The 461,373-nt window shown below is 59.7% G+C and carries 378 protein-coding genes, 6 tRNA genes, 3 rRNA genes and 2 pseudogenes (2 of these 389 running past the window's edge); 167 read left to right on the top strand and 222 right to left on the bottom strand.

The features are described from left to right. From FGZ14_RS13380 to FGZ14_RS13410, 7 genes are all read right to left on the bottom strand, one after another. Positions 1-13 carry the 5' end (the start) of an NAD kinase gene (locus FGZ14_RS13380; protein ID WP_139924740.1) on the bottom strand. 881 nt of this gene lie to the left of the window's left edge, so only the first 13 of its 894 coding nucleotides appear in the window; it begins with the start codon at positions 11-13; its stop codon lies off the left edge, out of view. Positions 14-50: 37 nt separating this feature from the next. Further along, positions 51-1,514 carry a POTRA domain-containing protein gene (locus tag FGZ14_RS13385; protein WP_180754353.1) on the bottom strand — a complete coding sequence of 488 codons (1,464 nt, stop codon included), beginning with the start codon at positions 1,512-1,514 and terminating at the stop codon, positions 51-53. A gap of 13 nt (positions 1,515-1,527) precedes the next feature. Then, a complete protein-coding gene (locus tag FGZ14_RS13390; protein ID WP_139924742.1) occupies positions 1,528-2,205 on the bottom strand; it encodes a CBS domain-containing protein in 678 nt (225 codons plus the stop codon). Positions 2,206-2,353: 148 nt separating this feature from the next. After that, positions 2,354-3,130 carry an alpha/beta fold hydrolase gene (locus FGZ14_RS13395; protein ID WP_139924743.1) on the bottom strand — a complete coding sequence of 259 codons (777 nt, stop codon included), beginning with the start codon at positions 3,128-3,130 and terminating at the stop codon, positions 2,354-2,356. A 13-nt stretch (positions 3,131-3,143) separates the two neighbouring features. Beyond that, positions 3,144-3,737 (bottom strand): aminodeoxychorismate/anthranilate synthase component II, encoded by a 594-nt coding sequence (locus FGZ14_RS13400; RefSeq protein ID WP_139924744.1) that lies wholly within the window; start codon positions 3,735-3,737, stop codon positions 3,144-3,146. A gap of 71 nt (positions 3,738-3,808) precedes the next feature. After that, complete coding sequence (locus FGZ14_RS13405; protein WP_139924745.1) at positions 3,809-4,330, bottom strand: CvpA family protein; 522 nt, start codon at positions 4,328-4,330, stop codon at positions 3,809-3,811. A 102-nt stretch (positions 4,331-4,432) separates the two neighbouring features. Then, positions 4,433-4,897, bottom strand: a complete 465-nt coding sequence (locus tag FGZ14_RS13410; protein ID WP_139924746.1) for a GatB/YqeY domain-containing protein — start codon at positions 4,895-4,897, stop codon at positions 4,433-4,435. Positions 4,898-5,188: 291 nt separating this feature from the next. Between FGZ14_RS13410 and FGZ14_RS13415 the strand changes: the two genes are divergently transcribed. The 7 genes from FGZ14_RS13415 (at position 5,189) to FGZ14_RS13445 (ending at position 12,365) form a co-directional block, all read left to right on the top strand. Then, positions 5,189-5,902 (top strand): pyridoxine 5'-phosphate synthase, encoded by a 714-nt coding sequence (locus tag FGZ14_RS13415; RefSeq protein ID WP_139924747.1) that lies wholly within the window; start codon positions 5,189-5,191, stop codon positions 5,900-5,902. A 62-nt stretch (positions 5,903-5,964) separates the two neighbouring features. Beyond that, positions 5,965-7,029, top strand: coding sequence for a tRNA 2-selenouridine(34) synthase MnmH (mnmH, locus tag FGZ14_RS13420; RefSeq protein WP_139924748.1), 1,065 nt, complete (start codon positions 5,965-5,967; stop codon positions 7,027-7,029). Positions 7,030-7,065: 36 nt separating this feature from the next. Then, the gene (gene selD / locus FGZ14_RS13425; RefSeq protein ID WP_139924749.1) at positions 7,066-8,124 is read left to right on the top strand and encodes a selenide, water dikinase SelD; all 1,059 of its coding nucleotides are present in this window, start codon (positions 7,066-7,068) and stop codon (positions 8,122-8,124) included. Between the two features lie 12 nt (positions 8,125-8,136). Next, positions 8,137-8,730, top strand: coding sequence for a hypothetical protein (locus tag FGZ14_RS13430; RefSeq protein WP_139924750.1), 594 nt, complete (start codon positions 8,137-8,139; stop codon positions 8,728-8,730). A gap of 179 nt (positions 8,731-8,909) precedes the next feature. Then, complete coding sequence (locus FGZ14_RS13435; protein WP_139924751.1) at positions 8,910-10,820, top strand: ATP-binding protein; 1,911 nt, start codon at positions 8,910-8,912, stop codon at positions 10,818-10,820. A gap of 46 nt (positions 10,821-10,866) precedes the next feature. Next, positions 10,867-11,646: an alpha/beta fold hydrolase gene (locus FGZ14_RS13440; protein ID WP_139924752.1), complete on the top strand. Its 780-nt coding sequence runs from the start codon at positions 10,867-10,869 to the stop codon at positions 11,644-11,646. An 11-nt stretch (positions 11,647-11,657) separates the two neighbouring features. Next, positions 11,658-12,365, top strand: a complete 708-nt coding sequence (locus FGZ14_RS13445) for an SAM-dependent methyltransferase (protein WP_139924753.1) — start codon at positions 11,658-11,660, stop codon at positions 12,363-12,365. A gap of 65 nt (positions 12,366-12,430) precedes the next feature. Here FGZ14_RS13445 and feoB read toward each other — a convergent pair whose 3' ends face one another. Further along, positions 12,431-14,614, bottom strand: a complete 2,184-nt coding sequence (gene feoB / locus FGZ14_RS13450; protein ID WP_139924754.1) for a ferrous iron transport protein B — start codon at positions 14,612-14,614, stop codon at positions 12,431-12,433. A gap of 9 nt (positions 14,615-14,623) precedes the next feature. Continuing rightward, positions 14,624-14,890 (bottom strand): FeoA family protein, encoded by a 267-nt coding sequence (locus FGZ14_RS13455; protein WP_139924755.1) that lies wholly within the window; start codon positions 14,888-14,890, stop codon positions 14,624-14,626. 227 nt (positions 14,891-15,117) lie between these two features. Here FGZ14_RS13455 and FGZ14_RS13460 point away from each other — a divergent pair, with 227 nt between their 5' ends. Continuing rightward, complete coding sequence (locus FGZ14_RS13460) at positions 15,118-16,020, top strand: carboxypeptidase-like regulatory domain-containing protein (protein ID WP_139924756.1); 903 nt, start codon at positions 15,118-15,120, stop codon at positions 16,018-16,020. Between the two features lie 184 nt (positions 16,021-16,204). Here the strand turns inward: FGZ14_RS13460 and FGZ14_RS13465 are convergent, their stop codons facing one another. The 4 genes from FGZ14_RS13465 to FGZ14_RS13480 all read right to left on the bottom strand — a co-directional run bounded on the left by FGZ14_RS13465 (position 16,205) and on the right by FGZ14_RS13480 (position 23,883). Beyond that, positions 16,205-16,855: an OmpA family protein gene (locus FGZ14_RS13465; RefSeq protein WP_139924757.1), complete on the bottom strand. Its 651-nt coding sequence runs from the start codon at positions 16,853-16,855 to the stop codon at positions 16,205-16,207. Positions 16,856-16,929: 74 nt separating this feature from the next. After that, complete coding sequence (locus tag FGZ14_RS13470; RefSeq protein ID WP_139924758.1) at positions 16,930-18,321, bottom strand: S9 family peptidase; 1,392 nt, start codon at positions 18,319-18,321, stop codon at positions 16,930-16,932. A 31-nt stretch (positions 18,322-18,352) separates the two neighbouring features. Then, positions 18,353-21,154 (bottom strand): TonB-dependent receptor, encoded by a 2,802-nt coding sequence (locus tag FGZ14_RS13475; protein ID WP_139924759.1) that lies wholly within the window; start codon positions 21,152-21,154, stop codon positions 18,353-18,355. Positions 21,155-21,369: 215 nt separating this feature from the next. After that, positions 21,370-23,883, bottom strand: a complete 2,514-nt coding sequence (locus FGZ14_RS13480; RefSeq protein ID WP_139924760.1) for a bifunctional UDP-N-acetylmuramoyl-tripeptide:D-alanyl-D-alanine ligase/alanine racemase — start codon at positions 23,881-23,883, stop codon at positions 21,370-21,372. 254 nt (positions 23,884-24,137) lie between these two features. Here FGZ14_RS13480 and FGZ14_RS13485 point away from each other — a divergent pair, with 254 nt between their 5' ends. The 3 genes from FGZ14_RS13485 to FGZ14_RS13495 all read left to right on the top strand — a co-directional run bounded on the left by FGZ14_RS13485 (position 24,138) and on the right by FGZ14_RS13495 (position 28,917). After that, positions 24,138-25,043, top strand: coding sequence for an EamA family transporter (locus FGZ14_RS13485; protein WP_139924761.1), 906 nt, complete (start codon positions 24,138-24,140; stop codon positions 25,041-25,043). Between the two features lie 74 nt (positions 25,044-25,117). Then, on the top strand, positions 25,118-27,694 hold the full coding sequence (locus FGZ14_RS13490) for a YfhO family protein (RefSeq protein ID WP_139924762.1): 2,577 nt from the start codon (positions 25,118-25,120) through the stop codon (positions 27,692-27,694). A 332-nt stretch (positions 27,695-28,026) separates the two neighbouring features. Next, positions 28,027-28,917, top strand: a complete 891-nt coding sequence (locus FGZ14_RS13495; protein ID WP_139924763.1) for a 1-aminocyclopropane-1-carboxylate deaminase/D-cysteine desulfhydrase — start codon at positions 28,027-28,029, stop codon at positions 28,915-28,917. 13 nt (positions 28,918-28,930) lie between these two features. Here the strand turns inward: FGZ14_RS13495 and FGZ14_RS13500 are convergent, their stop codons facing one another. Beyond that, the gene (locus FGZ14_RS13500; protein ID WP_139924764.1) at positions 28,931-30,148 is read right to left on the bottom strand and encodes a hypothetical protein; all 1,218 of its coding nucleotides are present in this window, start codon (positions 30,146-30,148) and stop codon (positions 28,931-28,933) included. Between the two features lie 109 nt (positions 30,149-30,257). Between FGZ14_RS13500 and FGZ14_RS13505 the strand changes: the two genes are divergently transcribed. Next, the gene (locus tag FGZ14_RS13505; protein WP_139924765.1) at positions 30,258-30,893 is read left to right on the top strand and encodes a DUF4230 domain-containing protein; all 636 of its coding nucleotides are present in this window, start codon (positions 30,258-30,260) and stop codon (positions 30,891-30,893) included. A 10-nt stretch (positions 30,894-30,903) separates the two neighbouring features. Here FGZ14_RS13505 and FGZ14_RS13510 read toward each other — a convergent pair whose 3' ends face one another. After that, positions 30,904-31,407, bottom strand: a complete 504-nt coding sequence (locus tag FGZ14_RS13510) for a regulatory protein RecX (protein ID WP_139924766.1) — start codon at positions 31,405-31,407, stop codon at positions 30,904-30,906. A gap of 231 nt (positions 31,408-31,638) precedes the next feature. Between FGZ14_RS13510 and FGZ14_RS13515 the strand changes: the two genes are divergently transcribed. Next, positions 31,639-34,293: a DUF5686 and carboxypeptidase regulatory-like domain-containing protein gene (locus FGZ14_RS13515; RefSeq protein ID WP_139924767.1), complete on the top strand. Its 2,655-nt coding sequence runs from the start codon at positions 31,639-31,641 to the stop codon at positions 34,291-34,293. Between the two features lie 107 nt (positions 34,294-34,400). On the opposite strand, the gene FGZ14_RS13520 is transcribed toward FGZ14_RS13515, so the two are convergent. The 3 genes from FGZ14_RS13520 to FGZ14_RS13530 are packed head-to-tail and all read right to left on the bottom strand — an operon-like array spanning position 34,401 to position 35,985. After that, complete coding sequence (locus FGZ14_RS13520; RefSeq protein ID WP_139924768.1) at positions 34,401-34,685, bottom strand: DUF4834 family protein; 285 nt, start codon at positions 34,683-34,685, stop codon at positions 34,401-34,403. Beyond that, positions 34,685-35,455: an FkbM family methyltransferase gene (locus tag FGZ14_RS13525; protein WP_139924769.1), complete on the bottom strand. Its 771-nt coding sequence runs from the start codon at positions 35,453-35,455 to the stop codon at positions 34,685-34,687. The genes FGZ14_RS13520 and FGZ14_RS13525 overlap by 1 nt, the downstream gene beginning before the upstream one ends. A 56-nt stretch (positions 35,456-35,511) precedes the next feature. Beyond that, positions 35,512-35,985 carry a hypothetical protein gene (locus tag FGZ14_RS13530; RefSeq protein WP_139924770.1) on the bottom strand — a complete coding sequence of 158 codons (474 nt, stop codon included), beginning with the start codon at positions 35,983-35,985 and terminating at the stop codon, positions 35,512-35,514. A 126-nt stretch (positions 35,986-36,111) separates the two neighbouring features. Between FGZ14_RS13530 and FGZ14_RS13535 the strand changes: the two genes are divergently transcribed. Next, positions 36,112-36,184: transfer RNA gene (locus FGZ14_RS13535), tRNA-Thr, on the top strand. Positions 36,185-36,301: 117 nt separating this feature from the next. Here the strand turns inward: FGZ14_RS13535 and FGZ14_RS13540 are convergent. Together FGZ14_RS13540 and FGZ14_RS13545 are read right to left on the bottom strand one after the other, a co-directional pair. After that, positions 36,302-36,817 carry a hypothetical protein gene (locus FGZ14_RS13540; RefSeq protein WP_139924771.1) on the bottom strand — a complete coding sequence of 172 codons (516 nt, stop codon included), beginning with the start codon at positions 36,815-36,817 and terminating at the stop codon, positions 36,302-36,304. A gap of 124 nt (positions 36,818-36,941) precedes the next feature. After that, positions 36,942-37,337, bottom strand: coding sequence for a hypothetical protein (locus tag FGZ14_RS13545; protein WP_257883227.1), 396 nt, complete (start codon positions 37,335-37,337; stop codon positions 36,942-36,944). Positions 37,338-37,620: 283 nt separating this feature from the next. Between FGZ14_RS13545 and FGZ14_RS13550 the strand changes: the two genes are divergently transcribed. Together FGZ14_RS13550 and FGZ14_RS22075 are read left to right on the top strand one after the other, a co-directional pair. Beyond that, the gene (locus FGZ14_RS13550; protein WP_139924772.1) at positions 37,621-38,223 is read left to right on the top strand and encodes a C40 family peptidase; all 603 of its coding nucleotides are present in this window, start codon (positions 37,621-37,623) and stop codon (positions 38,221-38,223) included. Between the two features lie 269 nt (positions 38,224-38,492). Continuing rightward, positions 38,493-38,747: pseudogene (locus FGZ14_RS22075) on the top strand (YkvA family protein); the annotation flags it as partial. Between the two features lie 523 nt (positions 38,748-39,270). On the opposite strand, the gene FGZ14_RS13560 reads toward FGZ14_RS22075, so the two are convergent. The 5 genes from FGZ14_RS13560 to FGZ14_RS13580 all read right to left on the bottom strand — a co-directional run bounded on the left by FGZ14_RS13560 (position 39,271) and on the right by FGZ14_RS13580 (position 46,843). Beyond that, on the bottom strand, positions 39,271-39,531 hold the full coding sequence (locus FGZ14_RS13560) for an acyl carrier protein (protein WP_139924773.1): 261 nt from the start codon (positions 39,529-39,531) through the stop codon (positions 39,271-39,273). Between the two features lie 204 nt (positions 39,532-39,735). Beyond that, positions 39,736-43,215, bottom strand: a complete 3,480-nt coding sequence (locus FGZ14_RS13565) for an efflux RND transporter permease subunit (protein ID WP_139924774.1) — start codon at positions 43,213-43,215, stop codon at positions 39,736-39,738. Positions 43,216-43,293: 78 nt separating this feature from the next. Then, positions 43,294-44,415 carry an efflux RND transporter periplasmic adaptor subunit gene (locus FGZ14_RS13570; protein WP_139924775.1) on the bottom strand — a complete coding sequence of 374 codons (1,122 nt, stop codon included), beginning with the start codon at positions 44,413-44,415 and terminating at the stop codon, positions 43,294-43,296. Between the two features lie 98 nt (positions 44,416-44,513). Next, complete coding sequence (locus tag FGZ14_RS13575; protein WP_139924776.1) at positions 44,514-46,205, bottom strand: TolC family protein; 1,692 nt, start codon at positions 46,203-46,205, stop codon at positions 44,514-44,516. 23 nt (positions 46,206-46,228) lie between these two features. Next, a complete protein-coding gene (locus FGZ14_RS13580) occupies positions 46,229-46,843 on the bottom strand; it encodes a TetR/AcrR family transcriptional regulator (protein ID WP_139924777.1) in 615 nt (204 codons plus the stop codon). Between the two features lie 226 nt (positions 46,844-47,069). On the opposite strand from FGZ14_RS13580, the gene ispF reads away from it, so the two are divergent. Continuing rightward, positions 47,070-47,549, top strand: a complete 480-nt coding sequence (gene ispF / locus FGZ14_RS13585; protein WP_139924778.1) for a 2-C-methyl-D-erythritol 2,4-cyclodiphosphate synthase — start codon at positions 47,070-47,072, stop codon at positions 47,547-47,549. Positions 47,550-47,686: 137 nt separating this feature from the next. Continuing rightward, positions 47,687-49,393, top strand: coding sequence for a M28 family peptidase (locus tag FGZ14_RS13590; protein WP_139924779.1), 1,707 nt, complete (start codon positions 47,687-47,689; stop codon positions 49,391-49,393). A gap of 7 nt (positions 49,394-49,400) precedes the next feature. Here FGZ14_RS13590 and FGZ14_RS13595 read toward each other — a convergent pair whose 3' ends face one another. Then, positions 49,401-49,784 carry a hypothetical protein gene (locus FGZ14_RS13595; RefSeq protein ID WP_139924780.1) on the bottom strand — a complete coding sequence of 128 codons (384 nt, stop codon included), beginning with the start codon at positions 49,782-49,784 and terminating at the stop codon, positions 49,401-49,403. Positions 49,785-49,828: 44 nt separating this feature from the next. On the opposite strand from FGZ14_RS13595, the gene FGZ14_RS13600 reads away from it, so the two are divergent. The 3 genes from FGZ14_RS13600 to FGZ14_RS13610 all read left to right on the top strand — a co-directional run bounded on the left by FGZ14_RS13600 (position 49,829) and on the right by FGZ14_RS13610 (position 54,744). Further along, positions 49,829-51,211 carry a LutB/LldF family L-lactate oxidation iron-sulfur protein gene (locus tag FGZ14_RS13600; protein ID WP_257883228.1) on the top strand — a complete coding sequence of 461 codons (1,383 nt, stop codon included), beginning with the start codon at positions 49,829-49,831 and terminating at the stop codon, positions 51,209-51,211. A gap of 78 nt (positions 51,212-51,289) precedes the next feature. Continuing rightward, positions 51,290-52,339 (top strand): hypothetical protein, encoded by a 1,050-nt coding sequence (locus FGZ14_RS13605; RefSeq protein ID WP_139924782.1) that lies wholly within the window; start codon positions 51,290-51,292, stop codon positions 52,337-52,339. Positions 52,340-52,704: 365 nt separating this feature from the next. Then, a complete protein-coding gene (locus FGZ14_RS13610; protein WP_139924783.1) occupies positions 52,705-54,744 on the top strand; it encodes a T9SS type A sorting domain-containing protein in 2,040 nt (679 codons plus the stop codon). 148 nt (positions 54,745-54,892) lie between these two features. On the opposite strand, the gene sdaAA is transcribed toward FGZ14_RS13610, so the two are convergent. The 3 genes from sdaAA to FGZ14_RS13625 all read right to left on the bottom strand — a co-directional run bounded on the left by sdaAA (position 54,893) and on the right by FGZ14_RS13625 (position 57,373). Beyond that, on the bottom strand, positions 54,893-55,798 hold the full coding sequence (sdaAA, locus tag FGZ14_RS13615) for an L-serine ammonia-lyase, iron-sulfur-dependent, subunit alpha (RefSeq protein WP_139924784.1): 906 nt from the start codon (positions 55,796-55,798) through the stop codon (positions 54,893-54,895). A gap of 222 nt (positions 55,799-56,020) precedes the next feature. Further along, a complete protein-coding gene (msrB, locus tag FGZ14_RS13620; RefSeq protein WP_139924785.1) occupies positions 56,021-56,488 on the bottom strand; it encodes a peptide-methionine (R)-S-oxide reductase MsrB in 468 nt (155 codons plus the stop codon). 90 nt (positions 56,489-56,578) lie between these two features. Further along, positions 56,579-57,373 carry a M949_RS01915 family surface polysaccharide biosynthesis protein gene (locus tag FGZ14_RS13625; RefSeq protein ID WP_139924786.1) on the bottom strand — a complete coding sequence of 265 codons (795 nt, stop codon included), beginning with the start codon at positions 57,371-57,373 and terminating at the stop codon, positions 56,579-56,581. Positions 57,374-57,412: 39 nt separating this feature from the next. On the opposite strand from FGZ14_RS13625, the gene FGZ14_RS13630 reads away from it, so the two are divergent. Further along, a complete protein-coding gene (locus tag FGZ14_RS13630; protein WP_139924787.1) occupies positions 57,413-58,936 on the top strand; it encodes an NAD(P)H-hydrate dehydratase in 1,524 nt (507 codons plus the stop codon). Positions 58,937-58,945: 9 nt separating this feature from the next. Here the strand turns inward: FGZ14_RS13630 and FGZ14_RS13635 are convergent, their stop codons facing one another. The 5 genes from FGZ14_RS13635 to pafA all read right to left on the bottom strand — a co-directional run bounded on the left by FGZ14_RS13635 (position 58,946) and on the right by pafA (position 63,156). Beyond that, positions 58,946-59,836, bottom strand: a complete 891-nt coding sequence (locus FGZ14_RS13635) for a UbiA family prenyltransferase (RefSeq protein WP_139924788.1) — start codon at positions 59,834-59,836, stop codon at positions 58,946-58,948. Between the two features lie 61 nt (positions 59,837-59,897). Continuing rightward, the gene (locus FGZ14_RS22080) at positions 59,898-60,053 is read right to left on the bottom strand and encodes a DUF6766 family protein (protein ID WP_257883229.1); all 156 of its coding nucleotides are present in this window, start codon (positions 60,051-60,053) and stop codon (positions 59,898-59,900) included. Beyond that, positions 60,028-60,582, bottom strand: coding sequence for a DUF6766 family protein (locus tag FGZ14_RS13640; RefSeq protein WP_257883230.1), 555 nt, complete (start codon positions 60,580-60,582; stop codon positions 60,028-60,030). Before FGZ14_RS13640 ends, FGZ14_RS22080 begins: the two co-directional genes overlap by 26 nt. 143 nt (positions 60,583-60,725) lie before the next feature. After that, positions 60,726-61,307, bottom strand: a complete 582-nt coding sequence (locus FGZ14_RS13645) for an inorganic diphosphatase (protein ID WP_139924789.1) — start codon at positions 61,305-61,307, stop codon at positions 60,726-60,728. Positions 61,308-61,443: 136 nt separating this feature from the next. Further along, complete coding sequence (gene pafA / locus FGZ14_RS13650; protein WP_139924790.1) at positions 61,444-63,156, bottom strand: alkaline phosphatase PafA; 1,713 nt, start codon at positions 63,154-63,156, stop codon at positions 61,444-61,446. A 224-nt stretch (positions 63,157-63,380) separates the two neighbouring features. On the opposite strand from pafA, the gene FGZ14_RS13655 reads away from it, so the two are divergent. Continuing rightward, positions 63,381-64,109 carry an HAD family phosphatase gene (locus FGZ14_RS13655; RefSeq protein WP_139924791.1) on the top strand — a complete coding sequence of 243 codons (729 nt, stop codon included), beginning with the start codon at positions 63,381-63,383 and terminating at the stop codon, positions 64,107-64,109. Between the two features lie 57 nt (positions 64,110-64,166). Here the strand turns inward: FGZ14_RS13655 and FGZ14_RS13660 are convergent, their stop codons facing one another. The 9 genes from FGZ14_RS13660 to FGZ14_RS13700 all read right to left on the bottom strand — a co-directional run bounded on the left by FGZ14_RS13660 (position 64,167) and on the right by FGZ14_RS13700 (position 73,074). Beyond that, a complete protein-coding gene (locus tag FGZ14_RS13660; protein ID WP_180754354.1) occupies positions 64,167-66,107 on the bottom strand; it encodes a T9SS type A sorting domain-containing protein in 1,941 nt (646 codons plus the stop codon). A gap of 881 nt (positions 66,108-66,988) precedes the next feature. Further along, entirely contained in the window at positions 66,989-67,879 is an 891-nt protein-coding gene (atpG, locus tag FGZ14_RS13665; RefSeq protein WP_139924793.1) for an ATP synthase F1 subunit gamma, read from the bottom strand. A gap of 90 nt (positions 67,880-67,969) precedes the next feature. Then, positions 67,970-69,553 carry a F0F1 ATP synthase subunit alpha gene (gene atpA / locus FGZ14_RS13670; protein ID WP_139924794.1) on the bottom strand — a complete coding sequence of 528 codons (1,584 nt, stop codon included), beginning with the start codon at positions 69,551-69,553 and terminating at the stop codon, positions 67,970-67,972. A 6-nt stretch (positions 69,554-69,559) separates the two neighbouring features. Beyond that, positions 69,560-70,120: an ATP synthase F1 subunit delta gene (atpH, locus tag FGZ14_RS13675; RefSeq protein WP_139924795.1), complete on the bottom strand. Its 561-nt coding sequence runs from the start codon at positions 70,118-70,120 to the stop codon at positions 69,560-69,562. 92 nt (positions 70,121-70,212) lie between these two features. Beyond that, positions 70,213-70,707 (bottom strand): F0F1 ATP synthase subunit B, encoded by a 495-nt coding sequence (locus tag FGZ14_RS13680; protein WP_139924796.1) that lies wholly within the window; start codon positions 70,705-70,707, stop codon positions 70,213-70,215. Positions 70,708-70,876: 169 nt separating this feature from the next. Next, positions 70,877-71,134, bottom strand: a complete 258-nt coding sequence (gene atpE, locus FGZ14_RS13685; protein WP_044000749.1) for an ATP synthase F0 subunit C — start codon at positions 71,132-71,134, stop codon at positions 70,877-70,879. A 53-nt stretch (positions 71,135-71,187) separates the two neighbouring features. Then, entirely contained in the window at positions 71,188-72,258 is a 1,071-nt protein-coding gene (gene atpB, locus FGZ14_RS13690; protein ID WP_139924797.1) for a F0F1 ATP synthase subunit A, read from the bottom strand. 33 nt (positions 72,259-72,291) lie between these two features. Continuing rightward, positions 72,292-72,699, bottom strand: coding sequence for a hypothetical protein (locus tag FGZ14_RS13695; protein WP_139924798.1), 408 nt, complete (start codon positions 72,697-72,699; stop codon positions 72,292-72,294). Between the two features lie 123 nt (positions 72,700-72,822). After that, complete coding sequence (locus FGZ14_RS13700; RefSeq protein WP_139924799.1) at positions 72,823-73,074, bottom strand: AtpZ/AtpI family protein; 252 nt, start codon at positions 73,072-73,074, stop codon at positions 72,823-72,825. Positions 73,075-73,277: 203 nt separating this feature from the next. Between FGZ14_RS13700 and FGZ14_RS13705 the strand changes: the two genes are divergently transcribed. From FGZ14_RS13705 to uvrC, 3 genes are all read left to right on the top strand, one after another. Next, a complete protein-coding gene (locus FGZ14_RS13705; protein ID WP_139924800.1) occupies positions 73,278-76,472 on the top strand; it encodes a tetratricopeptide repeat protein in 3,195 nt (1,064 codons plus the stop codon). Positions 76,473-76,641: 169 nt separating this feature from the next. Then, positions 76,642-78,897 (top strand): transglycosylase domain-containing protein, encoded by a 2,256-nt coding sequence (locus FGZ14_RS13710; RefSeq protein ID WP_374221714.1) that lies wholly within the window; start codon positions 76,642-76,644, stop codon positions 78,895-78,897. Between the two features lie 221 nt (positions 78,898-79,118). Next, positions 79,119-80,942 (top strand): excinuclease ABC subunit UvrC, encoded by a 1,824-nt coding sequence (gene uvrC, locus FGZ14_RS13715; RefSeq protein WP_139924802.1) that lies wholly within the window; start codon positions 79,119-79,121, stop codon positions 80,940-80,942. A 75-nt stretch (positions 80,943-81,017) separates the two neighbouring features. Here uvrC and gldN read toward each other — a convergent pair whose 3' ends face one another. The 10 genes from gldN to lipB all read right to left on the bottom strand — a co-directional run bounded on the left by gldN (position 81,018) and on the right by lipB (position 91,411). Continuing rightward, a complete protein-coding gene (gldN, locus tag FGZ14_RS13720) occupies positions 81,018-81,920 on the bottom strand; it encodes a gliding motility protein GldN (protein ID WP_139924803.1) in 903 nt (300 codons plus the stop codon). A 48-nt stretch (positions 81,921-81,968) separates the two neighbouring features. Continuing rightward, positions 81,969-83,558 carry a gliding motility protein GldM gene (gene gldM / locus FGZ14_RS13725; RefSeq protein ID WP_139924804.1) on the bottom strand — a complete coding sequence of 530 codons (1,590 nt, stop codon included), beginning with the start codon at positions 83,556-83,558 and terminating at the stop codon, positions 81,969-81,971. An 86-nt stretch (positions 83,559-83,644) separates the two neighbouring features. Beyond that, the gene (gldL, locus tag FGZ14_RS13730) at positions 83,645-84,460 is read right to left on the bottom strand and encodes a gliding motility protein GldL (protein ID WP_139924805.1); all 816 of its coding nucleotides are present in this window, start codon (positions 84,458-84,460) and stop codon (positions 83,645-83,647) included. An 87-nt stretch (positions 84,461-84,547) separates the two neighbouring features. Further along, a complete protein-coding gene (locus FGZ14_RS13735) occupies positions 84,548-85,567 on the bottom strand; it encodes an SUMF1/EgtB/PvdO family nonheme iron enzyme (RefSeq protein ID WP_139924806.1) in 1,020 nt (339 codons plus the stop codon). A gap of 239 nt (positions 85,568-85,806) precedes the next feature. Then, a complete protein-coding gene (locus FGZ14_RS13740) occupies positions 85,807-86,799 on the bottom strand; it encodes a PorP/SprF family type IX secretion system membrane protein (RefSeq protein WP_139924807.1) in 993 nt (330 codons plus the stop codon). A 145-nt stretch (positions 86,800-86,944) separates the two neighbouring features. Then, complete coding sequence (locus FGZ14_RS13745; RefSeq protein WP_139924808.1) at positions 86,945-87,763, bottom strand: uroporphyrinogen-III synthase; 819 nt, start codon at positions 87,761-87,763, stop codon at positions 86,945-86,947. A gap of 76 nt (positions 87,764-87,839) precedes the next feature. Then, a complete protein-coding gene (locus FGZ14_RS13750; protein WP_180754355.1) occupies positions 87,840-88,955 on the bottom strand; it encodes a DUF4271 domain-containing protein in 1,116 nt (371 codons plus the stop codon). A gap of 92 nt (positions 88,956-89,047) precedes the next feature. Beyond that, entirely contained in the window at positions 89,048-90,118 is a 1,071-nt protein-coding gene (locus FGZ14_RS13755) for an MraY family glycosyltransferase (protein ID WP_257883231.1), read from the bottom strand. Positions 90,119-90,184: 66 nt separating this feature from the next. After that, on the bottom strand, positions 90,185-90,601 hold the full coding sequence (locus tag FGZ14_RS13760; protein ID WP_139924810.1) for a hypothetical protein: 417 nt from the start codon (positions 90,599-90,601) through the stop codon (positions 90,185-90,187). Between the two features lie 3 nt (positions 90,602-90,604). Next, entirely contained in the window at positions 90,605-91,411 is an 807-nt protein-coding gene (gene lipB / locus FGZ14_RS13765) for a lipoyl(octanoyl) transferase LipB (protein WP_139924811.1), read from the bottom strand. 233 nt (positions 91,412-91,644) lie between these two features. On the opposite strand from lipB, the gene FGZ14_RS13770 reads away from it, so the two are divergent. After that, on the top strand, positions 91,645-92,004 hold the full coding sequence (locus FGZ14_RS13770; RefSeq protein WP_139924812.1) for a YraN family protein: 360 nt from the start codon (positions 91,645-91,647) through the stop codon (positions 92,002-92,004). A gap of 94 nt (positions 92,005-92,098) precedes the next feature. Here FGZ14_RS13770 and FGZ14_RS13775 read toward each other — a convergent pair whose 3' ends face one another. The 4 genes from FGZ14_RS13775 to FGZ14_RS13790 form a co-directional block, all read right to left on the bottom strand. Continuing rightward, positions 92,099-93,052 (bottom strand): toxin-antitoxin system YwqK family antitoxin, encoded by a 954-nt coding sequence (locus tag FGZ14_RS13775; RefSeq protein WP_219601025.1) that lies wholly within the window; start codon positions 93,050-93,052, stop codon positions 92,099-92,101. Positions 93,053-93,260: 208 nt separating this feature from the next. Continuing rightward, complete coding sequence (gene htpG, locus FGZ14_RS13780; protein WP_139924814.1) at positions 93,261-95,093, bottom strand: molecular chaperone HtpG; 1,833 nt, start codon at positions 95,091-95,093, stop codon at positions 93,261-93,263. A 176-nt stretch (positions 95,094-95,269) separates the two neighbouring features. Continuing rightward, the gene (locus FGZ14_RS13785; protein WP_139924815.1) at positions 95,270-95,653 is read right to left on the bottom strand and encodes a hypothetical protein; all 384 of its coding nucleotides are present in this window, start codon (positions 95,651-95,653) and stop codon (positions 95,270-95,272) included. A 338-nt stretch (positions 95,654-95,991) separates the two neighbouring features. Then, positions 95,992-96,441 (bottom strand): STAS/SEC14 domain-containing protein, encoded by a 450-nt coding sequence (locus FGZ14_RS13790; protein ID WP_139924816.1) that lies wholly within the window; start codon positions 96,439-96,441, stop codon positions 95,992-95,994. 491 nt (positions 96,442-96,932) lie between these two features. Here FGZ14_RS13790 and FGZ14_RS13795 point away from each other — a divergent pair, with 491 nt between their 5' ends. From FGZ14_RS13795 to FGZ14_RS13830, 8 genes are all read left to right on the top strand, one after another. After that, positions 96,933-97,277: a hypothetical protein gene (locus tag FGZ14_RS13795; protein ID WP_139924817.1), complete on the top strand. Its 345-nt coding sequence runs from the start codon at positions 96,933-96,935 to the stop codon at positions 97,275-97,277. Positions 97,278-97,436: 159 nt separating this feature from the next. Next, positions 97,437-99,863: a TonB-dependent receptor gene (locus FGZ14_RS13800; RefSeq protein ID WP_139924818.1), complete on the top strand. Its 2,427-nt coding sequence runs from the start codon at positions 97,437-97,439 to the stop codon at positions 99,861-99,863. 34 nt (positions 99,864-99,897) lie between these two features. After that, positions 99,898-100,461, top strand: a complete 564-nt coding sequence (locus tag FGZ14_RS13805) for a hypothetical protein (RefSeq protein WP_139924819.1) — start codon at positions 99,898-99,900, stop codon at positions 100,459-100,461. Positions 100,462-100,642: 181 nt separating this feature from the next. Beyond that, positions 100,643-103,093 carry a TonB-dependent receptor gene (locus tag FGZ14_RS13810; RefSeq protein WP_139924820.1) on the top strand — a complete coding sequence of 817 codons (2,451 nt, stop codon included), beginning with the start codon at positions 100,643-100,645 and terminating at the stop codon, positions 103,091-103,093. A gap of 86 nt (positions 103,094-103,179) precedes the next feature. Further along, on the top strand, positions 103,180-104,115 hold the full coding sequence (locus tag FGZ14_RS13815; protein ID WP_139924821.1) for a cation diffusion facilitator family transporter: 936 nt from the start codon (positions 103,180-103,182) through the stop codon (positions 104,113-104,115). A 178-nt stretch (positions 104,116-104,293) separates the two neighbouring features. Continuing rightward, complete coding sequence (locus FGZ14_RS13820; RefSeq protein WP_139924822.1) at positions 104,294-105,559, top strand: MFS transporter; 1,266 nt, start codon at positions 104,294-104,296, stop codon at positions 105,557-105,559. Between the two features lie 112 nt (positions 105,560-105,671). After that, positions 105,672-106,121 carry a DUF6526 family protein gene (locus tag FGZ14_RS13825; RefSeq protein WP_139924823.1) on the top strand — a complete coding sequence of 150 codons (450 nt, stop codon included), beginning with the start codon at positions 105,672-105,674 and terminating at the stop codon, positions 106,119-106,121. Positions 106,122-106,176: 55 nt separating this feature from the next. Continuing rightward, positions 106,177-106,545, top strand: coding sequence for a DUF4286 family protein (locus FGZ14_RS13830; protein WP_257883232.1), 369 nt, complete (start codon positions 106,177-106,179; stop codon positions 106,543-106,545). Between the two features lie 210 nt (positions 106,546-106,755). Here the strand turns inward: FGZ14_RS13830 and FGZ14_RS13835 are convergent, their stop codons facing one another. The 13 genes from FGZ14_RS13835 to FGZ14_RS13895 all read right to left on the bottom strand — a co-directional run bounded on the left by FGZ14_RS13835 (position 106,756) and on the right by FGZ14_RS13895 (position 123,476). After that, a complete protein-coding gene (locus FGZ14_RS13835; protein ID WP_139924824.1) occupies positions 106,756-107,250 on the bottom strand; it encodes a GNAT family N-acetyltransferase in 495 nt (164 codons plus the stop codon). Between the two features lie 184 nt (positions 107,251-107,434). Continuing rightward, positions 107,435-107,668, bottom strand: coding sequence for a hypothetical protein (locus FGZ14_RS13840; protein WP_139924825.1), 234 nt, complete (start codon positions 107,666-107,668; stop codon positions 107,435-107,437). Between the two features lie 137 nt (positions 107,669-107,805). After that, the gene (locus tag FGZ14_RS13845; RefSeq protein ID WP_139924826.1) at positions 107,806-109,998 is read right to left on the bottom strand and encodes a prolyl oligopeptidase family protein; all 2,193 of its coding nucleotides are present in this window, start codon (positions 109,996-109,998) and stop codon (positions 107,806-107,808) included. A 131-nt stretch (positions 109,999-110,129) separates the two neighbouring features. Next, positions 110,130-110,804 (bottom strand): hypothetical protein, encoded by a 675-nt coding sequence (locus tag FGZ14_RS13850; RefSeq protein WP_139924827.1) that lies wholly within the window; start codon positions 110,802-110,804, stop codon positions 110,130-110,132. A 70-nt stretch (positions 110,805-110,874) separates the two neighbouring features. Then, positions 110,875-111,255, bottom strand: coding sequence for a hypothetical protein (locus FGZ14_RS13855; protein WP_139924828.1), 381 nt, complete (start codon positions 111,253-111,255; stop codon positions 110,875-110,877). A 58-nt stretch (positions 111,256-111,313) separates the two neighbouring features. Continuing rightward, positions 111,314-112,774, bottom strand: a complete 1,461-nt coding sequence (locus FGZ14_RS13860; RefSeq protein WP_139924829.1) for a hypothetical protein — start codon at positions 112,772-112,774, stop codon at positions 111,314-111,316. Positions 112,775-112,951: 177 nt separating this feature from the next. After that, positions 112,952-114,454 (bottom strand): hypothetical protein, encoded by a 1,503-nt coding sequence (locus tag FGZ14_RS13865; protein WP_139924830.1) that lies wholly within the window; start codon positions 114,452-114,454, stop codon positions 112,952-112,954. Between the two features lie 69 nt (positions 114,455-114,523). Further along, the gene (locus FGZ14_RS13870) at positions 114,524-114,988 is read right to left on the bottom strand and encodes an Imm30 family immunity protein (protein WP_139924831.1); all 465 of its coding nucleotides are present in this window, start codon (positions 114,986-114,988) and stop codon (positions 114,524-114,526) included. A 13-nt stretch (positions 114,989-115,001) separates the two neighbouring features. Then, positions 115,002-118,469 (bottom strand): hypothetical protein, encoded by a 3,468-nt coding sequence (locus tag FGZ14_RS13875; RefSeq protein ID WP_139924832.1) that lies wholly within the window; start codon positions 118,467-118,469, stop codon positions 115,002-115,004. Positions 118,470-118,733: 264 nt separating this feature from the next. After that, positions 118,734-120,182 (bottom strand): hypothetical protein, encoded by a 1,449-nt coding sequence (locus FGZ14_RS13880; protein WP_139924833.1) that lies wholly within the window; start codon positions 120,180-120,182, stop codon positions 118,734-118,736. A 107-nt stretch (positions 120,183-120,289) separates the two neighbouring features. Continuing rightward, entirely contained in the window at positions 120,290-120,682 is a 393-nt protein-coding gene (locus FGZ14_RS13885) for a hypothetical protein (protein WP_139924834.1), read from the bottom strand. 189 nt (positions 120,683-120,871) lie between these two features. Continuing rightward, complete coding sequence (locus tag FGZ14_RS13890; RefSeq protein ID WP_139924835.1) at positions 120,872-122,239, bottom strand: hypothetical protein; 1,368 nt, start codon at positions 122,237-122,239, stop codon at positions 120,872-120,874. A 235-nt stretch (positions 122,240-122,474) separates the two neighbouring features. Then, on the bottom strand, positions 122,475-123,476 hold the full coding sequence (locus FGZ14_RS13895) for a sugar phosphate nucleotidyltransferase (protein ID WP_139924836.1): 1,002 nt from the start codon (positions 123,474-123,476) through the stop codon (positions 122,475-122,477). Between the two features lie 224 nt (positions 123,477-123,700). Between FGZ14_RS13895 and FGZ14_RS13900 the strand changes: the two genes are divergently transcribed. The 3 genes from FGZ14_RS13900 to FGZ14_RS13910 all read left to right on the top strand — a co-directional run bounded on the left by FGZ14_RS13900 (position 123,701) and on the right by FGZ14_RS13910 (position 125,708). After that, positions 123,701-124,279 carry a LemA family protein gene (locus FGZ14_RS13900; RefSeq protein WP_139924837.1) on the top strand — a complete coding sequence of 193 codons (579 nt, stop codon included), beginning with the start codon at positions 123,701-123,703 and terminating at the stop codon, positions 124,277-124,279. A 122-nt stretch (positions 124,280-124,401) separates the two neighbouring features. Then, complete coding sequence (locus FGZ14_RS13905; RefSeq protein ID WP_139924838.1) at positions 124,402-124,863, top strand: TPM domain-containing protein; 462 nt, start codon at positions 124,402-124,404, stop codon at positions 124,861-124,863. Next, positions 124,860-125,708 (top strand): YgcG family protein, encoded by an 849-nt coding sequence (locus FGZ14_RS13910; protein WP_139924839.1) that lies wholly within the window; start codon positions 124,860-124,862, stop codon positions 125,706-125,708. Before FGZ14_RS13905 ends, FGZ14_RS13910 begins: the two co-directional genes overlap by 4 nt. A 146-nt stretch (positions 125,709-125,854) precedes the next feature. Here FGZ14_RS13910 and FGZ14_RS13915 read toward each other — a convergent pair whose 3' ends face one another. Further along, a complete protein-coding gene (locus tag FGZ14_RS13915) occupies positions 125,855-126,487 on the bottom strand; it encodes a DUF1684 domain-containing protein (RefSeq protein WP_139924840.1) in 633 nt (210 codons plus the stop codon). A gap of 46 nt (positions 126,488-126,533) precedes the next feature. Continuing rightward, complete coding sequence (locus FGZ14_RS13920; protein ID WP_139924841.1) at positions 126,534-127,211, bottom strand: 3'-5' exonuclease; 678 nt, start codon at positions 127,209-127,211, stop codon at positions 126,534-126,536. Positions 127,212-127,420: 209 nt separating this feature from the next. Between FGZ14_RS13920 and FGZ14_RS13925 the strand changes: the two genes are divergently transcribed. The 3 genes from FGZ14_RS13925 (at position 127,421) to FGZ14_RS13935 (ending at position 133,450) form a co-directional block, all read left to right on the top strand. Continuing rightward, positions 127,421-128,176: a hypothetical protein gene (locus tag FGZ14_RS13925; RefSeq protein ID WP_139924842.1), complete on the top strand. Its 756-nt coding sequence runs from the start codon at positions 127,421-127,423 to the stop codon at positions 128,174-128,176. Between the two features lie 65 nt (positions 128,177-128,241). Further along, complete coding sequence (locus FGZ14_RS13930) at positions 128,242-131,025, top strand: TonB-dependent receptor (protein ID WP_139924843.1); 2,784 nt, start codon at positions 128,242-128,244, stop codon at positions 131,023-131,025. A gap of 4 nt (positions 131,026-131,029) precedes the next feature. Continuing rightward, positions 131,030-133,450, top strand: a complete 2,421-nt coding sequence (locus FGZ14_RS13935; protein WP_139924844.1) for a hypothetical protein — start codon at positions 131,030-131,032, stop codon at positions 133,448-133,450. An 84-nt stretch (positions 133,451-133,534) separates the two neighbouring features. Here FGZ14_RS13935 and FGZ14_RS13940 read toward each other — a convergent pair whose 3' ends face one another. Both FGZ14_RS13940 and FGZ14_RS13945 read right to left on the bottom strand, forming a co-directional pair. After that, positions 133,535-135,037 (bottom strand): T9SS type A sorting domain-containing protein, encoded by a 1,503-nt coding sequence (locus tag FGZ14_RS13940; RefSeq protein WP_139924845.1) that lies wholly within the window; start codon positions 135,035-135,037, stop codon positions 133,535-133,537. Between the two features lie 420 nt (positions 135,038-135,457). Then, on the bottom strand, positions 135,458-136,189 hold the full coding sequence (locus tag FGZ14_RS13945) for a hypothetical protein (protein ID WP_139924846.1): 732 nt from the start codon (positions 136,187-136,189) through the stop codon (positions 135,458-135,460). A 316-nt stretch (positions 136,190-136,505) separates the two neighbouring features. Between FGZ14_RS13945 and polA the strand changes: the two genes are divergently transcribed. Together polA and FGZ14_RS13955 are read left to right on the top strand one after the other, a co-directional pair. Further along, positions 136,506-139,400, top strand: coding sequence for a DNA polymerase I (polA, locus tag FGZ14_RS13950; RefSeq protein ID WP_139924847.1), 2,895 nt, complete (start codon positions 136,506-136,508; stop codon positions 139,398-139,400). A 196-nt stretch (positions 139,401-139,596) separates the two neighbouring features. After that, positions 139,597-140,046 carry a hypothetical protein gene (locus FGZ14_RS13955; protein WP_139924848.1) on the top strand — a complete coding sequence of 150 codons (450 nt, stop codon included), beginning with the start codon at positions 139,597-139,599 and terminating at the stop codon, positions 140,044-140,046. Positions 140,047-140,161: 115 nt separating this feature from the next. On the opposite strand, the gene FGZ14_RS13960 is transcribed toward FGZ14_RS13955, so the two are convergent. Continuing rightward, positions 140,162-140,623 carry a lipocalin family protein gene (locus FGZ14_RS13960; protein ID WP_139924849.1) on the bottom strand — a complete coding sequence of 154 codons (462 nt, stop codon included), beginning with the start codon at positions 140,621-140,623 and terminating at the stop codon, positions 140,162-140,164. Positions 140,624-140,805: 182 nt separating this feature from the next. Between FGZ14_RS13960 and FGZ14_RS13965 the strand changes: the two genes are divergently transcribed. Continuing rightward, a complete protein-coding gene (locus tag FGZ14_RS13965; protein WP_139924850.1) occupies positions 140,806-141,825 on the top strand; it encodes a YpdA family putative bacillithiol disulfide reductase in 1,020 nt (339 codons plus the stop codon). Between the two features lie 79 nt (positions 141,826-141,904). On the opposite strand, the gene FGZ14_RS13970 is transcribed toward FGZ14_RS13965, so the two are convergent. From FGZ14_RS13970 to FGZ14_RS13980, 3 genes are all read right to left on the bottom strand, one after another. After that, complete coding sequence (locus FGZ14_RS13970) at positions 141,905-143,332, bottom strand: G-D-S-L family lipolytic protein (protein ID WP_139924851.1); 1,428 nt, start codon at positions 143,330-143,332, stop codon at positions 141,905-141,907. A 21-nt stretch (positions 143,333-143,353) separates the two neighbouring features. Continuing rightward, complete coding sequence (locus tag FGZ14_RS13975) at positions 143,354-144,601, bottom strand: OmpP1/FadL family transporter (RefSeq protein WP_139924852.1); 1,248 nt, start codon at positions 144,599-144,601, stop codon at positions 143,354-143,356. 171 nt (positions 144,602-144,772) lie between these two features. Continuing rightward, positions 144,773-145,597 (bottom strand): cyanophycinase, encoded by an 825-nt coding sequence (locus FGZ14_RS13980; protein WP_139924853.1) that lies wholly within the window; start codon positions 145,595-145,597, stop codon positions 144,773-144,775. A 281-nt stretch (positions 145,598-145,878) separates the two neighbouring features. Between FGZ14_RS13980 and mgtE the strand changes: the two genes are divergently transcribed. Next, complete coding sequence (mgtE, locus tag FGZ14_RS13985) at positions 145,879-147,264, top strand: magnesium transporter (protein WP_139924854.1); 1,386 nt, start codon at positions 145,879-145,881, stop codon at positions 147,262-147,264. A gap of 23 nt (positions 147,265-147,287) precedes the next feature. After that, the gene (locus FGZ14_RS13990; protein ID WP_139924855.1) at positions 147,288-147,992 is read left to right on the top strand and encodes a hypothetical protein; all 705 of its coding nucleotides are present in this window, start codon (positions 147,288-147,290) and stop codon (positions 147,990-147,992) included. Positions 147,993-148,148: 156 nt separating this feature from the next. Here FGZ14_RS13990 and arfB read toward each other — a convergent pair whose 3' ends face one another. Beyond that, complete coding sequence (gene arfB / locus FGZ14_RS13995; RefSeq protein WP_139924856.1) at positions 148,149-148,556, bottom strand: alternative ribosome rescue aminoacyl-tRNA hydrolase ArfB; 408 nt, start codon at positions 148,554-148,556, stop codon at positions 148,149-148,151. Between the two features lie 60 nt (positions 148,557-148,616). Continuing rightward, the gene (locus tag FGZ14_RS14000) at positions 148,617-149,072 is read right to left on the bottom strand and encodes a hypothetical protein (protein ID WP_139924857.1); all 456 of its coding nucleotides are present in this window, start codon (positions 149,070-149,072) and stop codon (positions 148,617-148,619) included. A 99-nt stretch (positions 149,073-149,171) separates the two neighbouring features. Here FGZ14_RS14000 and FGZ14_RS14005 point away from each other — a divergent pair, with 99 nt between their 5' ends. Next, positions 149,172-151,229 carry a M13 family metallopeptidase gene (locus FGZ14_RS14005; protein WP_139924858.1) on the top strand — a complete coding sequence of 686 codons (2,058 nt, stop codon included), beginning with the start codon at positions 149,172-149,174 and terminating at the stop codon, positions 151,227-151,229. A gap of 333 nt (positions 151,230-151,562) precedes the next feature. After that, complete coding sequence (locus FGZ14_RS14010; protein ID WP_139924859.1) at positions 151,563-152,270, top strand: head GIN domain-containing protein; 708 nt, start codon at positions 151,563-151,565, stop codon at positions 152,268-152,270. Positions 152,271-152,437: 167 nt separating this feature from the next. Here FGZ14_RS14010 and FGZ14_RS14015 read toward each other — a convergent pair whose 3' ends face one another. Then, positions 152,438-155,335, bottom strand: a complete 2,898-nt coding sequence (locus FGZ14_RS14015; RefSeq protein WP_139924860.1) for a PA14 domain-containing protein — start codon at positions 155,333-155,335, stop codon at positions 152,438-152,440. A 381-nt stretch (positions 155,336-155,716) separates the two neighbouring features. Further along, positions 155,717-156,283 (bottom strand): hypothetical protein, encoded by a 567-nt coding sequence (locus FGZ14_RS14020; RefSeq protein ID WP_139924861.1) that lies wholly within the window; start codon positions 156,281-156,283, stop codon positions 155,717-155,719. A 159-nt stretch (positions 156,284-156,442) separates the two neighbouring features. Here FGZ14_RS14020 and FGZ14_RS14025 point away from each other — a divergent pair, with 159 nt between their 5' ends. Further along, the gene (locus FGZ14_RS14025) at positions 156,443-157,390 is read left to right on the top strand and encodes a 3-oxoacyl-ACP synthase III family protein (RefSeq protein WP_139926117.1); all 948 of its coding nucleotides are present in this window, start codon (positions 156,443-156,445) and stop codon (positions 157,388-157,390) included. A gap of 89 nt (positions 157,391-157,479) precedes the next feature. Here FGZ14_RS14025 and FGZ14_RS14030 read toward each other — a convergent pair whose 3' ends face one another. Both FGZ14_RS14030 and FGZ14_RS14035 read right to left on the bottom strand, forming a co-directional pair. Then, positions 157,480-159,576 carry a matrixin family metalloprotease gene (locus FGZ14_RS14030; protein WP_139924862.1) on the bottom strand — a complete coding sequence of 699 codons (2,097 nt, stop codon included), beginning with the start codon at positions 159,574-159,576 and terminating at the stop codon, positions 157,480-157,482. Positions 159,577-159,858: 282 nt separating this feature from the next. Then, positions 159,859-160,773: a DUF72 domain-containing protein gene (locus tag FGZ14_RS14035; RefSeq protein ID WP_139924863.1), complete on the bottom strand. Its 915-nt coding sequence runs from the start codon at positions 160,771-160,773 to the stop codon at positions 159,859-159,861. A 382-nt stretch (positions 160,774-161,155) separates the two neighbouring features. Between FGZ14_RS14035 and FGZ14_RS21770 the strand changes: the two genes are divergently transcribed. The 4 genes from FGZ14_RS21770 to FGZ14_RS14055 all read left to right on the top strand — a co-directional run bounded on the left by FGZ14_RS21770 (position 161,156) and on the right by FGZ14_RS14055 (position 165,755). Continuing rightward, positions 161,156-161,974, top strand: coding sequence for a septal ring lytic transglycosylase RlpA family protein (locus FGZ14_RS21770; protein WP_219601026.1), 819 nt, complete (start codon positions 161,156-161,158; stop codon positions 161,972-161,974). 170 nt (positions 161,975-162,144) lie between these two features. Continuing rightward, on the top strand, positions 162,145-162,747 hold the full coding sequence (locus tag FGZ14_RS14045) for an outer membrane beta-barrel protein (RefSeq protein ID WP_139924864.1): 603 nt from the start codon (positions 162,145-162,147) through the stop codon (positions 162,745-162,747). Positions 162,748-162,822: 75 nt separating this feature from the next. Beyond that, positions 162,823-165,321 (top strand): penicillin acylase family protein, encoded by a 2,499-nt coding sequence (locus FGZ14_RS14050; RefSeq protein ID WP_139924865.1) that lies wholly within the window; start codon positions 162,823-162,825, stop codon positions 165,319-165,321. 53 nt (positions 165,322-165,374) lie between these two features. Continuing rightward, complete coding sequence (locus tag FGZ14_RS14055; protein WP_139924866.1) at positions 165,375-165,755, top strand: hypothetical protein; 381 nt, start codon at positions 165,375-165,377, stop codon at positions 165,753-165,755. A gap of 81 nt (positions 165,756-165,836) precedes the next feature. On the opposite strand, the gene FGZ14_RS14060 is transcribed toward FGZ14_RS14055, so the two are convergent. Next, entirely contained in the window at positions 165,837-167,060 is a 1,224-nt protein-coding gene (locus FGZ14_RS14060) for a S9 family peptidase (protein ID WP_257883233.1), read from the bottom strand. A 185-nt stretch (positions 167,061-167,245) separates the two neighbouring features. Between FGZ14_RS14060 and FGZ14_RS14065 the strand changes: the two genes are divergently transcribed. From FGZ14_RS14065 to FGZ14_RS14085, 5 genes are all read left to right on the top strand, one after another. Next, the gene (locus FGZ14_RS14065) at positions 167,246-167,680 is read left to right on the top strand and encodes a BlaI/MecI/CopY family transcriptional regulator (RefSeq protein WP_139924867.1); all 435 of its coding nucleotides are present in this window, start codon (positions 167,246-167,248) and stop codon (positions 167,678-167,680) included. After that, positions 167,634-169,037, top strand: a complete 1,404-nt coding sequence (locus FGZ14_RS14070) for an energy transducer TonB (RefSeq protein WP_139924868.1) — start codon at positions 167,634-167,636, stop codon at positions 169,035-169,037. Before FGZ14_RS14065 ends, FGZ14_RS14070 begins: the two co-directional genes overlap by 47 nt. A gap of 303 nt (positions 169,038-169,340) precedes the next feature. After that, positions 169,341-170,276, top strand: coding sequence for a hypothetical protein (locus FGZ14_RS14075; protein ID WP_257883234.1), 936 nt, complete (start codon positions 169,341-169,343; stop codon positions 170,274-170,276). 142 nt (positions 170,277-170,418) lie between these two features. After that, positions 170,419-171,441: a hypothetical protein gene (locus tag FGZ14_RS14080; RefSeq protein ID WP_257883235.1), complete on the top strand. Its 1,023-nt coding sequence runs from the start codon at positions 170,419-170,421 to the stop codon at positions 171,439-171,441. Positions 171,442-171,605: 164 nt separating this feature from the next. Beyond that, positions 171,606-172,268 carry a hypothetical protein gene (locus tag FGZ14_RS14085; protein WP_139924870.1) on the top strand — a complete coding sequence of 221 codons (663 nt, stop codon included), beginning with the start codon at positions 171,606-171,608 and terminating at the stop codon, positions 172,266-172,268. Positions 172,269-172,382: 114 nt separating this feature from the next. Here the strand turns inward: FGZ14_RS14085 and FGZ14_RS14090 are convergent, their stop codons facing one another. From FGZ14_RS14090 to FGZ14_RS14105, 4 genes are all read right to left on the bottom strand, one after another. After that, positions 172,383-173,954 (bottom strand): DHA2 family efflux MFS transporter permease subunit, encoded by a 1,572-nt coding sequence (locus FGZ14_RS14090; protein WP_139924871.1) that lies wholly within the window; start codon positions 173,952-173,954, stop codon positions 172,383-172,385. Positions 173,955-174,039: 85 nt separating this feature from the next. Next, positions 174,040-175,143 (bottom strand): HlyD family secretion protein, encoded by a 1,104-nt coding sequence (locus FGZ14_RS14095; protein WP_139924872.1) that lies wholly within the window; start codon positions 175,141-175,143, stop codon positions 174,040-174,042. Positions 175,144-175,229: 86 nt separating this feature from the next. Then, positions 175,230-175,655: a universal stress protein gene (locus FGZ14_RS21775; protein ID WP_180754357.1), complete on the bottom strand. Its 426-nt coding sequence runs from the start codon at positions 175,653-175,655 to the stop codon at positions 175,230-175,232. A 118-nt stretch (positions 175,656-175,773) separates the two neighbouring features. Further along, on the bottom strand, positions 175,774-177,108 hold the full coding sequence (locus tag FGZ14_RS14105; RefSeq protein WP_139924874.1) for a TolC family protein: 1,335 nt from the start codon (positions 177,106-177,108) through the stop codon (positions 175,774-175,776). A 247-nt stretch (positions 177,109-177,355) separates the two neighbouring features. Between FGZ14_RS14105 and FGZ14_RS14110 the strand changes: the two genes are divergently transcribed. Next, positions 177,356-179,455, top strand: a complete 2,100-nt coding sequence (locus FGZ14_RS14110; protein WP_139924875.1) for a sigma 54-interacting transcriptional regulator — start codon at positions 177,356-177,358, stop codon at positions 179,453-179,455. A 218-nt stretch (positions 179,456-179,673) separates the two neighbouring features. Here FGZ14_RS14110 and FGZ14_RS14115 read toward each other — a convergent pair whose 3' ends face one another. Then, the gene (locus tag FGZ14_RS14115; RefSeq protein ID WP_139924876.1) at positions 179,674-181,065 is read right to left on the bottom strand and encodes a hypothetical protein; all 1,392 of its coding nucleotides are present in this window, start codon (positions 181,063-181,065) and stop codon (positions 179,674-179,676) included. 249 nt (positions 181,066-181,314) lie between these two features. Here FGZ14_RS14115 and FGZ14_RS21780 point away from each other — a divergent pair, with 249 nt between their 5' ends. The 6 genes from FGZ14_RS21780 (at position 181,315) to FGZ14_RS14145 (ending at position 190,236) form a co-directional block, all read left to right on the top strand. Further along, positions 181,315-182,670, top strand: a complete 1,356-nt coding sequence (locus FGZ14_RS21780; RefSeq protein ID WP_180754358.1) for an AAA family ATPase — start codon at positions 181,315-181,317, stop codon at positions 182,668-182,670. Positions 182,671-182,766: 96 nt separating this feature from the next. Further along, positions 182,767-183,798: a hypothetical protein gene (locus FGZ14_RS14125; protein ID WP_139924877.1), complete on the top strand. Its 1,032-nt coding sequence runs from the start codon at positions 182,767-182,769 to the stop codon at positions 183,796-183,798. Between the two features lie 142 nt (positions 183,799-183,940). Beyond that, the gene (locus FGZ14_RS14130) at positions 183,941-185,590 is read left to right on the top strand and encodes a TldD/PmbA family protein (protein WP_139924878.1); all 1,650 of its coding nucleotides are present in this window, start codon (positions 183,941-183,943) and stop codon (positions 185,588-185,590) included. Positions 185,591-185,764: 174 nt separating this feature from the next. Then, positions 185,765-187,099: a TldD/PmbA family protein gene (locus tag FGZ14_RS14135; protein ID WP_139924879.1), complete on the top strand. Its 1,335-nt coding sequence runs from the start codon at positions 185,765-185,767 to the stop codon at positions 187,097-187,099. A gap of 158 nt (positions 187,100-187,257) precedes the next feature. Then, positions 187,258-188,907: a TldD/PmbA family protein gene (locus tag FGZ14_RS14140; RefSeq protein ID WP_139924880.1), complete on the top strand. Its 1,650-nt coding sequence runs from the start codon at positions 187,258-187,260 to the stop codon at positions 188,905-188,907. A 3-nt stretch (positions 188,908-188,910) separates the two neighbouring features. Next, a complete protein-coding gene (locus FGZ14_RS14145) occupies positions 188,911-190,236 on the top strand; it encodes a TldD/PmbA family protein (RefSeq protein WP_139924881.1) in 1,326 nt (441 codons plus the stop codon). Positions 190,237-190,385: 149 nt separating this feature from the next. Here the strand turns inward: FGZ14_RS14145 and FGZ14_RS14150 are convergent, their stop codons facing one another. Further along, the gene (locus tag FGZ14_RS14150) at positions 190,386-190,982 is read right to left on the bottom strand and encodes a porin family protein (RefSeq protein WP_139924882.1); all 597 of its coding nucleotides are present in this window, start codon (positions 190,980-190,982) and stop codon (positions 190,386-190,388) included. An 84-nt stretch (positions 190,983-191,066) separates the two neighbouring features. Continuing rightward, on the bottom strand, positions 191,067-191,690 hold the full coding sequence (locus FGZ14_RS14155) for a porin family protein (protein ID WP_180754359.1): 624 nt from the start codon (positions 191,688-191,690) through the stop codon (positions 191,067-191,069). A gap of 175 nt (positions 191,691-191,865) precedes the next feature. On the opposite strand from FGZ14_RS14155, the gene FGZ14_RS14160 reads away from it, so the two are divergent. Both FGZ14_RS14160 and FGZ14_RS14165 read left to right on the top strand, forming a co-directional pair. Further along, on the top strand, positions 191,866-192,489 hold the full coding sequence (locus FGZ14_RS14160; protein ID WP_110978861.1) for a DUF4159 domain-containing protein: 624 nt from the start codon (positions 191,866-191,868) through the stop codon (positions 192,487-192,489). Positions 192,490-192,529: 40 nt separating this feature from the next. Next, complete coding sequence (locus tag FGZ14_RS14165) at positions 192,530-193,297, top strand: outer membrane beta-barrel protein (RefSeq protein WP_139924884.1); 768 nt, start codon at positions 192,530-192,532, stop codon at positions 193,295-193,297. An 18-nt stretch (positions 193,298-193,315) separates the two neighbouring features. Here FGZ14_RS14165 and FGZ14_RS14170 read toward each other — a convergent pair whose 3' ends face one another. After that, positions 193,316-193,984 carry a hypothetical protein gene (locus FGZ14_RS14170; protein WP_139924885.1) on the bottom strand — a complete coding sequence of 223 codons (669 nt, stop codon included), beginning with the start codon at positions 193,982-193,984 and terminating at the stop codon, positions 193,316-193,318. Positions 193,985-194,163: 179 nt separating this feature from the next. On the opposite strand from FGZ14_RS14170, the gene FGZ14_RS14175 reads away from it, so the two are divergent. From FGZ14_RS14175 to FGZ14_RS14200, 6 genes are all read left to right on the top strand, one after another. Continuing rightward, positions 194,164-195,141: a MoxR family ATPase gene (locus FGZ14_RS14175; RefSeq protein WP_139924886.1), complete on the top strand. Its 978-nt coding sequence runs from the start codon at positions 194,164-194,166 to the stop codon at positions 195,139-195,141. A gap of 175 nt (positions 195,142-195,316) precedes the next feature. Further along, on the top strand, positions 195,317-196,189 hold the full coding sequence (locus FGZ14_RS14180; RefSeq protein WP_139924887.1) for a DUF58 domain-containing protein: 873 nt from the start codon (positions 195,317-195,319) through the stop codon (positions 196,187-196,189). A 72-nt stretch (positions 196,190-196,261) separates the two neighbouring features. Next, on the top strand, positions 196,262-196,918 hold the full coding sequence (locus FGZ14_RS14185; protein ID WP_180754360.1) for a DUF4468 domain-containing protein: 657 nt from the start codon (positions 196,262-196,264) through the stop codon (positions 196,916-196,918). 229 nt (positions 196,919-197,147) lie between these two features. Continuing rightward, a complete protein-coding gene (locus FGZ14_RS14190) occupies positions 197,148-198,740 on the top strand; it encodes a BatA domain-containing protein (RefSeq protein ID WP_180754361.1) in 1,593 nt (530 codons plus the stop codon). 28 nt (positions 198,741-198,768) lie between these two features. Beyond that, complete coding sequence (locus FGZ14_RS14195) at positions 198,769-201,072, top strand: DUF4175 domain-containing protein (RefSeq protein WP_139924890.1); 2,304 nt, start codon at positions 198,769-198,771, stop codon at positions 201,070-201,072. 74 nt (positions 201,073-201,146) lie between these two features. Continuing rightward, positions 201,147-202,916, top strand: a complete 1,770-nt coding sequence (locus tag FGZ14_RS14200; protein ID WP_139924891.1) for a hypothetical protein — start codon at positions 201,147-201,149, stop codon at positions 202,914-202,916. A gap of 178 nt (positions 202,917-203,094) precedes the next feature. Here FGZ14_RS14200 and FGZ14_RS14205 read toward each other — a convergent pair whose 3' ends face one another. Further along, positions 203,095-203,340, bottom strand: coding sequence for a hypothetical protein (locus FGZ14_RS14205; protein WP_139924892.1), 246 nt, complete (start codon positions 203,338-203,340; stop codon positions 203,095-203,097). A gap of 134 nt (positions 203,341-203,474) precedes the next feature. Here FGZ14_RS14205 and FGZ14_RS14210 point away from each other — a divergent pair, with 134 nt between their 5' ends. The 5 genes from FGZ14_RS14210 to FGZ14_RS14230 all read left to right on the top strand — a co-directional run bounded on the left by FGZ14_RS14210 (position 203,475) and on the right by FGZ14_RS14230 (position 206,589). After that, positions 203,475-204,059, top strand: a complete 585-nt coding sequence (locus FGZ14_RS14210) for an RNA polymerase sigma factor (protein ID WP_139924893.1) — start codon at positions 203,475-203,477, stop codon at positions 204,057-204,059. 72 nt (positions 204,060-204,131) lie between these two features. After that, the gene (locus tag FGZ14_RS14215) at positions 204,132-205,319 is read left to right on the top strand and encodes a trypsin-like peptidase domain-containing protein (protein ID WP_139924894.1); all 1,188 of its coding nucleotides are present in this window, start codon (positions 204,132-204,134) and stop codon (positions 205,317-205,319) included. A gap of 246 nt (positions 205,320-205,565) precedes the next feature. Then, complete coding sequence (locus FGZ14_RS14220; protein WP_139924895.1) at positions 205,566-205,823, top strand: hypothetical protein; 258 nt, start codon at positions 205,566-205,568, stop codon at positions 205,821-205,823. A 133-nt stretch (positions 205,824-205,956) separates the two neighbouring features. Further along, the gene (locus tag FGZ14_RS14225; RefSeq protein ID WP_139924896.1) at positions 205,957-206,178 is read left to right on the top strand and encodes a hypothetical protein; all 222 of its coding nucleotides are present in this window, start codon (positions 205,957-205,959) and stop codon (positions 206,176-206,178) included. A gap of 207 nt (positions 206,179-206,385) precedes the next feature. Then, entirely contained in the window at positions 206,386-206,589 is a 204-nt protein-coding gene (locus tag FGZ14_RS14230; protein WP_139924897.1) for a hypothetical protein, read from the top strand. Between the two features lie 53 nt (positions 206,590-206,642). On the opposite strand, the gene FGZ14_RS14235 is transcribed toward FGZ14_RS14230, so the two are convergent. From FGZ14_RS14235 to FGZ14_RS14250, 4 genes are all read right to left on the bottom strand, one after another. After that, positions 206,643-207,311 carry an SOS response-associated peptidase gene (locus tag FGZ14_RS14235; RefSeq protein WP_139924898.1) on the bottom strand — a complete coding sequence of 223 codons (669 nt, stop codon included), beginning with the start codon at positions 207,309-207,311 and terminating at the stop codon, positions 206,643-206,645. A 107-nt stretch (positions 207,312-207,418) separates the two neighbouring features. Next, positions 207,419-209,020, bottom strand: coding sequence for an alpha,alpha-trehalase TreF (treF, locus tag FGZ14_RS14240; RefSeq protein ID WP_139924899.1), 1,602 nt, complete (start codon positions 209,018-209,020; stop codon positions 207,419-207,421). Positions 209,021-209,139: 119 nt separating this feature from the next. Beyond that, positions 209,140-210,240 (bottom strand): sensor histidine kinase KdpD, encoded by a 1,101-nt coding sequence (locus tag FGZ14_RS14245; protein ID WP_139924900.1) that lies wholly within the window; start codon positions 210,238-210,240, stop codon positions 209,140-209,142. A gap of 104 nt (positions 210,241-210,344) precedes the next feature. Then, positions 210,345-211,364 carry a cation diffusion facilitator family transporter gene (locus FGZ14_RS14250; protein WP_139924901.1) on the bottom strand — a complete coding sequence of 340 codons (1,020 nt, stop codon included), beginning with the start codon at positions 211,362-211,364 and terminating at the stop codon, positions 210,345-210,347. Positions 211,365-211,578: 214 nt separating this feature from the next. Here FGZ14_RS14250 and FGZ14_RS14255 point away from each other — a divergent pair, with 214 nt between their 5' ends. Next, positions 211,579-212,514: an SMP-30/gluconolactonase/LRE family protein gene (locus tag FGZ14_RS14255; RefSeq protein WP_139924902.1), complete on the top strand. Its 936-nt coding sequence runs from the start codon at positions 211,579-211,581 to the stop codon at positions 212,512-212,514. Between the two features lie 18 nt (positions 212,515-212,532). On the opposite strand, the gene FGZ14_RS14260 is transcribed toward FGZ14_RS14255, so the two are convergent. The 3 genes from FGZ14_RS14260 to FGZ14_RS14270 form a co-directional block, all read right to left on the bottom strand. Next, positions 212,533-212,934 carry a hypothetical protein gene (locus FGZ14_RS14260; RefSeq protein WP_139924903.1) on the bottom strand — a complete coding sequence of 134 codons (402 nt, stop codon included), beginning with the start codon at positions 212,932-212,934 and terminating at the stop codon, positions 212,533-212,535. A 122-nt stretch (positions 212,935-213,056) separates the two neighbouring features. Continuing rightward, the gene (locus tag FGZ14_RS14265) at positions 213,057-213,485 is read right to left on the bottom strand and encodes a hypothetical protein (RefSeq protein WP_139924904.1); all 429 of its coding nucleotides are present in this window, start codon (positions 213,483-213,485) and stop codon (positions 213,057-213,059) included. 180 nt (positions 213,486-213,665) lie between these two features. Beyond that, on the bottom strand, positions 213,666-214,223 hold the full coding sequence (locus FGZ14_RS14270; protein ID WP_139924905.1) for a helix-turn-helix transcriptional regulator: 558 nt from the start codon (positions 214,221-214,223) through the stop codon (positions 213,666-213,668). A 989-nt stretch (positions 214,224-215,212) separates the two neighbouring features. Between FGZ14_RS14270 and FGZ14_RS14275 the strand changes: the two genes are divergently transcribed. Then, the gene (locus FGZ14_RS14275) at positions 215,213-215,677 is read left to right on the top strand and encodes a carboxypeptidase-like regulatory domain-containing protein (protein ID WP_139924906.1); all 465 of its coding nucleotides are present in this window, start codon (positions 215,213-215,215) and stop codon (positions 215,675-215,677) included. Positions 215,678-215,958: 281 nt separating this feature from the next. Further along, the gene (locus FGZ14_RS14280) at positions 215,959-216,345 is read left to right on the top strand and encodes a hypothetical protein (protein WP_139924907.1); all 387 of its coding nucleotides are present in this window, start codon (positions 215,959-215,961) and stop codon (positions 216,343-216,345) included. Positions 216,346-216,457: 112 nt separating this feature from the next. Here the strand turns inward: FGZ14_RS14280 and FGZ14_RS14285 are convergent, their stop codons facing one another. Then, on the bottom strand, positions 216,458-217,441 hold the full coding sequence (locus FGZ14_RS14285) for a GlxA family transcriptional regulator (protein WP_139924908.1): 984 nt from the start codon (positions 217,439-217,441) through the stop codon (positions 216,458-216,460). A gap of 191 nt (positions 217,442-217,632) precedes the next feature. Here FGZ14_RS14285 and FGZ14_RS14290 point away from each other — a divergent pair, with 191 nt between their 5' ends. From FGZ14_RS14290 to FGZ14_RS14305, 4 genes are all read left to right on the top strand, one after another. Beyond that, complete coding sequence (locus FGZ14_RS14290) at positions 217,633-218,055, top strand: VOC family protein (RefSeq protein ID WP_139924909.1); 423 nt, start codon at positions 217,633-217,635, stop codon at positions 218,053-218,055. 51 nt (positions 218,056-218,106) lie between these two features. Continuing rightward, positions 218,107-218,505: a DoxX family protein gene (locus FGZ14_RS14295; protein WP_139924910.1), complete on the top strand. Its 399-nt coding sequence runs from the start codon at positions 218,107-218,109 to the stop codon at positions 218,503-218,505. Between the two features lie 104 nt (positions 218,506-218,609). Continuing rightward, complete coding sequence (locus tag FGZ14_RS14300) at positions 218,610-218,834, top strand: hypothetical protein (RefSeq protein WP_139924911.1); 225 nt, start codon at positions 218,610-218,612, stop codon at positions 218,832-218,834. 166 nt (positions 218,835-219,000) lie between these two features. Continuing rightward, the gene (locus tag FGZ14_RS14305) at positions 219,001-219,528 is read left to right on the top strand and encodes an inorganic diphosphatase (protein WP_139924912.1); all 528 of its coding nucleotides are present in this window, start codon (positions 219,001-219,003) and stop codon (positions 219,526-219,528) included. A gap of 171 nt (positions 219,529-219,699) precedes the next feature. Here FGZ14_RS14305 and FGZ14_RS14310 read toward each other — a convergent pair whose 3' ends face one another. Both FGZ14_RS14310 and ettA read right to left on the bottom strand, forming a co-directional pair. Continuing rightward, positions 219,700-220,665, bottom strand: coding sequence for an HNH endonuclease (locus FGZ14_RS14310; RefSeq protein ID WP_180754362.1), 966 nt, complete (start codon positions 220,663-220,665; stop codon positions 219,700-219,702). 128 nt (positions 220,666-220,793) lie between these two features. Next, entirely contained in the window at positions 220,794-222,461 is a 1,668-nt protein-coding gene (ettA, locus tag FGZ14_RS14315) for an energy-dependent translational throttle protein EttA (RefSeq protein WP_139924914.1), read from the bottom strand. A gap of 429 nt (positions 222,462-222,890) precedes the next feature. Here ettA and FGZ14_RS14320 point away from each other — a divergent pair, with 429 nt between their 5' ends. From FGZ14_RS14320 to FGZ14_RS14330, 3 genes are all read left to right on the top strand, one after another. Next, entirely contained in the window at positions 222,891-224,198 is a 1,308-nt protein-coding gene (locus tag FGZ14_RS14320) for a DUF349 domain-containing protein (RefSeq protein ID WP_139924915.1), read from the top strand. Between the two features lie 141 nt (positions 224,199-224,339). Beyond that, positions 224,340-224,561 carry a DUF2795 domain-containing protein gene (locus tag FGZ14_RS14325; RefSeq protein WP_019948259.1) on the top strand — a complete coding sequence of 74 codons (222 nt, stop codon included), beginning with the start codon at positions 224,340-224,342 and terminating at the stop codon, positions 224,559-224,561. An 87-nt stretch (positions 224,562-224,648) separates the two neighbouring features. After that, a complete protein-coding gene (locus FGZ14_RS14330; RefSeq protein WP_257883236.1) occupies positions 224,649-225,395 on the top strand; it encodes an ABC transporter ATP-binding protein in 747 nt (248 codons plus the stop codon). 175 nt (positions 225,396-225,570) lie between these two features. Here FGZ14_RS14330 and FGZ14_RS14335 read toward each other — a convergent pair whose 3' ends face one another. The 3 genes from FGZ14_RS14335 to FGZ14_RS14345 all read right to left on the bottom strand — a co-directional run bounded on the left by FGZ14_RS14335 (position 225,571) and on the right by FGZ14_RS14345 (position 229,336). Beyond that, positions 225,571-226,767 carry a lycopene cyclase family protein gene (locus tag FGZ14_RS14335; protein WP_139924916.1) on the bottom strand — a complete coding sequence of 399 codons (1,197 nt, stop codon included), beginning with the start codon at positions 226,765-226,767 and terminating at the stop codon, positions 225,571-225,573. A gap of 173 nt (positions 226,768-226,940) precedes the next feature. Further along, entirely contained in the window at positions 226,941-227,804 is an 864-nt protein-coding gene (locus FGZ14_RS14340) for a TIGR00730 family Rossman fold protein (protein WP_110978833.1), read from the bottom strand. Between the two features lie 269 nt (positions 227,805-228,073). Then, positions 228,074-229,336: an ABC transporter permease gene (locus FGZ14_RS14345; protein ID WP_139924917.1), complete on the bottom strand. Its 1,263-nt coding sequence runs from the start codon at positions 229,334-229,336 to the stop codon at positions 228,074-228,076. Positions 229,337-229,476: 140 nt separating this feature from the next. Here FGZ14_RS14345 and queA point away from each other — a divergent pair, with 140 nt between their 5' ends. Together queA and FGZ14_RS14355 are read left to right on the top strand one after the other, a co-directional pair. Further along, positions 229,477-230,526: a tRNA preQ1(34) S-adenosylmethionine ribosyltransferase-isomerase QueA gene (gene queA / locus FGZ14_RS14350; RefSeq protein ID WP_139924918.1), complete on the top strand. Its 1,050-nt coding sequence runs from the start codon at positions 229,477-229,479 to the stop codon at positions 230,524-230,526. An 87-nt stretch (positions 230,527-230,613) separates the two neighbouring features. Further along, a complete protein-coding gene (locus FGZ14_RS14355; RefSeq protein ID WP_139924919.1) occupies positions 230,614-231,348 on the top strand; it encodes a 2-C-methyl-D-erythritol 4-phosphate cytidylyltransferase in 735 nt (244 codons plus the stop codon). 19 nt (positions 231,349-231,367) lie between these two features. Here the strand turns inward: FGZ14_RS14355 and FGZ14_RS14360 are convergent, their stop codons facing one another. Beyond that, positions 231,368-232,225, bottom strand: a complete 858-nt coding sequence (locus FGZ14_RS14360) for a hypothetical protein (protein ID WP_139924920.1) — start codon at positions 232,223-232,225, stop codon at positions 231,368-231,370. A 171-nt stretch (positions 232,226-232,396) separates the two neighbouring features. On the opposite strand from FGZ14_RS14360, the gene FGZ14_RS14365 reads away from it, so the two are divergent. From FGZ14_RS14365 to FGZ14_RS14375, 3 genes are all read left to right on the top strand, one after another. After that, on the top strand, positions 232,397-232,975 hold the full coding sequence (locus FGZ14_RS14365) for a DUF4142 domain-containing protein (RefSeq protein WP_139924921.1): 579 nt from the start codon (positions 232,397-232,399) through the stop codon (positions 232,973-232,975). Between the two features lie 36 nt (positions 232,976-233,011). Beyond that, positions 233,012-233,254 carry a hypothetical protein gene (locus FGZ14_RS14370; RefSeq protein WP_139924922.1) on the top strand — a complete coding sequence of 81 codons (243 nt, stop codon included), beginning with the start codon at positions 233,012-233,014 and terminating at the stop codon, positions 233,252-233,254. 70 nt (positions 233,255-233,324) lie between these two features. After that, positions 233,325-233,984, top strand: coding sequence for a DUF4142 domain-containing protein (locus FGZ14_RS14375; protein WP_139924923.1), 660 nt, complete (start codon positions 233,325-233,327; stop codon positions 233,982-233,984). 94 nt (positions 233,985-234,078) lie between these two features. Here FGZ14_RS14375 and FGZ14_RS14380 read toward each other — a convergent pair whose 3' ends face one another. Together FGZ14_RS14380 and uvrA are read right to left on the bottom strand one after the other, a co-directional pair. Next, entirely contained in the window at positions 234,079-234,498 is a 420-nt protein-coding gene (locus FGZ14_RS14380; protein WP_139924924.1) for a hypothetical protein, read from the bottom strand. Between the two features lie 114 nt (positions 234,499-234,612). Continuing rightward, positions 234,613-237,738 carry an excinuclease ABC subunit UvrA gene (gene uvrA, locus FGZ14_RS14385; RefSeq protein WP_257883237.1) on the bottom strand — a complete coding sequence of 1,042 codons (3,126 nt, stop codon included), beginning with the start codon at positions 237,736-237,738 and terminating at the stop codon, positions 234,613-234,615. 262 nt (positions 237,739-238,000) lie between these two features. Here uvrA and FGZ14_RS14390 point away from each other — a divergent pair, with 262 nt between their 5' ends. The 6 genes from FGZ14_RS14390 (at position 238,001) to FGZ14_RS14415 (ending at position 242,949) form a co-directional block, all read left to right on the top strand. Beyond that, the gene (locus FGZ14_RS14390) at positions 238,001-238,783 is read left to right on the top strand and encodes a hypothetical protein (RefSeq protein ID WP_139924925.1); all 783 of its coding nucleotides are present in this window, start codon (positions 238,001-238,003) and stop codon (positions 238,781-238,783) included. A 154-nt stretch (positions 238,784-238,937) separates the two neighbouring features. Continuing rightward, on the top strand, positions 238,938-239,399 hold the full coding sequence (locus FGZ14_RS14395; protein ID WP_139924926.1) for a hypothetical protein: 462 nt from the start codon (positions 238,938-238,940) through the stop codon (positions 239,397-239,399). A gap of 191 nt (positions 239,400-239,590) precedes the next feature. Further along, entirely contained in the window at positions 239,591-239,833 is a 243-nt protein-coding gene (locus tag FGZ14_RS14400) for a hypothetical protein (RefSeq protein WP_139924927.1), read from the top strand. Between the two features lie 57 nt (positions 239,834-239,890). Next, complete coding sequence (locus FGZ14_RS14405; protein ID WP_139924928.1) at positions 239,891-240,142, top strand: hypothetical protein; 252 nt, start codon at positions 239,891-239,893, stop codon at positions 240,140-240,142. Positions 240,143-240,366: 224 nt separating this feature from the next. Continuing rightward, the gene (locus FGZ14_RS14410) at positions 240,367-241,623 is read left to right on the top strand and encodes an MBOAT family protein (RefSeq protein WP_219601027.1); all 1,257 of its coding nucleotides are present in this window, start codon (positions 240,367-240,369) and stop codon (positions 241,621-241,623) included. 3 nt (positions 241,624-241,626) lie between these two features. Next, complete coding sequence (locus FGZ14_RS14415; RefSeq protein WP_139924929.1) at positions 241,627-242,949, top strand: hypothetical protein; 1,323 nt, start codon at positions 241,627-241,629, stop codon at positions 242,947-242,949. Positions 242,950-243,083: 134 nt separating this feature from the next. Here the strand turns inward: FGZ14_RS14415 and asnS are convergent, their stop codons facing one another. Both asnS and FGZ14_RS14425 read right to left on the bottom strand, forming a co-directional pair. Further along, the gene (asnS, locus tag FGZ14_RS14420; protein WP_139924930.1) at positions 243,084-244,490 is read right to left on the bottom strand and encodes an asparagine--tRNA ligase; all 1,407 of its coding nucleotides are present in this window, start codon (positions 244,488-244,490) and stop codon (positions 243,084-243,086) included. 125 nt (positions 244,491-244,615) lie between these two features. Then, positions 244,616-245,650 carry a hypothetical protein gene (locus FGZ14_RS14425; protein WP_180754363.1) on the bottom strand — a complete coding sequence of 345 codons (1,035 nt, stop codon included), beginning with the start codon at positions 245,648-245,650 and terminating at the stop codon, positions 244,616-244,618. A gap of 204 nt (positions 245,651-245,854) precedes the next feature. Here FGZ14_RS14425 and rpoN point away from each other — a divergent pair, with 204 nt between their 5' ends. The 3 genes from rpoN to FGZ14_RS14440 all read left to right on the top strand — a co-directional run bounded on the left by rpoN (position 245,855) and on the right by FGZ14_RS14440 (position 251,921). Continuing rightward, positions 245,855-247,435 carry an RNA polymerase factor sigma-54 gene (gene rpoN / locus FGZ14_RS14430; protein ID WP_139924932.1) on the top strand — a complete coding sequence of 527 codons (1,581 nt, stop codon included), beginning with the start codon at positions 245,855-245,857 and terminating at the stop codon, positions 247,433-247,435. A gap of 137 nt (positions 247,436-247,572) precedes the next feature. Next, positions 247,573-248,202, top strand: coding sequence for a hypothetical protein (locus tag FGZ14_RS14435; protein ID WP_139924933.1), 630 nt, complete (start codon positions 247,573-247,575; stop codon positions 248,200-248,202). Between the two features lie 116 nt (positions 248,203-248,318). Further along, positions 248,319-251,921, top strand: coding sequence for a PAS domain S-box protein (locus FGZ14_RS14440; protein ID WP_139924934.1), 3,603 nt, complete (start codon positions 248,319-248,321; stop codon positions 251,919-251,921). Between the two features lie 97 nt (positions 251,922-252,018). Here FGZ14_RS14440 and FGZ14_RS14445 read toward each other — a convergent pair whose 3' ends face one another. Next, positions 252,019-252,753, bottom strand: a complete 735-nt coding sequence (locus FGZ14_RS14445; protein WP_139924935.1) for a LytTR family DNA-binding domain-containing protein — start codon at positions 252,751-252,753, stop codon at positions 252,019-252,021. Between the two features lie 306 nt (positions 252,754-253,059). Beyond that, complete coding sequence (locus tag FGZ14_RS14450; RefSeq protein WP_139924936.1) at positions 253,060-254,436, bottom strand: NAD(P)/FAD-dependent oxidoreductase; 1,377 nt, start codon at positions 254,434-254,436, stop codon at positions 253,060-253,062. A 650-nt stretch (positions 254,437-255,086) separates the two neighbouring features. Here FGZ14_RS14450 and FGZ14_RS14455 point away from each other — a divergent pair. Together FGZ14_RS14455 and FGZ14_RS14460 are read left to right on the top strand one after the other, a co-directional pair. After that, positions 255,087-255,773, top strand: coding sequence for a carboxypeptidase-like regulatory domain-containing protein (locus tag FGZ14_RS14455; RefSeq protein ID WP_257883238.1), 687 nt, complete (start codon positions 255,087-255,089; stop codon positions 255,771-255,773). A gap of 4 nt (positions 255,774-255,777) precedes the next feature. Next, complete coding sequence (locus tag FGZ14_RS14460) at positions 255,778-257,808, top strand: TonB-dependent siderophore receptor (RefSeq protein ID WP_139924938.1); 2,031 nt, start codon at positions 255,778-255,780, stop codon at positions 257,806-257,808. Between the two features lie 213 nt (positions 257,809-258,021). On the opposite strand, the gene FGZ14_RS14465 is transcribed toward FGZ14_RS14460, so the two are convergent. From FGZ14_RS14465 to FGZ14_RS14485, 5 genes are all read right to left on the bottom strand, one after another. Further along, positions 258,022-258,615, bottom strand: coding sequence for an alpha-ketoglutarate-dependent dioxygenase AlkB (locus tag FGZ14_RS14465; protein ID WP_139924939.1), 594 nt, complete (start codon positions 258,613-258,615; stop codon positions 258,022-258,024). 14 nt (positions 258,616-258,629) lie between these two features. Continuing rightward, positions 258,630-259,301, bottom strand: a complete 672-nt coding sequence (locus FGZ14_RS14470) for a hypothetical protein (protein WP_139924940.1) — start codon at positions 259,299-259,301, stop codon at positions 258,630-258,632. Positions 259,302-259,402: 101 nt separating this feature from the next. Beyond that, positions 259,403-260,686 (bottom strand): kynureninase, encoded by a 1,284-nt coding sequence (gene kynU, locus FGZ14_RS14475; RefSeq protein WP_139924941.1) that lies wholly within the window; start codon positions 260,684-260,686, stop codon positions 259,403-259,405. A gap of 144 nt (positions 260,687-260,830) precedes the next feature. Continuing rightward, positions 260,831-261,838, bottom strand: coding sequence for an amidohydrolase family protein (locus FGZ14_RS14480; RefSeq protein ID WP_139924942.1), 1,008 nt, complete (start codon positions 261,836-261,838; stop codon positions 260,831-260,833). Positions 261,839-261,852: 14 nt separating this feature from the next. Continuing rightward, complete coding sequence (locus tag FGZ14_RS14485; RefSeq protein WP_139924943.1) at positions 261,853-262,383, bottom strand: 3-hydroxyanthranilate 3,4-dioxygenase; 531 nt, start codon at positions 262,381-262,383, stop codon at positions 261,853-261,855. Positions 262,384-262,664: 281 nt separating this feature from the next. Between FGZ14_RS14485 and FGZ14_RS14490 the strand changes: the two genes are divergently transcribed. The 3 genes from FGZ14_RS14490 to FGZ14_RS14500 all read left to right on the top strand — a co-directional run bounded on the left by FGZ14_RS14490 (position 262,665) and on the right by FGZ14_RS14500 (position 266,171). Continuing rightward, positions 262,665-263,450 (top strand): SDR family oxidoreductase, encoded by a 786-nt coding sequence (locus FGZ14_RS14490; RefSeq protein ID WP_139924944.1) that lies wholly within the window; start codon positions 262,665-262,667, stop codon positions 263,448-263,450. Positions 263,451-263,544: 94 nt separating this feature from the next. Continuing rightward, positions 263,545-264,267: a glycosyltransferase family 2 protein gene (locus FGZ14_RS14495; RefSeq protein WP_139924945.1), complete on the top strand. Its 723-nt coding sequence runs from the start codon at positions 263,545-263,547 to the stop codon at positions 264,265-264,267. Positions 264,268-264,335: 68 nt separating this feature from the next. Further along, positions 264,336-266,171 carry a hypothetical protein gene (locus FGZ14_RS14500; RefSeq protein WP_139924946.1) on the top strand — a complete coding sequence of 612 codons (1,836 nt, stop codon included), beginning with the start codon at positions 264,336-264,338 and terminating at the stop codon, positions 266,169-266,171. A gap of 91 nt (positions 266,172-266,262) precedes the next feature. Here FGZ14_RS14500 and FGZ14_RS14505 read toward each other — a convergent pair whose 3' ends face one another. The 4 genes from FGZ14_RS14505 to FGZ14_RS14520 all read right to left on the bottom strand — a co-directional run bounded on the left by FGZ14_RS14505 (position 266,263) and on the right by FGZ14_RS14520 (position 270,403). Next, a complete protein-coding gene (locus FGZ14_RS14505) occupies positions 266,263-266,817 on the bottom strand; it encodes a hypothetical protein (RefSeq protein WP_139924947.1) in 555 nt (184 codons plus the stop codon). An 84-nt stretch (positions 266,818-266,901) separates the two neighbouring features. Beyond that, positions 266,902-268,245, bottom strand: coding sequence for a hypothetical protein (locus FGZ14_RS14510; protein WP_139924948.1), 1,344 nt, complete (start codon positions 268,243-268,245; stop codon positions 266,902-266,904). 57 nt (positions 268,246-268,302) lie between these two features. Further along, positions 268,303-269,748 carry a hypothetical protein gene (locus tag FGZ14_RS14515; RefSeq protein ID WP_139924949.1) on the bottom strand — a complete coding sequence of 482 codons (1,446 nt, stop codon included), beginning with the start codon at positions 269,746-269,748 and terminating at the stop codon, positions 268,303-268,305. A 115-nt stretch (positions 269,749-269,863) separates the two neighbouring features. Continuing rightward, positions 269,864-270,403 (bottom strand): hypothetical protein, encoded by a 540-nt coding sequence (locus FGZ14_RS14520; RefSeq protein ID WP_139924950.1) that lies wholly within the window; start codon positions 270,401-270,403, stop codon positions 269,864-269,866. A gap of 328 nt (positions 270,404-270,731) precedes the next feature. On the opposite strand from FGZ14_RS14520, the gene FGZ14_RS14525 reads away from it, so the two are divergent. The 6 genes from FGZ14_RS14525 (at position 270,732) to FGZ14_RS14550 (ending at position 277,615) form a co-directional block, all read left to right on the top strand. Then, complete coding sequence (locus tag FGZ14_RS14525) at positions 270,732-272,282, top strand: hypothetical protein (RefSeq protein WP_139924951.1); 1,551 nt, start codon at positions 270,732-270,734, stop codon at positions 272,280-272,282. Positions 272,283-272,465: 183 nt separating this feature from the next. Further along, complete coding sequence (locus tag FGZ14_RS14530; RefSeq protein WP_139924952.1) at positions 272,466-273,443, top strand: glycosyltransferase family 2 protein; 978 nt, start codon at positions 272,466-272,468, stop codon at positions 273,441-273,443. Next, entirely contained in the window at positions 273,440-274,195 is a 756-nt protein-coding gene (locus tag FGZ14_RS14535) for a class I SAM-dependent methyltransferase (RefSeq protein WP_139924953.1), read from the top strand. The genes FGZ14_RS14530 and FGZ14_RS14535 overlap by 4 nt, the downstream gene beginning before the upstream one ends. 24 nt (positions 274,196-274,219) lie before the next feature. Beyond that, positions 274,220-275,179: a glycosyltransferase family 2 protein gene (locus tag FGZ14_RS14540; protein WP_139924954.1), complete on the top strand. Its 960-nt coding sequence runs from the start codon at positions 274,220-274,222 to the stop codon at positions 275,177-275,179. 158 nt (positions 275,180-275,337) lie between these two features. After that, positions 275,338-276,780 carry an aldehyde dehydrogenase gene (locus tag FGZ14_RS14545; RefSeq protein ID WP_139924955.1) on the top strand — a complete coding sequence of 481 codons (1,443 nt, stop codon included), beginning with the start codon at positions 275,338-275,340 and terminating at the stop codon, positions 276,778-276,780. Between the two features lie 82 nt (positions 276,781-276,862). Continuing rightward, positions 276,863-277,615: a glycosyltransferase gene (locus tag FGZ14_RS14550; RefSeq protein WP_139924956.1), complete on the top strand. Its 753-nt coding sequence runs from the start codon at positions 276,863-276,865 to the stop codon at positions 277,613-277,615. A gap of 5 nt (positions 277,616-277,620) precedes the next feature. Here FGZ14_RS14550 and FGZ14_RS14555 read toward each other — a convergent pair whose 3' ends face one another. From FGZ14_RS14555 to FGZ14_RS14565, 3 genes are all read right to left on the bottom strand, one after another. Further along, positions 277,621-279,510, bottom strand: a complete 1,890-nt coding sequence (locus tag FGZ14_RS14555) for a hypothetical protein (protein WP_139924957.1) — start codon at positions 279,508-279,510, stop codon at positions 277,621-277,623. Between the two features lie 72 nt (positions 279,511-279,582). Beyond that, a complete protein-coding gene (locus FGZ14_RS14560; protein WP_139924958.1) occupies positions 279,583-280,884 on the bottom strand; it encodes a PIG-L family deacetylase in 1,302 nt (433 codons plus the stop codon). 227 nt (positions 280,885-281,111) lie between these two features. Beyond that, entirely contained in the window at positions 281,112-282,572 is a 1,461-nt protein-coding gene (locus FGZ14_RS14565) for an energy transducer TonB (protein ID WP_180754365.1), read from the bottom strand. Between the two features lie 170 nt (positions 282,573-282,742). On the opposite strand from FGZ14_RS14565, the gene FGZ14_RS14570 reads away from it, so the two are divergent. Beyond that, complete coding sequence (locus FGZ14_RS14570; RefSeq protein WP_139924960.1) at positions 282,743-283,663, top strand: pirin family protein; 921 nt, start codon at positions 282,743-282,745, stop codon at positions 283,661-283,663. Between the two features lie 149 nt (positions 283,664-283,812). After that, positions 283,813-284,073, top strand: a complete 261-nt coding sequence (locus tag FGZ14_RS14575) for a hypothetical protein (protein ID WP_139924961.1) — start codon at positions 283,813-283,815, stop codon at positions 284,071-284,073. Positions 284,074-284,134: 61 nt separating this feature from the next. Here FGZ14_RS14575 and FGZ14_RS14580 read toward each other — a convergent pair whose 3' ends face one another. Then, positions 284,135-286,360: a S9 family peptidase gene (locus tag FGZ14_RS14580; protein ID WP_139924962.1), complete on the bottom strand. Its 2,226-nt coding sequence runs from the start codon at positions 286,358-286,360 to the stop codon at positions 284,135-284,137. A gap of 147 nt (positions 286,361-286,507) precedes the next feature. Between FGZ14_RS14580 and FGZ14_RS14585 the strand changes: the two genes are divergently transcribed. Beyond that, on the top strand, positions 286,508-287,437 hold the full coding sequence (locus FGZ14_RS14585) for a hypothetical protein (protein WP_139924963.1): 930 nt from the start codon (positions 286,508-286,510) through the stop codon (positions 287,435-287,437). Between the two features lie 99 nt (positions 287,438-287,536). Here the strand turns inward: FGZ14_RS14585 and FGZ14_RS14590 are convergent, their stop codons facing one another. Together FGZ14_RS14590 and FGZ14_RS14595 are read right to left on the bottom strand one after the other, a co-directional pair. Then, positions 287,537-289,036: an OmpP1/FadL family transporter gene (locus FGZ14_RS14590; protein WP_139924964.1), complete on the bottom strand. Its 1,500-nt coding sequence runs from the start codon at positions 289,034-289,036 to the stop codon at positions 287,537-287,539. A gap of 84 nt (positions 289,037-289,120) precedes the next feature. Beyond that, entirely contained in the window at positions 289,121-290,386 is a 1,266-nt protein-coding gene (locus FGZ14_RS14595; RefSeq protein WP_139924965.1) for a hypothetical protein, read from the bottom strand. 222 nt (positions 290,387-290,608) lie between these two features. On the opposite strand from FGZ14_RS14595, the gene proS reads away from it, so the two are divergent. Next, positions 290,609-292,084: a proline--tRNA ligase gene (gene proS, locus FGZ14_RS14600; RefSeq protein WP_139924966.1), complete on the top strand. Its 1,476-nt coding sequence runs from the start codon at positions 290,609-290,611 to the stop codon at positions 292,082-292,084. A 66-nt stretch (positions 292,085-292,150) separates the two neighbouring features. Here the strand turns inward: proS and FGZ14_RS14605 are convergent, their stop codons facing one another. Together FGZ14_RS14605 and FGZ14_RS14610 are read right to left on the bottom strand one after the other, a co-directional pair. Continuing rightward, the gene (locus FGZ14_RS14605) at positions 292,151-292,396 is read right to left on the bottom strand and encodes a hypothetical protein (RefSeq protein ID WP_257883239.1); all 246 of its coding nucleotides are present in this window, start codon (positions 292,394-292,396) and stop codon (positions 292,151-292,153) included. A 52-nt stretch (positions 292,397-292,448) separates the two neighbouring features. Next, positions 292,449-292,967: a GreA/GreB family elongation factor gene (locus tag FGZ14_RS14610; RefSeq protein ID WP_139924967.1), complete on the bottom strand. Its 519-nt coding sequence runs from the start codon at positions 292,965-292,967 to the stop codon at positions 292,449-292,451. Between the two features lie 112 nt (positions 292,968-293,079). Between FGZ14_RS14610 and FGZ14_RS14615 the strand changes: the two genes are divergently transcribed. Then, a complete protein-coding gene (locus FGZ14_RS14615) occupies positions 293,080-293,547 on the top strand; it encodes an NfeD family protein (protein WP_180754366.1) in 468 nt (155 codons plus the stop codon). 80 nt (positions 293,548-293,627) lie between these two features. Then, the gene (floA, locus tag FGZ14_RS14620; protein ID WP_139924969.1) at positions 293,628-294,629 is read left to right on the top strand and encodes a flotillin-like protein FloA; all 1,002 of its coding nucleotides are present in this window, start codon (positions 293,628-293,630) and stop codon (positions 294,627-294,629) included. 146 nt (positions 294,630-294,775) lie between these two features. On the opposite strand, the gene FGZ14_RS14625 is transcribed toward floA, so the two are convergent. Next, positions 294,776-296,818 carry an OmpA family protein gene (locus tag FGZ14_RS14625; protein ID WP_139924970.1) on the bottom strand — a complete coding sequence of 681 codons (2,043 nt, stop codon included), beginning with the start codon at positions 296,816-296,818 and terminating at the stop codon, positions 294,776-294,778. 364 nt (positions 296,819-297,182) lie between these two features. Here FGZ14_RS14625 and FGZ14_RS14630 point away from each other — a divergent pair, with 364 nt between their 5' ends. Together FGZ14_RS14630 and chrA are read left to right on the top strand one after the other, a co-directional pair. Further along, positions 297,183-298,160 carry an isopenicillin N synthase family oxygenase gene (locus tag FGZ14_RS14630; protein WP_139924971.1) on the top strand — a complete coding sequence of 326 codons (978 nt, stop codon included), beginning with the start codon at positions 297,183-297,185 and terminating at the stop codon, positions 298,158-298,160. 199 nt (positions 298,161-298,359) lie between these two features. Next, a complete protein-coding gene (gene chrA / locus FGZ14_RS14635) occupies positions 298,360-299,589 on the top strand; it encodes a chromate efflux transporter (RefSeq protein WP_139924972.1) in 1,230 nt (409 codons plus the stop codon). Positions 299,590-299,748: 159 nt separating this feature from the next. Here the strand turns inward: chrA and rfbA are convergent, their stop codons facing one another. From rfbA to prmC, 7 genes are all read right to left on the bottom strand, one after another. Beyond that, positions 299,749-300,627 (bottom strand): glucose-1-phosphate thymidylyltransferase RfbA, encoded by an 879-nt coding sequence (gene rfbA, locus FGZ14_RS14640; RefSeq protein ID WP_139924973.1) that lies wholly within the window; start codon positions 300,625-300,627, stop codon positions 299,749-299,751. A 50-nt stretch (positions 300,628-300,677) separates the two neighbouring features. Further along, positions 300,678-301,685, bottom strand: a complete 1,008-nt coding sequence (locus FGZ14_RS14645) for an SDR family oxidoreductase (protein ID WP_139924974.1) — start codon at positions 301,683-301,685, stop codon at positions 300,678-300,680. A gap of 115 nt (positions 301,686-301,800) precedes the next feature. Further along, positions 301,801-302,853 carry a dTDP-glucose 4,6-dehydratase gene (gene rfbB / locus FGZ14_RS14650; RefSeq protein ID WP_139924975.1) on the bottom strand — a complete coding sequence of 351 codons (1,053 nt, stop codon included), beginning with the start codon at positions 302,851-302,853 and terminating at the stop codon, positions 301,801-301,803. 130 nt (positions 302,854-302,983) lie between these two features. Continuing rightward, on the bottom strand, positions 302,984-304,009 hold the full coding sequence (gene galE / locus FGZ14_RS14655) for a UDP-glucose 4-epimerase GalE (RefSeq protein WP_139924976.1): 1,026 nt from the start codon (positions 304,007-304,009) through the stop codon (positions 302,984-302,986). Positions 304,010-304,103: 94 nt separating this feature from the next. Further along, positions 304,104-305,402 (bottom strand): nucleotide sugar dehydrogenase, encoded by a 1,299-nt coding sequence (locus FGZ14_RS14660; protein ID WP_139924977.1) that lies wholly within the window; start codon positions 305,400-305,402, stop codon positions 304,104-304,106. 70 nt (positions 305,403-305,472) lie between these two features. Further along, positions 305,473-306,069, bottom strand: a complete 597-nt coding sequence (locus FGZ14_RS14665) for an acyltransferase (protein WP_139924978.1) — start codon at positions 306,067-306,069, stop codon at positions 305,473-305,475. Between the two features lie 136 nt (positions 306,070-306,205). Beyond that, positions 306,206-307,069, bottom strand: coding sequence for a peptide chain release factor N(5)-glutamine methyltransferase (prmC, locus tag FGZ14_RS14670; RefSeq protein ID WP_139924979.1), 864 nt, complete (start codon positions 307,067-307,069; stop codon positions 306,206-306,208). A 96-nt stretch (positions 307,070-307,165) separates the two neighbouring features. Here prmC and ribD point away from each other — a divergent pair, with 96 nt between their 5' ends. The 3 genes from ribD (at position 307,166) to FGZ14_RS14685 (ending at position 309,480) form a co-directional block, all read left to right on the top strand. Further along, a complete protein-coding gene (gene ribD / locus FGZ14_RS14675) occupies positions 307,166-308,221 on the top strand; it encodes a bifunctional diaminohydroxyphosphoribosylaminopyrimidine deaminase/5-amino-6-(5-phosphoribosylamino)uracil reductase RibD (RefSeq protein ID WP_139924980.1) in 1,056 nt (351 codons plus the stop codon). A gap of 89 nt (positions 308,222-308,310) precedes the next feature. Then, positions 308,311-308,793, top strand: coding sequence for a GAF domain-containing protein (locus tag FGZ14_RS14680; protein WP_139924981.1), 483 nt, complete (start codon positions 308,311-308,313; stop codon positions 308,791-308,793). 108 nt (positions 308,794-308,901) lie between these two features. Then, complete coding sequence (locus FGZ14_RS14685) at positions 308,902-309,480, top strand: dihydrofolate reductase family protein (RefSeq protein WP_139924982.1); 579 nt, start codon at positions 308,902-308,904, stop codon at positions 309,478-309,480. Positions 309,481-309,561: 81 nt separating this feature from the next. On the opposite strand, the gene FGZ14_RS14690 is transcribed toward FGZ14_RS14685, so the two are convergent. The 4 genes from FGZ14_RS14690 to FGZ14_RS14705 form a co-directional block, all read right to left on the bottom strand. After that, entirely contained in the window at positions 309,562-310,242 is a 681-nt protein-coding gene (locus FGZ14_RS14690; protein WP_110978770.1) for a phosphatidylserine decarboxylase family protein, read from the bottom strand. Positions 310,243-310,517: 275 nt separating this feature from the next. Then, positions 310,518-311,807 (bottom strand): Glu/Leu/Phe/Val dehydrogenase, encoded by a 1,290-nt coding sequence (locus FGZ14_RS14695; RefSeq protein WP_139924983.1) that lies wholly within the window; start codon positions 311,805-311,807, stop codon positions 310,518-310,520. 347 nt (positions 311,808-312,154) lie between these two features. After that, positions 312,155-313,060 carry a phosphatidate cytidylyltransferase gene (locus FGZ14_RS14700; RefSeq protein ID WP_139924984.1) on the bottom strand — a complete coding sequence of 302 codons (906 nt, stop codon included), beginning with the start codon at positions 313,058-313,060 and terminating at the stop codon, positions 312,155-312,157. 121 nt (positions 313,061-313,181) lie between these two features. Then, the gene (locus tag FGZ14_RS14705; RefSeq protein WP_139924985.1) at positions 313,182-314,210 is read right to left on the bottom strand and encodes a CPBP family intramembrane glutamic endopeptidase; all 1,029 of its coding nucleotides are present in this window, start codon (positions 314,208-314,210) and stop codon (positions 313,182-313,184) included. A 137-nt stretch (positions 314,211-314,347) separates the two neighbouring features. Between FGZ14_RS14705 and dusB the strand changes: the two genes are divergently transcribed. The 3 genes from dusB to FGZ14_RS14720 all read left to right on the top strand — a co-directional run bounded on the left by dusB (position 314,348) and on the right by FGZ14_RS14720 (position 316,941). Beyond that, a complete protein-coding gene (gene dusB / locus FGZ14_RS14710; RefSeq protein ID WP_139924986.1) occupies positions 314,348-315,337 on the top strand; it encodes a tRNA dihydrouridine synthase DusB in 990 nt (329 codons plus the stop codon). 144 nt (positions 315,338-315,481) lie between these two features. After that, a complete protein-coding gene (locus tag FGZ14_RS14715) occupies positions 315,482-316,444 on the top strand; it encodes a DMT family transporter (protein ID WP_139924987.1) in 963 nt (320 codons plus the stop codon). A 2-nt stretch (positions 316,445-316,446) separates the two neighbouring features. After that, positions 316,447-316,941 (top strand): GNAT family N-acetyltransferase, encoded by a 495-nt coding sequence (locus tag FGZ14_RS14720; protein ID WP_139924988.1) that lies wholly within the window; start codon positions 316,447-316,449, stop codon positions 316,939-316,941. A gap of 26 nt (positions 316,942-316,967) precedes the next feature. Here the strand turns inward: FGZ14_RS14720 and FGZ14_RS14725 are convergent, their stop codons facing one another. The 4 genes from FGZ14_RS14725 to FGZ14_RS14740 all read right to left on the bottom strand — a co-directional run bounded on the left by FGZ14_RS14725 (position 316,968) and on the right by FGZ14_RS14740 (position 324,766). Further along, positions 316,968-317,555 carry a transposase gene (locus FGZ14_RS14725; RefSeq protein WP_180754367.1) on the bottom strand — a complete coding sequence of 196 codons (588 nt, stop codon included), beginning with the start codon at positions 317,553-317,555 and terminating at the stop codon, positions 316,968-316,970. 10 nt (positions 317,556-317,565) lie between these two features. Next, positions 317,566-317,883 (bottom strand): hypothetical protein, encoded by a 318-nt coding sequence (locus FGZ14_RS14730; RefSeq protein WP_139924990.1) that lies wholly within the window; start codon positions 317,881-317,883, stop codon positions 317,566-317,568. Between the two features lie 20 nt (positions 317,884-317,903). Then, positions 317,904-322,835: a DUF3320 domain-containing protein gene (locus FGZ14_RS14735; protein WP_139924991.1), complete on the bottom strand. Its 4,932-nt coding sequence runs from the start codon at positions 322,833-322,835 to the stop codon at positions 317,904-317,906. Positions 322,836-322,987: 152 nt separating this feature from the next. Beyond that, entirely contained in the window at positions 322,988-324,766 is a 1,779-nt protein-coding gene (locus tag FGZ14_RS14740; RefSeq protein WP_257883240.1) for an amino acid permease, read from the bottom strand. Positions 324,767-324,961: 195 nt separating this feature from the next. On the opposite strand from FGZ14_RS14740, the gene FGZ14_RS14745 reads away from it, so the two are divergent. Then, complete coding sequence (locus tag FGZ14_RS14745; protein ID WP_139924992.1) at positions 324,962-325,675, top strand: carboxypeptidase-like regulatory domain-containing protein; 714 nt, start codon at positions 324,962-324,964, stop codon at positions 325,673-325,675. A 52-nt stretch (positions 325,676-325,727) separates the two neighbouring features. After that, on the top strand, positions 325,728-326,837 hold the full coding sequence (locus FGZ14_RS14750) for a lipocalin-like domain-containing protein (protein WP_139924993.1): 1,110 nt from the start codon (positions 325,728-325,730) through the stop codon (positions 326,835-326,837). A 114-nt stretch (positions 326,838-326,951) separates the two neighbouring features. Here the strand turns inward: FGZ14_RS14750 and FGZ14_RS14755 are convergent, their stop codons facing one another. Continuing rightward, positions 326,952-328,139: an ATP-binding protein gene (locus FGZ14_RS14755; protein ID WP_257883241.1), complete on the bottom strand. Its 1,188-nt coding sequence runs from the start codon at positions 328,137-328,139 to the stop codon at positions 326,952-326,954. Positions 328,140-328,414: 275 nt separating this feature from the next. Between FGZ14_RS14755 and hemA the strand changes: the two genes are divergently transcribed. After that, on the top strand, positions 328,415-329,686 hold the full coding sequence (gene hemA, locus FGZ14_RS14760; RefSeq protein WP_139924995.1) for a glutamyl-tRNA reductase: 1,272 nt from the start codon (positions 328,415-328,417) through the stop codon (positions 329,684-329,686). Positions 329,687-329,784: 98 nt separating this feature from the next. On the opposite strand, the gene FGZ14_RS14765 is transcribed toward hemA, so the two are convergent. Then, entirely contained in the window at positions 329,785-330,093 is a 309-nt protein-coding gene (locus tag FGZ14_RS14765) for a helix-turn-helix transcriptional regulator (protein WP_044003755.1), read from the bottom strand. Between the two features lie 331 nt (positions 330,094-330,424). Between FGZ14_RS14765 and FGZ14_RS14770 the strand changes: the two genes are divergently transcribed. Beyond that, the gene (locus FGZ14_RS14770) at positions 330,425-331,654 is read left to right on the top strand and encodes a Glu/Leu/Phe/Val dehydrogenase dimerization domain-containing protein (protein WP_139924996.1); all 1,230 of its coding nucleotides are present in this window, start codon (positions 330,425-330,427) and stop codon (positions 331,652-331,654) included. A 121-nt stretch (positions 331,655-331,775) separates the two neighbouring features. Then, positions 331,776-332,921 (top strand): mechanosensitive ion channel family protein, encoded by a 1,146-nt coding sequence (locus FGZ14_RS14775; RefSeq protein WP_139924997.1) that lies wholly within the window; start codon positions 331,776-331,778, stop codon positions 332,919-332,921. Between the two features lie 457 nt (positions 332,922-333,378). Here the strand turns inward: FGZ14_RS14775 and FGZ14_RS22085 are convergent, their stop codons facing one another. Next, the gene (locus FGZ14_RS22085) at positions 333,379-334,284 is read right to left on the bottom strand and encodes a TerB family tellurite resistance protein (RefSeq protein WP_139924998.1); all 906 of its coding nucleotides are present in this window, start codon (positions 334,282-334,284) and stop codon (positions 333,379-333,381) included. 221 nt (positions 334,285-334,505) lie between these two features. Next, positions 334,506-336,998: an AsmA-like C-terminal region-containing protein gene (locus FGZ14_RS14785; RefSeq protein ID WP_139924999.1), complete on the bottom strand. Its 2,493-nt coding sequence runs from the start codon at positions 336,996-336,998 to the stop codon at positions 334,506-334,508. A gap of 179 nt (positions 336,999-337,177) precedes the next feature. Here FGZ14_RS14785 and FGZ14_RS14790 point away from each other — a divergent pair. Together FGZ14_RS14790 and FGZ14_RS14795 are read left to right on the top strand one after the other, a co-directional pair. Continuing rightward, a tRNA-Val gene (locus FGZ14_RS14790) sits at positions 337,178-337,252 on the top strand. A 23-nt stretch (positions 337,253-337,275) separates the two neighbouring features. After that, a tRNA-Val gene (locus FGZ14_RS14795) sits at positions 337,276-337,353 on the top strand. A 64-nt stretch (positions 337,354-337,417) separates the two neighbouring features. Here FGZ14_RS14795 and FGZ14_RS14800 read toward each other — a convergent pair. Beyond that, the gene (locus FGZ14_RS14800) at positions 337,418-338,728 is read right to left on the bottom strand and encodes a hypothetical protein (RefSeq protein ID WP_139925000.1); all 1,311 of its coding nucleotides are present in this window, start codon (positions 338,726-338,728) and stop codon (positions 337,418-337,420) included. Positions 338,729-338,798: 70 nt separating this feature from the next. On the opposite strand from FGZ14_RS14800, the gene FGZ14_RS14805 reads away from it, so the two are divergent. Beyond that, positions 338,799-340,436, top strand: a complete 1,638-nt coding sequence (locus tag FGZ14_RS14805; protein ID WP_139925001.1) for a glycosyltransferase family 39 protein — start codon at positions 338,799-338,801, stop codon at positions 340,434-340,436. A 75-nt stretch (positions 340,437-340,511) separates the two neighbouring features. Beyond that, positions 340,512-341,684, top strand: a complete 1,173-nt coding sequence (locus tag FGZ14_RS14810; protein ID WP_139925002.1) for a GNAT family N-acetyltransferase — start codon at positions 340,512-340,514, stop codon at positions 341,682-341,684. Positions 341,685-341,860: 176 nt separating this feature from the next. Here FGZ14_RS14810 and coaE read toward each other — a convergent pair whose 3' ends face one another. From coaE to FGZ14_RS14850, 8 genes are all read right to left on the bottom strand, one after another. After that, on the bottom strand, positions 341,861-342,451 hold the full coding sequence (coaE, locus tag FGZ14_RS14815) for a dephospho-CoA kinase (protein WP_139925003.1): 591 nt from the start codon (positions 342,449-342,451) through the stop codon (positions 341,861-341,863). A gap of 34 nt (positions 342,452-342,485) precedes the next feature. After that, positions 342,486-343,445, bottom strand: a complete 960-nt coding sequence (locus FGZ14_RS14820) for a hypothetical protein (RefSeq protein WP_139925004.1) — start codon at positions 343,443-343,445, stop codon at positions 342,486-342,488. Between the two features lie 159 nt (positions 343,446-343,604). Further along, positions 343,605-343,934: a preprotein translocase subunit YajC gene (gene yajC, locus FGZ14_RS14825; RefSeq protein WP_139925005.1), complete on the bottom strand. Its 330-nt coding sequence runs from the start codon at positions 343,932-343,934 to the stop codon at positions 343,605-343,607. Between the two features lie 109 nt (positions 343,935-344,043). Then, entirely contained in the window at positions 344,044-344,568 is a 525-nt protein-coding gene (locus FGZ14_RS14830) for a DUF1573 domain-containing protein (RefSeq protein ID WP_110978749.1), read from the bottom strand. A 170-nt stretch (positions 344,569-344,738) separates the two neighbouring features. After that, positions 344,739-345,743, bottom strand: a complete 1,005-nt coding sequence (locus tag FGZ14_RS14835; RefSeq protein ID WP_139925006.1) for an isocitrate/isopropylmalate dehydrogenase family protein — start codon at positions 345,741-345,743, stop codon at positions 344,739-344,741. Positions 345,744-345,980: 237 nt separating this feature from the next. After that, positions 345,981-346,292, bottom strand: coding sequence for a YtxH domain-containing protein (locus FGZ14_RS14840; protein ID WP_139925007.1), 312 nt, complete (start codon positions 346,290-346,292; stop codon positions 345,981-345,983). A gap of 126 nt (positions 346,293-346,418) precedes the next feature. Next, the gene (gene nusB, locus FGZ14_RS14845; RefSeq protein WP_139925008.1) at positions 346,419-347,603 is read right to left on the bottom strand and encodes a transcription antitermination factor NusB; all 1,185 of its coding nucleotides are present in this window, start codon (positions 347,601-347,603) and stop codon (positions 346,419-346,421) included. A 96-nt stretch (positions 347,604-347,699) separates the two neighbouring features. Further along, on the bottom strand, positions 347,700-348,791 hold the full coding sequence (locus FGZ14_RS14850; protein WP_139925009.1) for a Glu/Leu/Phe/Val dehydrogenase dimerization domain-containing protein: 1,092 nt from the start codon (positions 348,789-348,791) through the stop codon (positions 347,700-347,702). Between the two features lie 470 nt (positions 348,792-349,261). On the opposite strand from FGZ14_RS14850, the gene FGZ14_RS14855 reads away from it, so the two are divergent. Continuing rightward, positions 349,262-351,046, top strand: a complete 1,785-nt coding sequence (locus FGZ14_RS14855; RefSeq protein WP_139925010.1) for an ABC transporter ATP-binding protein — start codon at positions 349,262-349,264, stop codon at positions 351,044-351,046. Positions 351,047-351,158: 112 nt separating this feature from the next. On the opposite strand, the gene FGZ14_RS14860 is transcribed toward FGZ14_RS14855, so the two are convergent. Further along, positions 351,159-351,551, bottom strand: a complete 393-nt coding sequence (locus FGZ14_RS14860) for a T9SS type A sorting domain-containing protein (protein ID WP_180754368.1) — start codon at positions 351,549-351,551, stop codon at positions 351,159-351,161. A gap of 277 nt (positions 351,552-351,828) precedes the next feature. Between FGZ14_RS14860 and FGZ14_RS14865 the strand changes: the two genes are divergently transcribed. The 3 genes from FGZ14_RS14865 (at position 351,829) to FGZ14_RS14875 (ending at position 352,967) form a co-directional block, all read left to right on the top strand. Then, positions 351,829-351,902: transfer RNA gene (locus tag FGZ14_RS14865), tRNA-Pro, on the top strand. Positions 351,903-352,012: 110 nt separating this feature from the next. Then, positions 352,013-352,086, top strand: a tRNA-Pro gene (locus FGZ14_RS14870). A gap of 203 nt (positions 352,087-352,289) precedes the next feature. Further along, positions 352,290-352,967 carry an outer membrane beta-barrel protein gene (locus tag FGZ14_RS14875; RefSeq protein ID WP_139925012.1) on the top strand — a complete coding sequence of 226 codons (678 nt, stop codon included), beginning with the start codon at positions 352,290-352,292 and terminating at the stop codon, positions 352,965-352,967. An 80-nt stretch (positions 352,968-353,047) separates the two neighbouring features. On the opposite strand, the gene FGZ14_RS14880 is transcribed toward FGZ14_RS14875, so the two are convergent. The 4 genes from FGZ14_RS14880 to FGZ14_RS14895 form a co-directional block, all read right to left on the bottom strand. Next, a complete protein-coding gene (locus tag FGZ14_RS14880) occupies positions 353,048-353,572 on the bottom strand; it encodes a hypothetical protein (RefSeq protein WP_139925013.1) in 525 nt (174 codons plus the stop codon). A gap of 73 nt (positions 353,573-353,645) precedes the next feature. Then, complete coding sequence (locus FGZ14_RS14885; RefSeq protein ID WP_139925014.1) at positions 353,646-355,418, bottom strand: ABC transporter ATP-binding protein; 1,773 nt, start codon at positions 355,416-355,418, stop codon at positions 353,646-353,648. Between the two features lie 103 nt (positions 355,419-355,521). Further along, entirely contained in the window at positions 355,522-356,313 is a 792-nt protein-coding gene (truA, locus tag FGZ14_RS14890; RefSeq protein WP_139925015.1) for a tRNA pseudouridine(38-40) synthase TruA, read from the bottom strand. Positions 356,314-356,878: 565 nt separating this feature from the next. Beyond that, the gene (locus FGZ14_RS14895) at positions 356,879-358,078 is read right to left on the bottom strand and encodes an acetyl-CoA C-acyltransferase (protein WP_139925016.1); all 1,200 of its coding nucleotides are present in this window, start codon (positions 358,076-358,078) and stop codon (positions 356,879-356,881) included. 91 nt (positions 358,079-358,169) lie between these two features. Here FGZ14_RS14895 and FGZ14_RS14900 point away from each other — a divergent pair, with 91 nt between their 5' ends. After that, positions 358,170-358,646, top strand: coding sequence for a DUF4293 family protein (locus FGZ14_RS14900; RefSeq protein WP_139925017.1), 477 nt, complete (start codon positions 358,170-358,172; stop codon positions 358,644-358,646). Positions 358,647-359,171: 525 nt separating this feature from the next. Here FGZ14_RS14900 and rrf read toward each other — a convergent pair. The 8 genes from rrf to FGZ14_RS14940 form a co-directional block, all read right to left on the bottom strand. Beyond that, positions 359,172-359,283, bottom strand: a 5S ribosomal RNA gene (rrf, locus tag FGZ14_RS14905). 89 nt (positions 359,284-359,372) lie between these two features. Further along, positions 359,373-362,278 (bottom strand): 23S ribosomal RNA (locus tag FGZ14_RS14910). A gap of 232 nt (positions 362,279-362,510) precedes the next feature. Further along, positions 362,511-364,025 (bottom strand): 16S ribosomal RNA (locus FGZ14_RS14915). Together the 16S, 23S and 5S rRNA genes form the textbook arrangement of a ribosomal RNA operon. Positions 364,026-364,947: 922 nt before the next feature. Next, on the bottom strand, positions 364,948-365,694 hold the full coding sequence (locus FGZ14_RS14920; protein ID WP_139925018.1) for a DUF4476 domain-containing protein: 747 nt from the start codon (positions 365,692-365,694) through the stop codon (positions 364,948-364,950). Between the two features lie 168 nt (positions 365,695-365,862). Further along, on the bottom strand, positions 365,863-367,794 hold the full coding sequence (locus FGZ14_RS14925; RefSeq protein WP_257883242.1) for an OmpA family protein: 1,932 nt from the start codon (positions 367,792-367,794) through the stop codon (positions 365,863-365,865). Between the two features lie 95 nt (positions 367,795-367,889). After that, entirely contained in the window at positions 367,890-368,387 is a 498-nt protein-coding gene (locus tag FGZ14_RS14930; RefSeq protein WP_139925020.1) for a hypothetical protein, read from the bottom strand. A 181-nt stretch (positions 368,388-368,568) separates the two neighbouring features. Continuing rightward, on the bottom strand, positions 368,569-369,423 hold the full coding sequence (locus FGZ14_RS14935) for a (Fe-S)-binding protein (protein ID WP_139926125.1): 855 nt from the start codon (positions 369,421-369,423) through the stop codon (positions 368,569-368,571). Positions 369,424-369,535: 112 nt separating this feature from the next. After that, on the bottom strand, positions 369,536-370,933 hold the full coding sequence (locus FGZ14_RS14940; protein ID WP_139925021.1) for a 4Fe-4S dicluster domain-containing protein: 1,398 nt from the start codon (positions 370,931-370,933) through the stop codon (positions 369,536-369,538). A gap of 179 nt (positions 370,934-371,112) precedes the next feature. On the opposite strand from FGZ14_RS14940, the gene FGZ14_RS14945 reads away from it, so the two are divergent. Next, positions 371,113-371,185: transfer RNA gene (locus FGZ14_RS14945), tRNA-Phe, on the top strand. A 62-nt stretch (positions 371,186-371,247) separates the two neighbouring features. On the opposite strand, the gene FGZ14_RS14950 is transcribed toward FGZ14_RS14945, so the two are convergent. Further along, a complete protein-coding gene (locus tag FGZ14_RS14950) occupies positions 371,248-371,616 on the bottom strand; it encodes a hypothetical protein (RefSeq protein WP_139925022.1) in 369 nt (122 codons plus the stop codon). 289 nt (positions 371,617-371,905) lie between these two features. Between FGZ14_RS14950 and nagB the strand changes: the two genes are divergently transcribed. The 5 genes from nagB (at position 371,906) to FGZ14_RS14975 (ending at position 381,033) form a co-directional block, all read left to right on the top strand. Beyond that, positions 371,906-373,873, top strand: a complete 1,968-nt coding sequence (gene nagB / locus FGZ14_RS14955) for a glucosamine-6-phosphate deaminase (protein WP_139925023.1) — start codon at positions 371,906-371,908, stop codon at positions 373,871-373,873. Positions 373,874-373,974: 101 nt separating this feature from the next. After that, positions 373,975-374,628 carry an RNA polymerase sigma-70 factor gene (locus FGZ14_RS14960; protein ID WP_139925024.1) on the top strand — a complete coding sequence of 218 codons (654 nt, stop codon included), beginning with the start codon at positions 373,975-373,977 and terminating at the stop codon, positions 374,626-374,628. Between the two features lie 119 nt (positions 374,629-374,747). Next, a complete protein-coding gene (locus tag FGZ14_RS14965) occupies positions 374,748-375,830 on the top strand; it encodes a FecR family protein (protein WP_139925025.1) in 1,083 nt (360 codons plus the stop codon). Between the two features lie 60 nt (positions 375,831-375,890). Continuing rightward, positions 375,891-379,499 (top strand): SusC/RagA family TonB-linked outer membrane protein, encoded by a 3,609-nt coding sequence (locus FGZ14_RS14970; protein ID WP_139925026.1) that lies wholly within the window; start codon positions 375,891-375,893, stop codon positions 379,497-379,499. A gap of 19 nt (positions 379,500-379,518) precedes the next feature. Continuing rightward, positions 379,519-381,033: a SusD/RagB family nutrient-binding outer membrane lipoprotein gene (locus tag FGZ14_RS14975; RefSeq protein ID WP_139925027.1), complete on the top strand. Its 1,515-nt coding sequence runs from the start codon at positions 379,519-379,521 to the stop codon at positions 381,031-381,033. Positions 381,034-381,223: 190 nt separating this feature from the next. Here the strand turns inward: FGZ14_RS14975 and FGZ14_RS14980 are convergent, their stop codons facing one another. Continuing rightward, positions 381,224-382,372, bottom strand: a complete 1,149-nt coding sequence (locus FGZ14_RS14980) for a J domain-containing protein (RefSeq protein WP_180754369.1) — start codon at positions 382,370-382,372, stop codon at positions 381,224-381,226. A 145-nt stretch (positions 382,373-382,517) separates the two neighbouring features. On the opposite strand from FGZ14_RS14980, the gene FGZ14_RS14985 reads away from it, so the two are divergent. Genes FGZ14_RS14985 through FGZ14_RS14995 form a run of 3 tightly spaced genes read left to right on the top strand, consistent with a single transcriptional unit; the run spans position 382,518 to position 384,404 of the window. Further along, positions 382,518-382,904, top strand: a complete 387-nt coding sequence (locus tag FGZ14_RS14985) for a phage holin family protein (protein ID WP_139925029.1) — start codon at positions 382,518-382,520, stop codon at positions 382,902-382,904. Between the two features lie 8 nt (positions 382,905-382,912). Next, positions 382,913-383,656 (top strand): hypothetical protein, encoded by a 744-nt coding sequence (locus FGZ14_RS14990; RefSeq protein ID WP_139925030.1) that lies wholly within the window; start codon positions 382,913-382,915, stop codon positions 383,654-383,656. Then, entirely contained in the window at positions 383,634-384,404 is a 771-nt protein-coding gene (locus FGZ14_RS14995; protein ID WP_139926126.1) for a geranylgeranylglyceryl/heptaprenylglyceryl phosphate synthase, read from the top strand. Before FGZ14_RS14990 ends, FGZ14_RS14995 begins: the two co-directional genes overlap by 23 nt. Before the next feature lie 155 nt (positions 384,405-384,559). Here the strand turns inward: FGZ14_RS14995 and FGZ14_RS15000 are convergent, their stop codons facing one another. From FGZ14_RS15000 to panC, 7 genes are all read right to left on the bottom strand, one after another. After that, entirely contained in the window at positions 384,560-385,483 is a 924-nt protein-coding gene (locus tag FGZ14_RS15000; RefSeq protein ID WP_139925031.1) for an AraC family transcriptional regulator, read from the bottom strand. Positions 385,484-385,640: 157 nt separating this feature from the next. Further along, positions 385,641-386,780 (bottom strand): acyl-CoA dehydrogenase, encoded by a 1,140-nt coding sequence (locus FGZ14_RS15005; protein ID WP_139925032.1) that lies wholly within the window; start codon positions 386,778-386,780, stop codon positions 385,641-385,643. 315 nt (positions 386,781-387,095) lie between these two features. After that, a complete protein-coding gene (locus FGZ14_RS15010) occupies positions 387,096-387,794 on the bottom strand; it encodes a zinc metallopeptidase (protein ID WP_139925033.1) in 699 nt (232 codons plus the stop codon). A 71-nt stretch (positions 387,795-387,865) separates the two neighbouring features. Continuing rightward, positions 387,866-388,345, bottom strand: coding sequence for a D-glycero-beta-D-manno-heptose 1-phosphate adenylyltransferase (rfaE2, locus tag FGZ14_RS15015; protein WP_139925034.1), 480 nt, complete (start codon positions 388,343-388,345; stop codon positions 387,866-387,868). Between the two features lie 20 nt (positions 388,346-388,365). Continuing rightward, complete coding sequence (locus tag FGZ14_RS15020; protein ID WP_139925035.1) at positions 388,366-389,382, bottom strand: lysylphosphatidylglycerol synthase transmembrane domain-containing protein; 1,017 nt, start codon at positions 389,380-389,382, stop codon at positions 388,366-388,368. Between the two features lie 123 nt (positions 389,383-389,505). Next, a complete protein-coding gene (gene panD / locus FGZ14_RS15025) occupies positions 389,506-389,853 on the bottom strand; it encodes an aspartate 1-decarboxylase (RefSeq protein WP_139925036.1) in 348 nt (115 codons plus the stop codon). 137 nt (positions 389,854-389,990) lie between these two features. Next, the gene (gene panC / locus FGZ14_RS15030; protein ID WP_139925037.1) at positions 389,991-390,842 is read right to left on the bottom strand and encodes a pantoate--beta-alanine ligase; all 852 of its coding nucleotides are present in this window, start codon (positions 390,840-390,842) and stop codon (positions 389,991-389,993) included. 120 nt (positions 390,843-390,962) lie between these two features. Between panC and FGZ14_RS15035 the strand changes: the two genes are divergently transcribed. The 9 genes from FGZ14_RS15035 to FGZ14_RS15075 all read left to right on the top strand — a co-directional run bounded on the left by FGZ14_RS15035 (position 390,963) and on the right by FGZ14_RS15075 (position 399,897). Beyond that, entirely contained in the window at positions 390,963-391,775 is an 813-nt protein-coding gene (locus tag FGZ14_RS15035) for a glycogen/starch synthase (RefSeq protein WP_139925038.1), read from the top strand. Further along, the gene (locus FGZ14_RS15040; RefSeq protein WP_139925039.1) at positions 391,759-393,288 is read left to right on the top strand and encodes a DUF4270 family protein; all 1,530 of its coding nucleotides are present in this window, start codon (positions 391,759-391,761) and stop codon (positions 393,286-393,288) included. Before FGZ14_RS15035 ends, FGZ14_RS15040 begins: the two co-directional genes overlap by 17 nt. Positions 393,289-393,402: 114 nt before the next feature. Next, positions 393,403-395,238 (top strand): glutamine--fructose-6-phosphate transaminase (isomerizing), encoded by a 1,836-nt coding sequence (gene glmS / locus FGZ14_RS15045; protein WP_139925040.1) that lies wholly within the window; start codon positions 393,403-393,405, stop codon positions 395,236-395,238. A gap of 157 nt (positions 395,239-395,395) precedes the next feature. After that, positions 395,396-395,782, top strand: a complete 387-nt coding sequence (locus FGZ14_RS15050; RefSeq protein ID WP_139925041.1) for a RidA family protein — start codon at positions 395,396-395,398, stop codon at positions 395,780-395,782. 88 nt (positions 395,783-395,870) lie between these two features. Then, complete coding sequence (locus FGZ14_RS15055; RefSeq protein ID WP_139925042.1) at positions 395,871-396,065, top strand: hypothetical protein; 195 nt, start codon at positions 395,871-395,873, stop codon at positions 396,063-396,065. After that, the gene (locus FGZ14_RS15060) at positions 396,065-396,676 is read left to right on the top strand and encodes a pentapeptide repeat-containing protein (protein WP_139925043.1); all 612 of its coding nucleotides are present in this window, start codon (positions 396,065-396,067) and stop codon (positions 396,674-396,676) included. Before FGZ14_RS15055 ends, FGZ14_RS15060 begins: the two co-directional genes overlap by 1 nt. Before the next feature lie 136 nt (positions 396,677-396,812). Further along, positions 396,813-398,357, top strand: coding sequence for a glutamate--tRNA ligase (gltX, locus tag FGZ14_RS15065; protein WP_139925044.1), 1,545 nt, complete (start codon positions 396,813-396,815; stop codon positions 398,355-398,357). A gap of 198 nt (positions 398,358-398,555) precedes the next feature. Continuing rightward, complete coding sequence (locus FGZ14_RS21785; RefSeq protein WP_180754370.1) at positions 398,556-398,933, top strand: hypothetical protein; 378 nt, start codon at positions 398,556-398,558, stop codon at positions 398,931-398,933. A 181-nt stretch (positions 398,934-399,114) separates the two neighbouring features. Then, the gene (locus tag FGZ14_RS15075; protein WP_139925045.1) at positions 399,115-399,897 is read left to right on the top strand and encodes a TIGR00266 family protein; all 783 of its coding nucleotides are present in this window, start codon (positions 399,115-399,117) and stop codon (positions 399,895-399,897) included. A 478-nt stretch (positions 399,898-400,375) separates the two neighbouring features. Here the strand turns inward: FGZ14_RS15075 and FGZ14_RS15080 are convergent, their stop codons facing one another. The 16 genes from FGZ14_RS15080 to pdhA form a co-directional block, all read right to left on the bottom strand. Further along, positions 400,376-400,819, bottom strand: a complete 444-nt coding sequence (locus FGZ14_RS15080) for a toxin-antitoxin system YwqK family antitoxin (RefSeq protein WP_139925046.1) — start codon at positions 400,817-400,819, stop codon at positions 400,376-400,378. Between the two features lie 132 nt (positions 400,820-400,951). Then, positions 400,952-402,475 carry a GH3 auxin-responsive promoter family protein gene (locus tag FGZ14_RS15085; protein WP_139925047.1) on the bottom strand — a complete coding sequence of 508 codons (1,524 nt, stop codon included), beginning with the start codon at positions 402,473-402,475 and terminating at the stop codon, positions 400,952-400,954. 178 nt (positions 402,476-402,653) lie between these two features. Then, complete coding sequence (gene lptB / locus FGZ14_RS15090) at positions 402,654-403,385, bottom strand: LPS export ABC transporter ATP-binding protein (protein WP_110976052.1); 732 nt, start codon at positions 403,383-403,385, stop codon at positions 402,654-402,656. Between the two features lie 93 nt (positions 403,386-403,478). Continuing rightward, positions 403,479-405,311 (bottom strand): peptidase M61, encoded by a 1,833-nt coding sequence (locus FGZ14_RS15095; RefSeq protein WP_139925048.1) that lies wholly within the window; start codon positions 405,309-405,311, stop codon positions 403,479-403,481. A gap of 278 nt (positions 405,312-405,589) precedes the next feature. Further along, on the bottom strand, positions 405,590-407,311 hold the full coding sequence (gene recJ, locus FGZ14_RS15100; RefSeq protein ID WP_139925049.1) for a single-stranded-DNA-specific exonuclease RecJ: 1,722 nt from the start codon (positions 407,309-407,311) through the stop codon (positions 405,590-405,592). 468 nt (positions 407,312-407,779) lie between these two features. Further along, complete coding sequence (locus tag FGZ14_RS15105; RefSeq protein ID WP_257883243.1) at positions 407,780-409,612, bottom strand: tetratricopeptide repeat protein; 1,833 nt, start codon at positions 409,610-409,612, stop codon at positions 407,780-407,782. A 208-nt stretch (positions 409,613-409,820) separates the two neighbouring features. Then, a complete protein-coding gene (locus tag FGZ14_RS15110) occupies positions 409,821-411,947 on the bottom strand; it encodes a peptidylprolyl isomerase (RefSeq protein ID WP_139925050.1) in 2,127 nt (708 codons plus the stop codon). Between the two features lie 251 nt (positions 411,948-412,198). Continuing rightward, positions 412,199-412,465 carry a hypothetical protein gene (locus FGZ14_RS15115; protein ID WP_139925051.1) on the bottom strand — a complete coding sequence of 89 codons (267 nt, stop codon included), beginning with the start codon at positions 412,463-412,465 and terminating at the stop codon, positions 412,199-412,201. A gap of 7 nt (positions 412,466-412,472) precedes the next feature. Continuing rightward, on the bottom strand, positions 412,473-413,063 hold the full coding sequence (lptC, locus tag FGZ14_RS15120) for an LPS export ABC transporter periplasmic protein LptC (protein WP_139925052.1): 591 nt from the start codon (positions 413,061-413,063) through the stop codon (positions 412,473-412,475). 9 nt (positions 413,064-413,072) lie between these two features. Further along, entirely contained in the window at positions 413,073-414,425 is a 1,353-nt protein-coding gene (locus tag FGZ14_RS15125; RefSeq protein WP_139925053.1) for an outer membrane protein transport protein, read from the bottom strand. Beyond that, positions 414,412-415,155: a type III pantothenate kinase gene (locus tag FGZ14_RS15130; RefSeq protein ID WP_139925054.1), complete on the bottom strand. Its 744-nt coding sequence runs from the start codon at positions 415,153-415,155 to the stop codon at positions 414,412-414,414. Before FGZ14_RS15130 ends, FGZ14_RS15125 begins: the two co-directional genes overlap by 14 nt. 158 nt (positions 415,156-415,313) lie before the next feature. Then, positions 415,314-417,113, bottom strand: a complete 1,800-nt coding sequence (locus FGZ14_RS15135) for a pseudouridine synthase (RefSeq protein WP_139925055.1) — start codon at positions 417,111-417,113, stop codon at positions 415,314-415,316. A 175-nt stretch (positions 417,114-417,288) separates the two neighbouring features. Further along, positions 417,289-417,672, bottom strand: a complete 384-nt coding sequence (locus FGZ14_RS15140; RefSeq protein WP_139925056.1) for a TraR/DksA C4-type zinc finger protein — start codon at positions 417,670-417,672, stop codon at positions 417,289-417,291. Between the two features lie 279 nt (positions 417,673-417,951). Further along, on the bottom strand, positions 417,952-418,428 hold the full coding sequence (ribH, locus tag FGZ14_RS15145) for a 6,7-dimethyl-8-ribityllumazine synthase (protein WP_110976063.1): 477 nt from the start codon (positions 418,426-418,428) through the stop codon (positions 417,952-417,954). A gap of 164 nt (positions 418,429-418,592) precedes the next feature. Continuing rightward, positions 418,593-419,375: a tol-pal system YbgF family protein gene (locus tag FGZ14_RS15150; RefSeq protein WP_139925057.1), complete on the bottom strand. Its 783-nt coding sequence runs from the start codon at positions 419,373-419,375 to the stop codon at positions 418,593-418,595. A gap of 47 nt (positions 419,376-419,422) precedes the next feature. Further along, positions 419,423-420,598 carry a pyruvate dehydrogenase (acetyl-transferring) E1 component subunit alpha gene (pdhA, locus tag FGZ14_RS15155; RefSeq protein WP_139925058.1) on the bottom strand — a complete coding sequence of 392 codons (1,176 nt, stop codon included), beginning with the start codon at positions 420,596-420,598 and terminating at the stop codon, positions 419,423-419,425. 68 nt (positions 420,599-420,666) lie between these two features. Between pdhA and recF the strand changes: the two genes are divergently transcribed. Together recF and FGZ14_RS15165 are read left to right on the top strand one after the other, a co-directional pair. Further along, positions 420,667-421,779: a DNA replication/repair protein RecF gene (gene recF / locus FGZ14_RS15160; RefSeq protein WP_139925059.1), complete on the top strand. Its 1,113-nt coding sequence runs from the start codon at positions 420,667-420,669 to the stop codon at positions 421,777-421,779. A 65-nt stretch (positions 421,780-421,844) separates the two neighbouring features. After that, positions 421,845-422,168 (top strand): DUF721 domain-containing protein, encoded by a 324-nt coding sequence (locus FGZ14_RS15165; RefSeq protein WP_139925060.1) that lies wholly within the window; start codon positions 421,845-421,847, stop codon positions 422,166-422,168. A 481-nt stretch (positions 422,169-422,649) separates the two neighbouring features. Here the strand turns inward: FGZ14_RS15165 and FGZ14_RS15170 are convergent, their stop codons facing one another. The 3 genes from FGZ14_RS15170 to FGZ14_RS15180 form a co-directional block, all read right to left on the bottom strand. Next, positions 422,650-423,147: an acyl-CoA thioesterase gene (locus FGZ14_RS15170; RefSeq protein ID WP_139925061.1), complete on the bottom strand. Its 498-nt coding sequence runs from the start codon at positions 423,145-423,147 to the stop codon at positions 422,650-422,652. A gap of 283 nt (positions 423,148-423,430) precedes the next feature. Next, positions 423,431-423,829, bottom strand: coding sequence for a helix-turn-helix domain-containing protein (locus tag FGZ14_RS15175; protein WP_180754371.1), 399 nt, complete (start codon positions 423,827-423,829; stop codon positions 423,431-423,433). A gap of 355 nt (positions 423,830-424,184) precedes the next feature. Further along, positions 424,185-425,030, bottom strand: coding sequence for a glycerophosphodiester phosphodiesterase family protein (locus tag FGZ14_RS15180; RefSeq protein ID WP_139925063.1), 846 nt, complete (start codon positions 425,028-425,030; stop codon positions 424,185-424,187). A 123-nt stretch (positions 425,031-425,153) separates the two neighbouring features. Between FGZ14_RS15180 and FGZ14_RS15185 the strand changes: the two genes are divergently transcribed. Beyond that, positions 425,154-425,771: a DUF2939 domain-containing protein gene (locus FGZ14_RS15185; RefSeq protein ID WP_139925064.1), complete on the top strand. Its 618-nt coding sequence runs from the start codon at positions 425,154-425,156 to the stop codon at positions 425,769-425,771. 83 nt (positions 425,772-425,854) lie between these two features. On the opposite strand, the gene FGZ14_RS15190 is transcribed toward FGZ14_RS15185, so the two are convergent. From FGZ14_RS15190 to FGZ14_RS15200, 3 genes are all read right to left on the bottom strand, one after another. Continuing rightward, positions 425,855-426,139, bottom strand: coding sequence for a PLD nuclease N-terminal domain-containing protein (locus FGZ14_RS15190; RefSeq protein ID WP_139925065.1), 285 nt, complete (start codon positions 426,137-426,139; stop codon positions 425,855-425,857). Positions 426,140-426,253: 114 nt separating this feature from the next. Continuing rightward, positions 426,254-426,883, bottom strand: a complete 630-nt coding sequence (locus tag FGZ14_RS15195) for a rhomboid family intramembrane serine protease (protein WP_308217150.1) — start codon at positions 426,881-426,883, stop codon at positions 426,254-426,256. Between the two features lie 33 nt (positions 426,884-426,916). Then, positions 426,917-427,888, bottom strand: a complete 972-nt coding sequence (locus FGZ14_RS15200; RefSeq protein ID WP_139925066.1) for a polyprenyl synthetase family protein — start codon at positions 427,886-427,888, stop codon at positions 426,917-426,919. Positions 427,889-428,080: 192 nt separating this feature from the next. On the opposite strand from FGZ14_RS15200, the gene FGZ14_RS15205 reads away from it, so the two are divergent. Next, positions 428,081-428,575: an energy transducer TonB gene (locus tag FGZ14_RS15205; RefSeq protein ID WP_139925067.1), complete on the top strand. Its 495-nt coding sequence runs from the start codon at positions 428,081-428,083 to the stop codon at positions 428,573-428,575. A gap of 103 nt (positions 428,576-428,678) precedes the next feature. Here FGZ14_RS15205 and rnr read toward each other — a convergent pair whose 3' ends face one another. Together rnr and FGZ14_RS22350 are read right to left on the bottom strand one after the other, a co-directional pair. Beyond that, a complete protein-coding gene (gene rnr, locus FGZ14_RS15210) occupies positions 428,679-431,219 on the bottom strand; it encodes a ribonuclease R (protein WP_139925068.1) in 2,541 nt (846 codons plus the stop codon). Positions 431,220-431,391: 172 nt separating this feature from the next. Further along, a pseudogene (locus tag FGZ14_RS22350) lies at positions 431,392-431,517 on the bottom strand (hypothetical protein); the annotation flags it as partial. Between the two features lie 121 nt (positions 431,518-431,638). On the opposite strand from FGZ14_RS22350, the gene FGZ14_RS15215 reads away from it, so the two are divergent. Then, positions 431,639-432,136 (top strand): DUF2199 domain-containing protein, encoded by a 498-nt coding sequence (locus tag FGZ14_RS15215; protein WP_139925069.1) that lies wholly within the window; start codon positions 431,639-431,641, stop codon positions 432,134-432,136. A gap of 65 nt (positions 432,137-432,201) precedes the next feature. Here the strand turns inward: FGZ14_RS15215 and FGZ14_RS15220 are convergent, their stop codons facing one another. Continuing rightward, on the bottom strand, positions 432,202-434,196 hold the full coding sequence (locus FGZ14_RS15220) for an ABC transporter ATP-binding protein (RefSeq protein ID WP_139925070.1): 1,995 nt from the start codon (positions 434,194-434,196) through the stop codon (positions 432,202-432,204). Between the two features lie 220 nt (positions 434,197-434,416). Between FGZ14_RS15220 and FGZ14_RS15225 the strand changes: the two genes are divergently transcribed. Next, positions 434,417-435,403: an aldo/keto reductase gene (locus tag FGZ14_RS15225; RefSeq protein WP_139925071.1), complete on the top strand. Its 987-nt coding sequence runs from the start codon at positions 434,417-434,419 to the stop codon at positions 435,401-435,403. Positions 435,404-435,589: 186 nt separating this feature from the next. Here FGZ14_RS15225 and FGZ14_RS15230 read toward each other — a convergent pair whose 3' ends face one another. The 3 genes from FGZ14_RS15230 to FGZ14_RS15240 form a co-directional block, all read right to left on the bottom strand. Next, positions 435,590-436,249, bottom strand: a complete 660-nt coding sequence (locus FGZ14_RS15230) for a lipoprotein signal peptidase (protein ID WP_139925072.1) — start codon at positions 436,247-436,249, stop codon at positions 435,590-435,592. 259 nt (positions 436,250-436,508) lie between these two features. Continuing rightward, positions 436,509-439,910, bottom strand: coding sequence for an isoleucine--tRNA ligase (ileS, locus tag FGZ14_RS15235; protein ID WP_139925073.1), 3,402 nt, complete (start codon positions 439,908-439,910; stop codon positions 436,509-436,511). 167 nt (positions 439,911-440,077) lie between these two features. Continuing rightward, positions 440,078-442,519 carry an RND family transporter gene (locus FGZ14_RS15240; protein ID WP_139925074.1) on the bottom strand — a complete coding sequence of 814 codons (2,442 nt, stop codon included), beginning with the start codon at positions 442,517-442,519 and terminating at the stop codon, positions 440,078-440,080. Positions 442,520-442,755: 236 nt separating this feature from the next. Between FGZ14_RS15240 and FGZ14_RS15245 the strand changes: the two genes are divergently transcribed. Then, the gene (locus FGZ14_RS15245) at positions 442,756-443,157 is read left to right on the top strand and encodes a hypothetical protein (protein WP_139925075.1); all 402 of its coding nucleotides are present in this window, start codon (positions 442,756-442,758) and stop codon (positions 443,155-443,157) included. 192 nt (positions 443,158-443,349) lie between these two features. Here the strand turns inward: FGZ14_RS15245 and FGZ14_RS15250 are convergent, their stop codons facing one another. Continuing rightward, positions 443,350-444,867, bottom strand: a complete 1,518-nt coding sequence (locus tag FGZ14_RS15250) for a glycine--tRNA ligase (protein ID WP_139925076.1) — start codon at positions 444,865-444,867, stop codon at positions 443,350-443,352. Between the two features lie 383 nt (positions 444,868-445,250). On the opposite strand from FGZ14_RS15250, the gene FGZ14_RS15255 reads away from it, so the two are divergent. Next, the gene (locus FGZ14_RS15255; RefSeq protein ID WP_139925077.1) at positions 445,251-446,657 is read left to right on the top strand and encodes an inorganic phosphate transporter; all 1,407 of its coding nucleotides are present in this window, start codon (positions 445,251-445,253) and stop codon (positions 446,655-446,657) included. A gap of 193 nt (positions 446,658-446,850) precedes the next feature. Here FGZ14_RS15255 and FGZ14_RS15260 read toward each other — a convergent pair whose 3' ends face one another. The 11 genes from FGZ14_RS15260 to FGZ14_RS15310 all read right to left on the bottom strand — a co-directional run. Next, positions 446,851-447,333, bottom strand: a complete 483-nt coding sequence (locus FGZ14_RS15260) for a hypothetical protein (protein WP_139925078.1) — start codon at positions 447,331-447,333, stop codon at positions 446,851-446,853. 54 nt (positions 447,334-447,387) lie between these two features. Further along, positions 447,388-447,879: a DUF4385 domain-containing protein gene (locus FGZ14_RS15265; RefSeq protein WP_139925079.1), complete on the bottom strand. Its 492-nt coding sequence runs from the start codon at positions 447,877-447,879 to the stop codon at positions 447,388-447,390. Positions 447,880-448,968: 1,089 nt separating this feature from the next. Then, on the bottom strand, positions 448,969-450,594 hold the full coding sequence (locus FGZ14_RS15270) for an Ig-like domain-containing domain (protein ID WP_139925080.1): 1,626 nt from the start codon (positions 450,592-450,594) through the stop codon (positions 448,969-448,971). A 250-nt stretch (positions 450,595-450,844) separates the two neighbouring features. After that, complete coding sequence (locus tag FGZ14_RS15275) at positions 450,845-451,753, bottom strand: bifunctional 2-polyprenyl-6-hydroxyphenol methylase/3-demethylubiquinol 3-O-methyltransferase UbiG (RefSeq protein ID WP_139925081.1); 909 nt, start codon at positions 451,751-451,753, stop codon at positions 450,845-450,847. A gap of 190 nt (positions 451,754-451,943) precedes the next feature. Further along, positions 451,944-453,809 carry a tRNA uridine-5-carboxymethylaminomethyl(34) synthesis enzyme MnmG gene (gene mnmG / locus FGZ14_RS15280; RefSeq protein WP_139925082.1) on the bottom strand — a complete coding sequence of 622 codons (1,866 nt, stop codon included), beginning with the start codon at positions 453,807-453,809 and terminating at the stop codon, positions 451,944-451,946. Between the two features lie 327 nt (positions 453,810-454,136). Then, positions 454,137-454,865 (bottom strand): GNAT family N-acetyltransferase, encoded by a 729-nt coding sequence (locus tag FGZ14_RS15285; protein WP_257883244.1) that lies wholly within the window; start codon positions 454,863-454,865, stop codon positions 454,137-454,139. A 306-nt stretch (positions 454,866-455,171) separates the two neighbouring features. Beyond that, positions 455,172-455,657, bottom strand: a complete 486-nt coding sequence (ybeY, locus tag FGZ14_RS15290) for an rRNA maturation RNase YbeY (RefSeq protein ID WP_139926130.1) — start codon at positions 455,655-455,657, stop codon at positions 455,172-455,174. A 12-nt stretch (positions 455,658-455,669) separates the two neighbouring features. Further along, positions 455,670-456,128, bottom strand: coding sequence for an ATP-binding protein (locus FGZ14_RS15295; protein WP_110976090.1), 459 nt, complete (start codon positions 456,126-456,128; stop codon positions 455,670-455,672). A gap of 49 nt (positions 456,129-456,177) precedes the next feature. Next, complete coding sequence (locus FGZ14_RS15300) at positions 456,178-459,600, bottom strand: DUF4175 family protein (protein WP_139925083.1); 3,423 nt, start codon at positions 459,598-459,600, stop codon at positions 456,178-456,180. Positions 459,601-459,759: 159 nt separating this feature from the next. Continuing rightward, on the bottom strand, positions 459,760-460,191 hold the full coding sequence (locus tag FGZ14_RS15305; RefSeq protein WP_139925084.1) for a hypothetical protein: 432 nt from the start codon (positions 460,189-460,191) through the stop codon (positions 459,760-459,762). A 101-nt stretch (positions 460,192-460,292) separates the two neighbouring features. Next, positions 460,293-461,373, bottom strand: partial view of a pitrilysin family protein gene (locus tag FGZ14_RS15310; protein WP_139925085.1) — the 3' portion only. 1,952 nt of this gene lie beyond the right edge of the window; the window shows 1,081 of its 3,033 coding nt (coding positions 1,953-3,033); its start codon lies off the right edge, out of view; its stop codon occupies positions 460,293-460,295.

Below are 461,373 nucleotides of genomic sequence, written 5' to 3' on the forward strand. Positions count from 1 at the left end.
TGGCAATTTTCATACTCAAAACGTAACCTGACCATAAGCTGGCCGGATGGTTAAATGGGGAACTGGGTCCGAAAAAATAGGCCTCCCTGCTGCTCCCGGTTCCGGGCATACTCCAGCGTGAAGACCCAGTCGTAATACGTGACGAGGTGCAGGGCTACCCCGCCCGAGGCCAGTAACCGGTTAGGCAACCGGTTGGTTGGCAAGACGGTGGGTTGGCGCACGTACCCCACATCCGCAAAGGTATTGAGATAAAACACGAGCGGGATGGTATTGAACTTGGCAGTCCGGAGCCCTTTAAGCTGCAGCCTTCCTATATCCAGCAGCTTATACGTGACACCTTGTTGGAGGAGACCGTAGTGCCGCCCATCTATTACGTAGGCATCGTACCCACGAACCAAGGCCTCATAGCCTAAGGCCCGGTTATCGGCGTAGCTGACCCGAGTGGCCAGGCGCAGCTGCGCCTGAGCTCCGATGCTGTAATAAAACGGTCCGCCCAACGCCAGGTAGCGCGCGTAACGCCCGCGCAGCGTCAGGATATTGGGGGCGCCGCTGCTCAGGAAAGCCCGGTAGGTTACGGCTACCTGAGCATACTGGCCGGTAAGGGGGTAGGCGAAGGTATTCCGCTGATTGAGGGTACTCACGAGAGCAAACTCCAGATACTTGCGGCGGGGCCCGCCCAAGTAATACACCGGGTTGTAGTACAGCACGGAATCAGAAACCCGCTCCTGATGGTAGGATACATCCAGGGCAGTGAGGTGCTGCACGGTGCGCCGCCAGCGCACACCCAGGCTGGCGTACTGGCGCTCAATGGGAAAAGCCTGTGCCTGCCGCAGGTTTAGGAGCTTATCCTGGCGGGTAGCGTAATCGAGGGCACGGCTGCGGTAGTAAGAGAAGCCCGCTCCTACCCCAATCCGGCGGCGGTGGCCGTAGCCGGGCGCCTCGTAGAACAGCTCGTATTTACGGTTGAAGCCTAACTGCAGATTACCTAGCAGCTGCTCGTTGCGGCCCCGGAAGTTGCGCCGAACTACGTGAAGACCATAATCAACTCGCTGCCACCGGTCGGGGCGATCGAGCCAGGACCGGAAGTTGCGGTCAGCCAGGGAGAAGATAGGCACTGGAAACGTGTACCACCGCTCCTGCACGCTATATAGGATGGTCAGCTCTCCATTCCGGCAAACGGCCTGCACCAGCACCTGATGAAACAGCTGCAGGTTAAACAGACGGCGACGGTTGGCTTCCAGGCGCTTGCCTAGGGTAGGAGCCTGCAGCATGTCCCCTTCCCGGAAGTCCAGCTCGGCCCGCAACACCGTTTCTTTGGTAACCTTGTTGCCCACAAAAAGCACGGCAGCGACCCGGAGCGTGGCGTAGTCGGGGCACTGGGCGTACACGAGGCTATCAGTGGCGGCGCGGCGCAGGGAGTCGGCGGGAACTGAGGCGTGCGCTACCCCTGGTGTGCCGGCCGGAGGAGCCGATGGCAACAGGCCCAGCAGCAAGGTCAGTAAACAAATCAGCACTACGCGTTCAGCCTCAGATATTCAGGTAGCGCAGCAGGGCATCGTAGCGCTGCTGCTCGTCTTCGCTTACCTCTTCGGTGCCACTGAACTGAGCCGTGATGGAGTAGTTAAACCGCTCCAGGGTAGCAATAATGCGGGTGATGTTCGGGGTGTTCAGCTTAAGGGTCAGGCGGATGCGGTACGGATCATGCTCGTCCTGGGCCACATGCGCGCTGATGATCTTGGCGTTGTTTTCCTCTACGTAGCGGCTGATCTGAGTTAGGGAATAGTCGCGTTCCTCCATGGCCAGCACAATAATACCTTGCTGGCTGCTGGCAACCGGCACCTTGCCGAAGGCCGCCAGCGTGTCGCTGACGGTTACTACCCCCAGGTACTCGCGCTGATCGTCGAGCACGGGAACCAGCTGCACCTTGTTCTGCACGGCCAGCTCAATGATGTTATAGAAGTGTTGGTCGCGCTGCACGTGCACATTGCCGTAGTTGAGCGTCACCTCGCCCAGCAGCCGGGTGCTGGTGTCTTGGTCCAGCAGGTCAGCCTCGGTAATCAGGCCCCGGTAGCTGCGCTGATCAAGCACCGGCAGCTGGCTCACGTGAAACTCCTCGAGCCACCGGGCCGCCTTCTCCATCGAGTCCGTCACCTTCAGGGGCGGAATCATTTGATTTAGTAAGTCTTCAGCAATAATGGAGTTCATGGGGCGGAGCGGGGAACGAGGATACGTGCAGGGACACTACCAAAAGAACGGGTTTCAACGATACATACGTACGAAGCTGGCTAAAAGAGTAACGCAGCCGGATCAACCGTTGCACCCCCCCGGACGAATGTACGTTGGCCCGTGTTGGTTAGCCGGCTACCGGGACTTGGGTGCGGACCAGAAACTGTCGCAGCAGCTGGTTAAACTCCTGGGGGCGCTCCATCATGGGGGCATGACCACAGTGGTCCAAAAAGCGCAGCTCGGAGTGCCGGAGCAGACGGTTAAACTCATGGGCCACTACCGGCGGCGTAATGGTATCGTTCAGCCCCCACACGAGCAGGGCCGGCACCTGAATGTGGTGCAGCTCCTTAGCCAGGTTGTGCCGCTGGGCCGAGCGCGCAATGCTGATAATGCGCAGGCACTTGGCGTTGGAGTTGGTTACACTGAAGACCTCATCTACCAGATCCTGGGTGGCAACGGCCGGGTTGTAAAACGTGTAAGCTACACGCTCCTGCACGTAGGCATAATTCCCGCGCTTGGGAAAAGAGCCGCCCATGCTGTCCTCAAACAGGCCGCTGCTGCCGGTAAGCACCAAACGGGAAACGCGGCCCGGATTACGCAGCGTGTACACCAGGGCAATGTGCCCGCCCAGCGAGTTACCCAACACCGTGCAGGGCTCCGTGAGGCCGATTTCCGCCATAAAATCCTCGGCAAAGGCAACCAGACCGGGTACGCCAGCTTTCGTCAGGGGCATGTCGTAAATGGGGAGCAGCGGAATTACTACCCGGTACTGCGGGCTGAACCCAGCTACGACCTCTTGCCAGTTGCTGAGGGCTCCGAACAGGCCGTGCAGCAGCAGCAGCACCTCGCCGGTGCCCTCATCTACGTACTGAAAGCCATTTTTATCCTTGATCTGCAGCGCCATCGTGCCAAGAAATTTACTGCCGTGGGGCAGGGTGTGCAATGATACAATTCTTGACCCAATTGCCCAGCAACGCCAGGCCATTGGGGGTTAGGAGGGCTTCCGGGTGGAACTGCACTCCGTACAGAGGTAGATGCCGGTGCCGCAGCGCCATTATTTCGCCGTCTGCCGTAGTGTACGCCAAGGTCTCCAACGTGGCCGGCAGCTGATCCAGTATCAGCGAATGGTAGCGGGTAACAGGCATCCGGCTTGGCAGACCGGCACTGAGCGGACTGGAAACCTGCCACTCAATTTCCGATACCTTGCCGTGCACCGGACGGCTGCCCCGACGCAGCCGGGCCCCGAAAAACTCTCCTAATGCCTGATACCCCAGGCAAACGCCCAGCATGGGTACCCGGGTATGATACTCCTGGATGAGGGCCGGCATGACGCCGGCTCCGGCCGGCGTACCCGGCCCCGGCGACAACACAATGCCATCAAAAGCCAGGGCCTGAATTTCGGGCAGGCTCACGTTGTTGCGGCGCACCTCCACCTCGCACCCTACCTGGCGCAGATAGTCCAGCAGGTTGTAGGTAAAGGAGTCGAAATTATCCAGCAGCAACAGACGCATAAACCAGTAACACGCATAGAGCCTAACATTCACAGTGCCGGCCCCCTGGAGCCCAGCAACCGGGCCTCGGGCTAAAACACTTCCCGGAGCTTATCGAGCAGGGTACCGGCGAAGGGCAGCACAAAGCCGACCAGGCTCAGGGCCAGCGGCGTAGCTTCCCGGACTATGGGCAACACCTGCGACTCGGCTACCAGCTGGGGCGAAATAAGCTGTAGCCCGGCCAGGCCAATACCATGCAACAGCAGGCTCAGGCCCAGCACCCACTTCAGCACCCCGCTAACGGCTCCTCCCAGACTGTCGAGCATGCCGAGCGGGGTAAGGTGCACCGCCGTCCGGATAAAGCGGCTAAGCAGGTGTACTCCCCAGCCAATAGCAGCAAATACCAGCACAAATGACACCAGCGGCAGCAAGCCAAAGGCCTCGCCCACGTAGTTCCGTACCAGCGGAATGGCGTCATTGAGCAGGGCCAGCCCACCTATTACGCCCAGCACCAGTGCCAGCAACGAGGCCACCTCCAGCAGCAAGCCGCGCCGGTAGCCCTGCACCGCCCCAATGCCCAGCGGAATAAGCAGCAGAATATCGAAGCCGGACATGACAGAAGGAAGGGACTTAGAGGCTCGGGGACTTTGTTCCAACGCTCTGCTGTGTCTTGTTTAGCAGAACGCCAACCGCATTCCTAAGCCCCTGAGCCTCATTTACACATTTGTGTTGTTGAGCAGGTTGTTGACTACCTGAGAAATCTGACGGCCATCGGCCTGGCCGGCCAGCTCGCGGGCGGCTACCCCCATTACCTTGCCCAGGTCGGAGGGGCCGGTAGCGCCTACCCGCTGGATAATGGCAACCAGCTTCTCTACCAGGTCAGCTTCGGAAAGCTGCTGGGGCAGGTACTCTTCAATAATCGCCAGCTCGGCCAGCTCCACTTCTTCTAGATCGGAGCGGAACTGTTTCTGGTACGTTTCGGCGGCCTCGCGGCGCTGCTTGGCGGCTTTGGTCAGCAGCTTCATCTCGGCATCGGGGGTGAGGGCGGCGCCGTGCTGCCCTTCGGCCGTTTCGGCCAGCAGAATCTGCGACTTAATGCTGCGCAGGGCCGTGAGGCGCACTTTGTCTTTGGCCAGCATGGCCTTTTTGATATCTGCGTCGATGGTTTCTTTGAGAGCCATAGCTAGGGGGGATAATGGAGGTGCAAGATTACGGCTTATTCCTGATACCAGAGCCGCTGCGGAGTGTATGCTCCGGCCAGCGAGACCAGGTCAGGGCCGCCGGCCGGAGCGTAGCCGGGTGATTTGGGTAACAGCTTATACGGGCCACGGTTCAGCCCCAACCGCATACCCACCCGGCACCAGATGAGCGCAAACCGCCCTGGCCGGGCCAGGGTAGCAACCGGAAAGGGAGCCAGCCTGTTTGAGGTTGTATCTTTGACTACCTAGTTCCCCCTTCAGATCGTCCCGAAGATGACAAAGCTTAGCGTAAACATCAACAAGATAGCCACCCTACGGAACGCCCGCGGCCACAACCGCCCCGACCTGCTGCAGGCCGCCCGCGACTGTGAGCGGTTTGGAGCCCAGGGCATTACGGTACACCCCCGCCCCGATGAGCGCCACATCCGCTACCAGGACGTGCGCGACCTGAAGCGCATCGTAACCACGGAGCTGAATGTAGAAGGCAACCCTACCCCCGATTTTCTGGAGTTAGTGCGCGAAGTGCGCCCCGAGCAGGTTACCCTGGTTCCCGACGCCCCCGATGCTATTACGTCCAACGCCGGCTGGGACACCGTCCGCCACCAGGAGTACCTACAGGACGTAGTGGCCGATTTGAAAAGCCTGGGTGCCCGCGTCAGCATTTTCCTGGACCCCGTGCCAGAGTTGGTACGAGCCGCCGCCAGCACCGGCACCGACCGGATTGAGCTTTACACCGAAGACTACGCCCGCCGCTACCACGCCGACCGGGAGCATGCTATCCGGGCCTATCGGGAGGCCGCTGAAGTAGCTCAGCAGCTAGGCCTGGGCCTCAATGCCGGCCACGACCTGGATCTGGACAATTTAGCTTACCTGCACCAGAACCTGCCGGGCCTGGCAGAGGTTAGTATTGGTCATGCTCTAATCTGCGACGCCTTGTATATGGGGCTGGAAAATACCATCCAGCTCTACCGGCGGCAGTTGCAGTAGTCCGGCGCTACCTCTCCCTACCCCTTTTCCTATGCCCAACTCCTGGGTTGGTCTTCTTTGCTATGCCTCGTCTTTCACTGCCTGATTTCCTGCAAGGCCCCGCCGAAGTGCCCATTCTGGATGTGCGCGCCCCGGTGGAGTACACCCAGGGACATATTCCCGGGGCCCTGAGCTTTCCGCTGTTCTCGGACGAGGAGCGGGCCCGCATCGGCACTACCTACAAGCAAATGAGCCAGGAGAAAGCCGTGCTGCTCGGGCTTGATTTCTTTGGTCCCCGCATGAGCCAGATGGTAAAGCTGGCCCAGAAGCTGGCTCCGCACAAGCAGGTGCGCCTGCACTGCTGGCGGGGCGGTATGCGGAGCGGTGCCGTACTGTGGCTGCTGGAGTTGGCCGGGTTTCAGGTGCAGCTCTTAAACAAAGGCTACAAAGACTACCGGCAGTGGGTGTTGCAAGAGTTTGGCAAGGCCCGCGCGTTGCTGGTATTGGGCGGCCTTACCGGCTCGGGCAAAACCGATGTGTTGCAGGCGCTGGCCGCTGCCGGGCAGCCCGTGCTGGATCTGGAAGGGCTGGCCAGTCATAAAGGCTCCGCCTTCGGCAGCATTGGCCTGCCGGCCCAGCCCACGCAGGAGCAGTTCGAGAACGATCTGGCCGCCATGCTGGCAACGCTGCCTACGGCAACGCCTACCTGGGTTGAAGATGAAAGCCGCACCATCGGGAGTGTGCATGTGCCCCCGCCGTTGTTCGCGCAGCTCCATGCCGCCCCCCTGCTCGTGCTGGAAATTCCGCGTACGGTGCGGGTGCGCAAGCTGGCCGAGGAGTACGGCCGCCACGACCCGGCCGCCCTGGCCGCCAGCATCCTCAAAATCAGGAAGCGCCTGGGCGGACTGGCTACCAAGGAGGCCCTGGCCGCTATTGGCGAGGACGACATGGAGAAAATGGTGAGCATCGTGCTCGATTATTATGACCGTACGTACAGCCACGGCCTGGAAGGCCGACGGGTAGTGCGCGTAACCTCCGAAACCGCCGACCCGCTGGTAAATGCCGAGCTGGTACGACGCGCGGCTACAGAGGCCGGCCTGCTCTCCCCTACCCCCTCCGGCCCGGCTAACCCTAACCCCGGCGCCTAGCCCGTTGCTTATTTATTCATCCGCATCCTCTCTGCCATGGCCCTTGCCCCCGAAACCACCGACCACATCCGCCTGACCCAGTACAGCCACGGCGCGGGCTGCGGCTGCAAAATTGCGCCCAAGGTCCTCGACCAGATCCTGCACACCAGTATTCCGCAGCCTCACCACGACAAGCTGCTGGTAGGCAACTCCTCCCGCGACGACGCAGCCGTGTACGACATTGGCGGCGGCCAGGCCCTGATCAGCACCACCGACTTCTTTATGCCCATCGTGGATGATGCCTACGATTTTGGGCGCATTGCCTCGGCCAATGCTATTTCCGATGTGTACGCCATGGGCGGGCGCCCGGTCATGGCTATTGCCGTGCTGGGCTGGCCCATTGATAAGCTGGCGCCCGAAGTGGCCCGCCGCGTAATTGAGGGCAGCCGCAGCATCTGTGCCGAAGCCGGCATTCCGCTGGCTGGGGGGCACAGCATCGACTCGCCGGAGCCGATTTTTGGACTGGCCGTGACGGGCCTGCTCGACATCAACAACCTGAAACAGAATGACACCGCCACGGCCGGCTGCGAGCTGTACCTAACCAAGCCACTGGGGGTAGGCATGCTTACCACGGCCCAGAAGCGCGGCATCCTGCAGCCGGAGCACGAGCAGATTGCCCCGCACAGCATGATGCAGCTCAACAAAATAGGTGAAGCCCTGGGCAAGCTGGCTGCCGTGCGCGCCATGACCGATGTAACGGGCTTCGGGCTGCTGGGGCACCTTGCCGAAGTGTGCGAGGGTAGCAACCTCACGGCCGAAGTGGAATTCAGCAAAGTGCCACGGCTGCCTGAAGCCGAGCAATACCGCGCCCAGAAGTCGATTCCGGGGGGTACGGTACGCAACTGGGACTCGTACGGTCACAAAATAGGAGAGCTTACCGAAGAGCAGCGCCAGTGGCTCTGCGACCCTCAGACCTCCGGGGGCCTGCTAGTGTGCGTGGAACCTGCGGGCCGGGCGGCCGTGCAGGCCATTTTTGCCGGGCATGGCCTCGCGCTGGATCCTTTCGGACAGTTGCGCGAGCACACGGCCGGTGAGCCCTGGATTCAGGTCCGGTAGGCTGGCCCGGGCATGAAGCTGCTACCCTTTCTGCGGCCGCTGCTGGAGGCAGCGGCCGCTATTACCCTGATGGCCGTAGGCCTCCGGATTATTACCAACTTTTTTACCCGTAACAGCCGGGTGTACCGGCCCACTTTTCTGCGCCAGTTGGCCCTGCTGTTCTGGCCGCTGCTGTGCCTGGGGGTGGGCATGCCGTTTCTGGTTTCCTTCTTTTACCTGGGTACCCTCTCTACCTTCGAACTGGTGCTGCTGACGGCCATAGCGGCGGTGGTGCTAGGGTTTTCGCTGCCGGCCTTTCTGCTGCATAGCCAGTACTACGCCCGCAACCTGCACACTACCCTCGTGTTCGACCCGAAGCAGAATGTGCTGGAGGTGTACGAAGGCCGGGTCAGGATTCCATTCGGGAAGAAAGACATCACGCGGGTAGAGCGCGTTACCTGCCAGTCGGACCGGTTGTTCTGGAGCCGCTACACGTACCTGAAGCTGCACCTGCAAACCGGCGAGGTACTTACGCTCACTTCTCTGCTGACCAACCTGGAGCCGGTGACAGAGTTTTTGCGCAATACACCCCTGGAAAGAAAGCAGCGCTGGTTTTGCTGGGCCTGAGTCTGCTACCCCACCGGACCCCGTCAAGCTTCTGAGACAGAACCTGAACGGTACCCGAATTCAATTGCTTACAACGTTATATTTCATAGCAACCCTTCTATATTACGAAGTCTAATTGCCGCCCTTTCTAGTGGAAGTCCAGCTTGGAACTCCAGCCATCCTATTGCCTACCGTTGCTGATGCAGCGTCTATTTTTTAGTTTTTTTCTGCTTTGCGTTGCATGTACGTGTACGACAGTAGTAGCCCAGACTGCTCCGGAAACGAACCTGCTGCGTCAGTTACGCGCTCAACCCTCCGATACCGGCCGGGTGCGGCTGCTTAATGCCCTGTGCTACGAGCTGCACGATAACGCTCCCACCCGAGCATTGCGCTACGGCGAGCAAAGCGTGGCCCTGGCCCGCAGCATTCAGGACCAGCGCGGCCTGCTGCGGGGCCTGCTCAACCTGGGCAGCTGCTACGCCAACCTGGCCGATGGTCCGTATGCCCTTCAGCTGCAGCAGGAAGCCCTGCGGCTGGCCCGCCAGCTCAATGACCCTGACGGCATTGTGCGCAGCTATGCCAGCATGGGCGGGGTGTACCACGAGCGGAATGATACGGCCGCGGCCTTGCTCAACTACCGCCGGGCCCTGGAGCTGGCCTATGAGCCGGGCGTACGGGTACGCACCCAACTCATGCTGTTCGGCAACTTGGGCAACCTGTACTTTTACCTGCGCCGACGGCCCGAGGGACTGGTATTTATCCGGCGAGCCCTGCAACTGTCCCGCCGTACCGGCGACCGGGCCGGCGAGTCGCTCTACTTGGCCGATCTGGGCTCCTTTTACCTGCAGATGGATCAGCTGGAAACGGCCGAGGGGCTGTTGCGCCAAGCCGTAACCCTGGTAGAAACCCTGAACCACCACCGCTTCGAAGCCGGACACCTAGAGCTGCTGGCTACGGTGCTGCTAGTAAAAGGCGAGCTGGACGAGGCCGAGGAGCTCACGCGCCGGGCCCTGGGGCTGGCCCGCCGCATCAACTACCAGGAGCGCGTGCTGGATGCCTACAACTTAATGGCCGAAATCAACGCCAGCCGGAACCGGTTTGAGCAGGCATTTGAGTGGCAGAGCCGCTTTCGGGACCTGAATGACAGCCTGAACAGCCGCTCCCGCGTGCAAACCCTCACGGCCCTGCAAACCCGCTTTGAAACCGCCGAAAAGGAAAGTCAGATCCGGCAGCTTATGGAGCGCAGCCGTAGCGCCCAGCAGCGCACCCGCGCCTTGTGGGGCACCATTGCGGCGCTGTTGCTGGGCCTGGGCGGGGTAGGCCTGCTCTATGTAAAGCTCCGCCGGAGCCGGGCGGCCCTAGCGGCCAACCACCGGTTTCTGGAAGAGGCCTCACGGGAGCTCCGCCAGCTGGCCGCCTCCAAAGACCGTCTGTACGCCATTGTGGCCCACGACCTGCGCGGTCCGGTTACCTCCTTCGCGGGCGTTACGGAGCTGATTGACTTCTACCTCAAGCGTGGCGACGAGCAGGGCCTGCGCCGGCTCCCGGATTTGGTACGGCAATCAGCCCACCAGCTCAACCACCTGCTCGACAACCTGTTGAACTGGGCCGTAAGCCAGACCGGGGAGCTGGCCTTCCGGCCCGAGCGCCTGCCTATAGATGCTCTGTTCAGCCAGACAGGGCAGTTGTACGCTAACACAGCCGAGGCCAAGCAGATAACGCTGGAGTTTGATGCAGCGCAGGATCTGGCCGTGTGGGCCGATGCTCACATGACTCAAACGGTGCTGCGCAACCTGGTGGGCAATGCCCTGAAGTTCACCCCGGCGGGCGGCACCATCTGCTTGTCGGCGGAGGCGCTGCCGGGCTCCGGCGTGCGCCTGAGCGTGACCGATACGGGCCCCGGCATGGAAGCCTCCCAAGTGGCATCCCTGCTTACAGATGCCGGCCCCAGTGCTCCGCTCCGGCGTGGTCCCCGCTCCGGCACGGGCCTGGGCCTGCTGCTGTGCCGGGCCTTTATGCAGCGGCAAGGGGGTAGCCTCGACATCCGGAGCACGCCCGGGCAGGGAACTACGGTGGCTATTACCCTGCCAGCGGCCCGCACCGGCGGGTAAGTCCGGCACGCGTTCCTACTGGCAAAGTCTGCATCTTTGCAGGGTTATGCTGCAACTTCACTTTCGCGAAATGGGGCAGGGCGCCCCGCTGGTTATCCTGCACGGCCTGTTTGGCACCCTCGACAACTGGCAGACGCTGGCCCGGCGCTGGGCCGAGGCCGGCCACCGCGTTATTGTGGTCGATTTACGCAACCACGGCCGCTCGCCCCACGCCCCGGAGCACACCTACGCCCTCATGAGCCAGGATGTGCTGGGCCTGTTCAACCAGCTCCAGCTCGGCCCTGATACGACCCTGATGGGCCACAGCATGGGCGGCAAGGTGGCCATGCGCTTCGCCCTCGACTACCCCCAGCAGCTGGGCAAACTCGTGGTGGTGGACATTGCCCCGCGCTTTTCCGACATGCGCCACCAGGATGAAATTGTGGCCGGCCTGAACGCCGTGCCCTTGGCCGCCCTGGAAAACCGTCAGCAGGCTGACGAAGCTTTAGCTCAGTACATCCGGCAGGTAGATGTGCGCCAGTTTCTGCTTAAAAACCTCTACCGCCGCGACGACAACTCCTTTGCCTGGCGCCCCAATCTGGCGGTGCTGACCGCCGAAATGGAGGACATCGGGGCCGAAATTAGCGCCGAGCAACCCTTCCTGAAGCCAACCCTATTTATCCGGGGCGGCAAATCGGACTACGTGACTACCGAGGACAAGCTCTACGGCATCCCAACGCTGTTCCCGAACTCGCAGGTAGAGACCGTAGTGGACGCGGGCCACTGGGTGCACGCCGAAAAGCCGGAGGAAGTTTTCGGGTTGGTGAAGGCCTTCATTGAACAATAAGCGGCAGGCACGTGAAAGGCACACTCTACCTCATTCCTACCGTGCTGGCCGAGGACACGGCGGCCCAGGTGCTACCCCCGCAGGTGGCGGCCCAGGTAGCTGGTCTGTCGTATTTCTTGGTAGAAAACGCCCGTACGGCGCGGCGCTTCATCAAGAGCGTGGCCCCGCAGCAGGTAATTGAGGAGCTGCGCGTCAGCGTCATCGACAAGGACAGCACCGAAGCTCAGATTCAGGCGGCCCTGGCCCCGGTAGCGGCCGGCCAGCACGCCGGGGTTATTTCTGAGGCGGGCTGCCCCGGCATTGCCGACCCAGGCGCTGAGCTGGCCCGGCGGGCCCACCAATTGGGTATTCGGGTGGTGCCACTGGTGGGGCCTTCCTCTCTCCTGCTGGCCCTGATGGCTTCGGGTATGAACGGACAGAGCTTTGCTTTTCATGGGTATTTGCCCATTGAGCGGGCCAAGCGGGTGGCTGCCCTCAAGAAGCTGGAGCAGCAGGCCCTGCAGCAGCACCAGACCCAGTTGTTCATCGAAACGCCCTACCGTAACCTACCGCTGCTGGAAGATTTGCTCCAGACCCTGCACCCCGGCACGCGGCTATGCGTAGCCGCCAGCCTCACCGCCGAAAACGAGTTTGTGCGCACGGATACCATAGCCGGCTGGAAGAAAGCTGCTCTACCCGACATTCATAAGCAGCCCGCGGTTTTCCTGATTGGCCACTAGATCAACCAAAACAGAAAAGGCCCGCTGAACTGAGTTCAGCGGGCCTTTTCTGTTTTGAGCAAAGCTTATTTCAGGAGTTGGTACACCAGCAGGGAGGAAACGTAGGCCAGTCCCGTCATGTAAAACATCTGGAGCAGGGGCCACTTCCAGCCTTTTGTTTCGCGGTAGGTGGCAGCCAGCGTGCTCATGCACTGCATGGCAAACACATAGAACACCAGCAACGAGAAGGCGCGGGCCGGCGTGAAAAACGGCTGCCCGTTTTCATCTTTTTCCGTGGCCAGCTTCTGCTGCACTGTGAGTTCGGTAGCATCCTGTCCAACGCTGTAAATTGTGCTGATAGTGCCCACGAACACTTCGCGGGCGGCAAAGGAGGTAAGTAGGGAAATACCGATTTTCCAGTCGAAGCCCAATGGGCGGATAGCCGGCTCGATGAAGTGCCCGAAACGGCCCGCGTACGAGCTTTCCAGCTTTTGCGAGGCAACGAGGCTTTCGGTTTCAGCGGGGGGTAGGGCCTGGGTGGCGGCGGTGGTGCGCGCCGTACGCTCGGCCTGCTCCATAGCGCCGGAAGGGCCGTAGGAAGCCAGCACCCACAAAATCACGGAAATAGCCAGAATAACCTTACCCGCCTGAAATACGAAGGCTTTCACCTTTTCCAGAATGGTGAGGCCCACGTTCTTCCAGCGCGGCCAGCGGTACACCGGAAACTCCATGATAAAGTAGCTCCGGTCTTTGGTGCGCATCAGCAGCTTCATGGCCCACGCCGAGCCCACGGCCGACACGAACCCGAGTAGGTACAAGCCCATCAGGGCCACGCCACGCAGGTTAAAAATGCCCAGCACCGTCTGGTCAGGCACTACCAGTCCAATGAGCACCGTGTACACCGGAATGCGGGCCGAGCACGACATCAATGGCGTCACGAAGATGGTGATGAGCCGGTCTTTGCGGTTCTCAATGGTGCGCGCGCTCATGATGGCCGGCACAGCGCAGGCCATGCCCGAAATCAGGGGCACCACGCTTTTGCCGTTCAGCCCAAACTTGCGCATGATGCGGTCCATCATGAACGTAACGCGGGCCATGTAGCCGGTTTCTTCCAGCACGGCAATAAAGGCAAACAGCAGGGCAATCTGCGGAATGAAAATTAGCACCCCGCCCAAGCCGGCCAGAATGCCTTCCGTCAGCAAGTCAATCAGTGGGCCGTGAAGGTGGTCCTGGATGGTGCCGTTCAGCCAGGCCACGCCAGAGTCAATCACCTCCATGGGGTAGCTGGCCAGCTCAAACACTGCCTGGAACAGCAGAAACAGCACAGCCAGAAAAATCAGGTAGCCCCACACCTTATGGGTCAGCACCCGGTCGAGGCGGTTGCTGTAGGGCTCGTTTTTCTCCGTGCGCGTCACCGACACGCAGTTGAGCAGAATCTCGTTGATGCGCTGGTACCGGTCGATGGTTTCCTGGGCCTGCCGCGCCGTGGGCTCAAAGCCGTACTGCTCCGTCAGCTCCTGAATATAGGCCCGGTCGTCGGGGCTCAGGAAGCTGATGTGCCGGTACTGGTGGGCGTAATGCAGGGCCAGGTAATCGTTGTGCAGGTTAAAGTAGTAGCGGATCTGCCGGATCATGGGCAGCAGCTCCTCATCAGGCACGTAGAACCGAGTAGCGGGCGCATCCAGGGTTTGCGCCATCACTATTTTAAGGGCGGCAATGCCTACCCCCTTCCGGGCGTTCATCGGGATGATGGGCACACCCAACTCCTCCTGCAACGTGGCCACATCAATCCGGACGCCGTGCTGCTCAGCCACATCCATCATGTTCAGGGCCAGCACCGTAGGCAAGCCCATATCGGCTAGCTGGGTAAACAGCAGCAGGTTGCGGCGCAGGTTGCTCGCGTCGGCCGTTACCACCACAAAGTCGGGGTACTGGTCACTGCTCTGGTCATAGAACAGATCAGTGATGACCTTCTCATCGAGGCTCTTGGGGTAGAGCGAGTACGTACCAGGCAGGTCAATAATTTCGGCCCGGTGCTGGGAAGTCAGCTGGCTGATGCCCGTTTTGCGGTCCACCGTCACGCCCGGGAAGTTGCCTACCTTCTGGTTAAGGCCCGTGAGTTGGTTGAACAGCGAGGATTTACCCGAGTTGGGGTTGCCAACCAGCGCAATGCGGGTCAGCGGGCCAGGATGGCGCAGGGCACTTCTTTCCAGTTGGGCTGCCGATACCCCCACGCCGGCCCGGCCGGAAAGTAATTGCCCGCCTGCCATGTACGCTGGTTATTTCAAGAGAATAGTTGCCGCCTCACTTACCCGCAACGACAACGTGTAGTCTGCCATGTCGCCTACCACCACCGTGATGGGGCAACCCAACGGCGCCCGGCTGTTGAGCCGAACCTGCGTACCCGGAATACACCCCATCTCCAACAGCTTCAGAGCCATTTCGGGGTCTTTCAGGCAGCAGATGGTGCCGCTCTCCCCCAGTTGGAGGTCTGTCACGCTGCGGGGCGCGGCCGGCGACGGGGTAAGAGTGGAACGCTTCGACACGGGTGGAGTTATTTAGATTTACTTCAAACAAAGGTACCACCCTTTTAGGTTTCGGCCAAAACCAGCTTTTCGCTTGGGCGCGACATTTTGTTGCTCCTACCCAACGCATAATTGTCTGATTTGTAATTATTCCGAAGACAAATTGCATTGGTATAAATATTCTCAGAGTACTTGCATGTAATGCCCAGATTCATTGTAATTTTGGCATATCCATATACTGTCTGCATATGCTTCAACGCGTACTTTCCCTTCTCTTCTTTGCTTTGCTTCTGCCGGCACTGAGCTTCGCTCAGGAGAACAAAATCTCGGGCCGCGTCGTCGATGAAAAGACCAAGGAGCCTATTCCCTTCGCCTCCATCGGCCTGAAGGAAGAACAAACCGGTGCCCTGACCAACGAGTACGGCTACTTCCAGATTGCCATGCCCGAGAAAAACCCCCAGGACTCGCTGGTAGTGGTAGCGCTCGGCTACTTCCACCGGGCAGTGCTGATCAAGCCCGGTATCAAAATCCAGGACATGATCATTGAGGTTCCCAAGCGTGCTATTGCCCTGAAGGAAGTAAAAGTGGTCAGCAGCGCCAAGATCAAAAACCTGGACCTGGGCTCGAAGTCGAGCACGCCGGGCGAAGGCATGATCCAGGGCATGCCGGGCAGCCAGTACGCCTTCTTCGTGAAAAACGACAAAGGCAAGAAGCTGGGTAACGTGCGCTCGGTATCGTTCTACATCGGTGAAAACGGTTTTCCGCGGGAGCCTTTCCGGGTGCGTCTCTACAAGGCTGACGGCAACTACAACTCGCCCAACACCGACCTGCTAACCGAAAACATCGTAGTATCGGCGCCGAAAGGCGGCGAGTGGTACACTATTGACCTGACCCAGTACAACATTGAAGCCCCGACGGAAGGCTTCTTCGTGGCCATGGAGTGGATTGTGAGCGGCGACAAGTTCTACACCACCAACTTCATGGACAACTACACGCCCTACGGCCAGATTCTGCGCCCAACTTTCGAGTTCAAGGAAAGCCGTACCTGGAACTACACCATCGGCCGGGGCTGGAGCCTGATTACCCTGGCCAACAACGGCCAGCGCTACAACGCCATGATCCGGGCCGAGGTGGATCAGATTAAAGACTAAACTGCAGATTGTCGCTGATTAATCTGACTTCGCTGATTGCAGTAAACAGAAATACCGCCCTTGGCAAAAAAGGCCGCCTCACACTGTGAGGCGGCCTTTTTGGTTTTTAGAATGCTAACTGGTTCTCTGGTATTGCGCCGTTAGCAATCAGCGAAATCAAGAAAATCGGCGGCAGTCTGCGATTTTACTTGCGCACGGCAATTTCTACGCGGCGGTTTTCCTGGCGGCCGGCGGCCGTGGCGTTGGAAGCAACCGGTGCGGCTTCGCCCATGGGCTCCAGGCTGATTTTGTCGGCGGCTACCTGACCGTTTTTCACGAGCCAGTCGCGCACGGCGGCGGCGCGCTGGGCGCTCAGCTCGCGGTTGTAGTTTTTGTCGCCGCGGGCGTCAGCAAAACCCATTACCTGGATGTCTTTGCCACGGTGGCGGCGGGCAATAGAGGCGCTGATTTCGGACAGGGCGCGGGTAGCGGTAGGCTTGATTTCGGCTTTATCCGTGTCAAAAAGTACTTTTTCCTCAAGCCCGTACACATTGTATTGGTCGTCGCCGCGTACGCTCACTTCGGGCAGGTCAATTTCTTCCAGCTTCACGTCGGCCAGCTTGGCTTTGGTCATGTCCCAGGCATTGCTGACCGCATCACCGGCTTTGTCGGCGGCGTTACCGGCGGCCGCCGTAGCATCGCCAGCGGCGTCAGCTGCCGTTTGCCCGTCGCGGTACACTACGGCCGTATCAGCAGTAGCTTCCTGGGGCTGGTCTTTTTCTTCGGGCTTTTTCAGATCAGAGCAAGAAGCCAGCAGCGTGGTAGCAGCCAGCAGGGAAAGAAGGTGCTTTTTCATGGTAAAGGAGAGATTAAATAAACGAGATACGTAGTACGCAGATTAGCTCCTCAGGTAGATCTTTCCGCAAAAAATCAGGGAGTTTTCTTCTGCGTCAGACTGACAATCCACTGGCGAATGACTTCTTCCGCTTCGGGCGAGAAGCTTTCCTTGGGCACTCCATTTACCAGCGGCCAGGTGGAGGCATCGCTCTGGAACAAATGGTTGACACCGGTAAGCTTGCGGCTGGTAACGGCGTTGTTGCCCCTGAGGGCCTTGCTTAGGGCAGTCAGGTTGGTTTCGGGGGCTACGTTCAGGTCGGCGGTGCCATTGAGCAGCAGCACGGGGCATTTTACCTGGCCCAGTTTGGGCAGCGGGTCAAAGGCCAGATAACTGCGGTAGCGCCGGGTAGTTAGTTCTACAGCGCCGGCCCGGGCCGTAATGGAATCGACCGACGGATTGGTCTGGCGGATCATGTTGGCCACGATGGCACGGGCCTGGGCAGCGTTGGCCGTATTCTGAATAATTTCCATAATAGCCTGCTGGCGTTTTACGGCGGCCTCTACCTGGGCCTCATCGGCCCCCAACGATTTGAGGGTGTTAGCCTGCTGCTCCACTGCCAGCGGAGCTCCCCGCTGCCCGTGCGCCGCCAGGGCTACCACAAAGTTGGGGGGTAGCGGCTGCGCGGCGGTCAGCAGCGCCACGTTCCCGCCCAGTCCGTGCCCGATTACGCCGAGCTGGCTCAGGTTGATTTCGGGCCGAGTGCGGAGGTAGTTAAGAGCCGCCTGCACGTCGGTGACGGTTTCCTCCACGGTAGCCAGAATGCCGCCGGTTTCGCCGGCTCCGCGGCTGTCGAAGCGCAGCACAGCAATACCGCGGCGCGTGAGGTAGTCGCCCAGGATGCCCAGTAGGCGGTAGTCGCCCACGGTTCCGTCACGGTCGTAGCCGGCATCGTCGGCAACCAGCACCACGGCCGGAAACGGGCCTTCGCCGGCCGGTACCGTCAACTGGCCGCCAAAGCGCAGGTCGGCGGCGGTGTTGGTGTACTGCACGTCTTCTTCGCGGTAAGGCGGGGTCAGGCGGGCCTTAGGAGCCGTACTGATGGGCGGAGGAGCGTACTGCAGGGTCATGGGCACGGAGTAGCCGGGCTGCTTCCAGGTGCCCTGCACTTCCTTGCCGCCCGGTAGCAGCTGGCCGGTAAACTGGCTGCCCACGTCTTCGGCCTCAAATACTACCGTGTCGCCGTGGGTAGTGACGGTTACGGGCAAGCGGCTGATTTTTTGCAGCGGTACATCGAGGGTCGCGAAGTAGGAGCCGTTGGTCAGGCTTACCAAGCGGAATACCACTTCCAGTTGGCCCCCTGGCATTTTCAGAGGGCCTTTCCAGAAGCCCTCCAGGGAGGCGGCGGCCGCAGCCGGCCGCCCCCCCATGAGCATAACGATACTCAGGCCCAACAGCAGGCGGCCCAAACGAAACAGATGGTTCATGGCAGCTAGAGCAAAAATGCGTTGGCTGGTGCTAGAGGCCCAGGTTGTACACGGCCTTCAGGTAGAAGTACCGACCAGTAAGGGGCATCTGCTGCGACTGATAGGGCAGGATATCGAAATCGTAGGGCACGTTGACGGGGCGGCCGTAGGTTTGCTGGAAGTACTGGCCGTACTGCTCCAGGGAGGCAAACCCATCGGGGGCGCGGCCCTGACGGGCGGCCTTGCTGATGTAATCAGGATACACGTTGAACACGTTGTTGACGCCGGCCGTCAGTTGGAGGCCTTTGGTAGGCCGGAAGGCCACCGTCAGGTCGGTGGTAGCCTTGGCGCGGAAATCCAGGAACACACTACCCTCATCCAGACCATCGAAGTTGAAGTCGTAGGTCTGCACGCGGCCAAAGTAGAAGTTGCGCATCAGCACGCTGAACTTGCCCAGGTCGTAGCCCGTGCTCAGGATGAGCTTGCTGGCCGGGTTGCCGGTAGTCACCAAGGACAGCTGGCGCTGGTCGATGTAGTTGTTGCCGGGCTTGTTATCGGTTTGCAGAGACTGGAACTGGCTGGGCACCTGCAGGGCCCGGATGGTAGTTTTGTTGAAGTTGGCGGCCAGGCTCAGGTTGAGCGTGCCCCGACCCACGGCGTTGCGGTAGGTTACCACGGCGTCGAGGCCACGGGTGCGGGTATCGGCGGCGTTGGTAAAGAACTGGGCGTTGTCGGCGTTGGCCGCGGCCAAGGCTTGGTTCAGGGCCGGGCGGGCGCCGGTGGTATCCTGGCCAAACTGCCCGGAGAGCAGAATCCGGTCGTCGATGTCAATCTGGTAGGCATCCAGGGTCAGCGTCAGAGCGGGGGTAGGCGTCAGAATCAGACCCGCACTGATATTGCGGGAGCGTTCGGGCTGCAGCTGACCAATACCGGCGGCGGCGGCCACTTCGCTCTGGTTGTTGAAGATACCGCTGTACTTCGGCCCCGTGGAAGTGGGTAGCAGAGTGAGCTGGCGGTACAATACCTGCTGCAAGGCCGGCGCCCGGAAGCCCGTGTTGAAGGCTCCGCGCACGGCCAGCATCTTAGCCAGCTGGAGGCGCGAGGCTACCTTATAAGTAAAGGCGGAGCCGAAGGAGTTGTAGTTTTCGAAGCGCAGAGCGGTTTCTACCATCCACTGCTTGGTGATGTCCGCTTCCACGTCGGCAAAGGCGCCCACGTTGCGGCGCGTGCCGCTGATAGTGGTGCTGGGGTCAAAGCCGATAAAGCCCTGGGCCCCGGCTGAAGCATCGGCTTTGCCCTTGCCGTAATCAAAGTAGGAAGCTTCCTCGCCGGCCAGAATGGAATACCGGTCATGGCGCAGCTCGGCCCCGAACGCCACGTTCGTACCGGCCAGGGCTTTCGGGAACAGGCGGCTGAAGGTAGCGTTACTCACGTTTTGGGTGAAGCGCAGCCCCCCCGCCTCAAACTCGGTGGGCGAGGCACTGCCCAGGGTGCTGTTCAGGGTGTTGGTTACATCGTAGCGCATCTGGTTGCGGCCCACCACATGGCTGAGGTCCAGGTTCCATTGGCCCAGCGTGAAACCGAATCCGGCTACGGCCGAAGCATCGTGAATGCGGGTGTTGATGTGGGGCTGGTAGCCCAGGGGGAAAATGTCGTCCACGATGTCGGCGGAGGCAGAGGCGGGTAGTACCCACGGGGCCACGGCCTCGCCCCGACGGAAGTTGTAGCCCCCGAACGAGTACAGCCGGATTTTCTCCGACAGCGGCATCGACAGGTTATACACGCCGCGCAGGTTGCGCATCTTAGCGTCGCCGTTCTGCTGCTCGAAGTCGGCGTAGGTTTTGCCCGAAGCGGCCATCATCTGGCGCTCTTCCTCGGCATCATACGAGAAAACGGGCCAGGAGGCAATGTCGCGCTGGGGCCGGCGGGTGGTGGCGCCGCGGTAGTCGGCATCGGCCGTCAGGTTCAGGAAGCCTTTTTTGCCCAGTTTCAGCCCTTGGTTCAGGCTCAGCAGGCCCGTGAGGCCGTCGCCGGCGCTGGTAATACCCGTGCTCAGCAGGGCGTTACCGCCGTGGTTGTCTGATTTCAGGTTGATGTTGATTACGCCGGCAATGGCATCGGAGCCGTACTGGGCCGCTGCACCGTCGCGCAGCACTTCCACCCGCTCAATGGCGTTGGTGGGCAGCGTGTTCAAATCATACCCTACGCTGCCTAGCCCCCGGCTCCCGAGCAGGTTAATCAGGGAGGTAGTGTGGCGCCGCTTGCCATTCACCAGCACCAGGGTTTGGTCGGGGGCCAGGCCGCGCAGGCTGATGGGGTCCACGTGGTCGGCGCCGTCGGCGGAGGTCTGGCGGGTTGAGTTAAAGGAAGGTACTACCTGGTTCAGCACCTGGGTCAGGTCGGTCTGGGGCACCAGGGGTAGCAGCTCGCGCATGTCAATCACATCCACAGGCACCGTAGATTCCAGTAGGGTACGGTCGGCGCGGCGGGTACCTACGGCTACCGTGGCCACGGGCATTACCGTCACGAAGCGGCTGGGCTTATCGGCCACCAGAAACACGTTGGTCAGCAACTGGGTGCGGTAGCCCGACCGGGCAATCTGAATGGTGTAGGGGCCGCCGGCCAGCATGGCCGGAATGCTGAAGGCGCCCTGGTCATCGGTAGTGGTAGTACGGCGGATACCGGTGGGCAAGTGAATAGCTACTACCGTCGTAGCAGGCAGCACTTCCCCTTTATCGGTGCTAACAGTACCATTGATTTCAGCGCCGGGAGCCGCTGTCTGAGCTCGCGCGGCAGTTAAGCTAAACAGTACCCAGGTAGCCAATAAGAAAAGGCGGGTAAAGATTGGGGGCATATAAGAACTATATAGAGTGGGAAAATCCTGTAATCCCAAAATGATTCACAGGTATCCCAAAGCTAGATAGAATATTGATATATCATATATTACTAAGTTCCATTTGTATTATATAAATTCAAAATCCATAAATAGAACAAATAAACACAGGTAAATCATAATATATCATCGTTTATACTGATATAAATCCAATTCTGTTTTCGTGGTTTTTGGGCCTATTCGGCTATAAAGACCCGTTTTACCCGCTCACTCACGTTCGTGAGCAGCTCATACGGGATGGTATTGATGCGGACAGCCAGTTCCGTTAGGGGTAAATCTTCCCCAAATACCACAGCCGAGTCGCCAGCCTGGGCTTCCGGAATGCCCGTTACGTCCACCATGCACATATCCATGCATACGTTGCCAATAAGCGGTGCCCGCCGCCCCCGGATAACCACCTCCCCTACCCCGTTACCGAAACGCCGGTCATAGCCATCGGCGTACCCGATGGCCAGGGTGGCAATGCGCCGCTCGTAGTCGGTGGCCTGACCGCGCCGCCCATACCCTACGGTAGCGCCGGCAGGTAGGGTCTTGATCTGGGAAATGGTCGTGCGCAGACTGCTGACGGGCCGCAGGGCATCGGGCTCCTGCCCGCTGGCCTCCACGCCGTAGAGGCCAATGCCCAAGCGCACCATGCTGTGCTGGGCCTGGGGGAAGCGCACGATGCCGGCCGAGTTGAGGGCGTGTTGCAGGATGGGGTAGCCCAGGGCCTGTTCCAGCTGGGGCGCCATGCGTTGAAACGCGGCCAGCTGCTGGTGGGAGAAGTCGTTGTGCTGGGCCTCATCGGCGCCGGCCAGGTGGGTCAGGGCGCTGGCTACACGCAGGTGGGCAGCATTATCGCGCAGCAGCTGGCAGAGCTCGGGCAGGTCTTCCTCGGCGAAGCCCAGGCGGCGCATGCCGGTATCGAGTTTGAGGTGAATAGCGGGCAGGGGCTGCTCCCGGGCGGCACGCAGGTAGTCGTGCAGGCGCTCGAACGAGTAGATTTCCGGCTCCAGGTGGTACTGGCGCAGCTTCTGGAAGGCATCGGGCGAGGGGTTCATTACCATTACCGGCAGACTAATGCCGTGCTGGCGCAGCTCTACCCCCTCATCGGCATAGGCCACGGCCACGTAATCGACGCGGTGAAACTCCAGCAGGTTGGCCACCTCGTAAGAGCTGCTGCCGTAGGCAAAGGCTTTCACCATCACCATCAGCTTCACGCCCGGCTGCAGGCGGCGGCGGTAGAAGTTAAGGTTGTGCACCAGTGCATCGAGGTTGACTTCGAGCACGGTGCCGTGAATTTTCTGCTGAAACGCGGCCACTATCCGCTCGAAGCCATAGCGGCGGGCACCCTTCACCAGAATCAGCTCCTGCCGGAACTGCTCGGGCTGGAAGCCGGCCAGGAAGGTCTCGGTATCGGGATAAAACCGGCTATCCAGACCGGTAAAAGCCGCGCCGTACTGGCTGATATCCGGCCCGATGCCGATGAGGCGCTCTACGCTGTGGGCCGGCAGCAGGGCCGCTACCCGGGCGTACAGCTCGGCCCCGCCCAGTCCCGACTCCAATACGTCGGAGAGGATGAGGGTGCGGCGGCCGCGGCGGGGCTGGCGCGTGAGGGCATCGAGGGCCAGGCGCAGGCCGGCCAAGTCGTTGTTATAGGTGTCGTCGAGGACGTAGCAGTCGTTGAGGGCCTGCTTCATTTCCAGGCGCATGGCCACGGGCTGCAGCCGGTCGAGGCGGCGCTGGATTTCGGTGGGCGCTACCTGCCGCCAGAGCAACACTGCCAGCCCGTGGAGGGCGTTTTCCACCGAAGGCTCGTCGGCGAAAGGCAAAGTGAAGGTGTATTCTTGGGGGCGGGGCCGGGCGCGTTCCACCCGCACCACGGTGCGGTCGGCGCTGGCCTCGTGCACTACCACCAGCAGGTCGGCCTCCTGGGCATCGTAGCGGGCGCGCTGGCGCGTCCAGGCACTCAAAATAGTGCGCTCAGGACGTAGCTGCTGGCGGGCGGTGGCATGCACCAGGGGGTGGTCGGCGCAGTAGAACAGGGTGTCCACGTCCTCGAACAGACGCATTTTCTCGGCTACCTTTTCCCGGGCTGAGGCAAAGCCGGCGTCGTGGGCGGTGCCCAGGTTGGTGAAAATGCCCAGGGTAGGCTGAATAATGCGGGCCAGGCGCGCCATTTCGCCTGGCTCCGAAATACCGGCCTCGAAGATGCCCAGCGTGTGCGTCTCGTTCAGCTCCCACACGCTCAGGGGCACGCCCACCTGCGAGTTGTAGGAGCGGGGGCTCTTGCAAATCAACTCATCGGGGCTCAGCAGTTGGGCCAGCCACTCCTTCACAATGGTTTTGCCGTTGGAGCCCGTGATGCCGAATACCGGCAGGTGAAACCGGCGGCGGTGGTCGGCGGCTACGGCTTGCAGAGCTGCCAGGGCATCGGGCACCAGCAGCAGCCCTGCCTCGGGGTAGGCGCCTACTCCACCCGGAATGGCTGCTTCGGCATCTACCACAAACAGGCGCACCCCGGCCCGGTACAGCTCCGGCAGGTAGCGGTGGCCGTCGTGCTGGGGGCCGCGCAGGGCAAAAAACACGCTACCGGCGGGCGTGGTTACTTGCCGGCTATCCAGCAGCAGGCGGTGCACGGGCGCGGCCGAAGCCGGGAGCTGAAGCAGGGTACCGCCGGTAAGAGCGGGCAGGTGGGAGAACTGAAGCATAGCAAGGCAAAGGTACAGTAGCGGGTTACTTCCTACTTCGGGCCGCCCGCCCTGTTACGATGCGCGGAGTCCGTCCGACTGGTTGACGCCCGGGCGGCCGGCGCAATTCACCGCACCACTACGCTGACCCCGGGCGCCTACCCCCTCCATCGGCCCAAACCTCCACACCGGTAACCGGCCGGACGGGTTCCGAACATCGGATCGGAGCGAGCGGCGCGGTATCTTTGCGGGGTAGTACCCTATTCTGTTCGTAGTTGAAACTCTCGCGTCATCACCTGGCCGCCTTGGCGGCTTTTCTTATTTGGGGCTTTTTCCCGATTCCGCTACGCTGGCTGGCCGGCTATGCCAGCGGGCAGATTCTGTTTTTCCGCATCCTGATTTCGTTGGTGTTGCTGCTGCTGCTGCACGGGCTGGGGCGGCGGGCGGCCGTGCAGGCGGTGTGGCGGCAGTGGCAGGCGGCCCCGCCCGCCGAGCGCCGACAGCTGGCCGTCACCACAGGGGTAGGCGGACTGCTGCTTACCTCCAACTGGCTGCTCTTTATTTATGTAGTAAACCAGGTGAGCGTGCAGGCGGGCTCGTTCGCCTACCTTATCTGTCCCATCCTGACGGCTCTGCTGGGCTTTGTGGTGCTGGGCGAGAAGCTGCGCCCCAACCAGTGGGCAGCCATTGGGCTGAGCGCCCTGAGCTGCCTGCTGCTGGGAGCAGGGGCGGTAAAAACCTTGCTCATGAGCTTGGTGGTGGCTTCTACCTACGCGGCCTACCTCATCAGCCAGCGCCGCCTGCAAGGCTACGACCGGCTGGTACTTCTGACGGCGCAGCTGCTGCTGGCGGCCCTACTGATTCTGCCGGTGGCCCCCCTGCTTGGGGCGCAGCCGCTGGCGGGCTTCCGGGATGCGCACCTGCTGGCCGTAACGGCTCTGCTGAGCCTGGGCTTTACCGTGGTGCCTCTGTTCCTGAACCTCTACGCCCTGAACGTGCTGCCCTCCGGCACGGTAGGCATTATGATGTACCTGAATCCGCTGGTGAGCTTTGCGCTGGCCTTTCTGTATTTCGGGGAGCAGGCTACGGCCACCCAGGTGGGGGCCTACGGGGTAATTTTGCTTTCCGTGGTGCTGTATAATCTTGCTTTCCAGCCCCGCCCCCAGCCAACAAACCCCTAAAACGGGTACCTTCGGGCTGCCAGGCCGGGCCGTGGGGCTCCGGCGGGCCGTGTTCCGACTTGTTTGTAAGCCGAATGATTACTCCTCCCCGTCAGGCCGCTGCGCCGCTCTGGCGGCGGGTGCTGCCGCACCTGCTGGCCGTCTTGTTTTTCCTAGTGCTGGCCGCCGTGTACTTCTCGCCCATCCTTTTCGATGGCAAAACACTGGCCCAGCACGACATCGTACAGTTTAATGGCGGGGCCCACGAGGCGGCCCAGTTCCGGGAGCAAACCGGTCAGGAGGCCCTCTGGACCAACTCCATGTTCTCGGGGATGCCCACCTACCTCATCAGCACCCGCTTCCCCGGCGACCTGAGCGTGTACCTGCACCAGCTCTTTACCCTGGGGCTGCCGGCGGTGGTAGCCAACCTGTTTCTGGCCCTGGTCTGCGGCTACGCCTTGTGCGTGGCCCTGGGCCTCTCGCCGCTGGTCAGTGTGGTGGGGGCCGTGTCGTTAGCCTTCACTAGCTACAACCTGATTATTCTGGCCGCCGGCCACAACACCAAAAGCCTGGCCCTGGCCTATGCCCCGCTGGTGCTGGCGGGCCTGCTGGTGGCGTTCCGGCGCAACAAGTGGCTGGGCACGGCCCTGTTTGCCCTGGGCCTGGCCATGAACGTGCGCTCCAACCACCTCCAGATTACCTACTACCTGCTGCTGCTGGTGCTGGTGTTTGGGGTAGTAGAGCTGATTTTCGCGGCCCGCGAGAAGCGCCTGCCCGATTTCTTCAGCCGCACGGCGCTGCTGGCGGTGGCCGCCCTGCTGGCCGTGGGCGTAAGCTTCGGCCGCCTCTACACCACCCTGGAGTACAGCAAGTACAGCATCCGGGGTAAGTCGGAGCTGAAGACGCCGGCCCCGACCGCGCCCGGCCAGGCTCCTACCCCCGCCGAAGACAGTGAAGGCTCGGGCCTGGGCAAGGACTACGCCTTCAGCTACAGCTACGGCATCGGCGAAACAGCTACTCTACTGATTCCCAACTTCTACGGCGGGGCTTCGCAGATGAAGCTCAGCGACAACTCCGAAACGGGTAAGGCCCTGGCTGCGGCCGGGGTGCCACCGGTGCAGCTCTCAGACTACCTGGCCCAGATGCCCACCTACTGGGGCGACCAGCCCATTACCAGCGGCCCGGTGTACGTGGGCGCGGTAGTGTTCTTCCTGTTTGTGCTGGGCCTGATGGTGGCCGACCGCCGCACCCGCATCTGGCTGCTCGTGGGCACCCTGCTCTCGGTGCTGCTGGCCTGGGGCAAGAACTTCGAGACATTCAACTACCTGATGTTCGACTACTTCCCGGGCTACAACAAGTTCCGGGCCGTGAGCATGGCCCTCACCATTGCCCAGCTGACGATGCCCCTGCTGGCCGTGCTGGCTCTGGCCCGCGTGCTGCGCGGCCGGCCGGCCGTGGCGCCGGCCGCTACCCCCGGCACCCATCCCAGCCTGGCCGCTCTGGCCGGCAAGCCCACCGACGATGCCGACACGGCCCTGCTGAAAAAGCAGGTGCTGCGGGCCCTGGCCATTACAGCCGGCCTGTGCGCCCTGGCCTTCCTGGCCGGCCTTGCTTCTGATTTCGCTGCCCCCATTGACCTGCAGCTGCAGCAGCAGGAAGGCTTCCCGCTGGCCGCCCTGCGCGCCGACCGCGCCGATCTGCTCCGCACCGATGTGTTCCGCTCCCTGTTCTTTGTGGCCGCCGCGGGCGGAGTGCTGTGGTTTTTCCTGCAGCGCAAGCTCTCGGCCGGCCTTGCGGCTACTTTGGTGGGGCTGCTGAGCCTGATTGACTTGTGGGGGGTAGATAAGCGCTACCTTAACGATGCCAACTTCCAGCGCGAAACCGTTGCCGAGCAGTTCGTACCCTCCCCCGCCGACCAGCAGATTCTGCAGGATAAGGACCTGAGCTACCGGGTTTTTAACCTGCAGAACCCCTTCAACGAAGCCAATACCTCCTACTTCCATAAGAGCATTGGGGGCTACCACGGGGCCAAGCTGCGCCGCTACCAGGATTTGATTGAGCGCCAGATTTCGCAGAATAACCTGCAGGTGCTCAACATGCTGAACACGCGCTACGTGATTGTGCCGGGCCAGCAGGGCCAGCCCCAGCAGGTGCAGCGCAACCCCGGCGCCCTGGGCAACGCCTGGTTTGTGAGCGAAGTCCAGAAAGTACAGAACCCCGATCAGGAAATCAGTGCCCTCACTAGCCTGAACCCTGCCACTACGGCCGTGGTAGATGCTTCGAAGTTTCCGGCCGTGAAGCCGGCCTACTCCGCCGCAGGCTCCAGCATTGCCCTGACCAAGTACACGCCCAATGAGCTGACCTACCGTGCCAACGCCGCCCAGGATGGCCTCGTGGTCTTCTCCGAAATCTACTACGAAGACGGCTGGAACGCCTACCTCGACGGTAAGCCCGTACCGCACATCCGGGCCAACTATGTGCTGCGGGCCCTGCCCGTGCCCGCCGGCACGCACACCATCGAGTTCAAGTTTGAGCCCTCGGAGTATGCCCTCGGAAACACGATTTCCCTGGTATCGTCGGTGCTGCTGATTGTGGCCCTGCTGGGGGCGTTGTACTACGCCCTCAGGCACCGCCCCGAGCCGCACACCGTTACCGATACCCTGCTGGCGTAACGGTAAGGCGGTAGGATAACCGGGCTGTTATGGACAGGCAGCACCAACGCCATCCTTCCCGCATAATATCCCTACCCCCTGAAACGCCACAAACCGTAGGGTGTGGGGCTGGCCCCCGTCCGTCGTCCGGGCCGCTCTACCGGTAATCGTTCAGGGAGCAGCAAGCCCCGCCCTACCCCCTCATGATGTGACAAGCCCTTGACGGATACCTGCGTCAGGGGCTTGTTACGTTAGCGGGTGCGGGTCAGATGAATGGCAGAATGGCGCGGCTCCGCTTCGACATGACCTCACGCAGGCACTGATCCACTTATTCACTGTTTCACCTTTCGCCCATGCTTCTGCAGCCCCTACCGGAGCCCGCCGCCGACCGGGCCGGCGTGCAGCTGCTGCTGCTGCGCGACGACCTGAACCACCCTGACCTCCCGGGCAATAAGTGGCGCAAGCTCAAGTACAACTTACTGGAAGCCGGGCGCCTGGGCCAGACTACCTTACTGACCTACGGTGGGGCCTATTCCAACCACCTGGCCGCCGTAGCCGCCGCCGGCCGCCTGACGGGGCTGCAAACCGTGGGCGTGGTGCGGGGAGAGGAGCTACGTAAGCAGCCCCTGAACCCGACCCTGGCCCGGGCCCGGCAAGACGGAATGCGCCTGCACTTCCTGGACCGCACCACTTACCGCCGTAAGCACGAGCCGGAGGTAGTGGCCGCGCTGCTGCGTGAGCTGGGTCCGGCCTACGTGCTGCCCGAAGGCGGCTCCAATACCCTGGCCCTACCCGGCTGCGCCGAGCTGGTGCCAGAGCTGCTGGCCCTCACTGATTTTGATACCCTGTGCGTGGCCTGCGGCACAGGCGGCACCCTGGCCGGCTTGCTGGTTGGGCTGGACGGACAGCGCGAGGCTCTGGGTTTCGCGGCCCTGAAAGGCGCCGATTTTCTGCGCCCTGACATCAATGCCCTAACCCTACAAGCCACCAGCCGGGTGTACTCCAACTGGGCGCTGCGCACCGACTATCACGGCGGGGGCTACGCCCGCCTCACGCCGGAGGTGCGCCGCTTCGTGCAGGCGTTCCAGCAACGGCATGGCGTTCTGCTCGACCCTATTTACACCAGCAAAATGCTGATGGGAATTCTGGACCTACTGGCCCAGGGGTACTTTCGGCGCGGCAGCACGGTGGTAGCCGTCCATACCGGCGGCCTGCAGGCTTGGGCTGGGTTTGGTGGCGTCTGAAACGAAGGGTTGGCTAAGCCGAAGGGGGTAGGGCGACCCGCTGCAGCCCGCGCCGCAGCCGGTATATCCAGGGAGTGAGCCCCAGGGCAGCCAGCACGAACAGGTAAGGCAGCACGGGCCCCGAGAAGCGCACGTCGTAGTCCTCTACAGTAAGGGCCACAATGGCGGCCTGCAGCAAAAACGTAGCGGCCAGAAACACACGCATGGGCCGGGCCACCCAACGGGCAGCCAGTCCGCGCAGCGCCAGCCAGTAGAGCGGGGGTAGCGTGAGCAGCTGCGCCAGGGCATGGAAGGCTGAGAAATAAGGCTTGGGGAAGCCCATAAAGAACGTCAGCTTCCAGACGGCCAATTGCCCGAAATAGCGCGGATTATGCCAGATAAAGTACGCCAGCCGCCCCACGGGGGTGGCCTCCGGGGGAGGCAATGCCAGCGGCCCCGTTGGCTGCATCAGAATACCATCGTACATGAAAATGATCATGCCCTCCTGGTAGGTTTTGATAAGCCGGAACGTGAGCAGCAGTTGGTTGAGGGCTACCCAGGCCAGCGGCAGCAGCAGCACACCCCCGATAACTACCCCCCACTGTACCCGGCGTGATGCCCGCTGCCGCACCCAGACCCCGCCGGCCACCGCCGCCGCCGCCAAAGCCACAAAGCCATTGGGCCGGATACTTACCGTAGCCAGCAGCACCAGCAGCGCCAGGCCCCAACCCGCCGCCGTACGGGCCCGCCCCACCGCCCACAGCGAAAGCAGCAGCAAGCTGGTAAACAGTGACTCCGTGAGCAGAAAGGCATTGAACCGCTGAATCTCAGCCCACCCGATGTAGAGCAGCGTAGCCAGAAAAGCAGGCTCCCAGGCCCCGTGAGCCAATCGGCGCACCGCCCGGTAAAGAGCCACGGCTGCCAGCCCCCCCACTGCGTACTGGCCCAGGCCCATAGCCACCGGCCCCAATCCCAGCTTCAGGAAGGCACTCAGGAAAAGCGGATAGCCGAGGTAGCGGGTGTAATGCACCTTCACGAAATTGCCCTGCTCCGCTATCTGGTGGGCGTAATCGAGGTAGTGCACACTGTCGCCGTAGGTGCGGGGGCTGCGGTTTACGTACCAGCTGATGGCCTGGGCCACCAGCCACCCCAGGGCCAGCAGGGCCACATGGTGGCGCTTCAGCCACCGCCCGCCCCGCAGCAGCAGGGCCGCAACACCAGGAGAAGGAGTAGTGGCAAAGAAGGCAGGCATTGGGCGGCAGCGCAAAGACCAAAGCTAGCGCACCCCGGCCAAACTCCGGCCCGAACCGCCTTCTTTCCGGTTGCCTGCGTATATAGCGTGCTTACTGCTCTGCTTTCCCATGCCCCTACCTCGTCTGCTACGCCGCCTGCTTCCTCTTGCTTTTCTGGTAGGACTGGGGTGGCTTCTTTGGAGTAAAGTGCGCCCGGCGCTGACCGATTTTAGCAACCCATTGGCCCCTACCCCCCAAATCACCGTCACGCACAATACCGTGCTGGAAAAGGTAGAAAGCCTGGGCCGGCTGGAACTGGTGCGCTACCAGTTCAAGGACGTGGTAGAGTACAAAAAGAGCACGTACCGCTTTCTGCCCGACGCCAAAGTGGCCTTGATTGTAGCCGGCCACGCCGTAGGCTGCCTTGATTTGCGCCAGGTAAGGCCCCAGGATGTGGTACTCGAAGGCGACTCGGTGCTGCGGGTGGCCCTGCCGGCTCCGGAGCTGTGCACCTGGCAGGTTGACCACAGCAAAAGCAAGGTATATAGCGTAGAGAACGGGTTTTTCCAGGATGCGGAGCTGGTAGATGCGGGCTATAAGTACGCCGAGGCCAACGTGCGCACGGCAGCCCTGCAATCCGGGATTCTGGCCCAGACGGAGCAAAACGCCGAGCAGGTGCTGCGCCCCATGCTCGAAACCATGACGGGCCGGCGCGTTATCCTTACACGTCGCCTGGAGCTACCCCAGTTGCCGAAGCGGCAGTAGCCCTAGGGCATTAGCCCTCGTCTTCGGCCTCTTTCTCTTTGCCGAAGTCGTCCAGCGCCATCTTAATCAGGTCCGATTCGTAGCCTTTGGCGGTAAGAAACAGCTGAATTTTCTGGCGCCGCAGCCGCGGGTTGCGCTCCTTTTCCTGGCGGTCCTTTTTTTCCAGCACATCCAGCAGATTCTGGTAGTACTCGTCGCCGTCAATTTCCTTCATGCCCGCCTTGATGCAGTAGTCGGAAAGGCCTTTCTGCTTTAGCTCCTGCTGAATCCGGCGGCGGCCCCACTTTTTCTGACGCACATGGCCGCGCACAAAGCTTTTGGCGTAGCGCTCCTCATCTAGGAAGTTCTCCCGGCTCAGCCGGATCATAATTTCACCAGCCTCGTCCTCATCCAGGCCGTACTCGCGCAGCTTGGCTTCTACCTCCTTGAACGTGCGCTCCTGGTAGGTGCAGTAGGCCGCAATTTTCTGCAAGGCTTCGGCGGGAGTATAGAATTTCTTTTTAGGCTGATTCATGGCGGGAGGTTAGGGAGAAGGGAAACCAGAGCAACAACACGCCGCCGGGCTAGATTCCGTCAGGTCAAATCTACTATAGCCCAGGTAAGCAAATTGCCCCAGCTTGCCACCCACAGGCGGTTTTGCCCTACCCCTCCCCTGCTTTCGAAGCCTGAACCGGGGTAGCGGCTCCGCAATTTTCAACCCCATACAACCTTTGCCCTGGCTATTTCCTCTATCTTGACACCATCTGTGAACAAGTATCTGATGCAGCGCTATTTCCTGATTTTACTTCTGCTTCTGGCCGCGGCCGCGCCTGCTACTGCCGGCATCATCCGAGGCCGTATTACCGACAACAAGGGCGAGGGCCTGGCCTTTGCCAACGTGGCTGTGCGTACCACTACCACCAGCACCGCCTCCAACGAGCAGGGTAACTATCAGCTTCGGTTGCCGGCCGGCCGCTACGAGCTGGTGTTCCAATACGTGGGGTTCAAGCCCCTGCTGCAAACCGTGCAGGTAGCCGGCGGCGACACGGCCACAGTGCTCAACATCACTCTGGCGCCGGAAAGCTATCAGCTGCGCGAGGTGGTAGTTCGCTCCACCGATAAGGACCCCGCTTATACTATTGTGCAGCAGGCCATGCAGTGGCGGCGCTACCACCAGCGCGAGGTGGCCGCCTTCAAGGCCCGTACCTACATCAAAACCCTGGCGCGCTTTACGGATGTGCCGGGCAAGATTCTGGGGTTGGTGAAGGTAGGGCCCGACATTAAGCCGGGCATTTTTTACCTTTCCGAAACCGTATCGGAAATGAGTTTCCGCCAGCCCAACCTGGTGCAGGAGCGCATGATTTCCTCCCGCGTGAGCGGCGACACCAAGGGCATCAGCTTTAACCGGGCCAGCGCGGGCCGGGGCCTTAACTTCTACCAGAACGTGCTGAAAAGCGGCTTTTCGGAGCGGGGCTTTATTTCGCCGATTGCAGCCAATGCCCCACTTTTTTACCGCTACGAGCTGGAAGGCAGCACCCGCCAGGGCGCCCTGCTCATCCATAAAATCAAGGTGACGCCCCGCCGCCGCACCGACCCCGTGTTTGCCGGCCACATCTACATCGTGGATGGCACGTGGCGCCTGCACTCCGTGAGCCTGGACCTAAGCAAAGATGCCCAGCTCGATTACGTGGATAACCTGCACATCGAGCAGATTTTCGCGCCCGCGCCGGGTCCTTCCGATGTGTGGGTGATGCAGTCCCAGAAAGTAACGGTGGGCTTCACGGCCTTCGGCTTCAAGGGCAATGGCTACATCACGGCTATCCTTTCCAACTACAAGGTTACGCCCACCTACCCCAACCGGCCGGCCCCGACTACCCCCGCTCCCACCGCCAGCCCCGATACTCCCGACGACGCGCCCGTGACTCGTGAAACAGTAGCTCAAGTGAAAAAGCAGAAGCCCAAGCTCGCGGGTCTGGCCCGCACCGTGCGCCGCGAAGGCCGCCAGGCGGCCACCCGCGATACAGCCGGGCTGGGAGTTGGTCAGATGAAGCGCGGAGAGGTAATGCTGGTGGAAAAAGGCGTGAATGAGCGCGACACCAGTTACTGGGCTACCATCCGGCCTGTGCCCCTCACGGAGGAAGAGCAGAAAGACTACCACGTAAAGGACAGCACCGAGGTAATCCGCAACTCCCGCCCCTACCAGGATTCGCTGGACCGCAAGCGCAACGAGCTTAGCTTTAGCAAGCTGCTACTCACCGGCTATGGGTACAGCAATACGTTCCGGAAGCGGCAGTGGTACGTGGCCCCGGTGTTCAACATCGTGAACTACAACACGGTAGAAGGCCTGGTGGTCAATCCGCAGGCTACCTACACCCAACGCACCGACGACCGGCGCACCTGGTCCGTGACGCCTTCGGTACGCTACGGCTTCAGCAATGAGCTGCTGAGCCCCAGCGTGGCCGCCTCTTGGCAGCTAGATGCCGTGAAGCTTTCCCGCGTGAGCCTGCTGGTAGGCCGCACCATTGAAAATTTTGACCCCAGCAGTCAGCTTACCCCCTTCATCAATACCTATTATACCCTGCTGGAAAACCGCAACTACGCCAAGCTCTACCGCCGCGACGGGCTGCAGCTGGGCTACCAGTGGGAGCCGCTCAACGGCCTGACGCTGCAAACCACGGCCAGCTACTTCCGCCGCTATGAGCTACAGAATACTACCTTCAAGCTGCTGCGCGACCGGGAAGGCCGGGCCTTTACCTCCAACCAGCCCGTAAACGCAGAGCGCCCCGATGGCACCGCCTTTGGCCGAAACGAGGCGCTTACCACCGAAGTGGTGGCCTCATTCCGCCCCGGCCAGCGCTACATTACCCGCCCCGACGGCAAGTTTAATCTCGGCTCTAAATACCCTACTTTCTCGCTGACCTGGCGGCAGGGGGTAGGCGGCGTGCTGGGTTCCGATGTACGCTACACCTTGCTGGAGGCCGGCGTACGCCACTCTATCAGCCTGGGGCTGCTGGGCACCAGCAACTACCGGGTAGCGGCCGGCGTGTTTCCGGGCTCCTCCGCACGGTTGTCGTTCATGGATTTCCGCCACTTCAGCGGAAACCGCACCTACCTGACCGAGGACTTCAGCAAATTCCAGCTCCTGGACTACTACCGCTTCAGCACGGCTGATAAGTTTCTGGAAGCCCACTACAACCACCATTTCAACGGGTTCCTGCTCAACAAAATCCCGTTGCTGCGTCGCCTGCACTGGCAGGAAGTGGCCTCGCTCAACTACCTCACTACCCCCACTGCCAACCACTACCTGGAGTTGGGGGTAGGCGTGGAGCACATCTTCAAAGTCCTGCGCGCCGACTTCTACACCAGCCTGCAATCCGGCCAGCGGGCCGGCACTGGCGTGCGGGTAGGCATTGGTTTCTAAGCTGATAGAGTGAGGAGGTGGAATGGTGACAAGTAAACAAGGATGGGGTGGCAGAATAGCCGTGTAAGCTATCTGCCACCCCATCCTTGTTTACCTTAATACTGTCACTATTTAACTTCCTCGAAATCTACGTACTCACCGCCTTTGAACTCCTTGGGGCTTTGAGGCTTGGCGCGGGGCGGCACGTAGTCCACCTGCACTTCATCGGCCGAAGCAGTACCGGACCGGCGGGCCTCCGGACGGGGCTGGGTAAAAGGGGCGCCCCCAAACTGCTGACCAAAACGCTGCGCCTGCTTCTTAACCAGGTTTCCAACCACTAGGCGGAGCACCAGGGGCATCACGAAGCGCATGATAAGCCAAAGAATCAGCAGAACGAGCAGGAATTTTATCATCAGGAAAGCTCAGCAGCCGGAGCAATGGGTTGAAAGTAGAAGTCAGCCGTGACGGCACTGTTCAGCTGCGCCTCAGAACACGGTACAAGCTCAAAACGCTCGGAAAGTACAAATGGTTTATAGCCGAGTTCGGCCAGCAGTCCGGTTACGGCCCGGCGGTTTTCCAGCCCGTTCAGCTCCGTCTGAATCAGTGGCCGAAAGCGGCGCAGGGTGGCCTGCATATGGCGGAACACCTCGTACTCAAAGCCTTCCACATCGCACTTCACGAAATCGAGCCGCGGCAGATTCCGGAACAGTTCATCCGGCACCCGCATGGGCACCTCGTAGGTGCGGGCGTAGCGCTCCTGGGTGTTACTGGCCGCTACTTTGGTCATACCGTGGTGCAGCAGGCCGTCGCGCTCCGGGGTACCCATCTGCACGGTACCCTGCTCCCCACCGAGGGCGTAGGGCAGCAGCGTAAGGTTGGAGTAGCCGCTCAGCCGCACATTATCTTTCCAGATGGCCTGAAAAGCCGGAATGGGCTCTACGGCCAGTACCTGCCCCTCGGGCCCTACCCGCCTGGAAAGTGCCACAGAGTAGTAGCCCAGGTTAGCGCCTATATCAATGCACACGAAGCCAGGTTTAATAATCTGCTCCAGAAAAAACAGCTCCGGATACTTCTGCCGGCCCCAGCCCGCCCCCACCAGGTGCAGGTACACGCGGCTCACCAGCCGGATGTATTGCTCGAAGCCCAGCGTGCGGACCAGCAGCTTGCGCAGTTGTTTCATCATAGTGGCGCAAAGATGCCGGAAAGCCGGCAAACCTGCTGACTGCCGGGAGCCGACTTTTATCGGGGCTGTCGGGTGCCGCTCTTATTCCACCACGCCGAAACGCTGGCGGCCACTACCCCACCGAGTAGATACCAAGCCACCGTCATGGCCTTGGTTTGGGGTGTGCGGTTGCTGGGGCCGTCACCTAAGCCCATGGGGCCGGGCAGCACCACACCGCCTACCCCCGCTGCCAGCCCCAAGGCCACCCCGCGCCACCACACGCCCGGGCCGGTACCTACCAGGCTGTAGTATAACCCGTTGCTGAGCACGTCGCCGCCCAGGGTAAGGCTGTAGGCGGCAGCGGGGCCGGGCTGGGGCGCGTTGGCTTTGAACAGCAGCCGGCGCAGGCCCCGCTCGCCTAAAATATCCATGCGGGGCGCATCTACTGGGCGTAGGTGTCGCACCGTTTCGTGCACCGCATTCAGAACCAGGGCTCCGACCAGGCCACTACCCAGGGCCTGCACCAGCGAAGAGGAAGAAGCAGTTTTCATATAACAAGTGAATAGTTGAGCCGGGGGCTGGTTGGTTTTGCAAAAAATTACGTTTCGGCCTTGCGTGTTGTTCACCGGGCTTTCTATCTTTGCAGCCCCAGGCCGAACAGCCTACATCGGGAAAATGCCTGTTTAGCTCAGTTGGTAGAGCAGCTCATTCGTAATGAGCAGGTCGTTGGTTCGAGTCCAATAACAGGCTCTGCAAGCGCCGCTTCCACTCCGGAAGCGGCGCTTTTATTTTGGTGAAAACAGAAAAAGCGGCCGGAAAGAAGTTCTTTCCAGCCGCTTTTTCTGTTTGGTCAGCTACGCTAGCAGCCTACAGGTCGGAGGCGTAATCGTCTTCGCCGTAGCTACGGGTAGCACCGCGGTACACCGAGTCGTTGGAGCTGTCCCACTTCGACGACGAGGAAGACTTGCTGCTGTTCTCGTTATCCGAGGAGCCACGGTACGCGCGGTAGGTTTCGCCTTTGGCGCTGCCGCTCTTCGAGCGCAGGGCCAGCCAGCTCAGGCCACCGGCCAGCAATGCTCCGCCGATTACTTTTTGCGTGGGGCTCATTTTATTTACCTGGCCCATGGCCTTCGTGCCCAAATCCTTGATCTGCTGCACATCAATATTCTTCAGCCACTGCTGCTGATCCAGCCATGACTGCTGCCCCGACTGGCCTTGCTTGCCCGTAGCGGATGCGCCCTGCTTCGAATCACCCGAGCCGGTAGGCTCGTTGTAAGCAGAAGATGCCGAGTCGTCGGCCCCTTGTGAGGTTTCGCTGGCGGGGGTGAATGTAATGTGCTTATGGGCGGGAGCGCCGGGTTGATTGGATTTTTGCGAGCTCATAATGGGAAAGGTTTGGGGAGTACATCTAATCTAAACCAGGCAGTTAGCCGGTTCCCTCCCCTATTCGTGAAAACCCAGCCGAAGGTTATAGGCGGCTCTGGAAATTTATCCTTCCCGCATCGGTTCAGCCAGCCTTGGGGGTAGGATGACGCTCCGCGCTGCCGGGCAGCGGCCTCCCCTGAGCATAAAGAGCCGCGTTGCGCTCCGCCGCCTCCCGGGCAGCCACTTCAAACGGGATATTATAGTACCCATACCGGGCCCAGTCGCGCAGATAACGCACCAGAAACCCCAGGCGCCCATATTGCTCAAACTGCCGGATATGCTCCATCTCGTGCGCTACCCAGAAAGGGTCGCGCAGAAACTCCTCGCGGCTGACTCCGCTCAGATGGATGCTTCGGCCCAGCACCATGGCCACGTTTGGAGCCCCTAGCTTAAGCCGGGCCAGCCGGGCTAGCGGAGAGTTTTCAATGATACGCGGCTGCTCCATAAACTGCTGAAAATTGGGGCGGATTATACGCATAGTATTTGGATGCGGTTGAGAAATGAAGCATAATTTTTTCCAGAAACCGCTGTTTTATAAGAAGAATTTTATCCTGTTTCGGGACTGAAGCTTGGCGGTTCCGAAATTTTAGGGCTAGCTTTAACCAATGGCCGTCGAACCGGGCTCCGGATTCGGCGACTTAAAAGGTCTTTTTCATCACCCTTTTCGCTATCCGGTTCGCCCGGTTGCCTATCGAAAAAAAGAAGCACGCTTACGCTGCCCGGTAGCCCCCGGCAGTGCTTTTACCACCTCCCGACGGACAATGAAGAATAGCATACTGTATTGCCTCGCCGCGGCCTCGATGGTCCTCTCTTTTTTCTTCGAAAATTCATCTCCTGCTTCCTCGGCTGCTTCAGCCGCTCCTACTACCCAGGAAGCTTCTTTCCTCAGCGGCCTGCTCTCCGGCGACGAAGAGCCCCACACGCTGACTGCCTCCGACTCCCTGGCCTACGATAAGGCCGCCCACCGGCTGGGCATTGCGGCCAGCTACACGGAAGACAAATCCTTGCTGGAAACGGTTGTATCGTGGCTGGGTACCCCCTACCGCTACGGCAGCAACAGCAAAAGCGGTACTGACTGCTCCGGCTTCGTAACCCGTGTATATAAGGAGGCCTATGGCATTACCCTGCAGCGCAGCTCTCGCTCGATGTTCAGCAGCGTAAAGCACGTACAGAAAGACGAAATGCAAACCGGCGACCTAGTGTTCTTTCGTCGGGGTCCTGGTCAGCCCATCTACCACGTAGGCATCTACCTGAAAGACGGCAAATTCGCTCACTCCGCTACCAACGGTGGCGTAATGGTCAGCTCCCTCAACCAAGCCTATTATAGCCGTAATTTCTACGCGGCCGGCCGTGTGGAGCGCTAAGCCTACCTTTAACCCGCAGCCCCAATTTTTCAAACGCCTTGTTCTGCTGAACGAGGCGTTTTTGTTTTTTAGACCAGCCTGAAAGTCAGAAAACCATTTTGCCCTAACGGAGTATAGCACAGCGCTGGGACGTAGCTTTGTCCCATCCACCTTTCTCTCCCTTACGCTCTATGGACAAGCAAAACCCCAAAGGCGAACAGATTGCCTCTTCCCCTCTTTTCAAAAAGTTTGTAGGCAAAGCCGAAGAATATATCAAGAAGCCTACGCGCATGAAGCAGCTGCTGAACGACGCGTATCAGAAAGCCAGCGAGAAAAACGATGTAGGCACCATCGCGCACGAAGCCTGGGAAACGCTGCAGACGCTTTTCCGTCTGATCCGATCCTCGGTTTCGGGTGAGTACACGGGGCTGCCCACCTCCACTGTTATTGCGGCCGTGGCAGTTACCATCTACTTCCTGAGCCCCATTGACCTGATTCCGGACTTTGTTCCGGTGCTGGGCCTGCTGGATGACGTAGCCCTAGTTGCTTGGTTTAGCACCACTATCAAGGAGGAAATGGAGAAGTTTCTGGAATGGGAGAAAACCCGTCCTTCTCTTATCACCGACGCCGAGATAATAGAAGACAAAAAGGCCGCTGCGCCCTCCATGGCTCCCGTAGAGGCTCCGGATGCCCATAACCCAACCGCTTCCCGCACGGACTCCGGCATCAGCTCCCCCGACAGCAGCCGGTCGGCGCCGGCCAGCATAACGGATGCTACCCCTGCTTCGGATGCAACCCCGCACGCTGATACCGCCGCCAATACTACTGACAGCAGCCGCGAGCCGCACCTGAGCGCCAGCTCCGGACGCAACAGCGGCGGCGACCCGGGCGGCAACGTGCGGTAACGTTCTTCGCTGCCTAAGCACGCCAATGCCCCGTCAGGATGGTACATCATGTAGATGTTGGCCATCCTGACGGGGCATTGGCGTGCTTAGGCGGCTGGGCTACTTTAATACCCACCAGAGGGGTAGGGAGCAGCTTACGCGCCGAACAAGACTTGCTGGAAACTTAGGCAGCTTTGGCGTGCGAGGCTACGTAATCCACAAAATCGCCGACGGTAGCCAGGGGCACTTCATCGGGGATGGTGATGTGGAAGTTGCGCTCCAGCTCCAGAATGATATCTACGACATCTACGGTGTCGAAGCCCAGCTCCTGGCTAAGGCTGCTACCGATACGCAGGCGCCGAGTCTTGATGGCTTTGCGCTTGCTGATGATGCGCAGCACTTGCTGCTGAATAGATTTGGGGGCGGTAGTCGTTGAGGTAAACATAGGGGAAACGACAGGGTACGAAGGGGACTAAAACGCTGGCGGGCCTGGCTTGGGCCACTACCCCGCCCATTCGGGCGAAGGAGTATGCGGGCACAACAAATGGTTGCAGGCGCCGCCAGAAAACGGATGAATCAGGGTTGAGCCCGGACCTGGCTTGGGGCCCCGCTTACGCGGCGTCACCAGGCCCGGGCTTCCCCGTACTAATTAATACTCGGCTAACACCGGCGGACGGGCAGCCTCCGTCTCTTCAGCGGTGGCGTGGGTATCCGGCGTTTTGTTCAGACGCAGCTTCAGGCTTTCCGTCAGTAGGTACATAACTGGTACTACTACCAGAGTGATTACCGTCGCAAAAACCAGTCCGAAGATGATGGTCCAAGCCAGCGGGCCCCAGAACGTTACCGACTCGCCGCCGATAAAGAAGTGAGGCTCAAAGGAGTTGAACATCTCGTAAAAATCGACGTTCAGGCCGATAGCCAGCGGAATCAGACCAAGGGTAGCCGCCGTAGCCGTCAGGATTACGGGGTTCAGGCGGGTCCGGCCAGCCAGCACGATGGCCTCACGCAAGGGCATGCCCTGGCTGCGCAGGATGTCAGTGAACTCAACCAGCAGAATGCCGTTCTTCACCACGATACCGGCCAGAGCAATAATGCCTACCCCGGTCATTACAATGCTGATGTTCATGCCCGTAATTGCCAGGCCCAGCATTACCCCAATCACCGAGAAGATGATTTCGGTGAGGATGAGGATGGGCTTGCTGACCGAGTTGAACTGCATTACCAGCACCAGGAAGATGAGGGCGAAAGCGCCCAGGGCAGCTACCCCCAGGAAGGAGCTGGTTTCCTGCTGATCTTCCTGCGCGCCACCCATCCGGATGCTATAGCCGGGAGGCGTGGGGTAGGCTTTCAGGGTCGTTTCAATCTGCCGTACCACGTCGGGGCCTGTGAAGCCGCTGAGCACGTTAGAGGAAATGGTGATTACGCGCTTCACATCCTTACGCTTGATACCGCCGTAGGTGGTACCGTAGCGCACATCAGCCACCGAGGAAATGGGTACCTGCCGCACGGCGCCGGTAGCGTCGCGGAAGGTCAGAGGCGAGTTCAGGATGGCGTCCACGTCGGAGCGGTAAGGTTCGGCATAGCGCACCTGAATGGGGTACTCATCATCGGGGGTCTTGAATTTGCTGGCTTCCGTACCGTAGATAGCCGTACGAACCTCCGAGCCAATTTGCGCGGTGCTGATGCCTTCACGGTTAGCCCGAATCCTGTCGATGTCAACGGCAATTTCCGGGTTGCGGTCTTCCAGGTTAGAACGCAGCTGCTCAATACCGCCAATGTTCTTCGACTCGATGTAACGGGTTACATCTTTAGAGAGCTTGATGAGGGTAGGATAGTCGTCGCCTGCTACCTCAATGGCAATGGGCTTACCCGTGGGCGGGCCGCTGGCTTCCTGGTCAACCGAGATTTCAGCGCCGGGAATACCCTTCACCGCTTCCCGAATTTTGTCCATATAGGTCCGGGTTTCCGGGCCGGTCCGCTCGCTCATCTCCTTGAAGGCCACGGCAATCTTGGCCAGGTTCGACTGGGACGTACCTGAAGCTGAGGCTTCGCCGGGGTCGTTGGCACCAATAGCCACGTTGGTAATCACCGATTCCACGTCGTGGTTTTCTTTACCAATTACACCGTAGATGCGGTTCTCCAGCACGCGGGCCACGGAGTCCGTTACCTCTACGCGGGTACCCACTGGCATCTTCAGGTAGGTGTAGATGAACTTGGGGTCACCGCTGGGGAAGAAGTCTACTTTGGGGCTACGGGCTATTACAGCAAATAGAGCTACCACAAACAGAACTACCATGCTACCCAAAATCAGTATCGGATGCAGGTAAGTCTTCAGACGAGCCGCCCATCTATCCCAGACAGAAGTACCACGCGCTGCAACCGGACGTCCAACAGCCCAGCGCACTATCCCAGCATAACCGTCCATGAAGCGGGGCAGCACCTTCGTTTGGAAGCCCGCAATCATGTGCACGAACACGAACTTATCGAGGAAGCAGAACAGGATGATGAACACCGTCAGGTTGCCCACGAACGGTGAGCCGGCGATGTAGCCAATCACGGCAATCAGGGCCAGCACACCCATGGCAATCAGGAAGTTCTTGGTCAGCTGGGGCTTCTCGCCGCTGTGGTGGTCTTCGCGTTCCATGAACGACACGGCAAATACCGGGTTCATGATGAAGGCTACAACCAGCGACGACATCAGGGTCAGAATGAGCGTAACCGGCAGGTAGAACATGAAGCTACCTACTATACCCGGCCAGAACATCAGCGGCACGAAGGGCGCTACCGTCGTCAGGGTACCAGCCAGAACCGGAATGAATACCTCGCCGGCCGCGTACTTAGCAGCCTGGGCTGTGGTCAGGTTGGGGTGCTCGTGCAGGAGGCGGTGGGTGTTCTCGATAACCACAATGGCGTCGTCCACCACAATACCTAGGGCCAGCAGGAAGGCGAAGAGCACAATCATGTTCAGCGCAAACCCAAAGCCCGGCAAGAGCACGAAGGCCAGGAACATGGAAATCGGCACAGAAAGACCCACGAACAGAGCGTTGGTGGTGCCCATGAAGAACATCAGAATCAGCGTTACCAGAATAAAGCCGATGATGATGGTGTTGATCAGGTCGTGCAGAGTTACGCGGGTGTCGCTGGAGGTGTCACCGGTTACGGTAATGGTCAGTTCCTTGGGCAGGCTCTGCTTCGACTCCTCGATAACCTGCTTGATCTTGTCAGAAGCGTCAATCAAGTTTTCGCCCTGGCGCTTAATTACGTTCAGGGTAACGGCAGTTTTGCCATCGAGGCGGGCGTAGGATTCCCGGTCTTTGAAGGCATCCGTCACGGTAGCAATATCGCCGAGGCGCACGGCCGCACCGTTCAGGTTTTTCACCTGAATGTTGGCAATGTCAGCGGCCCGCACGTACTGGCCGGCTACGCGCACGGCCCGCTTCTGCTCGCCCACGTTTACCGAGCCACCCGAAATGGTGATGTTCTCACGAGCAATGGCGGCACTCACGTCGCTGAAGCCCAGGCGCGAAGCCCGCAGGCGGTTCAGGTCCACGTCCACGTTTACCTGCTGCTCCAGGGCCCCGATGATGTCCACGCGGGTAATTTCGGGTAGGGCCTCAATCTTATCCTGGAAATCGTCGGCGTACTTTTTCAACTGGCTGGTAGTGAGGTTACCGGCCAGGTTGATGTTCATGATGGGCAGCTCCGAGAGGTTTACTTCCTGTACGGTGGGCGGCGAGGGCAAGTCGTTGGGCAGCTCGTTGCTGGCCTTGTCCACGGCGTCCTTGATGAGCTGCTTGGCATACTGCACGTCCACGCCGGAGTTAAACTCCACGTCCACGATGCAGTAGTCCTGGTTCGAGGTCGAAGAAATCTTCTTCACCCCGTTTACGCTCTTGATTTCCTTTTCGAGCTGGCGGGTTACCAGGTTCTCGATGTCGGTGGGCGAAGTACCGGGGTAAATCGTGGCCACGATGATACGCGGAATCACGATATCCGGAAACTTCTCCTTGCCCAGCTTGATGTAGGAGAAAATACCCGCCACGCAAAGCAGCAGGGTAATAATGTAAATACTGGTTTTGTTGTCAATCGACCAGGAGGTCGGCTTGAACTCTTTCTCTAAATCCTGCATGAGTTCTGGTTTTGACGTTCTGATGGTAGCCGCGCCCCTGGCCTACCCCCACCGGAGGAGGCCAACGAGCCGCAGCAACTACAGGCTAACAGCCTGGCCTTCATTCAGATTCTGATAGCCGGCAGAAATTACCTGGTCGCCGGGTTGCAGGCCGCTAGTCACTTCCACTTTGCCATTGTAGGTGTTGCCAGTCTGGATGATGCGCTTGGCGGCTACTTTCTGGTTGCCTTTAGCGCCTACTACCAGCACATAGCTGTTCTGCTCATCTTTCTGCACCAGGTCAACGGGTAGCACCGTAGCGTTCTGACGAGCGTAGTTCTGGATGCGTACGTTCACTACCATGTTAGGCCGAAGCTGACCAGCTTTGCCGGGGTTATCGAGGCGAAGCTCGGTAGTGAAGGTGCGGCTGGTGGGGTTGATAGTGCTGGTTACTACCCGCACCGTAGCCGACATTTCTTCGCCGCCCAGATCTGGAATGGTAACCAATGCTTTATCCCCGGCCTTGATGCGGGCGGCATACGCTTCTGATACATCCACCACAATTTTGCCATTGCCGCTGCCGCTGAGCAGCTTCACCACGGGGGCACCGGGGGCTACGGTTTCGCCCAGCTTCGGCAGCACGTCATCCACGGTACCACCGAAGGGGGCTACCACGTTGTAGAGGGCCCGCTGCTGGTTCAGGGAAGCCAGGTTGCGCTGCAGGGCCTGGTAGTTGTTCTTGGCCTGCAGATACTGAATCTCCGTCCCGATTTCCTGCTTCCAGAGGCGGTCCTGCTTTTCATATACTACACGGGCCAGGTCCATGCGGGTGCGCAGCTCGGCAATGCTGGCTTCGAGCACCGAGGCATCTACGGTAGCCAGGGTCTGGCCTTTGCTTACCCGGTCGCCGCGTTGCACGCGCAGGCTGGTGAGCGTACCGGCAGCCCGGGCCGATACGGTGGCATTCTGGTCGAAGTCAACCCGGCCCTGTACCTCTAGGTAGCTCTTAAAGCTTTCGGGGGCCACTTTGATGACAGATACGGGGGTAGTGATTACCGCGTTAGCGGTGGGACCGGCCTTGGCTTCCAGCTCGGCAATCTTGGCCTGGTTGGCGGCCTGCTCTTGTTTCAGCTTAGCCAGTTCAGCCTTCGGATCTTTCTCTCCGCCGCAGGCGGTCAGCAGGCCCAAAGTCAGCAAAAAGGCAGAAGTAGTGTATTTCATGTCGGGAGAAGCTAGTAGACTAGGAGTTAGGAGCTAGAAGGGATGGTAGCGCGGTTGGGGCAGAAGCTTCCAGCTCCTGGCTTCTGCCCCTTGGCTCCTTATTTCTTGGCTTGGTTGTACAGCTCGCCGGTAGCTTTGTCGCGGTCCACTTTGGCTACTAGCACGTCGTAAAGGGCGGCGTAATAGTTGGTCTGGGCCTCGCGCAGGGAAGTTTCGGCGGTTACTACCTCAATGTTAGAGCCCACACCTTCCTTAAACTTGATGCGGGATACGCGGGCTACTTCATCGGCCAGGTCGAGGTTGGCGCGCTGGTTGTCCAGCACATCCAGGGCGTTGATGAGGGTAGTACGGCTCTGGGCATCCTGCAGATCAATGCTTTGGCGCAGCGTCTCGAAGCTCCGCTCAATGGTTTGCTGCTGAATGCGGGCCTGCTGCACCTGGTACTTGCGGCGGAAACCGTCGAACACCGGAATCTGCAGGCTCAGGCCCACGTTGCCGAAGCCAAACCAGTTCTGATTAGGGAAGCCGTTTGAGTTCCGGGAGTCGGGCCCCCGGAAGGCAAACAGGTCGCGGCCGGTTAGCCCCGAGCCCGAGAAGCCATAGGCAGCCGTGGCTAACAACCGGGGGTAGGCACCGGCCCGGCGGTTAGCCAGGTCCAGACCAGCCAGGGCCTGCTGGGTTTCCAGCGTGCTGAACTCAATGCGGTTGTTGTAGTTGAAGGTAGCCGAAAGCTGGCCGGTACGCCCTCCACTCAGGGCCGTTTGCTGATCCTGGCGGTTCTGGGCATCAGTGCTACCAGAGCCGGCAGGAGCAGCGGGTAGTTGGCCCAAACCAGTTGCTCCGGCACCGGTAGCAAAGCTGGCAGCACCCAGGCGCTGGCGCAGGGCGCCCGCATCCACCACAGCCGAGCTCAGCGAGTCGGTGAGCTGCACCTGCTGCTCCTGGGGCAGGCCCATCTGGAATTTCAGCAGGGCAATGCTCAGCTCCGTGAGGCGGCCTGCTTTCTGCTGCTCTACCACCAGGTTGTTGCGCTGCACCTGCAGGCGCTGCACATCCAGCTTCTCGGCAAAACCCGCCTTAAAGGTTTCATTGGTCTGGTACAGAAGCGTATCGAGGCGTTGCACGTTCCGCGACAAAAGCTGCAGACGTTCCCGGGCAACCAGCGTGCTATAGTAGGCTTTGCTGACCTGCTCCACCACGTCGATTTCAGCCTGCTGCGTCTGTTTTTTAGCCAGCTCCTCATACACCTTCGCCGCCCGCAGCCCGATCAGGTAAGCCCCATCGAACAGCAGTTGCGACACGGAGGCGCTGGCGTTGCCGGCCCACCGAAGGCCAAAGGCAAAGGCCTGCGGCGGTACCGGATCAGCGGGTAAGGTCACGTCGGTGAGGTTAACGGTTTGCCCACCCTGCGCAGCCGCAATATCGGCGGCGGTCAGCGTGGTGGCGGTTTGACCGCCGCCCAGAGCACCGAAGTTTACCAGCGCTTTCTGCAGCTTAAAGTTGTCGGCGGCGTTGGCCGCTACATTCACCTGCGGCAACCCAGCCGACCGGACTTCGCCTATCCGCGCACGAGCGGTCTGCTCGCCCAGGCGTGTGGCCAACAACGACGACTTGTTCTTAATGGCGTAATCAACGGCCTGTTGCAACGACAGGGGCATGTTGTCCACTATGGCAGTCGGCTGGCTGACCGACGCTGGCCGCGTGGCCGGAGCCTGCGCCAGCGCGGCACCGGCGGGGGCCACCAGGCCCGGACCCGCGGCCAGCAACAAAACGCGAAGGTTCTTTTTCATATGGGGAAAGCAGGTGATGAAGCTTATTCTTCTTCCGTCACATGACGGTATTCATTGATGAGCTTGTGGCCTTTCAGCGTAACCATGCCCAGCAGGAAATGCTCATTGCAGGCCATTTGCACGCGGGCCTGCTCAAACTGCGTGTGCGGAAAAATGTCGGGGTCAAAGAGAACATCAATCTGGGCCAGGCGCAGGCGCGAGAGCACCTCAATGTCCAGATCGGGGCGGTAGAGGCCCTCGGCCACGCCCCGCCGCAGGTTGGCCTGAATCTGGCTCAGGATGTATTTGTTTTTGTGGGCGTGAAACAGATTCCAGGCGGCCGGGTAGTACTTGCGCAGATCATGAATGGCCGAGGGGTTCACGTTGGCAAACTGCCGTTTGGCCCAATCCATCATCTGCACCATCTCATCCACGGCGTTGCTGGCCTGCCCAATAATTCCCTCGCACTCGCCCTGCACCCCGTTTAAATGGGTACTGATGACGGCCGATACAATCTGGTCCTTGTTTTCATACCACTTATAGAGCGTCTTCTTTGAGATGCCCAGGTGGCTGGCAATGTCATCCATCGACACGCTCTTAATCCCGTTGCGGGTAAAGAGGCTGAGGGATTCCTGTAAAATTCGATCCTTGATTTCCATGGCTACGGCCGCAAAGATACAACGGAAACTTTTAATGAACCCGAAGTTTCCATTAATTCTTTGCTATTCTTTCCCGGGCCTGCTCCCCCTGACGCAATAGCCTGACTTTTACTTTATTTTATCCGGCATTTTTTCGCTTACCCCCAGCGGGGCCCGCTGCCAGCGGCAGTGCACCTTAAGGACATTGCCGTACCTTGCCGGTGTATTCTTCCACTTATCTGAACCCATGAAAATCCGGACTGGCTTCGGCTACGACGTTCACCAGCTGCGGGAAGGCCTGCCCTTCTGGCTCGGCGGCATTCAGGTTCCGCACACCCACGGTGCTCTGGGCCACTCCGATGCCGACGTGCTTATCCACGTTATCTGCGACGCGCTACTGGGCGCGGCCAACCTGCGCGACATCGGCTTTCATTTTCCTGACACCGATCCGCAGTATAAGGGCATTGACAGCAAGCGCCTGCTGGCTGAGGTAGTGCGCCTGCTGCAGGGGCGCGGCTACACCATTTCCAACATCGACTCCACCATCTGCCTCGAAGCCCCGAAAGTGAATCCCCACATTCCGGAGATGCAGCGGGTGCTGGCCGAGGTAATGGGCATCCCCACGGACGATATCAGCATTAAGGCCACCACCACCGAAAAGCTGGGCTTTGTGGGCCGCCGCGAGGGGGTAGCTGCCTATGCCTCCGTGCTCATCGTGCAACCTTAAGGAGTGAACTGGTGAGTTTGTGAGATGGTGAGCTTGTCGTTCGGCTATGCGCTCAAGACCAGCAGAACTATAAGCTCACAAACTCACCAGTTCACCACTTCCTACCCTTCCCACACCCCCATCCTTCTACCTCTTTTATGAAGAAACAGTCCTTTCTGGCTTTCCTGCTGGCGGCCGGCGTAGCAACCGCTGCCGTGGCCCAGCAGGCGCCCGAGAAAATCAAGGTTAAGACCAAGCGCAAAGCCAAAACCGAAGCGCCCTCCGCAGCCGAGCGAGCTGCTGACGCCGTGGATAAGGCAACGGCCGCTCCTGCCTCCGCCGACCTACCCCGCACCTACGCCGAAACCATCACCCAGGCCGACCTTCGCCAGCACCTGACGGTATTGGCCTCGGATGCTTACGAGGGCCGCGAAACCGGGGAGAAAGGCCAGAAAATGGCCGCCGAGTACATTGCCAACCGTTTCAAGGAGCTGGGCCTGCAAGGCCCGGTGCAGGGCTCAGACAACCCCTACCTCCAGCACTTCACCATGGTGCGCAGCACCTGGGCCGATGGCGCTACCCTGAAAGTAGGCGGCCAGACCTTTAAGTGGCTGACGGACTTCTATGCCGCCGGCAGCACCGGCTTCGCGCAGGAAACCGCCATTCAGCCGGTATTCGCCGGCTATGGCATCGAGCAGGACGGCTACTCCGACTACGCCGCCCTTGGCGACGTGAAAGGCAAAGACCTGCTGATTCTGATTGGTGAGCCCCAGAACGACAAGGGTACCGCCCTGCTCGGCAAAGACGGACAGGGAAGCAAATGGGGCCAGGACTACCGGGCCAAGCTGCAGCTAGCTTCCCAGAAAGGTGCCCGCTCGGTGTTCTTTGTGGACTTTAACCCCAACAGCAACTTCGAGAAGATGGCGGCGCGCATGACGCCCTACATCAGCCGCCCCAGCATTGCGTTTAAAGATGCGGCTCCGGGTACGGCGCGCGCCACGGCGTTTTTCGTGTCGCCGGCCGTTGGCTACAAAATGCTGGGTAGCAACGCAGCAGCCGTAACCAAGTACACCACTGGCATCAACAAAGCGGGCAAGCCTACGGCTACCCCCTTCAAGCCTGCCAAAGCGTTGGTGAAGGCCGCCAAGAAAACCGAAGATTTCACCACCGAGAACGTGCTGGGCTACCTCGAAGGCACCGACAAGAAGGACGAAATAATGGTGCTTTCGGCTCACTACGACCACATCGGCATCATTAACGGCGAGGTGCACAACGGCGCCGACGACGACGGCTCGGGCACGGTAACGGTGCTGGAAATGGCCGAAGCCTTCGTGAAAGCCAAGGCCGAAGGCCACGGTCCGCGCCGCAGCGTGCTGTTCCTGACGGTGACGGGCGAGGAAAAAGGCCTGCTGGGCTCGGAGTACTACACCGACCACCCCATCTTCCCGCTGGCCAACACCGTAGTGGACCTGAATACCGACATGGTAGGCCGCACCGACAAGGACCACGAAGGCAAGGGTGAATACGTGTACGTAATTGGCTCAGACAAGCTCAGCTCCCAGCTGCACCAGATTCTGCTGGATCAGAACCAGAAGTACACCCAGATCGACCTCGACTTCCGCTACAACGACCCCGAGGATCCGAACCGCTTCTACTACCGCTCCGACCACTACAACTTCGCGAAGCACCGCATTCCGGTGGCCTTTTTCTTCAACGGCGTGCATGATGACTACCACGGCGCCGGCGATGAAGTGGAGAAGATTGAGTTTCCGCAGATGGAGAAGCGCGCCCGCCTAGTGTTCTACACCGCTTGGGAACTGGCCAACCGCGACCAGCGCATCGTGGTGGACTCGAACAAGAAATAAGCAGCTATTACTCGCCCAGCGCCTGCTGAGCTTCCGCTGTTAACGCAAACCCTCGCCTGTGGCAGAACCGGAGTAACTCCCGGGTAACTGCCGCGGACGAGGGTTTGATGTAATAGGCTGTACTGTCGTCGTGGAAAGATAAAATGACTTTCTCCCGACGCAGAAAGCCTTCCGGTTCATAATCTACCCGCTTCAGTGCCGTATATTCGTGGTAGGCGGTCTGCGCGACCTTTACTTCCAGGCGGGTTGGGTACAGCACCAGCCGGGGACTCAGGTCGTTGCGGGAAGTGCCCGGAATAAAGCCCAGCATCCGGAAGCTGCTCTCAATAGCATCAATGGGTACCGGGACACCCTGGTCCGGAATGGGCTCAGGAATCTGAAAAACAGTCATTCGTAAACTAGCGGAAATAGGTGATGGAGCAACTTTCGAAATCTGTGCTGACGAAACCTAGTCAATTTCAGAAAGACAGCGAGGCTAAGGCGTTCGACTTGGAGCACCGGCGTAAAATCCGCTTTAACATTGGCAAGTACAACGCGGCCGTACAAACGGGCCTGGGCTTCTACCAGGACCACGAGCTGGCGCGGGCGCGGGCTTCCTACCTCAAAACTCAGGTCATCAACCATCTGGACGAATATCTGCTGCAGTTCGAGGAAAAGTTCACGGCTCGGGGCGGCAAGGTCATCTGGGCTCAGAACGCGGAGGAAGCGTTGTTTGAGGTCGGCAAGATTATGGAGCGCCGCCAGGCCCGTACCGTGGTGAAGGCCAAGAGCATGACCACCGAGGAAATTCACCTGAACAAGTACCTCGAGAAGCGCGGCATTGAGTCGGTGGAGACGGACCTGGGCGAGTTTATCGTGCAGCTAAACGGGGAGCGGCCCTACCACATCGTGACGCCGGCCATGCACCTGAGCAAGCTTGATATTGCCGATATCTTCGTGAAGCATCTGGGCATCGAGTACACCGATGACGCCCAGAAGCTGGTGCTCACGGCCCGCCACCTCCTGCGCGACAAATACACGTCGGCCGAGGTAGGCATTACGGGTGGCAACTTCATCATTGCCGACACCGGTGCCATTGCCGTCACCGAAAACGAAGGCAACGCCCGTCTTTCGGCCACCTTCCCGAAAACCCACATTGCCATTGTGGGCATTGAAAAGGTGATTCCGCGCCTGCAGGACCTGGATTTGTTCTGGCCCCTGCTCAGCACCAGCGGCACGGGCCAGCAAGTGACGGTGTACAACACCATTTACACCGGTCCGCGCCAGCCCCTGGAAAAGGACGGCCCGGAGGAAATGTTCGTGATTCTGCTCGATAACGGCCGCACCAACCTGCTGGCCCAGCCCGACAAGCGCGAGGCCCTGAACTGCATTCGGTGCGGAGCTTGCCTGAACATTTGCCCCGTGTACAAGAACATTGGCGGCCACACCTACGAGGCTACTTATTCCGGCCCTATCGGCTCCGTGATTACGCCCCACCTCTCGGGCATGGCCGAAAATAAGCACCTGAGCTACGCCAGCAGCCTGTGCGGCGCCTGCACCTCGGTGTGCCCGGTGAAAATTCCTATCCACAACATTCTGCTCAAAAACCGGCAGCAGAGCGTGCAGGAAGGCCTTACCGATAAAGAGGAGCGCCGGGCTATTGGCCTGTGGCTGCACGGCATGAAGCACCGCTGGGTGTGGGACCTGGTCCCGGCTTCAGCCAAAAACTGGGTACTAAGCCGCTTGCTAGGAGAAGTGGGCTGGAGCAAGCGTCGCGATGCCGTACAGGTAGCGCCCAAAACTTTCCGGCAGCTCTGGAAGGAGCAGCCCAAAAAGTAAAGCCCCTACCCCCTCAACTTCCGGCAAGGTTCAGCAGTAGAAGGCAGGCGGCGGTAATGCTGCTCTTGCTTTCTCTCTATGCTATTTGCGCTCAAAGGGCTGGCCTTGCTGGTCGGCCTGTTCCTGGTGACTGTTACGGTGCTGGCGGCCATCCGCTCGTTTGTGCTGCCCCGCAACGAATCTGTGCTCCTGAACAACTGGATTTTCACGAGTATCCGGTGGATATTCATGGTTATGGCCTCCTGGGGCCGCACCTACGGGCAGCGCGACCGGATAATGGCGCTGTACGCGCCCGTGGGGCTGGTGGCCCTGCCCATTGCCTGGCTGGGGGTAGTCAGTTTCGGATACACTGCTATTTTCTGGGCCCTGGGCGAAGGCGACCTGGACCGCTGCTACCGCATCAGCAACAGCTCCCTGCTCACGCTGGGGTCCGAGGAACCAAGTGAGGGGGTGGTGGCTACCGTCATGTCGTACTCGGAGGCTACGCTGGGGTTGTTACTCCTGACGCTGCTGATTTCCTACCTCCCCACCATCTACCAGGCCTACTCCCGCCGCGAGCTGGTAATAGCCCGCCTCGATTTGCGCACGGGTACCTCCAGCTCCACAGTGGGCCTGATCCGGTGGGTGCACCAGACCGGCTCCATCTCCGATGAGAAGGAGCAGTGGCAGTATTGGGAGGAGTGGTTTGTGGAAATAGAGGAAAGTCACACCTCTCTGCCCATCCTCTCCTTTTTCCGCTCGCCGCAGCCGGGCCGTTCCTGGGTTATGGCCGCCGATATTATTCTGGAAACGGCCGCCCTGCTGCTCAGTACAGTAGATGCCCCGCGCAACCCCCATATGGTGCTGTGCTTCAAAGCGGGCTGCCTGGCTATTAACCGGGTGTCGCGCTTTTTCAAGTTTGAAGCCGATACCAAGGAGCCCGAGCCGCCCAGCGACAAAGAGCCCGTAGAAGACCCCAAGTACCAGGATTTTCAGAAGGCCTGCCAAGAGCTGCAAGAGGCCGGCGTTCCGCTGCTATCCGACCAGCAGGCAGCCTGGCACAAGTACCAGAAGCTGCGCGGCGAGTACGCCGAGGCCATCCATTACCTGGCCAACCTGACCATGGCCCCGCAGATTAAGCCCATCTAGATTTCCGAGGGAATACACGCGCTACCCCGCTTGGTACAACAGGCCCCTGCTCTACCCAATAGCACCAAGGACTATTCGCCATGTCCGAAGCATGCCTTTTCGCCTTGGCTTGCAGTGGGACCGTTGAGTTTTTATATAACTCAATTTATACTTCATATAATACCAAATTATCTTGCACTATTCGTTTTTATAGACAAGTAGGCTTTGGAAAGTACTGTTTTTGCATCTGAAATATATAATTATTTTAATTTATTATTGCTTTATTTTCATCAAAAATCATTAACCTTTCGTCTGATGGTGCGTTAAGGCCCCCATTGCTGCCTTAGTTGGCGGCTTTCCTTCTAGGCTTCTCATGTATCATCATCATGGCTACTACCTGTACTTCTCAAAATCACTCTCTGCTGGCCCGCTGGCTCGGGGCTCTGCTTCTCTTACTGTTCCTGACGAGCTCGACGGCCTGGGCTGAATCGGGCTTCTTCAAAAACTTTGTGGTGCTTAACAGCGGCCGCGGCAACGTGTACTACGACACAGAGTTGCAGAACACGGGCAATCCTGATTTTCAGGGTGCCGACCTGGGTTCCTTTGACCGCACTACCGGCCAGCTGATTCTGAACGGGGCCGAAGCCAACACCTACGAAAACAACGGCGACGATGTGCAGGCAACGCGCATGTACTACCGCCTCTTTCGCCAGGGCAACGCTCCGGGCGGGTTTCAGTCCATTGAGCTGGGGTTTCGGGGGCGGCAGAGCAACGGCGACGAGAAATGGGACGTTCTGACGGCCAACCTCGATCTGCTGGCGCGCACCAACGGCAATGGCACCTACGTGCTGGAAGTGTACTTTGAGGGCAGCGGGGTTAACGGCGGCACCGGGTACAACGTGTACGACAGCCGCGGCGGCCAGAACTACCGCGCTACCTTTGCGGTAACCGGCGCTACGCCCGTTTCTACTACCTGGACCGGCAGCGTAAACAGCGAATGGTTTAACAGCAGCAACTGGACCAATGGCGTTCCTACGGCCGAAACCGACGCCCTGATTCCGGTGGGTCCGATAAACTTCCCCGACATTTTCAGCGGTGTAGCCGTGGTGCGTAACCTCACTGTAGCGGGCACCGACCCCACCAACCGCGCCGTGCTGCGCCTGGAAGGCGGGGAGCTGCGGGTGTTCGGCAACTTCTCGAACCCGGCCTCAGGCTACGAGCAGGGCGGCGGGGTGTTTGTACTGGCGCGCCGCGGCGACCAGCAATTTGATGGGGACGTGTTTTTTGACATGCGCATTGAAGGCGGAGGGGTCAAGACGCTTACCAACCAGGCCAGCATCATTGGCACGCTCACCTTCACGAGCGGCATTCTGCAAACGGCCGTTAACAACCCCAGCGTGTTTAACCTGACGCTGCTGGGTGCCACGGCCAGCATTGTGAACGAAACCGAAACCAGCTTTGTGCTGGGGGTAGTGCAGGTACGCCGGGCCGTTGGCCTGGCCGTTCCGCAGGATTTTGGCAACATCGGCTTCACGCTTACTACCAACGGCCAGGCGGCCGGCCAGACGCTGGTGGTGCGCCTGACGGGCCTGACCTACTCCGGCGCGGGTACTAGCCGCAGCGTACAGCGCCAGTTTAACCTGGTGCCCGATAATAATACCAATCTGAACGCCACCCTGGTTTTCTCTTACCTTGATCGGGAGCTGAACAGCAACCCAGAAAACGACCTGGTGATTTTCCAGTCGGCCAACAGCGGCCAGACCTGGGGCCTAGTGGGTAAAGACTCCCAGCAAACTACGGCCAACACAATAACCAAATCGGGAGTTGACCGGCTGACCTTCCTGACCCTGGGCGACCGGAATAATCCGCTGCCCGTAACCCTGACCAGTTTCACGGCCACGCGTGCCGGCTCCGATGCCATCCTGCGCTGGGCTACCTCTCAGGAGCTGAACAGCGCGGGTTACGAGGTGCAGGTTTCTACCGATGGCCGCGCCTTCCGGACGCTGGGCACGGTAGCCAGCCCCTCGCCTACCAGCCAGCAGGCCCGTACCTACGAGTTTGTGGACCGCGAATCGGCTAAGTTTGGGCTGCGCTACTACCGGCTGCGCCAGCTGGACCTCGATGGCAAAGCCTCCCTGTTTGGCCCCCAGGTTGTTTCCTTTGGCTCAGTAGCTACTGCGGCCGCTTACCCCAACCCGTTCAACAGCTCCCTGCGCATCCTGATGCAGCCCACGCGGGGCGGCCAGCTCACGGCCCGCCTGCTCGATATGCAGGGCCGGGAAGTATTCCGCCGCACGGCGCTGGTAGAGCCCACGGCCCAGGAATTGCCCCTCGATGCGCTGGATGGCCTGCCCCAGGGTACGTACCTGCTGCACCTCAACCTACCCGACGGACAGCAGATTCGGGAAAAGCTGGTGAAGCAGTAAGCTCCCCAGCGTAACCTATCGGGGTACTACACAAAAAGCCCTTGCCACCAACGCGGCAAGGGCTTTTTGTGTAGTAGCGAGAGGGAAAGTTTAGCCGAAGCGTTTGCCTCAGAGGCGCAGCGTTTTGGGGTAACTTCAGGCGCGGGTTTTACTGCTCCTGCTCGTCGGGCAGGATTTGCACATCCTGCACCAGCACCATCTTTTCAATTTCCCTACCCCGGGTGGTGTTGGCAAGGCCGCCCAGGGCCGTTTCCTTGTAGCGGGTTTCCATGCTCTGGCCAACTTCGCCGAGGGCCGCCACGCACTGATCTACGGGAATGACGGGGTCAACGCCGGCAATGGCAATCTGGGCCGAGCTGAAGGCAATGGCTGCCGCCGATGCGTTGCGCACCACGCAGGGCACCTCTACCAGACCCGCCACCGGGTCGCAGACCAAACCCAGCATGCACTGAATAGTAATGGCAACGGACGCGAAGGTTTCTTCCACCGACCCGCCCAGGCAATATACTATAGCCCCGCTGCCCATAGCAGCCGCCGAGCCCGTTTCGGCCTGGCAGCCACCTACGGCTCCGGCCAGGGAGGCGTTCTGCTCAATGATGAGGGCAATGCCCGCCGCCACCAGCAGGCCTTCCAGAATAGAGCGGTCTTCCAACTTGTGCAAGTCCTGGAGGGTAACCAGCACACCCGGCAGAATGCCCGAGGCCCCGGCCGTGGGTGCGGCCACCACCCGGCCCATGCACGAGTTTACTTCCTTGGCACCCAGGGCCCGCGTAACCAGCTGCTTGAACTCCGGCGAGAGTACGGTAACGGGTGAGGCGGCAATTTTCTTGGCCCCGTTGTTTACCATGCCTGAGCGCGAGGTCATGTTCTGGGTGAGGCCGGTATGCACGGCGTCGCGCATGACATCGTAGGCCCGCTGCAAGCCCGCCCATATTTCGTCCTCGGTGCGGCCTTTCTGCTCAATTTCGTAGGCCAGAACGGGTTGGTAGAGCGGCTCGCCGGTGGAGGCACAGTGGGCTTGCCAGCTGGCAAAATCATTGAAAAGCAGGGACATGGGTGGAAGGTTGGTGGGGTGGAATAACGAACTGAAACACCGCCGCTGGGCAAGCAGTTCAGGAAAGCGGGCTGCGAAAATCGGTAGAAAAACGGCAGCATCAAGAATGGGGCGCTTTTCTCCATAGTCCTCGCTCAATTTGCTACCCCTGTTTAATAGTAAAAGCCTCCTTACAAGAAGCAAAGAGGCTTTTATCAGTGAACAGCAGTAACAGGTCTGGGGCTAACCCTGGCTGGCCTGCACTGGCTCCGTTACCAGCTTAATAGCAGCCGAGTTAATGCACAGGCGCAGGCCGCTGGGCGGTGGGCCATCGGGGAAAACGTGGCCCTGGTGGGCGTCGCAGACGTTGCAGAGCACTTCCACGCGCGTCATGCCGTAGCTGGTGTCTTTCTTGTAGCGGATGGCGTTTTCCTGCACCGGCTGCGTGAAGCTCGGCCAGCCCGTACCCGACTCGAACTTGGTGCGCGAGTCATAGAGCGGGGTGCCGCAGCAGACGCAGGCATACAGTCCTGCTTCGTGGGCCTCGCAGTACTCGCCGGTGAAGGCGCGCTCGGTACCGTGCTGGCGGGTAACGTGGTATTGCTCGGGGGTGAGCTGGGCGCGCCACTCGGCGTCGGTTTTTTCTACGCGCTTATCGGGGGCCGGGCTGCCGTGGTTGGCCAGCCGGATTACATCGTTCCAGGTTTGCATGGGTTGTGAAGATTTAGATGAAAGGGCGGGTGTAGTGGAAACGCATCCGTAGGGTCAGAAGTTTAACCCGGCCCTACCCCTGCTGCGGGCTTACAGCTGCTCTCCCTGGTCCTGCAGGCTCCACTTGCGCCATTGCTGGCGGGCATAGCGCAGGAGCTCCGGCGGGGCCTTCCGGAAATCTTTTTCGTTCTGGTAGCGCCCCGCGTACAGCTTGTAGCCCTCGGGAGCATCCAGCTCGGCTTCACTGAGGGTATCTACACAGCACGGGTTGGCAGGCGCGCGTTGGGCCACCGTCAGGGAGTCGTATTGTACTACTGTTTGGCCCCGTAGCGCGTATTTCCGGCGGCCGGCGTGCATAATTAGCTTCAGATCGGAAGGGCTTACATCGCTGCGGCAGGTGAGCTGGTACACCAGCGTGGTTTCGGTTTCGCCGTCGGCGTTCAGATCGGTAATGGAGGTAGAGCCCGGCAGCGGCCCCAGCCACATATCAAAAGCGCAGTTGCGGATGGCATCCTGCATGCGCCAGAGCTCTTGCCAGCGGCCCGAGGCCTGCCGCACGTACTGCCGGGCAAACAGCTCTACCCCCGATTCCTCATCAGTGTACTCGGTAGTCTTCTCATCAAACGGACCGCGCCGGGTAATGAGCAGTAGGTTTTCGCCGTAGCTATCCTGCCATTGCCGCGCTTCCAGCAGCTTGCCCGGCGGAAGCAGGGTAGGGTCCGGAATCTGGGCGGCCTTTAAGGTGCGGACGGGGATGGAAGCAGGCGCAGATGAAGCAGTTGGCTGAGCAGCAGGTATTGGACTGGTAGCCGGGTGTTTTTGCGGGGTTTCGGAACACGCCCCTACCCCCAGCAGGAGCACAAACCCCAAAGAAAATTTTCGCATTATCGTCCTGATTGGCCGTATCTCAAGTATAGGCAAGCTATGAAAATCCTGACTGCCGCCCAGACCCACCAAGCCGACCAGGCCACGCTCCAAGCCCAGGACATCCGCTCCGAAGACCTGATGGAACGGGCCGCCGCGGCCTTTTGCGAGTGGCTGCTGGCCCGCCTCGCCACCGACCCGGCCCGCCCGCTGCACATCTTCTGCGGGCCCGGCAACAATGGCGGCGACGGACTGGCCATTGCCCGGCGGCTGTACCAGGAGGGTTTTGCGGCCCAGGTCTGGCTGCTGCCGGCCAGCAAGTATTCCCCCGATTTTCAGCTAAACCGTCAGCGCCTCCCCCCGGAGCTGGCTTGCCAGGAGCTGAACCCCGAGCAGCTGCCCCAGCTTCCGCCTGATGCGCTGGTACTGGATGCGCTGTTTGGTACGGGCCTGAGCCGGCCCCTATCGGGTACTGCCGCTGGAGTCGTGCGGCACCTGAACGATTCGGGCGTCTGCGTGGTGGCAGTGGATATTCCCTCGGGGCTGTTTTCCGACGCCCCGCAACCTTCCGAGAGCATAATTGCCAGGGCCCGCTACACCGTCAGTTTTGAGCTGCCCAAGCTGGCCTTTCTACTGCCTCAGAACGCTGAGTGGGTAGGCGAGTGGCAGGTCTTACCTATCGGTCTTGATCAGACCTTTATCCACAATACGCCTGTGGATAACTTTTTCGTGGATGGTGATTTTCTTTTGGGCCGCCTGCCTGCCCGGAGTAAGTTCAGCCACAAAGGCACCTTTGGGCACGCGCTACTACTGGCGGGCAGCCAGGGCAAAATAGGCGCCGCCGTGCTGGCCTCAAAGGCCTGTCTGCGCGCGGGCGTAGGCCTGCTGACGGTGCGGGTGCCGGCCGTGGGCTACAACATCCTGCAAACAGCCGTACCCGAAGCCATGGCCCTGACGGACCCCGCTACCGATTTCGTGACCGAGCTGCCGGACCTGAAGCCCTACGCGGCCGTGGGCATCGGGCCGGGGCTGGGGCAGGAAGATGCTACCCTGGACGTGCTGCGTCAGCTTCTGCGCAAAGCCGCCGTGCCGCTGGTACTGGATGCCGACGCCCTGAATCTGCTGGGCGCCAACCCCGACCTGCTCAGCCTGCTACCCCCCGATTCTCTGCTAACCCCGCACCCCAAGGAATTTGAGCGACTGGTAGGTGCGCCCGCCCGCGACGACTACCACCGCCTGGAGCAGCTGCGCACGTTTGCCCAGGCCCACGGCTGCTACTGCGTGCTGAAAGGCGCCTACACGGCCCTGGCTACCCCCGAGGGCGCCCTGTACTTCAACAGCACCGGCAACCCCGGCATGGCCACCGGCGGCAGCGGCGACGTGCTGACCGGCCTGCTACTGGCGCTGCGGGCCGACAAGCGCCTTACTGCCCTCGATGCAGCGCTGCTGGGCCTTTATGCCCACGGCCGCGCTGGCGACCTGGCCGCCCAGAAAACCGGGGAAGCTGGCCTCGTAGCCGGTGATTTGGTGCGGTTTATCGGGCCGGCCCTGCAGGCGCTGACTTCCCTACCCCCTCAGCTGTGAGCAAGCCTCTCAGAGTCCGGCGGCCTGGGCGTCGGTTACCCACCACACGGCCAGAAACTGCACCAGCATCACGCCATCGGTGAGCAGGGCAAAGTAGTAGTCGGTGCGCGACTCTTCAGCAAACCAGATAACGACGGCGGCCAGCAGCAGGGGTAGGGCCAAGGCAGCCTCGTGGCCGGCCGGAGCGCCGGGCGGCACCAGCAGGGCGGCTATTACCAGCGCGGCCAGAGCTATAAATTTGGTGGCCTGAATGCCGAAAAGCCCCGGGAACGTGTGGGTGCCGGTTAGGCGGTCTTTGGTATAGTCCCGGATATCGAACACGAAAGCCAGAGCCAGAATGAACAGGAAGCGGCGCAGAAACAGCACCAGCACCACCGGCTCCGCTACCCCCCGGCCCAGGTACAAGGCCGGAATCCAGACCGTGACGGCGGCCCACACGTAGCCAATCAGGAACACCTTGAGCAGGGGCAGGTCGCGCAGGGCCCACCACCGCCCGACACGCCTGAACAAGGGCATGGAGTACAGCACCGAAATAGCCCCCAGGTGCCCCAGAAACAGCGTCAGGCTCAGGCGGGCATCGGTAAAAAACAGCACCCCAGACACCCCACCGGCCAGTACTGCCAGCAGCAGCAGGGCCCGGCGGTGCTGGCGCATCCATTGCTTGCGCTTGGAGAGGCCGGGCTGCTGGCTTTGCTTGTAGGGTAGTACGCTGTCGAGGTTATAAAGAAACAGGGTAGCCGAGAAAATCAGGGCCCCCAGCCGGAGCGGAATATGCACCCGCCAGAACAGAAACGTGGCCCACATCAGTCCCAGGGCCGCCAACGAGAGCCAGACGCTGCTATACAGCACGGCATCTGTCAGGCGCCTGGCGCCCACGCCCAACGAACGAAATGACGGCATAGAGAACTTCTCGGAATGCGAAGCAGCACCTCTTCTTCGCTACCCCGAAGATACAGGATGACTACCGACCAGTTTCGCTGTGCGCGGCATCCACCGGCTTCGACTCGGGTGAGCCGTGCTGGCGCAGAAAAATAGACAGCCCCACCAGAGATACGATGGACAGAAACTCGCTCTGCCAGTTCTGCAACGACTCAAACCAGAACCGGGTCGTGGCCATGTACGCCAGGGTACCAACGCCGGGCTGGCCCTGCTGCATCTGCTCGATGCTGTACACCTCGGCCCCCCCCTTTGGCGTGCAGCCAGAAGGAGGCAAAAAACAGCAGGAAAAAGGCAATGCTGAGCGAGCGGCGGTAGAGGGCCAGCTGCCAGCCCCCGCGCTTCACCGGGCCGGGCGCGTCGTCTTTGGTTGGGTCGGGCTCCTGGTCCACCTCTTCTTTCTCGTAAAGCTTCTTCGATTCGGAAGAGCCGCGCTGCCGCAGCCAGATGGTCAGGACCACGTACAGCCCCATTTGCAGAAACTCGCTTTCCCAGTTTTCGAAGGTAGCTTCCAGAAAATGGCCGGAACCAAGGTACTGGCTTAGGGTCAGGGGCGCCAGGTGCAGGTCTTCCAGGTCGGTGTTGTACTCGTGCCAGCCGGTGAAGGCTTGTCCTACCAGGGTACTGACCACCAGCAGGGCCACGAGGAGCAGCAGGCTATTTTCGTACAGAAATCGGAGCAGGCGGGATTGGGGAGGGGTTGTTGGCATACCGGCTTCATACGCAAAGCAGCCCGTAAAAAGATACGGCCCAGCAGAGTTCCATCGTGCCAGGCGGCCCTAACGCAGCAGCCCCCGGCGCCAGCAAGGCAACCGGGGGCTACGGTGGTTGTGTTTGTGTAGAGAGGGGCGGATTAGCTCAGGACCTCTTCTACGGGAGTTTCGCTCTGAGCGTTGCCTTTCGGGAACGTCTCGTTATAAAGTTTAATGCTTTCCTCGATGATGCGGTACGCATCTTCGCGGCCCATAAAGCGCTCCACGGTCACTTGTTTGTGCTCCAGAGCTTTATAATCCTCGAAGAAGCGCTGCATTTCCAGCAGGGTGTGCGGGGGCAGGTCGGCAATATCGTTGTAGTGGTTTACCGATACGTCGTTGGCGGCCACGGCAATGATTTTGTCGTCTTCCTCGTCCTGGTCAATCATCTGCATCACACCAATCACCTTGGCTTCTACCAGGCACATGGGCACAATGTCCACGGAGCACAGCACCAGAATATCCAGCGGGTCCTTGTCGTCGCAGTAGGTTTGCGGAATGAAGCCGTAGGCGGCCGGGTAGTGCACAGCCGAGAACAGGACGCGGTCCAGTTTCAGCAGGCCGCTGTCTTTGTCCAGTTCGTACTTGCCCTTCGAGCCTTTCGGAATTTCGATAATGCCGTTGATAACTTGGGGAGCGTCTTCGCCACGCTCTACGTCGTGCCAGGGGTTAAAATGAGCCATTCGTTGGTTGTTCGTTATTCGTTGGTTCTTGTTCGTTACGTGGTTCTTGTTGCCCGCTTTTCGCTTGCTGCCCGCCGCTGGCCAGACTTCTCTGCGCCCACCACGAAAGACCAGTAACGAAAAACGAACCGCACAGTTACCAGCCGAGCACTTCCGCCAGGGGTTGCCCGGTGCAGCCGTCGGGTTCCTGAATATGAAGCCACCGGGCTACGGTGGGTGCAATATCGGTAATCTTTGCCGGAGCTGATGACTTGCCGTGCTTTACTCCCCAGCCCCAGAACACTACCGGAACGTGCGTGTCGTAGCGGCCCGAGGAGCCGTGGGTTGTGCCCTTATTGATGGGGAACTGGTACGACTCCAGCCAGCCTGGCTCCAGCACCACCAGCACGTCGCCGGAGCGTTTGGGGTAGTAGCCGTTTTCCAAGTACATCAGCATCCCGCTTTCCCAGTGTGACTTCTGTACGTCCTCGGCGGCCAGGGCGCGGGTTACGCCCGTAAAGCCAAGCATGATACCGGCCACTTCGCGCTGCACCTGGTAGAGGTCCAGCTTTTTCTCGGTTAGCAGCGGGCGGTTCAGGTACACCTGCTGGTTTTCGTAGCTAAGCACCCATTTGCCGGGGCCATACAGGCTCACCAGCTTCTGCTGCAAGGAGTCGCGCATGCGGCCCGGCCCCACCGAGCCCGCCGGTATTTTCTTATCAATTAGGAAGTTGGGCGAGTGGGCGGCACCGTGGTCGGCACTGAGGAACACCAGGGCCTGCTTCTTGCCCACGGTTTTATCGAGGTAGGCAAACAGGCGCGCCAGCTCCCGGTCCAGGCGCAGGTAAGTATCCTCGGCCTCAATAGAGTTCGGCCCAAACTGGTGACCTACGTAGTCGGTGCTGCTAAAGCTGAGGGCCAGAAAGTCGGTTTGCCCGCGCTGGCCCAACTGCTCAGCCCGGATGGCCTCCAGGGCAAAGTCCAGGGTCAGGGAGTTGCCGAAGGGCGTAGAGCGGATCAGGTCCAGATTGCGGGCTGTGGCGACAGGGGCCTTTTCGCCGGCGGCCTGCAGGTTGCCTTTCACGGCGGGGGTAGGCGCCGCGCTCAGGGCTGGCAGGTCGTGCGGAAATATGGGTTTGGCTTCTCCCTTGAACGCGCCTTCCCAAGGCACATCGTCGGGCGAGCTTTCGGTATACTGGGCAATGGGCAGCAGCGTGTTCCAGGCTTGGTCGAGGTACTTGGCCGCCCGATTTTCGCTGTTGAATTTTGTTACCCACTCGGGCAGCTGCTGGGCATAGAAGGTGCTGGTGATGAAGGCCCCGTTGCCGCCGTCGTACCAGTAGGCCGCGTTGGCCGCGTGCCCGGCCGGCAGAATCGAGCCCCGGTCTTTGATGCACACCCCTATCACTTTGCTCTGGAAATTAGTGGCCAGACGCAGCTCATCGGTGATGGTAGTGGTCAGCATGTGGCGCGGCGACTGTTGCCCGGCCGCCGCCGAGCCGCCCACCGGCTGTACGGTTTTGTCTTCGGTCACGTAGGTGCCCTTGCCTTCCTCGCGCACCAGCCAGTTGTTGCCCACTATGCCATGCACCGAGGGGGTAGTGCCCGTGTAGATGCTGGCGTGGCCCGGCCCGGTATAGGTGGGCACGTAGTTATAATGGGCATTTTCGTAGCTGAACCCCTCCCCCAGCAGGCGGCGGAACCCGCCGGCGCCGTACTTATTCCAGTAGCGGTAGAGGTAGTCGTAGCGCATCTGGTCTACCACAATACCTACTACCAGCTTGGGGCGGTCGAGGGGTTTACCAGCTTTCTGCGCAAGGGCGGGCACCGCCAACGTAGCGGCCAGCAATAGGCTCAGACTTTTTTTCAAAGCGGAAGGAAAGATTGCAAAGCAGCCCATCTAGGCCGCTTTCGGTTAGCGCCCCAAAGATAACCCTCACTGCCTGGAATCAGCTCGTCCAGAGCCAAAATGGCCGAATCATCGTAGGCTGGAAGAACCGCTCCGCATGGCGGACCGGCTGACTGCCCTCCACTGCAGCAAGTAGCTTTCAAACCGATTTTCCTCCCATAACGCCCTCGTAGCGCTACCCTTCTATGCCCTCCGACCTCCAGCCGTATGCCCTCATTTTCGATATGGACGGCACCCTTATCGACAATACCTCCTTTCAGGCCGAAGCTTTTCAGCTTTTATTCCGGGACCTGGGCCTGACCACCGACGCCCGCCGCATGCTGGATCGACTTAATGGCATGCCGGCTTCCAAGATCTTGCAAACTGTTTTTACTGATCCGGTTCCCAAGAAAAAGCTGGAAGAATATGCGGCCCAGCGCGAGTTTCTTTACCGCGTTCTGTACTGGGACCACCGGAAAGAGGTAGCAGGCCTCACCACGTTTCTGAAAGCTGCCCGCGCAGCCGGCTTCAAAACAGCGCTCGGTACTGGCTCCGCCTCCGACACTATCCATTACATCATCGACTACCTGGATTTGCGCCGCTATTTCGACGTGATAGTTGGCAAGGACGACGTGGAGCGCGGCAAGCCCCACGCCGATACCTACACTACTACCTCCAGGCAGTTGGGCATTCCGCCGGAGCGCTGCCTCGTATTCGAGGATGCCATTTTGGGCGAGCAATCTGCCTACAAAGCCGGTATGCGCTGCATCACACTCACCACCACCCTCCGGCCCGAGCAGTTCCAGGCACCGCTGCGGGTTATAAAGGACTTCACCGAAATAACACCCGAGCAGATTTTGGAGCTACTGGAGCAGCAGCCCCCTACCCCCAAGCCCAGCAAGGAACTGGCCAAGCGGCAGTATATGCGGCTCTGAAGGAGGTGGCCTACCTGGCATTCAACTGGGCTTCCGGCTTACTAAAACACCCTACCCTTATTCTTGCACGAAGCGCGCAACCTGTGCCCCGCTACGCAGCAGGTATAGCCCCTTTGGCAGGTTCAGCTTTACCATCCCCGCTTTACTGGCGGTAGTAGTGAGCACCATCTGGCCTACGGTATTGAATACCTGCAAGACGGCGCCTGGCTGAGCGCCTGCTACCGTAGCGGTGGCCGATGAAGGATTAGGATATACCGTCAAGGAGGGTGCTATAGCTGCGGAGCGCGCGGGCAATGGGATGGGCTCAGGGGTATAAGTGGCAAGGGCGTTGGCTACTAGGCCCCCAGCCCGGCTAAACCCGCCAGCTACAAACAAGGTGTTATTGCTGACACCCAAAGCCCGCACCTCCCCATTGGTGCCTTCCTGCTCTCCTACCCCCACGCTGCGCCAGGTTGTTCCATCCCACTGTGATATAGTATTACCGGCGTCGCCCTGAGCTCTTGTAGAAAACCCACCGGCGTACAGGGTGTTTCCTACGAAAGCTATGACAATAGCTCCGCCCACTCTATTGTTTTCGGTACCTGAGCCTAAATCAATCCAGCGCGTCCCGTTCCACTGGGCTACTCCACCTAGTAAGGAGCCAGTAGCAGTACGAAAAAGGCCAGCAGCATAGAGCGTTGCTCCGTTGCTAGCCAGCGAGTACGCGTCTTCAACCATTAAGGAGCCGGTCTCACCGTTCATATCATACCACTGCGTACCATTCCAGCGGGCTATGTTGGTGGCAGCGATTCCGCCTGCCTTAGTGAACTTCCCGCTCGCGTACACGGTGCTACCAGCTACAGTTAGTGCAAAAACCCTGGCCTCAGCTCCGGTTACTCCGTTAGCTGCGCCACTGCCTAAGCTACGCCAACTCGCGCCGTCCCATTGCGCTATTCGGTTGGCTGGTATTTCACCGGCTTTATCGAAGCTGCCGCCTACGTACAGCACGTTGCCGCTCGTTGCTAAACTCTGTACCCATGAGTTGACCCCGTTGGTTGCCCCTGTACCCAGGCTGCTCCAGTTGCTGCCGTCCCACTTGGCAATGTTCCGCGCCGACACGCCGCCTATCGTGTTAAAATTACCGCCCGCGTATAAAACGTCACCGCTTACTGCCAGTGCAAGCACTTCGTCATTAACCCCCAGCCCCGAGCCTAGATTGCTCCATTTTGTGCCATCCCATTTTGCAATTCCACTCGCTTTTACACCGCCAGCCATACTGAACCCTCCGCTTACATACACGGCAGAACCACTCACGGCCAAGACGTTGATATTGTCCCCGTTGCGTCCAGGCTCATGCACTCCGTTGGGAGCACCGGTACCCAGGCCGTACCAGGTAGTGCCATCCCAACGGGCTATACTATGTGCGGGCGCGCCATTAGCTTCTGTGAAACGACCACCTACGTACAATGAATTTCCACTGACAGCTAGTGCCAAAACAGGGTATTCTCCCTGGTCGGGGGTCTGCAAACCTACATTGCTCCAGTTGTTTCCGTCCCAGGTAGCTATTTGGCTCATGGGCACACCATCTGCCTGAGTGAAATACTGCCCTCCAATATACAGCAGGTTGCCGCGCACGGCCAGGGCTCGCACCTGTCCATTGAGCATGCCCGTTGAACCTGCACCCAACAGTTGCCAAGCCGTGCCGTCCCACCTCAAAATTCGGCTGCTGTTTCCGCTGTAGCTGGCCGCATAGACCTCTGTGCCGCTTGCGGCCATAGCATAAACAGTCCCGCTCACTCCGTACGAGGGAGCATTGCCCAATCTGCTCCAGCTCTTACCATCCCACTTCGCCACCGACCGAGCAATCAAGCTACCAGCATTGTCGAACGCCCCGCCCACGTACAGCGCAGTTCCGCTCACTACTAAGGAATAAACCGGGCCACTTACCCCATTTACGTTGTTGTTTTCCAGATTACTCCAAGTAGCGCCGTCCCACTGTGCTATATTCTGAGCCTGCACCCGGCCCGCTGCCGCGTAGAATTCGCCTCCCACATACAGGGTTGAGCCGCTTAGCACCAGGGCATTTACAAAGCCGTTTACTCCGTTCGCATTGGCGGGCCCCAAGCTAGTCCAGGTGCTACCAGTCCAATGAGCTACATAATTGGTTGCTTGGTTACCAGCTCTGGTAAACTTACCGCCTACGTAGAGGCTACTGCCCTCTACTACTAAGGCTCTTACCTCTTCATTTACTCCGTTCTGGGCACCTACTCCCAACTGATGCCAAGCCGTACCATCCCACCTTGCAATGTTATTGGCCGGGATGCCACCCGCGGAGGAAAACCTCCCTCCTATGTACACATCAGTGCCACTGACCGCTACCGCATATACCTCACTGTACAACTCATGCCAAACGCCCTCCTGTGTACCCGGAGCGTCACTACCTACTACGCCCCATCCTGGTGAGCTACTGCGGCGTAGCACGGGTTGCCCGCCATTGCCGTAGCTGAGCTTGTAGCCACTCGCATCAAATGACCCCGTAACTCCCTGACGAAGCGTTCCATCTGCATTAAGTACTTCACCAACCGACGAAACCTGTGCCCACCCTTGCCCCCATACACCTGATATTAAGAACAATAGTATTAGTGCTGCCCGAATAGAGGAAGGAATCCGACAGCATGTAGAAAGCAAAGGCATTAGGAAATAAATATGCAGGTAATAGAACAGTGTTTTTCAGCACGGAAACATAGCGCCGAAAATAGTATATAATGCTTCACGTATAACTTATCTAAGCCGCCCAGCTTAGTTGATAGAGGTTGTCTATGCGCTTGACATATGCGCAGAACAACAAAGGCCCGCTTCCTTCCGGAAACGGGCCTTTGTTGTTCTGAGAGCAAGTATTACTACCGGCCGGCAGCCAGCGCTTCAGCACCACCCACGATTTCGAGAATCTCGGTGGTAATGGCAGCTTGGCGGGTCCGGTTGTACGTCAGCTTGAGTTGCTTCAGCAGCTCGCCGGCGTTATCCGTAGCCTTGTCCATAGCTGTCATACGGGCGCCGTGCTCCGAGGCATTGCTTTCCAGCACAGCCTTGTAGAGCTGCACTTTCAATGACTGCGGAATCAGGGTACGCACAATTTCCTCTTTCGAAGGTTCAAAGATGTAGTCCACGTTCGAGGCGGCCGAGGCACCTACTGGCTGCTCGGCGGGCACCAGCGGCAGCAGCTGCTCGGTGCGCACAATCTGGGTGGCTACGTTCTTGAACTCGTTGTACACCATCACCACCTCGTCGTACTGGCCGGCCCGGAAGCCGTCCATAGCCTGCTCGGCTGCTTCCCGCACCGTATCGAACGAGAGCTTGCCGAATACGTGCTGGTAGTTACCCAGCAGCGGCAGGCGCTTACCGAAGTACTCGTGCGCCTTGCGGCCAATGGCCAGCACCGTAACGTTACCGGCAGCGGCCTGGGTAGCGTAGCGGTCCTGCAGTACAGCATTCACCCCCTTGAAGATGTTGCTGTTGAAGGCCCCAGCCAACCCCCGGTCGGAGGTGATGGCAATGATCAGCACGCGGCGCACATCGCGCACCACGCCGTACTCACTAACAACGTCCTCGCCAGCCAAGGCCGTCAGGTTACCCAGAATGCTGTTGAGCCGCTGAGCATAAGGGCGCATGCGCAGGATATTGTCCTGGGCTCGACGCAGCTTAGCCGCCGCCACCATTTTCATGGCTTTGGTGATTTGCTGCGTGCTTTGCACCGACGTAATGCGGCTCCGAACTTCTTTTAAGCTAGCCATAGTGTATGGGTTGCCAGTTACCAGTTGTCAGTTGCCGGTTACCCTTCGTGAAAACGAACTGGTAACTGGCAACTGACAACCAATGACTGATTACTTAGTAGCGTAAGCGGCCGACAGATCCTTGGCCACCTGGCGGATAGCGCCGGTGGTTTCGTCGTCGAGCTTACCAGCCTTCAGGCCTTTCAGCACCTCGGGGTGACGGGTGTTCATCACTTGGGTGAACTCCTTCTCGAACTCCCGTACCCGGTTCACGGGCACGAGGTCAAGCAGACCGTTGGTAGCGGCGTAGATGATGGCTACCTGGTCTTCTACCTTCTGGGGCGAGAACTGGGGCTGCTTCAGGATTTCGAGGTTACGACGGCCACGCTCAATCGTGAGCTTGGTCGAGGCATCGAGGTCGGAGCCAAACTTGGCGAAGGCTTCCAGCTCGCGGAACTGCGCCTGGTCGAGCTTCAGGGTACCAGCTACCTTCTTCATCGACTTGATCTGAGCGTTACCACCTACGCGCGATACCGAGATACCTACGTTAATGGCCGGACGCACACCCGAGTTGAAGAGGTTGGTTTCCAGGAAGATCTGACCATCGGTAATCGAAATTACGTTGGTCGGGATATAGGCCGAAACGTCACCCGCCTGGGTTTCGATGATGGGCAGAGCCGTCAGCGAACCACCACCTTTCACCAGCGGCTTGATGCTCTCGGGCAGGTCGTTCATGTCCTGAGCAATGGCGTCGGAAGCGTTGATCTTCGCGGCGCGCTCCAGCAGGCGGCTGTGCAGGTAGAATACGTCACCGGGGTAAGCCTCACGTCCAGGAGGACGACGCAGCAGCAGCGACACCTCGCGGTAAGCTACTGCCTGCTTCGACAAGTCATCGTACACAACCAGAGCCGGACGGCCCGTGTCGCGGAAGAACTCGCCGATGGCAGCACCCGTGAAGGGAGCAAAGAACTGCATGGGAGCGGGGTCCGAAGCCGAAGCCGATACCACTACTGTGTAGTCCATAGCACCACCTTTGGTCAGTGCGTTTACTACCTGGGCTACGGTCGAAGCTTTCTGACCTACGGCTACGTAGATGCAGAAAACCGGCTCGCCGCGCTCATAGAATTCGCGCTGGTTCAGGATGGCGTCAAGCGCTACCGTGGACTTACCGGTCTGACGGTCACCAATGATCAGTTCGCGCTGGCCCCGGCCAATCGGAATCATGGCGTCAATAGCCTTGATACCCGTTTGCATGGGCTCGTTAACCGGCTGACGGTAGATTACACCGGGAGCCTTGCGCTCCAGGGGCATATCGTAGGTAGCACCCTGAATGGGGCCACGACCGTCGATGGGCTGGCCGAGCGTGTTTACCACGCGGCCAATGATGCCGTCACCAACCTGAATAGAAGCAATTTTATTGGTACGACGTACCGTGGCGCCTTCCCGGATTTCAGAGTAGTCGCCGAGCATTACGGCACCTACGTTGTCTTCTTCCAGGTTCAGCACGAGGGCCTGCAGGCCATTTTCAAATTCGAGCAATTCCCCCGACTGGGCTTTGCCCAGGCCGTAGATGCGGGCTACACCGTCGCCAACCTGCAGAACCGTACCAACCTCTTCGAGTTCGGCTTCGGTTTTGAAGTTGGACAGCTGCTCCCGCAGAATGGCGGATACTTCATCCGGACGTACTTCTGCCATGGTGGGTTATAGTTGGGATTGGTAGGGGTTCTTCGAGAATTCGGTGCGCAGCTTGCGCAACCGGTAGCTAACCGAGTCGTCGATGAGCCGGTCGCCGATACGCAGCACAAAGCCACCAATCAACGAAGGATCTATCTTTTCGGTGAGGGTCACCTGCTGCTGGCCCGTTTGCTGGCGAACCAGCTGGACTACTTGCAGGCGGGTAGGAGCATCCAGCGGAGTAGCCGTAGTTACTTCCGCCAGCTGAACACCGCGCAGCTGGTTGTACTGGCGCTGAAACTCGCTGCCAATAAACTCCAGAGCGCTTTCGCGGTTTTTCTGCGTGATGATGGTAAAGAACTTGCTGGTCAGCTCCGATACTTTGCCCGTGAACACGGCGTTCAGGATGGCAAGCTTTTTATCGTGCTTCACAATGGGGTTGCGCAACAACAGGCGCAGGTCACGATTCTCGTCCAGCACTTTCGTGAACAAGTCCATGTCCTGCTTTACCTGCTCCAGCGTCCCGCGTTCCTCAGCCAAGTCCAGCAACGACTTCGCGTAGCGGGAGGCAACTCGTAGTTCAGACATTGTTTCTTGAGCTGTTAGCTGCTGGCTATTAGCTGATAGCTTTTCACCTTCCGAAACAGAAGGCTAACAGCCAGCAGCTAATAGCTAACTGCTTAGTTGAGCTTTACTTCTTGCAGATACGAGTCCACGAGTTGCTGCTGGGCGGGCTGGTCGGCCAGTTCGCGGCGCAGGATGCGCTCAGCAATGTCGATAGAGAGCTTAGCGGCGGTGTTTTTCACCTCCGCCAGAGCCGCGTTTTTCTCGTTCTGAATGGCTTCGCGAGCTTGCAGAATCATGCGGCTGCCTTCTTCGGTAGCCTTGTTCTTGGCTTGCTCAATCAGCTGGTTGGAAACGTCGGTGGCTTCCTTCAGAATCCGGTCGCGCTCCATGCGGGCTTCCGCCAGTAGCTTTTCGTTGCCGGCTTTCAGCTGTTGCATTTCCAGCTTGGCTTGATCAGCCATGCGCAGGGCACCTTCGATGGAGCTTTCCCGCTCTTTCAGGGAGCTCAGGATGGGCTTCCAGGCAAAGGCACGCAACAGCAGCAGCACGATGCCGAAAATCACCAGCTGCCAGAAAATCAGGCCTAATTCGGGCGTTACAATTTGCATCGTAGAAACTAGTAGGTAGGAAATAAGAGAATCTGATAACCGAGGCAGGAAAGGCGGAAGTTCCGCCCGTTATGCGCCTACTAACTGGCACCAGAAAAGCCAAGACAGCCCGCTACGCCGTGCGCTGAAGCGACGCGCGCAGCGGGCTGCTCCTGTACTACCTCTATCCCTAGAGTTTGAACGAAATCAGCAGGCAGACTACTACTGCGAACAGAGCCAGACCTTCGATCAGAGCGGCCACGATCAGCATAGCCGTTTGGATCTTGCCCGAAGCTTCCGGCTGACGGCCGATGGCTTCCATAGCCTGACCACCGATGCGGCCGATACCCAGACCAGCGCCCAGAGCAACCAGACCAGCACCGATAGCGGCACCAAATACAGCCAGACCAGCGGCGTTAGCAATCTGCAACAACAGAGAAAGAAGCATAAAAAAATGGTTTGTGGGGAGTGAAAAACAAAAAAATCAGGGGTGGTAAAAGCTTAGTGAGCGTGAGCATGGGCCGGCTCGGCACCATCGCCACCACCCATCTGGTAATCCGCATCGTGGTGTTCCTCTACCGCACCACCGATGTACATGGCCGTCAGCAGGGTGAAGATGTAGGCCTGCAGAATGGCTACCAGCAATTCGAGCATGTTAATGAACAGACCGAAAGCCAGCGTTACGGGGGCTACACCAATATTGCGGAAAATGAAGATGAGCGAGATAAAGCTCAGAATTACAATGTGGCCGGCCGTGATGTTGGCAAACAAACGCACCATCAGGGAGAAGGGCTTCACGAAGATGCCGATGATTTCTACCGGAATCATGATGGGCAGCAGGGCCTTCGGTACGCCGGGGGTAGCGAAGATGTGGTGCCAGTAGTTCTTGTTGGAGCTGAACAGGGTGATGAGCAGGGTCAGCACGGCCAGGGTCAGCGTCACGGCAATGTTGCCGGTAAGGTTAGCGCCACCGGGTACCAGACCCAGCAGGTTGTTGAACCAGATAAAGAAGAACACCGTCAGCAGGTAGGGCATATAGCGCTCATACTTCGGGCCGATAGACTTCTTAGCTACCTCGTCGCGAACAAAGACGATAATAGGCTCAAAGAAGGATTGGATGCCTTTGGGAGCCCCCGAGCCGCGCTTGGCATAGCCCCGAGCCACGGAGGTAAACACGAGCAAGAGCAGCGCTGCGCTCAGCATCAGGGAGGCTACGTTCTTGGTAATCGAGAAATCGTACACCTTGCTGCCATCCTCTGACACTAGGTGCTCATGCTCCAGCTTCAGGCCCTCGTAGGTTTTACCCTCGGCCAGCTGTGAGGAAGAGAATACGCTTAGGCCTTTACCGGGCCGGAAGGCAATAACCGGAAGCGGAAGGGTCAGGTGCGTGCCGTGCTCTTCATCGCCCAGGGTAGCGAAATGCCACTCATGTGCATCGCCAATGTGATGCAGAATCATGTCGCCTGGGCTGAAGGCCTCCTTATCCGTGGCTTCCTCCTGCGTAGAGGTCGGTTCGTTGGCGTACACCGAGAACGAGAACAGGCACAAGAGAGCTAAAAGTAAGCGCTTCATTCAGAGGGGGTTAGGGACATTTTCACAAAATCTTCATTTTGTGGTTTCACCCGGTTTTGAAAACGGGCGCAAGTTAGTCAGAACGCTCCAGACTTCAAACCCAGTAAAGAGAAAATACAACAGGAAGAAGCTGCCCAAAAACGCCCACTGCCCGTTGCCTTCCCGGCCTCCGCCAGCAAAAAGGTACACTAGCACCAGCGTAAGCGACAAAAGCAGGCGTGCAACCATGCTCCCGAAATACGCGACCATAAAGTTTTGTGCGTTGGCTTGCACCAGCTTTGCCGTAATCCAATAGGTCAGCAAGGTGAGCAGAGCAAAAAAGCTGAAGGTGTACACCGTAAACGGATGCACAATGCGCGGGCCAAACTGGGAGTAAAGAGCATAGAGCGCAAACCCGAGTAGCAGGCAGAAGAGCAGGTAGGGACGGAGAAAGGGTTTCAAGGCAAGTGAAGGGTAGGGTGCGTATGGCTGATGTAGCGGAGCAAATGCGGGACTTTCAGCAAATGGGGGCTTGTTCTGCAGTCTGCTGACCCATGCTGAAGCTGGCTATGTAGTAGCCACTCTTTACTGCTCTTTCGTGACGGAGCGGATTACATTATATAGGGCTGCAAACAGGCCCAGCAGCATCAGGCTCAGGGTAAACCAGGGCGTTTTGGTTTGAAAGTGCTTATCGAGCCAATAGCCGGCCCAGGTGCTCAGGCCGATGGTAGCTATCATTTGGGCGGCAATACCGGAGTAGCGGGCCACGGCGCGCATCCGGTCAGAGTTGCCTTCGGAATCGGGGCGCGGCTCTGAGGGAGGGAAAGGAGCAGACATACGGGCAGCAGATGGGGTAGGAACACAAAGCTACGCGGCACAGCGTTAGGAGTTGAACCGGCCAGTAGCAAGCATGGCGGGTCCGGGCGGAAACCTGTACTTTTACTCTGCTTGCTACGTTGAGGGAAGCACGGCCGGCCGAACGAATTAGGCTGGCGCCCGTGTTTTCTGTCCGCACTTTCCGCCCTCAGCTTTCCGCTGCTTTGACGACGACAACTTCCTTGCTTCTGCGCTACCTATCTGCTCCGGCCGCTTCCCTTCTGCTGGCGGCTGTGGTGGCTGGCTGTGCCTCCGAGCGGCCATCCTTGGTAGGACATGCCTACGACAACGTGGTGGCCCGCGACAATGCTTATTTCCTGGCCCGCGAGAAAATGAAGGCCACGGAAGCCACGTTATACAAGGCCCGCCTCAACGACTACAACCGCGTCCTACCCCTATTCCCTACCCTGGATGACGCTACGGTTGGCCGGGTTACGGCCGACCTGGAAGACATCATCAAGAAGGCTTCTCTGCCCATCCAGCACCGGCCGGGCTCTGACTGGACGGACGACAGCTACATCTTGGTAGGCAAGGCCCGCTTTTATAAAAAGGAGTATGAGGACGCCGCCAAGACGTTCAAGTATGTCAATACCACCAGCAAGGACACCAATGCCCGGCACGAGGCCCTGATTTGGCTGATGCGCACCTTCCTGGCCACGAAGGAGCTGGAAAACGCGGCGGCCGTATCGGATATCCTGGACAAGGAAGAAGGCACGCTACCCAACGCTCGGGAGCTGTTTCTGACCCGCGCCGAGTTTTATCTGCTAACTGGCGAACAGGACCGGGCCATTGAGAACCTGGAGAAGGCCATTCCCTACATTGAGCCGAAGAATGAACAGTCGCGGACGCGCTACATTCTGGCCCAGCTCTACCAGACCCAGGGCCAGGACCAGAAGGCGTACGCTCAGCTCAACCAGATTCTGAAAAAGAATCCGCCCTACGAGCTGGATTTCTTTAGCAAGCTAATGCTAGGGCAGGTGTCGGACCTAAACCAAACTGACCGGGTGCGGCTGGATAAGTACTTCGCCAAGCTGCTGAAAAACGCCAACAACAAAGAGTACCGCGACAAGATTTACTACGAAATGGCGCGGCTGGAGTATCGCCAGCAGCGCTACCCGGCGGCGCTGGCCTTGCTAGAGAAGTCAGCACGTACGCCTTCCGCCAACCGCGCGCAAAAGTCCTATGTCTATTTGCTGAGCGGGCGTATCTACTACGAAAACCTGCAGAAGTACCGGCTTGCAGCGGCCTATTATGACAGCACGGTGCAGGCCTTGCCGCGCGAGGCGCCCGAGTACGCCGCTATTTCGGAGCGGGCTGCTGTGCTCAAGGACTTTGCCCAGCAGCTGACTATTATAGAAACTCAGGACAGCCTGCAGACCCTGGCCCGGCTGGATTCGGCTACCCTGCGCACCCGCCTGACTTCCTACGCCCAGGCGGAGTTGGAAGCTCAGCGCCGGGCGGCAGAGCAGCTGGCGGCTCAGCAGGCGCGGCAGGAGCAGCGCGCCGGACAGCAGCTTACGGGCACCAGCGCGAGCCGGGATTTGCAGCCTGGGGTAAATACCGATGATTTTCTGGCGGGTAACACCGGCATCAAATGGTACTTCGATAACCCTACCTCCCTGGGAACAGCGCGTAACGATTTTATCCGGCGCTGGGGCGACCGGCCGCTGCAGGATAACTGGCGCACAGTCAGCCAGGCCAGTAGCTCGCCGGTTACCGCCCGCGGAGGCAACGTACCGGTCAGCATTGCCGGTAATGCCAGCACTACCGTAAATGGAGCAGGAGGGTTGGGCGCGGTGCCGGCTTCTGCCCCAGACCCAGCCCAACAGGTTCGGGCACTTGTGGAGCAGTACCGCCAGAACATTCCGCTGAGCGAGGCGCAACGGCAACAATCGGCAGCCCAGACCGAGGAGGCTTTGTACGCCCTGGGTGGCATATACAACCAGCAGCTTCGGGAGCCGGCGCGGGCTATTGAGACGTATGAAAATCTGCTGACGCGCTACCCACAGGGGCAGCACGCCCCCGAAACGCTTTATATTCTTTACCTGCTACATAAAGAGCAAGGCAATGCCGAAAAGGCCGAGGGCTACGCCCAGCGCCTCCGCCAGGGCTACCCCAACTCTTCCTACGCGAAGCTGGTGGCTGATCCGGAGTACCTGCGGCGCACCTCCGTAGCCAATGCCAAGGTGGCCGTACTGGTTGATTCTGCCTTTGCTTTCTATAAAAATCAGGATTTCAAGAAATCGGCCGCCGTGCTGGCCCGGGCCCGCCAGCAGTACCCGGAAAATGACCTCAACGATCGGATTGCGTTTATCAACACGCTGCTTACCATCCGGACTCAGCCACCGCTTACCGCCAAAGCCGCGGTAGAGAAGTTCTACCAGGACTACCCCGAAAGCCCGCTGGCACCTCAGGCCGCTACCCTGCTCAACACCTACAAGCAGCAGGCAGACGGCCAGATTACCGGGGCCCTGGCTTCTACGGATAAGCCGGTGGTGTCTATGTTCCGGCCTGGAGAAGTAGAAAACCGCATGCGTATTTTCTACGGAGAAAACGAATCACCAGCCGCTCCGGCCACTCCGAAGCCGGCAGCTACGGCCACTACCCCCACTCCTTCCGCTACACCAGCCGCTACACCGGTACCAGCCCGCCCGGAGCCCACTACGGGCAGCCTACCGCCCACGTCTGCACCAACCGAGGTTCCGGCTTCCGTGGCGGTTACGCCGTCAGCGCCCGTTTCCGTTCCTGTACCTGCCCCGGTGATAGATGAGGCCAAAGCAGCGCGTATGGCCGCCGCGCAGGCGCGGGCACGGGGCAAAAAGGTGGTGGCCGCTCCCAAACCGGTAGCCGCTAACCCGCCGCTGGCGCCCCCTGCCACGGGCAATACGCCGGCGGTTACTCCCAACCCTACTACTCCAACATCCGCTCCCCCTACCCCCGCTCCGGCCCCAAGTAGCACGGCTGCCGTACCAAGTGCTCCGGCGGCTACCCCATACAAGGTAAATGTAAACGCTGCCCACGCTGTAGTTTTGCTGCTGTCCCAGGATGCACCAGCCTTGGCTGATATTGTCACGCAGTTGGGGGCATATAACGGGCGCTACTTTAAGTCCAGCAGCTTGCAGGTACGGCGGCAGGCGCTAGGGGCTACGCAGGAACTGGTTCTTATTGAGCCGCTGCCCACCGCCAAAATTGCCCAAAGCTATGCTCTTAAGCTGCGCGGTCCTCAGTCGCCGCTCAGCAAGTTGCGGGGCGCGGGTTACCAAACCCTCATCATCAGTATTGATAACTTGCCACTCCTGCTGCAAAGCCAGAACCCTGAGGAATATCAGCGTTTCTATCAGCAGAGCTACTCTAAATAAATGATTGAGCTGCTGACTGATGCCCTACCCTATCGGTAATTGGGTAGGGCATCAGTTAGCAGCCCTAGTACGTTCTCTTGCAATGGCTCAATCTGCCACGAAGTCAAAGTCTTCTTTTCGAAAAACCAACCAGCCGGGGCGCTTCACTGCCTGGAGCCGTTTGCTGTGGATGCTGTTTGGCGCCGGAGCCCTGGGCCTGGCGCTCTATGTGCTGGCGGTCAGCGTTAACTTCCTGAACCTGTTTGGGCGCATGCCCAACCTGAAGACGCTCGAAAACCCACGTAGTGAACTGGCCTCCGAAATCTACTCGGCTGATGGGGTGCTGATGGGTAAGTACTTCCGGGAAAATCGTACCCCTGCCGAGTACGAAGACTTGCCTCAACACCTGGTAGATGCCTTGATTGCCACCGAGGATGCCCGTTTTGAGGAACACTCGGGCATTGACCCCAAGGCCACGGGCCGGGTAGCGGCTGGTCTGCTGACGGGAGGTAGCGGGGGCGGGGGCTCTACGCTTACCCAGCAGCTGGCCAAGGTGTTGTTCCGTACGCGTGATGACTTGAACGACGGCAAGCTGAACGACATTCCGGGCCTGCGCATGCTAATTACCAAAACCAAAGAGTGGATTTTGGCCGTGCAGCTGGAGCGCAGCTACACTAAGCGCGAAATTTTGCGCATGTATCTGAACACCAACGATTACGGCTCTAATGCATTCGGTATTAATACAGCAGCCAAAACGTTCTTTAGCAAGTCGCCGAAGCAGCTGACCCGGCCCGAGGCAGCTACCCTAGTCGGGGTGCTGAATGCTCCGTCGCGGTTCAGCCCTAAGTTTAATCCAGCCCGTTCCCGCGCCCGCCGGAACTGGGTGCTCCGCCAGATGCACAAATACGGCTACCTAGATGCCCAGAGCCTGCAGGCTGATACGCTCAAGCCCATTGTACTGCGCTACAATGTTGAAAATCAGAACGAGGGCATTGCTCCCTATTTCCGGGTTGAGGTAAGCAAAATGCTGCGCCAGTGGGCCAAGGAAACCGACCACGACCTGTACGCCGACGGGCTAAAAATCTATACCACCATCGACTCGCGCATGCAGAAGTACGCGGAGTCGGCCGTAGCGGAGCACATGAAGCTACAGCAGAAGTGGTTTGATGCGCACTGGAAAGGCCAGCAGCCCTGGCGCGACGAAAACGGCCGCGTAATCCCGAACTTCCTTTCTACTGCTGTTCAGCGCACGGAACGGTATAGGTCACTCACGAATCGGTTCGAGGGCAACAAGGACTCCATCAAGTACTACCTCAACAAGAAGTACCGCATGAAGGTGTTTACTTGGAATGGGGGCGAAAAGGAGGTGCTGATGTCGCCGATGGACTCGCTGGCGTACTACAAGCGGCTGCTGCACTCCGGGTTCATGGCCATGAACCCGCTCAACGGGCAGGTAAAAGCCTGGGTTGGGGGCATCAATTTCAAGTACATCAAGTACGACCACGTCAAGCAGGGCAAGCGTCAGCCGGGCTCTACGTTCAAACCCTTCGTGTATGTAGCCGCTATCGACCAGGGTTACTCGCCCTGCTACCAGCGGCCCGACGTAGCTACCACCTTCCCCGCTGAGCGTGGCCGGCCTGCCTACACCCCTAAAAACTTCGAAGGCAGCTACTCCGGCCGCGTATTTACTCTGCGCCAGGCGCTGGCCCGCTCCATGAACTCTATCACGGCCTGGCTGGTGCAAAAGCTCGGGCCGGAAACCGTAGTTAGCTACGCTAAGCGGCTGGGTATTACTTCGCCCATTGAAGCAGTACCAGCAGTAGGGTTCGGTTCCTCTGATGTAAGCATTTACGAGCTGGCCGGGGCCTATAGTACCTTCGTGAACAAGGGCATCTGGACGGCTCCGATGATGGTAACGCGCATCGAGGACAAGAACGGCAATGTGCTGCGCGAGTTTGTGCCGCAAACCCGCGAGGCCCTCAGCGAAGAAACAGCTTACCTGATGACGTATATGCTGCGCGGAGCCACCGAGGAGCAGGGCGGCACCAGCATCATCCTGAAAAATGGCTTTAAATTTCCCTACGAAATGGGAGCCAAAACGGGCACTACCTCCAACTACTCCGACGGCTGGTTTATGGGCCTGACCCCGGACTTGGTGTGCGGTATGTGGGTAGGCGGTGAGGACCGGAGCATCCACTTCCGGACTGGTGCCTACGGGCAAGGGTCACGGCTGGCCCTGCCCATTTACGGCCTGTTCATGCGCAAAACCTACGCCGACAAATCCATTGACATCAATACCGGAGCCTTCCCCAAGCCCGCCAAGCCTCTGGATGTGGAGATTGACTGCTCACGCTACTACAACGGGGCCGGCACCCGCGATACTATTCCTTACGAACAGAAGCTGAACCAGGTAGAGCTGGAAGATCTCAACGAGGAAGACATCTAAGCGCCACTAAGTAGCGCCGGTTGACGTGATTTCACCGATTTTTGGAAATGTGGCTGGGACCTCCCGGCCACATTTTTTGTTGTGAACATGGCACAGCTACTTTCAGAGCGAACCTCTGCGTAAACCTGCTGCGTACCTCAGCAAGACAAGCTCACTGGTTGCGCCTTCCCCATCTGTGGCAACCAGCAACACCTAGTTAATCAGCGCTAATCAGCGATTTTATGGCCGCTTCCGAACACCTGCAAGAACAAATTCGCCAACTCCCGCACCGGCCCGGTATCTATAAATACTTCGGAGACGAGGATACCATCATTTACGTAGGTAAAGCGGTAGATATCCGCAAGCGCGTGAGCAGCTACTTTACCAAGCAGGACCACAACAAGAAAACCCAGCAGCTGGTCAAGAACATCCGGCGCATTGAGTTCACGATCGTCGATTCGGAATCGGATGCGTTTCTGCTGGAGAACAACCTGATCAAGCAGCATCAGCCCAAGTATAACATCCTGCTGAAGGATGGCAAGACCTACCCCTACCTGCTGCTGACCAACGAACGGTTCCCACGCCTTATCCCAACCCGCAACAAACGCCCCGGCGACGGCCGCTACTACGGCCCCTATGCCAACGTAACCGGCATGAACTTGCTGCTGGAACTCATCCGAGCCCTGTATCCGCTGCGCACCTGCACGTATAACCTCTCGCCCCAGAACGTGGAGGCAGGCAAGTTCAAGGTGTGTCTGGAGTATCACCTAGGTAACTGCAAGGGCCCCTGTGAGGGGCTGCAGGATGAGGAAACTTACTCGCAGTATATCCAGCAGATCCGGCAGATTCTGAACGGCGACCTGCGTCTGCCGAAACAGTATTTCCGCGAGAAAATGATGCAGGCTGCCCAGGAGCAGCAGTACGAGTTGGCCCACCAGCTCAAGCAAAAGCTGGATAAGCTCGATGAGTTTCAGGCCAAGAGCACCATCGTCAATGCCAACCTCACCAACATTGACGTGTTCAGCATTGCCTCCAACGAGAAATCAGCCTTCATCAACTATCTCAAGGTGATGAACGGCAGCATTATTCTCACGCAATCTGTGGAGGTGCAGAAGAAGCTGGATGAGCCCGACGATGAGATTCTGGCCCCCATGATCATGCAGATGCGGGAGGAGTTTGAAAGCCAGTCCAGGGAAATACTGACCAATGTTCCCGTGCCGGCCCTACCCCTCCCAGGAGTCAGCATCACTCAGCCCCAGATTGGGGACAAGCGCAAGCTGCTCGAGCTCAGCATTAAGAATGTGCTTTACCTACGCAAGGAAAAGGAAAGCATGAACGACCGGAGCAAGGACCTGAATGAGGTGCGCATCATGGAAACCATGAAGAAGGATTTGCGCCTGACGGAGCTACCTAAGCACATTGAATGCTTCGACAACTCCAACTTCCAGGGCGACAACCCGGTGGCTGCTATGGTCTGCTTCCGCAACGCCAAGCCCAGCAAAAAAGATTACCGTCACTTCCACATCAAAACGGTAGTTGGTCCCAACGACTTCGACTCGATGTACGAGATTGTAACGCGTCGTTACCGGCGGCTGCTGGAAGAGGGGGCCAGCCTACCCCAGCTTATTATTGTGGACGGGGGGAAAGGCCAGTTAGGCATGGGGGTGAAGGCCCTCAAAGACCTCAACCTATGGGGTCAGATTCCCATCATTGGCATTGCTAAGCGGCTGGAGGAAATCTACGTACCCAACGACCCCCTACCCCTCTACATCGACAAAAAGAGCGAAACACTGCGCCTTATCCAGCGCATGCGCGACGAGGCGCACCGTTTCGGCATTACGTTTCACCGCAGCCGTCGGGATGCGGCTACCCTAAAAACGGAACTAACCGACGTAAAGGGTCTGGGCCCGATAACGGCCGATAAGCTCCTGACCAAGTTTAAATCCGTCAAGAAAATCAAAGAGCTAACCGAGTCTGAGCTGACTGCTGAGGTTGGAAAAGCCAAGGCTCGCATCCTGCTCGACTACTTCAATCAAGAGGAGCAGACCGATTCAGCTATTTCCTGAGTTGGCCTTATCAGATAGCAACAAAAAGCCCCAACCAAATTTGGTTGGGGCTTTTTGTTGCTTGTGTTCTGTGGTTTAGAAACTCCACAGGTTGTATTCGTACTCAATCAGGTCCGAAGCAGCTTGCTGCGAGGCAAGGATACCTTGCTGCTGACCACCATATACTTCGTCCAGACGCGCATCGTTGGGGTTAGAAACCTTTACGATGTAGGAGTTGAACAACCACAGCTCAAAGGCATCGGCTAAGTTCTTGTGCTGAGCATCGTTCTGCGGGTTAAACCAAATGGCTTTATCCGGATTAGCTCGGAACACGCGAACCAGGTCGCTGTATTTGAAGTAGCCGATGGGCTTTTCAATCCCCGAGGTGTTAGAAGCCAAGGTAGAGGGAACCAGAAGGCCGATACATTTAATATCGTGATACATCCGCGACCGTTTCTTGTCGAAGATCATATCCTCCTTGATTTCCATCTGATAGATATCCTTCGGACGGTACTCGTAGCTAGGCGGTGCCACTGGTTTCGGAGCAGCTTTTGCCGTGGTTTTGCCACCTTTCCCTTTTTTAGGTGCGGGTGCTCCCCATCCGTCGTCGCTACCTCCCAAGTCGCTGTCCGAGAAGCCAGCGGCTTTCTCTTCATCGCTCAGCCCGGCACTAGCCTCTGCGTACGACATATTGGAAACTACCTCCGTTGAGGAAAGAGTAGTCGTCAACGAGTCGTTGCGGTAGGCTTGCAGCTCTCCACGCTTTACAGCATCTAGGATTACACGGCTGATTTCCTTACCCTCTGAGAACATGGGCTTATTCTGCTTTTCACGCAGGTCAACCGCACGCCAGATGGTCTTGCGAAACATGATGTCCGAGTTCGGAATCGGCCGATACGATCCATTGCTGGTCGCGGTGGTAGCTTGTTCCTGAGCCGAGGCTGCCACCGACAGCGTCAGGCCGGCCGTCAGGGCGGCGAAGGAGAGGAATTTGTTCATACCTGAGTAATCAAAAAAGCGCGACGGATAGTTCAGAACTAGTAACGCTTACAGCAGCGGAATATTGAAGGTCTTGGAAACGCTAACCTGCTCCGTGTTACCCTGGAAGTTCATGCGCTGTACTTCCTTTACTTCAATGTACAGACGGTCGCCTTCGCGAGCCGAGTTTACTACATCGCTTAGGTCAGCCGTGGGGCCATTGATCGTACGGGGCGGCATGGCTGGGCGCTTGCCGCGAACCAGAATCACCTCATAGCGGGTTACGCGGAAACGGGCATCATCAGGCAGGAAGGTAGCGAAACCAGCGTCAGCTACAGCCCGCAGTTGCAGGTTACGAACGGCTGTAATCGGGGTACCTTGCTTTTCGTTAGCCTCACGGCCACCTACTACGCATTTGATTTCGGGCTTCGGAATCGGACGCACCTGGAAGGTTTGCGAACCGATGGGGTTGCCACCGCTGCTTACATTCAGGGTTACCTCCCGCGAGTTGGGCACCAGGGTCACTTCACCCTTGGCCGAACCTTTGATGGTAGCAGCGCCGGAAGCCGAGAAGCTAGGCTCGTACTGGGCGCCCAGTGCGGGTACCTGTACGCTCAGCTTGTTGCCGCACTTGAAATAAAGAGCCTGTACCGAAGCCGACTGAATCTGCATTACGGGCTTGGTCACGGTATAAGGAACCTTCACCGTGAAAGTCGTGTCGCGGCCGTTCTGCTTGAAGCGGATAGTACCGGTCCATTGAGCTTTAGCGTTGCCTGAAGCATCGAAAGAGCCGGGCCGGGCCGTAAACTCTACCTTACCTTTGCCATCAGGACCTACCGACAGCGGGGAGCCGTTCAGAGTCATCGAGGGGCGCAGATCCGAAGCGGAAGCAGTGAGGAAAAGCTCAGCTTTGTACTTCGTGCCGGCAGCAACCGTATTCGACTCAGCGCTGGCGAAAGCCCCGATTTTATCGAACACAATGGTGGTAGCACCTACCTGAGCCGCGAGTTTGTTCAGAGCGTCAGCTTCGTATTTGAGAACTTCCGTTTCCTTCTGCGACAGTACGGCCAGGGCCGCTACTACCGGGGTGTTCTCGAAGTTGAGCTGGGCAAAATCTTTAGTCTTCTGATCCGGAGTTACGCCTGGATCGTCCTTGGCATCCAGAGCCAGAGCCGGTGCAGCAAAGCCAGGAACGATTTTCTGCAGGTCCGAAGCGTAAGAGTTCAACTCTTCCTTCAGCTTGTAGCCTAGGCCGTTGCGGCTGCCGGCTCCGCCAAGCATCACGTTGGCCACTTTGTCGGAGGCCTCCATGTTCTTGTACTCGTTCTTGTTTTTGTTCTCGGTAGCGTCCAGCAGCTTCGTGCGGATTTCGCGTAAGTAAGCGACCATTTTGGCCGTCCGCTCCCGCACTGTTTCGCCCTGCTTCAGGATAGCAAGGTCCTTTGCTTGGTTACGGTTACGCACTACAACCGCTTCAATGCCTTTAACAGCACCCTGGTTGGTTTTGGCAGTCTTATCGTTTACACCGATGAGACTGTCATCTAGAAATTTAAACTTCAGCAGAATAGCTGAATTTACTTGTAGGGCAAGAAGAGCAGTCAGTACCAAGTACATCATGCCAATCATCTTCTGCCGCGGAGTCTCTTTTGCTCCCGCCATCGTATCTCTCTGTGTCTATAACTACCGTGTAGGAAGAAGAGCGCCTGAAACCAGTTCAGGCACTATCACTGCAAACCTGACAATACTTAGTTGGTGGCGCGCATTGCGTTCAGCATGTTGCCGTACACGCGGTTGAGCGAGCTCAGATTCGAAGTCAGGCTGGTTACTTCCTGCTTGAACTGATCCGTTTCCTTACCAGCTTCCGTCAGGTTCTCCATGGCCTGGGTCAGGGTGCCATAGAACTTGTTCATCGACTTCAGGTGCGTGTTAGCATCCTGCAGTTCCATCTCGTACACTGCGTTCAGAGCGCCCAGGTTTTTGGTTACGTTCTGCACCTGTACGTGATACTCACGAGCATCATTCGTAGCATCAGCCATAGCCGTCATGGCCTGAGCCGTATGAGAGTAGGCTTCGTTGATACGCTCCAGGGACTGAGCAGCCGAACGTACTTTCGAGGTGTACTCTTCGGTAGCGTTGGTAGCATCGCCCAGGGTAGAAAGCTGCTGGGTAGTAGTGCTCAGGCGGTTTAGGCCCTGGCCCAGCGAAGCAATAGCTTCGGGAGTCACGTTAGCGTCCTTCAGCATGTCATCCAGCTTGCGGGTCAGGCCCGTGCCGCCGTTGTCGATGGCATTGGTGCGGAAGCTCGGGTTGCCGGTAGAAGGATCGTACCCCTCGCTCAGTTCCGGATATACCAGTGACCAGTCAACCTCTTTGGGGTTAGGCTGGAAGGCACTCAGGAAGAAAATCAGTGCTTCGGTTCCCAGACCAACGATGAGCATTTCGTCGGCGCCCTTCAAGTGAAGAATTTTAAATAGAGCCCCGATAATTACGACTGCAGCCCCGATGCCGTAGATTTTCGGCATTACCACATCGTAGAAAAAGTTACCGCCCTTTGCTGCCATGTTGTAGAAAATTGAAAAAAAAGGTAGTTGGAGTGATTGTGAAAATTCGAAAAGCGAAGGAAGAGAGCAGCGCGAAGTAGTGCAGGATTATTCTAGGCTACCGTTGGTGCCCATGCCAATCTGAATCATGGCCGTGCGGAAACCGATGTAGGAGCGTGCCGAGTCCTGGTATTCAAAGTTACGGGTACCCGTTTCCAGGAAGTAAGCAATGTCTTTCCAGGAACCGCCGCGTACCACTTTGCGGGGCTCGTTGTCATCGGGGTTGGTGGGGTTCATATCCCACACAACCGGAACTGAAGCTTCCATGTAAGCATCGTCGCACCATTCGGCTACGTTGCCCGACATGTCGTACAGACCAAAGTCGTTGGGGAAGAAAGCACCAACCGGGGATGTGTAGGCGTAGCCATCGGAGGCGTAGTCGCCACGGCCGGGCTTAAAGTTAGCCAGCATGCAGCCTTTAGAGTTCCGCAGGTAGGGGCCGCCCCAGGGGTAGGTAGCCAGGTCACGGCCACCACGAGCAGCATACTCCCACTCGGCCTCCGAAGGCAGACGGAAGTTTGGGGTTGGGGCCAGGCCGGCTTCAGCGTTAGCTGCGTTTTTGTTCTTGGTGCGCCAGTTGCAGAAATACTTGGCCGCAAACCAGTCAACACCTACTACCGGGTAATCGTCGAAGGCAGGGTGGGTGTAGTAGTATTCCATCAGCGGGTCACCCATGTGGTAGGTGAAGTCGCGCACCCACACCGTGGTATCCGGGTAGAGTTCCGTCATAACGTACTCCTCGCCGAGCACGTCAATGGAATCCTGCCGGATGGCATTCATAAACTGACGGTACTCGTTGTTGGTAATTTCCGTCTCGTCCATGTAGAAGCCGGCAATAGTTACCTGCTTGTTCATGTTCACCATAGAGGCCGAAATATCCTGGTCTGTCTGGCCCATATGGAACGTGCCACCGGGGCAAGGCACCATTCCGAACGGTACCTCCTGAGGATTGAACTCCGGACGGTCCTCCGCCCCTACCAGGTCGCCTTGCGGTCCTTTACCAAAACCACAGCCCCCCAGGATAAGCGTCGAAAGCGCGACGAGAGGCAATACGAGAAACTTGTTCATGTGAGAAAGAAAAAGACTGTCTAGGCGGCGATACCCAAAGATTACAATTTTCTGAGCTGGCAAATCTAGTGAAACATCTGCTCGCAAACAAGCCAATCGGCCAACAGTAACAGTTTGTCTACGAATCACTTTCACAACCTGCTTAACGAAGAAGGCAGATGTTTTATTGAATAGGCACTCTTGGCAGAATAGGCAAACAATCGTTGAATGGCTATTCATGCATAAAATGCCCTAAAAAATTAGAAGCTGTACCGTGGAGTGCGAATAGCAGGTCTCAATTTCGGTCCAGGCTTTGGCAAACGGTAGCCAAGCATTACCTCAAATGAGCTGGACGCCTTCGCACCTTGGCCAAATGCAATTAAGTCGTAAGCTAGTCCCAACCTAAGGGCGTTGTCTTTCGCAAAGCTGATGCCTCCCAAAGCGGTAAAAGCGTCCCCAGTCCGGTACCCCAATCCTCCCCAATACCGATCGTTGACTGTTGCTCTGGCTCCTACCTCATACGAGTTGTTGCGCAGCGAAAACTTGTCGTCATCTCCGAATTTACCCGGTAAAACCATCTTCACAAGTGCCGTCGGGGTTAGAACAATAGAGGAAGTCAAATCAACATTGACCCCTGCCGTCAGATAGGCATGGTTCTCATTCAAATATCGGGCCGAACGACCACTAGCTGCTACCTGGCTATTGAACTTGTACCCTGCACGAAGTAAATTATTGACACTCAGGCCAGCATACAGCTTAGGTGACTCGTACCATACCCCGGCTCCAACATCCATTTTCCCATCTGAGCCCTCCTTCGGCACATAAATATCGTCCCGCTCATTCGGACGATAATTGCCTTGGTAGATATTATTAAAGACTCCCTGCACTCCAAGCCCCAAAGTTCCTTCACCGATGGTGATGTGCCGCGAATAGGACAGCTGCAGATTGGTAGTATTCAACTGCGCTATCTTGTCGCGGTAGATACCAATCCCTACGCCACCGGCCAGAGCGGGAACCGGCAGGGAGATGGTTAAGGAAGCAGTAGTAGGGGAACCTCCTTCATCAAAGGTGCCGTCGTAACCGAAGTACTGAACACGGCCGAGAGCTGTCACCTCACCGTAACCTTTTACCCCTGCGTACGCCGGATTCAAATTCAAGCCATTAAATCCGTAATGGCTGAATTGCGGTTGCTGCTGAGCTACCGCTTTGCCCACCAGCAAAGCCGCACAAGCGCAAAGTATAGTTCTCTTCATAACGATTGACGACAAGCCGGGAACAGATGAAAAGAGCGCTGGCAGGGCGTTTTCAAATGTAACGAAAAACTCCCTCCAACATTTCACGGCATATACGCAAGAGGAGCAGTAGTGGCTGCTCCTCTTTCCCTATAACTCAGCTAGTTTACTTAGCGTTCTTTTTCTCCTTAACCGGGTCGGCGCCGTGGTGCAGGCGAATGTACGCCTCAATGGCCCCCGTCATGGAAGGGGCGTTGGGTTGGGGTGCCTCAATGTCTAGCTCCAGCCCTGCTTCTACTACAGCCTTGGCCGTAGTAGGGCCAAAGGCGGCAATACGCGTACCGTTCTGCTCGAAATCGGGGAAGTTGATGAACAGGGAGCTAATCCCTGACGGGCTGAAGAAAGCAATGCAGTCGTACTTCACATCCGAGAGGTCGGACAGGTCGCTGGCAACGGTACGATAGATAACGGCTTCGGTGAATTTGAAGCCGTTGGCCCGCATGAACTCCGGAATATCATCCTTCCGGATGTCGGAGCAGGGATACAAGAACTTTTCGCCCTTGTGCTTCTTAATAACGTCGAAGAGGTCGGCGGCCGTGCGCTGACCAACGAACAGCTTGCGCTTGCGCAGCACAATGTACTTCTGCAGGTAATTGGCCGTTTGCTCCGAGATGCAGAAATACTTCATTTCGGCAGGCATCTCAATTTTAGCCTCCTGACAAATACGGAAGAAATGGTCAACGGCATTACGGCTAGTGAAAATGATGGCCGTATGCTCCTGAATGTTGACTTTCTCTTTCCGGAAATCCTTGTAGGAAACCGGCTGAACCTCAATGAACTCCCGGAAATCTACTTTAATACCGTATTTCTCGGCAATAGAAAAGTAGGGGGAAACGTCGTTCGAGGGCTTTGGCTGGGTGACAAGTATGCTGGAGATGCGCTTGGCATGACGGCCCGTCCCCGGTTTGTCTTTGCTCTCGGCCATAAGGTAGGAAAAAGGTAAATCTAAGGCGATAAGGGGGCGTTGCGGGCAAGGCCGGTGCAGGCCGGCAAAAGGTGCTTCAGTAAGTAAAAACGATCAGCTTAAGCAGAATGATCAAAGGAATCACTTCTGTGGCGCAAAGGTACGAAAACAAATGCAGATTCAGCAGCGAAGTCTTATGATGAAGTGTACGCGCTACACGTACCACCGTGCCAATCAACAGCAAGGAAACCACCCCATTGGATACCCACAACACAGTTTCTGGCAGGCGCTGATTTAGCCCCAGGTATAGCAGCATGACAACGGGCAGAAACAGACCCATGAACAGAATAGTGCGAATAAACTCGCGGTACTGAATGGTGACCAGTTCCGTCACGTCGAAAATATATCCCAGCAGCTCCAGAAACAGGTATTTCCCCAGCACGAAACCGGCAACCAGCGCCGTGTAGAGCAGCACCCGCACTACAATTGCCGACTCAGCCACGTCGAAGAGCTGACGCAGGATAACAATGCTTTGAATATTGGTATGGATAGCCACCAGCAGAAGCGCAAACGACAGGGCAAAGAGCAGCACCAGTCCCAGGTTCAGCCAGGTAAGGGTAGGCTTAATCAGGAAATCCTGCTCCGTGGACCCTTTGCCCCAAAGTCCTTCCAGCTGATAGATACGGGCAAAGCCGGGCTGGTAGGAGGCGCGCAGGCTACCATAGCATAGCCCGATGAATAGCAGAAACCCTACAAAAACATTCTGGCCCTGGTGTCCACGCGGGCGAGGGGCAGCTGCCAGCAGTGGCGGGCTGGCCTTCCCGACCCGAGGGGGGGTAGCGGGTACGGCATTCACGAAAGATGGCAGGTTGGGCGAACCATCCGGCTGCCATACGCAGAGCAGATGAGGACCGGCAACACTCCCAGCAGGTAGCAGCTTGGCCAGATCAACGGTGTAGGACGCAGGAGCGTGCGCGGTAAAAACCAGCCGATTGTCTAGGAACAGGCTGAGATTCGCGCGGGCCGTAAACGTGATGGGCAGGGCCTTTCCAGGTCTGATGGACAGCCACTGGTAATAGGCTCGGGTGGGGGCGTGGTAGTCGGAGAGGTAGAGAACCAGGCGGTTACGAGCTTCGTCGTAAATCAGCCAGTCCTGGGTGAGGCCGGCCCGGGGAGTTGGGGGCAGGGGCCGGTATTCGGCTGCCTTCGACAACCGTGGCAGCCAGCTCAGGCACGCTACCCAAAGCAAGACCAGGACCAGACGAAAACGGCTGCTACGCACGGAAGAGCACAGGGCTAAGAAAACTAATTAGAGGCTACCCGCTGGCGCTCGGCCCGGCTGTGGTACACGCCCAGGAAAACGCTCAACACCAAAGAAAACGCTACCAGCGCGCAGATCAGCAGCGTATTGCCTAGGTAGGCGAAATTGATTACGAACAGGATAACAACCACGTTAAGCAGCCCCAGCAGGATTACTGTGCTGATTTGCTGGAAGCCCATGGCCAGAATGCGGTGATGCACGTGGTTTTTATCCGGCGAAAACGGCGAGCGGCCGGCCATCATACGAACAATAAATACCCGCAGCGTATCGAACAGGGGCACAAACAGAATACCAACGGCAACGGATGGGGCGGAAGAGGCGAATGGCTGTCCCACTTTCAGCCCCATCTCAATGAACTGAATGGTTAGGATAGATACAATGAAGCCGCATACCAGGGAGCCCGTGTCGCCCATGAAAATGGTGGCTTTGTGGAAGTTGTAGCGCAGAAATCCTAGGATGCCACCTATTACACAGACCGAAACAAACACGTAGTTGCCAAACTGGTCGCCGCCGTACTGATAAAAATAGTAGCCGTAGGTGCTAACGATAATCAAGACAATGGAGCCGGCCAGGCCGTCTAGGCCATCAATGAGATTGATGGCGTTGGTAATACCCACGATGGCGAAGAAGGTGAAGGCGTAGCTGATACCAATGGGCAGCTCCCCTACCCCCAGGATTCCCTGAAAGCTGGTAATCCGCACATCGGCCATAATCATGACGATGCCCGTGGCCAGAAGCTGACCAATAAACTTCTTGGATACCGAAATGCTAACCAGGTCATCTTTCAGACCCACAAAAAACAACACAATGCATCCCGCCAACAGCTGCTGCACCCCATTGTTGAGGGGGGCGAAGATGGTAAGCGCCGACATAAACCCGGCAAATACTGCTACCCCACCCAACCGCGGAGTCAGCGACTCGTGCACGGTCCGTACGTTGGGCGTATCGAGCATATTTTTCAGGTGGGCGATGTAGATAATGGACGGAACGGCGAACAATGCCACCAGAAACGCCCACAGGGACGACAAACCCAACTGAATTCCGAGTGCATTCATTGCAGATTGACTCTTACGGTAAAATAGCCCCGAACCAGGACCGAAAATGGAAACGCAAAGGTACGCCTAACTATGCAGCACACCCGGCCGCTGAAGCAGCGCGATAGATGTCAGGTTATCAGCGGTGATGGAGTCGGGTACGAAAATGAATTTTTTATCGAGGATTTTGTCCCCCACGTAGTAGCTCACCCAATACTGATTATTCAGGTGAAACAGAGCCGGATCAATAGGCTCGATGGCTACTGCCGCGCGCGGCTCTACTTCCAGCATTACGTGGCGGAGGGTAGAGGTGCGAATGGGCTCCCCCTCCGGGCTGGTGCCGTACCCGTTGGAGCTGACGATGACATTATGCAGGGCGAAGTCGTTGTGGTTGAGCAGGTACACCTGCCAGCCCAGTTCATTTTCGGCTTGGCCGGCCGCGTCGTCCGGAACTACGGCAACTGACACTCCTTCAACGGGGTCAAAAACGATGTCTTTTTTCATGAATCAGCTGTTGACGTACATCTCGGCTTCCAGCAGGCGGGCCAGATGCGGTAGTAAACGGTCATGCACTTCCGCAACGGCAACCGCCCGACCCAATTCCTGTGCCAGAGAGGTTACGGCTTTATCCGTGATGCCGCAGGGAACGATGTGACCGAAGTACGAAAGGTTGGTTGTAACGTTGAGGGCAAAGCCGTGCATGGTTACCCAGCGGCTGCATTTCACACCCAGGGCGCAAATCTTGCGTGGATTAAGGGCTCCTTCCTCGAAATCAATCCAGACGCCGGTGAGCCCGGCAATACGGCCGGCACGCACTCCGTAATCGGCCAGGGTCAGAATGACGGCTTCTTCCAGCACACGCAGGTAGCGGTGAATATCGGTGAAGAAGTTATCGAGGTCGAGGATGGGGTAGCCTACCAGCTGGCCGGGGCCGTGGTACGTGATGTCGCCGCCGCGGTTGATGCGGTGGAAGGTGGCCGCATGGGCAGCCAAGCCAGCTTCATCGAGCAGCAAGTGCTCGGGCTTACCGCTCTTACCAAGGGTATAAACGTGCGGGTGCTCGCAGAGCAGCAGGTAGTTAGGGATAGGCTGCGGGGGTAGCCCTGCTTCCAGCGCCTGGCGGTTAAGGGCTTTCAGGGCCAGAGTATCGGCCAGCAACTGCTCCTGGAGCGCCCAGGTGGGCTGGTACTCCACCATGCCCAGGCGCCGCACCTCAATCTGGCGGTTTTGGTTGACGGCCGCGGGGGTAACTTCCGTGGGAACCGGAGTATCACCCGTAGGCTCCGGACCAGCGCAAGCAGAATATATAGTCATGGCGTAGAGCAGAAAAGAACAGAAATCTGGTGCCCACCAAGCAACTACCTGCTTTGAACACAGGCAGCTTGCTATCAGGCTTTTATCAGCGCTGGCAAGCTCCTCTTTACCGGTGAAATATCCACCAGCAACCAGATTGCCAGCCCAGCTGAAACCGTGCAAAGGTACTAGATTTAGTCCCAAGCCAGACTATCTATTCCTGACTACCGCTTCCCTTACCTACTCTCTGCCAGATGCTGATTGCCTCCCACCAACTTGGCCACGAGGGCGAAGAAGCGGCCCTTCGCTACCTGCTTGCGCGGGGCTACCAGCTCGTGCACCGCAACTACCGCTACAGGCGCGCCGAGGTGGACCTGATTGTACGGCAGGGGCAACAGCTGCTGGTTTTTGTTGAAGTGAAAACCCGCTCCTCCGTGCAGTATGGCCACCCCGAGGAGTTTGTCACGGAGCGAAAACGCCAACTGTTACGGTTGGCCGCCGAGCAGGTGCAGGAAGAGTTGGCCTGGACCGGCGACATTCGTTTTGATATCGTGGCCCTGCTGCCGGCCGCCGATGGCCTGCGCATCGAGCATTTCGAGGACGCCTTTTATTAGGTGGTGAAATAGGAGAAGAGGTGCGCTTAGCAGTCAGCTAACCCAACGGGGTGGCCGGGCGTCAAGCGCACCTCTTCTCTATTTCGCCGCTACACTACCGCAGACCGGGACGGGCCGTGTCGGGTTTGCCGCGGTTATCGAACTTGTCTTTCTCGAATATAGCGACGCCGTTGCGGTTGTATTCCTTTACCAGCACGGGCTCGGCTACTTCCGGCTCGTAGCCCGATTCGCCGTACTCGTACTCGTAGCGGAGGCGGTTACGGGTGTTGCGGAAACCCCAGTAGCGGCTCCAGGTTCCTACCCGCTTACCGTTCTCGAACTGTCCTACCCACTCCAGCTGTCCGTTTTCGTTGTAGCGCACGTAGTCGCCCTCCAGCTTGCCGTTTACGTAGGGTATAACCTCTTTTACCTGCTTCTGCGCCGCATCGTAGTACGTGACGTTGGCGTCGCGCGGGAAACCCTTTTCGTAGTGGGTTTTGCTGAGCAGGATATTGTCGCGGGTGAATTTCTCCCAGCGCAGATGGCGCGTGCCCACGGCGTAAAACCCGGTTTCCACCACTTTACCACCCTGCATTTTCTTGTACGGCCCGTGCAGCACCTTTACCTGGGTGCCATCTATTTCCCCCGGGGCAGCCTTAAAAATGCGGCGCTTTTTAGGGTCGAAAATGTAGCGGGCCGGGGCGTACTGATTAGGTTGCTGGAAGGTGCGGAGGTAGTAAAACGTTTCGATTACCTGGTTTTTTCCCTTCGGCCCCGACTTCACATACGCTTTCTTGATTCGCTCGCCCAGAAAGATGTTTTTCTTTTTGCGGGGCTTGCGTTGGGCGGCCTTTTCCTTCTCTTTGGCGGCGCGCTCCTGCTCCTTGGTCAGGGCTACCCGCTTGGCGTCGAGAGAGGGCGCGGCGGTAGTGTCGCGGGCAGCTGTCAGGCTATCGGCCACGGCCAACGACCCAACCTGGTCCGGACGGCTGTTAAAGGAGACTGTTTTCTTGGAGCAGGCCCCCACGGCCAGCAAAGCCAGCAGCAGGCAAGAACGGAACAAACGCATGACAGTAATCGGCTGGAGGATTCGCAGCATCGAACGTAAAGATAAAGGGATTTGGTGCCCACCAGGGAGAGTGACGAGGCAGCCCAATAACTGAGTAAGGAACACAAAGCTGGCCTAGATAGGCGCTACCCCACCAAAACCAAAAAACCCCGATGGCCGAGGCCACCAGGGTTTTTGTACTAATTATAACTCTTTAGACTTTCTAAGACTACTCAGCCGCCAGCAGATCGGCGCTGCGCTTCACAAACGCGGTTAGTGCCTCACCCTTGAGCATGCCCTGAGCCAGCAATGCCAGGTCGAACGCCTGCCGAGCCAGCTTGGAGCCAGCCTCGCCCTCGGCCTGCAGCACGCGCAGGGCTATGGGGTGGTTGGCATTCACGCTCACGGTGTAGGAGTCAGGCAGGGAGCCGAACATCTGCATGCCGCCTCCGCCGCCTACCCGCTGCATATCCTTCATGCGGCGCATAAACTCGGGCAGGGTAATGATAACCGGCGCGTCCTGGGGCGACAATGCCTCCACCTGTACGTGCATGTGCTCATTGCTGATAGCCTCTTTGAACACGTCCTGGAGCCGGGTTTTGTCGTCGTCGCTGAGCACGCTCTCGGTGGTTTCCTCCTTCTCGATCAGCTTGCTGACGGTGTCGGCATCTACGCGCTTAAAGGTGGTTTTTTCCAGCTTCTGCTCCAGCTGCCCAATGAAGTGGGGGTCGAGCACAGCATCGAGTTTGAGCACATCGTAGCCGCGCTCCGTGGCCGCCTGCACATAGGCGTGCTGGGCCTCTGGGTCGGTGGTGTACAGCACTACGGTTTGCTCGTTCTTATCCTTCTGGTTGGCCTGAACAAACTCCTGGTACTCACTCAGGGTGAAATACTTGCCTGCCGTGTTCTGCACCAGGGCAAAGTCCTTGGCCTTGTCGTAGAACTTATCATCGGAGAGCATGCCGTACTTCACAAACAGCCCGATATCCGACCACTTCTCCTCGAAGCCCGTGCGGTCCTTACGGAAAAGCTCGGCCAGCTTGTCGGCCACCTTTTTGGTGACGTAGGTATTGATTTTGCGCACGTTGGCGTCGGCCTGCAGGAAGCTACGCGACACGTTCAGCGGAATGTCCGGCGAGTCGATAACGCCGTGCAGCAGCATCAGGAACTCGGGTACCACGTCCTTCACCTCATCGGTGATAAATACCTGGCGCGAGTACAGCTGAATTTTGTTGCGCTGCAGCTGCAGCTCGTCCTTCACCTTCGGGAAGTACAGGATACCCGTCAGATTGAAGGGGTAGTCCACGTTGAGGTGAATCCAGAACAGCGGCGGCTCCGAGAAAGGATACAGCTCCTGGTAGAACTTGGTGTAGTCCTCGTCGGTCAGCTCCGAGGGCTGCTTGGTCCAGATGGGAGCGGTCTGGTTAATGACCTCACCCTCGAACTCAATTTCAACCGGCAGGAACTTGCAGTATTTATTGAGAATCCCCTTCAGGCGAGCAGCCTCCAGAAACTCGTCTGAGTCTTCGGCTACGTGCAGCACTACGTCGGTGCCCCGCTCAGCTTTCTCAGTGGTTTCCAGGCTGAACTCCGTGCTACCGTCGCAGATCCAGTGGGCGCCCTCAGTGCCTTCCTTGTAGCTTTTGGAGAAAATTTCCACCTCCTTGGCTACCATAAAAGCCGAGTAGAAGCCCAGGCCGAACTGACCGATGATCTGGTCTTTGGCGGCGGCATCCTTCTCCTTATACTTCTCCACAAACTCGGTGGCCCCGGAGAAGGCAATCTGGTTGATGTACTTCTTGATTTCCTCGGCCGTCATGCCCAGGCCACGGTCGGAGATGGTAATGGTGCGGGCTTCCTTATCCACGCTCACTTTCACCTTCAGCTCGCCCAGCTCGCCCTTGAACTCGCCCAGCTGGCCCAGGCTTTTCAGCTTCTGGGTGGCATCCACGGCGTTGCTGACCAACTCACGCAAGAAAATCTCGTGGTCGGAGTACAGGAACTTTTTGATGATGGGGAAGATATTCTCGGTATGAATCGAGATGCTACCTTTCTCTTGCATAACAGGGTAGGAAAGTTGAATGAAACCGAAAACTATGACGATCTGCCAGCCTAGTGGCCGACCCATCAGTTAAAGCCCGTCGTTTCAAACCTTGTTCCACCCCGGCGGCGGCTGTCAGCTTGACAGCCCGTTCAGGTCAACTCATGAGTTTCCGGCCCCCGGCAGCCCCGATTAAGCTAACGCCCGGACGAAAGCGGCGCTGGCAGCATGGCAGACTGCTGCAGCCAGTCCAGCGCGGTTTCCGCATCGTCGAACACCTGAATATCAAAAGGAGGCTGCCGCAGGCTGCTCTCCAGCAGCAGCTGGTGCTGCATATAAGACGTGAGGACCAGGGCCACCTGCTGCACCGATAATGCCGGCAAGGCCAGCAGCAGATTGGTTTCCAGCAAGTACGCATCCAGGGCCGATAGCTCGGGCATGCCATCCAGATTCAGGAGCACCCGCTGCACGCCCTGGCGCTGCACCAGCCGCAGGGCATCGAGCAGGCAATCCTTGGCCAGGTGCATGGGCGACAGCGCCAGCCACTGCAGCTGAAGCAGGCAGTGAGCCGAATCATACATAATCTGGAAACAGTCGTTCCTACGCCGCATCTTAGCCATCATAGTCATAATACCCCGCACGCTTGGCTGCCGCTCAGGCAGATTATAAGTCAATAGTACAACCCCGTGTAGGGACTGGCGCGGGAAAATCGTTTACCTAGGGTAAAAACCCGGTTAATTGTATCTTTTGGCGGACCAAGCGTTATGATCTAATTCCCAGCACGAAAGCTCAGCCATTGGCTTTCATTTTTCTAAGCACGCAAAAGGCCTCTGTGCTCCAGTGCGGCAGCCGGCCCACTAGTTTTATCCTGCCGTGGCAGCTTGCTTTTTCCCTATTCCGGCGGCATGCGCTCCGCGCGCTACTCACCCTGGGCTTTGTGCTGCTCCCAGCGGGCCTCCAGCTGCTGGGCCTGCTGATCGGAGCCGGCAAGCCAGTCGAGAGCGGCCGGAATATCGGAGAAGAACTGGATTTCGGTCCGGGTGTAGCGGCGGCCGTCGGCCAGTATGCTTTCCACTACCAGCTGGTTATGCAGAGCAATGGGCTCGATAACCGCCACCGCCCGAATGCCGGCGGCCGCAAACTGCTCCATCCACATTTCACTTAGCCAAGCCTGCTCATCAATACCTACCGGTGGCATCCGGGAAATATCGGCCAGCCAACGGGTAACACCGTGGGCAGTAGAGCAGGCCACCAGCTTCTCAAAGGCTGCCCGAAAATCTTCCCGGACAATAGGCCCCGCCCATTCCCACCGAATAAGCTGGAAATCGGGCTCAATCTGAGCCGCAACAGAATTTAGAGCAGAAAACATAACTAAAGCAGAAAGCCAACCTATCTACCTGGCTAACTTGCGCAAAGGTAGAACCGGCGCTTTCCTGATAAAGTTCTATTTAGCCCACTCCCACTTCTTCCTCGACCAACGCCCTCGTTCTGCCCTGCGAGCCCGCTAATAGCAGCAGGGATTCGACCTGCCGCCAGCTACACAAAGTAACTACTGCCCTGATAATATGCCTTAAATAAGCGTTAAATCGTATTCACTTAGATAAACAGCGGAACTGTGTCATCTGTGGATTCCGGACGACTGGGGCGACGAAGGCTCCGGGCCAGTTGCCGCACTACACGGAGGGCGAATGATTTCATAACAATTTTCAGTTAGAGTTACACCCGCAAAATTAATATTGTATTATTTCCCGGTAATTAACTAGAAATTACCGTTTTGTGACGACATAATTTTTATAGATAAAAGACTGCCAGGAATCGTTTTTACTTATACATTTGCCACTACCTGATACGTTGTTGCAAATGCATGCCCTTCGTTCACGTCTGGCTTTAGTGCTGCTCCTGTGCTTTGTGCGGGTGCTGCTGCCTGATGCGTGGGTGCTGGCGTTGCACCAGCACGAGCACACCACAGAGGAGCCGACCCGGGCTACTACGTGGCCTAAAGGCAAAGCGCTACTATCCGCTAAGCATCAGCACTGCGACGCTGATCAGTTTTTTAAATCGTCGTTTGAACCGGCTCCAACAGTAGAGCCAACCGCTCCGGCAGGCCTTGTTTTCTCCTCAGTACAAGCTTGGAGCTGCGTAGCTATCGGGCACCTGCTACCCGTAGTCACGCCAGATCTGCGGGGCCCGCCCGGCGCCTGCTAAACCGCGTGTGCCTCGCAGTAGCGGCCTGGGCTGGCTTGTAGCTGCCAACGCCGTTATTCAGTAGCTCTGGGCTGATTAGGGTTGGATCCTTGCCGAATCTACAACCTTAGGTGCTTCTGCGAGTGGTTTAGTTTCCTTCGGCAGTATCCCTTTTCTTTTATGCTTTTCCGCGCTCCGGGCCGCTCCCGGGGCCGCCTGACTCGGTGGTTGCCGGGGGTGGTGGTGCTGTGCGCACTACCCCTCGGGCAGCTAGCGGCACAGTCGGTGGCTCCTGGTGGATGTGCCCTGCTGCTAAGTGGCCGCGTGCAAGACCATGAGTCGCGCGGGGCCCTGGCCGGGGCTACGGTGGTGGTACTGGAAACCCAGCAGGCCACGCAAACCGAACCCGACGGCCACTACCACCTCGACCTCTGCCCTGGCGTGTACCATGTGCAGGTATCCTTCGTGGGTTTTACTCCCGAAACGGTAGAAGTGCGTGTATCGGGGGCGGTGCTCCGCGACTTCCAGCTACATCCCGATGCTATTGCCCTGAAAGGCGCGGTGGTAGAAGGGCAGCACATGGCCGCCCCTACCCCCCAGGCTACCGGCAACCTGAGCGGGCAGGCCTTGCAGCAGACCCGTGGGCAGGCCTTGGGGGAGGCTTTGCAGAAGATATCGGGCGTAACAGCCATTCAAACCGGTCCGAGCATTTTCAAGCCCATGATTCATGGGCTGCATTCTAACCGCGTGACCATTCTGAACAATGGCGTGCGGCAGGAAGGGCAGCAGTGGGGCCAGGAGCACGGCCCGGAAATAGACCCATTCATTGCCTCTCAGCTTACAGTGGTGAAGGGCGCGGCCAGCGTACGGTATGGCTCTGATGCTATTGGGGGGGTAGTGCTGGTGCAACCCAAAGCTCTCCGCGACTCTGCTGGCACCGGGGCCGAATTGAACCTGGTGGGCATGAGCAACAACGGGCTGGGAGCAGCTTCAGGCACGGTGGAGGGCAACGTTCGGCAGCTACCGGCGCTGAGCTGGCGGGCGCAGGGCACCGTTAAACGAGCTGGCACTATGCGGGCTCCGGGTTATTATCTGCGCAATTCCGGGTTCGAAGAATACGACTTCTCGGCGGCGGTAGGCTGGCGCAAGGCCAACTATGGGCTGGAGGTTTTCTATAGCCAGTTCAACACCAGGCTCGGGATTTTGCCGGCAGCCCATGCCGAAAGCCCGTCGGACTTGTATGCTGCCATTGCCCGGCGCCGCCCCCTGGAAACGTCCGGCTTCAGCTACGCCATCAACCGCGCCTACCAACAAATCAGCCACGATCTGCTGAAGGTCACAGGCTTTGTGCGGACGGGCACTGCCGGTAAGCTGACAGCTACCTTGGGCCAGCAGACCGACTACCGCGACGAGTACGACCTCTACAGCGCCCGCAACGCCGACCGGGCGGCTCGCAACCGCCCGGCCCTCAGCTACTCCAACCGCACTACCACCGGAGAGCTGCTCTGGGAGCACCGCCCGTTGGGAGGATTTACCGGTAGCGTGGGGGTAGCGGGCACCTACCAGTTTAACCGCTACGCCGACGGTACCCGCGGCTTCATTCCGTTCTACAACAACACCATTGCCGGGGCCTTTGCCATTGAGCGCTGGACGCGCAACCGTTGGCAACTGGAAGCTGGCATTAGGGCCGATTACCGCACCCTGGAAACTCGCCGCGGCACTCGCGATACGCTGGGCGTGTACTACGTGGATCGGCGCGAGTTTACCTACCTGACGCCCGCTGCCTCGCTAGGAGCCATCTTCGATGCTACCCCCCACCTTACCCTCAACCTGACCACCAGCCTGACCCAACGCGCCCCCGCCGCGAATGAACGGTTCAGCGACGGCGTGCACAACGCCCAGTACGAGCTGGGCTACGACCTGGTCCCCGGCAACGGCGCTTTGGGACCCGAAACAGCCTACCATACCGGCCTGACAGCTAGCTGGCACGACAATCCGCGCCTGAATGGAGAGCTGACGTTGTACCAGACGACCATTGACGGCTACATCTACCAGCGGCCCATTCTGCCGCCGGTCATCAACATTCGAGGTACACTGGTTAGCTGGCAGTACCAGCGCACAAATGCCGTGCTGCGGGGCCTGGACCTGGGTGCCACCTATCGGTTGGCGCCTCAATGGGAGGTAGGCGGCAAAGCGTCCATCGTGCGGGGGCGCGATACCCAGGAAGATGAATGGCTCTTTTTCATGCCCGCCGACCGGGCCGAGCTGTCGGTGCGGTACGCGGTGCCCGAGCGGCCGGCTGCGCGCCTGACGGGTAGGTACGTGCAGCTGGGTTCCTACGCCGTGGCTCGCCAAACCCGCGTGCCCGCTGATTATGCTGCCAAAGACTATGCCCTTCCGCCCGCGGGCTACGTGCTGCTGGGGCTAGAAGCCGGCGCTACGGTGCATTGGGGGCGGCTGCCACTCACTATCAGCCTCGCGGGCTCCAACCTACTCAACCAACGCTACCGCGACTACCTCAACCGCTACCGCTACTTCGCCGATGAAATGGGCCGCAACGTGACGCTGCGGGTGCAGGTGCCCTTCGAGCTTAGCCGGCGACGCTAAACCCTTTTTCAATTCACTTCACCCTTTCCTTCGTATGAACACTCCCCTTTTCCGTCCCTTCCTGCTGGCGTTGCTGGCTGCTACTACCCTGCTCTCCGCCTGTAAGGATGATAACGAAGACCCCACGCCCGACGAGGACAACGAGCAAATCACGACCGTAACCTATACCCTGACGCCGGCGGGCGGCGGCACGCCCGTGACCGTGCAGTACCGCGACCTGGATGGTGATGGAGGTGCGGCGCCTACCATTGGCACGCTCACGCTGGCGCCCAACACCACGTACACCGGCACTCTTGAGCTGAAAGACGAAACCAAGACGCCGGCCGAAAACACGACGGCCGAGATTCAGGAGAAGGCTGAAGAGCACCTGTTCTTCTACGAGCCCTCGGGCACTAACCTGACCGTGACTCGCACCGACAAGGACAAGAACAACCTGGAAATCGGGCTAACGACGCGGGCCGTAACGGGTGCAGCCAACGCCACCGGCACTACCGGCACGCTCAAAATTACGCTGCGCCACCAGCCAGGCTCCAAGAACGGCACATTTACGCCCGGCAGCACCGATGTGGAAGTGAACTTCCCTACGGTAGTGCGCTAGGCGCCCGGATTCGGAGGGGCTGGCTGCAAACGGCTTCTCCACCCTCTTTTCTCCCGTTTTGGTTGTGGAGAAACTCCAGGAAGACGCCGGCCTTTGGTCGGCGTTTTCTTTAATGATGGGAAAGCCGTGCAGCTTTTCCACCGCTGGCTCCGTTCATTGGCTTCGTGTAATTTACGCTTCTATGTCTCAGCTCTCCTTAACTGCCGGCCTGCTACTGCTTTCCGGGAGTGTACTGGCCCAAACGCCTACCCCTGCCCCTCGTCCTAACCCTATCCGGAGCACGCGAATGAGCATTCCCGTAGCCGGCCGTATTACTGATGCCGCTAGTGGCGAGGCCTTGCCCGGAGCCACCATCATCTTCCCTGACCTGAGGCAGGCCACGGTGACGGGCCCCGATGGTAGCTTTCAGTTTGCCAACCTGCCCCGTGGCCGGTTTCTGATGCAGGTGCGCTTTGTAAGCTACACCACCGTAGTGCGCACCGTGGACACCAGCACCGGTCAGACCCTGGACATAGCCCTCACCCCGGCCGAAACGGAAATCGGGCAGGTAATTGTGACGGGGGTTTCGGCGAGCACCGAAATGCGCCGCTCGCCCGTGCCTACCAACGTGGTGGATCAGACCCGCCTGCGACAGACGGCGGCCACCAACGCCGTGGATGCCATTGCGCACACGCCCGGCCTCAACCAGATTACCACCGGCGCGGCTATCAGCAAGCCCGTTATTCGGGGCCTGAGCTCGAACCGCGTCATCACGCTGAACAACGGGGCCAAGCAGGAAGGCCAGCAGTGGGGCGATGAGCACGGCATCGAGATTGACGAATTCAGCATTGATCGGGCCGAAATCATTAAGGGCCCCGGCTCCCTGCTATATGGCTCTGATGGCTTGGCGGGCGTTATCAATTTCCTACCCCCCGACCCCGTGGACGACGGCCGCATTCTGGGTTCCGTCACGGCGAATTACCAAACCAACAACTACCAGCAGGGCTACTCCCTCTGGAACGCGGGCAACCTGGGCGGCTTCAACTGGCAGGTGCGCGGCTCAGGCAAAGTAGCCGCCGACTACCGCAACCGCTACGATGGCCGCGTGTACAACTCCGGTTTCCGGGAGCTGAACGGCAGCGGCTACGTGGGCCTAAACAAAAGCTGGGGCTACTCTCACCTGACCTTGAACAGCTTCAACCAGATTCTGGGCCTGATTGAGGGCGAGCGGGATTCGCTGTCGGGCCGGTTTCTGAAAACAAACAGCCTGGGCGAGGAGGAAATCGTAACCGGCCGCGGCTTCTCGGGCTACGGGCTGGATGTGCCGCGTCAGCAGATTAACCACCTGCGCATCGGCACCGATAACAACTTCATTCTGGGCCAGCACCGCCTGACCCTGAACGTGGGCTGGCAACAGAACCTGCGCCGGGAGTTCGGCAACCCCGAAGATTACTACGAGAAGTCCCTGTTCTTTCAGCTACGCACCGTTGATTATGCTCTGCGCTGGTTTCTGCCGGAGCTGAACGGCTGGCATACCACGGTGGGCGTGAGCGGCATGCAGCAGCAAAACCGCAACAAGGGCGTCGAGTTCCTGATACCAGAGTACCGCCTGCTCGACGGGGGCCTGTTCGGCGTCACGAAGAAGACCTTCGGCAACCTGGACCTCAGTGGGGGCTTGCGTTACGACCTGCGCCGCATCACGGCCGATGCCCTCTCCCTCAACGAGGACGAGCAACCGGTTCCGGCCGGCGCTGGCGAAGAGAAGTTTCCGTACTTCCGGAGTACGTTCCGCAACGTGAGCGGGAGCGTGGGCGGCTCCTACAGCCTCGGCGAAACGTGGGTATTAAAAGCCAACGCCGCCCGCGGCTTCCGGGCGCCCAACATTGCTGAACTCGGCTCTAATGGCATTCACGAGGGCACTACCCGCTACGAAATCGGGGAGCCGGGCTTAAAGGCTGAAACCAGTTTTCAGCTGGATGGGGGCGTAAGCTTCAACTCCGACCACGTCAGCGTATCGGCCGATGTGTTCCGCAACCGCATCAGCAACTACATCTTCCCCCGGCGCATTTCGGCCGCCGATGGCTCCGACTCGCTGTCGGTGGACGGGGACCGGGTATTCCGCTACGGGCAGGGCGATGCGCGGCTGGCCGGCGGCGAAGTCAGCGTGGACATTCACCCTCACCCGCTGGACTGGCTACACTTTGAGAATACGTTTTCCATGGTGCGGGCCATGGAGTTCGACCAGCCCGCCGGGCAGAAAAACCTACCGTTTATCCCGGCCGACCGGCTGCAGTCGGAGTTGCGGGTAAACTTCCGGAAGGTAGGTAGCTCGCGCCTGCACAACCTGTACGCGCGGGCTACCATGGAGCACAATTTCGAGCAGAACCGCATCTTCTCCGCCTTCGACACCGAAACGCCTACCCCCGGCTACACGCTGTTTAATGCCGGACTCGGTACCGATGTAGTATCAGCGAAGGACCGGACGCTGTTTTCTATCTACCTGGCCGCCAACAACCTGTTTGACGTAGCCTACCAAAACCACCTGAGTCGGCTGAAGTACACGGCCGTCAACTACGCCACCGGCCGGGTGGGCGTGTTTAATATGGGCCGCACGCTGAGCGTGAAGCTGCTGATTCCGCTTTCCTTTAAGTAATTGGGTATCTTTCACGTAGTGGTTCGGGGTGAGCGTCCACCGCGAGCCGCCGCGTTATTCCCTCCGAACCACTGCGTGCAACCCTCATGGCCCACGACCACCACGACCATTCCCACCACCACCATCATGGCCCGCCCGCCGATGGCAACTTCAGCCAGGCCTTCAAGTGGGGTATTGTCCTGAACCTGGTTTTCGTGGCGGGCGAAGCGGCGGGTGGCTTCTGGGCTAACTCCTCGGCCTTGCTTTCCGATGCCGGGCACAACCTGTCGGATGTGCTGAGCCTGGCGCTGGCCTGGGGCGCGGCCCTGCTAGCCCAGCGGCAAGCCGCGGAGCGCTACACCTACGGCTACAAGGGCGCTACCATTCAGGCAGCCTTGTTGAACGCGGCGCTGCTGTACCTGGCCCTGGGCTTCATCCTGTGGGATACCATTGACCACCTGCGCAATCCGGCCCCCGTGAACGGCACGGTGGTAATGGGCTTGGCCGGCCTGGGCATTATAGTAAATGGCTTCACGGCCTGGCTGTTCCGCCACGGCCAGAAGGGTGATGTGAACGTGCGCGGCGCCTACCTGCACATGCTCACCGATATGCTCGTGTCGGTGGGGGTAGTGGTGGGCGGGGCGCTGGTGTATTTCACCGGCTGGCACTGGCTCGACCCGGCCATCAGCTTTGTTATTTTGGCGGTTATAGCCGTTAGCTCCTGGTCGTTGCTGCGCGAAACCGTGCAGCTGGGGCTGCAGGCCGCGCCCGCCGCTATTGAGGTGGCGGCCGTGCGCCGGTTCCTGCTCAGCCGCCCCGGCGTTACGGGCGTGCACGACCTGCACATCTGGCCCCTGAGCACCCAGGACACGGCCCTCACGGCCCACCTGGTGCGCCCCGGCGGCCAGAACGGCAATGTGTTTCTGCGGGAGCTGCAACACGACTTGCTCCACGAGTTCAACATCAGCCACTGCACCGTGCAGCTCGAGGACGACCTGCCCCTGATGGGCGCCCACGGCTGCTGCGACCAGCAGGTGGCGTAGGGAGCGAGGCTTGCCCCGCCAGCCAGCCACACCATCTGCCTGCCTACAATTCATTTAAGGCCGGCGGGGCAGGATTCTTCCGCCTCCACGGATAGCGCACAAAGGGGCAGGCGCAAGCCCCGCATCCAACGGGATAAGCGTAAATCTTCGTAATCTGCGGCCTGTCAATTCCCACCGCATGCAAACTGCTACCCCTCCTACCCCACCCAAAGCCGTCGGGCTGCTCAGCGCCATTGTGGTCGTGGCCGCCCTGGGCTACTTCGTTGACATCTACGACCTGATTCTGTTCAGTATCGTGCGGGTGAATAGCCTGAAGGACCTTGGTATTACCGCCCCCGATGCTGTTACGAACCAGGGCCTCTACCTGATCAACATGCAGATGGGCGGCATGCTGCTGGGCGGTATTCTGTGGGGCATTCTGGGTGATAAGCGGGGTAGGCTTTCCGTGCTGTTCGGCTCCATCCTGATTTACTCCCTGGCCAACATTGCCAACGGCTTCGTGCAAACCATTGAGCAGTACGCCTGGCTGCGGCTGATTGCCGGTATTGGCCTAGCCGGCGAGCTGGGTGCGGGCATTACGCTGGTTTCGGAAACCCTGCCCAAGGAAAAGCGCGGCTACGGCACCATGATTGTGGCCACCGTAGGCGTATCGGGGGCAATGCTGGCTTACTGGGTGGGCGAAAAGCTGGGGTGGCGCAACGCCTACTTCGTAGGCGGCGGCCTGGGGCTGGCCTTGCTGGCCCTGCGCGTAGGCGTGTATGAGTCGGGCATGTTTGAGCAAACCAAGAAAAGCGAGGTAGAGCGAGGTAACTTCCTGGCCTTGTTCACCAGCTGGGCCCGGTTAATCCGTTACACCAAGTGTCTGCTCATTGGGGTGCCGCTCTGGTTTGTAGTCGGTATTTTGATTACGCTGGCTCCGGAATTCAGCCGCGCCCTGGGCATTCAGCCGGTAGCTGGTCAGCAAGCCGAGGTAACGGCCGGCCTGGCCGTGTTCTGGTGCTATTTCGGGCTGGTGTTCGGCGATTTTGCCAGCGGCACGCTCAGCCAGCTGCTGCGCAGCCGCAACCGGGCGCTGCAGCTGTTTCTGGCATTCTGCGGCCTGATGGTGGGCGTCTATCTGTTCGGCGTTCAGGGCACTTCTACCACTGTGTTTTACGCGGTATGCTTTGTACTGGGTATTTCGGTGGGCTTCTGGGCGCTGTTTGTCACGGTAGCCGCCGAGCAGTTCGGCACCAATCTGCGGGCCACGGTAGCCACCACGGCGCCAAACTTCGCGCGGGGCTCGGTGGTGCTGCTGGTACCTATGTTTCAGGCGTTGCGAGGTCCGTTTGGGCTGATCGGCAGCGCGGCTGTCCTGGGGTTTGTATCGCTGGTCGTGGCTTTCTGGGCGGTTGCTACCCTGCCCGAGAGCTTTAACAAGGACCTGGATTACGTGGAGCACTAAGCTGGGCCGGCGGCCGGAGGTAGCCTATTGATGGGTTGTTGCGTAGAGGAGGATGGGCGCGCTTTCCCGTGGCCGTTATTGTCTTATCTCCCTTACCCCCTACCCCTGTTGTATGCCTGCACAACCCACCCAAAACAAGCCCATGTATTACCCGCTGCACCACTTTGTGCTGCTGCCGGCGGCGCTGGTGCTCACCCTCTATAGCATCCGCCGCTACCTGGCCGTGGCCGGCGACGACTCCGAGGTTTCGCGGCTGTGGTTTACGGTGATGCTGCTGGCTATTGTGGGATTTGGTACGCTGGTGATGCTGCGCCAGCACTACGCCCTCACGCTGCAGGACCGCCTGATTCGGCTGGAGGTGCGGCAGCGCTACTTTGAAATTACGGGTCAGAGCCTGCGGCCCCTGGAGGCACAGCTGGAGCTTAAGCAGCTGCTGGCCCTGCGCTTCGCCGGCGACGATGAGCTGCCGGGCCTAGTACAGGCGGCCATCCGCGAAAAGCTTTCCTCGAAGGATATTCAGGCCCGGATTCAGGATTTCCACTTCGACCACATGCGCGTCTGAGGGGTAGGCCGTAAGCCGACAAAAGGACGCCACATGGATTTTTTGGCCGACTTTTGTGTTACTCCATACCGCCGCTACCCAGGTTACAACTGCCGTAGCGCTCCACCAAGCCCCTACCCCCATGATTCTCTACAACGTCACGACCAGCCTCGATCCGGAAATTGCCGATCAGTGGGTGGAATACATGCGCGATACTCACATGCCCGATGTTATGGCTACCGGCTTCTTTCTGAAAAGCCAGCTGTGTCGCCTGCTCAACGAAGAAGACAACGGCATCACCTACGCCGCTCAGTACTACTGCGTAAGCTTGGAGCAGCTGGAAGAATACCAGCAAGTAGCTGCCCCCGCCCTCCGCAACGAAATCGAGAAGCACTTCGGCGGCCGCTACGCCTCCTTCCGCACCATGCTGGAAGTGGTGGACTAGCAGTAAAATAGCGAATGAGTGATTGAGTGCGTTGTCATGGCGAGGAGGCACGACAAAGCTATCCTTCCTGACCAACGCCCTACCCCTTAGAATGTGACAAGCCCTTACCTCCGTGCTGGAAGTAAGGGCTTGTCTGTTTTGCAGGCTTGTCATTTGGTGCGTTGTCAGGGCCTCGGTGTCTTTGCCCTGACAACGCACTATTTCACTCACTTACTCATTCACCACTTCACATTCATAAGCCAGCAGCTGCTCGGCGGTGAGGTTACCGTTGTGCCACTCAGGGTCAAGGTTGGCGCCGACTTTCTTGTAGAAGCCGATGGCGGGTTCATTCCACTCCAACACTTGCCATTTCATGCGGTTGGCGCCAGTATGGCGGGCTTCGGCCACTACGGCGTCAAACAGGCGCTTGCCGATGCCGGTGCCGCGCAGCTCCTCCGTTACTACCAAGTCTTCGAGGTACAGCATGCGTCCCTTCCAGGTAGAGTACGCCGTGTAATAGAGCGCAATGCCAATGATGCGGCCGTCGGGCTGCGCGGCCACGAAGAACTTGAAAATGGGCTCCGGTCCGAAACCGTCGCGCTGCATGTCGGCCAGCGTATTCGTGACTTCGTGCGGGGCGCGCTCGAACTCAGCCAGCTCCTGAATCAGGGCCAGCACCTGGGGCAAATCGGCCTCTTGGCCGCGGCGTATCGTGAGGTTTGACATAACCAGATGGGTAGGAAACTAGGTTGGGAGCCGATAATACAATTTCTGAAAACCTATTTTAAGGGCATCCGCCCGAAAGCTGCCGCCTAAACGCACTTCAAGGTAGCACGGGCATCTACTACAAACCGCAACGCCCTCCCGCAAAGTCGCGGAAGGGCGTTGGGCACGCAGCACAAAGGCCAGATTACATGGTGGGCTGCATCTTCTTGATGTCTTCGGTAGCATTTACCGCGTTGATTTCGCGGGTAGCTTCGTTGGCAGAAGGCGTTTTGCCGCCGGTGGTGTCGGGAGCAGCCGGGATGGGAGGCAGCGGCTCAGTGGCTACATCTTCATCCGATTTAATATCGGGGTTGCTGCACGAGGTAGCAGAGAGCAGCAGCGAACCGGCCAGCAGACCGAACAGGAACGTTTTTTTCATATCTGAAAGCAAAAGAACAGAGGCAATTACGGGAGTTGCGGCCGCGAAGATACGGGAAATCAGTTGTGAGTTATCAGTATAGTCCTTGTTCGTAATGACATCCGATAACTGGCAACTGACAACTCGCAACCGGCAACTCATTTTTTAAACGGCTTCACGCCCATGCTCTGGTAGGCAAACGCCCAGATGTCGGCCCATTCCTCAATTTGGAGCTTGGTGCTTTTGCCGGCGCCGTGGCCCGCATTCACGTCCACCCGAATGAGTTGGGGGCGCGGGCCCTCGTTGGCGGCCTGCAGGGCGGCGGCAAACTTAAAGGAGTGGGCGGGCACTACCCGGTCGTCGTGGTCGGCGGTGGTAATGAGGGTAGCGGGGTAGCTGGTGCCGGGCTTGAGGGTGTGCAGGGGCGAGAAGCGGTACAGGTTCTGGAACTGGTTATAGTTATCAGAAGTACCGTACTCCGGAGCCCAGTTCCAGCCGATGGTGAATTTCTGGTATCGCAACATGTCCATCACGCCCACAGCCGGGAAGGCCACGCCGCAGAGGTCGGGGCGCTGGGTCATGGTAGCGCCTACCAACAGGCCGCCGTTGGAACCGCCGGCCATGGCCAGCTTCTCGGTGGTGGTGTAGCCCGTCACTTTCAGGTACTCGGCGGCGGCAATAAAGTCGTCGAACACGTTCTGCTTGTTGGGCGTCATGCCGGCCTGGTGCCAGGCCTCGCCGTACTCGCCGCCGCCGCGCAGGTTCGGAATGGCCAGCACGCCGCCGTTTTCCAGCCACAGCATGCGAGCCACGCTGAAGCTGGGCGTAAGCGAGATATTGAACCCCCCGTAGGCGTAGAGGTAGGTGGGGTTCTTTCCGTCCAGCTTGATGCCCTTCTTGTGAGTGATGAACATGGGAATCTTCGTGCCGTCCTTGCTTGCGAAGAATACCTGGTTGGTCACGTAGTCCTCGGGCTTCACATCTACAGTAGGAGCGCGGAACACGGTGCTGGTGTTCGTTGCCAGGTCGTACTTATAGATGGTGGTGGGGTAGGTAAACGAGGTGAAGGCGTAGTACACCGTTTTGGCGTTGCGCTTGCCCCCGAAACCGGCTGCCGTGCCAATGGCCGGCAAGGCCACGTCGTGCTTAAACTCGCCCTTTTCGGAGTACACCTTCACCAGAGAGCTGGCATCCTTGAGGTAGGAAGCCACCAGATAGCCGCCTACCTGGTCCACGCCCTCGAGCTTGTTCTCGGTTTCGGGCAGCACCTCTTTCCAGTTGGCTTCCTGGGGCTTTTTTGGGTCGATGAGCACCACGCGGTAGCGCGGAGCCTTGTAGTTGGTGTGCACCAGCAGCTGCCCGCCCACGTTGCCTACCACGGAGTTATTGTATTCGTAGTTGCTGATGAGGGGCGTAAAGGAGTTGGCTTGCTTGGGGTCGGTCAGGTCGCGGACGGAGAGGCGGTTGCCGTCGGCTTTGCCATCGGTGAGGTAGAGCACCAGGAAACGCTCGTCCTCGGTGGTGCCCACGGTGCGGAAGCCCAGGGGCATCTTGGGGTTCTCATACACCAGCTTATCAGCGCTCTGGGGTTTGCCGAGCTGGTGGTAGTACACCTTGTGAAACTCGTTTTTGCCGGAAAGCTGGTTCTCGCCCTTCTTCGGCGCATCGTAGCGGCTATAGAAGAAACCATCCTTATACCAGGCCGCGCCCGACACTTTTACCCACTGCAATTCATCGGAGAGGGGCTGGCGGGTTTCCAGGTCCAGCACTTTCATCTGCTGCCAGTCGGAGCCGCCGCCGGAGGTAGCGTAGGCCAGATAGCGGTGGTCGTGGGAGAAGTAGGTGCCGGCCAGGGCCGTAGTGCCGTCCTCAGAGAACTTGTTGGGGTCGAGCAGCACATCGGGCTGACCTTCCTGGCCATTTTGCTGCACGTACAGTACAGCCTGGTTCTGGAGGCCGTCGTTTTTGCTGAAGTACAGCTGGCCGCCTTCTTCCTCGGGCACCCCAAACCGCTCGTAATTCCAGATGGTAGTAAGCCGCTCCCGGATTTTGTCGCGGAACGGAATCTTCTCCAGGTAGCCAAACGTGACCTTGTTCTGAGCTTCCACCCAGGCTTTGGTTTCCGGCGAGTCGAGGTCCTCAAGCCAGCGGTAGGGGTCGGCCACGGTGGTGCCGAAGTAATCGTCTTTGACGTTGCCTTTCTTGGATTCAGGGTATTGCACAGCGGAAGAAGATGAGGTAGCAGCTCTTTTGGCGGAGGCAGTTTCCGGCGCGGCGGCAGTGCCCGACTGCGACGAGCGGCACGAAGCCAGCGCGGCCAAGGCTAGTACGGGAACGAACAGTTTTTGCATGGGAATACGGTAGGGAGGCCCCAAGATAACCACGCCACCCGAAGCCGCCGAGCCTACCAGCCGCTTGCGCCCGGTCAGGAAGCATTGCACTTCTTACCGCCTTCGCCGCCTTGAAGCCTAATAGTACGCGGCTAAAACCGGCCCACCTTCGGAATCACTTGAATCAGGAAGCGCTTGTTGTCGCCCTCGCGGCGGCCGCTGTAGCGGCCGGTACCATAGAAGCCGCTACCCCCGATAATCAACTCAATACTGCGGTCCTGGCTGAAGTTCACACCGTTTTGCTTCCAGAGGTTGAGCAGGTTCAGGGCGCGACGGTAGCTGAGTTGATAAGTGGTCTGCTCCTCGCGGGCGTTGCGGGGGTCGCCCTGGGGATAGCGCGCGGCCATGCCTTCCACAATGACGAGGTAGCGTACGGGCTGGTCAGTTTTTATGCTTTTGAGGACGGTACGCAGGCGCCGACCTGCTTGCAGCAGAGCCGGCTTGTAGCTGTCCTGAATTTCGTCGCGGCCGGCCTTGAACTGCACCGGCACCAGCAGCTCGTGCCGCTCATTGGTGGGGTCGTAGCGGAAGTAGCGGCCCTCCAGTTGCTGCAGGGAGTTGCGGATTTTGGTAATCTGCTCCAGCTCGGCGGCTTTTACTTTCAACTCGCCGTTGGCCTTCTTCAACTCCCCTTCCCGGTCTTTGAACAGCTTGAAGCTGTACACGAACAGCACCAGCATTACCACAAACAAGGACGTCATCAGGTCCACATAGCTGGGCCAGAAGAAGTCGTTGCTTTGGCGTTTGTTGGAAGTGGAGTTGTTCATTGAGCTCTGCTATACGAATCTACATTGTTTAATGCCCGAAATAATTTCCAATATTAACACAAATAACAAGTCATTGTATAAATAAACGCTCTATCAATTTAATAAACAGAAAACCTAAAATCCATATTACTACACACCATGCAAAATAAATATAATTTGAATTACCCGTAATACTTTTAAAGCTATGGGTATCCTTAACTAACTCTTCTTTCAGCAGCTCTATTACAACTTCACTTTCTGTATTATGCTGAATGAATTGAATTGCCTTATTTTTAAGATCATCTGAAGCGAGATTATTTTCTACTAACACCAAATCTGATAATAGCCTTGATATCAAATACCAATCAGCATCATCCATTATATTTGTATCACTTTTTATATTACACCTAACCCAACTGTCTATATCGCCATTATATTTTCTGTATATAGCTAATTTTTCTAGAGTCACCATTACACTGTATTTATTTAACATTTATCGAATAATACTATGCAAAAGCCATTGTTAGCACTTACTGCGGCTGTACGCCACCAAACAGCTTATCCATAAACCGTTGGAAACGGTTTTTCGAGGTAGCCTTTACCAGCACCGTGTTCAGGTTGGAAAGCTCGGAGAGTAGCTTGGCCTGAATCTGCGAGTCCAGCTCTACTTTGCGCATCAGCTCGCGCTGGGTGGCGGTTACGTCGCGGCTGAGGTCGGCTTGCTGGGTGTTGAGGTTCTGGAAGGGCTCCAGCTGTTTCAGCAGCTTCTCGAAGACATTGTCGGCGTTGAGCTTGTCGAAGTACTGCTGCCACTTCTCGTAGGCCAGTTGGGCTTGCCGCTCGTTGTAGGCCAGGCGCTGGTTCATGACCTCGGCGAGGCCTACCCCCGCCTGGTCGATGTGCTGCTCGGCGCGGTCCTTGAGGTTGCGCAGCTCTATCTGGTGCTTCTGGAAGAAGTCGAGCATCAGCTGCACCGAGTTGTTATTGCCGCCGATGTACTGGCCCAGGTCGTTGATGCCTTTCTCGAAGCCCCGCAGCCGGTCCAGGATGCTGTTCACGCTCTGCGCCGACTGGTAGCCGTTCTGCAGCATCTCGTTCAGCCGCTGCTGGTAGCCCGTGAAGGCCGCAAACATCTCCGCCGACTCCCGTACTTTCTCGAACACCAGAATGTTGGCGGCGGCCATTTTGTCGTAGCCAATGGTATCAAGCCGCTCCAGGAAATCACTCTGCACCCGGATGTTCTGAGTCACCTTGTCCATGAGTGGGTTGAACAGCTCCACCTGGCCTACAAACTGCTGGTTAAACGCATCGAGCACCGATTTCAGGTTAGTGAGCGAGCTGGCCATATCCGCGTGTAGCACGGGTAGCAAACGGGCCTGCAGGAAGGTGTAGTACTGGTTCTGAAGCCGGTCGAGCTGCTGGCGGGCCTGGCGCAGCACACCGTTGCCGAGCAGCGTCAGGAGCAGGCCCACGAAGGAGCCCGTCATAGCAATGAGCACGCCGGTCAGGAAGGGCGTCAGGGCATTTTCATCAGATACGCCGTTGCGAGCAATGCCCACAAGGCCCAGAATAACGCCCAGGAAGGTACCCAGCAGCCCCAAGTACAGGGGCGTAGCCACGGTGGCCTGCACCTCATTGTCCAGCACCTCACTCTGGCGCTCCGATATGTCCTTGAGAATACCGAAATCGGCCGCGGCACCTTTGTTGTGGCGCAGGTAATCGTTGGTATCGAGCAGGATTTCCTGGAACTCGGGGGAGGCGTTTTCGGCCTTCACCAGGCTGGTAGCAAAGGATTCGGGCGGGGCGTCGGCGGCGTACTCGGGCAGGTCGCGGCCGTCGGGCAGCACAATGCGGTGCTCCACGCGCAACGTTTCCTTGGGCGGATACAACGCCGCCAACCGCAGCGCATTGGCCCGCGTCCGCAGAAACGTCCGGATCTGCAGACCTACCACCACGGCCACTACGGCTACTTCGAGAATGATTTCAAGCATACAAGTACGAAGCTACGGCTAAAAGCTAGTTCCCCTCCTCAGCTGAGGAGGGGTTAGGGGTGGTTGATGACCGTTAGAACGAATTTTAGATTTCTAGATCTAAAAACGTTTTATGCCAAGTCAATCACCCCTAACCCCTCCTCAGCTGAGGAGGGGAACTAGCTTTTACCCTTTTAGTTACTCAAACCGGATAGCGGCCTTTTGTTCAATCTGCCAGGCGCCGGCCACTTTGCGCAGCACGCCTTCTTCCTCCGTTACGATGCGGGTAACCGGGCCGGCGGGCTGCTGGTACTTGCAGGCTTCGCGCAGGGAATACTGCGCACTCTGGATGGCGTAGGCGTGCACGGCGGGGTTGGAGGTTACGCTGAACGTAGCCAGCTCGGGCCATTGCGGATCGAGGTAAATCTCGTAGATACTGTCGTGCTGGGGCTCTTCGCTGAAATCGTACTCGCTGAACGCCCCGTTCACGGGCACCTTCACGTAGCGCGTCTGGGGCTGGTTGGCAGGGTTTGGCGCAACTGCAGGGGTAGGCAGCTGCACGGGCGGCATCAGGCTTTCAAACTCCTCCTGAGAAGAAGCGGAAGACGTGTCGGTGGTTGACAGGGGCGGCACCGCCGACATTTCGGCGGGCTGAGCGGGCGCGGCATACACGGCCGCCACAGGCGCGGAAACGGGGGCAGCTACCGGTACCGAAGGTTCGGGGGTTGCCTGGGGGGTAGCGGGCGGAGCTACCGCCGGAACCGGGTTCGAGGAAACGGCAGGGGTAGCCCGCTCGGGGGCTATAGCCGAGAGCTGCCCCCGCAGCTTCTGAAGCTCCTCCTCCACCCGCTGCTGCACCAGCTTTTCCACTTGTTGCTGCTGAGCCGGCGTGAGGCGGTCAGAAGCGGCAGGTGCGGCAGCAGCCCGGGTGCTGCCGCCGCCCGGCGAGTTTTGCAGCGCCAGGATTTCGTCGCGACGCTTATCGATGCGGGCGCTTAGCTCCTTTTGAAAGGCCCCGATGCTTCGGCGCAGCAAGGCATAGAGCACCAGGCTCAGCAAGGACAGAATCAGGGCCAGTGGGCCGAAGAATTTGTTCATCAGACTTTCTCCGGTTCCGGTGTTCGTTTGGGTAACGGGGGTAGCCACGCCAGCTTCATCGAGGCCCGCGTCGCCGGGCGCGGCGGCCGTAGCCTCGTCGGTGGCAGCGGTGGTATCTACAGTTTCGGGAGGCGCTTCTGCTGCGGCCAGATTCCCAATGGGCGTACCGTTATCGACGTAGTTTTTCAGGGCCGTTTCCAGGCTGGTTACGCCCTGCAGCCGCGCCGCATTGCCCTTACGGGCCGGGGAAGTACGCAGCCGGTTGATGATTTCGCGCACCAAGGTTTGCAGGCGGGAGTTGTCAGACCCGAGCCCTTTGTACATCACGCCTTTCACTTCCAGCGGCTGATACAGCGCCGAGTACACCCGCTGGTTATCCGATTTGATGCTGTTTTCCAGCGCCTTTAGCGTGCCGCCGCACTGCAGCTGATTTTTCAACTCCGGGTGGCCGGTGTCTTCATACACGAACCGGGCAGTAGCGCACCAAATCTGCACCTTACGCTCCTCCAGCGTCGGCTGACCTAGAGGTGTTTGGGCTTGGCTGCTCGCCGCCAATAGCAGCAGGCCAGTAAGCAAAGAAGCAGCGCGACGGGAAAGGGTCATAGGGTGTTGGTTAGGTAGGGAGCAGGAGGAAAATCTACAGTTAATAATCTTGCTTAGAACTTGCTTTATCTAAGTAAGTACCCCTTCAACTTTGCGCTTAAACTGCTTTGGATCCTCATCAGCTAAGTTTCTCAGGATTGAGCTAACCACCTCTTGGATATTAGAGCTAGTAGCTTTCAACAACCGGCGCAGCAATGCCTGTGACTCCTTGTCATTGAGGATCCTTGACAGCAAAATTTCCGCCCAATCTGATGCATGGGGCAGCAAAAGTGGCAATGCATTTATGAAGTTCGTTGTAGCTACTTCAGGGCCTGCAATTGCGTCATAAGACTCAATCGCATGCACCAGCCCAAACATAACCTCATGCATCTCAGTGGCATCATCAAACCCCAAACACAATAAGGTAATGTGCTTGGGATCTGACAAAGAGGTAATACGCTCAATCGTTTCCTTAAAGGAGGCCACCTGCTCATCATCCACCATGAGGCGGCTGCTACGTAGCTTCTGTGCTTCCTTTTCAACATCAATGAGCATGCTACTTAAATCGTTACGCCTGCAGCTCGCGGCTCAGGTTGTAAAGTGCCTGTTTCAGCGGTAAGAAGAACAGGGTTTCCGGCAGGGTTTCGTCGGAGGAAAGCTGGCGCTGGAACTGGTGCAGGCCTAGGCTTAAGCTGTCCTCGATTTCGCGCTGCAGAATATCCTTCACTCGCTGACGGTCTACATCCACGCCTACTTCACGCAGGTAGGGTGCCACTTCGTCGCCTTCGAGCACGAGGGTGAGGTAGTGGCGCACGTTTTCCAGCACCTGGTCTTTCAGCGCGGCATCTACCTGGTTGAGCTTCAGGCGCTGCTGATTAAGCTCCGTGCCTTCCACAGCGCCGCTGTACTTCACGGGCTTGATGCTGTCGTAGTCCGCCGTGTTGGTTTTTTCCTCGAAAAGCACGCCGCCATTGGTTGTAGCCTCTTTGGGATTGTCGGCCAAGATAACGCGGAAGTTGTGCGGCGGCTCGGTGCCGGTTACGGCGTGGAAGATGGCTTTTGTAATCTTCTCAATAGCTACCAGGGAGCTACCGCCGGCCAGCAGGCGCAGGTAGAGGCTGCCTTTGCCCGAGAAGCAGAGGTAGCGCGGCGTTTTCAGGCCGAGGTGCTTCGTCAGCTGGGCCGTGTGGTAGATAATGCTGGTGTAGTGCAGGTAGAACAGCACCCGCAACTGCCGGCCTTTGCCTAGGCCTAAGGCTTGGGTGAAGCGCAGGGCATCATCGTACTTGAACAGCAAGCTGGTTACGTCGGCAGAGCCGAAATCGGTGTTGCTGAGGGCAGCGCGCAGGTAGCCTTTGTACTCCTGGTTTTGCTCGGAGTCGGGCAGGCTTTCTACGTGGCCCACGCCGAGGCGGAGCAGGCCGTTTTGCTTAGGTGCACCTTGCACGCGGGCATAACCATCACCCCACAGGTCGTCGCCGGCAAAGCGGAACGAGGTGCTGTAGGCCGGTTTTTGGTCGGCAAAGAGCAGCAAGTCGGTGGTACCGCCGCCGATGTCAATGTTCACCACGTTTTCGTCGCGGTTGGGCACTACCTGGTTGGTGGCCGTGAGGTAGTAGTACGGCGCCACCGATTCGGTGAGGCAGATAGTGGGGCGGCGGGCCTTGAACACCTGCTGGAACGACTCGTCCCAGACCTGCTGAAACTGGTTGCGCAGGAAGCCATCGAAGCTCAGTGGTGCAAACCATACCACACGGGTATCTTCCAGAATACCGCCGTGCAGAGCCGCCTTGTGACGCAGCAGCAGCAGAATCTCCTTGAAGAAGGCCTCAATCCGCGACACGCCCTGCGGGTCCAGCTCCGCCGACCACTTCAGGTTGGTAATGAAGCGGTTCTGGGGCAGCTCCGAAGCATTTTCGGTGTTAATGCTGAAACCGATGTTGATGTTGCTGAGCACCTTGGCGGGCTCATTGGCAAACGACGTGGTTTCACAAACAGCAGTACGAATCGGGAATTCATACACTGAGCCGCCTTCGCCCACAAACGAGGGCACAAACTCGCGGTTCTGCAGGGTAGCTATGTAAGTCCAGATCTGGCCGGCACCTGTGCGGTAGCGCTGAGCGGCCGAAAGACCTGCATCGGCCACGGGTGCGTGCAGCCATTCCACTTGCACATCGGCCTCGCCAATGGTAAGCGGGCGGGGGTGTGCCGTGGGCGAATCAGCGTAGGCAATGTGGGTGTTGGTGGTACCGAAGTCTACCGCGAAGGTGAAGCGACGGGTACCGCGGTCTAGCTCGCGCCAGCGCGGCACGAACAGGCCGCGAGCCGGTTCCGCGCCAATGGTGGCGGGCGGGCAAGTCAGCTCTACCAAGTCGAAGTGGGTACCGGTCACCTCATAGTAGGTGCTGCCGGCGGTGGCCATGCTCTTTTGGGTGCGCTCGTAGCGGGTGGCGCGGCGGGCGGCACCCTGCTCCGTGATGCGCTCCCCATTCACGAAGAACTGCAGGTCGTAGCGGCGGCTGAGCATGGTGGGCGAGTTGTCGGCATCCACCAGCATTACCTTATAGAGGTCGTTGTACTCGGGCTGGTAGCGCACCTTGTAGAAGGGGAACACGCCCACGCCCACGGTGGCCTTTACAATGCGGCCCTTCTCCAGGATTTCGCGGCCCTGGGCATCCTTCGGGTTTTGCGGATTGGTGTAGTAGCTGCGCTCAAACGTGATAAAGCGCCCCGCCTGCACCGGCACCCGCAGCTGCACGCGCACGTGGCTGAGGTCGATAGTGAAGGTGAGCAGCTCGGCCAGCTCGTTCTCCGTGAAGTACTCGAAAAACGCCTGTTTCAGCGGCAACAGGTAGGGGAAACGAGCCCGGCCCTGCCCGTCAGCACCGTACTGGAACGTGACTTTGCCGGTGTGGAAGCGCTGGGTATTCAGCTCGTAGGGCAGCTCCACCAGCGAGTCTTCCAGCAAGTCGCCCACCGTGAGGTACGGATACTTGAAGCCTTTGCCGGGCAGCACGCGGTTTTCCAGCGCTACCTCGTCATAATATGGTACCGGCGTGCGGTCGTCCCAGGGCTGACCGTTGAGGTAGTTAGCGCCGGGCATCGTTAGGTTCGGGCGCAGTACCAGTGGTCTAGGCCGGCCGGCAATGGCCTCACGGGTGGGCTGAATAAACAGGTCGGAGCTGGTCACGGCCGACTGGTCCGCGCGGCCAGGCAGTGGCACACCTTTTACGCTCACCAGGTTGCCGTGCACGTCCACCAGCGCGGGGTAGCGGGCCGCAAACTGCTGCGCGCTCCGGTCGCCTTGCATCTGGAGCTGGTTGATTTTACTGCGGTCGAGGCCAGCGTACACGCTGCCGGCAAACTCGCGGCGCTGCAGCTGCGGGTAGGCCAGGAACAACTCGTACACAAACTCCCGGAACTGCGGATCACGGTCTTCCAGCAGTACGGTTTGCTTATCGAAGTAATGGCCGCGGGCTTGTGGGCGCTCCAGGTCCAGAGGCTTTACCTCAGGGCCCGTGAACAGGATGGTCAGCGGGGAGGTGCCGCCCAGCAGGCGCGTGCCGCCCGCCAGCTCCGGCGACTCATAGTACACGAGGTACATGTCGGTGAAGTCGCGGAAGCGCTCATCTTGCATATACAGTTGCAGCGTCTCGCCTAGCAAGCGCGTGCCCTCCTCCTGCCGCATCCGGCGGATTTCCGCCTCGGCATTCCAGCGGCGCAGCGTGATTTTGCGGCCGGCCTGGGTGTAGAGGTGGTAGTTGTAGAGCAGCTCCAGCAGGTCCCAGAAGTGAGTCGTTAACTCGTGGTACACCGAGCCAGGGTTACGCTGCCCTTCGCGGGCCAGGAAGTCGAAAGCCGTTTCAAACAGGTGCATCCGTGCAAACGGCGTTGGGATGCTCACGGCTAGGTTGCGGGACTTTCCACCGGCCGGGTCCGTAACGGTATTAATTTCGGTGCTCGTTACCGGCGCCGTTTTCTGCCAGCCTTGAACCTGCTGGGAGCCATTATTATGTAAGCGAAGGACTTTGGCCATATCGGAACCCCACCCCCCGGCCCCCTCCCCTCCGGGAGAGGGGGAGCCAGACGAAGGTCATTCGGGGTGACTTTTTAGACTAGAAACTACAACTAGAAAGCTAGTTCCCCTCCTCAGATGAGGAGGGGCTAGGGGTGGTTGATAATCGTTGAACGAAGCAGTATAGGTAGTTCAACCAAACAACATCAGCAACGAAGTCAACCACCCCAGCGTCGGCTGAAGCCGCCGCATCCCCTCCTCATCTGAGGAGGGGAATTTTCGTTCTTACACCACCTTTACCTTTTCCTCAAACGCCTTATCCGTCACATCATAGAACAGCTCCAGCATTTTGCGGAAGTTGTCGGGTTCCTGGATGGACTTCTCGGTTTTGTTGAGGTTATCGAGGAGGTAGTTGTGGCTGAGACCTTTGTTGAAGAAGTCATTCCACTTCTTTTCCACGGGCTTACCGAGAATCATGGCGTTGAAGTCTTCTGTCTGTAGGTCGAAGGGGCGGAAGGAACGACGGTTCTGGGCCAGCTCCTGCAGCCACTGATCTACGCCGGAGTCCTGGCTGTGCAGGAAGTTGTTCAGCTCCCGGAAGATGGGTTCGTTGCGCATGGCGTAGTCCAGCTTCAGGTTGTCGGCGTAGGGTGCCTTGTCGGTGGGCAGGTGCTGCTTGTGGTAGCGCGTGAAGTACAGGAACTGCGTGAGCTGCTTGGCAATGATTTCGCGCGACTCATCAGGCAGGTGGCTGAACTGAATTTCCAGCGCATCGGCCTGTAGGCCATACTCGTGGAAGTGCGGGCCACCGGTGCGCAGCTCGGCAGGCGAGTAGCGCATAAAGTCCACGATACTCAGGGCCGCCAGCAGCTCAATTACGTGGGCTTTGTTTTTCTGCTGGGTGCCGCCGGGCTGGTTTTCGTAGGGCGTATCGGGCGTGTCGGCGAGGTAGTACAGCGCGTCGAGGCCCTGGAGGTTGTGCTCGTAATAGCTAAGCGCCGCCTTGGTTTTCGTCAGGAAGTTGTTGGAGTCGATGACAGCGTTGTCCTCGCTCTGGAGAGCGAAGTAGGGCATCACCGTTACGGCGCCGGTGGGTGCGTCGCGGAGGTAGCGGGCGTTGCTGAGGCGGGTGTTGGTGTCCTTCAGGTTCTTAAGCATGAGCGGGAAACCCGCCGCACCTGTACCGCCGAAGATGCTAGACACGAAGAACACCCGGTCGCCATCCTGGAAGTTGTCGGCAAAAAACCGCATTTCTGGGCTTTCCACCAGCTTGTTCAGCACAATGCTGCCCACGTTTGGGGAGCCACGGAAACCAATGGTCAGCGGGCTTTCCAGGTTGTCCTGGGTGAAGAGCAAATCCACGAGGCCCTTAGAGTCAACGGACAGGCCGTCGTAGCTCAAATACTGCCGGAAGCTTTGGTTGATGCCGCCGAAGTCGAAGATGAAGGTATCCTTCACCGAGCCGTTCACATCCTGCGAAATACCGCTGAGCGTGCTGATATCAGTTTTGAAGAATCCTTCTTCGCGGGGGCCCAGGCGCTTATAAATCTGCTGGTAGCTCTGCAGCAGCTGCACCGTGCGGTTCATGTCGCCATTGTGCGCGTCGGGGTCAATGATGATGGGCACTACCCGGTCGCAGTTGGGCAGATCTACGCCCGCGGCCAGCAGCATGGTGAGCGAGCGAATCACGCGGGAGCCCGTGCCGCCAATACCGAATAAAAAGAGTTTAGCCATGAAGGAGGGACTTAGGGACTTGGGGCTTAGGGACTTGGTTTTCTATCCTAAGAACTCAGTCGAAAACAACATCAACCTAGCTCCTAAGTCCTCAAGTCCCTAAATACCTAGAAAGGTGTCGTGCTGGCGTTGGTGGAGCCTTTGCGCAGAATCAGAGAGAGGATGAAGAACCAGAACAGGCCCAGGATGGCGTTCCAGGTGGCCAGCCAGTAGATGTAGCTGTGTTCGGTTACCTGCTGGGCGTTGGCCTGCCAGATGGCTATCACGAAGGCAATCAGAGCGTTCAGCACCAGAAACAGCGCCCAGTGGCGGCCCTTGTTGAAGGTTGCCACACCCAGGGCCCGGTTGATGAGGTAGTAAAATACCAGCACCAGCGCCAGCGAAATGCCCAGGTTCAGCAGCCCAATGTTGGGGAAGATAACGTCGCGGTACACGGGCGTATCGGCGGGCGGCTGGGGGGCACCGATGATTTCGTAGAGGGAGCGGAACAGTGCTTTCATGGAAGGAAGTAACGCGAAGCTTCCGCTTCGCGAATCGTGAAACGATGGGGGTTGAGCGAAATTGTAGGGGTAGGCGCCGACAGGCTTTTCAGCCGCAATGCGGCGTACTGTTTCGTAGTTAAACGAAAATCGTTCCAACTGGTACGGCCGGCGGCAGTAGCTTCGAGCCAGGAGACGGCTTGACCTTTCTTATTCAGCGGGTTGCAGGGTCATGGGTAATTCAAAAATCGGGCGCTTCTCCCCTTCCTGCCGCTCTAGCCCATCCAGCAGGGAGCTTAAGGCGAAGGTTTTAGGCGCGGGCTTGGCGTCGTTTTTAGTGGTCCACTGGGCTACCCAGGACGGGCGCTGGTCCTGCAGGCGCAGCACCAGGGGGCGAGACGCTTTGGGCTGCCGGGTCAGGCCTACCTTGGCAAAATGGGTGAACTTACTTTCGGGGCCGCTGCTGGCCTTGGTTTGGGTGGTGGCGGCAAACACATCCAGCAGCTTGGCATCGGTATCCACGCCCTGCAGCTTGAGATTTTGCTTGAGGTAGGCCACGTCGCGGTACTGGCCGGGCAAGCCGCTCAGGTCCAGGCCCACCACAAACTCTACGGGCTGCTGGGCCGAAGCTTCACTGACCGAAATGACGCGGTAGGTATCGGCGGTGCGCTTGCTGGCCCCGGCGTCGCCGTAGTACCAGCTGCCTTTGTTCTGAAACTTGCTGAGGACGGAATACACTGGCTGCGGGTACGTGACGCCGAAGTGAGCTTGCTTGGCCGGCTGCTTTTCCAGTAGCGCGGCATCAAACTGCCGCACGGCGGCGGCGGGACCTACTACCCAGATGTAGTACGGAATTTCGGTGTCGCAGCAGTTGGTTTTCTTGCCCGAGGCCACCAGCGCCGGGTAGTACGTGCCCCGGAAATCGGAGGTGTAGCCGTACACCGATACCGCCAGGTCCGATTTCTCGCCGCTACGGGCCAGGGCATCGGCAATGTCGGTTTTGATGTAGGGGATAGCGCCAGCGTTTTTCGGGGAGTAAATGAAGTCCGAAATCAGCACGCTCACGGTGCCGGGCCGGTAGTAGTTCGTCATCAGCGTATCGAGCACCGAGGGAATATCGGTGCTCTTGGCGGGCTGCTGAATACCACTGCGCACCGTGCCGGAAATGGCCTGGTACGAATCCTTATAAGGCCGCTCCTTAATGCGGTAGAACGTTTTCTGGCGGGCGGCAGTCGTGCGGTTTACCTCCGAAAGAAACTGCGCTACGTGCTGCTGAAACTTGGTGTTCTCGCCCCCTACCCCGGTTTTCGGCATGAACCCTTCCATGGAGCCCGACACCTCCAGAAACACGTTCACAGCCTGCAGGGCCTGAGCGTTTGGCGTGGCAGCGGGGGTAGCACCTGGCTCTGGCGTGCGGGCCGGAACCGCGCCGGGCGCCTCCGTAGGCGGCACGTCTTGGGGTACTTCAACGGCTCCGTCCTCCGACTTCATATCGGAGCGGGAATAGCAGCCCGGCAACAGGGCCAGGGAAAGGCCCAGCATGGGCAACAGGCGGGAAAAGGCAGGTAGGTGGCGCATCGGGCTAAAGTAACGACAATCTGCCCGCACCGGATACATGAGAGGAACGGAGTAGCAGAGTAACTGAGTAATTATTTAGCTGGTGACACCTGTCATCCTGAACAAAGCGAAGGACCTTCTCCCGCAAGGACCAACCGTTGGTGCGGTAGTCGTGCTCATGAGAGAAGGTCCTTCGCTGTGCCCGGAACAATGTCAGAATGATTACTCAGTTACTCTGCTACTGCGTTCCTTTCTTCTAACTGTAGTCGATTTCCGTGTTGTCGCCGATGTTGAGGCTGTGGCGGGTGCCTTTGAACAGGGCGTCGGAGCCCACGATGCAGTCGTGCATGACGGCGGAGCGCAGCTCGGAGTAGGAGCCGATGATGGACTCGCTCAGGATGGTGTTCTTGACGATGGTCCGGTCGCCGATGGCCACGTTAGGCCCGATGATGGAACCCGAAATCTGGCAGTCCTTCCCGATGCTGACGGGCGGGATGATGATGGTATCGGGAAACTCAGGAAACTCGCGGCGCTTCAGGAACTCGGGGCGGTTGAGCAGGCGGGCGTTGGCTTCCAGCAGGCTATCCTTGCGGCCGCAGTCAAACCAGTTATCCACGGGCGTGGTCACCATTTCGGCCCCGTCCTGAATCATCAGCATGAGAGCATCGGTGAGCTGAAACTCGCCGTGGGTGCGCTGGTCCTGCTCCACGATGCGCTCCAGGGCCGAGGCCAGCCAGTCGGGGTTGGCAATTTTGTAGAGGCCCACCAGCGCGTAGTTCGACTTCGGGATGCGGGGCTTTTCCACCACCTTCGTGACGCGCCCCCCCGAGCCGGTTTCTACCAGCCCGAACAGGGAAGGCGTTTTTACTTCCTTCACGGCCAGCACGTTGCCGGGCGTGCGCATCATTTCGGGCAGGTCGATATCTACAATGGTGTCGCCGAGCAATATTAGGATACCTTCCTGCTCGTAGCGAAACTGCTCGCGGGCCAGCCAGAGGGCGTGGGCAATGCCTTCGCGCGGCTCCTGAATAACAAAGGAAGAACGCAGCTGCGGATACTCGCGGCGCACGTAGCTTTCTACCTTCTCACCGAGGTAGCCAATAATGAACACAAACTCCTGCACACCAGCCTCCACCAACCGGTCGATGATGTGCCCCAGAATGGTATTGCCGGCCACGGGCACCAACGTTTTAGGCTGGGTGTGCGTGTGGGGGCGTAAGCGTGAGCCAATGCCGGCTACGGGAATAACTGCTTTCATGCGCAAGGAAAATCGGGGGAGCACCGAAGCGCAAAATACGGAATCGGGGCGGAGCTGGCCCTATCACAACCGCACGGGCTTGAATTCGTACTTTGCTGCGGTGAAATGGTGAAGCAACAAACGCGGTATTTGGTTTCAGGAAAGCTACCGAAGAGCCCAAATCATCGTTTTATAGCTTACCCTTGCACTGGTCAACCCATTTACATTTTTACCTCTCCCAACTCATGAAACGTTTTCTGCTCTACTTCGCCGGTCTGGTGCTGCTGCTCTCGCAGTCCTCGTGCGGCTATAACTCCATGGTGCAAAAAGACCAGGCCGTGAAAGCTCAGTGGGCCAACGTACAGAGCGCCTACCAACGCCGCTCCGACCTGATTCCGAACCTGGTAAACACGGTGAAAGGCGCCGCTAACTTCGAGAAATCGACGTTGACGGATGTGGTAAACGCCCGGGCCAAAGCCAGCAGCGTGCAGCTGAATGCCGACCAACTCACGCCCGAAAACATTCAGCGCTTCCAGGAGGCTCAGAGTCAGCTCAGCAGCGGCCTGGGACGCCTGCTCGCCGTATCGGAAAATTACCCCGAGCTGAAAGCCAACGCCAATTTCCAGGAGCTACAGGCTCAGATTGAAGGCACCGAGAACCGCATCAACGTAGAGCGCAACAAGTTCAACACCGTTACCAACGACTACAACGGCTACGTGCGCAGCTTCCCGAATAACCTCTTCGCAGGTATGTTTGGCTTTAAAGAGAAACCCTACTTCGAGGCAGACGCGGCTTCGCAGAAAGCGCCTACTGTACAATTCTAAGCTGGTTTGTTGGGGACTTGGGGACTTTTGCGCGCGAGAACAGCCCGCTGTTGCGGTGTTATTTCCTTACGTTTCGAAGTCCCCAAGCCCCTAAAATTCCCCCAAGTCCCCAACAACCGCTCATGACCAACCCCCTTACCCCCGAGCAGGAGGCGGCCCTGGTAGCCGCCATCCGGCAAGCCGAGCTGCGCACCTCCGGCGAAATCCGGGTGCACCTGGAAGACACCTGCCCTACCCCCGAACCCCTTGACCGGGCCGCTCAGGTGTTTGCCGAGCTGGGCATGCACCGCACGGCCCAGCGCAACGGCGTACTGTTCTATCTGGCCTGGCAGAGCCGGCAGTTCGCCGTTATCGGCGACGCGGGCATCAACGCCGCCGTGCCCGACGACTTCTGGGAAACGGCCAAAGAGTCGGTGCTGCAGCAGTTCCGGGTCGAAAAGTACGCTGCGGGTCTGGAGCAGGGCATCCGGATGGTGGGTGAACAGCTCCGCCGCTATTTTCCCTATGATGCTGCCACCGATAAAAATGAGCTTGACGACTCTATTTCGTTTGGCAGTACCCCGCCCCCGTCTCCGAGCGCATGAAGCCGACGCCTTCCATAGTACCTTTCCTACCCTCCTGGTGCCGGTCAGGCCTGCTGATCCTGCTGCTGGTGCTTACCCAGCTAGCGGGCCGGGCCCAGAACGTGCCGCCGCGCCCCAACCCGCCGCGTCTGGTTAACGACCTGGCCGGTATGCTGCGCCCCGATGAAGCAGCTCAGCTGGAGCGCAAGCTGGTGGCGTACAACGACTCCACCTCTTCCCAGATAGCCGTAGTGACCGTGCCCAACCTCGGCGACTACGACATCTTCGACTACGCCCAGCAGCTCTACCAAACCTGGGGCATCGGGCAGAAAGGAAACAACAACGGGATTCTGCTGCTCATTGCCCAGCAAGAGCACAAGGCCCGCATTCATACCGGCTACGGGCTGGAAGGTGCCGTACCCGACGCCCTGGCCAAGCGCATCATCTCCAACACCATTGTTCCGGCCTTCCAGAAGGAACAGTACTACGCCGGCCTCGACCGCGCTACCGATCAGCTGATTGCGCTGGCCAAGGGCGAGTACAAGGCCGACCCTGCCACCCAGCCCCAGGCCCGGCGCCGCTCCAATGATGACAGCGGCTCTGGCTGGACGTTCTGGTTGATTATTGGGGTGCTGATTCTGTTTATTCTGCTGCGCAACCGGGGCGGTGGAGGAGGTGGCGGCTACGGCCGGCGCAACCGCGGCTTCGGTGGCACCTTTATTCCGCCCATTATCTTCGGCGACTTCAGCGGCGGCCGCGGCGTATTTGGCGGCGGTGGCAGCTTCGGCGGAGGTGGAGGCGGCGGGGGCTTTGGCGGCTTCGGCGGGGGTAGCTCCGGTGGCGGCGGCGCCTCCGGCGACTGGTAACCGGTATTGAGCTTAAGTATTCATAAAAACAGCCCCCGCGCCACTTGGCGCGGGGGCTGTTTTTATAGAACTACGCGCCTAAACCTACGTGTCGTTTATAGCTGGTTCAGGGTAAATGCTAGATGAAAGCTGTTTGGGCCCGTTTCTTAATGGTCGCTCATGACGCCAGCTTTCACGACCAGAGGTAGGCGGTTTTCGGCGGGCGGGATGGGGCAAGAGTAGAGGGGGCTGTAGGCGCAGAACGGGTTGTAGGCCTGGTTGAAGTCCAGCACGGCGTAGCCATTTAGAATTTGACCCTGGCGCATATCGAGGTAGCGGCCGCCCCCGTAGCTGCCGTGCCCGTTGCTGCGGTCGGTGAACGGAATGAACAGATAATCCTGGTAGCCGGGTTTCTGCCGCAAGTCCAGGCTCTGGTACACGGTCAGCCGGAGCGCCTTGCCTTCCAGGGTAAAATGCAGCTCGCCATACTTCTGGTAGAGCGGCTGGCGGGTGGTACTGGTAGGCATGACAAAGGGTGCCTGCGACGAGTCGCGCACGAAGCGAGCCACCACGCAGGCGCTGTAGTTGACGGGGTAAAAAGCCAGACCCGTAAACTTCTCCCGTGCCTCGGGCGGCAGCGGCGACTCCTGTGGGTTGCGGTATTCCGCGTTCAGGGTCTGTTGAAATTTAGCTACGGCCTCGGCGTGCTCCGCGGGGGTAGGGCGTGGAGTTTGGGCCACCACCGCTTCCGAGCAGAGAAGCATAAACGCCAACAGAAAGCAGGAATAAAGTTGATTCATGCCCGCAAAGTAAGCGCCCAGGCCCTCACCGCCCATTGATTTTTGCTCAGTCGCCCAGCTCCTGCGTTACCTGCTTATACACGGGCAGCTCATAGAAGGGACGCAGGAGCTGCACCACGTCCAAGGCGTCGGCCAGGGCTTCGTGGGCCACGGTATCATCCTCGAAGCCGGCGCGGGCCTTGCAGGTTTGCATGGTGGGCAGGCGGGTGTCTTTGCGCCAGTTGAGGTAGAAGGCGGCCGGGTCCAGCATGGCGGGCTCGGCGCGCACCAGGGTGCCATAGCCGGGCAGCTCGCGCAGAAAGCCCAGGTCAAAGGAGGCAATGTTTTTGCCAGCCATGGTCACGGTTACGCAGCCCTGCTTGTCGGTTTTGAAGCCCTGGGCCAGCAAAAACTCGCGCAGCTGGGGCAGCAATTCCTCGGGGGTACACAGCTCGGGGTTGGGCTCCTTGCGGGCTAATTCCTGCAGCAGACGGGCGTTGAGGGCCAGCGCCCCGGCCGTACCCACGTACTCGGGGTGGCGCACCACGCGCCTGAAGCTTGGCAGCTCGGGCAGGGGTAGCAGCTTTTTGGTGTCTTCCACCACGGCAGCCAGCTCCAGAATCTGGTGGCGCTGGGGCTTGCCGCCGGAGGTTTCAAGATCGAGGGAGAGGTAGCGCATAGAGTTCTGCTGTACGCGGACGGGCACCGGGGCGTTGGTTTCCGGCCCGTCCCACCGGCGCGCCATATTTCGGTGCCGGAGTAGTATATCCGGTTGGCAATCCTAGCTTTATGTCCCAGCGGTAGCCCCTTCGCGTGCGGCTTAAGGCGCCGTATGGGGGTAGGCGGCCGCTTGGGGCGCGCGGGGTTTTGTCCTGATGGCCACTCCGGAGCGCCCCCAGATGAGGATAAGCTGCCTGCCGCGCCGGGCTTTACTTTATTTCTATCTTTCTTACGATGAGCTTCTTCCGCGCTGTTACCGGGCTTACCTTGCTGGTGGGCCTGCTTTCCCGTAGCCAGTGGGTAGCTGCCCAAAGCCCCAGCGCGGCGGAGCCTGCCCCGGCCGCGGCGTGGGCCCAGCAGCAGTACAGCCAGGCGCTGCGGGTGCACCCGCAGCTCTACAGCGGGCCGGAGTACCTGGACTATGCCCGGCGGTACAGCACGCGGTTGGGCCATCAGTTTTTTCTTTCCCCGGAAAAGCAGCCGGGCAGCGTGCACTATAACCATCACTACTTCGAGGGTCTGCAGCTGTCCTACGACGTAGTGCTCGATCAGTTGGTGCTGCAGCATGCTACCAGTCCGCTCAGCCTGCGCCTCATCAACGAAAACGTGGAATCCTTCACCCTGGCCGGCCACCAGTTTATTCGGCTGGTGCCCGACAGCGCCGCGGCCGCTACCCTCAGCACCGGCTACTACGAGGTGCTGGTGGATGGCCCCGTACAACTGCTGGCCCGGCGCGTAAAGCAAATGGAGAAGAAGCTGAACCAGGAAAAAGCCTACACCCAGTTTATTTCGCTCGACAAGCTCTTCATCCGGAAAGCAGGTGTGTACTATCCCATCAGCAGGAAAAGCTCCGTTACCCGCCTTTTCGCCGACCGGGGCAAGGAAGTACAGCGCTATATTCAGGAGCACAAGCTGCACTTCCGCAAAGCCCGCCGCGAGGCCGACATCGTGGAACTGACCCGCTACTACGCTAGTCTGGGGCCGCACTGATACTGCCCGTTCCCGCCTACCCCCTATCGTTACGCCTACGTTTGCTGCCGCGCCCGTGGTTTCCTATGAAGCACTTCTATTACCTGAGTATCTGGCTACTACTAAACCTGTTGCACCTGCCGACCGGGCAGGCCCAGCAGCCCGAAAAAACGGTCAGCGGTACGTTTAACCGGGTACCGTTCGAGCAGTTCGCAACCCAGCTCGAAGCCCAGACCAACCTTCGGTTTTACTTTGATCCGGCGGCGGTGGATAGTCTGTTTATTACGCTGCAGGTGCAGGATGCGCCCGTACGCTCTGTGCTGGAGCGCGCCCTGCGGAACACGGCCTTTCACTTTGCCATAGACGACGAGCGGCGCGTGATTATCACCACCGGCGCGCCCCTTGAAACTACCCTGCCCGCCGGCTTCCTGCATCCCGGCGCCTCTATGGCTGCTACCCCCGCCTCGGCCCTCAACCCCGACGAAGCCACCCCGGCCAGTGCTCCAGGCCGTTCGCGCTACGTGCGCGAGGCCGAGTACCGCGTGCACGAAATCGGCGGCGGTAGCGCGGGCAGCGGCAAAGCTACCCTGGCCGGCCACGTCCGGGAGCTGAAATCGGGCGAGCCGGTGATTGGGGCTACCGTGTTCGTGGAGGCTCTGGCGGCGGGCGCCACTACCGACCAGTTTGGGTACTACTCGCTTACCCTGCCCGTGGGCCGCCACGACCTGCGCATCCGGGGCATCGGCCTCAAAAATACCCGGCGCCAAATAGTACTTCGCTCCGATGGCAAGCTGGAAATTGAGGTGGAGGAAGATATTACCCCGCTGAAGGAGGTAGTAATTGAGGCCGAGAAAGACAAAAACGTATCGGGCATGCAGATGGGGCTGGAAAAGCTCGACATCAAAACCCTGCGTCAGGTACCCACGGCCTTCGGCGAAACTGACATTCTGCGGGTGGTGCTCACGCTGCCAGGCGTAAAATCGGTGGGGGAAGGCAGCACGGGCCTGAACGTGCGCGGCGGCGCCACCGACCAGAACCTGATTCTGTTCAACGGCACCACCATTTACAACCCTTCCCACCTGTTCGGCTTCTTTTCGGCCTTCAACCCCGATGTGCTGCAAACCGTGGAGCTCTACAAAAGCGCCATTCCGGCCAAGTACGGCGGGCGGCTCTCGTCGGTGCTGGAAATCAAGACGCGCGAGGGCAACAAAAAGAAGTTTTCGGGCTCCGGCGGCATTGGGCCGCTTACCAGCCGCCTAACCCTGGAAGGCCCTCTGGTGAAAGACAAAAGCGCCTTTATCCTGAGCGGCCGCGCCAGCTACTCCGACTGGATTCTGCGCCGGCTCTCCAATGCCTCATTCCGGCAAAGCTCGGCCGCCTTCTCTGACCTCAGCGCCCACATCAGCCACCAGCTGAATGAGAAGAACACGCTCTACGCTACCGGCTACCTGAGCACCGACCGGTTTCGGCTGGCTGGCGACACGGCTTACCACTACCGCAACCAAACTGCCAGCCTGAAGTGGCAGCACAACTTCAGCAACCAGCTTTACGGCGTCCTGACGGGGGCTTACAGCCGCTACGCCTACACCATTGGCAGCGACGAAAACCCGGTGACGGCCTCGGAGCTGCAGTACGGCATCCGGCAAACCAGCCTGCAGGCCGATTTCAGCTACTTCCCCAACTCGCGCCACACCCTGGAGTTTGGGGCCAGCTCCTTGCTTTACCACGTAGCGCCGGGCAGCCTTACGCCCAGCGGCGCGGCCTCCCTAGTTAGTCCCAACATACTGGAGCGGGAGCAGGCCCTGGAAAGCGCCGTGTACCTCTCTGACCGCATTGACCTGAGCCCGCGGCTTTCCGTGTCGGTGGGGCTGCGCTACTCTCTGTTCAATGCCCTGGGGCCGCGCGACGTGTATCGCTACGCCTCCGGCCTGCCGCGCACCGAAGCCACCCTGACGGATACCGTGCGCTACGGTTCGGGCCGGGTGCTGGCTACCTACCACGGACCCGAGTACCGGCTTTCGGCGCGGTTTGCCCTTACCGATAACTCCTCGGTGAAGGCCAGCTACAACCGCACCCGCCAGTACATTCATCAGTTGTCCAATACGGCCTCCGTATCGCCGGCCGATATCTGGAAGCTCTCCGACGCCAACGTGCGCCCCCAGGTAGGCGACCAGTACTCGGTGGGCTACTACCGCAACTTCAAGTCGAACACCATTGAGGCCTCTGTGGAGACGTACTACAAGTCCCTGCACGATTTCGTGGACTACAAGAGCGGGGCTACCCTGCTGCTGAACCGCCACATCGAAACAGACATTGTGAATGCCGAGGGCCAGGCCTATGGGGTAGAAGTGCTGGTGAAGAAGCTGACGGGCAAAATCAATGGCTGGGTGAGCTACACCTACTCCCGCTCCCTGGTGCGCGTGAATGCCGGCACCCCCGCCGAAACCATCAATAAGGGCCGCTACTACCCCAGCAACTTCGATAAGCCCCACGATGTAACCCTGATTGGCAACTACCGCTTCAGCCGCCGCTTCAGCTCCTCTCTCAACTTCACTTACAGCACGGGGCGGCCCATTACCCTACCCCTGGCCAAGTACTATGTGGGCAACTCCATGCGCGTGTTCTACTCGGAGCGCAACGCCTACCGCGTGCCCGACTACTACCGCGCCGACTTCGCCCTCAATATTGAAGGCAACCACAAAGTGAAAAAGTTGGCTCACAGCTCCTGGACGGTAGGCGTGTACAACCTGACGGGGCGCCGCAACCCATACTCGGTGTACTTCAAGTCAGAAAACGGCCAGATCCGAGGCTACAAGCTCTCCATTTTCGGGCAGCCCATTCCCACGCTTACCTACAACTTCAAATTCTAGCCCCATGCCTACCCCTCCCTCCTGCTTGCCGGCCGTGCGCGCCCTGGGCCGGTGGCTGCCGGCGCTGCTGCTGCTAGGGCCAGTAGCCACCGGCCGGGCGGCGCAGGACCCGCTCGACAGCCTCCGGCGGGCCCTGGGCACCTACCAGCAGCGGGCTGTTGCCGAGAAGCTGTTTCTGCACCTGGACCGCCCTTTCTACCTCAGCGGCGAAACCATGTGGTATAAGGTGTACGCCGTTTCCCGGCCCCAGGCCTTTAGCGCCGTGGCTTACGTGGAGGTGCTAGACCAGGCCAACCGCCCGGTGTTGCAGGCCAAAGTTCCGGTGCGGCAGGCCACGGGTCACGGCTCGTTTCAGCTGCCGGCTTCCCTGGCTTCGGGCGTGTACACGGTGCGGGCCTACACCAGCTGGATGCAGAACTTTGACCCGGCCTACTACTTCCAGCGCCAGGTAACGGTAGCAACCCCCCGGACGGCAGCCGACGGCCCTGCCACCACGGGCCCCGATTCCGTGGCGTACGACGTGCAGTTTTTTCCGGAAGGCGGCCAGCTGGTGCAGGGGTTGCGCAGCACGGTGGGCTTCAAGGTAACCTCCGGGGCAGGCACGGGGGTAGGCGCCCAGGGCCGCCTGCTCAACCAAGCCGGCACTACCGTGGCTTCCTTCCAGACGTTGCGCTACGGCATGGGCAGCTTCTCGTTTACGCCCGAGCCGGGCGCCACGTACACGGCCGTGGTGGCTTTGCCCGGCGGCCGGGTGCTGCGGCGCGGGCTGCCGCGGGTGTACGCGCAGGGCTACGTGCTGGGGCTTGAAGATGATGACGCCAAACCCCTGACGCTTACCGTCCGCAGCACCAGCGCCCGGCCCGAAACAATGTATCTGCTGAGTCACTCGCGGCAGCAGGTGGCCCTGGCAGCCCAGGCCCAGCTGATCAACGGGCAGGCTACCTTCCTGCTCGACCGCACCCAGCTGCCGGAGGGCGTTTCGCGCCTTACCGTGTTTAACGCGGAGCAGAAGCCCGTAGCGGAGCGGCTGTTTTTCCGGGTGCCCCGCCAGCAGCTTGTCATTAGCGCCCGCCCCGACAAGCCACAGTACGCCCCCCGCGAGCCGGTGCGCCTGGCCGTGGCTACAGCCGGGGCACCCGCGCTGCCCGCCCCGGGGGCCAGCCTCTCGGTGGCCGTGTACCGCCTCGATTCGCTGGCTACCGGCCCTACCCCCGACATTGGCAGCTACCTCTGGCTGGCCTCGGAAGTGCCAGGAACCGTAGAGCACCCCGAGTATTACCTTACCGCTACCGGCCCCGAAGCGGCCGCCGCCACCAACAACCTGCTGCTGACCCAGGGCTGGAGCCGCTTCCGCTGGGAAGACGTGCGGGCCCCTACCCCCCCGGCCTTCCCGTACCCGCCCGAGTTGTACGGGCCCATTATGCGGGCCCGGCTCACGCAGGTGGGCACTACCCAGCCGGCACCGGGCCTTCTTACTTACCTCTCGGTGCCCAGCCGCATTATCCGGCTGCAAAGCGGCCTGAGCAACGCGGCCGGGCTGGTACAGTTTGAGCTGCCCGAGGTGTACGGCCCCGGGGAAGTGATGGTGCAAACCAACCCACGCCAGGACAGCACCTGCCGGATTGAGCTGCTGAATCCGTTTTCGGAGCGCTACCCGGCCGCGCCGGTCCCGGCCTTCGTCCCGCTGGCCCAGTACCCGGCCGACTACACCAAACGCTACTTTCAGCAGCAGGTCCAGCGGGTCTTTGCCAACCCGGCCCGCGGCCGCTACCGCCTACCCCCCGCCGACAGCACGGCCTTCTACGGCAAGGCCGACGAAACATATCTGCTGGACCGATATACCCGCTTTAAGGTGCTGGAGGAAGTGATGCGCGAGTACGTGCCGGGGGTGCTGGTGCGCCGCCGCAAGGATGGGTTTCACTTTATGGTGGTGGACCGCATCAACCAAACCACCTTCACCGAGGACCCCATGGTGCTGCTCGACGGGGTGCCCGTGTTTAACCTCAACAAGCTTATGGCCCTCGACCCGCTGAAAATTCAGAAGCTGGAGGTAATAACCAGCCGCTACTTTCACGGGCCGGCCCTGTACAGCGGCTTGGTGAGCTTTACCACCTACAAAGGCGACCTGGAAGGCTTCCCGCTCGACCCGCGGGTGCTGGTGCAGCAGTACGAGGGCCTGCAGGGCCAGCGCGAGTTTTATGCCCCGCGCTACGACACGCCCGAAGCCCGCCGCAGTCGCCTGCCCGATCTGCGCAACCTGCTCTACTGGAACCCCAGCGTAACCGCCACCGGCAGCGGCGCGCAGCAGCTGGAGTTCTACACCGGCGACCAGGCCGGCCGCTACCTGGTGGTAGTGCAGGGCCTTTCAGCCACCGGCTTGCCGGGTAGCACCAGCTTTACGTTTGAGGTGAAACAACCCCTGTAAAGGCAGGTCCTCCGTTCTTTAAAACAAAAGCAGCCCCGGCCTAGAGGCCGGGGCTGCTTTTGTTGCTGAATGTATGGCTACATGCTAGTGCTGCACTTGTATCTGCTGATGCCGGATGCTACCATCGGGGCCGGGCACCTGCAGTTGGTAAAGGCCCTCGGGCAGCTGGCGTACGTCCAGCACCACCTGAGCGCCCTTGGCCGGTGTCTGGCGCACCTGCCGGCCCTGCCCGTTGAAGAGACGTACATGACCTTTGGTGCCGGCAAGCAGGGGCACTATTAGCTCCTCGGAGGCCGGGTTAGGGTAGGCCGGGGCCACCGCCAGACGGGGCAGAATTTCGGGCTGGCAATAGAAACCGTTGGAAAACCGCTCCACGGTGCGCAAAGAAAAGTACCCGATTTTAACACCACCACAGTCATTGGTGAAGCGCACGGCTACGTTCACCCAGTTGCCCGGTCCCGGCAGCCGGACGCGCATGCCGGCCGTGCCTTGGTCGTCGAGCAGTTCCCCGCCCGAGGCGGTCCAGGTATAGCCGGTGTTGGTGCCCCGGTCGTTGTAGAGATTGGCCCACAGCGTCACGACGCTGCCGGCGCATACTTCCTCTCCATCTACCACGTCGCCGTAGGGGCTGGTAAAGTACACCAGGCCGGTGCCTAGTTTAAAGCCTACAGTATCGGAGCTGGTACCGCAGGAGCCCGAGCCGGCCGTTACCCGGATATAGCGGCGGCCCTGGTAGGTAGTGCCCTGGCTAGGAGCAGTTACCGTGAGGTAGGGCACGGTAGTGGTAGCCGTGGCCGGACTGAAATCCTGAGGCAGCTGCCAAGTGTAGGAGGTCACGCCCGAAATAGGCTGCACCTCCAGCCGCTTGGTTTCGCCCAGACAAAAATCGTAGTTGTTGGGCTTGAACACTACCTTACCTACTTGGGTGCTAACGGTAGTAGCATAGGTTACCGCAGGAGTAGTGCCGCTAACGCCGCCGCAGCTGTAGCTGGCTGAAACCGGAATGGAAATACTGCCGGGCTGCCCGCTGGGAATTACGACTACGCTGCTGCCCGTGCGCGGGGCTGGGGTCTGGTAGCTCCAGCCGCCGGGCAGGGTTGCGGGCCAGGTGTAGCTAACGCTGGCCCCACCACTTTGGCTCAGGTTGGCCGTAAGCGTGAGTGGGGTCTGGTCGCCGCAGGTCAGGGCCGCACGTGAGGCCGTGACACTGGTAAGGGTAGGCGGCACCCGCCGGATGGTCACGCTTTGCTCGAAGCTGATGAGGCTGGCGGGTGGGTTGTTGTAGGCCGGGTTCTGGTTGCACTCGCGGCTCCACAGCACCACGCGCACTACTTCGTTTAGCTGACTGGCCGGGGCCGTAACCGTGATGGAGCGCCCACCCAGCCACCGGCCGGGGCCAAAGTCCGTAGCCGGCTGCGCGTTTTGCACCGTGAATGTGCTGGGTATCGTCCACACATACGCCTCCACCGGGTAGGCTCCGGCATCATCGTAATAGAACTGCGGCAGCGTAAGCGTGAGCTGTTGCGCCCCACTGCACAGCGGCAGCTCAATCACGCTCGTGTTATTGATCTGGGCGTTAATGCGCACCCCAAGCACGCTCTTGATGATGATATTAGGGGTACTCGATGGGGCAACCGGCCTCCATCCAGTAGTAGTACCGCTAGCATCTTTTAACGGGGCCTGAAGTCCCGGCGTTATAGAGCCTATGGAGCCTGTCCCCCACTGCACCCGATACTCAGCCGTACTATTACTAACACTAGGTGTATTGAGCAGCGTACCGCCAGTAGCACTAGCTCCATTTACCCGATACCCGGACGGAATATTTTCCAGCACATAAGTAACCGTTTGATTTGGACAGACGGCCTTGGTGTAAGCACGAAAGGCTTGCGCGCTGGTGCTGACCGGGGACAACAGTCAAACCAGCAGCGCCACCAAAGCCGGAAATGAAAGTGGTTGGCACTTTTTCATCATAGGTAAATAAGAGGTGAATAAAAGGATGACTCTTTATTAAGGGCGCCCAAACAAGTAATGCACGCTGATTTGACTGAGGGGACGTAGTGTAGCACTTGTTTGGTTTTCTAAAGATCGGCCCTCTCCGATGCCGACTAGTTCCCCGGTATCCCTGAATGTCCGGACAATACTGCCTCTGAACCTATAATGGTTATATCGGACAGATAGAGCCGCTTCAGCACTTAGGTATAGGAAGGGCCGTAACTGGTAGCGTGCTCCCACCAAAGGCCTCGCGAACACCGCATATGTGCGTTGTCGATTCTGATCGTAAAAAGAAAAAACAGTGAGTTCCCCATTTACTACTTCTCCGCGCTCAGAATACTCTTTTGAGTGAAAAATCGTATATCCTACCCCCACATCCACCCCGGCGTAGCCAACCCAGCGGCGGGTCAGGGCTTTCTGCCACTCGTAGCCCGTGTAGGCTTCTACACTCAGGCTGCTCTCGCTGAAGTCGCGGTTCGTGAGGGGGTAGGGCTTGTAGCGCTTGGTGTAGCGGTAGCTGCCCACCGCTCCCAGGCGCCAAGCTTGGTTGGGCCGCACCTGCCGCTTGTAGAGCAGGCCCAGGGGTAGGGAACGGTTGTTGCGGAAAAAGCCCTCGAGCACGGGGCTGGCCGTCAGGCCCAGCTGGTGCTTGTAGGTGGTAGCCGAGTCGGGCAAAGGGGTAGGCGCTTGAGCCTGGGCCAGGGCGGGCGCCCCGCTCAGCAGAGCGGCGCAGAAAAGAGTACGCATGGAAAAGAAGGAAGAGAAATAAAGTACCTGCCGAGCAAGGGAAGACCACCGGCCAGAGCCAACGGCCGCTCGCTGCTACTGCGGCGCAAGATGGCGGCCTTTCCGCAACCAAACCAGGTAGCCCTGCCCGGCTTTGTGACTTTGCTTTTTCCAATAATTATCAGAACTATTTCCGCCACATCAGCGCGCAGCCTGTAAGGATCAGGCCGTTGCTGGCGGCAGCCGCGCGGCCGGGGGGGGCACTGGCCGGGGCATAGCGTGACATTTGGTACCGGGGCCCAACCTCTACCCCACTGCCTTGCGTACCTTCGCAGATATGACCGACGCTCCTGCCCCCCAGCCCCACAAGCTCTTTCTGCTCGACGCCTTTGCCCTGATTTACCGCGCCCACTTTGCCTTCAGCAAAAACCCTCGCGTAAACTCCAAGGGCCTCAATACGGGCGCCATCCTGGGCTTCACCAACACCTTGGTGGAAGTGCTCCAGAAGGAAAAGCCTACCCACATTGGGGTGGCCTTCGATGCCCAGAAGAAAACCTTCCGCCACGAGCAGTTTGCCGAGTACAAGGCCCAGCGCCAGGCCATGCCCGAGGACATCGGGCTGGCCATTCCCTACATCAAGCGCATCATCCAGGCCTTCAACATCCCCATTCTGATGGTGGATGGCTTCGAAGCCGATGACGTGATTGGCACTCTGGCCCAGCGCGCCGAAAAGCAGGGCTTTGGGGAGGTGTTCATGATGACGCCCGACAAGGATTACTGCCAGCTGGTAACCGACTGCATCAAGATTTACCGGCCCGCCTTCATGGGCAACGCCGCCGAGGTGCTGGACGTGAAGCACGTATTGGAGCGCTTCGAGATTGAGCGCGTAGAGCAAGTAATCGACATTCTGGGCCTGCAGGGCGACGCCTCCGACAACATTCCGGGCATTCCGGGCATTGGCGAGAAAACCGCCAAAAAGCTGGTGCAAGAGTTCGGCTCGGTGGAAAACCTGATTGCCAATGTGGATAAGCTGAAGGGCAAGCAGCAGGAAAACGTGCGCAACTTCGCCGAGCAGGGCCTGCTGAGCAAGGAGCTGGCCACCATCCACCTCGATGTGCCCATCGAGTTTCACGAGGAAAACCTGCGCCTGGAGCAACCCAACGCCGAGCAGCTGCAGCAGCTGTTCGAGGAGCTGGAATTCCGGCAGCTGGCGGCTCGGGTGCTGGGCGGGGGTAGCGCCGCCGGCATCTCGGCCGCACCCGACCGCGCCAACCCGCGGGCCGGCTCGCGCCGCCCGCGCGTAGCGGAGGGTCAGGGCAGCCTTTTTGCGTCCTCTGCCGACGCGGCCGTGGGTATTGCTGCCGAAGAAGGCGAAACCGGCTCCTTCGGGGCGCCCGCCGGCCCGCGCCTTACCCTGCAGGACGTGCCCCACCAGTACCACCTCATCGATACGCCCGAGCTGCGCCAGAGCCTGCTGAAATTCCTGCTCCAGCAAACCGAAGTCAGCTTCGACACCGAGACTACCGGCCTCGACACCATGACGGCACGGCTGGTGGGCCTGTCCTTCTGCTGGCTGCCTGGCGAGGCCTACTACGTGCCCGTGCCCCACGACGACGCGGCCGCAGCCCAGGCCCTGGTAGATGAGTTCCGGCCCTTCTTCGATGCCGAGCAGATTGTGAAAGTGGGTCAGAACATCAAATACGACCTCACCATTCTCAAGCACTACGGAGTAACCATGCGCGGCAAGCTGTTTGACACCATGCTGGCCCACTACCTGCTGGAGCCCGACATGCGCCACAACATGGACGTGCTGGCCGAAACCTACCTGCACTACACGCCCGTGAGCATTCTGGAGCTCATCGGCCCGAAAGGCAAAAACCAGAAAACCATGGCCGACCTCCCCCCCGCCGAGGTGTCGGACTATGCCTGCGAGGACGCCGACGTGACCCTGCAGCTTAAGCACGTTTTCGAGCCCATGCTCAGGGAAGTAGGCCTGCTGGACCTGCTCAACGAGGTGGAAAACCCGCTGGTGCCGGTACTGGCCGACATTGAGTACGAGGGCGTGAAGATTGACTCTTCGGCTATGGGCGAATACTCGGCCGAGCTGCAGGGCTACATCCAGGACATTGAGAAGCAGATTTTCTCAGAGGCCGGGCAGGAGTTCAACATTGGCTCGCCCAAGCAGTTGGGCGAAGTCCTGTTCGATAAAATGGGCCTGGGCGGCGGCAAAATCAAGAAAACCAAAACCGGCCAGTACGCTACCGGCGAGGAAATTCTGAGCCAGCTGGCCGCCGACGCCCCCATTGCCGGCCTGATTCTGGAGCACCGCCAGCTCACCAAGCTCCGCTCTACCTACGTGGAGGCCCTACCCCAGCTGGTGTGCGAAACCGATGGCCGCGTGCACACGTCCTTCAACCAGGCCGTAACGGCCACCGGCCGCCTCAGCTCCACCAACCCCAACCTGCAGAACATTCCGATCCGCACGGAGAAAGGCCGGGAAATCCGCAAGGCCTTTGTGCCGCGCGATGAGCAGCACGTACTGCTGGCCGCCGACTACTCGCAGGTGGAGCTGCGCATCATGGCCGACTTCTCGGGCGACCAGACCATGATTGAAGCCTTCCGCCAGGGCCTCGATATTCACACCAGCACCGCCAGCAAGGTATTCCACGTACCCCTGGACCAGGTAGATGGCGAGATGCGCCGCAAAGCCAAAACCGTCAATTTTGGTATCATCTATGGCATTTCAGCCTTTGGGCTGGCCCAGCGCATTGGCATTTCGCGCAAGGAAGCTACTGACATCATCGAGACCTACTTCGAGGAGTTTTCGTCGGTGAAGAAGTTCATGGACGACAGCATCAACCGGGCCCGGGAGCTGGAGTATGCCACTACCCTGCTGGGCCGCCGCCGCTACCTCCGCGACATCAACTCGCGCAACGCTACCCTGCGCGGCTACACCGAGCGCAACGCCATCAACGCTCCCATTCAGGGCACCGCCGCCGACATCATCAAGAAAGCCATGATCAACATCCATGAGTGGCTGATTCAGGAGAAGCTCGGCACCAAAATGATTCTGCAGGTACACGACGAACTGGTGTTCGACGCCGTGCAGGAAGAAGTGGAGTACATCACGCCCAAGATCAAGGAACTGATGTCCAACGCTTTGCTCCTACCCCACGGCGTGCCCCTGGAGGTAGAAGTAGGCACCGGCCGCAACTGGCTACAGGCCCACTAAGCCCCGTTACCAGCAAAGCGCCTGTTATTCTGAGCAGAGCAAGGAATTTGGGTTAAGCCATCAAATGGCAAACTCAGATTCCTCGCTCTGCTCAGAATAACAGGCGCTTTTCGTGGGGCTAACTGCCCAAACGAGGTAGCCGGCCGCCCTACCCGGCCGTATAGAGGGAACCAGGCTAATCCTGGCCCTATCTCTGATGCTGGAAAAAACGCATACCACCACCCTGCAAAACGTAGCCCGCGGCATACTGGGCTCGTTCATGATAGTAGCCGGCACGGGCCACCTCACCTTCGCCCGCCAGGAATTTCAAGCCCAGGTTCCCGACTTCGTACCCTTGGACAAGGATACTACCGTGCTGGCCTCCGGGGTAGTGGAAATCGGGCTGGGGCTGGCGCTGCTGGCCCTGAAAGGCCGGAACCGGGTGCGCATGGGCATTGGGCTGGCCGCGTTTTACGCCGCCGTGTTCCCAGGCAACATTCACCAGTACACCCACCATATTTCTGCTTTCGGCCTCGATACGGACGCTAAACGCTTCGGGCGGCTGTTCTTACAGCCGGTGCTTATGGGCTGGGCTTTGTGGAGTACGGGGGCACTGCAAGTTCTGCGGAGGCGTGGGGTGGTAGCTTCACAGAAAACAAGACCATAAAGCCTCATCTATGGTATAGTGTCCACCATCGTGTATAAACTCAGTAAACAGTTGTATTATATCAACAAAAAAGGACTACAAGTGTAGCCCTTTTTTGTTGATATAATACAACTGTTTACTCGCTAACATAAGTTGTGCGGGTAGTTGTCGTTACACCACTGTCAGTGTCAGTAGAGGTTAGCACAAGTTTATTTTCCGTCAATTCAGTTATGTCAAATTGTGCTGCTGCTATAAAAACGGTGATAGTCAATTTCGTGTCATTTGCTGACAGCGCCCAGTTCCCAGCAAACTGCTGAGAATCATCAGGGTCACATTTGGTTTTTCCTTCATCGGCTATAAAGATGCCGTTTGCCATGAATTTAGCCAGATCGTCCTTGCTACAGGCTTCTTCGCTGCTAAACGTATCGTCAGGGGCTTTAGAGCCGACTGTTTCGGTCTGAGCCGTCATGCGCCAGCTCTTGGCCATTAGGAGCTCCGACTTCGATTTATTCGGGCTGGGAGTTTCGTCGTCGCTGCCGCAGCCTGTGAAAACGCTACCGGCAACTAATAGTGACAGTAGAAATGAAATACGCTTCATAAAAAGGTTAAGTGTAAAAAAGAAGATGCAAACAACGGTATTAATTTAGTTGGTCCCTAATATAGTAAGGCCTCAATTCTGCAACCCAAAAAACACCTATACATGCTGCAGCGTACTATTTTACCTAAACAGGTTTGTTTTAGCAGTAGAACTGTATGCTGCCTTTCGCTGTAGTACATAATATGCCTGAAAATACTTCTTTTGACGTTGTGGTGATTGGGGCTGGTCCCGTAGGATTGGCATGTGCTCTAGAAGTGCAGCGCCGCGGCTTTTCCGTGGTAACCGTGGACAAGGGCGCTTTGGTGAATTCCATTATTGGCTACCCCACCAACATGGAGTTCTTCTCGACGCCGGAGCTGCTGGAAATTGGCGGCCACCCCTTCCCCACCAGCCACTACAAGCCCCTGCGCGAAGACGGCCTCGACTATTACCGCCGGGTAGCCCAAACCGAAAACCTGCACCTGCGCCTCTACGAGCGGGTGCTGGGGCTGGAAGGCGAGCCGGGCCGCTACGAGGTGGTCACGGAAAAAGGCCGCATTGCGTGCCGCTTCGTGATTATTGCCACGGGTTTCTACGACGTGCCCAACTACCTGCGCGTACCCGGCGAAGACCTGCCCCACGTTTCGCACTACTATAAGGAGCCCTACCCCCACACCGGCCAGCAAGTGGTAGTGGTGGGCGCCAAGAACTCCTCGGCCAAAGCCGCCCTGCAGCTGCTGCGCGCCGGCGCCGATGTAACCATGGTGGTGCGCGGCCCGGAAATCAGCCAGTCGGTGAAGTACTGGATCCGGCCCGATCTGGTGAACCGTGTTAAGGAAGGCCGCATCAAAGCGCTTTTCAACACCACCATCCAGCGCATCACGCCGGAAACCGTGGAGGTGCAAACCCCGGACGGCCCCCAGGCCCTACCCGCTGCCTACGTGTACGCCCTCACCGGCTACCACCCCGATTTTGAGTTTCTGGCGGCCCTGGGTATCACCTGTCAGACCGATGCCGCCCAAACCCCCACCCACGACGCCGATACGCTGGAAACCAACCGCCCCGGCGTGTACCTAGCCGGCACCGTGTGCGGGGGCCTGAACACCAGCCGCTGGTTTATCGAGAATGGCCGCTACCACGCCCAGGTAATTGCCGCCCGCCTGGCCGGCGAAGCCGCGCCTGAGCTGCCGCAGGTGCTCCAGCCCGTGCAGCTAACCCGCTGATCAATCAAGCAGTCAATAAAAAAGCCTTCCCGCATGAGCAGGAAGGCTTTTTCGCTACATAAGGGGTAGGACCCAGGGCTTACTGCGGGAAGCGTACACCGCGGTAGTTGTTGGGGTTTACCTGCCCGATCTTCGAGCCATACTTGGCGTTGATGGCCTTAATCATTTCGTTGGCCACGAAGGCGTAGCCGCGGGGCGTGGGGTGCACACCATCCAGGGAGAACAGGTTGCCCGAAATAAAGCTGGCCGTGTTGTTTACGCCGTTGCTCACGATGCCGCTACCAGCCACGCTGGTGAAGTAAGCATTGGCATCGAAAATAGCCAGGCCTTTCTCGTTGGCTTTGCTGCGGATGGTGTTGTTGAAGGCCGTGGTAGCAGTGCGCACCAGGCCCTGCTCCACATCATCCAGCACGAACAGGCTGGGAATGGGGTTGCCGGCGCTGGTACCGAAGGTAGCCGTGGTATCAATGCCATAAGCCGTCAGGAACAGGCTGAGGCCGGCGGCCGGCTGCCCGCTCTGCGCGTACACGTAGCGCCAGGCGCGGCCGGTGCGCTGGTTTAACAGGCCCAGGAAGGGCGAGGACGTCAGGGTGAACAGCTGCCGGCCCGTGCCGCTGGCGTCCCGGATATCAGCCGTCGTGATTTGCTTGCGGTTACCGGAGGTGGGGCCGCCAGCCGCCGAGCCCGTCTGGATAACCAGGCCGGGTACGTTCAGGGTCGTCAGGGTAGCCTTGAACGTGGGGCCTACCGTGGTGAAGAACGGGATGTTGGTCACGTCCGGAATGGTAGCCACCAGGCCCTTGGCGCCGTTAGCAGTCAGGGCGTCAATAATTTTGGTGTTCTTCTCCGTGAAGACCGCCGGGGTGGTGAGGCTATTGGCGGCCCCGCCAGCCGTGGCGTAGCCCAGCACGTCGTTGTTACCGAGCCAGTTGGTGAAGAAGGTAGGGTTGGAAGCCGCTACGCGGGCCAGGTAGGTTTGGGTAGTAACCTGGGCGTCGGGGGTAATCCGCTCGAAGTACGGGTTGCCCTGAGCGTAGCCAGCCGTTTCGATATCCGAGAGACGGATGCCGGGCACGCCCAGGTTGTTGACGGGCTCGGTGTACTTGGTGTAGAGCGGGCGGGCAGCCGTAGCGCCGGCGCGCAGGGCCAGCCTATCGGTTACGGACGCCGTAATGGGAGCGCCAGCCGCCGTAAAGCCGGCCAGGCGCAGGTAGCCCGAGCCATTGCTCTGGGCCTCCGAGAACAGGGGCTGCACAAAATCGCCGCCGCCGGCTTCGCGGAACTGCTGGGCCAGCAGGTTGGGGTAGGAATTCAGCTGACCTTCCAGGTACAGGCCCCCATCAGAAAAGCCGGCCGTAAGGGAGTTGCCCACGGCAATGTAGCGCGAGAAGTCAGCCGAGCCGCTGCTGGGCTTGAAGTCGTCTTCCAGATCGGGCTGGCAGGCGCTGAGGCCCAGCCCAAGCAGCGCCGCTACGGGAGTAAACTTGCGAATCAGAAACGTATTCATGGGTCGGGGAGCGAAGCGCGGTTAGAAAGCGTAGTTCAGGCCAATGCCCGGAATCACGATGTTGGTTTTGTAAGTACCGGCAATGCGGTCGGTGGTGCCGTTGTTGAGCAGTTCCTGCTGGGTTTCGGTACGCTTGCGGATGCTCACGTACTGGGTTGAAATATCAACGCCAAACTTGCCGAAGCTGTAGGAAGCGCCCACGGTACCGCTAATACGGTCATTGTCGGGAGTTTCGGGGGTGAGGTAGCCCTCCGGTACGGGCGTCTGGTCGTAGGCGCCGCCGGCGCGCACGGTCAGGCCGCTGGTGAGCTTGTACTGCCCGCCGAGGCGGAAAGTCAGGGCATCCTGGTAGTAGCGTTTCGATTCGCTGAACGTTTGCCCATTGATCTGCTGATCGAAGTTAAAGCGCAGCACGCGGTACTTGCTCCACTGCGCCAGGCTGGCATCAAAGCCGATGGTCAGGTTTTCAGTGGGCGTGATGCCGATACCGATGCTGGTAGTGGCAATCAGGGGCAGGGTAGCGCCGAACTTGGTGGCCTGGAAGCGCGAGCTGAACGCGGCCGGAACGTTGGTGAACGTCACGTCGCCGTCCTTCACTACCGCATCAATTTTGGAGCGGTAGTTCAGGCCAATGGAAAGCTTATCGGAGGGGCGCAGCATGATGCCGGCGTTGAAGCCGAACTTGGTTTCGGCTTTGCCGTCTAGCTCAATATGGCCGTAGGAGTCGGGCAGAGGAATATCGCGCTGCAGGTTTACCGAGCCTTGGGCCAGAATTACCAGGCCCGCCCCGATGCTCAGGTGGTCAGTAATGGCGTAGCTGACGGTAGGCTGCACGAATATCGATTTCAGGTCAATGTCGGTGAGGGAAGTGCGACCTTCCCAGCCCTCGGCGTACTGCAGCTTGCTGCCGAAGGGTGTGTACACCGCAATACCGGCCCGCCACTTGCCCTCCGTGGGGCCAAAGCCGGCGTAGAGGTTCAGGGGGGTAGTAACGGAGTTGCGCAGCTGGCGCTGCTGGGTGCCGCCTTCGGCCACGAAAGCATTGCGGGCCAGGGTCGCATTCACCCCAACCTGCACGCCCCGATCTTTCACAAACGCCAGGGCGCCCGGGTTGTAGAACATGGCCGCCTGATCCAGCGACAAGCCTACGCCCACGCCGCCCATACCGTTATTCTTCTGGCCGGCCAGGGTTACCTGGTAGCCACCCGCCGAAGCTGCCGTACCCGAAAGCAGCGCCCCTCCCGCGAGGAGTAAAGATTTTAAATTCATACGAAGAGATGAGTGAGAATTTGGGGGTTTATGGCCTAAATGTAGCGAGAAAAACGAAGTTTAGTCGGCTTGCCGATCAAACTTGAAAGCAGGATTCCGCCGCTGCCAATGCCTTTTTCCGTTCCGCCCAACATCCGTTGCGTTTCTCCACCCCTCAGTGGCCGGGTAGCGCTACCCCGGAGGTGGCCCGGCTACCACTTCCCGCGAAAGTAAATCCAGCTGCTGGCCGGCTACCAGCAGGTGTACCCGCAGGTTTTGGGCCCCAATCGGCTCGCCGCGGCCTACCTGGCCCAGGTTGCTGCCGTGCAGGTGGCGGCCATCCACTACCATCACTACCCCGTCGCCGAATACTTCGGCGTAGCGCCCCCCCCGGATAATCACGCCGGTTTCCTCGGCCAGGCCCACGCCCAGGCACATGGGATGCACCAGCAGGGCGTGCGCCAGTCGCCCAAACCGCCCCCGCTCCACAAAGTGCTGGTCAATGAGCAGGCGGGGCAGCAGGCCCAGGCCGGCGCTGGTTTGGGTGCCGCCCTTGCGCAGGGCCCGCCAGCCGTAGCCCTGCACTACCATGTACTCGGGCATCACGGCGGCCCCGGCGCTGGTGCCGGCAATAATAAAACTGGCCTCCTGCTGGTACCGCTCGTGCAGAATGCGCACGAACTCCGTGCCCAGCAGAAAATCGGTGATGCGCTCCTGGTCGCCGCCCGAGAAAAACACGAGGCCCGCCCGGCGCAGGCGGCGCAGGGTATCGGGGGCGTCCGGGGGGTGATGCTCACTGATGCGCAGGTGTCGGGCGCCGGTGCAGCCCAGCTCCCGCAGGGCGCGCTCGTAGGCCCGGCCCGAGCGGGTATCGTCGCGGGAGGCGACGGTGATAATCTCTACGGGAGTGTCGGCCTCGGGCAGCAGGTCGCAGAGCAGCACGAGCATCGCATCATCATCGCCCCCACCAAGGGCAACAAGCGTACCGAGGGGTAGGGTAGCAGATGAATGGGGCATAGGCAGGCAGAAGAAAGTGGGCCGAAAGTAGCAAGGAACCCACCGCAAGGAACTGCCCGGCGCCGGCGAAGGTTACGGACGAGCTTGGATTACGGGCAACTGAGCCGGCCCGGGGCCGGGCCAACCGTCCGGCCCGGGGCCGGCGTACGTACGGTTGGCGGCCCCGATAAATATCCGCCGGCTGCTACCATACGGGCCCGGAAAAGGCTACTTTTGCGCGCCGGTTCGGCGCTTCTCACCAATTCCTTCTGCCTAGCGAAAAACACCCCCTCTTGCCGTTCATGAATCAGCACCCGACTACCGAACATATCACGTCCCTGATTCAGGAGGGCGAGTTTTTTAAGCTCAAGGAAGTACTCAAGCGCTTTGAGCCCAACGAGGTGGTGGAGCTGCTGGAACAGGAAGAGGAGCGCGAGCAGCTGATTATTTTTCGGCTGCTGCCCCTGAGCCTGGCTACGGAGGTATTTGAATACCTCGACCTCGACATTCAGAAGCACTTTCTGGCCAACCTGAGCCAGGATAAAATTGCCGACATTCTGAATGAAATGTCGCCCGACGACCGGACGGCCCTGCTGGAGTTTCTGCCCGATGAGCTGGTGCGGGAGCTGATTCAGACCCTCTCGGAGCCGGAGCGCCGCGTCACGCTGGAGCTGCTGGGCTACCCCGAGTACTCGGTGGGCCGCCTGATGACGCCCGACTACATTGCCATTCGCGAGAACTGGACGGTGCAGCAGGTGCTGGATTACATCCGCCGCCACGGCGGGCAGTCGGAAACGCTGAGTGTGATGTACGTGACCGACGAGCGCGGCGTGCTCCTGGACGATATCCGCATCCGGGAGTTTCTGCTGGCCGATCCGCAGCGGCGCGTGGGCGAGTTGATGGACCGCCGCTTCGTGAAGCTCAATACGATGCAGGACCAGGAAGAAGCCATTGACGTGTTTCGCAAAAACGACCGGGTAGCCCTACCCGTCGTGAACGACGAAGGCGTGCTGTTCGGCATCGTGACCATCGACGACATTCTGGACATCCGGGAGGAAGAAGACACCGAGGACATCCAGAAGCTGGGCGGCTCCGAGGCCCTCGACGAGCCTTACCTGGCTACCTCCATCTGGAGTATGGTGAAGAAGCGGGCCGGGTGGCTGGTGATTCTGCTGCTGGGCGAAATGCTGACCACCTCGGCCATGCACCACTTCGAGGAGGACTTGCAGAAAGCCGCCGTGCTGGGCTTGTTTATCCCGCTGATTATTTCGGCGGGCGGCAATGCCGGCTCCCAGGCTACCTCCCTGATTATCCGGGCCATGAGCCTGGGCGAGTTCACTCTCTCCGACTGGTGGCTGGTAATGCGCCGGGAGCTGCTGTCGGGCCTGCTGCTGGGCGGTATTCTGGGGGTAGTGGGCTCGTTGCGGATTGTACTGTGGGCCACCACCATTGACCCCGGCTACTTCGGGCCCTACTGGCGGCTGATTGCCGTGACGGTGGGCTTCTCGCTACTGGGTATTGTGCTGTGGGGGGCGCTGTCGGGGGCTATGCTGCCCATGCTGCTCAAGCGCCTGGGCCTGGACCCGGCCACGGCCTCGGCCCCGTTCGTGGCTACTCTGGTGGACGTAACCGGTCTAATTATCTACTTCTCGGTGGCTACGTTCGTACTAAGCGGCACGCTGCTGTAAGCCCGGCGTTTAGCTCAACTTGTATGCGCCTTTCCTTGCTCTGCGTTGTAGTTGGCGCTTGGCCGCTGGCCGGGTGCGCAGCCGTGGGGCGCCTGCCCGCACTGGAGCCCGGCGACTACCAGTTTTTCCGGACCAACGACCCGGCCCTGGCGGCTACAGTGGGTAAGGAGCGTGCCTTTTACGTGGAGCAAACCCACGACTCGCTCACGTTTGTTTCTCAGCCCGAAACGCAGGCTACCCCCCAGCGCTTTGGCTACGCCCTGAACCGCGGGCACCACGTTATTCTGCTCGACCGGAAGTTCGACCTCGACGTTTTCACGATTCCCTTCAAAGCCCGGCCCCCGCAAGGGTCCGTGCCGGTGCAGCTGAATACCAACTTCAACGCCGCCCTGTACCTCGGCCGCCGGCTTGATTTCTACCATGTAAACAGCCGGAGCTTGTTGGCTGGCCGGCACGAGCCACAAATCCGGACAGTAGGCTTAGGCTACGGGGTATTCACGGGCCTGGGCTCCACCATCATCAACCCCGATGTAACCAACCAGCAAACCCGCGTGGCCGAGTACGAGGGCTTTGTGGTGCACGCCGGAGCCGCCGCCATCTATGATGCCCGCATCTTCAACCTGGGGCTGGCCATTGGGGCCGACCAGCTGCTGGGCCCCGATGGCCGCCACTGGATTTACCAGCGCAAGCCCTGGTTTGGGGTGCTGTTCGGACTGGATCTGAACTGAAGTACAGGCCCAGAAGCCGTTTGAACCGGTGCGGAAGGCCTCTGAACTGGTTAATGCCCGCGCCGCCTACCCCCTGGCATCAGCCAAACCCCTGGCCGGTCGTCAGTACGATGCCCCTACCCCTTGCTATCAGCGAAACCCTAGGCGGGTGCTCTTTCAAAAATCAACCCGGCCGCGGTTGGCTTTCTTGTCACCGTGCTTTTTCTTGGATTCCAGGCGCTGGCGCACGGCGCCCTGGCTGGGCCGGGTGGCTTTGCGGGCTTTGGGCTTGTGCAGGGCCTTCTGCAAGGTTTCGTAGAACTTGCGCAGGGCCGTTTCCTTGTTGCGCAGCTGGCTGCGGTCTTCCTGGGCGGCTACCAGCAGCTCGCCCTCGGAGGTGAGCCGGGAAGCCAGCTTCTGGAGCAGCGTCTGCTTCTGCTCGTCGGTGAGAAGCAAGGAGTCCGGGATGCGGAAGCGCAGCTCCACGCGTGATTCTACCTTGTTCACGTTCTGGCCGCCGGGCCCACTGCTGCGGCTGGTCTGGAAATAAAGCTCGGGAAGAAAGGCTTCGGCGGGGGGTAGCATGGCGGTCAGGGAGAAGAAAGGAAGGATATGGGCGGCAGCGCCCCCGGAGCTTGACAAGCATTAAGCAGCCGTTTCGGCCGCAAAATGCAGCATTTTCCAGAGCTGCCAGCCCAGCAGTACGGTGCGCAGAGTCCAGGCCAGCGTGCGGGGCCAGTTGGTGCGCACCAGCCCGTCAATGGCCACATAGTCGTAGCCCTCGGCCAGACGGTTATGAAAAGGCACCGATACAAAGAACGTAGCCGCCCACACCAGCACCACCAGAACCAATTGCCACCAGCGGCACAAACCCAGGTCGTGGCCCTGCCAGGCCAAGGCCAGAGCCAGCAGCAGCTCCAGCACCATGGGCCCCATCACCACCCAGCTGATGCGGCGGGAGTGCTGCTGATGAAAAGCCGGGAAGTCGGCCCGCTCGGCCTGCGCGAAGCCGGGGTAGTGCACCAGCTGCACCGTCCAGATAACGCCGGTGAGGTAGCTGGCCAGCAGAAAATTGAGCAGGAGTAACTGAGGCAGATTCATCGGCAGGCAACGGCGAGAGGGAACGGCTGTCTTTGCGCCTACGTGAACCGGCTGGTTCGCGCTACATTCGCCTACCTATTACTGCTCATTTTGCTTTTCATGAACCTCTCCTCCTCTCTGCGGCCCTGGCTAGTGGCCGCGCCGCTCCTGGGTCTGGTCTTTACCGGCTGCCAGCCGGGCAGCGGCTCCGCCTCCAACCAGCCCGACCTGCTCACGGCCAACCTGGATACCACCGTGCGCCCCGGCGACGATTTTTATACCTACGCCAACGGCACCTGGTTTAAGCAGCACCCCATTCCGGCCTCGGAAAGCAACTGGGGCATTGGCAAGGAGGTACAGAATGAGATATACGCCCGCCTGCGCAAGCTCAACGAAGAAGCAGCCACAGCCAAGGCAGCTTCCGGCTCAGTGCAGCAAAAAATCGGCGACTTCTGGGCGGCCGGTATGGACAGTACAGGCATCAATAAGCAGGGGGTAGCGCCGCTGAAGGCAGAACTGACGCGCATTCAGGCCATGCAATCCATGACGGATGTGCAGGCTGTTATTGCTCACCTGCAAACCATAGGCGTGAATGCGCTCATTGGGCCTTACGTGGGCCAAGACGCCAAGAACAGCGAGAAAATGGCCCTGCAGCTCTGGCAATCGGGCCTGGGCCTGCCCAACCGCGACTACTATTTCAACAAAGACGCCCGCACCAAAAACATCCGCCAGGAGTACAGCAACCACCTGGTGAAGATGTTTACGCTGCTGGGCCAGGACGCCGCTACCGCCCAGGCCAGCGCGGACCGGGTAGTGCAGCTGGAAACCCGGCTGGCGGCCTCTTCGCGCAAGCTGGAAGCCCTGCGCGACCCCTACGCCAACTACAACAAAATGGCCGTGGCCAGCCTCGATAAGCTCACGCCCGGTGTAAGCTGGAAAGCCTGGCTTACGCAGATGGAGCTGGGCAAGGCCGATACGGTAATCGTGGGCCAGCCGGAGTTTTACCGCGAAGCCGGCCGCCTGCTCAAGTCGGCCCCGCTCGACGACTGGAAAGCCTACCTGCAGTGGCAGCTGGTGCACGCCTTCGCCCCTACCCTCAGCCAGGACTTCGACAACGAGAACTTCCGCTTTTACGGCACTATTCTGCAGGGCGCCAAGCAGCAGCGGCCCCGCTGGAAGCGCGTGCTGGACGCCGAGGAAAACGCCATGGGCGAGGCCCTGGGCCAGCTGTTCGTGAAAGAGTACTTCACGCCCGAAACCAAGGCCCGCTACGAGAAGGTGACCGAAAACGTGGTGGCTTCCTTCCGGGACCACATCAACGCCCTAGACTGGATGAGCGACTCCACCAAGCAGAAGGCACTGGTGAAGCTCACCAAAATTACGCGCAAGGTAGGCTACCCCGAGAAGTGGAAAAACTACTCCAGCCTGCAGATTGACCGCAGCTCTTATGCCCAGAACGTAATGCGGGCCAACCTCTGGGCCTACCGCTACAACATTAATAAGCTGGGCAAGCCCGTTGACCGCACCGAGTGGGGCATGACGCCCCAGACCTACAACGCCTACTACAACCCCAGCAACAACGAAATTGTGCTGCCGGCCGCCATTTTCGCCATTCCTGGCCTGATTGACGCCAACGCCGACGACGCCATTATTTACGGCTACGCCGGGGCCAGCACCATTGGTCACGAGCTGACCCACGGCTTCGATGATGAAGGCAGCCAGTTTGATGATAAAGGCAACCTGCGCAACTGGTGGACCAAGCAGGACCGGCAACAGTTCCAGCAGCGCGTAAACGGTATTGTACGGCAGTTTAACGGCTACACCGTGCTCGACTCCCTGCACATCAACGGCAAGGCTACGGCCGGCGAAAACATTGCCGACCTGGGCGGTATTGTTATTGCCCTGGATGCCTTCAAGAAAACGGAGCAGTACAAGAAGGGTGAGAAAATTGGGGGCCTCACGCCGCTGCAGCGCTACTTCCTGGGGTATGCCCTGGGCTGGCAGAATACCCAGCGCGACGAGCGCCTGGCCCAGGCCATCCTCACCGACGTACACTCGCCGGCCCAGTTCCGCATCAATGGCCCCTTCGCCGACGTGCCGGAGTTCTACGAGGCTTTTGGGGTGAAGCCCGGCGACAAGCTCTTCCGCCCCGACTCGGCGCGGGTAAAAATTTGGTAGCCCGGCCTGCAGCACGGGCCATTTAGCCCGTCTGATTGTGGTCTGGGCTGTCAACAAAAAGGCCTTCCGCACCGCGCGGAAGGCCTTTTTGTTGGTGTGCGGTGCAGCCGCTACCAAGCAGGTCGGCCATTGATTGAAATCTATATTAATGAAGCAACATATTGCCCGTTACAGAAGAGCTGGAAACACCTCTGCTCCTTCATATATTATTCTAATTATCAATTCATTAGACTATTATATCATTCTTTATATATTCTTTTGCAAAAGCAGGCAACGGTTAGGATATTCAGGGCATCTTCCGGGCTGATATTCCACTTTAACCTGCTTATTCCCATGAAAATTCTCCGCTTACTCGTACCAGGGCTGCTGGTGGCCGTGCTGATGCTCTCGGCTTTCCGGGCCCAGGCCTCGCGTGAAGTCCGCTGGGTGGGCGCTTTTACCTCGGTGGGGCTGGGTGGCTCCATGCGGGTAGTGCTTCGCCAGGGTAGCCCCCAGAAGGTGGAGGTGGAAGGCGACGTTACGGACCTCAGTCACCTCGCAACCATTGTCAGCAACGGCCGGCTGCACATCAATACCAAGAAGGAGGGCTATTTCAGCTCTTACAACTACAAAGGCAACGTGACGGTGTACGTGACCATGCCCACCATTAAGGGGCTGGCCGTTGGCGGCTCAGGCAGCATCCGGGCCGCTGACCCCATCAGAGCCGACCGTCTCGACTTAGCGGTGAGCGGCTCGGGCAGCATTCAGCTCAGCAGCGTTACAGCCAACAAAATCGACTCGTCGCTGTCGGGTTCGGGCAGTATTCAGGCCGCCGGCGTAGCCCCCGACCTCGATATCAGCGTGAGCGGCTCGGGCGGCGTGCAGGCCCCGAAGCTCCAGAGCAAGACGTGCAGCGTAAGCATCAGCGGCTCGGGCAACTGCCGGGTGCAGGCTACCGAGCGGCTGGAAGCCAGCATCGTAGGCTCCGGCGACGTGTACGTGACGGGCAATCCGCAGGTAAAAAGCTCAGTGGTAGGCAGCGGCCGCGTCCACCGGGAGTAGGGCCAGACCTCCTTCCGCCAGAAACAACCAGCCCCGGTCGCCTGTCAGGCGCCGGGGCTGGTTGTTTCCGGTACAGGGGGTTGGAATCTAGAATAGGGGTAGTCAACCTATCGGTGCAGCTTCTTTAGCTGTTTATTCACCTTCAGCTACCCTTATCCAACTACCTACTATCTGATTTCCAGCCGCTGGGTGATGGTGCCCTGGGCCGAGGTGAGCCGCACGATGTACACTCCCGTCCGGAGCTGGCGGGTAGAGAAGGCGTGCTCCTGGTTGGCTGCCGCCGACAGCTGGTGGCTGTACACAAGCCGGCCCGTGAGGTCCAGCACCTGCAGCTGCGCTGCGGCGGCCGTGGTCTGCTCCAGCCGCACGGTACAGGTACCAGAAGCAGCCGGGTTCGGGAATACGGTCAGCTGCACAGCAGGGGTAGCCGCATTCCAGCGCACGGTCACTACATCGGAAAGGTGCGTGGTGCCGTCTGTATCCTGCTGGCGCAGGCGGTAGTAGCTCAGGCCACTGAAGGGGGCGCGGTCGGTGAAGGAGTAGGACTGCCGGCGCTGCGAGTTGCCGGCGGCAGCCAGGCGGCCCACGGCTTCAAACACCTGCCCGTTGGCGGAGCGCTCCACGATAAAGGCAGCACTGTTAAGCTCCACGGAGGTTTCCCAGCTGGCTACTACCCCCGCCTTGGTGGCCTGAGCCCCGAAGTAGGTAAGCGTAACGGGCAGCGGCGAGTTGGAGGAAGTGGTGCACAGGCCCCCGGCCGGCACCAGCCGAAGGCCTACGTTGGCATCGGTGCTCTCGTACTCCAGCCGCAGAATATTCAGCCCCCCGCCGTTGCCGTACAGCACCAGCATATCGTGCAAACCGGCCGTGAGGGCAATGGTGCCCGATACGGTGGTTTCCTGGTGGCGGCCCCCGTTGTTGATCAGGGCGGTGGCTACGGTGGGGGTAGCCGCCAGGGCCGCCCCATCCAGCCACAGGTAGGAGGCATCGTCGGAGGTGAGGTAGAAGGTGTAGGTGCCGGTAGCGGGTATCAGGATGCGGCCCTGCAGGCGGGCACTGAACTCATCAGCCTGCTGGCTGCCACCTACCACGGCCACCTGGCTTAAGTCGCCCCAGCTCTGGCTGGTGCCGAAATCAATCAGCTGGGTAGCCTGGGTCCGCTTGGGTGCGCTGGCGGTAAAGAAACTGGCGTCGTCGTTGAAGTAGCCGGAAAACAGCTCGGCATAAAGACCCGAGGATGCTACCGTACCGCTGCCATCAAGGCCCGAGCAGCCAAGCGGAGCCCGGGCGGCCACGGTAAGAGCCAGGACCTGCGTAAATACCACGGTGCCGCCCGAGTTTCGTACGGCAATGTCGAGGCTGTAGTCGCCCTCGGCTACTGCGGGCCCAACCGAAATCTGACCGGTAGCGGAGTTAATGGTGATGCCGGCAGGCAGTGCGGCCGCGTTAGCCAACCGGTACTCGGCCACGGCCGAGGCGCTGGTAGCCACCGGAGCCGCCGATACGGTTGTGGTGCCCACCGTGGCCCGCATGGTTTTGGGCGCGTAGGCCAGACCCGTAGCCAGGGCCAACAGGGGCTGAGTAGAAGTGCAGAACAGGCCGCTGGGCACCACAGTGCGGGCTATGCCCAGCTCCGGACTGGCATATTCCAGCACCAGGTCATTATCAACGCCATCATCGCCGTAGAGCAGGGCAATGTTGTGCAGGCCGGCGTTCAGCTTGAGGGTAACGGCAATGGTCTGGGAGAGGTGGTAGCCCCCGTTGTTGATGGTAGCATCGGCCAGCACCAGGGGCGAGGCCAGGGCGGCGTTATCGAGCCAGAGGTAGGCGGCGTCATCGGCCGTAAGGTAGAACGTGTAGGTACCCGTAGCGGCCAGGTACAGGCTACCCCGCTGGCGCAGACTAAACTTATCGGGGTTGGCGCGGGTGCCTTCGAGGGCCGTTCCCAGCAAGTTGCCAAAGCTGTCGTCGTCGGGGAAATTGATGGCCACATCAGTCCGGACCAGGCTGGGCGTGCGGCCACTGAAGAAGGCCGGGTCATCGGCAAAGTAGCCGCTGAAGTACTCGGCGTAGAGGCCCGCCGAGGCCAGCTCTCCTGCCGGGTCGGGCCCGCCGCAGCCGCCAGGCAGCGGAGCCGTAACCAGAAACTGGAACGCATTACGAAAAATAGCCGTGCCTACGCTGTTGGTTACGGCCACATCAATGGCGTAGGTACCCTGGGCCACGGTGGCATCGGCGGTCAGGACGCCGGTAGTGGGGTTAATACGGATGCCGGCGGGCAGGGTAGCCGCGTTGGCTACTGCGTAGCCGGTAATGACCGCTCCGCCGTTCTGTACGATGGGGGCTACCGAGCTGCGGGAAGTGCCGATGGGCAGGGCCCGCGCGGCCGGCGCGTACGTAATGGCCTGGGGTACCAGTGCTGTGGCCCCTACCCCCGTACACAGCGCCGAAGCGGGCACTACCTGCCGGGCCACTCCCGGCCCTTCGTACTCCCACACCAACGTGTTGTTGCAACAATCGTCGCCGTAGAGCAGCTGCACGCTGTGGTAGCCCGCCGACAGGGTTAGGGTAGCCGTGCGCGTTACCGGCTGGTGCGTGCCCCCGTTGTTAATCAGGGCTGCGGCCGGGTCGGGCGAAACGGTTCGGGCCGCTCCATCCAGCCACAGGTAGGAGGCATCATCGGAGGTGAGGTAGAAGGTATAGGTGCCGGCCGTAGCAATGTTCAGGCTGCCGCGCAGGCGCAGGCTAAACCGGTCGGCATCGTCGGCCGTGCCTTCCGAAATCGGGCGCAGGTCGCCGAAGCTGGCGCTGGTCGGGAAGTTCACCTGGTTTTCTACCCGGCTCAGTTGGGGCGGATTCGTGTTGTCGGCGAAAAAGCCGACGTCATCGGCAAAGTACCCGCCGAAGTACTCGGCGTACAGCCCATTACCTGCGGGCTGCCCGCCCGGATTCGAGCCGGAGCAGCTTTGCGCCTGAGCCTGGCCGCCAACAATGCCTAGCAGAGTTAACCCACCCAGCAAAATTCCAGTCCAGCTCCGATACGATGCAGAGACGAAGTTTTTCATCCTACGCAGATTATATGTAATAAAATCAGTGCAACTCAGATATTAAAGGTAACAATCTGCTAAATTATTGCAACATTTTTATTTTATATTGTATTAATTAGGCAAGACTGTTAGAATTATTCCAAGCCTCTTACACCCGCAGCCTTGGTCCAAAAGCCCGCCGCCAGCCTGTACGCCCACAAGTACCCGGCAGACAATGACAAAATTTTTTTAGTTGTAGGCACCTGAAATCGGCCAAGCAGATATTAGCACGTCTATATATTCAATGATTTTCCGACTGGCTGCCTGGGCTGGCGCTGGCCGCTAAAAACCGCGAAGCCGGCCTCCCGTCGGGTTCGGGGAGGCCGGCTTCGCGGTGGCCGGGGGGTAGGCAGTAGTAGGCTAGAAATCGAAAAGGCCTTTGCGGGGGCCGCTCTTTGGCTTTGATTTTTTCTTGCTTTTATCGCCGTCAAAGAGGCCTTCAAACAAGCCCGTATTCTTCTCTTTCAGAAGAATATACCGCACTGAAAATGCCGTTGGAAAGCGGGCCCAGTTGTTGGAGTTGAACTCAACGGTAGGCTTAAAATCCAGGCTCAGCACAAAGGAGGTAAACGCAATTTTATACTCTACCCCCGCCAGCGCGTCGAGGCCGCCAAAGCCGCCGGTGTCTTTGTGGTTGCCCAGGTGGCCGCCTGCCCCAAAATAGTAGTTGAGGCTGGGGCCCAGAATCCCGAAGTGGCGCTCCGCCAGCACCGTGGCGCTGACCTCGCGCGTACCCACGAGAGCCAGACCTTCCAGCGTCGTTTTATCAAGAATCTTTTGCTGCACCGTCAGGCCGTAGTTGTTTTTACCCAGGCGCAGGCCGGCGGCGGTGCGGTACTTCTGGGCGTGGGCCGGCAGAGCCAGCGAGGCCGCCAGCAGGCAGCCAGCAAGCAACAGCCGGCCGCGAAGCGAGAAACGGAAGATCATAATCTTGTGGTTCAGGTTCTTAACCCAGATGACTGGTGCGCGTTCAACCAGCAGGAAGGGCACAAAGTACGGGCCTCCCTGGCAAAAGACCACAACTTGCCCTGCCAGGGCGTACCTTGTCGCCTTCTTTCTGCTTTGCTCCACCCTGCCCTTCTTCCCGTGTACATTCATCAGGTGGCGGCCTACCTGCCCGCCGAAGTTATTTCCAACGCCCACTTCACGCGACTTAACGGCCTTTCCCACGAGTGGATTACGGAGCGCACCGGCATCCGCAACCGGCGCAAGGCGGGGCCCGGGGAAAACACCAATACCATGGCCCTGGAAGCTACCCGCCGGGTGCTTGCCCAAACGCCGGCTTTCCTGGCCTCCGAAGTTGACTTGATTGTAGGCGGCACTTATACGCCCCACGACACGATTTACACCGTAGCGCACGCCGTGCAGAGGGAGCTGAACGTGTCGGATATTCCGGTGGTCAGTATTTCTTCGGCCTGCTCTTCGCTGCTGAACGCCGTGGAAATTGTGGAGGGCTACTTCGCGCTGGGCAAAGCCCGCCGCGCGCTGGTGGTGGTCAGTGAGCACAACACGGCCTACAACAACGAGCAGGACACCGTGGCCGGCCACCTCTGGGGAGACGGCGCCGCGGCCCTGCTCCTGACCGCCGACCGCCTCGCTCCCACCGACCTGCTCGTACGCTCCGTGCTGACGGGCGGGGCCGGCAACATCGGCAAGGCCGACCACTCCGTAACGCTGAAGCCCGTGGAAAAAGGTATTGTGATGCCCCACGGCAAAGACGTGTTCCTGAATGCCTGCACCTACATGACGCGGGTAACCCAGCAGATTATGGAGCGCAGCCAGCTGGCAGTCAGCGACATTTCCTACCTGATTCCGCACCAGGCCAACCTGCGCATTACCAAAAACGTGCTGCAGCAGCTGGGCCTGACCGAGGACCGGGCCGTGTCTAATATTGAGGAGCTAGGCAACACTGGCTGCGCGGGGGCCGCTATTGCCCTGGCCGATACCTGGGCGCAGCTAGAGCCCGGCAACAAGGTAGTAGTGACGGTATTCGGGGGGGGCTACTCCTACGGTGCCATGCTGCTGGAACGCTAGCCTATGCTTACCGAACACGCCACCGCCGGCTCCCGAAGCCAATTATGCTTTAGGGGCCGGCGGTGGCGTGTTTGCAGGCCAGGAACGGATTAATCTACCTTCACCAGGGGGGTAGTGCCCTTGGGACCGTTCGAGTCGTTCCAACGCACGAGGTAGTAGCCGGCCCGGAGCGCAGGCGGGGTAACCGTCAGCCGGTTAAGGCCCAGCTGATAATTAACCAGGGACCCTCCCAGGTAGCGGCCCAGGGCATCGTAGAAGCGGACGGTGAGAGTGCCGGCTGCAGTGCCCAGGTATTGCAGGCCAATGGGCGAGCCGTCGGCAGCTATGGGGTTAGGAAAAATCTGCAGGCCGCCGCTGGCGGTAGCATCGTCGGTTACCCCTACGGGCGGGCCAATATCCAGGGTGTTATCGGGGCGCTGCAGGCGCAGGCGGTAGTAGCTGAGGCCGGCTGGGGCCTGGGCATCGAGGAAGCGGTACTGGCCGTTGGAGGCGCCGGCCGCTACGGTGCCTACCTGCCGCCAGCCCGCCGTGGTGTCGGCGGGGGCCCGCTCTACAATAAAGCCGGTTACGAAGCACTCGTTCTGGGTGGACCACTGCACAGTGGTACCAATACCTTCCACGAAACCGGCGCTCTGGCCGGTAAGCGGCGCGGGCAGCATGGGCGCTACCCCGCATACCGGGGCCGTAAAGCTGCGGTTCCGGAGTACGTAGCGCCCTCCGGCAATGTCGCTGGCGGCAGCCAGGGCACGGCTGCGCTGCCCGCGCGCAATGGCGTAGTGCATCACGGCCGAGGGCAGAATCAGGTGGGAAAGCTGCTGGGCGTGTCCCAGCTCGTGCACCGCTACCGACTCAAAATCGAGCTGAGAAACTGTGGGGTTGCCCGGCCCGAACTGCCAGTTGGTGGCGTCGTCAAACTGCATGTCAATTTCCTGCACGTAAAACGATACGGCCCCGCTGGGCAGGTAGCAGCCCCGGTAATAGCTGGTAGTACGCCCCAGCACGTTGGTAGGCAGCTCAGTGCCATTATCGAACCCAATGGCGTTTTCGCCATCTTCGGTGGCGCCACGGCCGCTGCGGGGCTCCCCTACCACCCAGTTAATACCCGTCTGGCAGCGCCAGGTAGCCAGGGCCCGTTGCCAGGCCGCGCTGGCAGCCGCGTTAGAGGAAAGGCTCGACTCGAACCGGAACGTAATGCCTCCGGTGCCGTTCTGGTTCCGGTGCGCTGGCACGGCCCGCTGCTTGGTGCGGGAGTCCTGCACGTTGGATACGGCGTACACAATCTGCACTGCGGTCAGGCTGGTAGAAGTCTGCTGGTCGGAGGTGGTTACGCGCACGGGGCCGGTGCCGGCGGGGCTGCCGCTGGCCCCCAGCGAGGGCACCCGCACCTGAATCCGGTTTTCCGACCAGCTTACGTAGTCGTCGTCATTGACCCTGATAAAGGTGCTGCCCCCATCGTCGGCGTTCCGGAACTCTACCGCCCCGCTACCCCGCGTGGCGCCAAACCCCGAGCCGGAAATGGTGAGCACTGCTCCGGTACCCGCCGACAGGCTCTGGGGCGACAGACCGGAAACAAGGGGTGCCAGGGCCCGGGCCGCGGCAGCGGGCGCCACGCGGCGGGCCAGGGCCGTTTGCAAAGCCGCATTGGGTGCCACCTCCCGGGGGCTGCTGCCGGCTATGGTTTGGTAGAACTCGGGGCCGATGAGGGGGTAGCGACGGAAAGGCTCCGCCGCGGTGGCCGTGCGCACATCGTACTGCACAAAGCCCTGCTCACTGGCGTACACCGCCCAGCCAGCCCCGGCCGGTACTCCGGCAAAGGCCGCCCGCTCCAGAAAAAACACGCCCTGCTGCCCGGGCTGCAGCCGCAGCGTGTTGGTAAGCTCCTGCCGGTCGAGGCCAACGGTACCGCCTTCCGTGAGTACCGTCAGCTCGGTGGGGGCGGTGCCTTTCAACTGCTTGTACACCCGCAGGCGGTGGCGGGTATAGATGCGGCCATTCGGAACCCGGAAACCTTCTGCGTCGAGCACTTCGGCTTCCACAATCAGGGGTACGTGGGCGGTCCGGGCAGCAGGGTCCAGGGGCAGCAGCAGGCAGCGGGTTTCCTGGGCGGGCGCGACGACCTGCGCCTGGGCCGGCAGCGCCAGTCCTCCCAGCCCCGAGGCCATGCACAAGAAGAGTAAAAATTTCATAGGGTAGCAAAGGCCCGGCGGGGCCTGGTTCAAGGTACTGGTTTTGGCCGCCAAATGGTTTGACGGCCTTTTCTTTTTTACGCTCCCTGTGCTACGTATAATACTGGTTCCGGGGAGGAAACCTGCCTTTCCGAAAGCTAACCTACTGCTGAGGCTAACCACAGCTGTTTCACCCAAAGCCTGGCCCTTGCGTCGGCTGCTGAAACCAGCTCTCACCTGCTGTGTTCGGCTACCGCTATCCGCCTCAGGTATCCGATGGCCTTCTTCTAAAGAGTAAGCCTGCTAAAATAGACTACCCTGCACCGGCTGCGGAATCACGCGGGGTGGCTGCACGCTCAGGCCGGTCAGCTCGCGGAGCCGGCGCAGGAAATGCTCGGCCCAGAGCGGAGAGTGCATAATATCTTTCTGATGAATAAAGAGGTAGGCCGTGTGCAGGCCCGCTTCCAGCCAGCCAGCCACGCGGGCGGCCCAGTCATCGGCGCGGCGGAAGTCGGAATCGATGAGGCCGTGGCCGTTGATGCGCACGAAGGCTACAGGCGTGGTCAGGCGCATGTGCAGCACGTCGCGGCGGCCGGCCACGTCACTGAGCACCAGCGGCTTATTTAGCGCCTCCAGCATAGCCGTTACGGAAGCCAGCAGCTCCGCATCGGCAAACCAGCCGGGGTGGCGCAGCTCCACGGCTAGGGGCACGTAGGCCGGAAAATCGAGCAGGTAGCGTTCCAGGCGGGGCAGGTGCTCGGGGCCGAAGGTGGGCGGCAGCTGCAGAAACGCATGGCCCAGCGTGGGGCCCAGGCCTTCAATGGCCCGGCAAAAGCTCAGCGTCAGCTCGTCGGCGTTATACAAGGCCCGGTCATGGCTGATGGCCTGGGGCAGCTTGGGGCAGAACCGGAAGGTAGGGGACACGGCCTCGCGCCAGCGCCGCACGGTGGTAGCGTCGGGAATATGGTAATGGGTGGTATTCAGCTCAATGCTGTTGAACTGCCGGCCGTAGTGGTGCAGGTAGTCGGCCTCCCGAATGCCCAGTGGAAAGTAGCTGCCCAGCCACGCCTTGTTCGTCCAGATGGGGCACCCCACGTACACGGCGGGCGGCGCGGGCTGGGTAGGCAGGGCCCGGGCCAGCACGCCGGGAGTTTCGGCATGGTCGGGGGGTAGGCGAAAGTTAACGTAGCGCAGGTCGGAAAGGCGGCCAAAATCCATACCCCGAAGATACGCTGAAACCGTGGTTGTATGTTCTTGGGCAGGTAGCCAGCGCCGGGGCACTCTTCTCCTTAGGGCTTAGCACATTTCCGCGACATTTGCAACCCGGCTTTACACCCGGAGAACCCCTAAAGGACAAAATTTTTTATCCGGCGGATAGTCTTATTTCATGGGGCTACATGCTATTACCTAAAAAGAGTGCAAAACGCGCCTTAAGGAAACACAATCCCTTATTTGCCAGCAATTCATGCAATAACTTAAATGCAAAAATTCTTTGAAAAGGATAATTAGCAAAGATTAGTCCGTACTAATACGGAGCAAGGCAGGGGCTTGGTTTGGGAGGCGCACCTAGATTTGTCGCACTCACCAACCAAGAGAACGGATGAAGTTGAATTTACGACTGCATGTCTCGGGCTTGATGATGGCCATGCTCCTTGTGCTGCTCACGGCCTTCGCGGCCCTGGCCCGCCCGAACAGCATACGTGAAGATGAAAAAGCCCCCGCCGCTGCTGCTAAAAAGGCAACGGTAATGCGCGGCCGAGCCTCCTGGTACGGCCGCGAACATCAAGGCCACCGCACCAGCAATGGGGAGCGGTTCGACCGCAACAAGTACACCTGCGCCCACAAAACCCTACCCTTCGGCACGAAGCTGCGGGTTTCCAACCCCGAAACCGGCCGCTCAGTAGTAGTGCGCGTAACCGACCGGGGCCCTTTCCGTCACCAACGCATCCTCGACCTGTCGGAGGTGGCAGCCCGGCCCCTGGGCATTGTTACCCACGGCGCCGTATCGGTAGTAGCTGAGGTAGTAAGCCCCGAGACGCCCCTGGGTCCGACCGAGGCGCCCGCCGACCTGGCTACCCTCGCTGCCGACTCGACCGTAGCCGTGGGCCTGCTGGCCGACATCCGGCCCGGCACTTCGGAAGCCGCTGATGTAACCCTGACGCCGGAGCCAGTGGCAACCTACGTTATTCAGGCGGGCACCTTCGGCGATGCCCGCAACGCCCGCGCCGTAATGGACAAAATCCAGAGCGTGGAGCCCAAGCTGCTGGTAACCACCGTAGCCACCAGCACCCCGGATGGCAAAGCCCTCAACCGCGTAGTAGTGGGCCGCTTTGCTACCGCCGCCGAGGCCGATACCGTACGCCAGCGCCTGGCCCGCCTGGGTATAGCCGGGTTGGTCCGGCAGGGCGAGAACCTGTAGCGCCCTCCTTTTGCCTCTTTTGAAAGAGCCGTTTCCTGCCCGGAAACGGCTCTTTTTATTTAGGGCCGGGTAAGCACGGCCTTAAATATTTCTTCTGCCAGATACTCCAGCCGCACCCACCAGAGTTAGTTGACTATCTCTAACCCAACCATTTCTTTATCCTCTCCTACATGCTTAAAACGTATTGCCTTCTGGCACTCGGCTTCACTCTATGTACTGCCAGCACGGCCAAAGCTCAAACCACTAAGGGCACCCGGGTACTGGGCCTGAGCGCCGGCAACATTATTTACCAAAAGAACAACGGCTACCGCCAGATCAGCGCGCAGCTTGCTCCTTCCATCGGTACGTTTGTGGCCGATAACGTGGCCTTGGGCATTGCCCTACCTATTGGCTATTCATCCACGAAGACTCAATACAGCTTCCGCAACACCCAGCGAAACCTGGAACTGGGCCTTTTGCCCTGGGTGCGTTACTACCTGCCTTCCAGCAGCAAGCATCGGGTATTTGGGGAGCTAAGTGTAGGAGGGGCGCTCAGTAGCTCCCGGACAAAGGCAGATGGCTATACTGTCAAAAATAGTGATGTCACCTTGCTTGCCAGCCTGGGGGCAGGATACAGCTATTTCATCACGCCCAATGTGGGCCTGGAGGCCTTGGCGAAATTTGCTACCAACAGCGGCAACTCAACCGCATTTGGCAAGGGCTACCTCGACATCAACCTGGGTTTCCGGGTGTACCTACCAAAGGGTGGGGCGGCCACGGTTCCGGCCGAGTAAGGGGGTAGCACTTACCGTCTAATAATAGAATACGAAGCATTTACTACCTTCCGGGCCCTTGCTCTCTGGTAGTTTATGCTTCGTATTCTGAAGGCCGGCCTTGCCCTGCTCCTTACGCTTGCCCTTACCTGGGCTCTGAACACTAAACTGGGCGATGTGCCGCCGGTAGCGCGCCTGCTCAGCCCCTACCGCGGCATCTGGCAAAACGGCGAGGCCGAAGCTGACTTTGCGGCTCAGCAAACCCTGCAGCTGCCGGGCCTGCACCAGCCCGTGCGGGTACGCTTCGACGATAGGCGCGTGCCCCACATCTTCGCCGAGAACGAGCACGACCTGTACTATGCCCAGGGCTACCTCACGGCCCACGACCGGCTCTGGCAGATGGAGTTTATGACCCGGGTAGCAGCTGGGCGCATTTCGGAGGTAGTGGGCCCCAAAGCCCTGGAGTACGACCGGTTTCAGCGCCGCATGGGCCTGCCCTACGGGGCTGAAAATACCCTGCGCGAGATGCTCCGCAACGACACCACCCGTCTGGTGCTGGAGTCGTACGCGGCCGGGGTGAATGCCTACATCAACAGCCTCTCGCCCAAAGACTACCCCTTCGAGTACAAGCTCCTCGACTACGCCCCTGAGCCCTGGCAACCCCTGAAAAGCGCTCTGCTGCTGAAGCTGATGGCCTGGGACCTGAGCGGCCGCTCCGACGACCTGCGCCTGAGCAACATCCTGAGCAAATACGGCCCGGAGGTTGTCCGCGACCTGTTTCCCGACTACCCCAACCGCACGGACGCCATTGTGCCGCCCGGCACCCCACTGGAGTTCGAGCCCCGGCCGGTGCCGCCTACCCCCCCATCCTTCACGGCCGCTATGGCGGGCAAGCTGCCCCAGCGGGAACCCGACCCGGAGCTGGGTTCCAACAACTTTGCGGTGGCAGGCAGCCGCTCGGCCTCGGGCCTGCCCCTGCTGGCCAACGACCCGCACTTGCAGCTGAACCTGCCCAGCATCTGGTACCAGGCCCAGCTGCACGCGCCGGGCGTAAACGTGTACGGCGTAACCATTCCGGGGGCGCCTACCATCATTATCGGCTTCAATGAGGATGTGGCCTGGGGCGTAACCAACGTGGGCGGCGACGTGCTGGACTGGTACCAGCTGAAGTTCCGCGACGCCCGCCAGCGCGAGTACTGGCACGAGGGCCGCTGGAAGCCCGTGCGCCGGGTGGTGGAGCGCATTGCGGTGCGCGGCCAGCCCGACCGGCTCGATACGGTGCTCTACACCCACCACGGCCCCATCGTGTACGACCAGCAGGAGAAGGTTTTCAACAAGCAGACGCCCATCCGGCACGCCCTGCGTTGGACTGCCCACGACGGCGGCAACGAGGTGCTGGCCTTCTACCGCCTCAACCGCGCCCACTCCTACCCCGATTACCGCCGCGCCCTGCGCATGTACGCCTCCCCGGCCCAGAACTTCATCTTCGCCGACAACCGCAACGAAATTGCCATTCAGCCCAACGGCCGCTTTCCGCTGAAGTGGCCTGACCAGGGCAAGTTTATCTTGGACGGCACCGATGCGCGCTACGACTGGCAGGGCTGGATTCCGATGGAGCAGAACCCGCACGTAAAGGACCCGGCCCGGGGCTTCGTATCGTCGGCCAACCAGCCTTCCGCTGGTTTTGATTACCCCTACTACCTCGGCTGGGACTACGCCCCCTCCGACCGGGGACACCGCATCAATGAGCGCCTCACCCAACTGCGCGGCGCTACCCCCGACAGCCTGCGCAACCTCCAGAACGACAACCTGGGCGTGAATGCCCGCCAGATGCTGCCCTGGATGCTGAGCACTGTAACCGGCAGCAAAATGACGGACAACTGCTTCCTGCCGCTGCTACCTAACTCGCCGGAGTACGCGGCGGTGGGGGCGCTGGCCCAATGGAACTACCGCTACGAGTCCGATGCCGTGGCCGCCAGCGTGTTTGAGCTCTGGTATAATGACCTGGTAAAGCGCCTCTGGGACGATGACTTTGGTAGCGCCGCGGGTCTGGAAATGCGCTACCCCTCCCGCGCCCGCACCAACCAGTTGCTGCTGCGGGAATCGGGCAGCATGCTTACCTGCTTTCAGAAGGCCAGCCCCTGGATTGATGACCGCACCACCGCCAAGCGCGAAAACGTGCACGACCTGCTAACCGCCTCCCTGCATTTCGCCGTGGATTCTCTGACACGCAAGTTTGGGCCGATGGGGCCAAAGTGGGCCTGGGCCAACCAGAAAAGCACCGACATCAACCACCTGGCCAACCTGACCGGCTTCGGCCGGCAAGACATTGACTGCCCTGGCAGCCCCGGCTCAGTGAATGCCACGGGGCCGCGCAATGGCCCCTCCTGGCGCATGGTGGTAGCCCTGGGCCCGCAGGTGAAAGCCTACGGTATTTTTCCCGGCGGCCAGAGCGGCAACCCTGCCTCGGCTTACTACGATGATATGATTGAGTCCTGGCGGGTGGGCAAGCTCGATGAGCTGGTGTTCTTACGCGCCGCCGACGAAAACCACCCGCGCCTGGGGGCGGCCTGGCGGCTGGAAGCCCGGCCGTAGCCATAGCCCCGGCCCGTTTCTGCCCCTTGTATATCTGCTTTTCCTACTCTGTTATGGCGCGCTTCTGGCTTTCCCTCCTATTGATTTTTGTTCTGGTTTCCCTGGCTCAGCTGCTGCTGCCCTGGTGGGTGCTGGTGCCCCTGTGCTTTGCGGTAGCGGCCTGGAGCCAACTCAGCGGGGAGCGGGCGTTTCTGGCGGGGCTGCTGGGTGCCGCGCTGAGCTGGTGGCTACCGGCGGCCTGGCTCGCCACCCACGGCGCCGAGCGGCTGGCCTCCCGCCTGGCTACTCTCCTGCCCCTGGGCGGCAACGCCTGGACCTTGGTGCTGGTGAGTGGGGTAGTAGCGGGGCTGGTGGGTGGGCTGGCGGCCCTGAGCGGCACCTGGGCCCGGCAGGCGCTCCGCCCTGCCTCCCAGGCCACGGGCATCACTCAATAATCTGATTCAGCAACAAAAAGCCCGCTTACCACGGTGGTAAGCGGGCTTTTTGTTGCCGGGTGCCTCCTAGGAGAAACAGACTTAATACTGCGAGATAAACGCAAAGGCCTGTAGCGTGTAGGTAGCCACCGAAGTAAAGTGGTTGCCGCCCTGAATAGGCTTCAGCTGCACCTGGGTAGCGCCGCGGGCCCGCATAGCATTGTAGGCATCCTGCGAGTTGAAGTAGGGCACGTAGTCGTCGGCGGTACCGTGGAACAGGGCTACGGGAGCAGTGGGCTTCCAGTCGTACACGTCGTTATCCTTGAAAGCCGCCGCGAGAGCAGCATCCGTGTTGTTGAGTACGGCCTGCCGGAAAGGCTCCGCGAACAGTTCCGACGCCTTGTTAGGCACCGAGCTGAATGGGTTAGCGTGCAGGCGGGTAGCGTAGGGCTCCTTAAAGTACGCCGACAGCGGCCGGTTCAGGCCGTACACGCGGTTGTAGGTATCCAGCACCCACACGTAGGTACTCAGGAAGTTCAGGGGCTGCTCCGATTTCATGATGTACTGGGCGAAGGCCGTTTTGTGGTAGGCCCCGGCGCCGGGGGCGCTGGCCGCTACGGGCAGCTCGGTGGCGTACTTTTCTTCCAGCAGCTTGTGCAACGACATGGTAGCGTAGCCACCTTCGGAATAGCCTAGCAGGAAGTTTTTCTGGTTAACTGCTATGTTTTCCTTTTTGCAGAACTCCCGCGCCGCCCGTAGCATATCGGCCGAGGCCGAGGCCAGGGAAGGCCCATGCTCATAGGGGTGGGGCAAGGCCTTAGAGGCACCGTAGCCTATATAGTCGGGGGCCGATACCACGTAGCCGGTGGAAGCCAGCACCGACACAGCCGACCACAGCTCACTGCCCGAGCTGTAGTAGGAAGGAGCCCGGCCTTCCTCATCGGGTTGCAGGGTGCCGTGCTGGTAGCTGATAACGGGCAACGCCTGCGGGGCGGCAGGCACCAGCAAAGCCCCCGAGGCCGTAATGGTTTTGCCGTCGGTGTTGGTGGTATTGTAGGTCAGGCGGTACACCTTAATAGGAAAGCGGGCCAGGGAGCCCACCAGCGGAATATCAGCCACGCGGCCTGCCAGCGTAGAGGTGCTGTACTCACCAATCAGGGTGCTGCCCACCAGCACGGGGGTAGGCGCCGGCGGAGCCGGAGGCGTGGTAGTGGTGGTATCAGTCGGCTCGGGCGAGTTGCTTTTGCAGCCCGGAGCCGTCAGCAGCAGGGCCAGTAAGCTCAGAGCCCACCCGGTCGTCATCCGGCGAAGATTAGATAGCGTCACGAAGAGTACGGTTAGAAAGGATGTGGTACTGGAAAGAACACCCGAAGCCCGCCCCTCGTTCCGCCCGGCCGGCTCTTATCCTCTTAAGCAGAGAACAATACGTATATCATTTTATCATTTACTATAAACTTAGTTTACAAACTAATTAATTAGTTATATCTTTCTTACCTCACTTACTTCCTGCTATGCCCGATACTCCATTTCCCGAACTAACCCGCGCCGAAGAACAGGTAATGCAGGTGCTGTGGCAGCGCGGCCCGTCCTTCGTGAAGGACGTGGTGCCCGAACTGCCGGCCCCTACCCCTGCCTACACCACCGTATCCACCATCATCCGGATTCTGGAGCAGAAGGGCTTTGTGGGCCATGAAGCCTTCGGGCGCACCCACCGCTACCACGCCCTCATAGCCCAGGACGAATACCGCAGCTTTTCGCTGCGCAAGCTGCTGGGTGGCTACTTCGGCGGCTCTTTCTCGCGGCTGGTTTCCTTTTTCGCTAAGGAAGAAAACCTGGACGCTGCTCAGCTCGACGAGCTCTTGCGCCACGCCCAGGCCTCACCCCCTACCCCCTCCGCCGATGCTACCCCTCCTTCTCCCAACGACGAGCCTACTCGTCCTGCTTAGCTGGCTGGGCCAGAGCACTCTGCTGCTCGGGGCCGGGTGGCTGTTGTACTACCTGGTGCTGCGCCGGGAGCGGTGCTTTGGCTACAACCGCCGGTTTTTGCTGCTGGTGCCCTGGTTGGCGCTGGGGCTGCCCCCACTGCTCACCCTGGGCGCCCCGTGGTTTATGCGCGGGTGGGCAGTTTGGAGCGGAACCTTGGGCGGCGGCATGCTGCTGCCGGGAGGCCTGCTACCCACCGTCAGGATACTGGCTGTGCCCGGCCCCGGAGCTACTGCCGTTGCCGCCAATGCGCTGGCCTGGCTGCCGACCCTGTACGGAGCGGTAGCTCTGGGGCTGCTGCTGCGCTTGGGTGGGCAGGCGTTGCACCTGTGGCTTGGTACCCGGCACTGGCCCCGGCAGCCGCGCCCGGGCTATACCCTGGTATTCAGCGGGGGTCGGCGCCCCATCAGCTCCTTTGGGCGCTGGATATTCTGGGATGAAACGGCCGGCCTGGCACCAGCCGAGGCGGCAGCAATCCTCGCCCACGAGGTAGCCCATGTGCGGCAGCGCCACACCCGCACGCGCCTGCTGCTGGAAGTGGCGCGGGCCCTGCTCTGGGCATCGCCCTTCGTGCACCTATACCCCCGGGCGCTGGAGTGCACCCACGAGTTTCTGGCCGATGCCGCCGCCCTGGGCGCTACCCCTGCTACCCCCGGCAACCCCACCGGTCCTTACGCTGCCCTGCTGGCCCGTTTGGCTCTGGGCCAGTTTCAGCCCGACTTACCGCTTGCCCATTCATTTACCCAATCCCTCACCCTTACCCGTATCCGTATGCTTACCTCGTATGCGCCCACGCCCCGCTGGAAACGGTGGCTGGCTCTGCCGCTGAGCGCGGCCCTGCTTTTCACTATGGCCTGCGAGAAGGCCGCCGAGCTACCCCCGCCCCCGCCGCCTACCCTGTCGGCCTCGGCCACCCTCGCCCCGCCGCCTCCGCCCCTACCGGCCTACAACCAGGTACAGCAAATGCCCGAGTATGAGGGCGGCCCCAAGCAGCTGCTGGCCGATATTGCCGCGCTGATTAAATACCCCGAGGTGGCGAGAGCCGAGAAGCTGGAAGGCCGGGTGTTTGTAGGCTTTATTGTGGCCGCCGATGGCAGCCTGCAGGCCGTTCAGGTCCGGAAGGGAATTGACACCAGCATTACCTACCCCGATAGCCAAGGCCAACCGGCCCGCGCGAACATCACCACGCCGGCGGCACAGGCCCTGAACGAAGCCGCCCTGAACGCGGTGCGCAACCTGCCCGGGCGCTGGACTCCAGGCCGCGAAAAGGGCAAGGCAGTGGCCGTGCAGTACACTATTCCGATCACGTTTGCCCTATAAGTCAGGGGTAGGGGCCTGATTTCGGGCAACCTGCCGTGCCCAGGAGCCCGGCCGCTGGCACTCCAACGCTACCTGGCATTTTATCCCGAAGCCGCCGCCTGATCTACTTCAGGCGGCGGCTTTCTTTATAGGGTATCTATCTTAACGGCCTTCGAATACCATAACTAAAGCGGCGGAAGGGCGGTTACCCCAAAGCAACCTCCAGCGTTTTTTGGTCTGACTCGTGCGTTGATGTGCTATTCTCTGGAATTTCCTTTTTCTTCTGACAGGCTGTGGTTGGCCTCGCTACGCCGGTTGTTGTGCTTGCTGCTGGCAGTATGGGGCCTGGCATCTTGCAACTCCCAGCCCGAGCGGAAGCCCCGCCCAAGCCCGGCCGCTACGGCCCGGCAGCAGCGGGAGCTGGTGCGCCGCGACTCGCTACGGGCCGACTCTATTGCCCGAGCCGGCGCGCAGCTGCCGGGGGCAGTGCTGCCCGATAGCCGCATTGTGGCCTTCTATGGCAACCCGCTGCACAAGGGCATGGGCATTCTGGGCGAGCTGCCAAAGGACCAGATGCTGGCCCGGCTAAACAAGCAGGCTGCGGAGTGGCAACGGGCCGACTCCTTGCCCGTGCGCCCGGCCCTGCACCTGATTGCCGTTATTGCCCAACGCGACTCTGGCGCCGATGGCAAGTACCGCCTGGCTCTGCCCGACAGCACCATCCGGCGGGTAATAAGGTGGGGACAGGAGCATAATACGCTGGTTTTTCTGGATGTGCAGGTGGGCCTTTCCGATCTGGAGCATGAGCTGCCGCCCCTGGCCAAATACCTGCGCCTACCCTTTGTGCACCTCGGCATCGACCCGGAGTTTTCCATGAAATCGGGGCGGCGGCCGGGTACGGAGGTAGGCGAGTTCGACGCCCAGGATATCAATTACGCCCGCCGATTTCTGGCCCGCCTGGTCAGCGAGAACCGCCTACCCCCGAAAGTGCTGGTAGTGCACCGCTTCCGCCAGGATATGGTTACCAACTACCAGGATATTAAGCTCGACCCCAGGGTGCAAATAGTAATGCACATGGATGGGTGGGGCACGCCCAGCATCAAGCGCAGCTCCTACCGCAAATTCATCCGGAAGGAGCCGGTGGAATACACCGGCTTCAAGATCTTCTACCGCAACGACCGCAAAGGCGAGTCGCGTTTGATGACGCCCCGGGAGGTAGCCGCCCTGACGCCCGCCCCGCTTTATATTCAATACCAGTAAAGAGGCCGGGGATTTCGGCTATTGGTGTAGAAACATGGGTTAAGAGAAGCCAGTAAGCTCCACAAAAATTACGGGCAGCCGCACGGTAGCTGCGCCGGGAACCCGTAACTTTCCGGCAACTCTCTCTTATTTACGTTCATCCGTGCGGCATTTTTCTGTTTTTGGCGCTGGTCTCACCACCCTGGGCCTCGCTCTCTCCCTTACTACCCTACCCGGCTGCGGCTCTCGCTCGGGCACCGAATCTGAAAACACAGCGGCCGCGGCCGACACGACCAAGCCGGTTGTGGTGGACACCGTGGCCCTGAAGCGCCAGGCCATGATGCGCGACTCGCTCAAGGCCGATTCCATTGCCAAGAAAAACGGACAGCTGCCCGGCGCCATTCTGCCCGGCCACCGCATCGTGGCATTCTACGGCAACATCCGGGCGAAGGGCATGGGTATTCTGGGCCGCGAGCCGAAGGAGCAAATGCTGGCCAAGTTCCGGAAAGTGCAGAAGGAGTGGCAGGAAGCCGACCCCAGCCTGCCGGTTCAGCCCGCCCTGCATAGCGTAACCATTACGGCCCAGGCCGCGGCCGGCAAAGACGGCAAATACCGCCTGATGAACTCCAAGGCCACCATCGACGAGACGATTCAGTGGGCCAAGGACAACAAATGCATTGTGTTCCTGGACGTGCAGGTGGGCCTTTCTGACCTGGAGCACGAGCTGCACAAGCTGGAGCCTTGGTTAAAAGACCCCATTGTGCATATGGGCATCGACCCGGAGTTTGCCATGAAAACCAAAGGCGTGCGCCCCGGCAAGAAAATCGGGACCTACGATGCCAAGGACGTGAACTACGCCATCAACTTCCTGGCCCGCATCGTGAGCGAAAACAAGCTCCCGCCGAAAGTGCTGACGGTGCACCGCTTCACGGAGGGCATGATTACCAACTACAAGAAAATCAAGCTCGACCCGCGCGTGCAGGTAGTGATGCACATGGATGGCTGGGGCAACCCCGTCCTGAAGAAAGACTCCTACCGCGACTATATCCAGACCCAGCCCGTGCAGTACACCGGCTTCAAGCTGTTTTATGAGTACGATGCGCGGCCGGCTCCCCACCACATCATGACCCCCAAGGAAGTGCTGGCCGAGCTGACGCCCAAGCCCCTCTATATTCAGTACCAGTAACCGCTCCGGCGCCCGCAGCCCCTGGTTTCACTACCCCGTAGCGAAGTCAGGGGCTGCTTTGTGCCCGGTGCGGCCCGTTTACTTCACGCTACCCTCTGTATTTGACATTACCCCTACTCCCTTTTCTAATACCTTTTGCAATACCTGCCCGGTGGGGCAGTGTTTTGGGGGCGTGCCTGCTGCTGAGCGGCACCGCTGCCGGCCAGAGCGCCGGCCTGCCCGCGCCCAAGCGTAACATTGTTAAACTAGCCCCTCTGGGCTGGATTCATGGGCAGCTGCCCTTTTCCGTGGAGTCGAGGATGGGCTATGAGCGGGTGCTGGGTACCCGCAGCAGCGTGGCCGTCGGCTACTCCTACCTGGGCACCAACCATCCGTTCAACTTCATCGGCGGCGCGTCCCTGAGCGCGGCCATTACCACGGCCCTGGCCGCCGGCGGGCACGCCCGCGTGGCCTGGACCGACGTGAACACCCGCACCGTGGGGCACCGCTTTCAGGTGCAGTACAAGTATTACCTCTCCAAGCGCAAACCGGCGCCAGAGGGCTTTTACCTCTCGCCCCACTACTCCTACACCACGGCTACCTACCGCTCCGAGGTGAAGGACCTGGGCATCCGGTTCGGCATCAAGACCACCAACCACAACTACAACCTGCTGTTCGGGTTTCAGGAGGTGCTGGGCCGGCACTTGGTGGTGGATGTGTTTACCGGCCTGGGCTACCGCGACAAAACCGAGAAAACCTACGACGCCAACGACCAATACACCGGCACCGCCGACAAGAAAAGCCCCCTGAAAGTATCGTCGGGGCTGAACGTTGGCTGGGCTTTCTGAGGCTGACTTCCCTACCCCCCGCAAACGCAAAAAGCCCCGGCAACAGTGCTGCCGGGGCTTTTGCATGGAGAAGCAGTGGTTAAACAGGCATTTCTCCGGGGTGCCGCCCGCTGGTTAGTGGGCGGCGTTAAGGTCGATTTTTTCGCCCTGCCGGGCGCGCTTGATCAGCAGTACCAGGGGTAGGCAGCACACGAAGAACAAGCCAATCATGGTGAACACCTGCGAGTAGGTGATAATGGATACCTGCTTCATCAAGATACCTTCCAGAGCGGCGTAGGCTTGCTTCTGGGCCTGCTCGAAGGAGAACCCACGCGACATGAAGTTGGAGGTAAACGCCTGAATGCGCTGCACCGTGTTCGTGTCGTAGAGCGAAATGTGCGCCAGCGGGCTGATGCGGTTTTGGGCAATGCTGCGCTCCAGGTAGGTACCCACAATGGCTACCCCGAACGAGCCGCCCAACTGACGAATCATGCCGGTGAGACCGGCCGCCTGGCCCGCGTCCTTACCCGAGAGGCCAGCCAGACTCATGGTGGTAATGGGCAGGAAGATCAGGCCCATGCCCAGGCCGCGCACCATCAGGGGCCAGAAGAAGTCCGACTCGCCGGCCGTGGGCGAAATAATCTGGGCCATCCAGAAGGTAAAGACGAAGAAGATGCTAAAGCCCACCGGAATCATGTATTTCTGGGGCACGCCGGCCTGCAGCATCCTGCCAATCATAGGCATCATGAGGCCTGAGGCCAAAGCGCCGGGGAGCAGAATGTAGCCCGTTTGGGCGGCCGAGAAGCCCAGGATACGCTGGGTGAAAATCGGGAAGATGAACACCGAGGCAAACATGCCGAAGCCTAGCACAAACGACAGCACCGCCCCTACGGCCAGGTTGCGGCTCTTGCCCAACACCCGCAGATCCACGATGGGCTGCCGGGCCGTCAGCTCGCGCCACACAAAGCCCACGAGGCCAATAACGGCCAGAGCGGTAAAGCTGTTGATGTAGGCACTTTCAAACCAGTCTTCGGTTTCGCCCTGCTCCAGCACCAATTGCAGGGAGCCCACGCCCATAATCAGCAGGCCAATACCGGCCCAGTCGATTTCGCGCAGGGGGCGCGGAATGGCGTTTTTGATGCGCTCGGGGTCCCGGATGAACAGCATGGTGAAGATGGAGGCCAGAATGCCCACCGGCACGTTCACGTAGAAAATCCAGGGCCAGTCGTAGTTATCCACGATGTAGCCGCCCAGGGTAGGGCCGATGGTAGGGCCGATAATTACACCCATGCCGAACAGAGCCTGGCCCAGCGGCAGCTGCTTGGGCGGAAACGTGTCGATGAGGATGGCCTGGGAAGTAGCCATGAGGGCTCCGCCCCCAATGCCCTGGATAAAGCGGAAGGCCACCAGCTCCCAGATGTTGGTGCTCTGGCCGCAGGCAATAGAAGCCAGCGTGAACAGAATCACGGACACGAGGTAGTAGTTTTTGCGCCCGAACTGCTCGGCCAAGAAGCCCGTCATCGGGATAACAATCACGTTGGCAATGCCATAGGAGGCAATTACCCAGGTTACTTCCTGCTGCGTGGCCGAGAGGTTACCCATCATCTGGGTTAGGGCCACGTTCACAATACTGGTATCAATAAGCTCCAGCAAGCAGCACATCACCACCGTAATGACGATGATCCACTTGGTAAATCCGGTTTCCATATATGGTCAGTTGCCAGTTGCCGGTTGTTAGTTACCAGTCCTATCTACAGGAACAGCTAGCAATTAACAACCGGCAACTGATTGATTACTTGGTTTTCACCGTCGCCACCACGCTCATGCCGGCGCGGAGGGGGTGCTCGGGGTCAATTTTGTCGAGCACGATTTTGACGGGGATGCGCTGGGTTACTTTCACGAAGTTACCCGAAGCATTATCGGGGGGGAGCAGGGCGAAGCGGGCGCCGGTAGCGGCCGAGAGCGACTCGATGTGGCCGGCGAATTCTTCGTTGGGGTAGGCATCAACCTCCACGCTTACCGGCTGGCCCACTTTCATGTTTTCCAGCTGGGTTTCCTTGAAGTTGGCGATAATCCAGGTGTTGCCGCTGGCTACCAGGCCCATGAGTTGCTGGTTGGGGCTTACCACTTGGCCGGGCTGCACGTTTTTCCGGCTCACGATGCCGTTACCGGGCGCCGTGATGGTGGTGTAGCTCAGCTGCAGACGGGCGTTATCGAGGTCAGCCTGGCGCTGCTTCACTACGGCCTCGGCCACAGCTACCTGCTGGCGGGCGGCTTCAACCTGCTGCTGGGCCACGCGCACCTGCTGCTGAGCGGTAGCACGCTGGGCCGACGTCGATTTCAGGTTGGCCTGCACGGCGTCGTACTCGCTCTGCGGGATGATGTCTTCCTTGCGCAGGAACTCACTACGCTTCAGGTCTTTCTGCAGACGCGACTGGTTGGCCTCGCTCACACCAATAGTGGTACGGGCGGTGCTTACGTTGGCCGAAGCGGTACCCACGGCGGCGCGGGCAGCCACTACGTTGGCCTGGGCGGCAGCCAGAGCGGCCTCAGCGGCATTCACGCGCTGCTGATAGTCGGCCGGATCCACGGTCACCAGCACGTCGCCTTTCTTCACCTGCTGGTTATCCTGCACTTTTACTTCCAGTACGGGGCCTGTTACGCGGGGCAGAATGGGATACACGTCGCCTTCTACCTGCGCGTCGTCGGTTTCCTCGTGGGTTTGCCCGAACTGGTAACGCTGGTAGCCGAAGTAGCCGCCCACCAGCAGCACCAGGGCCAGAATAAGTAAGACAATCGGGCGCTTGGAGCGACCTTCTTGTTCCTCCGTTGCCGGCTCGTAAGCGGCAGATGAGGTAGGCGCTACGGCCGGATCGTGTTGAACGGGAGTTGCCATATGGGTACTTGGTTGTTCGTTGTCGAGAGGGGATTTGTTAAGAAAGAGCAGGTAGCGCGGCAAAGCCGGTCTCCTACCTCTGTCCGTTACGCCGATTGGCGGTAAGCACTGGGGCAACCGGGCTTTACCAGCAATGTCACGCACGGGGCGGTGCGCACTACGGTTTCGGCGGTGCTACCCATCAGAAAGCGCGTCAGGCCCGTTTGGCCGTGCGCTCCTATAACAATGATATCGGCGGGGTGGCGCCGGGCTTCTTCTACGATTTCACGCGCGGCGTTGCCGGAAATAACGACGGTAGTAACCTGAGCCCCAGCCCTCAGCGCCGCTTCCCGGTGCCGGGCCAGGCCCTGGGCCAGTTCCACATCGTTGTGGGGGGCGTTGGTAGCGCGGGGCTCGGGCTCCAGCACATGCAGCAGCCGCAGCTCAGCGCCCGTACCCGCCGCCAGCGCGGCCGAGTACTTCACCACCGCCTCCGTGGCGGCAGAAAAATCAATCGGACACAGGATGGTCATGAGGTGATGTAGGATATGAGGGTTTGAGGGCAAGAGTTTAAGAGGGTGGGCGCAAAGCCGAAGCGGCATAGTAAAAACTCCTACCCTCACACCCTCTTGCCCTCCTACCCTGCAGCCATTACCAAATCTGCTCGCCGGTGGCGCGGCGGAGCTGGTACTGGCCCAGGGTGTAGTTGTAGATGGCCTGCAGGCGCGAGAGGCGCGACTGAGCCAGCTGGGTTTCGGCATCCAGCACATCGAGGTTGTTGCCTACGCCGTAGCGGTAACGGGCCTGGGCGCGGGTAAGCGCGTCGGTAGCCTGCGTAATCTGCACCTCGGAGTTGTCGTAACGGGCCGTGCTCGACTGCATGTTGTTCACGGCCTGCAGCACGTCGGCGCGCACTTGCTCCTGGGTGTCCTGGGTGCGCGACTGAGCGCCTTTAATGGCCGATTGGGCTGCGGCCCGCTGGTACTTGTTCCGGTCACCGTCATAAATCGGAATAGCCAGCTGGGCCCCGGCTACCGTGTTGAAGCGGATGCGCTCCAGGTTCGGGACGATGTAACCGTTTTTACCACCTGCCTGGGCTACCAGGTTCAGGGTAGGCTTGTTGCTGGTTTCGGCTACCCGCAGCTGGGCGGCGGCCGTAGCCTCGGCATCTTTGGCCAGCCGCACCTCGGGGCGGTTCTCAGCGCCCTTGGCCAGGGCCGCCGCTACGTCAACCGACTGCGGGTTGTATTCGAAGCGGCCACGCACGGGCACCACTTCAGACTCGGGGCGGTGCAGCAGGCGGGCCAGCTGAATCTCCTGGTTGCGGAGCTGGTTCTGCAGGTCAATTTTGCGGTCCTGGGCCTGGGCAATGCGCACCTGAGTAGTTGTCACATCGAAGTTGGTGCTAACGCCGCCCTGCACCCGCTTCTCCATTTCGCGCTGGTGCTGGCGCAGGGAGGCAATCTGGGCATCCTGCACCCGAATGGCTTCGCGGGCAAACAGAATGCTGTAGTAGCTCTGGGCGGCGGCAAAGGCCAGGTCGCGCCGGGTGACGTTGATCTGGTCGGTGGCCGTAAGGGTGCGGCTGCGGGCTGCTTCAATGGCCGCATTGGCCCGCCCGAAGTCCAGCACCGTATAGCGGGCTGTTACGTGGCCATCGTAGTTGTTAGCGGGGGCCAGCTGGAAGGTGGCGTCCCCGAGCGGAATTTTTACTACCGGGTCGATGCGGGTGTAGCTCACCGTACCTTCCACCACGGGCCGCAGATAGGTGCGGCTTTCTTCGAGGCGGCTCTGGGCCTGGTTTACTTCTTCCTGCAGGGCGTTAATGGCCGGGTTAGCATCCAGCACCGAGCGGACGGTGGCCTCCAGCGACAAAGAGTCGCCAGCCGTAGCGGTGGCAATCGGCACCTGGGCATGGGCCGCGCTACCCACCAGCAACCCTAGGGTTGCGAGTAGCGGCACGGTGTATTGTGGTCGGAAAAGCATATCTGAAACAGCTTAAGGATGTTCGCCTTTTACCCAACCGCATGCCAACCCGTTAAAATCATTTTAATCTGACTCAAAACCTGCGCCTATTGCGTTTAAACGCAGAAAATAATTTTCACACAGAGCATATTATATTCTGACGATATGCCTCTATTTTCCTCATATATCAGAATATCCTCAATATTATTCCTGATATTTAAGAAATATTTCCTACCTCTCCGCATCACCTGAACCGTAGCAAATCACCATGCCAGACCAAGATGATTCCTTGCTTTTGTATCTGAACGATGCCATTGCTACCACCCGCAACAAGGAGGATTTGTTCCGGAGCATGACGGAGAAGCTGCGGCTGATTTTTCCCTTCGATGCCATCACCATCCTGACCCTCGACGCGGAGCATCAGTATCGGCGCGTGTTTCTGCGCGACTACCTGGGGGAAGTACTGCTGCCTAACCAGACCGGGGCTGGGGGTAAGCCCACGCGCGGCCCTATTGAAGGCACGCCCGTGGAGCTGTTTGTACACCAGACTCAGCTGCGCCAGTACGATTTGGAAGAGCTGCTCAAAGCATATCCTCAGTACCAGCCCTTTGGCGCGCTGCTGGAGCGTGGCATGCGCTACTTTATTGTGGTGCCGTTGCGCACCAGCGGGCAGCTGATCGGGCTGCTGTCGTTGGTGGCCCGGCGGCAGCCGGAGTTTTCGCCCAACGACGTGGACCTACTGGAAAAGATTGGCAGTCTGGTGGCGGTGGCAGTTACCAATGCGCTGGCCTTCGAGGACATAGCCCGGCGGGAACAGGAGAAATCCATGCAGCTGGCCCTGAATAATGCCCTGCTGAGCATTAAGGAGCGGGGGGAGCTGTTCCGGACCATTGCCACCGAAATCAACCACGTAGTACCCTGCGACTATTTCGGGGTGAGGGTGCGGGAGCCCCACTCGCCGGTACGGGCCCTGGCCGAATTCAACAAGCAGCCCGATGGCACCTTTGCCGCCCTGGACGAAAACCGCTACGACGACCTCCCCCACCCCGTGCAGAACAAACAAGCCGTGGTAGAGCTGTTTTCCCGGCCTGCCGTGTACGTGGGCACCGATTTTGAGCTGTTGTCGCGGCAGTATGATTTGCTGCGCTACATCCGGGAGGAGCGGGGCACGCAATCCATCCTGTGCGCCCCCCTGGACGCGCACGGGGAGCCGGCCGCCGCCCTGATTCTGGCCAGTCATCAGCCCCTGGCCTTCACCGAGGAAACCCTGGAGCTGATTCAGACCCTGGTACCGCAAATCCGGCTGGCCATCCAGAACGTGCTGGCTTTCGAGCAGATTGATGCCCTGCGGGCCCAGCTGGAGCGGGAGCGCACCTACCTCATCGACGAAATCAACACCTCCGCCGCCGCCCGCCTCGACGACTTCGTGGGGGGTAGCGCCGTGATGCAGCAGGTATATACCCGCCTCTCGCAGGTAGCCCCCACCGATACTACCGTGCTGATTACCGGCGAAACCGGCACGGGCAAGGAGCTGGTGGCCCGGGCCCTGCACAACCTCTCCCCGCGCAAGGAGCGGGCCCTCATCAAAATCAACTGCGCCGCCCTACCTGCCCAGCTCATTGAAAGTGAGCTGTTCGGCCACGAAAAAGGCGCCTTTACCGGGGCCCACGACCGGCGCATCGGCAAGTTTGAGCTGGCCGATGGAGGCACGATTTTCTTGGATGAGGTAGGCGAGCTACCCCTGGATTTGCAGGCCAAGCTGCTGCGGGTACTGCAGGAAAAGGAGTTTGAGCGCATCGGCGGCCGCCGCGTCATCCAGACCGACGTTCGGGTTATTGCGGCCACCAACCGGGTGCTGGAAGAGGAGGTAGCCGCCGGCCATTTCCGCGCCGACCTCTACTACCGCCTCAACGTGTTTCCCATTCGGCTTCCAGCCCTGCGCGAGCGGCCCGAGGACATTGAGCCCCTGATGCGACACTTTCTGGAGCGCTTCACCAAGCAGATGGGCAAACCCGTGCGCGGCCTGCGCGAGCGGGACCTGAAAGCCCTGCGCCAGTACGGCTGGCCCGGCAACGTGCGCGAGCTGGAACACGTGCTGGAACAGGCCGTTATTGTCAGTCAGGGGCCGTTTCTGGAGTTTGCGGGCTTCTCGGCAGCCGCCCAGGCTGCTCCCGCCACGCCCGAAACCGGCGGCCCGCTCAAAACCCTCAAAGACCAGGAGCGCGACCATATTCTGGCCGCCCTGCGCCGCACCAGTGGCCGCGTTAGCGGCCCCAACGGTGCCGCCGTCCTCCTCGATATCAACCCCAAAACCCTGGAAGCCCGCATGAAAAAGCTGGGCATTCAGCGGACGGTGGAGGTGAAATAGTGAAATAGTGAAATGGTGAAACGCTAAGGTGGTCGTTCAGCCGGTTCTGAGGGGGTAGCCTCATCAGGGCGGCCTATCGGCAATAAGGCCCGCCATTTAGATTCTTAAAGCCCCAGCGCGGCAACACCCATCGTTGAATGGTTGGTGTTGCCGCGCTGGGGCTTTGGAGGCTTTAAGGGGGTAGGCGTTTCTACTGAACGGCCGGATAAAGCAGCAGCTTACAGCGTGCGGGTTTTGATTTTGCGCAATACCTGCTGGAAATCAGCGCCCGGCAGGTTTTCCTTTTTAGCCTGCGCAATAGCCTTTTGCTGGGTTGCCTCGGCCTCAGTGTACAGCCGGAGGGCGTAGAGCAGGTGAGCCAGCGTGTCGTAATACGCGGCGCGGGGGTCCAGGTCTATCGTCCGCTGGCTCCAGCGCATGGCCTGGGTCAGGTAGGTGGCGCGGCGCGTACCGGAAGTGTAAACGGTCCAGGCCCCATTGTTCAGGTCCAGCGCGTACGTATCCACTCCACCCCGCGCGGCCGGAACCATTCGCACAACCGTCGCGCCTGAGTCGGGCCGAGCTAGGTTGGGGTAGGGCGTAGGCTGCTGAAAGGAGCGCAGGGCCTGTTGGGCTGCCCGCTGGCGCCGGATGGTATCGGCGGGGGTAGCCATGTAGTGCCGCTCGTAGAAGCTGATCAGCAAAGGTAGGTAGCGGGTTGTATCGCGCAGGGCTTGGTAATAGCGCAGCATGTTCTGCTCGTAGGTACGCATGCCCCGGGTGAAATCCTTGCCCGACCAGCTACCGCGCGCGAAACTGGCCCCTTGCTGGGCCAGCCCCTGGTCGCGGGTTGCAATGGCCGCCTGCATGGTATTGTTGATGATCAGGTTGTTGAAGGCTACCCGCTGCGCAAGGGGCAGCACCGCGTACATACTGTCAACCAGCCGCTTGTTTAGCCGCGCCAGCTTGTAGGCCCGGCTATCAACCACCGGGCCGCATTCATGCACGAATAGCACCTCCGCAAACTGATCAAAGGCTTTCACTGGCAATTCACCCACGTAAGCATCCAGCAGCTCGGGGCCAATGGGGGCGCCTACGCTCCGGCGGCCCTGGATATACTGGCGCAAAAAACTGCCTCCTCGCTCCCCCGCAGCGTAGCGCTGCTCCAGCTCGCTCAGGTTAGCCGGGTCGGCCAGTTTACGACGAAACACGTCAAAGTCGCGCAGGTAGCGTTGCGGGTCGCGGGTATTGCCGAAGCTGCGGTGCAGCACCGTGCCATCGGGGTGCAGGTAGAGGTAAGTGGGGTAGGCACTAACGTGATAACGGCGCGCGATGCGCTTCCCTTCCGGGGTGTTGAAAGAAGCCTGCACCAGCAGAAACTCCCGCTGCAGCACAGGCGCTACGCTGGCATCGTCGAGGCCCGTACCGTAGATCTGCTCTTGCTTTTCCTTGGAAAGCCCGGACTGGGGGGGCGGAGCAATCAGCAGCAGGAATACGGGTTTCTGGAGCTTACGGGCCTTTGTCAGCACGTTACCCAGCGAGTCTTTTTCAAACCGCAGCTGCTGAGCCGGGGCGGTATGCACCAATAGGCTCAGAAATAGCAATAGCAGCCAATAGCCTGGTTTTTTCATCGGGTTTATGAGGATAAGAAAGTAAGAATAGGAGTGCGAAAGTAGAAAAACCGCGGGAATGAGGCCCGACGTCCTTCTCGGCCTGCTGCCCGGCCGGAGCCTCGCTACGGGGTAGCATTTCCTGGCGCTACCTGCCCGCTACCCCACATCGTTAGAACGGTCAACGCACCAATTCACTATCTCACTATTTCACCGCCTCCCGGGAGCAAACGCGGCGGCAACGGTGTTTTGCCCGTACTTTAGAACCGGATGCCAACCCCCAACCTCGACCCTACCCACCTTACCCGCGACCAGGTTATTCAGGCCCTTCACCAGATGGACCAGCAGGGCCCGCGCATGCCCCTGAGCACCGTCTATGACCTGGTTTTCAGGGGCAAGCGCTACGCTCCGCGAGCCGTGGCCCAACTGGCGTTCCGGCTGGCGACGGGCGTTCCGGATGCGCCCTGGCCTCTGCCGGCGGGCGCGCCTACCAACCGGGTGCTGGAGCAGCTGGACTTCACCATTGCCACCAAGCGCCCCACCCTCGAAAACTCGCCCCTGCTCGATGGCGACGTAGCCGCCCAGGAGCAGATGCAGGAGCTGTACACCGGCCCGGCCCGCGAGGCAGTGCCCACAAAGGCCCGGAAACCCGGCCGCCCTACCCCTGCCGAGGCCCCAAACGAACCGGCAACGCCGGAGACTTCGTCCGCGCAGGTGCAGGAGCCCGCGCCTGCTTATGCGCTACCCCCACCGGAACCCTATGGCCGTCCGCAGGCCCTGGCAGAGCTGTTTATTTCGGAAGAAAAGCTGGATGCGGCTCTCGCGGCCCTGCGCCGCCGCCGCAACCTCATTCTGCAGGGGCCGCCAGGTACGGGCAAAACCTTCCTGGCCCGCCGCCTTGCCTGGCTGGAGCTGGGCGCTACCGATGCGGCCCGCGTAGAGCTAGTGCAGTTTCACCCCAGCTATAGCTATGAGGATTTTGTGCAAGGCTTCCGGCCGGATGGCACCGGTGGCTTTCGGCTGCAGGATGGTATTCTGGTGGATTTCTGCCAGCGCGCCGCCCAAGACCCGGAACGGCCTTATTTCCTGCTGATTGACGAGCTGAACCGCGGCAACGTGGCCCGCATCTTCGGGGAGCTGCTGCTGCTGCTGGAGGCCGACAAGCGCGGCCCGGCCCACGCCGTGCGCCTACCCTACGCCCCGGCCGGAAGCTCGCCCTTCTTCGTGCCCGAAAACGTGTATCTCATTGGCACCATGAACCTGGCCGACCGCAGCCTGGCCCCCCTGGACTATGCCCTGCGCCGTCGTTTTGCCTTCGTGAGTCTGGAGCCCGAGTTTGGCGCGCCGCTGCAGGAGTTTCTGGCCGCTCACCAGGTTCCGGCCGCCGTCATCAGCCGCCTCACTACCCGCCTCACGGAGCTAAACCAGGTCATTGCCGACGACCCGGAGCTGGGCCCCGATTTCTGCCTCGGCCACAGCTACTTCTGCCAGCCGCCTCCTACCCCCGCTGCCGCCCCAAAGTGGCTGCAGCTGATTCTGGAGCAAGAAATTGCGCCCCTGCTGGACGACTACTGGCTGGACCAACCCGCCAAAGCCAACCAGCAGAAAAAGAAGCTACTGGCCTAACCGCTTGTCATTCCGAGTGTAGCGAGGAATATGGGCCAGACTCTGGACGGGTAACCCAGATTCCAAGCTCCACTCGGAACGACAGTTCTTCGCCCCATGATTCCTATCCAGAACCTCTACTACCTGCTATGCTACGCCTGGAACCGGCTGCCGGAGCGGGCAGAGCTGCTGGCTACGGAAGCCACCACGTTTCATCGGCCCCTGGAGCTGCTCACGCACGTACTCCTTACTGCCACCCGGCGGCAGCTGCGCCAGGGCCTGCCGGTGGCGTATGCGGAGCGCACAGAGGAGCTACCAGAGCTGCGGGGTCGGGTGCAGCTGGCCCCCACCCTCAGCCGCGACCTACTGCGGCGCGGGCGGGTAGTTTGCCAGTTCGATGAGCTGGGGCCCGATACACCGCTCACGCGCCTGCTGCTGGGCACCTTGCAGCAGCTCGGTCGCACCCGCAGTCTGCCGCTGGCCCTGCGCCACGAGGTGCGGGCTTTGCTGCGCCGCTTTCCGGTGGCAGTACAGCCCGAGCCGCCCACTGCCGCTACCCTGCGCGCCGTGCGCCGCCTGCGCCCTACCGGTTCCGCCGGCTTCCTGCTGAGCGTGTGTGAGCTGATCTACCAGAGTGCCCTCCCTTCCCCGGAGGCGGCAGGCCCCACCCGCTTCCGCGACTTCCGCCGCGACGAGCAGCTGATGGCCCGCATTTTCGAGCAGTTCGTGCGCAACTTTTACCGGCTGGAGCAACGCCGGTTTCGGGTGCTGAGCGAGACGATTCAGTGGCAGGCCGAAGCTGAGGCGCCAGACGCGCTGGGCCTGCTACCTACCATGATTACCGATACCTCCCTGGAAAGCCCGGAGCGGAAAATCATTCTGGATACTAAGTACTACGCGGCGGCGCTCAAACCCCGCTACAACCAGCAGAAGCTGATTTCGCCCCACCTCTACCAACTCTACGCCTACCTCCAGAACCAGCCCAAAACCCCGGACCAGCAGCTGGAGGGCATCTTGTTGTACCCGGCCGCTACCCAGGCCCTGGATGTGCGCTACAGCCTGGGCGGGCACCCCGTACGCATTGTTACGCTGGACCTTAGCCAGCCCTGGCCCCACATAGCCGCCGCGCTTTTAAGGTTGATTGATTAAGGAATTGGCAACGAATTCCGAGGTTCTTTGCCTATAATGCAGCCTCGCTACGGCAGTTGCGTCAATTGGTTACAACTGACGGGCCTTCGGCCGGCGTTTTCTTTCGCATTTCCATTCCTCCATCACCCAAACTTTTACCTTCTTGAAACGACGCGACTTCGTGGGGCTGACTGGCCTCGCTACCGGGGCCATGTTTCTGCCCTCGGTTCCGGGCTTCGGCGGCGAGCTGATAGACCCTGCCCGCCTGCTCGAACAGGTGGACCCGGCCATCAAAAAACGCCTGGCCGACGCGGCCCTGAACGCGGCCAGATCGGCGGGCGCCACCTACGCCGACGTGCGCATCGGGCGCTACCTGAACCAGAGCATCTTCACCCGCGAAAAGCAGGTGCAAAACATTGCCAACGGGGAAAGCTACGGGGCGGGCATTCGGGTTATTGCCAACGGCACCTGGGGCTTCGCGGCCACCAATACGGTTACCGAAGCGGGCATGGCCAAAGCCGCTCAGCTGGCCGTGCAGATTGCCAAAGCCAACGCCAAAGTGCAGAAGGAGCCCGTAAAGCTGGCTCCGCAGAAAGGCTACGGTGAGGTTTCGTGGAAAACCCCGATTCAGGTAAACGCCTTCGAGGTACCCATTAAAGACAAGGTGGATCTGCTGCTGGCCGCTAACGCCAAGGCCCTCGACAACGGCGCCAACTTCGTCAACTCCGCTCTGTTCCAAATCAACGAGCAGAAGTACTTTGCCTCCACCGACGGCTCCTACATCGACCAGGATGTGCACCGCATCTGGCCGACGCTGGGTGTAACGGCCATCGACCGGGCCAGCGGCAAGTTCCGCACCCGGGAGGCCCTCAGCTCGCCTATGGGCATGGGCTACGAGTACATGCAGCCCAAAGCGCAGGACAAAATTGCCGGTCCCGCCGGCACGGGCCTGGTAGGCTACAAGTACAGCTACGATATCCTGGAAGATGCTACCTTGGCCGCCAAGCAGGCCAAGGAGAAAATTACCGCTAAGTCGGTAACTCCTGGCAAATTTGACCTAGTGCTGGACCCCAACCACCTGGGCCTGACCATCCACGAAACCATCGGCCACGCTACTGAGCTGGACCGTGTGCTGGGCTACGAGGCCAACTACGCCGGCACCTCCTTCGCGACCCAGGAGTGGAAAGCCAAGAATCAGCCCTACGGCTCCAAACTTGTCAACATCGTGGCCGATAAGCTGCAGCCCGGCTCCCTGGGCGCGGTGGGTTACGACGACGAAGGCGTGAAAACCAAGCAGTGGGACATCATTAAGGATGGCAAGCTGGTGGACTACCAGAAAATCCGGGACCAGGCGCACATTGTGGGCCAAAACGAATCGGATGGCTGCTGCTATTCGCAGTCGTGGGAAGATGTGCAGTTCCAGCGCATGGCTAACATCAGCCTCAAGCCGGGCACCGAGAAAATGAGCGTGGATCAAATGATCAGCAACGTGGACAAAGGCATCTACATTGCCGGCCGCGGCTCCTTCTCTATTGACCAGCAGCGCTACAACTCCCAGTTTGGGGGCACGGTGTTCTACGCCATCGAGAAAGGCAAGATTGCCGGCATGCTCGAAGACGTAGCTTATCAGACCAACACGGTAGAATTCTGGAACAGCTGCTCCGCCATCTGCGACCAGAACGACTACCGCCTGTTCGGCTCCTTCTTCGACGGCAAGGGCCAGCCCCCACAGGTATCGGCCGTGAGCCACGGCTCCGCCACTACCCGGTTCAACGCCGTGAACGTCATCAACACTGCCCGCAAAATTGGATAACAGCCGCCTCACCCCCTAGCCCCCTCTCCGGGGGAGAGGAGGGACTAGTTTCTAGTTTTTAGCTCTGGCAGTACAGCTACCACTATTATCTAGAATTTAGCTCTAGAACTAGTTCTCCCTCTCCCCCGGAGAGGGGGCTAGGGGGTGAGGCAAACCATCAGCATATCAACCCATATGGCAATACTTTCTCAAACCGAAGCCCAGGCTATCCTGAAAAAGGTGCTGAGCTTCAGCAAAGCCGACGAGTGCGAAGCCACGCTCAACGGCCAGACGGGCGGCAACGTGCGCTCGGCCCGCAACGCCATCAGCACTAGTGGCGGCATCGATAACGTGGCTCTCACGGTCGAGTCGCGGTTCGGCAAACGCTCGGGGGTAGCCACCTGCAACCAGTTCGACGACGCTACCCTGCGCAACTGCGTGCAACGGGCTGAGGAAATTGCCCGCCTCGCCCCGGAAAGCCCCGAGTACATGCCCCTGCTGGGCCCCCAGAAGTACCTGGCCTCGCCGGGCAGCTTCTCGAAAAGCACCGCCGACATTACGCCCGACTACCGCGCCACCCAGGTGGGCGCCAGCATGAAGCTCTGCGACGAAAAGAAGCTGACTTCCGCAGCCTTCCTGAACGATGCGGCTGGCTTTGTGGCTAAGCGCAACAGCAAGGGCCTCGAAGCCTACCAGCAGGTATCAGGCCTGGAGTTCAGCATCACGGTGCGCACCCCGGACGGTACCGGCTCAGGCTACGCCACTGCCGACTACAACGACGCCAGCAAGTTCGACGCCCGCCGCCTGACCCAGATTGCCGCCGACAAAGCCGCCGGCTCGCGCAATGCCCAGGCCCTGGAGCCCGGCAAGTACACCGTTATTTTGGAGCCCGCCGCCCTGGTGGCTAACACCGATGCCTCCTTGCTGGCGGCCCTGATGGGTGCATTGGATGCGCGTAACGCCGATGAAGGCCGCTCTTTCCTGAGCAAAAAAGGAGGTGGCAACCGCAAAGGTGAAAAGCTGTTCGACGAGCGGGTAACCATCTACTCCGACCCCACGAACCCCGAAATTGCGGACCTCACCTTCTCGGGTGACGGGCGCCCCCAGCAGAAGATTACCTGGATTGAGAAGGGGGTAGTGAAAAACCTCTACACCTCGCGCTACTGGGCTCAGAAAGCGGGTATCCCCGACATTCCGCGCCCCGGCGGCTGGATTATGGAAGGCGGCACCCAAAGCACCGCCGACCTCATCAAGGGTACCCAGCGCGGCATTCTGGTTACGCGCCTGTGGTACATCCGCCCCGTTGACCCCCAGACGCTGCTCTACACCGGCCTGACCCGCGACGGAACCTTCTACATTGAGAACGGCAAAATCAAGCACCCGGTGAAAAACTTCCGCTTCAACGAGTCGCCGATTATCATGCTCAACAACTTGGAGGCGATTGGCAAGCCGGTACGGGTAGGCGGCAATCTGGTGCCCCCGCTCAAGATTCGGGACTTCACGTTTACGAGCCTTTCCGACGCGGTATAGCCTAGCACTTACCGCGGAGTTTATGCAAACCCGCTTGGCCCTTGCCGGGCGGGTTTTGCTTTTTCCTTTCATATAGTTGAGTGCTCTGATGGTGGCCTGCTAGGCTCCGCTTCTGGGTGCTTTCTTGACAAGCTTCTCCACTTCCAACTCCTACTCCTTTGAACAGACGTGATTTTGTGGGCGTAACTGGCCTGGCGGCCGGGGCGCTCTGGCTACCTTCGCTGCCCAGCCTGGCTGGCAACCCCGTTGACCCGGCTAGCTTTCTGGAGGGGGTAGATGTAGCCGTGAAAAAGCGCCTCTCCGACGCGGCCCTGAACGCGGCCAAATCGGCCGGTGCTACCTACGCCGACGTGCGCATTGGGCGCTACCTCAACCAGGGCGTATTTACCCGCGAGAAGCAGGTGCAGAACATCGTCAACTCCGAGAGCTACGGGGCGGGCATTCGGGTTATTGCCAACGGTACCTGGGGCTTCGCGGCCACCAACCAGGTTACGGAGGCCGGCATGGCTAAAGCCGCTCAGCTGGCCGTGCAGATTGCCAAAGCCAACTCCAAGGTGCAGAAGGAGCAGGTAAAGCTAGCTCCCCAGAAAGGCTACGGCGAAGTTTCGTGGAAGGCTCCCATCAAGCAGAATGCTTTTGAAGTGCCCATCAAGGACAAGGTGGATTTGCTATTGGCTACCAACGCCAAGGCCATGGAAAACGGCGCTTCCTTCGTGAATTCGGTGCTGTTTCAGGTAAACGAGCAGAAGTACTTTGCCTCTACCGACGGCTCCTACATCGACCAGGACATTCACCGCATTTTCCCCACGTTTGGGGTAACGGTGGTGGACCGCAGCTCCGGCAAGTTCCGGAGCCGGCAGGCCCTGAGCTCGCCCATGGGCATGGGCTACGAGTACCTCACACCCAAGGCCGAGGACAAGGTAGCGGGCCCGCAAGGCTCCGATGTGGTGGGCTACAAGTACAGCTACGACATGCTGGAGGACGCCGCCCGCGCTGCCAAGCAAGCCAAGGAGAAAATCACGGCTAAGTCGGTGACGCCCGGCAAGTACGACCTGGTGCTCGACCCCCATCACCTGGGCCTGACCATCCACGAGTCGGTAGGTCACCCGTTGGAGCTGGACCGCGTGCTGGGCTATGAGGCTAACTACGCCGGTACTTCCTTCGCTACCATGGAATGGAAAGCTAAGGGCCAGCCTTACGGCTCGAAGCTCGTCAACATTGTAGCCGACAAGCTGCAGCCCGGCTCCCTGGGCGCGGTGGGTTACGACGACGAAGGCGTGAAAACCAAGCAGTGGGACCTGATCAAAAACGGCATCCTGGTCGATTACGAGAAGATCCGCGACCAGGCGCACATTGTTGGTCAGAACGAGTCGGATGGCTGCTGCTACTCCCAATCGTGGCAGGACGTGCAGTTCCAGCGCATGCCGAACGTGAGCCTACGCCCCGGCACCGAAAAGATGAGCGTGGACCAGATGATTGCGGGCGTGGACAAGGGCATCTACATAGCCGGCAACGGTTCCTTCTCTATTGACCAACAACGCTACAACTCCCAGTTCGGCGGGCAGGTATTCTACGCCATCGAGAAGGGTAAAATTGCCGGCATGCTCGAGGACGTCGCCTACCAGACCAACACGCTGGAGTTCTGGAATAGCTGCGCGGCGGTTTGCGACCAGTCGGATTACCGATTCGCGGGCTTCTTCAACGACGGCAAGGGCCAGCCCAGCCAGAGCTCCGCGGTAAGCCACGGCTCCAGCACTACCCGCTTCAACGGCGTGAATGTTATCAACACCGCCCGCAAAATCGGATAAGCTATGGCCATTCTTTCCAAAGACGAGTCGCAGGCTATCCTGAAGAAGGTGGTGAGCTTCACTACTGCTGATGAGTGCCAGGCTACCCTGCAGGGCCGCACCAGCGGCAACGTGCGATACGCCCGTAACTCCGTGAGCACCGCCGGGTCCCGCGACAATGTGTCGTTGGTGGTGGAGGCGAGGTTTGGCAAGCGGGCGGGGGTAGCCACCTGCAACCAGTTCGACGATGCTACCCTGCGCCGCTGCGTGCAACGGGCCGAGGAAATTGCCCGTCTCGCCCCCGAGGACCCCGAATACATGCCCTTGCTGGGCCCCCAGCAGTACCTCACGCCGGTAAGCTACGCAGCCAGTACCGCTGGTATTACCCCCGACTTCCGGGCCCAGGCCGCCGGCGACAGTATTGCGCTGTGCGCCGCCAAGCAGCTGACTGCCGCAGGTTACCTCGAAGATGGCGCTTCTTTCCTGGCCCTGCGCAACAACAAAGGTCTGGAAGCCTACCAGCAAAGCACCAACCTCGACTTCTCGGTGACGGTGCGCACCCCGGACGGTACCGGTTCAGGCTACGCCGTGGCCGATTTCACCGATGCCAGCAAGTTCAACGCCAAGGCCCTGACCCAGATTGCGGCCGACAAAGCTGCCGGCTCGCGCAATGCCAAAGCCCTGGAGCCCGGCAAGTACACCGTTATTCTAGAGCCTGCCGCTCTGGTTTCCGATGAAGGTTTGCTTAACAACCTGGTGTATAACTTCGGAGCCCGCGAGGCCGATGAGGGACGCTCCTTCCTGAGCAAAAAGGGGGGCGGCAACCGTACCGGCGAAAAGCTGTTCGACCCACGCATTACCATCTACTCCGATCCGCTGAATGCCCAAGCTCCGGGCGGCGTGTTTGATGGGGAAGGGCTGCCGGTGAAGCGCATGAACTGGGTGGAAAAGGGCGTGGTCAAGAATCTGTACTACACCCGCTACTGGGCCCAGAAAACGGGCCAGCAGCCCACGGCTTTTTCTGGCAACTTCATCATGGAAGGGGGCACCCAAAGCGTGCAGGACCTGATCAAGAGCACGGCTAAGGGCATTCTGGTTACGCGCCTGTGGTACATTCGCGACGTGGACCCCCAAACGCTGCTGTTCACAGGCCTGACCCGTGACGGAACCTTCTACATCGAGAACGGTAAGATTAAGCACCCGGTGAAGAACTTCCGCTTCAATGAAAGCCCCGTGATTATGCTCAACAACATCGAGGCCATCGGGCGGCCCGTGCGGTTGGGCGGCAACCTGGTGCCCCCGCTTAAAATTCGGGACTTCACCTTCACCAGCCTCTCCGACGCGGTGTAGCATCACAGATTAAACGGATTGCCGGAATCATACGGATTTCAGCACCGAGTTTAGGTTGTTCCTGACTATCTATCAAGTAAAAAAGACGCCCCTGATGGGGCGTCTTTTTTTATTTTTAGCAGGTAGCATCTTATTAAGATGTTAAGATGCTATTTGTCGCCGAACTGCAGCGCCAGATAGCCCTGAATGACGCGGTTGCGCAGGCGCGGATCATTGCTGCCGCTGAGGTTGCGCACGTCGTTGATGTCGTTGACGCCGGCGGTGAAGCGCCCGCCTACCAGCAGGTTTCCCAGCTTCAGGCCCGCCCCGGCCGCCAGGCTCAGGTCGCCGCGCTTGTAGCTGCTGTAGGGGCCGTTGCCGGAAGAAGATACGCTCACGTCGCCGCTGGCATCTTTGCGGAGCAGAAAGCCAAACTGCGGTCCGGCCTCCACGAACACCGGCCCCACTGTTACCTTAGCCAGCACCGGCAGGTTGAGGTAGTGCAGCTTAGCATCATAATTCCCGACGGCATCCTTAAACGAGCTACCCTGCAGGGAATACAACAGCTCCGGCTGAATGGAAATGGGCCCGATCAGGTCGGCCTCGTAGAAGATGCCGGCGTGATAGTACGTTTTGTACTTGGTAGAGGTAGAGCCCAGATTTTCCCCATCGAGCACGGCGGCGTTGATGCCCGCTTTTATGCCCAGCTGAGCATGGGCCGTGGCGGCCAGCAGCAGAGCCAGCAAGAGAAGCAAAGTTTGTTTCATGGCGCAGGTACTGAGAAGGTTATAGATACTAGTACGGGGTAGTAACGTAAAACCTTCGGCGCGGGGTATGCCTGAGTTCCGGCTTTATCGCTTCCCGAGCAGCTTACCCACCGAGAGCTGAATGACGCGGTTGTGCAGCCCTCCCAGGCCCAGGGTTGACCGCAGCTGCCGCTCATCGGAATTGTTGTTGATATCAGACAGCCCGTAGTTCAGGCGCGCATCCAGCATCCAGCCCGAGGCAAACTCATACCCCACTCCGCCCACAATGCCGCCTTCCAGCTTCCTGACATCCTTGCTGCCACTGTCGCTGGCTCCGAGCAGAATGCCCAGCTGCGGCCCAATGTTGAGGTAGGCGTGGCGGCCCACATACTGGCGCAGCAGCACCGGCAGGTTTAGGTAAGCAATCCGCCGGTGCACCACGGTGGTCTGGCCCTGGGGGCCGATGGGTTTCTTCTCGTTGGTACCCTGCAGGCTGAGCTGCAGCTCGGTTTGCACGGCAAAGCCCTGCGCGCTGGGCCGGAACCGCACCATTGGCCCCAGCGTAAACCCCGGAAACAACTGGGCGCTGCTATTGATGGTCCCGCTTAGGGTAGCCAGGTTCAGGCCCGCTTTCAGGCCTAGCCGGGTTTCGTCGGCCGGGGCCTGGGCCGCGGCCGTGCCCGCCAGCCCTACCAGACCCACCGAGAGAAGTACGAATACAGAACGCATTGAAAAAGAACAGGACAAAGTAAACCTGGATGACTGAAGTAAAAGCGCCGTGTGCTTTCTTGCCAGAAGCAGCCCCCAAGCTCGACAAAACTTCTCAACTTTCCGGACCCTGGCAAGCCACCTGCCGACCATAGCTGGTGTCTTTGCGCCGCATCTTCTTCTTTCATCTTCTGCCATGCCCGCTCCTTTCACCTTCGTGCGCCTGCAATACCGCTCCGGCGACTGGGATGCCGTGGATGAGCGCATGCCGGCCAACCTGCTTCACTCCCTGGTTCAGTACACCAAAGTACCCGTCAATGCCAAGGAGAAAGTAGTAGCCCTCGATTCGCCGGAGTTGTTTCGCTACCCCTTCTGCTACCTCTCGGGGCATCGATTGGTGCAGTTTTCGGCCCCGGAAAAGAAAAACTTCGAGCAGTACGTGCGCGGTGGAGGCTTTGTGTTCGTGGATGACTGCAACCACGACATCGACGGGCTGTTTGCGCGCTCCTTTGAGGAGCAGATGCGCGTGTGCTTCGGGGCCGGCGCCCTGAAAAAGCTGCCCAAAACGCACCCCATCTACTCGCAGTTTTTCAAGTTCCCGGAGGGCCCGCCCAACACCGGCTTCGAGCTCAATGGCTGGGGCGACGACCTGGTGCACGACTACCTCAAGGGTATTGAAATTAATGGGCGCCTGGCCGTGCTGTACTCCAATAAAGACTACGGCTGCGAGTGGGACTACGACTTCCGCAATAAGCGCTTCCTGGCCGAAGACAATACCAAGTTCGGGGTCAATATTATTCTGTACGCCCTGACCGCCTGATTTTCCGAGTAGCTTTTCTCTATTATTCCCTCCTGTTCTTATGCGTCAACATCTACTTTCTACCCTGCTGCTGGCCGCCGGACTGGCAGCCCCGGCCACGGCCCAGGTGCGGGTGCAACTGGATCCGCTGGGCCCACTACGCCTGCGCCTGGGGGTGCGGGCCGGTGCCCAGGTTACCCGCATGACAATTGCCGCGCCCGACTATGTGTCAACCGAGCTGAAGTATAACTACTGGGGCGGGCAGGCCGGCCTGGTGCTGGAGGCAGCCGTGGGGTGGTTGAGCCTGCAGCAGGGGGTAGTGTTCAGTCAGAAAGGTTACCGGGAAAAACGCAGCTGGACGCAGGAACTGCAGGGTACCTCCTACCCCTCGAAGAGTTTGGTGCGCCTGCGCCTGAACTACCTGGAGCTTCCCCTGAACCTGGTGGCTACCGTGCACGGGGTGCAGCTGTTTGCCGGCCCTTACCTGGGCGTGGGCCTGAGCGGCGAGTACAAGTACACGTACACCAAGCCCATGCGCACCTCGGAGTACTACCAAACCTACGCCCTGACCAGCTACGCCAACGAAACGAAAATTGGCTTCGGCAAGAAAAGCCCCACGCCTTACTACCGGCCCTTCCGGCGCCTGGATGCCGGCTACCAGGTAGGGGTAGGCTACCGGCGGGGCGGCTGGCAGGCCCAGGCTGCGTACTCGCACGGGGTAAAAAACTCGTATGAAAGCATCTATATCGGCTACGACCCACCAGCCGAAAACCGGGGCTTCCAGCTTAATCTGACCCGCTTTTTTGGCCGCCCGGAGCCCGCGCAGTAAGGCTGCCTGGCCGCGTTTCTAGAAGCGGTAGCCCAGGCTGATGCGCCCGTCGAACACGGTACCATTTTCGTAGAAGGTTTCTTCCTCGTAGTAGCCGCCCCCGCGGCGGTAGTTCCGGATCTGGTCCTGGCCGATGCGCGCCCAGCTCATCAGCCCGCCCGACACATCCAGCAGAAACCGGCGCTGGGCTCCCAGCGGCATCTGGCTTCCCAGCAGCACACCCGCGCCGCCCAGCTTGCGCCGCACTACCTCCGGCCCATAACCCGAATCCTGCCGGATGCCGCGGTAGCTGAGCGTGGGGGCCACGTAGAGGCCCGCCAGGCCCGTTTGCCGGCCCTGGTAATAATAGTAGCGGCCCTGGGCGGCCAGGCCCCAGGCACGCTCCTCGGGGCTGCCGCCGTTTACCAGCAGCTCGGCGTTGGCGCTCAGCCGGGGCCGCAGCTGCCGCTCATAGCCCAGCAGCAGGGGCATCAGGATACCACTGTTTCCCAGGGCCGAAGACGCCAGGTTCCGGGCCAGAATACCGCCTACATCCAGCCGGAGGGCATTGGAGTACACGGCGGGGGTAGGCTTCAGGGTATCGGGGAGTGGGGACTGGGCCTGGGCTGCGGAAGAAACCAGGCCGGTAAACAGGAGGGCGGCAGCCAGGCGGCCCCAGTGGAAAGTGCGGGAGTAGTTGCGTATCATGGTCCGAAATAGATACTTGCGGCACGGGGCGGCAAACCATTCGGGCGGTTTATCAGACTTTACCTGCCGAAGAAAAAAGCAGGCAAAAACCTTTTCCCGACGCATCCTTGCCGTCCTATATCTGACTTTGTCCTGGCTTCATCCTCTTCTCTTTCTGACTTTTCAACGCTCCACTTTCCGTGACCGAACAAGACGTAACCCGCCTCCTTCAGAAAATACCGCAGCTTAAACAGGAAATCGGAAAGGTGATTGTGGGCCAGCAGCAGGTGCTGGATGAAGTGCTGGTGGCCCTGCTGGCCGGGGGCCACGCCCTGCTGGAAGGTGTGCCCGGCCTGGCCAAAACCCTGCTGGTGCGCACCCTGGCCCAGGCTACCGACCTGCCCTTCCGCCGCATCCAGTTCACGCCCGACCTGATGCCCACCGATATTCTGGGCACCGAAATTCTGGAGGAAGACCACGGCACGGGCCACCGCTCCTTTAAGTTCAACGAAGGGCCCATCTTCGCCAGCCTGGTGCTGGCCGACGAAATCAACCGGACGCCGCCCAAAACCCAGGCCGCCCTGCTGGAAGCCATGCAGGAAGGCCACGTAACGTACGCCGGCCAGGAGCACGCCCTGCCCAAACCGTTCTTTCTGCTGGCTACCCAGAACCCCATTGAGCAGAGCGGCACCTACCCCCTGCCTGAGGCCCAACTCGACCGGTTTCTGCTTTACGTGCGCATTGGCTACCCCACCGAGCAGGAAGAGTTGGCCGTGCTGAGCGGCACTACCGGCACCAGCCGCCAACAGGTGCAGCCAGTGCTGGGCGGCGAGGAGGTGCGCCAGCTGCAGCAGCTTACCCGCCAGGTAAGCATCAGCGAGGAGCTGCTGGGACTGGTGAACCGCCTGGTGCGCGCTACCCGTCCGGCTACTTCCGAGGTTAAGTTTATCCGGGAGTACGGCCGCTGGGGTGCTGGTCCGCGCGCCGGGCAGGCCTTGATTTTGTGCGCCAAGGCCCGGGCCTTGATTCACGGCCGCTTTGCCGCTACTCTGGAAGACGTGCAGGCCCTGGCCCCGGCCGTGCTGCGCCACCGCGTGCTGCTCAACTTCAACGCCGAAGCCGAAAACCTCACCCCCGACGATGCCGTGCGGGAGCTGCTGCAAGCCGTACGGATCTGATAAGAGGGCAGGAGGGTGTGGGGGTAAGAGGGTAGGAGGAAGAATCTTGGTTTTTAGCTTGTAGCAGGGGAGGCCTTACCCAGCCAGGCCAAGGTTTTTGCAACCAATAAAAGTCTAGATGCCTACCCCCACACCCTCCTACCCCCACACCCTCCTACCCTCCTACCCCCTTATTATGCTCACGCCCGAACACCTGCACGCTCTGCACAATCTGCCTCTGGCCGCCCGGCGCGCCGCTGAGGGGTTGCTGCACGGCGCCCACGCCAGCCGCCGACGCGGGGCGGGTCTGGAGTTTAGCCAGTACCGCCCCTACCAGCCCGGCGACGACCTGCGCCGCCTCGACTGGCGCCTGGCGGCCCGCTCCGACCGGTATTACCTGCGCGAATCGGAGGTGGATACGAGCCTGGTAGTACATCTGGTGCTGGACGCCACGGCCAGCATGAATCACCGCGACGACAACGGCCTGACCAAGCTTGACTACGGGCGGCTGCTGTGCGCGGCCCTGGCCTACGTGGCCAGCCAGCAGGGCGACGCCGTGGCCCTGACCATTCTGCACCCGGCGGGCCTGCGCCACCTGCCGCCCCGCGCTGATGCCCGCCAGCTGCCCCGCCTCTACCACGCCCTGGAAACTGCTGAGGCCGCCGGCTCCTTCCCCGACGCGGCTACCCTGGCCCCGCTCACGGCCCGCCGCCAGCCGGCTCTAACTATTTGCGTGAGCGACCTGTACGAGGAAAACAGCGAGATTGAGCAGCTCCTGACCCGCCTGCGCGCCGCCTCGGGCGAGGTGCTGCTGCTGCACCTACTGGCCCGCAACGAGTTGGAATTCACGTTTCGGGGCGCTGTGACCTTTGAAGATCTGGAAACCGGCCGCACTCTCCAGCTCGATGCCGACCAGCAGCGCCGCGCCTGGCAGCAGCATCTGCAGCAGTGGCTCCGCGACACGGCCCAGCGCGCCCGCACCCACACCTTCGACTATTACCAGCTCAGCACCGCCGAACCTCTGACCACGGCCCTGCGCGAGTTTCTGCGGCGGCGAAGCCTGGGGTAGCCTCTGCCTGGCATAGCAGGAAACGGCTGAATATTTGCTTCGGCTGATATTCTATCCATTTCCGCTATGTCCATGAAGAACTATCTACTCCTGGCGGCCCTGCTCGGCTCGGCCCCAGCGCTGCAGGCCCAGACAACCCCGCCCCCGCTCCCGCCCCTTCCCCTGGATAGCGCCACCCACAAAATTGCCTACCGCGGCACCCTGGTAGCGACCGGGGTACCAGCGGCCGAGCTCTACGGCCGCACGCGCGAGTGGACAGTCCGGCAGTTTGAAGATGCCCGCCAGGTAGTACAGCTCGATGATCCGGCCCGGGGTGTGCTCATGGGCCGGGGCGTTACCCTGGTCCACGGCGTAGGTTCCACGTCCGGCGCCGACCGGGATTTTGCGCTGAGCTTTTTGTTCCGACTGCGGGTAAGCGAGGGCCGCTGCACCTACGAAATAACCGACCTGAGCTACTACCTGGGTCCCGACTACGCCCGGAATGACACCTACGCCGTTACGGATATCCTTTCTTATATGCAGCAGTGGCAGCGCACCGCTATTGCCACCATGCCCGCTCAGAACCGCCGCGCGCCCCTCGACGAGGAGCTGACCGGAAGCAAAGCCCAGGCCTCCCGAGGATATGCCCGCCAGAGGCTGATCCGGGACGGGCAGGGAGTTGATAACGCCGTGAAAGCGCTGCTGCTCGGGTTAGCGCAAGAGTTGCGGGCGGGCTCCGTTCTGCCTTAGCTCCGGGCCGGGGCCGCAATAGTGCGGTTGCCGTTGGCAGCCAAGCCCGCTGGCACCCGGATGAGAGCGGCGGCCTGAGCCAGGAGTTTGCCTTTATCCGGGTACTTCCCCGCAACGCCCGCTGCTAAAGTTGTGTCTGTGTTTCTGTTTTGCCTACTTTCCGGCGGGAGGTAGCGCTGAGCGGCCGCCCATACTTCGCCACAGAAACCAGACCTGTTACTTGCCTTCGTTGTTTTTCTCCCATGCCGCTGCCGGATGGCTGGCCCTGCTGGGCCTGGCTGTTCCGCTGGCCATCTACCTCTGGAACCGGCGGCCGGGGCGCGTAGTGCAGGTAGGCAGCCTCCGCTGGCTGGATGCGGCCGCCAACCGGCGCCTGCGCAGCATCAAGCCCGAGCAGCTACTGCTGTTTCTGCTGCGCGCCGCCGTACTGAGCCTGCTGGCCCTGGCCCTGGCCGAGCCCACCCAACGCCTGCCGCAGCCTCCCGTGCGGGGGCAGGTACTATTGAGTTCCTGGGCTACTCCCGCTCAGGTAGCCGCCGTACGCCCGCTGCTGGACTCGTTGCGGGGCCGGGGGTATCAGCTACGGCGCCTGAGCATTCAGAAGCCCATAGGCCCGCCTCAGCCCTGGACCACCGTGGGCCTGGCGGAGCCTGAGGGGGCGGCCGACGCCCCCGTGGCTGCAGCGGCTACCCCCCTGCCTTTGCCGGAAGCCTCTGACTCCGTGGCTCCCGCCAGCTCCCTATGGAGTATGGTGCGCCAGGCTGCCGATTCCCTTCCCAACCGGCCCCTGGTGGTGCTGGCCCCGCTTACCCTGGATGCGTTTGCCGGCACGCGGCCGGCCCTGCCGGCTGCCGTCCGGTGGCTGCCCCTGCCTTCTCCCGATTCGGTGGCGTGGCCGGTAGCCGCCTGGCGGCCCCGCCCCGATAGCTTGGTTCTGCTGCTGGCCTATGGTTCTGAAAACGGCATTTCTTTTCGGCGGGCGCGCCGGCCGTGGCCGGTAGCCAGTGGGCCGGTGGTCGGGTTGGGGCCAGGCATTGAGGTAGCCTTCGATGCCCCCCGCCGGCAGTTTACCGCTGTTACCGACTCTGTTCGTCGGCCCCTGCCCCTGCTGACCCGGCCGTTGCGCCTGGCCGTGAGCTACGATGCTGCCCACGCCCCCTCGGCCCGGGTGCTGGCTGCGGCTTTGCGGGCGGCCGGCTCCGTGCTACCCCTCTCCCCCCGCCTGACCGTTGGCGGTGCGCTTCCCCTCCCCACTGACTCCCTCGACTGGCTGTTCTGGCTGCGCGATGCGCCGGTTCCGGCCCCTTGGGCGGGGCGGGTAGCCCAGGGGCTGCACATCTGGCAGGAAGCTGCGGGAACCGGGCAGGTCCGGGCAGTCAGCTTCGCGGCTCCGGGCAGCGCCGTCCCGGTTCGGCTGCACCGCCTCGATTCGGCTGTTGCGGTGGGGGCCTCCACGGCTTGGCCGCTGGCAACGGGCGGGCCGCTGCTTTCCACCCGCCCCAACGGGGCCGGCACCTGGTACCGCCTGCACACCCGCCTCGACCCGGCCTGGAGCAGCCTGTCCGAAAGCCCCGAGCTACCCGCCCTGCTCCTGTCGCTGCTGCTGCCCGAGCTTCCGGCAGCGCCTACCCTGCGCCCCGACCCTCGGGTTATGCCCCTGCGCCAGCTCACGGCGGGGCCGGTAGCCGCGCCCACTACCGCCCCGCGCGCAACGCCCGGCCCCGTCCGTGCCTTAGCGCCCTGGGCAGTGGCGGCAGCGGGCCTGCTGTTTGGGCTGGAGCGCCTGCTGGCTGCCCGACGGTTCCGGCAGCAGGCTGCCTGATTTCTTCTGTACTATCTCCGCTTCTGACATGAATTCGCTGACTGCTAGTGCTTCCGCTCCTACCACTACCGCGTTGCGGGAGGCTCATCGGGAGTGGGCCTGGCGCAGCACGGCGGCGCTGCTGGTGCCGGCCGCCGCCGCGGGCGCGCTGCTGCTGGCTCTTTACCTGGGCTGGCCTGTAGCCCGCCTGGCAGTGCTCGGCGTGGCCGGGCTGGGTTTGCTGGGGCTGGCTGCGCGGCTTTGGCACATCTGGCAGCAGCCCTTGCCGCGCGTTGCCCGCCGCCTCAACCGGCACCATCCGGAGCTGGAAGACAGCAGCACCCTGCTGCTGCGCGACTCCACCGAGCTTAACCTGCTGGAACAGCTGCAGCAGCAACGGCTGCTGGACCGCCTGCCCCACCTGAGCGCCGCGGGCCCACTGCTTCCCGTAGATTTTCGCCGGCCCCTGCTGCTGGCCGGCGTGCTGCTGGCCCTGGCCGCCGGGGTCTGGTGGCAGCACCCTACGGCGGGAGCTACCCCCTCACAACCCACCGAAAAGCCACTTCAGCTGCGTTTCGCGGCCCAGAAGCCCCTACCCCCAACGGCGGCCCGCATCCTGGAAACGCGCCTGCGGGTGCAGCCTCCCGCTTATACCCGGCAGCCCGCTTTTTCGCCCGCTGCGGCATCGTTCCGCTGCCTGCGGGGCAGCCAGGTGCGCTGGACCGTACGGCTGAGTCGGGCCGTACCAGCTGCCCCGGTGCTGGAGCTGGGCAGTCGGCGTGTGCCGCTGCGGGCCGTTCCGGGCCGGTCGGCGGAGTTTGCCACCGAAGTTCCACTGACGGCTTCGGTCCTGTACCGCATCCGGTTCGAGGGGCAGCTTTCGGAGGAATATGCCATTGAAGTGCAGCCCGATCAGGCGCCTACCATCCGGCTCATCACCCCAAAAGCCTACACCCTGGTAGAGTTTGGCCGCCCGCCCCAGGTAGCCATCCGGGCCCAGCTGCACGACGATTTTGGCCTGACCCGCGCCCGCCTAGTTGCCACCATTGCCCAGGGCCAGGGCGAAGCCGTGAAGTTTCGGGAAGTGGTAACGGACCTCAGCGCTGCTCTGCGCGGGCAACCCCAGACGGGCACCGTGCAGCACCTGCTGCGCCTGCCGGCCCTGGGCCTTACTTACGGCGACGAAGTGTACTTCTACCTGCAGGCCTGGGACAACCACCAGCAGCTGACCCGCTCCGATACCTACTTGGTGCAGTGGGAAGATACCACGGTGCAGGAAAGCGCCCTGGATGTGTCGTTGGGCGTAAGTGCCAAGCCGGCCTACTTCCGTAGTCAGCGCCAGATTATTATCGACACCGAAAAACTGCTCGCTGAGCAGCGCGGCCTCCCGGCGGCTACCCTACTGGAGCGCGCCAATGGCATCGGCTTCGATCAGAAAATACTGCGCATGCGCTACGGCAAGTTTCTGGGTGAAGAAGCCGATGAAACCATTGGGGGCCCGGCTCCTGGTCCGCCCACGGCCGATGCTCCGGCCGAGGAGCCCGGCCTGGGTTCCGTAGTGGCCGAAGACCACACCGAAGCCACACCCCCTACCCCGGCTGCTACTCCCGAAGGCCATTCCGCCGACGACGGCCACGACCATAGCCACGCTTCTTCCTCCTCGGCCCATGATGCGCCCGGCGCCGCCCTTACGGCCGAGCTGATGGACCCGTACATTCACCACCACGACGATTCTGAGACGGCCGACTTCCTGGAGCCCGCCGTGAAGGCCAAGCTGCAGGCCGTGCTCGGCCAGATGTGGGAGGCCGAGCTGCGCCTGCGTACCGGCCGCCCCCGCGAGGCCCTGCCCTTTGAGTACCGCGCCCTGCGCCTACTCAAACAGGTACAGCAGCAAACCCGTGCCTACGTCAAGAAAGCCGGCTTCACGCCCCCGCCCATGCCCGAAGCCACTACCCGCCTTACCGGCGACCTGGCCGGCGCCGCCGCTCCCCGCCGCGAGCTGCAGTTGGCTGCCCCGGCCCGGCAGCCGGTGGTGCGGGCCGCCCTGCGCCTGCTCACCCAGCTGCACGGCCAGGCCTCGCCTCCGGCCGGCGCCGCTACTACCCTCGACCAGGCCGGGCAGGAGCTGGCCCGGGCCGCGCTGCAAAATCCGGGAGCTTACCTCAGCGCCCTGCGTGAGCTGCGCAGCCTGAGCGCCACGCTGCGCCGAGGGCAGCCGGCAGCGGCTGAGAAGCTGCCCCTCATCGAGCGGGCGCTAACGGCCCTGCTGCCACCGGCCCCGCCTACCCCGGCGCACGCCGCCAAGCCGGGCAACCGCCTGGCCCGGCGCTACCTGCAGGAGCTGAGCCGGTAGGGGCCTGCCCATTGCTGTTGCTGGCTTCGAGCCGTCCGTTTTTTTGCGTTGAGTACCCGTCCGCTTTCCCTCTGATGATTTATTTTCTTGCCTTCTGTCTGCTTTTAGCCACTGCCCTGACCCTAGCAGCTTGGCGCCGGCCCGATGCCCGGCGGCGTCTGCTGCGGCTGGGAGCCGGGCTGGCAGCCGTGGGCGGGCTGTGGCTGGCGGCTTTTCCTCCTACCCGCACCCAGCAGCAGCTGGCCAGCCAGGCGGCTATTGTGCTAACCGATGGTTACTCACCAGACAGCCTGCGCCAGCTGCTGCGTGGGCTGGCCGCCGGTACGCCGGTGTGGCGCTACGGAGCCACTCCCCCCGATACCCCTATCCTCAGCAACCTTCCGGCCCTCCGCCAACGCCTGCCCCAGCTGCACACCGTGCATGTGCTGGGCCAGGGCCTGCCCGCCGCCGATGTGCCGGCCCTTCGCGGACTGCGGGTGGTAGCACACCCGGCGGCACAAGCCGTGGGCTTCCGGGCGGCGGCCTGGCCTCGCCAGCCTGAGTTAGGTCAGCCCTGGGCCGTTGAGGGCTCTTTTAGCGGTGCCACCGCTCCTGCCTGGATTAGCCTGCAGGCGGCCGGCGCGCCGCGCGACTCCGTGCGGCTGCCGGCTGGAGGGGGCACTTTCCGGCTTCGCTTTACCCCGAAGGCCGAAGGTCGGGCCGTGTATAGCCTGGTGGCACGCACCGAGGGCAAAGTGCTGGCCCAGGAGCCCGTGCCCCTGGAAGTGCGCCCCACCCGGCCCGTGCGCGTGTTGCTGCTGGCCGCCGCGCCTTCCTTTGAAGTTCGATTTCTGAAAAACTACCTTGCTTCTCACCAGCACAGCGTAGCCGTGCGCACGGGCGTCAGTCGGGGGCTGGTCCAGACCGAGTTTCTGAACAGCGCTACCTCCCCCGACCTCTCCCGACTTACCCCAGCCCTGCTGGCGCGTGTTGAGCTGGTTTTGGCGGATGCCGGTTCCCTGGCCGCTTTGTCAGGAGCTGAGAGTGCCGCGCTGGCCCAGGCAGTGCGGGCTGGCAGCTGTGGTGTACTGCTGCTGGCCGATGCTGCCACCATACCGCGCGCGCTACCCGGCGCTGGGGCTTTTGGACTTCTTACTCGTTCTGCAGCGGCAGCTACGGCGCCCCAACCTCTCAGCTGGCCCGAGGCCCCAGTGCGCCCGGCCGCGCTGCTGCCTGCTACCCTGCGGCCCGGCCCCGAGCTCCGGCCCCTGGTACTGGCCCCGAACCAGCAGCCGGTAGCAGCGGCCCGGCGCCTGGGGCTTGGGCAGGTGGCCGTCACGACGGTAGCCGAAACGTTTCCGTGGCTGCTGCAGGGGCAAACGGCGGCCTACGAGGCCTACTGGAGTTACCTGCTGACGGCCCTGGTCCCGGCCACGTCATCTGTTCCGGCCATTGAGCTTACCACGGCCTGGCCCCGGCCCCATGCGCCCCTTACCCTCCAGGTTACGGGGGCCTCGGCCCCCTACCTGCGCCTGCGCGCCGGCAACGCCGCTCCGGTGCAGGTGGCCCTGCGCCAGAACGCCTACGTACCGGAGTGGAGCACGGCCCCTTATTGGCCTACCGCACCGGGCTGGCACGAAGCGCAGGCCGGCCCGGCGCGGCAGTGGTTTTATGTGTTCAGCAATGAGCAGTGGCGCGGTCCGGCCCGGCAGGAATGGCTGCGGGCCGTAGCGCCCCTGGGCGCGGCCGCCAAAGTATCGGCGGCTCCGGCAACTGTTACCACGCACTCAGGTTGGCCGCGCTGGTGGGGCTACCTGCTTTTCCTGCTCGGAGCCGGTTTGCTTTGGCTGGAGGAAAAGCTGTAAGTGGTTAGGCTACCCGTTTGCTTGCCGCTGGCCTACTTGCGTTGGCTTTCCTGAATCCATCAGCGTAATGCCAGACTCCGGCCGTGGGCAGCGGCCGGGGCCTGAAAGCAAAAAGCCCGAGCTCCGCGGTACGGAACTCGGGCTTCGGGAAAAACGTACCGGCCAAACCGGCGCGTAATTACTTCTGCTCGGTAGCAGTGGTAGTGGTGGTAGCTTCCGTGGTAGCGGGAGCAGCCTCAGTGGTAGCAGCAGCAGCCGTGGTGTCGGTGGTAGCAGCAGCAGCCGTGGTGTCGGTGGTAGCAGCAGCTTCAACCGAAGGAGTTTCGGTAGAAGTGGTGGTTTCTTCAGCTTTCTTCGACTCGCACGAAACGAGGGTAGCAGCGAAAACAACGGCCAGAGCGGATACCTTCAGGAGGTTCTTCATTTTGGTAGTAGGTTTGAAAAATTTTGTCCGAAAAACGCCCTTCATACCGGCAGAAGCGAATGGTAACCCAACAGTAGAAAATATTTTTTCACTGGGTTACCCTGCGGGGCTCACTGTATTAATCAACAAAGCGAATGGGTAAGGGACAACCTGCCTACACCGACGAGGAATTTGTGGCGGCCATCCGCCGCGACGACGACCGGGCGCTGGCGCAGCTCTACCGGCTGCACTTCCCCATGATTTCGCACTACGTGCTGCAAAACAGCGGCACCGAGGACGAAGCCAAGGATGTGTATCAGGAGGGAGTGATGGTATTCTATGAAAAGGTACGCGAAGGCTCTCTGGAGCTGAGCTGCCAGATCAAAACCTACCTCTACGCCGTGTGTCGGCGCCTCTGGCTGAAACGGCTCACGGAGAAAACCCGCTTCGGCGGCCGTCTCGATGACCACGAGCCCTACCTCGAGACCGGCGCCGAAGCCGATCTGGAAGTGGCTGAAGAGCGCGACCGGCAGCTGGGCACCATGAGCCAGGCTCTGGAGCGCATCGGGGAGCCCTGCCGCTCGCTTTTGGAAGGATTTTACCTGCTCGATAAATCGATGCAGCAGCTTACGGCCGAGTTTGGCTACACCAACGCCGACAACGCCAAGAATCAAAAATACAAGTGCCTGGTACGACTTAAAAAACTGTTTTTCAGTCAGTACCAGGAACACGAGACTTAGCCCCGGCGGTTAGTACTCGGGAAGCCTGGGGCGCACTGCCCCGCTTGCCTGTGCTGACTGCTACCCCCGGACATGAAAACCGAAGCCGACTACTACGCTTTATTTGACGCTTACCGCGCGGGCACCCTGCCCGACGAGGAGCGCACGGCCCTGGAGCGCCGCCTTGCCGCCGACCCGGCGCTGGAACGCCGCCTGCAGGAGTTCGAAGCCCTGACCGGCACGCTCACGGCGTATGGCCGCCGCCTGGCCCTGCGCCGCAAGCTGCAGGCCATCCACGCCGATATGGAGGCGGAGCAGGCCGTGCGCCTGACCCCGCTGGCCAAAGTAGCCGAGGAAGACGAGCGGCACGAGCGGTTTGCCAGCGGCCAGCCCCCCCGGCCCATGCTGCGCATTTCGCGCACCGAGGAAAAGCTGCGGGCCTTCTGGCACGGCCACCGTGCCACCATGATGGTGGCTGCCTCGGTGGCCATTATGGCCGTATTTGCCACCCTGTTGGGCCTGGAGTGGTGGCGCGCCTCCCAGAAGTCGTCGTTGTACGGGTACACCGTTCTGCGCCGCGAGGTAGAGCGCATTAAGCGCACCCAGCGCTCCATGAACCGCACGCTCAACCAGATAGAAGCCCAGCCGGAGAAAATCAATCCGGGCAAGTTCAGCGGCACGGGCTTCGCCCTCACCGCCGATGGCTACCTGGTGACCAGCTACCATGTAATTCAGGGGGCCGATTCCTTACTGATTGAAGGCCGCGACCGGCAGCGCTTCCGCGCCGAGCCAGTATTTACCGATGTAGCCCACGACCTGGCTATTCTCCAGATCAAGGACAAATCTTTCAAGGGCTTTGGCCGCCTGCCTTACTCCTTCAAGCGGGGCCAGTCGGACCTGGGCGAGAAAGTTTATACTCTGGGCTACCCCCGCGAGGACCTTGTGTTTAACGACGGCTCGCTGAGCGCCCGCTCCGGCTTCGAGGGCGACACGGGCTTCTATCAAATCAGCATTCCGGTAAACCCGGGCAACTCGGGCGGCCCCTTGCTCGACGACAGAGGCAACCTGATTGGCGTTATCAGTGGGCGGCAGATGGACGTGCAGAGCGCCGCCTTCGCCACCAAATCGTCGTACCTGATGCGGCTGGTTGACTCGTTGAGTGCTGCCGGCGCTGGTCAGTCGTACAACTTGCCCCGGGCCAACCAGTTGGCGGGCACCTCGCGGCCCCAGCAGATCCGGAAGCTGCAGGATTACGTTTTTGTGGTGAAAGTGTATGAATAGCCTGTTCATTAGCAGGTTTTGCTCCACTTGGTTTCTGTACAAAAGCCCTGCCTGCCGGCGGGGCTTTTGCGTGGGAGCGGGCCTCCGAATGGGAGGTTTGGGGCTAAGTAGGGGGTAGCAGCCGCGCCGCCAGGGTAGTATTTGTGGCCTCAACCATATCAAAAACCCGGCGTTTCCCGTAGAGGCTTTCGGTGGTTGTGCCACCACTCTCCCGATACTTCCTTCACTGTTTCTTACTTGCCTGCTATGAGCTCTCAATTGCCCCAGGAAATCGAAAAAATTGCCCCCGAGGAAATCATTAACACCCTGCAGAGCGCCTATAAGGTATTTCAGGGTGAGCACGACCAGCTGGACGACCTGCTGAAGAACGGCGGGCAGCTGCTGCGCAAAGTAACCAAACGCTTCACGCCCACCCAGCTGATTGTGGGTATTGCGGTAGTGGCCAGCGTGGCCGTGCTGGTAGCCGCCCGTGCTATGGATACCGATCAGGAAGAGGCGGCATAACTGCTACCCTCTTCTACCTCTATAAAGCTCCTCAACCATGAGGAGCTTTTTTGTTACCCTTTTGTTGATATGGTTTTTTATATAAATAATTTACTTTATAATTGCATCAAGTCAAACTAATATTGCCTGCGTTATGAAAACAGCTACTTTCGCATTCCTGGGGATTGCCCTGCTACTGGGCACCGACGCCGTAGCCGCCTCTGCCTCGCCAGAGACTGAAAGCCTTCCCATCAGCACCACCGCAGCTCCCACGCTCACCACCGACGCAGGCGCAGCCGGCCGTGGGGGATGGATCAAGCGCAAGAAGCGGCGTGTAGTGCCCGCCTACCGCCGGAACATGCGGCGGCATCGGTAGAATTGGTGAAGCCGCTCCGAAAAACAGCAGCGCCTGACTCGCAAACCACTGCGGGTCAGGCGCTTTTTTATAGAGGCAGCTATTCTCAATTAGCTATCTGCCTGTTTTTTTTGTACATATCTTTATCATTTTCATATTATATATTGAATAAACAAAATAAATGGATTAAGATTGCCAATAGCTTCAACTATATAACGGCATAATACCATGAAAGCCTTGCTCGCCTCTGCCCTACTGATTACCGTGGTACTTACGGCTACTGAAATGGCGCAGGCAGCGGCTCCGGAGCCCGCCAATCGGGTTCGGCAGAAAACGGGCTGGTTTAGCAAGCTTCTCCCCGCCAAAAAGCGTCGTCCGCCCGTGCTGCCCTACGAGCGGGCCTTGCGGCGCAATGAGCTTTTCCGCTCTTAGTCAGGACTTACTTTTACTGAGCTTTTGATCGGCCGTGCTGTTGCTCCTGCTGCTTAGGCGGCAGGCAACAGCACGGCCGGCTCGTTGTGGGCAGGCGAGTTTACCAGCGGGCTGACTACATACTCCCGCATAGCATCGGGGGCATAGGGCTGGAGCAGCAGCTGGTGGCCGGCCAAGCCCAGGCCGTCATCTAGCCAGGCCAGCTCCGCCTCGCGCCCCGGCAACAACACGGGCATACGGTTGTGAATAGGAGCCATCAGGCTATTGGGGGCCGTGGTGATGATGGTGAAGGTAGGATGCACCTCTCCGGTATCCCGGTTCAGCCACTCATCCCAGAGGCCGGCGAAAGCAAACGGCTCTTCGGAAGTCAGCAGAATGCGGTGGGGCACTTTTCCGTGGGAGGTTACCTGCCATTCATAAAAGCTGTCGGCCAGCACCAGGGCCCGGCGGCGCTGCAGCAGCGTACGGAATGAGGGTTTTTCGGTGAGGGTTTCGGCACGGGCATTAATGGGGCGCGGGGCCTTCTGCACGTCGCGCACCCAGCCGGGCAGCAGCCCCCACTGTAACAGCTGAATACGCCCCGGCTCCGTGTTCAGGATAACCGGCAGCTGCTGGGAGGGGGCAGCGTTATAGGTGGGGCCGGCGGTGGAACCGGCAAAAGAGGCTTCGAAGCGGGCTTCCAGGGCCGCAGCGGGCGGAGTAACGGTATAACGGCCGCACATAGTCAGGCAGAAAATCGGGTGGAAATACCTGGATTTGAACGGCTGGCCTGTCGCATGGTTTAGGGAGCCGCCCTGAAAATGATGTTTCCCTGGTTTTGGCGGTACGCTTAGGGCTGCCGGTCCGCTGGCTCCTGCGCGGGTATGGGGTAGCGCTGCAGCAAGTCCAGCAGCACCCCGTTGGTCCAGCCAAATCCGTCCTGGAGCGGGTACTCGCCACCGCCACCCAGGGCCGCGGTATTCACCACATCATACTTTTCCATGAGCTTGCCGGTTTGCTGAAACACCCGATGGTTCAGCTCTATCCAGCGCCGGGCCACCGTGCCGGCCAGCTCCTGCTGCTGGTAGCGCCGCAGGCCCTGCACAGCCACCCACTGCAGCGGAGCCCAGGCATTGGGCGCGTCCCACTGCTGGCCTGTGGCCGTGAGGGTGGTTACCAGCCCGCCGGCTTTCAGAAACTCCTGGCGCAGCACGGCAGCCACTTTGCGGGCCTGCGCGGGGGTAGCCAGGCCGCTTTCCAGCGGAAACAGGCCGGCCAGAGTACGCACGGCGGAGTGGCGGCGCAGCTCCCAGTCGTAGTCCTGAAACCAGCCGGCGCGGGCATCCCAGCAGTAGCGCTGCACGGCTTTGGCGCGGGCGGCGGCCTGGGCCTGAAAGCGGCGGGCCGCCGCGGCCTCGCCGCGGAGCTGACTACTGCGGGCCAGGGTCAGCTCCAGCTGGTACAGCAGGCAGTTCAAATCAACGGGCACCAGGCTGGTGGTGCGAATAGACTCCAGGCCCTGCCCCGGCACAAACCAGCGGCTGCTGAAGTCCCAGCCGGAGGCCGCAGCGGCCCGCACGTTGCGGTAAAACTGGCCGGGAGGCTGGGAGCTGCGCCGGGCCGCCGTTACATCTTGCAGGTAAGATTCTTCGCGCGGCTCCTCGCTCCGGTCCCAGTAGCGGTTCAGGGTTTCCCTGCCAGGCAGGCGCACCACCGAGCGGTAGGCCTTGCCGGGAGCCACGGAGTCGGCGCCAGCCATCCAGAACTGGTACTCCCGCAGCAGGGGCTGGTGGTAGCGCCGGAGCACCGTATCGCCCTGCTCCTGGGCCAGCAGCTCTACCATACGGCTGAAAAACGGGGGCTGGGAGCGGGTGAGGTAGTACGTGCGGTTTCCGTTCGGGATAAAGCCGTAGCGGGTAATCAGGAAGGCGAAGTTGTCCAGCATGCCCCGTATCAGCTCGGGCCGACCGCTCACGCGCAGCCCCAGCATAGTGAAGTAGGAGTCCCAGTAGTACACCTCGCGGAAGCGGCCCCCAGGCACCACGTAAGGCCGCGGCAGGGGTAGCAGCGAGGAGTACGGCGCTACTGAATCTTGGCCGGGGCGCCGTAGCACGCTCCAGAGCGTATCGAGGTGGTGGCGAAGGCCACCGGCTACCCGGGTGTGGTAGCCGGAAGCGGAGGCTTCGGGCAGCTGAAAATACGCCCGTACAAACCGGCCCAGATCAAAGCCCGGCAGGCGGCGCTGCTCCTCGTAGGCGGCCAGCACCACGGCCGGCGGCTCCAGGGGCACGGCATCCACGAAGGTTTTGTTGTCGGGAAAAACACGGCCCAGCTGCACGGCTTCAAACAACCCCGGAAACAGCTGCCGGGGGCTGCGCGGCCCGGCAGGCTGGGCGCACGCCAGCCGGGCTATCAGCAGCAGAAAAAGGCAAACAACGTGGGTTTTCTTCATGGGGATGAGCGGGAAGCTGACCACCCCTATACGCCGGCGGCACCGGCAAGGTCGAGGGACCTGCCGGGGGGTAGCACTAACTTGGCCGCTGCCGGCTGGAGCCCGGCACAGGCGCTGCCTTACTTTTCCGGCTCGAGGCGGGGTAGGGCAATGAAAAAGGTGGTGCCATCGTCCTCGGCGCTTTCAAACCAGATGCGCCCCCGGTGCAGCTCCACGATGGCTTTGATAATGGACATGCCCAGGCCGGTGGTTTTCTCGCCCCGCAAACCGGGCCGGCGGGCCGGCGTGAACCGCTCGAACAGAACAGGCTGCATTTGCTGCGGAATGCCGATGCCGGTGTCCTTTATAGTTATCAGCACTTCGTGGCCCAGGTCCTGAAGCGCCACCTGAATGTGGCCGCTGTCGGGGGTGAACTTGATGGAGTTGCTGAGCAGGTTGTTGACTACCTGCATAAACTTGTTGTGGTCGAGGTGGAGGTAGCAGGCAGCGGGGCCGGTAAAGGAAAAATGCTTGCCCAGCCCCCCCTCCGATTTTTGCAGCTCCTGCACTATCTCGTGCAACGATGGGCTTAGGTTTACCCGCTCCAGCTTCACCCGCACGCTCGACGACTCCATAAACTCGTTATCCACGAAGTCCCGGATCAGGTTGACGCTGTCCTGGCAGGTGGTCTGCACGGACTGGAGCAACTCCGAGAGCTGGGCGTCCTGCAGGCTTTCAATCCGCTCACCCAGGTAGCCCGCTACCTGCTTGATCATGATGAAGGGCCCAGCCAGGTCATGCGAGAGAATCTCGAGGGTAGTGTTTTTCTTTTTATTGAAGCGGTCGGCGTTATCAATGTACTCGCGGGTTTGCGTGATGTCCTGCACGGTGCCGCTCAGGTAGGTCTGGCCCGGAGCCTGCTCTACCCGCCCGACCGTAAAGCACAGCCACTGAGGCCGCCCCGCACGCCCGGGAGAGGGCATCAGGCGCAGCTCCACATCTTCCACAAACTTGCCTTGCAGCAGGTGCGTGAGCCGGGCGGCAGCGTAGGTCTGGTCGTCGGGGTGCAGGCGGGCCAGCAGGGCGGGCAGGTCCTGGTTCACGGTTTCGCGGGGGTGCTGCACTATCGTATCGTAGGCTGCACTCACGTACACTACCTCTCTGGCCTCCACATGGTACACGAAATACAGCAGCTGGCTGCGCTCAGCCAGCGGACGAAACAGAGAAGCAAAATCGAGCATAGCCAGCGGTGGTGACGGTAGTGTAACATACGCAGGCACCGCCCAGACGTTCACCCGCTCACTTCCCTGCTACCGTCGGGCTGCTTTTGGGCTGGGCGGCGCTATCAGCCTACCCCACCCAGGAGTGCCGAAGCCCGGCCACCGGACCCCGTTGCGGCCGGCTTATGGTGCTGCGGCGGGCCCATCGGCTGAATAAACAGATGCCCAATATCGGGGTACCGGGCCTGCACCATCGCCTGCAGCCTGCTGATGGCCGCGCTCAGCTCGGGGGCCAGCAAGTGAGGCTGAAACTCTACCTGCAGCACCAGCAGAATATCGTGGGGGCTGAGGTAAGACGACAGGGGCGCGGCGGTGCTTACCACCGCGGCATCGGCCTGAACCAGGTGGCATATGTTTTCCAGCAGCTCGGCTTCGGCCGGCTCACCCAGCAGCAGGCTTTTGTTTTCGCGCAGCAATAGCCCCGCCACTACCACCAGCATCAGGCCAATGAGCACTGAGGCTACCCCATCGAGGTAGGGATTCTGGAGCTGGTGGCCCAGGAACACGCCCAGAAACGCTACCAGCAGCCCCAGCAAATCGGCGGCATCCTCGAACAGGACCACAAACACCGACGGATCTTTGCTACCCCGGAAGGCGGCCCAGAAGCGGCGGCGCCCCCGCTGGGCGTTGAACGTGCGCCGGGCCACCAGAAACGAAGCCCCATCGAAAAGAAAGGCCACGCCCAGCACCACGTAGTTCCAGGTGGGCTCGCCGGGCGGCACCGGATGGCGCAGGTGCTCGATGCCCTCGTACATGGAAATGCCGCCCCCAATGGCAAAAATGCAGATGGCCACGATAAATGACCAGAAATACAACTCCTTGCCGTAGCCAAAGGGCCGCTTCTCCGACGCCGGCCGCTGGCTGCGGTGCAGCCCCAGCAGCAGCAGCCACTCATTGGCCGTATCAACCAGGGAGTGGATACCTTCGGCTACCATAGCCGAGCTGCCGGTGAAGGCGGCCGCCACAAACTTGATAACGGCAATAGCCAGGTTGGCTGCCAGCGCCGCCACAATAGCCACTTTGGAAGAAGGCGGCGCGGCGGGCGCGGCGGGCGCGGCAGCGGGAGCAGAGGAAGCAGGGCGCACGGGTCAGCAGATTAGAAAGCGGAGGAAGCAGGAATACAGGCCTATTACGGGCCGGCGAGAGGCTATGGCTACCCTACCGGCCCGCTTCGGCGTGGGCTGCGTCTGCTACCGTGCAGCTGCCCAATAGCCATTTCCGACTATTCCCACGTACCAGAGGGGTAGCCCATTTCGCTTTCGTTGGCTTCCTTTGGTCTGTCCTTATTTCTATTCTGGCATGAAGTATCGTTCCGTTTTGTACCTAACCCTGTTTGGCGCCGCTGGGACCGCCGCTTTTCTGCTGTTTTCCCGCCCTGCCCAGGCGCAGGGAGCCTTGCGGGGTGCCGTCAGTGCTCCGGGCAGTACGCCCCGGCTGGTAGCCCGGCAGTTCAAGTTCACGGAAGGCCCGGCCGCGGACAAGGCCGGCAACGTGTTTTTCACCGATCAGCCCAACAACAAAATCTGGAAATACGGCACCGACGGCAAGCTGTCGGTTTTTCTGGACAAGGCCGGCCGCGCCAACGGCTTGTACTTCGATGCCCACGGTAACCTGCTGGCCTGCGCCGACGAGGAAAACCAGCTGTGGTCCATTGACACCCAGGGCAAGGCTACGGTACTGCTGCGCGACGTGCAGGGCCACCGCCTCAACGGCCCCAACGACCTCTGGTTTCACCCGGCTACGGAAGGCATTTACTTCACCGACCCTTACTACCAGCGCGACTACTGGACCCGCACGGCCCCCGATGCCGGCCTGGGCGGCCAGAAGCTGTACTACCTCCCCAAAGGCCAGCCGCAACCCGTGGTAGCCGACGACCAGCTGCAGAAGCCCAACGGCATCATTGGCACTCCTGATGGCAAAACCCTGTACGTAGCCGATATTGAGGCCAACAAAACCTACCGCTATCAAATTGGCCCCCAGGGCCAGCTGATCAACCGCCAGCTGTTCGTGGCCCAGGGCTCCGATGGCATGACCCTGGACAGCGAGGGCAACGTGTATCTGACGGGCAAGGGGGTGCGGGTGTACAATGCGGCCGGGGAGCTGATAGAGCACATTGCCATTCCGGAGGAGTGGACCGGCAATGTCTGTTTTGCCGGACCGCGCCGCGACATGCTGTTTATTACGGCTTCGGAAGGCATTTATACCCTGCCTATGCGCGTGACCGGTGCCCGGTAGCGGCCGCCGGCGCCAGTGTTAGCGCGGGTGCTGCTGCTGCAGCCAGAGGTAGGCCGAAGCTACATCATCAAACGTAACGACTACCGGCTGCTGAATGGCTTGCAGTACGCCTTCCGAAGCTTGCCGGGCCTCAAAATTCCGCGGGTACACCCAGGCAATGTACTGCAGGCCGGCCCGCATCATTTCCTCCAGCCACCACGCGCCCCACAGGCTCAACTGCACGCTGGTGCGGGTTATGCTGGAGTTATCATTCAGGATTTTGTGGCAGGACTGGCCGCGCAGGGCCTCCAGCATGAGCAGGCAGGACGCCTGCGACGATTCCTGGTCATGCTCGCCCCGCCAATCTACATAAAGCCAGTGGTTGTCTGAGTCATAGCCAATTACAATACCAGGGGATTCAACAATAGGGTGAATGTGCATGCGGGCTGGGAAGCGGGCGGAATTATTGGGGCGGCGCTGTACACGGCCGGAGTTCGGCTCCGCTTTGGGGTTACGGGCACTTCGGCTGCTTTCCTAAATATAATTGAAAGCCCGGCATTCGGCTACTGGCTGCTTACCCGGCGGCATTCGGCCAGCCACGCCATAGCCGACTGCTCATCGGTGAAGCGCCGAACGTGGTAGGGCCGGTCATCGAAGTAGGAAAGGGGCGGCACCGAGGCGTCGGCTTCCAGATCGGCCAGGTGGCTGGGCATAAAGAGGTAGGCCATGAAGATCGGGCTGCCCAGCCGGGCAACCATCAGCGGAAAAAACGTTTCCATCATCCAGCCGGTACCTCTCTGGTTAGCATCGGTGCGCCGACGCCCATCTATCAGCCAAAAACGACAGCCCGGCCCTTCCGCCGCCTTCAGGGCCGTTAGGTAGCCAGCCTGCAATTCCTCGGCGGAGGGCTGCCGCAGCCACCGGACGATAAACACGGCCAGATCGGGACGGTAGCTTACATCGAGGCAGGCGGTAGAGGGTTCGGGCGGCATAGGGCGGCAAATGCGGTGCGGAGCAAGTAAGATACGGCATAGCCCTACGTGCTACAACCACCCCGTCATTGGAAAGAAAACAAGTGCCGGCCCGGTGGCCTAACGGCCTAACCTTCCCCCGCCTCGCAACCTCACTCGAAAGTTGAACGGCACCTTTTCTTATTCATACAGCCAGTAGGCTTACCCCATCAGGTTGGTGGCCCGGGCCAGGCGCAGGGCCGCCTGTGCCGCTTCGTAGTCCAGGGCCTCAATGCGAAGCTCCAGCAGCATCTGCGCTGCCGCGCCGCTGCGGTGCAGTTCCGCCGCCGCTTCGCTTTGCCGCGCCAGCAGCCAGGCCCGGGCCGGGTCCGCGCCGGCCGCTTCAGTTAGAGGCAGCAGCAGGGGTAGCAGCTCGCGGAGCACGGCCTGGTACTGAACTGCTCGGGCACGCAGCTGGCCTAGTTCCTGCCGCAGCTCGGCCGCTTCCTGGGTGCACTCGCGCAGGCGGCGCTGCAAGGCCTCGCGGCCCGCGGCATCAATGCCCTCGGGCTGGGCCCCAGTCGCGGCGGCCGGGTTTTCCAGCACCGCCACCAACGGCTGCAGCCGGGCCCACAGCGCCGCCGATAACGTGCGCCGGCCCTGCTCGGCCATAGACACCTGGGCGCGGGAAACCGACAGATATTCCGCTAATTGCGCCTGTGATAAGCCGTAGCGGGCCCGCAGGGCCTGCAAAAGCTGGGGAGTTGCTGGGGTAGCCATGCAGAGCTTAACGCAAGAGCCACCGGTTTGTGTCAACTTTTTCAGAAAGCAAGCTGAACGACACTAAGTTGTGTCATCTATTCAGCTATTTAAAAAACTGACACAACAGAATATAATCCGCTGTTACTCAACCCGCAACTCGTTTTCTAGTCCGGGCATAGCCTATCCTTATTGCCTTGCCGACCTGCTTCGGGTTGGGCACTGTTGCTGTAAATGACGGGAGCTGCTTGGGCCGCCTGGCTTAGATCTGCCCAGGGGTTGCGGGCTTGGGGCGGGTAGGAGCGACGCGCAGGGGCAAATAAAAAAGCCGCTGCCTGAGGCAGCGGCTTTTTCCGTCGCGTTGACCGACAAATATCATTCATCCACCCTACTCCTTTTGTCGGTGGTCAACACTTCGCGGTGCGAGCCTTCCTTTCCATAAACCCTACGCGCGCTGCTTTATTATTGAGTCAAAGGTAAGCCGGCCCTAAGCCGCCGCGCTGCGATACTAGCCCAATGCGCCGCCATTACCACTCAACAGCCGTTTCTGCCCGGTGAAGAGACGGAGGGCAAGTTTGATCAGGCCTCGGGGTCTGGCTTCTACCCTGGCAAGTTGCCAGTAACCCGGGCAAGTTGAGCGGCAGCAGGTCAACTGCTGTCTGCCGTGGGCGCCCGGACCCATCCTGATTTCAAGCCGCTTATAGCAGTGATTTCAAGAGCAGTGTAGAAACGCATAGTTGCGTCTCATTGTCCGCGCAGCGTGGATGTGGTCGTTCAACAAGGAGACGCAATTAGGCGTCTCTACACCGTCCTTCAAACCGCTTCAAGAATTGTCAGGGGACAAGGGATGAGCAGAGGGCTTATTGAGCGTAGTTGCCAATACGGAGGCTTGATAGAATATTATTCATTATAAATTTAATTTTTCTGTAAATAGTCTATATAATTCTAACTATCCTTACGCTAATTCGTTTAGACAACGCCTTGGTTCAAACACTACCATCCCACCCTATATGTGTCGTTTCTTACTACTTGCTTCGTTTTCTGTTCTGTTAGGCTTCCCATTGGTAGCAGCAGCCCAAACCGCCGGCCCGGCTGCCCAGCCGGCTTCTGAGCGCCTTGCGTTAGCCGCCCCGGCTCCGGCAGCTGCCGCGCCTGTTCGCCTGGAATGCAATGGGAAATTTACCGGCCAGGTCCTCACCGAGGAAGGCCAACCCCTGATTGGGGCTACGGTTACTATAGTGGGGGGCCGCTCGCCCTACATTACCAACTCCGAAGGTCGCTACATCATTCAGGAGCCGGTGTACCGCGGCCAGGTGCTGCACGTTGCGGCAGCGGGCTACGTTGACCGCAACGTTCCGCTGACTACCTGCGACAATCAGGCGGTAGGCCTGGAGCTTGCCGAGGGTACGCGCATTAAGCGCACGGGCAAGCGCGCCGGCCAAATCGTGCGTTTCGGTCAGGCTTACCGGCAGTAAGCCGGCGGCTCCCTGCACCCTCAGAAACTCCGGGCCTAAATTTGGCCTGGTCAGTAGCGCAACAACAGTTGCCCCTGCGGGTGATTGTTGTTGCGCTACTGGTTTTTTCCCTGTTGTGTTGCACGGTTGCGGCCCGGTAAGGTATCTGCCAGCAGCCTGAGGTGGGTTAGGCGGGGCGGCCTATGCTGGGTGGGGTATAAATACTTGGCCTGAGCCAACTACCACACTCTCAGAGCGTATAGAATATTCTTTCCATTGTATTCTGCTAAGCATCCTACCCCATGAGCCAGAACGAGCATAACCGCACCCAGGCCCAGGCCGCCAACGACGGCACCGACGCGCCCCGCCCCGAAAACGCCCACGGCCTGGCCGGGCAGCAGCAAGGCGCCGCCACCCAAACTACCGACAAGCCTAATGACACCAGTGGCCGGCACGGCGGCAACCACGGCAACGACGGCGGCCAGCCCACCCGCGACGCGAAAGGCAGCAGCCACCGCGGCGACGAGCCCAACGCTGAATCCAACAACACCGGCGGCGGCTCCGACAACGAGCGGAAAAACCAGACCAAGAACACCACCGCCGACCGCTCAGACTACGGTACCGGCAACGCGGCCCCCAGCGCCGCCAATGACGGTGGCACCATCGACGATGCGAATAACGCCGATTAACGCCTCCCTCTACCCCAACCGGTAATGCAAAAGCCTCTGCACGCAGCGTGCGGAGGCTTTTGCATGTAAAGTAGTGCGCTTCGCGCACGGAGCAGATAGGTAAGCTCTGGCCTTAGGCTGGTACGGCTGCCTCACGCTGGTACTTGCTCCGATACTGCTTCGGCGACAGGCCCGTGATTCGCTTGAAGGTGAGGCGGAAGGCTTTGGGGTCGGTATAGCCCACGTTGTACATTACCTCCGTGACGTTGTCGCGCGAAGATTCCAGGCTGTTTTTGGCCGCTTCCATCTTCACCCGCTGAATGTACTCGACTACCGAATTGGAGGTAGCCTTCTTAAACCGGCGCTCCAGGTTGCGCCGCCCCAGGGCCAGCATAGAAGCCAGCTGATCCACGCTTATTTTCTCGCGGTAGTTGGTTTCGATATAGGCCTGGGCCTTTTTGATGGGCTCGTCTTCGTGCTCTTTCTGGCCGTTGAACACCACAAAGGCCGACTGGCTGACCCGCTCCATATCTATCTGGAATACTTTGGCGCAGAACACGGCCATCTCCCGGTTCACGTATTTCTCAATCAGGTAAAGCACCAGGTTGAGGTAGGAAAAGGCCCCGCCGCTGGAGTAAATGCCGTGCTCGTCGGTAATCAGCCGGTCCTCCAGCAGCTCTACCGCCGGAAACATGCGGCGGAATTTGGGGGCGGCGGCCCAATGAGTGGTGCACTGCCGCCCGGTTATCAGGCCCGTAGCGGCCAGCAGAAAAGCCCCCAAACACAAACTTGCTACCTCGGCTCCACCCCTGTACCGCTCCACAATCCAGGGGAGCAACTCCCGGTTATTTTCCAGGGCCTCAGTTAGGCTGCCATCCACCGCCGGAATAATCACCAGGTCGGTTTCAGTAACCTCGGGCAGCAAGGCATCGGGAGCTATGGTGTAGCGGCCGCCGCACACGGCCGTGGCCTGGCTCAGACCCACCAGCTGAATGACAAACAAAGCCGGCTTGCCCATGCGCCGCAGCAGAGCATTTACTTCCGAAAACACTAGCCGGGGCCCTTCTATGCTCCCCAAAATAGCGCCCTGAGGCACCAGAATGGATATGTGTTTCATGACAGCAAAGCGAAAAAGTAAGATGTCGCAATCAACCCGGAATTAGTCGGAATCGGCCCTGCTAAAGCCTGGGCAGCCTTGCTAATTTTGTTGGCGTCGGCAGAATAAAGATAACATCTTTACTACACTTGTTAGCATATATCTCCGACGATATTGTCTCTTCTTTTTCACCTTTTTCTTCGCTTTTTGTCATGAACACTCCCTGCCTCACTCCCTACCTGACGTTTAATGGCAACTGCCGCCAGGCAATGAGCTTCTACCAGCAGTGCCTGGGCGGCGAGCTGATGGTGCAGCTGTTTGAGGGCACTCCGGCCGCCGAGCATGTAGCCCCCGACGTCCTCCAGAACGTGCTGCACTCCTCCCTAACCAAGCCCGACCTTGTGCTAATGGCTTCTGACTCTGGGATGGGGGCCGTAGCCAAGGGCGACATGGTTTCCTTGTCTATCAACTGCCAGAGTCTGGAGGAGATTCAGCGGCTATTTGCCCAGCTCTCCGTGGGCGGCACCGTGACCATGCCCCTGCAGGATACGTTCTGGGGCGCCACCTTCGGCATGTTCACCGACCAGTTTGGCATTGACTGGATGTTGAACTACGACAAGCAGCCCCAGCACTAGCGCTGCTACCCCTGCCATTCGTCTCAACCAGTACCTAGCTTCTTTCCCGCCATGAAAAAGACAACCGTATTCTACTGGCTTTCCACCGGCCTGCTGGCGGCCCTGATGCTACTGTCGGGCGTTTCAAACGCGCTGATGGATACCGCGTCTGTGGAGGCCTTCCGGCACTTGGGCTATCCGGCCTACCTGCTGCCTTTTCTGGGCGTTGCCAAGCTACTGGGGGTAGCGGCCCTGCTGGTACCCGGCTTTCCGCGCCTGCGCGAATGGGCCTACGCCGGCTTCGTGTTTGATTTGAGCGGAGCTATGTACTCGCTGATTTCGGTGGACGAGCCGGCCATCGTGTGGCTGCCCATCGGGGTGGGCTTCCTGCTGATTGCGGCCTCCTACCAGCTAAACCGCCACCGGGCCACCGCTTCCGGGGCGGTTCCGGCCACTCCCAGCCTCGCCTGATTGGCAGGGCTTCCTACCCCCTGTTACTTGGTAAAACTCCAGGTAAGCCGGGGCCGTGGCTACCGGCGCGGCCCCGGCTGCTTGCCAACCAGCTTTGGTATGTCATGGTAGAAGTGTTCAAGACCAATGTGCGGGGCCGGCGCCACGCCCGGCGGCTCCTCACCCGGATTCATGCCACCTTCCAGACCTACCGGGCCAGCTTCGACCTGGAGAACTGCGACCGGATTCTGCGCGTAGAAAACACCCGTGGCTCGGTGCATCCCAGCGGCCTGATTCAGCTACTTCAGGAAGCCGGCTTCCAGGCCGAGGTACTGCCCGAGGACGCATAAGTTGGTGCAGCATGTAAGCGAATGGCTTGTGGTAAGCTGGGTTCCTGATGCCAAACCGGCTTACCAGGAGCCTGCCAGCTCTGGCTTTTGCCCGGGCTCCCTTAACCCCGACTATAACGCTACCCCTCCCCTGGGCCGTAAACCGGATGAATCTTGCCCTCCGCTCATGCCTACTCCCCTCGATAAGTTGCCGGCCCACGCGGCCCATTCCCGCACCCATGTGCACGTAGTAGTAGAAACGCCCAAGGGCGAACGAAACAAAGTGGCCTACGAGCCCGAGTTGGACGTATTCATGCTGAAAGGCGTGCTGCCCGAAGGCCACAGCTTCCCCTACGATTTCGGCTTTATCCCCTCTACCAAAGCCGAGGACGGAGACCCGCTCGATGTGCTTCTGCTGCTGGATGCGCCCACCTTTGCCGGCTGCGTGGTAGAAGCCCGCCTCATTGGCGCCCTGGAAATTGAACAGCTGGAAGACGACGGCTCCCGCGTCCGCAACGACCGGCTACTGGCCGTGGCCGCCAACTCGCGCCAGCACAAAGGCCTCCACGAAATCACGGACCTCTCGCGGGAAATGCTCCACGAAATAGAGCACTTCTTTAGTTCCTACAACTCCGTGAAAGGCGGCGAGATAAAAGTCCTGCACCGGGTAGGCGCCAAAAAGGCCCACGCGCTGCTGGGTCAGGCACTGGTGTAAATAGTACCTACCGAAACCTACCCACTTGTCATGTCGAGCTTGCCGAGACATCTCGCGTGCTGACGTATGATTACCGTTGCAACGTCAGCACGCGAGATGTCTCGGCAAGCTCGACATGACGGTCATTTTTACCCGGTAATCACTAACTCTACTTTGCTACCCCCTTCTACCTCAGCAAGCTTCCCGCTTCGCGCGCAGATTTTCCGGCCGTGGCCACCACGCCTGTTCTGTGGGCAGTAGCAGGCGTTGGCCTTCAAACTGCCGGATGCCGTAGGCGGCCCCGGCCGCTTCGGCGAAGCCCGTGCTGCACCGCACAGTGTAGTCCTCATCTATCCAGAAGAGGTGCCGATCAAAGGCCCGGTGCAGGTTGGGACACAGCGCCAAGCCGTTGCCAATGGTATCGTCGTGGGTAAGGGCCCAGGGAACAACGTGGCAGGCATCCAGCAGCGGATTCAGCGCCGCCGTGTTCGTGCTGACCAGCTTCAGGCCCGATATGGCGCAGGTATGGTCATAAGCTTCCAGCACTACACGCTTGAACATCCCGCTTCGCACGGCCGCGTCCAGCTCATCGGCGGGGGTAGCCCGAAGACCGTAAGAGGCCACTGGCTCCTCCAGCATCTGCCGCCGAAGCTGCTGCACGGCCTCGGTGCCGGCGCGGGGCTGGTACCGGAAGCGCGTCTGTGGAAAGTAGCGGTGCAGCAGGGCCTGGCGCAGCTCCTCGCGTGCCACCGGCTCCTGCAGCAGCGCCCACAGTTCGGCATCAAGGGTAGCATACTCCACGGTTTCGCGCAGACTCCGCAGGCTTTTCACGGGGCGTGAAGCCGTCAGTACCATCTCCATACCAGGCAGGGTGCGTAGGTGCCAGAATCCGTCGCCAGTGAGGTGGTAGAAGGGCAAGGAAAAGTCGTTGGCCCGAAATAGCGCCGAGGTGCTTAGGTCACGACAGAGGCTGCGGAAGGCGGCCAGCAGCTCTGGGGTAATGTAGATGTGGTTATCCTGAATGCTACCGTCTTCAATGCCATCGAGCACAGCCAGCAGCAGAGCGGGCTTGTAAGGAGCCTCGCCGTGCTGGCGGCTGCGCGCCACCCGCAGGTGGGTAAAGCGGTGGAGGTAGATATCAGATATAGATTTCGGCACGGTTGACCTAGGTGCAAATTGTCCGTTTGATGCCAAGACAGAAGCGGAAGCAATAAGCATCAAAAAAATCCCCACCTGCAAACAGGCGGGGATTTTCTGCGCTAAAAGGCATTGCTTTTGATCAAATGCTACCCCAGGCTCCGGTACCGAACCCGCTTGGGCTCTACGTCGCCGAGGCGCTTGCGCTTGGCTTCTTCGTAGTCAGAGAAGTTGCCTTCAAACCACACTACCTGCGAGTCGCCCTCGAAGGCCAGGATGTGGGTAGCGAGGCGGTCGAGGAACCACCGGTCGTGGCTGATGATAACGGCGCAACCGGCGAAGTTCTCCAGTGCGTCTTCCAGGGCCCGGATGGCATTCACGTCCAGGTCGTTGGTCGGTTCGTCGAGCAGGAGCAGGTTGGCGCCCTGCTTGAGGGTAGTAGCCAGGTGCACGCGGTTCCGCTCACCGCCCGACAGGCTGCCTACTTTCTTTTCCTGGTCACCGCCGCGGAAGTTGAAGTTGCTCACGAAGGCGCGGGAGTTCACCTGCCGGCCGGCCAGCAGCATGGTTTCCGTGCCGCCCGAAATAGTTTCGAACACCGACTTGTTGGGGTCCAGGGTATCGTGCTGCTGATCCACGTAGGCAGTCTGCACGGTAGGGCCCACCACGAACGTACCGGCATCGGGCTGCACCTGGTCGGTGATGAGGCGGAACAGGGTGGTTTTACCGGCGCCGTTCGGACCGATGATGCCCACGATGCCGCCCTGGGGCAGGTTGAACGACAGATTCTCGAACAGGAGCTTGTCGCCGAAGGCTTTGGTCAGCCCTTCGGCCTCAATTACCTGGGCGCCCAGGCGCGGACCGTCCGGGATGAACAACTCCAGCTTCTGCTCCTTCTCGCGGGAGTCCTCGTTCACCAGCTTGTCGTAGCCGGCGAGGCGGGCCTTGCTCTTGGCCTGGCGGGCTTTCGGGGCCATACGCACCCACTCCAGCTCGCGCTGCAAGGTTTTCTGGCGCTTGCTCTCGGTTTTCTCTTCCTGGGCCAGGCGCGAAGCTTTCTGCTCCAGCCACGAGCTATAGTTGCCTTTCCATGGAATACCCTCGCCACGGTCCAGCTCCAGAATCCAGCCGGCCACGTTATCAAGGAAGTACCGGTCGTGGGTTACGGCAATTACGGTGCCTTTGTACTGCTGCAGGTGCTGCTCCAGCCACAGCACGCTTTCGGCATCCAGGTGGTTGGTGGGTTCGTCGAGCAGCAGCACGTCGGGCTCTTGCAGGAGCAGGCGGCACAAGGCCACGCGGCGCTTTTCGCCACCTGAGAGGTTGCCGATGATGGCGTCGGCCGGGGGCGTGCGCAGGGCGTCCATAGCACGCTCCAGCTTGCTGTCGAGGTTCCAGGCGTCGAGCTGGTCGAGGCGCTCCTGCACGGTGCCCTGGCGCTCCAGCAGCTTGTCGAAGTCGGCGTCCTCGGCTCCAAAAGCCTCATTAATTTCATCGAATTCCTTCAGCAGGGCTACCGTTTCGGCGGTGCCTTCCTGGACTACTTCCAGCACCGTTTTGGTGGGGTCGAGCTGGGGCTCCTGCTCCAGGTAGCCCACCGAGTAGCCCGGCGACCATACCACGTCGCCCTGAATCTGCTTATCTACCCCGGCAATAATCTTCAGCAAGGAAGACTTACCCGAGCCGTTGAGGCCCAGTACGCCGATTTTGGCCCCGTAGAAAAACGAGAGGTAGATGTTTTTAAGAACCTGCTTCTGGGGAGGGAAGATCTTGCTTACCCCCGCCATGGAGAAAATAATGGTGGGTTGGTCGCTCATAAGTAGAGTTAGGAAAGTGCAGAATCAAGTGGGCCGAAGCCCGTACATACTGAGGCAGAGCGGTTACTTGGGCCGTGAGGACGCCAGCGGGGTAGCTTGCGAGTTCAGCGGAGGTTTCTATTTTGCGCCCTCATACGGCAGCGGGCCGTATCGGCAGCAGGGTCCGGAGAAGGGCCCGGCTGCTTTCTGCTTTTCACGCGTAATAACCACACTCGCTGTCCGTTCGTAGCTTCTCCCGGCAAGGAGCTACCACCCCGGCCCGACTGCAAACCTCTGCGTTGGCAGCCGGAATGCCAAAGGTAGGCAGCCCACGCAAACATTCCGCCGCCGGGGCCAGGGGGCGGAATTACCCGACAACTTGTAAACTTGTACAGCTTTTTGGCCTAAACCCCCGACCTCTCCACCTATTCGCTCCCCCGCTATCTGATTATGGAACAACAAGACCACTTGCTGGCCGAAGCCCGCCGTTATGGCTACATCGAGGGCGACCAGGTGTGGCTTCGCCCCTTATTAGATCTGCCCGCCCGTCAGGTTGGGCAGGTGAAGGAATCCGCTGATGCTTCCCTGATTTATTTCGCTCAACGCTTCAACCTCTTCCGTACCAAGGTAGAAGACCTGCTCCAGAAGATTGAGGAGTCGGACAACAAAGGCTCGTTTCTGATGAAGGCCCTGCACCTCAAAGAGCAGGTAGCCACCTACGATGCCCTCGGCGACTTTGAGAGCCTGCACCGCCGCCTCACCGAGGCCGAAGAATCGATTAAGGTTACCATCAACCGCAACCGCGAAAAGAACCTGGCCACTAAAATCAGCCTGATTCAGGAAGCGGAATCCCTGCACGATACCATCGACTGGCAGGGAGGTAGCGAAAAGCTGAAGGACCTGCGCCAAGGCTGGATCAAGACCGGCCCCGTAGAAAAGCACCTCACCGACGAGCTGGAAACCCGCTTTCAGGCCGCTGTTGATGCTTTCTTCGCCCGTAAGAAGGAATTTCTGGCTGAGAAAAAAGCCATGACCAACCGGGTGTATGATCGGTACAAGGAGCTGATTCATAAGTCCGAAGCCCTGCAGAACTCTACCGAGTTTGAGGAAACCACCCGCAAGCTCAAGCAGCTGCAGCAAGAGTGGAAGGAAATTGACGGCACCCTACCCCGCAAGCAGGCCAACGACCTCTGGACGCGGTTCCGGGCGGCGCACAACCACTTCTTTGAGCGCCTGAAGGTGCACATCGAAAGCAAGCGCCAGGAGCCGGCCGCGGCAGGCGGGGGCGAGGACAACCTCAGCCGCAAGCGCGCCCTGGTGGCCGAAGCTCAAGCTCTGCTCAACCAGCCCATGTCGCAGGCCGTGGCCCGCGCCAAGGAGCTGCAGGCAGCCTGGAAAAAGGTAGGCCCCGTGCGCGGCGAAGAGTCCGACCGGGTGTGGGAGCAGTTTATTCTGGCCTGCGACAAAGTGTTTGAGATGAGCGCCCTGGAGCACTACATCCGCAAGCGCCAGCCCGCCGGCCCCGATGCTTCTTCGCCCCGCGACCAGGCCAACGCGCGCATTCTGGCCCTGCGCGACTTTATCAAATCCGACAAGCAGGAGCAGGAAGTGCTGGAAGAAAACCTGGGCAAGCTCAACGATTCGCCGGGCAACGAGGCCTTCCGGACCATGCTGCAGGGCAAAATCCGGGCCTTTGAGCGGAAAATCCGAACCAAGAATGAGCTGATTGCTATGTTTCAGCAGCGCGTCACGGGTTAGCCCAACTTTAGTCAGTATTTTACGTTGTCGTCAGCGAAACGCAACCCTGAACCGGTAATGGTGTCATGCCTCAACTAACGGTCAGATTTTTGCTGACATAAACTCACCTTTCGACCACTTTTTTTAGTAGCACACACGACTATGTACTGGACTCTGGAACTTGCTTCGTACCTGGAAGATGCACCCTGGCCCGCCACCAAGGATGAGCTCATTGATTACTCTATCCGCTCGGGTGCCCCGATGGAGGTAGTAGAAAACCTGCAGGCTCTGGAAGACGACGGTCAGCCCTACGAGAACATTGAGGAAGTATGGCCGGACTACCCGACCAAGGAAGACTTCATGTTCAACGAAGACGAGTATTAGTAGAATTAAGATTATCAGAGCTTAGAACTCAGACTACGTTCTTGCTTTCTAGCGGTTGAATCCTCTACGAAAAAGGTCTAGGTTCTTATGTCTGACATCTCAGTTCTAAAGATTGATAACCTGATTGCGGGGTATGGACAGCGCGTCCTGCTCCGCAATTTGTGTTTTATGGTGCCGGAGCCAGCCTTTGTGGCTATTGCGGGGCACAATGGCTGCGGTAAAACTACCCTCTTCCGGGCCCTGACGGGGCAGCTGCCCTACCAGGGCTCGGTGCAGGTACTGGGCCAGGAACTGCACACCCTGCGCCGGCCGGCGGCCAGCGGCCTGCTAGCCCACTTGCCCCAGCGGGGTAGTGTAGAGTTTTCGATTCCGGTGCGGGAGCTGGTCGTAATGGGCCGCTTTCGCCACCACCGCTTCCTGGGCGCTTATCAAACGCAGGACTACGCCCTGGCCGATGCGGCCCTGGCCCGCGTGGGGGCTTCTCACTTGGCTGACCAGGATTTCACGGTGCTCTCGGGCGGGGAGCAGCAGCTGGTGTGGCTGGCCCAGCTGAGTCTGCAGGATGCCCGCCTTTACCTCCTCGACGAGCCCACCCAGCAGCTCGACGTGTACTACCGCCGTCGTGTTTTCGACCTGCTGTACTCCTGGGTCAGAGAGCAGCAGAAAACCATCCTCTGCATCACCCACGACCTCGACAACCTGGCGGCCCTACCCTCCGGTTACCTCCTCAACCTTTCTGCCCCTACCCCCACCCTACAGCCCCTAACCCCGGAAACCATCCGGGCTGCCCGCGAATACCTGGAAAGCGAAGAAAGCCTGGCAGTAAGGCGGTGAGATGGGTGACGCGTTATGGCGAGGCACGAAGCCATCTGTCCTTTCATTTGCTCAAAGCCTGCTAAACAGACGAGCCCTTACTTCCAGCACGGAGGCAAGGGCTTGTCACATCAGGAGGGGGTAGCACGGTGGTCAGGACGGATGGCTTCGTGCCTCGCCATGACAACGCACCATTTCACCTCGCCCCAGGCCGGCCGCGCACGACGTGGCCGATGGAGCGCAGGAAGGGCCACGGCGTCACGGAGTTCATAATCTGGAAGTTTTCTTTCCAGCTGGTGCGCTCGTCCAGAAAGTCGAAGATGCGCTCTACGGGGTTACGCTGGAACAGCTCCGTAAAAATGTCGCGCGTTCGTTCGCCCTGGCGCTGCATAATGTCCAGCAGGAGCGTATCGAACAGGTGGAACTGCCACTGGTCGCCGGTTAAATCTTGCGGGGGATGACCGGTAGCAGCCAGCCCCGCCACCAGCCGGGCCGAGTGGGCCTGGATGCGCTTGAAGGCGTAGCCCGTGCTGGGCTTGGCCCGCCCGGCGCGGGTACCCAGATTGATGATGTGGTTGCCAGCGCGGGCGGCCAGCGGGTGGTCCGTCATCGGAATGGCTCCTACCTCCTCAGCCTCAATCCGGAACGTTCCTACCCCCAGCTGCTCGTGCAGGTAGCGCCGGATTTCCGCTTCGTACTCTGCTTTAGGCAGCACCTCGGCCGAAAACAGCGTGTACTCTACCAAGGCTTTACGCCGACTGAAGGGTAGCACATAAATAAAGCGGGCCTCGTGGTGCTGTGCGCCCCGGAAGTCCATAAACTCCACGGTGGCGGGGTCGAAAGCATCCTCATCCGTCTCCACTTCCCAGCCTACGAAGTGCTGGAGCAGGTAGCGGTGCTTCCGGGGTTGCCGGGCCTCGTTAAGCTCCGGGGGCCGGCTGTCGAAGGCGTAGCGGGCGGTAAACTCGCCGGCAGCGGTTGTGGACCGCACTCCTACCCCCTCCACCTCCGCAAGGTCGGTTACGCTGGCTTGCAGGCAAGTAACCTGGGGGCTCCGGGCCAGGGCCGCGTGCACGAACTGGTAAAAATCCAGGCCCCGAATCATCTTGTACCGATGGCGCCGCAGCGAAAACACCCGCTCGAACTGAGGGCTGCGGAAAGCCAGCTGCTCCCACTCGTGCGCTACAATGCCGTCAAACAACAAGGGCTCATCGGCCCAGAACGACCAGGTTCGGTCGTTCTGCGTTTTGGCTTCCGGCTCCAGCACCAGCACCCGTTTGGAGGCCAGGGCCGGCTCCTGACTGATGTGGTATGCCAAGCTTAGCCCTGCCGCCCCACCTCCTACTATCAGGTAATCGTACTCGGTTGGTGGAACAGGTTTCTCAGGCACCATAGCAACAGAAAATGAGCTTGCGGGTAACTAGGCCGCAGTTAGTAAACAAAGGAACACGAAAAAGGCCGCTTCCCGGAGGAGCGGCCTTCATCAATGGCTTAGCAGGAACTCTGGCTGCCGGATCAGACGCCGTCCGCATCCATGCAATCCAAGAAATCCACTCGGACCCGTGCTTAGAAGTTGGGCGAGAGCAGGTATTTGCTGTAGAAGTCGTCGATGATTTTCACCGCCGATTCTGCGTCGTCCACCAGCTGCACCAGGTTCATGTCTTCGGGCGAGATGTTGTGCTCATCTTCCAGCATTACCTGCTGAATCCAGTCGAACATACCCTGCCAGTAGCGCGTGCCCACCAGTACAATGGGGAAACGGCCAATTTTCTTGGTCTGAATCAGGGTAATGGCCTCGAACAGCTCATCGAGGGTGCCGAAGCCGCCGGGCATGCCAATGAAGCCCTGGGCGTACTTCACGAACATCACCTTCCGCACGAAGAAGTAGTCGAAGTTAATCACCTTATCGGGGTCGATGTAGGCGTTGTGGAACTGCTCGAAGGGCAGCTCAATGTTCAGGCCCACCGACTTGCCGCCCTCCTTATGGGCGCCTTTGTTGCCGGCCTCCATAATGCCGGGACCACCACCCGTAATTACGCCGTAGCCGTGGCGCACCAGCTTAGCCGCAATTTCTTCGGCCATTTGGTAGTAGGGGTTGTCGGGCTTGGTACGGGCCGAGCCGAAGATGGACACGCAGGGCCCGATCTTGGTCATCTTCTCGAAGCCCTCCACGAACTCGGCCATCACCTTGAAGATCTGCCAGGAGTCTGCAATCTTGATTTCGTTCCAGTCCTTGTCCACGAAGGCCTTGCGGATGCGCTGCTCGTCGTCAAGCTGCACGGTCCGCTCGCCGTGGGTCTGCTCCCGGATGTCGCTGATGGTCTTAACCTTATTGTCGTTGACGTTGGGCTGAACGATGGTCTGGCCGCTACCGGCGTTCAATACCTGGTCGGCTGCTTTGGTTCTACTGGTTTTTTTGAGCTTCGACATAACAAGCTACGCTAAAAATTGGGCACGGATAGCCGGCTAACCACAGGCCGCCGACCGAGGTGGGAATGAATCCGGGCCCGGGTAAAAAATGAAGAAAAGGGCAAAAAGAAAGCCGCCCCTACGGAAGAAAGGGCGACCCAAGGTAGCGGCTGGCAAGTTAACAATTTGTTAACATCAAGTTAAGAAGTGATGAGGTGATGGGGGTGAATCGTGACGTGCTGACTATTCACTTGTCACCTGTCACGATTCACCCCCATCACCTCCTTCCTTTACTTCGCCCGAATGGCAATAACGGGGTCGAGGTTGGCGGCCAGCACGGCAGGAATGATACCGGCCAGCACCCCAATTACCACCGACACGGTGAGCCCCAGGGAGATGTTGCTCCAGGACAAGAGCAGGGGTAGGGTTTCCTGCGGAATCAGCGTAATCAGCCACACCAGGAAAATACCGGCGGCGCCGCCCAGCAGGCACAGGAACACGGCCTCGAACAGGAACTGGAACAGCACGAAGTAATTCTTGGCCCCCAACGACTTCTGAATCCCGATGATGTTGGTGCGCTCCTTCACCGATACGAACATGATGTTGGCAATGCCGAAGCCGCCCACCAGCATGGCAAACGACCCGATAATTGCCCCGGCCACCCCAATAATAGAAAACAGCTTTCCGATGAGGTTGGCAAACATTTCGGGGCGGTTCAGGGCGAAGTTGTCTTCCTCCCGCGGGCGCAGGCTGCGGATATTGCGCATGAGCCCGCGCATTTCCGACTCCAGGTCCAGCAGGCCTTCGTCTTCCTCCCTACCCTTCACGGCAATGGTAGGTGTAATGCCAAAGCCGTTGCCCGTGCTCAGGGTAAATATCTTGGTGAAGGCCCCGAAGGGAATAACCACGTTGTTGTCGTTGCTGGGCGTGTCAATCAGCTTCTTGCCTTCCTTCTGCACTACCCCAATTACCGTGAAGCGCTGCCCCTTGGCCTTGAACTCGCGCCCTATGGCTGTGCTGTTCGGGAACAGGTTGGAGGCAATATCCGCTCCGATGATGGCCACGTTGCGCGCCGACTCTACCTCGCGCTGAGTGAAGTAGCGCCCCTCGGCAATGGGCAGGTCGGAAACTTTCCGGAAATCGTAGCTTACACCCTGCAGGGCAATGCTTTCCATGCTGTTGTTGCCGGCCCGCAGGGTGTTACCGCCAGCGCTGGCAAACACGGCCACGCCCCGGTTGTTGTCGCTCAGGCTCTTGCGCAGGTCATTGTACTCACGCACTGTGGGCACAGGCCGCCCGAAGTATTTCCACCAGGGGTAGTCCGGCTGGTCGAAGGTCCAGGGCATTTTCATCACGTAAATCACCTTGTCGCCCACGAAGCTCATGCTCTGGCGCACGTTGGCCTCCAATGAGTCAACGACGGTGAAAACAGCAATAATGGCAAAGATGCCCACCGTCACGCCCAGCAAGGACAGAATGGTGCGGAGAAGGTTGGCTTTCAGGGCTTGCCACGCGAAACGGAAACTTTCCAGGGTCAGACGCAGCGCTTTCATGCGGGAAGGGGTTCGGCCATGGACGTAGCAGGGGCAATAAGCAGATTTCGGGCGAAAAATAACGATTTATTCGAAGCCGATGCGTACTTTTGCGGTTCGATTTTTTTCTTAGGTTCCCCTCCTATTGCCCTGTCCGGCCCATGAAACTGTCTGAGTTCAAATTTGACTTGCCCGAAAGCCTGCTGGCACAGCACCCCGCCAAAAACCGCGACGAGTCGCGCCTGATGGTGCTGCACCGCGACAGTGGCAAGATTGAGCACCGCGTGTTCAAGGATATTATTGAGTATTTCAACGAGGGCGACGTATTCGTGGTCAACGATACCAAGGTATTTCCGGCCCGTCTGTATGGCAACAAGGAGAAAACCGGCGCCCAGATTGAAGTATTTCTGCTTCGCGAGCTGAACAAGGAAATTCACCTCTGGGACGTACTCGTGGACCCCGCCCGCAAAATCCGGGTAGGCAACAAGCTCTACTTCGGCGAGTCGGACATGGTGGCCGAGGTAATTGACAACACCACTTCGCGCGGCCGTACCATCAAGTTCCTGTTTGATGGTTCCGACGAGGAGTTCTACAAGGCCCTGCACGACCTGGGCGAAACCCCGATTCCGAAGGAATTTATTTCCCGCGAAACGGAGGCTGCCGACAAGGAGCGTTACCAAACGATTTACGCCAAGCACACCGGTGCCGTAGCCGCCCCTTCGGCTGGCCTGCACTTCACCCGCGAGGTAATGAAGCGCCTGGAAATCAAAGGGGTAGATGTAGTTCCGGTAACCCTGCACGTAGGCTTGGGCACTTTCCGCCCCGTGGACGTGGAAGACCTCACCAAACACAAGATGGACTCCGAGAACTTCATTGTTCCTGCTGATTCGGCAGTAGTAGTGAACCGGGCCCTGGACACCAAGAAGCGCGTGTGCGCCGTAGGTACTACCTCTATGCGCGCCATGGAGTCGTCGGTTTCGGCCCACTCTCGCCTGAAGCCCACCGAGGGCTGGACCGATAAGTTCATCTTCCCTCCCTACGATTTCAAAATCTCCAACGCGCTGCTCACCAACTTCCACACTCCGGAAAGCACGCTGATGATGATGGCCTCGGCCTTTGCCGGCCACGAGCTGCTGATTGAAGCGTACCAACTTGCCATCAAGGAGAAGTATAAGTTCTTCAGCTACGGCGACGCCATGCTGATTCTGTAAGCTGAACCAGCTTATTGGCTACCAGAGTAAAAAAGCCCTAGTACCTTGCGGTGCTGGGGCTTTTCTGCGTCCTGGCCTGCTCTTCGTATGTCTGCTCCCATCAGTACCACCTCCGCTTCGTCATCCCTGCTACCCGCCGCGCTGCCGCGCTTTGCCATTCTGGTGGCAGGCGGCAGCGGCACCCGCATGGGCGCCGACCGCCCCAAGCAGTTCCTGCCGCTGGCCGGTGAGCCGGTGCTGCTGCATACCCTGCGCCGCTTCGCCGATCCGGCCCTGGGCGTGCAGCAAACGGTGCTGGTGCTACCCCCCGATCAGTTTGAAACCTGGCAGCAGCTCTGCACGGAGTATGCCATTACCCTGCCCCATACGGTTGTGGCGGGCGGCGCTACCCGCTGGGCCTCGGTGCGCAACGGGCTGGCGGCTTTGAGCAGCCCCGAGGGGGTAGTGGCCGTGCACGACGGCGTGCGCCCACTCACGCCCGCCAGCGTGATTGAGGCCACGTACCAGGTGGCCCAGGCTCAGGGCGCAGCCATTGCGGCCGTAGTGCCCAAGGACTCGGTGCGCAGCCTGGGCCAGCAGGGCTCCTATGCCCTGGACCGGTCGAGGCTGCGTCTCGTCCAGACGCCCCAGTGCTTTGAAATCGGGCTGCTGCGCCGGGCCTACCAACTGCCGGAGCTGCCTACCTTCACCGACGACGCCAGCGTGGTAGAAGACCTGCACCCCATTCAGCTAGTAGCCGGCGACTACCGCAACCTGAAAATCACCACCCCCGAGGATTTGCTTTTAGCGGAAGCCATTCTGGCCAACAGCGCGCAGCCGTAGCCTAACAGCACCGGCGGCGTTACAGCGCCCTACCCAGCCGAATGGTGCGCGTGACACCGTTGCTGGTGATGGTAGCCAGGTTGTCGCAGGCCTGGGTGCCGGTGGGGTCGTAGTTCAGCAGCAACTCCTTTTCCCGGGAAGTCTGGATTTTGACGGTGCCGGCTACAAAGGTGCGGGCACAACCGGCCTGTATTTTCTTAACCAGAGGCTGCTCGATGGTAGCCGTGTAGCTGACGCCCTTGCGGTTGGTGCCGCTGGCCTGGCCCGTCACGCTGTACTCATCGTCGAGGATGGTACGGGTACCGAAGCCGGCCGTGCGGGTGTACTGGCGCTCCGAAGCCCAGGAGTGAGTGCCAGCGGCGGTGGTTACGCTGGCGTTCTGCACCTGCAGCTTCCAGGAGCCGTTGCCCAGATGGGTGAGCGTGCGGGTGCCGGTATGCAGATTATCGTTGCGGTAGTAGTTTACCAGGGTAATAGTGACAGTGGCCCCGGCCTGCCGGTAAGGCCCGCTGAACACGGCCACCACCTTGCCCCGGCGCGCCACCCCATTGGGCCCCACGCAGTTGACCGGGCCAAAGTCGAGGGTGAGGGTGCGCGTGGACGCCTCGTAGGTACGCGTAAAGCAGTTACCGGCCACCTGGGCCAGGTCGGTGGGTTCGGCGGCGGGGCTGGCCGCTACGGCCGCATCGGCGGGAGAGCCGGCCTCTACCAGGTCGGTAAGAGCTGCATTTTCTTCGTCGGCCAGGCTTTGATCTTCCGCCGACACGGCCACGTCAGCGGCAGCCTGCGGATCGGTTGATTTGGTGCAGGCACCGGTGAGCAGGGCCAAGCTGGCCAGGGCGGCCAGCCCCAGGGGGCGCAGTACAGAGGTGTTCATGGGATGAGGGAAGTAAGAAGAGTGAGGAATAGAAGTGGCGGTTGGAACGGCTGGCAAAGCCAGAGTTTAATGAGGATGGGAACTTTTTTTCTGAAAGCTGTATCCCAACCTGAACTACTGATGCGCGTATAGCCATGCAAACCGTCCTGCACGGGCCAATCTGTTGACTTTATGCGCCTTTCCCCTCGATTATATGTGCTACTTCTGGCTCCTCTGGGGCTAGCCTGCTCGGCCGAAGAAAACAGCAAAGACCCTGTTTTCAGCGCCAGATTCCAGAACGAGAAGCGCATTGGAGAGGAAAACATTACCAAGCGCCAGCTCCGCGACGCGGAATTTCTGGTAGAAGTAGCCAGTCAGAAGATGGAGTTGGTCGAAATCAGCCAGATAGCCCAGCGCAAAGCCACCTCCGCCGATACCCGATACATTGCCCAGAACGCTATTGCGCAGCTTTCAGCCCGGCTGCAGGAGCTGAAAACCCTGGCCCAGCAGAAAAACCGGGCCCTACCCACCGGCTTAGGCGAAAGCCAGGCCCGGGAGGTGGGCGAACTGACGGCCCTGAACGGCCCGGCCTTCGACAAAAAATACGCCGAGCTGTTTAGCAGCCTCACGGATAAAGCCGTGGACACCTACGAGGATATGGCGGACGAGGCCTACGACGGAGATATCCGGGCGCTGGCGGCCCGCCAGTTGCCCGCCCTGAAAGATCAACACACTGCGGGGGAAGCCCTGCAGGACAAGCTGAAGCCGTAAGGCCACCTCTGTTTCTTTTCCTTCTTTTTCACGACCATGAAATTCCGATTCCTTCCTTTCCTGACCCTGGCGGCGGGCCTGCTGCTGGCCGGCTGCAACAATGCCGAAAAACGCACCGATGGCACCGCCGGCGAAGCCGTGAGCGACATGGATAAAGCGGCCGCCGATGGTGGCGTGCAGGCCGATGCCGTAGTTATTGACAATGACGCCGGCCCCACCGTGACGGCCAATGCCGACTCGGCCGCCATGATGGCCGATTCTACGGGTGCCAACCGCTAGCGCCGCCTTTACTCGCGGCGCGGGCCGAAAAACCACCTACTTTCTATTTCCACTCTCACAACCACTTCCAATGAAACGTATTCTCTTATCTGCGGCCTGCGTAGGCCTGCTGGGCCTGGGCGCCTGTGGTAACTCGGGCAACGAGTCGGCAGCTGCTGGCGGCGCTACTGAAACCTCCGCGGCTGGCGCGGCTGGCTCCGATACGGCCATGGCCTCGTCCAGCACTATGCCTTCGTCTGATACTTCTTCGACCGGCATGGCGGCGGAAGGCCCCACGGCTCCGCACTCCACCGACCCGGAATTCATGATGTCGGCGGCCCACAGCGACCAAAACGAAATCCAGCTCAGCAAAATGGCGCTGGAGAAGGGCGTAACGGGTATGGCGAAAGACCACGCCAACAAAATGATTACCGACCATACCAAGTCCACGGCTGACCTGAAGCCCATTGCCCAGAAAAAGGGCGTGACCCTGCCCACCGACATGGACGCTGAGCACAAGGCTATTGCCGCGCAAATGAAGGAACTGTCGGGCAAGGAGTTCGAGCAGAAGTACATGGAGCAAATGACCATGGACCACCAGAAAACGGTGAACACCATGGTGGCTCACCAGAAAATGACGCAGGATGCTGACCTTCAGGGCTTCATCACGAAAACTCTGCCCGTGGTACAGTCCCACCTGACTATGTTCAAGCAGCACTCCGGCATGGGAGCTTCCAGCTCCAATATGTAAGCGAGCCGGCTTCTCTGAACCCGCAAAAAAGCCGCTGCTTGATCTAGCAGCGGCTTTTTATTTTCCGGCAAGCCGGTTGCTGCTTGGCTGGCAGCTACCGCTCGGGCTTGGCCGACCACTGCAGCACATAGGTGTCGCAGCCGAGGTTGTTGATATTCATGCGAAAAGTGCCTTTGGCGGCAGTTCTGGCCGTAAAGTCGCCCTCCAGGGCAAAGCGCCAGGCCGTAGCTCCACCGTCTGGCGGCTCCACGGCCACGGCTTTCAGTTTGCCGGTTTTTATCTCGAAGCCGCCTTCCGGCCCAATTACCTGGCGCTCCAATTTGCCGCTGCAGCGCCAGTAGCCATCAAACGTGAAATCGGATATCCGTTTCCCGTCCGGCGACACGGTAAAGCTGACTTTGTCGCCCTTCATGCCATTGCTGATGGTTCCGGTCCAGCGGGTGCCCTTGGCGGGTTTGGGAGGGGTAGTAACAATAGCAGCTGCCAGCAGCAGCGGGAATAGTAAGAGCTTCATAGGCTGGGAACAGGTGTGGGAGCCGGTTAAAATAGCAAAAGCTTCCTACCCCAGTCAACCCCGCAAGGGTTAAGCTGGAGCAGGAAGCTTTTCCCTACCGTGTACTATAGAACGCTAAGCTGCTTTTTCTGGCTTTTCCTCGGCGTACTTGCTGGTGCGCAACTCCTCGGCCAGGAAACGGCTGGTGTGCCCCTTGCCCGATTTGGCTACCTGCTCCGGCGTGCCCTGGGCCACGATGGTACCGCCGCCCGCGCCACCTTCGGGCCCGATGTCGATGATGTGGTCAGCTACCTTAATCAGGTCGAGGTTGTGCTCAATGATGAGGACCGTATTGCCCTTATCGGCCAGCTTGTGCAACACCACGGCCAGGTGGTTAATGTCCTCGAAGTGCAGACCGGTGGTAGGCTCGTCGAGGATGTAGAAGGTTTTGCCGGTGTCCTTCTTGCTGAGCTCGGTGGCCAGCTTCACGCGCTGGGCCTCGCCGCCCGAAAGCGTAGTGGCTTGCTGGCCCAGGGTGAGGTAGCCCAGACCTACCTCGTTCAGGGTCTGAATCTTGCGCAGGATGCGGGGCTGAAACTCGAAGAACTCCACGGCCTTTTCTACCGTCATGTCGAGCACGTCGGTAATGGATTTGCCTTTGAAGCGCACTTCCAGGGTTTCGCGGTTGTAGCGGCGGCCTTTGCAGGTTTCGCAGGGCACGTGCACGTCGGGCAGGAAGTTCATTTCGATGGTGCGCATACCGGCCCCCTCGCAGGTTTCGCAGCGCCCGCCCTTCACGTTGAAAGAGAAGCGCCCCGGTCCGTACCCCCGGATTTTAGCCTCGGGCAACGAAGCGAATAGCTGGCGAATTTCGGTGAACACGCCGGTGTACGTAGCCGGGTTGGAGCGCGGCGTGCGCCCAATCGGCGACTGGTCCACCTCAATCACTTTATCAATGAAATCCAGGCCTTCGATGCCCGCGTGGGGTAGCGGCTCACGCTTGGCATTGAAGAAGTGTTGGTTGAGGATGGGGTAGAGCGTATCGTGGATGAGTGACGACTTGCCCGAGCCCGATACGCCCGTGACGGCAATGAGCTTGCCCAACGGGAACTTGGCCGTTACGTTTTTGAGGTTGTGGCCCTTAGCACCTTTCAGCACCAGCTCGTTGCCTTCGCCGGCCCGCTTTTTCTTGCGCAGCTCGATGTGCTTCTGCCCGCTGAGGTACTGTGAGGTGAGAGAGCCGGAGTTGAAGATTTCTGTAGGTGTACCCTCGGCCACAATCTGCCCGCCGTGGATGCCGGCGCCAGGTCCGATATCCAGCACGTAGTCGGCGTGCAGAATCATATCCTTGTCGTGCTCCACCACAATCACGGAGTTGCCCAGGTCGCGCAGGTGCTGCAGAGCCTTGATCAGGCGCTCGTTGTCGCGCTGGTGCAGGCCAATGCTAGGCTCGTCCATGATGTAGAGCACGCCCACCAGCTGGGTCCCGATTTGGGTAGCCAGACGGATACGCTGCGACTCGCCGCCCGAGAGCGTGCGCACCGAGCGGTGCAGGTTCAGGTAGTCGAGGCCCACTTCCAGCAGGAAGCCGATGCGCTTGCGGATTTCCTTTAGCAGCTCGCGGGCAATCAGGTTCTGGCGCTCCGAGAGACGGTCTTCCAGGCCCTCAAACCAACCCGCCAGTTCGTTCAAATCCAGCACCGACAGCTCCCCGATGTGGCGGCCGTCAATCTTGAAGTGCAGGCTCTCCTTTTTGAGGCGGTAGCCGTGGCACTCGGGGCACTCCTGGGCCTGGGTGTACTGCTGAATCCACTCCCGGATGTTCTCCGAATCGGACTCCATCTGGCGGCGCAGGAAGGGAATGATTCCCTCAAACGGCTCCACGTAGTTGGCCTTTTTGGGGTCCGCGTCCTCATCCTCAGGCACGCCGTGCAGGAGGCGCTCTACCAGGTCCTGGGGCAGCTTCTCAATAGGGGTACTCAGGCTGGCCTTGTGCTTTTTCACGATGAGGCTCAGCTGCTGAAAAATCCAGATGTCGCGGTACTCGCCCAGGGGCGCAATGCCGCCGCGGCTGATGCTCAGCTTCTTATCGGGCATCACCGAGTCCTCGGTGATTTCCTGCACTTCGCCCAGACCGTTGCAGGTAGGGCAGGCACCGTAGGGCGAGTTGAAGGAGAAGGTGTTGGGTGCCGGGTCATCGTAGGCAATGCCGGTAGCCGGGTCCATGAGGAAGCGGGAGAAAAACTGGGTGTTATCCTTCTTCTTGTCGGGGTCGAGCACTAGCATGGTGCCCTTGCCCTGGGTCAAAGCATTCTGTACCGAACCGCTGAGGCGGAACCGGTCTTCCTCCTTCACCACCAGCCGGTCGATGACAATTTCGATGTCGTGGATTTTGTAGCGGTCCACCTGCATCTTGGGCGTGATGTCGAGCAGCTCCCCGTCCACACGCACCTTGGTAAAGCCCAGCTTGGCAATCTGCTGGAACAGCTCGCGGTAGTGCCCTTTGCGGCCTTTCACTACCGGAGCCAGCACGATGAGCTTGCGCTGGTCGTACTCTTTCAGGATGTAGTTGATGATCTGGTCGTCAGACTGCCGGATCATCTTCTGGCCCGTAGCGTAGCTGAACGCCTCGGCGGTGCGGGCGTAGAGCAGGCGCAGGAAGTCGTAAATCTCGGTGATGGTCCCGACGGTAGAGCGGGGGTTGCGCGAGGTGGTTTTCTGCTCGATGCTGATAACCGGCGACAAGCCCTCAATCTTATCCACGTCGGGCCGTTCCAGTCCGCCCATGAAGGAGCGGGCATAGGCCGAAAACGTCTCCATGTAGCGGCGCTGGCCCTCGGCGTAAATCGTATCGAAAGCCAACGACGACTTGCCCGAGCCCGAAATGCCGGTGAATACCACCAGGCGTCCGCGCGGAATCTGGGTGGAAACGTTCTTGAGGTTGTGCTCCCGGGCACCGTACACTTCAATATAAGGCGCCTCCAGGTCGGCAGGGCCAGTGAGCTGGCCGGTTATCCGGCTTTCCACCACGGCTTCGGCTACCTCTTCCAGGCGAGGTACCGCCTGCACGGCAGCGGTAGTGTGGCGGGTAGCGTTGTCGGCTACAGCCGCGGCAGCTTTGCGGGCTTTGGTGGGGGTAGGCGCCGGAGCGTCGGGCGCCTGGGGCTTCGCCGTTTTGGCCGGGCGGGCAGCTTTAGAAGCTGCCGCGGGTTTGCTGGCAGCGGAAGAAGAAACAGAAGCGGCAGTTGTTTTTTTAGCCATGCAGCAGCGAAGCGGATAAGTCTGCGAAGGTACGCAAATCAGGGCCCAACGGCCACCCCGGATAGCTTATTTGCCAAGCCTATCAGGGGAATGTAGCCGGCCCTGAGAAGCGGGCAGATGGGCTATAACACGCACTAGTAGGGAAATGTCCCGGATAGGACTAAACTTCTTTTAAACCCTACCTCCGGTTTTCGTCTAAACGGTAAATTATGGTGCGGCTTTTGCCTTTAAGTCAGCATCTCCCCTTTTGCTTTTTGCTCTTATGAAAACCTTGCTCAAAACTGGCCTCATGATGGCGCTGGGGCTGCTGCTCTACAGCAACCGCGCGCAGGCCCAGGTGCAGATTCAGGTGAACGCGCCCTACTGGGGCCCGGCCGTTGGCCCGAACGTGCAGTACTATTACATTCCGGAAATAGACGGCTACTACGATTTGTACTCGCGGTCTTATCTGTTTTTTGATCCGGTGTACGGAGCCTGGGTTAGCTCGCCGGTATTGCCGCGGGCTTATGCCTCCTACGATCCGCGCTTTTTCCACCCGGTAGTGGTGCAGTACGTAGGCCGCCAGCCCTGGGGCTACCTGCGCGACCACCGCGCCTACTGCGACCGGTGGGGCGTGCAGCCGGGCCGGTACTACGGGGCCAACTGGCCCGGCCGGGGCTACGTGGTAGCACCGCGGCCTAACTACGGCCCCGGTGGCTACTACACGCCCAACGGCGGCTATGCCCGCGGCGACTACCGGGACAACCGTGACTACCGCAGCAATTACGGCAGCTACGGTAGTGGCTACGACCGCCGGGATGATAACCGGAACGGCTCGGGTGGCTATAATGGCCATAATGACAACCGTGGCGGCTACAACGGCCACCGGGGAAATGATAACCAGGGTGGCTACGACGGCCGCGGCGACAATCGTGGAAACTACGAGGGCCGCAACGGCAGTAACGACCAGGGTAGCTACAATACTCCTGGCACTCCGGGCGGCCCGCAGAACCAGGGAACTCCCTACCCGAACGCCGGTGGCCGAGGCCGGGGGCGCAGCCTGTAGCTACAATTTCTGCCGGTTATAAAAAGCCCTCTGTTAGCCACGGAGGGCTTTTTTGCAATTAATGCCGTAGAATAAACAGGGCTAACGTATCCGCGTTGGCCTTGTTCTTGTAAGAATTACCGGGTTCTGTTTCTCCCACCTGACTTTCAGCATCATGCCATTCTTTCCCAAGTTTGCTTTAGCGGGCGTACTGGCCCTTTCGCTTAGCACGGCCACCCACTCGGCGCAGGCCCAGGTAACCATCAACGTCAACCCGCCTTCGTGGGGGCCAGCTGCTCCCGCTGGCACTCAGTACTACTACATCCCGGAGGTAGGCGGCTACTACGACCTGCGCGACCAGCGCTACGTGGTGCAGCGCGGCGGCAAGTGGACCCGGGTAGCTTCCCTCAATGGGTACTCTACCAGCTCGTTTCATCCCGTGGTGGTGGACTATGTAGGGGCCCAACCCTGGGTACAGCTTAGCCGCCACCGCCAGCTGTACCCGGCCAGCCTGCCGCCGGGCCAGGTCAAGCGCCTGCAAAGCGGTAAAGGCCTACCTCCCGGCCAGGCGAAAAAGCTCGGTTACGGAGGCCACGGCGGTGGTAACGGCAAAGGAAAAGGCAACGGCAAGCACTAAGCAGGCCTTCCGTTCTACTTCTTGCTTTATGAAAGCCACCCGGCCTGCCGGGTGGCTTTCTGGTTCTAGCTGGTAGCCGGCCTACCCTAGGGTTTGCATGAAGTCGGGGAAGGGGAAACCGTAACGGAGCTTTCTGTCGTATTCCTACGGAGTTAACACATCTTTTTATTGTTCAATCCGTTCCGGGTGCTATGGCCGCTTCTCAGCACATTCTTCACCGTAGCTTACCAGCCGAGCTGCAACTGTTACTGGGCGAAGGTCGGCGGTGCCTGCTGGTTTACCGCACACCGGGCACTTCGGCTGAGTTCAGCGTGCGGGGCCGTCTGCTGGGCGTTCTGCGGCGCGGTCAGGTGGACTACCTGTACCTGGCAAGCGGCTGTGAGCTGCGCCTCGATTGGCTGGTATCGGTGAACGGGCACCGGCTGGCTGCCTAGTTCTCATCTTTGGGTGAGCTTTTGACGTAGGAAGAAGGTACTCGTTGCCTACCCCCTATGTCAGAGCCAACCTACCGCCCCATCAGCTGCTCCTTCTACGATGAGCTGGAAGCCCGTGCCACCACCGGCCAACCCTGCACCCTCACCTACCGCACCCAGCCCGATACGCCGCCCAGCACCTACCACGGCATCATTCAGGACCTGTACATCAAGGACAAGGTAGAATATCTGCGCCTGCACGACGGCTTCGAGCTGCGCCTCGATGCCCTCGTAGCCATGGATGATAAGGAGCTGCGGAATTACTGCTAGAGCGGTTACCACGAATAGCCCCGGCCTGCCTACCTTGTGCTGTTCATTTGACAAGGCAAGGCATGGTTTTTAGCAGTACGCTGTTTCTATTTTACTTTCTACCGGGCTTCTTACTACTCTATTTTCTGGTTCCTACCCGGCTGAAAAATGCCGTTGCTCTGGTAGCTAGCCTGCTCTTCTATGCCTAGGGCGGCCTGCAGTTTCTGGGGCTTTTTCTGGCTTCTGTGGTCGTCAACTTTGTGCTGATCCGGTTCATGGACCGGGCTCACAACTGGCAGAAGCGCATCTATCTTATTATCAGTATTGTCCTGAATGTGGCAATGCTTTTTTATTTCAAGTACGCCAACTTTTTCCTGGAGAACTTCAGCGTCGTTAGTAGCTCGCTGGGAGGCGGCCCGCTCACGTGGGAGCAGGTAGTACTGCCCATCGGTATTTCGTTTTTCACTTTTGAAAAGCTGACCTATACCATTGATGTGTACCGAGGGGTAAATAAACCTCTACGCAGCTTCTGGGACTTCCTGCTCTACATCATGCTGTTCCCTAAGATGATAGCGGGGCCCATCGTACGCTTCCACGAAATAGCCGATCAACTCACCGACCGCCGCGCCTTCGACACTATTGACCATAAGCTGGCCGGCTTCTTCCGCTTTGTAGTAGGCCTCTCCAAAAAGGTGCTCATTGCCAACGTTCTGGGCGAGCAGGCCGACCTGATTTTTGGGCTGAATCCAACTGAGTTGTCGGCGCCACTGGCCTGGCTGGGCGCGCTGGCTTACACCTTCCAGATCTACTTCGATTTTTCGGGCTACTCCGATATGGCCATTGGCATCGGTCGCATGATCGGGTTTCAGTTTCCGGAAAACTTCAACAACCCCTACGTGTCGCGCAGCATTACGGAGTTCTGGCAGCGCTGGCACATCACGCTGGGCCGCTGGATGCGCGACTACCTTTATATTCCGCTGGGCGGCAACCGCGTTTCTGCCGGGCGTTTGTACGTCAATCTTTCCACCGTATTTATTCTCTCGGGCTTTTGGCACGGAGCGGCCTGGAATTTTATTGCCTGGGGTGCTTTTCACGGCCTCTTCCTGATTCTGGACCGGCTGTTTTTGCTACGCATTTCGCAGCGGCTGGGTGCCCTGAGCATCGTGCCCACGTTTTTGGTCACCATAGTAGGCTGGGTGCTGTTCCGGGCCGAAAGTTTGACCAACGCACTGGCTTACCTGAAGCAGATGTTTACCGGGGGCTGGGCGCCGCTGCCTTTTTACACCACCGAGTTCTGGACGGTGTTGGTCCTGGCGGCCGGGTTTTCCTTTATGGCAGCTCTTCCCCGAGTGGAGCGGTGGGAGGTTAGCCTGTTTTCCACCCAGCCCTTCGCGCTGGGCCGCCTGGTGGGGGTAGGGTTGCTTACCAGTGGCCTGCTGCTGTTAAGCCTCGCCTACATCATAGGCAGCACATTTAACCCGTTTATCTATTTCCGCTTTTAAAGGATGGCTGCTCCGGTTTCTCTGCTTGCCAAACGGCTGTTCTTTGCCTTCTTTATGGCGCTGCTAGCGCTACCCGCGCTACAAAGCAAGTTTCACTTCGTAAAATTCACCGAGCTTACAGGCTATGCCGAGCGGGCTCCGCACCCCGACCTGAGTTGGGAGGGCCTGCGGGATAACTCCTATCAACCCGCCCTGGAACACTACCTGGAGGACCGCGCGGGCTTCCGCGAGCCCCTCATCCGGCTACGCAACCAGCTGGCCTTTTCTCTGTTCAACGTCGGGCGGGCCAACAACACAGTGGTTGGGGAAAAAGGCATCCTCTTCGACGGTAACGCCTTGGATATCAACCTAGGCAGCGAGTTTATGGGCGAGGCTGAGGTAGGCCGGCACGTGTATAAGTTTAAGGCGGTACAGGAGGCATTGGCCAAGCGCGGCACCCTGCTTGTGTTCGTCATTGCGCCCGGCAAGGCCACTTTTTACTCTGAGTACTGGCCCTCCTATTATCAGGCCCGGAAAGCCCGCCGGACGCCCTCCAACTACTCGACTCTGGCGCCGCGCATGAAAGCGGCAGGCATCAACCTGCTTGATTTCAACCAACTGTTTCTGGCCTGGAAAGACACTGCAAAGTATCCGCTTTTTTCGCGGGGCGGTATTCACTGGAGCGTATATGGCAGCATGCTGGCCGCAGATACGCTATTCCGCTACATCGAGCACCGCAGCCATATCCGGATGCCCCAGCACCGCTTCACGGGGCGCGAAATCAGCGACCAGCCCCGCGAAACCGATAACGACCTGACCAAGGTGCTGAACCTGATTTGGGAGCCGACGGAGTTTACGCTGGCTTACCCTAAGCTGGAGTTTGAGCCGCCCAAGCCGGCAGAGCGCAAGCCTAACCTGCTGCTAGTAGGGGATAGTTTCGTCTGGAATCTGATTCCATTTGTTCCGGGTGCATTCAGCGAGAAAACTCGATTTTGGTACTATAATAATGCCGTCGATTGGGCCGGAGAAGCCAACACGGGTGAAGAGCGGCAAGTTAGTGCCCTCGACCGTCCAGCCCAGCTAACCGGCCGTGACGTGGTGGTGGTATTGTTTTCGGAGCCTAACCTGGGCAATTTCGACCACGGGTTCAGCGACAATGCCTTCGGTTTCCTGTGCCCCTTCACTGATGCGGACCGAGCACGCATCAATGTGCATGTAGAGAAATTGCGGGGCGACAAGGAACTGCAGCAGCGCATCTGGGAGCAGGCTTACAAAGACCACCAGAACCCTGATTACATGCTCTACAACGAAGCGGTGAAGCGCTACGAGCAGGAGTTGGGCAAGTAGCCCGAAGCTACCCCTGCCTTCTGTGTCAACCCTGGCCTGTTGTTCCGGCAGATGCCGCTGCCCGCCTTAAAAGCAACAACGGCCGCCCATATGGACGGCCGTTGCAGGAAGAGCCAGGTTCACAAAATCCGTGATTAAAACTCTGCGCTCTTGGGGAAGCGGGGGAAGGGGATTACGTCGCGGATGTTGGCCATACCGGTGACGAACAGGATGAGGCGCTCGAAGCCTAGCCCGAAGCCGGAGTGAGGTGCGGTGCCATACTTGCGCAGCTCCAGGTACCACCACAGGTCATGCTCGGGCACGTTCATTTCGGCCATGCGCTGGGTGAGCTTCTCCAGGCTTTCCTCGCGCTCCGAACCCCCAATGATTTCGCCGATGCCGGGGAAGAGCACGTCCATAGCCCGCACGGTTTTGCCGTCGTCGTTGAGCTTCATGTAGAACGCCTTGATATCCTTGGGGTAGTTGGTCAGGATAACCGGCTTCTTGAAGTACTTCTCTACCAGGTAGCGCTCATGCTCGCTCTGCAGGTCGGTGCCCCAATCCACGGGGAACTCAAACTTCTGCTTAGCCGACTTCAGGATTTCCACGGCCTCGGTGTAGTTCAGGCGCTGGAAGTCGTTGTCCACCACAAACTGCAGGCGGTTCAGGAGCTCCTTGTCGTACTGCTCGTTGAGGAACTTGAGGTCGTCCTGGCAGTTGTCGAGAGCATAGCGCACCAAGTAGCGGAGGAAATCCTCCGCCAGGTCCATGTTGTCCTGCAGGTCGTTGAAAGATACTTCGGGCTCAATCATCCAGAACTCGGCCAGGTGGCGGGCCGTGTTGGAGTTTTCGGCCCGGAACGTGGGGCCGAAGGTATAGACCTTGCCCAGCGCCATGGCCGCAATTTCGCCTTCCAGCTGGCCCGAAACCGTGAGGTTGGTTTGCTTGCCGAAGAAGTCCTGCTTGTAGTCCACGCCCGACTTATCTTCGGTCAGGGGCGGATTTTGGTCGGGCAGAGTGGTTACGCGGAACATCTGACCCGCGCCCTCGGCATCGGAGCCCGTGATGATGGGCGTATGGACGTAGTAGAAGCCCCGGTCGTTGAAGAACTGGTGCACGGCAAAGGCCATAGCGTGCCGGATGCGCAGCACTGCCCCAAACGTGTTGGTGCGGGGGCGCAGGTGGGCAATTTCGCGCAGGAACTCCAGGGAGTGTCCCTTCTTCTGCAGGGGGTAGGTAGTGGGGTCAGCGGAGCCGTACACCGTAATTTCCGAAGCCTGGATTTCTACCGTCTGGCCTTTGCCCTGGGAGGCTACCAGCCGGCCGCGCACCTGCACGGCGGCTCCGTTTTCTACCCCGTCCGCCTTCAACTTCTCCTCCGGGAACTGCTCGGCGTTGGCAACTACCTGAATGGAATTGAAGCCGGAGCCGTCGTTCACGGCAATAAACTGCACGTACTTGTTGCCGCGGCGGGTGCGTACCCAGCCTTTTACCAGCACTTCGCGGTCCAGCTCAGTGCTGCGGAGCAAGTCCTGCACGCTGGTTCTTCGGAGGTCGGACATTGGAAGAGAAAAGGGGAAAACGGTAAAATCAGACCAAAGATAAATGTTTGACCAGACGAATTATGTGCTCTAGACTGATTTGACGGTTTTAGACCGACTCCGATGTTGAAACCGGGGGCTTTATGCTAATCCAAGTCTTGTACCTCGAACAAGCTGTGCCCCTGCCCGGAGAATAGCCAGAGATAGGGGCCTAGCCGGTAGAAGCTGAGCCGTTTGAGCATCTCGCCTTTCTCATGAAACAGGCCCGTAGTGAACACCTTTTGCCGGAAGCCCAGGCGGGTTGTTTCCGTATTCAGCAGATTATAAAAATATAAGCCGCCCTGAGCCACCGGCGAGTACCGGTTCCAGCTTACGTACTGGTTATCTGAGGAGAACTGCGGCGCAGAGCCCAGAATGGGCAACTGCTGGTCCAGCGAAACAAGCTCGGTGGTGCCGGGCTTCACCCTGAACAAGGGCAGCTTCGCAGGCCTTCCCAACAGCTGAGAGGAGTAATACCCGCCGGCCGTTGCTACCTGCAGCCCGCCTCCTTGTGGGCGTAGGGCCACAACCACAGGCTCATCTATACCTCCCAGGGAAGCTGGCACATGGGCCGCCACAGCGGGCGCAAGTGTTAGCCGTTGCGGCTCCCGCGTCAGCCGATACGCAGTAGCCGAATACGGCTCCAGATAGCCAACAAATACAGCGCGCCCTACAAACTGCTGATGATCATACGCTACGGCAATTGGTGCTGGCTGTCCGGGCATCCAGCAAGCCAATTGAGGGCGCCCTACCTCACTGACAAAGCGGGCCGATAAGTTCTGCGGGGCACCGCTTGAATTCAGAATCTCATACACGAAAGGCTCCGCCTGCGAGGCAGTGTCGAAAAGCAGTATCTGCTCGCTGAACACCACCCCAAAGCCCTCTTTGTAGGCAAACAGGGCGCCGCCGCCCAGCTTTTCAGCGTAAAGAAAAGCGCCCGAGGCAACAAGCTCCCGGTAAGGCGCTGACCATTTACTCAAGTCCTGAACACTACCCGCCGGATCAGCAACCGATACCCGCCACAATCTCCTGTCGCCATCCAGGGCCACGGCGCAGGTGCCGCCCGCCACAACGAGGCAGCGCTTCGTATAGCTGTATGCCAACGGCGCGGAAGAATCGTGAAGCTTGGTAATCCTGATCATTTTCGTGTTGCCAATGCCTGGGGTCGGGAGCAAGGTACTGACCTGCCAATTGGCGCTTGCTCTATTTATGACAATGCTGGCCCTTTAGCGGCGGCGGCTCGAGAAGCTACCCCAACTTTTTCCCCTTAACTCAAGTACAGAAAGGCCTATATTTGGCCAAACCACCCCGTTTACCAACCGGCGGGGCGTACGCGTTTTTAGAGTATGCAACGACTGGACATGAAGCAGCTTCTTTCGCAGAAGCTGTCACCCCAACAGATACAATTTATTAAGCTGCTGCAGATTCCGACGGCAGAGCTGGAAGCCCGTATCAAAGAAGAGCTGGAAGTAAACCCAGCCCTGGAGGAAGGCGACGACAACGAGGAGTACGAGGAAGAGGAGCGCGCCGACGACAGCGACGACGAGGACTACGACGACCCCGACTCGGAATTTGATAACGACGACAATACGCTCGACGAGGATTTCAATGACCAAAGCGAAGAGCAGCCCGAAATAGAACTCCCCGTAAAGGACGAGGAGCCCGCCGACCTAAAAGAATCGTCCTCGGAGGAAGACCTCGACCTGAGCGACTACCTCAACGACGACGAAATAGCCGGCTACAAAATGCAGGGCGACGGCCCCGGCGAGGACGAGGACGACCGGGAAATGCCCCTGGCCGACACCAGCGGCTCGCTGATTGACAGCCTTCTGGACCAACTGGGCTTTGCCAACCTCGATGAAAAGCAGGAAGCCATCGGCCGCCAGCTTATCGGTTCTATTGATGGCGACGGCTACATCCGCCGCGACCTGTCGGCTATTGCCAACGACCTGGCTTTCTCCCAGAATATTGAGGCCTCAGTGCCCGAAGTTGAGGGAGTACTGCACGTAATCCAATCGTTTGACCCGCCCGGCATTGCCGCCCGCGACCTGCAGGAGTGCCTGTTGCTGCAACTGGAGCGCCGCCCCCAGGACGAGGTTACCGAGCACGCCGAGCGCATCCTGAACGAAACCTTCGACGAGTTTACCAAGAAGCACTACCCTCGCATTCAGCAGAAACTGGACCTGGAGGACGAGGAGCTAAAGGAAGCCATTGCCCTGATTCTCAAGCTAAACCCCAAGCCCGGCGGTACGGGCCCGGTGGGTATGGGCAAGGTACAGTACATCGTTCCGGACTTTATTCTGACCCACGATAACGGACAGTTCAACCTGACCCTGAACTCGCGCAATGCCCCGGACCTGCGGGTGTCGCCGGCCTATACCGAGATGTTCCGGGCCTACGATAAGGCCTCGAAGAAGGACAAGAAGATGAAGGAAGCCGTGACCTTCGTAAAGCAGAAGCTGGACTCGGCCAAGTGGTTTATTGATGCCATCCGGCAGCGCCAGAATACGCTGCTGCGCACCATGGACGCCATTGTGCGCTACCAGGCTGAGTTTTTCGCGGAAGGCGACGAGAGCAAGCTGCGCCCCATGATTCTGAAGGATATAGCCACCGAAATCGGCATGGACATCAGCACCGTGAGCCGGGTAGCTAACTCCAAATCGGTGCAGACGGAGTTTGGTATCTACCCGCTCAAGTACTTCTTCTCCGAAGGCATTGCCACCGACTCGGGCGAGGATGCCTCCAGCCGGGAAGTGAAGCACATCCTGAAGGAAATCATTGAGGGAGAGCAGAAAAACAAGCCCCTCTCCGACGATAAGCTGGAAAAAATGCTCAATGCCCGCGGCTATAACATTGCCCGCCGCACCGTAGCCAAGTACCGCGAGCAGCTGAATATTCCGGTGGCTCGCCTGCGCAAGGAGCTGTAAGCTGGCCCAAACGACTGCTTTCTGGTGCCCCCGTACGCCTGGCTGCGGGGGCACTGGTGTTTTTACGAGGCGCTGGTCAGTCCGAAAACAGTGGACAGCCGTATCTTCGTTAGCTCCTGCCTTAGTTCTGTCTGCCTGTGCCCCGTGCTGTTGCCACGGCCCTCTCGGCGGTGTTTCATCCGCTGCTGGTGCCGTTTTACCTGTTCTACATTGTTTGCTACCAGTTGCCGGGGGTGTTGCTGCTGCCTGCCCTGCCCGACCGGTGGCTGGTGCTGGCCGTGGTGGGGGGCTTCACGTTTGCGCTACCCTCCCTGGGGGCGGCCATGCTGGTAAAGCTGGGGCTGGTGGACTCTCTGGAAATGCCCCTGCGGCAGCAGCGCGCTCTACCCCTGCTGCTGGCCGCTACCAGCTTTGGAGCGGCGGCGTGGCTGCTGCACCGGCCGGGCCTTTTTGATGGGCTGCTCTACCAGATAATGGCCGGCATGACCCTGGCCGTGCTGCTGACGTTTCTGATTACGCTGCGCTGGAAGATTTCGGCCCACGGCGTAGGCATGGGCGGGGCGGTGGGCCTGCTGGCCCTGCTCCACCTGGGCGGCACCTCCGGCGTGCCCGGGGTGTGGTGGCTGGCCGGGACGGTGGTAACGGCCGGCGCGGTGGGTAGCGCCCGCCTGGCCCTGAACGCGCACACTACCACCCAGGTATGGGCGGGCCTGGCCCTGGGCGCGGGGCTGGTACTGGGCTTCGGCGCGGGCCTGGCCTTGGCCTGACCCGGATTCGTTGTTATCTTTCCTATACCAACCGGCACTCCGTTGATGTGGCGCGCTTGTCTTGTCTGTCAGTTGGTTAGTTGGTTTTTCTGAGGCTTTTCTGAATCCGCCGCCCTATGTCCACTTCCGATTCAACCACTGCCACGGCGGCCCTCTCCGATCAGCTGGCTCAGGAGCGCCGGGAGCGAATGGCGGCCGAGCGGCAGGTGCAGGCCCTGCGCCGCCACCTGGCTGCTACTCAGCGGGTAGTAACCCGCCTGACGGGCAGCATCACCCGCCTCACCCAGAACCTGCGCGTGGCGGTGCTGGTAGTACACCAGAATGGCAAGGTAGTGCTGCTGAACCAGGAGTTCTGCGACCTGCTGGGCCTGGAAGATGCTACCCCCGGCATGCAGGAGCAGCCCGCCGAGCCCCTGCTGGAGGCGCTCATTCAGCAGTCGGCACGGCCCGAAAACACCCGACAGGAACTGGAGCGCCTGCGGTCTGCTAATCAGCGCACCCTGGGAGCCGATGTGGAGCTGGCCGACAGCACGGTACTGGAAATGGACTTTATTCCGCTCAGCGGTCAGGCCGACCTGGTGCCGGCCGGCTACATGCTGTCTTTCCGCGACGTGACGCAGGCGCGCCGGGCCGAGCAGTATCTGAACTCCCTGTCCCGCATTCCGGGCCAGAACCCGAACCCCGTGCTGCGCCTGCACGCCAACGGTCGGGTGCTCTACGCCAACCCGGCCGCCGAGCAGCTGCGCCAGGAGTACGTGGCTCCCCAGCATGATCCGGCCTTTTCCCGGCACCTGTACCAGGCTGCAACCGAGGCCCTGGCGGCAGGCCTGCCTACCCAAAGTGAAGTAGGCCACGCCGACCGGTGCTTTCAGCTGGCCATTGTGCCGTTCGTGAATGACCAGTACGTCAATTTGTATTTCACCGACATCACCCAGGTAAAAGACGCGGAAAAGCGCCTGGTGGAGCAGCAGGAGTTCTACGAGACGGTACTCAACCAGCTGCCCGCCGACGTAGCCGTGTTCGATACCGAGCACCGCTACCAGTTCGTGAACCCGGCGGCCCTGCGCGAGCCCAGCCTGCGGGAGTGGATCATCGGCCGCACCGATTTTGAGTACCTCGCCCACCGGGGGCGCCCCCTGGACCTGGCTCACCGGCGGAGGGCCGTTTTCGAGCGGGCCGTTCAGCAGCGCAGCGTGGTGGCCTGGGAAGAAGCCTTGGACACGCCCGAGGGCCGGCGCCTCTCGTTGCGCCACATGCAGCCGGTTTTTGGTTCCGAGGGCGACTTGCGGATGGTTATCGGGTACGGCCTCGACATTACGGAGCGCCATGAGGCCGAGGAAAAGGTACGCCGCAGCGAAGCCCGCCTGCAGGAGCAGCAAAACTTTGTGCAGCAGGTAGTAAACACTACCCCCATTGTGCTGTGGGTGTGCAACACCGAGGGCCAGATTCAGTTTTCCAACCAGGCCTTTGAGGACCTGATCAGCACCGGCGCCCACCGCTACACCGACTCCAGCGACCCCCACGACCCCGTAGCGGCCGAGAAATGGGCCCACGAGCAAAGCATCCTGCACGTACTGAAATCGGGGCAGGAAATAGCTTACGAAAGCTCCTTCACCCAGCTCGACGGCACTGTGCGCTACTTCCAGACGGTGGTGCGCCCCCTGCACCGCACCGATGGCAGCATGAACGTCATGGGCGTCAGCACCGACATTACCGAAATCAAGCAGACGGGCAACACCCTGGAGCGCACAGCCAAGCAGTACCGCGACCTGATGCACTACTCCCAGGCCCTGATCTGCACCCACGATCTGGAGGGCATCATTTTGTCGGTAAACCCGGCCGCGGCCCAGCTGGTAGGGGTAGTGCCCGAGCTGCTGGTGGGGCGCACACTCCACGATGTGCTCACCCCCGATCTGCACCCCCAGCTGGGGGTGTATCTGGCCCAGGCACGCCAGCAACAGGAACTGACCGGGCTGATGACCCTCCGGGGCCCCGATGGCCGCCCGCATCACCTGATCTACAACAACTACCGCGTGCAGGAGCCCGGCGAGCTACCCTACGTTATTGCCTACGGCCAGGAAATTACGGAGCGCATTCAGGCCGAGCAAGAGCTGCTGCGGGCCAAGGAAGCTGCCGAAAACACGGCCCGGGCCAAAGAAAACTTCCTGGCCAACATGAGCCACGAAATCCGCACGCCCATCAACGGTATTCTGGGCATGGCCGGCCTGCTGGCCAAAACGCCCCTGGCCCCTACCCAGCAGGAGCATCTGCGGGTACTGCGCAACTCCGGACGCCACCTGCTCACAGTTATCAACGACGTGCTGGACGTGGCCAAAATTGAGGCCGGCAAGCTGGAGCTGGAGCAGATGGCCTTCGATTTAAACCAGTCCATTCAGGATGCTGTGCAAAGTCTGGCCTTCCGGGCCGAGGAGAAAGGCATAGGCTTCCGGCTGGAATTAATGCCCCTACCCCACCCCGTGGTTATCGGCGACCCGGGCCGCATCAACCAGATTCTGCTTAATCTGCTCAGCAATGCCGTGAAGTTCACTACCTACGGCGAGGTAGCCCTCACCTCGCGCCTGCTCCAGGAAACCACCACCGAGCTGGCCCTGGAGTTTCAGGTGCGCGACACGGGCATCGGCATTCCGGCCGATAAGCTGGAAGCAGTTTTTGAGAGCTTTTCGCAGGCCTACGCCGACATTTCGCGGCGGTTTGGAGGCACGGGCCTGGGGCTGACTATCAGCCGGAGTCTGGTGCTGCAGTTGGGTGGGCAAATGTGGGTGGAAAGTGAGCTCAACCAGGGTAGCTCCTTCTTCTTTTCCCTGACCCTGCCCAAGGCCCAGCAACCGCTGCCGGAGCCTACCCTGCTACCCCCGCCCGACTACGCCCGCCTGCGGGGCAAACGGGTGCTGCTGGTAGAAGACCACCCCGTAAACCAGCAGTTGGCCATGCTGATTCTGGAGGGTTGGGAGGTGGAAACCCACGTAGCTTCCGACGGCAACGAAGCCCTCGACCAGCTGGAAGCCCGCCTCTACGACGTGGTACTCATGGACATACAGATGCCCGGCCTCAGCGGCCTCGACGTGACCCACCGCCTGCGCCAGCACCCCGATCCGCTGCGCGCCGCTACCCCCGTTATTGCCCTTACGGCCAACGTAATGCGCTCCGACGACGAAATCTACCGGGCGGCTGGCCTGGACTATCTTTCCAAGCCATTTGAGGAAGACGACCTGTTCCGGAAGCTGGAAGCCAACCTGCGCCCGGTGCCGGCCGACGAGCTGGAAGCCGCCGCGCCTACCCCCCTCCCGCCGCCACAACCCGCCGCGGAACCCGCGCCGGAGTCCACCACCCCGGCGGCAGACTCATTATTCGACCTGACGCTGCTGCGCGACACGGCGCACGGCAGCACCATCTTCATGCAGAAGATAATTGGCTCGTTCCGGGCGCACACGCCGGTAGCAGTGGCCCAGCTCCGGGAGGCCGTAGCCACCAACGACTGGCTGGCCGTGGGCTTGGTAGTGCATAAGCTGCGGCCCTCGCTGCAGCTGCTCGGCATTCAGGGCACCCAGCAGGCCGTAGCGGTCCTGGAGCCCCTCTCCCGCCTCGCGCCCGACTCAGAGGCCCTACCCCCGGCCGTGGACCTGCTGCCCCTGGCCCACCTGCTGGCCGATACGCTGGAAGCAGCCGTGGAGCAGCTGGGCAACGCCCACGTTGAGTAGCCCCTGGCCCTGCTGCTATATTCATGACTTCGCCCCGCGGAATCTCCCAGAATAACTACGGGAATTCCGCGGGGCGAAGTATTTGAGGCCGACCGGCTTAGATGCGGTTGAGCTTACGAAAGAAGGCTTCCTGGTAAGATTTGCCGATGGGCACGTGGTTACCACCAGGTACTACCGCGGCCCCGTCCTCAATGGCCTCAATGCGGCGCATGTTCAGGATGTAGGAGCGGTGCACACGCACGAAGTGGTCGAAGGGCAGGCGGGCATCCAGGGCCTTCATGGTGGTATAAACGATGTACTTCTGCTTGTCCGTCACGATAATCACGTAGTCCGACAGGGCCTCGATGTAAAGCACTTCATCGAAGTTGATACGCACCATCTTGTTGTTGACCTTCACGAACAGGTCGTTATCGGGGGGGGCGGTTGGGGCGGCCGGGCTGCCGGCCGTGGCCGCCGGGGTAGCGTGCTGCTGCAGAGCCCGCTGCACGGCCCGACTGAAACGGGCGTAGTCGAAGGGCTTAACGAGGTAGTCGGTTACGCGCAGATCAAAGGCATCCACGGCAAAGTCCTCGTGGGCCGTGGTCAGAATAACGATGGGCGGATCGGACAGAACGCGCAGCAGGTCCAGGCCATTGAGCTGGGGCATCTGCACGTCCAGAAACAGTACATCTACTTTATTGCCCGCCCGGAAGTAGTTCAGGCCCTGCAAGGCATCGTCGAGGGAGGTAACCAGCTGCAGCGAATCGGTCAGGGAAATGTAGTGCTCCAGCGTCAGCCGGTTGATTTCTTCGTCATCAATAATAGCACAAGTCAGGACGGGGGCAGTAGCCATAAGGAGCGGAAAGGGTAAGTCGGAACGGGTGGCCCCGCTGCCTGCTAACCGGCTAAATAAGCCTGCCAAACAAGCATTGTGGCTTTTACTGAGTAGCTAAACTACTCTACTTCCGGTAGCCAATCAAGTTAATTATATGTAACAAAATGTATTATCTCATTTTTGGACGCAGGGCAGAAGGCTCCGGCGGCCTGCGGCCTGCCTGGGCTTCCCGAATGCGCGGCGTTACCGACCCTACCCCCTGCCCTTCCCAAAACAGGAGGCGGCGCGTAGCTACCTCCTGCGGCCTGCCAGCCATGACGTGGCTCAGGCCCGCCGAGCCATTTCGGCGGCTATCAGCTGCTGCACCGCGGGGAGCTGGTAGTCTTCCTCGGTCCGGATGTGCGGCATCAGGCGTTGCATAATCTGTTCCTGAGCCTGCCCGTTGGCCCAGGCTTCGGCGTAGGGCAGGTGAGAAAACGTAACCTGCGAGTACAGAGGCAGCCACTTATCGGGGTACTGGGCTGAAATCTTGCTTTCTATCTTCTTCTGGAGCAGAAACCGGGGGTCGGCTACCCGGTCGCGCATTTCCTCGAAGTTGTACACGGCCAGGTCGGCCATGGCATCGGCGTTGGGCTTGCGCTGCTGCTGAAACTCCTGGAAAATTGTGTCCCAGTCGCGGCCGTGGCGGGTGAGCAGCTCGTGCAGGGCCGTGCAGTCCTCGAAGCCCGCGTTCATGCCCTGCCCGTAGAACGGCACAATGGCGTGAGCGGCATCCCCGAGCAGCAGCACGGCATCGTGGTAGGTCCAGGGGTAGCAGCGCACCGTAACCAGGGAGCTGGTGGGGTTTTCAAAGAACTCGGTTTCCAGCTCCGGCATCAGGGGCACGGCATCCGGAAACACGTCCTCGAAGAAGGCGCGCACCTGAGCCGGGGTTTGCAGGGCCTCAAAGGAAACGGGCCCTTCGAACGGGAAAAACAGGGTGCAGTTAAAGGAGCCGTCGAGGTTGGGCAGGGCAATCATCATATACTGGCCCCGGGGCCAGATGTGCAGCGCGTGCTTTTCCAGGGCCCACTCGCCGCCGGGGGCCGCGGCAATGGTCAGCTCCTTATAGCCGTAATCGAGGTAGTGCTGAGAGTAGTTGAACCGCTCGGTGCGCTGCATAGCGCTGCGCACCGCCGAGTAGGCCCCATCAACCCCAAACAGCCGCCGAAAAGGCACCGTCCGGCTCTCGCCCTGCTCCGTATCCAGCATTTCCACCACCTGCTGACGCAGGTCCACGCGCTGGCACTGCTGGTTGAAGGCTACCTGAATGCGCGGGTTCTGCTCCACCAGATCCAGCATACGGCGGTTGAGGCCCGCGCGCGACACCGAGTAGATGGCCTGGCCCTCCTGCCCGTAGGGCTGGTAGGTGAGCTGGCCGTGGGGGTCGTGCATCATGCGCCCGTGCATGGCAATGGCCACATCCCGCACCGAGTCTGCGATGCCTACCCCCTCTAGGGCCCGCCACCCCCGGTCCGACAGGGCCAGGTTGATGGAACGGGCCTCCACCGGGCCCGCTTTCCGGATGTCGGGGCGGCGCTCGAACATTTCTACCGCGTGGCCGTGCTGAGCCAGGTAAAGCGCCAGCAGGGAGCCCACCAGCCCGCCGCCCATCACGGTCAGGAGTTCAGTTTCAGCGGCAGTGGAAGCAAAATCGGCCATGGGTACGCGGGGCTAAGCAGTAAGAAGAAGCAAATAGAACAACGAAAGTAACCGATTCCGCCCGCATCAGTTGACCGAGGAAAATCTAGGGTTCAGGAGGCATAGCCGGGTAGTTGGCCGGAAGAGGGCCGGGTTGTACCCGGCTGAGGCTTTATTTTGAACTTTGGAAAGATTATCGGGCGCGAAGCCTGTCTATATCGCCTATCCTGCTTGCCTTATGTCAGCCGTTCTATCCTTATGTCGCCCCCGCCAGGAGCAGCCCGCGCGCCTACCCGCCGGCGCATCGTGGACCCTGACAGAATCCAAACCCAGGGAAATAAACCCGGACCGAAGCTATAATTCGCTGAGCGACGAAGAAGCACAAAGCGCGGGGCAAAAACCAAATATATTTCACGTTGGAGGCTACTTAATAGGCGACGAAAATTGCCTGTACCTGTACGGGCCACCCGATGTGCGCTACTAACGTGCCATGCGGGATGGGGTACCGGCGTCCGACTTTGGCAGCCAGAACTTTTATTTGTTCAATTCACCCTCTCCAATAATCACCAGGGTTTTAGCTCCTCATTGGTAGGGTATTAGGCATGCACACAATACACTTGTGGCCTTTTCTACGTAGGGGAGGCAGTTTTTCATTTTTGCATTTTTTTATTATGGGAAAACCTTACCGTTTTCTATTTTTCTTCCTCTTACTTTTTCTGTGCGGTGCCACAGCAAGCTTGGCGCAGGAGCTGGGCGCCATAGCAGGAAGCGTACAGAATGAGGCCGGAAGGCCTATGTCAGGGGCTACTATCTTTATTCGGGGCACCTTTATCGGGACCAGCACGGACCGGGACGGCAAGTTCAGCCTGCGCGCCGACTTCGGCGGCGGCCCCGTAGTGCTGTCGGTATCCTTTGTAGGCTACGAAAGCCGCGACGTTACGCTCAGCCAGCCCGATAACACCGTGATGGTGCAGCTGAAGCTGAACCCCACCCAAACCAACGAGGTAATTGCCTCGGCTTCGCGGGTAGAGGAAGGCATTCTGCAGGCGCCGGTAACGGTAGAGAAAGTAACCTCCCAGCAGATTCTGCGCCTGCCTCCGCCCGACGTGCAGGTGGGCCTGAACCAGTTCAAGGGCATCGACGTGAACAGCACGAGCATGATCATGAACTCGCTGAGCACGCGCGGGTTTAACTCGGCGAAGTCGGAGCGCCTGATTCAGCTCACGGATTACTTTGATACTCAGTCGCCCTCCCTGAACATCAACACCGGTAACCTGACGGGCCTGCCCGAGCTGGACATCGAAAGCATTGAAATTATCCACGGCCCGGCCTCGGCCCTGTACGGAGAACGCCTTTAATGGGGTGCTGCTGCAAAACTCCAAGGACCCCTTCGTGAGTGAGGGCCTGAGCCTGCGCCTGCGCGGCGGGGAGCGGAGCTTCTTTGACGGACAGGTGCGCTACGCCAAGAAAATCGGCGACAAGTTCGCCTTCAAAGTAACCGGCGCTTACCTCACGGCCAATGACTGGCTGGCCGGCAACTACTCGGCTACCAGCAAGCAAGTACAGTCCAACAACAACGCTCAGGGCTCCTCGCTGGGCTACGATGCCGTGAACCGCTACGGCGACGTGGATGGCTACACTTTCGCGGCCAATTTCCCTTTCCCGGAGGTGCGCAACAAAACCGTATTCATGCCGGGCTTTGAGGAAAAGACCCTGGTAGGAAATGACGACCAGGCCAAGTCACTTAAAATTCACCCCTCGGTATCGTACCTGCTTACTAGCAGCATCAAGCTGACGGCGGGCGCCAACTACAACCGCGGCACGGCCAGCTACCAGAGCACCAGCCGCTACCGCTTCAAGGATTTCGGCACCAACCAGTACCACGGCGAAATCAAGGGCGAGCGGTGGTTTGTACGGGGCCAGTCCATTCAGGACTTTGGCGGCAACTCCTACGACCTGAGCTTCCTGGGTTCCTTTATCCAGACCTCGCCTATTGCCGGCGGTAACACCACCACTACCTACGCCCAGCGCTACTATGGCACCTACGTAAACACCTACGTGGGAGCGCGCACGGCCGGCCAAACCGATGCTCAGGCCCAGGCCGCAGCCAAAGTCGCCGCTGATCCGCTGCAGCTGGACCCCACCAGCGCCGAGTTTAGCGCCCTGCGCAAGCAAATCATCAACGATGCTACCGTGGGCCGGGGCGCCCGCCTCAACCCCTGCTCCCTGCTTAACGAGGGCAACGCCCAGTACAACTTTCAGCTCAGCGAAACAGCCGACCTGATTGTGGGCGGTGCCTACCGCAAGTTCCGACTGGGCTCCCAGGGCAACCTGTTCTCGGATACCGATGGCCGGATTCAGAACCACGAGCTGGGCGGCTACGCGCAGCTGACCAAGAAATTTCTGCAGGAGCGCCTGAAGCTGGCCCTGGCCGGCCGGGTCGATGATTTCAAGAACTTCAAGCCGGCTTTTTCGCCGCGGGCGTCGGCGGTGTACTCGCTGGGCGAGAACAAGCAGCATAACTTCCGGGCCAGCTACGGCCAGGCGTTCCGTTCGCCCTCGCAAACCGAGCAGTACTTCTATAATGACATCCGCACGGGCCTGCTGATCGGGAACGTGGGCAATGGTTTCCAGGGCTATAACCTAGCCCTGTTTAACTCGCCCCAGCTGCTGACCGCCGCCCAGAGCAACCCGGCCGTGCTGCAGCCCTACGAGTACAACATTGCGCCCCTGAAGCTGGAACAAGTAAGCACCGCGGAAATTGGTTACAAAGGTGCCCTGCTGGCTAACCTTTACGCCGACGTGAGCTACTACCGCAGCCGCTACCAGGATTTCATTGGAGCCCAGACGTTTGTGGGCAACACCGATGGCTCGCGGCCTACCCCCCAGCAGTTGGCCGCCGGCTACCCTGCCGCCTACTCTGACCAGAGCAAGCCTACCCGCGTGCTGTATGCCTACTACAACAGCGCCCAGGAAGTGCGTACCCAAGGGGTAACGGCCGGCCTGACGTACTACTTCCGGAAAGCCTTCAACCTGACGGGCAACTACTCGCTGAACGTGCTGGACCGCAGCAACCTGCCCGAAGGCTTCCAGACCTACTTCAACACGCCCAAGCACAAGTATAACGTGGGCGCCAATGGCCAAGTAGGCAACCTGAGCTACTCCGTGAACTACCGTTGGGTGCAGGGCCACCTGCAGGAAATGCCTTTCGCCGTGGGTACCATCCGTGACTACAGCACCACCGACGCCTACCTGGGCTACACCGTGCCGAAGCTGGGCAGCACCTTCCAGGCTGGCATCTCCAACGCTTTCAATGCCAACAACGTGCAGGTGTTCGGCGGCCCCCAGATTGGGCGCCTGGCCTACCTGGGCCTGCGCTTCGATGTGAAGTAGCCAACAACAAAACAGTGCCCTTGTGAGTTAGTAGAGTCAGAAGGATTTCCACCGCCCTTTCCTTCTGACAGGAAAACTCACTATCCAGACAAGCCCTTCCCTCTGCCCCGAGGTGAAGGGCTTGTCGCGTTTGGGAGGGGTAGGCATTAGGCTTGTCCAGCCTGCATTACCTCGCTGTACCTGTCACCATTTACCATTTACTTCTTCACATTCTCACCTGACCAAACGAAACGTAAGGTTGAGGCGGTGGCCAACGGGGCGGGCGGTTTTGGGCAGGGCATGGAGCCAGTACCGCTGGGTAGGCCCGCGCATCAGGAGCAGGCTGCCGGCGGTAAGAGGCAGCGTGATAGGGCCGTGGGCAGTGTGCTGCGGGTCGCGAGGCTTCAGGCGGAAGTTGCGAGTAGCCCCCAGCGTGACGGAGGCAATAATAGGCTCGGGGCCCAGCTCCGGCTCGTCGTCGGCGTGCCAGCCCATGCTGTCCTGGCCGGAGCGGTAGAGATTGAGCAGCACGCTGTTAAAGGTCGTGCCGGTAGCTGCCTCTACCTGCCGGCGCAGGTGTAGCAGGGCGGGCGTCCAGGGTTCGGGCTGCAGCTGAATACCCGAGTAGCGGTAGGATGCGCCCGCGTCGCCGTGCCAGGCCGTGAGGCGGGGCTGCATCACTTCCCGGCCAAACAGCTTGATAGGCTCATGCTTCCAGGCCAGGCGGCTGGTGAGTTCCTGAAGCAGGGTTTGCGCCTCCGCCGGGGGTAGGAAATTGGGGTCGAACAGCAGTTCGGCGTGGGGCAGGGCAATGGGCGCAAGAGGCATGACCGGGTGGCTACTTACACAGCACCCAGCCCGAAACGCACGTACAGAATGGCGTACAGCAGCGAAATCAGGCCGCAAATCAGGAGGGCACCGCCCCAAGGCCGACTACGGTAGGGCTTCAGGCCGATGTAGCGGGGCCAGAATACCACGTTGTATAGCACAATGGCAACGATGTTGAACACCGAGCCCAGCCAGAAATACTGATTGCCGTACTGCTGCTGCACCCACTGCATGGAGTAGTGCGTGAGGGCCAAGTAGGCTATAACGAAACCAATTACCAGCCACGAGGGGCCGTAGCGCCGCAGCGTCCGCAGGTTCAGGGCCAGCAGAATCCCCCCGGCCACCATACTAAACAGCACCGAGAAAACCGTGATAGTACCGGGCGAGTACAGGGCCGGACCAGTTTCCTCTACTTCGGGGGCTTCCTGGCCACGGGCGCGGCGGCGGGCCAGCTCCTGCTCAGCTTCCCGGTCTCTGGCTGCCTGCTCCCGCTGGCTGGTTTCCTGCTGGCTGATCTGGAGCTCCTGCGTGATGGTAGCCGCGGCCGGCTCCGGGGTACCGCGCCGTTCCAGCTCCGCCAGAGCCGCCAACACGGCTTCCTCGCGGTACTGGTAGCGGTTATCCACGTAGTCGCGCAATTCCGCGACGGTTTTGCGGCTCATTTTTGCCGCGAAGTCTTCAGCCATGGTATTCAGGTCAGCGAAATCAAAACGAGCTGGGAACCAGCATCCCTATTCTTACGCAGAACAGGTATTTCCAGCGAAAAACTTTCGGCTGGTGCCAAATTCTATTCGGCCTGACGGGCCCAGCCGGCTAGCACCTCGCCTACCCGGTACACATCCTCGAAGGTGTTGTAGAGCGGCACCGGAGCCAGCCGAATCACGTTGGGCTCGCGCCAGTCGCCGATAACGCCTACCCCCATCAGGTGCTCAAACAGGTTGCGGCCGCCTTGGTGCACCAGCAAAGAAAGCTGGCAACCGCGTTGGGCCGGGTCCTGGGGGGTAATGATTTCGAGGCGGGTTTTGGGCAGGTTGAGACGGGTGATGAGGAACTCCAGGTAGCCCGTCAGCAGTTCGCTTTTGCGGCGCAGGGCCTCCATGCCGCCGGCTGCTTCGTGAATAGCCAGGGCAGCCTCGTGCACGGCCAGCGTCAGGATGGCCCCGTTGGACAGCTGCCAGCCGGCCGCGCCGCGCATGGGCCGGAAGCCCTTTTTCATCTGGAAGCGCTCCTTATCATCGTAGCCCCACCAGCCAGCCAGGCGCACCAGGTCGGGGCGGTCGGCAAACCGCTCGTGCACAAACGCGCCCGATACCCCGCCGGGCCCGGAGTTCAGGTATTTATAGGAGCACCAGCAGGCAAAGTCCACGTCCCAGTCGTGGAGGTGCAGCGGAATATTACCAGCCGCGTGGGCCAGATCGAAGCCCACCATGGCCCCTACTTTATGGCCCGCTTCGGTAATGGCGGCCATATCGTACACCTGCCCGGTGTAGTAATTGATGCCACCCATCAGGATGGTGCAGAGCGAGTCGCCCAGCTCCTCAATCTTGGCCAGAATATCTTCGGTGCGCAGGGTATGCTCGCCGGGGCGCGGCATCAACTCCACAATGGCGTCGTCGGGGTCGAGGCCGCGCATGCGCACCTGGGTTTCCAGGGCATACTGATCAGAAGGGAAAGCGCCGCCTTCCATCAGCACCTTGTAGCGGGTGGCGGTGGGCTGGTAGAAGGAAATCAGCAGCAGATGCAGGTTGGTGGTGAGGTTGTTCATCACGACGACCTCCACGGGCTTGGCACCTACTATGCGGGCTGAGGCTTCCTCCAGGCGCTTATGAAAGTGCATCCAGGGGGTTTCGCCCTTGAAATGACCTTCCACGGCCAGCTGCTCCCAGTTCCGGAACTGCTGCTCGGCGGCGGCGCGGGCCGTGCGGGGCTGCAGACCCAGGGAGTTGCCGCAGAAGTAGAGGCTGTCGTCGCCATTGGGCGCGGGCGGAATCAGAAACTGCTGGCGGAAGTCGCGCAGCGGGTCCTGCGCATCCAGTTGGCGGGCAAAGTCGAGGGTGGGTTCGAAGGTCATCAGGACAAAGATACCAATGGTGAGTTGGTGATGAGGTGATGAGGTGATGAGGTAAATGGTGACAAGTGACAGGTGGCGCAAGCTGGCGGCAGACTTTTAGCCGGAGGCCAGTGTCCCGCATACTCCACTCATTCACCAACTCACCTATATAAACCGGCCGGCATCCAGCCCGAGCCAGTCCAGGGCATTTTGGCCGAGCATGCGGGCCTTTACCTCGTCGGGGTAGGGTAGGGAGCGGATCAGCTCGCCGGGCACAGCTTCGCCGAGGGGGAAGGGGTAGTCAGTGCCCAGGGTAATTTTCTCGGGGCCAATGGTTTGAACGAGGTAGTCGAGCAGGCGCGGGTCGTGCACCAGAGAGTCAACCCAGAACCGGCCCAGGTACTCACGCGGGTGCACGGCATTGTCCACGGCGCACAGGTCGGGCCGCACCTCAAAGCCGTGCCCAATGCGCCCAATGGTGGTGGCAAAGGTGCCGCCGCCGTGGGCCACGGCCACGCGCAGGCGGGGCAGGCGCTCCAGCACGCCCCCAAAAATCAGGGAGCAGAGGGCGCGGGTGCTTTCGGCGGGCATGCCCACCAGCCAGGGCAGCCAGTACTTGGGCATCTGCTGCTGGCCCATCATGTCCCAGGGATGAATGAACACGCAGGCGCCCAGCTCCTCGGCGGCCTGAAACACCGGAAACAGCTCCGGCGCGTCCAGATTCCAGTCGTTGACGTGGGAGCCGATCTGCACGCCCGCCAGGCCCAGCTTCATGCAGCGCTCCAGCTCCCGGATGGCCAGGTCGGGGGCCTGCAGGGGCAGGGTGCCCAGCCCCACGAAGCGGGTAGGGTAGCGCCGCACCACGTCGGCAATGTGGTCGTTGAGCAGCTGGCTCAGGTCCAGGGTATCGAGGGGGCGGGCCCAGTAGCTAAACATCACGGGCACAGTACTCAGTACCTGCACCTGCGTGCCCAGCTGGTCGTACTCGCGGATGCGCACGGCGGGGTCCCAGCAGTTGTCCTGAATTTCGCGGAAAAACCGGTCGTCCTGCATCATGCGGGCGCAGCACGGCCGGTGGTGCTCCAGCCGGATAAAGCCGCCGTACCCGTACCGCTCCCGCAAATCGGGCCACCGCTCGGGCAGAATGTGGGTGTGAATATCAATGCTGAGCACGGCGGAGGCGGGGGCTATTCGGCGGGAGTAGCCTTAGCCGGCGCCTCCATGTAGGTGCCGCACACCTGGCAGGTCCGCAGCTCATCAGAAGCCCAGAAACGGTTCATGATGGGCGGCAATTGGGCCACGATGTCGGTGATTTCAGCAAACTCTTCGTGGAGCTTGTGGCCGCAGTTTTCGCAGTACCACTGAAAGCCATCCAGTTCGCCGGGGGTGCGGTAGCGCTCCAGCACCAGGCCCACCGAGCCGGCCGGGCGGCGCGGCGAATGAGGCACCCCGGCGGGCAGCAGGAACATGCTGCCGGCTTTAATTTCGATGTCCACGGGTTTGCCGTCTTCAATCACCTTCACCACAATGTCGCCTTCCAGCTGCAGAAACAGTTCCTCGCCCTCGTCCACGTGGTAGTCTTTGCGGGCGTTGGGGCCGCCCACCACCATCACAATAAAGTCTTTGTTGTCTTTATAGACCTGCTGGTTGCCAACGGGCGGCTTGAGCAAGTGGCGGTGCTCGTCAATCCACTGCTGAAAGTTGAAGGGCCGAATCATACGGGGTAGGCTAAGATGGAAGGGGGTAGGCAACGGGTGCGTTACGGCAAATAACGATATTCCCGTGTATCGGGGCTACGTATCTTGCTGCTTTCCCAGCCAAGGCGCCTACCCCTCCCCTATCCGGCTGGCATTGCGGACGCCTGCCCGAGGTTTGGCCCGTTGCAGGGGGTAGGGCACCTACCTCCGTGCCGACGCCGATGGCGCGAACGTTAATCAGTCGGGGCACTTCCGGCATCGGGCCGAAGCCGCTTTTCTTCACCTTCATTTCTCTTTTCCTCATGGAATTACTTTCCCAACGCGCCCTGGTGGGCGGCAGCACCCAGGGCATTGGGCGGGCCGTGGCCGAAGCCCTGGCCCAGCGCGGCGCTACTGTAACCCTGCTGGCCCGCAACGAGGCCGCCCTGCGCGAAGTAGCCGCCGCCCTCCCTACCCCCGCCGGACAGCAGCACACCTTTCTGGTGGCCGATTTCACGGAGCCCGACCAGCTGCGGCAGCGGGTGCATGAGTACCTGGCCCAGGCCGGCCACGGCTTTGACATTCTGGTAAATAACACCGGTGGCCCGGCCGGGGGGCCTATTCTGGACGCCCCTGTGGAAGCTTTTCGGGCGGCGTTTGAGCAGCATCTGGTGTGCAACCACCTGCTGGCGCAGGCCGTGGTGCCGGGCATGCGCCAGCGCGGGCGGGGGCGCATTATCAACATCATCAGCACCTCCGTGAAGCAGCCGCTGCCGGGCCTGGGCGTCTCGAACACCATCCGGGGGGCGGTGGGCAACTGGGCCAAAACCCTGGCCAACGAGCTGGCCGCCGACGGCATCACGGTAAACAACGTGCTGCCGGGCGCTACCGTCACGCAGCGTCATACCTCCCTCATTGCCAAGAAAGTAGAGCAAACCAGCCAGACCACTGAAGAAGTAGAGGCAGCTATGCTGCGTGGTATTCCGGCCGGTCGGTTTGGCCAGGCGCAGGAGGTAGCAGCAGCGGTAGCCTTTCTGGCCTCGGAGGCCGCGGCCTACATCACGGGTATCAACGTGCCGGTAGATGGGGGCCGCACCAGCAGCCTGTAGCCCCGTTGCTTTGGGAGCCCATGCGCTCTTAATAGTAGCTCCCGCGGGCAGACAGTCTATATTTGAGCGTTTTCTGTGACTAGACCTGCTCTGCTTGGTACACTTCCATACGCTTTCCATCATTATTCCGGTTTACAACGAGGCCCGCACCATTCACCAGATCCTGGATTTGCTACGCGGCCTGGAGCTGGTGAATCAGATCAGAAAGGAAATTATTCTCGTGGATGACTGCTCCTCGGACGACTCGGTGGCGGTGATTGAGGCCTACGCGGCCCAGCACGCCCACCTGGGGTTGCGGCTGCTGCGGCATACAGTTAACCAGGGCAAGGGCGCGGCCCTGCACACGGGCATCCGCGAGGCCACCGGCGACTACGTCATCATTCAGGATGCCGACCTGGAGTATGACCCCGAAGAATATAACCTGCTGATTAAGCCTATTCTGCGCGGCTTTGCCGACGTGGTGTTCGGGTCCCGGTTCATGGGCGGCAATCCGCACCGCATTCTGTTCTTCTGGCACAGCATCGGCAACCAGATGCTCACCTTCCTGAGCAACATGTGCACCGACCTGAACCTGACCGACATGGAAACCTGCTACAAGCTCTTCCGCCGCGACATAATTCAGGGCCTTCAGCTGGAGGAAAAGCGTTTCGGATTTGAGCCCGAGGTAACGGCCAAGGTGTCGCGCGTGCCCAATGTGCGCATCTACGAGGTGGGCATCAGCTACTACGGCCGTACCTACGCCGAGGGCAAGAAGATAGGCTGGCGCGACGGATTCCGGGCCATTTACTGCATTCTTAAGTACGGGCTGCTGGGCTAGCTTCCGGGCAGTAACGGCTCCTGTTTTTATTTGAACAAGGCCGCCGCGGGCGGCTTTTTTCTGGCTGTATGCTACTCTCTAAACACTACGCCGGCCGGGGGCCGATGCGCCTAGCCCTGGCCACCATGCTGGTGCTGCTGCTCTTTGCCTGGCACTTCTACCTGGAGCGGGCGGCCTACTACGACCTGGCCTACCACTTGTTTATCTACCTGAAAGACAAGTCTCTGTTCGTGCAGAACCGCCGCTTCGTGGCCATCGTTACGCAGCTACCTACCCTGCTGGCCCTGAAGGCGGGCCTGCCCCTGGATGGGGTGCTACGGCTGTACTCGGTGGTGTTTATTGTGTACTACCTGGCCGTTTTTCTGGTGTGTGCCTACTGGTTCCGCAACCAGCAGGTAGCCCTGGTAGTAGCACTACTTTACGTGCTGCTGGCCTCGCGCACGTTCTACTGGGCGCAATCGGAGCTGCCGCAGGGTCTGGCGGCCTTGCTGCTGTTTTACGGGGGCGTGGCCCGGCAGGCGCCCCTGCCCTGGCGGTTTAGTACCCTGGCCCTGGCGGCCCTGGTGCCGGTATTCATCTTCGGCCACCCGCTCATCATTCTCCCCTTCCTGTTTATCTGGGCCTACGACTGGGTGCTGAACCGCCGGTTTCGGGACTGGGCCTACTACGGCATGCTGGTGCTGGCCCTGGCCATGTACCAGCTGCGGGCCATGCTGATTCCGCCCGGCTCCTATGAGGCCACCCACATGACCTTCACGCCCAACCTGATTAAGTTTTTCCCTAACTACCTGGCTCTGGGCAGCTTTCATAATTTCTGGCAGCTCTGCAGCCGCAGCTTCCTGGCCCTGCCCTTGCTACTGCTGGCGCTTACCGTGTTTTACGCACGGCAGCGCACCTGGCCGGCCTGGCTACGGCTGGGGCTGGTGTGGGGGTTTGTGGGGGGCTATACCTTTATTATCAACGTTTCAAACCCCGACTATACTGACCCTACCTACCTCGAAAACCTGTACCTGCCGCTGACCTTGTTTGTGGCTGTGCCCTTTGCCCTGGAATTGCTGCCGGCCCTGGAGCGCCGCTGGAACGGGCGCGGGGCGGCCCTGGCAACCGGCCTGCTGGGGGTGCTACTGCTGGCCCGGCTGGCTCTGGTGTGGCAGCGCCACGTCCCGTACACGGCTCATCAGCAATGGCTTAATCAGCTGCTTACCTACACCAGCCAGTTTCCGGAGCGCAAGTTTATCATGGACTTCAACAACATGGATCCGCACCAGCTGCGGGCGGGCGGGTCGGCGTGGGCTTCGGCCAGCGAAACCATGATGGTCAGCGCCCGGCAACACCCCGACTCCGTGCAGACCGTGCGCGTGGGCACCGATGTGGAGCAGATGGCCGCCGCGGGCGCCCAGCCGGGCATACTACTAGGGCCGTTTGAAACCATGAACACATCTGATTTGCCGGCCCGCTACTTCCGCTTCCCTAATACCTCGTACCGCGTCCTTAACACCCTACCCCCTTCCGATACGGCAAGCCTCCGCCCCTATATTACCGCCCACCAAGGCGTGCGGTTGGTTTTGCCTGGCGCCGTGCCCACCACCTGGCAAGCCGGCCGGCAGCACACCTTGCCGGTGCTGATTCAGGTGCCCCCAGCGGCCCGCCCCCTGCACTCCGGCATCCGGGCACCGCACCCAACGCTGCTGCGCACGGCCTTCTACAAAGCCCACGACTGGCCCACCGATGCTCTGCCCGTGGAAGTACCTCTGGAGGTAGATGTGTGGCAGCCCTGGACCCAGACCTTACCCCTCCGGGCCCCGCAGCAGCCCGGCCACTATACCTTCGAGGTCAGCCTGATCAGCAAAGACTACCGCGACTGGCCAGTGCGGCTGCGCATACCGGTGGAGGTAGTGGAGTAAGGCTTTCTTCAGAAAAAACCCGGCGGCCCGCCCCGGCCCGGAACCTGGTTCCGGGCCGGGGCGGGCCGCCGGGTTTCAGGGCCGGAAAAAGTTACCGCTGGCTGGCCAGGGAAATGCTCAGGTCGTCGAGGTAAACCGGCTGCTTGCTGTCAGCGCGCCACAGGTACACCAGGATTCGGCTGGTAGGCTTGGCCGCGTCCGGCATGGTAATGGTGTGCTCCACGTACTGCCACTTGTTGTACACCTTCACGGCCTGGGCCACGTCCAGGCCTTCCCAGAGCAGATTGGGCGCGCCGGGAGTATCGCCTTTAATTTCGATGACCAACTTGGCCGCTCCCTGTTCGCTGGCCAGCAGTACCCAGCCTCCCACCGTGAGCTTGGCGGGCCACTCAGGTGCCAGCCGGCTTAGCGGGTTGACGTACCCCAGGCTGAACTCGTGGCTGGGCCCTACCATGGTGCTGTACTGGCCGGTGTGGGCTTGGTCGCGGTTGAGGGTAGCCAGGGCCGGCGAATCGGCCAGCCAGCCGTCCAGGTTCTCGAAGCTGGTAGCGGCCAGGGTATTGGTAGCGGCCGGTTTAGCGGGCTTTTCGGAGCAGCCCGCGGCTGACAGCGCAAGGAGCAACCCGGCGGGAACGTACTTCAGCATAGCACAGGAAAGCAAATCAGAGGAGAGAAGGCAAGGGTAAAAGCCTGCCCGGGCGCGGGGCCAAGAGCGCCGTGAGAGGCTGCTTTAATGATCGAAGAAATGCTCTTTGTAGCGGGCCCAGTCCATGTTGCAGCAGTCCACCACCCCGCGGGAGTACTGCCAGCTCTGCCGCACACTCAGCAGCACCAGGGCCCCCACCACGAAAGCCACCGGCACGGCACGTGTGTTCCACCACCGGGCCAGAAAAGCGGCCAGACACAGGCTCAGCAGCGGATACAGGCTGATGAGGGGCCGGCAGCCAAACCCGCCGCCGTAGGTCCAGTCCCACCAGCTAAAGGTCAGGTACACCACAAACGGCACCAGCACCACCACTACCGGCACCAGGGCCGGGGCAATCCGGCGCAGCCACATAATACCGAGCAGGGCAAACACCAGCACCGGACTCCAGAACAGCCAACCTTTTCGCGCGCTGAACAGCCCATCCAGCAAGTGGGGCTTGAGCAGATAGAACCGCTCCCCGGGGTAAAACTCCATCAGCCACTGCCCGCCGGCCACGCGCCAGAATATCAGCTGCACGCTACCCACGAGGGCTACAATAGCCACCATGATCAGCAGCTGCTGCCAGCGGCCCAGCCAGAAGCGCAGGCGCTGGGCTACGGCCGTGCGGCTGGTAAGCCCCCACAACAGGGGTATGGCTATCATCCAGAGCTCTGAGGGCCGTACCAGCATCATCATGCCAAATACCAGTGCCAGCCTGATGCCTGCCGCCCAGCCCCCGCCCGGCCCGTACCACTGCCGGGTATAGCGCAGCAGCAGCACATTCAGCAGAAACAGCGTACCATGCGACATGGGCGCATCGACGGTGGCATAAACAAACAGGTTGGTTCCCAGACTAATGGCCAGCAGGGTCAGGGCCGCCAGATGATCCGGGACGTAGTGGCGCAGCTCCCGGCCCAGTAGCCATAGGCCCAGTAACGCATACACCGTGCACCCCCAGGCAATGTAGCGTTGGTAGGGCTCCGAGTAGCCATCGGTGGGGAAGCCGGCTACCGTGGCGTGCACCTGCGCCACGGCAAACCACGGCGAGTAGGCCACGGCCATGCCAATGGGGTACTTGAACACGACCCGGCCGTTGGGCAAGTGCACCATGCTATAGTCAGGGTCCAGATCGGGGCGGTACTGCTTACGAACGTAGGTTAGGAAGGACCCCTCGCCGACATCCTTGGTAATGAAGGCCGAGGGCAGATACAGGTAGTAGCCCCCGGCGTCCCAGATCAACACATCGGACCGGTTCCAGCGCGAGGTATCCCTCATCAGGGCCACGTGCACAAAGGCAATAATCAGCCAGACGAAGCCCACGTGGGTGCTGGGCAACCAGCGGCGCCAGGCAGCGGCTGGGGTAGGTACCTGCGATATTTCGGCTTGCATACGCCCGAAAAAGAATAGTAACAAAGGAAGGAAACATCCCGGCGCACCGGGAGCAGGCTACTGCTGATAGTACTGCTTGGGCCGGTCGGTTATGCCCCAGTAGTGCAGCAAGCGGGCCTGCAGGTCCGACTGGCTCGGGTCAGTCAGGGCAACCCAGCTCAGCACGTTGCAATAAGGCGAAAGGCGTACCGTCGGCTCCGGGGCACGAACCATCTGGTCCAGGGCCCACCGCTCGCAGTCGTTGTTGCGGGGCAGCTTGGGCACGGCATCCATATAAATAAACGTAGCCAGAAACAGCCCGACCAGCACCGCGTACCCGTTGCGCACCCGCCCCCGCAGCTGAAACAGCAGAAAATACGTGGATACCCCGTAGGCATAAAATAAAGCCAGCAGCACCGGCATGATCGAGTCGCCCCGAATCAGGTAGGGCCGGTAGTCGCGGTAGCCTCCAAAGGGCAGCAGCACCAGGAACAGCACCGAAAACACTCCTACCGCCCGCAGGCTGCCCAGCACCCACGCGCGCTCCGGGGAGGGTGGAAACAGCCGCCGCACCAGCTGCCCGTTCACCAGGATCAGGAGCAGCAGCAGGGGTAGGCCCCACTCCAGCTTCAGCTCCAGATAAAAGCCCTTGGGCAGCAGCTGATACAGTTGACCCAGGGTGTGGGTATGCGAGTTTTCGGCGTTGTTGCGGCCAATGTAGAGCGAATACACGCTCAGGCCAGCCAGAACACCTAGCAGCAGCAAGGCCTGCCCCGAAAGCCATTGGTCTTGGCGGGGGGCGGCGGGGGTAGCCAAGGCGCGCCACCGGTGCCAGGCCCAGTACACCCCAATACCAAACAGCAGCACGGCCACGGCAGCGGTAGCAATGGGCCCATTAAAGGAAATAACTACCATCAGCAGCACCAGCAGCAGGCCCCGCAGCGGGTGCAGGCGCAGGGGCTGCCGCTGCTGGGCGGCCCGGAAAAACGGCCAGAGCAGCAGCAGCAGCAAGGCCAACGGGAAAGCGTAGAAGAAGGTATAGGTGATGGCGCGGTTGGTAATGCCCATCTGCTCATAAAACCCCTCCGTCTGGAACAGGGGCACCAGCAGGGCCGCCGCCACCCAGAAGCCCCAGCTGCCGCGGGCCTGCCCCCCACCGCCTCGCCGCACGTAGGCCGCCAGCGCTAGCACAATCAGCACCTGCACCGCCGTCGAGAACAGGGCGCTGGCTACGTACAGGCTTTCGATGGGGGTAGTAAACTGCTGCAGCACCTGCGGCGCCTGCTTCCAGTACAGGCCCATGGCTGCGTGCGCAAAAAATCGGTTGGTACCGGCGTACATAGCCTTTTTAGTGACAACGGCCCAGCCGAACGGGTCCTGCAGCACTTGTGAGTACCACGGCGCCGGAAACACAATGGGCACCAGGTCGCCATCCAGGGGCAGTTGCAGATTCTGCCAGAACGTAAGCCCCGTGTCGAGTAGAATAAGCACGATGATCAGGCCGGTCCAGTAGCGTTTAGGCATAGCAGCAACAAGGGTTGGGGCAGCCGGGCTGCCGGATAAGCATAAAACGGGATGCCAGCCCGACCCAAAGGCATCGGTCCGGCATCCCGCCCTGAAGTATAGCAATCAGCCGCACTTATTCCTTGATGCTCAGCTTCACGTCGTCGATGAGCACGTAGTCGCTGGCATCGGCGCGCCACAGCGACAGGCGCAGGTGCTGGGCTGCCGTAATGTTGTCGGGCAGGGTAATATCCTTGCTCACGGGCACCCACTTGCCGTACGATTTCACCACTTCGCCCAGCCGGATACCGTCGCCGAATACCTGCTTGCTGTTGGTGTCATCCATCACCTGCACGCCCAGCATACCCGTGGCTTTGTCGTTGGGCAGGAAAGCGTAGGCCTCCAGGTGTACGGTCTTGATTTTGGTGGGCGTGGCCTGGCCCAGGGCCATGTCGAAGGTCAGGCTGAACTCCCGGTCTTTGTCCACCTTAATGGCATATCTACCCGAGTGCGCCCGGCCCCGGTCCAGCATCGCCGGATCAACGTTCCACCCTGCTACCGATTCAAAATCGTTGAACGTGATGGTTTTGGCATCGGAAGCGCCGGAGCTGGCCTTTTCGTCGGAAGAGCAGGCCCCAAGCACTGCCAGACTCAGCAGGACAGTAAATTTTTTCATGTAAGGTGAAGGTTGTAAAATGATTCGTGTAGCGGCTTTCAGTGAAGGCGCGGCAAAGGTATAAACTCTGCTAGTCAAGCAGCTATTGCGCCTTAAAAAGAACCGCGTCTTCTGTTTTGCGCGCCGGCCGGCGGCCTGGCTTCCGGCGGCCCCTACCCCCCGCCAGGCCGGCAGGCCTGCCTTCCGCGGCAGCGGGCAAGGGCCCGGCGGGCGTACAGCTTGCAGCTTCTTTTCCTTTCTTTGATGCTGCAATGCCCCCGCGCGGGCTTCCACTTCCCGTATTTGCTTGATGTCAGCCCCCCGCCCCCTTTATATCCGCGCCTATTTTTTGTGTATTATCCTCCTGGGGCTGCTCTTGTACAAGGATTACGGGGTGTCCTGGGATGAGTCCATTGACCGCACCAACGGCATCGTAAACGCCAAATACATTACCAACCTATTCGCACCCCAGTGGACGGAGCAGCAGGCGGTTTTCTCGAATGTGCCGGAGTTTGCCGGCTATGAGGAGCGCGACCATGGCGTTATCTTCCACTTGCCGCTGGCCTTTATGGAGGTTGCCTGGCCTGATCTGGACTCGCGCACGTACTACCTGGTCCGGCACTTCTGCATTTACCTCACGTTTGTCCTGGCCCTCTGGTCGGTGTATCACCTGGCCCGCATCCGGTTCCGCAGCTGGCAGCTAGGGCTACTGGCCAGCACCATACTCCTGCTTTCGCCGCGCATTTTTGCCGATGCCTTCAGCAACGGCAAGGATCTGGTGTTTCTGAGCTTTTTCACGTTCGGTATCTACACACTGGTCCGGCTGCTGGAGCGGCCTACCCTGGGCCGCGCCGTGCTGCACGGCCTGGCCACCGCCATAGCCACCGACATCCGGATTCTGGGCTGCCTGCTGGGGGCGCTTACGGTGGCCCTGTTTGTGCTGGAGCTGGCAGCTCCGGCTGCCTCGGCTCACCGCAAAAGCCTGCTCCGCGCCTTTTTACTGTACTGCCTGGCCAGCGCCGCGTTTACCGTGGCCGGCTGGCCCTACCTGTGGGAGGCCCCTCTGGATAACTTTCTGCTTGCCTTCGAGAAAATGAAGCGCTTCCGCTGGGACGGCTACATTCTCTACCTGGGCGAGCGAGTACACTCCTTGGCCCTGCCCTGGCACTACGCCCCCGTCTGGATTGTCATTAGCACCCCCATTGCCTACGTGGTAGCCAGCCTGATTGGCATTGGGGCCAGCGGGTACGCGCTGGTCCGCCACCCTTTGGCCACCCTGAGAACCCCGCAGGGCCGCCTGGATGCGCTGCTGCTGATGTGGCTGTTTTTGCCCCTGCTAATGGTGATTGTGCTGCACTCTGTGATTTATGATGGCTGGCGCCACCTGTACTTTATTTATCCGGCGCTGGTGCTGCTGGCCGTACGCGGGGTTCACGTCATCTGGCAGGCCAGCCGGGGCCGGGTTTCCGTCCGGCGGCTGGCGCTGGGGGTCGCCGTGCTGGCGGGCGCCGAGGCAGGGTACACGGCCGTCCGGATGGTACGCTCCCATCCCAACCAGCAGGTGTACTACTCGTTTCTTTCCGATCCGGAGGCCAGCCAGCTGTTCGAGGGCGACTACTGGGGCCTGTCGTACCGGCAAGGACTGGAATGGATTCTGGCCAACTCCACCTCCTCCCGCATTGCCATTGACGCGCCCTTCCGGATTGTGCTAGAAAACAACCTGGCCGTGCTCCGGCCCGAAGAGCGGGCCCGCTTCGCCATAGACCCCGACAGCCAGGAGCGGTACTTTCTTACGGCCTACCGCACCCACCCCGAGCCCTACCCCGACAGCATCGGCCATGAAGTGCACGCCGTGAAAGTAAACGGCATCCGGATTCTATCGGTGTTTTACCGCTGGTAGCACGGGCGCGCTAAGGCCAGTAGCGGACTACTGCGCCTCCTGCTCCCTACCCCTTCCGCCCCCGTGTACCGCCCGTGCCCGGTGGCCTAACAGCCCCGCCCGCCGGGTGCCACGCCGGCTTCCCCTGTCAAGGTCCATATACTTTCGCCATTTTTACCTGCCGAAACCCCACGCTCCGCCCCTTTGGACCTATCCGTTGTCATTCCTATTTACAATGAAGAGGCCAACATCCATGCCCTCTATCACCGGCTGCGGGGCGTGCTGGCGCCCATGCAGGTTGCCTACGAGCTCATCTTCATCAACGACGGCTCGCGCGACCAGTCCCTGGCCCTGATTCGGGAGCTGGCCGCCCACGACCCGCGGGTGCGCTACGCCGATTTCAGCCGCAATTTCGGCCACCAGATTGCCGTAACCGCCGGCCTGGATTTGTCGGGCGGCGAGGCCGTGGTTATCATTGATGCCGACCTGCAGGACCCGCCCGAGCTGATTCCGGCGCTCTATGCCCGGCTGCAGGAAGGTTACGAAGTAGTGTACGCCAAGCGCCGCACCCGCCAGGGCGAAAGCGCAGCCAAACTTCTAACAGCCAAGCTGTTCTACCGCCTACTGGCCAGTATTACCCATATTTCCATTCCGGTGGATACCGGCGACTTCCGCATTGTGTCACGCAAGGTGGTGGCAGCCCTGAAGCAGATGCCCGAGCAGAACAAGTTTATCCGGGGCCAGATTTCCTGGATTGGCTACCGCCAGACTTACCTGGAGTACGACCGGGCCGAGCGGGCCGGCGGAGCCACGGGCTACACCTACAGCAAAATGATCCGGCTGGCCCTGGATGGCATCACCGGCTTTTCCGACGCCCCCCTGAAAGCGGCCACGCTTAGCGGCTTTCTGGTGTCGGGGGTGGCCTTTCTGGTGATGCTCTACACGCTCTACGCCCGCTTTATCAGCGGTGATTACCAGCCGGGTTGGGCTTCATTGATGATCAGCATCTTATTTTTGGGCGGGGTTCAGCTGATTGCCGTGGGCATTATCGGAGAGTACATTGCCCGGCTCAGCGCCAACGTCCGCCAGCGGCCCCTCTACATTATTTCTGATACCAACGTGGGGGTCACCGGACCAGCTTCGCCGGTGCCTACCCCCCTGCCTAACGCCGAGCCCTCATGAATCTTGAATACGAACTGAAATACCACCAGATTGAAGAAAACTACTGGTGGTTTCAGGCCCGGCGCGACATGGTATTCCGGTTGGTGCAGAACCTGCGGCTACCTCACACGGCCCCCATCCTGGAAATCGGTTGCTCGGGCGGGCCGCTGCTGCAGCGCCTGGCCGGCCAGGGCTACACCAACCTTACGGGCATTGATGTGAGCGAGGCAGGCATTGCCGTAGCCCGGCAGCGCGGCATCCCGAACGTGTCGTGCATGGACGGCGCCCACCTCAACTTCCCCGATGCCTCTTTCGATCTGGTTATTGCCTCCGATGTGCTGGAGCACATCCAGGACGAGGCCCAGGCCCTGCGGGAGTGGAGCCGCGTGCTGCGGCCCGGCGGACAGCTGCTGGTGTTTGTGCCGGCCTTTTCCTTTCTGTGGGGCAAGCACGACGAGGTGAACCAGCACTTCCGGCGCTACTCGGCCCCACAGCTGACCGGCGCGCTACGGCAGGCCGGCTTTGCGGTGCAGCGCCACTCCTACTGGAACGTGGGCCTGTTTTTCCCGACGGCCGCCGTGCGCCTGCTCAACCGCGTCCGCCCGCCCCAGCCTACCCCCGGCGAGACGCTCAAAGACGACTTCTTCGCCACGCCGCCCCTGCTCAACACGTTACTGCGCGGCTTCATTGTGGCCGAAAACCGGGTGCTGCAGGCCCTCAATGCCCCCGTGGGCGTCAGTGTATTTTCTTTGGCCCGCAAGCCGGCCGCCTAACTTTTCCAGCGCTACCGTACCGCCGTGGACCTTTCTATCGTCATTCCGATTTACAACGAGGAAACCAACCTACCTGCCCTGTATGCCCGCGTGGCCCAGATGCTGGACGCCCAGCCCTCCTGGCAGGCCGAGGTGATTCTGGTCAACGACGGCTCGCGCGACCGGTCCCTGGAGCTGATCCGGGAGTTGGCCGCCCGCGACCCGCGCATTCACTACATCACCTTCAGCCGCAACTTCGGCCACCAGATTGCCATTACCGCCGGCCTGGATTTGTCGAAGGGCGCAGCCGTGGTAGTGATGGACGGCGACCTGCAGGACCCGCCCGAGCTGATTCCGGAGCTTTACGCCAAGCTGCGCGAGGGCTACGAGGTAGTGTATGCCAAGCGCCGTACCCGCCAGGGCGAGAGCATGATTAAGCTCTTCACAGCCAAAATGTTCTACCGCCTGCTGGCCAGCATCACGTCGGTAAACATTCCGCTCGACACCGGCGACTTCCGCATTGTGTCGCGCAAGGTGGTGAAGGCCCTGAAGCAGATGCCGGAGCAGAACAAGTTTATCCGGGGCCAGATTGCCTGGATCGGCTACCGCCAGACTTACCTGGAGTTTGACCGCTCGGAGCGGGCCAGCGGGGAGCCGGGCTACACCTACAGCAAGCTGATCCGGCTGGCCCTGGACGGCATCACTTCCTTCTCCGACCTGCCCCTGCGCATTGCGACCATCGGCGGGTTTACCGTGTCGGGGGTGGCTTTTCTGGTGATGCTGTACGCCGTGTACGCCCGCTTCTTTCTGCATAACTACGGGGTAGGCTGGCCTTCCATTATGGTGAGCGTACTGTTTTTGGGCGGGGTGCAGCTGATGGCCGTAGGCGTAATTGGCGAGTACGTAGCGCGCCTGGGCGCCAATGCCCGCCAGCGTCCCCTCTACATCATCGAGGACACCGACCTGACCCCGGAAGCTTCTCCCGAAGCCCAGTATAGCAAGTAGCACCCCGACATTCATACCCGGCCCGCATCCAGGCGGGCCAGCGTGCCCATCGGCCAGCGCCGCGGGAGGATTTCCTACCCCCATGAAAAGCGGAAAGCGTTCCGGCCAAAACGCCCGGATTCGTGTAGATTAGGTAGAGTTCCTCTACCTTTTCTGGCATGCTACAGCTGCACAACTTCATCGGCGGAGAGTTTCTGCCCCCGGCCGCGGGCACCTACCTGCCCGTGGTTAATCCGGCTACCGGGCAGGTGTTTGGGCAGGTGCCTGACTCTAGCCCGGCCGACATCGACCAAGCCGTGCGGGCCGCTACCGCTGCCCTGCCCGCCTGGCGCGCCCTGCCGCCCGAGGAACGGGGTAGGCGCCTGGTGAAGCTGGCTGCACTGATTGACCGGGACCTGGAGGCTCTGGCCCGGGCCGAAAGCGAGGACAACGGCAAGCCCCTGGCCCTGGCCCGCACCCTGGATATTCCGCGGGCAGCCAGCAACTTCGCTTTTTTTGGCACGGCGGCCCAGCATTTCGCTACCGAAGCTCACGTACAGGAGGGCATGGCCCTGAACTACACTGTGCGCCATCCGGTGGGCGTAGTGGCCTGCATTTCGCCCTGGAACCTGCCGCTGTACTTGTTTACCTGGAAAATAGCGCCCGCCCTGGCGGCTGGCTGCTGCGTGGTAGCCAAACCCTCAGAAGTGACGCCCTACACGGCCTATCTGCTCAGTGAGCTAAGCCGGGAAGCGGGCCTACCTCCGGGCGTACTCAACATTGTGCACGGCACTGGGCCGGGCGCCGGGCAGGCCCTGGTAGAGCACCCGGGCATCCGGGCCATCAGCTTTACCGGTGGTACGGCAACCGGCGCCCACATAGCCCGCACGGCGGCTCCGCAGTTCAAAAAACTTTCCCTGGAGCTGGGCGGCAAGAATCCCAACCTCATCTTTGCCGACTGCGACCTGACGGAAGCCGTGCAAACCAGCATTCGGAGCAGCTTTGCCAACCAGGGCCAGATTTGCCTGTGCGGCTCGCGCATTTTCGTGGAGCGCCCCCTCTATGAAGCTTTCAAGGCGGCCTTTCTGGCCCAGGTCCGGGAGCTGACCGTGGGCGACCCGCTGGAGGCCACTACTCGGCAGGGCGCCATCGTCAGCGAAGCGCATCTGCGCAAAATTCTCTCTTACATCGAGTTGGCCCACCAGGAAGGCGGTCAGCTACTAGCCGGCGGGCGGCAGCTGCACCTGTCGGGCCGCTGCGCCGAAGGGTATTTTCTGGAGCCCACCGTGTTTGAGGGGCTGGCACCCGACTGCCGCGTAAATCAGGAAGAAATATTTGGGCCGGTGGTTACGCTCACGCCCTTTGATACTGAGGAGCAGGCAGTAACCTGGGCCAACGGCACCGAGTATGGCCTCTCAGCTACCCTCTGGACCCGCGACCTGACGCGGGCTCACCGGGTAGCGCAGCAGCTGCAGGCGGGGGTAGTGTGGGTGAATACCTGGCTGCACCGCGACCTGCGCACCCCGTTCGGGGGCATGAAAAACTCCGGCCTGGGGCGGGAGGGTGGACTGGAAGCCCTGCGCTTCTTCACGGAAGCCCAGAATGTGTGCATAAAACTCTGAGCCAGCCATTTCCGGAGGGCGCGCAACCTATTGCAACGCAAGTACTGTTCTGGTCGTATCTTCGGAGCAGATTTCCACCCCTATGTCTCTCACATTGCCGGAGCCCGTTCCTCAGCTGGCTCTAGTGCTGCCCTGCTACCGCCCGCCCGGCAACTGGGCCGCCAACATTCTGGAAAGCCTGGCCCGACTCCAGGTCCTTCTGCCTGCCACAACCATTCACTTGTACGTAGTAAACGACGGGGCTGAGCCCGATGTAAGCGCCGCTGACCTGGCGCTGCTGCGCGACTCCCTGCCTTATTTCACTTACCTCTCCTACCCCACCAACCAGGGCAAAGGCCACGCCCTGCGGGCCGGGGTAGCCAAAGTGCGGGAGCCCTACTGCCTGTTTACTGATATTGATTTTCCGTATCAGGAGCACAGCGTGGCGGCCGTGTACGAAGCCCTGACCCACGCCGACTGCGACATTGCCGTGGGCGTACGCAACGAGGCCTATTATGCCCACGTTCCGCCGGCCCGGCGCCGGGTATCGCGGCTGCTGCGGCGCGTAACCCGCCACGCCCTGCGCCTGCCCGTGGAGGATACCCAGTGCGGGCTGAAAGGCTTCAACCAGCAAGGCCGGGCCCTGTTTCTGCGCACCACCACCCGGCGCTACCTCTTTGACCTGGAGCTGCTGTTTCTGGCGGCCCGAACAGCCCGGCTGCGCATTAGCCCGGTGGCCGTAGAACTGAAGCCCAATATCGTTTTCTCGGCTCTGAACCTGCGTATTCTGCTTACGGAAAGCCTTAACCTGCTGCGGATTGTGGGTAGCCCCAGCCGCCGCCGGCCTATCCTGTAGATACCCTACCGTACTGCCCAGCTGTAAAGGCGCAACGGCCCAGCCTCGGCCAGCAGCGTCAGGGGGAGGCGGGCCGGCAGCTGGGCGCCCGCTTCAATAAGCTGCCGGGCCTGCGGGTTGGCCTGACTGGCGGCAAAGGGGTTTGACCCATCGTAGTACCGCTGGTCGAAAAGCACGAGCACGGGTCGGCCATCAGCTTGCAGGCGCGCCTTTAGCTCCGGAGCGGGGCCGGCCGGGTCGAACAGGGTACGCAGCTGCCGTAGATGCTCGGGCGGCGTGCGCGCCATCTTGCTGGCCATCAGGGGCAGATTGGTGCGTAGGGCCAGTTGGTAGCAGCGCAGGGAATGAGCGTTTTCGTCGTCCACGGTCAGAGCCAGGTCTTCGCTTCCCACATGAAAAAAAGGTACCGGCAGAATAGCCTGGTACTGCTCGGGCCGCACGGAATAGAGCAAGTTATTGAGCTCGGGTTGCTGCTCGATGTCCGTTAGCACGTTAGGCAACAAGCTTTTGCGGTAGTGCTTGATGGTGTCGCGGGTATCTACCAGGGCCAGCACCACCAAGCCTGCCGCCAGCACCCAACGGCCCCGCCACCGGCTCTGGCTCAGCCAGAAATCCAGTCCTACCAGCACCAGCAAGTTTACGGCCCAGAAGAAAGGCCAGCTGAAGCGGGCCACTGCCCGGAAGTGCGACGCGGCAGCCGTAATCTTCTGCAGGTAGTAGAACACGCTCAGGTAGTTCTGAAACACGTATTGGTCGTCGGCCACGGTGTACTCGGTACCGATGGAGGCCAGCAGCCCGATCAGGGCGGCGCCCAGCAGCAGCAGCAGAGGCCGGCGGGCGGGCAGGCGGCGCCAGGCCGGGGCATAGGCGCGCAGGGCCCCGCGGCGCAGCAGCCACACCAGCCCCAGCAGCAACAGGCTAAACAAAGCAAACGCCCCCAGGTAGGCCCCCGACTCGTAGCTGACCCGCGGCCGGGCTTCCAGCACAAATCGGATGCTCTCGTAGGAGTACGACTGGGTAAGGGCGGAAAGCTGCAGCTTCCAGACGGGGTAGTCGAAGCCCGTAGCCTTAGCTCGTCGCAGGGAGTAGTAAGCATCGGTCAGCCGAATCAGCAGGAAGCAGGCTGCCACCGGGCCCACCGTGAGCAGGGCTCCTACCCCCGTCAGGCGGGGGTAGCGGAGCCAGCGCCGACGCGGCAGCAGCCACCAGGCAAAAAAGCCGGCCGTCAGCAGTGCCAGCAGCATCAGGTAGTATAGGTGCACCAGCCCGGCCAGGATAAAGCCGGCCACCAGGCCCGCTACTAGGCCCCGCACCGGCTGCCCGTCCTGCACCCGCCGGTACAGGCGCATTACCCCCCAGATGGCCAGCAGTACCACCCAGCTATAAGACAGGCTGAAGTGCCCAAGCAGCAGGCGCTCGGTTTGCGGGTTCAGCCAGGGCAGCATCAGGGCAAACAGCAGCACCAGCCCCCAGTGCCGCAGCAGCCTGTGCAGCAGCAGCACGAGCAGGCCTGTACTCAGCAGCAGGCCCAGCAGCAGCAGCCCGTGGTAGAGCTCCAGGCTGTAAGGAGTCAGGTCGGAAATGTAGTGCGACCACACGCGCACGGTCCAGGCTAGGGGCGGAGTATTATCGGTGTAATAGAGGTAGTCCCCGAAGGGATAATTCATCATCCCGAACCAGCGCAGGCCGTTGGCCCAGGGCTGCTGCACGTAGGCCAGAAAGGTGTAGTAGTTCTTGGACCCGTCAAAGGTATCGACCAGCAGGAAGCGGCCCGGCTCGGTAAACAGGGCCCCGAAGGCCCGCAGGATCAGGGCGGTTTGCAGGATCAGGGCCAGCCCCACCAGCAGTCCACGGGAGGGCTGCCACTGCCGGACGGCAGCAAAAGAAAACGTCATAAATGAGTACGTCCGTGAAACGGTGCTTCTGCGGCAGCTACCCCGGACGCAGGTAGCCCAGCCGGGGTAGGGTTAGCGCGTGAGTTGGAGGCGGCAGCGGCGCCGCTGGTTTCCTACCCGCAGCTCCGCTACATATAGGCCGGCAGCCGGAAAGCGGTTCACGTCCAGCCATTGCTCGTGCCGGCCGCTTTCCTGGCGGCTGCCGTCCAGCAGCCGTACCACCTCGCGGCCCTGCATGTCCAGAATGCGCAGCCACACGTTAGCGGCCACAGGTAGCTGGTAAGCCAGCAGGCTGGACTGCGTAAAGGGGTTGGGGTAGTTGGGTTCCAGCACGAGTTTCTCAGCCAGAATGTGCGCCTCGTCGTCGGCCAGGTCAGTATCGGGCTCGGGAGCGGGAGCCAGCACCGGGCCGGAAGTGGGGTCGGAGGCAGGGTCAGGAGCGGGCAGTGCCAACACTGGGCGCGAGGGCTGCAGCATGGCGCCGGTCTGGTGCTGCACCTGGGCATACTGGTGGCCGATGAATGCCAGATGCTTTTGGTCCCAGGCACTGTACTGGCCCTGGCTGCTCATGGTCTGGCTGTAGGCCTGATACACTTGCATCTGACGCTCTTTCTGCTGGGCGTTCAGGTTTTCCGGCCGGCGCGCAACATTGTAGCCCACATACTGCACGAAGCAGCATTCCAGCTGAGCGGCGGCACTTTTCGCCAGCAGGCCAGCCATGCGGTGGTCGGCGTGGTCGCCGGGGTTCAGCTGCTCATCGGGCTGCGGGCAATGAATGGTGAGCTTGCCTTCAACGGCCTGCTGGGCCAGCAGCTCCCGGATGGTTTGGCTCAGGTCATTCCAGGAAGTGTAGGCTTTGCCGCCGCTGAGGGGGGTAATGGGGGTTCCTTTTTCGCGCAGCAGACGCAGACTTTGAAATTTGCCCCGGGGCATGCCTTTACCATCGAGGCCGCCGTCGGGTAGGTGCAGGAAGCAGGCCACCGTGTTCTTGTAGCGGTACACATCAATGGCGTGCCCGTTGATAACCAGCGTTTCGAGAGGCTTGGGGGCGCTGGGCGTGGCGCCGGGAACCTGGTCCACGGCCTGCAGTACGGAAGCCCGGTGGCCAGCCTCCCGGCTTTGCCAGTAGGCGTCGCTGGGCTCATTTGCCTGCCCACCCGTCAGGCAGATAAAAATCATGCGGCGGCGGGTGCGCTGTACTTCCTCGCAGAGGTTGCCGCCCATAAACAGTTGCCAGTCGTCAGGGTGGGCGGTAATTACGGCCGTCCAGCGGCGGGGCGGGGTGGTGGTAGCATTCTGGGCCCGTCCGGCCCAAGGCAACGCCGCGCCCACGCAAAGCAACATGAGAAAAACCCAGCGTAAACTATTCCTCATACGGAGCGGGTAGGGGCAAGGGGAGTGTGCTTTTCAAAGTTAAGACTCAGCAGTCAAAAATCTTGCATGCTGTCAGCAACTTGAAAATTTTATTAATCCCGTTACCTGGCCGGTTATCCTACCCCCGGCCGTCGGCCAAACCCTCTCCCTATTTCACATCTTACTATCTCACGCCCAGGCACCTAGTGCACCCGGCGTACCACCCGGCCCGGGCGTGGCAGCAGGTTTTAGTCCAGCCGGGCCAGAGCGGCTTCCAGGTCGGTGAGGGTGGTTTCCTGAAAGCGCAAGGTATCGGAGGGCGAGCTGGTGGTAGCCTCGCGGCGGGCCAGAAAGGGAGTCCCGTTTTCGTAGCGCAGGCCCAACACCACCACCGTGGCCCCGGTGGGGGCGCTGGCAAAGTGGTAGCCCGCGGCCTGGGGCGTACCGGCCAGCACCACGCGGCGCCCTGGCACCAGCATCCGCACGGCCGTATGCTCCCCGTCGGTGGGGGTAGCGGCGGGCACGTAGAAAGCGGCAGCAGCGCCCGCCCAGGGCTGTCCTACGGCTAGCCAGCCCAGCCGCGTGGGCTGCAGGGCATTGGGCGCGGGTGCCAGCTCCTGCTGTTGCGGCTCAGGGGACGCAGCCGCAATGGGCTCGGGCAAAGCGGCCGGATCGGGGGCAGAGGCCAGGCCAGCCTGGAAGTTAAACCGGATGGGCAGCACCATTTTCACCTTCACAAAACGCCCATCCTGCTGGCCCGGCGTCCAGCGGCCCGAGGTTTGACGGAGCACCCGCAGCACCTCCTCGTCGCAGCCGTCGCCAATGCCGCGCAAGATGCGTGGGCTTTGCACCCGGCCGGCCTCATCAACTACAAACGAGGCAAACACCAGCCCCTGGGTCTGGCGCTCCTGGGCCTGGCGGGGGTAGCGCACCAGCCGGTTGATATCGGCTGGGCCCTGCCCGAAGCGGGGCATCTGCTGGGCGGTGGTGTACACCTGCTCCGTAGGGGCCGCAGAGGCTTCACCTTCCAGCCAGCGCACGGGCGCTGCCGAGCCGGTAGCCTGCCCGTAGAAGAGCGGATGGCTACCTCCTCGACTCCCGGCCAGTTCCAGCTGCAGGTGGCGGCCAGCGGCCAGCATCAGCTGCTGGCCGGCAGCGGTGGCCCGCACCAGTACGGCACCCGTCAGCTCCAGCGGGGCGCCGGAGAGGGTTTCCGTGAGCAGGTTGGAAAGCAGCATGTCGGAGGCGGCGTAGCACTCCTTCAGCTCTACCCACACGGTACCGGTGGCAGGGCGCTGCCGGGCATCTACCAGCGCCCCGGCCGGAATGCGCACCACCGTACCTTCGCGCCCGCGCACTTCGGCGGCTTTGGTGGGGTCAATCTGGAAATATTCGCTGGCTTTCAGGGTCAGATCCTGGAGGCGGGCTTCGGCGGGCGGGGCATCAGAACCCACGCCGGCGGGGCGCCGGGTGCTACCCCGGTAGACCACCAAAGGCGCCAGGCGACTGGTGGGCCGCTCCAAGCGGTGCCAGTCGCGGCGCACGGAGGTGGCACCTACGGGGTTAGCTACAGAGTCAAGGGCCAGTGTATCGGCCAGGGCGGGGGCGGTAGCGGTGGGGGTAGGGCGCTGGGCAGCGCGCTCCTGCTGGCAGGCTACCAGCAGCACGCTACTCACACCCAGGTACAGAAAACGAAGCGAGGTACGCATTAACATAGGACCACTCTACGCGGGAAACACTGGATTTATTGATGTAAGGTTACATTTTTCTACTAAATACTTGAAGTGGAGCTGGTTTAGTTGAGTTTCATCTGCTACTTGCCCGCCGCGGGTCAGCTTTTGCCTCCTTCACTACCCTCTTTTCCAGCCCGTACTGCCTTATGCTCGACCAGATTATTGAAGCGCGCCAGGCCGCCCTGAGTCCGGGGTTCAACGTGCGCCGGATTTTGCCCTACCGCCTGCGCCGGATGCTGGGCCCGTTCATCTTCATGGACCATGCCGGGCCGGTCAGCTTCGCCCCCGAGAAGCTGCCTGAGCTGGATGTGCTGCCGCATCCGCACATTGGCCTCTCCACGGTCAGCTACCTGTTTGGCGGGCAGGTCACGCACCGCGACAGTCTGGGCGTGGAGCAGGTTATCCGGCCGGGCGAGGTGAACTGGATGACGGCCGGCTCGGGCATTGCCCACTCCGAGCGTTTCGAGGACCCGGCCACGCTGGCCGGTGGCGCTCTGGAAATGATTCAGACCTGGGTAGCCCTGCCTGAAAAGGACGAGGAAAGTGCCCCGGCCTTTACCAACTACCAGCCCCAAGAGCTGCCCGTTTTCACGGAGCCCGGTGTGTGGATGCGCCTGATTGCCGGCGAGGCCTTCGGGCTGCGCAATGAGGTCCGAACCCACTCGCCCCTGTTTTACCTGCACGTAGTGCTGCAGCCCGGTGCCCGGTTTGGCCTGCCGCGCGGCTACCCTGAGCGCGGCGCCTACGTGGCGAAGGGGCTGGTGGAGGTCAGCGGCCGCCCCTATGGTCCTGGCCAGCTGCTGGTGTTCACACCCGGTATTGATCCGGTGCTGGTGGCCCGTGAGGCCAGCACGCTGATGCTGCTGGGCGGCGAGCCCCTGGGTGAGCGGTACATCTGGTGGAATTTCGTGTCGTCGCGCCGGGAGCGGATTGAACAGGCCAAGGCCGACTGGCAAGCTGGCCGCATTGCCCTACCCCCCAACGACAACGCGGAGTTTGTGCCTCTGCCCCAGGACAAGAGCCGACCAGCGGGTGGTGGCTCGCCCCCGCCACAGGCCTTGTCGTAAGCAGGAGCTAACCCGCACATTCTCCACTGGTAAGCCAGCAACTACCTTTTGTCAATCAACTACTTTTATATACTAAATTATTTGGATTATTAACTAATTTTATTAGCTTTGAAGTATTGTTCTTCCAGCCGCCCTTTCTCCTTCCGACTATGAAAAACGAGCTTCAGTACGTGGTTTGCTGCCAGCTTACCCTAGCCGAGCTTAGCTGCGGTCAGGTAATGAGCACCCGGCAGGTAAAGCAGCTGGTAGCCAGTTCCACGGCCGAGCTGCCCGAGCTGTTCACCGACCTTTACGAGCAATTCCGGAGCCCCCAGCTGTTGGGGCTGCAGATTACCTCCATCCGGTACCGCCAGCCGGCCACTCGTCGGGTTCAGGAGGAAGCCTCCGTGGAAGAGCTGCAGGAGTGCTGACCAGAAGACAGATACCTATAAAAAAAGCCCCTCCGCGGAGGGGCTTTTTTATGCGGGCGGCTTACAGGTTTTTCAGCACGAAATCCGTCATCTGGCGGTAGAGGTGCAGGCGGGTGTTGCCCCCGTAAATACCGTGGTTGCGGTTGGGGTAGTACAGGGTCTGGTAGTCTTTGTTGGCCTTAATCATGGCCTCGGTGAAGGCTACCGAGTTCTGGAAGTGCACGTTGTCGTCGCCGGTGCCGTGTACCAGCAGGAGCTTGCCCTTGAGCTGGTCGGCAAACTGCACGGGCGAGTTGTCGTCGTAGCCCTGGGGATTTTGCTGGGGCGTTTTCAGGAATCGCTCGGTGTACACCGAGTCGTAGTAGCGCCAATTGGTAACGGGGGCCACCGATACGCCCATCTTAAATACATCGGCGTTTTTGGTCAGGGCCAGGGCCGTCATGTAGCCCCCGAAGCTCCAGCCCCAGATGCCAATGCGCGACTTATCCACGTAGGGCAGGGTAGCAAAATACCGGGCGCTGGCAGCCTGGTCAATGGTTTCCAGCTTACCCAGGTTGGCATAGGTGCTCTTTTTGAAAGCCGCGCCGCGGGCGCCGGTGCCCCGATTATCTACTGATACCACAATGTAGCCCTGCTCGGCCAGCAGCTGGTGCCAGAGGTAGTTGGTGAAGGCAATGCCTCCGCCCGCATCGTCTTTCACGGTCTGGGAGCCGGGGCCGCCGTACACGTACATCAGCACGGGGTATTTCTTGCTGGCATCGAAGTTGGCGGGCTTCAGTACGGAGGCATTCAGCTCTACCCCTTCGGCCGTCTTGAAGCTGATAAACTCCAGTTTGCCCAGGTTGTACTGGGTCAGCTTCTGGCGCAGGGCAGCATTGTCTTCCAGCACCTTCACCAGCTTGCCATCCTGGCCGTTGCGTAGGCTCACTACCTGGGGTTGCCCGGCTTCGGAGTGGTAGTTGAGGAAGTAGCGGGTGTCGGCGCTCATGTTCACCACGTCATTACCGGGGCCGGCCTCGCTGAGGCGGGCTTTGCCCTTGCCTTTCAGGTCGATGCGGTAGAGGTGACGCTGCAGAGGCGAGGCTTCGGTGCTGGTGAAGTACACTACCCCCTTCTTCTCGTCAAACCCATCAATGCTGGTGATTTCCCAGTTGCCTTTGGTGAGCTGGCGGACCAGCTTGCCGTTCATGTTGTACAGGTAAAGGTGGCGGTAGCCGTCCTTTTCGCTGCTGAACAGAAACTCCTTGCCGCCCTGCAGGTAGCGCAGGTCGTCGTTTACCTCCACGTAGGCGGGGTCAGTGTCCGTCAGCACCACACTGGTTTTGCCGGTACGGGCATCGGCGTGCAGAATTTCCAGCTTGTTCTGCAGGCGGTTCATGCGCCGGATGCTGAGCAGGTTAGGCGTCTGGGTCCAGATGATGCGCGGAATGTACTGGTCAGCCTCCGGGCCCACATCCATTTTGGTTGATTTGCCGGCCGCCACATCATAGGCCGAAATGCTTACGATGGAGTTTTTCTCGCCGGCCTTGGGGTATTTGTAGCGGTAGTCTTTGGGGTAGAGCGGGCCCCATTCCTGCATGTTGTACTCGGGCACCTCCGTTTCATCGAAGGTGTAGTAGGCAATCTGCCGCGAGTCGGGCGACCATTGAAAGCCCTGAGCAAACTCAAACTCCTCCTCGTACACCCAGTCGGTGCCCCCGTTGATGATGCGGTTCCGGGCCCCGTCGGTGGTCACGGCCGTTTCCTGCATAGTTGCCAGGTCCACCACAAACAGGTTGTTGTCGCGGACGAAGGCTACCCGCTTGCCATCCGGCGAGAAGGTAGCGTAGAGCTGCTTGCCAGCTGTTTTGCTCAGGGGCACCAGCTGCTTGCTACCCCGGTCGTACACGAAAAAGTACGACTTGCTGGAGCGCCGGTAAATCGGCTCGGTATCGGTGCTGAACAGGATTTTGGTTTCGTCGGCGTTGAAGCTGTAGCCGTCCACTGGCAGGGGCTGGCTCTGACCGGGCAGCTTCAGCTCGGCACCCGTCACCAGGGTTTGCACGGGCTGGCCGGTGGTTACGTCATTCTGCACCAGGTTGCCCTGGCTGAGCGAAGAGTAGTAGCGGCCGTCCTTCATCCAGTTGAAACCAGGCACAGAGCGGGCCGAGAACGTGCCCTTCTGCCAGATATCTTCGAGGGTAATGTTTTGCTTTTGCTGGGCAAAAGCGGCCGGCGCGCTGCCGGGAAGCACGGCCGGGCTGGCCGCAGTCAGGAACAGGGCCAGGCCCAGGAAACGAAAATTCATGCGGAGAAAAGTAAAATGTCGGCGGGAATCAGCCGTTAAGGTAGGAAATGCGGGCAGCATGGTTGTACGCCGCCGGGGCCGCAGCGGCCCGGCACGCCGCCGGGTAGGCTTCCTACTTCGCGTTCAAAACCCGACCTTTACGAAGCTATGCATTTTCGTTCTATTGTTCTGCTCCTGTCCCTGCTGGGGGTAGCGGCGGCCTGCGACTCCAGCCTCTCGCCCGGTCCGCGCGTGGATCTGGTCAGCAGCACCCGCTACAACACCATTGACCGCCGCCTGACCCGCACCGCCGACACCTTGGCTGTTAAGATGTACGCCCAGGCCCAGGGCAGCCCCTTGCACCGGCTCACGATTTCGGCGGAGTATGTGCCGGTACCGGAGCCCATTATTTACAACGACCAGTTTGAGGTGGACGACCCGCCCCGCCGGACGCTGGTGTACCTCGACTCGACGCTGGCGCCGGGCTCCGATTCCCTTGCTCTGGTGCATGTGCTCAGCTCCCGCACCACCTCGGGCCTGGAGGTATGGCGCTACTCGGCCACCGATGAGGAAAACCGCACTGGCTCCCGCAGCTTCCGGCTGCGCTATGCCCGCCCCGATACCCTCCTGAACTATCATAATTACACCGTGCCCATGCAAGCGCCGGGCGCGTTCGGGCGCCGCAGCTTCCTGGCCCTGCGCGAGGGGCTGGTGTTCCCAAAGTTTTCGGTGCATAGCCTGGCCCAGAACCAAGCCCTCATCGACCTGGTGTACCTGCCCAACCCCACTACCGGGGCCCCTACCCTGGTTACCCCCCTCGATGCCACCCTGGGCCTGAAGTGGAGCACCCGGCGGGCTACCGTCATTCGTCGTACCAGCCTCAACAGTACCACCTTCGGGAACACCACCGATTTCACGACCACCTTCAACCAGGGCACCGATTTTACGCCGCTTACCAGCACAGGCCCGCTCACCAAGGGCCAGGTAATAGCGTTCCAGACCCCGGCCCCCAACAGCCGTTACGGCATTATTCTGGTAGAAGATATTCTGACCACGGGCAGCCGGGCCGTGGTGCTGCAGGTACGGGTAGCCAAATAAGCAGGCCGCTAACCCGCCCTGGTCTCAACGCAAAAAGGAGCTTCCTGATATCAGGAAGCTCCTTTTTTGTGCGCTCAGCTGAGCTGGTAAGCTAATGGCTTAGAAGCTAAATCCAGCCGTAAGGGTAGTTGTGAAGCGGTTGTCATCCACCACGATGCGAGGAGTACGGGTGGGGTTGGCCAGCTCGTAGGGGGTATATACCTGCTTGCCGGAACCATATACCCCGGCCACATCCAGGAAGAAGTTCTTCTGGCGCAGCCCGAGCCCACCCGTGTAGAAGGTTTGGGCGCGGTCGGCGCTGCTGGTGTTTTTATACGGGTCGCCGTAGTGAGCAAAGCCCGCCCGCAGCCGAAATACATCTAGGCGCAGCTCGCCCCCTACCCGCAGGTTTACGGCCGATTGGTACTGGTTGCGGATGGCGTCGTTGGCAGGGCCCAGGTCACCGGGCGTTACGGCCGTGGTGTTGCGGTCGTAGCCCAGGCGCGCTTGTCCGTAGTTTACGTACTCGGCGTCGGCGCTCAGGAAACCGTTTTTGCCCAGTACCACGGCTACGCCCCCCGTAGCCCGGAAGGGCGAGGTGACGGTATAAGCCAGGTCTTCGGCCGGGAAGTTGCCGTCGCCGGTGGTGTGCCGGGTGCCGTCATCCAGGGTAATGGGCGAGTCGAACGTGGCATCCAGAGTAGCGCTGTAGGTTTCCACTACCTCGGAGTAGGTAGGCGACTGAACGGAGGCACCCACCCGCACGATATCATTGGGCCGGTAAATAACCCCAAGGCGGGCATTTACACCCGTGCCGCTGGTTTCAATGTTTTCCCGTAGGCTCAGGCTCCCGAACTTTCCGCCGGGGTCGCTGCTGGGCGGGGTAGGGTCGGTAGCGGTCAGGTTTGAAATGGTGCTGTAGCGGGTGTGCACAATTCCGATTGCCCCCCCGATGTACAGCTTGTCGCGGTAGCTGTTGGCGTAGCCAAAATCAAATTGGGTCTGGCCCCCGCTGCGCTCTATGGTTTCGCGCTGGGTCAGGGTGCCGGTATTGTCGTAGTCGGCCGGGATATAGGTACCATCGGCGTCGCGCTCTGTCAGCAGGGCCTGGTACGCCAGCTTATCCAGAATGGCGCCCTGGTCTTCGCTTAACCGCTGCAGAATATCCTGCTCCAGCGGGGGGGTAGCCGAGTAGCGCAGGTTTTGGTTGAAGTTGTTGGTACGGTTCAGGCCAAAGGCAAACGTACCGCTCCGCCAGGGGCTGGTGTTGTCGGAATCCGGCCGACGGCCAGAAAAAACAAACCCCAAGCTACCGATCTGCAGGTTACTGCGCGAATCGGTGCCGCGGGACCCGAAGGCCTGCGTGGTGGTATTGCTGCTCCCGAAGCCCGGCGAAAAGCTGATTTCAGAGCGTTGAAACAGGCCCAGGCCGGCCGGGTTGGTCAGGATGCTTCCAAAGTCGGCTCCTACTGCGGAGCTGGCCCCACCAATGCCCAGCGTGCGGGCCGTGCCGCCGGGCTGGTTCTGGGAAAAGCGCAGTGCATCGGCTGAACTTTGGGCAAAGGCGTAGCCAGCCGGGCTTAATAAAGCCGCAGCCAGGTAATATTTCAGGTTTTTCATGGGGGAGAGGATGAGCACCGGCTCCTCTGGCAGGAGCCGGCAGAACACACCAGATAGGAACTACCTATTAACTAACAAAACTGCTTAATTGCCCCGGCCCCGGCCACCGCTGCTGCTTCCGCCACCGCCGCCGTTGCCGCCACTGCTTCGGCCGCCGCTGCCACTGTCAAAGCTGCGGGAAGGCTCGGAGTAGGAGCGAGAGGGCTGAGAATAAGAACGAGAAGGCTCAGAGTAAGAGCGGGAAGGCTGGGAGTACGTGCGCGTCGGCTCGGAACCCGTACCCGAATCGTAGGAGCGGGTGGGCTGCTGGTACACCCGCTGGCGGCGGGGTTCGGCTACTACCCCACCGGCATCGGCCGGCTGCGGACGAGTGCCGCCGACATTATCCCAGCTCCGACGGGGGCGGCTGGTTTCCGTACCGGCCTGGGTGGCCGTGCTGCTGCCACTCTCACTCAGTACCCGCCAGCGGCGCGTGGGCTGCGTAGTGGGCGTAGCTTCCACAGACCGGCTTTCGGTTGTTGCCCCGGGCTGAGCCCCGCCCGTTACTACCTCGCGGCTACGCCCACGGCCGACAGCTGGCGCCGGAGCAGCCGTAGCGCTCGACGTGGTGCTGGTGCCCGGTGCTACGAGGCCGCCCTCCACTATCCCGCGGCTCCGGCTGCCCGATACCGCGCCCGGCTGGGTGCCACCGGTGGTCAGGCCTCCATCGGCCAGCCGGCTGCGGGTCCCCGTCACGACAGAGCGCACTGCCTGTGAGCGGATGCCTCTACCGCCGTAGTAGCCGTTGTAAAAGCCCCCACCCCCATAGAAACCGCCACCATAATAGCCGCCCCAGGGGTTGCCATAGTAGCCGTAGGGGTTGTAGCCATAGCCATAATCATAGGGGGCGTAGCCAAAGGCCCGCCAGGGGCGGTACCAGGGGCGGCCCAGCCCAATGGTGATGTTCACATAAGACCCGCCCCAGTAGGGGCCGTAAAAGGGGTCGTAGAACGCGCTGGGGCCCCAGGCCGAATATGCCGGGCCGCCGTACCAGAAGGGGTCAGTGTAGGCAAAGTCGTAGTAGCCCAGTCCCATGCCGCGGTAGGCCGGCTGATGGAAGCGCCGCAAGCGGGCGGCGTAGAAGTCATCATCGTAATACTCGGTGCTGCCGCTGGCCTGCGAGGTACTGGTGCCCGCATAATCAGGGTTGGCTACGTCGCCGGTTTCTTCGGTGGGCACCGGCTCGGTGCTGGCTACTTCCGTCTGGGCCGGCGCTGTGGTGCGGTCCTTAGAGGAATAATACACGCCGTCACTCTCCGTGGAGGTAAGGGCCGCGGTGCCCGCGCAGCTACCTAGCGTAAGCAGGGCCATAGCGGGTAATACGGATGGGAATAATCTTTTCATGGCTGCTTACGCGTAAGGAATGATCCGGAAGATGAAGAGCGAACAGGAACCCGGCGGCACAAGGACCGAAAACGGGTCCACACCTCCGAATTTAATAACGTAATTTGGACCCGAAACGGTGCCCTATTTCGTACGACAAATCTTGTACCAAAAAAGGAACTTTTTCGCTACCTCTAAGATACTTTGAATATGAGCAAAAGTTTGCCCAAGCGCAGTGAAGATTACTCGCTGTGGTACAACGAGTTGGTAAAGCGCGCTGGTTTAGCTGAAAACTCCTCGGTGCGGGGCTGTATGGTGATTAAGCCTTACGGCTACGCCATCTGGGAAAAAATGCAGCGCACCCTCGACGATATGTTCAAGCGCACGGGCCACCAGAACGCGTATTTCCCGCTGTTCGTGCCCAAAAGCCTGTTCGAAGCCGAGGAGAAAAACGCCGAAGGCTTCGCCAAGGAATGCGCCGTAGTAACCCACTACCGCCTGCAGAACGACCCCGATAAGCCGGGCAAGCTGCGCGTGGACCCCAACGCCAAGCTGGAAGAGGAGCTGATTGTGCGCCCCACCTCGGAGGCCATTATCTGGAGCACCTACAAAAACTGGATTCAAAGCTACCGCGACCTGCCTCTGCTCATCAACCAGTGGGCTAACGTGGTACGCTGGGAAATGCGCACCCGCCTGTTTCTGCGCACCGCCGAGTTTCTGTGGCAGGAAGGCCACACGGCCCACGCCACCGCCGAGGAAGCCCTGGCCGAAACCCGCCAGATGCTGGAGGTGTACGCCCAGTTTGCCGAGGAATGGCTGGCCCTACCCGTGGTAAAAGGTGTAAAGACTGAAAACGAGCGGTTTGCCGGTGCCATTGAAACCTACTGCATTGAAGGCTTGATGCAAGATGGCAAGGCCCTGCAGGCGGGTACTTCGCACTTCTTGGGCCAGAACTTCGCCAAGGCGTTTGATGTGCAGTTCACCAACAAAGCCGGGCAGCTGGAGCACGTATGGGGCACAAGCTGGGGCGTGAGCACCCGCCTCATGGGGGCCTTGGTAATGGCTCACTCCGATGATGAAGGCCTGGTGCTACCCCCCAAGCTGGCGCCCATCCAGGTGGTCATCGTGCCTATCTACAAAACCGGCCAGCTCGACGAGCTCATGGAGCGCATCCGCCCCATGCAGATGGGCTTGATTGAGCGCGGCATTTCGGTGAAGGTAGATGACCGGGACACTGAGCGCCCCGGCTTCAAGTTTGCCGAGTGGGAGCTGAAAGGCGTGCCCGTGCGCATAGCCGTGGGCATGCGCGACCTGGAGAACGGCACCCTGGAAGTGGCCCGCCGCGACACCAAGGAGAAGATGACCCTACCCCTGGCCGACATTGTAAATAGTGTGGACCAGCTGCTGCAGGACATTCAGCAGAACATCTACCGCCGGGCCCTCAACTTCCGCGAAACCCACACTACCCGCGTGGAAAGCTACGAGGAGTTCAAGCAGGTACTCGATGGCAAAGGCGGTTTCGTGGTGGCCCACTACGATGGCACCTCTGAAACCGAGGAGCGCATCAAGGAAGAAACCAAAGCCACCATCCGCTGCCTGGCCCTGGCCGAGCCGGAGGAAGAAGGTATCTGCATCCTGACGGGCCGCCCGTCCAAGCGTCGCGCCCACTTCGCCCGCGCTTACTAGAGCAGCACCGAAGCAGGAGTTAAAAAGCCTGTCATCCTGAACACAGGATGACAGGCTTTTGACTTTTTACTGAGCATCGGCAATGGCCTGCTTTAGCTCATCATCCGAAAGATTTTCCTGCCAGCCGGGGGCTAGCTCCAGCCGCACGGTTTGGGCGCCGCCGGTGGGCGTGCACACTACGGTTACTCCGCCTTCATTAGCGGTGCTGCGCTCCACGGCTTCGGCGGTGGCAGCGGTTTCTACGCCGGCGTAGGCTTGCACGCAGGTCCAGGTGGTATTGTGGGGGTCGGTTATTTCGCGTTGTGTCATCATGGGGGTAGTACGCCGGGGGCCAGCCTGGGTTCCCTACCCCTGCGCCAGCGCGCTACTCTTCGGTGTACTGAATGGCGGCTACTTCCAGCTCTTCTTGCTTGGGACCCAGCCGCACCTGCACGCGCTGACCCAGTTTGGCGCCCTGCACGGCCCGGGCAATGGGCGCCACAAACGCTACCTTGCCCGCTGCCACCGAAGCCTCATCAACGCCCACAATGGTAAAGCGGCGCTCGGGCCCTACCCCTCCCGCCGGCCGCAACGTCACGGTAGCCCCGAAGCGCACCTCCTGGGGTGGCTGGCTGCGGGGGTCCACTACTTTGGCGCTGGCAATGCGGGCGTTCAGGGCGCTGAGTTGGCCGTTAAGCACTGTCAGGCGGCGGGTACGGTCGGCTTCGTTTTCGCGGTTGGCTTCGGCCAGGGTGCGCTCGGCTTCCAGGGCCGCGAGTTCCTGCCGCAACTGCTCCAGGCCCTCCGGGGTCACGTAGTTGGGGGTGCCGGGGGGTAGGGAAGGCCGGGGCGGGATAATGGGGGCCTCCAGCGAATCATCTTCTTTGGTGAATGCTCGACTCATAGCTCTTGCTAACGCACCGGCCGGAGTGGGGTTGCGGGGTGGGCTGCTCTCGTCTAGCGCGCTACTGAGCCGGGTTCTGCGTATCTTTTCTCAACTAAACCTCCTACCCTCTATGGACTGGCTCACGATTGCACTGCTACTGTTGTTCGGCCTGCTGTTTCTGGTGGCCGAAGTCATTTTTATTCCGGGCACTACCGTGGTGGGGCTGGTAGGCTTTGGCTTGCTGGCCGCCGGCATCTGGTTCAGTTACCGCGACCTGGGGGCTACTACCGGCCATATTCTGTTGGGCAGTTCCCTGGTAGCCGTGGGGGTGCTGGTGTACCTGGGGCTGCGGCCCAAAGCCATCAACCGGGTGGCCCTGACCAGCGTGAACCACGCCCGCGTGCACGACGTGCGCCACCCCGACGTGCAGCCCGGCACTACCGGCCGCGCCCTCTCGGCGCTGCGCCCAGCCGGCACCGTGCTTTTCGATGATGACCGCCGCGAAGTAACCACGCGGGGCGAGTTTATATCAGCTGGCACGCAGGTGCGGGTATTGGCCATTGAGCACAACCGCATTGTGGTGGAAGGCTTGGTCTAAGCCGCTGCGCAGTTCTCGTTTTTTGTTGTTAGTTGCCGGCCGCAAGCCCCCTACCCCCTTCATCTTCTCAAACCTCCCGCATGGATTTCCCTTTCTTTCCAATTATCGTCGGTGGCATTGTGCTGCTGGTGTTCCTGTACTTCTTCCCCATCAGCCTCTGGATTACGGCGCTGTTTTCGGGGGTGCGGGTGAGCTTGTTTCAGCTGGCCTTTATGCGGGTGCGTAAGGTGCCGCCGTCTCTTATCGTCAACTCCCTGATTACCTCTACCAAAGCCGGCCTGGAGCTGACTGCCAACGACCTGGAAACTCACTATCTGGCGGGCGGCAACGTGCCCAGCGTTATCAAGGCCCTGATTTCGGCCGATAAGGCCAACATCCCGCTCAGCTTCAAGCAGGCTACAGCCATCGACCTGGCCGGGCGCGACGTGTTTGAGGCCGTAACTACTTCGGTAAACCCCAAGGTGATTAACACGCCCAACGTAGCGGCCGTGGCCCAGGATGGCATTCAGCTGATTGCCAAGGCCCGCGTGACGGTGCGCGCCAATATTGCCCAGCTAGTAGGGGGAGCCGGCGAAGAAACCATTCTGGCCCGCGTGGGCGAAGGCATCGTGACCAGCATCGGCTCGTCCCGCTCGCACAAGGAAGTGCTCGAAAACCCCGATAAAATTTCCAAGCTGGTGCTCAGCAAAGGCCTCGATGCCGGCACGGCCTTCGAAATTCTCTCCATTGACATTGCCGACGTGGACATCGGAGAAAACATCGGGGCCAAGCTCCAGACCGATCAGGCTTCGGCCGACTTGCGCGTGGCCGAGGCCCGCGCCGAGGAACGCCGGGCCATGGCCGTAGCCATGGAGCAGGAAAACCGGGCTAAAACCCAGGAAGCCAAGTCGCGGGTGGTAGAAGCCGAAGCGGAAATTCCGAAAGCCATTGCCGAAGCCTTCCGTTCCGGCAACCTGGGCGTGATGGACTACTACAAAATGCGCAACATCCAGTCGGATACCGACATGCGCGACTCCATTGCCAACCCTGGCGGCCAGAGCGGCAGCACCAAGCCCGGCCGCGACGAGACGCGGCTCTCTTAAGGAATGTGGTAAATGTGAAGAATGTGAGAAGTTGAGTTTGCTTCAGTCCCACAAAACAGCGAGGCTGGTTTCAGATTCGAAACCAGCCTCGCTGTTTTATTTCATTTCCCCATTCTTAGCATCTGCCACATTCCGCACATTCCACCTTACTTCTTAGTAATCCGGAACTCCACGCGGCGGTTGAGCTTACGGGTTTCTTCCTGCTCGTTGCTGGCAATGGGCTTGCTCCCCCCGAAGCCTTCGGTGGTAATGCGTCCGCCGCTGATACCCTTGCTCACCAGGTACTTCTTCACCTCGTTTACGCGGTCCTGGCTGAGCTTCACGTTCAGCTGTGGGTCGCCCTGGTTATCGGTGTGGCCTTCCAGCTTGATTTCTACCTGGGGGTAGTCTTTCAGGATGCGAACCAGGCGCAGCAGCTCGGGGTAGGAGTTTTCGCGCAGGTAGTATTTGCTCTGGGCAAAGAAGATGTTATTGAGCTTGATGGTCTGGCCCACGGCGAAGGGCACCAGGTACAAATCCTGGTTTACCTCTGAGTACTTCTGGCGGTCCGTCACGTCTAGGTTATCCGATTCGGCCAGGTAGTCTTTGGCTTCGGCCCGGTAGCCGTAGTGGGCACCCGAGGGCAACACAATGGTGTAGGAGCCATCCAGAGGGCTGGTTTCGGCCACCCCGATTTCCTCGCCGGTCAGCAGGTTTTCGTAGCGAATGGTAGCGGCCACGGGCTTCTTGGAAGCGGCATCCAGCACCTTGCCACGCACCAGCGTCACTACTTCCGGCCGGAAAGTTGGCGTCAGGCTAATACGGAAAATGTCCTTGGAGCCTCCTATGCCGTTGCGCGCCGACACCAGGTAAGCATCCTCACCCGCCGCCGACACGGTATAGTAGGCGTCAAAATCGGGGGAGTTGACGCTGGCGCCCAGGTTACGGGGCTTGGTCCAGTTGGTCCAGGTGTCGTCGAGGCGCTTGGAGTAGAACACGTCGCTCTTGCCGTAGCCCCCATGCCCTTCGGAGGCGAAGTACAGGGTCTTGCCATCGGCGGCCAGGAAGGGCGCAAACTCCGGCTTCTTGGTATTGATGTTGGCGCCCAGGTTTTTCGGTTTGCTCCACGTTTTGCCATCGGCTTTCAGAAGGCTCACGAAGATATCCTGCTCGCCCTGCCCGTCGCGGCGGTCCACGGCCATGAGCAGCACTTTGCCCGAGGTAGCGAGGTAGTAGTCCACGTTTTCCTCATCGTTGTTGTAGAAATCCTCGATTTCAATCTTCACCGGCTGGCTCCACCCCGTTTTGGTGCGCCGGGCCATGCTCAGGCCCTTGGGGTCGAGGGAGCCATCGGGGTTATACACGTTAATCAGTACGGCCGTATTGCCATCCGACGATACCGAGGCCAGACCGTTGGGGCCGGGCGTGTTGATGGGGCTGCCGATGTTTTTGGCCTGATTCCAGGTTTTCTTCTGCGGGTTGGACAGGGTGCTGTACCACACGTCCTGCACGTCTTTGGCGCCGCCTACGTTCTGGGGGCTTTCCTGGCGGGCGAAAAACAGGGTGCGGCCATCGGGCGATATAACCGGGTGGGTATCAACGTACTTAGAATTGACGTTGGGCCCCAGGTTTACCATGGCCGAGTCGAAGCTCACGCTGGGCTGCTCGTTGCGAAATTCCTTTTTCACCATGGATTCGGCCACGTCGGCAATGCCGATGGCGTCAATCTGGTTTACGCCATTCACGGCCTTGGTATTCATCGTGACGATGACGCCAATGGTACGGTAGGTACCCGGCGAAAACGTTACCTGCAGGGAGCGAAACTGCTCCGGAATCGGGCCGGGGCTGTCGTTGGTATATACTTGGTGCTTGGCCCCGCGTGTATCCACCAATTCAATTTTGCTGACCGAGCCGGGGTTGAAGTTTTCAACCACCGTCACCTGCTTGGCGACCAAAGATTTCCCGAACCGCACCTCAATAAACTCGTTGCTGCCTTCCTTTTTCGGAATCCAGGCCTCATTGCTGGCTTGGCCCAGGGGGGTAGCATTGGGTTCGCCCAGCACCTTCTCGGGCGAGAACGGCTCCTTGCCCTCGGCTTTCTGCGACGACACCGCCACGATTTTAGACGCCCACACCGCGTGTTGTGCTTTTGCCAGCGAGTTCATCCCTACCACCAACCCCAGCGACAACAGTATTTTTGTAACGTTCATACAATCAAGGCCAAAACAAAAGCTTTCGGGAGAACACCTACGGACAAACGATAATCCAGAACCCTGAAGACGTCCTGAACCGATCGGAAGTTTCGGTGCCCGGCGAAAGCCGCGCTAAAAGTGCCGCCTACCTAGCGGCTCTTTTCCGTAAGGTGAAGTTAAAAAAGCCTGCACTACCGGCCTGATTCGAACCAAGCCTCCTGCTTTTTGATCCGCTAAAGTACAGTTCCTGCCGACAAGAAACGCCGCCGGCCGAAACCCGGCGCTACCGAACGGGGTTTGGAGCCTGAACGCAACGGTCATTTTTTTAAGTACCTTGCGCCCCGCGTACCCACTCCCCCCACAAGTACAATTTCTCTTCACAATGGAAGAAAAGCTGCTGGAGGAAATCCCCTCCCTCGATTTGGCTGACTTTCGCTCCGGCGACCCTGAGCGCAAAGCCCGCTTCGTACAACAACTCGGCGAAGCCTATCAGAACATCGGCTTTATTGCCCTCAAAAACCACGGCCTGACGGAAGAGCAGACCGAGAAGCTTTACACGGATGTAAAGGCCTTCTTCTCCCTGCCCGACGACGTAAAGCGCCAGTACGAAAAGCCAGAGCTGGCGGGCCAGCGAGGCTACGTGAGCAAAGGCAAGGAACACGCCAAAGGCCGCAACACCGGCGACCTGAAGGAGTTCTACCACGTAGGCCAGGAAGTTGACGATGCCAATGACCCCATCAAGTCGGAGTATCCTGACAACATCTGGCCCCAGGAGGTAGGCAGCTTCGCCGATACGTCGCTGACCACTTACAAAACGCTGGAGTCGGCCGGTAAGGACGTGCTGCGCGCCATTGCCCTGTACCTGCAGCTGCCCGAAAACTACTTCGACGACAAGGTGCGCAACGGCAACAGCATCCTGCGTCCCATTCACTACTACCCCATCGAAAACCCCGATGAGGTGCCGGCTGATGCTGTGCGCGCCGCCGAGCACGGCGACATCAACCTGATTACCCTGCTGATGGGTGCCTCGGCCGATGGCCTGCAGGTGCTGCGCCGCGATGGTAAGTGGATTCCAATTACGGCCCTGCCCGACCAGATTGTGGTAAACGTGGGCGACATGCTTCAGCGGCTGACCAACGGGGTACTCAAAAGCACGATTCACCGCGTAGTGAACCCCCCCCGCGAGAAAATGAACTCCTCGCGCTACAGCATTCCGTTCTTTATGCACCCGCGCTCCGAAATGAGCCTGGCTGCTCTGGAAAGCTGCGTGACTGCCGACAACCCCAAGAAGGAAGCCGATATTACGGCCGGCGAGTTCTTGAACGAGCGCCTCATTGAGCTGGGCCTGAAAAAGAAGTAATAGCTTTTTCCTGAGCAAAGATGCCAACGGCCCGCCTCCTACCTCGGAGGCGGGCCGTTGTTGTATAGCGCGGGCTTGAGTTGGCTGCCTTACACACCTGGCGTACCCAACCGTAGCAGGAGCGGGAGGCTGGAACCGGCGCTACATCCGGCGGCAACGTGTATCTTGCCTGACACCCTTCTGTTTCTGCGCTTTTACTTTGGTTCCGCACGAAGACATCCAGCTGGCCCCGCCGCCCCGCCGCTCGGAACGGGTGAAACGGGTACGCAATATTATTTTCCTTAAGGACGTAGCCGCCCTGGGACTATCTGCCTTTGGCGGGCCGCAGGCCCACATGGCCATGATGCTGCGCCTGCTGGTAGATAAGCGCCGCTACCTCACGGCTGCCGAGCTGCTGGAGCTTACGGCCCTCTGCCAGATTTTGCCGGGGCCAACCTCCACCCAAACCATTACGGCCATTGGCTTCCGTTTGGGTGGCCCTAATCTGGCTTATCTGACGCTGCTGGTCTGGATGCTGCCCGCCGTGTGCCTGATGACCGGGGCCGGCCTGACCATCAGCTACCTCGATAAGGCACAGGTAGCTCGGCTGGTGCAATACGTGCAGCCCGTGGCCATTGGCTTTGTAGCCTACTCGGCGTATAAGATTGCCGAAAAAGTAATTCATACCAAGACCTCTGTGGCTCTTATGGTGCTGGCGGCCATGTTGGTGTACCAGTTTCAGGTGCCCTGGCTGATGCCCCTGTTATTGCTGCTCGGAGGCCTGGTTACCACCTTCCGCTACCGCAAGCTGCCCCAGGAGCCCAAGGTGCCGCTGCGGATTGAGTGGTCGAATTTTGTGCTCTGGCTGGGCGTGTTTATTGGGGCCGCCGTGCTGGGCCAGTACACCCAGCTGCTGCCCGTGCGCCTGTTCGAGAACTTCTACCGCAACGGCAGCCTCGTGTTCGGGGGCGGGCAGGTGCTGGCCCCACTATTTTACACCGAGTTTGTAGAGTTTAAGCACTACCTAACCCCCGAAGAGTTTCTCTCGGGCCTGGGCATGGTGCAGGCCTTACCGGGTCCCAACTTCTCGTTTGCTTCCTACATCGGGGCCTTGGCCATGCGCCGGGAGGGTAGCGGGTTCGATGGGCAACTGCTGGGGGCACTGGTTGGAGCCGTGGGCATTTTCATGCCCGGCACCCTGCTTATCTTTTTTCTAATTCGGTTCTGGGACCAGCTGAAACGCTACCGGGTTATTAAGGCGTCGTTGGAAGGCATCAATGCCGTATCGGCGGGGCTGGTGTGCGCCGCAACCTTCCTGCTCTACCACCCCCTGCCCGATACGCCCGTGAACCTGATACTCATTGCCGTCACGTTTCTGCTGCTGCTCTGGGAGCGGGTTCCGTCCTATTTGATTGTATTAGTGGCGTTGCTGGCCGGCTTCGTGTTTTAGTTACCCCAGCCATTAGTCCTAAATCGCGCCCTACCCCCGCCCACTGCCCTAACCTTAACAGGGGCACATCGGGTACTTGAGCCGTCGAGAAATGAAATCAGCCCGCCCTTCCAGAGAGGAAGGGCGGGCTGATTTCGTTATTGGTTGTTGACCGGCCTGTTAGCCCTTTACCACCAACTGTTCGGGCAGGTGCAGGAGGTAGTCGCCGTAGCCGCTCTTGCGCAGGGGCTCAGCAATCTTGCGCAGCTGGTCAGCATCGATAAAGCCCTGACGGTAGGCAATTTCCTCAATGGAACCCACCTTCAGGCCCTGGCGCTGCTCGATTACCCGCACAAACTCGCCGGCCTGCATAAGGCTCTCAAAGGTGCCAGTATCCAGCCAGGCGGTACCACGGCCCAAGATGCCTACTTTCAGCTTACCCCGGCGCAGATACTCCTGGTTGACGTCGGTAATTTCATACTCACCGCGGGCCGAGGGCTGCAGGTTGCGGGCAATTTCCACTACTTCATTATCATAGAAGTAGAGACCGGGCACCGCGTAGTTGCTCTTGGGCTGCTTGGGCTTTTCCTCAATGCTGAGGGCCTTATTGTTGGCATCAAATTCCACCACGCCGTAGCGCTCCGGGTCGTGCACGTGGTAGGCGTACACCACGCCGCCGTCGGGGTTGTTATTGGCTTTGAGCAGTTCCTCCATGCCTTCGCCGTGGAAGATGTTGTCGCCAAGCACGAGGGCCACCTTGTCGTCGCCGATGAAGTCGGCGCCCAGCACGAAGGCCTGCGCCAGGCCGTTGGGTACTTCCTGAATGGTGTACTGGAAGTTGCAGCCCAGGCTTTTACCGTCGCCGAGCAGCTTCTGAAACTGCGCCTGGTCGTGGGGCGTCGTGATAATGAGGATGTCCTTGATACCAGCCATCATCAGAATCGACAAGGGATAGTAAATCATCGGCTTGTCATAGACGGGCATGAGCTGCTTGGAAACCGCCAGCGTGAGCGGGTGCAGCCGCGTGCCGGAACCGCCGGCGAGGATGATACCTTTCATAAGGAGGGTAGTTGGTAGCTTAGAAGCTTGAGGTCGTAGAGAACTGCACCTTAGTTGCGCTCCGCAATAAACTCTTGGTTGGCTTTAAACCAGGCCAGCGTTTTCTGCAGGCCTTCCCGGATGCGGATCTGGGGGTTGTAGCCCAGCAGGTTCTGGGCTTTGCTGATGTCGGCCAGGGAGTCACGGATGTCGCCGGGGCGGTCGGGGCCATACTCGGGGGTGATGTCGGAGCCGGCTTCTTCCTTTAGGATATTGAACAGGTCGTTGAGGGAAGTGCGGTCGGCCACGGCGATGTTGTACACTTGGTTTACCGCCTCGGGGTTTTGCACCAGCGCCGCCCGGATGTTAGCCTGCACGCAGTTCTCCACGAAGGTAAAGTCGCGGGTCTGGCCTCCGTCGCCGTTCATGCGCGGGCGCTTGCCTTCCAGCACGGCATCAATAAAGAGCGGAATTACGGCCGCGTAGGCGCCGTTCGGGTCTTGGCGGGGCCCGAAGATGTTGAAGTAGCGCAGCCCGATGATTTCCATCCCATAGGTTTTGCCAAACACATCGGCGTAGAGCTCGTTGGCGTACTTGGTTACGGCGTAGGGCGAAAGGGGCTTACCGATTCGGTCCTCTATTTTGGGTAGGGCCTTATGGTCGCCGTAGGTAGAGGATGAGGCCGCGTACACAAAGCGCTTCACGCCGGCTTCCTTAGCACCTACCAGCATGTTCACGAAGCCTCCTACATTCACGTCGTTGCTCGTGATGGGGTCGTTGATGGAGCGGGGTACTGAGCCGAGCGCAGCCTGGTGCAGCACCACATCAATGCCCTGGCAGGCATCGAGGCAGGTTTGCCGGTCCCGGATGTCGCCTTCAATCACGCGCAGAGCCGGATTACCCTCAAACAGCGCCACGTTTTTGCGGAAGCCGTTGGAGTAGTTGTCCAGCACACGCACTTCCTTAGCGCCGTACTTGAGCAGATATTCAACCAGATTTGAGCCGATAAAACCGGCTCCGCCCGTCACCAGGAAAGCCAGGTTATCGAGTGGCTGGTCGTGAAAAGGAGTTTCGTACATATGTCAATTAAAAACTGAGAATTAAAAATTAAAAATTGGCTGTTTGAACTGCGCAGAGCACCTTATGTAGGCGTCAGCGCAATTTTCAATTCTCCATTTTTAATCTTTAATCAATCTACCGGTTGTACTGCTTCTGGTAGTATTCCTGGTAGGCGCCGCTGGTCACGTGGTCGAGCCACTCCTGGTTTTCCAAGTACCAATCCACAGTCTGGGACAACCCTTGTTCGAACGTTACGGATGGCTTCCAGCCCAGCTCGTTCATGATTTTGCTGGAATCGATGGCATAGCGCAGGTCGTGGCCGGCTCGGTCCGTCACGAAGGTGATGAGCTGGCGCGAAGTGCCTTTTTCCTTGCCCGTTTTCTCGTCCAGCGTGTCGCAGAGCAGGTGAATCAGGTCGAGGTTTTTCCACTCGTTCACGCCGCCAATGTTGTAGGTCTCGCCTACTTTGCCCTTATGGAAAACCGCGTCAATAGCCGTGGCGTGGTCTTTCACGAACAGCCAGTCGCGCACGTTCTCGCCCTTGCCGTACACCGGCACCGGCTGGTTGGTGCGGATGCGGTGAATGGCCAGCGGAATCAGCTTTTCGGGGAAGTGGTTGGGCCCGTAGTTGTTAGAGCAGTTGCTCAGCTTCACGGGCATGTGGTAGGTGTGATGCCAGGCCCGCACGAAGTGGTCCGACGAGGCCTTAGAGGCCGAGTACGGCGAACGGGGGTCATAGGGAGTTTCCTCGGTGAACATCTCCGGACCCATTTCCAGCGAGCCGTACACCTCATCGGTACTCACGTGGTAGAAGGTTTTGCCCTCGTAGCCCAGGGGCTTCCAGAGATTTTTGGCCGCGTTGAGCAGGTGCACCGTACCCAGCACGTTCGTTTTCACGAAGGCCAGTGGGTCAGTGATGCTGCGGTCCACGTGCGACTCAGCGGCCAGGTGAATCACGGCATCGGGCTCCTCGGTAGCAAACAGCTGATCTACGAAGGCCTGATCGGTAATATCGCCTTTTACCAACCGGTAGTTGGGGGCCGATTCAATGTCGCGCAGGTTTTCGAGGTTGCCGGCGTAGGTCAGGGCATCCAGGTTCAGAATCTGATATTCCGGATACTTGGTCACGAACAGGCGCACCACGTGCGACCCAATGAAGCCGGCCCCGCCGGTGATAATGATTTTCATTCTTTCAGGAGTAACTGAGTAATGGAGTAACTGGGTAGGCAGAGCGAAGAACCACCAAGCAACTGAGTAAACAATCCGGCCTGTTCAAGCAGGCAATGGGAGCAGGCTACGCAGGTGCTCAGTTACTAAGCTACTTGCTCAGTGCCTGTTGCCACTTCCAGGCGCTGCTCAGAGCTTCCTCCAGGGTGGAGGTAGTCTGGAAGCCCAGCTCTTGGGTTGATTTGGTTACGTCGGCATAGATGGCGGGCACGTCGCCGGGGCGGGGCGGGCCGATGACGTAGTTCAGCTGCTGGCCGGTAGCCCGTTCAAATGCCTGCACTACCTCCAGCACCGAGTTGCCCCGGCCGGTACCCACGTTAAAAGTTTCTACCCGTTCGGCCTGAGCATCAAGCAGGCGCTGCACGGCCACTACGTGAGCTTTTGCCAGGTCCACCACGTGCACATAGTCGCGGATGTTGGTTCCGTCGGGCGTATCGTAGGTGTTGCCGTAAATAGTGAGCTTTTCCCGGATGCCGGCCGCTGTTTGGGTTACATACGGAATCAGGTTCTGGGGTACGCCGAGGGGTAGCTCACCGATTTTGGCCGATGGGTGCGCTCCAATCGGATTAAAGTAGCGCAGCAGAATAGTGCGCAGGCTGGCGCCGGGAGCAGCGGCCACGTCTCGCAAAATGTCTTCGCACATCTGCTTGGTAGCACCGTAGGGCGAGTTGGCCTTTTTAGTAGGCGTCTGCTCGGTTACGGGCAGCGCATCGGGCACGCCATACACGGTGCAGGACGAGGAAAACACCAAAGACTCCACGCCAAACTCGCGCATCACCTGCAACAAGGTTAGCAGAGAGCCTACGTTGTTCTGGTAGTACTCCAGAGGCTTCTGCACCGATTCGCCGACCGCCTTGTAGGCCGCAAAGTGAATGACGCCCCGCAGACTGCCTTCTTCGGCAAACACGGCCCGCATGGCTTCAATGTCGTTGCAGTCGATGCCATGGAAAGGCACTTTTACACCCAGGATTTCCTCTAAGCCCCGCAAGGCCGACTCCTGGGAGTTGCTGAAGTTGTCAATGATAACGGGCTGAAAGCCGGCCTCATACAACTCTACTACTGCGTGCGAGCCGATGTAGCCGGCTCCACCCGTAACGAGGATTTTGGTTCTGTCCATATCAGTTAATGAGATGGTAAGATGGTGAGATGGTGAGTTGAAGTGTCGCTTGTGCCGTTACTACGGGCAAACTCACCATCTTACCATATCACCGTTACAGGCTCCAGTATGCCAGGTCTTTGATTTTACCGCGGAACAGACCTTTAATATCCACTAGCACCGCCGGCTGGTTGGTAATGCCTTTGAAGTAAGACTCCTCAAGGGCCGCGTAGGGCAGGTGGCTTACTGCTACCACTACCCCGTCATAATCGGTGCGGATCTGGTCTTCCGGAATCAGGCGGAAACCGTATTCGTGGTATAGTTCCTCCGAATCGGCGTGGGGGTCCACGATGTCCACGTTTACCGAGAAGTTTTTCAGCTCGTTGATGACATCGGCCACTTTGGAGTTGCGAATGTCTTCTACGTTTTCCTTGAAGGTAGCACCCATTACCAGCACCCGGCTCTTGGAAATATCCTTGCCCTGCTTGATCATGGTCTGCACCGTTTTACGGGCGATGTAGGCGCCCATATTATCGTTGGTGGTGCGGCCCGACAGAATCACCTTGGCATCGTAGCCCAGCTCTTTAGCCTTGTAGGTGAGGTAGTAAGGGTCAACGCCAATGCAGTGCCCGCCCACCAGACCGGGCGAGAATTTCAGGAAGTTCCACTTGGTGCCGGCCGCTTCCAGCACCTCATAGGTGTTGATGTGCATGCGGTCAAAAATCATCGACAGCTCGTTCATCAACGCAATATTCACGTCGCGCTGGGTATTTTCGATGATTTTAGCGGCTTCCGCTACCTTAATGCTGCTGGCGCGGTGCACGCCGGCCTGCACTACCAACTCGTAGGTGCGGGCAATTTCCTCCAAAGACTCCGCGTCGCAGCCGGCTACTACCTTCACAATGCTGGAAAGAGTGTGCTCCTTGTCGCCGGGGTTAATGCGCTCGGGCGAGTAACCCACCTTGAAGTCGCCTTTGGCGAAGCTCAGCCCTGACTGCTTTTCCAGTACCGGAATGCAGTCCTCCTCGGTGCAGCCCGGGTACACGGTGCTTTCAAATACCACATAGTCGCCCTTCTTCAGCACCTTGCCCACTGACGAAGAGGCGCCCAGCAGCGGTTTCAGGTCAGGCTGAGCGTGCTCATCAATGGGCGTGGGCACGGCCACAATGTAGAAGGTAGCCTGGCGCAGCACTTCCAGCGAGTCGGTAAACTCAATATCGCAGCCCTCAAAGTCCTTGGCCTCCAGCTCTCCACTCGGATCAATGTTGTTACGCATCATATCCACGCGCTTGGCATTGATATCAAAGCCGATAACCTGGATTTTGCGGGCGAATTCGAGGGCGATGGGCAGACCTACGTAGCCGAGGCCAATGACGGCCAGCTTGGCCTGTTTCTGGAGAAGTTGCTCGTACACGATAGCGGAATTTAGAAACTTGAAGACTTGAAAATGAGTGGGAGGCGCGGACCGGGAACGGCGTGGCTGCCTAACCGGGGCTGATACGCGAAACCAAGCCGTCGGTTAGCTGATATTGCTCTTGGCTTTCGGGACAGGTGGCGCGGCCATCCTCCCCGAAGCGTAGGGGGTGGCCGTAGGTACTCAGCCAGCCCCGATGGCGGGCCGGATTGCCGTACACCAGAGCGTACGGCGCTACGTCGCGCGTTACCACGGAGCCTGCCCCTACAAGGGCATACTCCCCAAGGCTGACCCCGCAGACAATGGTACTGTTGGCCCCAATACTGACGCCTTGGGCCAGGCGGGTGGGAAGGTAGTGCCCGTCGCCACGCCGCGGTACGGCGGCGCGGGGATTCAGTACGTTGGTAAACACAGCCGAAGGACCAATAAACACGTCATCGGCGCAGGTCACGCCGCTGTACAGGCTCACGTTGTTCTGGACTTTCACGTTGCGCCCCAGCGTTACACCCTCCGCCACAAACACATTCTGGCCCAATGAGCAGCCCGGGCCCAGCTCAGCACCGGCGCTTACGTGGCAAAAGTGCCAGATGCGGCACCCGGCCCCAATGCGGCAGCCCTCGTCCAGGACGGCTGTGGGATGCGCATAATAACCGGAAGCGTCGGGCATGCCGAAGGGAGATGGTGAGCAGAATTTCAGCCGGCAAAGGTAGGGGTTTTGGAAGTGTGTTGAGAATTTATTGCGACACTTCCGCCTGACTACCGGCCGGTTGCTTACCGCGGCGCGGTGTAGTGCTGGGCCCAGCCTACCCCGGCCAGGTAGCGCGCACCAGCCGGGCCTTGCCAAACAAATCCAGTTGGGCTTCGGGGGCCTGGTAGCCCAGACCTTGCAGCATGGCAAGGGTTTCAGCCGCAAACTGCTCATTGATTTCAAAGTACACCGTGCCTCCCGACTCCAATAAACGGCAACCCAGCCCGGCAATGCGGCGGTAGAAAAGCAGCGGGTTGTGGTTGGGTACGAACAGGGCGGTAGCCGGCTCGTAGTCGAGCACGTTGGGGCGCATCAGGGGGCGCTCCTGCTCCAGCACGTAGGGCGGGTTACTAACCAGTATCTGCAACGGCGCCTGCAGCCGGGGCTCTTCCTGCAGAATATCTACCTGCTGAAAATCAACCGTAACCCCATAGGTAGCGGCATTGCGCCGGGCTACGGACAGGGCTTCGGCCGAAATATCCACGGCCGTCAGGTGCGGGGAGGCCAGCTGCTGGGCCAGGGCCAGCGGAATACAGCCCGAGCCTGTGCCCACATCCAGCACCCGCAAGCCGGAGCGGTGGCGCTGCTCTTCTGCAATCAGGGCCACCAGCTCCTCGGTTTCGGGCCGCGGGATAAGGGTGGCGGGCGTTACTTCCAGCTCCAGGCCGGCAAAGTGGGCCTGGCCAAGCACGTACTGCAGCGGCTCGTGGCGAAGCAGCCGGGCCTGCAGGGGCTCCAGGGCCGCCAGCACATCGGTGGGCACGGGCTCTGCGGCCTGCATGCGCCGCTGCAAGGGCGTGAGCTGCAGCAGATGCTCTAGCACCTGGCCGGCAATGGCTTCGGCTTCGGGAGCCGGGTAGAGGGTAGCCAGCTCCGCCGCGAGGTGGGCAGTAAGCTGGCGAAGCGTGGGCGTGGGCATAGGGCAAAAGTACGACAGATAGAGCGGGGCGGCGGGGTGGTTTCGCGGGGAACTGTATCTTCACCCTGCTTCCGCCCTACCCCTACCCACCCGCCCATGCTTGCTACTTCCACTTCTTCTTTTTCCGATTTCGACCAACTGATGATGCACCGGGCCCTGGACCTGGCCCGACTGGGGGCAGGCCACACCCGGCCTAACCCCCTGGTCGGGTGCGTCATCACGCACAATGGGCGCATTCTGGGGGAAGGGTGGCACCAGCGGTACGGCGGGCCGCACGCGGAGGTGAATGCCGTAGCCGCGGTAACGGAGCCGCACCTGCTACCCCAAAGCCGTGTGTACGTGACGTTGGAGCCTTGCTCCCACTTCGGCAAAACGCCGCCCTGCGCCGACTTGCTCATTGAGAAGCAGGTAGCGGAGGTCGTCATATGCAGCCTCGACCCGAACCCGCTGGTGGCGGGCCGCGGTATTGCCCGGCTGCGTGAAGCCGGCATTAAGGTAGAAACAGGGCTGCTGGAAGCCGAAGGGCGCTGGCTGAACCGGCGGTTTTTCACCTTCCAGGAACAGCAGCGGCCCTACGTGGTGCTGAAATGGGCCGAAACCGCCGACGGCTACTTAGCCGGGCCGTACTTCCAGCCGGTGGCCATCAGCGGCGAGCTGGCCCGGGTGGCCGTGCACCAGTGGCGCTCCGAGGAGCACGCCATTCTGGTGGGCACCCGCACGGCCCTGCACGATAACCCCCGCCTGAACGTGCGCGAGTGGCCCGGCCCCAGCCCCGTCCGCCTCGTCATCGACAAAAACCTGAGCCTGCCGCCTACCCATCACCTCTTCGACGGCAGCCAGCCCACCATTGTATATACCTATCGGCAGCGGGCTTCCAAGGACCACCTCACGTTCACGACCCTGTCTCAGGCCGAGGATCTGTTTCCGCAGATTCTGCAGAGCCTGCACCAGCAGCAGGTACAGTCCGTGCTGGTAGAAGGTGGCCCTACGGTACTCAACTCCCTCCTGAAAGATGGACTATGGGACGAGGCCCGCGTTATTCGCAGCGCCCGGCGCCTTGGTGGCGGCGTGGCGGCCCCCCATATCGGCCTCACCGGCCTGCACGAGCAGTTCCGCCTTGGCCCGGACGAGGTGTTTATATATAAGAAGTGAGGGGGTGATGTGGTGATGTGGTGATGAGGACACGAAAGGCGTAAGGGGTTTACCTTTACCAATCGAACCCTCCTTTACCCCATCACCTCATGTCCGAAGAACTTCACCTCGATACTACCCTTACAAAAGCCGAGCAATACCGCCAGCTCCTACCCCAGATTGAGGCCCTAACCACCGGCGAGCCGGACCTGACAGCCAACCTCGCCAACACGGCGGCCGCGCTACGACAGGCGTTCGGCTTTTTTTGGGTGGGCTTCTACCTGGTGAAAGACGACGAACTGGTGCTGGGTCCGTTCCAGGGACCTATTGCCTGCACCCGCATCCGGCGCGGCAAGGGCGTTTGTGGGGCCAGCTGGGAGCGGGCCGCCACGGTGCTGGTGCCCGACGTGGAGCAGTTTCCTGGTCATATTGCCTGCAGCTCCGATTCCAAGTCGGAAATAGTAGTGCCGGTGCTCAAGAACGGGCAGGTGGTAGCCGTGCTGGACGTGGACAGCGACCAGTTGAATGATTTCGACCACGACGACCAGCAAGCCCTGGAGCAGCTCATGCCGCTGGTAGCCGGGTGGTTTTAGCACGGGAAAGGGGGTAGGAAGCAGGGCATAAAGTCTTGGCTTGTGGTGCATCAGAAGCCCTGAGCGCTTAACTTACTACGCACAACCCGAACCCACTCCACCCCACCCATGCGTAAAGTAGTTTTATACATTGCGACTAGCCTCGATGGCTACATCGCCTCGCCCGATGGCTCCGTTGAATGGCTGCCTACTCCGCCCCCGGGCGAAGACTATGGTTATGCCAACTTCCTGGCCACGGCCGACGCTACCCTGCTCGGCCGCGCTACCTATGAGCAGGTCCTGACGTTTGGCGAGTGGCCCTACCCGACCCTCACCAACTACGTGTTCACGCACCGCCCGCCCGCCGAGCCGGCCCACCCCTCGGTGCATTTCATTACCGAAGACCCTACGCGGTTTGTGGCGCAGCTGAAGCGCGAGGCCGGTGATACCATCTGGCTGATTGGGGGTAGCACCCTGGCCGCCCCGCTGCTGGCCGCCGGCCTGATTGACGAGCTGATGCTGTTTATTGTGCCGCAGCTGCTGGGCTCGGGCATTCCGCTGTGGCGGGAGCAACCCCAGCCCCGTTCACTGGATTTGCAGAAAACCCAGACCTGGCCCGACGGCACCACCCTGCTGCATTACCTGCTGCCCACTTTGGAAGCGCAACAGGCCGTAAGCACTGAAGCGCCCGCCGCCTTGGCTAACTAACCCGAACTGCTACCCCTGAAAAGCCAGTGAGGCCCCGCTACCGGTAGCGGGGCCTCACTGGCTTTTCAGGGGTAGTGAATGCTAGAAGATAGAAGGAGCATCGGTCTTGAGCTGGGCAATAACGGTCTGACCGCCTTTTACCTTCTCGCCAATCTGCACTTTCACCTCTGTATCCAGGGGCACGAAAATATCCACGCGGGAGCCGAACTTAATGAAGCCGAACTCCTCGCCCTGGCTTACTTCGTCGCCCTCATTTACATACCATACAATGCGGCGGGCCATGGCGCCGGCAATCTGGCGAAACAGCACAAACGGACCAGCTTCCGACTCCACTACCACCGTGGTACGCTCGTTTTTGGTGCTGCTTTTGGGGTGCCAGGCTACCAGGTAGTTGCCGGGGTGGTACTTGAAGTAGCGCACGATGCCCGAAATAGGGTTGCGGGTGATGTGCACGTTAATCGGCGACATGAAGATGCTGATCTGCTTGCGCTCATCGTCGAAGTACTCGGGCTCGTGCACATTCTCAATCACCACCACCTTCCCGTCGGCCGGGGCAATAACCAGGTCCTCGTGGGTGAAGAGGCGGCGGGCCGGGCTCCGGAAAAACTGCAGCAGCGTCAGGAAGACGATAACTGAAATAACGGCAAATACCTTGTTGAACCCGTCGTTTTCGGCGTTGTAGCGGAACAGCAGCAGGTTCACGGCCAGCAGGGCCAGCAGGGTAAAGAACAGAATACGTCGTCCTTCTTTGTGGATCTTCATGAATCGCTGATTTGCGCTGATTACGTTGATTTAGCTTACGCTGTCCTCCGGTTCGCTGATTCAGACGCTCTTTCTAAAAAAATAAACTGGCTGCCCGCTGTCAAAACCGGCCTGCCACCAGCTAAACTACACAAAGATAGCCCGAGCCACCGGCCCGGGCTATCAAAAGCAAATATAATGAGGAGTTGGCAGAAGGGAATCAGCCCCTCCCCACGCCCGCTCATTCCACTAATTTCTGCCAGAGAAACCAGTGCAGTCAGCGGGAACCTGTGATACTAGAAGCCGCCGCGGAACTTGTAGGTCTGGGCTACTTTATCAATGGCTACCACGTAGGCGGCAATGCGCATCGGGATGTTGTACTTCTGGGAGGTAGCGTACACCTTCTCGAAAGCCTCGGTCATGATGCGGTCAGCGCGCTCAGTCACCATGTCTTCGCTCCACTTGAAGCCCTGGCGGTTCTGCACCCACTCGAAGTACGATACCGTAACCCCACCCGAGTTGGCCAGGATATCCGGCACCACCATAATGCCTTTCTCGTTGATAATGGAGTCAGCCGAGGCCGAAGTCGGGCCGTTGGCGCCTTCCACAATCAGCTTGGCCTTGATGGCGTGGGCGTTGTGCTCGGTGATGACGTCTTCCACGGCGGCGGGTACCAGCAGGTCCACGTCGGCCAGCAGCAGGTCGTCGGCGTTTTCCATCAGCGTAGCGCCAGTGTAGCCATCAAGACGACCTTTATGGGCGTTCTTATACGCTACGGCTTCGTCGATGTTGATGCCGGCTTCATTCCAGTAAGCACCGCTCACGTCGGAAACACCTTTGATTTTCACGCCCTTCTCGCAGAGCAGCTTGGCCGCCCAGGAGCCCACGTTGCCGAAGCCCTGCACCACCGCCGACGTTTGAGCGGGGTCCATGCCCAGCTTTTTCATGGCAGCCAGCGCCGATACCATCACACCGCGGCCAGTGGCCTCGGTGCGGCCCAGCGAACCACCCATTACCAGGGGCTTACCGGTTACTACGGCCGGCGAGGTAGCACCCACCGTTTTGCTGAACTCGTCCATCAGCCAGGCCATTTCGCGGGGGCCGGTGCCCATGTCAGGAGCCGGAATATCGCGGTCGGGGCCGAACACGTCCTTCATGGCCAGGGTGTAGCCACGGGTCAGACGCTCGATTTCGCCGGCGCTCATGGTGGTCGGGTCGCAGATGATGCCACCCTTAGCGCCACCGTAAGGAATATCTACCACGGCGCACTTCCAGGTCATCCAGGCGGCCAGGGCCTTCACCTCATCGAGGTGCACGTTTTTATCGTAGCGGATGCCGCCCTTGCTGGGGCCCAGGATGGTGTTGTGCACAACCCGGTAGCCTTCAAACACGCGCACTTTGCCGTTGTCCATCGTCACGGGGATGTGCACGATAACCTGCTTATCAGGCGCTTTCAGAACGTTGTAGGTTTCGTCATCAAGCCCGAGGATTTCCGTGGCCACGTTGAAACGCGACATCATGGATTCCAGGGGGTTTTCGGCATCAACGCGGGGTGCCGGCTCTTTGTACACCGTGGTGGCAGCCATACGGGTAAGGGGTTGGGTGGGTGAGAATATTTACCTAGCGACTAAAGCGGTGGGAGCTGCAGCCGCGCACAAAAATTGGGTGGTCAAAGGTAGTAGGTTTATGCCATACGCGGGGAAGGCCGCTTGGGGTACGGCACAGGCCCAACTAACCTTCTGCTTATCTTCTTAATAAGAGCGGGCCGCCGGTTGCAAGGTTTATAGCATCCGGCCTGAATAGCTACGAGCCTTGCTAAAACCCTGCTTTATTTTCTTAACATTAAAAAAGCCAGCTAACCTCCCAAGAGGCTAGCTGGCTTTTACTTTTTAGAGAATTTTACCACCTGGGGCCGCTTGCTGCGGCGGTGTGCCTACCCCAGCAGAAGCTGTAAAAGCGCCAGCACGGGTAAAATGAACAGGAAAGCATCGAACCGGTCGAGCAGGCCGCCGTGGCCGGGCATGATGCGGCCCGAGTCTTTCACATCGACGCTGCGCTTGAGCATGGATTCGGCCAGGTCGCCGAGGGGGCCGAATACGGCTACCACGCCGGCTACTACCAGGCGGTAGGTCAGGGAGAGTTCCGGCAACAGGTAGCCCAGAGCCCAACCCATACCCAAGGTCAGCAGGAAGCCCCCGATGGCACCTTCCCAGGTTTTGCCGGGTGAGATTTTAGGCGCCAGCTTGTGCTTACCGAAGGTTTTGCCAGCCGCGTAAGCCCCAATATCCGAGGACCACACCAGCAGCAGCAGCGCAAAAATCCGGCGGTAGTCGTAGCCTTGTGGCGTGAAAGCCAGCACGTTCAGCAAGCTCATGGGCAGGCTCACGTAGAGCAGTCCCAGCAGCGCTACACCCACGTTGGAAAAGGGTGAGAAATCTTGTTTTTCGCGCGGCCACGCAGCCATTTCTCGCAGAATCAGAATAACGGGCAGCAGCACTACCAACGAAAACCCCAGCTTAAGCAGCAGGCTTTTCTCTCGGGTAATAAAGCCTGGATTAAGGCTGCTTAGCGCCGCACCTCCCCCGAATATATCCCCGAGGTAGTTAGGCATCGCACACAGGTAAGCCGCGCCCAGAAAAAACACTAAGCTCAGCCCACCACCCAGCAGCGCGGCCGGCTTGTACCCTACCTCCCGCATCATGCGGTAGAACTCCCAGAGCATCCGCATCTGCACTACCCCAAAAAACAGCGCGAATGTCCAGGCGCTGTACCACACGCTCCCCAGCAGTAGCACGGCCCCAATGGCGCCGAAGATGACGCGCTGAGTCAAGTTGGACATGGGCGGCTTTCCGGCCGGGGGCTCAGTAGTGGCAGACGAGGCAGGGGCGGGAGAAACAGACACCAGCGGGGAATTTAAGGGGAGAGAAATCAGGAAGTAGTAGCAAAAGCCTCACAGGGGTTTACTCGGCGCGCGTTGTGTCCACACCATCATGGCTAAGGGTGCGGGCAGCGGCCGGGGCTCCAGGCTCGGGGGTGCTTACGGCTACGCCGGTGCTGCCCAGGGTCCGCAGCGTGGTGGGTAGCTCGTGGCGACCGGGCTGCTGCATCTGACGGTAAAGCTGCCAGAGCATGGCAGCGCAAATAGCCAGTGAGGCTACTACCAGGTACCAGGGCAGGCTTTCGGTAGAGTCGGGGTCATAGTCGGCGCTGGCCCACTGATGCTGAGCATTGTAAAGCAGGCCCAGCTGAAAGGCATTCTGGGCGAAATGCGCTGCCATAGGCACCAGAATGTTGCCGCTCCACTCGTAGAGGTAGCCCAGCACCAGGCCCAGCACAAAGCGCGGCACAAAGCCCTGAAACTGAAAGTGTGCAGCACTGAATACAGCCGCCGCCAGCCAGATGCCGGCGTGACGTCCGGCCCACTGCACCAGGTTGCGCTGCAGCACGCCCCGGAAAAACAGCTCCTCACTGACGGCCGGCACCACGGCCATAACCAGCAGCCCGATAACCAGGCGCAAGGGCGAGGAAAAGTTAGTCAGGACTTTCAGGGTGGCTTTGGCCTGCTCTTCCTTTAGCAGCATCCACTCCGGCAGGTCCCAGCTGGCGTTCCAGGCAATCAGGGCCGACATCACCGGCAGGCTCAATACAATCAAGCCGGCGGCCAGCAGCAGCCACTGCACCGCGACCGGCCGGCGAGGCGCCACATAGTCGAGTATCCGGTTGCCCGTTAGCACGATGAAGGCCACCGCCGCGCCCCCGAAAGCCCCTAGCAGCAGCAGGCCCTGGCTTAGCATGGATACGCCCCAACCATTGGGGTAGTCGGCGGGCCGCTGGGTTACGTTGCCTAGCTCCATGAGGCCAACCCCAAAAAACAGATTGCTGGTAATAGCAATCAGCAGCATGGAAAGGCTGAAGGTGGCCACCAGCAGGACGACAAGCAGGCCGAGGTTGGCAAGGGGGTGCAACCGGCTGGAGACGAAACCTTTCATGGGAATTTGGTGCTTAGAGCGTAGGATTTAGGGCTTAGTGGCTATTTCCGCGGGTACAAGGCTCAGGTGCCAGGCACCCAGCACTTCCGACTAAGCACTAAGTCGTAAATTTGCGCAAAATACTAGAATAGACTGCCGTGGTACACATCCGCAACATTGCCCTCCCCGATTTCCCTTTGCTGCTCGCACCCATGGAGGACGTGTCGGACCCGCCGTTCCGGGCCGTGTGCAAGCAGGGCGGGGCTGATTTGATGTACACCGAGTTTATTTCCTCGGAAGGCCTGATCCGGGCCGCCGCCAAAAGCCGGCAGAAGCTCGACGTATTCGACTATGAGCGGCCCATCGGCATTCAGCTCTTCGGCTCCGATGTGGAAACCATGGGCGAGTGCGCCCGCATCAGCACCGAAGCCGGCCCCGACCTCATCGACATCAACTACGGCTGCCCCGTGAAGCAAGTGGCCTGCCGGGGCGCCGGGGCGGCACTGTTGCGCGATATTCCGAAGATGGTCGAAATGACCTCGGCCGTCGTGAAGGCTACCCACTTGCCCGTGACGGTAAAAACCCGCCTGGGCTGGGACGACTCGACCAAGAACGTGGAGGACGTGGCTGAGCGCCTGCAGGATATTGGCATTGAGGCCCTCACGGTCCACGGCCGCACCCGCGTGCAGATGTACAAGGGCGAGGCCGACTGGGAGCTGATTGGCCGCATCAAGAATAACCCGCGCATCAAAATTCCCATCTTCGGCAACGGCGACATCGACTCGCCCCAGAAGGCTGTGGAGTACAAAAACCGCTACGGCGTGGATGGCGTGATGATTGGCCGGGCCGCCATTGGCTACCCCTGGATTTTTCGGGAAGTGAAGCACTACGCCGCCACCGGCCAACTCCTACCCCCTCCTACCGTGGAAGAACGGGTGCAGGCCTGCCGCATGCACTTCGAGAAAAGCCTGGAGTGGAAAGGACCGCGCGCTGGCGTGTTTGAAATGCGCCGCCACTACGCCCAGTATTTCCGGGGTCTGGAAGGTGCCCGCCAGTGGCGCACCCGCCTCGTGGAAAGCAATGACCCGCTGGAAATCCACGCCATCATGGACGAAATCATTGCCGCCGAGCCCGTGCTGGTGGGGTAGTTATCTACCTACCGTCTAATTTATGAACGTCATTCCGAGCTGGTCGAGGAATCTCGCGTGCTGATGTTGCAATAAGCATAACGCCAGCATACGAGAATCATCGACCAGCTCGGAATGACGTTTTGAAGTTCTTTATCCCCCCTCATGCCTACCCTCCCCCCCGCCCCGGCCGTCGCGGCTGCTCCCGAAGCCACGCCGGTAGCCGCACCCCCACCCCACCGCACGCCGGCCTCGGCCTGGGTGCTGCTGATTACGCTGGCTACTATCTGGGGCACCTCCTTTATCCTGATGAAGAAGGGCCTGGTAGTGTTTTCGGCTATGGAGCTGGGGGCTACGCGGGTGAGCGTGGCGGCGCTGCTGTTGCTGCCGTTTGCGCTTAAGCACCTGGGCAGGGTGGAGCGCAGCCGCTTCAAGTGGCTGGTGTTAAGCGGGGTAGTTGGCACCTTGGTTCCGGCCTTCCTGTTTGCCTACGCCGAAACCCGCATGGCCTCGGGCCTGGCCGGCGTGCTCAATGCCCTCACGGCCGTGTTTACCCTAGTAGTGGGCGCGGCTCTGTTCGGGCAGAAGCTGACAGGCCTGCGGGTGCTGGGCATCGGGCTGGGCCTGGCCGGCACGGTGGTGCTGATGCTACTGGGCGGCAGCGGCGGCGACGCTACTCCCTCGGGGGAAAGCAATGCTTGGTACGGCCTCTATATCGTGCTGGCAACGCTGGGCTACGGCGTAAGTGTGAACGTAATTAAGCACCACCTGCATGGCATTCCTTCGGTGGCGGTAACGGGCCTCTTGCTGCTGTTTATCGGCGGTCCGGCCTTGGCCTACCTGCTGCTGGGCACCGAGTTTTTACACAAGCTGGCAACCGTACCCGGTGCCTGGAAAGCCTTCGGCTATATTGCTCTGCTGGCTACCATGAGCACGGCCGTAGCCATGGTGCTGTTCAACAAGCTCATCCAAAGCTCTACGGCCCTGTTTGCCGCTTCCAACACCTACCTGGTGCCCATTATGGCCCTGGGCTGGGGCCTGCTCGACGGGGAGCAGTTCAACCTCTGGCACCTGCTGGGCATGCTGATTATTCTGGTCAGCGTAGCCATTATTCACCGGGCGAAGTAGGTATGATCCGACCTCTACACTTTCCAGCCGATGAGGCAGCTTATCAGGCCCTACGCCAGGATGGGTTGCAGCGCCAGCCGGAGTGCTTCCGCGTTACCCCCACCGACGACGCCAACCGCCCGCAGCGCCTAGCCGGGTATCAGCCCAGTAATGAGCACATGATCTGGGGTGCTTTCAAGGATACGTCGCTGGTAGGCATCATCCGTTTTGAGCGGGAAAGCCTGCAAAAGCTACGTCATAAAGGCCAGATCCGGGGCCTGTATGTACGGGCAGAAGCGGCTGGATCTGGCCTGGGGCGACAATTACTACGCACAGCGGTAAGCTTCGCCCGCACCCTACCCGGGTTGGAGCAGGTGCAGCTTAGCGTGGTGGCTTCCAACGCCCGGGCCCGCGGACTGTACACGACTGAGGGTTTCGTACTTACCGGCCGCGAGCCACACGCCCTCAAGTGGGAAGGCCGCTATTTCGATGAGGAAACGATGGTGCTGTTTCTGTAGGCAAGGCCTTATCTACCTGCCACTCTTTACTTTATAACTTCATCAATCAAATACACATACGGCCAATCGTGAAAACGCTCCGGCAGGGTCAGGCGTTGCGGGTGGCTCAGCAGGTAGGAGTTGATGCGGGTTAGTTCGGCGGCGTCCTGTCCGGGTAGCTCGTGAAAGCCGGTTTGCCAGAAATCGGCTTCGGCAGGGAGCTGGCCGCGGAGCAGGCGCCGGGCCTGGGTGGCGGTACGCTGGTGCAGCAGCTCCACGGTTTTTGGCAGGGAGAGGCCTACCCCCGCCGGCAGGTGCAGCACGACGTGCACATGGTTGGGCACTATCACGAAGCAAGGCACCCGCAGCCCCTGCTCTTCCAGCATCAGCAGCTCTCCGGCTACCATTTCGGCTAACTTTTCCTTCTCCAGATAGGCCGGGCCTACCGTGCGGACGTCCAGGAGGGCATCAAAGCCGGCGAAAAACTGCTTCTCAGCGCGGCGGTGCGCTTCTAGAGAATCAGCGGCTTGCTGGGCGGCTACGCGCTGAGTGTGCAGCTCCCGGCCGGCTTGCGCGGGGATGGAGCCAGCTAAGCGCAGGGTTAAAAAGATGGTTTCGCCGGGTGGGAGCATCAAATATGGCGAGTCAGTCACAATCAAAATTAGGGCTGAATAGGCGTTGTCCTTTAAGAGGGCCATATTCTTCAATAGATATTCTCGCGTCTTCCTGAGTTGCTTTAACTAACTCATCGAAACTCTCAAAACAGCGAAGCTTATCATAGATAAACTTCTCAGCAGCCATATCCTCCTCCAATATTTCGTAAGAATACAGCTTGTAAACACCTTGCCATTTTTGCAATCCAACCACTAGCCAGCATACTTTACCCTCCCGCATATAGCAAAGACTTTTGCCAATCTGCTTTCCTGCTTCTATCCATTCTTTTATCTCTTGTAACCTCGCCATAACCTTTGCTAGATTAACTTCTACACTGCTGGGCGCAGGATGCCGTTTACTTCCGCTACCTCTCCCCTTTCCAGCAACCCAGTCAATACAGGCTCTAGTTGTTGGCGCATTTCCTCTGACAGACGGCTGAAGCCGAGCAGGCGGACGGTGGGCAGAAACACGGCTTCGCGGGGCAGAGCGAAGCTTTGTTCGATAACAGTGCGCAGGGCGCGGGCCAGTTCTTCGGGGGCCACGAAGGTGAGCTTGCGGGAAATGGCGGGCAGCTGGCTTCGGTCGCGGAGGGGCGGTTGCTGCATGCTGAGGTCCCAGAGGAAGTCGCCGTGCTGGCGCAGGTGGCGCAGGTTGGCGGCTAGCAGCGCCGCGTCGCGGCCGGCTTTGCGCATGCGGGCGCCCACTTGGGTGGCTCCGCTAGCCTGAGCCAGGCGGCGCGTGGCTTCATCGAGGTGAATGGGGCTTTCGATGCGGACTATCTGCGTGAGCCAGTTGGCGAGTTGGCCCAGGCTATGCTGGTGCAGTTCGCGGTGGCCGACGGCGGCGGGCAGCTGCGCTACCTGGTAGGGTTCAGTCAGAGCCTGGTCGGTGGCCGACAACTCTTCGCGCTCAATACCAGCGGTTTCCGGCACTACTTCGGGTTCTTCCGGCTCGTCGGGGTCGTCTTGGGCGGCGAGGCGGCGGGCTTCTTCGATGGCTTGCACCGCGCGCTCGGTTTCGCGCTGGGGGTCCCGGAACCAGTCGGTGCTCCAGATGCGGTGCAGGCGCCACCCCACGGCTTCGAGCACCTGCTGCCGCAGCCGGTCCCGGTCGCGGGCCGAGCGGGCCGAGTGGTACATGGCCCCATCGCACTCAATGCCCAGCAGGTAGCGGCCGGGCTGATCGGGGTCCACTACCGCCAAATCAATGTAAAAGCCCTGGCTGCCAATTTGCGGCCGCACTTGGTAGCCGCGGGCCGTGAGGGTGCGGTACACAGCCTCCTCAAATGGTGAATCCAGGCTACGGCCGGTTTCCTCGTTTTGGTTCAAGCGGCCGTGCTGGGCAAAGTTGAGGAAGGTTTTGAGCGCCGCCACACCCTTGGCGCGGGTACGGTTCAGGTCCAGATCATCGGCGGTGAGGTTGGTAAAAACTTCGCAGCGCTGCTTGGCCCTGGTGATGAGCACGTTCAGGCGCCGTTCGCCCCCCTCGCCATTCAGCGGCCCGAAGCTCATAGTGAGGTAGCCCTCCTTGGTGCGGCCGTAGCCCACGCTGATCAGAATCACGTCGCGCTCATCGCCTTGCACGTTTTCGAGGTTCTTGATGAAGAAGGGCTCGTGGGGGTGACGGTTGAAAAACGACTCGGTTTCGGGGTGCTGCCGGCGCAGCCTTTCTAACGCATCCTGAATGGCCTGGCGCTGGGCCGTGCTGAAGGCTACTACCCCCAACGTGAGGCGCGGGGTGGTACGGGCATGGTGCAGCACGGCTTCGGCCACGGCCTGAGCTTCCAGCGGATTGGTGCGGGTAGCGCCCCGCTCGTAGTGGGTTTCAGGCAGATGATGGTACACCAGCCCCAGCTGCCCCTGCCCGCCGGGACTGGGGAAAATCACCAGCTTGTCTTCGTAAAACAAGTGGTTGGAGGCCGCAATCAGGCTTTGGTGCAGACTGCGGTAGTGCCAGCGCAATATCCGCTCAGGCATCTGGCGGGCCTTGCACAGCTCTAGAATACTCTGGATATCGGCCGTTACGTTTTCCTCATCGGCCTCTTCCCCGCTGCCGGTCAGGGAGTCGAAGAAGGAGGTGGGCGGCAGCTGCTTGGAGTCGCCGACTACCACCAGCTGCCGGCCCCGCGCAATGGCGCCCAGCGCATCCACAGGCCTCACCTGCGAGGCCTCATCGAACACCACTAAATCGAACTCCACTGCCCCCGGCGGCAGGTAGCTGGCCACCGACAGCGGCGACATCATGAACACCGGCTTGATGGCCTGTACCGCCCGCCCGGCCTGCTGCATGAGCTTGCGCAGGGGCAGGTGGCGGGTCTTTTTAGCGAATTCATTGCGCAAGAGCAGCATCTGGCCGCCGGCCTGCGGGTGCGGCAGGCCCTCGTGGTGCTGGCGCAAGGCCCGGATGCGGTTGTGGTAAAGAGAGTCCTGGTCGGCTTGGCGGAAGCGAGCGGCTATTTCCTCGTGACTGGCCCGCTCGAACTGCCGTAGGGCCGGGTGCTGCTCGTAGGCCTGTCGCTGCAGAAATTCCAGCCAGGTCTGACGCACTGCCGCTGCCAGCAGGCGCGAAGCGTGGGGCCAGCCTTCGGCTAGCAGCAGGAGTTCCGGCAGCTGCTCCTGTTGCGCAATGGCCGCTACGTTGTTCCACTCCGTGGCCAGACGCAGGGCCGGCAAGTCGGCGGCCCAGGCGGCCAAGGTGCCTTGTTGCACATCGAAGGGCTGAAACTGCAGCCGTCCGGCCGGTCCGAAGCGACGCGCTTCGTTGAACTGTAGGGCATCGACTACGGCTTGCACGGCAGCGCGGTGCTGGGCCAGGGCGGTTTCCAGGTTGTTTAAGCGCGTTGCTAGGTCGTGCTGCTGGTGCGCCTCACCCCCCGCCCCCCCCTCCGAAAAGGGAGAGGGTGAGCCGGACGATTGGTCATTTTGCCAATTGGCTACGGCTGCCTGGGTAAGGTAGGCCAGCAGGGTGGCCGGCAACTCCCCGCGCGCAATCCGTTGGTGGGTTAGGGTCAGATACTCCTGGATTTTCAGCAGCGTGGGCCAGTCAGACCGCTCTCCTTGCCAGCTGGCGCCGAATAACTGCTGGCCTAGGCCACTTCCTTCGGCTACCTTTTTGGCGTGACGGGCCGCCTCGTGAATGGCATCCACTACCGCAATTAGCCCGGCAGACTCTTTAGGCAAAGGTCCGCGCCAGAAGCTTTGCAGGCGCTTCCGGGCCCGGCGGTAGTCGCCGTTGAGGAGGTTCCACCACTTGTCACCAGCGGCAAGCAGGGTTGCCCGCTCCGCGAGGAACTGCTGGTCCCAAGCTTCGGGCAGAAGGGTGGCCTCGTGCTGCTGGCGCAGGGTGGTGTAGGCCAGTCCGGCCTTGAGTATTTCCTGGATGCGCCCTGCCTGCTGGTGCCAGGCCGCGTCGGCTACGGCGGCTCCTGACAGTGGCGGCGCTAGTTGGGCGTGGCGGGCGGCGGGCAGGAGCTGCTCGGCGGCCGTGCGCTCCGTGGGCATGGGCAGCCCCAGCAACTGGCCTAGCACACGGCCCGCTTCCTGTAAGTCCGTTACGGCGGCTTGGGCTTCGGCTAACCGGGTAGACAGGGCTGCTTGGTCAGCAGGCAGTAATACGGTCAACTCGCTGCCCCAAAATAGAAGGTCTTTGGGTGCCCCGATTTTCTGCAGCGTGGCCTGCAGGCGGGTGGCCTGGGCTTCGGCCTGGGCGGCATCGGCATCGGTCCAGGCAGCCAGGCCGGCAAAGGCAATGCGCGGTAGTTCAGTAGCACTACGCTTTTCGGCCAGGCGCAGCAGCTCGCCGGCCACTTGCTGGGCCGTGCGGCGGCTGCGGCCGATGGGGGCATTCACAGCCAGAGCATAGTCGTTGAGGGCCTGACGATAGCGCGGCAGCTGGGCCATCTGGTCCTCCACATTGGCTGCGGCGGCCGGTCGGCCGAGATTGAGAGTGGCTTTCAGCTCATCATGGAGGGCTTTTTTATTGGCCTTGTGGCTGTGCAGCTCCAGACAGGCCGCGCCCAAGCCTAACGCATCGAGGCGGCGCTTTACTACTTCCAAAGCGGCCATCTTCTCGGCCACGAACAGCACCTTCTTGCCCGCCCCAATAGCTTCAGCCAGCAGGTTAGCAATGGTCTGCGACTTACCGGTGCCGGGCGGGCCCTGCACCACTAGGTTGCGGCCCTCCTGCACGGCCAGTAGGGCCAGCAGCTGGGAGCTGTCGGCATCCAGTACTTGGTGCAGTTCGTGGGCGGTGCTTTCGGTATCGAGGAAAGCCGTGTCGCTCACCGTGGGCAGCGCGTCCTGGAAGCCGGTTTCCGCGCCTAGCAGCGCCTCAATGGCCGGATGATCGAGCAGTGTAGTGCCGCTGGGCCAGGTGGCGGGGTCCAGGTCGCGGTAGAGCAGGAATTTCCCGAAGGAAAAGAAGCCCAGCGCAATCTGGTCGGGCGCAACCTGCCAGCGGGGCAGGCCTTGCACGGCTTCACCCACGGACGCGAGGTAGGCGGCTACCCCGGTTTCTTCGTCCCACTCCGGCAGGCTCAGCCCGAAACTGGCCTTCAGCTTGGCTTGCAAGGACAGGTTGGCCTCTACCTCAGCGCCGGTGTAGCGCAGTTTGAACCGCTCGGCGGCGGTGCCGCGCTCCAGCAGCACGGGTACCAGCACCAGGGGCGCCTGCCGGAGCTCTTCGCTACTAGCGGCTTCATACCAAGTGAGCATGCCCAGAGCCAGATACAGGATGTTCACGCCCTGCTCTTCCAGGCTGGTGCGGGCGGCGTAGTAAGTGTTCAGCAGCCGACTTTCCAGCTTTGCCAGTGGCTCGGCCGTCTGCAGCTTGTTGTCGGTGAGCAGGACCTGCTTCTGCTCGGCGGTAAGCTCTGGCTGCGGAGTCATTTCCTCAGCAGTTGCCGTTTCCTCCGGGGTTTGCTCAGGCTGAGGGGGTAGGGAAGCCAATGGCTCCGATAGGGTTTCGGCTCCTGCGGGGGGTAGGGCGCTTATGGACTCGGGGATGCTTCCGGGTTTCTGCCTGGTCGGCTCGGGAGCAGCCTGGAAGTACATCGTTTTGCCCTGGCTTACTAACACCTCGTACACCGCGGCGGCTTCTTCCTGCACCACGGCCACGCCCTGGGCTTTGGAAGGCCGAAAGTTGAGCAGCGGATTTCGCAGACCCAGGTCAAGCAGTTCCTGGCGGGAAGCTTCGAGGCGGGCTGCGAAGGAAGGTATGCTTTGCGGTGTAGTGGTAGTAGAATCCAGGAAATCTGAGCCCATAAAAACTAGTGAGCGGATGTTGTAGCTAGCGGGTACTCAAGTTACGGCCGCGGACCTTGCGGACCAATTACGCCCTACCCCGTCCATTACGCCAAACGCCCCGGCTGCTTCCTCAGCAACCGGGGCGTTTGTGTAAAAGAGTATTCAGCAGGTTATGCCCGACGCTGGCCGTTCGGCAGAACTTTCAGGCCCAATTTGCTGTGTTTGAATCCGTAGTTGAAGTACAGAGCCAGCCCGATAATCAGCCAGCCGAAGAACAGGAGCCAGTTGTTGATGCCCAGCTGGGTCATGAGGTAAAGATTGGTGAGCAGGCCCAGCACCGGCAGCAGCGAGAGACGCTTGCGGAACGAAAGCCACGCCAGTCCCAGGCAGAACACGAAAAACACTAGCATTGGGATGTAGTGGCGGGCTTGCTCATAGCCACTACCCAGGGCTTGCTGAAACTCCTGAATACCCGCCTGGTTATACACGAATAGCAACACCGCTCCTATTACCAGCACCAGCGGCACGAGGAACTGACCGTTGATGTAGGGCACCTTAAAACGGGCATCTGACTGGCCGTGGGGGTCGATGATGAGGATGCCGCCGCAGACCAGCGCAAAGGCGAACAGGGTCCCGATAGAAGTCAGGTCGATTACCAGGTCCATGTTCAGCAACATGGCCGGCACGCCTACAAAAAAGCCCGTAACAATGGTGCTAAACGAAGGCGTGTGAAACTTGGGGTGCACCCGCGAAAATACGGGGGGTAGCAGTCCGTCCCGGCTCATGGTCATCCAGATGCGGGGCTGCCCGATCTGAAACACCAGTAGCACCGAGGCCATGGCCAGCACCGCCGACACGGCTACCACGCCGCCCAGCCACTTCACGCCTACTTTGTTGAACACGTAAGCCAGCGGGTCGCCCACGGCCAGCTCTTTGTAGTTCACCATACCCGTGAGTACCAGCGTGATAATCACGTAGAGAATGGTGCAGATAATCAGGGCGTAGATCATAGCCCGGGGCAGGTCGCGCTGGGGATTTTTGCACTCCTCGGCCGTAGTCGAAATAGCATCGAAACCGATGTAGGCAAAGAATACCGCCGACACGCCTTTGAGCACGCCGCCAATACCATTCGGGGCGAAGGGGCTCCAGTTTTCGGGCTGCACGTAGAAGGCACCCACCAGAATTACCACCGCCACTACCACCAACTTCAACGCTACCAACAGGTTACTAGCGTTCTTCGATTCCTTGATGCCCACGTACACCAGGGCCGTGATGGCCAGGGTAATCAGGCCGGCGGGCAAATCCAGCACAAGGCGCAAGCCGCCCGGCAGCTCCGGGGCAGCACTCCAGGCGCGGTAGCCTTCCAGCTGGGACGTAGAGGCTTCCGTCAGGGGCTTGCCGGCCTGCATCAGCGCCAGCACCTCATTATAGTTCTTGTGCGCGCTCTGCATGCCCGTGGTCAGCCAGATGGGCACGTTGACCCCTACCCCCTGCAAAAGCCCGGTAAAGTAGTCCGACCAGGATATGGCTACCACGATGTTGCCCACCGCGTATTCCATAATCAGCGCCCAGCCGATAATCCAGGCGGCCAGCTCCCCAAAGGAGGCGTAAGCGTAGGTGTAGGCCGAGCCCGAAACCGGAATAGTAGCCGCAAATTGCGCGTAGCACAGCGCCGAGAAGGCGCAGGCTATGGCCGTAAACACAAACAGCAGCGACACGGCCGGGCCGCCATCGTGGGAGGCGTTGCCGATGGTGCTAAAGATGCCGGCCCCAATCACGGCCGCAATGCCCAGCGAAGTCAGGTCGCGGACGGTGAGGTGGCGGGCCAGTCCGCCCGTATCGCCGGGGCCATGGCCCTCGGCATCGGCAGGCGGATTATGAAGAATATCGGTCAGGCTTTTGCGGCGAAAAAGGCCGCTCAGGCGCGAGGGAGGAAGGGGCGTAGGCAAAGTAGTAGGTAGAGGTTAAGAGGGGCAAAAGATACAGAATAATGCGCGGGGCTGCACGCCGTAGCACGGAGCTACCCTTGCCGGCTTGCTACCCAATCAGGCTACTTCGGCTTCTTTTATGAAAGAAATTTCAACTACCCGGTGTGGAATAGGGCACCATGCGGCATCTGTAGAGCAAACCATCATTCTAACGTTATGCCGCGCCCTACTCTCTCCGTGCCTCAGCCCTGCCACGAAAGCTGGGCCGCCATGACGCCCGCCGCCCAGGGCCGCCACTGCGCCGCCTGTGATAAGGTGGTCGTGGATTTCACCCGCATGACCGATGCAGAAATTCTGGCCTACCTGGGTCAATCGGCGGGCAAAAGCTGCGGGCGGTTCCGGCAGGAGCAGCTGAACCGGCCGCTGCTTGACCTATCGGTACCAGCAGCACCCTGGCGCTTATGGCTGGCTGCCATAGCGGCTCTTGGGTTAGCGCCGGGCGCACATGCCCAAGCCCCACGACCAGTGCCTATTCAGCAGCAGATTACGTTGGGCATGGTGGCTACCCCCTCCCAGCCGGCGCAACCCTCCTTACCTCTTACCATCATCCGGGGCCTCGTCACTGATGAAACGGGTACAGGCTTGCCAGGGGTAACTATCTTACTGAAAGGCACCCAGATTGGCGCAGCATCCAACTCAGATGGCTCTTTTGAGCTACGGATGCCTGCGGTACGACCAGTGACACTGATTATCAGCAGTGTTGGCTATGAAACCCAGGAGCTAACCTTGCGGCCCGACGCCAATCAAACTGAGCTTACCGTTACCATGGCTATGACCGGAGTTGTACTGGGCCGAATGGAAGGCGTGGTGCTACCCTGGTACACCCCACGCAGCCTGTGGTGGCGCCTCACGCGGCCCTTCCGACGGTAGTAATACGCGGCCGTAGCAAACCTTTCAGCCCCGAAAAGCCTTATTCCGGGGTATGAAGAATTTGCTGCTTGCTACCCTCGCCCTTCTGCTCTCTACCACTGGCTGCGTCCTGAAACCCACCAATAAGCACGACGTTTTTCAGGAGCGGGCCCAGCTGCCCCAGGAAGAAGCTCCGCATAAGCAAAACTCCCTGGAATGGTGGTATTTCACGGGCCACCTGCGCGACGTGAAAACCGGTGAGCAGTTCGGGGTGGAATATGTGTTTTTCCACTTCAACCTGACTGGTAAAAAGGACTGGCAGATGGTCAATTTCGCCCTTACCGATCCGCAGCAGAAGCAGTTCCGCTACGACTACAAGGTGGAGCGCCTACCCCAGCTGCTGGCCCCAACCCTGCCCATCAATCTGGCTGCCCAAAAGCAGGCCCAGCGCTGGACCCTGACCGGCCAGGAAGGCAGCTACCACCTACAGGCCCGCATGGCGGCGCATAAAGGCCACGCCATCGACCTGAAGACCACGCCCGCCAAGCCCGTGCTGCTTCACGGCGGCACCGGCTACGAGCAGTACGGCCCCACGGCCAAGGCTGGCTACTACAGCTACCCGCGCATGACGGCCACCGGCACCATTGAAATCAATGGCAAGGAGCGGCAGGTGGAGGGCGAGCTGTGGTACGACCGGCAGTGGAACTGCAACAGCGTGATGGCTAAAGACCTGGGCTGGGACTGGTTCAGCATTCAGCTCGATGAGCCCCGCGAGGAAATTATGGCCTACCAGCTCTACAATAAGGTCACGGGCGAGGGCATCGGCGGGGGCTCGCACTACGGCGCCCAGGCCCAAAACACCCACCTCGACCAAAAAGACTTCCAGCTCGAAACCCTGGACTACTGGACCAGCCCGCACTCCAAGCTGCGCTACCCCAACAAGTGGCGCTTACGTATCCCCAGCCAGGGCTACGACCTGACCATCACGCCCGTAATGCAGGATCAGGAGTTGACCCTTAAGCTCTTTGCCGGCATCCGGATGCACTATTGGGAAGGCATGTGCCGGGTAGAAGGCACCCACCACGGCAAGCCCGTGAAGGGCAACAGCTACGTGGAAATCACCAACCGCTCGGAGGTGAAGAAAGTACGCGAAGTGGCAGACGAAGTGACGGCCAAGGAGTAACCTCACCCCTCTCCTTGGGGAGAGGGGTGCCAAATATTATTAATGAGCAATGGCCTGTTGGAAGTTGTCTTCAGAACGCACCCCTCTCCCCAAGGAGGGGGGATGGGGGTGAGGTCACCCGTTCAGCAGAATCCGAAACGTAGTACCCCGCCCTACCTCGCTCCACTTCACGAAGAGGCGGCCGCGGTGGTAGTTCTCGATGATGCGCTTGGCCAGGGCCAGACCCAGCCCCCAGCCGCGCTTTTTGGTGGTATAGCCGGGTAGGAACACGCTTTCCAGCTTGGTTTTCGGGATGCCCTTGCCGGTGTCGGTAATATCAATGGCAATCTGGCCTTTGTTGCGCACCGGGCGACGCAGGTGAATGGTGATGCTGCCCTTGCCATCCATGGCGTCCACGGCATTCTTGCAGATGTTCTCAATCACCCAGTCGAAGAGCGGAATGTTTAGCTGGGCCGGCGTGTCCAGGGGCAGGTCTGTTTTTACCTCGAAGCTGACTTTCCGCGACACCCGGCTTTGCAGGTAGCTAATGGCGTTGAGCGTGACGCGGTAGATGTTTTCGTCGTTGAGCACTGGCACTGAGCCGATGTTGCTGAAGCGCTCCGTAATAATTTCCAGCCGCCGGATGTCTTTACCCAACTCTTCTACAATCGGCTCGCCCCTGAACCGCTCCGATTCTCGCAGGTAAGCCTGCCAGCCTACCAGGCTGCTAAGCGGCGTGCCCAGTTGGTGGGCTGTTTCCTTGGCCAGGCCTACCCACACCCGGTTCTGCTCGGCCCGCCGCGAGTAGCTGAAGGCGAAGTAGGCAATGACGCCCAGGCACCCAATGATGGCCAGCTGCACCAGGGGGTAGTACCGCAGCTGCGTCAGTAACGACGACTCTTTATAGTAAATGAAGTTGCGCACCCCACCCCCTATTTCAATAACGATGGGCGTGTGCTGTTCCTTCATCTTCAGCATTTCCTGCTGCAGAAATGTTACCCGGGCCTCCTCGCTCAGGCCCTTGGGTACGGGCAGGTTCTGGGCGTCGAGGGGGTAGCCGCTGTCATCGGCCCAGATAACCGGGATAGTCGTGTTGGCCTCAATAATCTCATCGTAGAGAAACGACACGTTCGATTCTTCCTCCGTATTGATGAGGTAGCGTTGGGTTTTGGCGTAGAGGTCAATCTGCTTCTGCTCCCGCTCCGAGAGCCGCTGCACCAGCAGATTGGTGTAAATAACCGTAGCGGCCCCAATCAGCAGGGCCACGCCCACAATAAGGAGCTTGATACGGGACTTCTGATCGTAAATGGGTATGGGCAGCACAATCGAAAAACAAGCGGTGGGCAAGGTGCGGCATACGGCCCGCACCCCGGCGAAGATAAGAGCCTGCCTACGGGGGTAGCACAACCGCCGGAGTCACAACCCGGTAAGGAAATGATTTTTGTCAGGTTAAACGAGAGGAAGCCCGCTTTAAGCTGTCTAAACGGGTCTTTCGGCGCGAATCTGTATCCGCTCGAACCTGCGGGCCGTAGCAACTGTTTTTACCCTAGCAATTTGTACTGTATTTTTGCCTTCTGATTTTCGCACTAGCACAAGCTATGCTCCATCCATTCAAGGCCGTTAGTCTGTCATTCAAGAAAGCTCCCCTCGAAATTCGGGAGCTGATTGCGCTGGACGAAGCTGCCTGCCGCCGATTCCTGCACACCTTGCACCATGAGCTGGGCCTTTCTGACCTGCTCGTGCTGAGTACCTGCAACCGCACGGAAGTGTACTATTCCGCTGAGCGCGACCAGAGCCCGGCCATCATTGAGGCCCTGGGTCAGCTCAAGGGCCTGCCCGAGGTAGCTGAGTACTTCCCCTACTTCGATGTGCTGGATCAGCACGCCGACGCCGTACGTCACCTCTTTGAGGTAGCCATGGGCCTTGATGCCCAGGTAGTTGGCGACATGCAGATCAGCAACCAGGTAAAGCAGGCCTACCAGTGGTCGGCGGATGCCGACGCGGCCGGGCCCTTCCTGCACCGCCTGCTGCACACTATCTTCTTCACCAACAAGCGCGTGCAGCAGGAAACCTCCTTCCGCGATGGCGCCGCTTCTACCTCCTACGCCGCTCTGGAGCTGGTGGAAGAGCTGACCGCCGACGTAGCCAACCCGCGCGTGCTAGTGGTCGGCCTGGGTGAGATTGGGGCCGATGTGTGCCGCCACTTCGGTGACAGCAAGCTGTTTCAGGACGTGACTATCTGCAACCGCACCCGCTCCAAGGCCGATGCCCTGGCCGAAGAGTGCGGTCTGAAGGTTATCAACTTCGAGGACCTGGTACCCGGCCTCAAGGATGCCGACGTCATCATCAGCAGCATCTCCCGCGACGAGCCCTTCTTCACCCGCGACATGGTGGAGCACCTCGATGTGCTGAGCTACAAGTTCTTCATCGACCTCTCCGTGCCCCGCAGCATTGCCACCGATGTAGAGCAGGTGCCCGGCGTGCTGGTGTACAACATCGACGCCATCCATAGCAAGGCTTCGGCCGCGCTGGAGCGCCGCCTAGCCGCCGTGCCGCAGGTGCAGGCCATCATCGAGGAAAGCATGGCTGGCCTGCAGGACTGGACCAAGGAAATGATGGTGTCGCCGACCATCCAGAAGCTCAAGAACGCCCTGGAGCAAATCCGCCTCGAGGAGATGGACCGCTTCCAGAAGAAAATGAGCCCCGAGGAAGCCAAGCGCATGGACGACATCACTCGCTCCCTGATGCAGAAGATTCTCAAGCAACCCGTGCTCCAGCTGAAAGCCGCCTGCAAGCGCGGCGAAGCCGACCAGCTCATCGACGTGCTAACCGACCTGTTTGACCTAGAGCGCCAGCCCGACGTGGCTTAGCCCAGGCTCCCTACCCCCTGATACAACAGAAAGCCCCGCTGGTGAATCCAGCGGGGCTTTCTGCTTTACGTACCGTTAGCAGCTCCGGTGCCCGGCGCTTACATGGTGTCGCAGCAATCCTCCAGGGAATCGATGACGTCCAGCAGCTTGGGGATGGAGAGGGAGTAGTAAATTTTAGTACCCACCTTAAACGAGGACAAAATGCCCCGGTCTTTGAGGGTGATGAGGTGTTGAGAGGCAATGGCCTGGGGCAGATCAAGGGAGCGGTAGATTTCCGTAACGGTCATCTTCTCTTCTTTCCCCAGCAAATCAACAATGGCCAGGCGCTTGGGGTGAGCCAGCACCTTGAGCATGGCAGCCGCCTTATCTACTTTTTTGGACTCTACTCTTGAAAGCAATGGTTTCATATGTCGTTGCAACGGTGGTACCGGGAGAAAGCATGCAGGAATATGGCTAATACGATATTCTGAGTCTGCATAGTTCCTTTTAACGCGACATGACCCGAAAAAATTTACGAATCCGGGAATATTGTACGCTTCCTACTCTCGGCGCACCGAGTAAGCCCAAAGCGGAGCTAACCATAATACAATCTGTTTCTCAGGCAGTTACTCCCCAGCGTGCTTTTATCGTCATTCAGGCCTATTTCCTACCCCCTTGCACCGCCCAAGCGCGACGAGCAGACGGGCTGCGTACCTTTGCGCCTGAACATCCACCCACTTCTTATCTGCCTACCCTCTGATGAAAGACCTGCTGGCCACCTTTGAAAACAAGCGTCCCGAAATCGTTTTTGAATGGAAAGACCCCGAAACCGAAGCCGAGGGCTGGGTGGTAATTAATTCCCTGCGCGGCGGGGCGGCCGGCGGGGGCACCCGCATGCGCAAGGGCCTGGATAAGCGGGAGGTGGAAAGCCTGGCCAAAACCATGGAAGTGAAGTTCACCGTATCGGGGCCGGCCATTGGCGGGGCTAAGTCCGGCATCAACTTCGACCCCCAGGACCCGCGCAAGCGGGGCGTACTGGAGCGCTGGTACCGGGCCGTTATTCCGCTGCTGAAAAACTACTACGGCACCGGCGGTGACCTGAACGTGGACGAAATTCACGACGTAATTCCGATTACCGAAGACTACGGCCTCTGGCACCCCCAGGAGGGTATCGTGAACGGCCATTACCGCGCCACCGAGCCCCAAAAGATTCAGAAGCTGGGCCAGCTGCGCCAGGGCGTGGTAAAAGTGCTGGAAGACGCCAGCTTCTCGCCCGACCTCAGCCGTAAGTACACCGTGGCCGACCTCATTACGGGCTACGGGGTAGCCGAAGCCGTGCGCCATTACTATGAGCTGTGGGGCGGCCGCTCGGTGGCGGGCAAGCGCGCCATCATTCAGGGCTGGGGCAACGTGGGCGCGGCCGCAGCCTACTACCTGGCCAGCCAGGGCGCCCGCATCACCGGCATTATTGACCGGGCTGGGGGGCTGATCAAAGAAGAAGGCTTCTCGCTGGAGGAAATCCGGACGCTGTTTCTGGAGCGCGACGGCAACGCTCTGGCCGCCGATAATCTGTTGTCGTTTGAGGAAATAAACCAGCGCATCTGGAGCAGCGGGGCCGAAATCTTTATTCCGGCGGCGGCTTCGCGGTTGGTATCACGGGGGCAGGTAGAGCAGCTGGTGGCTGGCGGCCTGGAGGTTATTTCCTGCGGCGCCAATGTGCCCTTCCAGGACCCGGAAATCTTCTTCGGCCCCACCGGCGAGTTTGCCGATGCCCACACCAGCGTCATCCCCGATTTCATTGCCAACTGTGGTATGGCTCGGGTGTTTGCCTACCTCATGGAATCCAACGCCGAAATCACCGACCAGGCCATCTTCCAGGATACGTCCCGCGTAATCCGGGCGGCGCTGGAGCGCACCCGCCACCAGGGCGAGGCTACCACCGGTATTGCTCAGAAGTCATTTGAGATGGCGCTGCGGCAGTTGGTGTAATTGGGACTTAGGGTCTTAGGGACTTGGGATCTTGGGTGACGTTCTGCTTTCCACAGACTCTATCAGAATGTCACCCAAGATCCCAAATCCCTAAGACCCTAAGACCCCAAGTCCCTTACAAATGACCTTCCAAGAGATTCTTCAGTACCGCTTCTTGGGCAACAACGTGGGGGCTTACCTGACGTGCCTGGGTATTCTGCTGTTTGGCTACGCGTTCAAAACGCTGCTCTCGCGGCTGCTGTCCAAGCTGGTGTACCGCTTTATCCGCAAGCGCACCGAAGGCGTCAGTGAGCTGCAGTTTCAGGCTCTGCTGATTCAGCCGGTATCGGTGGTTATCTTCCTGATTACGGCCTACTTCGCCTTTCAGGTGCTCGACTACCCCGTGCGCAGCTCCGATATCCGGCGCAACGAGCCGTGGCCGCAGGTGGCCCTGTTCCGGCTGTTTCAGCTGGCCGTTATCTGGGGCATGGGCTGGATTGGGCTGCGCATCATTGACTTTCTGGTGATGGTGTTTCAGCGCCGGGCCGAGGCTACCCCCTCCCGCCTCAACAACCAGCTGATTCCCTTCGCCAAGGATTTGCTTAAGGTGCTGGTGCTCACGCTTACATTTCTGGTGATGCTGAGCAAGGTGTTTGGGGTGAACGTAACGGCCCTGATCGGGGGCCTGGGCATTGGGGGGCTGGCCGTAGCCTTCGCCGCCAAGGAAAGCCTCGAGAACCTAATTGCCTCCTTCACCATCTTCCTCGACCGTCCCTTTGCCGTGGGTGATTTGGTGGAGGTAGGCGCCGTGACGGGTACCGTGGAAAAGGTTGGCTTCCGGAGTACGCGCCTGCGCACAGCCGAGAAAAGCTACGTGACGGTACCTAACAAGGCCATGATCGACAAGCCTTTGGACAACTTGTCGTTGCGTACGGCCCGGCGCGTCAGCTTTACCCTGGCCCTGAGCCATGCCACCACCAGCCAGCAGCTGCACCGCATTGTAGAGGAGGGCAAGAAAGCATTAGAGGAAAACTCGCTGGTAACCAAAGAGGCGCAGATTCAGTTTGCGGCCCTCACCCCCGCAGCCAAGGAAGTAACAGTGCAGTACTTCGTAGAAACCACTAACTACGACGAGTACCTACGGGTGAAGGAAGAACTGAATTACCGCCTGGTAGAAGTGGTAGAAGCGGCCGGCGGCTCGTTTGCCAGCACGGGCACTACCGTCATACAGTTACCTTCAGGAGGTCATTTCGATGGGCTGAACCCAGTGAATACGCCGGTTGTGTAGCCGCCGCGGTAAACCCTACCCCACCTAATAGCCATACGGCCCGGCCGCTCTACATAATGAGTGGCCGGGCCGTATGGCTTTGCTACCCCAGCCGCATACCGGAGCTTAGGTGAACGAACTACCCGGGGCCGCTGGAAGTCCACAGATTTGGCGTATTCTATCATAAAGGGGACCCAGGCGGCCCCGACTCCAGGTTGAGGAGCCGCGTCAGCCTGCCGCTGGCCTCCTTGAGCAGGGCCCCGTCGGCCCCTTCAAGCTTCACGCGTAGGTCTTTTTCTGCGACACCGGAATCTGGCCAGGCATACGCGCCGGTTGGGTGTGGGGCTGCTTTTCGTCAAGGCAATAAAAACCGGCTCTATGTAACGAGTGCAAGACGCCGACTTTGTCCCAAACAATAAGCCGGCCGCCCCTGAATGAGCAGCCGGCTTACGATACTATAGGTCAGCGAAATGCGCGCTTAGCGGCCGCCGAGCAGCCCGCCGAGCAGGCTACCCATGCCGCCACCCATCAGGCCACCCAGGCCGCCGCCACCGGCGCTACGGGGCTGCATGTTGGGCTGCCCGCCCAGGCCACCCAGAATTGACATCAGGGAGCCGAGGCCGCCGCTGCCCACGTGGGAGCCTTGCTGCGGATAGTTGCCGTAGGAGCTCTGCTGACCGCCGCCGCCCATCATGCCGCCCAACAGGCCGCCGCCGAGCAGGCCGCCCAGCAGGCCACCCATACCACTCTGGGCCGCGCCGCCGAGCAGGCCGCCCAGCGAACCACTGCCCATGCCGCCCATCATACCGCCCCCCCCGCCGGGCATGCCGCCGCCGCGGTTCATCACCTTGGAAATTACCATGGGTGCTACTACGCCCAGCAAGCCGGCCATGAGAGCACCTTTGGGAATGCCCACGCTGGAGAGCTTATCCCCGATGCCGCCCAGGAAGCTCTGCTTGGCCGGGTCGTTGGCATCGTGCGGAACCTGGGCGGCCTGGTCAACCACCTGTTCCAGGGCCTGGGTCTGCTGCTGGTTGATGCCGAGGTAGGCAGCAATCTTGTTGACCATTTCCTCCTCCGTGTTGGAGTAGGCGCCATCGGCGCGGGCAAAGCTGATCAGGTCCGTAACCAGCGAAAAGCGCAGGTCGCTGCCGCGCAGGGCATCGAGGTTGGCTTTGATGCTTTCGTTGCTGGCATCTTTAGCGGCCGACAGCACCTGCTGGGTAGCGCCGCCGCTCAGACCGGCCTGGTGCGCGAGCTGCTGTAGGAATTCTATTTCGGCAGCGGAAGCTTCGCGGTCAGCGGAAGCCAGGCTGGCAATAACGCTCAGGTAAGCGGCTTTTTCCTGGTCGGAATAATTCTGCAGGAGTTGCGTATCGTTCATGACAAAGGGAAAGTGGGTGGAAATAAACCAGCTACCTTAACGCAAGCTCTTCAGATTGGTTAGCCTGTTTTTAGGGCCGCTGGCAGGAACCCGGCCACTACCCCCTACGCGCTGGCTGGCTCTTGCCAGACTACCGGACAGCGCCGCCGAGCCCATTGCCCCGTCAGGCAGCCGGCAACTACTCCCTGGCCAGCTGCTTAGTCCTGCCCCGTTTCCGCAAGCTAAAAATCGAAGTACTCACCGGCCTGAGGCTGGGCAGGTTTCCTGGCGGGCTTTTTCAGCTCGAAGCTAGGCCGGGCCGCCGGCCTGGGGGCCGCAGCTGGCCCGGCCGGCGTAGGTGTGTGGGCAGGCGGGGCCGCGCCGCTGGGGCCAGCTACCCGGGGCAGGGTAGCCTCGCGGGGCGCCCGCTCATAGCGCACGGTAAAATCCTGCTCGTTGCCCTGAATGGCCAGGCGCAGCTCGGGGCCGTTGGCCCCGGCTATGGCCTGGGGCAACAGGCCGGGCAGCAAGGGTATCCGAACGTGGTAATCCAGCTGCTGGTCAAACGTATGAGTGCCCGTCACCCGAATCAGGGAGGCGGCCTTCACGTTGGAGCGGATATCCATTTCGGGCACGTACACCGTGCGGCTCTGCACGTAGAGGCGGTTCTGCAGTTGGGCAAAGCGCAGGTGGCGCAGGGTAGCACGGCTAGCCAGAAAGCTCAGCTTCTGCAGGGGCTCGAAGTTGAGCAGCTCGCCATTGCGCACGGTGGCGTGCACCTCGGCTTCCAGCCGGTCGGTAAGCGGGCTCAGGTGGGCATCGTAGTACGAATCTACCTCGGCCGTGGCCGTCAGGCTGCCGCGTAGGTGGCGCTGAGTAATAAACTGCTGGCCAAAATCTTCGAATACATAAAACAGACTATCGAGAGGCACCTGCTGGCAGCTGACCACGGTGCTGGCCTTTAGCAGCCGGGGCTGGCGGGCATCTACGGTGCCGCGCACACTGGCCCGGCCGCCGGCTGCCCGCAGCGTCAGGCCCGTGGAGCTGAACACCTGCCCCTGCAGCCGCAGATTGCCTTGTAGCTGCCGCCCCCGTAGCCGCCGGAACCGTACCTGGTCGGCGGTGGCCTCCACGGCTACGGCAATACCCGCCGGCACCCGCAGCCCGGCCGCCGCGCGGCCACCCGAGCTACCTGCCGCTCCCTTAGCTGCCGGCTGGTAAGTGTACAGCAACTGATTGAAATCCAGCAGGTGGCTGGCTACCGTGGCCTCCAGACGCAGGGGCTGCCCGGAGCGCAGCAGCCAGCCCGTCAGGTTACGCAGCCGACCACGCCCCCGGAAATCGGAGTTGCCCAGCTGGCCGCTTAGCGTTGATATCAGCACATCGGTTCCGCGCAGCTGCAGCTGGCCGCTCACGCGCGTGAAGGGCTGGCGGAAGTCGCGCAGCTGCAGCTGCAGATTTTGCAGCCGCAGCTCCCCACTGGCCTGAGCGGGGGTAGGCTGGCTGCGAAGGTCACGCACGAGGCCGTTCAGCCGCAGGTGCAGGGCGGCGGTGCCCCGGGCCTGGCGGATAGCGGCCACCGGGAAGAAGCGCACGGCCGGCGCCACGTCCACCTCGGCCTGGCCCAGGAGCTGCAGGCGGGGAGCCACGAAGTTTTCGAGCTGCAGCTGCCCCCGGAAGGGTCGCCCGCCCAGCTGGCCCCGGATGCTGTCGAGGCGCAGCACCGTAGTAGCCGCCGATTGCCTTGCTCCGTTGGTGAAGAATCCCGTCAGGCTGACTTTTTCTACAGCCTGCTGGTAGCGCGGGTGAAAAAATGAAGCATTCCGGCAGCCAAACCGCACTGCTACCGTCGGGTTACGCTGCTCCGACACCTCCCCGCGCACTGTGCCCCCAAAATATACCGCGCCCCGGCTGCGGTAGCCGGCCAGCGCCCGGGTCAGGCGGGGCGGCAGCAGGGCCAGTACCGACTGCACATCGGCCCCCGCAGCCTGACAGCGTAAATCCAGCACAGGGGCTCCCCGGTACCCAATGGTGCCGGCTACCGTATAAGCCGCCGGCCCCACCTGCACCCGTGAGGGGGCCAGGGTGAGCTGCTGCCCCGGCCGGTCAATGGTTAGCTCCGTGTTAATACGCAGCTCTTTCTGCTGAAAATAGTCGTCGGGGCCGAAGCGCAGGGTAGTCACGTAGGCCAGCCCTTGCGCGGCAATATCCAGGCGCGTATCCGTAATGGTCAGGGCGGCCCGCAGGTCGGGCGTCCGGAGGCGGAAGTGCTGCCGGCGGGCAGCATCCTCGTAGAGCACCCCCACGCGCTCCAGCCGAATACCTTCCAGCTCCATCCCGAAGGGCTCGGTAGCCGCCGTGGTCGTATCGGGACGGAGCACGTGGTAGTTGCCTACCCCCTGCTGGTTACGGCGTACCCGCACGTAGGCATCGGCCAGGGTAATGGCCCGAATGTGGTAGCGCCCGGCCAGCAAATCCCAAGCATCGAAGGCACAGTACAGCCGCCGGGCCCGGGCCAGCTTCACGGTGTCCGTAGGCTCGGAGCCGGCCACCACCACATCGTGCAGGGTTACCGACAGGCGCGGAAACTGGTCTAGCACCGATACCTCCAGGCGGCTGGCCTGCACTGGTACCTGCAGGTGGCGGTTCAGGGCCTCCACAAACAAAGCAATAATTCGCTCCTGCCCCAGCCACAACCCCGCTAGGGCGCTACCGAGCAGCACCCCAAGCGTCAAAAAAGAAATTTTCAGAAATTTACTCACTGTATTTACTTCCCCGAAACTTCTGATTGGCAAGCAGTTTTCTACGTAACGCAGGGTTGCCAGCAAAATTTCTCTGCTCAAAGATGGGAGAAAGAGTTGCGTATTCGAAAATGACCTCCCATATTTGCCATCCCAAACGGGATACGCCCAACGGGAGATTAGCTCAGCTGGTTCAGAGCATCTGCCTTACAAGCAGAGGGTCACTGGTTCGAACCCAGTATCTCCCACTTTTATAGTACGCATACCCCTCGGGAGATTAGCTCAGCTGGTTCAGAGCATCTGCCTTACAAGCAGAGGGTCACTGGTTCGAACCCAGTATCTCCCACCATTAAAGGACAGTCGGAAACGGCTGTCCTTTTTTGTTTTCGGGGCTTCCCGTGCAGGTTTGTGGGCTACTCAGGGGTATGGCCAGGCGTCCCGGCCGACGGGCGCTGCAGTCGGGCCCGGAGCCGGTACCCCACCACCAGCGGGAACAGCAGCAAGGCCGGCTCGGCAAAGAACCGCCACCGAAACCCCACAAAAAATACCAGACTCAGCAGCCAGGCAGCTACCAGCGGGGTCAGCAGCAGCACGTCCCGGCTTTCAAAGCGCAGGCCACGGTAGCGTGCAACCGTCAGCAGCACCGCCGCAAAGAAAGACAAGTGCACCAGCGCCGTAAAAGGGTGCCAGGGAGTCCGGGGGGCATCAGCCACAAAATTTTCGGGCGAGAAAAACAGCAGGGTTTTCCGCAGCGCCAGCCTGGCCTCAGCCAGCGGATGCGCCGCAACCCACTGCCGGGCCAGCCGGGCGCGGGCCTGGCTTTCCTGGTACTGGTTCAAGGAATCGAGTGTGGGAATGGCAGTGCGCACGTACTGGTCGAAAGGGCTCGTCCGGTCGTCCCAGTCGAACATAAAGCGACCCTGTGCCACGGGGTTATGCCCCTGCAGCAGCTCGAACCCGGCCTGGTTGCTGAGGGTATAGGCCCCAAACTGCCGGTAGTTTTTCAGCAGAATGGGCACGTGCGCTACTCCCAGCGCCAGGGCTACCCCCAGCGCCAAGCCCCAGGCTATTCGCCGCTGCCCCGCTACCGGCTGCCGCATCATCAGCACCAGAAAAACCGCGAATACTGCTCCGTACACGGCCAGCAGATACCCCCGCAGCAGGCATGAGAGCACTACAGCACCGATGATAATGGCGGCATCATGGGGGTACAGGCGGCGGCCACCGTGCAGGCGCAGGAGCTTGTACAGCACCACAATAAGCAGGGGTAGGGCAATATTCTCGTACCACCAGAAAGCGCCCACGTAGTACACCACTCCCGGCGACAGGGCCCAGAGTCCGGCCCCAGCCCAGGCCGCCCGGGGGGGTAGGCCGAAGTAGCGCAGGGTCCGCTGCACGTAAAGGCCGCCCAGCAGGTAGCAACCAGCCCCCAGGCCGTACACCACCAGGGTAAGGTAATGGCGGGGCAGCCCGGCCCGGCTCCAGCCCACGTACACAAACACCGGAAAGCTGGCGTGGAAGGAATCGGGGCGCAGCTGCTTGCGCTCGGGGTCGATGCTGACGTAGCCGCGGCCGGCCAGGTAGTTATCGGCAATGCGGCCGTTGCGGCGCTCATCGTAGTTCCATTCCAGCCCGGGGTTCAGGCCCAGGTTGAGGGCCAGGCGCACCAGCAGCAGCAGTGCCGCCAGGGGCCAGATAAAGCGCGGAATGGAGCGTAGCACCACAGGCAGGGCGTGAGTTGGAAATGAATTGCCGAATTTAGCCGCGTTTTCTGCTTTTACGGCCCTCGTCTTTATGCCCTTGCCCGCCCCGCCCCGACCCACTGCCCCTGCCAGCCCCCGGGCCCGCTGGGTGGTTGGCCTCTTCTTCGGGCTGCTGGGGCTGCTGGGGGTAGCCCTGCACCGCGACTACGGCGTGGGCTGGGATGAGCAGCTGGACCGGCTCAATGGCATCATTAACGCCAAGTACGTAGCCCTGAAGCTAGCGCCCGAGCTGGCCCGCCGCCAGCCTACCTTCGCCGAAATACCCGACATGAGCGAAAACCAGGACGTGGACCACGGGGTATTCTTTCAGCTGCCCCTGGTGGTACTGGAGAAGGTAGTAGGCGCCGAAGACTCGCGGGACGTGTATTTCCTGCGCCACCTCACCATCTGGCTGACGTGCGTGGCTGGCACCTACGCCCTCTACCGGCTGGCGGCGCGCTACCTGGGCAGCTGGCGCTGGGGCCTGGTGGTAGCAGCGGCCCTGGTACTTTCCCCGCGCTTGTTTGCCGAGTCATTCTACAATTACAAAGACCTGGTTTTTCTGGGGTTTTTCACGTTTGGCGTGGGTACCCTCACCCGGTGGCTCCGCCAGCCCACCTGGCCGAACGCCGCCCTGCACGCCCTGGCCGTAGGGGCCGCTATTGATGTGCGCACTATGGGAGTGCTGCTCATTGGTCTCACCGTAGGCTTCGCAGGCCTAGAGGGCTGGTTCCGGGTCGAAGTGCGGCGCCGGCTGGGCCTGACGCTGGCTCTGTTCTTCGGGCTTACCTGGGCAGTGGTGGTAGCGGGCTGGCCCTACCTCTGGGAAAACCCAATCGACCACTTCTTATCCGCCTTTCTGAGCTTCAGCCGCTACCGCGCCCACATGCTTACGGTGTACTTCGGCCAGGAAATATCGGTGCAGCGGCTGCCCTGGCACTACGCGCTGGTCTGGCTGCTGATTACTACCCCCCTACCCTATTCAGTCCTGTTTGCAATCGGTGTGGGGGCAGTGATTCGCCAAGCCCTACGGCGGCCGTGGGCCTGGCTGGCTTCGGCTACGGGCCGCACCGACCTGCTGCTTCTGGCCTGGTTTTTCGGGCCGCTGGCTGCCATTGTGCTGCTGCACTCCGTGATTTATGACGGCTGGCGCCACCTCTATTTTATTTATCCGGCTTTCCTGCTGCTGGCGGGCCGGGGGCTGCTGGCGGCCGGGCGCTACGTGCGCAATACCTCCCGGCCCGCGGTGCGCAGGCTCGGATATGTCGGGGCAGGGTTGCTGCTGGTAGGCGTAGGCCACACGGCGCTACGCATGATCCTCGACCACCCCTACCAGAACATGTACTATAGCTTCCTGCCGGGCTCCGTGGCCGGCCGGCTCTTTGAGCGCGACTACTGGGGCTTATCGGGACGGGAGGGGGTAGAGTGGATTCTTCGGCAGGACTCCGGCGCTACCGTGCCAGTAGCCACGGAGGCAGTTACCAGCCTGATGCTGCACAATGCCCAGCTGCTGCTGCCGCCGGCTGAACGGGCCCGTCTGCGCATGGTACCCGTGGCCCAGGCCCGCTACTTCCTGACTACCTACCGCTGGCACCCCGAGGCCTACCCCGACTCAATCGGGCGGCTGGTATATTGCCGACGCGTAAACGGAATTACCATTCTTTCCGTGTATCGCCGGCCTGGCCGCTAGGACGCGTCCCGCCTCCGGCCGCCCCGGCGCATGAGTGCCGGAAGCCGTTTCTGAACACTGCATACTTCCTCCTGAATGCCTCTGCTTGAAGTCACTACCGCGCAGCACGTCCGTCAGTTCCTCGACCTGCCTTCGCGCCTCTACCAGGATCAGCCCAACTGGATTGCCCCCCTCGACCACGAGATAGAAGCTGTTTTCGACCCCAAGCGCAACCATAACTTCGCTCACGGTGAGGCCATCCGCTGGGTGCTGACCGACGCGGCAGGAGTAGTAATCGGGCGGGTGGCGGCCTTTATCAACCACGAAACGCCCCAGACTGACCCTACCCTGCCCGTGGGCGGCATGGGCTTTTTTGAGTGCATCAACGACCAGAATGCCGCCAATACCTTGTTCGAGGCCTGCCGGAGCTGGCTGGCGCAGCGCGGCCTGGCTGCCATGGACGGCCCCATCAACTTCGGGGAGCGGGACCGGTACTGGGGCCTGCTGACGGTGGGCTTCACGGAGCCGAACTACGGCATGTTCTACCACCTACCGTACTATCAACAACTCTTTGAAAACTACGGCTTTCAGACGTATTTCAAGCAGTACACCTGCTACCGCGAGGTAGCCGTGCCCCTGCACGAGAGCTTCAGCAAAGCGGCTACCAAATACGCCCAGCAGTATCCGGAGTTCCGCTTTGAGCACGCCAGCAAGCGCGACGCCGAGAAGCTGGCCCGCGACTTTCACCACGTTTACAACTTGGCCTGGGCTAACCATAGCGGCGTCAATCCCATGCCCCTGGAAAAGGCCCGCGACCTGGTGCGCGAAATGAAGCCCGTGGTAGATGAGCGCCTACTCTGGTTTGCGTATCACAACGACGAGCCCATTGCCTTCTTCGTGAGCCTGCCCGAGCTCAACCAGATTTTCAAGCACGTAGGCCGCAACTTCAACCTGTGGGGCAAGCTGCGCTTTCTGTGGGAAAAGCGGAAGTACGACCGGCGCTCCGATAAAAAGATGTTCGGCGTCATCTTCGGGGTAGTGCCCGAGTGGCAGGGCAAGGGCATCGAGTCGGCCCTGATGGTACACGCCCGTGCCCAGTTTATGCGCGCCGGCTACACCGACATTGAGATGAACTGGATTGGCGACTTCAACCCGCGCATGCTGGCCGTAACGCGCTCTATTGGGGCCCGCATCCTGAAAACCCACGTCACGTACCGCTACCTCTTTGACCGCACCCGTCCCTTCGAGCGCAGCCCTATCATTCGGTGAGCGGGTTGTCATGGCGAGAGCAGCGAAGCCATCCTTGCTGACCAATACCTTACCCCCTTAGAATGTGACAAGCCCTTGCTTCCTGCGTGGAGGTAAGGGCTTATCAGTTCATCAGGCTGGTCACACAGAGAGGCAAGATGGCTTCGCGCTGCTCGCCAAGCCACTTCACTCATGCACTATCTGAACTCTTTATCCAGCCGTAGCACCTGCGGAATAAGCAAATGCTGGTCGTCGTTGTGGATGACGTAGTCGGCGCGCTGCAGCTTTTCGTCTTCGCTCATTTGCTTGCCGATGATGTTCTGGATGTCGTCGGCGGTGCGGTGCGGGTCGCGGAGCAGCACCCGCGCCTGCCGGATTTCCAGCGGCGCAAATACCGTGATGACGCGGTCCAGCTGCTGGTAGGCCCCCGACTCATAAAGCAGGGCGGCTTCCTTCAGAATATAGGGGTAGCCCGCGGCCTGCTGGGCCGCGGCCCACTGCTCAAAGTCGCGGCCGACGTGGGGGTGCACCAGGGCGTTGAGGCGGGCTAGCTGGGCCGGGTCGGGGAAGGCCACCCGCGCCAGGTAGGTGCGGTTGAGCTGGCCTTGGGTATCGAAGGTTTCAGGACCGAAAGCTGCTACCAGCTCATCCCGCAGGAGCACGTCGTGGGCCATAACCCATTTGGCGCGGGCATCGGAGTCATACACCGGCACGCCCAGCACCTGAAACAGCCGGCACACTACGCTCTTCCCCGAGCCGATTCCGCCCGTAATTCCAATTTTCAGCATCGTACGTTCAGGAGGTGGTCATCTTACGGGTACTCTATTGCTTTTCCACCGCGTGTACCTGCACCCCGCGCGTGAGCACCAGGTAGCCCCGGGCCCGGGCGGGTTTTTCGGCCAGGAAGGGCTGCAGGCTGGAATCCTGGTTAGTGAACTGCCCGTAGTGCAGCTGCACCCGCACCTGCTCCCGCCGGAAGCTGGCCGTGTCTTCGGGAAAGAACTGCAGCTGCACGCGCACCGTACCCGGTGAGAACTGGTATTGCTGACCTTCGGGGGCATCCAACAGTTCGGGCACTACCTCAACCGGCACCGTTACCACCGGGCGGCGCAGTAGGCGCACCCGCACATCCTGTACGTTGGTTTGCACCAGATCAGGTCCGCCAATGGGCACCCGGATGTCGCCGGTAGAAGAGCCAGCCGGGGCTTGCGGCAAGTGCACGGGGTAGGGATTGGGCAACTGGTTAACCTTGCTGGCTGGCCCCCGAAATTCTACGCTAGCCGGCTCGAAACGGGCGTCATACGGCAGGGCCGCTCCATCGGCGGCCGGGCTCAGCCCCAGGGGCAGCCGCCGACTGATACGCCGGTCCAGCTCCACCCAAAGCGTATCGGAAAGCAGGTAGTTGAACTGCAGTCCTTCCATGGCCTGCTGCAGGGCCGGCCGGATGGCGCGGGCCGTCAGGTAGCGGGTAGCGGCCGGGGTGCTCAGGGTTAGCTCGGCGGGCTTTACGTCCAGCATCAGCTGGCGCCGCAGCAGCTTCCAGCCGCGGCCGGTTACGTTTACGGGCACTTCCCGGGGTAGGGGCTGCAGCGGAATAAACCGACTTTCATCGTAGCGCCACGCCAGAGGGTAAGTAATGCGGGTGGTATAGGTTTTATTGAGGGCGTTGAGCAGCCAGAAGGTGCTGGCCACCAGGAAGCAGGCCGTAACGGCGCGCCAATAGCTGCGCTCCTGCCCGAAAAACGGGGTCACAAACCAGCGCAGCACACGGTCAGGACGCACAGACGACACAAGGCAAACGGGTAAGGTGAGAAAACAAGCATCCCGAAGCCCCGCTTCCGAACGCCCGGCCGGCCCTACCGGCCCGACAAGGTACTACCCTCATCGTTGAGACGTACGCGAAAAGCGCGGCTTCGGGATATTCCCGGGCCGGAATACCGCCTAAGCGGCCGGGGCCGGCGCGGAGTTTTTGCCGGCTACTTCACGAGCAATGGCTGAGCGGTCGAAGCGCAGACGCACGCCCTTGTCCACTTCCACGGTTACGGTTTCCTCGCTCACGTCCACCACCTTGCCGTGCAGGCCCCCGATGGTCACTACATTAGCGCCCTTGGCCAGCGAAGCCCGGAATTTTTTGGCCTCCGCCGAGCGGCGCTGCTGGGGCCGGATCATGAAGAAATACATTACCACTACCATGGCCACCAGGGGCAGGTAGGAAAGCAGGCCGCCGGTAGTAGTGGCCGGGGCAGCCTGGAGCAGAAGGGTAGCAAACATAGGGTTTGGGGCTAAGTAAGGCAGGAAAGAAAAAAGTAGAAGGCTGAAGCCCAACCAGTATACACTAGCCTGAGCTTCAACCTTCTAACCTCTTAACTTCAGAAGTAAGTTAGCGCGTCGGGCCGTTCTGGCCGTCGGAGAGAATGTTGGTTTTGATAACCACCTTCGTGATGCTGGGCTGGGTGTTGGCCTGAATGGCTACCTCCTTGTTTTGGATGCCCGATTTGCCATGGGAGTCAAACTGCACATCAATGGTGCCTTTCGCGCCGGGAGCAATGGGCTCCTTGGTCCAGTTGGGGGTAGTGCAGCCGCAGGAAGCCGTAGCGTTTTCAATCAGTAGCGGCGATTTGCCAGTGTTGGTGAACTCGAAGGTGTGCTTCACCACGTCGCCGGGCTTGATGTCGCCGAAATCGTGCTCCGATACAGCGAAGGTCATCACCGGCGCGTTGGGGTTCGGGGCTTCGGTTTCGTTGGTTACGTTGGGGTTGTCCACCACCGGGGCAGCCGTGGCGTCGTTGGCATTGGCGGCGGCGGCGTTCATGCCCTCGGCGCCAACCTCGGCCTTGTTATTGTTGCAAGCGCCCAGCAGCAGCGCGCCGGAGAGCAGGAAAGCTGAAAACAGATTGCGTTTCATGATAATCGGAAAAAGGCGCTGACTTGTGTGAGTCAGTCGCTTACTGAAAAAAGAAGTTTACTACCCGTGAAAGTACGGCATAATTCGTTGCCGGTGAGTAGCTCAGGCTGTCATCCCGACGGAAGAAGGAAGCGTAGCCTCCTACCCCCGTTCAGGATGACAACCCGCCATTACTTGTTCAGGTTCTCAATGATAGCCTGCGCGAATTCGCTGGTCGAAGCCGAGCCGCCCAGGTCACCGGTGCACTTGGCTTTGTCCTTCAGGGTAGCTTCCAGGGCCCGCTCGATGTTGTTGGCGTGCTCATGCTCCCCAATGTGATGCAACATCATCAGGGCCGAGCGCAACAGAGCCGTGGGGTTAGCCTTGCCCTGGCCGGCAATGTCCGGAGCCGAGCCGTGCACCGCCTCGAAAATCGCCATTTCGTCGCCGATGTTAGCGCCGGCTACTACCCCCAGGCCACCTACCAAACCCGCACACAGGTCCGACAGGATGTCACCGAACAGGTTGGTGGTTACAATTACATCGAACTGCTCGGGCTTGCCGACCAGCTGCATGCACATGTTGTCGATGATCTTGTCTTCGTACTGAATCTGCGGAAACTCGCGGGCAGCTTCCTGGGCGGCATCCAGCATAATCTTGCCGGGCACTTTCAGGATGTTGGCCTTGTGGGCCAGCGTTACTTTTTTGCGGCCGTGCTTGGCAGCGTAAGCAAACGCCGCGCGGCAGATTTTGCGGGCCCCGGCTACCGTTACGCGGGCAATAGAGTCGCCGATGCCGTTGTGCTCATCCCACACTTCCAGGCCAGCATACAGGCCCTCGGTGTTTTCGCGAAACAGCACCAGGTCAATGCCCTCATAGCGCGTCCGGATGCCCTCGGTGGTTTTGGAGGGACGCACGTTCTGGTAGAGGTCATACTTCTGGCGCAGCGTTACGTTGATGCTGCGGAAGCCTTTGCCCACCGGGGTAGTGATGGGGCCTTTCAGGGCTACCTTATTCTTTTCCAGCGACGTGAGCAGCGCCTGGGGCAGCAGCTCACCCGATTGGTCGAAGGTCGTCTGGCCCGCGTTCTGCTCCTCCCATTGCACCGGCACTTGCGCCGCCGCGAAAATATCGGTTACTGCTTTCGTGATTTCGGGGCCAATGCCGTCGCCGGGGATGAGAGTGATGAGATGCATTCTATTGAGTTGGGGTTAATGGGGCAAATGGGGGTAGGCGCGGGCCCGAAGGCCGCCCTATTGCTTCTGTAAGCAACGGTGGTTTCCGGGCTGGTTGAGGAGAGGCGGGAAACCGGGGCTTACAAGCTGCAAAGGTACCCACGATTGGCCGGTAGTAAAAATGATAATGTGCTGACGCACTGGTGGCAGTTTCCTGTCCATCAGCACATCAGCACATTAGCACGTCAGCATAGCTGCTTAAATCGTTTTCCGGGAGTTGATCTGGTTGATGAGTTGATCAACGTCGCCGAGCAGCTGTTCCGCCTTGCTCTTGGCGTCCTGAATTACGCGCTGGCCTTCGCTCTTGGCGGAGCTGGGGCCCTGGTCGGCGCGGCTCGTCACCAGGTTCTCGGTCAGGTCGGCCAGGGTTTCGCGGTATTTCTCCAGCTGATAGCTCAGCCAGCTACGGGTTTCGCGGCCTTTTTCAGGTGCGTACAGAAGTCCGATAACGGCCCCGGTGAGGGCGCCGCCGGCGAAGCAGAGGATGCCGGTGGTGGTTTTGCTACTCATGATGCAGAGAAATGAGTACGAGGGTGGAAAGTAAGGATGGGAGTCAGGATAACTACGTAGAACCGCGCCGCAGGATATAGAAAATTCAGAATATATCTGTCTTCCCTCACTCCTGCGCAGCCAAGCCTACTGGTTATCCAGCAACCCGCGACCTGACTTGCGGATGGCACCGCTAGCCGTCAGATCCTGCGCCAATTTATCCAGAATCCCGTTCACAAACTGCTTGCTCTTGGGCGTGCTGTACATCTTGCTGATTTCGATGTACTCGTTGATGGTCACTTTCACCGGAATAGCCCGGAAAAGGTGCATTTCGCACAGGGCCATTTTCAGCAGAATCTTGTCGGTGAGAGCTACGCGTTCCACGTCCCAGTTCTGCACCGATTCAGCAATCAGCTTCTCGTACTTCTCGTCGTCGGCCAGGGTCTGCTTGTACAGGCTTTCCGCAAACTCCTTGTCTTCCTGCCAGTTGGCGGAAAGCGACATCAGCACCAGGTTCTCATCGGCCGCCTCGTCGAGCATCTTGACGGTTTTCACCACCAGGTTTTTCACGATAGCGCGGTTTTCCTCCCAGTTCAGGTCGTCCTCCTCAATATAGGCTGGCAGGCTCTCGCCCTTGAACACATACGTCTTATAGATGTGCTTCAGGATTTCCTGATCTTCCTGGTAGTTGCCAGCCGGGGCGGCCAGGTAGCTCAGCAGCTCCGGGTCCTGCTTCATCTCGTTGCGCCAGGCGTTGCGCAGGGCATCCAGCTCGTCCTCGCCGTGCCACTTCAGAGAGCGACGGATGGTAAGGTCCTGCAGCTGAATGTTGTTAATGAGCTTCTCGATAACCGGGTTTTCCTGCAGGCGCGTGGCGTCCAGCAGGGGCTCCTTGGCTGCCGTGAAGCGGCGCGAGTCGCGCACCTTTTCCTCCTCAATTACCTGCAGCAGGGCCTCCGGAATGTTGAGCAGGTGAATGTACTGGTCGTGAATGCTCTCGGCGGCGTGCACCATCTGCCCGCCGTAGAAGGAAGCATCTTTGGCAACTGCCTGCTGGTAGTACTTAATGGCGTCGCGCACGGCGTCGTTTACATCCGCGTCGTCGGTTTTTTCCGGCTCCTCGGCGGTTTTGTGCCATTCTTTAAAAATGACCTCGGCCATTTTGCGCTGGCCCTGCAACTGCTTGCGGTCCTGGGGCTCCGGCGAGTTCAAATCGGGCGCGAAGGCATCCGCAATCTGGTCAATAGCCAATAAAAAATCGGACCCTACGGCCTGATGGTAGGCGTACAGAGCCTGCATGACCTTGATGCGAAGCGTGCGACGGTTGAGCATGGGGTTGAGTTGTCAGTTGCCAGTTGCCGGTTATCAGTGTCGTTGAGGAGGAAACTCACCAAACAGACAACTGATAACCGGCAACTGGCAACTCAATTAGTATGTTGATTTAACCTTGCCGATGGCGGCGATGCGCTCCTCGGCCTGGCGGGTAGCGGCGGCCTGGGGGTGGCTGCCTTCCTGCTCGGCTTTGTTGAGCACCTGGGTGGTGATGTCATAGATGCGCTCGGTCTGGGCCATCACCGACTGGCGGTTGCCGCCCTGCACCTCGGAGCACACGTTGATGAGCCCACCTGCGTTGATGAGGAAGTCGGGAGCGTAGATGATGCCGCGCTCTACTAGGGCCGGACCGTGCACGTTCTCGTCGGCCAGCTGGTTGTTGGCGCAACCGGCTACTACTTGGCACTTCAGGCGGCGGAGCGTGTCATCGTTCAGGGTAGCACCCAGCGCGCAGGGCGAGTAGATATCTACATCCTGGTCGTAGATTTCGTTCAGGCCAACTGCTTTTGCACCGAAACGAGCAGCAGCTTCCAGGGCGCGGTCTTCGTAGTAATCGGTGAGGACCAGCTGGGCACCTTCCTTCTGCAGATACTCTAGCAGGTAAGTGCCTACGTGGCCTACCCCCTGCACGGCAATGCGCTTGCCGGCCAGTGAGTCGGAGCCGAAGGCTTTCTTGGCGGCGGCTTTCATGCCCATGTAGGTGCCGTAAGCCGTTACCGGCGACGGGTCGCCGCTACCCCCCATGCTCTCGGGAAGGCCCGAAACGTGCTTGGTTTCCATCCGGATGTACTCCATGTCCTTGGTGGTCATGTTTACATCTTCCGCCGTGATGTACTTGCCATTGAGGTTCTGCACGAAGCGGCCGAACTTGCGCAGCAGGGCCTCCGTCTTCATGGTTTTGGCGTCGCCGATGATGACGGCTTTGCCCCCGCCCAGGTTCAGGCCCGAAATAGCCGCTTTGTAAGTCATACCGCGCGAGAGGCGCAGTACGTCGTTCAGAGCCTCGGCCTCCGTGGTGTAGTGCCACATCCGGGTGCCACCTAGAGCCGGCCCAAGCACCGTGTTGTGGATACCGATAATGGCCCGCAGGCCCGTTTCGTGGTCATGGCAGAAGACTACCTGCTCATGCTGGTTCTCGGCAATCTGCCCAAAGACCGACGTTTCGGTCAACACGTTCGTTTCTACCATACCAAGAAGGGAGGTGAAGGGGTGGGGGTGGTTAGTGTACCTTTGCGGCAGCGTCTTCGGGTAGTAACCGCCTTACTGCTTCGTTAAACGAGTGACAACGCCCAGTGGCTATTTCCCGTCGTTCAATGATCCGTGCAGCTTGACCGCCTTGCCGAAGGCTCCCACAATGCGGGTGCAAAAGTACTCCGATTTTCCGACTTCAACCATCCGAAAACCATCTTTCCCCTGAGTTTAGAGGTTTGGAACCGAACGGCTTAGCCCCACTACCAGCGCTACCCCGAAACCCTTTCGTAGCGTTTTAACTTTCTAATTGCCAAACTCCTACTCATTCGTGCCGGTTATTGCAAATCTGACGAGCGACAAGGACTCTGCAGCCCGGTTCGTTTACTTTGGTAGGGGTAGCAGAACCCCTACCCCACCGGCAACGGTCAGACGTTTCTATCCGTCTTTGTACATCTAACTTTCCCCTCGTGCGCGCCCTCTCTGCTACCAATAAGTATCTGATTCGCTACAAGTGGCACTTCCTTGGGGGGGTGCTGTTTGTGGCCCTAAGCACCCTGCTGGCCATCTTCCCGGCTCAGATTGTGCGCTACGCCTTCGATCTAGTCAGTGAAGGCATTGATCTGTATCATTTGTACGCGGGTACTCAGGCCCAGAGCGGGGTGTACGAGCTGTTCGGACGCAACGTGCTGCTCTACGGCATCCTGATTCTGGTGATGGCCCTGCTGCGCGGCATCTTCCTGTTCTTCATGCGCCAAACGCTCATTGTGATGAGCCGGCACGTAGAAAACGACCAGAAAAACGAAATCTACCAGCACTATCAGTCGCTGCCGCTGAGCTTCTACCGCCGCCACAGCACCGGCGACCTGATGTCGCGCATATCGGAAGACGTAGGGCGGGTGCGCATGTACATCGGGCCGGCGCTCATGTACTTCATGCAGCTCGTGATTCTGTTCGTGCTTATCGTGCCGCTCATGTTCATGGTGAACGTGAAGCTGACCATATACACCCTGCTGCCCCTGCCCATCCTGAGCGTGAGCATCTTCTACGTCAATAACCTGATTGAGAAGAAGTCCGATGAGATTCAACGCTCCCTGGCCTCCATGACCACCTTCGTGCAGGAGGCATTTTCGGGTATTCGGGTGCTGAAGTCGTTTGTGCGGGAAGAGGATTCGCACCGGCAGTTTGCCGAGGCCTCGGAACACTACAAGGAGAAGTCGCTGAGCCTGAACTTTGTCAACTCCCTATTTTTCCCGCTGATCCTGTTCCTGATTGGCTTGAGCACCATCGTTACCGTGTGGCTAGGCGGGCAGGAAGTTATCCGTGGCACCATTACCACGGGCAGTATTGCGGAGTTCCTGATCTACGTGAACCTGCTCACCTGGCCTGTAACGGCCCTGGGCTGGACCTCCTCCCTGGTACAGCGCGCCGAGGCCTCTCAGGCCCGCATCAACGAGTTTCTGCACCAGCAGACGGATATTGTGTCGCGCCAGAACCTAGAGCTGGACATCAAGGGCGACATTGTGTTTGACCACGTTACCTTCACCTACCCCGACACCGGCATTCAAGCCCTCCGTGACGTATCGTTCCGCATCCGGCCGGGCCAGACGCTGGCGGTTATCGGCAACACCGGGGCCGGCAAAAGCACCGTGGCGGCCCTGCTCTCCCGCCTCTACGATGTCACCAGCGGCAGCATCCTGATTGATGGCGTAGATGTGCGCGACCTTTCCCTACGGGCTTTGCGCGGCCAAATCGGCTACGTACCCCAGGACGTTTTCCTGTTCTCCGACTCCATCCGCAACAACATCAACTTCGGCCTCGATGAACCCAATGAGGACAAGATGCTGCAGGCGGCCAAGGACGCCAACGTCTATGAAAATATCCTGCGCTTTCCGGAAGGCTTTGACACCAAGGTGGGCGAACGGGGCATTACGCTGTCGGGTGGCCAGAAGCAGCGCGTGAGCATTGCCCGGGCCTTGGTGAAAGAGCCCAAGATTTTGATTCTGGACGATGCCCTATCCGCGGTGGACACCAACACCGAAAACGCCATTCTGGGCGCCTTGCAGCGCATCATGCACAACCGCACCAGCCTCATTATCTCGCACCGCGTAAGCAGCGTGAAGCTAGCCGACGAAATCCTGGTACTCGACGACGGCCAGATCGTGCAGCACGGCACCCACGAGGACCTGATGCGCGACGAGCAAGGCCTGTACCGCGCCCTCTATGAGCGGCAGCTGCAAAGTGAGGAAGCTTAGCTCGTCGTCAGCTACGCTAACAAAAAAGGAAGGCCTACCCCATCTGAGCGGGGTAGGCCTTCCTTTTTGTTAACGTAGCGGGTAAGTAGCTCCTGCTATCGGACGCTTTAAATTACTGTCCAAGCACCACCCGCTTCATACCGCGCCGCTCCCCGGAGGTGCATTGCACGATGTAGGAACCGGCTGGCAGGTTGCTTACGTCCAGCACGGCCGCCGCGTCGCCCGAAATCAGGTCCCGGGTGATGACCGGGCGGCCATCGGTGCCATTCACTTCTACCCGGGTAGGGCCCGTGGCATTTGTCCGGACGGTGAGGCGCTTGGTCAGGGGGTTGGTTTCGGCCCGCACCTTCAAGGCATCCGTATTGGGGGTGGGGTCGGCCATTTTATCGGTAATCAGGGCCGGGGGCGTGGCCGCTGAGGCCGTAGCACCGCCCTGGGCCCGTGCTGAGTGGCTGCCCAGCACAAACAAAGTCAAGAAGAAACCTAAGAAAGTAAACGTTTTCATACGCAGCCTTATGCAAAGAGTGTGAACGATACGGTCGTGGCAAAAGTAATGAATATCCACCCCAAAACGGGGTAGCTGAACCGGAGCAAGAAACGCGCCAGGCATTTTTTTCTGTTACTCCGCCTTTTGCCTACCTCACCTAACTTACACAAAGATAACACACTACTCCGGCAGAAACTATGCACCGGGGCTGGCTTGTTGGCACCTCGCAAGAAAAAGGTGACGCTAAACTTGCGTAGTAGCACACCAAGTGCTTACATTTGTGCCATAATTCTATCGGGGTGTAGCGTAGCCTGGTATCGCGCCAGCATGGGGTGCTGGAGGTCGTAGGTTCGAATCCTGCCACTCCGACGGAACAGTTTACTGTCCGAGAAAGCCGCTGAACTTAGGTTCGGCGGCTTTTTTAGGCCGTAAGCTGAAATACAGAATACCTCATATATGCTCAGGCTAGCATATATTTTCGGGGTGTAGCGCAGCCCGGTAGCGCGCTACGTTCGGGACGTAGAGGCCGTAGGTTCGAATCCTGCCACCCCGACTCTGGTATTCTCTCTTACAAAAAAGCCCGCTGAGCTCTGGTTCAGCGGGCTTTTTTGCGTTTACGGGCTTCTGTGGCCTGCTTATCCGCCCAATGAATTTACCTAGAAGTTAGGGGCTTAGCCCGGCGCACTAGCAGTCCGTGGTGGGCAAATGCCAGCTCAACTGTACTTTCGCGCCATCATTTCTTTACTACCCCTTATTATGAAGAAAATACTCTGTGGAATTGCTCTGCTAGGAGCCTCAGCCACTGCTCAAGCTCAGATTTCCGCTGGTACTACCTTGTTCTCCGGCTCTATTGGCTACTCCAGCCAGAAGACGGAAACCTCCTCTACTTTCCCCAACAGCGTAAACCGGGGCTCAAAAAACGAACAGTTTGACTTCAGCCCTTCTGTTGGTTATTTCCTGGCCGATAACCTGGCGTTGGGAGTAAGCGCCGGAGCTACCCTTAACCGGGAGCGGACGGATGATTACCGTGACCCTAACGGCAATTACTACGTGATGGGCACCGACCGCAAAACCCGTGCACTTACTGGGGGCGTATTTGCCCGCTACTACAAGTTTGTGGGCGACAAAGTAGCCTTGTACGGGCAACTGGGTGGCGGCTATCAGAACGTATACTACTCGGGTTATCAGAATGGCCTGAACTATAACTACAGCAACCGTCTGCAGGGCTTCTACGCCAACCTGACGCCTGGCATCGTTTTCTTTCCCATCGATAAGCTGGGCCTGGAACTAACGCTGCGCGGAGCCAGCTACACCCGCCTAACCGATAAGGATGAGAATGGCCGTTACGAAGGCCGTAGCACGAATAGTAGCTTCGAGTTTGGCTTCGGCCTGAGCGACTTTCGCCTCGGGGCTTCCTTCTACCTGGGTCGTTAACGAGCCCGGCCCTTACGCAAATCGCCCCTGCAGAACAGTTTCTGCAGGGGCGATTTGCGTAAGGGCTGGGCTGATTCTGATTACTTTACCACGGCCAGTACCTCGGGCTCCCCCTTGTCGGGGAAGCGCTCCAGGTACACATTCTGCAGGGTGAGCTTATTGGCCGCGGCGTACTCCTTGATACCGGTATAGAGCTTGTCGGGGGCCAGCAGGTAGCTGGCATCAATGCGGGCGTGTACTACCTTCTGCCCGGCCGCGAAGGCGCGGTAGCGGTAGTTGGCCGGGAGCTGCTGCGAAACGGTATCGGCCACTACGATGCCCACGAACACCTTGGCCGCGTCGCGGGAGCTTTCCGGACTGTTGTAGAAGATGTTGCCGAAGTCGCCGCGGATCTTGCCGTCTTTACGAAGCTGGTAGGCTTCGCGGGTCAGGTCGCCGAAGGCTTCATCGTTGGCAGGTCCTTCATAGTAACGGCCAGCCAGGAAATAAGGGGTTTCTGTAGTTTCCTGTGTAATCGTAGGTGCTTTCAGGCCGCCCATCTTCCAATAGGCCACCGAAAAACCGATAACGAGTAGTAAAGCCAGCGCCAGAAAAATCTTATTCATGCAGTTGAAGAAGTGCGGTGAGGGTACGTGTTGCCACAAAGGTAACGAGCAGGAAACGCCTACCCCCTCTTCCCTACGACAACACGTCTTTGTACTGCATCTGGTATAGGTTGGCGTAGAAGCCCTGGTGGCGTAGCAGCTCCTCGTGCGTGCCGGCCTCCTTGATTTCGCCTTTGTCGAGCACAATGATTTGATCGGCCTTCTGGATGGTGCTCAGGCGGTGGGCTATAACCAGAGAAGTTCGGCCCTGCATCAGCTTCTCAATGGCCTGCTGAATTAGCTCTTCGGTTTCGGAGTCAACAGAAGAGGTAGCCTCATCCAGGATAATAATGCGCGGCTGGTACACCATGGCCCGCACGAAGCTGATGAGCTGGCGCTGCCCTACAGAAAGGGTAGCACCACGCTCCATCACCTGGTAATCGAGGGCACCCGGCAGCCGCTCAATAAAGCGCCGGGCTCCTACCAGGTCGGCTGCTTCCCAGATCTGGGCGTCGGTAATGTCGGTTTTACCCAGGGTGATGTTGTCGCGGATGGTGCCGGCGAACAGAAATACATCCTGCAGCACTACCCCAATGTGGCGGCGCAGGTCCTTGAGGTCATACTCGCGCAGGTCGTGGCCGTCAATCCGGATGGTGCCCTTGTTGATTTCGTAAAAGCGGCTCAGCAGGTTAATAATGCTGGTTTTGCCGGCGCCAGTAGCTCCCACAAATGCGTACGTCTGCCCGGCTTTAATAGAGAAGTTGACATCGCGCAGTACCCACTCCTCGTCGTTGTAGGCAAACCATACGTGCTCGAAGTTCACATCGCCGCGCAGGTCGGTGGGGGTATAGGTGCCGTTATCGGCTATCAGCTCTTTGCTGTCCAGCAGTTTCAGCAGGCGCTCCGTGCTCACCAGGCCCAGCTGTAGGGTATTGAACCGGTCGGCAATCTGACGGATGGGCCGAAAGAACAGGGCGTTGTACATGATGAAGGCAATCAGCGCCCCCTTCGAAATAGTGCCCTCAATCTGCCCCTGGGCTGCATACCACACCAGCAGCCCTACCCCCGCCGCGGCCAGCACCTCGGCCACGGGAAAGTAGATGCTGTAGTAAAGTACCGAGCGGATGTTGGCGCGGGTGTGCTCCTGGTTGATTGCCTTGAACTTGCGCAGTTCCCGTTCTTCGTTGTTGAAGATCTGTACCACGTTCATGCCTGTCAGGTGCTCCTGCACAAAAGAATTCAGGTTGGCTACGGCCGTGCGCACCTCCTGAAACGACTTTTTCACCTTTTCCTTAAACACGTACGTGCTGAACAGCAAGGGCGGAATCACGGATAGGCTGACCAGCGTCAGGCGCCAATCGATGTAAAACATGAACGACACGATGAACACCAGCTGTAGAATGTCGCCAATCATGGCTGCTAGCCCCTCGCTGAACACATCCGACAGGGTTTCCACGTCGGAGATGTTGCGGGTTACCAGCACGCCGATCGGGGTCTTGTCGAAGAATTTCAGACGCAGATCCAGAATGTGCTTGTAGAGGTCCACCCGGATGTCGCGCACGATGTACTGGCCCAGCCAGCCTCCAAAGTAAGTTTGGAGGTAGCTAACAATGGCGTGGGCGACCAGCAGCACCAGTAGCAGCCCGAACATGCGGTTCAGCCCGTTCCAGTCGCCCTGCTCAATGGTCACGTCCACCATCCGCTGAATAAGGAAGGGGCGCAAAGTGCCCAGCACAGCCGTGGCTACCGTCAGGAAAATCAGAAAGTAAAAGATGCGCTGATACGGCCGCACATAGGCCACCAGCCGCCGCAGTACCTGCCAGTCGAAGATGTTGCCGCTTTTCGTGGCCGTAGTAGCTTGCTCCATGGAGGGGTGGTAGCGTTGATAATAGGATGAAGTAACAGACAAGGCAGCTGATTGTGAGACTGCGCAGGCGGCGCAGAACCTGGCCCCAAGTCTCCTACCCTATCTACACTCGTGAGAAGTACGGTAAACCGGTTGGTAGCGCTATGTTTTGCAGCAGCTCGGCCGGATATTCTACCCGGCACAGAAAAAGCCCGTTGGCCAAAGCCGCGCCGCTGGCATGCACCCTATTGAGGCTGCGGAATATTTCGCCGAATTCCTGGGGGCTCATCTTGCCCCGCCCCACGGTCAGCAGCGTGCCTACCACCAGGCGCACCATACCGCGTACAAACCGGTTAGCCCGAATTCGGAACACCAGCCCCCCAGGCACTTCATGCCAGCCAGCCTCAAAGCACGTGCAGATGTAGTGCTTCTCGCTACCCTTTACTTTGGAAAAACTGGTGAAGTCGTGTGTGCCCAGCAGCATAGCGGCCGCCTCGTTCATGGCTGCCACATCCGGCGCCCGGTCCAGGTACAGGCTGAAATTCGGCGCAAAGGGGTCGGGCGTAACGCGCACATGATACTCGTATGTGCGGGCCGTGGCATCGAAGCGGGCGTGTGCCTTGTCCGGCACCGGGTGCAGCACTTGGGCCTGGATGTCGCGGGGCAGCGCCCGGTTCAGGCGGTAGAGGAGGGTAGGCAGGTCCAGCGCTTCCGGCAACTCCGCATCAAAATGCGCCACCTGGTGGCTGGCATGCACCCCCGAGTCGGTGCGGCCGCTGCCCAGCGAATATACCGGCTGCCGCAGTACCTGCGAGAGGCAGCGGTCCAGTTCCTGCTGCACCGTGAGGGCGCGTGGCTGGATTTGCCAGCCGTGGTACTGGGTACCATCGTAGGCCAGATGAAGAAAGTAGCGCACGTTTTCTGGGATGATAAAGAAAGTAAATAGCCTCTGGGACAGAAGCCGCATCAGCGCTACCCCGAACGACCTTCTGCGGCGTCCTCAAACCTCCAAGGCGTTCCACAAAGAATCCGGCTGCTGTCTTTTCACCTCAGCTTGTTCCCGCACACTGCCGGCGGCCGGATGATTGGTAAGTGCTACGGCATATAAGCGGCGGCTGACGAAACAGGTTAGCGAGCAGGCAGCATCCGCCCACGCAGCAAGGTTAGCCAGGCCGTTACCCCACAGCTCTGATAAAACACTTCTTGACAACTTCTACAGCTCGTCTCAGAACAACAGCAGGGCTGAGGTATTGGGCCGCACCTGCAATCTGCATCGGGAAACAAATTGCATTGGTCTGCCTATTCACAGATTAAAACGTCTTGGCAGGTACTCCCAAAACGGGTCGGTTGTTGGCCGCAGCCGCTGCAACTAAGTCCTTCCTAGCCGTCGGGAGCTTAAGCGTTGAAGCTGGAAAAGCAGGTAGTATCAGAAGGCAGGGCTGAGACGGTTTACTACATAACTCACCTCAGCCCTGCCTGCTTTATATCTTTTCGTAGATAACAGCCGCTCCCTGGCCTACCCCCACGCACATGGTAGCAAGCCCATAGCGCACGTTGTCACGCCGTTGCATCTCATGCAGCAGCGTAGCCGTGATGCGCGAGCCGCTCGCGCCCAGAGGGTGGCCAATGGCGATAGAGCCGCCGTTCACGTTTACTCTGCTGGGGTCCAGATCCAGGTCGCGGATACAGGCAATGCTTTGTGCTGCAAATGCCTCATTCAGCTCAATCAGGTCCATATCGTTGAGCGTAAGCCCGGCCCGCTGCAATACTTTTTGCGTTGCTGGCACTGGTCCCAGGCCCATATAAGCCGGGTCCACACCCGCCACGGCCGAGGCTACTACCCGCGCCATGGGCTTCAGGTTATACCGCTGCAAAGCATCTTCTCCCACCAGCAATACCGCAGCCGCACCGTCATTAATCCCCGCTGAGTTACCTGCCGTAACCGTTCCATCCACCTGAAACGCGGGTTTTAATGTAGCCAACTTCTCCAGGCTCGAAAGCCGCGGGGGTTCATCTTGGTCAAATAGGGCCGTATCACCTTTCGGTTGTGGAATGAAAACGGGAGCTATTTCCCGCCGGAAGCGGCCTTTCTCGAAAGCACGCTGGTATTTGCGCTGCGAATCGAAGGCAAACTGGTCCTGCTCTTCACGACTGATACCATAGCGGCGCGCTACATTTTCCGCGGTTTCCCCCATGGCATAAGGATGGTGCATCTTGGCCAGCTTAGGATTCACGAATCGCCAACCTAATGTAGTATCGTGAGCCATGAAGTCGCGCGCAAAAGCCGTCGATGATTTGGCCATCACGAATGGAGCCCGCGTCATGCTTTCGGCACCGCCAGCTAGGTACACGTCACCCTCATTAGCCTTAATGGCCCTGGCGGCATCCATAATGCTTTGTAATCCCGATGCACACAGGCGGTTTAGAGTAACTCCTGGCACCGTGATAGGCAAGCCCGCCAGCAGGGCCGCCATGCGGGCTACGTTGCGGTTATCTTCGCCGGCCTGGTTGGCTGCTCCAATCAGGACATCTTCAATAGCGCTCTTATCTAGGGAGGGGTTACGGCGGATCAGCTCCCGTAGCACGTGAGCAGCCATATCATCAGGGCGGACACTACTCAGAGCCCCGCCAAATTTACCAATTGGGGTGCGGACGGCGTCCACGATGTATGCAGTGGGCATTGCGTTAAATGCGATTATTCCGGTTGTAGTTGGCTACTTTTGCCAGTCGTCTAGACCATTAGCTTGTAAGCCGAACCATCAAAACACAAAGATGATACAAAGAATCCAAAGCGTATTCCTCCTGCTGCTCGCCCTTGCGATGCTAAGCGTTTTGTTTCTGCCTATTTGGAGCAAAACCGACCCTTTCAGTCAGCAAACATTGGTCATGACAGCTACCAAACTGAGCTATACTACCCCTGCTGCGACTAGCCCCCCATCAACAAGTACTTGGCCGATTGCCGCACTGGCAGCTGCTTCAGCGGCTCTAGCCTTACTAGAGATTTTCCAGTACCGTAACCGCTTTACTCAGCTTAAGCTGGGTGCTCTTAACTTACTGTTGATCATTGGCACACTAGGTGCAGGGTTTTACTACTCTAGTATCGGTGAACGGATGCTCAACGTTAAAATGCTTGGCCACTTCGAAGCCGGGTATTATCTACCAACCCTCGCCTTGCTGCTTAATCTTTTGGCCAGCCGGTTTATCCGCCGCGATGAGCAGTTGGTTCGCAGCATGGACCGGCTACGCTAGCTTCCAACACCGGATCATAAAAAAGGCCAGCTCTATTAACAGAGCTGGCCTTTTTTATGATCCGGTGTTGGAGAAAACCCTCTTATTCATTCAGTATTCTTGAGAATCTAAACAAGCTCGCTGCAAACAACATAAGAGCAGCCTATGATTAAGGCAATCTTATACCACAACCTACTTCGTCTGTCCTTAGTAACAGATAAGCCATAGCTGCTGATGGCATATAGGAGCAGCAAAGCCTCATCTTACATTATATAAGTGCCAAGCCACTCCTTGTGACTCTACATGAGTCTTATAAGGTTCAGTCTCATCCACTAGATCGTGGGAGGTCAATGGGCCTATACTCTTGTAAGCTGATTCCCCTAGCCCGATGACGGGCGGTAGGTGCGGGTGCCATTACTTCGGGCCATCTTCCCCGCCATCCGGCCCATTTGCCTGTGCGCGCAGGCGGCCTCGTCCGCGTAGGGACTGGGTATAAATGCCGACTGCCCCCCGCAGCACGAGGTCGCGGGGGGCAGGGCAAGATAAGGTTGGCGGCGACCGACTCTCCCGCCGGTGAAGGCAGTACCATAGGCGCTCCGGGGCTTAACGACTCTGTTCGGAATGGGAAGAGGTGAACACCCGGGCTAAAGCCACCATTATCATAAGGTCTCTTCTGCTTGCGCAGACGAGCCCAGTATCTTAACATAGAGGCAGAGTAGGAAAAAGAAAGGGTTAGAGCTGGTATGCTACAGAAGTGTTCGAGTCCTTAGTACCCCTCGGCTGTGCGATTTCGCGCTCTACACCTAGGGCCTATCAACGTCGTGGTCTCCGACGACTCTTATATATCGGATATCTCATCTTCAGGTGAGTTTCGCACTTAGATGCTTTCAGCGCTTATCTCATCCCAGCGTCGCTACCCGGCGCTGCAACTGGCGTCACAACCGGTGCACGAGCGGCTGGTCCAACTCGGTCCTCTCGTACTAAAGTCAGGTCCTGTCAAATATCCTACGCCCACCACAGATAGGGACCGAACTGTCTCACGACGTTCTGAACCCAGCTCGCGTGCCACTTTAATCGGCGAACAGCCGAACCCTTGGGACCTTCTCCAGCCCCAGGACGTGACGAGCCGACATCGAGGTGCCAAACCTCCCCGTCGATATGAGCTCTTGGGGGAGATCAGCCTGTTATCCCCGGCGTACCTTTTATCCTTTGAGCGATGGCCCTTCCATGCGGAACCACCGGATCACTATATCCGTCTTTCGACCCTGCTCGGCTTGTAGGCCTCACAGTCAAGCCCGCTTCTGCTATTGCGCTCTGCGTACGGTTACCAAGCGTACTGAGCGGACCTTTGAAAGCCTCCGATACTTTTTTGGAGGCGACCACCCCAGTCAAACTACCCAGCAGACACTGTTTCCGTTTCCAGATTAGGTGCCAAACAACACAAGGGTGGTATTTCAACGTTGGCTCCCCCAGACCTGGCGGCCCGGGTTCACAGCCTCCCACCTATCCTACACATGTGTTGTCCAGCATCAATGTCAACCTATAGTAAAGGTGCACGGGGTCTTTCCGTCCCGTGGCGGGTACTCGGCATCTTCACCGAGACTACAATTTCACCGAGCTCACGGCTGAGACAGCGCCCAGATCGTTACACCATTCGTGCAGGTCGGAACTTACCCGACAAGGAATTTCGCTACCTTAGGACCGTTATAGTTACGGCCGCCGTTTACCGGGGCTTCGATTCAAACCTTCGCTTGCGCTAAGTTCCCCTCTTAACCTTCCGGCACCGGGCAGGTGTCAGGCCTTATACTTCCGCTTACGCGTTCGCAAAGCCATGTGTTTTTGTTAAACAGTCGCCTGGGCCTTTTCACTGCGGCTTCTCACATTGCTGTGAGGAAGCGTCCCTTCTCCCGAAGTTACAGGACCATTTTGCCGAGTTCCTTGGCCGTGATTCACTCGAGCGCCTCAGGATGCTCTCCTTGACTACCTGTGTCGGTTTGCGGTACGGGTTATTCTTCAGTAAACGCTTAGCAGGTTTTCTTGGCAGTCTGATTAGGTACACTATCCCGTTGGCCGAGGCCGCCAGGTACTATCAGGTTTCAGCAAAGCAGGCGTACTTGACTACCCACTCTATACCTACACCCTTTAACGAGCACTTCCGTCCGCTCGCGGTACTTTCACTTCTGCGTCACTGCATCACTCCAAAGAATAAGTGCGGGAATATCAACCCGCTGTCCATCGACGTAGCCTCTCGGCTTAGCCTTAGGTCCCGACTAACCCTGCTCCGATTAGCGTTGAGCAGGAAACCTTAGTCTATCGGCGAGGGGGTTTCTCACCCCCTTTATCGTTACTCATGCCTACATTTGCTTTTCTGGCCGCTCCAGCTCGCCTGACGACGCACCTTCACCGCTGACCAGAATGCTCCCCTACCACTTAGCTTAAAGCTAAATCCATCGCTTCGGTACCGGACTTGATGCCCGCGTATTATCGATGCCCTCTCGCTCGACCAGTGAGCTGTTACGCACTCTTTAAAGGAATGGCTGCTTCCAAGCCAACCTCCTGGCTGTCAAAGCAAGTGGACCTCCTTTGTTCAACTTAGTCCGAATTTAGGGACCTTAGCGGATGGTCTGGGTTCTTTCCCTCTCGGCATGGGACCTTAGCACCCCACGCCTCACTGCCGAGTATATCAACGGGCATTCGGAGTTCGTCAGGATTCGGTAGGCTGTGACACCCCCTAGTCCTATCGGTAGCTCTACCTCCCGCTGACTCCACCTCGACGCTGTACCTAAATACATTTCGGGGAGTACGAGCTATTTCTCAGTTTGATTGGCCTTTCACCCCTACCCTCAGGTCATCCAAATCCTTTTCAACGGAAACTGGTTCGGTCCTCCAGTTGGTGTTACCCAACCTTCAACCTGCCCAAGGGTAGATCACAAAGTTTCGCGTCTACCCCCTCTGACTCTGCGCCCTATTCAGACTCGCTTTCGCTGCGGCTCCGAACTTTCAAGTTCTTAACCTTGCCAGAGAGGAGTAACTCGTAGGCTCATTATGCAAAAGGCACGCTATCAGGCCACAAAAGCCCTCTAACTGCTTGTAAGCACACGGTTTCAGGTTCTTTTCACTCCGGTATTCCCGGTTCTTTTCACCTTTCCCTCACGGTACTAGTTCACTATCGGTCTCTCAGGAGTATGTAGCCTTAGCGGATGGTGCCGCTGGATTCAGACGGGGTTTCTCCGGCCCCGCCCTACTCAGGAATCCTCTACCGTGAATAATCAGTTCGTCTACCGGACTCTCACCGTCTCTGGTTGGCCTTCCCATGCCATTCAACTAAGATTACTCAATCAGATGTTGAGGTCCTACAACCCCGCGTTGGCCGTAACCAACCCGGTTTGGGCTCCTCCCCGTTCGCTCGCCACTACTTGGGGAATCATATGTTATTTTCTGTTCCTCCGGGTACTTAGATGTTTCAGTTCCCCGGGTTTGCCTCTACTAAACAAAGTCAGTAGATCCTACCTCTTCAAGATAGGGGGTTGCCCCATTCGGAAATGCCAGGATCACGTGGTATGTGCCCATCCCCTGGCCTTATCGCAGCTTATCACGTCCTTCATCGCCTCTGAGAGCCTAGGCATCCCCCGTGTGCCCTTATCTACTTCTCGTAGTGACTAACCCTTTCTTGCGAAAGAGCAGTCGAGCTCAGGGTGACTACAACTAGGTAATCACACTTTCTTTTTCTTACTCTGTTTTCCTCTATGTCAAAGAACGTGTACCACCCCTATTGGATGATCGTGAGAATGAAGGAAAAGACAACAAGGGTACTATTACAAGCGGGCGAAACGAAGAGCCCTGTCGCAGCTCTTGTGCGTCAAGGCGAGTCGGAACGAGCTCCAGAAAGGAGGTGATCCAGCCGCACCTTCCGGTACGGCTACCTTGTTACGACTTAGCCCCAGTTACTTGTTCTACCCTAACTGGCTTCTGTGACGAGCACCAGCTTCAGGTCTACCAAACTTCCATGGCTTGACGGGCGGTGTGTACAAGGCCCGGGAACGTATTCACCGCGTCATGGCTGATACGCGATTACTAGTGATTCCAGCTTCATGAAGTCGAGTTGCAGACTTCAATCCGAACTGAGAACGGTTTTTTGAGATTGGCATCCTGTCACCAGGTAGCGACCCTCTGTACCGCCCATTGTAGCACGTGTGTAGCCCTAGGCGTAAGGGCCATGATGACCTGACGTCGTCCCCGCCTTCCTCACTGCTTGCGCAGGCAGTCTGTTTAGAGTCCCCAGCATCACCTGATGGCAACTAAACATAGGGGTTGCGCTCGTTGCGGGACTTAACCCAACACCTCACGGCACGAGCTGACGACGGCCATGCAGCACCTTGCTTTGTGTCCCGAAGGAAAGGCTCATCTCTGAGCCGGTCACGCGCATTCTAGCCTAGGTAAGGTTCCTCGCGTATCATCGAATTAAACCACATGCTCCACCACTTGTGCGGGCCCCCGTCAATTCCTTTGAGTTTCACTCTTGCGAGCGTACTCCCCAGGTGGGATACTTACCGGTTTCCCTAAGCCAGTGACTGTCTATCGCCACCAGCGAGTATCCATCGTTTACGGCGTGGACTACCAGGGTATCTAATCCTGTTCGCTCCCCACGCTTTCGTGCCTCAGCGTCAGTACCAGCCTAGTCAGCTGCCTTCGCAATCGGGGTTCTGGATGGTATCTATGCATTTCACCGCTACACCATCCATTCCGCCAACCTCGTCTGGACTCAAGCTTGCCAGTATCCAGGGCAGTTCCACTGTTGAGCAGTGGGCTTTCACCCCGGACTTAACAAGCCGCCTACGCACCCTTTAAACCCAATAAATCCGGACAACGCTTGCACCCTCCGTATTACCGCGGCTGCTGGCACGGAGTTAGCCGGTGCTTATTCCTCAGGTACCGTCAGTGTACCTCGCAAGGTCTTTTTCTTCCCTGAGAAAAGCCGTTTACAACCCAGAAGGCCTTCATCCGGCACGCGGCATGGCTGGGTCAGGCTCTCGCCCATTGCCCAATATTCCCTACTGCTGCCTCCCGTAGGAGTCTGGCCCGTATCTCAGTGCCAGTGTGGGGGATCACCCTCTCAGGTCCCCTAGACATCGTCGCCTTGGTGGGCCGTTACCCCGCCAACTAGCTAATGTCACGCAACCCCATCCCGATCCAATAAATCTTTCCCCGTTGCCTGATGCCAGGCTGCGGGTATATGCGGTATTAATCCGCCTTTCGGCGGGCTATCCCCCAGATCGGGGCAGGTTGGTTACGCGTTACGCACCCGTGCGCCACTAGTGGTCTTGCGACCACCCGTTCGACTTGCATGTATTAGGCCTGCCGCTAGCGTTCATCCTGAGCCAGGATCAAACTCTCCATTGTATAAAGTACTACGCAACCCCGAAGGGAAGCTGATGTCAAGTGCTGATCCGACTCGTATTCCTTGACAAGCTTTGTGGGCTCATCCGTTTCTACGCTTGCAATAACCTGCTCCGTTTACGAATCGTAAGCCGAGCAGCTTACCCATTTTTGTCTTTTCCAGTCATTCAAAGAACGTGTGCCAAAAACCGCTGTTTCTGACCGTGTGCCGCTTCGCTTAAGCAGCTAGTTTGTTTCGCTTTCCGCGCTTCCAGTCGAAGCGGGTTGCAAAGGTAACTCCTTTTTTTCTTTCTGCAAGCCCGAAGCAAAAAACTTTTTTCGAAGTGTTTTGCTTATCGTGCTTGCCAAGCGCTTCCGGTTGAAGCGGATTGCAAAGGTACAACTTGTTTTCCTTTTTCCAAGTTCACCGCTGAAAAACTTTTTCTCGTTTTTCGCGGCTCACATCCCGTAGCGGGCCGTTTCGGGCGCCGAACCGGGCTGCAAAGGTAGCACCCACTAGTTGGCTTTTGCAAGGAAAAGTGAAAAGTTTTTTTGCTGCTCTCGCCCGCTTCCGGCTGAATCGGGGTGCAAAGGTAACACCACCCGTTTCACTTTCGCAAGCCTGAATCGAAAAAAACTTTTTGCGTGTTTTCTTCGAGAAAAGGGCCTGGGCCAGATGCCAGCTGCTTGATCGGGAAAGAAGCGCACCGCGTCTGCTTCCGCCGCCCCTACCGCGTTTCGGTTTGGGAGTGCAAAAGTGCAGGGCTTACCCCGTATTTCCAAACCCAGCCCCGCCTTTTTTCGTTCAAGGCCGCTGGATTTTCTGAGGCGTCTCGCTTAGACGTCAGTTTGGCAAACAGTTAGCTGATAAATAATCGTTCAATGATGATCAAAAAAAATGCTCTTGGGTTAGCAAGAGCATTCTATTAGGATGGAAACAGCGGTTTTAACGGCGGAATGACTCTACATATTGTTGAACCTCGCGGATGCTTGACGGATACTGGAGGGCATCGTACACCTGATAGAAGTTTTGTGGATCGGCTACACGGCTGTACATGTACTTAGCCAGTTCTATCCGGTTACGGTCGAAGGCGAGGGTAGCAACAAACCGGCGGGCGTCATCGGCGGGAATAGTTACATCCTGCAATGCAGCGCGGATAATAGTAAGCTTATTATCGTCGAAGGGCTGGCGCTGGACAGCATCAAACAGGGCCGCTACTTCCTGTGGGGCCATTACATAGGCACGACCGGGGTAGGACTCAGGATAAGCCGGCTCATCGTCATAGTCAGGGGCGGGAGGCAGGGTAGGCGGATACGGTGGGCGTGGGCCATTGCCGGGGCCACGGCGAGGAATGGGCAGGGCCGACACTTTCCGCAGCACAGGGGGGTAGCCGCTACGGGTAACTAATACGAAAGTGCTTTCCAGGCCTTCGTCAAGAAAAACGCGGGTGCGGTAATTGATACTGCGACCGTACCTGGTGGGGATAAAGAACTCGGCCTGATGGTAACCTGGCGCGATACGATCGAGGCGGACTTGTCGGGTGCCGGCCTGGGTCAGGGCTCGTCCGTCAAATATCAGCTGAAATACTACCCCTCTTTCAGCTGTGAAGGTAGCGTTAGCGGGGGCTGCCCTTACTACCTGAGCGGCGAACAACAGGAGTAGCCCAACATATAGGAGTAACGTCTTTTTCATACTAAACAGGGAGAAGAGGTGGGAATAGTGGAGCTAGGCAGGCTAAAGCCAAGGATTGTGCCAAGTCAGTTTAGCTTGCCTGGGTGAGTGGGACACAGCGGGGTTTCAGGGCAGCAAAAAGCCCGGACTGCTAGAGCAATCCGGGCTTTTTGGTTTGCAGGGTGGCTTTTACTCGGCAATCCGGGTGACCTTGAATTCGGTGCGGCGGTTGCGCTGGTAATCTTCTTCTGTTTTGGCTCCTTTAATAACGGGGCGGGACTCGCCGTAGCCTTTGGCTGTTATCCGGGATTTATCGATGCCTTTCGATACAATGTAGGCAACAGCCGACTCAGCACGACGCTGGGAAAGGGCCATGTTGTAGGCGTCTTTGCCGCGGGAGTCGGTGTGGGAGCTTAGCTCGATGGTGATTCGAGGATTGTCGTTGAGGGTTTGAACGAGTTTGTCGAGCTCGACAGCGGCATCGGGCCGGATATTGGCCTTGTTGTAATCGTAGAAGATGTTATCAACGACAATGGCTTTGTTCTTCACAATTCTGGTGAGTGTGAGCGTTACGGGCACCCTTACTTCATTCATCAGATCAGGCAGGGCGTCCTGAGCAGGCCGCCGGCCAATGGTGCTTACGCTATTGCGGGCCGTGAAATAACCGGAGCGGTTTGCTGTAAGGGAGTACGAGGCCGTGGCAGTATCCAGCTTCATGCTGAATTTACCATCGGGGCCGGAGGTTACTTCCTGAAGCTTCTGCCCGCTATTACTATATAGAGTAACTGTTTCGTTGGGAACTGCAGTTGACTGGCCGGTTTGGTCGTTGCGCTCTACTAAGGTGCCATCGACGAAAAACGTGACGTACTTATAAGGACGCTCCCGGAATAGGTAAAGGTCGTCGGAACCTTTGCCGCCGGCACGGTTGGAGGCAAACACCCCTACCCGCGGGCTAGTGAAGAAGGGCGCGAAGTCGTCGCCGGAGCTGTTGATAGGTGCTCCCAGGTTGACCACCTTTCCTTTCTGCACCTTAAAGATGTCGAGCTTCCCCAGACCCGGGTGCCCATCGGAGGAAAAGTAGAGGGTACCATCGGGGGCAATAGCCGGGAAGTTTTCGTTGCCGGGGGTATTGATTTGGTCGCCCAGGTTCTCAGGAGTAGAGAAGCGGCCGGGGCCCTCCAGGGTGGACTTGTAGAGGTCGTTACCACCAAAGCCGCCTTTGCGGGTAGAGGTGAAATAAAGCGTCTGCCCGTCGGGGGAGAATACCGGGGAAAACTCATCGGCGGTGCTGCTGTTTACTCCGCGCAGGATTTCCGGCTCGGTCCAGGCGTTGTTGCGGAAGTAAGACACCCACAGATCCACGCTCAGGTAGCCTTTTTTGGAGCCGTCGTTGGAGCGGGCGAATACCATCATCTTGCCATCGGGCGAGTAGGTAGCACTGGCTTCGTGGCGGTTATCGGAGTTGAAGATGGGCTCCAGTTTCCGGACGGTACCACCGGTCAGCTTCTGCTCATCCTCAAATTTGATGGCATAGAGGTCATTGAACCCCTCCCCGTTGCCTTGAAAGACCTTTCCTTCGCGGCCCGAAGCAAATACCAGTTCTCTGGTTTCCGGCATTCGGGTGGCGCTGAACTCGGCGGCCGGCGTATTAATCTGGTCCAGGGGCAAGACCTCATCGTTGGTGCGCAGGGCAAGCAGCGCGGTAGAGGCCCGGGCGGTGCGGGCTGCCACCTCGGCCTGCTCGGCCAGGGTGCGGTTGCTGCCCGTCTGAACGTAGGCTTCAAACTGGGTAGCTGCTTCCTCGGGTTTACCTGCTGCCCGCAATGCCTGAGCATAGCGGAAACCCGCGTCGGGGGCTTTGGCCTTGCCATCGAGGGCCGCTTTATAGTAAGGCTCGGCCATTTCCAGGCGGTTGGAAAGCCGGTACGACTCTGCAATGCGGTAATTATACTGTGCTACGTTACGCCCCTTGGCTACTTCCTTTTTATATAACGCAATAGCCGTTTCATACTCGCCCTGAGCAAAGCGCTTATCGGCCTTGCTCATACTACCGGAGGTAGCACAGCCACTGAGCAATGCCGCCGAACCGGCTATGGCACCTAGTAGAATATAGGTTTTCATGAAGTACAGGGGTAGGATGCGTACAGAACCAAAATGCATAACGAACATTTTGGAAGGAAGTATATCAAGATACAACCGCTCAGCGAATTTCCAGCTTAGCGGACTATGGCCTGGAAGTAGCGCCCCAGCCAGGTAGCTGCGGCCGGTGCCGGCCATGCCGTACGCAATTGCCCAACGGTAGCAATGGTGTTGTCGAAGTACGGAGTTTCGGGCAGAAGCGTGCCGCTGGCAACAACTGAGCGCAACTCGCGGCGGTCAAGAAGCTGAACGCGGTGGTCAAGCAGGAAAGCCAGCTTGGCTTTTTCCAGTAGCTGCACCTGAAACTGCTCTTCCAGGCTGCGCACGAAGCGTACGGAGGCATCAATGGAGCAGCCACTGGCATCGGCTACGGCTTCATCAAGGCCGATAACCAAGAACTGCTGGTACCGCACTTCAGCGGACGCGGCCAGGGTACGACCATGGCTGGTCCACTCGGTGGCAAACTGGTGCAGAGCCGGCTGCAGGGCCGCTATTTCCGACTCCGTGAAGGGCCGTTCAGCTTGGTAAATCCAGAGGCGGGCCGAGGCAGGCAGTTGGGCAAAGGGAACGTACATGAGCCGCAGATTTTACGGATGAGAATTTGGAACGCGAAAAAGAAGGTGGGCAAGCTCAGTCTGGCTGGCCGGCAACTATCCGCTCAATAACTACCTAAGCAGGTCACCTGTTCAACAAAGAAACAGCCCCGCCCGGAAGTTCCGGCGGGGCTGCACTTGCGGTTACTTTTGAGGGTAGGAACTAGGCTGTAAGTCCCTCAGCGGAAGCGATGAGCTCGGCCAGGTCAAATACCTGTACATCCTGCTCCCGCTCTTTGTTCTTTACACCATCGGCCATCATCGTCATGCAGAAGGGGCAGGCCACGGCAATAACGCTACCGCCATGGTTGGAGCCGGCGGGCAAAGCGGGGGCATTGCTTTCCACCCCGTTCAGATTCTGCAGGACCTCGGCATTGCCATCGAGGGTAGCCAAGGCTTCTTCGGTCCGCTCAATGTTGATGTCTTTCTTGCCCGGCTCCGGCTCCTTCCACATCTGGGCCCCGCCGGCCCCGCAGCAGAGGCCGTTGGTTTTGCAGCGCTTCATTTCCAGCAAGTCAGCATCCAGCACTTCCAGCACGGCGCGTGGGGCCTCGTAAATGTTATTGGCCCGGCCCAGGTAGCAGGAGTCGTGGAAGGTGATGCGGCGCCCCTTGAACGACTCGCCCCCTTCGGCCGTCACCTTGCCTTCGTTAATCAGTTGCTGCAGGAACGTGCTGTGGTGAATTACTTCGTACTCGCCGCCCAGGGCGGGGTACTCATTTTTGATGGTGTTGAAGCAGTGCGGGCAGGCCGTTACCACTTTCTTAATGCCGTAGCCATTGAGGGTGGTAATGTTCTGCATGGCCTGCATCTGGAACAGAAACTCGTTGCCGGCGCGCTTGGCCGGGTCACCGGTGCAGGTCTCCTCCATGCCCAGCACGGCATAGTTAACCCCTACGTGCTCCAGAATGCGCACGAAAGCCCGGGTAACGCGCTTGTACCGATCATCGAAGGCGCCGGCGCAGCCTACCCAGAACAGCACTTCCGGAGTTTCGCCCCGGGCAGCCAGGTCGGCCATCATCGGGACGTTAATTTGACGCTTAGCGGTTTGCTCAGCCATTATTATCAGGTGACGCTTGTCAGTTGAAAGTGGGAGGAAAGCCCGGCGGGGCGGCAGCAGAAGAAGCCGCCTACGCCTGCTTAGCTACGGATGGGCTCTTTTCGGTTACAAACAGATCATCGGCCCAGTTGAAGCGGTCGGAGGGCGAGAAGGCCCAGGGCGCGCCGTTGTTTTCGATATTGCTGAACATCACATTGAGCGAGTTCGGCGCAGCCGACTCTTCCAGCACCAGGAAGCGGCGCATTTCCACAATGCTTTCCAAGGGGTTGATGTTAACCGGGCAGGCCTCTACGCAGGCATTGCAAGTGGTGCAGGCCCACAGTTCCTCGGGCGTTACATAGCCCCGCAGCAGGGTGTGGTTTTCTTTGTCGAGCTGCTCCTGCTGGCTGTGCTTGGCTTCTTTGCCATACAGATTGGGGCTGAAAACCAGGGGTGAGTTGTACTTCTCCTCCATCCTGTCCCGGGTATCCATCATGATTTTGCGGGGCGAGAGCAGCTTGCCGGTGAGGTTGGCCGGACAAACCGAGGTGCAGCGGCCGCACTCAGTGCAGGAGTAGGCATTAAGCAGGTTGGTCCAGGCCAGGTCGTCCACGTCTTTGGCGCCGAAGGGGGTAGGCGCCGCGGCCGAACCATCGGGCGCGGTAGCTGGCGCAGGTACCTGGTAGCTGGGGTCCATCATGGCTTTCACCTCATGGGTGATGCTTTCCACGTTGGAGAACTGCCCCTGCGGCACGAGACGCGAGAAGTACACGTTCGGGAAGGCCAGAATGATGTGGAAGTGCTTGGAGCTGGGCAGGTAGTTCAGGAAAAGCAGAATACCTACGATGTGGGCCCACCACCCAATGCGCTCCAGTACGTGTAGAGCCGCCGGACTGTCGGGCAGCAGCCCCGTCAGGAACTGACTGATGGGGAAAGCACCCGGCAAATCAGCCCCGTGCAGCTTCAGGTCGGCGGCGTTCATAGTGAATAAGGCCACCATCAGGATGACCTCGATGTAGAGGATGACGTTGGCATCCAGACGGGGCCAGGCCCGCATTTCAGGGCCCGTAAAGCGGCGCACCCCCTGCACGTTGCGGCGCCACCAGAATGCCGCTACCGCTAGTATAACCAGCGCCCCCAGCACCTCGTTAGTGGCCGTCAGGGCCGAATATACCGGGCCGAGAAACTGCAGAAAGCGGTGGGTGCCAAAAATGCCATCCACCAGAATTTCAATGACTTCAATGTTAATGACAATGAAGCCGATATACACTACCAAGTGAAGCAGGGCCGGCGTGAGGCGCTTAAACATTTTCTGCTGTCCGAACGCAACCAGCAGCGTTTTCCAGAGCCGCTCGTTCACATTGCCACTCATGTCCCGGTCGCGCCCGACGAGGATGTTGGCCCGAATCTTCCGCGCTTGCCAGAAGAACAGGCCAAAGCCCGCCACCGCTACCAGCAGGAAGAGGATGTTTTGAAAAGAAAAGTGCACGGGAATTGGGTAGGTTTGGGGTTTAGGCCGAAATATACTCGTTATGCATAACAAATTACAGTATTTGCCTGCGTTAGTTTTCGGCTGAAAATTTTTTTTCGATACGTCTTGCAGGTTGAAAATGGTTTACTACTTTTGTGCTCCCCAATGGCTGAAACGCTTAGGGGACACCAAGAGCTGGTAATGTAGCTCAGTTGGTAGAGCACAGCACTGAAAATGCTGGTGTCGTTGGTTCGATTCCAACCATTACCACTAAAAAGCCCTTCTGCTTCATGCGGAAGGGCTTTTTTGTTTTTCTGACAAAATCGAGCATGTTAGCTCCAGTATATCACTGCTGGCCTGGGGGTGGAAGGCGGAGCAGCTATTCCGCCGTGCTGACGGAAAAACCGCTCTACCTGCAACTGCAGACTAAGCAGATCATCGGTTTCGATTTCGGCTACAATGTGCTCGAAGGCAGAAATATGCCGCGCCGTGCTGAGCAGATAGCCTGGCTCCTGCACCCAAGAGTAAGCGTAAAGCTGGGTGCCATCCTGGGCCGGGAGGTGGTACTGGTAGCGCACATCTGTGACAGGAATAAAGGCGGCTTCGGTGTGGCCGACGGGGTAGTCCCAGGAACGATACAGGTCTAGCTGCACAAAGCCCACCTGAAGTAAATGGCGGTTTTTAGGGGTTGAAGAGAACATAGCCAGTCTAGGCTGAACAGATGAGCTCAGCGTTGCAAAGTGCACCCGAACCAGCCTTCTAGAAAGGTCAAAACCCCTCTGTTTGTGACATTCAAACTGCTGAATGTGCGGAGTGGTTTGCCAGGGCACCGGGCTCCCGTGTTGAGCCGGTACGCAGGGACAGAGTGGCAGCTTTTTCCCGGTTGGCATGAGGGCGGGATAGAACAAATAGAGGAGCGGCTAGGGGATTTTCCTGATTATAGCTATCCTTCTGGTGTCTTCCCTACCCTAGCCATTCTTTTTGCCCCCTATGGATACTGCTGCTGAACTGCGGGCCGAACGCCTGCCTACCCGGATTTACGCCGATTCTGAACAAGCTTCCGTAGCGGTAGCCCACCAGATTGCGGAGCTTATTCGCCGGAAGGCGGCGGCCGGCCAGATGTGCGTGCTTGGACTGGCGACCGGCTCTACCCCTACCCGCCTCTACGAGGAGCTGGTGCGCCTGCACCAGCAGGAAGGCCTCAGCTTCCGCAACGTCATCAGCTTTAATCTGGATGAGTACTACCCCATGCGGCCCGACTCGCTGCAGAGCTACGTGCGCTTTATGCACGAGTACTTATTTGACCACCTGGATATCTTGCCCGAAAACATTCACATCCCGGATGGCACCATTGCCCAGGAGCAGGTAGCGGAGTTCTGCCGGCGCTACGAGGAGCAAATCCGGGAGGCGGGCGGTATTGAGCTGCAGGTGCTGGGCATTGGCCGGACCGGGCACATCGGGTTTAATGAGCCCGGCTCCGGAGCCGCGTCGCGCACCCGCCTGATAACCCTCGACCACATTACCCGCACCGACGCCGCTTCCGACTTTTATGGGGAGGAAAACGTGCCTCGTCGCGCCCTCACCATGGGGGTAGGCACTATTCTGGAAGCTCGCCAGATTGTGCTGCTGGCCTGGGGCGAGGGCAAAGCGGCCGTGGTGAAGCGGATGGTGGAAGGCGACATGTCGGACTCGGTGCCGGCTACCTACCTCCAGCAGCACAAGGCCGTGCAGGTAGTGCTGGACGCGGCGGCCAGCGCCGAGCTAACCCGGGTAAAGACCCCATGGCTGGTAGGCCGGCCGCTTGACTGGCAGGATGCGGCCACCGTGCGCAAGGCCGTGACCTGGCTGGCCCGCACCCTGCAAAAACCCATTCTGAAGCTCACAGACGAGGAGTACAACGAAAACGGACTATCGGCGCTGCTGGCCGAATCGGGGCTGGCCTACAACATCAACATCCGGGTGTTTCGGCAGCTGCAGCGCACTATTACGGGCTGGCCCGGCGGCAAGCCCCACGCCGATGATACCGACCGGCCGGAGCGGGCCGCGCCCTTCCCCAAGCGGGTTCTTATTTTCTCGCCCCACCCCGACGACGACGTTATTTCCATGGGCGGCACCTTGCTGCGCCTCGTGGACCAGGGGCACGAGGTGCACGTAGCCTACCAGACCTCGGGGAACATTGCCGTGTTTGATGACGAGGTAATTCGGTTTGCTGAGTTTGTGGCCGAGTACGATGAGGCTTTCCGGCTGGATGAGCAGCCTGCCGAAGCCCTGTACCGCCGGGTAACCGATTTTCTGCACCACAAACACCCGGGCCAGGTTGACTCGGCGGAGGTGCAGCAAATTAAGGGTCTGATTCGGCGAGGCGAGGCCAAAAGCGCCTGCCGCTACGCGGGCATCCCCGACCAGCAGGTGCATTTCATGGACCTCCCTTTCTATGAAACTGGCCGGGTGCGCAAAAAACCTATGGGGGAAGAAGACATCCGGCTGACAATGGAGCTGCTCGAACAGATTCGGCCGCACCAGGTGTATGCGGCCGGCGACCTTTCTGATCCGCACGGCACCCACCGCGTATGCCTGGCTGCCATTTTTGAGTCCATTCGGCGGCTTCAGGCGGCTCGGGCCCCATGGCTTCTCGACTGTAGAGTCTGGCTGTACCGGGGCGCGTGGCAGGAATGGGACATCGACCAGATAGAAATGGCCGTGCCGCTTTCGCCCCAGGAGCTCACACGGAAACGGCGGGCCATTTTCAAGCACCAGTCGCAGAAAGACCGGCCCCTGTTTCCTGGTGCCGACCAGCGGGAGTTCTGGCAACGGGCCGAGGAGCGCAACCGCACTACGGCCCGCCTCTACGACCAGCTGGGCCTGCCCGAGTACGAAGGGCTGGAGGCTTTTGTACGCTGGAATTTTGAGCTGGAGGCTTCTGGCAGCCAGGGTATTGACCAAGACATAAGCCAGTAGAGCCAGTAGCCCCCTACCCCTAGCTTCGGCCCTGAACCTCCAGTACCGGGCTCCGTTTGGTTTACCGGCCGGAGCCCGGTACTTTTAGTTAAAATATTTCCATGGATTCCGTTTCTCCCGCCATTGAAGAGCTGGTGCGCCGTATGGCCACCGACGACCGACAGGCTTTCGCCCGGTTCTTCAGCCACTACCACGGCCGGCTGCTTAAGTTTGCCCTGCTTTACGTTCGGTCGCGGGAGCTGGCGGAAGAGGCCGTTTCCGACGTGTTTCTGAAGCTGTGGCAGAAACGGGCGGCGCTGGTGGAGGTGCACAACCTGAACAGCTACCTTTACATTGCCGTCAAGAACCAGGCGCTGAACTACCTGCAGAAGGCCGGCAATCAGCCTGGCCTATCCCTCGACGAGGTACCGATGGCCTTGACGGTGGAGCTGATGACCCCGGAGCGGGAGCTACTGACGGCCGAACTGCAAGCCGAGATTCAGCGGGCCGTGGAGAAGTTGCCACCCCAGTGCAAAATCATTTTCAGGCTGATTCGGGAGGACGGTCTGAAGTACAAAGAGGTAGCCGAAATTATGGGTATCTCCGTGAAAACCATTGAGGTGCAGATGGGCATCGCCATCAAGAAGATTAGCGTGGAGCTGCAGCAACACCTGCAGATGCGCTCCTCCGCCTCGGCCTCGGCGGCCAACCGCATACTGCGCATTGCGTTAGCAGCATTTCCGTTTCTGCTGGAGGCAGCGGCAAACGGAGCCTAGAGTCTGCGCTGCCGGCTGGCTCTAAGCCCTGGGCCCGTAAGTTTCCGGAGCCGGGTTAAGGGCATATACCGGCATCTGTGTCTATACCTTATACAAGGCGTATCTATCGGTTTCTATCTATGGAGCTTTCAGCACTACACGAACTTATCGGGAAGGACCTGGCCGGAGAGCTTTCAGCAGCCGAGCACGAAGTGCTGGATGCATGGCTGGCCCAGGCTTCGCCCAATGAGCGCCTAGTGTATGAAGAAACCCGCCGGTACTGGCAAAGCCCGCCCCCGGCCGTGGCGCCGGCCGATACCGCCGCGGCCCTGGAGCGCCTGCTGGCCCGCCTCGATGCTGACGAGTTAGCGGCAGCCGGGCGCCATCGGCTACCATTGCCCACGGCATCAGCTCCGGAGCCGTGGTGGCGCACCCGTCTGGCGGCATCCGTAGCCGCCCTGCTGATAGCTGGCAGCGCTGCAACTGGTTACTGGGGCTACCGCCACTACAACCAGGGAACATTCGTGCCGCTGGCTTTCACCGAAAAGGCAACCGAGCGGGGAGCCACCGCCAAAGTACTGCTGGCCGATGGGACGGCCGTGTGGCTGAACGCCGATAGCCGCCTGTGGTTTCCTTCCTCGTTCAAGCAGCCGCGCCGCGAGGTGTACCTGCAGGGAGAGGCCTTTTTTGAGGTAGCGCATAACCCTCAGCAGCCATTTGTTATCCATCTGGGCCGGGAGCAGGTGCGGGTTCTGGGCACTTCCTTTAATGTGAAAGCCTACAAGGAAGATGACATGGTAGAAACCGCTGTGGTAACGGGGCGGGTAGCATTCATTCACAACGCCCCCACATCGGCCCCCGACACGATGTATGCAGTGCCCAATCAGCGAGTGGTGTATTCTAAAACCAGTGAAACCCTGCGGCGGGAGGAAGTAAACAGCCAGGACTACGCCACCTGGAGCCGGGGCGGCCTGGTGTTTCAGAGCACACCCCTGGCCGATGTGGCCCGGACCCTGGAGCGGCACTTCAATGTGCGGGTGCGGTTTGCCAACGAACAGCTGCGCAACTGCCGCCTCACGGGCCGCTTCCGCAACCAAACCCTGCGGGAGGTCATCAGCATCCTGTCCCTGACGGGCACTTTCGGGTTTGAGCTGACGGATAACCAGCTTTTAATTACCGGGCCGGGCTGTGCTGCTGAGCCTGCTTCGGGCCGCACGTTGTAAGCCCGGCGCAGCGTATATTGGGAGAGATTTTACCACTTCCTTTTTCGCGCTTCCGTTTACATGAAGTACTGGCTGCCGGCATTCGTAGCGCGGGCGTGTTCCGGAAGTAGTGCCGGGTTCTGCCGCTACCCGCAGGCCTTTGCAACAGCTGCCCTGCTAGTCACAGCCACCGCCGGATATAGTCAAACCGGGGCTTCCCTACCGTTCGTTTCGCTTCAAACCAAAGAGCAGGAGCTGCCGGCCGTACTGCGGGAGTTGGAGCGCCAAACGCACTACACCTTTGTGTACAGCGAGGCTCAGGTAAAAGGTCGGCGTGTACCCGCCTTGAAGCTGGCCCACGCCTCCCTGGAAGAGGCGCTGCAGCAGTTGCTGCACCCAGCCGGTCTGCATTACCGCATTGTGGGCCACCAGATTGTTCTGCAGTTCCCACCCCCTACCCCCGCGTCCGCAACCAAGTCTGTGCTGCCGGCCCCGGCTGCTGAGCGAACCCTGCGCGGACAGATTACGTCCCTGGGTACGGGCATGGCCTTACCGGGGGCCAGTGTGCTGGTAAAGGGCACTACCCGGGGCGCCGTTGCCTCAGCCGACGGGCGGTTTGCCCTACCCCTTGCTCCTACCGACAGCGTACTGATAGTGAACTCCCTGGGCTTTATCGGTCAGGAAGTGCGGGTTGCGCCGCCGGGGCAGGCCATGGCAGTTGTTTTGCGCGAGGATGCCCGCACCCTGGCCGAAGTTGTGGTGACGGGTTTCGGGCTGGCGCGGGAGCGGAAGTCGTTGGGCTACTCGGTGCAGGACCTACCAGCTTCCCAGATAGTGGAATCCCGGGAGCCGAACTTTATCAACTCAGTAAGCGGTAAGCTGGCCGGCGTGCAAATCAGCCGGAGCGGCTCGGGGCCGATGGGCTCTACCAACCTCATCATCCGGGGCTACACGTCGCTTACCCGCGACAGTCGGCCCTTGGTAGTGGTGGATGGGGTGCCCATCGACAACCGAAACCCGCTGCAGGCAACCCGGTTCGGGGGGTATGATTCCGGCGACGGTCTTTCGGCCATCAATCCGGAAGATATTACCAGCTTATCGGTGCTGAAAGGCGGCAACGCGGCGGCTTTGTACGGCAACCGCGCCGCCAACGGGGTGCTTATTATCACTACTAAAAAGGGCCGGCCCGGCCTGCACCTCAGCGTCAGCTCTACTACCACCTTCGACCGGGCCCACGTACTGGCTGACTACCAGAACCAGTACGGGCAGGGCACCCAGGGGCGCTTTCTGGATGATGCGGCGGGCAAGCTGATCCTGACCCCGGAGGGCTTTCCGCAGGTGGAGGAAGCGCTGGAATCGGTGGGCAGCTGGGGCCCGCGCATGGAAGGGCAGCTGGTACGGCACTGGACCGGGCAGGTAAAACCTTTCAGGGCTCAGCCTACCAATATTGAGGACTTCTTTCAGCTGGGCTATACCACCGCCAACACCGTAGCCCTGGCTACCGGCACCGACCGGGCTACCCTGCGCGTATCGGTGGCCGACCTGCGCAACCGGGGCACCTACCCCAACAGCCGCCTAGCCCGTGACTTTGTGACCGTGCGCGCCACCCGGCAGTTTACCAGCCGGTTATCGGCCGATGTAAAAGCCAGCTACATCTACTCGCGCAACTTCAACCGGCCTACCCTGGGCGCCAACCCCGACAACGTGATGACGCAGTTTCAGCACCTGCCGCGCAGCGTGGACCTGGACGACCTGCGCTCTTACCGCGACCCGCTAACGCTACGCCCTGTGCTCTGGAACCAGAACCTGGGCGCGGGCTTCCGCAACACCATGCGCCAGAATCCCTTCTGGGCGGCTTACCTCAACACCAACCAGGCCAACCAGCACCGCGGCAACGGCTTTGTGGCATTGCGCTACGACCTTACCGAGGGCCTGTGGCTGCAGCTGCGGGCGGGCACCGATTTTTATCTTTCCGATGTGGGCTACCGCTACGCCAGCTACACCTCCTGGAACAATACGGCGGTGCCGGACCGGGGTGGCGTGGCGCAAAGCCGGCTGCGCATGCGGGAAAACAACTTCGATTTCATTGCCAGCGGTTCGCGCCGGCTAGGGCCACGCTGGTCCCTGACGGGGCAGGTATTTGGCAGCCTGCTGCAGAAGCGCAACGAAACCACCGGGGTAACGGGCCAGGGCTTGCTAAAGCCCAACGTGTTTACATTGGACAACGCGGCCAGTAGGTCGCCGGTATATTCTTTTTCCCGGTTTGAAGTGCAGTCGGTATTCAGCCGGGCCCAGCTGGCTTACCGGGAAGCGGTTTTTCTGGAGGTTACGGGCCGCAACGACTGGGACTCTACCCTACCCCGGGGCAGCTGGTCGTACTTCTACCCCAGCGCTTCTCTGGCCGCCACTTACACCGATCTGCTGGGCTGGAAGTCGGGCTTTCTGACCCTGGGGAAGATGCGGGCCTCCTGGGCCCAGGTAGGCAAAGGCGCCGGCCCCTATGAGTTGACAACTCAATATGACCTGGGTTCCGGGGTGCCCGAGGCCCCGGGCGTGGGTAGCTCCCACCTGGGCCAACCCTTCGCCAACCTGCAGGACCAGCTGGCCGTGCTGCACCTGAAACCCCAGATTACCCGCTCGGTAGAGGTTGGCTCGGAAATGCGCTTTGGTCGGAACCGCGCCACCCTGGATATTACGGCCTACCACAGCAACACCTTCAACCAGGTAACCAGCGTCCCGATTTCGGCTACCTCCGGATTTCGGGCCCAACTTCTCAATGCCGGCGACATCCAGAACCAGGGGCTGGAGGTGGTAGCCTCAGCGGCACCACTCCGGCCCGGCCAGCGCCTGCGGTGGGATGTAACCCTGAACTGGGCCGCCAACCGCTCCAGGGTAGTGCGCCTGGCAGAAGGCAACCCGCTTTATCAGCTGGGCAACGAATCAAACAACGTGGCCGTTGTGGCCCAGGCCGGCCGGCCGTTTGGTGATATACTGGGCACCCAACTGCAGCGTGCTCCGGATGGCCAGCTGCTGGTTGGTGCTGATGGCCTGCCCCTACCCCCCGGCCCGGCCACTGCCCGGTTGGGCAACTTTCAGCCCCGCTGGTTTGGAGGCTTGTTCAACCGTTTTTCTTACGGCAACCTGAGCGTTAGTATGCTACTGGACGCGCGCTGGGGCGGTCAGATTTACTCGGCTTCGCAGCAACAGGCGACGCTGTTCGGCAACACCCGCGCCACACTGGCGGGCCGGGCTGGCTGGTACGCCTCCGAAGACGCCCGCGAAGCTGCAGGTATCAGCCCCAAAGATTGGGTGCCAACTGGCGGGCTGCTGGTAGAGGGTCTCGTGGGCAACCCCGACAACACCTACACCCCCAGCCGGCGCTACGTTAATCCGCAGGCTTACTGGGCCCGCCTATCTACTTTCTCGGAGCCCTTCGTGTATGATGCTACCTTCATCAAGCTGCGCGAAGTAACGCTTACGTATCGGTTGCCGGCGGCTTTCGTCAGCCGCGTCGGGCGGCTTCAGGGAGCCAGCTTTTCCATTATCGGGCGAAATCTGGGCTTCCTGAGGCGGGCTACGAAAGGGTTCGACCCGGAATCGGCGTACAATCTTTCCCGGGCGCAGGGCCTGGAGTCGGGGGGCTACCCCAATAGCCAGATGCTGGGCTATTATCTTACACTGGAGTTTTAACCCGCCCTGCTGCCACACCATGCTGCTTTCCGTTGTTCGTTGCCTGCCTCGTATAGCCCTTAGCGTGGCCTTAGTGGCCCTGGCTGGCTGCACCGACCGATTTGAGGAAATCAATTCAGACCCCACCAAAACCGGCGAGGCCTCGCCCGACATGCTATTCGCCCGGGCCCTGAAGTATGGCACCCTCTACGACAACGACCAACAGGTAGGCGAGCATCTGCACGCCAACATGTGGGTGCAGTACTTCGCCAATTCTACCCCCAGCTTCTCAACTGACCGTTATGAGAGCAACGACCAGTGGGCCACCACCTTCTGGAACAGCTTCTACTCGGGCTACGGCATGGATCTGCAGCAGGCAATCAGGCAGGTGCAGGGCCAGCCGGGTGAGGTAAACAAGCTAAGTCAGGCTCGTATCTGGCGGGCTTTCCTGTTTCAGCGCGTAACAGACTACTGGGGCGACGTCCCGTACTTTTCCGCTTTCGAGGGCGCGGCCGGTCTGGTGCGGCCGCCCTACGACCGGCAGCAGACCATTTACCCGCACTTACTGCAGGAACTGCAAGCCGCTGCCGCTGCTCTCAACGACTCGCGCGAGGACAGCTTTGGCGCCTCGGACCTGCTGTATGCCAACCCGGGGTCGGCTTTTCCGGTATCGTCGGTGGCAGAAATTAATCAGCGGTGGCGCCGCTTCGCTAACTCCCTGCGGCTTCGGGCGGCCATGCGCCTGACCACGGCCTACCCCGCCCTGGCCGAGCAGCACGTGCGGGAGGCACTAGCGGCGGGCGTAATGACCCGTCATCAGGAGTCGGCCGTTATGAAGAACACCGGGGGTAGCATCCGTATCAATCAGAACCCGCTGGCCGTGGTGCTGGGCTTCGGCGACTGCCGGATCAGCGCCACCCTTATCGACTACCTAACCCGCTACCACGACCCCCGGCTAACCGTTTTTGCCGATGCCGTATCGGCCAGTAATCCGGCGCGGGTAGGGCTGCCCAACGGTCTTTCGGCTACCCAGCTAACAACGCGCGAATACACGCCCGCTAGCTTTTCGCAGGCCGGCAGCCGGTACCGCACCATCACCAACGACCTAAACCTGCTGACGTACGCCGAGGTGTGCTTTCTGCGCGCGGAAGCCTGCCTGCGCGGTTGGGATGCAACCGGTACGGCTGAGCAGTGGTACAATGCCGGTGTGCGCGAGGCCCTGGCCCTGGCCGGTATCACAGACCCCGATGTAGCCGCGGCCTACCTGCAGGAGCCCGGGGTGCGCTTTATGCCCGCCCGTGCCCTGGAACAGATCATCACCCAGAAGTGGCTTTCCCTTTTTGGGCACAATGGCTTCGAGGCCTACGCCGAGTACCGGCGCACGGGGTTTCCAATACTGCAGGCTATCCGAAACCCTGGCGAAACCAATGGCCAAGTACCTCGGCGCCTGCGCTATCCGCAGGCCGAGCAGCGCCTCAACCCTACCGCCTACCACAACGCCCTGGCCCAGCAGGGCCCCGATGCCCTGACCACCCCCGTGTGGTGGGATAAATAAATTTCTCTTTTCGATAAGGGGGCTTAGGGGGAAGAACTCAGCTGCCGGTCTTATATCCGAAAGCATTACCAACCCTCCCGAGCGCAATTATTGGGCATTGTGTGTGCAGTGCAACTAGGAGCAGATTTTTATCCGGCATTTTTAGTGGAACCTCAGACCCTCTCCGGACGCGGAGAGGGTCTGGTTCTTTTTAGGGGGTAGGGCAAACCTCGTCGCGCACGCGTTGCGCAAAACCATAGCCCTGGACCACCGCCCGCCGAAAAAACTCGCAAGCCTCCCGGGGGTTGCCCTCCTGCTGGGCAATGCGACCCAACAGAAAATACACCTGCCCATACCGTGGAAACGTAGCCAGTACTTGCCAGTAGTCGGCGCGGGCCGCCCGCAAATCCTGGGTTTTATAACTCGCCAGCCCTCGGTAGAGCAACAGCCGGGCAGCCAGGTAGGCTGGCTCCCCTGGTGCGTGCCTCAGGCCCGCGGTAAAGTCGCGGTGGGCAGCGGCATAGCGGTGGGTAAACAACAGGGCCTCTCCATGCAGCAGCCGTGCCCGCGCCAGGGTAGAATCCTGCCGGAGCGCCTGCCCGGCAAATACCTCTACTTGATCGGGGCGCTGCAGGGCACGGTAGCATAGGCTTAGGCGCACCAGCAGTTGGGCGCGGCGGGCGGGCGCCGTGGTTTGGGCCAGGGCCGCCTGGTAGTCGGCAATTGCGGCGGTGGGGTTGTGGTAAAATAGCTCCTCAATCTCTCCGCGCCGGCGCAGGGCATCGGCATAGTCGGGCCGAAACTGCAGCGCCTCCGAGAAAAAGCTGTGGGCTCCGCTCCACTCATGCCGGGCATAGGCTGCCAAACCGCGCTGATAGTTGCTGGCCGCCGTAATGCGGTACATAGATACCCGCACAGAAAGCACAAACAAGGCTATTGCCCCCACCAGCAACAGAATAAGTCGCAAATCGCGCCGCGTAAACCGGGCGCGCTGCTTGGGCCGGGGGCGGTAGTGCCGCTCGAAGGAGCCGGCCGGGCGGCGGGTGCGTACCGGCGCGGCGGGCGGGGGCATCGGCACCCCGTACACGCGCTGGCCCTGGTTACGGAATTGCTGCTGCCGACGGGCTTCCTCGGCCCGGCGCGCTGCCACCTGTAGCTGAAAGTCGTACTGGGCCCGGCGGTTAGCATCGCCGAGGACCTGGTAGGCGGCGGCTACAGCCTTAAACAGGTCCTCGTAGAGGGGGCTGCCCTGATGCTTGTCGGGGTGGTACTTTATTGCCAGCTGTTTGTAGGCCAGCTTTATCTCGCGGGCCGTAGCCGTAGGAGCTACGCCCAATATCTGGTAATGATTCTGGCTCAAGCGGCGGTGGTATATAGTAAAAGTACGGCAATTTTCAGACACGCCGCCGGCTTTTCCGTAAGAAAGGGCTGTCCGGCAAACCGGCTTCGGCGCGGTTTACTGGCCTGTGAACCTGTAACATTGTTCCTCGCAAAAATTCTCCCCTATGGGCCTGTTCTCCACTGAAGACGATGCCACCAAGACGCCCCGCACGGATAACCTGATGGGCAATCTGATGGGCTACCTCGATACGCGTATTGATCTGGTACGCCTTGAAACGCAGGAAAAAGTTAAGACCGCCTTCGTGGGCACCGTCCACGGCGTAACGCTGGGCCTCGTGGGCCTGATGTTTTTCCTGTTCCTGAACGTATTTCTGGGCCTGCTGCTCAACGATGCGCTGGATAGCCCGTATTGGGGCTTCGGTATTGTGGCTGGCTTTTATCTGCTACTGCTCATTATTCTGGTGGTTGGGGTAGATAAGAAGCTGTTCCAGGGCCTAGCTGATAAGCTGCTGAACAATACCATTTATAAATCTGATAAACGCCAAGCCTAACCCCTCGTATGGCCGATCTGCATAACCCGCTGTTTGAAGATGAAAAAGAGTTTCTGGAGCGCCAGAAACTGGAGTATGAACGCGCCCTGATGGGCGAGGTCGAAGGCATTAAGGCCAAAACCCAGGTAGTGAGCAAGTACGTGGCCATTGGGGCCGGCGTGCTGGGCGGCGTCTGGCTGCTCTCGAAGGCCTTCGGCGGAAAAAAAAAAGACCGCGCCCTCGACAACGATGAGGAATACGCCCGGCACCAGCTTAACAGCTCCCGGCGGCCCCGACGCCAGAAAGCTTCCACGGCCGTAGATACGGCCATTACCGACGACCTGGGCTTCGGTACCGGCCGCCACCAGTACGACCGGGGCCAGCGGCACCCGCAGGCACACGAGCGGGCCCAGCTTGCCCCGGATGTGTATCATACCGATGCTGACCCCTTCCGGCCGCTAGGCTTCGAGGAGGCTACCCCCTACCGCTCGGTACCGGCTCCACGCTCGGCAGCGCATCAGGAATCAGGTGCGTCCTCTATCCTGGCCTCATCGGTAAAAGCGTTTCTGCAGTCAGAAACCGGTAAACTGCTGGTGGCACAGGCTTCGGCCGTGCTGATGGCATTTATTGCGAAGAAAGCCGGCGACTATTTACCTATCCTTAAAAATCCCGACCTTGCATCTTCGGGCCCGGTCCATACCGAGCCAGAAACCAAGGATATTGAATTTACCTACCACCACGACGACGCGGATGCGCCTCACCAGCCTGTATGATGCCCTAAGCAAGCGCCGGACTCATGGCCAGAAGTCTCTGGCGGTACTACTGGACCCCGACAATGTAGATGAGGCCAGTTGCCAGCAGATACTGGAGCTGAGTGAACAGCATCCTGTAGATTACTTTTTTGTGGGCGGCAGCTTGGTGATGAACTCTCGCCAGGCTGCCCTCATTCGTTTTATCAAAAGCCGCTCGGCCGTGCCGGTGCTGCTGTTTCCCAGCCATAGCCTGCACCTCGATGATCAGGCCGACGGTATTCTGCTCCTGTCCCTGATTTCGGGCCGCAACCCCGATTTTCTGATCGGGCAGCACGTAATTGCCGCCCCGCTGCTGCGCCAAAGCAACCTCCAGATTCTGCCCACCGGCTACATGCTGGTTGATACAGGCCGCCAGACGACGGCCAGCTACATCAGTGGTACTACCCCCCTACCCTACGACAAGCCCGGTATTGCGGCCTGCACGGCCATGGCCGGCGAGCAGCTGGGCCTGCGCCTGATGTACCTCGATGGGGGTAGCGGCGCCCTCTACCCCGTGGCACCCGCCATGATCCGGGCCGTACGCCAAGCGGTAGAAGTACCTCTGATTGTGGGCGGCGGCATCAATACCATCGAAAAAGCCCAGGCCGCTCTGCAAGCCGGTGCTGATGTAATCGTCGTCGGCAACCAGATTGAAAAGGAGCCAACCTTTTTGGCCGATATGGCGCGCACGGTGCACCAGTTCAATCAGTCCCGAATTTTGACGGAGTAAGCCGGCCCATAAAGCTTTGTAAGCAGCACACACTTCGCTCAGCACCCAGCACATCCGTTTTTGCCTGCCATCAACCCAACAAAAAAGCGCCCCGCGGTAACGGGGCGCTTTTTTGTTGATCTAAAGACCACTAGACCTATTCACAGAATCCGTGATTAGATGTTCATGGCCGACTCGCGGCGGCGCATCTTACCAGCCGGAATGCCAAACATCATCTTGAAGCGGCGGCAGAAGTAAGCGGTGTCTTTGTAGCCCACTTCCTTCCCAATGTCGCGGATGCTTTTCTTGGTGGTGCGCAGCAGGAATACAGCGCGCTCCATGCGCTGGTATTCGATGTAGTCTTGGGGGTTAATGCCGGTCAGCATCTTAAAGTACTGGCCTACATAGTCTTCGCTTACGTTGGCTACGCCCGAGAGAACCTTGTTTGAGAGGTCGCCGCCAATGTTCTCCTTGATGTAGTTGAACAGATCAATGAGGCGCGGATCTTTGAAGTAGGTGCTGTTGGTAGCCAGCTGCTCCACAAACATCTTGTTCTTCAGGATGTAGCGCACAATCTCCACCACAATGTTCTCGGTGTAGATAGTGATGAGGCGCTCCCGGCCCGGCAGCTCCTGCAGGCTTTCCTCTACCACCTTAATGACCAGGTTCGCCAGCTTGGAGTTACCGGTAATCAAGAAGGCCGGCACGTCCAGGGAGGCAAAGAAGTTAACAGAGTCGAACACCTTGGCCTCGAAGCTGACGAAAGAATGGCTTTCCTCAGCATCACCAATCAGATCCAGGTCTGAGTTGGAGTGGAAGAACTTATCCTTGTTCGTGATGAGGTCGTCGTTGGTGATGCTCTTGCTCGAGGTTTCGCCGTAGGTTACCTTAGTAGCGCGGCCACCCGGAATAAAGAGCATTTCGCCTTCCTCTACCAGCTGATCTTCATCGCCGAAAGAGATACGGCCCTTGTGCAACAGAATAAGATTGTTGCCTACATCATAGGAATTGCGCACCGTAAAGGGCTGCTGCAACACCAGATTTTTCGCCTTGATGTACCGAACACCCAGCGACTCAATCACTTTATTATAATCTTCCATCTTTGACGGGCATTTAAAATCTCGGGCGTGGGGGTAGAAATAGTACCCCGCAGTTATCTAATGCAAAATAACATATAAAAATTCACACAAACACAAAACCCAGCCTAAAAAGGGCTGGGTTTTGTGCAATACTTCTGACTTTTAGGCAATTCAAAACCTATTTCAGGATTTCCCGAGAGATTACAATTTTCTGAATCTCAGAAGTTCCCTCATAAATCTGGGTGATTTTGGCGTCGCGCATCAGGCGCTCCACGTGGTATTCCTTCACGAAACCGTAGCCCCCGTGAATTTGAACGGCTTCTACGGAGCTATCCATAGCGGTTTTGGAGGCGAACAGCTTAGCCATAGCGCCCGACTTGGCGTAGTCGCGGTGGGCGTCCTTGTCGGCGGCGGCCTGCAGGCACAGCAAGCGGGCCGCGTCGATGGCGGTTGCCATATCGGCTAGCTTGAACTGAATAGCCTGGTGCTGAGAAATCGGCACCCCGAAAGCTTTACGCTCCTTGGAGTACTTCAGAGCCAGCTCGTAGGAGCCAGAGGCAATGCCCAGAGCCTGGGCGGCAATGCCAATGCGGCCGCCGGCCAGTACCTGCATGGCGAACTTGAAGCCGAAGCCGTCCTCGCCGATGCGGTTTTCCTTGGGCACTTTCACGTCGTTGAACATCAGCGAGCAGGTGTCGGAGCCGCGGATACCCAGCTTGTTTTCCTTGGGACCCTGCACAAAGCCTTCCATGCCCTTCTCCACGATGAGCACGTTGATGCCACGGTGCTTCAGCTCGGGGTTGGTTTGGGCTACCACCAGATATACCGAGGCGGTGGTGCCATTGGTAATCCAGTTTTTGGTGCCATTGAGCAGGTAGTAGTCGCCTTTGTCCTCGGCGGTGGTACGCTGGCTGGTAGCATCGGAGCCGGCTTCGGGCTCAGAAAGGGCAAAAGCCCCGATGATTTCGCCGGAGGTCAGGCCGGGCAGGTACTTGCGCTTCTGCTCTTCGGTGCCGTACTTCTCCAGGCCCCAGCATACCAGCGAGTTATTCACCGACATGATAACCGAGCAGGAAGCATCTACTTTGCTGATTTCTTCCATGGCCAGCACGTAGCTCACGGTATCCATCCCACCACCGCCGTACTCGGGGCTTACCATCATGCCCATGAAGCCCAGCTCGCCCATCTTCTTGATTTGCTCGGCGGGAAATTTTTGGTGTTCATCCCGCTCAATAACACCAGCCCACAGTTCAGACTGGGCAAATTCGCGGGCGGCGGCCTGAACGGCCAGTTGTTCTTCGGTAAGCTGAAAATCCATGCGCTGGTAAGGGTGGGGTGGGAAAAGCAATTCGTAGGAAGCTGGCGTAAATTCGCCGGCAGCCCTCAAAATTAACTGACAAGTGTGCAGATCACGCAGCCAGGCCTCAATTTTTTAGTAGGCTAGCCGAATAAGGTATCCTGTCCGGTTTTTGTTTCCTCTCTGGTTGAGTTTTGTAATTTTTTCGGTGGATCAATCTGGGCCTACCCCCTACGGCCAAGGCAAAGCCGGCAGCGGCTGGTTTTGCATCAGGCAATCAGTAAAAAGCCGCTCCAGTATCCGGAGCGGCTTTTCTAAAGTGAGCAATGCTCAGCACTAACGCCGGTCGCGGCTGCCCAGAAAGATGCTCACGTAGTAGAGCAGGGTAGCCAGGGAGCTGAGGGCAGCTACCACGTAGGTCATAGCGGCCCACCAGAGGGCGTCTTTCGCCATGCTGTGCTCCTGCGGGGTTACAATGCCGCGCTTGTCAATCCAGGCCAGGGCCCTTTTGGAGGCATCAAACTCCACGGGTAGGGTTACAAAGGAAAACAGGGTAGTAAGCGAAAACAACACAATGCCTACCCCCAGCGGAATCAGGGTTGTCCGGATCATCAGTACGCCTGCCATCAGCACCAAGGGCATGAACTTGGACACCGCGCTCAAGGCCGGCACCATGGCAGAACGGAACTGCAGGGCGCTATAGGCCGTGGCGTGCTGCACGGCGTGGCCGCACTCGTGGGCGGCTACGGCCGCGGCGGCCGCACTGCGCTCGGCGTACACGGCCTCGCTCAAATTCACTGTTTTATCGGCGGGGTTGTAGTGGTCGGTCAGGCGGCCTTCCGTGCTGATCACGCGCACATCGGTAATGCCGTGGTCGGCCAGCATGAGCTCGGCAATCTGTTTGCCCGAGAGGCCCGACTGCAGCCCGATCCGGGAATACTGATTGAACCTGCTTCGCAGCCGCCACTGAATCAGCCACCCGGCTATCGTCGCCAGAATGATGATTAGAAAAACGGGGCTTGAGTTGTAGTACATAGGGCAGAGAATTAGAGGTGATGAGCGGCCCGGCAGCAAAGAGGGACGGCAGCTTTTCCCTACCCTTCTGCTTAGTTGCTACCCAAAATCCGCTCGACGATGCGCGTAGTGCTGTAGCCGGTTACCAGTGGTACGGTCAGCACCTGGCCGCCGTTTTGTAACACCACTTCGTGGCCCACAATTCCACTGATCTGATAGTCGTCGCCCTTCACCAGAACGTCGGGCAGGATGGCTTCAATCAGGGCCAGTGGCGTTTGCTCATCGAAGAGCACTACGGCATCCACAAACAAAAGCGAGGCCAAGACCCGCGCCCGTGACACTTCGTCCTGCAGGGGCCGGCCGGGCTTGAGGCAACTGACGGAGGCATCGGTATTCAGACCCACCACCAGCCGCTGGCCCAGGTGTCGGGCTTTTTCGAGGTAATCAACGTGGCCCAGGTGCAACAGGTCGAAGCAGCCGTTGGTGAATACAACCCGCTCGCCCTGGGCCTTCCAGGCGGCTACCTGGGGTAGTAAAGCCTCCAGGGGCATAATCTTATCTTTCGTCCACATGATACTGGGCTGGCTGAGTTCTAGGATAAGGCCACCTGCTTTACCCGGCGGCCCGATTTCATCATGCTGGCTACAAAGCTGATGCCGCCCATGAGTACGACCAGCAAGGTTTGAGAGCCGTGTACCACTAAAGCATAGGCAATACCGGCTTCCTTGCTGATGCCATACACCAGCAGCGTGCTTTGCACCATCAGGTGAAAGGCCCCGAAGCCGCCCTGCACTGGTGCGGCCATGCCCAGCGCCCCAAAGGTGAGCACGGCCAGGCCGGCGGCGGGGGTAAGGCCGGCCGTGGCCGGAAAGGCGAAAAACGCCAGGTAGTCCATCAGGTAATACACCAGCCAGGTAAAGGCCGTGTGCAATAGAAACAGGCCAGGGTTACGGAGCTTCCGGATGCTGAATACGCCATCCAGCAGGCCGCGCACAAAGTTTTCCAGTTTCACAAACAGAGCATGCTGGCGCAGCCGCTCCAGGTTGCGGAATAGCAGGTAGCCTGTAAGCAGCAGCAGCGCCACCACGGTTGCCAGCAGTGCCACCAGTAGCCCCTGGTGCGCCGCCAGTGAGTTATACCGATCTGAAAACAAGCTTACCACAAAGGCCCAGAATTTCTGAAAGTCCAGCAGCAGCGTCAGGCCCATCAGGGCCGCTAGAATCAGCAGATCAATAACCCGCTCGGCAATAACGGCCCCAAGCGACACCTGTACCGGCACCCGGCCCGTGCGCTGCAGCACCGAGCATCGGATTACTTCTCCCATCCGGGGTAGCACTAAGTTAGCCAGGTAGCCCACCATCATGGCGTGATATACATCCCAATAGGAGGCGCGCTGCCGGCTGGCTTCCAGCTGCATCTGCCAGCGGTGAGCCCGGCTGAAGTAGCCCGTAGCCGAGAGTAGAATCGTCAGGCCCAGCCAGCCGTAGTTTGCCGTGCGCACGTACTCACCTACCAGCCGCAGTTCCTGCCCGCGCAGGGCGTACCACATCAATAGCCCTGACAATAGCAGCAGCAAGCCGTATTTCAGAACGTTCAGAAATCGTTTCATACGAATAAATAAGCGCTTGCAGCCCGCCCAAAAAAAGTGGCTGCTGAACCAGAACGAAGCTAACCGGTGGTCAGGCTATTTCATTTCTGGCTCGGCAGCCACCTGTTTCAAAGCGTAGCGTGCTTACCCAACGCGGTTGTGCTGATCAGGGAAGATGACGGTAGGCTTATGGGCCCGGGCCTCCGCGAAGTCGATGAGGGCGTAGGAAATAATAATGATGATGTCGCCGACGGCTACTCGCCGGGCGGCCGGGCCATTCAGGCAAATCATGCCCGAGCCCCGCTCGCCCTTAATGGTGTAGGTTTCAAACCGCTCTCCATTATTGATATTCACGATGGTCACCTTTTCGTTTTCCACCATGTTGGCCGCGTCCAGCAGGTCCTCATCAATAGTGATGCTACCCACGTAGTGCAGCTCCGCCTGCGTAACCTTTACGCGGTGAATCTTTGACTTGAGAACCTCGATGTGCATGGATAAAAAAGCGGGTGAATTTTGGGCCGCAAAGATACGAACCGGGAATGAGTGATGCGGCAGTGGCCGGAAGTAGCAGCCCAGGCTTCGCCTGCTCACGGAAAGCGCTCTGCCCTGCCACTACCCCTACCCCCGGCTTACCGCTCAACCACTACGTTATCAATCAGGCGGACTCCGCCCAGGTGAGCTGCCAGGCACAAGGCCACCGGCCGGCCGGGCTGCCAATCCGTCAGGGGCTGCAGGGTCTGGGCATCGGCTACTTCTATGTACTCCAGCTCAATAGCGGGCTGGGAGCTTAAAAACGCACGCACTGCCTCCCGAACGGCCTCCGGGGTGGCTTCGCCCGCCTGCACCAGCCCTTCGGCCAGCTGCAGGCTCTGGTACAGGCGCGGGGCCAGGGCGCGGGCCGGCGCATCGAGCCGGCGGTTCCGCGACGACATAGCCAACCCATCGGCCTCGCGCACGGTCGGGAAGGCCACCACCGCCAAATCAAACGACAAATCAGCTACCAACTGCCGCACGATAGTCACCTGCTGCAGGTCTTTCTGGCCGAAGTACGCCCGGTGAGGCCGGCTCAGGTGAAACAGCTTGCTTACTACCGTCGCTACCCCGTTGAAGTGTCCCGGCCGGTGTGCCCCTTCCATTACGCGCTCCAGGGGCCCGAAATCAAAGTGCAGCACCGTAGGCTGGGGGTACATATCGGCCACGGCCGGCAGAAACAAGGCCGTGCAGCCAGCAGGCCCGAGCAGCTCTGCATCGGCCTCGGGCAGGCGCGGGTAAAGGCGGAAGTCGTCGGGGTTGTTGAACTGGGTAGGGTTCACGAAGATGCTGGCTACAACAACGTCGCACTCCTGAGCGGATGCGCGCACCAGCTGCAGGTGGCCTTCGTGCAGGGCACCCATAGTTGGCACCAGGCCAATACGCTTACCAGCCTGCCGCCAATTTTCGGTACGGGCTTGCAACTCAGCCGCGGTGTTCAGTATCTCCATAGAGTAGAATGACCGCTCCAGCGAGTGGCCAAGTAGGTTTGGTTGAAATTTCCCTCAAAAATGTTTAATTTTGTGCATCCCAAAGTGTTGCCCATTCCTAATCACCCCAACTGACTCTATATGTCCAAGTTGAGAATACTCTACGCTGCCACGGAAATCAACCCGTTTTTGCAGACCACCAAGGTAGCAGAGTTTTTGCGGCGGCTGCCGCAGGGAATGCAGGAAATGGGGATGGAAATCCGCATTTTCGTGCCCCGTTTCGGCATCATCAATGAGCGCAAGAACCGCCTGCACGAAGTGGTGCGGCTCTCGGGCATCAACATTGCCGTAGGCGAGGACGAAAAGCCGTTGATCATCAAGGTTGCCTCCATTCCGAACGCCAAGCTGCAGGTGTACTTCATTGACAATGAAGACTACTTCCACCGCAAATCAGTACTGGTTGACAAGAACGACAAGTTTCACGCCGACAACGATGAGCGGGCTATCTTCTTCTGCAAAGGAGTGCTGGAAACCGTAAAGAAGCTGGGCTGGGCTCCGGACATTGTGCACTGCAACGACTGGATGACGGGCCTGATTCCGATGTACCTGAAAACGACCTACAAGAAGGACCCGATTTTCAAGGACGCCAAATCGGTGTTCACCATCTACAACAATGAGTTCGACCACAAATTTGAGGGCGACATCATTGAGAAGGCCAAGATGCTGGACATTGAGGACGACATGCTGGCGGCCCTGAAAACCGCTGACTTTGGTGGCTTCATCAAGGTAGGTATGGAGTATTCTGATACAGTAGTAAAATCCGACGAGTCGTTCAGTGAAAACCTGAACACCCTGTTCACGGAGTATTCAGCCAAGAAACAAATTGAGCAGGTCGGCGCCGACGATAACCTGCTGACCTCTTACTACGCTCTCTATAATGAATTGGCCAGCTAGCGCCAGCCGACTTACGTCGGTTTCCCTTTTTGCCGTTTCGCTGCTAGGCTTGGCCACAGGCTGCGAGAAAGCCAATGATGTTGGCCTGGAGTTGCCCGGCACTTCCCCTATTACCTCGCAATACCTTGATCTGCCAGTTTCAACGGCTACTGTACGGCAGCAGCCTATTGAGACGGTTAATAGCAACCAGGTTCTGGTGGGCCGCCTGCGGGATGCCAAAGTAGGTACCACCACGGCTCAGGCATACCTAAACCTGCAATACAACTCCCTGCTGAGCCCCGCCGACTCGTTGCCTGGTGCTGCGGCACGGCTGGATTCAGTAGTATTCAGCCTGGGGTTTGATCAGGTGTATGGCACGTCAAACCAACCGCTGCGGTTCAACTTCGCCTCCCTGGAGCAGCCCCTCGACAACCGGACGGTGTATAACTCCGCTTCGGCAGCTCCAACCAATACGGTGCTGGCCAGCAACCTGGCGGCTCCGCTTAACCGCGAGCTGAAAGTGTGGCAGCAACTGGCTTCCAACACAGCAGATAAGAAAGACAGCGTGCAGGTGACGACGCCTGACAAGGTAGTACGGCTTCGTCTGCTGAAGTACCCGGCTACGGCCGCCCTGGCTAATGCCACGTTTGCGGCTCTGCAAAGCACCCCGATGAGCCAGGATAAACTGAACGCTGCGTGGAAAGGTATTGCCCTGACCCCCGCCGAAGGCTTTGCCGATAACATCGTCAGCTTCAACCGCTCTTATAATTCCCGGATCGTGTTCTACTTCAGTGGTAACAATGTGAAGGGCACGGCCGGTATTAAAGGCAAGTCGGGCCGGTATCACTCCTACAGCCTGGTAGCAGGCCCGTTGCCCACCGAGGCTCCAACAACCGGCCCGAAGTACTTCACCCGGCTTTCCACCGATTTCTCAGGTACTGCCCTGGCCAGCCTGGCTACTACCGGGCAGCAGGTTAGCGCCACCGCTACGGAAGACCTGACCTACATTCAAGACGGAGTGGGTCTGGCTACCCGCATTGAACTCTCGGGGCTGCAGGCGCTCATGAACAACTCGGAGCTGGCTGTAAACCGGGCTGAGCTGCTGCTGCCTATCAGGCAGAACACCAACGGGCTGTTTCCTTACCCGGGCATTAATAGTGTGTACCTCTACGAGGTTAATGCCAGCAATCAGCCCTTGCAGCGCACGGTGGGTGCTACCACCTACGAGCGGCTGATTCAGGCAGAGCGCCTCGTACAGGGCACCCAGTCGTTAGCTACCGGTGTTGGTGACCCCGCTGCGGCCGCCTTATACCCTAGCTACGAGGCACTTCAGTATTACAGCATGCCGCTTACTGAGTACCTGCAGGCCTACCTACAGGACCGCCTGAATGGGGAACGGCCTTCGGCCTTGCTCTTGTCACCGGTTTTGCGCACCAACGCCAACTTGACCCTGAATCGGGCCCAGCTTGTGAACCCTACGCAACCTGATGCTGCTAAAATCAAGCTGCGCGTATATTATTCCAAGCTCCGCTAACAGCATTATGTGCTAAGGTAGATTGGCCTACAAGGGCGGCACGGCTTTTGCCGATGCCGCCCGTTTTTGCTTTCATTTCTCGGAAGTTTCTGCTCTGTCACAACCAACCAAATTATGTGCGGGATTGTCGCTTACATTGGGCACCGTGAGGCTTGCCCCATCATCATCAAAGGTCTGCGCCGCCTGGAATACCGCGGCTACGACTCTGCCGGCGTAGCACTGCTCAACGGCCAGCTTAGTGTTTACAAGAAAAAGGGAAAGGTAGCTGACCTGGAGGCTTTTATTGCAGAAAAAGATACGCACGCCAACATTGGCATGGGCCACACTCGCTGGGCCACCCACGGGGAACCGAACGACGTAAACGCCCACCCGCACTACTCTACCTCGGAGCGGATTGCCATCATTCACAACGGTATCATTGAGAACTACGCGGCCCTCAAGCAGCACTTGCAGCAGCAGGGCCATGTGTTCCATTCCGACACGGACACGGAAGTGTTTGTGAACCTGATTGAGGAAATTCAGAAGCAGAATAACTGCTCCCTGGAAGAGGCTGTGCGCCTGGCCCTGCACGAAGTAGTAGGAGCGTACGCCATTGTGGTGCTCAGCAAAGACGACCCGAACCAGCTGATTGCCGCCCGTAAAGGCTCTCCGCTGGTGATTGGGGTAGGCGAAAACGAGTTCTTCCTGGCTTCCGACGCTACGCCCATTATCGAATACACCAACGAAGTAGTATACGTGAATGACTACGAGCTGGCAGTAATCAAAGACGGGCAGCTGGAAATCCGCACCAAGGAAGACGTTAAGCAGACGCCTTATATTCAGACCCTGGAGCTGGAACTGGACCGGATTGAGAAAGGCGGCTACGAGCACTTCATGTTGAAGGAGATTTTCGAGCAGCCCCGCTCCATCCTCGACTCCATGCGCGGCCGCTTAGAGCTGGAAGCCGGCCACTTGAACATGGGCGGCGTACGGGCCTATGAGCGCAAGTTTGTGAACGCCGACCGCATCATTATTGTGGCCTGTGGCACCTCCTGGCACGCGGGCCTGGTGGCCGAATACCTCATTGAGGACCTGGCGCGCATTCCTGTGGAAGTGGAATACGCCTCGGAATTCCGCTACCGGAACCCGATCATCACGGAGCGCGACATTGTAATTGCCATTTCTCAGTCGGGCGAAACGGCAGACACCTTGGCTGCTATTGAGCTGGCGAAGAGCAGGGGGGCTACCATCTTCGGCATCTGCAATGTGGTAGGCAGCAGCATTGCCCGCGCCACCGATGCCGGCGCCTATACCCACGCCGGTCCTGAAATTGGCGTGGCCTCTACCAAAGCCTTTACCGCTCAGGTAACTGTGCTGACCCTGCTGGCCATGATTGTGGGTCACAAGCGTGGTACCCTTTCCGACACCAAGCTGCGTGAGCTGATGATGGAGCTGAATACCATTCCGGCGAAAGTAGAAAAGGCCCTGCAGCTGAACGACGAAATCGAGGAGATTTCGAAGATCTTCAAGGACGTGCCCAACTTCCTGTATCTGGGCCGCGGCTACAACTTCCCGGTAGCCCTGGAAGGAGCCCTCAAGCTCAAGGAAATCAGCTACATTCACGCGGAGGGCTACCCCGCCGCTGAAATGAAGCACGGTCCCATTGCCCTCATCGACGAGAACATGCCGGTGGTAGTTATTGCCACCAAAGACAGCTCCTACGAGAAAGTAGTAAGCAACATTCAGGAGGTGAAGGCCCGCAAAGGCCGCATTATTGCCGTTGTGACGGAAGGCGACACGGTAATTCCGGAAATGGCGGAGTTCACCATTGAAGTGCCCGCCACCAGCGAGGTGCTGATGCCACTGGTATCGGTAGTGCCCCTGCAGCTGCTTTCCTACCACATTGCGGTGCTGCGCGGCTGCAACGTCGATCAGCCCCGTAACCTGGCTAAATCGGTAACGGTAGAGTAGTTTCTTTAGAGAAAAGAAAAAGCCACTTCAGTTGCCTGAAGTGGCTTTTTCTTTTCTCTAAAGAAACCGCCTGCCGCCACCGCCAGAAAGCACTAGGGCTCGGTTTTTCAGTTTACTTTGACGCTTCAACACCTCCTTTTTCAACTACCACCCTCCCATGGCAAATACCATCGTTTATTCGGCCCAGGCTCCCGCTCCTATTGGTCCCTACAGCCAGGCTATTCAGGCCGGCAACACTATTTATGTTTCAGGCCAGATTGCTCTGGACGCAGATACGGGCCAGTTGGTGGGTGAGGGCGACGTAGCCCAGGAAACCCATCAGGTAATGCGCAACCTGCAGGCTGTGCTGGAAGCCGCGGGCTATACCCTGCGCGACGTGGTGAAGTGCACCATCTTCGTGAAAGACCTGGGTAACTTCGGCCTGATCAATGAAATCTACGGCAACTACTTTTTCGCTGACTATGCGCCGGCCCGCGAAACGGTGGAAGTAAGCCGCCTACCCAAAGACGTACAGGTAGAAATTTCCTGTATTGCCGCGAAGTAACGACCGCCCAAGCAACCTGCTCCGCTTAGCGTAGCTGAGCAGGTTGAGCGGCCGAGTCTCTATTTCATCATCTTCCTGATTGCTTTACATGAAAGAGGTAGGCATTTTCCTGTTTATGGCCGGACTGGTTGCCATGATAGCCCCCTTGCTGTTGCCCGCTAACTTCCGGTTTCCGCTGCTCGACTGGATCAATAACTGGGGCCCGACTACGGCCTGGCTGATCCGGGGTGGGGCCGTGCTGCTGGGGCTTATCCTGTGGCTTCGGTTCAGAAATCAGGAATAATGCGCCGCCCTACCCCTCGTAAAGCCCCGAAGGCTCAGTCCAAGCCCGAGTATTTCCCGCCGGAACGGGTGCTCACCCGGACCCTACCGCCCGGGCTAGCAGGCGAACGGGAGTTCGAGCAGTACCACTTTCTCAACTTCGACTTCAGTCAGACTAGCTTGGCGGGTTACCTGTTTAGTGAGTGCCGGTTTGAAAACTGTAATCTGGCCGGTACCAGCTTGGCTAACACTTCCTTGCAGAACATAGCTTTTGACGGCTGCAAGCTACTGGGGCTACCGTTTGAAGCCTGCCGCGACATGCTGTTCAGCGTCCACTTCGACCGGTGTCAATTGGATTATGCGTCCTTTTCAGGCCGCGTGATGCCGAACACGCGCTTTGTAGAGTGCTCTTTGCGCGAGGCCAACTTCACGCAGGCCGACCTGACCGGGGCCGTGTTCCAGAACTGCCAGCTGGACCGGGCCGTGTTTCTGCACACGCACCTGAACGGAGCCGATTTCCGGACGGCTGAGAACGTAGTGCTGGAACCCGAGCTGAATGAGCTGAAGAACGCACGCTTTGCCCTGCTGAGCCTGCCCGGGCTGCTCATAAAGCACGGTTTACTTGTTGGGTAAAGACGCTGGCCCGGGGCTGATGGAGCTACTGACCAGCTGCTCCCGCGGCCTATTTTATATCATCCTACCTCCCCGGCTAATTACCTACCTTTGCGGCGCGCCACGGACCTGAATCGGGCGCAAATCAGCTGTTTGTATGGAAAGAGAAGTACGGGTGCGTTTCGCGCCCAGCCCCACCGGCCCGCTGCACATCGGCGGCGTGCGCACTGCGCTCTATAACTATCTGCTGGCCCGCAAGCTGGGCGGCAAGATGCTGCTCCGCATTGAGGATACCGACCAGAACCGGTTTGTACCAGGCGCCGAAGACTACATCCGCCAGAGCCTGGAGTGGTGCGGTATTGAGTTGGATGAAAGTCCCTGGAACGGAGGCCCTCATGCTCCCTACCGTCAGAGTGAGCGCAAGCCCATGTATCTGCAGTACGCCCAGCAGCTTATTGACAGTGGCCACGCCTACTACGCCTTCGATACGCCCGAGGAGCTGGACGCCATGCGCGCCCGCCTCACGGCCGCCAAAGTGCCCAACCCGCAGTACAACAGCATCACGCGCGCCCAGATGCGCAACTCCCTCACCCTGCCGACCGAGGAGGTAAAGCAGCTTTTGGAGAGCGGCGCGCCCTACGTGATTCGCCTGAAGGTGCCCCGCAAGGAGGAAGTGCGCTTCAACGACCTAATCCGGGGCTGGGTGGTAGTGCATTCGTCTTCTATCGACGATAAAGTGCTGATGAAGTCCGATGGCATGCCGACCTATCACCTGGCCAATATCGTGGATGACCACTTGATGGAAATCACCCACGTTATCCGGGGGGAAGAGTGGCTACCCTCGGCGCCCCTGCACGTGCTGCTCTACCGCTACCTGGGTTGGGAAGACACCATGCCCCAGTTTGCTCACCTGCCCCTGCTGCTCAAGCCCGACGGTACCGGCAAGCTAAGCAAGCGCGACGGCGACCGGCTGGGCTTTCCGGTGTTCCCGCTGGAATGGCACGGTAAAGATGCCGAAACCGGCGAGCCGACCGTAAGCAGCGGCTACCGCGAATCGGGCTACCTGCCCGAGGCCTTTATCAACTTCCTGGCTTTCCTGGGCTGGAACCCGGGCTCCCAGCAAGAGCTGTTCACGATGGAGGAGCTGATTGAGGCCTTCTCTATTGAGCGCGTGAGCAAGTCGCCGGCCCGTTTCGACCAGAACAAGGTGCGCTGGTACAACGAGCAGTATCTGCGAGCCAAACCCGACGCCGAACTGGCCCAGTACCTGACCGCCAGCCTGCAAGACCAGGGCGTGGAGGTACCCACCGACAAAGCCGTGCAGATTGCCGCCCTGGTAAAAGAGCGGGCTACCTTCCCGGCTGATCTGGCCCGCGAGGCCCAGCTGTTCTTCCAGCGCCCCACCGCCTACGATGAGCAGGTAATCAGCAAGAAATGGAATGCCCAGGTGGCCGGCGCCCTCCGGGAGTTTGCCGGGCAGCTCCCTGCTACCCCCGATGCCAGCCCCGATGGCATCAAGGCTTTGCTGACCCAGGTTCTGGAAGCTCAAGGACTCAAAATCGGGCAGGTGCTGCAGGCGCTGCGCGTGGCCGTTACGGGCGCTGCCGCAGGTCCTGACCTGATGCACATCATGAGCATTCTCGGCACTGAGGAAACGGCCGGACGGATAAACCAGGCCGTAGCGCAACTCCCAGCTGCATAGCTCTGTTTCAGCCAGATACCTTCGGAAACGCCCACCAAACTCTCGTTTGGTGGGCGTTTTTTAGTGCCTGAGGCCCGGAAATGTCCGCTTGGCCGGGCAGGTTTCAACCGCTTAGAGGCCACTGCCGTACTATCTGTTTCAAGGCGGCTTACTCTGCATAGCCATCCTGAGATTGAACCGACTTTAGCTGCCCGCATCATGGCCAAGAAACCCGTTAGCCCGAAAAAGAAAAAGAACGACCCCGAGAAAAAAGCCCGCGTTCATAAAGAGCTGGAGGGTTTTGAAATCAAAGTAAACCCCCTGGGCGAAATAACTTCCAATTACTCCATCGAGGACATCAACCAGTTTCTGAACCGCCACGTGCGCGACAAAAAGCTGGTGAACCGCGACGGCCAGTTTGGCGAGAAAGAGGAGGAAGAAGATGATTTCCCGCTGGAGGATGGCGTGCAGGAACCCGAAGAATCGGATGAGGACTTTATGCGCCGCACCAGCAAAGAGGCCAAGAAAAAAGGTCCGAAAGCGGAAGCTGACCCTGAGGTAGATGAGGACCTGCCTAAAACCCCTGATGAGGAGTAATCCCGCCCCTGAGCGCCACGCCCGTACAGTACAAGCCGCCGGCACCTGCCTTTGCCCGTACCACTGTCATTAGAAGTGTGGTACCGGAGAAAGCAGGTGCTGGCGTGCTATATAGCGGCTATCAGATGGGGTTTTGCTATACTTGGGGAAATCATTCTTCTCTGCCTTTTCGCCCCGTTTTATGCGCTCCCACGACGTCGATTACAAAATTATCGGTACCGATATTCAGGTGCTGGAAGTAGAACTGGACCCCAACGAAACCGTAGTGGCCGAAGCCGGCGCTATGGTGTACATGAGTGAGAGCATAGCGTTCGAAACCAAAATGGGCGACGGCTCGGAGCCCAACCAGGGGTTTATGGGCAAGCTGTTCTCGGCGGGCACGCGCCTGATTACCGGCGAGTCGTTATTTATGACCCACTTCACGCACCGCGGGGGATATGGCAAGGCGCACGTGGCCTTCTCGGCACCCTACCCCGGCACGATTATCCCGATTGACCTGGGCGAGCTGCCTCAGGGACTTATCGTGCAGAAGGACGGCTTTCTGGCAGCCGCGCAAGGCACCAAAATCAATCTGCATTTCAATCAGAAACTGGGAGCCGGCTTCTTCGGGGGCGAAGGCTTTATTCTGCAGCGCCTGACCGGCGACGGCAAAGCCTTTATTCATGCGGGCGGCACCATCATTGAAAAGCGCCTCAACAACGAGCTGCTACGCGTTGACACGGGCTGCGTAGTAGCCTTCGAGCCGGGCATCGACTTCAGTATTGCCCGGGCAGGCGGCCTAAAATCCATGATTTTTGGGGGCGAAGGCCTGCTGCTGGCTACCTTGCGCGGCACAGGCCGGGTATGGCTGCAGTCTATGCCCATCAAAAAGCTGATTCAGGCACTGGCTCCCGGCGGCGGCAACGTGCAAAAAGAAAGCGGCGGCGTGTTCGGCAACCTCGTAGGCGGCATCCTGGACGAGTAGCCCCCGAGCGCCTACCCCTTTTATACAGCCAAAGCCCTGGCCCATCAGACATATGTCCGATGGGCCAGGGCTTTGCTTTGACGGCACTGCTCAGCTACTGGCTGTAGTGGCAATAATAGCGAGGCTAACCAGGAGCGCCAGCATCAGCAGCCCCAGAAACCCAATTACCGCACGCGTGGTTCGTACGGAAGCTTTATCATCGGTTTTCAAACTACGCCGCCGCCGACGGCCGTGCCCCGAATGGTGAGAGGAAGATATAGGGACAGACATTGGTGAGATTTTAAGAAAATCTGATCCGTACAAGCACCCGCAACTCTTGCAAAAACACAGAAGTACAGGCTTTATCCGTACCTGCTGCGTTCGACGAACGGGCCAGGATAGATACGTAACTCACTGTAGGCCGGATCTATAGTCCCACAATAACCTTGTCATTCCCAATATAGGATTTTTATATAATACTATTCACTCTGCTGCGGTCTTACTGGGCTTTTTCCTGGAGGCTGGCTCCGGCACCCTTGGCAGGCGGGGCTACCTGGCGCCCGTTGTCGTACCACTCTGAGGGCAAGAGTTTTCCGGCCGCATCAAAGCGCTGCCACTCCCCGAACCAGAAGAAATGCGCGCCCGTAGGCTCGGCCCGGTAGCGGGCCTGCCCCCGCTTGGCAACCCGGCCGTTAGGATGGTAGTAGGCAATGGTTACCAGGCCATAGGGCGTGCGGTGAAACTGCTCTGTGTGCTCCCGGGCGCCGCTGGGGCTGTAGGTATGCCACCGGCCCACGGGCAGGCCCTGCCGGTAGCGCCCCCGGTTAGCCAGGTGCCGCTCTTCATTGTCGAAATACTCGCGCCACGGGCCGTGGCGCTCCTGCGTGGCGCGGTGGTAGCGGTTGCGCGACCAAAACCCGATGGGCCCATGCTGCAGACCCACGCATGAGGTTAAACAACCCGTTGCCACCGCCCAACTGAGCAGCACCCGAAGGATATAAGAACGGCACCGCAGGCTGGAAAGCAGAGAATAGGTAAGCATCGAAGAGCCAGATAAGGGACCTCCGAAGTTAAACTATTTTTTTAGTTGAAGTATTTCCTCTATCAACTCGCGGGAGTTGCTTAGGCGGGGCACTTTGTGCTGGCCGCCGAGTTTGCCCCGGACAGCGAGCCACTGCTCGAAGGTGCCGGGCGGCGCTACCGTCAGCTGGGGTGGGGTAAGGGCTAGGTCGCGGTGGCGCTTGGCATCGTAGTCGGAGTTGAGCTGGCGCAGGGTGTGGTCCAGCACTTCCACGAACTGTTCGGGGTTAGCCGGGACCTGATTAAACTCAATGAGCCACTGATGGCGGCCCCGGGAAGTGCCGTCGTGAGTAGCGAAATACACGGGGGCGGCCGTGTAGTCGCGCACGGTGGTAGCGGTGGCCTGGCAGGCGGCCGCAATGGCAGCATCGGCGTTTTCTACCACCACTTCTTCCCCGAAGGCATTCAGGAAGTGCTTGGTCCGGCCCGATATACGGATGCGGTAGGGCGCCAAGCTAGTGAACCGCACGGTATCTCCGATTTTATAGCGCCATAACCCTGCATTGGTGCTGATGATCAGGGCGTAGGTACGCCCGAGTTGTACCTCATCGAGGCCAACGGCCCGGGGTTCGGGGGCATCCCACTGGTCCTGGGGCAGGAACTCGTAGTAGATGCCGTGATTGAGCAGCAGCAGCAGGTCTTCGGAGTTGGGTTCATCCTGCAGGGCAAGGTAGCCCTCAGAGGCGTTGTACACCTCCAGGTAATGCATCTGGGGGCTCGGTATCAGCTGGCGGAACAGCTCCCGGTAGGGTCCAAAGGCTACGGCACCGTGCAGAAACAGTCCCAGCCGGGGCCACACTTCCAGAATGGAGCTGGCCCCGGCCAGCGCGGTTACCCGGCGTAGCAGCACAATCATCCAGGTGGGTACGCCAGCCAGCACGCGCACATCTACCTCCAGCACATGGCGGGCAATGCGCTCAATTTTTTCTTCCCACTCATCCAGCAAGGCCAGTTCCAGTGGGGGCGTGCGCACGAACTCGGCCCAGGCTGGTAGGTTCTGCATAATCACCGCCGATACGTCGCCAACCCGGGAACCGGTTGCCGCGGGCCGGAACGGGTTGGGGCCGTGGGTACCACCCAGCGAGAGGGTTTTGCCGCCCAGAATCCGGATATCGGGGTAGTAGAGCGTGGCCAGGGCGGTCATGTCGCGGCCGGCGCGGTAGTGGCACTCATGCAAGGACTCGCGCGTAACCGGGATGTACTTGCTGCGAGCATTGGTGGTGCCGCTGCTTTTGGCAAACCACTGCACCGGGCCGGGCCACAGTACGTTGGCCTCGCCCCGCAGCACCCGCTCCAGCTCGGGGTAAAGCTCCTCGTAGCTGCTGATGGGCACGCGCTGAGCAAACTCCCGGGCCGATAGCTCATCGGCGTACCCGTAGCGCCGGCCCCAGTCGGTAGTACGGGCCGTGCGCAGCAGGTCCTGCAGCACCTGCTGCTGGGCTTCGTGGGGGTACTGTCGGATGTGCTCTACGTTGGCCAGCCGTCGTTGAACGGCCCAGGTGAGAACGGTACTAATCACGGCGGGAGAATACGTGGGACATGAGGAGGCGGGAGGTTGCTCTACCCCCGTCCGCCCCGGAAAGTTACCAGACTACCCCGAAATCAGCAGGCCAGGCCCCAGCCACGAAAAAGGGCGAAGCTACGCTTCGCCCTACCCCGTTCTGCCTCTGCAACTTGCCCGCGGCGGCCGCCGCCGGTCAGATTTTGCGTTTCAGCTCAAAGTGCTTACCCAGATACACACGGCGCACCATCTCGTCCTCAGCCAGCTCCTCAGCCGTGCCGGCTTTCAGCAGCTTGCCTTCAAACAGGAGGTAGGCCCGGTCCACGATGCTGAGCGTTTCGTTCACGTTGTGGTCCGTAATCAGAATGCCGATGTTTTTGTGCTTGAGCTTGGCCACAATGCCCTGAATTTCCTCAACGGCAATGGGGTCAACACCGGCGAAGGGCTCATCGAGGAGCACGAATTTGGGGTCCACGGCCAGGGCGCGGGCAATTTCGGTGCGTCGCCGCTCCCCGCCGCTCAGTACCCGGCCCAGGTTTTTACGGACGTGGGTCAGGCTGAACTCGTTCAGCAGCTCCTCTACCTTGTCGCGCTGGGCCTGCTTGGGTAAGTCGGTCATTTCCAGCACCGACAGCACATTTTCCTCCACCGTCAGGTCGCGGAACACTGAGGCCTCCTGAGCCAGGTAGCCGATGCCGAGGCGGGCGCGCTGGTAAATAGGCAGTTTGGTAATGTCCTTGTCGTCGAGGAAGACCTTGCCTTCGTTCGGCTTCACCATGCCTACCGTCATGTAGAAAGAGGTGGTTTTGCCGGCCCCGTTTGGCCCCAGCAACCCCACAATCTCCCCTTGCTCCACATGCAGCGACATATCATTCACCACCGTGCGCGACTTATATTTCTTGACCAGATGTTCAGCTCGCAGAATCATGAAGCAAAGGTAAGGGGGTAGTGGGATGTAGGTAGTAGGTAGTTGGATGCAGGTCGCCGGTAATGAAACAAGCTTAATCCAACTACCCCATACCTATTTCAGTAACCCATCTTGCAGGGCTTGCTGGGCAGAGGTGAGGGTAGGCACGGGCTCTACCAGGTTTTTCACTTCTACCTCAAACTCCCGGGGGGTGGCCTGGCGTTCCTGCTCGGGGCCCGCGCCGCTGCGGAACTTCACCCGCATGGGGTCGGCGGTTTTGGGCTCTACCAGAGGGCGCAACAGCTTTTCGGCGGTTTGCATGGTCACGGCCTGTCCGTTTACGGCCACAATCACATCCCCTTCTTTCAGGCCGAAGGCGTTTTCATCGGGCTTGGTTTTCACGGCCCGGAACTGGTCCTTCTCCGCGTCGTAGCCGAAGCCCAGGTTGCCAAAGGCTTTCACGCGGGTTTGGCCCACGGGCGCATACACCCAGCCAATCTTACCCAGGTACTCGGCCAGCGGCAGGGGCTCCTTCCCTACCACGTACCGGTCGAAGAAGGGCTGCAGCTCGGGGCTGGTCAGGGCCACAATTTCCGGAATCAACTGGTTGTCTTCGAATGAGCGGGTAGGACCGTACTTCTCGCGTAGGGCCAGCAGCACGTCGCGCAGGGTCTGGCGGCCCTGGCTTAGCTCCCGAATCCGGATATCGAGCAGCAGCCCAATCAGCGCGCCTTTTTCGTACACGTTCTGGTACATGTCTTTGTAAGGCGCCTCCAGAATCCGCCGGCTCATTTCCGTAAACGACACGTTGTCGTACTTGCCGGCATTATCGATTTTGGCTTTCATCCGCTCCCGAAACTCGTCGGGCGAAATCAGGCCGCCCCGTACCTGCACCAGCTGCGAGACGTACTCCGTCACGCCCTCATAGAGCCACAGGTGCTGCGACATTTTGGGGTTGCGGAAATCAAACTCCCCGATTTCGCGCGAGTGGATGTTGAGCGGGGCTAGCATGTGCAGAAACTCGTGCGAGGCTACTTCCAGCACTATGCTCCGCAGCCGGTCCGGGTCGGGTATTTCGGGCAGGAAGTAGAGCGAGGAGTAGCTGTGCTCCATGGCCCCATAGCCACCGTTTTTGCTATTGAGCGGCGAATTGAGGCTGGGGAAGTAGAACAGGAACTGGTAGCGTGGTACGGGCATCTTCCCAAAAAACTTGGTCAGGGCCTCCGACATGGGCCGCAGCATCTGGCTAACGTCCGTGGCCTTCACAACTCCATTCTCCGAGAGTACCGCCACCGAAATGCGGGCTCCGCCGGTACAGAAGCTGGCCGTGTCGGGGCGGGCATACAGGATGGGGCCATCGGCCAGGGTCACGTAGTCGGGGGCTGTGAATACGTCCTGGGTAGCGGATTCGCGACGCACATCCAGGGCGGTGGCGCCGTACAGCTGGGCGGGTTTCTGTACGCTTACCTGGTAGGGCTGCATCTTGTAGCCTTCGAGGTAGCCATAGAAGCCGTAGTGGTTGATGGTGAAGTTGCGGCCAGCATCAATGTTGGTGCCGCCGGGCTGGAAGATGAAGGAGTCATCCTGCTTGGCATCCCAGGTGTCATCTACCAGGTACTCCAGCCGCGTCAGGCTGCGGGCGTTATCAATAACGAACAGGTTCGGCCCGTCATTTTTCACCTTCAGGCGCTTGCCCTGCTTATCGAAGGCTTTAAAATCGGTAACAAAGCGGCCGTAATCCTTTTTGGAATAAGAGCCCGGCACCACCGAGGGAATCACATAAGTAGCTTGCTGCTCCTTTACGGCGGGCGTGTTGATGACTACTTTAACCCGGTCGTTCTGAATATTCTGCAGATCGAGGTTGATTTGATAGCCGGCTGGTTGCTGCGCGGCAGCAGTGCCTACGGTAGCCAGCCCGAGCCCCAGCGCCAGATAAACTGCTTTCATTAAGAAAGGGAATAGATAAAAAGAGGAAAGTAGGCGCCTATAACGCCGTTGCCAAGGTACGCATTGCGGCCAGCCGGCCACTTATACGGCCCCCAAAGGACTCACACTGGTCCAGGCTTCGCTCTACGATTGGAACAAGAACCGCGCCTGCGGCCACTCCTACCTCCGCCCCCGGGTAGAGGCTGTCAGTGGCAGGGCTTGTTTGCACGCCGACGAGCGCGCCGTGCTGCCAGAGAGGTTAAATAAGGCATACACCACGCCACTCAGGCCGGCCGCACCTATTCCCAGCGAATATCCTTGACCCGGAGCTGCAGGTTTTTCACGCCCCGAAACTCATTCATTTCGATGGTGTAGCACACACTGAACGGCTGCCCCTGGCGTATCTGCTCGTGGTAGTCGCCGAGCCCGAAGCCAATGGCATCTACCGTGTGGTGCCCGTCCTGCGTGAGGGTCAGCTTGAGGTGGGAGTTCCCAACAATGCGCGCCGAGTCGGGGGTAGCGTACACCATTTCGGAGGCAAATACCGGGTTGGGGTTGCCCGGCCCGAAGGGCTCCATCTGGCTTAGCAGCCGGAAAAATGAGGGCGTAATGTCGCTGAGCCGCAGCACGTGGTCTATTTCCACGGGCGGAATCAGTTGCTCGGGCCGGATGCGACCGGCCACTACCCGCTCGAATTTTTCGCGGAAGGCCGACACGTTTTCCAGGGGTAGCGTGAGGCCGGCCGCGTACATGTGGCCCCCAAACTGGTCGAGCAGATCGGCGCACTCCTCAATGGCCTGGTGCACATCAAACCCCACCACCGAGCGGGCCGAGCCGGTAGCCTTGCCATTGCTTTCCGTCAGAATGATGGTCGGGCGGTAATATTTGTCGAGGCAGCGCGAGGCCACGATGCCTACTACCCCCTTGTGCCAGTCCTGCTTGAACAGCACCGTGGTGCGGGCCGAGCGCAACAGGGCATCTTGCTCAATCATCTCCAGGGCCTCCTTCGTGATGCTGGTATCGAAGCCCCGGCGCTCCTGGTTGGTTTTGTCCACCACGCCGGCTTTCTCCTTGGCCTCATCGGTGCTTTCGGCCAGCAGCATGGCCACCGAGCGTTTGGCGTCGCCCATGCGGCCCGCCGCGTTAATGCGCGGGGCAAAGCCGAATACCAGGCTGCTGATGTTCAGCTCGGCCGTTTGCAGCCCGGCCAGCTCGCGCAACGCATCGAGGCCGGGGCGCTGGGGACGTGCCCGGTCATTAATCAGGCGCAGACCGTGGTAGGCCAGGGTGCGGTTTTCACCCGTAATGGGCACAATGTCGGCGGCAATACTGACGGCCACCAAGTCCAGCAGCTCGTGAAGGGGCTCTTCGGGCCAGCCTTGGTGCTGGGTAATGGCCTGCATCAGCTTAAAGCCCACCCCGCAGCCCGAAAGCTCCTTGAAGGGGTAGGGACAATCGGAGCGCTTGGGGTCGAGCACGGCCACGGCCGCCGGCAAATCGGCGCCGGGTAAGTGGTGGTCACAGATGATAAAATCGACCCCGCGCGTGTTGGCGTAGGCAATCTTCTCAACGGCCTTCACGCCGCAGTCCAGGGCAATAATGAGCTGGTAGCCGAAGTCAGCCGCAAAGTCAATGCCGGCCTCCGACACCCCATAGCCTTCTTTGTAGCGGTCCGGGATGTAATAATCCACCCGCTCGGGCCCGAAGAACTGACAGAGGTAGCTGTACACCAGCGCCACGGAGGTAGTACCGTCCACGTCGTAGTCGCCGAACACAAGCACCCGTTCGCCCAGGTGCAGGGCCCGCACCAAGCGCTCCACGGCGCGGTCCATGTCGCGCATCAGCAGCGGATCAGGCAGAGAGTCGAGGGACGGACGGAAGTAAGCCCGGGCTTCCTCAAAGGTGCAAACCTGCCGCTGGCACAAGAGAGAAATGATAGCCTCGTTGACGCGCAGGGCGTCGGCCAGGTGCCGAACTTTTTCAGGCTCGGGCGTGGGCTTGCGAATCCATCTTTTTTCCATACTTGTGCAGGGGCCACCGTGGGCTGTATCTTCAAAAGTACAAAGAAAAACGGCTCTTTCGGTGGCCCTTTTCCGCAGGCGGAGCATAGAAATATAGGCAGCCTGTTAGCAGTTTTCTGGCTTTACGTCACTTGCTCAGCCGGTTATCTATAGGGGTACCGGGCCTACCCCCATCCGCTGTCCAAACCCTGCCAGCGCAGCCGCATCCCACCTCAGAGCAACTTGCTTCATAGATGTAGATAATTATCAATTTGTAGAGCACATTAAAGGATCAGCTTGCATACAGGCTATGCTCTACACATTATCTATGTATCAATAAGGTAAAGCAGGGCAACTCCGATGGGTTTTGCTATGCGCGGGAGCACCAGGTTCCATGCCCTCTGAGAAGGTAGCGAATCTCAAGCAAAAGGCCCCCAGCCGCAACGGTTGCGGCTGGGGGCCTTTTGGTTTTCGTGGATATGGAGGGGCCTAATTCACTACATCGCCGCGGAGCTTGCGGAACCGTTTGCGGGCTTCGGCTACGTAAATACTACCGGGGTACTTCACCAGTACTTGGTTGTAGAGCTCTTGGGCTTTGCCAAAGTCCCGTAGGTTTTCTTCCTGGATGCTGGCCGCCAGAAACAGGGCATCATCGCTCAGTACATCGTACTTGGGGTTGGCCGTAATACTCTCCAGCGTGACCAGGGCGGCGGGGTAGTCGCCGGTGCGGCGCAGCAGCTGGGCCTTCAGAAACCGGGCTTCGTCCTGCAGGGCGTGGCCGGGGTGCTTCTGCAGCAGCGCATCAAGGCCGCGCAGGGCATCCGGAATCTTGTTCTGAAACACCAGCTGCTCTACCGCCGCGTAGTCGCGTAGGGCCACTCCAGCGGTATCCATAGCCGTATTGTCGGTGATGAGCAGGCTGAGCTGCATGGCATCATTGGCAATTTCGCGGCTGGTTGCCTGCTTGAGAATGTCGAGGTGGCTTTGGGCCAGCTTAAAGTCGCCGGCAAAATAGCTGAGGCGGGCATTGCGCAGCTTGGCATCGTAGCCCAGGGGAGTGTCTTTGTGCGACTTTTCCACCTGCGAGTACAGCAGCGTAGCTTCCCAGGGCTCGGCGCGCAGCAGGTAAATGTCGGCCAAGTCAATCTTGGCCTGGTCCACTACATCAAGGCTGGCGCGGGGCATTTCAATCACCTCCTGAAGCAACTTGATGGCCGCTTCCTTGTCATCAAGCTGAAAGGCCAGCAGGGAGGCCATACTGCGCAGAACCGGCGCCGTTTCGGGGGTACGGCCGAGGTCAGAAAGCACCTGCTGGTAGTCTTGCAGCAAACTGCGCAGCTGAGCGACGTTTACGGGGTAGGTAGTGCGAATCTGGTCCTCGCGGGTCTGCACGAGGCGCTGGCGGGCCAGAGCGTAGTAAGGCCGGCCCCGATACTCGCGCACCAGGTACTCGTACCCACTAATGGCGCTTTCGTAGTCTTTGTTGCGACGGGCAATTTCGGCCACCTCCAGCACCCGCTGCCCCTCGGTGCGGCCGCGCCGGTCAAGGGCTTTGGCCTGCACCAAGGCACCCGAAAAGTCGCGGCGCTGCACCTGCAGCCACAGCAGCAGCTCGCTATATACGCCGCGGTCGGGGTTCTTCTGCACCAAGGTCAGCAGCTCTTTTTCCAGGGCAGCAAAGTCCTTGTCGTCCTGCAGGCTGTTCTGGAGCATGTTGCGCACAAAGGGCAGCTGCTGTTCGTCGTCCTGCACCAGGCGCAGGGTTTCGCTCATCAGCTTATCGGTCTGGCCGCTTTGGGTGTAGAGCTGAATGAGCTGGGGGGCAAACTCCGTTTCGTTTTTGGCCAGCTCCCGGCCCCGCAGGTAGGTACGGGCGGTCAGTTCCGGTAGCGCGGCCTTCTGGAACTCGGTAGCTACCGGCACTACCTGGGCACTGCTCAGCTGGGTTAGAACCCGGTCCCATTGCTTCTGGGCCGCGCCCTGGTCGCCGGCTTTGGCGTACACCTGGCCCAGAGTTACACCTAGCGTCAGGTCGGTGGGACGCTGGCGCTGGGCTCGTTTTACCAGCTTCTCGGCCTCCTTGTCGCGCTTGAGCCCCTGCAGGGCGGCCAGGTAATCGGGCAGGATGTTGGGGGCCGTCTGCTCATCGGGGCGGAGGCGGCCGAACAGGTAGGCCGCTTTTTCATGCTCCCCGGTCCGCTCATACTCCCGGGCGAGCTGCACGGCACTGTCCTCGGACTGCTGCGCTACCACCGGTCCCGCCGCCAGCAGCAGGCTCACCAGGCTTGCCTGTCCTAAAATCAAACGCAACGACTTATTCATAGGCGCATAACGAAAAGACCCGGTCCGGAGTGCCGGACGGTGAACTAGTGAGATGGTGAAATGGTGAGTTCTGACGGACCATATGCGCCACTTGCGCCAACGGAACTGCAAACTCCCCATTTCACTGGTTCGCTACCTCACTAACCCGACACTAAAAAAGGGCCGCACCCTAAGGTACGGCCCTTTTTTGTGGTAAGCAGATTCCGACTTAGAAGAACTTAGTGCGGTTGTCCTTGATGTTGGCGTGCTGCTTGATGGCTTCGTAGATGAGGCCGTCGGCACGGGCGGCGCGCTGAGCGGTCAGCTGCTGGCGCACCGTTTTCACGTCGGCGGTAGCGGGGGCGGGCTGTACGCTCACGGGCTCCACTATCAATACGCCCTGCTCACCGGCAAAGGCCGCCGACTTCTGGCCAGGCTTCAGGCCGAAGGCTTTGCCCACGGCTACCGGCTCGCTACCCAGGCCCGGAATCAGGCCCTGGCCCAACACTACGCCTTCGGCCGTTTTTACCTGGGCGCCGTTGCCGTACGCCTGGGCAATCTGCTCTAGGGTGCCTCTGGTGCCGTTCAGCTTTTTCATGATTTGCTCAGCCTTCAGCTCGTTGCGCACGGCCGCCGTAATCTCGGGCTTGATGCTGGCCAGATCGGCCGTGCCCTTGCTCCGTTCACCGGTCAGGACCGCAATTACGTACTGGTCACCGATTTCGAATACTTCCGATACGTCACCTACTTCGGTGGGCTCACCTTCGGGGTTTACACCGTAGGCCCAGCGCACTAGTTGGCGGGCACCCTGCAGGTTGTTCACGGCCTGGTCGCCGCGGCCGAGGCCCTTGGCTTCCACTTTCTGCAGGCTCTTATCCTTGGCTACGGCCGCGCGGAAGGTTTCCAGGCTGGTAGCCTCCCCTTTCAGGGCCTGAGCTTTCTGGTAGGCCGCGTCGCGGGTGGCATCGGTGGGCTGGATGCTCTTCTGCACCGTGGCAACCTGGTAGGTTTGCGAGGTCTTGGGAGCCGTAATCTTGATGATGTGGTAGCCGAACGAGGTTTTTACCGGGGCTGGCAGCAGCCCGGCCGAGGTAGCGCCGAATATGGCATTCTCAAACTCGGGTACCATGCGGCCCTGCTGGAACCAGCCCAGGTCACCGCCGGTAGCGGTGGTGCCGTCGGTACCGTACTGGCGGGCCATAGCGGCGAAATCGGCGCCGGCTTTGATTTTATTGAGTACCTCGGTGGCTTTGGCTTTCGCTGCCGCGTCGGCCTCGGGGGTAGTACCCTCGGGCTTGATGAGGATGTGGCTGGCCCGGGCCGCGGCCTGGGCTCCGGCCTTCTGGCCCGACACTTTGTAGAGGGAGTAAGTACCGTTTTCGGCGTAGGGACCATACACCTTGCCTACCTGCAGGGGCAGTTGCTCGCGCAGCTTCTCGGGCATATCGGCCGGCGAGAGGTAGGCAGGGCTGGCGGGGTTGTCGGAGTTCAGCTTCACGAAGGCCGAATCAACGGGGGCCGTGGCAAACTGGGTAGCCAGCTCGTCCACGGTTTTGCGCACTGTAGCGCTGTCTTCGGCCGAGGCCGTCACGGGAATGGATACGTACTCGATGCTGCGGCCGTCTTCCACTTTGTAGCGGCCCTTGTTCTTGTCGAGGTAGGCCTGCAGTTGGCTGTCGGTTACCTGCACGCTCGAGTCGGAGAGGGAGAAGTAAGGCACCAGCAGGTAGCGCAGGTTAGCGCGGGTGTTCTGGGCCTGGTCGAAGCGCTTGGCTTCGGCCGAGGTTACATAGGTGCTCAACTTCAGTAGGTTGTTGTACTTGCTGGCCATGCGCTCGGGTCCCAGGTTGGCTTCGAAGTTGCGGAAAGCCTCCTGGGCCTGGGGCGGCAGCTTGTCGAGGTTGCGCAGGTACTCAATTACCTTGGTGCGGTCGAACTGGCCGGTAGCCGGATCGGTGAAGGCCTGCCGGATGCTGGGGTGAACGTTGTTGCCCTGCACCATGTCGGTGAGCTCCTCGTCGGATACTTTCAGGCCCAGCTTGTCGAACTCCTTCTGGAAGGCAATACGGTAGATGGTCTGGTTCCAGGCCTGGTCGCGGAGGTAGCCCATCGCCTGCTCATCGGGCTGGCGCTGCTGCTGGGCAATGAAGCCTTGCTTGGCCTGTTCCAGGGTAGCGTTGAACGCCTCGTATTCCACCTTTTCACCAGCAATTTCACCGACCGTCAGATCATTCTTGCCGAAGATGCTGCTGCGGCCATATAGGAAGTCCCCCCCCAGCATAAAGAGCAGCAGGCCGATGATGATGGCCCCGACTGCCCAGCCCGATTTTTCTCGAATCGTGTTGATTAATGCCATTTACTTGAAAAAAAGCGCAGTAAGAAAAGTGGAAAGAGGCGCAAAATAACCAAAAAACACGGTCATTCGGTAATGAAATGACCGTGTCTCAGCCAGATAAGCCACTAGGGTAAGCATGGGCAGCGCTTACCATAAAAAAAGCCTTTCCTCTGATGCGAGAAAGGCTTTTCTTACGATGAAGGGGTAGGGCGCTAAAGTAAGGCAGTCCGTTGAAGTACGCGCCGGCCGCAGGTAGGGCTCCGCCGACGGTTTTAGCGTTTCTTTTTGGTCTGTTTTCTGGCCGCTGCTTCGGCGGCTTTGCGGGCCGCTTCGGCTTCGGCAGCGGCTATCTTGTCTTTCTGGCGCAGGTAGCGCAGCCAGATAACGGCCCCGAAGGAAAGCATGAACAGCCAGTAGTTTTGATAAAGCCCTTCCATGTTGCCCGTTGCCAGGGTTTGGTAAGAGGCGATAACAAAGGTTACGACGCCCACAACAAACAGAAGAGTACGGCTGATACCAGGGTCCCAAAAACGTTTCATGCAGTAATTAACGGGTAGCCGCCGGAGCGGGGTTGACCGTGGGCGCGTTTTGAAGGGTGAAGACGCCAGTAGGATCGAGGATGGTGTAGAGCGAGAAATCCTGGTTGGCCGTCAGGCCCCGGCCGGTCAGCACTTCGGTGGGGGTAGTAACCCGGATTTCGGTTTCCTTCTTGGTGTAGATCAGGGCTTTGTTCTGATCGAAGAAAGCTTCCTCGGTGTTCATGCTCTGCTGCTTGGGTACATTGGTCACGCGCACATTGCCGCGCAGGGTGTACACGCTGGTGCTTTTCTCAAACAGGCCATAATTGCCTTTGATGGTGTTCACCACGGTAGCCCCATCCTGCCCCAGAAAGGTAATTTCGACTCCCTTGGGGTAAATCTGGTTGCCATTCTCGAAGTCCTGCCGCAGCGGAGACGTCAGCCGGATGCGAAGCTTAGCCGAGTCGCTCACAATCATGAGCAGGTTCTGGGTTTCCATGGTGGGGCCCGTGTACGTGACCTTCTTGGCCGCCACTTCTTCTTCCCGCTTGTGGCAGCCGGCCAGGGCACTGGCCAGAAGCAGCCCTGGCACCAGGTAACGGAAATAGCCTGGAGTCATGATGGGGCCTTATTGGATGCGGCGCTTGATAAACCAGCGGTTATTCAGGGTCACGCCCAGCTGCATGCGCACGTAGTCTTCTTTCACGTTGCGCTCCAGAGTACCATCGGCCAACTGCAGGGTGTTGGTGTTGCCCCGCTGCCCGTACATAAACGCCAGGCTGATGGTGGTAGCATCAAGCGGCGTAGCGGTAGGCAAAGGGAAAGCAAAGCCCCAGCTTACAGCCCGGTCGTAGAGGGTGTTGCCCCCGGGGCGGTACGGCAGCTGCGCCACGCTCAAACCCGCCCGGTAGGTTACCCGCTTAAAGTAGCTATCCACCGAGGCTACGTCCGGTGTCAGCTCTCCGCCTATTGCCATGCGGTACGTATCGCTGAGCGGAATGCCAGCCGTGCCGCCCTGCTCGCCAAAGGCCCGGAACTGCGACCACTGCTGCCGGGTACCTTCTAGGCTCACGCTCCAGCTCCGGTTATCATCGAGGCTGATGCCGAACTGGGTGAGCGCGGGCACCTGAGCCCGGCCTGTAGCATCAACTTCCAGTGCCGTAAGCGAGGACTGCAGGCCTACATAGGTTTGCCGGATCAGGCTCAGGCTTCGCTCCCCGTTCAGGTTGGAGCGGAAGCTGTAGGTGCCGCCCAGGTTGTAGTTCAGCTTGTCGTTGAACTTACCCCGGTAGTGCGCCCCGGCTCGAAAGGCAAAGTCAGAGTAATGGATGTGCTGCTGGTAGATGTCGCGGCTGGCAAGCTCCAGTGGAATGCTAGAGGTACCCACACGGGTTCCGGCCTCCTGGTCAATGCTGCCGAAAACGTACCCTACCGACACGCCGGCCGTGAGCCCTTTTCCTACCCGTACGGCATGGCTCATGTAGGCCTCGGCTAGTCCGCCGCTGCCCTTGTACTGCTTCTCTACCTGCGCGGTCTGGTCGCCAACTACACTGTTGTCGATAGTCGTGGATTCGTAATCAACGGCGCTGTAGGGCTTCAGGCCGATGGCGCCCGCCCAGCGCCGGTTGATGGGCACTGCCAGCGCCAGGTAGCCCAGATTGGCCGAGCCCGTGCGCTGCCGGCTTACGTTGTTGCGCAGCGTTTTGAACTGCCCGCTGTAGCCACCTTCAAAAGTGGTGCGGGTAGTGTAGTAGATCAGCGCCGGGTTAATTTCATTGACGTTTACGCTGTTGGGCGCCGCTACCCCAATGCCGCCCATTGCCATTTGCCGCACGCCGCCGGAGTTCAGGCTGGCATCGCCCAGGCCCAGGCGCGAGTAAGGCGAGTTGCCGAGGCCCTGCCCCAGTACGGCCGGCGAAGCCACCAGCAAGCCCAGCAGCGAAAGACCACCGGCCAGGCCGGTGAAGTTAGGTTGAGACATGGTGTACTAAAATTCGGTGGAGCCCAATCAGCACGAGCTCTGGAATAACAAAGATAGGTCCTTTCAAGCGGGCACGGAAAAAAGCCGCATCCCCGCCGGCCAGCACCACGGCCAGACCGGGGTAGCGGGCCTCATAGTCGGCCAGCAGGCCGCGCACTTCAGCTACAGCCCCGTTCATTACCCCACTCCGAATTGCGGACTGCGTATCGTCGCCGGTGAGGGGCACGGGGGCAGCCGGGTCCGTGAGGTGGGTTACCAACGGCAGCCGGCCCGTAAACGTGTGCAGGGCCTGAAACCGCATGGACAGCCCCGGCGCGATACTGCCGCCCCGGAACGTATGGCCGCCTTCTACCAAGTCGCACTTAATGGCTGTGCCGGCGTCCACAATCAGTACGGTGCGGGCCGGCAGCAGCCAGGCAGCACCCACCGCCGCGGCCAGCCGGTCGGCGCCCAGGGTGTGGGGGGTAGCGTAGGCGTTGGCAATGGGTAGCGGGGTAGCAGCCGGAGCAAACTCCAGCACCTGCCCGGGCACCTGCTGCCGCAACTCGGTGGCCCAGGCAGTGGTCGGCTCGGCCACGGAAGCTACTATCCCATGCTCGGGCCGGAGCCGCGCCACGGCTGCGCGCACCTGCTCCGGCGTTTGGCCAGTAGCCGACTCTACCAGTACATCGGCTTCAAAGCAGCCATACTTCACGGCTGTGTTACCAATATCAAGGGCCAGGGTGCGCAAGAGATGGAAGGATGAGGTAGTGAAATAGTAAAATGGTGAGGCTGCTGTTCGGGTGGCACCACTCGCGCGGTTTGTGCCGGCTGAACAGCAACCTCACCATTTTATTATTGCAGTCGGTTCACTGCTAAGAGCCGGCAGGGGCCGGCACGGTTGCGTGCCTACATGAAATACTTCAGGCGGATAACTTCCTTCTCGGTGAGGAAACGCCACTTACCACGGGGCAGGTCCTTTTTGGTCAGGCCAGCGTACTGCACTCGGTCCAGGGTTACCACGTCGTAGCCCAAGTGCTCGAAGATGCGGCGCACAATGCGGTTACGGCCAATGTGGATTTCCACCCCCACGAAGTGCGGATTACCCGCTACCACGGCCACGTCGTCCACCTCAGCTTTACCATCTTCCAGCTCCAGGCCCTCGGCAATCTGGCGCAGGTGCTCCTCGGTCAGGGGCTTATCGAGTTCTACCTGGTAGATTTTCTTGTTGCGGTGCGAGGGATGAGACAGTTTCTGGGCTACTTCCCCGTCGTTGGTGAAGAGCAGCAGGCCCGTGGTATTGCGGTCCAAGCGGCCCACCGGAAACACGCGCTCCTTTGAGGCGCTTTTCACCAGCTCCATTACCGTGCGCCGGCCTTCCGGGTCGTCGGTAGTCGTGATGTAGTCCTTGGGCTTGTTGAGCAGCACATACACCAACTTCTCGCGGTTGAGGTTGGTTTTGCCGTACTGCACCGTGTCGGAAGGCTGCACCTTGTAGCCCATTTCCGTTACAACTTCCCCATTCACCTTGATTTCGCCGGCGGCAATCAGCGCATCGGCCTCCCGGCGGGAGCAAATGCCCGCGTTGGCGATGTAGCGGTTCAGACGCACCTCACCGCTGGCCAGGTCGTCTTCCTCGCGGCGGCGCTTGTTGCCGCGCATTTTATCTTCCTCGTAAAACTTGAGGTTTTTGTAGTCGGGCGCTTCCCCGGCTACTTCCCCAAACTTACGCTTGCCGGCCTGGTTCGATTCGGGTGTTTGCTTGCCCCTACCCTTAAATTCGTCGTGAGCCCGCTTCGGGCGCTCCTCAAACGAGCGTGCCTCCCGGGGCTGCCGGAAACCACCAGCCCGCTCCTCACCGAACGAACGGTTCTCCCGCTTGTCGGGGCTGCCGAAGCTGCCCGGACGAGCGGTCCGCTTTTCCCCGAAGCTTCCGCCCCCGAAGCCGCCTTCGCGGCGCTCACCCCCGAAGCCACCCGGCTTGCGGTTGCTGAACTCGCGCCGGCTGTTGCTTTCCGGGTTCTGCTCAAAGCGCCGGTCATCAGAACGCTCAGCCCGGTGGTCCGTAGGCAGATCATCGGGGCGGCCCCGGTAGTCGAAGGGCCGGGCCGGCCGGATTTCCCGCTCCCCTTCCGCAGCAGGGCGACGGCTCTGGTTGTCGCGGAACTCCCGCGGCTGGAAACCTTCCGTGCGGGGCTCGTCCTGACTGTTGGGGTTTTGTTTAACAAACCGACGGTTCCGCTCACCGGGCAGGCCGCGGGGTACGGTAGGCTTGCCCTCTTGGCTGTAAGGCTGGCCCTGCCAGGATTTCTTGGGTTCGAAGGAGCGCACCGGCCGCTCGTCGCGACGGTCCTCACCTCCTTCAAAGCGTCGGGCGCCGCCCTGCTGCCCGTAGCCGCCGCTCCGCCCTTCATTGTTACGGGAGAAACCGCCACCGGCTGCCCCAAACTTCTTGGTGCTGCCAAAGCCCCCTACCCCTCCAAATTTCTTCGGGCTGGTGAAGCTGCCGCTGGCCGGACGGCCAAAGCCGGGCCGCTCGTTGCCGCGGGCATCATCGCGGCCGCCGAAGCGCGGGGCGCTGCCTGCTCCCCGCTCGTCACGGTTGCGACCGGGCTGAGAGAATTTGCGGAAGCCCTCGCCCCCGCTGGAGTTGCCGGTGGGGCGGCCACGGCGGCCGGGCGTATCGCCGGAGAAGTGTTTCTTGCCCATACTGGAAGAAGCGTGCGTGCCGTATCGCTACGGTACTGTAGTAGAAAAATCAGGTTCAAAACTCAGGAAGCCCATAACGAACGGCTTCTGAAAACAGTGCCCGGACCAGCAACCCGGCTCCACCATAGCGGAGGCCGGTCACGAGTCCGGGCAAGTAAGCAAGGCTGCTACGAACCTAGTCGCGGCGGGCCATTTTGGCTTCAATAGAGTGCTGCGTATGAGGTACTGCGCGCAGGCGTTCCTTAGGAATCAGCTTGCCGGTACCAATACACACCCCATAGGTGCCATTCTTGATGCGAATCAGGGCATTTTCGAGCTGCTGAATAAACTTCATCTGGCGCGAAGCCAACTGGTTCAGGCTCTCTTTCTCGGCCGTGTCAGCACCGTCCTCCAGCACCTTCGAAGAAGAAGCCGTGTTATCAGTGCCCGAATCGTTTTTACGGCTCAGCGTTTCTTTGATGAACGCCACTTCCTTGCGGGCAGCGGTGAGCTTATCCTGAATGATCTGCTCAAACTCCGCTAGTTCTTCCCTGGAATAGCGTAGGGGTTCTTCACTCATGTTGGTGCAGGGAGAGGTTATAAGAATGATGATTAGCTGACTGCCCGCCTCGAACTGACCAGGATGCTAGCAGTTAGAGCCCAACAGCGGCTTGCACGAATAAGTTTACCTTACTGATGCCTCCGGAGCTGCCGGACCGGTACTGCCTGCTCCCGGAAGCTCCCGATGACCAAGCATTTTAGGGCGCAAAGCTACGCTTTTGTCCGCTAATCAACATAGGATCATGTAGGTTGCTCCCGAAGGGCCACCTTGCTCTCAGGCAAGCTCTGCAGTACCAGACTAGAAGCCGAGCATGTGAATGGCGGCCACGGCTCCCTCCACTCCTTTATTGCCGTGCTTACCACCGGCCCGGTCCCAGGCCTGCTCCAGTGTGTTGGTAGTTACCAGCCCGAAAATAACGGGCTTGTTAAACTTCAGGCCCACGTTGGTGATGCCGCTGGCAACGGCGTGGCAGATGTAATCGTCATGCTTGGTTTCACCCTTGATAACTACCCCCAGGCAGATAACGGCATCTATCTCCTCGTGCTGGGCTAGCAGCTGGGCCCCCAGCGTCAGCTCGAAGCTGCCAGGCACGGTGTTGCGGAAAATATTTTCGGGCTTGGCCCCGTGCTTAATTAACGTGTCGTAAGCGCCGCGGGCCAGCGTGTCGGTAATTTCCCGATTCCACTCGGCTACTACCAGCCCAAAGCGTTTGTCGGAAATATCAATGAAGTTGTCAGAGGTATAATCGCTCAGGTTTTTGAGGGAAGTAGCCATGAAGGGTAGTTCTGGTTAGGATGCGAGTCGATGGTGCGGGCAAAGGTACAACTGCCCGGCATGTGGGCCTGTGCCTGATCTGGGTGGTGAAAACCAACAGGTGCTATACTTAAAAAGGACGGGCCAGCCCGTCCTTTTTAAGTATAGCACCTGACAATGCAGATCTATTTGCCGGCCAGCGCTTCGGCGCGTGCCTTATACTGTTTAGCTTCCGTAGCTTCTGCCGAAGCAGGGTAGTCCGTCAGGATTTTATCGTAGGCGGCAATGGCGCCTTCGTTGTCATTGTTCAGCTCACGGGCGGTAGCTTCCTTCAGCAGGTAAGCCGGCGAGAAATACTCGTTGGCGTTATGGTTAGCTGCCTTGTTATAAAAGTCGGCAGCCTCCTTAGCCTGATTGAGCTCGAGGTGGGCATCACCCAAGAGAGCATATGCCCGGGCTTGCACCAGGTAGTCGTTGGAGCTGAAATCCTCGAGGTAGTCGATGGCCTGCTTGTACTGGCCCTGCTTAAGAGTGGCAACACCAGCGTAGAAGTTGGCCAGGTTGCCCGCGTCAGTGCCGCTGTACTCCGAAGCAACGCGCTCAAGCCCCAGGTTGCGGCCGTCGCCCTTCATTGCTTTCTGCAGGGAATCGGCCTCCCAGTAGTTCACTGCCTGAAACAAGGCGGCCTGTCCCTTGCTATCCTGCGAGCCACGCCACAGGTAGTACCCAAAGCCCCCTACCACGGCTACCACCACCACTGCCAGCAGACCCAGCAGCACGTTTTTATTGCGCCGCACGAAGTCCTCCGACTCAGCCAATCGGATGGCCAGGGCATCAGGGTCTTCCAGCAGCGGATGCTCGGGGTTGTATGCTTCCGCTGGCTGCAGCGGATCCGCAGAGGGAACGGCACGCTGCGCCTGTTGCTGGCGGGCCTGTTGGCTTTTACCTGTGAAAGGAATTTTTGACATGAGGATTACGCAAAAAGGAGGCCGGGGCCTGGTAAACTCCCGCAGTACTAGTCGCGGATGTAGGGGTAGTCTTGCTGCACATACACATCCTTATACAGCTCATCGGCCGTGGGGAAGGGCGAGTTCTCAGCAAATTCAACGGACTCCTGCACCTGCGCTTTAATCTTGTCATCAATAGCGCTGAGCTGTTCCTCAGTAGCCATGTTGTGCGTCAGGATGGTGTGGCGCACGGCTTCGATGGAGTCGCGGGAACGGTAGTCTTCCAGCTCCTCCTTGGTCCGGTACTTGGCCGGGTCGCTCATGGAGTGACCCTTATAGCGGTAGGTTTTGAATTCAAGGAAGGTAGGACCTTCGCCGGCCCGCGCCCGCTCAGCAGCCCGGGCTACTGCGTTGTGCACGTCCTCTACGTTCATGGCATTCACCGGCTCCGAGGGCATGTCGTAGCTCTCGCCCAGGGTATAAAGCTCGGTCACGTTGGAGGTGCGCTGTACCGAGGTTCCCATGGCGTAGCCGTTGTTTTCTACTACAAAGATGACAGGCAGCTTCCAGAGCATAGCCATGTTGAAGGCTTCGTGCAGAGCGCCTTGGCGTACGGCACCATCACCCATGTAGCAGATGCACAGGTTGCCGGTCTTGTTATACTTCTCGGCAAAAGCAATGCCGGCACCCAGCGGCACCTGACCGCCCACGATGCCGTGGCCGCCAATGAAGTTTACGTTCTTGTCGAAGATGTGCATGGAGCCACCTTTGCCTTTGGAGCATCCGGTAGCCTTCGCATACAGCTCCGCCATAATAGAGTTGGGCGAGGTACCCAGGGCCAGGGGGTGGGCATGGTCACGGTAGGCGGTAATCCACTTGTCGTCCTTGGTCAGGGCCGACACGGCACCGGCTACGCAGGCTTCCTGACCTATATAGAGGTGGCAGAAGCCTTTGATCTTTTGCTGACCGTAAAGCTGACCAGCCTTCTCCTCGAACTTGCGCATGAGTTGCATTTGCTCATACCACTGCAGGTACGTTTCCTTCGGGAATTCCGGCTGATCCGGGGTGGTTGCTTTAGGAGCGCCCGTAGCCTGCTTAGCCTCGTTGTTGGCGGGCGGCAGCACCGGATCGGGCTGTTTTACCGTATCGGTAGCAGCCTCGCCTTGGGGGGTAGCTTTCGGGGCCGACGATTTTTTCGTCGAATTGGAAGCCTTAGAGGCACCCTTTACTTTCGTCTCCGCCATCTTGCTTTCGGTTGTTCGCGTTTGGGATGCGAAAGTACGTAAAAGGATTGCAATTCCGAACCCCGCGCATGATACTCGAAAGCCTGCATTTACTGTTCTTTAAAAACTACGAAGAAGCCAACGTAGGCTTGTCGGCTCACATCAATTGTTTCGTTGGCGACAATGGCAGCGGCAAGACCAATCTGCTGGATGCCATTCACTACCTCTCCCTGACCAAGAGTGCCTTCACTGCCTCGGATGCTCAAAGCATTCAGCAGGGAGCGGAGTTCTTCGTGGTGAAGGGCAAGTTCAGAAGCGCTGAGGCCGAGCGGCCGGAAACAATACAGTGCAGCTTGCGCGCAGGACAGAAGAAAATCGTCAGCCACGACAAGCAACCCTACGAGCGGGTTTCGGACCACATTGGTAAGTACCCAGTCGTGCTCATCTCTCCCTACGATACAGACCTTATCCGGCAGGGCAGCGAAGAACGGCGGAAGTATTTTGACAGCTTAATCTCCCAACTCGACCATACGTATCTGGAGCACCTGATCCGTTACTCACATCTGCTGAAGCAACGCAACTCCTTGCTTAAGCTGGCAGCCGACCGGCTGGCTGGCTATGACCGGGACTATCTCTTAGTGCTGGATGAGCAGCTGGCGCCACTAGGCGAACAGCTGGTGCAGCGCCGACAGCAATTCCTGATCGAATTCGAGCCGGTCTTTCAGCGCCACTACGAGCAGCTGGCTGATGCCCGGGAGCAGGTAACGTTATCCTATAAGAGTGAACTGCCGGGGGCCGATTTTTTGAAACTCCTACGCTTACAGGAACGCAAAGACCTCAGCCTGCAGCGCACTACCGTGGGTCCGCATCGCGACGACGTGACGTTCCTGATGGATGGATTGGGCGTGAAGGGGTACGGGTCGCAGGGGCAGCAGAAGTCGTTTGCCATTGCGCTTAAGCTAGCCCAGTTTGAGGTGCTGGCTTTGCACAAGCAGCAAAAGCCGCTGCTACTACTCGACGACATCTTTGACCGCCTCGACGAGAAACGGATTACCCGCCTGATGCAGCTGGTTGCAAACCACACCTTCGGACAGATATTTTTGACCGATACTCACCTGGAGCGCACCGATCGGGTGCTGGCAACCTTGTCGGATGATATTCGTCGCTTCCGGGTTGATTCCGGTACGGTGACGCTGCTTTAGCGGGGCGCAGGCGGTATCTTTGAGTAGCGGATAACACACCAGCTGCTCGCGCGTTAAGTAACACAATGGCTCTTAAAAAACCTTTCTCTTCCGAAAATTCCCGTCAGTCCGACATTGTTCCGCTGAAAGATGGAATTACGGCTTTGCTTCGTGCCTACCGGCTTCAGGGCAAATTGAACGAGGTGACGGTAGTAGCCAGCTGGGAACGGATCATGGGTAAGGCCGTGGCTATGAAAACCCAGCAAGTGTATGTGAGCAACAACAAGCTATTTGTTCGCTTGTCTTCCGCTCCCCTCAAGCACGAGCTGATTATGGCTAAGACCCGGGTGCTGGAGAACATCAATGCAGAGGTAGGCGAGAACGTTATTAAGGAAGTAGTATTTCTCTAGCGATACTACCCGGTTAGCTAGGAGTAGTATGGTACGGCCGCAAGACTGGGCTCCCCTTTTCCTCTGACATACTCTTAGCTATTTACTCAGCCTCCCTTTACCTCTCTGTGAAGCGTGCCCCTGCAGTACCTACTGAATCTGCTGCGGGTAGTATCAGGTCTTTTACTTCTTGGTGGACTCTCCCATGTCTGTGCCACGGCCGGCCAGTAATGCTCGTTGCACACGGGACCTCACGCAAAGTAGGTAGTCGCGCGAAATGGATCTAGTTAGATCATCTTCACGTAGCCGCTGGCATCAACCTACTATCAGCAGCCCCGGGCTCGTTGGGTGACATGCGTTTATTCAGGGCGGCTATACCGCCGGCTGACTTCCTGAAGATCCTACCTCACTACCTGCTGCTACAGGGCTGAAGCTATGGCAAACTCTAGCTGAGCAGCCGGCAGATTTTATGCGTGTACCTCCGGCCTCGTTCTGCTTACGGCTAGTAGCCGATTTCGCAACGCTCGTTTTCCAGTAGGTGCAACTGCCGCTCGATGGTTAGCCTAGTGCGGGCGTTGTCGAACTCGCGGTTGTATTGCTCCTTGAACTCGCGCCGCTTGATGGCCTCCAGAAACCGACGGGTATCCTCGGTAGTTTCCAGGCGAAGACCGGGCACTGCGGTGGGCTGCCCTTCATCGTTCTTGGCGACCATAGTGAAGTAGCAAGTGTTGGTATGTTTTACCGTGCCGGTCCGCACATCTTCCGCCGTCACCTTGATACCTACGAGGAGCGAAGTCCGGCCTACATAATTCACGGAAGCCAGCAAAGACACCAACTCCCCTACCTCTACGGGCTTCATAAAATTGACCCCATCAACGCTTACCGTGACGCAGTAAGTACCGGCATGTTTAGAGGCCGCAGCGTAGGCAACCTTGTCCATGAGGGAGAGCAAAATTCCGCCGTGAATTTTGCCTCCGAAGTTGGCATAGGAAGGTATCATCAACTCGGTAAGAGTTACCCGTGAATAGGACACCGGGCGGTATGCTGGCAGGGCGGGTTGCAGACTCGAATCGTTCATAAGAAGGAAGTGAAATAACAGCAGCTAAGGTAGGAGCCTCCCCCGTAAACGGCAGTGTTACGCGGGTTCGGGCGTGACCCGAAGTACTGTTTTCGTGGCGCTGTGCGGATTTACACCGTACCCAGCTTGATCGTGCCTCTGGCACCACCGGACACTTGTGGAATGACCTGTCTATAACAGATATGTTTCACGTGGAACAACCCTGTTACTTAGGTCCATACACTTTCAACAGAAGTTCGTTGTACGCCTCAAGGAGTGCAATATACTTCTGCTGCAACGCCAGAAGCTGTTTTACAGGATCGGTATCTGTTACAGGCGCAGCATTGTAACGTGGAGCATTCTGAGGCGCCTGATTATTTGTTACAGATGATACAGAGGCAGGTGTTACAAAAGACAAAGCCGCTTGTTGTGGCACTGTAAAGTCTTGAGAAAAATCGTGTGATATTACATCACCTACTCGCTTTACAAAAGCGTAATCAAGCGTCTCTTCCTTGAATTTACGATAGATGGTCGGACGTGTAATACCTAGTTCGTCCACAATACGTGTAATGGAAATACCGCTGTTTTTAATAGCTTCCTGCAGGATTTCGCCTTGATGTGACATAATCAGAGAGTGTATCAGGTGGTGAGTATGTAAATATAACATAGTGTCACATGTACACAATACAATACAGTGTATCATCACCGTGACATTATGATTGTAGCATGTGTAAAACAACTGTGTGTAACGCTTATGTACACTGCTTAACGTTACACGTAATACATCATCCATTTGTATCAATACCTACGCAGTGTAACGCAGTAGATCCTGTTACAAGAAGTGGGGCTGGTACTCTAATTTGGGGCCCTTGCCAAGACTGAAGACCGACCTGTTTATGGCGCCACTAGGTCGCAGCTAAAGCCCTACTCCCCTACCCTACTGAGGTAGCCAGCGCACCAAACATGAGACCTCAGCGGCGCTACACAAACGCGGGCCGCAGCGACAGTAGTCGGTCCGGAAAATCGGTGGTGATACCCCGTGGGTGGTAGGCTAACACTGCCCGTAAATCAGCCGTTTCGTTTACCGTCCAAGGAACAAAATCGAGCTCTGCCTCCTGTAGGTTGGCAACCAAGCGTGGGGTCAATAAATGGAAGTCGGGGCCTACTATATCGGGTACAAAACCTAACTCGGCCAAGTGAGCCCCGAGGGGTTTTTCGTCTTCTATCAGCAGGCAGAGCGGCAGCTCCGGGGCCACCTGCCGGGCCTGCTGAAGGATGCGCTTATCGAAGCACAACAGGGTAGTTCGGGAGCCAATACCTAGGGCCTGAAGCTCGGCCAGAACCAGGGCCAGAAAAGGAGCCGGGGTCGGGTGGAATAGCGCGTCGCCGCCGGGCGTGCTTTTCATTTCCACACTGAACCGAACCAAGCCTCGCCCCTGCCGCCGGGCCTGTTCGTCGGCGGCCGCGACCACATCGCGCAGGAGAGGTTTGTACGCCGGCTCGGGCACTTGGGTGGGGTAGGCCGGGTGCCGGGTCAGGCCGCAGTCGTATTGCCGGATCAGGTCGTACGGCATGGCATACAGGTTGTGACGAGCCTGCTCCGTGGTCGGAATAACTTCGCCGGCCGGCGTACGGCAAATAGTAGCAGACATCCACGGCTCGTGGGACACCACCACCTGGTTATCCGCTGATATCACTACATCCAACTCCAGGACATCGACGCCCAAGCTCACCGCGTGGCGGAAAGCTGATAGGGTATTTTCAGGGCGCAGGCCCCGGCAGCCACGATGACCGTGGACCTCGGGAAAGGTTGCTATAGGAAGCATAAATAAAGGCGGGCTGAGAAGTGCAGAGGCGCTGCTGAGGGCCTGAGGAAACGCCGTAGGCAGCCGGACAAAATCATTCTACTTTTACTTTCTTACGACGTTTCTCGCCCCATATTCCTCCTCATGAAAAAAATGATTCTGGCCCTGCTGCTGCTGGGCGTAGCTGTAGGTGGCTACCTCTATTACCGCAAGGTTTCAACCGGGCCTGAGTACTCGCTGCTGCAGGCAGCCAAAGCAGTAAACGACCATGACCCAGCCGCCTTTGAGCGCTATGTTGATGTAGGCAGCGTAACCAGCAGCTTGGTTGACGACGTGACGGAACAGGGCTCGGTATTGGGCATGCTTAACCCCGGCGGTATAGCCGTGAAGGGCGCGTTGCGGCTCCTGAAACCCCAGCTGGCCAAGGCAGCCCGCCAGGAGGTGCAGCGCTACGTGGAAACCGGCTCGGTAGAAGCGGCGGCGAGTGTGCCCAAGCCCATTGGGAACGTGTCGTTGCTGGGGCTGGCTGGTAAAGTGGTTAGTCCCGAGAGCAAATTCAAGGGCATCAAATATTCCAACCAAACCGACGAAGAAGCCCTGGTGGGACTGGAATTTACACAGCCCCGCTTCGATACTACCCTCGTGCTGGAGGTGAAGATGCTCAACAAGGGTGACTACTGGCAAGCTACCCAAATCACCAATACGGCGGATATTCTAAAACACGTTGCCCGCCTGGAAAAGCAGCGGCTACTTGGCCGATAAGCTGTTGGCTCAGCCACCAAAAGCAACAGCCCCGGCGCTCAGTTGAGCACCGGGGCTGTTGCTTTTGGTGGCTGAGCCAGCAGTTACTTGTCTTTACCAAACAGCAAGAATGCCAACGAACCTAGGAAGGGGAAGAAGAAAATAATCAGACCCCAAACCAGCTTCTTGCCCATAGACCATGGCTGCTGAAACAACTTAAACAATGCATAAACTGCGAGGATAAGGTGAATTACACCGGCCGTTGTGAGGGAGCCATCGGCGTTGCGGGTACGGCCGCAGCTGCTCAGCAGAAAGGAGGTCAGCAGACCCATCAGGCCTACCAGGCTAAAGGAACGCGGGCTAAAAGAAGCGGGAATGAGCTTATTCATGGTGCAGGGAGTGTGTAGAGTGGATGGAGAGAACTGCCCATCTGTACGCACGTCCGTTTGAAATAGATATTATCAAATACTTTATATCATATTATATATTTGATTATCAATTAGTTAATTCAAAAACTGACGTATATTCTCCCAGAACAGCGGACCTACTTTTGGTATCAGTATGAGTGTCAGCACGATACCATACAGAGCGCCGTAAAAGTGGGCATCGTGGTTAATATTGTCGCCCCGGCGCCGGCCCATGTAATAGGAATACGCCAGGTACAGAAAACCGAAGATGAAGCCCGGAATCTGGATAGGAATGGGGAATACCATCATCTTCCCCAGAGGGTTGAACAGAATGGCAGAAAACACAACCGATGCTACCCCACCCGAGGCGCCAAGACTCCGGTAATTGGGGTCGTCGCAGTGGCGCAGGTAGGTAGGAATGTCCGACACTACAATGCCGCCCAGGTACAATAGCAGGAAGTACAGCAGCCCGGTAGTAGGCCCGAACACACCGAAGAACACTGTTTCTACTACCTGGCTGAAGGAGTAAAATGCCAGCATGTTGAACAGCAAGTGCCCGAAATCGGCGTGCAGAAAACCGGAGGTAATGAAGCGGTAGTAGTCGTTGTTGCGCTTCACGCGGTAGGGGTCCAGAATCCAGCTGTCGAGCAGCGCAGCATTGGACCATGCGTACAGAGAGATGCCGACCGTCAGCACGGTGAGCACCAGGGTAGGAGAAATTTCCATGAGCCTGAAAGAAGGGCAAGAAGAAAGGAAAGGCTACTGCTCGCGCTCCATGAGTTGGAGGGCAAGCTGGCGCAGCGGGTTTTTACGCATTTCGGGGGCCTCTACGCGCTCCAAATGCTGCAGGGCATCCAGGAAGTAGTCGTTGATGAGTGCTTCCGTCTGAGGGCGTATTTCGAGCTCATCGTAGATGGTTCGTACGGCCTGCACCTTGGCGTCGGCATCGGCAACGGGCTGGCCGATGTGTTGGGCCAGTACGGCACGCTGGGCTTCCGAGGCCTGGGCCACGGCCGTGAGCAGGAGGTAGGTTTTCTTGTCGCTGAGGATGTCGCCGCCCACGCGCTTACCGAAGGTGGCCGCGTCGCCGTACACGTCCAGCAAATCGTCGCGCAGCTGGAAGGCTACCCCGATGCCCACGCCAAACTGCCGCAGGTGGTCGGCATCCTGGCGGGAAGCGCCGCCGAGCAGGGCACCCAGCTCCAGCGCAAAGCCCAGGAGTACGGCCGTTTTCAGCCGGATCATATCGAGGTACTGGGCTATGCTGACCTCGGTTTCCGTCTCGAAGTTCATGTCCCACTGCTGGCCCTCACACACCTCAGCGGCCGTTTGGGAGAAGCGGCGCAGCACGTGGGGTAGCAGCTCGGCGGGTACATCCAGGAAGAGCTCGTAGGCGCGTACCAGCATCACGTCGCCGGAGAGGATAGCCACGTTGGGGTTCCACTTTTCGTGCACGGTAGCCTTGCCCCGGCGCAGGGGCGCCTGGTCCATCAGGTCGTCGTGGAGCAGGGTGAAATTATGGAAGACCTCAGTGGCCAGGGCCGGCTTCAGAGCGGGCTCCAGCTTATCAGTGAAAACATGGGCACCGAGCAAAGTCAGCAGGGGCCGAATCCGCTTGCCGCCGAGGGCCATGATGTAGCGAATGGGCTCGTAGAGGGCCGCCGGTTCTTCGCCATAACGAAGCTGGGAGAGGCCGGTATTGATGCGGTCAGTGAGTTGGGACAGATCCACGGAATGGGGTGAAAGTTCAGAAGGGAAAGGTACGGAAGAGTATGGGAGCAGGTGAGGAGGTGATGGGCCGATGAGGTGAATAGCGGCAGGAAGAAGGTGAGGGTTGAGGGCACAGACAGAAGGCAACAGGGGCGCGGGGGTAATTTGTTATCTTCATCAGCCGGCTCATCGGTCCCTACCCCCACATCTGCCATGAAGCTTACGCGCTGCTGTGCTGTTCTATGCTGTGGGTTTCTGCAGACTGCTGCAGTTGCCCAGAACTCCTACAACTGGTGGGATGCCCGGCCGTCGGCACCCGTTACCGCCCCACCACGCCCGGCCCGCAATCCTGCCGCTGCCGCGCCCGCACCAGTAGCCGCCGACTCACTTCCACTCACCAGCGGGGGTTACTTCTACGTGGAGCAGGTACCGGTTTTTCCGGGTGGGCAGGAAGCTCTTGCGAAGGTCATCCGGAAAACCCTGAAGCGTCCATCGGGTCCCCGGCTGCACGGCCGGGTGATGGTGAATCTGGTCGTGCAAAGTTCGGGAGAGGTGACAGACGCGCAGGTAGCGCCAGGCTACGGCCTCAATACCGCCTACGATGCGGCCGCCGTGGAATGCATCCGTCGCCTACCCCGGTTTGAGCCCGGCAAGCGTAACGGTAAAGTCGCGGACACGGCCATCACACTGCCGATTGTGTTTCCATAGCCAGCTGGCGAAGCAGCACTCAGAGCCGCAGCAAAAAGCCCTTACCTCCGGGACGAGGTAAGGGCTTATCTTATTGCAAGGGGTAGGACAACGCGGCACCTGTTTACCGGCGGCGCTTGCTGCTACCAGACTTGCTGCCGCCGGGGCGGCCACCTTTGCTACCCCCGCTGCTCCGCTCGGGGCGGTAGCCGCGGCGGCTTTCGCGGTGGGCGTCGCGCTCCTCCCGCTCCCGGTTCTTCACCGAGTCAGGGCGGTTGTCCACCAGCTCAAAGTCAATGGTGCGGTCCAGCAGATTGGCCGATTTTACTATTACCTGCATCTCGTCGCCGAACTGGATGATGCGCTTGCTGCGCTGACCTACCAGGCGGTAGTTGTCCTTATCCAGCTCGAAGAAGTCGCCGGGAATGTCGGCTACGCGCACCATGCCTTCGCACTTGTTCTCCTCAATTTCCACGTAGAGACCCCACTCCGTCAGGCCCGACACCACGCCCGTAAACGTGTCGCCGATGCGGTCCTGCAGGAACTCCACTTGCTTGTATTTGATGCTGGCGCGCTCGGCATTGGCAGCCAGCTTTTCGCGCTCCGAGGAGTGCTTGCACTCTTCCTCAATAGGCTCTACCTCCACGTTCTTGCCGCCCTCCAGGTAGTGTTCCAGCAGGCGGTGGGCCATCATATCGGGGTAGCGACGGATAGGCGAGGTGAAGTGCGAATAGTGGTCGAAGGCAAGGCCGAAGTGCCCGCGCGGATCGGTGGTGTAGGTAGCCTTGGCCATGGTCCGGATGGCGAGCGTCTGGATGACGTTCTGCTCCGGCCGGCCGACTACCTCACTGCTCAAATCGTTTAGCTCCGAGCTCAGCTTCTTCGGGTTCGAGAGGTCGAGCTGGTGGCCAAACTTCTGGGCGAAGAGGGCGAAGTTCTGCAGGCGCTCCTCGTCGGGGGCGTCGTGCACGCGGTACACCATCGTGAAGCGGGGTTTCCGATTCTTGAGCTTGAACACGAACTCGGCCACCTTGCGGTTAGCCAGTAACATGAACTCCTCAATCATCTTGTGGGCATCCTTGCGCTCCTTCACATACACGTACAGCGGCTTGCCTTGCTCGTCCAGCTTAAACTTCACCTCCTGCGTCTCGAAGCTGATGGCCCCCTGCTTGAAGCGGGCGGCGCACAGCTTTTTGGCGATGTCGTTCATCAGCTGAATCTCCGGCGTATAGTCCGCCTCCAGCCCTTCGATGCGCTCCTGGGCCTCTTCGTAGGAGAAGCGGCGGTCAGAGTGAATGATGGTTTTGCCAAACCAGGAGCTGTAGAGCTTGCCGTTCTCATCGAGCTCAAACACGGCCGAGAAGGTCAGCTTGTCCTCGTGGGGGCGCAGGGAGCAGAGGCCGTTGCTGAGGCGCTCGGGCAGCATGGGAATCACGCGGTCCACGAGATACACGGAGGTAGCACGGTAGCGGGCCTCTTTTTCCAGGGCCATGCCGGGGCGCACGTAGTGCGTTACATCGGCAATGTGTACCCCAATTTCCCAGTGCCCGTTTTCGAGCTGCTGAATGCTGAGGGCATCGTCGAAGTCCTTGGCGTCGGCAGGGTCGATGGTGAAGGTGGTGATGTTGCGGAAGTCGCGGCGGCGCTCCAGCTCACTCTGCGGAATCTCCAGCGGAATGCTTTCCGACTCCTCTTCTACCTCGGCGGGGAACTCAAACGGCAGCCCAAACTCGGCCATGATGGCGTTGATTTCGGCTTCGTTTTCGCCGGCCTTACCGAAGCTGCGCACCACCTCGCCTACGGGCAAATGGCCAGCATCATGCTCCGGAAACTCGGCAATACGCACCAGCACTTTCTCGCCGTGGTTGGCGCCGTGCAGGTTCTCGTAGGGCACAAACACATCGAAGTACAGCTTGCGGTTGTCGGGCTTCACGAAGCCAATACCACCCTGCATATGCAGGCGACCCACCAGTTCGGGGCGCACCCGGTTTACGACCTCCACCACGTCGCCGACGGGGCGGCCGTCGCGGGAGCCGCGCAGGCGCAGACGCACCGTGTCGCCGTGCATGGCAAACTTCAGCCGGTCGGTGAACACGCGTACATCCTGCTCGCTTTCCTCCGAAATAACGAAGGCGTATTTGTCGGTAGCCAGCGCTACGGTGCCAGTGATAACCTCGCCTCCACCCTCATGCCGGGAACGGCGGGGGGTAGCGGGGCCATCGGCATCAGGGAAGTCGAAGCCGGCCTCGCGGCGACGGTGCACTACAGGGTCCTGGCCGAACTCCGTTTCCACGGGGCGGCCTCCACCACGGCTCATGCCGGCAAAGGGTTCCCGCTCGTTGCGGCGCGTTTTACGGCCGCTGGCGGGCTCGGTAGCTGCCTGAGCCGCGGCGGCATCCGTCAGGCGGTAGTCGTCGTTCTGGAGCAGGGCAAGCAGGCCCGCTTTCTTAAGGGCCTTAAGGTGGTTGAATACATCTTCGCGCTGCTCCTTGGTGGTCACGCCAAGGCGACGGGAGAGCTGGCGGTAGGCGAATACTTTGCCGGGGTTGTCGCGGAAGATGCGAAACACAAGGTCTTTGGAAATGGGGGCCGCGGCGGCATTATCGCCACGAGCTGCCTTCGCGCGAGGGGCGCGGGGGGCGGCGGATTCGTCTTTTTCTTTCATGTAGAAAAGGAGCCGCCAGTGGTTGTCTTTTTCGCAGGCGGCGGGGTTGAATGAGGGAGAAACCAGTAGTACTACGCGGTTTCTCAGGTAAAGTAATCCAGCCCGGAGCCGGGCTTCAGAAAGATGATACGGAATATATCGGGAAATAACTATTTCTAGTCGAAAAAGGAGGTTACGCTTGGGTTGCATCGGCCAAGGCACTCAGCACCGTACGACCAAAATCGGCTAAGTCCCACTCCTTAAGGTCGGACACTTGTCCGTCGCCTACCTCCACAATGATTGGATATCCAGCTGCGGTAAGGGCTACATCAAACTACAGAACAAACGCGGGTGCAGGCAAAAAAGTGCCGATTGGTGTTGGGGAACTACAACGGTTGGCCTCCTAACTTTATAGCCGTATTTAATCTATATAAATGGTTATGCCAGGATTCACTTGTACTACTTGCGGTCAGTTTCATGAGGAAATACCGATGTGCTTCGGATCAGAATTTCCAGACTATTATTTCAGTGTACCACCGGCCGAACGAGCGGAACGAGTTGAGCTAACAAGTGACTTGTGTGTAGTGGATGAAGAACACTTCTTTATTCGGGCTCGCATTGAAATTCCGGTAGAAGGGTCATTAGAGCCATTCTGCTGGAACGTTTGGACCTCCCTAAGTGAAGCTAACTTCATCCGGGCAAATGAAGTATGGAATGAACCGGACCGGGTGAACGAGCCAGCTTATTTCGGCTGGCTGCAAACGGTTATTCCCGGCTATGCCGATACGTTAAATATCCGTACGCTTGTCCATACTCAACCAGTTGGCACCATTCCACGCGTTGAGGTTATCGAAGAGAATCATCCTCTAATGCTAGACCAACGGCATGGCATTTCAATGTACCGCGTCATTGAGTTAGTGACTCCACTGTTGCACTAGCGCACCAGCCTCAACTTGTGGAATCCTGTGCTCTAGATATCCAATTACTTGCAAGCACTTCCCTCCTACGCCCTACCCGCCACGGCGGCCCGGATGTCGGCGGGTTCATCCTTGGGGATGGCGGCCAGCAGCTGGCGGGTGTACTCATGCTGGGGGTTAGCGTAGAGCTCAGCCGCCGGGCCGCTCTCCACAATTTTTCCCTGACGCATCACCAGCAGCCGGTCGCTCATAAAGCGGGCCACCGACAAGTCGTGGGTGATAAAGAGGTAGGTGATGCCGAACTCGCGCTTGAGGTCGTTGAGCAGGTTGAGCACCTGGGCCTGCACCGATACGTCGAGGGCCGAAACCGACTCGTCGCAGATGATGCACTTGGGCTGCAGGGCCAGGGCCCGGGCTATGCAGATGCGCTGACGCTGGCCTCCGCTGAACTCGTGGGGGTAGCGCAGGTAATGTTCGTCGCGTAGGCCCACGGTGCGGAGCAGCTCCAGCACCCGGTCCTTCTGCTGCTGCCGGGTGCCGCCCACCCCGTGCACCTGCATGGGCTCCCGGATGGCCTCGCCCACGGTCATCATAGGGTTGAGGGCAGCGTAAGGGTCCTGGAACACCATCTGAAACTCCCGGCGCTTGCGGCGCAGCTGGTCGGCCGGCAGCGTGGCCAGGTCCACTCCCTCGAACAGGATGCTACCCGAGGTAGGCTCCACCAGCCGCAGCAGCGTCCGGCCCAGCGTGGTTTTGCCGCAGCCCGACTCCCCTACCAACCCTACGGTTTCGCCAGGGTAAATATCGAAGCTCACTCCATCCACAGCCCGCACAAATTCCTTGGTCCGGTTGAAGAAGCCCTTGCGGATGGGAAAGTACACGTTGAGGTTCTCCACCTGCAACAGCGGCACCGAGCCAACGCGGGCTGCGGCTTGCCCTACCCCTGCTTTCTCAGCCAAGCTTACCGTAGCATCTTCTGATACTTGCCCTTCAGGCACACTACCGCCAATCTGATCTGTACTCAATAATAACGGCTGCCCTGATTCTGCACCTGGGGCCGTTTCCAGCCCAAAATGCGGTTCCACGGGGCGTGAAACAGAATGTTCCACGGGGAACGTTTTGGCGGTTTCGTTGCCGTTTTGAGAGGTTAAACCATCACTTTCACCTTCAACATCCTCAACGACTTGCGTGGCACTGGTTTCAGTGGCAATAAAGCCTCCATCGGCCGTTTCACGCATGAAATCGGCTACTACAGGTAACTTTTTTTTACCAACTGAAAGTTTTGGTCGGCAGGCCAGCAGCCCCTTGGTGTATGGGTGCTGGGGGTTGGTGAAAATATCGAGTATAGTGCCCTGCTCCACTACCCTACCCCGGTACATCACCAGAATCCGGTCGGCTATTTCAGCCACTACCCCCAGGTCGTGGGTGATGAAGATGACGGCCGTGTTGTGCTGGCGGCGCAGGTCGTCGATTAGGCGGAGCATGCGCGCTTGCACTGTCACGTCGAGGGCCGTGGTAGGCTCGTCGGCAATCAGGATGGCCGGGTTGCAGGCCATGGCCATGGCAATCATCACCCGCTGCTTCTGGCCGCCGCTGATTTCGTGGGGGTAGCTTGTGAAGATTTTCTCGGGGCGGGGGAGCTGGGCCATCGTAAACAGCTCCACGGTGCGGGCCGCGGCTTCTTTCTCCGTGAGCGTGGTGTGCAGGCGCAGGGCTTCCACTACCTGGCTGCCGCAGGTGTACACGGGGTTCAGGGAGGTCATCGGCTCCTGAAAAATCATGCTGATGTCGTTGCCCCTGACGCGCTGCAGCTGCTCATCGGTGAGCTGAAGCAGATCCACTTCCCCCAGCGCCTCCGACTGAAACCGCGCCTCACCGGAAGTAATCTGGCCGGGCGGCAGCGGAATCAGCCCCATCAGGGCCAACGACGTCACCGACTTCCCCGAGCCTGACTCGCCCACAATGGCCAGCGTTTCGCCCCGCCGCAGGTCAAAGGAAATATCTGCTACGGCCCGCGTGTTGCCACGGTGGCTGGCAAAATCGATGGTCAGGTTGCGGACGGACAGAATGGGCTGAGACACGACGACGGGAAGCGAGGCGGAAAAAAGTAAAGATAGGCAGGCGGGCAGTAGCTTGCGGCGGCTGTTTGGCGTACACGGAAACTGTCGTTTGGAGCAGGGCTCGGAACCTCGGTTGGCTGGTAAAGAACCGCAGCCGATTACTGCCGATTACTCGCCTCGCTCGGAATGACAGCCTACGCCCTGCCTTCAACAAAACTATTTAACCTCATTTCCCTACCCCATGCACTACCGCAAACTCGGCAAAACCGGCTTCAACATATCTGAAATTAGCCTTGGCACCTGGCAGGTAGGCGGCAAATGGGGCGACCCGTTCAGCCACGAAACCGCCGATGCTATCCTCAACAAAGCCGTAGATAGCGGCATCAACTTCATTGACACCGCTGACGTGTACGGCGATGGGGAAAGCGAAAAGGCCGTGGGCCGACTAGTGCGCAGCCGCTCTGAGCAGGTGTACGTGGCCACCAAATGCGGCCGCCAGCTGCAGCCCCACGTTAACGAGGCCTACCAGCCCGAGGCGCTCCGCAAGTTCGTGGAAGCCAGCTTGCGCAATATGCAGCTCGAAACCCTCGACCTGATTCAGCTGCACTGCCCGCCCACGGAAGTGTACTACCGCCCCGAAATCTTTGAGGTGTTTGACCGCCTGAAGGACGAAGGCAAGATCCGGAACCTGGGCGTGAGCGTGGAGAAAGTAGAGGAAGGGCTTAAGGCCCTCATGTTCTCCAACGTGACTACCGTTCAGCTAATCTTCAACATGTTCCGGCAGCGCCCCACGGAGCTGCTGTTCCAGGAAGCCAAGCGCCACGATGTGGGCCTGATTGTGCGCGTGCCGCTGGCCAGTGGCCTGCTCACCGGTAAGTTCTCCCGCGAAACCACCTTCTCGCCCGATGACCACCGCCAGTTCAACCGCAACGGTGAGGCCTTTGACAAAGGCGAAACCTTCTCGGGCGTAGATTACGAAACTGGCCTGGCAGCCGTGGAGGAGCTGAAAAAAATCTTCCCCGACCAGCCTAACCTCGCCCCCGTAGCCCTGCGCTGGGCGCTCATGTTTGATGAGGTAAGCTGCGTGATTCCCGGCGCCTCCCGGCCCGACCAGCTCGAATCGAACCTGCAGGCCGCCGCGCTGCCCGCCCTCACCGCCGAGCAAATGCAGGCCGTACGCGGCGTATATGAGCAGCGCATCAAGCCGCTGGTGCACCAAGTGTGGTAAGGATTTCACCTCTAGCTGTCATTCCGAGGAGCTAGCCGAAGCCAACTTTACGGTTACGCTGGAGTAGTACAATTACCTGCAGCAGAGAAGTTCTTCGCTTACAGGATGACAGCGCGTAACTAATAGAACAAAGAGGCCCGCTGGAACAGTTCCAGCGGGCCTTTTTAGCGTTGTTTAAGCAATTCTCTACGCTACTTCCGATGCCTCTGCGTCGCGGCGGGCCTGGGCGGCGGTAGCGTCATCGGCGGCTACGGGGTGGGCTTCCTCCAGGTGCTGCCCATAGAAGCGGTTCTGGAAAATCAGAATCAGGGCTACCCCCACGAAAATGGCCGAGTCGGCGATGTTAAAGATCGGCCAGAGCGAAACGTGCGAACCGCCTACCAGGGGCCAGGAGTCGGGCAAAATGCCTTCGTAAAGGTCCACGTACAGCATATCAATGACTTGCCCGTGCAGCCAGGGGGTAGGCGCCCCGAAGGGAGCGTTGTCGTAAATAACACCGTAGAAGATGGAATCGACGAGGTTACCGATGGCCCCGCCCAGAATCATGGCAATGCAGATGATCAGGCCGTTGGGCGCGTGTTGCTTCCAGAGGCGGTAGATGTAGTAGCTAATGCCCGTCACGGCTAGCAGGCGGAACAAGGTCAGGATAACCTTGCCGTAGGGCGCGGGCAGCTCTACCCCGAAAGCCATGCCCGGGTTTAGGGTGTAGTGCAGCTTAAACCAGTCGCCGAGCACGGGAATTTCGCCGGGCATACCCATGGGCATGTAGCGGTGCACGGCCCACTTCGAGAGTTGATCAATGACGATGACCAGCAAGGCCACGAGGTAGTATTTCCAGTACTTCATTCGAAGAGAGAAGTGAGAGGTTAGAAGTGAGACTTCGCCCTGACGCTCTGTCAGGCTCGGAACCTCTCCCCTCTCGTAGCACAAAGTGACAAAGATTTTTGGACTTTGCTACCGAAGCAGGCAGGCGGGTAATTGCGCCATTGGTATGTAGCTCGAAGGGCATTTTGTGCCCTTTTGAACCGCAGAAAGAACACAGCGCAGCACTTTGTGCGCCGGTGTGCCAACCGACCTTTTTCAAGAGCCGGTTGGCACCTCAGCATCAGGCAGTTGCTACTTCCAGCTGCACAGGCACGGTGTACTCGTCAAATTCCAGCACCGAACCGCCGTTCAGATCAGGAGCGAAATCCAGGGCCAGGGCCTGCACTTCCTCACGGATGTAGCTACCGAACGACTGCACGGCGGCTTCCAGCTCGGGCTGGTGCCCAAGCGTCACGCGGATGCGGTCCTGCACTTCCAGTCCGCTGTCTTTGCGCAGGTTCTGGAGGCGATTCACCAGCTCGCGAGCCACACCTTCCTGACGCAGCTCCTCGGTCAGGGTCACGTCGAGGGCTACCGTGAGCGGGCCGTCGGTGGCTACCAGCCAGCCGGGCAGGTCCTGGGTGCGGATTTCCACGTCGTCGGGGGCCAGGGTGTAGGCCTCGCCGTCGATTTCCACGGCCAGCTGACCGGTTTTTTCGAGGGTGCTGATTTCCTCCGGGGTCATCTGCTGGATGCGGGCACCCACGGCTTTCAGCTTGGCTCCGTACTGCTGGCCCAGGCGCTTGAAGTTGGGCTTCACCGACTTCACCAGCACGCCGCTGGTATCGTCGAGGAACTCCACGTGCTTCACGTTCACCTCGGCGCAGATCAGGTCTTCCACCTTGCCTACCTGCTCCCGGGTAGTCTCGTTGAACACCGGTACCAGAATGCGCTGCAGAGGCTGGCGCACCTTCAGCACCGACTTCTTCCGCAGGGAGTGCGTGAGCGAAGAAATACGCTGGGCCAGCTCCATGCGCTCCTCCAGAGCCTTATCGATGCGGCTTTCGTTGGCCTGCACCAGCAGCGTGAGGTGCACCGATTCGGGGGCTAGTGGGGTGTTTTTGGCTACTGCTTCCTCGCGCATACCGCCGGTCATGTTCTGGTAGAGCCACTCAGCGAAGAAGGGCGCAATGGGGGCCATGAGCTGGGCCACGACTACCAGACATTCCTGCAGGGTTTCGTAGGCGGCCTTTTTATCGGCGGTCAGCTCGCCCTTCCAGAAGCGGCGGCGCGAGAGGCGCACGTGCCAGTTGGAGAGCTGATCGGTCACGAAATCCTGGATGGCGCGAGCGGCCTTCGTGGGGTCATAGCCATCGTAGTAGCCACGTACTTCCTGAATCAACGACTGCAGCTTGCTGAGAATCCAGCGGTCCAGCTCGGTCAGCTCTTCGTAGGGCACCCGGTCGAACTCGCGGGCCTGGAAGCCGTCGAGGTTGGCGTAGAGGGCGTAGAACGAGTAGGTGTTGAAGAGCGTGCCGAAGAAGCGGCGCTGCACCTCCGTGATGCCGTTCAGGTCGAATTTGAGGTTGTCCCAGGGCTGAGCGTTGGCAATCATATACCAGCGCGTGGCATCGGGGCCAAACTGCTCAATGGTGCTGAACGGGTCGATGGCGTTGCCGAGGCGCTTGCTCATCTTGTTGCCGTTTTTATCCAGCACCAGGCCGTTGGCCATTACGTTTTTGTAGGCCACGGAGTCTTCCAACATCACCGCCAGAGCGTGCAGGGTAAAGAACCAGCCGCGGGTCTGGTCCACGCCTTCGGCAATGAAATCAGCCGGGAAGTTCTTCTCGAACTGGGCCTTGTTTTCCAGCGGGTAATGCCACTGCGCGTAGGGCATAGCGCCGCTGTCAAACCACACGTCGATGAGGTCGGTTTCGCGGTACATGGGCTGGCCGCTGGGCGACACGAGGAACACGTCGTCCACGTAGGGGCGGTGCAAATCCTTCATTTCGCCGGTGGCAATGGGGTTGTGCGTCATCACCTCGGCCGCTACGGCCTTATCAATTTCGGCGCTCAGCTCGGCAATGCTACCGATGCAGATTTCCTCCGAGCCGTCCTGGGTGCGCCAGATGGGCAGGGGCGTGCCCCAGTAGCGCGAGCGGCTCAGGTTCCAGTCCACCAGGTTTTCCAGCCAGTTGCCGAAGCGGCCGGTACCGGTGCTTTCGGGCTGCCAATTGATGGTTTTATTAAGCTCGATGAGCCGGTGTTTCACCGCCGTGGTCTTGATAAACCAAGAGTCCAGGGGGTAGTAAAGTACGGGCTTATCGGTGCGCCAGCAGTGCGGGTAGGTGTGCTCGTACTTCTCCACTTTGAAGGCCGTGCCGTCGCCTTTCATGCGGATGGCAATGCTTTCGTCGAGGGTTTTGTAGTCGGCGCCGCTCTGGTCGTGGCCGTCGTAGTTTTTCACCCAGCGGCCGCCAAATTCGCCCATCTGAGCTACGTAGCGGCCGGTGCGGTCCACCACCGGGCCCAGCTTGCCTTCGTCGTCGGCTACCAGCAGGGCGGGCACGCCAGCGAGTTGAGCAGCGCGGAAGTCATCGGCGCCAAACGTGGGCGAAATATGCACAATGCCGGTACCGTCTTCGGTGGTTACGAAGTCGCCGTTGATGACGCGGAAGGCGTTTTCCTCGCCCTCAAACGCTGGGAAGCCCTTGTCGTGACCGAACAGGCGCTCGTAGCGGATCCCTACCAGATCGGCGCCTTTGAAATTCGCTTCAATGCGCCAGGGCAGCACTTTATCGCCGGCTTTATAGTCCTCCAGCGAAGCCTCCTTGCCCTTGTCGGTAAAGTATTTGCCTACCAGCGCCTCTGCCAGGACCACCCGAATAGGCGCGCCGGTATAGGGGTTAAAGGTGCGCACCAGCACATACGAAATGCCTTTCCCCACCGCTAGGCCAGTGTTGGCAGGCAGCGTCCAGGGGGTCGTTGTCCAGGCCAGGATGTAGGTAGGAACCTCCCCAGCTCCGGCAAGCAGCTGCTCCGACTTCTCGTCGCGCTTCACCTTGAACTGGGCCACGATGGTCGTGTCCTTCACGTCGCGGTAGGTGCCGGGCTGGTTTAGCTCGTGGGAGCTGAGGCCGGTACCGGCGGCCGGAGAGTAGGGCTGGATGGTGTAGCCTTTGTAGAGGTAGCCTTTGTCGTAGAGCTTCTTGAGCAGCGCCCAGCAGCTCTCGATGTACTCGGGCTCGAAGGTGATATAGGGGTCATCGAGGTCAACCCAATAGCCCATTTTCTCGGTGAGGTCGTCCCACTGGGCCTTGAAGCGCATCACAGTTTCGCGGCAGCGCTGGTTGTACTCCTCGATGCTGATTTTCTTGCCGATATCCTCCTTCGTGATGCCCAGCTCCTTCTCTACCTGCAGCTCAATGGGCAGACCGTGGGTGTCCCAGCCGCCTTTGCGCGACACCTGCTTACCCAGCAAGGTCTGGTAGCGGCAGAAAATGTCTTTTACCGTCCGGGCCATGACGTGGTGAATGCCGGGGGCGCCGTTGGCCGAGGGCGGGCCTTCATAAAATACGAAGGTGGGCTGCCCTTCGCGGGTGCTCACGCTCTTCTCGAAGATGCCGTTCTGCTTCCACCACGCCAGGATATCGGTACCAACCTGGCCGTAGTTGAGCGGCTGCTTGTATTCGGGGTAGTTCATTGAGTGGGGAGTCTTAGCCCTAGTCGCCTCACCCCCTAGCCCCCTCTCCGAAAAAGGATAGGAAGGACCAGAGATAGAAGCGGCAGAGCTAGTAGAACTAGATTTTTAATTTTTAAGCTAACTCCCCTCCTTTTCGGAGAGGAGGCTATGGGGTGAGGCGACTAGGGCTAGGAACTAATGCCTTTGGGCTGCACCTGCATGCGGCTGAGGTTGAGTTCCAGGTCATCGTCTTCCTCGTGGTAGTTGTCGTCGTAATGACGGATACCGGATTGGTCGATAACGTCTTCGTCCTTGCCGTGCTCAAAGGTAACGAGCAGACAGGGCAGCAGAATCAGGTTGGAAAAGTTGGTAATCAGCAGGCTGGCCGACATCAACAGGCCCAAGGCCTTAGTACCGCCGAACTCTGAGAAGGCAAACACCGAAAAGCCCAGAAACAGCACAATGCTGGTGTAAATCATGCTGGTACCGGCCTCCGAAAGCGTAGTGGTAATGGCAGCCTTTACCCGGCGGCCGTTGGCGGCCATTTCCTGCCGGAATTTGGCCAGCAGGTGAATGGAGTTGTCGCCATCAATACCCAGGGCAATGCTGAAAATCAGGGCAGTGCTGGGCTTGAGCGGAATGCCAAAGTAGCCCATAATCCCGCCCGTAAGCAGCAGGGTGAAGAAGTTGGGCAGCAGGGTAAAGAACACCGCCCGGATGCTGCGGAACAGAATCAGGACCACCACGCCAACCAGCAAAAACGCATGCCAGAGACTGGTTTTGAGCGTCCCGATCAGGTACTCATTGCCTTTGGTGAAGATGATGGTGGTACCGGTCAGCTTCACTTTCAGGTCCGTGCCCTTGAAAATCCGGTCGATTTCGGGCTTGATACGGTTGTTGATCAGCGTATCGAGGTTGTGCGAGCCTACGTCGGCAATCTTCAGCGAGATGCGCGCCTGCTGCATGGTGCTGTCGGTGAAGGACCGCAACAGCTTGCTGGTGAGCTGGCCCTCAGTGCCCTTCGTGGACTGAGAGCGGGCCAGGTAGCTGAACACATAGTTCTTCTCGGAGTTATCGGGGAGGCGATAGAACTCGGGGTTGCCGTTGTAGAAAGCCTGGGTCGAGGCTTTCAGGAAGGTCACCACGCTGACGGGGGTAGTCAGCACGGGCTGGGTGCGCAGGAAGTTTTCCAGCCGGTCAATCCGCTCCAGGTTTTTGAGCTTCAGCAGGCCCTTAGGGCGGCCGGTATCTACCACCATTTCCAGAGGCATTACGCCGTTGAAGTGCTGCTCAAAGAACTTCAGGTCGGAGTTTACCGACGAGTCCTTAGGCAGATCATCCACCATGTAGCTTACCGACTTCACTTTGGTTACCCCGAACGAAGCCAGCACCAGCAAAACCAGAGCCGTGAGGTACACCGTGCGCCGGCGCTCCAGCACCAGGTAGTCGAAGAACTCCAGCAGCTTGGTCAGGGGCTTGGCCTCCAGGTGCTCCAGCTGCTTGGGGGTAGGTGGTGGCAGAATGGTGAAGATGATGGGCATCAGGATAAACGATACCGCAAACGCCACGAAAATATTGAGGGTAGCCACCAGCCCAAACTGGTACAGAATAGCAATGTTGGTGAAGCAGAACACCACGAAGCCAATGGCCGTGGTGGTGTTGTTCATGAGCGTTACCAACCCGATTTTGCGCACCACCCGTGCCATGGCCAGCACCTGGTTGCCCGATTTGCGGTAGTCGTAGTGGTAGCGGCTGAGTAGGTAGGTGCAGTTCGGGATGCCGATAACGATGATGATGCTCGGAATCAGGCCCGTGAGCAGGTTAATCTTGTAGCCCAGCAGCACCATGCTCCCGATGCACCACGTCACCACAATCAGCACAATCAGCAGCGGGAACACCACCGCCGACCACGTTCGGAAAAACATGAGCAAGGTCGCGGCCATCATCACAATGGTCAGGGCCACGAACAGCTTCATTTCCGAGGCCACTTTGGTGGTCATGGTGGCCCGCACGTAGGGTAGGCCGGCGTAGTGCATCTTGATGCCGGTCTTCGCCTGAAACCGCTCAGCGCGGCCCAGAATTTCCTGCATCACGGCCTCGCGCCGGCTGGAATTCAGGTACTTGGGGTCCATGGTGAGGGCCAGCAGCGTGGCTCCGGTGGTGGGCGAAATCAGCTGGCCTTTGTAGAACTCCTGGGAGTTGACCACCCGCATCAGCGAGTCGAGCTCGGGCTGGGTGCGTGGGAAGTTGCGGAAGATAGGCTCGGCCCGGAAGGTTTGGGTGGCGGTATCCTTTACCAGGCGGGGTAGGCGCGTTACACCCAGCACCCCGTTTACGCCCTGCACCCTGCTGAGCGTATCGGTGAGGGTGCGCAGCTCATTGAACTTGCGCAGCTCATACACCGAGCTATCCTGCATGCCCAGCACCAGCACGTTGCCATCCTCGCCAAACTGCCGCTTGAACTGCTGGAAGTACACCATGTCGGGGTCGTCGGGGGCTACCACCTGGGCGAAGTCGTAGGTCATCTGCACCTTCCGGGCTTCCCAGGCCATAAACACCGTGATAATAGCCAACAGCCCGATGAGCAGGCGGCGGTTCTTAATGACGAACAGGGCAAGGTTTCTCCACATAGGCTGCTAAAATGCAGCAAAGGTACGCAACCCCCGGCAGGTATCCGGTGCGGCTCCGGCATTAACCCCGCCGACAGGTTACAGCTCAGCCTGAGTTAGTTAGTTGGTTATTTTATTTTTTATTCTGAGTATAGGGAACATTTCATGAGCCCTGGCGCGTAAATATCCATACGTCAGTGCATTGCGGTATCTACCATTTGTATTATACCTGGTATTGACTGTCATTTTTCATTGCAATGATCCTCTACCATTCCCCGGATGCGGCTGTCACCTACCATCCGGCCTCTCAAACACTGCACCTCAACCTCACGGCCACTCGCTCGGGCGTATCGTTCGGGCAGGCGTATCAGCAGGCCCTGGAAGCCATGCTGGCCCGGAACGTGGGCAAGCTGCTCCTGGACCTGAAGCACAGCGTTTCCCTGACCGAGGAAGCCGAACTGCTGCACCCGCTTTCCACGGTGCTACCCCAGGAGCTGCCGCGCCCTTTGTTTATTGCCGCTGTCGTATCGGAGGGGCAGTACCGTTACCAGATCGGTAGCTCCCTGGCCTCCTACCCCCAACTCCGGCCCAAGTCGAGTTCAACTACTTTACCTCCCGCCGCGACGCTACCGCCTGGTTGGGCGAAAACTAGGGGGTAGCAAGTTTCAGCCGTATAAACAGAAAGGCCGCCGGAGCAATCCGGCGGCCTTTCTGTTTGTAGCACGGACTTTAGTCCGTCGGCGCCAGTGGCCTAGCGCGGGACCCGTACGGACTAAAGTCCGTGCTACAGGGCTCGGTTCCGTCCGGTGCCGTGCTTCTGGGCACCGGGCGTGTACGGACTAAAGTCCGTGCTACAGCTTTTCGAAAATGCGGGAGAAGCTCACGGCCTCGCCGATGTAGCCGCGCAGCTCGGCAATCGGCATGCGGGTCTGCTCGCGGGAGTCGCGGTGACGGACCGTTACGGTGTTGTCCTCCAGGGTCTGATGATCCACGGCAATGCAGAAGGGCGTGCCGATGAGGTCCTGGCGGGTGTAGCGCGTGCCGATGGAGTCCTTCTCCTCCACCACCAGCGGGAAGTCGTGGCGCAGGGAGTTGTAGATTTCGTTGGCTTTTTCAGGCAGGCCGTCCTTTTTCACCAGCGGGAAAATAGCGGCCTTGATGGGCGCTACGGCCGGGTGCAGGCGCAGCAGCTTGCGGGTTTTGGTTTGCTGCTTCTCGCCCTCACCCTCCACAATGGTTTCTTCCTGGTAAGCCTGACAGAGCGTAGCCAGAAACAGGCGGTCGGCGCCCACCGAGGTTTCCACCACGTAAGGCACGTAGTTGCCGTAGGGCTTGCCGGTTTCGGGGTTGATGTCGTTGTCGAAGTACTGCTGCTTCTTACGGCTGAGCGTCTGGTGCTGCATCAGGTCGAAGTCGGAGCGGGAGTGGATGCCCTCAATTTCCTTGAAGCCGAAGGGGAACTCATACTCGATATCGACGGCGGCTTTGGCGTAGTGGGCCAGCTTGTCGTGGTCGTGGAAGCGGAGCTTGTCGGCGGGCAGGCCCAGGGCCTCGTGCCAGCGGCGGCGGGTTTCCTTCCACTGGTTGTACCACTCGCCCTCGGTGCCAGGGCGCACGAAGAACTGCATTTCCATCTGCTCAAACTCCCGCATGCGGAAGATGAACTGGCGGGCCACAATCTCGTTGCGGAAGGCCTTGCCGATCTGGGCAATGCCAAACGGCACCTTCTGGCGCGCCGACTTCTGCACGTTCAGGAAGTTCACGAAGATGCCCTGGGCGGTTTCGGGGCGCAGGTAAATTTTGCTCGAGTCGTCGGCCACGGCGCCTACCTGCGTCGAGAACATGAGGTTGAACTGGCGCACATCGGTCCAGTTGCCGGTTTTCGAAACGGGGCAGATAATCTTCTCGTCGAGGATGAGCTGCTTTACGCCGGCCAGGTCCTCGGCCGTGAGCAGGCGGCCCATTTCGGCCAGCAGAGTTTCGGCGCGGGCTATTTCGCCGTTTTTCTCGTACTCGGCGGCTTTGTCTTCGAGCAGCACGTCGGCGCGGTAGCGCTTCTTGCTGTCGAGGTTGTCAATCATGGGGTCCGAAAAGCCATCGACGTGACCGGAGGCTTTCCAGGTGAGCGGATGCATGAAGATGGCCGCGTCAATGCCTACCACGTTCTGGTTGAGCTGGGTCATGGCCCGCCACCAGAGCTGCTTGAGGTTGTTTTTGAGCTCCACACCGTTGGGGCCGTAGTCGTACACGGCGGCCAGGCCGTCGTAGATTTCCGAGGAAGGGAATACGAAGCCGTATTCCTTGGCGTGCGACACGATATCGGCCAGGGTGTTTTCGGCCGTGGCGGCGGGTTTCTGCTCGTTGCTCATGAAGGAGGGTAGTAAGTAGAAGGTAGTAAGCAGCAGGAACCGGCGGAAAGGCAGCCGGCAGGCAAAGGCCGTAAGGCAACAGGCCGCCGGCATTACCAGCGGCAGCTATCAACTTACTACCTTCTTCCTGCTACTCAGTGGCAAAAGTAGCCAAAGCTAGAGCTTGCTACCTACCCCTACCCCCACAAATAGCCCCGAACCCTTGCCTTTCAATAAATTACTGAGCTCCAGCGGCCGCGGCCTAACCCGGCGCTACTTCTTGCGTTTAGCGCCTCGATAGCCGGGCTTGTCGGTGGGTCCGGTAACAATTTCATAATCTTGCGCCCCCTTTGGGCGGTCCTACCTTTGGTTACCGAAACTGAATCTTCACCAATCCCCCCTTTATGTTTGGCTTAGAGCCTCATGTGCTGTTGCTGCTGATTGCCTGTTTGGTAGCAGCCTGCGCGTTTGAATTTGTCAACGGTTTCCACGATACGGCCAACGCCGTGGCGACGGTGATTTACACCAACTCGCTGCGGCCGTGGGTAGCCGTGGTGTGGTCGGCGTTCTGGAATTTCGTGGGCGTTATTGCCGGCGGTATCAGCGTGGCCATGAGCATCGTGTACCTGCTGCCCGTAGAAAGCCTCGTCGATCAGAACGTGTACCACGGCATTGCCATGGTCGGGGCCCTGATTGTGGCGGCCATCATCTGGAACGTAGGCACCTGGTACTACGGGCTCCCCTCTTCCTCCTCGCACGCCCTTATCGGCTCCATCCTGGGGGTAGGCATTGCCTTCTCGCTGCTGCCCGGCAGCGGGGCCTCGGCCGTGAACTGGGGCAAGGCCGGCGAAACCGGCGCGGCCCTGCTCATCAGCCCCCTGTTCGGCTTTTCGCTGACCATTGTTCTGATGTTTCTGCTGCGGCGCTTCGTGCGCAACAAGGCCATCTTTAAGGAGCCCCACAAGCGCAAGCCCCCACCCATCTGGATTCGCCTGATTCTGATTGCGACCTGCACCCTGGTGAGCTACTTCCACGGCTCCAACGACGGGCAGAAGGGCGTAGGCCTGATTATGCTGATTCTGATTGGCATCGTGCCCGTGCACTTCGCCCTGAATCAGAAGCTCAATCCCCTGGATATGCGCGACTCGCTTACGCGGGTGGAACAGGTAATGCAAAAGCTGAACCCGGCTGAACTGGGCGAGGCCGACCGGAAGCTGCTGGCCGAAGTGCGCACCCAAACCACTACCCTCGACCAGATTTTCGCCGGCAAAACCGACGTGAAGCAGCTGCCCGAGCAATCCCGCTTTGAAATCCGGAAGGCTATCCTGCTGCTTTACACCCGGGCCAAGAAACTCACGGCCAGCGAAAAGGTGCCCCTGAGCTCCGCTGACCGCAAGGTGTATGAAGACAGCATTGCCCAGATGCGCACCTTCACGGATTATGCCCCCTGGCAGGTTTCTCTGATGGTAGCTCTTTCTCTGGGCATCGGGACGATGATTGGCTGGCAGCGCATCGTGAAAACTATTGGGGAGCGGATCGGGAAGGAGCACCTGACGTATGCCCAAGGCGCTTCCTCGGAGCTGGTAGCCGCCGCCATGATTGGTGCTTCCACCGGCTTCGGCCTGCCCTCCTCCACTACCCACGTGCTGTCCTCGGCCATTGCGGGTAGTATGGTGGCCAACCGCGGCATCAAGAACCTCAACCCCCAGATGGTGCGCAACATTGCCCTGGCCTGGGTGCTGACCCTGCCCGTAACGATGGTGCTGGCCGGCGGTCTGTTTCTGCTGTTCCGCAGCATTATGCCTTCCTAAGTTATTCTTGGAATAAAACAAAAAGACCGCTCCGGAGTCCGGAGCGGTCTTTTTGTTTTCACCTAGAAATGAGGCAGTTTACTTGCTAGTTATTTTAGCTCTCAAAGTGGGACAAGCTGTTGAAAACTCCCGGTTATGAGCACCTTATCAACTTATCCACAGGGAAAACCCGGATTTTTGTGGATAACTCAGGTTAAGCTGGCCACTGTACCTCCAAATCGTCGTTGATAAACACGCCGAAGTTGACGAACTGCAGTTCGTTTTCATCGAAGTACATATCAATCATTTCCTTCTCGTAGGAAAGACGCATCTCGCCGGTGTCCATTTTCTCCACCTCGCTTTGCTCGTGGCCGTGGCGCTTCATCAGGTCCTGAATTTCTTCAGGGCTCTTGCCATGAATGGCTTCGCCGTAGAGGCGGATGCCGGGGTGGTCCGTCTCGATGCAGCTCAGGCGGTAGTCGTCTTCCCGGTCGAAGTACAGGGAGTAGCCTTCTTCGAGGTAGTTCCAGGCTTGGTGCTCGAACTCATCGTCGTCTTCCGACTCCTCAATTTCCTCGGGCTCGCCCATCAGGGCCCGTACTTCGTCCATGGAGGCGCCAAACTTAAGGGGCCCCATGCCGATGCCGAGGGTGATTTCGTTTTCGTCGGTGCTGGAGGATTGGGCTGGTGTCTGCATAGCCGTTTTTAAAAGGGTAGAGGTTCAGGGAAAGTAAAGGTAGGCTTCTCGGAGTCATTTGCCGTAGCGGGCCTCAAACTCGGCGCGCTGGCGCACATACTCGGGGTGTTGCTTGGCCTTATCCCACAGCTGCTTGAAAATGGCAGCCGCGGCAGCTTTGGCAGGGTCCTCGGGGGTACGGGGTAATTCCTCCCGGCCGTGGGCGCCGCTCTGGCCTTTTTTGTCGTCAGGAACGGGACCATCGTACTTTTTGCCGCCCCGGTGGTTGGCGTAGCGCCGGGCCCGCGTGAAGCCCATCTGCAGGAACTTGCGCGCCATGTCGGCTCCTACAAAGTCGTGCGCTTTCAAATAGGCCTCAAACAGGCCGTAAATCTTCTCCCCCGACTCCTGGGCTACCTCCGGCGTCCGGAAGCGCCAGTGGGGCAGAATCTCGCCTTTATAGGGCTGTACCAGCAGCACACCCTGCTCGCCCTTGCCCACCCGGTACAGCTCGGGGTGCTGCCGGAAGTCAACGGTACGAAAATCGAGGCTGTAGTCGAAGGGCATGAGCGGGGAGGAGGCGCGGGTTGGCTCCTCTATACGCCGCCCACGCTGTAGCGGCCGTGCATTTTCCTGTCCGGAAGCCAGACCGGTGGATAAAGTGCCGCCTTGATGTGGATAACTCGTTAGTTATAAACAAGTAAGCGCCTTCCTATCCGTTTTCAGGCAACGCCCTTCTTTGGGCCTGCTCCGAAATTTGGCTGCCTGATGGCCTGCTCCTACCGGTTAAGCCCGCTGTCTTGCCTGGCTCCCCTGAAACCCGATGCGACCTGGGAGATGTGAGGACGACGATTCGGAGGCGTTCGGAAGAAACGGAAGTCGGTCCGCTTATCCACAGGTTAATAACTTTTAAAATTCTTTTTTTAAATAAATTCTCTTTTGTCACCCGTCGTTAGGGCTGTGTATAAGTGGATAAGATTTGAGAGTTATGCACAGCGGGGATAACATGTGCACAAGAATGGAGTTATACACCGCCTATCAACAGGGTATGTGGATAATAACTAATTGATTTACTAGAAGTTAAACCAGTTTTTAACAATCCACATAGCTTATGCACAAATCCACAATTCACATCCACAAGGCTATGTGGATTGTATGATTTTCGGGGGATAGTTATCCACTCTTATCCACCGTCGCGCTATCACTCCGGGAGGCTGCCAACGTGGGCAAAGCGCCAAAAAAACTTTTCCGCAAGTTCTCCACGAGTTATCCGCAGGTTTCCCCACCGTTATCCACAGGTTATGCGCCCTGTGCGGTTTTTAGTGGAAAACTATGTGGATTTCGTTGGGCTGAAACAGAGAAAAAGCGCCTGGGTGCCCAGAAAGCCTGATTTCAATTGTGGATATCTTTATGGGCCTGGTTCTATATAGAGGCAAATAGGACTTTAAGCAGGAAGCCACCCCTGCCGGCCCTACCCCGTAAGCCAAATCCCAAACCACGCCCAACAAGCCGGATAACACCGCTTGGCATCCTACCCTTCGGCCAGCACGGAGGGGTAGGAAACAGAGCACCCCAAGGGCAGGAGTGCCCTACCCCTGCAAACGAAAGCGCCTGGCTCCAGAGGCTGGAGCCAGGCGCTGCTGCGGAAATAGGCTCTTAGAAGCTCAGGGTTTCCACGTTATCGAAGTTGGAGCGTATCTCAATGGCTTTGGGAAACAGAAACACAGGCTCTGGCTGCTGGCGCAGCTGCGGGTCGCCGCCCTGCCAGCGGCCATCCTGGTTGGCGTCAATTAATACCCGCAGGCGGTAGGTGCCGGGCGAGAGGTAGTCGAAGCGGTAGGTACCGCGGGGGGTATCGAGGGTTGTTTGCACCTGGCTACTGGCATCCAGCAGTTGCACCCAGTAACGGGTAGCTTTGGTTTGTACCGGACCACTAAGCGAGCCGGTAGTGTTTTGCTCCGTAACCCGCAGGCGCAGCGGTTTCAGGCCCAGGCTCTGCCCCGTGATGCTCCCCACAACGCTGCTGTCAAGTAGAATGGTAATGTTGCGGCGGGCGTTGGTATTGAGGGCGAGGGCCAGCGTAGAGCGGTCGGCGGACAGGGCACCATCCTGGGGAAGGCGGAGGGGGCGGCGCTTCACCGAGTCCTCCACCAGCGTCCCGATGGACTTGTTCGAGACCAGGCGCACGGGCTCCTTAAAGACAAACTTCACCTGTCCTTGCCGGTACACCTCCCGGGGGTTGCCCTCCACCACGTACGCCGAGCCTTTGCGGGCAGGCGCGTTGCCCTGGAAACGCACGCTCACCGTGTCGCGGCCCGTATTTCCCACGCTGTCGGTGGCCGTGAGCAGGTAGCGGCCCTCCGCCAGCGCGGGCGTGCGGTAGAGCACCACCGTCCGGCCCTGGTCCGCTGTCTGCACGGCTTCGGCGAGGGCCGGGACGGGGGCCGCGGTTCCCAGGGGCGCCAGGGCTACCTGGGCTACCCCCTCGTTGTACGACACCCGGAAATCGGTGGGGTTGGGTTTCTGGGTTGTGATAAGCGGCCGGCGCGTATCGGGGCGGGTAAGGCGAAAGTTCAGGCTGTCGGTGGTGGGGCCTATGGTCAGCAGGTCGGAGAGGTAGCCAATCCGCTCCCCTTCCTCGTAGCGGTTGCTCTGGTTTTTATCGGCCAGGGCAAAGGCCCGGTAGCGGCCTTCCTTGAGGTAGTTCAGCTCGAAGCGCCCCTGCTTATCGGTGCGGGCCAGGTAGTAAGGCTTGCCGCGCCGCACGTTGGCCGTGTCGGCTTCGGGATATAAAACCACCGAGGCATTTTCATAGGGTGCCTGCGTAAGTACATCAGTCACTACCCCCCGCACCGAGCCGGAGTCAAGCTGCGCCCCCGTGCTGAAGCTCACCATGGCCTTCTGGGCCGGGTTGCTCTCGGTAATGTCGCTGATGGAGTTGCCGAAGTTAAAGGAGTAGGTAGTGTTGGGAGCGAAGGGCTTGTCGAAGGTGAGCGTAATGGCCGTGCGGTCTTCCCGCACTTTGTAGGTGTTCTTCTCATCGAGCAGAGGCGCCACAATCAGGTTTTTCTGCAGGTCCTTGATCTGCACCTGCTCCGAAAACTCCAGCCGCACCGACTGGCCTGTGACGTTGCGGGCACCGTTGGCCGGCACGGTTCGCAACAGCTTGGGCGGAGTCGTGTCGCGCACCCCGCCCTCGGGCGAGCTGATGGCCGCGCAGCCGTGGAGCCCGGCGGCGCCTAGTAATAACAAGAGCACACTGGCTCGGGAAGGGAGAGGCATAGAAAACAGGTTCGCGGAGGTTACGGGGGGTAGGCCGGTAGCCCGAATATCGCTCTGGTGCCAGGCCAGGGGTAGTACCGGCCCGGGAGTCTGATTCGTGCGTCGAAGGTACAAGGCTGAACGCTGGAACGGCTAAAAACTGTCATTCCGGGCCGGGCGAAAAACCTGAGCGCCCCCGCAAAGGCTACCCCCGATTTCTCGCCCAACCCGGAATGATAATGCTTTGTAGGATAAACCAGTAGCCCCTCCCCTACCCCACCGGCTGACGTTTGCGGGCTACGTAAATCAGGCTGGAGTACTGGCCCTCGTGGCTGGCCGCGTATTGGTTTGATTTATAACCCGCCTTCAGCACCGTGAGCATGCCGCCGCCCCGCTCGGCGCGGTGCTTTTCGCTGAGCATACTCACATAATAAGCATCCAGGGGCATGGGCAACACCTCCCGTACCTGCAGCTTATGCTTTTTCAGCAGCTGGGTCATGGTTTTGGGGGTGAAATGGTACAAGTGACGCGGCACGTCGTAGGCGGCCCAGTCCTGGCGGTAGTGCTGGGCGTCGAGGCTGTCCACGTTGGGTACGGCAATAGCCAGGGTGCCATCGGGCTTCAACAACCGGATGAGCTGCTGCAGGGTATCGTTCAGCTCGTGAACGTGTTCCAGTACGTGCCAAAGCGTGATGGCGTCGAACGATCCGGCCGGAAACCGGGTCAGGTCGGCCTGCAGCTCCAGGTTGTGGCCCACGCGCTGGGCGGCTTCCTGCCGGGCCCGCTCGTTGGGCTCCCAGCCCGCTACCTGCCAGCCGTTGCCCTTGGCCGCGGCCAGAAAATGACCGGTGCCGCAGCCGTAGTCGAAGAGGCGGCCCTTGCGCGGGGCCAGCTTGTTCACCAGGGCCACCTTGCGACGCATGGTAAAGAAGCGCGCCACCTTGTAGGCCTGGTTGATAACCCCCCCTGCCCCACTGTTGTGCGACACGTACTCATCGGACTCATAATACCGCCCGATATGGGCGGCGTCGGGCCGGGGGTTGGTAAACTGAAACGAGCAGGCCTCGCATTGCTGAATGGCAAAGCTTTCCTTGCTCACCGACTTATCTTCTACTACCAGCTTGTTGCGAAACTCTGTTTTCCCGCAGACCGGGCACTTCTCCAAACGCTCGTAAATCACAGATTTGCGCTGATTAATTTGATTACGCTGATTGCGGCCAATCTTTCGGCATAGCAACCCGCCGCAACACGAAAGTACGAAACCAAACCGGCCGCAGAACCTGAGAGAATCTGCGGCCGGTTTGGCTAACAGAAACGTCATTCCTCGTTCCACTCGGAATGACGTTCTAAGTGCTCAGCATGGCAAGGCTCTACCGCCCCAAGTACACCATGAGCACCGACACGTCGGCCGGGGACACGCCGCTGATGCGCGAAGCCTGGCCCAGAGTTTCGGGCTGAATCTTGAGCAGCTTCTCGCGGGCCTCGTGCGAGAGGGCGGGCATGGCATGGTAGTCGAGGCGGCCTCTGATCTGGAAATTTTCCAGCTCCTGCACGCGCGCGGCCTGTTGGTGCTCCTTCACGAGGTAGGACTCGTACTTCACCAGAATTTCGGCTTGCTCCAGAGCCTCGGGGCCATAGGGCGCCAGGGCCAGTGTGAGGCCAGGTAGTACACGGGCCAGGGCCGGCAGGTCCACGTTGGGGCGGCGCAGCAGGTTTACCGCGCGCGTTTTCTCATGGATAGTAGCCGAGCCAATTTCCGTGAGCCAGTCGTTGATTTCCTGGGGCTCGATGCCGAAGCTTTTCAGCAGCTCTACCACCTCAGCTGTCTGATTTTCCTTCTCGCGTACCCGCTCCATACGCTCTTCCGAGGCCAGGCCCAGGGCGTAGCCCAGCGGGGTAAGGCGTAAGTCGGCGTTGTCCTGGCGCAGCAGGAGGCGGTGCTCAGCCCGGCTCGTGAACATACGGTAGGGCTCGTCGGTGCCTTTGTTTACGAGGTCATCAATGAGCACGCCAATGTAGGCTTCGCTCCGCTTCAGGATGAAGGGCTCCTTGCCATGCACTTTGTTGTGAGCATTAATGCCGGCCATCAGGCCCTGGCAAGCCGCTTCCTCGTAGCCCGTGGTGCCGTTGATCTGGCCCGCGAAGTAAAGGTTGCTGATGCGTTTGGTTTCCAGAGTCAGCTGCAACTGGGTGGGCGGGAAGAAGTCGTACTCGATGGCGTAGCCCGGGCGGAACATCTTGGCATTCTCGAAGCCGGCAATTTTGCGCAGGGCGCGGTACTGCACGTCCTCGGGCAGGGAGCTGCTGAAGCCGTTTACGTACACCTCCACCGTGCTCCAGCCCTCGGGCTCCACGAAAATCTGGTGGCGGTCCTTATCAGCGAAACGGTTGATTTTATCCTCCACCGAAGGGCAGTAGCGTGGCCCCAGGCCCTTGATGCGGCCCTGGAACATCGGCGACTTCTCGAAGCCTTCCTTCAGGATTTCGTGTACCTCGGGGTTGGTGTAGGTAATGTAACAGGGGCGCTGCTTCACTAGAGCCGGCGTATCGAGGTAGGAAAATTTGCTGGGCACCTCGTCGCCGGGCTGCTCCTCCATCTTGGAGTAGTCCAGGCTGCGGCCATCTACGCGGGGCGGGGTGCCGGTTTTCATGCGGCCGGCCTCAAAGCCTAGCTCCTTCAGCTGCTCCGTGATGCCGGTGCTGCGGCTTTCGGCGGCGCGCCCGCCCCCAAACTGCTTCTCCCCAATGTGGATGAGGCCGTTCAGAAACGTACCGTTGGTCAGCACTACGGCTTTGCCCCGAAACTCAATGCCGAGCTGGGTCTTCACCCCTACTACCGTGTCATTCTCCACCAAGATGCCCATTACGGCTTCCTGCCAGAAGTCCACGTTCAGGGTTTGCTCCAGGGTCAGGCGCCACTCTTCGGCAAAGCGCATCCGGTCACTCTGGGCCCGTGGGCTCCACATGGCGGGGCCTTTCGAGCGGTTCAGCATCCGGAACTGAATCATGGTTTTGTCGGTGATGATGCCCGACTGCCCGCCCAGCGCGTCCACCTCGCGCACGATCTGGCCTTTGGCCACCCCGCCCATGGCCGGGTTGCACGACATTTGGGCGATGGTGTTCATGTTCATCGTCACGAGCAGGACCTTGGAGCCCATGTTGGCGGCGGCCGCGGCGGCTTCACAGCCAGCGTGGCCGGCTCCTACTACAATAACGTCGTACTCTTCTTGCTGCATGGCGGGGTAGGCTGTAGCACAACCGGGATAGGTCGCGCATCAATGAACTGGAAGCCAGCGGTGGCTGACTGATTCGTTCGGGGTAACACAAGAAGCGTCCTCAGTCGTTCAACAAGCCCCGAAGCCGAAGCTTTGGACTTCTGCAAACAGAAAACGCCCGCGTTCGGGGCGGGCGCTTGATCAGCAATCCAAGGTCAGAAAGCAGCACGCAACACGCTCAAAACGTGTGCAAAGATACGCACTCCGCTTCTGTTTTGCGCGCAACGATGGGGTAGTGGCTGGCAGATGGCCCATGGCGGAAATCTTCACCAAGCACAGCTACCCAACTTATTCGGTCAAGTCGTTATTCAAATAGTCAGTAGGCCAATCGGCCAGCAATTCAGCTGATTGAGCAGCCACCGCCTCCCACGAAAACGGCAGCCATTGGCCTGTGGCAGCATCAAACACTTCCGTGGCAGCCAGACAGGGAAACAGCTTGTAATCGAACTTGGGGTAGCGATGCACCAGGTAGCCGGGGTAGTAGTAGGCTTTGTGCAGGTGTAAGGCCTGGTTTATTTTGAGCAGCATCAGGTACTTGCCCAGGCTGTGCTTGCGGTAGGCTGGGTGGTAGAAGTTCATGATGCCGGCAATGCTGCGGGCGCCGCTGTCAAAAATGCCCACCGCAATCAGCTGGCCTTCGTCGCGCACCTCAATCACCTCGGTAGTAAACACGTTGTGGGTGGCGCCGGCCAGCAGAAACGCTTCTACCGTTTCGGGCGCATCGAAGGTGATGGAGCTGCGGTAGAGGGCGTACAACTCCTCATATTCCTCTGTGAGCCGAAAGGGACGGATAACGGTGGTAAACCGCTCGTTGTAGCGCAGCAGGCGGCGCTGCTCCGGGCCGTACTGCACCTGACTGAGCATCAGCCGCAGCCAGTGCACGGTGTATAGGTCGTCGTCGAGGGGTAGGAAACGGCAGGTAAACAGGTCCTGGTGCATCCGGTAGTAACCCTGGCTCAGGTAGAAATCCAGCGCATCGCCCCGGATGATAGGCAGGTAAGGAGGGGTAGCAGCCATTACGGAAAGATAGTAGAGTGCGTGCGGATAGGTAGCATTACATGTCTAACAAGAACGTCATTCCGAGCTTGTCGAGGAATCTCGCGTGCTGATATATGAATAGCGTTGCAACATCAGCACGCGAGGTTCCTCGACAAGCTCGGAATGACGTTCTTTCTATAACAGCCGCGCCGACCGTGCCATTTATTGCATCATCCCTACCCCCTATATCTACCCAAATGTCAGTAACATCAACCGACCAGACACCTCACAAAAACGCCCACCTGAAGGGCGGGCGTTTCTTAGTATATCAGATGTCCTACCCCCTTAGAAGGTGCGCAACAGCAGGCAGTCGTCTTCTTTCTTGCGCATGGCGGTCTGGCTGAGCAAATCCTTATCGGCGTAGCCAAGCAGGTGCAGCACACCGTGAATCATCACGCGGTGCAGCTCGTCGCGGAACGAAACGCCGTGGATCTGGGCATTTTCGCGCACGCGCTCCACCGAAATAAAGATGTCGCCTTCAATGATGTCGGCGTCGTCGGCGTTATCGAAAGTGATGACGTCGGTGTAGGTGTCGTGCTCCAGGTACTCCATGTTTACCTTGTGCAGGTATTCATCGGAGCAGAAGATGTAGGTGAGCTGCACAATTTCATGCTCGTGCACCTCCGCTACGCGCTCAATCCAGGAGGTCAGGTCCTGGGCGTCGGCCAGCTCGAAATCAACATCCTCTACCAGAAACTCAATACCTGGGCCTTCGTCGTGGCCGAAGTCATCGTGCTCCTGATCGTCGTACTCGGTGGGCAGGTCGCTCATTGCAAGCAAAAACTAGTGGGTAGCGGTTTCGGCGCCGTTCACGGCCGAGCCAGCTTCGGAGGCCGAAGGAGCGGGTAGCATGAAGGTGAGCTGCACATTGCGGCCATCCTTGGTGAACTCTACCTCATCGGCCAAGTGGCGGATCAGGAAGATGCCGCGGCCGCCGGGGTTTTCGAGGTTTTCGGGGGCCGTGGGGTCAATCAGGTTGGTGTAGTCGAAACCGGTGCCTTCATCCTCGATTTCAAACTTCACCCGGTCCTGATCCACGAACAGAGAAAGGAAGACGTTCTTGTCTTTATCGAACTTATTGCCGTGCCGGATAGCGTTGTTTACCGCCTCCGTGACGGCCACCATAATGTTTCCGTAGATATCGTCTTCGATGTGAAACGTATCCTTCGAGTTGTCGATAAAGCTTTCCACCACGCGGATGTTCTCGACGAGCGAAGGAATCTGAATTTTAACCTGCTTCATAGAAAAGAAAAAGGGAAGACGGCGTTGGGGCGGTAAAAGTAGCTGAACGCTACTTCATTTTTTGAAAATATTCACTTACCTCCCGCTGATAGTACGGCGTGAGGGCCGGCGGCACGGTGCGGAGCAGCTCCGTCTGCCGGTTTTGCTGGCGTTTGTATTGCTGAAACGCCGGCGGAAACACAGGCGGGCGGTTCTGAGCCGTCTGCGCTTCGCGCTTATCATCTTGGTCCCGCTCCCGGGCCGACTTCTCGGCTTCCAGCAAACGAGTCAGGATTTGGCGCTGGCGCATGATAGTCTGCTCCGTCAGCCGCTTGTTTACGAGGTCGGTTTCGGTTTGTTCCATCATTTTTTTGACGTCGCCGAGGCCCCCGGCGCCGTCCTGGCCTTTCCCGTCTTTATTGTTTCCGGGTTTGCCGCCGCCTTTCTGCTGCATGCGCTCCAGCTCCTGCATAGCCTGCCGGAGCATTTGCTGCTGCCCAGCTAGTTTAGCCAGCTCTTCGGAGAGGGCCCGGCCTTGCTTACCGCTCTGCTGAAGCTGCTGAATCTGCTGGTTGAGCTGCTGCTGCATGCGGCCCAGTTGGCCTTCGCCGGCCGAGCTGCCTTTCTTCTTTTTGCGGCCCGGCTTACCGCCACCCTGTTGTTGCTGGCTCTGGCTTTGGCGCTGCTGTTCCTGCATTTGCTGGAGCGCATCGTTTAGCATAAGCGCCAAGTTGTTCATGCTGGTCATGGCCAGCTGCTGGGAGCTGGTAGCCCTACCCACGTTGCGCTGCCGAATCTGGTCGAGGCTTTCGTCCATGCGGCCGTTCATCTCGCCTACCTCACGCGTCACGAACGATTTGATCTGGAACACGCGCTTGGCCAAGGCATACAGCGAGTCCTGCACCACCCGGGCATCGTCCTTGAGCTTGCGCTGGGTCTGGCCGAGCTGCACAAAGCGCGGGTCCGACTGATCCACGGTGCGGAACTGCTTCATCAGGTTTTCCTGATCGAAGGAGAGCTTGAGCAGGTTTTCGAGGATGTCGCGCAGGTCGTCGATGTTTTCCTGCTGCTGGTCCTGCTCTTCTTCGTTCATCTGCTGCTGCATCTTCTGGGCCATCTGCTGCATTTTCTGGGCGGCCTGCTTCTGGCTCTGGCTGGCCTTCTGGTTCTGATTTTTGCCCAGCTGCTCTTGGCTGTCCTGCTGCTGCTCATCTACCTGCTGCTGGTCCTGCTTCATCTCGTCGGCCTGGTTTTCGCCGCCGAGCTGCTGGTCCAACTCCTTCATGTCTTTGAGGTCCTGCTTCAGCTCGTCGAACTTCTGCTGCTGCTCGGCTTGCTGCTGCTTCAGGTCCTGCTGCTTTTGCTGCTGCTGGTCTTTGCTGAGGTTATTGTCAGGGTTGTTCTTGTCGTTCTTCTGAGTTTCGTCGGCCAGCTTCTGCTGCTCTTGGGCCAGCTGCTGGAGCTTTTCCAGGGCTTGGTCCTGCTTCTGCTCAAACTGCAGTTGCTTAAACATTTCCAGGGCCCGCTCCAGCTCTTTCTGCAGGGTATTCTCCTTGTTTTCGAGCTGCTGCATCAGGCGCTGCATCTCGGGCTGGTTTTGGTCTTGTTGTTGTTCCAGCAACTTCTGCAGCTCCTCATAGAGCTTCTTGGTCTCGGGGTCGAGCAGGGTTTCCATCAGCTTTTTCAGCTCCTCAGCTTTCTGGGCCAGCTCCTCATTCTTCTGCGGGTCCAGCTGGTTTTGCTGCTCCTGGAGCTGCTCAAACTGGCGCTTTAGCTCGTCGAGGGCTTGGTCCATCTGCTGCTTCTGGTCGAGCATGTCGCGCAGCTGCTTGCGGTCCTGGAAGTTCAGGTCGCGCTTTACTTTCAGCTTGTCCTCGGCCTTGGCTAGCTCCCGCTCCATCTTCTTGCTTTGCTGGGCGGCCTGACTGAGTTGGCTTTGCACAGCCTGACTTTGAGAAGCCAGCTGCTGGCGTAACTCAGTGCGCGAGGGCAGGCGGAACTCGGCGGTGCGGCTCCGCGCCGACTTCGGCCCGTGCACGCCATCATTGTCCCACACCTGCACGAAGTACTCCAGCCGGTCGCCGGGGCGCATGTTCAAGGGGCGTACATCCCATTGGTAGGCGTAGCTCTGACTTGGGCCGCTGCCCAGGGGTAGGGCGCGGGTCTGGTAAGCAGCATTCGGGCGGCCCTTGCTCAGCACGCGGTAATGCAGCTGCAGGCGAGAAAGGCCATAATCGTCGCGCACGTTGCCGCCCAGGGCGAGGTAGCGCAAGGAGGTAGTATCCTGAAACGCTTCCAGCGTCACGTCGGGCACCTGATCCGGAATGACGGTAATCTGGTATTCGATGGGGTCCCGGTTGAGGCTGTTGGCGTTGCGCAGGTGTACCGAATACTGCTGGCTGCGCATGGCCCGGCGGGAAAGCAGAAATTGCTCGTCGTCGGGCTGGGCGCTTACTACCTCATCGGGGTTGCGGAACTTCAGCTGCAGCTGGTCGGTGGCTTCGGTCTGGAACTCCCAGCGCAGGTCTGAGCCCTCGGGCACCGTGAGGTTGCCGGAGTTGCGGATGGTTTCGGCGGGTTTGCCCAAGTAGGTGGGGTAGGAAACCCGCACGGTAAAGTCGCGCAGGTTGGGCCGGGCCTTCACGGTCAGGTCGTACTCCGGGGAGGTAAAGCCGGCGGCGACCAGCTGGAATTCCACGTTTTCGCGCAGCTGCCGGAAGTCGTAGCGGAAGCGGTTGCCGGTTTCGCGCACCAGGTGACGCTCCCGGCCGCCGTACACAATGCTGATTTCGTTGGGCAGGGCCTCGCCCTCTACCGTCACGTTCAAGGTAAAGTCTTCGCCTTTGAACGCCGTGAGGTTCCTGTTTTCCACCACGAAGCGGAATGGAGCAGGCGGACTATACTTCTGATTGTAGTTCAGAATCCGCTCGGTGCCCTGCACGAACAGGCTGGGGTACACCAGCAGCAGCAACACCACCACGGCTCCCGGAATAGCCACGTACTTCCACAGGGGCTTGGTCTGGGCCTGAATGTTAATGCCCTGGCTGAACTCCACGCCGCGTAGCTGCCCGGCGCGCTGCTCCAGGCTGGCGGCCAGCAAAGCGTTTTCCTGGGCCTGGCCGCGCAGCTGCAGCGCGTTCAGGAGCTTGTCCTGCACATCCGGGAACAGCTCCCCTACCCTGCGGGCGGCTTGCTCATCGCTCAGCATACGGCGCAGGTTAGTCAGGGCCGCCAGGGGTTGCCAGATCCAACGCCCGAAGGCGTAAAGCATGCCCGCTACAAACCCGAACAGCAGCCCGGCCCGCACCCAGGTGGGCAGGTACAGGAAGTATTCGAGCAGGTTGAACACCAGGAATAAGCTGAGCAGCAGGCCGCCAGCCACGAGGGCTCCGCGAACCAGCAGACTCAGGTAAAACTTGCGCTTAAAGGCATCGAGGCGGGCCAGTACATCGTCCAGGGCCCGGGTCGTTGCGGGGTCTTTCTCCACTACCATAGGTTTGCCGCCTAATATGGGCTTGGGAAAGATACGTATTTCGCCCCGGCGGCTGCATCTAGGCTACACGCGAAGCCGGGCAAGAGGTTCCGTGAGTGTTTTATGGCAGCCGGCATGGCGGTCAGTCGCCTGAGCCTGCCGCCAGGGGCGGCACCAGGTTTATGCCTTGGCGTAAACAAACTCTTTGTAGTGCAACAGCGCGAATATGCCCCCTAGTGCGGCGTACAGGCAGAGCAGAGAATACACTTCTTGTGTCCGCCAGGCTTGCAGCATGTTATTCGCCCAAAGCACTACTAAAGCCCACCCAAATCCATTCAGAATGCCAGCAATTACTCTGCGCCCCAGTGAAATGCCTTTGCGAGATATCAAAAGATATATGCCATAGGTGGCGCTTGCCAGAATATGCCAGATCCCAAAGAAGAAGAACTCAGCGGCAAAGTTCTGCGCTGCCGTCTTCATCCACAGCGTAATGGGTTTGCCGGCCAGTTCTTTCCAACTCATCATCGATTGGGACTCACAAAAGATTCTGCCCCAGGCAGCCAGTGCCATACAGAGCAGAAGTATTCTAGCATAGGAGAGGATTGATTTCATAGAATAGGGCCCGGAAACGGTAGATAGAGGATTGCCATAAATACGAAAAAGCCTGAACCCACTGGGTTCAGGCTTTTGCAGGGGGTAGGAAAACCTAGTGGTTACTTGGCGTCCTCTTTGTCTTTCTTGGCTTTGCGCTTCTCCTTTTTACCGTCGGCGTCTTTGGTCTTGATTTTCATCTTCTCATTCTCGGCCGGGGGCGTAACGGAAGCAGCCGGGGCAGGGGCCGGAGCAGCGGCCGCCACGCGGTTGCCTTCGGCGTCCAGCTCTACTACTTCGTAGCCCAGCTCCGCGAGGCCGGGGAAAGCCTTGGCCCGGTCGCCAACCACTACAATGTACATCTTGTCGGCGGGCAGGTATTTCTGGGAAATGGTCTGCACGTCTTCCTTCTTCAGGGCTTTCAGGATGTCGTTCTGCTGCTTCACGTAGTCGGTGCCCAAGTCGTACTCCAGCAAGCGCGAGAGGAAGGCGGCCTTCTGCTGGCCGGTTTCGTAGCGCAGGGCGTCGTTCTGGCCCACCGACGATTGCAGGAACTGCAGCTCCTCATCGGTAATACCGTTGCGGTAGTTCTGGATTTCCTTCATGAACTCCTTCACCGAGGCGGCCGTGGCATCGGCGCGCACGCCGGCGCTGGCCGTGTAAGGGCCTACGTAGCGCGTGGCCTGGAAGCCCGAACGGGCGCCATAAGTGTAGCCCTTGTCCTCACGCAGGTTCAGGTTGATGCGCGAGTTAAAGGCCCCGCCCAGGATATAGTTCGAAAGGTAGGCACGGTAATAGTCGCCGGTAGCGTCGTAGGTAAGCGGCGTGAGGTACCCCACCCGGATTTCTGACTGAGCGGCCCCGTCCTTGTTCACGAAGTAGATGCGGGTTTTGTCGGGCTGGGCGGCGGTTTCGCCGGCCGGCAGGCTTACCTCTTTCTTCGTCCAGCCCTTCAGGAAGCCGAGCTGGTTGGTGAGCGTGGGCTGATCTACGTCGCCCACGGCTACCAGGTAGCTCACGTTGGGGGCGTAGTTCTGCTGGTAGAACTGCTTTACGTCGTCCAGAGTCAGGCTGGTAACGGAGGCCGTGGTGCCGCTGGCGGGCACGCTCATAATGTTGGCCGGGCCATACACCAGCCGGTCGTAGGTTTTGTTGGCAATGACAACGGGCTGAGTGTTCTGGTTGGCAATGGCCTCCAGGGTC

Source organism: Hymenobacter sp. DG01, assembly GCF_006352025.1.
Taxonomy (GTDB): Bacteria; Bacteroidota; Bacteroidia; order Cytophagales; family Hymenobacteraceae; genus Hymenobacter.

Bases quoted from the DNA above. Each gene is read 5' to 3' on its own strand.
- FGZ14_RS13390 (WP_139924742.1), bottom strand. From the start codon at position 2,205: ATGAACTCCATTATTGCTGAAGACTTACTAAATCAAATGATTCCGCCC.
- FGZ14_RS13395 (WP_139924743.1), bottom strand. From the start codon at position 3,130: ATGGCGCTGCAGATCAAGGATAAAAATGGCTTTCAGTACGTAGATGAG.
- FGZ14_RS13400 (WP_139924744.1), bottom strand. From the start codon at position 3,737: ATGCGTCTGTTGCTGCTGGATAATTTCGACTCCTTTACCTACAACCTG.
- FGZ14_RS13405 (WP_139924745.1), bottom strand. From the start codon at position 4,330: ATGTCCGGCTTCGATATTCTGCTGCTTATTCCGCTGGGCATTGGGGCG.
- FGZ14_RS13410 (WP_139924746.1), bottom strand. From the start codon at position 4,897: ATGGCTCTCAAAGAAACCATCGACGCAGATATCAAAAAGGCCATGCTG.
- FGZ14_RS13415 (WP_139924747.1), top strand. From the start codon at position 5,189: ATGACAAAGCTTAGCGTAAACATCAACAAGATAGCCACCCTACGGAAC.
- mnmH (WP_139924748.1), top strand. From the start codon at position 5,965: ATGCCTCGTCTTTCACTGCCTGATTTCCTGCAAGGCCCCGCCGAAGTG.
- selD (WP_139924749.1), top strand. From the start codon at position 7,066: ATGGCCCTTGCCCCCGAAACCACCGACCACATCCGCCTGACCCAGTAC.
- FGZ14_RS13430 (WP_139924750.1), top strand. From the start codon at position 8,137: ATGAAGCTGCTACCCTTTCTGCGGCCGCTGCTGGAGGCAGCGGCCGCT.
- FGZ14_RS13435 (WP_139924751.1), top strand. From the start codon at position 8,910: ATGCAGCGTCTATTTTTTAGTTTTTTTCTGCTTTGCGTTGCATGTACG.
- FGZ14_RS13440 (WP_139924752.1), top strand. From the start codon at position 10,867: ATGCTGCAACTTCACTTTCGCGAAATGGGGCAGGGCGCCCCGCTGGTT.
- feoB (WP_139924754.1), bottom strand. From the start codon at position 14,614: ATGGCAGGCGGGCAATTACTTTCCGGCCGGGCCGGCGTGGGGGTATCG.
- FGZ14_RS13460 (WP_139924756.1), top strand. From the start codon at position 15,118: ATGCTTCAACGCGTACTTTCCCTTCTCTTCTTTGCTTTGCTTCTGCCG.
- FGZ14_RS13465 (WP_139924757.1), bottom strand. From the start codon at position 16,855: ATGAAAAAGCACCTTCTTTCCCTGCTGGCTGCTACCACGCTGCTGGCT.
- FGZ14_RS13470 (WP_139924758.1), bottom strand. From the start codon at position 18,321: ATGAACCATCTGTTTCGTTTGGGCCGCCTGCTGTTGGGCCTGAGTATC.
- FGZ14_RS13475 (WP_139924759.1), bottom strand. From the start codon at position 21,154: ATGCCCCCAATCTTTACCCGCCTTTTCTTATTGGCTACCTGGGTACTG.
- FGZ14_RS13480 (WP_139924760.1), bottom strand. From the start codon at position 23,883: ATGCTTCAGTTCTCCCACCTGCCCGCTCTTACCGGCGGTACCCTGCTT.
- FGZ14_RS13490 (WP_139924762.1), top strand. From the start codon at position 25,118: ATGATTACTCCTCCCCGTCAGGCCGCTGCGCCGCTCTGGCGGCGGGTG.
- FGZ14_RS13495 (WP_139924763.1), top strand. From the start codon at position 28,027: ATGCTTCTGCAGCCCCTACCGGAGCCCGCCGCCGACCGGGCCGGCGTG.
- FGZ14_RS13500 (WP_139924764.1), bottom strand. From the start codon at position 30,148: ATGCCTGCCTTCTTTGCCACTACTCCTTCTCCTGGTGTTGCGGCCCTG.
- FGZ14_RS13505 (WP_139924765.1), top strand. From the start codon at position 30,258: ATGCCCCTACCTCGTCTGCTACGCCGCCTGCTTCCTCTTGCTTTTCTG.
- FGZ14_RS13510 (WP_139924766.1), bottom strand. From the start codon at position 31,407: ATGAATCAGCCTAAAAAGAAATTCTATACTCCCGCCGAAGCCTTGCAG.
- FGZ14_RS13520 (WP_139924768.1), bottom strand. From the start codon at position 34,685: ATGATAAAATTCCTGCTCGTTCTGCTGATTCTTTGGCTTATCATGCGC.
- FGZ14_RS13525 (WP_139924769.1), bottom strand. From the start codon at position 35,455: ATGATGAAACAACTGCGCAAGCTGCTGGTCCGCACGCTGGGCTTCGAG.
- FGZ14_RS13530 (WP_139924770.1), bottom strand. From the start codon at position 35,985: ATGAAAACTGCTTCTTCCTCTTCGCTGGTGCAGGCCCTGGGTAGTGGC.
- FGZ14_RS13540 (WP_139924771.1), bottom strand. From the start codon at position 36,817: ATGAGCTCGCAAAAATCCAATCAACCCGGCGCTCCCGCCCATAAGCAC.
- FGZ14_RS13545 (WP_257883227.1), bottom strand. From the start codon at position 37,337: ATGCGTATAATCCGCCCCAATTTTCAGCAGTTTATGGAGCAGCCGCGT.
- FGZ14_RS13550 (WP_139924772.1), top strand. From the start codon at position 37,621: ATGAAGAATAGCATACTGTATTGCCTCGCCGCGGCCTCGATGGTCCTC.
- FGZ14_RS13560 (WP_139924773.1), bottom strand. From the start codon at position 39,531: ATGTTTACCTCAACGACTACCGCCCCCAAATCTATTCAGCAGCAAGTG.
- FGZ14_RS13565 (WP_139924774.1), bottom strand. From the start codon at position 43,215: ATGCAGGATTTAGAGAAAGAGTTCAAGCCGACCTCCTGGTCGATTGAC.
- FGZ14_RS13570 (WP_139924775.1), bottom strand. From the start codon at position 44,415: ATGAAATACACTACTTCTGCCTTTTTGCTGACTTTGGGCCTGCTGACC.
- FGZ14_RS13575 (WP_139924776.1), bottom strand. From the start codon at position 46,205: ATGAAAAAGAACCTTCGCGTTTTGTTGCTGGCCGCGGGTCCGGGCCTG.
- FGZ14_RS13580 (WP_139924777.1), bottom strand. From the start codon at position 46,843: ATGGAAATCAAGGATCGAATTTTACAGGAATCCCTCAGCCTCTTTACC.
- ispF (WP_139924778.1), top strand. From the start codon at position 47,070: ATGAAAATCCGGACTGGCTTCGGCTACGACGTTCACCAGCTGCGGGAA.
- FGZ14_RS13590 (WP_139924779.1), top strand. From the start codon at position 47,687: ATGAAGAAACAGTCCTTTCTGGCTTTCCTGCTGGCGGCCGGCGTAGCA.
- FGZ14_RS13595 (WP_139924780.1), bottom strand. From the start codon at position 49,784: ATGACTGTTTTTCAGATTCCTGAGCCCATTCCGGACCAGGGTGTCCCG.
- FGZ14_RS13605 (WP_139924782.1), top strand. From the start codon at position 51,290: ATGCTATTTGCGCTCAAAGGGCTGGCCTTGCTGGTCGGCCTGTTCCTG.
- FGZ14_RS13610 (WP_139924783.1), top strand. From the start codon at position 52,705: ATGGCTACTACCTGTACTTCTCAAAATCACTCTCTGCTGGCCCGCTGG.
- sdaAA (WP_139924784.1), bottom strand. From the start codon at position 55,798: ATGTCCCTGCTTTTCAATGATTTTGCCAGCTGGCAAGCCCACTGTGCC.
- msrB (WP_139924785.1), bottom strand. From the start codon at position 56,488: ATGCAAACCTGGAACGATGTAATCCGGCTGGCCAACCACGGCAGCCCG.
- FGZ14_RS13625 (WP_139924786.1), bottom strand. From the start codon at position 57,373: ATGCGAAAATTTTCTTTGGGGTTTGTGCTCCTGCTGGGGGTAGGGGCG.
- FGZ14_RS13630 (WP_139924787.1), top strand. From the start codon at position 57,413: ATGAAAATCCTGACTGCCGCCCAGACCCACCAAGCCGACCAGGCCACG.
- FGZ14_RS13635 (WP_139924788.1), bottom strand. From the start codon at position 59,836: ATGCCGTCATTTCGTTCGTTGGGCGTGGGCGCCAGGCGCCTGACAGAT.
- FGZ14_RS22080 (WP_257883229.1), bottom strand. From the start codon at position 60,053: ATGGCCACGACCCGGTTCTGGTTTGAGTCGTTGCAGAACTGGCAGAGC.
- FGZ14_RS13640 (WP_257883230.1), bottom strand. From the start codon at position 60,582: ATGCCAACAACCCCTCCCCAATCCCGCCTGCTCCGATTTCTGTACGAA.
- FGZ14_RS13645 (WP_139924789.1), bottom strand. From the start codon at position 61,307: ATGGCTCATTTTAACCCCTGGCACGACGTAGAGCGTGGCGAAGACGCT.
- FGZ14_RS13655 (WP_139924791.1), top strand. From the start codon at position 63,381: ATGCCCTCCGACCTCCAGCCGTATGCCCTCATTTTCGATATGGACGGC.
- atpG (WP_139924793.1), bottom strand. From the start codon at position 67,879: ATGGCTAGCTTAAAAGAAGTTCGGAGCCGCATTACGTCGGTGCAAAGC.
- atpA (WP_139924794.1), bottom strand. From the start codon at position 69,553: ATGGCAGAAGTACGTCCGGATGAAGTATCCGCCATTCTGCGGGAGCAG.
- atpH (WP_139924795.1), bottom strand. From the start codon at position 70,120: ATGTCTGAACTACGAGTTGCCTCCCGCTACGCGAAGTCGTTGCTGGAC.
- FGZ14_RS13680 (WP_139924796.1), bottom strand. From the start codon at position 70,707: ATGCAAATTGTAACGCCCGAATTAGGCCTGATTTTCTGGCAGCTGGTG.
- atpE (WP_044000749.1), bottom strand. From the start codon at position 71,134: ATGCTTCTTTCTCTGTTGTTGCAGATTGCTAACGCCGCTGGTCTGGCT.
- atpB (WP_139924797.1), bottom strand. From the start codon at position 72,258: ATGAAGCGCTTACTTTTAGCTCTCTTGTGCCTGTTCTCGTTCTCGGTG.
- FGZ14_RS13700 (WP_139924799.1), bottom strand. From the start codon at position 73,074: ATGTCTGCTCCTTTCCCTCCCTCAGAGCCGCGCCCCGATTCCGAAGGC.
- FGZ14_RS13710 (WP_374221714.1), top strand. From the start codon at position 76,642: ATGCTGTTTGGCGCCGGAGCCCTGGGCCTGGCGCTCTATGTGCTGGCG.
- uvrC (WP_139924802.1), top strand. From the start codon at position 79,119: ATGGCCGCTTCCGAACACCTGCAAGAACAAATTCGCCAACTCCCGCAC.
- gldN (WP_139924803.1), bottom strand. From the start codon at position 81,920: ATGAACAAATTCCTCTCCTTCGCCGCCCTGACGGCCGGCCTGACGCTG.
- gldM (WP_139924804.1), bottom strand. From the start codon at position 83,558: ATGGCGGGAGCAAAAGAGACTCCGCGGCAGAAGATGATTGGCATGATG.
- gldL (WP_139924805.1), bottom strand. From the start codon at position 84,460: ATGGCAGCAAAGGGCGGTAACTTTTTCTACGATGTGGTAATGCCGAAA.
- FGZ14_RS13735 (WP_139924806.1), bottom strand. From the start codon at position 85,567: ATGAACAAGTTTCTCGTATTGCCTCTCGTCGCGCTTTCGACGCTTATC.
- FGZ14_RS13740 (WP_139924807.1), bottom strand. From the start codon at position 86,799: ATGAAGAGAACTATACTTTGCGCTTGTGCGGCTTTGCTGGTGGGCAAA.
- FGZ14_RS13745 (WP_139924808.1), bottom strand. From the start codon at position 87,763: ATGGCCGAGAGCAAAGACAAACCGGGGACGGGCCGTCATGCCAAGCGC.
- FGZ14_RS13755 (WP_257883231.1), bottom strand. From the start codon at position 90,118: ATGAATGCACTCGGAATTCAGTTGGGTTTGTCGTCCCTGTGGGCGTTT.
- FGZ14_RS13760 (WP_139924810.1), bottom strand. From the start codon at position 90,601: ATGAAAAAAGACATCGTTTTTGACCCCGTTGAAGGAGTGTCAGTTGCC.
- lipB (WP_139924811.1), bottom strand. From the start codon at position 91,411: ATGACTATATATTCTGCTTGCGCTGGTCCGGAGCCTACGGGTGATACT.
- FGZ14_RS13770 (WP_139924812.1), top strand. From the start codon at position 91,645: ATGCTGATTGCCTCCCACCAACTTGGCCACGAGGGCGAAGAAGCGGCC.
- FGZ14_RS13775 (WP_219601025.1), bottom strand. From the start codon at position 93,052: ATGCGTTTGTTCCGTTCTTGCCTGCTGCTGGCTTTGCTGGCCGTGGGG.
- htpG (WP_139924814.1), bottom strand. From the start codon at position 95,093: ATGCAAGAGAAAGGTAGCATCTCGATTCATACCGAGAATATCTTCCCC.
- FGZ14_RS13785 (WP_139924815.1), bottom strand. From the start codon at position 95,653: ATGTATGATTCGGCTCACTGCCTGCTTCAGCTGCAGTGGCTGGCGCTG.
- FGZ14_RS13790 (WP_139924816.1), bottom strand. From the start codon at position 96,441: ATGTTTTCTGCTCTAAATTCTGTTGCGGCTCAGATTGAGCCCGATTTC.
- FGZ14_RS13795 (WP_139924817.1), top strand. From the start codon at position 96,933: ATGCATGCCCTTCGTTCACGTCTGGCTTTAGTGCTGCTCCTGTGCTTT.
- FGZ14_RS13800 (WP_139924818.1), top strand. From the start codon at position 97,437: ATGCTTTTCCGCGCTCCGGGCCGCTCCCGGGGCCGCCTGACTCGGTGG.
- FGZ14_RS13805 (WP_139924819.1), top strand. From the start codon at position 99,898: ATGAACACTCCCCTTTTCCGTCCCTTCCTGCTGGCGTTGCTGGCTGCT.
- FGZ14_RS13810 (WP_139924820.1), top strand. From the start codon at position 100,643: ATGTCTCAGCTCTCCTTAACTGCCGGCCTGCTACTGCTTTCCGGGAGT.
- FGZ14_RS13815 (WP_139924821.1), top strand. From the start codon at position 103,180: ATGGCCCACGACCACCACGACCATTCCCACCACCACCATCATGGCCCG.
- FGZ14_RS13820 (WP_139924822.1), top strand. From the start codon at position 104,294: ATGCAAACTGCTACCCCTCCTACCCCACCCAAAGCCGTCGGGCTGCTC.
- FGZ14_RS13825 (WP_139924823.1), top strand. From the start codon at position 105,672: ATGCCTGCACAACCCACCCAAAACAAGCCCATGTATTACCCGCTGCAC.
- FGZ14_RS13835 (WP_139924824.1), bottom strand. From the start codon at position 107,250: ATGTCAAACCTCACGATACGCCGCGGCCAAGAGGCCGATTTGCCCCAG.
- FGZ14_RS13840 (WP_139924825.1), bottom strand. From the start codon at position 107,668: ATGAAAAAAACGTTCCTGTTCGGTCTGCTGGCCGGTTCGCTGCTGCTC.
- FGZ14_RS13845 (WP_139924826.1), bottom strand. From the start codon at position 109,998: ATGCAAAAACTGTTCGTTCCCGTACTAGCCTTGGCCGCGCTGGCTTCG.
- FGZ14_RS13850 (WP_139924827.1), bottom strand. From the start codon at position 110,804: ATGAACAACTCCACTTCCAACAAACGCCAAAGCAACGACTTCTTCTGG.
- FGZ14_RS13855 (WP_139924828.1), bottom strand. From the start codon at position 111,255: ATGGTGACTCTAGAAAAATTAGCTATATACAGAAAATATAATGGCGAT.
- FGZ14_RS13860 (WP_139924829.1), bottom strand. From the start codon at position 112,774: ATGCTTGAAATCATTCTCGAAGTAGCCGTAGTGGCCGTGGTGGTAGGT.
- FGZ14_RS13865 (WP_139924830.1), bottom strand. From the start codon at position 114,454: ATGACCCTTTCCCGTCGCGCTGCTTCTTTGCTTACTGGCCTGCTGCTA.
- FGZ14_RS13870 (WP_139924831.1), bottom strand. From the start codon at position 114,988: ATGCTCATTGATGTTGAAAAGGAAGCACAGAAGCTACGTAGCAGCCGC.
- FGZ14_RS13875 (WP_139924832.1), bottom strand. From the start codon at position 118,469: ATGGCCAAAGTCCTTCGCTTACATAATAATGGCTCCCAGCAGGTTCAA.
- FGZ14_RS13880 (WP_139924833.1), bottom strand. From the start codon at position 120,182: ATGGCTAAACTCTTTTTATTCGGTATTGGCGGCACGGGCTCCCGCGTG.
- FGZ14_RS13885 (WP_139924834.1), bottom strand. From the start codon at position 120,682: ATGAAAGCACTGTTCCGCTCCCTCTACGAAATCATCGGTGCCCCCCAG.
- FGZ14_RS13890 (WP_139924835.1), bottom strand. From the start codon at position 122,239: ATGCGCCACCTACCTGCCTTTTCCCGCCTGTTGCCCATGCTGGGCCTT.
- FGZ14_RS13895 (WP_139924836.1), bottom strand. From the start codon at position 123,476: ATGAAAGCAGTTATTCCCGTAGCCGGCATTGGCTCACGCTTACGCCCC.
- FGZ14_RS13900 (WP_139924837.1), top strand. From the start codon at position 123,701: ATGAAACGTTTTCTGCTCTACTTCGCCGGTCTGGTGCTGCTGCTCTCG.
- FGZ14_RS13905 (WP_139924838.1), top strand. From the start codon at position 124,402: ATGACCAACCCCCTTACCCCCGAGCAGGAGGCGGCCCTGGTAGCCGCC.
- FGZ14_RS13910 (WP_139924839.1), top strand. From the start codon at position 124,860: ATGAAGCCGACGCCTTCCATAGTACCTTTCCTACCCTCCTGGTGCCGG.
- FGZ14_RS13915 (WP_139924840.1), bottom strand. From the start codon at position 126,487: ATGAATCAACTTTATTCCTGCTTTCTGTTGGCGTTTATGCTTCTCTGC.
- FGZ14_RS13920 (WP_139924841.1), bottom strand. From the start codon at position 127,211: ATGGCGCGCCGGTGGGACGGGCCGGAAACCAACGCCCCGGTGCCCGTC.
- FGZ14_RS13925 (WP_139924842.1), top strand. From the start codon at position 127,421: ATGAGCTTCTTCCGCGCTGTTACCGGGCTTACCTTGCTGGTGGGCCTG.
- FGZ14_RS13930 (WP_139924843.1), top strand. From the start codon at position 128,242: ATGAAGCACTTCTATTACCTGAGTATCTGGCTACTACTAAACCTGTTG.
- FGZ14_RS13935 (WP_139924844.1), top strand. From the start codon at position 131,030: ATGCCTACCCCTCCCTCCTGCTTGCCGGCCGTGCGCGCCCTGGGCCGG.
- FGZ14_RS13945 (WP_139924846.1), bottom strand. From the start codon at position 136,189: ATGCGTACTCTTTTCTGCGCCGCTCTGCTGAGCGGGGCGCCCGCCCTG.
- polA (WP_139924847.1), top strand. From the start codon at position 136,506: ATGACCGACGCTCCTGCCCCCCAGCCCCACAAGCTCTTTCTGCTCGAC.
- FGZ14_RS13955 (WP_139924848.1), top strand. From the start codon at position 139,597: ATGCTGGAAAAAACGCATACCACCACCCTGCAAAACGTAGCCCGCGGC.
- FGZ14_RS13960 (WP_139924849.1), bottom strand. From the start codon at position 140,623: ATGAAGCGTATTTCATTTCTACTGTCACTATTAGTTGCCGGTAGCGTT.
- FGZ14_RS13965 (WP_139924850.1), top strand. From the start codon at position 140,806: ATGCCTGAAAATACTTCTTTTGACGTTGTGGTGATTGGGGCTGGTCCC.
- FGZ14_RS13970 (WP_139924851.1), bottom strand. From the start codon at position 143,332: ATGAATACGTTTCTGATTCGCAAGTTTACTCCCGTAGCGGCGCTGCTT.
- FGZ14_RS13975 (WP_139924852.1), bottom strand. From the start codon at position 144,601: ATGAATTTAAAATCTTTACTCCTCGCGGGAGGGGCGCTGCTTTCGGGT.
- FGZ14_RS13980 (WP_139924853.1), bottom strand. From the start codon at position 145,597: ATGCCCCATTCATCTGCTACCCTACCCCTCGGTACGCTTGTTGCCCTT.
- mgtE (WP_139924854.1), top strand. From the start codon at position 145,879: ATGAATCAGCACCCGACTACCGAACATATCACGTCCCTGATTCAGGAG.
- FGZ14_RS13990 (WP_139924855.1), top strand. From the start codon at position 147,288: ATGCGCCTTTCCTTGCTCTGCGTTGTAGTTGGCGCTTGGCCGCTGGCC.
- arfB (WP_139924856.1), bottom strand. From the start codon at position 148,556: ATGCTACCCCCCGCCGAAGCCTTTCTTCCCGAGCTTTATTTCCAGACC.
- FGZ14_RS14000 (WP_139924857.1), bottom strand. From the start codon at position 149,072: ATGAATCTGCCTCAGTTACTCCTGCTCAATTTTCTGCTGGCCAGCTAC.
- FGZ14_RS14005 (WP_139924858.1), top strand. From the start codon at position 149,172: ATGAACCTCTCCTCCTCTCTGCGGCCCTGGCTAGTGGCCGCGCCGCTC.
- FGZ14_RS14010 (WP_139924859.1), top strand. From the start codon at position 151,563: ATGAAAATTCTCCGCTTACTCGTACCAGGGCTGCTGGTGGCCGTGCTG.
- FGZ14_RS14015 (WP_139924860.1), bottom strand. From the start codon at position 155,335: ATGAAAAACTTCGTCTCTGCATCGTATCGGAGCTGGACTGGAATTTTG.
- FGZ14_RS14020 (WP_139924861.1), bottom strand. From the start codon at position 156,283: ATGATCTTCCGTTTCTCGCTTCGCGGCCGGCTGTTGCTTGCTGGCTGC.
- FGZ14_RS14030 (WP_139924862.1), bottom strand. From the start codon at position 159,576: ATGAAATTTTTACTCTTCTTGTGCATGGCCTCGGGGCTGGGAGGACTG.
- FGZ14_RS14035 (WP_139924863.1), bottom strand. From the start codon at position 160,773: ATGGATTTTGGCCGCCTTTCCGACCTGCGCTACGTTAACTTTCGCCTA.
- FGZ14_RS21770 (WP_219601026.1), top strand. From the start codon at position 161,156: ATGAAGTTGAATTTACGACTGCATGTCTCGGGCTTGATGATGGCCATG.
- FGZ14_RS14045 (WP_139924864.1), top strand. From the start codon at position 162,145: ATGCTTAAAACGTATTGCCTTCTGGCACTCGGCTTCACTCTATGTACT.
- FGZ14_RS14050 (WP_139924865.1), top strand. From the start codon at position 162,823: ATGCTTCGTATTCTGAAGGCCGGCCTTGCCCTGCTCCTTACGCTTGCC.
- FGZ14_RS14055 (WP_139924866.1), top strand. From the start codon at position 165,375: ATGGCGCGCTTCTGGCTTTCCCTCCTATTGATTTTTGTTCTGGTTTCC.
- FGZ14_RS14065 (WP_139924867.1), top strand. From the start codon at position 167,246: ATGCCCGATACTCCATTTCCCGAACTAACCCGCGCCGAAGAACAGGTA.
- FGZ14_RS14070 (WP_139924868.1), top strand. From the start codon at position 167,634: ATGCTACCCCTCCTTCTCCCAACGACGAGCCTACTCGTCCTGCTTAGC.
- FGZ14_RS14090 (WP_139924871.1), bottom strand. From the start codon at position 173,954: ATGGAAACCGGATTTACCAAGTGGATCATCGTCATTACGGTGGTGATG.
- FGZ14_RS14095 (WP_139924872.1), bottom strand. From the start codon at position 175,143: ATGGCAACTCCCGTTCAACACGATCCGGCCGTAGCGCCTACCTCATCT.
- FGZ14_RS21775 (WP_180754357.1), bottom strand. From the start codon at position 175,655: ATGACCATCCTGTGTCCGATTGATTTTTCTGCCGCCACGGAGGCGGTG.
- FGZ14_RS14105 (WP_139924874.1), bottom strand. From the start codon at position 177,108: ATGCTTTTCCGACCACAATACACCGTGCCGCTACTCGCAACCCTAGGG.
- FGZ14_RS14110 (WP_139924875.1), top strand. From the start codon at position 177,356: ATGCCAGACCAAGATGATTCCTTGCTTTTGTATCTGAACGATGCCATT.
- FGZ14_RS14115 (WP_139924876.1), bottom strand. From the start codon at position 181,065: ATGAAAAAACCAGGCTATTGGCTGCTATTGCTATTTCTGAGCCTATTG.
- FGZ14_RS21780 (WP_180754358.1), top strand. From the start codon at position 181,315: ATGCCAACCCCCAACCTCGACCCTACCCACCTTACCCGCGACCAGGTT.
- FGZ14_RS14125 (WP_139924877.1), top strand. From the start codon at position 182,767: ATGATTCCTATCCAGAACCTCTACTACCTGCTATGCTACGCCTGGAAC.
- FGZ14_RS14135 (WP_139924879.1), top strand. From the start codon at position 185,765: ATGGCAATACTTTCTCAAACCGAAGCCCAGGCTATCCTGAAAAAGGTG.
- FGZ14_RS14145 (WP_139924881.1), top strand. From the start codon at position 188,911: ATGGCCATTCTTTCCAAAGACGAGTCGCAGGCTATCCTGAAGAAGGTG.
- FGZ14_RS14150 (WP_139924882.1), bottom strand. From the start codon at position 190,982: ATGAAACAAACTTTGCTTCTCTTGCTGGCTCTGCTGCTGGCCGCCACG.
- FGZ14_RS14155 (WP_180754359.1), bottom strand. From the start codon at position 191,690: ATGCGTTCTGTATTCGTACTTCTCTCGGTGGGTCTGGTAGGGCTGGCG.
- FGZ14_RS14160 (WP_110978861.1), top strand. From the start codon at position 191,866: ATGCCCGCTCCTTTCACCTTCGTGCGCCTGCAATACCGCTCCGGCGAC.
- FGZ14_RS14165 (WP_139924884.1), top strand. From the start codon at position 192,530: ATGCGTCAACATCTACTTTCTACCCTGCTGCTGGCCGCCGGACTGGCA.
- FGZ14_RS14170 (WP_139924885.1), bottom strand. From the start codon at position 193,984: ATGATACGCAACTACTCCCGCACTTTCCACTGGGGCCGCCTGGCTGCC.
- FGZ14_RS14180 (WP_139924887.1), top strand. From the start codon at position 195,317: ATGCTCACGCCCGAACACCTGCACGCTCTGCACAATCTGCCTCTGGCC.
- FGZ14_RS14185 (WP_180754360.1), top strand. From the start codon at position 196,262: ATGAAGAACTATCTACTCCTGGCGGCCCTGCTCGGCTCGGCCCCAGCG.
- FGZ14_RS14195 (WP_139924890.1), top strand. From the start codon at position 198,769: ATGAATTCGCTGACTGCTAGTGCTTCCGCTCCTACCACTACCGCGTTG.
- FGZ14_RS14200 (WP_139924891.1), top strand. From the start codon at position 201,147: ATGATTTATTTTCTTGCCTTCTGTCTGCTTTTAGCCACTGCCCTGACC.
- FGZ14_RS14205 (WP_139924892.1), bottom strand. From the start codon at position 203,340: ATGAAGAACCTCCTGAAGGTATCCGCTCTGGCCGTTGTTTTCGCTGCT.
- FGZ14_RS14210 (WP_139924893.1), top strand. From the start codon at position 203,475: ATGGGTAAGGGACAACCTGCCTACACCGACGAGGAATTTGTGGCGGCC.
- FGZ14_RS14215 (WP_139924894.1), top strand. From the start codon at position 204,132: ATGAAAACCGAAGCCGACTACTACGCTTTATTTGACGCTTACCGCGCG.
- FGZ14_RS14220 (WP_139924895.1), top strand. From the start codon at position 205,566: ATGAGCTCTCAATTGCCCCAGGAAATCGAAAAAATTGCCCCCGAGGAA.
- FGZ14_RS14225 (WP_139924896.1), top strand. From the start codon at position 205,957: ATGAAAACAGCTACTTTCGCATTCCTGGGGATTGCCCTGCTACTGGGC.
- FGZ14_RS14230 (WP_139924897.1), top strand. From the start codon at position 206,386: ATGAAAGCCTTGCTCGCCTCTGCCCTACTGATTACCGTGGTACTTACG.
- FGZ14_RS14235 (WP_139924898.1), bottom strand. From the start codon at position 207,311: ATGTGCGGCCGTTATACCGTTACTCCGCCCGCTGCGGCCCTGGAAGCC.
- treF (WP_139924899.1), bottom strand. From the start codon at position 209,020: ATGAAGAAAACCCACGTTGTTTGCCTTTTTCTGCTGCTGATAGCCCGG.
- FGZ14_RS14245 (WP_139924900.1), bottom strand. From the start codon at position 210,240: ATGCTCGATTTTGCTTCTCTGTTTCGTCCGCTGGCTGAGCGCAGCCAG.
- FGZ14_RS14255 (WP_139924902.1), top strand. From the start codon at position 211,579: ATGAAGTATCGTTCCGTTTTGTACCTAACCCTGTTTGGCGCCGCTGGG.
- FGZ14_RS14260 (WP_139924903.1), bottom strand. From the start codon at position 212,934: ATGCACATTCACCCTATTGTTGAATCCCCTGGTATTGTAATTGGCTAT.
- FGZ14_RS14265 (WP_139924904.1), bottom strand. From the start codon at position 213,485: ATGCCGCCCGAACCCTCTACCGCCTGCCTCGATGTAAGCTACCGTCCC.
- FGZ14_RS14270 (WP_139924905.1), bottom strand. From the start codon at position 214,223: ATGGCTACCCCAGCAACTCCCCAGCTTTTGCAGGCCCTGCGGGCCCGC.
- FGZ14_RS14275 (WP_139924906.1), top strand. From the start codon at position 215,213: ATGTGTCGTTTCTTACTACTTGCTTCGTTTTCTGTTCTGTTAGGCTTC.
- FGZ14_RS14280 (WP_139924907.1), top strand. From the start codon at position 215,959: ATGAGCCAGAACGAGCATAACCGCACCCAGGCCCAGGCCGCCAACGAC.
- FGZ14_RS14285 (WP_139924908.1), bottom strand. From the start codon at position 217,441: ATGAAACACATATCCATTCTGGTGCCTCAGGGCGCTATTTTGGGGAGC.
- FGZ14_RS14290 (WP_139924909.1), top strand. From the start codon at position 217,633: ATGAACACTCCCTGCCTCACTCCCTACCTGACGTTTAATGGCAACTGC.
- FGZ14_RS14295 (WP_139924910.1), top strand. From the start codon at position 218,107: ATGAAAAAGACAACCGTATTCTACTGGCTTTCCACCGGCCTGCTGGCG.
- FGZ14_RS14300 (WP_139924911.1), top strand. From the start codon at position 218,610: ATGGTAGAAGTGTTCAAGACCAATGTGCGGGGCCGGCGCCACGCCCGG.
- FGZ14_RS14305 (WP_139924912.1), top strand. From the start codon at position 219,001: ATGCCTACTCCCCTCGATAAGTTGCCGGCCCACGCGGCCCATTCCCGC.
- ettA (WP_139924914.1), bottom strand. From the start codon at position 222,461: ATGAGCGACCAACCCACCATTATTTTCTCCATGGCGGGGGTAAGCAAG.
- FGZ14_RS14320 (WP_139924915.1), top strand. From the start codon at position 222,891: ATGGAACAACAAGACCACTTGCTGGCCGAAGCCCGCCGTTATGGCTAC.
- FGZ14_RS14325 (WP_019948259.1), top strand. From the start codon at position 224,340: ATGTACTGGACTCTGGAACTTGCTTCGTACCTGGAAGATGCACCCTGG.
- FGZ14_RS14330 (WP_257883236.1), top strand. From the start codon at position 224,649: ATGTCTGACATCTCAGTTCTAAAGATTGATAACCTGATTGCGGGGTAT.
- FGZ14_RS14335 (WP_139924916.1), bottom strand. From the start codon at position 226,767: ATGGTGCCTGAGAAACCTGTTCCACCAACCGAGTACGATTACCTGATA.
- FGZ14_RS14340 (WP_110978833.1), bottom strand. From the start codon at position 227,804: ATGTCGAAGCTCAAAAAAACCAGTAGAACCAAAGCAGCCGACCAGGTA.
- FGZ14_RS14345 (WP_139924917.1), bottom strand. From the start codon at position 229,336: ATGAAAGCGCTGCGTCTGACCCTGGAAAGTTTCCGTTTCGCGTGGCAA.
- queA (WP_139924918.1), top strand. From the start codon at position 229,477: ATGAAACTGTCTGAGTTCAAATTTGACTTGCCCGAAAGCCTGCTGGCA.
- FGZ14_RS14355 (WP_139924919.1), top strand. From the start codon at position 230,614: ATGTCTGCTCCCATCAGTACCACCTCCGCTTCGTCATCCCTGCTACCC.
- FGZ14_RS14360 (WP_139924920.1), bottom strand. From the start codon at position 232,225: ATGAACACCTCTGTACTGCGCCCCCTGGGGCTGGCCGCCCTGGCCAGC.
- FGZ14_RS14365 (WP_139924921.1), top strand. From the start codon at position 232,397: ATGCGCCTTTCCCCTCGATTATATGTGCTACTTCTGGCTCCTCTGGGG.
- FGZ14_RS14370 (WP_139924922.1), top strand. From the start codon at position 233,012: ATGAAATTCCGATTCCTTCCTTTCCTGACCCTGGCGGCGGGCCTGCTG.
- FGZ14_RS14375 (WP_139924923.1), top strand. From the start codon at position 233,325: ATGAAACGTATTCTCTTATCTGCGGCCTGCGTAGGCCTGCTGGGCCTG.
- FGZ14_RS14380 (WP_139924924.1), bottom strand. From the start codon at position 234,498: ATGAAGCTCTTACTATTCCCGCTGCTGCTGGCAGCTGCTATTGTTACT.
- uvrA (WP_257883237.1), bottom strand. From the start codon at position 237,738: ATGGCTAAAAAAACAACTGCCGCTTCTGTTTCTTCTTCCGCTGCCAGC.
- FGZ14_RS14390 (WP_139924925.1), top strand. From the start codon at position 238,001: ATGAAAACCTTGCTCAAAACTGGCCTCATGATGGCGCTGGGGCTGCTG.
- FGZ14_RS14395 (WP_139924926.1), top strand. From the start codon at position 238,938: ATGCCATTCTTTCCCAAGTTTGCTTTAGCGGGCGTACTGGCCCTTTCG.
- FGZ14_RS14400 (WP_139924927.1), top strand. From the start codon at position 239,591: ATGGCCGCTTCTCAGCACATTCTTCACCGTAGCTTACCAGCCGAGCTG.
- FGZ14_RS14405 (WP_139924928.1), top strand. From the start codon at position 239,891: ATGTCAGAGCCAACCTACCGCCCCATCAGCTGCTCCTTCTACGATGAG.
- FGZ14_RS14415 (WP_139924929.1), top strand. From the start codon at position 241,627: ATGGCTGCTCCGGTTTCTCTGCTTGCCAAACGGCTGTTCTTTGCCTTC.
- asnS (WP_139924930.1), bottom strand. From the start codon at position 244,490: ATGTCCGACCTCCGAAGAACCAGCGTGCAGGACTTGCTCCGCAGCACT.
- FGZ14_RS14425 (WP_180754363.1), bottom strand. From the start codon at position 245,650: ATGATCAGGATTACCAAGCTTCACGATTCTTCCGCGCCGTTGGCATAC.
- rpoN (WP_139924932.1), top strand. From the start codon at position 245,855: ATGCAACGACTGGACATGAAGCAGCTTCTTTCGCAGAAGCTGTCACCC.
- FGZ14_RS14440 (WP_139924934.1), top strand. From the start codon at position 248,319: ATGTCCACTTCCGATTCAACCACTGCCACGGCGGCCCTCTCCGATCAG.
- FGZ14_RS14445 (WP_139924935.1), bottom strand. From the start codon at position 252,753: ATGGCTACTGCCCCCGTCCTGACTTGTGCTATTATTGATGACGAAGAA.
- FGZ14_RS14450 (WP_139924936.1), bottom strand. From the start codon at position 254,436: ATGGCCGATTTTGCTTCCACTGCCGCTGAAACTGAACTCCTGACCGTG.
- FGZ14_RS14455 (WP_257883238.1), top strand. From the start codon at position 255,087: ATGGGAAAACCTTACCGTTTTCTATTTTTCTTCCTCTTACTTTTTCTG.
- FGZ14_RS14465 (WP_139924939.1), bottom strand. From the start codon at position 258,615: ATGCCTCTTGCGCCCATTGCCCTGCCCCACGCCGAACTGCTGTTCGAC.
- FGZ14_RS14470 (WP_139924940.1), bottom strand. From the start codon at position 259,301: ATGGCTGAAGACTTCGCGGCAAAAATGAGCCGCAAAACCGTCGCGGAA.
- kynU (WP_139924941.1), bottom strand. From the start codon at position 260,686: ATGACCTTCGAACCCACCCTCGACTTTGCCCGCCAACTGGATGCGCAG.
- FGZ14_RS14485 (WP_139924943.1), bottom strand. From the start codon at position 262,383: ATGATTCGGCCCTTCAACTTTCAGCAGTGGATTGACGAGCACCGCCAC.
- FGZ14_RS14490 (WP_139924944.1), top strand. From the start codon at position 262,665: ATGGAATTACTTTCCCAACGCGCCCTGGTGGGCGGCAGCACCCAGGGC.
- FGZ14_RS14500 (WP_139924946.1), top strand. From the start codon at position 264,336: ATGCTACTCTCTAAACACTACGCCGGCCGGGGGCCGATGCGCCTAGCC.
- FGZ14_RS14505 (WP_139924947.1), bottom strand. From the start codon at position 266,817: ATGCTGAAGTACGTTCCCGCCGGGTTGCTCCTTGCGCTGTCAGCCGCG.
- FGZ14_RS14510 (WP_139924948.1), bottom strand. From the start codon at position 268,245: ATGCAAGCCGAAATATCGCAGGTACCTACCCCAGCCGCTGCCTGGCGC.
- FGZ14_RS14515 (WP_139924949.1), bottom strand. From the start codon at position 269,748: ATGCCTAAACGCTACTGGACCGGCCTGATCATCGTGCTTATTCTACTC.
- FGZ14_RS14520 (WP_139924950.1), bottom strand. From the start codon at position 270,403: ATGAAAAAATTTACTGTCCTGCTGAGTCTGGCAGTGCTTGGGGCCTGC.
- FGZ14_RS14535 (WP_139924953.1), top strand. From the start codon at position 273,440: ATGAATCTTGAATACGAACTGAAATACCACCAGATTGAAGAAAACTAC.
- FGZ14_RS14545 (WP_139924955.1), top strand. From the start codon at position 275,338: ATGCTACAGCTGCACAACTTCATCGGCGGAGAGTTTCTGCCCCCGGCC.
- FGZ14_RS14550 (WP_139924956.1), top strand. From the start codon at position 276,863: ATGTCTCTCACATTGCCGGAGCCCGTTCCTCAGCTGGCTCTAGTGCTG.
- FGZ14_RS14555 (WP_139924957.1), bottom strand. From the start codon at position 279,510: ATGACGTTTTCTTTTGCTGCCGTCCGGCAGTGGCAGCCCTCCCGTGGA.
- FGZ14_RS14560 (WP_139924958.1), bottom strand. From the start codon at position 280,884: ATGAGGAATAGTTTACGCTGGGTTTTTCTCATGTTGCTTTGCGTGGGC.
- FGZ14_RS14565 (WP_180754365.1), bottom strand. From the start codon at position 282,572: ATGCGTACCTCGCTTCGTTTTCTGTACCTGGGTGTGAGTAGCGTGCTG.
- FGZ14_RS14570 (WP_139924960.1), top strand. From the start codon at position 282,743: ATGCTCGACCAGATTATTGAAGCGCGCCAGGCCGCCCTGAGTCCGGGG.
- FGZ14_RS14575 (WP_139924961.1), top strand. From the start codon at position 283,813: ATGAAAAACGAGCTTCAGTACGTGGTTTGCTGCCAGCTTACCCTAGCC.
- FGZ14_RS14580 (WP_139924962.1), bottom strand. From the start codon at position 286,360: ATGAATTTTCGTTTCCTGGGCCTGGCCCTGTTCCTGACTGCGGCCAGC.
- FGZ14_RS14585 (WP_139924963.1), top strand. From the start codon at position 286,508: ATGCATTTTCGTTCTATTGTTCTGCTCCTGTCCCTGCTGGGGGTAGCG.
- FGZ14_RS14590 (WP_139924964.1), bottom strand. From the start codon at position 289,036: ATGAAAAACCTGAAATATTACCTGGCTGCGGCTTTATTAAGCCCGGCT.
- FGZ14_RS14595 (WP_139924965.1), bottom strand. From the start codon at position 290,386: ATGGCCCTGCTTACGCTAGGTAGCTGCGCGGGCACCGCGGCCCTTACC.
- proS (WP_139924966.1), top strand. From the start codon at position 290,609: ATGAGCAAAAGTTTGCCCAAGCGCAGTGAAGATTACTCGCTGTGGTAC.
- FGZ14_RS14605 (WP_257883239.1), bottom strand. From the start codon at position 292,396: ATGATGACACAACGCGAAATAACCGACCCCCACAATACCACCTGGACC.
- FGZ14_RS14610 (WP_139924967.1), bottom strand. From the start codon at position 292,967: ATGAGTCGAGCATTCACCAAAGAAGATGATTCGCTGGAGGCCCCCATT.
- FGZ14_RS14615 (WP_180754366.1), top strand. From the start codon at position 293,080: ATGGACTGGCTCACGATTGCACTGCTACTGTTGTTCGGCCTGCTGTTT.
- floA (WP_139924969.1), top strand. From the start codon at position 293,628: ATGGATTTCCCTTTCTTTCCAATTATCGTCGGTGGCATTGTGCTGCTG.
- FGZ14_RS14625 (WP_139924970.1), bottom strand. From the start codon at position 296,818: ATGAACGTTACAAAAATACTGTTGTCGCTGGGGTTGGTGGTAGGGATG.
- FGZ14_RS14630 (WP_139924971.1), top strand. From the start codon at position 297,183: ATGGAAGAAAAGCTGCTGGAGGAAATCCCCTCCCTCGATTTGGCTGAC.
- rfbA (WP_139924973.1), bottom strand. From the start codon at position 300,627: ATGAAAGGTATCATCCTCGCCGGCGGTTCCGGCACGCGGCTGCACCCG.
- FGZ14_RS14645 (WP_139924974.1), bottom strand. From the start codon at position 301,685: ATGTACGAAACTCCTTTTCACGACCAGCCACTCGATAACCTGGCTTTC.
- rfbB (WP_139924975.1), bottom strand. From the start codon at position 302,853: ATGAAAATCATTATCACCGGCGGGGCCGGCTTCATTGGGTCGCACGTG.
- galE (WP_139924976.1), bottom strand. From the start codon at position 304,009: ATGGACAGAACCAAAATCCTCGTTACGGGTGGAGCCGGCTACATCGGC.
- FGZ14_RS14665 (WP_139924978.1), bottom strand. From the start codon at position 306,069: ATGCCCGACGCTTCCGGTTATTATGCGCATCCCACAGCCGTCCTGGAC.
- prmC (WP_139924979.1), bottom strand. From the start codon at position 307,069: ATGCCCACGCCCACGCTTCGCCAGCTTACTGCCCACCTCGCGGCGGAG.
- ribD (WP_139924980.1), top strand. From the start codon at position 307,166: ATGCTTGCTACTTCCACTTCTTCTTTTTCCGATTTCGACCAACTGATG.
- FGZ14_RS14680 (WP_139924981.1), top strand. From the start codon at position 308,311: ATGTCCGAAGAACTTCACCTCGATACTACCCTTACAAAAGCCGAGCAA.
- FGZ14_RS14685 (WP_139924982.1), top strand. From the start codon at position 308,902: ATGCGTAAAGTAGTTTTATACATTGCGACTAGCCTCGATGGCTACATC.
- FGZ14_RS14690 (WP_110978770.1), bottom strand. From the start codon at position 310,242: ATGAAGATCCACAAAGAAGGACGACGTATTCTGTTCTTTACCCTGCTG.
- FGZ14_RS14695 (WP_139924983.1), bottom strand. From the start codon at position 311,807: ATGGCTGCCACCACGGTGTACAAAGAGCCGGCACCCCGCGTTGATGCC.
- FGZ14_RS14700 (WP_139924984.1), bottom strand. From the start codon at position 313,060: ATGTCCAACTTGACTCAGCGCGTCATCTTCGGCGCCATTGGGGCCGTG.
- FGZ14_RS14705 (WP_139924985.1), bottom strand. From the start codon at position 314,210: ATGAAAGGTTTCGTCTCCAGCCGGTTGCACCCCCTTGCCAACCTCGGC.
- FGZ14_RS14715 (WP_139924987.1), top strand. From the start codon at position 315,482: ATGCCTACCCTCCCCCCCGCCCCGGCCGTCGCGGCTGCTCCCGAAGCC.
- FGZ14_RS14720 (WP_139924988.1), top strand. From the start codon at position 316,447: ATGATCCGACCTCTACACTTTCCAGCCGATGAGGCAGCTTATCAGGCC.
- FGZ14_RS14730 (WP_139924990.1), bottom strand. From the start codon at position 317,883: ATGGCGAGGTTACAAGAGATAAAAGAATGGATAGAAGCAGGAAAGCAG.
- FGZ14_RS14735 (WP_139924991.1), bottom strand. From the start codon at position 322,835: ATGGGCTCAGATTTCCTGGATTCTACTACCACTACACCGCAAAGCATA.
- FGZ14_RS14745 (WP_139924992.1), top strand. From the start codon at position 324,962: ATGCCGCGCCCTACTCTCTCCGTGCCTCAGCCCTGCCACGAAAGCTGG.
- FGZ14_RS14750 (WP_139924993.1), top strand. From the start codon at position 325,728: ATGAAGAATTTGCTGCTTGCTACCCTCGCCCTTCTGCTCTCTACCACT.
- hemA (WP_139924995.1), top strand. From the start codon at position 328,415: ATGCTCCATCCATTCAAGGCCGTTAGTCTGTCATTCAAGAAAGCTCCC.
- FGZ14_RS14765 (WP_044003755.1), bottom strand. From the start codon at position 330,093: ATGAAACCATTGCTTTCAAGAGTAGAGTCCAAAAAAGTAGATAAGGCG.
- FGZ14_RS14770 (WP_139924996.1), top strand. From the start codon at position 330,425: ATGAAAGACCTGCTGGCCACCTTTGAAAACAAGCGTCCCGAAATCGTT.
- FGZ14_RS14775 (WP_139924997.1), top strand. From the start codon at position 331,776: ATGACCTTCCAAGAGATTCTTCAGTACCGCTTCTTGGGCAACAACGTG.
- FGZ14_RS22085 (WP_139924998.1), bottom strand. From the start codon at position 334,284: ATGAACGATACGCAACTCCTGCAGAATTATTCCGACCAGGAAAAAGCC.
- FGZ14_RS14805 (WP_139925001.1), top strand. From the start codon at position 338,799: ATGCCCTTGCCCGCCCCGCCCCGACCCACTGCCCCTGCCAGCCCCCGG.
- FGZ14_RS14810 (WP_139925002.1), top strand. From the start codon at position 340,512: ATGCCTCTGCTTGAAGTCACTACCGCGCAGCACGTCCGTCAGTTCCTC.
- coaE (WP_139925003.1), bottom strand. From the start codon at position 342,451: ATGCTGAAAATTGGAATTACGGGCGGAATCGGCTCGGGGAAGAGCGTA.
- yajC (WP_139925005.1), bottom strand. From the start codon at position 343,934: ATGTTTGCTACCCTTCTGCTCCAGGCTGCCCCGGCCACTACTACCGGC.
- FGZ14_RS14830 (WP_110978749.1), bottom strand. From the start codon at position 344,568: ATGAAACGCAATCTGTTTTCAGCTTTCCTGCTCTCCGGCGCGCTGCTG.
- FGZ14_RS14835 (WP_139925006.1), bottom strand. From the start codon at position 345,743: ATGCATCTCATCACTCTCATCCCCGGCGACGGCATTGGCCCCGAAATC.
- FGZ14_RS14840 (WP_139925007.1), bottom strand. From the start codon at position 346,292: ATGAGTAGCAAAACCACCACCGGCATCCTCTGCTTCGCCGGCGGCGCC.
- nusB (WP_139925008.1), bottom strand. From the start codon at position 347,603: ATGCTCAACCGTCGCACGCTTCGCATCAAGGTCATGCAGGCTCTGTAC.
- FGZ14_RS14850 (WP_139925009.1), bottom strand. From the start codon at position 348,791: ATGGTAGAAACGAACGTGTTGACCGAAACGTCGGTCTTTGGGCAGATT.
- FGZ14_RS14860 (WP_180754368.1), bottom strand. From the start codon at position 351,551: ATGAAAACGTTTACTTTCTTAGGTTTCTTCTTGACTTTGTTTGTGCTG.
- FGZ14_RS14875 (WP_139925012.1), top strand. From the start codon at position 352,290: ATGAAGAAAATACTCTGTGGAATTGCTCTGCTAGGAGCCTCAGCCACT.
- FGZ14_RS14880 (WP_139925013.1), bottom strand. From the start codon at position 353,572: ATGAATAAGATTTTTCTGGCGCTGGCTTTACTACTCGTTATCGGTTTT.
- FGZ14_RS14885 (WP_139925014.1), bottom strand. From the start codon at position 355,418: ATGGAGCAAGCTACTACGGCCACGAAAAGCGGCAACATCTTCGACTGG.
- FGZ14_RS14895 (WP_139925016.1), bottom strand. From the start codon at position 358,078: ATGCCCACTGCATACATCGTGGACGCCGTCCGCACCCCAATTGGTAAA.
- FGZ14_RS14900 (WP_139925017.1), top strand. From the start codon at position 358,170: ATGATACAAAGAATCCAAAGCGTATTCCTCCTGCTGCTCGCCCTTGCG.
- FGZ14_RS14920 (WP_139925018.1), bottom strand. From the start codon at position 365,694: ATGAAAAAGACGTTACTCCTATATGTTGGGCTACTCCTGTTGTTCGCC.
- FGZ14_RS14925 (WP_257883242.1), bottom strand. From the start codon at position 367,794: ATGAAAACCTATATTCTACTAGGTGCCATAGCCGGTTCGGCGGCATTG.
- FGZ14_RS14930 (WP_139925020.1), bottom strand. From the start codon at position 368,387: ATGTACGTTCCCTTTGCCCAACTGCCTGCCTCGGCCCGCCTCTGGATT.
- FGZ14_RS14935 (WP_139926125.1), bottom strand. From the start codon at position 369,423: ATGGCCGACCTGGCTGCCCGGGGCGAAACTCCGGAAGTGCTGTTCTGG.
- FGZ14_RS14950 (WP_139925022.1), bottom strand. From the start codon at position 371,616: ATGTTCTCTTCAACCCCTAAAAACCGCCATTTACTTCAGGTGGGCTTT.
- nagB (WP_139925023.1), top strand. From the start codon at position 371,906: ATGGATACTGCTGCTGAACTGCGGGCCGAACGCCTGCCTACCCGGATT.
- FGZ14_RS14960 (WP_139925024.1), top strand. From the start codon at position 373,975: ATGGATTCCGTTTCTCCCGCCATTGAAGAGCTGGTGCGCCGTATGGCC.
- FGZ14_RS14965 (WP_139925025.1), top strand. From the start codon at position 374,748: ATGGAGCTTTCAGCACTACACGAACTTATCGGGAAGGACCTGGCCGGA.
- FGZ14_RS14970 (WP_139925026.1), top strand. From the start codon at position 375,891: ATGAAGTACTGGCTGCCGGCATTCGTAGCGCGGGCGTGTTCCGGAAGT.
- FGZ14_RS14975 (WP_139925027.1), top strand. From the start codon at position 379,519: ATGCTGCTTTCCGTTGTTCGTTGCCTGCCTCGTATAGCCCTTAGCGTG.
- FGZ14_RS14985 (WP_139925029.1), top strand. From the start codon at position 382,518: ATGGGCCTGTTCTCCACTGAAGACGATGCCACCAAGACGCCCCGCACG.
- FGZ14_RS14990 (WP_139925030.1), top strand. From the start codon at position 382,913: ATGGCCGATCTGCATAACCCGCTGTTTGAAGATGAAAAAGAGTTTCTG.
- FGZ14_RS14995 (WP_139926126.1), top strand. From the start codon at position 383,634: ATGCGCCTCACCAGCCTGTATGATGCCCTAAGCAAGCGCCGGACTCAT.
- FGZ14_RS15000 (WP_139925031.1), bottom strand. From the start codon at position 385,483: ATGGAAGATTATAATAAAGTGATTGAGTCGCTGGGTGTTCGGTACATC.
- FGZ14_RS15005 (WP_139925032.1), bottom strand. From the start codon at position 386,780: ATGGATTTTCAGCTTACCGAAGAACAACTGGCCGTTCAGGCCGCCGCC.
- FGZ14_RS15010 (WP_139925033.1), bottom strand. From the start codon at position 387,794: ATGTACTACAACTCAAGCCCCGTTTTTCTAATCATCATTCTGGCGACG.
- rfaE2 (WP_139925034.1), bottom strand. From the start codon at position 388,345: ATGTGGACGAAAGATAAGATTATGCCCCTGGAGGCTTTACTACCCCAG.
- FGZ14_RS15020 (WP_139925035.1), bottom strand. From the start codon at position 389,382: ATGAAACGATTTCTGAACGTTCTGAAATACGGCTTGCTGCTGCTATTG.
- panD (WP_139925036.1), bottom strand. From the start codon at position 389,853: ATGCACATCGAGGTTCTCAAGTCAAAGATTCACCGCGTAAAGGTTACG.
- panC (WP_139925037.1), bottom strand. From the start codon at position 390,842: ATGGAGATACTGAACACCGCGGCTGAGTTGCAAGCCCGTACCGAAAAT.
- FGZ14_RS15035 (WP_139925038.1), top strand. From the start codon at position 390,963: ATGTCCAAGTTGAGAATACTCTACGCTGCCACGGAAATCAACCCGTTT.
- FGZ14_RS15040 (WP_139925039.1), top strand. From the start codon at position 391,759: ATGAATTGGCCAGCTAGCGCCAGCCGACTTACGTCGGTTTCCCTTTTT.
- glmS (WP_139925040.1), top strand. From the start codon at position 393,403: ATGTGCGGGATTGTCGCTTACATTGGGCACCGTGAGGCTTGCCCCATC.
- FGZ14_RS15050 (WP_139925041.1), top strand. From the start codon at position 395,396: ATGGCAAATACCATCGTTTATTCGGCCCAGGCTCCCGCTCCTATTGGT.
- FGZ14_RS15055 (WP_139925042.1), top strand. From the start codon at position 395,871: ATGAAAGAGGTAGGCATTTTCCTGTTTATGGCCGGACTGGTTGCCATG.
- FGZ14_RS15060 (WP_139925043.1), top strand. From the start codon at position 396,065: ATGCGCCGCCCTACCCCTCGTAAAGCCCCGAAGGCTCAGTCCAAGCCC.
- gltX (WP_139925044.1), top strand. From the start codon at position 396,813: ATGGAAAGAGAAGTACGGGTGCGTTTCGCGCCCAGCCCCACCGGCCCG.
- FGZ14_RS21785 (WP_180754370.1), top strand. From the start codon at position 398,556: ATGGCCAAGAAACCCGTTAGCCCGAAAAAGAAAAAGAACGACCCCGAG.
- FGZ14_RS15075 (WP_139925045.1), top strand. From the start codon at position 399,115: ATGCGCTCCCACGACGTCGATTACAAAATTATCGGTACCGATATTCAG.
- lptB (WP_110976052.1), bottom strand. From the start codon at position 403,385: ATGATTCTGCGAGCTGAACATCTGGTCAAGAAATATAAGTCGCGCACG.
- FGZ14_RS15095 (WP_139925048.1), bottom strand. From the start codon at position 405,311: ATGAAAGCAGTTTATCTGGCGCTGGGGCTCGGGCTGGCTACCGTAGGC.
- recJ (WP_139925049.1), bottom strand. From the start codon at position 407,311: ATGGAAAAAAGATGGATTCGCAAGCCCACGCCCGAGCCTGAAAAAGTT.
- FGZ14_RS15105 (WP_257883243.1), bottom strand. From the start codon at position 409,612: ATGAATAAGTCGTTGCGTTTGATTTTAGGACAGGCAAGCCTGGTGAGC.
- FGZ14_RS15110 (WP_139925050.1), bottom strand. From the start codon at position 411,947: ATGGCATTAATCAACACGATTCGAGAAAAATCGGGCTGGGCAGTCGGG.
- FGZ14_RS15115 (WP_139925051.1), bottom strand. From the start codon at position 412,465: ATGAAACGTTTTTGGGACCCTGGTATCAGCCGTACTCTTCTGTTTGTT.
- lptC (WP_139925052.1), bottom strand. From the start codon at position 413,063: ATGACTCCAGGCTATTTCCGTTACCTGGTGCCAGGGCTGCTTCTGGCC.
- FGZ14_RS15125 (WP_139925053.1), bottom strand. From the start codon at position 414,425: ATGTCTCAACCTAACTTCACCGGCCTGGCCGGTGGTCTTTCGCTGCTG.
- FGZ14_RS15135 (WP_139925055.1), bottom strand. From the start codon at position 417,113: ATGGGCAAGAAACACTTCTCCGGCGATACGCCCGGCCGCCGTGGCCGC.
- FGZ14_RS15140 (WP_139925056.1), bottom strand. From the start codon at position 417,672: ATGAGTGAAGAACCCCTACGCTATTCCAGGGAAGAACTAGCGGAGTTT.
- ribH (WP_110976063.1), bottom strand. From the start codon at position 418,428: ATGGCTACTTCCCTCAAAAACCTGAGCGATTATACCTCTGACAACTTC.
- FGZ14_RS15150 (WP_139925057.1), bottom strand. From the start codon at position 419,375: ATGTCAAAAATTCCTTTCACAGGTAAAAGCCAACAGGCCCGCCAGCAA.
- pdhA (WP_139925058.1), bottom strand. From the start codon at position 420,598: ATGGCGGAGACGAAAGTAAAGGGTGCCTCTAAGGCTTCCAATTCGACG.
- recF (WP_139925059.1), top strand. From the start codon at position 420,667: ATGATACTCGAAAGCCTGCATTTACTGTTCTTTAAAAACTACGAAGAA.
- FGZ14_RS15165 (WP_139925060.1), top strand. From the start codon at position 421,845: ATGGCTCTTAAAAAACCTTTCTCTTCCGAAAATTCCCGTCAGTCCGAC.
- FGZ14_RS15170 (WP_139925061.1), bottom strand. From the start codon at position 423,147: ATGATACCTTCCTATGCCAACTTCGGAGGCAAAATTCACGGCGGAATT.
- FGZ14_RS15175 (WP_180754371.1), bottom strand. From the start codon at position 423,829: ATGTCACATCAAGGCGAAATCCTGCAGGAAGCTATTAAAAACAGCGGT.
- FGZ14_RS15180 (WP_139925063.1), bottom strand. From the start codon at position 425,030: ATGCTTCCTATAGCAACCTTTCCCGAGGTCCACGGTCATCGTGGCTGC.
- FGZ14_RS15185 (WP_139925064.1), top strand. From the start codon at position 425,154: ATGAAAAAAATGATTCTGGCCCTGCTGCTGCTGGGCGTAGCTGTAGGT.
- FGZ14_RS15190 (WP_139925065.1), bottom strand. From the start codon at position 426,139: ATGAATAAGCTCATTCCCGCTTCTTTTAGCCCGCGTTCCTTTAGCCTG.
- FGZ14_RS15195 (WP_308217150.1), bottom strand. From the start codon at position 426,883: ATGGAAATTTCTCCTACCCTGGTGCTCACCGTGCTGACGGTCGGCATC.
- FGZ14_RS15205 (WP_139925067.1), top strand. From the start codon at position 428,081: ATGAAGCTTACGCGCTGCTGTGCTGTTCTATGCTGTGGGTTTCTGCAG.
- rnr (WP_139925068.1), bottom strand. From the start codon at position 431,219: ATGAAAGAAAAAGACGAATCCGCCGCCCCCCGCGCCCCTCGCGCGAAG.
- FGZ14_RS15215 (WP_139925069.1), top strand. From the start codon at position 431,639: ATGCCAGGATTCACTTGTACTACTTGCGGTCAGTTTCATGAGGAAATA.
- FGZ14_RS15225 (WP_139925071.1), top strand. From the start codon at position 434,417: ATGCACTACCGCAAACTCGGCAAAACCGGCTTCAACATATCTGAAATT.
- FGZ14_RS15230 (WP_139925072.1), bottom strand. From the start codon at position 436,249: ATGAAGTACTGGAAATACTACCTCGTGGCCTTGCTGGTCATCGTCATT.
- ileS (WP_139925073.1), bottom strand. From the start codon at position 439,910: ATGAACTACCCCGAATACAAGCAGCCGCTCAACTACGGCCAGGTTGGT.
- FGZ14_RS15240 (WP_139925074.1), bottom strand. From the start codon at position 442,519: ATGTGGAGAAACCTTGCCCTGTTCGTCATTAAGAACCGCCGCCTGCTC.
- FGZ14_RS15245 (WP_139925075.1), top strand. From the start codon at position 442,756: ATGATCCTCTACCATTCCCCGGATGCGGCTGTCACCTACCATCCGGCC.
- FGZ14_RS15250 (WP_139925076.1), bottom strand. From the start codon at position 444,867: ATGAGCAACGAGCAGAAACCCGCCGCCACGGCCGAAAACACCCTGGCC.
- FGZ14_RS15255 (WP_139925077.1), top strand. From the start codon at position 445,251: ATGTTTGGCTTAGAGCCTCATGTGCTGTTGCTGCTGATTGCCTGTTTG.
- FGZ14_RS15260 (WP_139925078.1), bottom strand. From the start codon at position 447,333: ATGCAGACACCAGCCCAATCCTCCAGCACCGACGAAAACGAAATCACC.
- FGZ14_RS15265 (WP_139925079.1), bottom strand. From the start codon at position 447,879: ATGCCCTTCGACTACAGCCTCGATTTTCGTACCGTTGACTTCCGGCAG.
- FGZ14_RS15270 (WP_139925080.1), bottom strand. From the start codon at position 450,594: ATGCCTCTCCCTTCCCGAGCCAGTGTGCTCTTGTTATTACTAGGCGCC.
- mnmG (WP_139925082.1), bottom strand. From the start codon at position 453,809: ATGCAGCAAGAAGAGTACGACGTTATTGTAGTAGGAGCCGGCCACGCT.
- FGZ14_RS15285 (WP_257883244.1), bottom strand. From the start codon at position 454,865: ATGGCTGCTACCCCTCCTTACCTGCCTATCATCCGGGGCGATGCGCTG.
- ybeY (WP_139926130.1), bottom strand. From the start codon at position 455,657: ATGAGCGACCTGCCCACCGAGTACGACGATCAGGAGCACGATGACTTC.
- FGZ14_RS15295 (WP_110976090.1), bottom strand. From the start codon at position 456,128: ATGAAGCAGGTTAAAATTCAGATTCCTTCGCTCGTCGAGAACATCCGC.
- FGZ14_RS15300 (WP_139925083.1), bottom strand. From the start codon at position 459,600: ATGGTAGTGGAGAAAGACCCCGCAACGACCCGGGCCCTGGACGATGTA.
- FGZ14_RS15305 (WP_139925084.1), bottom strand. From the start codon at position 460,191: ATGAAATCAATCCTCTCCTATGCTAGAATACTTCTGCTCTGTATGGCA.